Source organism: Streptomyces sp. NBC_01016, from assembly GCF_026341035.1.
In the GTDB taxonomy this organism is placed as follows: domain Bacteria; phylum Actinomycetota; class Actinomycetes; order Streptomycetales; family Streptomycetaceae; genus Streptomyces.
Genome location: NZ_JAPEOQ010000001.1, coordinates 1,302,457 through 1,759,307, shown reverse-complemented (window position 1 = coordinate 1,759,307; position 456,851 = coordinate 1,302,457). Strand labels below are relative to the sequence as shown.

The following is a 456,851-nucleotide window of genomic DNA, read 5'->3' as shown; positions in this document are numbered from 1 at the left end:
GCTGGCCGACGCCGTACGGGCGGCCGGCGGCGACGGTCTCGTGCCGGTGGTGCGGGCGGGGGCGGCGGTGGCGGCGCTCGGGTCGCTGCTGGCGCTGATCCTGGGGGTGTCCCGGACGACGCTCGCGATGGCGCGGGACCGGCACCTGCCGGGCGCCCTGGCGGCCGTGCACCCGCGCTTCCAGGTGCCGCGGCGGGCCGAGCTCACGGTCGGGGCCGTGGTGGCCGTCGTGGCGGCCTTCGGCGACGTGCGCGGGGCGATCGGGTTCTCGTCGTTCGGTGTGCTGGTGTACTACGCGATCGCCAATGCCTCAGCGTGGACGCTGAGTTCCGCGGTACGCGCGCGGGCACTGCCGGCGCTCGGGGCCGCGGGGTGCCTGGCACTGGCGTGCTCGCTGCCCGTGTCGTCCGTTGCGGCGGGGGCGGGTGTCATCGCCCTGGGGGTGCTCGCCTACGTGGTCCGGCTACGCGCGCGTGGTGCGCACGGCACCACAGGCGGCTCGGCCTAGCGCGCCGCGAACGGCTGGTCCGTGGGCACGATTTCGCGGCCGAGCGGCAGCAGCGAGAGCGGAATCATCTTGAAGTTGGCGATGCCGAACGGGATGCCGATGATCGTCACGCACAGGGCGACGCCGGTGACGATGTGCGCCAGGGCCAGCCACCAGCCCGCGAGGATCAGCCACAGCACGTTGCCGACGCAGGAGGGCGCGCCCGCGTCCCGGCGCTCGACCGTCGTGCGCCCGAAGGGCCACAGGGCGTAGACGCCGATCCTGAAGGAGGCGATCCCGAACGGGATCCCGATGATCGTGATGCACAGCAGGAGGCCGGCCAGAACGTAGCCGAGAAACAGCCAGAAGCCGCTCAGGATCAGCCATATGACGTTGAGGATTGTCTTCACTGTTGGCGACCTGCCATCTGCTCGAGCCGGGAAATACGGTCCGCCATCGGCGGGTGCGTGGAGAACATCTTCGACATTCCCTGCCCGGGGCGGAAGGGGTTGGCGATCATCATGTGGCTCGCCGTCTCGATGCGCGGCTCGGGCGGCAGGGGCAGCTGCTTCGTGCCCGCCTCGAGCTTGCGCAGGGCGCTCGCCAGGGCCAGCGGGTCACCGGTCAGCTGGGCGCCCGAGGCATCGGCCTCGTACTCGCGGGAGCGGCTGATGGCGAGCTGGATCAGGGACGCCGCGAGGGGCCCCAGGATCATGATCAGGAGCATTCCGAAGATGCCGGGTCCGTCGTCGTCGTTCGAGCGGCCGACCGGGATCAGCCACGCGAAGTTGACCAGGAACATGATCACGGAGGCGAGGGCTCCGGCGACCGAGGAGATCAGGATGTCGCGGTTGTAGACGTGGCTCAGTTCGTGCCCGATGACACCGCGCAGCTCCCGCTCGTCCAGGAGGCGCAGGATTCCCTCGGTGCAGCACACTGCGGCGTTGCGCGGATTGCGGCCCGTCGCGAACGCGTTCGGTGCCTCCGTAGGAGAGATGTACAGGCGCGGCATGGGCTGACGCGCCTGCGTGGAGAGCTCGCGCACCATCCGGTACAGCGCGGGCGCCTCGAATTCGCTCACCGGGCGGGCACGCATCGCGCGCAGGGCCAGCTTGTCGCTGTTCCAGTACGCGTATGCGTTCGTCCCCAGGGCGATGACGAGCCCGACGATGAGCCCCGTACGGCCGAAGAAGCTGCCGATGACGAGGATGAGGGCGGACAGGCCTCCGAGGAGTACGGCGGTCTTCAACCCGTTGTGCCGGCGGTGCACGGTACGTCCTCCTGATGGTGCGGCAGGGGAACCCACTGCTTGCTTGTCTGCTGCTTCCACTGGGTCTGGAGTCTGTGTGCGTTTCCACGTCCAGTGGACCCTCCCTGACTGGTCAACGCCAGACGAGGAGGACGAGTTCCCTTGTCCGCCCGGGACGGGCCCGTGCGGGCGTGTAGGCCGACCGGGTCAGCGCTGCTGCGGCAGCCCCGCCAGTTCCAGGGCCTGCGGGTCCGCCTCGATCTCGCTCGTGCAGTGCGCGCAGCGGGTGGCGACGCCGGGGATCTGGGTGTAGCAGCGCGGGCAGTCGCGCAGGGCCGCCTTGATGTCGACGGGCTTGCCGCGGTCCAGGCGCGCCTGGAGCTTCATCATCGGGACGACGATCAGGAAGTAGAGCACCGCGGCGGTGATCAGGAAGGCGATGATCGCGCTGACGAACTTGCCGTACGGGAAGTCCGTGCCCTCGACCGTGAAGTGCGCCTCACTGAAGTCGCCGGTCGACTTCGTGGCGACACCGATGAGCGGCGCGATGAACGCCGTGCTGAGTGCGGTGACCACAGCCGTGAACGCGGTTCCGACCGCGAGGCCGATGGCCATCGTGATGATGTTTCCGCGAAGGATGAAGTCCTTGAACCCGCTCAGCACGACGCCTGTCTCCTTGATGTGTGGCTGTAGTCATTGGTGTGGGGCCCGTAACCGGCCCGTACGTGTGATGCCGTACGAGGGTGCCTAGAAGAGGCCCGTCGAGGCAAAACGCAGGACCAACTGGGGTGCGCCGGAGAGAACCACTCCGATGACGGCTGTGACGGCGATCGCCGCAGTGAGCGGCCTGGATGCACGGTGGACGGCGGGTTCGCCTTCAGGGGCGCGGAAGAGGGTCGCGGTCCACTGGAGGTAGTAGAAGAGCGCGATCACGACGTTCACGGCCATGACGACGGCGAGCCAGCCCATCCCCGCGTCGACGGCCGCCGAGAAGACCGTGACCTTCGCGAAGAGGCCGATGATGCCCGGCGGCAGGCCCGCGAGACACAGCAGGAAGAAGCCCAGGACGAGCGCGGCGAGCGGGTTCGAGGCGTACAGGCCCCGGTAGTCGCTGATGCGGTTCAGCGGCTTCGTACGGGCGACCAGAGCGGCCACCGCGAAGGCGCCCAGGTTCACCGCGGCGTACATGAGGGCGTACGCGAGGGTGGAGCCGATCGACTTCTGCGGGTCGTCGGAGTACGCGGCCGCGGCGATCGGCACCAGGAGGTAGCCGGCCTGGCCGACGGAGGACCAGGCGAGCAGGCGGACGGCGCTGTACGCGCGCGTGGCCTGCTGACGGATGGCGGCCACGTTTCCGACGGTCATGGTCAGTGCGGCGAGCGCGGCGAGGGCCGGCCCCCACACGTCGGCGTACGAGGGGAACGCGACGACCGTGACGAGGATGAGGCCGGAGAAGCCGACGGCCTTGCCGATGACCGACAAGTAGGCGGCGATCGGCAGCGGCGCGCCTACGTAGGTGTCGGGTACCCAGAAGTGGAACGGCACGGCGGCCGTCTTGAAGGCGAAGCCCACCAGGGTGAGCGCGACGCCGGTCTGGGCGAGGGTGTGGAACTGGCCGTCCACGTGGGTGAGTTCGGTGGCGACCCGCGTCAGGTGCAGGGTGCCCGTGGACGCGTACACGAAGCTCACGCCGAGCAGGGTGACGGCGGTCGCGGTGACCGAGGAGAGGAAGAACTTCAGGGCCGCGTCGGAGGAGCGCTTGTCGCCCTGCTTGAGGCCCACGAGGGCGAAGGCGGGGAGCGAGGCGACTTCCAGGGCGACGACGAGCGTGGCCAGGTCACGGGACGCGGGCAGCAGGGCCGCGCCGGCGGCGGAGGACAGCAGGAGGAACCAGAACTCCCCTTCGGGGAGAGGCTTCTTCGCGTTCTTCGCGTCCTTCAGGGAGCTGATCGAGAGCAGCGCGGTGAGCAGGGCGCCGGCCAGGACCAGGAACTGGATGACGAGCGTGAAGCGGTCCGCCGTATAGCTGCAGGCGTCGTACGAGGCGCCCTTGAGGCAGAACGTGGAGCGCTCGTCCCCGATCAGCGGCAGCAGCGCGAGCGCCGCGGCCACAAGGCCCGCGACGGAGATCCAGCCCAGTACCGGCTTGCGGCGCTCCGCCACGAACAGGTCGGCGACCAGCACGACGAGGGCCACGACCGCAGCGATCGTGGGCGGCGCGATGGCGACCCAGTCGACGGACTGGACGAGGGACGCCACGGAGGGCGCGGCGACGGCGATCACTGGAGGCCTCCTGCGAGGAGCTTCTGCACGGCCGGGTTCGTGAGGCCGAGCAGGGCGGCGGGCCACAGGCCCGCGAGGACGGTGAGGGCGACGAGCGGGGTCCAGGTGGCGAACTCGTAGCCGCGCACATCGGCGAGCACGGGTGCCTCCGGAGCCGCCGGGGTTTCCTTCTGGCGGGGGCCCATGCAGACGCGGCGGACCACGATCAGCATGTACGCGGCGGTGAGCAGCGTGCCGAAGGCCGCGATCGCCATGAAGACGAGGAACGCCGGGCGGCTGAGGTCGTCGGCGGGCTTGAACGCGCCGAACAGCGCGAGCATTTCGCCCCAGAAACCGGCGAGACCCGGCAGCCCGAGCGAGGCGACGGCAGCGAACGCGAGGAGGCCGCCGAGGCGCGGCGCCTTGCCGTACAGGGCCATGCCGCCCTGCTCGGCGAGGGCGTCGAGGTCGCTGGTGCCGGTCCGGTCCTTGAGCGCGCCGACGAGGAAGAAGAGCAGGCCGGTGATGAGCCCGTGGGCGATGTTGGCGAACAGCGCACCGTTCACGCCGGTCGCGCTCATCGTCGAGATGCCGAGCAGCACGAAGCCCATGTGGCCGACGGAGGAGTACGCGATGAGGCGCTTGAGGTCGCCCTTCGCGCCCTGCTTGGCCAGGTTCAGGCAGGCCAGGGACCCGTAGATGATCCCGACGACGGCGAGCGCGGCGAGGTACGGCGCGAAGGTCCGCATCCCGTCGGGCGCGATGGGGAGCAGGATCCGGACGAACCCATACGTACCCATCTTCAGCAGGACACCGGCGAGGAGGACCGATCCGACGGTCGGGGCGGCGGTGTGGGCGTCGGGCAGCCAGCTGTGCAGCGGCCACATCGGGGTCTTCACCGCGAGCCCGATCCCGATCGCCAGAACGGCGATGACCTGCACGGATGCGGTCAGCCCCCGGCCGTTGTCAGTGGCGAGTGCCATCATGTCGAACGTGCCCGACTTAACGCCGATAAGGAGGAGTCCGAGCAGCATCACGACTGAGCCGAGCAGCGTGAAGAGGATGAACTTCCAGGCGGCTTGCGTCCGTTGCGCACCGCCCCAGCGGGCGATGAGGAAGTACATCGGGATGAGGACCATCTCGAACGCGAGAAAGAAGAGAAGGAGGTCCAGGACGGCGAAGGTCGCGAGCGTTCCCGATTCCAGGACGAGGATCAGGGCGACGAACGCCTTGGGGGACGGCCCGGCCGGCATGTGGAAGTAGGAGTACAGCGCGCACAGGAACGTCAGCAGCGCCGTGAGTACGAGGAGGGGGAGCGAGATGCCGTCGATGCCGAGGTGGATACGCACGTCGAGCGCGGGGATCCAGCTGATGTCGGTCGTGGCCTGCATCTTCGACGGCTGGTCGTGGTCGAAGCCGAGCGCGAGGACGATCGCGGCGATGAGGATCACGCCGCTCACGGTCACGCCGTGGCGGAGCACGGCCTGGTCAGGGGAGTTCCCCTTCAGTCCGGGCGGGGCCGGGAGAAGGGCGAGGACGGCACCGATGAGCGGGCCGACGACGATCAATGCGAGAAGGAACTGCATCACGGATTCGCTGATATCGATCACGGCTGCTCACGCTCCGGCGGTGGCGACGAGGACGACGGCGACCACCAGAACGACGGTGCCTGCGAGCAGTGCGCTGAGGTAGGTCTGCACGTTTCCGGTCTGGGCCCTGCGCACGGCCCAGCCCAGCGCCTTCGGCGCTTCGGCCGCCCCGCGTACGTAGGTGTCGACGACGGCGCGGTCGAGGAAACGGACCAGTGCGGCGCCGGCCTGCACCGGGCGGACGAAGAGCGCCGCGTAGACGGCGTCGAGGTGGAAGCCGACGGCCGCGTGGCGGTGCAGCGGGCCGAGCAGCAGACGGCCGGGGTCGGCCGGGTCTGGGGCGGCGGCGATGTCCCCGTACGCGGGGGTGTGTGTCGCGATGGCCTCGGCCTCGACCAGGCCCGCGTCGCCGGACTCGGTGTCGACCGCGACGGCGCCGATCGGGGTGCGGCGGGCCGCCATCGCGGTGGTGTGGCGCCAGGCCGCGTAGGTGACCAGTCCGCCGACGAGCGCGAAGCCGGTGCCGAGGACGGAGGTGGTCAGCGTCGGCGTGAGGGAGGTGCCGTCGAACCAGTCGGGCAGCACGCCCGCGAGCAGTCCGAAGCCGAGGGAGGGGATCGCCAGGACCCACAGGACGACGTTCATCGTGACCGGCTGCTTGCCGTGGTCGGGGGCCTCGGTTCCGCTGCCCTTGAACGCGAGGAGCCAGAACCGGGTCGCGTAGGCGGCGGTGAGCAGGGCCGTGAGCAGGCCTGCCACGAGGACGATCCAGCCGGACGCGGTCGGCGCGGTCAGGGCTCCGTTCTCATGGCCGGTGGCGGTGTGCTCGGCGGCGCCGAGGACGGCCTCCTTGGAGAAGAAGCCGCTGAACGGCGGGATCGCGGCGAGCGCGAGCAGCGCCACGGTCACCGTCCAGAAGGCGTCCGGCACGCGGTCGCGCAGACCCTTCATGCGGGACATCGCGGCCAGCGAGTTGGTGCCGGCGGCGTGGATGATCACGCCCGCCCCGAGGAACAGCAGCGCCTTGAAGGCGCCGTGCGCGAGGAGGTGGAAGACGGCGGCGTCGCGGCTGCCGACGGCGAGGGCGCCGGTCATGTAGCCGAGTTGGCCGACGGTCGAGTACGCGAGGACCCGCTTGATGTCGTCCTGGGCGAGCGCGGCCAGGGCCGAGCCGAGCATGGTCACCGCGGCCATGAGCGCGAGGACGATCAGCGCTGCCTGCGAGGCGGCGAAGACCGGGAGGAGACGGGCGACGAAGTAGACACCGGCGGCGACCATCGTCGCGGCGTGGATCAGCGCGGAGACGGGCGTGGGGCCCGCCATCGCGTCGGGCAGCCAGGTGTGCAGCGGGAACTGCGCGGACTTGCCCGCCACACCGGCCAGGAGCAGGAGGGCGATCAGGGTCGGGTGGTCGAGGCCGCCCTCGGTCGTGACCTTGCCCAGGATCGTCGTGATGCGGAACGACCCCGTGTCCACGGCGAGCGCGAACAGACCGATGAGGAAGGGGACATCGCCCAGCTTCGTGACCAGGAACGCCTTGAGGGAGGCGGCCCGCGCCTCGGGGGTCTCCCAGTAGTGGCCGACGAGGAAGTACGAGCAGATGCCCATGACTTCCCAGCCGACCAGCAGGACCATCAGGTCGCCCGAGTAGACGACCAGGAGCATCGCGGAGGTGAAGAGCGAGACGAGCGCGGCGTACGAGGGGTAGCGCGGGTCGTTGCGCAGATAGCCCGTCGAGTAGATCTGCACGCAGGTCGCGACCAGGCCGACGAGGACGGCGACGAGGGCGGCGAAGCCGTCGATGTGCAGGGCGAGTTCGATCGGCACGGAGCCGGTCGGGGCGAGCTGGGTGTGCGCGTCGAGGGCGGCGGTGCCGTTGCCCGTGCCGCCGCCCTGGTCGAGGGCGACGACAGCGGCGAGGGCCAGCGCGGCCAGCGTCGGCAGGACGGCCAGCGGGCGGGCGAAGCCCGGGGCCGTGCGGCCGAGGAGCAGACCGGCGACGGCGCCGAGGAACGGCAGGAGGGGGACGAGGACGGCGAGGTTCGTCGTGGTCACGCGGTGGCCTCGGCCTTCTCGTCCGCGGTGCCGGCGGCGGCCGGTGTCTCGGACGGGTCGTGCGGGTCGTCGTCCGGGTCGTGGGGCTCGGCGGAGTCGCGCAGCTTGTCGATGTCCGACGTGCCGCGGTTCCGGTAGACGGCCAGGACGATCGCCAGGCCGATGCCGATCTCGGCGGCGGCGATGGCGATGGTGAACAGGGTCAGGGCCTGGCCCGCGTGGAGGGTGTCGCGCAGCCAGACGTCGAAGGCGACGAGGTTCAGGTTGACGGCGTTGAGCATCAGCTCGACCGACATCAGGACCAGGATCGCGTTGCGGCGGGCCAGTACGCCGTACAGGCCCGTACAGAAGAGGAGGGAGGAGAGGACGGCGGGGTAGGCGAGGTGCATCAGCGGGTTCCCTCGCCTTCGAGCGACTCGGGCGACTTGGTCGACTTGGTCGACTTGGTCGACTTGGTCGACTTGGTCGACTCGGGCGTCCCAGGCGCCTCGGCCGCTCCCGGGGCCGAGGCGGTGTTGTTCCTGCGGGACAGGACGATCGCGCCGACCAGGGCGGCGAGGAGCAGGACCGAGAGCGCCTCGAACGGCAGGACCCAGTGCTTGAAGAGGATCGAGCCGGTCACGTCCGTGCTGCCCTGCACCGGGCCGTCGAGGTCGATCCAGGTCGTGCGGAACGCGTCGACGACGACCCAGATCAGGGCGGCGGCGGAAGCGACGGCCACGGTCAGGGCGGCCCAGCGGTTGGGGCTGTCCGCGTCCGGGGAGCGGCCGATGGGCGCGCGGGTCAGCATCAGGCCGAACAGGAGGAGGACCACGACGGAACCGACGTAGATGAGGACCTGTACCCAGGCGATGAACTCGGCTGTGAGCAGGAGGTACTCGACGGCGAGCCCGCCGAGGGCGACGACCAGCCACAGGGCGGCGTGCACCAGTTGCTTCGTGGTGACGGTGACGATCGCCGCGGTGAAGGTCACGAGGCCCACGAGCACGAAGGCGATCTCGACGCCGGACGGGGAGAGGAACCCAGGGCTGTCGACTGCCGTGGCGACGGCCGCCGATGCGGCGAGGGTCATGCGGTGGGCTCCTCTCCGGGGGCGTTGGGGTTATTGGGGTCGTTGGGGGTGGCCTGCGGTCCGGCGGCCGGTGCCGACGGGTCCCCGGCTGCGGGGCCGCCGACCGGGGGCTCCTGGGCTGCTGCCTCTTGGGCCGCTGCCAGTTTGTCCGCGGATTTGCGGGCCGCCGCCAGTTCCTTGGGGTCCTCGGCCGCGGGGTCGAGGGCGGGTGGGGACGGGACCGTCCACATCCACTCGCGGAGCTTGTCGCGCTCGTGGGTGAGCTCGCGGATGTCGGTCTCGGCGTACTCGAACTCCGGGGACCAGAACAGCGCGTCGAAGGGGCACACCTCGATGCAGATACCGCAGTACATGCAGAGGGAGAAGTCGATGGCGAAACGGTCGAGGACGTTGCGGCTGCGCTCGCGGCCGCCCTCGACGGCAGGCGGGACCGTCTCCTTGTGGGAGTCGATGTAGATGCACCAGTCCGGGCACTCCCGGGCGCACAGCATGCAGACCGTGCAGTTCTCCTCGAAGAGCCCGATGACGCCGCGGGTGCGGGGCGGGAGTTCGGGCTGGTGCTCCGGGTACTGCTCGGTGACGGTCTTCTTCGTCATCGTGCGAAGGGTGACGGCGAGGCCCTTGGCCAGGCCGGACCCCGGGACAGATCGGCGGGGCCGCCCGGAGGGCGTCGTTGAGGGGCGGGGGTCGGGCGACGGGCGGGCCATCAGTTGATCGCCACCTTCACGATTCCGGTGAGCGCGATCTGCGCGAGGGCGAGGGGGACGAGGGTGGTCCAGGCGAGCTTCTGCAGCTGGTCCTCGCGCAGTCGGGGGTACGTGACGCGGAGCCAGATGACGACGAAGGCCAGGACCGCGGTCTTGAGCAGGGTCCACACCCAGCCCAGGCCGTCCGCGCCCCACGGTCCGTGCCAGCCGCCCAGGAACAGCACCGTGGTCAGTCCGCAGAGCACCACGATGCCCGCGTACTCGGCGAGCAGGAACAGGGCGAAGCGCAGGCCCGTGTACTCGGTGTACGCGCCGAAGATGATCTCGGAGTCGGCGACCGGCATGTCGAACGGAGGACGCTGGAGTTCGGCGAGGCCCGCCACGAAGAAGACGAGGGCGCCAACGATCTGCCAGGGCAGCCACCACCACTCGAAGGCGTCGAGGATGCCGGGGAGGGAGACCGTTCCCGCGGCCATGGCAACGGAGGCCGCCGCGAGCAGCATCGGGAGTTCGTACGCCAGGAGTTGGGCGGCCGTGCGCAGGCCGCCCAGGAGGGAGAACTTGTTGGCGCTCGCCCAGCCCGCCATCAGCGAGCCGAGGACGCCGACGCCCATGACCGCGAGGACGAAGAAGATGCCCGCGTCGATGACGGCGCCGACCGCGCCGTCGCCGGGCCCGACCGGGATGGCGAGCAGCACGAGGAGGTACGGGAGGAGGGCCACCGCGGGGGCGATCTGGAAGACGCGGCGGTCGGCCTCGGTCGGGACCACGTCCTCCTTCTGCGCGAACTTGACGCCGTCGGCGACCAGTTGGGCCCAGCCGTGGAAACCGCCCGCGTACATGGGACCGAGGCGGCCCTGCATGTGCGCCATGACCTTGTGTTCGGTCTGGCCGACGACCAGGGGCAGCACCAGGAAGGCGACGAAGACGACGACGAGGCGCAGCGCGACGTCGAGGGCGTCGTTCACTCGTTGCCTCCGTTGTTGTCCGGCCGGGTCTCGGGGGTGTCTGTCGGGGTCTCGGGCTTGTCTGCCGGGTTGCCTGTCGGAGTCTCGGGCTTGTCCGCCGGGGGCTCGTCCGGGGTGGGCTCCGGCTTCTTCGACTCCTCGTCGAACGCGGGCTTGGCGTGGTGCCAGGGCGCGTCGCTCGAGCGGGGTTTCGGTGCGGGTTCCGGGCTCTGGGCCGGGGGTTCGGTGGGCGTCTCGCGTTGCGAGGCGGAGCTCTGGGAGGCGGAGCCCTGCGAGGCGCTGCGGGAGCGCCGTGCCGGACGCGGCGACGCTTCCGGGGCTTCCGGTGTCTTCGGGGCCTCCGGCACCTTCGGGGCCTCCGAGGTTTCACCCGCAGACGCGGCCGCCTGGCTCGCCGAGCCCTGGCTCGCGGACCGGGCGCGCCGCGCGGGCCGCTCCCCCGCCGCACGTCCCTCGGCACCGGCGGCGCCCGCCGCACGCCCCGCCGCACCGGCGCCCGCGGCGCGCGCACCCCGCGCGGGCCGGGCCGGTGCAGGCGGCAACTGCCCCTTCAGCGGGCCCCATTCGTTCGGGTCGGGGACGCCGGGTGGCAGTATCTGGCGCCGCTTGGGGCCGCCGTGCTCGGACTCCCCCGGCTCCTTCGCGCCCGGCCACGCCTTCGCGACGCGCGCCGCGAGCACGAAGTCCTTGCGCAGAGGGTGGCCTTCGAAGCCGTCGGGCAGGAGGAGCGGGTCGAGGCCCGGGTGGTCGGTGAAGTCGACGCCGAACATCTCGTGCGTCTCGCGCTCGTGCCAGGCGGCGCCCGCGTACACGTCGACCGCCGACGCGAGCACGGGTGCCGCGTGCGGAACGGTCGTGCGCAGCAGCAGGCGACGTACGGACCGGGGCGCCACGGCGGCGACGTGCGCGCATACGCGGAACCCGGCATCCGGCTCGTCGACCGCGCTCAACCAGTCGAAATACGTGCACTCCAGCGTCGTACGGGCCGTCGTCAGAGCCGCGATCCACTCGGCCGCCGGCACATCGACGGTCAGCAGGTCGTACGCCTCCTCGACCGTGGCCTCGGCGCCGAACAGCTCCTCCACGGGGGCCGGCAGCCAGCTCATCGGTCACCCCCGGACGGCTTCCCGGAGGGCGCGGGCGGCTGGACGAGTCCGCTGCTCAGCGCGGCCGCCGAGGGCCGCCCGGCCGCCGCGTCGGCGGAGGCGTACCGCTCGCCGAGCGACTCGCGGGCGATCTTCTCCTGGAGCTTGAGGATGCCCTGGAGCAGCGCCTCGGGACGGGGCGGGCACCCGGGCACGTACACGTCGACGGGGATGATCTGGTCGACGCCCTTGGTCACCGAGTACGAATCCCAGTACGGGCCGCCGCAGTTGGAGCAGGCGCCGAACGAGATGACGTACTTCGGCTCGGGCATCTGCTCGTACAGCCGCTTCACGGCGGGGGCCATCTTGTCGGTGACCGTGCCCGAGACCACCATCAGGTCGGCCTGGCGCGGGCCCGGTGCGAACGGGATCACGCCGAGCCGGATGAAGTCGTGGCGCGCCATGGACGCGGCGATGAACTCGATGGCACAGCAGGCGAGTCCGAAGTTGAAGACCCACAGGCTGTAGCGGCGGCCCCAGTTGAGGACCACCTTCATCGGCTCGGGGGCGAGCCGCGAGAGCACGCCCAACTTCTTCGGCCCGAGAGGTCCGACAGGTCCGACGGGGTCCGGCAGGTCCACGGGGGCAGGAGCGGGCTCGGGGGCAGGAGTCACGGCACTCACGTCCACGTAAGGACGCCCTTCTTGTATGCGTACAGCAGGCCCACGGTGAGGAAGCCCAGGAAGATGAACATCTCGACGAGGGTCGTCGCGCCGTATCCCGGCGCGGCGAAGACCGTGGCCCAAGGGAAGAGGAAGATCGAGTCGACCGCGAAGATCACGTAGAGGAAGGCGTACACGTAGTAGCGGACCTGGGTGTGCGCCCAGCCGTCCCCGACGGGGTCGACGCCGCATTCGTACGTGAGGAACTTTTCCCTGGTGGGAACCACCGGGCGCAGCAGCTTCCCCGAGCCGAAGGCGACGGCGACGAAGAGCACGCCGACGACGGCGAGCAGCCCGACGACCGAGTACGACTGGAAGTAGTCCGCCGCGATGACGGTCCCGTCCGATCCCGTCACGTACCTGCGCCCCTCGCGAGTTCGTTGTGTTCGACGATCTGTACGCACGGGAGTCTAGGCCCTGTTAAAGGGACGGTAAGCAGCCCGGGGCCGAGCGGCTTGGGCGAGGTGGGACCCGAGGAGGCACTCGAGGGGAACTCAAGAGCGAACTCGAGGTGGGGCTCGTGGTGGGGTTAACCCCCGCTCAACTTGGCGGCCGTCCTCATGGCGCCCCGCCCCGGGCCAGGGCACTCTTGCCGCTATGACCGAGCCACTCGACACTTCCGAAGACCATCCGGTGCTGCCACCGCCACGACTGGGGTACGACAGCGCCACGTGGAAGGAGATCGCCTATCTCCTGAGCAGCTTCCCGCTGTCCATCTTCGGATTCGTGTACGCCGTCACGATGGTGGCCCTCGGCGCGGGGCTCACGGTCACGGTGATCGGGCTTCCGCTGATCGCCGCCGGGCTCAGGGGCGCGCGGCTGCTCGGCAAGGCGGAGCGCGGGCGGGCAAGGGCCCTGCTCGGCGTGCGCATTGACGAGCCGAGCCCGCTGCCGATGCGGCGCACGGGCGGCTTCTTCGGCTGGCTGTGGACCGGCCTCAAGGACCCGGTGGGCTGGCGCACGGTGCTGTACGAAGTGATCCGGTTGCCGTGGGCCGTGCTGACGTTCGCCCTGACGCTGGTCGGGCTGTTCGTGCTGTGGCCGGTACTGCCGTTCATCGCGCGCGGTCTGGGCAATGCGGACCGGGCGATGGTGCGGGCGCTGCTCTCTCCCTCCGACGAGTTGGAGCGGCGGATCGAGGAGCTCGAGTCGGACCGGGGCGTCGTCGTCGACACGGCCGCCGCCGACCTGCGGCGCATCGAGCGCGATCTGCACGACGGGGCGCAGGCCCGGCTGGTCAATCTGGCCATGGGGCTCGGTCTCGCGAAGGAGAAGCTCCTGGAGGGCCAGGCCGACGAGGCGGTGGCGGCGATGGTCGACGAGGCGCACGGCGAGGTCAAGCTCGCGCTGCAGGAACTGCGGGACCTGGCGCGCGGCATTCATCCGGCGGTCCTCACCGACCGCGGGCTCGACGCGGCCCTGTCCTCCGTGGCCACGCGCTGCACGGTGCCGGTGAAGGTGACGGCGGATCTGCCGGGCCGGCCGGCGGAGGCGATCGAGGGCATCGCGTACTTCACGGTCTCCGAGCTGCTCCAGAACGTGAGCAAGCACAGCGGCGCGCGGTCCGCCTCGGTGGACGTGTGGCGCTCGCAGGACCGGCTGCTCATACAGGTGTGGGACGACGGGCGGGGCGGCGCGAGCCTGGACAAGGGGACCGGTATGTCGGGCCTCGCGGAGCGGCTCGACGCGGTCGACGGCCTGTTCGTCGTGGACTCGCCGGACGGCGGCCCGACCACGATCACGGCGGAGCTGCCGTGGCGCGACAGGACCGAGCCGATACGGCAGAGGTAGGGAAAACCCCCGGTCGAAGACGCCGACCCGCCGCATGGCCGCGGGGCGCGCCCGCGCGGAAGCTTGAAGCAGAGCCCAAGAAAGCAGAGCGACGGCTCCCCGACAGACCTGAGCGGTACTGAGCAGAACGGACGGACACGATGGCCACGCACCAGTACGGATATCGCGACCAGAGCGACGCGTACGCGTACTCGTACGACGAGAACCGCGACGCCGGCCACGGCTTCGACGGTGGCCACGACGACCGTTCGGGCCGGCGCCATGGCCTGAACCGGCTGCCGGCCGGGCTGCGGGCGCCGATCGAGGGGCGGACGTGGCGGGAGTTCGGGTATCTGCTGCTCAGCCTGCCGCTCAGCATCATCGGGTTCGTGTGGGCCGTGACGATGACCTCGCTGGGTGTGGGTCTGCTGATCACGTTCATCGGGGTTCCGGTGCTCGCGGCGGCGCTCGCCGGGTCGCGCGGGCTCGGGGCGCTGGAGCGGGTGCGGGCGCGCGGGCTGCTGGGCGTCGAGGTCGGTACGCCGGAGCCGCTGCGGCCGCGCACGGGCGGGCCGATGGGGTGGATCGGGGCGACGCTCAAGAGCGGCGTCTCGTGGCGGCATCTGCTGTACGGGGTGCTGCACATGCCGTGGGCGGTGTTCGGGTTCGCCGTGGGGCTGAGCTTCTGGGTGACCGGCTGGACGATGCTCACGTATCCGTTGTGGCGCTGGGTGTTTCCCACGTACGTGGGACAGGACGGCATCCAGCTGTACGGGGACGCCGGCCACGCCATCTACCTCGACAACCCCTTCGAGATCACGGTGACCGCGGGGCTCGGGCTGCTCGTCACGCTGGTCACGCCGTGGGTGATCCGGGCGCTGACGACGGTGGACCGGCTGATGGTGATCGGGCTGCTCGGCCCCTCGCGGCTCGCGTCGCGCGTGGTGGAGCTGGAGTCGGACCGGGGTGTCGTGGTCGACACGGCGGCGGCCGACCTGCGGCGCATCGAGCGGGATCTGCACGACGGGGCGCAGGCCCGGCTGGTGAACCTGGCCATGGACCTCGGGGTCGCCAAGGAGAAGCTGAGCGAGGACCCGGAGACGGCGGCGCGCCTGGTGGGCGAGGCGCACGGTGAGGTGAAGACGGCGCTGCAGGAGCTGCGGGACCTGGCGCGCGGGATCCATCCGGCGGTGCTGACCGACCGGGGGCTCGATGCGGCGTTGTCGTCGGTGGCGTCGCGGTGTGCGGTGCCGGTGCGGGTGGAGGTCGACCTGACGGAGCGGCCGGCGCCGGCCATCGAGGGCATCGCGTACTTCACGGTCTCCGAGCTGCTCCAGAACGTGAGCGAGCACAGCGGGGCGACGCGGGCGGAGGTCGACGTGTGGCGGACGCGGGACCGGTTGATGGTGCAGGTGTACGACAACGGGGGCGGCGGAGCGGTGGCCTCCGGCGGGTCCGGGTTGGCGGCGCTGGCCGGGCGGCTCGACGCGGTCGACGGGATTCTGGTGGTCGAGTCGCCCGGGGGTGGGCCGACGCGGGTGACGGCGGAGTTGCCGTGGCGCCGCGCGTGACACGGGGGTGAGCCCGGGGGTGGTTCCGCGGCACCGCCCACCCCTGGTTACCCGTGGCCGGGCCCAACTCTCCATCGCGCGGCATCGCGCCACCCGACACCGGACACCCGCCACCCGACACCCGCCCGAAGAACACTCCGCGGACACCCCCCGATCCTGGAATGCTGGGGGCAGGATCGAACGATCTCGGCGCGCACCGCGTCGGGACGTTCGTGCGCTGGGGGGCCGGAGAACGTGGAGGACAAGGTGCGGGTCGTCATCGCCGAGGATTCAGTGCTGCTCAGGGAGGGCCTGACCCGGTTGCTCACGGACCGCGGGCACGAGGTCGTCGCGGGCGTCGGCGACGGCGAGGCGCTGATCAAGACCATCATCGAGCTGGGGGAACAGGGACAGCTGCCCGACGTGGTCGTCGCGGACGTCCGGATGCCGCCCACGCACACGGACGAGGGCGTGCGCGCGGCGGTGCGGCTGCGGGCCCGGTTCCCCGACCTCGGGGTGCTGGTCCTGTCGCAGTACGTGGAGGAGCAGTACGCCACCGAGCTGCTCGCCGGTTCGAGCCGTGGCGTCGGGTACCTGCTCAAGGACCGGGTCGCCGAGGTGCGGGAGTTCGTGGACGCGGTGGTGCGGGTCGCCGAGGGCGGCACGGCGCTCGACCCCGAGGTGGTCGCGCAGCTGCTCGGCCGCAGCCGCAAGCAGGACGTGCTGGCGAACCTCACGCCCCGCGAGCGCGAGGTGCTCGGCCTGATGGCGGAGGGGCGTACGAACTCGGCGATCGCCCGGCAGCTCGTGGTGAGCGACGGCGCGGTCGAGAAGCACGTCAGCAACATCTTCCTGAAGCTGGGGCTGTCCCAGAGTGACGGGGATCACCGCCGCGTACTGGCGGTTCTGACCTATCTGAACTCATGAGTGCCGTGATTGCCTTGATTACCTGACGCCCTGTCAGATAATGGGGGCACCACAGAACCATCGACCGACCGAGCGCGTCTCCACAGGGGGAATCACCACACAAATCGGGGCGACCCGCCGTCTCATTTGGTGGTCCACCATGCAAATCGCCTCGGGAAGGCGACCCTTACAGACGTAGGGTGGAGCCGTGGGAAGGCCGGTGGGACGGCCGTGCCCGCACAGCCGCCTCGAGGGAGGTCCAGTTCAGTGACCAGCCAGGTCAGTAGCACCACCGAGCAGGCCGACGGGACCGACAGCGCAGTTGTCGGCGGGCAGCGCACGTCGGCAGGACATTCGAGCAAGGACGTACGGCGCGTGGACCGGGTGATCATCCGGTTCGCGGGTGACTCCGGTGACGGCATGCAGCTCACGGGGGACCGCTTCACTTCGGAGACCGCGTCGTTCGGCAACGATCTCTCCACGCTGCCGAACTTCCCGGCCGAGATCCGCGCCCCCGCAGGGACGCTGCCGGGCGTGTCCTCCTTCCAACTCCACTTCGCCGACCACGACATCCTCACGCCGGGCGACGCGCCGAACGTGCTGGTGGCGATGAACCCGGCCGCGCTGAAGGCGAACATCGGGGACGTGCCGCGCGGCGCCGAAGTCATCGTCAACACCGACGAGTTCACCAAGCGGGCGATGCAGAAGGTGGGCTACGCGGAGAGCCCTCTGGAGGACGGTTCGCTCGACGGGTACCACGTGCACCCCGTGCCGCTGACGACCCTCACCGTCGAGGCGCTGAAGGAGTTCGAGCTCTCGCGCAAGGACGCGGGGCGCTCCAAGAACATGTTCGCGCTCGGCCTGCTGTCGTGGATGTACCACCGGCCGACCGAGGGCACGGAGAAGTTCCTCAAGGCCAAGTTCGCCAAGAAGCCCGAGATCATGAAGGCGAACCTCGCGGCGTTCCACGCGGGCTGGAACTTCGGCGAGACGACCGAGGACTTCGCGGTCTCCTACGAGGTCGCCCCCGCCTCCACCGCCTTCCCTCCCGGCACCTACCGCAACATCTCCGGGAACCTGGCCCTCTCGTACGGGCTGATCGCGGCCTCGAAGCAGGCGGACCTGCCGCTGTACCTGGGCTCGTACCCGATCACGCCCGCGAGCGACATCCTCCACGAGCTCAGCAAGCACAAGAACTTCGGCGTGCGCACCTTCCAGGCGGAGGACGAGATCGCCGGGATCGGTGCCGCGCTCGGTGCGGCCTTCGGCGGCAGCCTCGCCGTCACCACGACCTCAGGGCCCGGCGTCGCGCTCAAGTCCGAGACCATCGGCCTCGCCGTGAGCCTCGAACTGCCGCTGCTCGTCATCGACATCCAGCGCGGCGGCCCCTCGACCGGACTGCCGACGAAGACCGAACAGGCCGACCTGCTCCAGGCCATGTACGGGCGCAACGGCGAGGCCCCGATCCCTCTCGTCGCCCCCCGCACACCCGCCGACTGCTTCGACGCCGCGCTCGAAGCGGCCCGGATCGCCGTCACCTACCGCACCCCGGTGATGCTGCTCTCGGACGGCTACCTGGCCAACGGCTCGGAGCCCTGGCGCATCCCCGAGGTCGACGAACTCCCGGACCTGCGCGTCCAGTTCGCCTCCGGGCCGAACCACACCACCGAGGACGGCACCGAGGTCTACTGGCCGTACAAGCGCGACCCTCAGACCCTCGCGCGCCCCTGGGCGATCCCCGGCACGCCGGGCCTCGAGCACCGGATCGGCGGCATCGAGAAGCAGGACGGCACGGGCAACATCTCGTACGACCCGGCCAACCACGACTTCATGGTCCGCACCCGGCAGGCGAAGATCGACGGCATCGACGTGCCCGACATCGAGGTCGACGACGCCACCGGCGAGGCCCGCACGCTCGTCCTCGGCTGGGGCTCGACGTACGGCCCGATCACGGCCGCGGTGCGTCGCCTGCGCACGGCCGGTGAGCACATCGCGCAGGCCCATCTGCGCCACCTCAACCCGTTCCCGCGGAATCTGGGTGAGGTCCTGAAGCGTTACGACAAGGTGGTGATCCCCGAGATGAACCTCGGTCAGCTCGCCACCCTCGTACGGGCGAAGTATCTGGTGGACGCACACAGCTACAACCAGGTCAACGGAATGCCGTTCAAGGCTGAGCAGCTCGCCACCGCTCTCAAGGAGGCCATCGATGGCTGATACGCAGACCAGGGAGTCCCGGGAGGCCGGCGGCCAGGCCGCGGAAGAGGCCCCGGGGGAGACCGGGGACGGCGCTCAGACGCTTCTGTCGCTGGTTCCCAAGGCCGAGGCCAAGCAGTCCATGAAGGACTTCAAGTCCGACCAGGAAGTGCGCTGGTGCCCGGGCTGCGGCGACTACGCGGTCCTCGCCGCCGTGCAGGGCTTCATGCCCGAGCTCGGTCTGGCGAAGGAGAACATCGTCTTCGTCTCCGGGATCGGCTGCTCGTCCCGCTTCCCGTACTACATGAACACCTACGGGATGCACTCCATTCACGGCCGTGCCCCGGCCATCGCCACCGGACTCGCCTCGTCCCGGCGGGACTTGAGCGTGTGGGTCGTGACCGGTGACGGCGACGCGCTGTCCATCGGCGGCAACCACCTCATCCACGCCCTGCGCCGCAATGTGAACCTGAAGATCCTGCTGTTCAACAACCGGATCTACGGGCTCACCAAGGGCCAGTACAGCCCGACGTCCGAGGTCGGCAAAATCACCAAGTCGACGCCCATGGGCTCGCTCGACGCGCCCTTCAACCCGGTGTCGCTCGCCATCGGCGCCGAGGCGTCCTTCGTGGCCCGCACCGTCGACTCCGACCGCAAGCACCTCACGTCGGTGCTCCGTGCGGCCGCCGACCACCAGGGCACGGCGCTCGTCGAGATCTACCAGAACTGCAACATCTTCAACGACGGCGCCTTCGAGGTCCTCAAGGACAAGCAGCAGGCCGAGGAAGCCGTCATCCGCCTCGAACACGGGCAGCCGATCACCTTCGGGACCGAGGCCTCGAAGGGGGTCGTGCGCGACACGGCCACCGGCGACCTCAGCGTCGTGCCGGTCACGGAGGACAACAAGGCGGACATCCTGGTCCACGACGCCCACGCGGCGTCCCCGACCACGGCCTTCGCGCTCTCCCGGCTCGCCGACCCCGACACCCTGCACCACACCCCGATCGGCGTCCTGCGCGATGTCGAACGGCCCGTCTACGACGTGCAGATGAGCGACCAGCTCGACGCCGCGATCGAGCGGGACGGCAAGGGCGAACTGGGTGCGCTGCTCGCCGGCGGCGACACCTGGACCGTCGTGGGCTGAGCGCCCGGCAAACAGGGCGAAGTCCGGGCACGCGGCCACCGCGCGCCCGGACTTCCTGCGTTACGCGCCGTCCGCGCGCCCCTCGTCGTACACCTCGCGCGCCGCCTTCACCTCGGGCAGTCGCCGCTCCGTCCAGTCCGCGAGCGCGCGGACCTGCGCGGCGGCCTCGCGGCCCAGTCCGGTGAGCGAGTAGTCGACGCGGGGCGGGATCACGGGCTTGGCGTCGCGGTGGACGACTCCGTCGCGCTCCAGGGTCTGGAGGGTCTGCGCGAGCATCTTCTCGCTGACCCCGCCGATCTCCCGGCGCAGCTCGCTGAACCGGTACGACCGCTCCTCCAGCGCCATGAGCACGAGGACGCCCCACCGGCTGGTGACGTGCTCCAGGACCAGCCGCTGCGGGCACATGCCCTCGCCGGCCGTCGTCCACTCCCGCACCCTGCTCACTGTCACGCCAGTACCTTACTTCAAAGTGGGCACTTACGAATCCTTAGTACCCGATCTACGGTGAAGGAGAACCGCCTCATCAAGGAGATTTCAGACATGAGCTTCGTCGTCACCGGTGCCACCGGCCACCTCGGCCGTCTGGTCGTCGCGCAACTGCTCGACGCGGGCGTCCCCGCCGCACGGATCGCCGCCGTCGTGCGGGACAAGGACAAGGCCGCCGACCTCGCCGACCGCGGGGTCGAGCTGCGCGTCGCCGACTACAGCGTGCCCGGGACGCTCGACGGCGCCTTCCGCGCGGGCGACCGCGTCCTGCTGGTCTCCGGCAGCGAGGTCGGGCAGCGCGTCGCCCAGCACCAGGCCGTGATCGACGCGGCGAAGACGGCCGGCGTCGAACTCCTCGCGTACACCGGGGTGCTCGGCGGCCCGGAGGCCGACTTCGAGCTCGCCGCCGAGCACAAGGTCACCGAGCAGGCGATCCTCGACTCCGGCCTGCCGTACACGTTCCTGCGCAACGGCTGGTACCACGAGAACTACACCGGGAACCTGGCCCCGGTCCTGGAGCACGGCGCCGTCGTGGCGAACGCGGGCGAGGGCCGAATCGCCTCCGCCTCGCGCGCCGACTACGCCGCGGCCGCCGTCGCCGTACTGACCGGCGAGGGCCACGAGAACAAGGCGTACGAGCTGAGCGGCGACGTCGCGTGGTCGCTCGCCGAGTACGCCGCCGAGGTCGGGCGGCAGTCCGGCAAGGAGATCGTCTACCGGGCCGTCACGCCCGAGCAGAACCGCGAGATCCTGCTCGGCGCGGGCCTGCCCGCCCCCTTCGCCGACATCCTCGTGGGCGTGGACACCGCGATCGGGCAGGGGCTGCTCGCCCGGCAGAACGGCGACCTGGCCCGCCTCATCGGCCGCCCCACCACCCCGATCGCCGACGCCATCGCCGCCGCACTGCGCTAACCCCCTTCCGGACGCCCCCGCCCCGGCACATCCGTCAGGACCGTATGGCGATACGGGCATGACGTGCGGGGCTCGGCGGCGCTACCTTCGTGGAGGCCGCCGCGGGGCTGCCGGGTGTCACGAGGGAGGGTTCATGCAGGACGGGGCGGGCACGGAGCCGAAGCCAGGGGGCCAGGGCGCGAACGAGGGGCGCATCGGGCTCCTCAACGGGTTCGCGGCGTACGGGATGTGGGGCCTCGTCCCGCTGTTCTGGCCCCTGCTCAAGCCCGCGGGCGCCGTGGAGGTCCTGGCCCACCGGATGGTGTGGGCGCTGGTCGTCGTCGGCATCGCGCTGCTCTTCGTACGGAAATGGGGCTGGGCGCGCGAGCTGATCCGGCAGCCGAAGCGGCTGGGGCTCGTCACGATCGCCGCGACCGTGATCACGGTCAACTGGGGCGTCTACATCTGGTCCGTGAACTCCGGCCATGTCGTCGAGGCCTCGCTCGGGTACTTCATCAACCCGCTCGTCTCGATCGCGCTCGGCGTCCTGCTCCTGAAGGAACGGCTGCGGCCCGCGCAGTGGGCGGCCGTCGCGACGGGCGTCGTCGCCGTCCTGGTGCTCGCCGTCGGGTACGGGCAGCCGCCGTGGATCTCGCTGGTGCTTGCGTTCTCGTTCGGCACGTACGGGCTCGTGAAGAAGAAGGTCAACCTCAGCGGGCTCGAATCACTCGCCGCCGAGACCGCCGTGCAGTTCCTGCCCGCGCTCGCGTACCTGGCGTGGCTGACGGCGCAGGGCCGGTCGACCTTCGGGACGGAGGGCGTGGGGCACGCCGCGCTGCTCGCGTCGTCCGGACTCATCACGGCCCTCCCACTGGTGTGCTTCGGGGCGGCGGCGATCCGGGTGCCGCTGTCGACGCTGGGACTCCTGCAGTACCTGACGCCCGTCTTCCAGTTCCTGCTCGGGATCTGGTACTTCCACGAGGCGATGCCGGCCGAGCGGCTGGCCGGGTTCTCCCTGGTGTGGCTGGCGCTCATCCTGCTGACCTGGGACGCGCTGCGCACGGCGCGGATCAACCGGACCCGGCTGGCCCAAGCGGCCGCGGAGGCGGCGCGTCAGACGCCAACTTCCGCCCCCACGGAGGAAGTTCGGCCTATAACTGGTGCATGACCCTGCACTGGAAGCTCGTCGTCGACGCCGCCGATCCGCACAACCAGGCCGAATTCTGGGCAGCCACCCTCGGCTACGAGGTCGAGGACAACGCCGCGCTGATCGAACGGCTCCTCGGGTTCGGGGCGGTGAGCGAGGCGGACACCGTGACGCGGTGGGGGCGGCGCGCCTTCCGTGACCTGGTCGCCGTGCGCCACCCCGACGACCCGGTGGACGCGGACACCGGCACCGGGCTCGGCCGCCGGATCCTGTTCCAGCGGGTGCCCGAGGCCAAGAGCGGCAAGAACCGGCTGCACATCGACGTACACGCCGAGGCCGGGCAGCGGGCGGCCGAGGCCGAGCGGCTCACCGGCCTCGGCGCGCGCGTCCTGAACGAGGTGAAGTCGCAGGGCGGGGAGTGGCTGGTGATGGCCGACCCCGAGGGGAACGAGTTCTGCATCCAGTGACCCGGTGCGGCAGACCCCACCCGGCCGTCCGCCGACCCGTCGGCCCGCCGGGTGGTCACCAACTCTTCGCTGAATCCACCCTGTTCACCTCGTAGCGCTCCTTCTAACCGCCGGTAACGTGTGTTCGAACCTCTGGGCGGTCGATGCCGATGTCGCGTCCCGCCCGCGCCTGAAGCCACTCGTTCTGCTCCTGGAGGAGCCTTGACCTACGCACGCCTCCTGGGCGCCTGCACCGCACCGCGTCCGGCCCACGGGGGCGGTGCGTGATGGGGGACTTCACCGGCGGACTCGTGATCGCCCTGCTCCTGTTCCTCCTCTTCATCGGCGCCTGCCTGTTCCTGTCGATGTGGGCCAGCCCCGATCTCCGCGTCGGGGACGAGTTCTTCCGCGTCGGCGAGAACAAGCGGCTCGGCACCCGCCTGACCGGGTTCGCCTACTCCGGCGACATCGCGAACGCCGCCGCCGTCATGTACCTCGTCGGGGTCGTCGCCGTGGCCGGCGGGGACGGCCTGTTCGTCGCCCTGGCCGCGGCACTGTCCCCGCTGCTGATGCGGCAGTGGCTGGCGAAGCGCCTCGCGGGCGTCGGCGGACGCTCGTTCGGCGAGACCGTCGCCCGCCATCTGCCGCCGGGGCCCGGCCGCCGCGCCGCCGGTTTCGCCATGCTGGCCGCGACGGTGCCGCTGCTGACCGCCCAGTTCCAGCCCCTCGGCGACACGGCCCAGATGGTCGGCATCACCGACCTCAGGACCCGGCAGCTGCTCATCGTGCTCATGGGCGCGCTGATCGTCTCCTGCGCGGCGATCGGCGCCACCCGCGGCGCGACCGTGCTGCAGATGGCCAAGATGGCCGGTCTGGTGATCATCGCCCCGCTCCTCGGCCTGCTCGTCCTGATCAGGTTCGGCGGCAGCTTCGGCGCGATCTTCGACGCCGCCGACCGGCAGCGGTCCGGCTCGGCCGGCTATCTGGAGCTGGGCCAGCTCTTCGGCGACGGCCCCGTCGGCTTCGTCGATCTCGCCGCGTTCTGCCTCTGCGTGCTGACCGGCGCGGCCTTCATGCCGTACCTCATCGCGCGCTTCACCGACGCCCCGAAGCCGGCCGACGCACGCCGCATCGCGGGCGTCGGCTTCGCCGTCATCGGCCCCATGTGCGCCGCGGCCGCCCTCATCGGCTTCGGCGCGGCGGCCCTCGTGCCGCAGGAGAAGCTGGTCGCGCAGGGGCAGTTCGGCGGAAACATCATCGCCCGCCTCGCCATCGCCCTGGACGGAGGGGAGGACGGGCTCGGCAAGTGGCTGCTGTTCGTGCTCTGCGCCACCTTCCTGATGGTCCTCGCCGCTGCCGCCGTCCTCCTGCTCTCCGCGGCCGCCTCCGTCGTCCGCGACCTCAGTGCGGGCGGTGCGGTGGCCAAGCCGGAAGGGCTCAAGGCCGACGGCACGACGAGCGTCAGCGCGGGCCGCGCCCGTCTCACCATGGTCACCATCGGCGGCGTGAGCATTCTGCTCGCCGCCCTCACCCCCGACGTCAGCCCACAGTTCTGGCTGATCCTGTCCTACACCGTGACGACCTCGACGGTCCTCCCGCTCGTCATCCACGGGCTGCGCAGCGACCGCCCCATGTCCGCGGCGGCCATGAAGCGCTGCGTCTACGGAAGCACGGCGGCGATCCTGGTCATCACCTTCTTCTCCCCCTCGGTGTCGGGCACGCCGTACGCGCTCTTCCCCGACCTGGACTGGAACTTCTGGCCGTTCCACTCCTCCGTGCTGGTGGGCGCACCCGTCGGCTTCCTGCTCGCCCGGCCGCGGCGCGGCGACCGTCCGGCACGGGGCGCCGCCGCGGCCCAGGAGCGGGCCGAGGCCCCCTACGCCACCAGGGCCGGCTGACCGGATCCCCCGGCGCGGTTCACGACGTGATGTCCTTCGCCGTGAACCGCGCCCACGCGGCTGAGCCGAACACCGCCGCGTACAGGGCCTGAAGTTCAAGGTTCTTGACCACGTCGTCCCAGTAGACCGGCGCTCGCATCAGGTCGGCGAAGGACAGCCACTGGTGCGAGAACAGGTAGGGCTGGATCGCGTGCAGCTGCGGGATCTGGTCGAGGATCTGGACGGTGATCAGCAGGCCCACCGTCGTCGCCATCGCCCCGATACCGCTGCCGGTGAGCGTCGAGATGAACAGCCCGACGGCCGCGATGCCGACCAGGGACGCCGCGACCACGAGCGCGATCAGGAAGGCCCGCCACAGCCCTTCGCCGAAGCCGATCCGGGTGCCGGAGATGGTGACCACGTCGCCGAGCGGGAACAGCAGCAGCCCGGTGACGAGCGCGGAGACCGCCACCACCAGCGTCGCCAGCAGACAGAAGGCCAGCACGGTCGCGTATTTGGTGAGCAGCAGGCGGGTCCGGCCCGCGGGGGCGACCAGCAGATAGCGCAACGTCCCGGCGCTCGCCTCGCCCGCCACGGCGTCACCCGCGACGACGCCGACCGACATGGGCAGGAAGAACGGCAGCGTCGCGGCGAGCGCCGTGAACACCAGGAACAGGCCGTTGTTCGTGATCTGCGCGATGAACGCGGGACCCCCTCCCCCGCCGGCCGCCCCGTCCCCGCTCGTCTCGATCTTCACGGCGACACCGATCAGGATCGGCACGCCAGCCAGGACCGCGAGAAGCGCGAGCGTGCGCCAGCGGCGCAGGGTCACGGTCAGCTCGCTGCGCAGCAGGCCGAGCGTCCACAGAGGGTTCGCCGGTGCCGCGCCCATCGTCTCAACCCGCGACATCGAAGCCCTCCCCCGTCAGCGCGACGAACGCGTCCTCAAGTGAGGCCCGCTCGACACCGAAGCCGCGCACGCGCACGCCCGCGGTGACCAGTGCCGTGTTCAGATCCGCCAAGTCCGTTTCGGGAGGCGGTGGTTCGGCCGTGACCCGCTCGTCCTCCAGGTCGAGGACCGTGAGGCCGTGCTCCTTGAGGACGCGGGCGGCGTCGGCCGGGTCCGGGGTGGTGACGGCGAGCTTTCCGCGTACTCCGGCGGCCAGTTCGGCGACAGGCCCCTGGGTGAGGAGGCGGCCCTTCGCCATCACCGCGGCGTGCGTGCAGACCTGCTCGATCTCGTCGAGCAGGTGGGACGACAGAAAGACGGTGGTGCCGTCGGAGGCCAACTCCCGTACCAGGCTTCTGATTTCGCGCATGCCCTGCGGGTCGAGGCCGTTCGTCGGCTCGTCGAGTACGAGCAGTCGGCGCGGTGTGAGCAGGGCCGAGGCGAGGCCGAGCCGCTGCTTCATGCCGAGCGAGTACGCCTTCGCCTTCTTGCCCGCCGCGGCCGTCAGGCCCACCCGGTCCAGGGCCTCGCCGACCCGCTCCTTGCGGGTTCGGGGGTCGGCGGTCGGGTCGGCGGAGTCGTAGCGCAGCAGGTTGTCCCGGCCGCTGAGGAAGCCGTACAGGGCGGGCCCCTCGATCAGCGCGCCCACCTGCGGCAGCACGGTCCGCACCGCGCGCGGCATGGGCCGGCCGAGGACGCGTGCGGCCCCCGAGGTCGGCTCGATCAGGCCCATCAGCATCCGGATGGTGGTGGTCTTGCCGGAGCCGTTCGGCCCGAGGAAGCCGAAGACGGCGCCCGGCGGGACACTCAGACTGAGCCCGTCGACGGCGAGCTGCCCGCCCCGGTACCGCTTGCTGAGCTCCCGCGTCTCGATGACCGGTTGCTCTTCCATGCCCCTCCTCCGCATACGAGTGAGGGGGCGGTGCGCACCGCCCCCTCACCGTGAATCACCGCTGATTCAGCCCGCGTTCGCCGCCTTCACCAGCGCGTCCTTGGTGACCGCACCTGCGTACGCCTTCCCGTCCTCGGTGACCAGTACGTTCACGAGGCGGGTCGAGTACACGGTGCCGGAGCCGAACTCGCCCTTCACCTGGTCGCCCAGGGAGTTCAGGAACTTCTGCGCGTCGGGCGGCACCTCGGCCGAGCCCTTGCCCGCGGCCAGGCCACTGGCCTCCTTCGGCAGCTTCAGTTCGGCGATCGAGGTCCAGCCCTTGCCGATGACGTTTACGTCGTCGAGGCCGCCGGCCTTGAGCTCATCGGCCTTGAGGTCCTTGGGCATGGCCCCGCGCTCGCTGCGCTGCGTCTTCGCCAGCTCGTCCGCCTCGGTGACCTTCGTGCCCTTCGACGGCTTGAAGTCGAAGGTGGACGCGGCCGGCTTCGCGAAGTCGACCTTGGTGAAGCCCGCGTCGACCACGGCCGCGCCGCCGCCCGCCGGGGTCAGGCTGAACTTGAGCGGCGTACCGGTCTTCGCGTCCACGGACACGGTGACCGCGCCGACCGTCGAACCGGACTGCTTCGGCTTGATCTGCAGCCGGTACGCGTCCCGGCCCGCGACCTGCGAGGTGCCGTCGACCGTGAACGACGTGGTGTCGCCGCCGGCCTTGAGGATCTCGTCCGTGAGCTCCTTCGGCGTCGCCGGAACGCCCTTCGGGGCCTTCTTCGCGTGGTCGCCCGAGCCGTCGGAGTGCGCGCCCTGCTCCTGCTTCGCGTGGTACGCCTCGTCCGACTTGCTGTCGTAGGCCCACACGTCGTCGCCGTTGTGGATCACGCTGTACTCGGACGCGTCGTCGAGGATCGACAGCTTCTGCCGGTCCGCGCCGTCCGCCGCGACGCGCAGCGTGTGCGAGCCGGTGGCCAGCTCGGTCAGCTTCGACTGCGGGTCGGCAGAGGACTTGCCGCCCCCTCGCTCCCCGCCGCCCATGAGGCCGCCGCCCGCGGCGCCGCCGAGCGAGGGCAGGCCCAGATCCGTCTGGATCTTCACGGTGCCGGAGAGCTGCTCGGTGTCCGACTTGGCGATCTTCTCGATGAGCTGTCGCGCGGTGATGTCGGGAAGGTCCGGGTCGCCTGAGCTGGCGAGCGCCGGAACGAGCCCGATCGTCGCCGCGGCCAACCCCACCACGGCCACGGGGACCGCGTAGCGCACGGCCTTGCGGCGCCGCGCGGCGCTCTCGCTGTCTTCGGATGCGTACGGTGCCATGTTCTTGCCCTACCTCCGTGATCGGCGGCGGCTTACCGTCCTGTGCACTCGTCCAGTTTGCGTCCACCCCAAGCCGCCATTCTCACCCGGATTGGTCTGGAGTGGTGTACCCAATCTGACCAAACCGGCCACAAGGAAGCGTCAGACCCCGGGATCAACTCCGCGTACGTCTACGGGATGACACATCGCGGCGGCGCCACCCCCGACCCGTAGGGGGCGACGCCGCCGACCGCTGTACGTGGATCGGGCGTGCTCAGCCGTTCACGAACACGTAGTCCGCCTTGTAGGGCACGCCCACGATCGCCCCGAGGTCACAGCTGCCCGAAGGGGCCACGCCGCCCACGGTGTTGAGGCGCAGGATCTCGGCGGTGTCCGCGAGCAGCCCGTGCGACTTGCCCGACTGGGTGGCCTTGAGGTCCAGTTCGGCGATGTTGCCGTCGCCGTTGGGAGTCCGGGAGACGACCGCCCCGGTCACGGCACTTCCGTCGGGTGCCACCCACTGCGGTACACCGGAGTTGGGCGCGGTGAACGAGTGCCGGATGTGCCCCGCGAGCACGGCGCTCACATCGCGCTGCGCGAAGGCCGCCTTGCCGGTGGCGGGGTCCGTCTTGCACTCGTAGATCTGCCGGCCGCGCACCACGGAGGCCTGGAAGTTGTCGAGGGCGTGGTCAAAGTCGGTCGGTTCGGTGACCCGGTGGAGCTGCCCGCGGACCGCGCCCTTGGGGAACGCGGCCGTGTGCAGATTGGTGTAGAAGGCGCCGGGGTCGGCGGTGAGCCGCCCGAGGAGCGCGGTGTCCTTGACGGTGACGCTGCCCGTGACGCGGTGCCCCTTGGCGTCCCCGAGCACCTTGGTGAAGTCGACCCGCACGTCGCCGTTCGCCCCCTTGGCGCCCTCGTGCAGGTGCAGGGCCGTCGGCTTCCCGACACCCCGCCACTTCACGGCCACGGACACCTGGTCACCCTTGACCCGTACGAACTCCAAGGCGGCGCCGTCCCTGTCTCCGGCGGGCACTTCGTTGGCCCCGTTGAGGCTGGTGGCGAGGACGGTCTCGGTCCCCTCCGATTCCACGGCGAGGGCCTGCGGGGCGGCGAGCCCGGTGACGGCGGCGGCGCCGACGACCGCGGAGACCGCGATCATGCGTGTACCCAGTGTGCCCATGTTCAGTTCTCCCCCTGTCGACCCGACGCCCACCGCGTCGGCCTTCGGGGGAGATACGGCCGGGGCCCGGCTCACGCTCAGCCAATTCAGGCCAGAGCCCCGCAACCGGCGGATTCAGCCCGCCCGATGCACCACCGCGTCGCACAGCTCCAGCATCGCCGCCTTCGCCTCGCACTCCCGCAAAGGCGCCAACGCCGACCTCGCCTCCTCCGCGTAGCGAACCGTGTCGCGGCGGGCCTGCTCCAGCGCCGGGTGAACCCGAAGCCGCGAAACCGCCTCCGCGAGCCGGTCGTCGTCGCCGAGGTCGGAGTCGAGGAGCTCGACCAGCTCCTTGTCCTCGGCGAGACCGAGCCGCTCGGCCCGCTCGCGCAGCCGCAGGACCGGCAGCGTGGCGATGCCCTCGCGCAGATCGGTACCGGGCGTCTTCCCGGACTCGTGCGAGTCGGAGGCGATGTCCAGCACGTCGTCCGCCAGCTGGAAGGCGACGCCGAGCCGCTCCCCGTACTGGGTCAGCACGTCGACCACGGTCTCGTCGGCCCCGGACATCATCGCGCCGAAGCGGCAGGCCACGGCGATGAGCGAGCCGGTCTTGCCGCCGAGCACGTCCAGATAGTGGTCGACCGGGTCCCGCCCGTCGGCCGGTCCCGCGGTCTCCAGGATCTGGCCGGTGACCAGCCGCTCGAACGCCTCCGCCTGGATCCGGACCGCGTCCGGGCCCAGGTCGGCGAGGATGTGCGAGGCGCGCGCGAAGAGAAAGTCGCCGGTGAGCACGGCCACCGAGTTGCCCCAGCGCTGATTGGCGCTCGGCACCCCGCGCCGCACGTCCGCCTCGTCCATCACGTCGTCGTGGTAGAGCGTCGCGAGGTGCGTGAGCTCGACGACGACGGCGGAGGGCACGATGCCCGGCGCATACGGGTCGCCGAACTGGGCCGCGAGGGTCACGAGCAGCGGCCTGAACCGCTTGCCCCCGGCGCGCACCAGGTGCTGGGCGGCCTCCGTGATGAAGGGAACCTCGCTCTTGGTGGCTTCGAGCAGTCCCTCCTCGACAGCCGCCAAACCAGCCTGAACATCAGCCTCGAGGGCCTGGTCCCGCACGCTCAGACCGAAAGTCCCGACGACGGTCACGAGAGGTTCTCCTGTCTGCTGACGATCACGACGCTCACATGGCGAACTCGGTCGATCATTCGGTCGATGACACGGTTTGTCGATGTGTCGCTGCCATCACTCAAGTCAGCGTATCCGGTCGCGTTTCGATCACAGGTGGCACCTGCCCGAACAACCCGGACCAGGCGGCTTCGCGACACCACCGGTATGTTCTTGATCAGCACAGACGACCTGGAGTACGCACTTTGTCCCGCACCGAGAACGACACGGGCACCACGCCACCCCCTGGTGACGACACGGCCTTCTTCGGCCAACCGAGGGGTCTGCTGACGCTGTCCGGCCTGGAGGTCTGGGAACGGTTCTCGTTCCTCGGCATGCAGGCCATCCTCGTCCTGTACTTCGCCGACACCGTCGCGCACGGCGGCATGGGCATGGACCCCGGCAACGCGGCCTCGGTCTCGGCGGCGTACGGCACGCTCGTCTACCTCGTCTCGGTCGCGGGCGGCTGGCTCGCCGACCGGATCCTCGGCTCGTACCGCGCCGTCCTGTGGGGCGGCATCCTCATCGCCTGCGGACATTACTCGATGGCGGTGCCGACACCCACGATGACGTGGGTCGGGCTCGGCCTGATCAGTGCCGGTACCGGCCTGCTCAAGCCGAATGTCGCCTCGATGGTCGGCAAGCTGTACCGGACCGACGACCAGCGCCGTGACGCCGGCTTCGCCCTGTACTACATGGGCATCAACATCGGCGCCTTCGCCGGGCCGCTGATCACCGGCTGGCTCGGCGACCACAAGGGCTGGCACTGGGGCTTCTCGGCCGCCGCCATCGGCATGACGTTCGGCCTGATCCAGTACGTCGCCGGACGCCGTCACCTGGCCGGGCGCACGGAGGCCGCCGAGTACGCGCTGCCGCCCGAGGGGATGCGCAGAGCGGTGCGGCTGATGATCGCGGGCGCCGTCGTGGTGGCCGCGCTCGCGGTGGTCCTGGCCCTGGCCGGGTGGCTGACCATGGGCCGCTTCGTCGACATCCTCACGTACATCTCGGTGATCGCGCCGATCGTGTACTTCGTGGTGATGTTCAGGAGCCCCCGGGTCACTGCGGAGGAGCGCGGCCGCCTCAAGCCCTATCTGGTCCTCTTCATCGCCTCGGTCGCCTTCAACTTCATCCTGTTCCAGGCGTACTCGACGATGATGCTGCTGGCCTCGACGAACGCCGAATCGACCATCCTCGGCTTCGACTTCCCCACCAGCTGGTACGCCTCCGCGCTCGGCGCCTTCGAGGTACTGCTCGCCCCGATCGTGGCAGGCCTGTGGGTGCGGATGGGCAAGCGCCAGCCGCACGCCTCCAACAAGATCGCGATCGGCGTGATCCTGGGCGGCCTGTCGTTCCTGCTGATGGCGCTGCCGACATCCGGCCACAGCAGTGACACGTACAAGATGGCGGCCTGGTGGATCGTCGGCTCGTATCTGCTGCTCGGGCTCGGCGACATCCTCGTCGAGACGTCCGGCATGTCCGCGACGACCAAGCTCGCCCCACAGGCCTTCGCCAGCCAGACCATGGCCCTGTGGTTCCTCTCGCTCGCACTTGCGAACGGGATCCAGGCCCAGGTCGTCAAGCTCTACGGCGAGGTCTCGAACCCCGCCTACTTCGGCGTCAACGGCGCCATCGCGGTCGCGGTCGGTATCGCCGTGATCGCCCTGGCGCCCTGGCTGCGCCGCACCATGCACCCCGTTCACTGAGGTTTCCCCATGACTCCCACGACCCCCCAGCCGAATTCGCCGACGATCCGGACCGAGTTCCCCTTCGGAACGGTCCGCGAGGACATCCGCGTACCCCTGTCGGACGGGACGACGCTCTTCGCCCGCGTATGGCGTCCCGTGACCGACGATCCCGTGCCGGTCCTCCTCGAATACCTCCCGTACCGGGCCTCCGACTGGACGGCGCCGCGCGACTGGCAGCGGCACCCCTGGTACGCGGGCCATGGCTACGCCTCCGTACGCGTGGACGTGCGCGGGCACGGCAACAGCGAGGGAATGCCGACCGACGAGTACTCCGAGACGGAGCTCGCCGACGGCGTCGAGGTCGTGAACTGGCTCGCCGCGCAGCCCTGGTCCTCCGGCAAGGTCGGCATGTTCGGCATCTCCTGGGGCGGCTTCAACTCCCTCCAGATCGCGGCCCTGGCCCCCGAGCCGCTGAAGGCGATCGTGACCGTCTGCTCGGCGGACGACCGCTACGACAACGACGTGCACTACATGGGCGGCTCCGTGCTCGCCGTGGACATGCACGCGTGGGCGGCGACGATGCTCGCGTTCGTGTCGCGCCCGCCGGACCCGAAGTACGTCGGGGACGCCTGGAAGGACATGTGGACGAAGCGCCTCGACGCCGTCGACCCGTTCATCCACACGTGGCTCGACCACCAGACCCGCGACGACTACTGGCGGCACGGCAGCGTCTGCGAGGACTACTCCGCGATCAAGGCGGGCGTGCTCGCGGTCGGCGGCTGGCACGACCCGTACCGGGACACGGTGCTGCGGCTCGCGGAGCACCTCCCCGACGAGCAGATGCGCGGCATCATCGGCCCCTGGTCGCACCAGTACCCGGACCGCGGGCTGCCGCCGGGCCCGGCCATCGGCTTCCTCCAGGAGACGCTGCGCTGGTGGGACCACTGGCTGAAGGGCGAGGACACGGGCGTCATGTCCGAGCCCAAGCTCCGCTCGTACATCAGCGACTCGCACCCGCCGGCGACCGTCTACGAGCAGCTGCCGGGCCGCTGGGTCGGCGAGCCGTCCTGGCCGTCCCCGAACGTCTCCCCCGTCCGGTACGCACTCCAGGGCCCGGCCCAGATCGTGCGTTCGCCGCAGCACACGGGCCTCGACGCGGGCCGCTTCTTCCCGTTCGGGAACGACGCGGACCTGCCGCCCGACCAGCGCGAGGAGGACGCGAAGTCGGCGTGCTTCGAGTTCGAGGTGCCGCAGGACGTACAGGTGCTCGGCCGGCCGCGCGTGACGCTGCGGCTGACGTGCCCGGTGGAACGCGGACAGGTCGTGGCGCGGGTGTGCGACGTGGCGCCGGACGGCTCCTCGACGCTGGTGACGCGCGGCGTCCTCAACCTGTCCTCCCGACACGGACGCGATCAGAACGTGCCGTGGGAGCCGGGGACGACGGAGGACGTGACGTTCGACCTGAACGGCATCGGCCACGCCTTCCCCGCCGGGCACCGCATCCGGCTCGCGGTCTCGTCCGCGTACTGGCCGTGGATCTGGCCGCAGGCCGGTTCGGAGGCCGGGTTCACGCTCGACCCGGTGGGCAGCGCGCTGGAACTCCCGGTGCGCGGCGCCGAACCGGGTGGCGACATCACCTTCGCCGGCCCCGAGCAGTCGGAGCCGCTCGGGGTGGTCTACCCGGAGACGCTGGAGGGCCCGCGCCCGGAACGCCTCGTCGTACGGGACGTCGCGGCGGGCGAGTGGCGCATGGAGGTCGACCCGCGCTACGGCGGCACGCGCCTGTACCCGGACGGCCTGGAGTTCACCGAGGACGCGCTGGAGACGTACGTCATCAACGAGTCCGACCCCCTGTCGGCCCGCACCCGCTCCGACTGGACGATCCGCCTGCACCGCCCGGACCAGGACTGGGACGCCCACGTCGAAACCCACTCCGAAATCACATGCACGGAGAGCGAGTTCGTCACGTCGAGCGAGGTGGTGTGCCGGGACGGGGACGAGGTGGTGTTCCACCGGACGTGGGAGAAGCGCATTCCGCGGACGGCGGGGTAGCAATTCCAGCCCCTCCGGCGATTGAGGCGCGGGGTCCGGGGCGGAGCCCCGTGGCGTGGGTCCGTCAGGCCAGCAGCCTGTCCAGGACCACCGCCACCCCGTCCTCCTCATTCGACGAAGTCACCTCGTCGGCGACCGCCTTGAGCTCGGGATGCGCGTTGGCCACGGCGACGCCCCGCCCCGCCCACGCGAACATCGGCACATCGTTCGGCATATCGCCGAAGGCAATCGTGTCGGCGGCCCCCACACCGAGCCGCTCCGCGGCAAGGCTGAGCCCGGTCGCCTTGGTCACGCCGCGCGGCTGCAGCTCGACCGTCCCGGGCCCGGACATCGTGACGGTGGCGAGCGGCCCCACCGCGGCTCTCGCCACCGCCGCCAACTCGTCGTCGGACAGCGACGGGTGGCGCAGCAGCACCTTGCTGATCGGTTCGGCCCAGAGCGCCGCGCGCCCCCGGACCCGTACCGCGGGCAGCGTCGGATGCGGCATGAGGTAGCCGGGCTCGATGAGCGTGAGGCCCTCCACCCCGTCCTGGTCGACGGCCGCGTACACCTGTCCGACCTCGGCCTCGATCTTCCCGAGGGCCTGCTCGGCGAGGTCCCGGTCGATCGTCAGCGACCACAGCAGCCGGTCCCGCACACCGTCGTACAGCTGCGCCCCCTGCGCGCACACGGCGATTCCGCTCCCGCCGAGGTCGTCGAGGATCGGCTTCACGCGGGGCGCGGGCCGCCCCGTCACCACGATGTGCCGGGCGCCCGCGGCGACGGCCGCCGCCAGGGCGTCGCGGGTCCGGTCGGAGACCGTGTCGTCGGCGCGCAGCAGCGTGCCGTCCAGGTCAGTGGCGATGAGTGCATATGCGGGTGCGGACATGATCCGAAGAATACGGACCGGCCGTCCCCCCGACCCGTCGAGTACCGGCCGCCCTGGCAAGGTACGGCCGGTCACGACGTGGTCGTGTCATCTGTTCGGGTTACGCCCCGGATCGGTCAACCGGTCCAAGAACACCGGTAGTTGCGGGTGACACCCGTCAACCGTGCGCCGACGCGAGGTGCCGGGCGAGCCGCGGCGAGGCGAACTCCGTGCCACACACGAAGCGCATGACAGGGCCGTACGAGGACCCGCCCAGCATGCCCGTGAAGTACAGGCCGGGAACGGACGACACATAGCCGGCGCCGAGCCGCGGCGTGCCCCGGCTGGTGGCGAGCCGCGTGCGCAGCCCCTCGCCCAGGAACGGCATCGCCGCCAGGTCCACCCGGTACCCCGTCGCCGCGATGACATGGTCGGCGGACAGGTCGTCGGCGCGCCCGCCGAGCGTGCGCACGCTCAGGACGGGCGCCCCCTGGGACACCGTCACCCGCTCGATCCCCGCGACGTCGCGCACCGCGACCTTGCCCTCGAACCGCTCCTTCAGCCACCACGCGCCCAGCGGCCCGAGCACCCTCCGGACCAGGAAGTGCCGCGCCTGCGGCGGGAGATGGCGGTACGGGTGCGGGTAGTACGTGAGCGCGTAGAGCGACCACGCGTTGCCGAACGGAGTCTCCGGGCGGAACTTCGGCTGCTGCCACGGCGGCGCCCCGAAGCGCACCCGGCCCTTGCCGCGCCCGACCACCGTCACCGTCGCGCCCGCCTCCGCAGCGAGCGCCGCCGTCTCCAGCGCGGACTGGCCCGCACCGACGACGATCAGCTCCTTGCCCGCGAACCGCGACAGGTCGTGGTGCTGCGCGCTGTGCGAGACCGGGCCCGTGGGGGCAGGTCCGTCCGGCACGGCCGCGGCGAACTCCCCTGGCAGGTGCTCCAGGCCGGACAGGCCGGTGGCGACGACCACCGCCCGCGCCGTGAACTGCTCGCCCGAGTCCAGCTTCAGCTCGAAGCCCTCGCGCCCGCGCCGGTCCACGGAGACGACCCGCACCCGCTCGAGTTCGGGCACCAGCCTCTTCTGGAACCAGTCGCCGTACGCCACGAACGTGTCGGCGGATATCAGGTCCTCGTCCGTGACGAGCCGCTTGATCCCTGCCGCGTCGCAATAGTCGACCAGCTTGTGTCCTCGCTGCGGCGCGTCGATGTTCGACGCGGACGGCACCGACTTGAGGATCATGCCTTCGGGCATGTGCGAGCGCCAGCTCACCATGGGTTCCCCGAAGACCCTGACGGGTATCCCGCGCGCCCTCAAGTGCGCCGCGGTGGACAGGCCGTAGGGCCCCGCCCCAATGACTGCTACCGGATGATTCACGAAGCCCCTCCCCAGGACGACGCCGTGTCACCTACTTCGTCCACTTCGTTCCGGCCCTGCCGCCGGGTGTACTAGGCGGCCGAACCGGTGCTGCTGCCGCGGCGGTTGGTCCGCCACAGCTGGTACAGATGCTTCGCTCCGGGCCTTACGAGCCGGGCGAGCATCGTGAAGAACGGCCGCGGATCGTCGGCCGCCCACCACGCCAGCTCCGTGCCGCTCGCGCGGGACGGGGCGTGCGGGGTCGTATAGCCGCTGCGCCGGTACGCCAGCAGGGCCGGCAGGTCGATGTTCTCGACGACGTAGCGGTGTCCCGCCCGCTGTTCCCCCTCCGGAACGGTGCGGCCGGTGAGTGCGAGGTGCATGGCACGGACGACATCGACGCCCGCCTCGTTCTCGAAGAGGCGGAACTGGGCGCCCATCCGCGGATTGAAATCGAGCAGCTTGTACTGTCCGTCGCGCCGGTCGAAGCGCAGGTCGAGGTCGATGATTCCGGTGAAGCCGATCTGTTTGATGAAACGTGCGGCGACGTCCGCGAGTTCCGGATTGTCGACGACGTACGCGTTCGCCGTCATGCCCGCGTGCGGCGGCCAGGAGCGGACCTTGACCCCGGTGAACATCGCGAGCGGCGTGGAGTCCTGGTCGAAGTACGCGTGCACGATCCAGTCCTCGGCGTCCTCGCGCGGCAGATACTCCTGGAGGATCACGCCGGGCTTCTCGCCCCAGTCAAGGGCGAGTTGACGCAGCCCTGCCGGGGTCGCGATCTTCGTGGTCCCGTTGACGGCGGGCTGCGAGCGCCGCGTGAACGCCTCCCGATTCTTCGCCACGACCGGGAACCGGGCCTTCACCGCGAACTCCTCGATGTCCGCGTACGACATCGGGAACGCGGCCGTCGGCGACGGAATGCCGTGCTCCACGCACAGTTCGTGCAGCCCCTGCTTGCTCGCGAGACGGCGCGGCAACTCCCGCTCCACCCGCGGGAAGAGCAGGCCCGCACCGGCGAGCGGGTCCTGGTGCTCGGCGATGAGGACCGCGGCTTCCTCGTCCGTCGGGATCAGCACCGTCGGCCGGCCGATCCGGCGGGCGGCGCGCAGCAGCCCCTCGACAAGCCGCTCCGGTTCCTCCGTGCCCGTCGTGCGCCAGGTAAAGGCCCGGCGCAGATAACGCGAGGCCGCCGCGGGTGTGTACCGGTCCTCCGTGATCGCGTACATCGGCACGCCGAGGCGCCCCAGGCTGCGGATCGCGCCCACTCCTCCGTGGTGCAACGGATAGTCGCCGAACTTCACGATCAGGCCCGGGACATCACGGTCCACGGCGAACGGCACGCCTCCGGCACTGCCGTCACTCCTGGTGCTCCCGGCCACGGGTCCCCCCACGCGTCCCCCCTTGGACCCGGACCTTGAATGCAGGGCTCAGCCCCGTCCGTGCCCACCGGACAATGACGCTAAGCCGGAACCCACCACTCCATCAACGGGTCATTCGGACATTGCGAACTCTTTAGGCACTGCCGCTATACGGCACCTCCCACGTAACGTGTGGCGCACCCGAATGGAAAGTGAGGCCCGCAGGCATGGCACCCGCAGCCACCTCCGAGTCCGCGTCCGAGCCCACCCCGCTCGGCCGTCTCGACCCACTCGACCTTCCCGAAGGCCACCCCTTCGGCCCGCACAACCTTCCGTACGGAGTCTTCTCCCTCGCCGACGACGCCTCCGACGACGCCTCCGGCGGCGGCTCGGGCGACGCTTCGAGCGGCACTTCGGGCGGCGCCGGGCGCTCGGTGGGCGTCCGGATAGGGGATCACGTCCTGGACGCGGGCGGCGCCGCCGCGGCCCTCGGCTCCCCGTACGTCACGCTCCTGGCCCGCCCGAGCCTCAACTCCCTGCTGGCGGCCGGTCGTACGACCTGGTCCGACGTGCGCCGCGCCCTGACGGCCTGGGTCACGGTCCCGGCCCACCGCGAGGTCGTCCGCCCCTTCCTGCACCCCCTCTCCTCGGTCACGCTGCACCTCCCGTTCGAGGTCGCGGACTACGTCGACTTCTACGCGTCCGAGAACCACGCCTCGAACCTCGGCCGCCTCTTCCGCCCCGACGAGGAGCCCCTGAAGCCCAACTGGAAGCACATGCCGGTGGGTTACCACGGCCGCTCCGGCACGGTCGTCGTCTCCGGCACGGACGTGGTGCGCCCCTCGGGCCAGCGCAAGGCCCCGGCCGACCCGGCCCCGGTCTTCGGCCCGTCCGTCCGCCTCGACATCGAGACGGAGGTCGGCTACGTGGTGGGTGTCCCGTCGCAGCAGGGCACACCGGTCCCGCTGGCGTCCTACCGGGACCACGTCTTCGGCCTCTGCCTCCTCAACGACTGGTCGGCGCGCGACATCCAGAACTGGGAGACGGTGCCGCTCGGCCCGCACCTCGGCAAGTCGTTCGCGACGTCGATCTCCGCGTGGATCACCCCGCTCGAAGCCCTGGACGCGGCCCGCGTGGGCCCGCCGGAGCGGACAGTGCCGCTGCTCCCCTACCTGGACGACAGCGGCCCCGAGGCGACCGCAGACCCGGCCGGCTACGACCTGCGTATCACGGTCACCCTCAACGGCCAGGTCATCTCCGAACCCCCCTTCTCCGGCATGTACTGGACGGGCGCCCAGATGCTCGCCCATATGACGGTCAACGGCGCCTCCCTGCGCACCGGCGACCTCTACGGCTCAGGCACGATCAGCGGCACGGAGGAAAACGAGCGCGGCTCCCTGATCGAAATCACCTGGAACGGCCAACAGCCACTCCCCCTCCCCGACGGCAAACGCGGCTTCCTGGAGAACGGCGACGTGGTCACCCTCTCCGCCTGGGCCCCCGGCCCGGACGGCGCGAGGGTCCAACTGGGCGAGGTCACGGGCCGCATCGTGCCCTCAACCTGAGTGACACCGGGGGCGGGGCAAGCCCCTCCGGCCGGGTGAGCAAATTAAGCCCCGCTCTTTGGACGAGAGCCCGCGGGGTCCGGGGCAGAGCCCCGAGACGCCCACCCCGTACTACCAGTCCACATCCTCCGGCACCGGCTCATCCTCCGGCGGCGGCTCCTGGCCCACATAGTCGGGCCAGGGCTCGTCGTCCCGCCCGCCCCCGGAGGGCGCCGCGTCACCCCGGAGCCCCGCCAAAACCCCCAGCACACCTTCCCCCCACGTCGCCAACTTCTTCTCGCCCACCCCACCGATCGTGCCCAACTGGGCCAGAGACGTGGGCTGTTGCAGCGCGATCTCGCTCAGCGTCGCATTCTGGAAGATGACGTACGCCGGCACCCCGTGCTCCTTCGCCTGCGCCCCGCGCCACGCCCGCAGCGCCTCGAAGACCGGCGCCACCTCCGCCGGCAGCTCGACCGCGGGCGCCTTGCCCTTGCGCTCACGGGCCACCGCCGCACGAGGCGCCGGCTTCGGCTCCTTGCGCAGCCGCACCTCCCGCTGCCGCCCCAGCACGGAGCCGCTCTCCTCGGTGAGCACCAGCGTCCCGTACTCGCCCTCGACGGCGATGAGCCCCTGCGCCAGCAACTGCCGCACCACGCCCCGCCATTCGGTCTCGGCCAGCTCCTCGCCGATGCCGAAGACGGAGAGCTGGTCGTGGTCGAACTGGATGACCTTGGCGCTGCGCTTGCCGAGCAGGATGTCGATGATCTGGCCCGCGCCGAACTTCTGTCGCCGCTCCCGCTCCAGCCGCACCACGGTCGACAGGATCTTCTGCGCGGCGACCGTGCCGTCCCACGTCTCGGGCGGCGACAGGCATGTGTCGCAGTTGCCGCAGGACTCGGCGCCCTCCTGCCCGAAGTAGGTGAGCAGCTGGGCCCGGCGGCACTGCGCCGTCTCGCACAGCGCCAGCATCGAGTCGAGGTGGGCGGAGGCCCGGCGCCGGAACGCCTCGTCCCCCTCCCCCATGTTGATCAGCTTCCGCTGCTGCACCACGTCCTGCAGCCCGTACGCCATCCATGCCGTCGACGGCATGCCGTCACGCCCGGCACGGCCCGTCTCCTGGTAGTAGCCCTCGACGGACTTCGGCAGGTCGAGGTGGGCGACGAACCGTACGTCCGGCTTGTCGATGCCCATGCCGAACGCGATGGTCGCGCAGACGACGAGGCCCTCCTCGCGCAGGAACCGCGACTGGTGCCTCGCACGCGTGCCCGCGTCCAGGCCCGCGTGGTACGGCACCGCCTCGATCCCGTTGCGACTGAGGAACTCGGCTGTCGCCTCCACGGACTTGCGGGACAGGCAGTAGACGATGCCCGCGTCGCCCTCGTGCTCCTGCTTGAGGAAGCTGAGCAGCTGCTTCTTCGGGTCGGCCTTGCCGACGATCCGGTACTGGATGTTGGGCCGGTCGAAGCTCGCCACGAAGTGCTTGGCGTCCGGCATGCCGAGGCGCTGGGTGATCTCCTGGTGCGTGGCGTGCGTCGCCGTCGCGGTCAGGGCGATGCGCGGCACGTCGGGCCAGTTCTGGCCGAGCACGGACAGCGTCAGATAGTCGGGACGGAAGTCGTGGCCCCACTGCGCGACACAGTGTGCTTCGTCGATCGCGAAGAGGGAGACCTTGCCGCGGGAGAGCAGTCCGAGCGTGGAGTCGAGACGCAGCCGCTCGGGCGCCAGATAGAGCAGGTCGAGCTCGCCCGCGAGGAACTCGGCCTCCACGAGGCGGCGCTCCTCGAAGTCCTGCGTCGAGTTCATGAACCCGGCGCGCACCCCGAGCGCCCGCAGCGCGTCCACCTGGTCCTGCATCAGCGCGATCAGCGGCGAGACGACGATCCCCGTACCGGCTCTGACCAGCGCCGGGATCTGGTAGCAGAGCGATTTGCCGCCACCGGTCGGCATGAGCACGACGGCGTCCCCACCGCCCACCACGTGATCGATGATCGCTTCCTGCTCGCCGCGGAAAGCGTCGTACCCGAAGACCCGGTGGAGCGTGGCTAGCGCCTCGCTCCCGGTCACCTCGCTCATAACCTGTGTCCCGTCCATCGCCCTGCCCCCGTGCGTCCAGCTCGTCTCGACTTCTCCAGTAACGATAGGGGTCCGGACTGACACCCCGGAAAGTTATCCACAGGCTGGGGGCATTCCTTGGACACCTGGGAGCATTCCCTGCACGCATGGAGGCCCGGCCCCCTCCCAGGGACCGGGCCTCACCATGCGCAACAGCGGCGGTATCGCTACCGCACAAACACCCCGGCCTGGCCCGCCAGGTCCAGGAAGTACTGCGGCGCGAGCCCCAGCACGATCGTGACCGCGACGCCCACCCCGATCGTCGTCATGGTCAGCGGCGAGGGCACGGCCACGGTCGGGCCGTCCGCCTTCGGCTCGCTGAAGAACATGAGGACGATGACGCGGATGTAGAAGAACGCGGCGATCGCCGAGGACACGACACCGACCACGACGAGCGCGCCCGCGCCGCCCTCGGCCGCCGCCTTGAACACGGCGAACTTGCCCGCGAACCCGGAGGTGAGCGGGATACCGGCGAAGGCCAGCAGGAACACCGCGAAGACCGCCGCCACCAGCGGCGACCTGCGCCCGAGCCCCGCCCACTTCGACAAGTGCGTCGCCTCGCCTCCCGCGTCGCGCACCAGCGTCACCACGGCGAAGGCGCCGATCGTCACGAAGGAGTACGCGGCCAGGTAGAAGAGGACGGACGAGACCCCGTCGGGCGTGGTCGCGATGACACCGGCCAGGATGAAGCCGGCGTGCGCGATGGAGGAGTACGCGAGGAGCCGCTTGATGTCGGTCTGCGTGATCGCGACGATCGCGCCGCCCAGCATCGTGACGATGGCGACGGCCCACATGACAGGACGCCAGTCCCAGCGCATCCCCGGCAGGACGACGTACAGCAGACGCAGCAGCGCGCCGAAGGCCGCGACCTTCGTGGCCGCCGCCATGAACCCGGTCACCGGCGTCGGCGCGCCCTGGTACACGTCCGGCGTCCACATGTGGAACGGGACGGCGCCGACCTTGAACAGCAGGCCCATGCCGACCAGCGCCATGCCGATGAGCAGCAGCGCATCGTTGCCCATGGTGTCGGCGAGAGCCGGATCCACGTTCTGGATCGAGCCGTCGACGACGCTCGCGATCGTGGCGTACGAGACGGAGCCCGCGTAGCCGTACAGGAGCGCGATGCCGAACAGGGTGAAGGCGGACGCGAAGGCGCCGAGCAGGAAGTACTTGACCGCGGCCTCCTGCGACATGAGCCGCTTGCGGCGGGCCACGGCGCACAGCAGGTACAGCGGGAGCGAGAAGACTTCCAGGGCGATGAACAGCGTCAGCAGGTCGTTCGCCGCAGGGAAGACCAGCATGCCGCCGATCGCGAAGAGCGCCAGCGGGAACACCTCGGTGGTGGTGAACCCGGCCTTTATGGCCGCCTTTTCACTGTCGCTGCCGGGCACGGAGGCGGCCTGCGCGGCGAAGGAGTCGACGCGGTTGCCGTGCGCCTCCGGGTCGAGCCGCCGCTCGGCGAACGTGAAGATCGCGACGATCCCGGACAGCAGGATGGTCCCTTGGAGGAACAGCGCCGGGCCGTCGACGGCGATCGCGCCCATGGCCGCGATGTGCGCCTTCGTCGTCCCGTACCCGCCGGCCGCGAGCCCCACGACCGCCGCGAAGGCGGCCGCGAGCGCGACGACCGCGAGGAACACCTGCACGTAGTAGCGGGACCGGCGCGGCACCAGGGCCTCGACCAGGATCCCCAGGACGGCGGCACCGATGACGATCAAGGTCGGCGACAATTGCGCGTACTCGATCTTCGGTGCGTCGATCTTGGAGATCGGATCGGCCGCCGTTGTCCACAGGCTGTGGACGGAAGAAGCACTCACCAGTGCACTCATTTGTGAGCCGCCTCCACTTCCGGCTTCGGGTCCTTCTTGTGGACGTCGGACAGGGTGTGCTTGACCGCCGGGTTCACCAGCTCGGTGAGCGGCTTCGGGTAGACGCCGAGGAAGATCAGTACGCCGATCAGCGGGACGACGACCGCGAGCTCACGCACCCGCAGATCCGCGATGCCCTCGGTCGACGGCTTCACCGGGCCCGTCATGGTGCGCTGATAGAGAACCAGCGTGTAGAGCGCGGCGAGCACGATGCCGAAGGTGGCGATGATGCCGATCACCGGGTAGCGCGTGAACGTGCCGACCAGGACCAGGAATTCACTCACGAAGGGCGCGAGGCCCGGCAGCGAGAGAGTGGCGAGGCCGCCGATCAGGAACGTACCGGCGAGCACCGGGGCGACCTTCTGCACGCCTCCGTAGTCCGCGATGAGCCGCGAACCGCGCCGCGAGATCAGGAAGCCGGCGACCAGCATCAGCGCCGCCGTCGAGATCCCGTGGTTGACCATGTAGAGCGTCGCGCCGGACTGGCCCTGGCTGGTCATCGCGAAGATGCCCATGATGATGAAGCCGAAGTGCGAGATCGACGCGAAGGCGATCAGGCGCTTGATGTCGCGCTGGCCGACCGCGACCAGCGCCCCGTAGACGATGCTGATGAGGGCGAGCACCAGGATCACCGGCGTCGCCCACTTGCTCGCCTCCGGGAACAGCTGGAGGCAGAAGCGGAGCATCGCGAACGTGCCGACCTTGTCGACAACTGCCGTGATGAGTACGGCGACCGGGGTGGTGGCCTCCCCCATCGCGTTCGGCAGCCAGGTGTGCAGCGGCCACAGCGGGGCCTTCACCGCGAAGGCGAAGAAGAAGCCCAGGAAGAGCAGCCGCTCGGTGTTGGTCGCCATGTCGAGCGAGCCGTTGGCCCGCGCGGCGGCGATCTCCTGGAGCGAGAAGTTCCCCGCCACTACGTAGAGGCCGATGACGGCCGCCAGCATGATGAGGCCGCCGACCAGGTTGTAGAGGAGGAACTTGACGGCCGCGTACGAGCGTTGGGTCGCGGCCTCCTTCTCGCCGTGCTGGCCCGCCCGGTCCCCGAAGCCGCCGATGAGGAAGTACATCGGGATGAGCATGGCTTCGAAGAAGATGTAGAAGAGGAAGACGTCGGTGGCCTCGAAGGAGATGATCACCATCGCCTCGACGAGGAGGATCAGGGCGAAGAAGCCCTGCGTCGGGCGCCACCTCGTGTTCCCGGTCTCCTGCGGGTCGGCGTCGTGCCAGCCCGCGAGGATCACGAACGGGATCAGCAGCGCGGTCAACGCGATGAGCGCCACCGCGATGCCGTCCACACCCAGCTCGTAGCGGACCCCGAAGTCCGCGATCCACGCGTGGGATTCGGTGAGTTGGAAGCGTCCGCCGCCCGGGTCGAAGCGGACCGCGACCACCGCCGCGAGCACCAGGGTGGCGAGCGAGAACAGCAGCGCGAGCCACTTGGCCGCGGTGCGCTGCTTCGCCGGCACGGCGGCCGTGGCGATCGCGCCCACGGCCGGCAGTACCGCCGTCGCTGTCAGCAGAGGAAAGGACATCGGTATCAGACCGCCCTCATCAGCAGGGTCACCGCGGCGATGAGCGCCGCGCCGCCGAACATCGAGACGGCGTACGAGCGCACGTAGCCGTTCTGGAGTTTGCGCAGCCGACCGGAGAGGCCGCCGACCGAGGCCGCCGTCCCGTTGACCACCCCGTCGACCAAGGTGTGGTCGACGTATACGAGGGAGCGCGTCAGGTGCTCGCCGCCGCGCACCAGGACGACGTGGTTGAAGTCGTCCTGGAGCAGGTCACGCCGTGCGGCGCGGGTGAGCAGCGAGCCGCGCGGGGCGACGGCGGGAACCTCGCGGCGCCCGTACTGGACCCAGGCAAGACCCACACCGATCACCAGGCACACCATGGTGGCTCCGGTGACCACGCCCGCGCTGATGGGCGCGTGCCCGTGGTCGTGCCCGGTGACGGGCTCCAGCCAGTGCAGGAAGCGGTCCCCGATGGAGAAGAAGCCACCGGCGAAGACCGAGCCGACCGCGAGCACGATCATCGGGATCGTCATGGACGAGGGCGACTCGTGCGGGTGCGGCTCATGGCCCTCCGCGTCGGGCTGCCAGCGCTTCTCGCCGAAGAAGGTCATGATCATCACGCGGGTCATGTAGAACGCCGTGATGGCCGCGCCCAGGAGGGCGACGGAGCCGAGGATCCAGCCCTCGGTGCCGCCCTTGGCGAACGCCGCCTCGATGATCTTGTCCTTGGAGAAGAAGCCGGACAGGCCCGGGAATCCGATGATCGCCAGATACCCGAGGCCGAACGTCACGAAGGTGACCGGCATGTACTTCCGCAGGCCGCCGAACCTCCGCATGTCGACCTCGTCGTTCATGCCGTGCATGACCGAACCGGCGCCGAGGAACAGGCCCGCCTTGAAGAAGCCGTGCGTGACCAGGTGCATGATCGCGAACACATAGCCGATGGGGCCGAGGCCCGCGGCGAGGATCATGTAGCCGATCTGCGACATCGTCGAGCCGGCGAGCGCCTTCTTGATGTCGTCCTTGGCGCAACCGACGATCGCACCGAACAGCAGCGTGACCGCGCCGACGATGGTGACGACGAGCTGTGCGTCCGGCGCCCCGTTGAAGATCGCGCCGGAGCGGACGATCAGGTAGACGCCCGCGGTCACCATGGTCGCGGCGTGGATGAGGGCCGAGACCGGGGTCGGGCCCTCCATCGCGTCCCCGAGCCAGGACTGCAGCGGCACCTGCGCCGACTTGCCGCACGCGGCGAGCAGCAGCATCAGACCGATCGCGGTGAGCTTGCCCTCGGAGGTGTCACCGACGCTGTCGAGCACCGGCTTGAAGGCGAACGTCCCGAAGGTCGTGAACATCAACATGATGGCGATGGACAGACCCATGTCGCCGACCCTGTTGACCAGGAACGCCTTCTTCGCGGCCGTGGCCGCGCTCGGCTTGTGCTGCCAGAAGCCGATGAGCAGGTACGAGGCGAGGCCCACGCCCTCCCAACCGACGTACAGCAGCAGGTAGTTGTCGGCGATGACCAGGAGGAGCATCGCCGCGACGAACAGGTTCAGGTAGCCGAAGAAGCGGCGGCGCCGCTCGTCGTGCTCCATGTAGCCGATCGAGTACAGGTGGATCAGCGTGCCCACACCGGAGATCAGCAGGACGAACGTCATCGACAGCTGGTCCAGCTGGAAGGCGACGTCCGCCTGGAAGCCCTCGACGGGGATCCAGCTGAACAGGTGCTGGCTGAGCGTGCGGTCCTCCGGGCCCATGCCGAGCATGTCGGTGAAGAGCACGACGGCGATCACGAAGGAGACGGCCGCGAGCAGTGTGCCGAGCAGATGACCCACCCGGTCCAACGCCCGCCCGCCGCACAGCAGTACGGCCGCTCCGAGCAGTGGCGCTGCGACGAGCAGCGCAATCAGGTTCTCCACGATTCAGCGACCCCTTACAGCTTCATCAGGCTGGCGTCGTCGACCGAGGCCGAGTGGCGGGAACGGAACAGCGACACGATGATCGCGAGCCCCACCACGACCTCGGCGGCGGCGACGACCATCGTGAAGAACGCGATGATCTGGCCGTCGAGATTGCCGTGCATCCGGGAGAACGCGACGAACGCGAGGTTGCACGCGTTCAGCATCAGCTCGATGCACATGAACACGACGATCGCGTTCCGCCTGATGAGCACGCCGGTGGCGCCGATCGTGAACAACAGGGCGGCGAGATACAGGTAGTTGACCGGATTCACTTCGAAGCCTCCTCGGCCCGGTCGCGATCCGAGCGCTCCAGGCGGTCGGACGACCGCTGCTCCAGAGCCTTCAGATCGCTCATCGCCTCACCGGAGACATCCCGGATCTGACCGCGCTCGCGCAGCGTCTGCATGACCGTGAGCTCCGAGGGGGTGCCGTCGGGCAGCAGACCGGCAATGTCCACCGCGTTGTGCCGGGCGTAGACACCCGGGGCGGGCAGCGGCGGGAGGTGCTTGCCCTCGCGCACCCGCTCTTCCGCCAACTCGCGCTGTGTCTTGGCCCGTTCGGTGCGCTCGCGGTGCGTCAGCACCATCGCGCCGACGGTGGCCGTGATCAGCAGGGCGCCGGTGATCTCGAAGGCGAAGACGTACTTGGAGAAGATGAGGGCCGCCAGGCCCTCCACGTTCCCCCCGGCGTTCGCCTTGCCGAGTCCGTTGAACTGCGTCAACGAGGCCTGGCCGATGCCCGCGATGAGCAGCACCCCGAAGCCGATCCCGCACAGGGCGGCGAGCCAGCGCTGCCCCTTGATGGTCTCCGTCAGGGAGTCGGCCGCGGTGACGCCGACGAGCATCACCACGAAGAGGAACAGCATCATGATCGCGCCCGTGTAGACGACGATCTGCACGATGCCCAGGAAGTACGCCCCGTTGGCGAGGTAGAAGATCGCCAGGATGATCATGGTGCCGGCCAGGCACAGGGCACTGTGCACGGCCTTCTTCATCAGGATCGTGCACAGGGCGCCGATGACGGCGACTGTGCCTAGGATCCAGAACTGGAAGGCCTCACCGGTGGAGGTGCCCGCGGCGAGCGTGGTCGCCGCGGTGAGCTGCGCGCTCATACGTCCGCCCCCTCGGCGTCCTCGGAAGGCTTCTCGCCCTTGGAGACGGCCACTTGGGGCTCCGTGCCGGGCGCCGCCTCGGTGACGAGACCCCGGTAGTAGTCCTGCTCGTCCGTGCCGGGGAAGATCGAGTGCGGGCTGTCGACCATGCCCTCGTCGAGCCCGGCGAGCAGCTGCTCCTTGGTGTAGATGAGGTTGGCGCGACTGCTGTCGGCCAGCTCGAACTCGTTCGTCATCGTCAGCGCGCGCGTGGGGCACGCCTCGATGCACAGTCCGCACAGAATGCAGCGGGCGTAGTTGATCTGGTAGACGCGGCCGTAGCGCTCACCCGGCGAGTAGCGCTCCTCCTCCGTGTTGTCCGCGCCCTCCACGTAGATCGCGTCCGCCGGGCAGGCCCAGGCGCACAACTCGCAGCCGATGCACTTCTCCAGGCCGTCCGGATGGCGGTTGAGCTGGTGCCTGCCGTGGAAGCGGGGAGCAGTGGTCTTCGGTTGTTCCGGGTACTGCTCGGTCAGCCGCTTCTTGAACATGGCCTTGAAGGTCACGCCGAAGCCGGCGACGGGGTTCTGGAACCCCGGCTCGGTGTCCTTCTGCTGGCCGGAGTCGGTCTCGTCAGCCATCGGACGCCTCCTTTCCATCGTGAGATCCGCCAAGCGATTCGTCACTCTGAGTATCGGGGCCGCCACTGACAATCAGCTCCCGCTCCCGGCGGGAGCGCCTGCGCGGCACGGGCGGCAGGGTCTGTCCGGGCAGCGGCGGCACGGGGAACCCGCCCGCCATCGGGTCGAAGGCGACGGGCTCTTCGGCGGCCTCGCGCTGCTTGGCCCCGCGGTCGCGGAAGATGTCCACGACGAACGACAGGATCAGGACCACAAGGATCGCGGCGCCGACGTACAGGGCGATGGAGGCGAAGTCGTAGTTCTCGTTGCGCAGCGTCCGTACGGTCGCCACCAGCATCAGCCACACCACGGAGACCGGGATGAGGACCTTCCAGCCGAGCTTCATCAGCTGGTCGTAGCGGACGCGAGGCAGCGTGCCGCGCAGCCAGATGAAGAAGAACAGCAGCAGCTGGACCTTGATGACGAACCAGAGCATCGGCCACCAGCCGTGGTTCGCGCCCTCCCAGAACGTGGAGATGGGCCACGGTGCGCGCCAGCCGCCCAGGAAGAGCGTCACGGACACCGCCGAGACCGTCACCATGTTCACGTACTCGGCGAGCATGAACATCGCGAACTTGATGGACGAGTACTCGGTGTTGAAGCCGCCGACGAGGTCGCCCTCGGACTCCGGCATGTCGAACGGTGCGCGGTTCGTCTCGCCGACCATCGTCACGATGTAGATCAGGAACGAGACGGGCAGCAGGACGATGTACCAGCGGTCGTGCTGCTGGGCGACGATCTCCGAGGTCGACATCGAGCCCGAGTACAGGAACACCGAGGCGAACGCGGCACCCATCGCGATCTCGTACGAGATCATCTGCGCGCAGGACCGCAGGCCGCCGAGCAGCGGGTACGTCGACCCGGACGACCAGCCCGCGAGGACGATGCCGTAGATGCCGACGGAGGCGACCGCGAGGATGTAGAGCATCGCGATCGGCAGGTCGGTGAGCTGCATCGTCGTGCGGTGGCCGAAGATCGAGACCTCGTTGCCGGCCGGGCCGAACGGGATCACGGCGATCGCCATGAAGGCGGGGATCGCCGCGATGACCGGCGCAAGGACGTAGACCACCTTGTCCGCGCGCTTGACGATCACGTCTTCCTTGAGCATCAGCTTGATGCCGTCGGCGAGCGACTGGAGCATGCCCCAGGGGCCGTGCCGGTTCGGGCCGATGCGCAGCTGCATCCAGGCGACGACCTTGCGCTCCCACACGATGGAGAACAGCACGGTCACCATCAGGAAGGCGAAGCAGAAGACCGCCTTGACGACGACGAGCCACCAGGGGTCGCGGCCGAACATGGAGAGGTCTTCGAGCGCCAGTGGGCTCAGCGCTGTCGGGCTCAGTGCCATGGGACTCATGACTGCACCTCCGGGGCTCCGGCGGCGACGGCCGGGCCGATCTTCACCAGGTCGCCGGGGACGGCCCCGGTGTCCGAAGCGACGCCGCCGCCCTCGGAGTTGAGCGGCAGCCACACGACGCGGTCGGGCATCTCGGTGACCTGGAGCGGGAACGCGACGCTGCCCAGTGCCCCGGTGACCGTCAGTACGTCGCCGTCCTTCACGCCCGCCTCCGTGGCGGTCGTGGCGGACACGCGCGCGTGGGCGGCGTGCCGGGTCCCGGCGAGCGCGTCGTCGCCCTCCTGGAGGCGGCCCAGGTCGAGCAGCAGCCGGTGTCCGGCGAGGACGGCCTCTCCGGAGGAGGGGCGCGGCAGCTGGCCCGACGTCTCCAGAGGTTCGGTCGCGTGTGGCCCGTCCCAGTTGCCCAGGCGGTCCAACTCGCCGCGCAGCGAACGCAGATCGGGGATCCCCAAGTGGACGTCCATGGCGTCCGCCACCATCTGCAGCGCGCGTGCGTCCGTGGGCGCGACGCGACGCGTCATCTGGTCGGGCTTCAGCGCGGCCTCGAACATCCGGGCGCGCCCCTCCCAGTTGAGGAACGTCCCCGCCTTCTCGGCGACCGCGGCCACCGGAAGGACGACGTCGGCGTGGTCGGTGACCTCGCTGGGCCGCTGCTCCAGGGAGATCAGGAAACCCACCGCGTGAAGGGCTTCACGCGCGCGTGCCGGGGACGGCAGGTCGGCGACCTCGACCCCGGCCACCACAAGGGCCCCCAGTTCACCGGTGGCCGCGGCCTCCACGATCTGCCCGGTGTCCCGCCCGAAACGGTGCGGCAGTTCCGCCACACCCCAGGCGGCGGCGACCTGGTCCCGCGCGCGCGGGTCGGTCGCGGGCCTGCCGCCCGGCAGCAGCGACGGCAGCGCGCCCGCCTCGACGGCCCCGCGCTCACCGGCCCGGCGCGGGATCCACACCAGCTCGGCCCCCGTCGCGGACGCGGCCCGTACGGCGGCGGTGAGACCGCCCGACACGGCCGCGACCCGCTCGCCGACGACGATCACGGCGCCTTCGCCGCGCAGCGCCTGCGCGGCGTCCGCTCCGGCGCCTTCGAGGCCGACACCGGAGGCGAGCACGCCTTCAGACAACGCAGTCAGCCACTCGGGCTCGGTGCCGGGAGCCGCGGGCAGCAGCGTGCCCCCCGCCTTCTCCAGGCCGCGCGTCGCATACGTAGAAAGCGAGTAGACCTTCTGCCCGTGTCCCCGCCACGCCTTGCGGAGCTTGAGGAAGACGCCGGGCGCCTCCTCCTCCGACTCGAACCCGACGAGGAGGACCGCGGGCGCCTTCTCGAGCGCCTTGTACGTGACCCCACTGCCGTCCAGGTCGCGACCACGACCGGCGACGCGTGCCGCCAGGAAGTCGGCTTCCTCGCTGCTGTGCACGCGCGCGCGGAAATCGATGTCGTTCGTGTCGAGGGCGACGCGCGCGAACTTGCTGTACGCGTAGGCGTCCTCGACGGTGAGACGGCCACCGGTGAGGACACCGGTGCGGCCGCGGGCGGCGGCGAGCCCGCGCGCGGCGGCCTCCAGCGCCTCCGGCCAGGAAGCGGGCCGCAGTTCACCGCTCTCCGCGTCCCGTACGAGGGGGTTGGTGAGCCGGTCGGGCTTCTGCGCGTACCGGAAGCCGAAGCGGCCCTTGTCGCAGATCCACTCCTCGTTGACCTCGGGGTCGTTGGCCGCGAGGCGGCGCATCACCTTGCCGCGCCGGTGGTCGGTGCGGGTCGCGCAGCCGCCGGAGCAGTGCTCGCACACGCTCGGCGACGACACGAGGTCGAAGGGGCGGGAGCGGAACCGGTACGCCGCCGAGGTCAGCGCGCCGACCGGGCAGATCTGGATCGTGTTCCCGGAGAAGTACGACTCGAAGGGGTCACCCTCACCCGTGCCGACCTGCTGGAGCGCGCCGCGCTCCAGCAGCTCGATCATCGGGTCGCCCGCGATCTGGTTGGAGAACCGGGTGCAGCGCGCGCACAGCACGCACCGCTCGCGGTCGAGCAGCACCTGCTTCGAGATCGGGACCGGCTTCTCGAAGGTGCGCTTCTTGCCCTCGAAGCGCGAGTCGGCCTGGCCGTGCGACATGGCCTGGTTCTGCAGCGGGCACTCGCCGCCCTTGTCGCAGACCGGGCAGTCGAGGGGGTGGTTGATGAGCAGCAGCTCCATGACCCCCTTCTGCGCCTTCTCGGCGACCGGGGAGGAGAGCTGGCTCTTGACCACCATGCCGTCGGTGCAGGTGATGGTGCAGGACGCCATCGGCTTGCGCTGGCCCTCCACCTCCACGATGCACTGCCGACAGGCGCCGGCCGGGTCGAGCAGCGGATGGTCGCAGAACCGGGGGATCTCGATGCCCAGCATCTCGGCGGCCCGGATCACCAGCGTGCCCTTGGGGACGCTGATCTCGATGCCGTCGATGGTGAGGGAGACGAGGTCCTCCGGCGGAACAGCCGCTTCGCCGCCCCCGGAGGGAGCGTTGGTCGTGACGGTCACGCGTTCACCTCCGTGCGGTGCTTGTCGCCCCGGCCGGCCCACAGCGTGGACCTGGCCGGGTCGAAGGGGCAGGCCTTGCCCGTGATGTGCTGCTCGTACTCGTCGCGGAAGTACTTGAGCGAGGAGAAGATCGGCGAGGCCGCGCCGTCGCCGAGGGCGCAGAACGACTTGCCGTTGATGTTGTCGGCGATGTCGTTCAGCTTGTCGAGGTCGGACATCGTGCCCTTGCCGGCCTCGATGTCCCGCAGCAACTGCACGAGCCAGTACGTTCCTTCACGGCACGGCGTGCACTTGCCGCAGGACTCGTGGGCGTAGAACTCGGTCCACCTTGTGACCGCGCGCACAACGCAGGTCGTCTCGTCGAAGCACTGCAGCGCCTTGGTGCCGAGCATCGATCCGGCGGCACCGACGCCCTCGTAATCGAGGGGTACGTCGAGGTGCTCCTCGGTGAACATCGGCGTCGAGCTGCCGCCGGGGGTCCAGAACTTGAGGCGGTGGCCCGCCCGCATGCCGCCGCTCATGTCGAGCAGCTGGCGCAGCGTGATGCCGAGCGGGGCCTCGTACTGGCCGGGGCTCGTGACGTGGCCGCTGAGCGAGTAGAGCGTGAAGCCCGGGGACTTCTCGCTCCCCATCGATTTGAACCAGTCCTTGCCCCGATTGATGATTGCGGGAACCGACGCGATGGACTCGACGTTGTTCACCACAGTGGGGCAGGCGTAGAGGCCCGCGACGGCAGGGAAGGGGGGACGGAGTCGCGGCTGACCACGGCGGCCTTCGAGCGAGTCCAGGAGTGCGGTCTCCTCACCACAGATGTACGCGCCCGCGCCGGCGTGCACGGTGAGTTCAAGGTTGAGACCGCTGCCCAGGACGTTCTGCCCGAGATACCCCGCGGCGTAGGCCTCGCGCACGGCCTCGTGCAAGCGCCGCAGTACGGGGACCACTTCACCGCGCAAGTAGATGAACGCGTGCTCGGAACGGATCGCGTAACAGGCGATCACGATGCCCTCGATGAGGCTGTGCGGGTTCGCGAAGAGGAGCGGGATGTCCTTGCAGGTCCCCGGCTCCGATTCGTCGGCGTTGACAACTAGATAGTGCGGTTTGCCGTCTCCCTGCGGGATGAACTGCCACTTCATCCCGGTCGGGAACCCGGCGCCACCACGCCCGCGGAGCCCCGCGTCCTTCACATACGCGATCAGGTCGTCCGGTGCCATGGCGAGGGCCTTTCGCAGCCCCTCGTATCCCTCGTGCCGGCGGTACACATCCAAAGACCAGGACTTGTCCTGGTCCCAGAAGGCCGACAGGACCGGAGAGAGCAGCTTCTCCGGGCTGGTGTCGTTGTTGTCGATCTCGGCTGCCAAGGTCATCACTCCCCCTCCTCGGCGGTCGGTCCCGCTGGGTGCTGCGGGTCGGAGGCCGACGTGTCCTGCGGCGCGTCGTGCGAGCTCAAGTGCTCGGTGGGCGACGGGTCGTGGGGCGCCTCGCCCTCGATGCCCTCGCCGCGCGGGTGGACCACGCGCGCGGGCTCCGTCTCGCCCTTGGCCAGGCGGAGCCCGATCAGCGAGGCGGGCCCGGCGCTGCCGCCGGCCTCGACGGCGCCGGCGCGCTCGTCGGGGAACCCGGCCAGGATCCGCGCGGTCTCCTTGAAGGTGCACAAGGGAGCGCCGCGCGTGGGTGACACCTCGGACCCCGCGCGCAGATCGTCGACGAGCTGCCTGGCGGTCTCGGGCGTCTGGTTGTCGAAGAACTCCCAGTTGACCATCACCACGGGAGCGAAATCACAAGCGGCGTTGCACTCGATGTGCTCCAGCGTGATCTTGCCGTCGTCCGTGGTGCCGTTGTTGCCGACGCCGAGGTGGTCCTGGAGCGACTCGAAGATGGCGTCGCCGCCCATGACGGCGCACAACGTGTTGGTGCAGACGCCCACTTGGTAGTCGCCGCTCGGCTTCCTGCGGTACATCGTGTAGAAGGTCGCGACGGCCGTGACCTCGGCGGTGGTCAGGCCGAGCATGTCCGCGCAGAACTGCATTCCGGTGCGCGTGACATGCCCCTCCTCCGACTGCACGAGGTGCAGCAGCGGAAGCAGCGCCGAGCGGGAGCCGGGGTAGCGGGAGATGATCTCCTTCGCGTCGGCCTCCAGACGGGTTCGGACGTCGTCCGGGTACGCGGGCGCGGGCAGCTGTGGCATGCCCAGACTTACGCCCTGCTCCGAAGAACTGGTGGTCACCGGTCGACGCCTCCCATCACGGGGTCGATGGACGCGACGGCGACGATGACGTCGGCGACCTGGCCGCCCTCGCACATCGCTGCCATGGCCTGAAGGTTGGTGAAGGACGGGTCGCGGTAGTGGACCCTGAACGGGCGGGTGCCGCCGTCGGACACGGCATGCACACCGAGCTCGCCCTTGGGCGACTCCACGGCCGCGTACGTCTGTCCCGGCGGGACACGGAAGCCCTCGGTCACCAGCTTGAAGTGGTGGATGAGGGCCTCCATGGAGGTGCCCATGATGTTCTTGATGTGGTCGAGCGAGTTGCCGAGACCGTCCGGGCCGAGGGCCAGTTGGGCGGGCCAGGCGATCTTCTTGTCCCCGACCATGACCGGACCCGGCTCCAGGCGGTCCAGGCACTGCTCGACGATGCGCAGCGACTGGCGCATCTCCTCCAGGCGGATCAGGAAGCGCCCGTAGGAGTCGCAGGTGTCGGCGGTCGGGATGTCGAAGTCGTAGTTCTCGTAGCCGCAGTACGGCTGCGCCTTGCGCAGGTCGTGCGGCAGGCCGGCGGAGCGCAGGATCGGTCCCGTGGCGCCGAGGGCCATGCAGCCCGCGAGGTCGAGGTAGCCGACGTCCTGCATACGGGCCTTGAAGATGGGGTTCCCGGTGGCGAGCTTGTCGTACTCGGGAAGGTTCTTCTTCATCTTCTTCACGAACTCGCGGAGCTGGTCCACCGCGCCGGGCGGCAGGTCCTGGGCTAGTCCGCCGGGCCGGATGTACGCGTGGTTCATGCGCAGGCCGGTGATCAACTCGAAGACGTCGAGAACGAGTTCACGATCGCGGAATCCGTAGATCATGATCGTGGTCGCGCCGAGCTCCATGCCACCGGTGGCGATGGCCACCAGGTGCGAGGACAACCGGTTCAGCTCCATGAGGAGCACGCGGATGATGCTGGCGCGGTCCGGGATCTCGTCCTCGATGCCGAGGAGCTTCTCGACGGCGAGGCAGTACGCCGTCTCGTTGTAGAACGGCGTCAGGTAGTCCATGCGCGTCACGAACGTGGTGCCCTGCGTCCACGTGCGGTACTCGAGGTTCTTCTCGATGCCGGTGTGGAGGTAGCCGATGCCGCAGCGGGCCTCGGTGACCGTCTCGCCGTCGATCTCCAGGATCAGGCGCAACACCCCGTGCGTGGACGGGTGTTGGGGGCCCATGTTGACGATGATGCGCTCGTCGTCGGACTTGACCGCGGCCTCGGCGATCTCGTCCCAGTCGCCACCGGTGACCGTGTAGACGGTGCCTTCCGTGGTCGCGCGCGGGGTTGCGTGGGGTGTGGTCACGAGTACGACCTCCGCTGGTCCGGAGCCGGGATCTGGGCGCCCTTGTACTCGACGGGGATGCCGCCGAGGGGATAGTCCTTGCGCTGCGGGAAGCCCTGCCAGTCGTCCGGCATCATGATCCGCGTCAGCGCGGGGTGGCCGTCGAAGACGAGCCCGAAGAAGTCGTACGCCTCGCGCTCGTGCCAGTCGTTCGTCGGATACACCGGGACCAGGGACGGGACGTGCGGGTCCGCGTCGGGCACGGAGACCTCGAGGCGGATCAGCCGGTTGTGGGTGATCGAGCGCAGGTGGTAGACGGCGTGCAGCTCGCGGCCCTTGTCCCCGGGGTAGTGCACCGCCGAGACACCCGTGCACAGTTCGAAGCGCAGGGCCGGGTCGTCGCGCAGGGTGCGGGCGACGCGGACCAGGTGCTCGCGCTCGATGTGGAAGGTGAGCTCGTCGCGGTCGACGACCGTCTTGTCGATGGCGTTCTCGGGGACGAGGTCCTGTTCCTCCAGGGCGCCCTCCAGCTCGTCCGCCACCTCGTCGAACCAGCCGCCGTAGGGGCGGGAGGATTCGCCGGGCAGCCGGACCGAGCGGACGAGGCCGCCGTAGCCGGAGGTGTCGCCGCCGTTGTTGGCGCCGAACATGCCGCGCTGGACGCGGATCTCCTCGCCCTGATCCCCGCGCTGCCCCGGAAGGTTGGCAGCGCTGAGGTCCTTTTCGGGGTTGACCCCGTTCGATCCCTTGTCGCTGTGCGCGTCGCTCACCGCAGCAGCCCCTTCATCTCGATCGTCGGGAGCGCCTTGAGCGCCGCTTCCTCCGCCTCGCGGGCCGCCTCCTCGGCATTCACGCCGAGCTTGGAGGACTGGATCTTCTGATGGAGCTTGAGAATCGCGTCCATCAGCATCTCGGGCCGGGGCGGGCAGCCGGGCAGATAGATGTCGACCGGGACGACATGGTCGACGCCCTGCACGATCGCGTAGTTGTTGAACATTCCGCCCGACGAGGCGCAGACGCCCATGGAGATGACCCACTTGGGGTTCGGCATCTGGTCATAGACCTGGCGAAGGACGGGCGCCATCTTCTGGCTCACCCGCCCGGCCACGATCATCAGGTCCGCCTGGCGGGGCGATCCGCGGAAGACCTCCATGCCGAACCGCGCCAGGTCGTAGCGGCCCGCGCCCGTCGTCATCATTTCGATGGCGCAGCAGGCGAGGCCGAACGTGGCGGGAAAGACGGACGACTTGCGCACCCAGCCCGCGGCCTGCTCGACGGTGGTCAGCAGGAATCCGCTCGGCAGCTTTTCTTCGAGTCCCATTGGTCTGTGGCTCCTGGTCTCCCCTATACGGGGCTCAGTCCCATTCCAGGCCGCCGCGCCGCCATACGTACGCGTACGCGACGAAGACGGTGAGCACGAAGAGCAGCATCTCTACGAGCCCGAACACCCCCAGGGCGTCGAAGGTGACGGCCCAGGGGTAGAGAAAGACGATCTCGATGTCGAAGACGATGAAGAGCATCGCCGTCAGGTAGTACTTGATGGGGAAGCGCCCGCCACCGGCCGGCGTGGGGGTGGGCTCGATCCCGCACTCATAGGCCTCGAGCTTGGCCCGGTTGTACCGCTTCGGGCCGGTCAGGGAGGCCATGATCACGGAGAAGATCGCAAAGCCTGCCCCGAGGGCTCCCAGTACGAGGATGGGCGCATAGGCGTTCACCGCTCCTCGCTCCTCTCAGTCGGCACTGACTGCTGGCGGTTGCATGAGCTCGCGCCCCGCCCCCCCACGTCCTGCGAACAGTCGAAGATCGCCTACATGTGAAGCGGGTCACAAGCCCAACTTGCCCCGCATCCTATGCCTGCAACTCTGTGATCTGCGACACGGGGTGCGCCAACTACTTTGTGATCTCCACCACCTGACGAAGGATCATGAAGTCGGATGAGCGGTGATCTTCACACGCGAAGCACCTGAGTGATCACCAGTGGTGACAACTTGGTGCGTTACCCCAGGTCGCAGAGGTGCGCCCACTATCAAGGCGCGGAGACCGCAAGCAAATTGGTGCTGGACGCGGTTGGCTGATATTGGACGTCGTTCACACGTTGGCGTGATGAGTGTGAACGGGAGTGGACGCGAGATGTGTTCATCGCGTGTGCATCGCATCCCCTAGGGGTCCACTTGTGACCTGCGTCACGTGGTAGTCACACCGTCAGAAACCGGGCTTGGCCAACTGCCTCAACGGGTGGTAAGCGTCGGGCAATTCGGGCGTATTGCAGAAAACCCGTGTTCAGGGGCTCGTGGAGGGCTGTCCGCTTTGCCCGTTACGGCGTCAATAAAGCCTGTCGGGCCGGGGTTTCGTGCCCGTGCTTCACAACTGTGGCGCACCACACGTTTCTTGAAGGGATCGGGGAGGCCCTGATACCGGTTGGTCTCATGTCCCACACCGCTCACATACCCAGCCACCGGAAGCCCCGTCGCAGCGCCTCGAAGATGGCCCTGCGCGCCGGAGTTACCGGTGGCGTCCTCAGCACCCTGGCAGTCGCTGGTGCGGCTGGTTCGGCCAACGCCGCCGAGCCGGTGACGCAGACCATGGAGATGCCCACGCTCACCACCGACCTGTCCTCGCAGGTCGCCCAGTCCGCGGACGCCACCCAGCAGGCCGCGGCGAACTACCAGGTCCAGGCCGAGCGCCAGGCGGCCTTCGACAAGGCCGCGGACCAGGCGAAGAAGGACCAGGTCGCCGCCGAGAAGAAGGCCGAGGCCAAGAAGAAGGCCGAAGCCAAGGCCAAGGCCGAGGCCGCCGCCAAGCGCGAGGCCGCCGAGAAGGCCGCCGCCTCCCGCTCCAGCGAGCGCACCACGCTCCAGGCGACCACCGCGTCCTCCTCCGACGAGGCCCCCGCCCCGGCCAGCGGCTCCGCCGCCGCCGTGGTCTCGTTCGTCAAGTCGCACATCGGCGACGCCTACGTGTCCGGCGGCACGGGCCCCAGCTCCTGGGACTGCTCGGGCCTGGTGCAGGCCGCGTACAAGCAGGCCGGTGTCGACCTGCCGCGCGTCTCGCAGGACCAGTCGACGCAGGGCACCCAGGTCGGCCTGGACAACCTCCAGGCGGGCGACATCCTGTACTGGGGCGGCTCCGGCAGCGCCTACCACGTCGCGATCTACGTGGGCGGTGGCAACTTCGTCGGCGCGCAGAACTCCTCGACCGGTGTCGTCGAGAAGCCGCTCTCCTACGACCAGCCGACCGGCGCGGTGCGCGTTCTCTGAGCCTCTCCGAGGTTCCGTGAACTTCCGGGCCCTCCGGGGCCCCTGCGGTACTCAAAGGCCGCACACAGCCGCCTGAGGCCCCTTGAGGGCTTCACGGCGCGCAAGGCCGAAGGCCGCCGCTCCCCCTGCGGGGTGCGGCGGCCTTCGGTGTTTGTCCGGAAAAACCGGGACAGCGCTGCGTCGGAACTGCGGCTCAGGCCTGCGGCGCGAGTTCGCCCATCTCGCCCCAACCCTCGTTCGGGATATCCGCGTTGATGATCTCCGGGGTGGCGGCGATGAGCGGCGCCATGGCGTCCAGGCCCGCCTTGAAGTGGTCGGAACCGACGTGCGCGGCGCCGGCGTCGCCGTCCCGGAAGCCCTCCAGGAGCACGAACTGGTTCGGGTCCTCGACGCTGCGGGACCAGTCGAAGAAGAGGTTGCCCTCCTCGGCGCGGGTGGCCGCGGTGAACGCGGCGGTCTTCTCCAGCCACGAGTCGGCGTGCTCGGGGCGGACGGTGAACTTCACGGCGATGAAAATCATGGGTCCACCCTGCCCCGAGCCGCCCGGCCCGGCAAAGTCGGGCCCGGCGGCAGGCCCAGGTCAGGCCTTCGGGGCGACCTTGCTCAGTCCGTTGATGACCCGGTCCATCGCGTCGCCGCCGGTCGGGTCCGTCAGGTTCGCGAGCATCTTCAGCGTGAACTTCATCAGCATCGGGTGGGTCAGACCGCGCTGCGTCGCGATCTTCATGATCTTCGGGTTGCCGATCATCTTCACGAAGGCGCGGCCCATCGTGTAGTAGCCGCCGTAGGTGTCCTTGAGGACCTTCGGGTAGCGCTGCAGGGCCAGTTCACGCTGGGCGTCGGTGGCGCGCGCGTGGGCCTGCACGATGACGTCGGCCGCGATCTGGCCGGACTCCATGGCGTACGCGATGCCCTCGCCGTTGAACGGGTTGACCAGGCCGCCCGCGTCGCCGACCAGGAGCAGGCCCTTGGTGTAGTGCGGCTGGCGGTTGAAGGCCATGGGGAGGGCGGCGCCGCGGATCGGCATCGTCATGTTGTCCGGGGTGTACCCCCAGTCCTCGGGCATCGACGCGCACCAGGCCTTGAGGACCTCGCGCCAGTCCAATTCGCGGAAGGCCTTCGAGGAGTTGAGGATGCCGAGGCCGACATTGGACGTGCCGTCGCCCATGCCGAAGATCCAGCCGTAGCCGGGAAGCAGCCGGTCCTCGGCGCCGCGCCGGTCCCACAGCTCCAGCCAGGACTCCAGGTAGTCGTCGTCGTGGCGCGGGGACGTGAAGTACGTACGGACGGCGACGCCCATGGGGCGGTCCTCGCGGCGGTGCAGGCCCATGGCGAGGGAGAGCCGGGTCGAGTTGCCGTCGGCGGCGACGACGAGCGGGGCGTGGAAGGTGACCTCGCGCTTCTCTTCGCCCAGCTTCGCGTGCACGCCGGTGATGCGGCCGGTGCGCTCGTCGGTGATCGGTGCGCCGACGTTGCACCGCTCGTACAGGCGGGCGCCCGCCTTCTGGGCCTGCCGCGCGAGCTGCTCGTCGAAGTCGTCGCGCTTGCGAACGAGACCGTAGTCCGGGAACGAGGCGAGGTCGGGCCAGTCGAGCTGGAGGCGGACGCCGCCGCCGATGATGCGCAGGCCCTTGTTGCGCAGCCAGCCGGCCTCCTCGGAGATGTCGATCCCCATGGAGACGAGCTGCTTCGTGGCGCGCGGGGTGAGGCCGTCGCCGCACACCTTTTCGCGCGGGAACGCCGTCTTCTCCAGCAACAGGACGTCGAGGCCGGCCTTGGCGAGGTAGTAGGCGGTCGTCGAACCGGCGGGTCCGGCCCCGACGACGATCACGTCCGCGCTGTGCTCGGAGAGGGGCTTGGGCTGCTCGGTCACGGCGGGTTCTCCCCAGGCTCGAAAACAGTGTGCCGTCCGGCACGGACATGGGCAGTCTATTCAGCGACCGTGACCACTCAGCCGAAGGGCCAGCCCATGAGTCGAGTTCTGCCCGCCGTGGATCTGCGCGTTCCCACCCATGAGGACGCGCTCGCCTGGCACAGGGTGTTCGACCACCCCGATGTCATGGAGTTCCACGGAGGCGCGTCGGCGGAGCTCTCCGTGTACGAGGAGCTGACCGCGCGGCAGCGCAGGCACGAGGCGGAGCACGGTTTCTGCCTGTGGACGATGACCGACGGCGCGGGGGACGTCATCGGGTTCACGGGCGCGCAGCCCTGGCCGGGCACCTGGGGGCCGGTAGGCGAGATCGAGATCGGCTGGCGGCTAGGGCGGGCGTACTGGGGGCAGGGGTACGCGACGGCGGCGGCGGGCCTGACGCTGGATCAGGTACGGGCGGCGGGCCTGCGCAGCGTCGTCGCGATGGTCGACGCCCGCAACGAGCGCTCGATCGCGGTGACCCGGCGGCTCGGCATGGAGCTGGCCGAGACGTTCGTGACGCCGACCGGGAAGAAGGGCCACTGCTTCCGCCTGGAGCTCTGAATCCGCCTGGAGCTCTGAGTCCGTCCGGAGCCGGTACCGGACCTTCCGGACACCACATCCCACGGGCTATCCTCCCGGTACCTCCTGGGGGTGACATCTGTGGTGAAGACACCCAAGACGCCCAAGATGCCGGATGCCGGGCCGCCGGACGTGCCCGTGCCGAAGCTCGTCGGCCTGATGGCGGTCGACGCGCGGCAGGCGGCGCGTGAGCACGGCGTGCTGATCGCGGCGGCGGACCGGGACGACTTCGACCGGGTGGCGGTGGAGTACGTGGTCCGCCAGTACCCGCTGCCCGGCGTCGAGGTGCCGCGGGACGCCGTCGTCACGGTCTGGTTCGACTTCGGTGAGGGCGAGGGCGGTGGCGGCGCGGGCGTGCGGGTGCCGCGGGCGCCGGGGCCGCGGGGTGGCGGGATGCGCAGGGAGATCGGCGAGCCGGATGAGCCGCCGGCGCGTACGGGGTCGTTCAGTCCGTGTCCGTGAGGCGCGAGGGGTCGGGCTGAGCCTCAGCCCTGTGATCCTCCCATGTCACGCCTTCTTGTAGCCGCGGTGCAGCGTGACGATGCCGCCGGTGAGGTCCCGCCAGGCCACCTGCTGCCAGCCGACGTTCTGCATCAGCGTGGCCAGTTCGGGCTGCGTGGGCCAGGCGCGGATGGACTCGGCGAGATAGACGTACGCGTCCGGGTTCGAGGACACCGCGCGCGCGACCGGCGGCAGGGCGCGCATCAGGTACTCGGTGTACACGGTGCGGAAGGGCGCCCACGTCGGGTGGCTGAACTCGCAGATGACGACGCGGCCGCCCGGCTTGGTGACGCGGTGCATCTCGCTCAGCGCGGCCTCGGTCTCCTGGATGTTGCGCAGCCCGAAGGAGATCGTCACGGCGTCGAACGTGTCGTCCTTGAACGGCAGTTTCGTGCCGTCGCCCGCCGTGAACGGCATCCACGGGTGGCGCTGCTTGCCCACGCGCAGCATGCCGAGGGAGAAGTCGCAGGGCACGACGTACGCGCCGGCCTGCGCGAAGGGCTGCGAGGAGGTGGCGGTGCCGGCGGCGAGGTCGAGGACCTTCTGTGCGGGGCGGGCGTCGACGGCCCTGGCGACCTCCTTGCGCCACAGCCGGGTCTGTCCCAGGGACAGCACGTCGTTGGTGAGGTCGTACTTCTCCGCCACGTCGTCGAACATCGAGGCGACTTCGTGGGGCTGCTTGTCCAGGGATGCACGGGTCACCCGGCCATTGTGGCAGGCGGCCCCCGGTCACCGACGGACGGTACCGGGGCCCGTGGACCGCGCCGGGGTCGACGCCCACCGTCCTGATTGCGCGGCACCGGGGCGCCGCCTTGCCCACCCTGCCGCCCCAGGCGGCAGATTGCCCAAGTCGGTGGCGGCCGACCGCGGCGGGTGGGGAGCCGTGCCGGGCGGCAGATTGCCCAAGTCGGTGGCGGTCGACCGCAGCGGGTGGGGAGCCGTGGTGGGCGTTACCCAAGGCGGGGGTCGCGACGACCGCGACGGGTGGGGAGCCGTGCCTGCGGCGGATCGCCCAAGGCGGTGGCGGTACCCCGTCGGGGCGACGCCCCCGGAGGGGGCGGGTGGGTGGGAGATGGGCGGGAGATGGGCGGGAGCCCAGAGCCATTGCCTGCGGTGGGCAGATCAAGCCCCGCTCTGGGACGGGAGCCCGCGGGGTCCGGGGCGGAGCCCCGATCTTTGAGCCCCGTCGCGGCTCGAGGCGCAGGGGCCAGGGCGGAGCCCGATCCTTCAAGCCCCGCGACGGGTGGGCAAATCTAGCCCCGCCGGCGATTGAGGCGCGGGGTCCGGGGCGGAGCCCCGTGGCGTAGGACCGGCGGGGTCCGGGCGGAGCCCCGAGGCGTAGGCACCCGCCGGGGGCCAGGCAGCGCCCCGTGGTCCGGTTACCTGGCGCGGTACACCAGGCGGCCCGCCACCACCGTCGCCACACACGTGGACGCCCCCTTGGCGACAAGCTCCGCGCGGTCCGCGACGTCGAACACCGCGAAGCGCGCCGCCCCGCCCACCGTCAGCGCGGGCAGCAGCACCATCGGCTTCGGGGACAGGGACACCGGCCCCGGCAGCCGCGCGGGCCGGCCGCCGAACGCGAGTCCGGAGCGCCGGGCCACCTCGAGGACCGCCTTGGAGCGCAGCTCGCCCGCGAGGGCCACCGTCCCGTGCGCGAACAGCCGCTGCACGCCCCGCCGGGCACTCGCGCCCAGCCGGGACGGGTCCGCGCGGAAGATCTCCCGCGCCCGTTCGCCACCGATCGGCACCGTCCCGTACGTATCCGCCTCACGCGGATCCGGGTGGTACGTGTGCTCCAGGATCTCGGGACCGTACGGGTTGAGGAGACCCGGCGTCAGGATGCCCGGCCAGCGCCGCACCCGCGCCTGCAATGGGGTCTCCCCTGCTCGAGCGGAGCCGAGAGCTTGGGGAAGCGCGTCGGCCAGCTCCTCGTACGGTCCGAGCGCCTTGACGGTCTCGCCCTCGACGAGGACCGAGAACCCGTCGCCGTCGACGTGAAGTGTCGCCAAGGCGGGCTCAGTTGGTGGAGACGAGCTTCAGCTCGGGGTGAGCCGTCCCGCCGTCGATCGCCGTCGACGAGATGTGCGAGGTGACGCGGTCGTCGACCGGGTCGTTCGCCGGGTCGTCGTGCACGACGAGGTGCTCGTAGGTCGTGGCGCGCTGCGCGGGGACGCGGCCCGCCTTGCGGATCAGGTCGATGATCTCCATGCGGTTGGAGCGGTGCTTGGCACCGGCGGAGGAGACGACGTTCTCCTCCAGCATGATCGAGCCGAGGTCGTCGGCGCCGTAGTGCAGCGACAGCTGGCCGACCTCCTTGCCGGTGGTCAGCCACGAACCCTGGATGTGCTGGACGTTGTCCAGGAAGATCCGGGCGATCGCGATCATCCGCAGGTACTCGAAGAGCGTCGCCTGCGTGCGGCCCTTCAGGTGGTTGTTCTCCGGCTGGTACGTGTACGGGATGAACGCGCGGAAGCCGCCCGTCTTGTCCTGTGTGTCGCGGATCATGCGCAGGTGCTCGATGCGCTCGGCATTCGTCTCGCCGGTGCCCATGAGCATGGTGGAGGTGGACTCGACACCGAGACGGTGCGCGGTCTCCATGATCTCCAGCCAGCGCTCGCCGGACTCCTTGAGAGGAGCGATCGCCTTGCGGGGACGCTCCGGGAGGAGTTCCGCGCCGGCGCCCGCGAAGGAGTCGAGCCCCGCGGTGTGGATCCGCTGGATCGCCTCCTCGACCGACACCTTGGAGATCCGCGCCATGTGCTCGACCTCGGAAGCGCCCAGGCTGTGGATGACGAGCTCCGGGTACTCCTTCTTGATGGCGCCGAAGTGCTCCTCGTAGTACTCGACGCCGTAGTCCGGGTGGTGCCCGCCCTGGAACATGATCTGCGTGCCACCGAGCTCGATGGTCTCGGCGCAGCGGCGCAGGATGTCCTCGAGGTCGCGGCTCCAGCCCTTCTTGGTGTCCTTGGGGGCCGCGTAGAAGGCGCAGAACTTGCACGCCGTGACGCACACGTTCGTGTAGTTGATGTTCCGCTCGATGATGTACGTCGCGATGTGCTCGATGCCCGCGTACTTACGGCGGCGGATCGCGTCGGCGGCGGCGCCGAGCGCGTGCAGCGGGGCGTCGCGGTAGAGGGCGACGGCCTCCTCGGGGGTGATCCGCCCACCGTCGGCGGCGCGGTCGAGGACGGACTGAAGCGCGGCCTTCTCGGTCACCGGGCGAGCCCCTTTCGGAGGATCCTGCCGAGTCCGAGCCGGAGTCTCGACGAGTCTGAGCTGAAATCTCAGCGTACGTCAGGCGCCCAGGCCACCCAGCAGAACCCCCGCGAGGGCGCCCAGAATCATGAAGGGGCCGAAAGGGATCTCGCTCTTGCGTCCCGCCCGCCGCGCGACGACGAGCACCAGGGCGTACAGGCCGTTGAACAACACCCCGGCGAACGCCCCCAGGAACAGCACGCCCCACCCGTACCAGCCGAGCGCCGCACCGAGTCCCACCGCCAGCTTCACGTCACCGAAGCCCATCCCCTTCGGGTAGGCGAGCAGAAGCAGCAGATATCCGCCGCCGAGGCCGAGCGCGCCCCACAGCGCGCCGCTGAACGATCCGCCGGCCTCCGGCAGCAGTGCCGCCCCGCCGAGCGCGAGCAGGGTGAGCCCGGCGAGCGGCAGCGTGAGCACGTCCGGCAGCCGCTTCACCGCGAAGTCGACGGTGGCCAGGAGCACACCGAGCGGCGCGAGCAGCAGCCAGGCGCCGAGCTCGGGCCGGGTGCCGGTGGCGACGGCGAGCAGCGCGCAGACGAGCGCGGTGACGACGGCGAGACCGGGCGCGCTCGGCCCCGGCCTGCCCCCCAGCCAGCCGCGGGCCGGGCGCCACGGCTCTCCCGGTTCGACGGACAGCCGGTACGCGGGCCGCGGCAGGAGCAGCCCCCAGGCCGCGCCCCACAGTGCGGCGAGCGCGACCAGCACGACCGGCGCACCGGCCTCGGTGGCGATCAAAACGTCCCCCTGCACCACGTCCCCCGCGCCGCCTCAGCCGCTCTTGACCCGGTCGAGGTCCGCCGTGGGATTGCCGGCGGCCGGGTACCGCGAGGTGTATTCGAGGGACGCGCCGTCCGGGGTGAGGCGCACGGTGTGCCGGCCGGTCGCGCAGGTCCCCGGGTTGCCGGGTGCGGCTTTGCCTGCGGCGACCAGCGCCTTTCCGTCGGCGGACTTCAGGGTCAGTACGTCGACGCACTGGATGCCCAGCGGGTCCGTCGAGGTCACCTTGCCGACCTGCTTGCCGGCCCGGGCCTGCTTCAGGTCGACGCGGAACGTGCCGAAGGAGATCCCCGCCTGCTTCGCGGGCCCGTCCCACGACCCGACGTAGAACTTCGGCACACCGGGTGCCTTGGACGCGGCGGACGCGGTGGGCCCGGCATCGCTCGCGCTGCCCTGGTCGCCGCCGCCCTCGCCCGGCAGCACGTTGAACAGGACCACCCCGCCGACGGTCACCGCCGCCAGCGCACCCGCCACGGAGAGCGCCAGCGTGCAACTGACCCGGCGGCCGCGGCCGTTCGGCTTGTCGGGAGTCGAGGTCGCCGTCACGGACATCGACAGACGCCCCGGTACGGCGTCCTGTGGCGACCCCTCGGTGGGCGGCCCCTCCGTACGGGGCGTGGGCACGGGCGCGTACGCGGGATCCGGCGGCCCGAAGACACCCGCGGGCCGCGAACTCCCGGGGGTGGCGGGGTTGCTGAACTCCCCGGGCCGCGAACTCCCAGGAACAGAGGGGCTACTGAACTCCGAAGGCCGCGAACTCCCGGACACAGCAGGGCTGCTGAACTCCGTCGGCCCCGAGTGCGGGACGTCGGCGGGCGTGCCCTCCAGGTCCAGGAGCCGCACCGCGCCGCGCGAGACCTCCTCCACCATCGGGCCCGGCAGCCACCCCGCCTGCACGAGACGCGCCGCGCCCTCCGGGGCGAGTCGCCGGGCGACCTCCTCGGGGGTGGGGCGGACGGCCGGGTCCTTCGAGAGGCAGGCCGCGGCGACCTCGCGCAGCTCCCCGGTCAGCGAGCCCAGTTCGGGCTGCTCGTGGACGACCTTGTAGAGCAGCGCGGCCGACGAGTCACCGGGAAAGGGGGACGACCCCGACGCCGCGTACACGAGGACCGCGCCGAGCGAGAAGACGTCCGCGGCGCCCGTGACGGCCTTGCCGAGGATCTGCTCGGGCGACATGTAGCCGGGCGAGCCGATGGAGACGCCGGTGGAGGTGAGCGAGGCCGTGCCGTCGGTGGCGCGGGCGATACCGAAGTCGATGAGCCGCGGCCCGTCCAGGGTCAGCAGCACGTTCGAGGGTTTTACGTCGCGGTGCACGAGCCCCAGGCCGTGCACCGCCGCGAGCGCCTCGGCGAGGCCGGCCCCCAGGACCCGTACGGAGTGCTCGGGCAGGCCCGCGCCGTCGCCCGCGGCCTGGGTGAGCGAGGGGCCCGCGACGTATCCCGTCGCCACCCACGGCACCTCGGCGTCCGGGTCGGCGTCGAGCACCGGCGCCGTCCAGGCGCCGCCCACCCGGCGGGCCGCCTGCACCTCACGCTTGAAGCGCGCCCGGAATTCGTCGTCGAGCGCGAAGTGCGGGTGCACGATCTTCACGGCGACGGTGCGCCCTCCGGCGCTGCGGCCCAGGTACACCCGGCCCATGCCGCCCGAACCGATCCTGCCGAGCAACCGGTAGGGCCCCACAGCCGTGGGTTCGCCGGTCTGAAGCGGCTGCATGATGCGGACCTCCCCCAATGTGCACGCACGCACCAGCAGCGTAGCCCCGCGCATCGTCCGCGCACATGCCTCTCGAACGCTCCGGAACGCATCTGGAACGCATCCGGAACACATCGGGAGTACAGGGCGGATCACCGTGAATTCGTACCGAATTCACCCACCGGCGCGGAATTCCCGTACAAGGTTCCAGGAATCCCGCGCCGTAGAACGCCGGAGAACACCGAAGAGACGCCGAAGAGACGCCGAAGAGACGCCGAAGAGACGCCGAAGATGCCGAAGTGCGCCGGACCACGAGCGCACTCAGGCGGAATTCACGGCGTCAGCAGCTCGACCCGTACATCCGCGGGAAATCCCGTCGTGGGGCCGACCCGCCGCGCGAACTCCGTGACGCCTTCCAGCTGCGCGGGCCCGAAGCGGAAGTCGAGCGTCGTGAAGTACTCCTCGAGGATCCTCTCGTCGAAGACCTCCCAGCGCGCCGCCTGCTCGGCGACCTTGGTGACCTCCTCAAGGGAGAGGTCGCGCGAGGCCAGGAACGCCTCGTGCACCTTCTGGGTGATCTCCGGCTCGCGCTCCACGTACTCCTTGCGCGCCGCCCACACCGCGAAGACGAACGGCAGCCCCGTCCACTCCTTCCACAGCGCGCCCAGGTCGTGCACCTGGAGGCCGAGCCGCGGGGCGTCGTGCAGATTGGCCCGCAGCGCCGCGTCCCCGATGAGCACGGCCGCGTCCGCGTCCTGCATCATCAGGCCCAGGTCGGGCGGGCACGTGTAGTAGTCGGGCTGTACGCCGAAGCGCTCGGCCAGCAGCAGCTGCGCCAGCCTGACCGACGTACGGGAGGTGGACCCGAGGGCCACGCGCCGGCCGTCGAGCTGGCCGAGGGGGACCTGCGAGACGATCACGCAGGACATCACGGGGCCGTCGCAGCCCACGGCGAGATTCGGGAACGCGACGAGGTCGTCGGCCGCCTTGAGGAACTCGACGAGGGTGATGGGACCGATGTCGAGGTCACCGTTCACCAGCTGCTCGCTCAGCTTCTCCGGCGTGTCCTTCGTCAGCTCGAAGTCCAGGAGCGAGCCCGTCCTGGCAAGCCCCCAGTACAGGGGCATGCAGTTCAGGAACTGGATGTGGCCCACTCGCGGACGAGTGCGCCGCGCGGCCTTCAGGGTCTCGGGAGAATTGTCCACATCGCGACAGTAAACCCCATGCTGTACGGTGCAGGATCCGGGTCAGCCACGTCCTCGGGTCAACCCTCACCGGGACCCCTTCAAACCTGCGAGTGACGTGATCTTGCCCTCTATTGCATTCGGCTGCCTGCGTGCTAGGCTCGCCGCAAGTTGCAGTTTGGTTTCCCTTGCAGTACAGAGCCTGCGGAGCATGTGACCGCGGGCTCTCGTCGTTTTCAGACTTTTGCAGTTGTTCGCAAGTGCATTTGCAGGTTCTGGAGCAGGGCGACCCTATGGCCCATAGGAGGGCTTATGGCTACCGGAACCGTGAAGTGGTTCAACGCTGAAAAGGGCTTTGGCTTCATCGCCCAGGAAGGCGGCGGCCCGGACGTTTTCGTCCACTACTCCGCGATCAACGCAAGCGGCTTCCGCTCCCTCGAGGAGAACCAGGCCGTGAGCTTCGACGTCACGCAGGGTCCGAAGGGCCCGCAGGCGGAGAACGTCACCCCCGTCTGATCGTTCGCGATCACACGGTGGTAGTTGCCGTGTTCTGATCCGGAACCTAGCGCAGTACCCAAGGAGCCCCGCGCCTTATGGCAGCGGGGCTCCTGCCTTTTTCCGGGTGCCTTCTACGTGAGTGCGGCGCGGGCCGCGACGGCGTCCGCCGGGTCCCAGCCGCGGCCCGGCACCGAGGCGAGCAGCAGCCGTGTGTACGGGTCGGTGGGCTCGCTCAGGACGCGGTGCGTGGGCCCCCGTTCGACCACCTTGCCGCGCCGCATCACCAGGACCTCGTCCGTGACGTGCTGGACGACGGCCAGGTCGTGGCTGACGAAGACCAGGGCCACTCCGGTGTCCCGGCGGATCTCGTCGAGGAGCCGCAGGATCTGCGCCTGGATGGAGACGTCGAGCGCGGCGACGGCCTCGTCGAGGACGAGGACGCGGGGGTCGACGGCGAGCGCGCGGGCGATGGCCAGGCGTTGGCGCTGGCCGCCGGAGAGGTGGCGGGGGCGGGCCCCGGCCTCCCGCTCCCCCAGGCCCACCTGGTCGAGGAGTTCCGTCGCGGTGGATTCGTCGCGGCCGTGCAGGTGGAGGGCCGAGCGGAGGCATTGTTCCGCGGTGAGGCGGGGGTCCAGGGAGACGTAGGGGTCCTGGAACACCATCTGGATCTGGCGGGCCCTGGCGAGGCGGGGCGCCTTGCCGCGCGGTTGTTTGCCGGTGCGTGGGGTGCCGTCGAGTTTGATCGTGCCGTGGTCCGGGCGGACGAGGCCGACGAGCATGCGGGCGACGGTGGTCTTGCCGGAACCGGACTCACCGACGATGCCCATCGCCCCGCCGGGGGTGAGGTCGAACGTGATCCCCTCCGCGGCGGTGTGGCTGCCGCCACCGGGGAGCGGGTACGTCTTACGGAGGTCCGTGACCTCCAGGAGTGGTGCTTGCGTGCTCACTTGGGCCCTGCCCCCTCGTTGTCGTTGCGCGGCACCAAATCAAGCCCCGCCGGCGTTTGAGGCGCGGTGCGGCGGCACGTGACCGTTCCGCCACCACGTACAGGGCTCGGTTCCGGGTGCCACGTGGCGCACGCGTCCTCCGCCTCCCCGCACCGGTCCACGAACGGGCAGCCCTCGAACGCATCCGAGAGGGACGGTGGGCGGCCCGGGATCGGGTCCAGGGGACCGGGCTCGCCCAGCGTCGGGGAGCAGGCGAGGAGGCCCCGGGTGTAGGGGTGGGCCGGCGCCGTGAACAGGGCCTTCGCCGCCCGGTGTTCGACCACGCGGCCCGCGTACATGACGTGGACCCGGTCGCAGTAGGCCGCCGCCAGGTGCAGGTCGTGCGTAATGAAGAGGAGACCGGCGCCCCGGGACTCCCGGGCCTTGCGGAGCTGCGTGAGGATCTCCGCCTGGGTCGTCACGTCGAGCGCACTGGTCGCCTCGTCGGCGAGGAGGAGCCGGGGCCGGGCCGCCAACGCACCCGCGATGACGACGCGTTGGAGCATTCCGCCGGACAGTTCGTGCGGGCGTTGGCGCAGGTGCCGCGCGGGGTCGGGCAGGCCGACCGCGGCGAGCAGGTCGAGCGCCTCGTCCTTCGTCGCACCGCGTTCCGTCAGGAAGTCACCGATGCGGCGCACCGGGTTCAGCGCGGCCCGCGGGTCCTGGTGGATCATCGCGACCGTGGCCGACCTGTGCCGCCGCAACTCCTCACCGCGCAGCGACAGCACGTCCGAGCCGTCGACCCGCACCGTCCCCGTGGTGGTCGAACCCTCCGGCAGCAGCCCGAGCGCCGCCTTCGCCGTCGTCGACTTTCCCGAGCCCGACTCCCCCACCAGGCCGACGACTTCGCCCTCGGCGACGCTCAGGGAGACCGAGTCGAGGAGGGGGCGGGCGGCGCCGGGGACCGTGACCGTGAGGTCCTCGATCGAGAGCAGCTTCGTCATCAGTCCTGCTTTCCGAGGCGGTCGGCGGCCCACACCCCGACGACGTTGAAGGAGACGACGACCAGGGCGATGGCCGTGCCGGGGACCATGGCGGGCAGCAGCGCGCCCTGCACGATCGCGGCCTGGCCCTCCTGGACCATCAACCCCCAGTCGGAGGACGGCGGTTGGGCGCCGAAGCCCAGATAGGAGAGGGTCGCGAGCGACATCAGGGCCTCGCCGAAGAGGACGACGAGGTAGCCGAGGATCGACCGGCCGAGGTTCGGGACCAGGTGCAGCGCGCAGATCCGGGCGCCGCCCATGCCCTGCACCCGGTACGCGTCGACGTACGGCTTGCGGGACTCGGAGAGGGCGAGGGAGCGGGTGTACTTGGCGATGGTCGGGGTGAAGGCGAGGCCGAGCGCGAGGACCGAGGTCGTCATGCCGGCGCCGAACACCGCGATGATCAGAACCGTGAAGAGCAGGCCAGGGAAGGCGTACATCACGTCGGTGAGGCGGGAGACGAGCGTGTCGACCCAACCGCCGCGCCATGCGGCGAGCACTCCGAGCGTCACCCCGAGGGCCGCGGCCACCGCGAGCAGCGCGACCGGTGCGACGAGGCTGGACCGGGCGCCGTAGAGCACCCGTGAGAGCAGGTCCTGGCCCGAGGAGTCGGTGCCGAGGAGGTGGTCTGCGCCGGTGCCGACGAGGGAGGCGGAGAGGTCGATGGCGTCGGGTGCGTAAGGCGCGAGCAGGGGCGCGGCGAGCGCCGCGAGCACGACGAGCGCGAGCACCGCTCCCGCGAGCGTGACGCCGAGGGGGCGCCGCGTGGTGCCGACCGGGGTCAGGCTGAGGGCCGCCGTCATGCGTGGGCCTCCTTCACTCTCGGGTCCAGGAGGGGGTGCACGAGGTCGACGAGCGTCGTCACGACGACGTATCCGGTGACCATCAGCAGCAGGACGGCCTGGGCGACCGGGAAGTCGTGGGTGTTGATCGCGTTGACGAGCAGCGAGCCGATGCCGCTGATGCCGAAGGCCGTCTCGACGACGACCGTGCCGGCGAGCATGCCCGCCATGACCAGGCCGCACATGGTGACGATGGGCCCGAGCGCGTTGCGCAGGACGTGCCGTCGGACGATCTCGCGCTCCGGGACGCCGGAGGCGCGGGCCGCCTCGACGTGGTCGGAGGCCGCGGCGTCCGCCATGGCCTGCCGGGTGACGCGGCTGATGATGGCGAGCGCGCCGAGGGCGAGGGAGACGGCGGGCAGGGTCAGGTGGTGCAGGGTGCCGGCGAGGCCGGAGCCCGAGCCGGTCACCGGGAACCAGCCGAGCTGCACGCCGAACAGCGAGACCAGCGCGATCGCGGCCACGAACGAGGGGACGGAGGCGGCGAGCGTCGTGCCGCCGACCACCGCCGAGTCGACCCATGTCGAGCGCCGCACCGCCGCGAGGATCCCGGCGCCGACCCCGAAGACCACGTACAACACGGTGGCGTACGCGACGAGTTCGAGGGTGGAGGGCAGGCGGGAGGCGATCAGGTCCGCCACCTGGTCGCTGTATTTGAAGGAGCGGCCGAGGTCGAGGTGGACGGTGTCCCACAGCCAGCGGCCGTACTGGACGACGAGCGGTTCGTCGAGGTGGTACTGCTCGCGGACCTGCGCGAGACGTTCGGGTGTGAGCTTGTCGCGGCCGCCCGCGAGGAAGACGGCGGGGTCGCCGGGAGCCGCGTACACGGCGGCGAAGATGACGAACGACGCGGCGAAGAGGGTCGCCACGAGGCCGGCGATGCGGCGGGCGAGGCGCGTGACGAGGGCAAGGGGCATCATGTGTCGACTAGCCCTTTCTTACGCCGAGTTGGGTGGCCCAGGGGTAGTAGAGGTAGGCCTGGGAGGCGGTGGGGCCGGTCAGCTTCTTGTTCAGGACGAGGATGGTGGGGACCTGCGCGAGCGGGATCCAGACCGCCGACTCGACGAACTTCTGCTGTACGTCGACGGCGAGCGCGGCGCGCTTGGTGTCGTCGAGGGTGGACAGGGCCTGCTTCACCTGGGCGTCGTACGTCTTGCTCTTGTAGTGGACCCAGTTGTTCGAGGAGTCGGACAGGCCGTTGTCGTAGAAGCCCATCGGGTCGGCCTTGGAGATGTACCAGTCACCTGCGAGTACGTCGATGTCGGCGCGGGCCGTCGGGTCGCTGTAGAACTCCTCGAACTCGGCCGGCGGCACCGTCTTGATCTCGGCGCGGATGCCGATGCTCTGGAGGGCGGCGCGGGTCGCGTTGGCGATGACGGTGCGGCCCTGGCTGGCGTCGGCGCCGATGACGACGGGGTCGGTGGGGGCGCCTGCCGCCTTGACCAGTTTCTTGGCCGCGGCGAGGTCGGCGTCGCTGGGCGAGGCGGGGGCGAGCCCGTCCAACTTCTTCTGTGCGGCGGCGAATTCGGCCTTCTCGTAGCCCCAGGCGCCGGAGCCGACCGGGGACGCCCACGGCTGGACGAGACCGCCGTAGCCGGACTCCGCGATGCCCCTGCGGTCGAGCGCGAGGGAGAGGGCGCGGCGGATCCTCGGGTCGGTGAGGCCGCCTCGGTCGGTCGGGATGAGGACGAGCGAGGCGGTCGACGGACCGTAGTACTGCTTGAGGTCCTTGTCGGCGCGCAGGGCCGCGGCCGTGTTCGGGGCGTCGGCGTAGGCGCCGTCGGCGGCGCCCGTCTTGAGTGCGTTGACGAAGGCGCTGTCGGTGGCCCAGTGGAAGACGACCTGGCGGGTGAGGGGCTGCTTGCCCCAGTAGTCCTTCGCGGCGCGGATGGTGATCGAGTCGCCGGACTTCCAGCCGGCGAGTTCGTACGGGCCGGAGCAGGCGTCGGGCTGGCCGGGAGTGCCGAACTCCTTGCCGGACTTGGTGACTTGGGCCTTGTTCCAGACGATGCCCGCGTCGCCCGCCATGGCCTTCAGGAACATCGCGTCGGGTGCTTCGAAGGTGACGGTGACCTGGTTGGAGGCCGTCTTCTTCATCGACGTGACGTTCTCGAACTCGTCCGACTGCTCCATGTCCTTGGACGCGTGCCGCTTCAGCGACCACAGGACGTCGTCCGCCGTCATCTTCGTACCGTCGTGGAAGGTCACGTCGTCGCGGAGGGTGAAGGTGAGCTTGCGGCCGCCGTCGGAGGTGACCGCCTTCTTCGCCAGGAACGGCTTCGTCGTCATGTCCGGCTGGAGCTGGTAGAGGCGCTCGCAGACGTTGGTGAGGACGATGCGGCCCGAGCTGGAGCCCTGGGAGTCGAGGTCGAGGGAGTCCGGTTCGTTCTCCAGGAGCCAATTCGCCTTGGTGAGCGGCCCGTTCGCGGCCGGTGTCGTCGCGTCGAGTTTCAGCTTGGACGCGTCGACCGGGGCGGCGCCCCCGGTGGGGCGGTCGGCGCCCGCGCAGCCGGTGGCGGCGAGAAGGGTCGCGGCGACGACCACGGCCACCGCCGCCCGTCGTCTTGTCGTCGTCATCCGGCATCTCCGTACGGGCCGTCGTAGAGGTTCCAGGGCAGGTGCTGGTATTCGCGGTCGCAGGGGGTGCCGGCGGTGACGTGGTAGTCGCCGGTCGTCAGGTCGACGCAGGAGGAGACGAGCGTCATCCAGTGCTTGACCTCCGGCTTGCGGACGTCGGGGTGCGTGCACAGGGACTCGGGCAGGCCGAGGTGGTCCGACATGGCCTGCTTGATCAGCTTGCGGGACTCGTCGGCGCCTGTGGAGCCGCGCAGGGCGGCGAGGCCCTGTTCGGCACGGGGGACGCGCAGGAGGGAGTCGGACGACATGGGGCGGTAGTCGGCGGCGAGGGCGGCCGGGACGCCTGCCTGGTAGTGGTTGCCGTGGACCAGGAGGCCGTCGGTCGGATGCATCCAGCCGATGCTCGCCGGGGTCGTCTCCAGGTCGACCGCGAAGCCCTCGCGGCAGGTCAGCAGGGCGTTGCTGGCGATGTGGGCGCGGGTGCGGCAGAGGATGTCGAGGGCGTCGGTGACCGTGTGGGTGTCGAGGACGCTGCGCCGGATGACGGTCTGCGGGAGGCCGATCGCCTCGCTGAACCGACCGCCGAGGCCGTTGGCGTTGAGGGCGATGCCGGCGGAGTTGGCGCCCTGGCGGCCGATCTGGCCGGCCTCCACCTGCATGATCACGGTGGGCTTGGGCGGCTGCTCGATCCGGATCATGACGACGGTGTCGGCGACGCCGGCCCGCCAGTCCCAGTTCTGACCGGCCCAGACGTGACCGTCGCCGCTGGCCTCGCCGTACGCGGCGAAGGAGGTGCAGCCCTCGGCGGGCTCCTCCGGTTCCTCCTTGGCGGCCATGTCCTTGAAGGAGCGGTCGTAGATGACCTCGCCGCGGGCGTTGAGCGCGAGGACGTCGAGGACGTCGACGCCCGCGCCGTCGGCTATGCCCCGCATTTCGTCGAGGAGTTCGGGGGCGTAGTCGCGCACCGGCTCCAGCCAGCGGGCCGCGCGTGCGGTGACCCGGTCCCAGGTCAGGCCGGCCGACTGGCCGAAGGCCTGCTCGTAATAGCCGATGGCGGCGCCCAGTTGGGGCCTGACGGCCTCGCCGTACTGGCGGCCGCGCTCGAGAGGGGTGCCGCTGATGTCGATGACCGGGAGGGTCCGGGATGCCATGGTTCTCCTCGCCACGGAGAGGACTCGCTCCCGAAACCGTGCTGTAACGTCGATTACGAGATGCTCTCCACTTGGAATGCGTTGTCCAGGAGAGTAACGGCCATCACACGAGAGTCAATAGCTGTAATGGAAATTACCGATGGGGCCGCCCGGCTGCGCGGCGCCGTGCGCGAACGCTGGGACGAACTGTCCGCGTCCGAGCGGGCGGTGGCCCAGTACCTGGTCAGCGCCCCGGCCGAGTCCCTCCTTTTCGCCTCCGCGCAGGAGCTGGGAACGGCGAGCGGCACCAGCAACGCGAGCGTGGTGCGGACCCTGCAGAAGCTCGGATACGCGGGACTGCCCGCGCTCAAGCGGGAGTTGGCCTCGGACCTCACGTCCGCCGTCGCCCCCGAGGTGCGACTCAAGCGGCGCATCGCCCATGTCGGCCGCGACCTGGACGCCATCTGGGGCGAGGTGTTCGACGAGGCCGCCGAGCGCATCGAGCACGCCCGGCGCCTGACGCCCGGCGAGGCGCTGCGGGAGGCGGTGGGGATCCTTGCGGAGGCCGGCGAGATCCACTGCTACGGGGTGGCGGCGTCCGAACTCGCCGCGCGACACCTGACGTTGGCGCTCGGCAGGGTCGGACGCAGGGCGCAGTACGTCGGGGCCACCGGGTTCGCCCTCGCGGACCATCTGCTGCGGCTGCGCCAGGGGGACGCGGTCGTGATCTTCCAACCGGGCCGCGATCTGCCCGAGTTGACGGTGCTGATCGACCGGGCGCGGGCGGTGGGCGCGCGGGTCGTCCTGGTCACGGACGAGCTGGCCGAGCGGTACGGGGACCGGGTCGACGCGGTGCTCACCGCCCCGCACACGCCCACGGGGATCACCACGGAGGCGCTGACGGCGCTGGTGGTTGCGGACGCGCTGCTGTTGGCGATGACGACGCTGGACGAGGGGCTCGCCGTGGCGACGTCGCACCAACTCACGGTGTTGCGGGAGCAGTTGCTGAACCGGCGGAAGAAGTAGCCGCCGGGGCCGCCCGCACGACCGCCTACGTGTGCTGCATCACCAGCACACAGGTGGTGCCCGGCTCCAGCGCCCGGCACGTGTGGGGTACGTCGCCGGGGTACGAGAGGTAGTCACCGGGAGCGAGCTCGACGGGGTCCTCCGTCGGCCCCGCGAGGACCCGGCCCAGTGGTCACGGGGCTGCTGCGGTCGGCAGGGCTGTCGCAGGAACGCCCCGAGCGGCCTCGGCCCGGCGCGCCACCGGCCCCATCGCCGCGCCTGCCGCGAGGAACACCGCGCCGAGCACCAGCCAACCAGGCACACCCCACGTCACCAGGAGCGCGGTCAGGACGAGCGGGCCGACCGTACGGGCGAGCGGCACTCCCGTACCGAAGAAGCCCTGGTACTGGCCTACTTGGTGCGCGGGCGCAAGCGAGAAGGACAGTTGCCACGACCCCGCCGACTGCTGCATCTCACCCACGAGCTGGAGGACCGAGGCCGCGACGAGGACCGCCACCGCGCCCCATGGGCCGAGGCCGCCCCCGGCCGACGCGGCGAACACCACGCACGACGCCAACAGCACGGCGCCGGAGCGGCGCACCGTCCGCGTGGCGGCGCGCAGACCGTCGACGCCGCGCGCCATCCGCACCTGGAACGCCATCACGCCAAGGGTGTTGAGCACGAACAGAGCCGACACCAGCCAGCCCGGCGCGGCCGTGTGCGTCACGATCCACAGCGGCACCGCGAGCGAGAGCAGCGGCATGCGCAGCAGGAGAACGGCGTTGAGCACGGTCACGGCGACGTACGGGCGGTCGCGGAGCACAGCGAGGCGCGGCTCCTTCACCGCCCGCGCCGGGACGGGCGGCACCACGGGAAGCCGGAACAGGATCAGCGCGCAGACCACGAAGCCGACGCCGTCGAGCGCGAGCACGAGGAGGTAGCCGGCGCGGGTGTCGTGCTGGAGGGCGAGCCCGCCGATGCCCGCGCCGACCGCCAGGCCCGCGTTCAGCGTCGACTGGAGGCGGGCGAGGGCGGCGGTGCGCCGGGCCGGTTCCACGACACCCGCGAGCAACGCCTGCCGGGCCGCCGCGAGGCCGCACTGCGCGACCGCGTACGCGACGAGCGCGAGCAGGAACGCGGCGTACGAACGGACGACCAGGAAGGACAGCACGGCCGCCGCCGTCCCGAGGGCCAGCAGCACGGACGCGCCGCGCGGCCCGCGCCGGTCGGCGGCCGCCCCGAGCGGCACCCCCGCCATCGCGCCCACGGCCCACGCCACCGTCAGGGCGAGGCCGACCTGCGTGGGCGAGAGCCCGACGACGCGGATGAAGTAGAGGGCGGACGTGACGTAGTAGACGCCGTCTCCGACGGAGTTGGCCAGCTGTGCTGCGGCGAGGGCGCGGACAGGCGAACGGGGCGGCATACTCCTCACGCTATGGAGGAACGCTCCTGCGCGAGTAGGCAACTTGTGGGGCCCGTGGCTGGGCCAATCGCCTCCCTGCCTGCCGGGCACCCGCAACACACTCACGGATGCATACGCGCACCCTTCAGCACCTTGTCCACCGCGTTGCGCGGGCCGTAGACCGAGAGGCCCACCAGGTCCAGTTCGGTGGCGGACACGGAGCGTACGGCCGCCCTGTTGTCGGTGTCGTTGCCGGTGGCGAAGAGGTCGGACGTGAAGACGGCGCGGGGCAGGGCGCGGCGCAGGGCGCGTTCGTGGGCGGTCTTCAGGAGGTCCTTGCCGCCTTCGAAGACCAGCACCGGCTGGCGGAACATCGGCAGGTACGGGGTGCCGTCCGCGTCCTCGTAGGGCTCGCCGATCACCTCGGGCACCTGGGGGCCGAGGCCGCTGACGAGGAAGGCCGTGACGTTCAGGCGCTGCCAGGTCTCCAGGTCGTCGCGGAGCAGCACGGCGATCTTCGTGTCGAAGCGGACGGGGGCCGGGGTGGTGGCGGGGGCGGGGGCGGTGGTCTCGGTGCTCATGGCTTGAGACTGCCGCCCACCTTCCCGTCCGGTCTTGTACGTTTTTTGCATGGCAGTCGGCGGTTCCGCGGGGGAAGAGATCACCGCGTGGCGGCCCCGCGTACCGGGCGTCACGGAGGTCTTCCACGCCCACTTCACGCGGCACGCCTACCCGATGCACGTGCACGACACCTGGACGCTGCTCATCGTCGACGAGGGCGCCGTCCGCTACGACCTGGAGCGGCACGAGCACGGGACGCCGCTCGGCACCGTCTCGCTGCTGCCGCCGCAGGTTCCGCACAACGGGCAGGCCGCGACGCCGGAGGGGTTCCGCAAGCGGGTGCTGTATCTGGAGGCGGCCGGGGAGGACGGGCCGCTCGACGCGTCGTTCGTCGGGGCCGCCGTGGACACTCCCGACCTCGTGGATCCGCTGCTACGGCGACGTATCGGGCAGCTGCACACCGCGCTCGCGCACCCCGGCGACGAGCTGGAGGCCGCGGCCCGCCTCGCCCTCGTCGGGGAACGGCTCCGTGAGCGGTTGCGGCCGGCTCTCGCCGAGGCCCCGGGCCACCGGAAGCGCGTGCCCGACCGTCGCGTCGCCGCGTCGCTGCGGGAGCTGATCGACGCGCGGGTGACCGAGGGCGTCGAGCTGAAGGAGGCGGCGGGTCTTGTGCACGCGCATCCGGCGCATCTGGTGCGGTCCTTCGGGGCGGCGTACGGGATCGCTCCGCACCAGTACCTGATGTCGCGGCGGGTGGATCGGGCGCGGCGGATGCTACTCGACGGGCAGGCCCCTGCCGGGGTGGCGGAGGCGTGTGGGTTTTACGACCAGGCGCATTTGACGCGGTGCTTTAGGCGGGTGGTGGGGGTTCCGCCGGGGCGCTATGCGCGGGGCCGGTGACGTTGCGCCCAACCGGGGTTGACGTCTCGGGGCTCTGCCCCGGACCCCGCGCCTCAATCGCCGGCGGGGCTTGATTTGCGCAGCAGCACCCCGCTCAACACCGCCGTCGTCACCAGCAGCACACCCGCCACCACCAGGCTCGCCCGCATACCGCCCAGGGAGAACGTTCCCTCGCCGTTGGCGGCGAGGAGGGTGCCGAAGAGGGCGACCGCGAGGGCGCCGCCGGTTTGGCGGAGGGCGTTGAGGAGGCCGGATGCCGTGCCCACGCGCGGGCCCGGGACGGCGTCCATCAGCATCGCCGTCACCGCCGGGATCGCGAACGCTCCGCCGAGGCCCGTCGGGACGAGGAGGGTCAGGAGCAGCCAGGTCGGGGTGTGCGCGGACAGTGGCAGCAGGGCGAACATCGCGAGGGCCAGGACGAGTTGGCCGATGACGACGACCGTGCGGCGGCCGAACCGTTCGGCGGCGCGCGGCGAGATCAGGTTCGTGCCGGTGATCAGTACGGCCAGCGGTACGAAGACCAGGCCCGCCGCCGTCGCGGACATGCCCCGGAGCTGCTGAAGGTAGAGGCCGAGCAGGAACACCACACCGTAGAAGCCGACGTTCGTGGCGAAGCCGATCGCGAGGGACACCGAGACCGTGCGGTCGCGCAGCATGGTCAGCGGGACCATCGGGGCGCGGTGGCGCTTCTCGGTCACGTAGAAGGTGATCGCGGAGACCACCGCCACGACGAACGCCGCGAGGCCCGCGCGGCCGCCCTCGATCACGGCGAAGGTCAGACCCGCGAGGGTGAGGACCGCCGTGATCTGGCCGGGGATGTCCAGTGGTGCGGGGCGGCGCGGCGAGGGGGCGACCTTCGTGAGCAGGAGCAGGATGGCCGCGCCGACGGGCAGGTTGAGGAAGAACACCGCACGCCAGCCCACGTGTTCGGTGAGTACGCCACCGAGCACCGGGCCCGCCGCCATCGACACCGAACCGCCGACCGTCCACAGGGCGATCGCCCGAGCCCGTCGCCGCGCGTCGTCGTACGCCTCCCGGATCAGCGCGAGCGACGCGGGCATCAGCACGGCGGCCGCCCCGCCCTGGACGACGCGGGCCGCGATCAGCGCGCCGAGGCCGGGGGCGACGGCGCAGGCCAGCGAGGCGAGGGTGAAGAGGGTGGTGCCGAGGACGTAGGCGCGGCGGGCTCCGGTGCGGTCGCTGAGCGCGCCCGCCGACAGCATCAGACCGGCGAACATCAGCGTGTACGCGTCCGCCACCCACTGCAGTCCGGTCATGCCGCTGTGCAGGTCGTCGCGGATGTCCGGCAGGGCGATGTTCACGGCCGACACGTCGATGGTGATCACGGCGAAGCCGAGCAGCGCGGCGAGGAGGGCGGGGGTCCGGCCGGTGCGGCCGGGTACGGCCTCGGCTTCGAGTACGGGTTGCGTACGAGTACGGGCTCTGGCGGCGACGGTGGTCACGCTGTCCTCCTGGGGCGTGGTGTGCGAAGTGCGGGTGGGCGGCAGGCACGGGCCGCGGCCCTGTGACATGCACTCCCTGGGCCCCCGGGCCCTTACGTGAAGGGCCCTTGCCTGCCGGCCACCCGCAGCGAGGACAACTCTGCGGCCGCCGCGCGAAAGGTGGCAGACCGCGCCGCACCGGGGTGCCGCGTTCCTGGCCCTGACACGGCCCCCCACCGCGCTCGACGAGCATGGACAATGCACGTATGGCTGAGACCACGGAACTGGGCCGCTATCTGCGGGCCCGCAGGGGGCAGGTGACACCGGCCGAGGCGGGCCTGCCCGCCGGTACGGGGCTGCGGCGCACGCCCGGGCTGCGGCGCGAGGAACTGGCGACGCTCGCCGGAGTGAGCGTCGACTACTACACGCGCCTGGAGCGGGGCCGCGAGACGAACCCCTCCCCCGCCGTGATCGACGCCATCGCCCACGCGCTGCGGCTGCGCGGCGACGCCCACGAGCGGCTGCACGACCTGGCCGAGATGGCCTCGGGCCGGCACACCGAGCCCCGCCCCACCACCGACGACACGGTGCGCGATTCGGTGCACCGGATGCTGGAGGCGCTGCGGCCGCTGCCCGCGTACGTGGTCAGCCGCTTCAACTACGTACTCGCGGCGAACCCGCCGGGCCGGCGCCTGCTGCCCGGCCTGTGGGACCTGCCGGCCGAGCAGCGCAACATCACCCGCTATCTCTTCCTGCACCCGGTCGGGCGGACCCTGTACGTGCCGTGGGAGGAGACGGTGACCGCGTCGGTCGCCCACCTGCGGGCCATCGGCGGCACGGACGCGGACGATCCGCGGATGGCGGCGCTGGTCGGCGAACTCCTCCTGAAGTCACCGGACTTCACCCGCATCTGGGACCGGTACGACGTCCATGAGCGCAGCGGCGGCACGAAGTCCTTCGACCATCCGAAGGTCGGCGCGATGACGCTCACCTTCGAGGTGATGCAGCTGGCGCGTACGGGTGGCCAGCGCATGGTCGTCTACCAGGCCCCTGCGGGGTCGCCGGACGAGGAGGCGGTCCTGAAGCTGGACCCCCAACAGGCAAGCCCCCGCTGAGCATCATCGAGCCCCGCCGCGCGCGCAGCGTCGGGGCAAGGTATGTGTCGTCCCCGCCGGTCCTCGGGAGCGGGTGGTCACGCCGGGCTGCGTACGCTGAGGCGTGCAGAGCGGGCGAGGAAAGGCGGCTGGGGTGGGCGGCGAAGTGCGGTCCGGGGTGGTGCGGCAGAAGAGGATGCCGCGGGCCGAGCGGGAGCGGCAGATGCTGGACGCCGCGGTGCGGGTGTTCGGGAAGCGGGGGTACCGGGCCGCGTCGATGGACGAGATCGCCGAACTGGCGGGTGTGTCCAAGCCGTTGGTGTATCTGTATCTGAACTCGAAGGAAGACCTGTTCGGCGCCTGTATCCGGCGGGAGGCGGAGGCGCTGGTCGACGCGGTCCGGGCGGGCGTACGCACGGACGTGGCCGCCGACCGGCAGCTGTGGGAGGGACTGACCGCCTTCTTCACGCACACCGCCGAACGCCCCGACGGCTGGGCGGTGCTGCACAGCCAGGCGCGTTCCGGCGGGGACTCTTCCTCAGGGTCTCAACTTCGTTCGAGCAAGGGGGACCCCGTTGTCGCGGAGGTCGGCGCGATGCGCGAGGAGATCGTGGCGTTCGTGACCCATCTGATCGCGGAGGCCGCACGCGAGGCGCACGACAACCCGGAGCTGGCCGAGCGGGAGGTCGCGGGCCTCGCCCAGGCCCTCGTCGGCGCGGCGGAGGCGCTGGCGGACTGGGCGAACGGCGACGCGACGGTGTCCGCGAAGGAGGCCGCCACGACGTTGATGAACTTCTCCTGGTCGGGCCTCGGCAACCTGATGGACGGGGAGCGCTGGTCGGCCCGTTAGGGCCCTAGGTACGACCCGTTAGGGCCCTAGGTCCGACAAGACTTAGTCCGCCAACCCGTGCACCTCGCCCGTGACGTGCACCCGGTCGCCCTCGGCGGCCCGCAGTTCGAAGGCCGGGCCCTGCGCCGCGTACACCACCTCGCCCGGCAGCAGCACCGGCGCCTTGAAGCGGGCCTGTACGTGGACGGGCCCGTTCGTCTTGTGCTCGGCCAGGCAGCGGGCCACCGTCCACATGCCGTGGGCGATGGCGCGCGGGAAGCCGAAGAGGCGGGCCGTGAGCGGGTGCAGGTGGATGGGGTTGCGGTCGCCGGACGCGGCGGCGTAGCGGCGGCCGAGGTCCTCGCCGAGCCGCCAGCGGGCCTCCTCGGGGAGCGGTTCGGCGGGGGTGTCCTGCGGGGGCGTCTCACCCTTGGGCGTGGAGGTCTTGTGGCGGGCCAGGTACGTACTGGTCGACTGCCACACCGGTTCCCCCTCGGTGTGCAGCTCGGTGACGACGACGGCCTCCGTGCCGCGGCGGTGCGGTTGCAACTCCTTGACGTGGACGCTCAGTTCGAACGTTTCAGTGGGTGACAGGTCGCGCTGTTGCGTGATCGCGATCGACGTGTGGACGAGGCCGAGCACCGGCAGCGGGAACGCGCGCTCCGACATCAGCCGCATGGCCAGCGGGAAGCCCAGGATGTGCGGATACGTGACGGGCAGCTCGGGCCGCTCGGTCGCGAACCCGCAGGCACGTTCGTACGCGGTGAGGTGGTTCTGCGTGATGCGGAGGCCGGGGACGGTGAGCCGGGTGTCGGGCAGCGGTGCGTCCTGGCGCGGCCGCTTGAGTGGGGAGAGGGCGGCGCCGCGGAGCATGAGGGGGAGGAGGGAGGGGGTGCGGTCGAGGGTGACGGTGCGGGGGGTCATGGCGGGTCCTCGTGAGGGGTGGGGGTGTCGTTGCGGGAGCTGTGGTGCGGGCTGCGACGGGGTGGGCGCCGACCGGTGAGCGCTGCCCGCGCCGGGGTGCCGCCTTGCCCACCCTGCCGCCCCTGGCGGCAGATTGCCCAAGGCGGCCGGAGCGGCGGCGGATTGCCCAAGGCGGCGAGTGGCGGCGGATTGCGCGAGGCGGGGGGCGCCCCGGAGGGGTTACGCGCCGAGCAGCGACTGCCCGCACACCCGGACCACCTGGCCGTTCACCGCCCCCGAACCCGGGGACGCGAACCACGACGTCGTCTCCGCCACGTCCACCGGAAGCCCGCCCTGCCCAAGGGAGTTCATGCGCCGTCCGGCCTCCCGGATGAACAGCGGGACGGCCGCCGTCATCTTGGTCTCGATGAAACCGGGGGCCACGGCGTTCACCGTCACCCCGTGTTCGGCGGCGGCCCGCGGCGCCAGGGACCGTACGAGACCGACGATTCCCGCCTTGCTCGCCGCGTAGTTGGTCTGCCCGGTGTTGCCCGCGATTCCGGCGATGGACGCGGTGGCGACGATCGACCCGCCGCGACGTACGGCCCCGGCCTCGAGCAGCGCGTCCGTCGTCCGCAGCACGCTCGCGAGGTTGACCTCCAGGACCGAACTCCAGCGCTCGGCAGGCATGTTGGCCAGTCGCCGGTCGCGGGTGATGCCCGCGTTGTGCACGAGTACGTCCAGGCCGTCGGGCACGAACTCCGCGATCCGCTCGCCCGCGTCGGCCGCCGTGATGTCCAGCGGCAGCGCGCGCCCGCCGAGCCGCTCCGCCACCTTCGCGAGGTCGGCCTCGGCGGACGGCACGTCGAGCAGGACGACCTCGGCCCCGTCCCGTACGAGGGTCTCGGCGACGGCCTCGCCGATGCCGCGGGCGGCGCCGGTGACGAGCGCGGTGCGCCCGGCGAGCGGCCGGTCCCAATTCCCGGGGAGCGTCAACTCGCCCTCCGTCGCACCCACTTGGATCACCTGCCCGCTCACGTACGCCGACTTCGGCGACAGCAGGAAGCGCAGGGTCGACTCGGCGCCGGCCACCGGGCCCGCGACGCGCACGAGGTTCACGGTGCGGCCGCGCCCGATCTCCTTGCCGAGCGAGCGCACGAAGCCTTCGAGGCCCTGCTGCGCGGCCGCCTGGTGGTGGTCGTCGGGCGACGGCGGTGCGCCGAGGACGATCACACGGCCGCCCGCCGCGAGGGAGCGGACGACCGGGTGCAGCGCGGCGTGCACATCGGCGAGGGAGTCGAGGCCGGTCACGGCGGTGGCGTCCACGACGGCGGCGACGGGGTGCTCGCCCGTGGAGGCGGTCGACACGACGTCGAGGCCGGTGCCGGCGAGCAGCTTCCCGAGCTCCTCGTGGTGCGCGGGCTCGCCCGCCGTGAGGTGCAGCAACTTCCCTTCCAGGCCCGGGCGTTCGGGGCTGAAGCGGTGCAGCAGCGCGGGCTGCGGCAGGCCGAGGCGGCGGGTCAGGAAGCGGCCGGGGGCCGTGCCCGTGAAGTTCAGATAGCGGTCGGCCATTGTCCAGCTCCCAGCTCGGTCGTAAATTTACTACAGAGTAAGGTTACTCATTGGTCAGTACTTGTCGAGAGCTCAGGAGCTGCCGAACATGGCGCGAACCCCGAAGGGCCCTGCTGCCCCCGCCCTAGGAAACGCCCCGCGTCGTGTCGCCGTCGTCGCCGGAAACCGCATCCCGTTCGCGCGCTCCGACGGCCCGTACGCGACCGCGTCCAACCAGGACATGCTGACCGCCGCGCTCGACGGCCTCGTGGGGCGGATGAAGCTCCACGAGCCGGGCGCAGTCGGCGAGTTCGTGGCGGGCGCCGTGCTCAAGCACAGCCGCGACTTCAACCTCGCGCGCGAGACCGTGCTCGGCTCGATGCTGGACGCGCGCACGCCCGCGTACGACATCCAGCAGGCCTGCGGCACCGGCCTGCAAGCCGTGATCGCCGCCGCCAACAAGATCGCGCTCGGCCAGACCGAGAGCGCGATCGCGGGCGGCTCCGACACCGCGAGCGACGCCCCGCTGGGCGTCAACGACGAGCTGCGCAAGATCCTCCTCGAGGCCCGCCGCGCCAAGTCGGCGGGCGCCAGGATCAAGGCGCTCGCCAAGGTCAGGCCGGGGCATCTGATCCCCGACATCCCGCGCAACGCCGAGCCGCGCACCCGCCTGTCCATGGGCGAGCACGCCGCCGTCACCGCGCGCGCGTGGGGCATCGCGCGCGAGGCCCAGGACGAGCTGGCCGCCACCAGCCATCAGCGGCTCGCGGCGGCGTACGACCGCGGTCTCCTGGAGGAACTCGTCGTGCCGTACCGGGGACTTGAGCGCGACCAGAATCTGCGGCCGGGCTCGACGGTCGAGAAACTCGGCACGCTGAAGCCGGTGTTCGGGGTCAAGGGCGAGAACCCGACCATGACGGCCGGGAATTCGACGCCGCTGACGGACGGCGCGGCGGTGGTGCTGCTCGCGAGCGAGGAGTGGGCGAAGGCCCGCGGCCTCGAACCGCTCGCGTATCTGACCGCGTACGAGACCGCGGCCGTGGACTTCGTCGACGGTGACGTCACCGGTGGCGAGGGCGACGGGCTGCTCATGGCGCCCGCGTACGCCGTGCCGCGGATGCTGGAGCGGGCCGGTCTCGGGATCGAGGACTTCGACCTGTTCGAGGTGCACGAGGCGTTCGCCTCACAGGTGCTGGCGACGCTCGCGGCGTGGGAGAAGGCGGGGCTCGCGCCGGTCGACCGGGACCGGTTGAACGTGGCGGGGTCGTCCCTCGCGACCGGGCATCCCTTCGCGGCGACGGGCGCGCGGATCGTCGCCACGCTTGCGAAGTTGCTGGCGGAGCGCGGGGGTTCGGGCCGCGGCCTGATCTCGATCTGCGCCGCGGGCGGGCAGGGAGTCACCGCGATCCTGGAGCGGGCCTGACCGGGCCGACCATCTCGGCAAAGGCAACCACCCCAGCCCCGGCCGTCCAGTAGGCCCGCACCGACAGCGCACCAACGACACGTGCCCCGCACCCGATTTCACGGGTGCGGGGCACGTGTCGCAACGAGCCTGGGGACGTCAGGCTGCGGCAACCACAGCCTGCGACTCGTCGATGGGGGAAGACGTGGCCGTCTGGTACTTGTCGCGGTCGAGGATCTTCTCCCGCGCAGACACGATCAACGGCACCGCGACTTGGCCCGCAACGTTCGTCGCCGTCCGCATCATGTCCAGGATCGGGTCGATCGCGAGGAGCAGGCCCACGCCCTCCATCGGCAGGCCGAGCGTCGACAGGGTCAGCGTCAGCATGACCGTGGCGCCCGTCAGACCGGCGGTGGCGGCGGAACCGATCACCGACACGAAGGCGATGAGCAGGTAGTCACCGACGTTGAGGTCGATGCCGAAGATCTGCGCGACGAAGATCGCGGCGATCGCCGGGTAGATCGAGGCGCAACCGTCCATCTTGGTCGTCGAACCGAACGGCACGGAGAAGGAGGCGTACTCCTTCGGAACGCCGAGGCGCTCGGTGACCCGCTGCGTCAGCGGCATCGTGCCGACCGACGAACGCGAGACGAAGGCCAGCTGGATCGCGGGCCAGGCACCCTTGAAGAACTGCAGCGGGCTGAGCTTCGCGACCGTGGCGAGCAGCAGCGGGTAGACGCCGAAGAGAACCAGGGCGCAACCGACGTAGATGTCGGCGGTGAACGTCGCGTACTTGCTGATCAGGTTCCAGCCGTACGTGGCGATGGCGTTGCCGATGAGGCCGATGGTGCCGATCGGGGCGAGCTTGATGACCCACCACAGGGCCTTCTGGAGCAGTTCGAGGACCGACTCGGAGAGGGTCAGGATCGGCTGGGCCTTCTCGCCGACCTTCAGGATGGCGATGCCGGCGACGGCGGCCATGAAGACGATCTGCAGCACGTTCAGCTCGGTGAACGGCGTGATGATGTCCGTCGGGATGATGCCGGTGAGGAAGTCGATCCAGGAGCCGGCCTGGTCCGGCTTGGCGCCGTCCTTCGGGGTCAGGCCGGTGCCGGCGCCCGGGTTGGTGAGCAGCCCGATGGCGAGGCCGATGACGACCGCGATCAGCGACGTGACCATGAACCAGATCAGCGTGCGCGAGGCGAGCCGGGCGGCGTTGTTGACCTTACGAAGGTTGGTGATGGACACCAGGATCGCGAAGAAGACCAGCGGGGCGACGGCCAGCTTCAGGAGCTGGATGAAGGTGTCGCCGACCTTCTGCAGGGTGGTGACGAGCCAGGAGACGTCCTGGCTGCGGGCCAGCCAGCCGAGCAGCACACCCAGGACGAGACCGCCGAGGATCTGCGCCCAGAACGGGATCTTGGGTATTCGGAAGCCGGACTTCTGTTCGACTGCGGGGGTGTTCGCGGACACGGAGGCACTCCTGTGATGACACGCGGGGACAAGTCAGGGGGCGTTCAGGAGCGGCGACCGTGGGACGTGGTCAACGGCGCCGCTGCGTCGCTTCGGCCAAGGAAGTCGAAACTGCGCGATCAGGCGCGACAGGCCGCGGACATGCAGCGGCAGAGATCGACATGCAGGCGCTCCACGAGCGCGATGCCCGTGGCGGTTCGAGGCGCAACTGATGTCTTCATGACAGGAACGTTAACACCGCAACTTTGGGAACATCAAAGGGCTTCTTTGGGGCAGATGAGGTGCCCGTACGGGCTCAAAGCGGCATTTACCTTGAAAATGCAGGCGACCCCGGCACCTGATCCGGTGCCGGGGTCGTGCTGACTGTGAGGAAGCTTACGCGGGCCCTACAGAAGCAGGCCCTTCAGAAGCAGGGGGCGCTCACGCCTCCTGGGTGTGGGCGCTGGTGCGGGCGGCGTCGTCCGCCTCGTCCTCCATGGAGCGGTTGGCCGCCATGTTCGACTTGGCGCGGTCCACGCGGGCGACGACCTTCTCGGAGGCGCGGTCGCGCTCGCCGCGCAGCACGACGTAGCTGATGGGTGCGGAGATCACCAGGCCGAGCAGCGCGATCCACATCCAGTAGGAGCCGCCGATACCGGCGGGCACGATGCCGGTGGCGACGAGACCCCAGACGACGAGGAAGCAGCCCACGAAGATCCCGAGCCGCATCAGCGTGTAGCGGAGCATGTCAATCCACTCTTCCGTTCCGAAATGGTGTCCTTACAGGACGAGCGCCCCTCCAGTGAAGCACGGGGAGGGGCGTCCGATTTCAGCGGGGGCTCGTGGCGTCGGATCAGCCACCGGTTCTTGCGGACGGCGGGCAGCTGGGCCCGGACGTCCGAACGTCACGGCCTCGCCTCTGGTTACGCTCGGGCCCATGCGCACCACATCTCCCCTCACCTTCGAACTCGACCCGTCGGTCGACCCCGACCTGCGCGACGGGCTCCTCACCCTGTGGTCGGACGTGACGAACGCCGGCGGCGCGGTCGGCTTCGTCCCGCCGGTCACGCCAGAGGACATACGCCCGGAGCTGGTCAAGCGTCTCGCGGACCTCGCCGGGGGCCGGACCCGGCTCCTCGTGGGCCGCGACGAGCACGGCAGGGTCGCGGCGTCGGCCTTCCTCGCGTACAACCAGCACCGCCTGATGAAGCACCACTTGTGGCTCTACACGGTGATGGTCCACCCCGAGCACCAGGGCAAGGGCTACGGCCGCGCCCTGATGTCGGCCGCCGCCGAGGTCGCCCGCACCTTCGAGGGCATCGAGGCCCTCCGCCTCACCTGCCGCGGCGGCACGGGCGCGGACGCCTTCTACGCGGCCTGCGACTACAAAGAGGTCGGCCGCGTCCCGGGCGCGATACGGGTGGCCCCGGGCGACGACAGGGACGACGTCCACATGATGCTGCCGCTCCACTAGAGCCCCTGCGGCGGGCGGGCATTTCAAGCCGCTGCGGCGACTGCGCCGCCTTCAAGCCCCCGCGCCGCTTGAGCATTTCAAGCCCCTGCGGCGATTGAGCAGCGGGGCCCGGGGCAGAGCCCCGATCTTTCCAGCCCCGCCGGCGCTTGAGGCGCGGGGTCCGGGGCGGAGCCCCGTGGCCGAGGCGGACGACGACCGCAACGAGAACGGGCCCCGGCCAGAACCGGGACCCGCCAAAATCACACCCGCATCGGCTGCGGCGCATCCCGCCGCCCGGGGTCCGCCCCCTCGTACTCCCGAATGATCTCGTACCGCGTATTCCGCTCAACCGGCCGGAACCCCGCGTCACGGATCAGATCGAGCAGATCCTCACGCGTCATCTTGTTCGGCGTCCCGTAGTTGTCCGCGTCATGCGTGATCTTGTACTCGACGACCGAGCCGTCCATGTCGTCCGCCCCGTGCTGCAGCGCGAGCTGTGTGGTGTGCAGCCCGTGCATGACCCAGAAGCACTTCACGTGCGGCACGTTGTCGAACAGCAGCCGCGACACGGCGAAGGTCTTCAGCGCCTCGGCGCCCGTGGCCATGGTCGTCCGCGCCTGCAGCTTGTTGCGGACCTTGCCGTCCTGCATGTCGACGAAGTCGTGCTGGTAGCGCAGCGGGATGAAGACCTGGAAGCCGCCGGTCTCGTCCTGCAGTTCGCGCAGCCGCAGCACGTGGTCGACGCGGTGCCGGGGCTCCTCGATGTGCCCGTACAGCATCGTGCTGGGCGTCTTGAGGCCCTTCTCGTGCGCGAGCCGGTGGATCCGCGACCAGTCCTCCCAGTGGGTGTCGTGGTCGACGATGTGCTGCCGGATCTCCCAGTCGAAGATCTCGGCGCCACCACCGGTGAGGGACTCCAGACCCGCCTCGATCAGCTCGTCGAGGATCTCGGACGCGCTCATCCCGGAGATCTTCTCGAAGTGGTGGATCTCGGTGGCGGTGAAGGCCTTGAGCCCGACGTTCGGCAGCGCCTCCTTGAGGGCCTTGAGCGAACGCGGGTAGTAGCGCCACGGCAGGTTCGGGTGCAGCCCGTTGACGATGTGGAGTTCCGTGAGGTTCTCCGACTCCATCGCCTGCGCGAGCTTGACGGCCTCCTCGATGCGCATCGTGTAGGCGTCCTTCTCGCCGGGCTTGCGCTGGAAGGAGCAGTAGGCACACGAAGCGGTGCACACGTTCGTCATGTTCAGGTGACGGTTGACGTTGAAGTGCACGACGTCGCCGTTCTTCCGCGTCCGCACCTCGTGGGCGAGGCCGCCGAGCCAGGCCAGGTCGTCCGACTCGTAGAGCGCGATGCCGTCCTCGCGGGACAGCCGCTCACCGTCCCTGACCTTCTGCTCCAGCTCGCGCTTGAGCCCTGCGTCCATGCCCGTACCTTCCCTCAACTCAACAGACCAGCCCACCGTACGCCCCGGGGCTCACACCTCTTCGGGAAGCTCCCCCACCCGGTTCTCCCACTTCGTGGAGAGAATGATCGTGGTACGGGTCCGGGACACGCCCTTCGTACCGCTGAGCCGGCGGATCGTCCGCTCCAGGCTGTCCACGTCGCCCGCGCGAACCTTCAGCATGTACGAGTCGTCGCCCGCGATGAACCAGCAGTCCTCGATCTCGTGCAGGTCGCGCAGGCGGTGCGCCACGTCCTCGTGGTCGGCCGCGTCGGAGAGCGAGATGCCGATGAGGGCGGTGACACCGAGGCCGAGCGAGGCGGAGTCGACGGTGGCGCGGTAGCCGGTGATCACGCCGGCCGCCTCGAGGCGGTTGATGCGGTCCGTGACGCTGGGTCCGGACAGGCCGACGAGCCGGCCCAACTCCGCATACGAGGCGCGGCCGTTCTCGCGCAGGGCCTGGATGAGCTGCCTGTCCACGGCGTCCATAAGGTCCAATGCCTTTCATTGTTCAGCGTTGACGCGAGCTTATGTACAGAAACGAAGGCGCGCTAGGGTGAATCCCCGCAAAATCCAAAGTTCTTCACTCGGGGCGACGGAGCCCCCTCACGTACGGGGAACGGCGTCACTCGGCTGCACGGGAGCCTCCCCCGAGCTCGCCCTCCCAGCGGCGGTACAGCGTGTGCGGCACACCCGCCGCGTCCAGCGTCCGGCCCGCGACGAAGTCCACGAGGTCCTGGATGTGCGTCGCCCCCGCGTAGAAGGCCGGTGACGCCGGCAGCACCACGGCGCCCGCCTCGTCGAGCGCCACCAGGTGCTTGAGCGTCTGCCCGTTCAGCGGCGTCTCCCGTACGGCGACGATCAGCGACCGCCGCTCCTTGAGCGTGACACTCGCCGCGCGCTGCAGCAGATCCTTCGAGAGTCCGAGCGCGACTCCGGCCACGCACGCCGTCGAAGCGGGCACGATGATCATGCCCTTGACCGGGTACGAGCCGGAGGAAGGACCGGCCGCGAGATCACCTGCGGGCCAGTACCGCACGTCGTCGAGCCCGACGACACGGAACGTGTCCGGCTTGCCGTCGGCGCCGCGCGCCAGCCACTCCGCCAGGTCCTCGCGCCAGTGCGCGTCCCGCAGCGGGATCCCCGTCTCGTCGAGCAGCGTGAGCCGCGAGGCCCGCGAGACGACGAGGTCGACGGCTTCGCCCGCCGCGAGCAGGGCGCGCAGCACGGAAGCGGCGTACGGGGTTCCTGAGGCGCCGGACACCCCGACGACCCACGGCCTGCGGCTGCTTGCTTTGACGTGCTCCACACCACGAGCCTATCCGGCGGCCCTGCGGGGGAACTTGAGCAGGGGCGGTGAGCGTTCTTTCCATGACGGGCGGGGGCTGGGATGACGTACGACGACGGATCGGGCCGGGCGGCGGTCCTGCGGCGGCCGAGGCGTGAGCGGGCACTGACGGCGGGCAAGGTGATGCTCGCCTGGGTGGCCCTGCTCTGGCTCATCGAAGTGATCGACGCGGCATCGGGCAACGCCCTGGACACCTTCGGCATCCAGCCGCGCGAGCCTTCCGAGTTGATCGACGTCGTCCCGGCGTCCTTCATCCACTTCGGCTTCGCCCACGTCGCGGCGAATTCGATACCCCTGCTGGTCCTCGGATTCGTCGCGGCGCTCGGCGGGCTGCGCCGCTTCTTCCTGGCCTGCGCCCTGATCGTCGTCGCGGACGGCCTCGGGGTGTGGCTTGTGGCCCCGTCCCACACGAACACGGCGGGCGCCTCGGGCCTGATATTCGGCCTGTTCGCCTTCGTCGTCCTGTCCGGCTTCGTGGAGCGCCGCCCGCTCGGCATCATCGTCGGCGTCCTCATAGCCGCGTACTGGGGCACGTCGTTCCTGGCGGGCCTCTCCCCCACGAACGACGGGGTGAGCTGGCAGGGCCACCTGATCGGGCTGACCGCGGGTGTGGCGGCGGCGTTCCTGTTCCGCCGCCGCCCATCGGCCCAGCAGTCCTAGACCGTCAGCCCCCGCACCAGCAGGTCGAGCAGGGCGCACACGAAGAGTGCGATGCCGATGAAGCCGTTGACCTGGAAGAACGCCCGGTTCAGGCGGGACAGGTCGTGGGGCTTCACGATCGAGTGCTCGTAGAGGAACGCGCCTGCGACGATCACGAGGCCGACCCAGAAGAAGGTGCCCGCGTCGGTGGCCAGGGCGTACCAGACGAACAGGGCCGTCGTGAGGGTGTGGCAGACGCGCGCGCCCCAGATCGCGCCGGGGATACCGAAGCGCGCCGGGACCGACTTCACGCCGACCTCGCGGTCCGTCTCCACGTCCTGACAGGCGTAGATCAGGTCGAAGCCGCCGATCCAGATGCCGACCGCGAGACCGAGGATGACGGCCGTCCAGGACCACTCGCCCGTGATCGCGATCCACGCGCCGATCGGGCCCATCGCCTGGGCGAGGCCCAGGATCGCCTGCGGGAAGTTCGTGAACCGCTTGCCGTACGGGTAGACGACCATCGGGATCACCGCGATGGGCGCGAGCGCCAGGCAGAGCGGGTTCAGGAGCGCCGCCGAGGCCAGGAAGACGACCAGGGCGATCAGCGCGCCGGTCCAGGCCGACTTCACGGACACCGCGCCCGTCACCAGTTCGCGGTGCGCGGTGCGCGGGTTACGGGCGTCGATCTCGCGGTCGATGATCCGGTTCGCCGCCATCGCGAACGTCCGCAGGCCCACCATGCAGATGGTGACCAGGAGGAGTCGGCCCCAGTGGATGTTCTCGTCCAGCTGGAACATCGCCGTGAGGGCGGCGATGTAGGCGAAGGGCAGCGCGAAGACCGAGTGCTCGATCATGACCAGGCGCAGAAACGCCTTGGTCCGTCCCGGCTGCTGCGGGATTGCTGCTGAAGCGCTGGTCACGAGAGTCCGTACTCCTTCCAACGACGGTCCACGAGGGCCGCCGTACGGGGGTCGGAGACGACCATCTCGGGCCACCCTCCGTCCCTCGTGTAGCCCTCCTCGGGCCACTTCTTCGTCGCGTCGATGCCCGCCTTGCCGCCCCAGAACTGCTGGTACGAGGCGTGGTCGAGGTGGTCGACCGGCCCCTCGGCCACGGTCAGGTCACGGGCGTAGTCCGTGTTCCCGAGCGCGCGCCACGAGACTTCATGAAGATCGTGGACGTCGCAATCGGAGTCGACGACGACGATGAGCTTCGTCAGCGACATCATGTGCGCGCCCCAGATCGCGGACATGACCTTCTGGGCGTGCTTCGGGTACTTCTTGTCGATCGAGACGATCGCGCAGTTGTGGAAGCCGCCGGACTCCGGCAGGTGGTAGTCCACGATGTCCGGGACGATCACCTTGAGGAGGGGGAGGAAGAAGCGTTCCGTGGCCCTTCCCAGCGGGCCGTCCTCCGTCGGCGGGCGGCCGACCACGATCGACTGGATCAGCGGGCGCTTGCGCATCGTCACGCAGTCGATCTTCAGCGCCGGGAACGGCTCCTGCGGCGTGTAGAAGCCGGTGTGGTCCCCGAAGGGGCCCTCCGGGAGCATCTCGCCCGGCTCCAGCCAGCCCTCGATGACGACCTCGGCGTTGGCCGGGACCTGCAGCGGCACCGTCTTGCAGTCGACCATCTCGACGCGCTTGCCCTGGATGAACCCGGCCAGCATGTACTCGTCCATGTCGCCGGGCAGCGGCGCCGTCGACGCGTACGTGACCGCCGGCGGGCAGCCGAAGGCGATGGCGACGGGCAGCTTCTCGCCCCGCTTGGCGGCCACCTGGTAGTGGTTCCGGCTGTCCTTGTGGATCTGCCAGTGCATGCCGATGGTGCGCTTGTCGTGGCGCTGCAGGCGGTAGAGCCCGAGGTTGCGGATGCCCGTCTCGGGGTCCTTGGTGTGGGTGAGCCCCAGGTTGAAGAAGGAGCCGCCGTCCTCCGGCCAGGTGAACAGCGCCGGCAGCCTGTCGAGGTCGACGTCCTCGCCCTGCAGCACGACCTCCTGCACGGGGGCCGCGTCCGACTTCACCTTCTTCGGCGGTACGTGCGTCATCGCGCCGAGCTTGCCGAACGCCTCGCGGATGCCGACGAAGCCCTGCGGCAGCTCCGGCTTCAGCAGGCCGCCGATCTTGTCGCTGATGTCGTCGTACGACTTGAGGCCGAGCGCCTTGAGCAGGCGCCGGTCGGTGCCGTACACGTTCATCGCAAGGGGCATCGACGCGCCCTTCACGTTCTCGAAGAGGAGGGCGGGGCCGCCGGCCTTGTTCACCCGGTCGACGATCTCACCGACCTCCAAGTACGGGTCGACCTCGGCCTTGATGCGCTTCAGGTCGCCCTCGCGCTCCAGAGCCCTGAGCAGGGAGCGAAGATCGTCGTAAGCCATGCGTTCCAGTATCGGGCAACCGTTAACCTGGCCGAGTCACCGGGGGCCCAGTACGCCCCGTTCCGTTCCTTGGGGGATCGCGACACCATGCTGCGCTACTTGCCCTTCCTGTTGGTCCTGGCGCTCTGGATCTACGCGTTCATCGACTGCCTGAACACCCCGGAAAAAGAGGTGCGCAAGCTGCCCAAGGTGGTGTGGGTCATCATCATCCTGCTGTTCGGCGAGGTCCTGCTCGGACCGATCGCCTGGCTGGTGGTGGGCAGGCCGCGCCGCACCCCCACGGGTGGCGGCAGCACGAAGTTCGTCGCGCCCGACGACAACCCCGAATTCCTGCGGTCCCTGAAGGACGACGACAAAAAGGACGAATGAGCACCATGGATCTCGATCTCGCCCGCACCTGGCTCGCCACCGCCGTGGAGGAGGCGAGGGCCGGCCTCGCGGAGGGCGGCATCCCGATCGGCGGCGCCCTGTACTCCGCCGACGGCAAGCTCCTCGGCCGCGGCCACAACCGGCGTGTACAGGACGCCGACCCGTCCTCGCACGGGGAGACCGACGCGTTCCGCAACGCCGGGCGGCAGCGCACGTACAAGGGCACCACGATGGTGACCACGCTCAGCCCCTGCTGGTACTGCTCGGGTCTGGTGCGGCAGTTCGGGATCTCGCGCGTGGTGGTCGGTGAGGCGCGCACCTTCCACGGCGGGCACGACTGGCTCGCCGAGCACGGCGTCGAGATCGTGCTGCTCGACGACCCCGAGTGCGTCGCCATGATGGAGGACTTCATCGCGGCGAAGCCGCAGCTGTGGAACGAGGACATCGGCGAATGAGCCGTTGCCGGTGAAAGTCGCGTGACGGCGTAAGGCGCGTGACGGTGCAGGGCGCGTACAAGTTGTACGCCGGCGCGCCCCCTGAAGCGGACAGTGCGCCCCTGTGCGGGACCGCTCCGCACCCGGACACTCAGGGGGCATGACGACCGCCCCGGGCACCACTCCCACCAGCACGTCCCCCTCGCCTCCCGCCTACGGCGACAAGATCGTCGCCGTGGAGACGGCCGGGGCGGAGCCGATCCCCGACGCCGAACGGCACGGCGGTCCACGGCAGCTGCTGTGGACCTGGGCCTCGCCGAACATCGAGTTCGCGACGGTCTACATCGGCGTGATCTCCGTACTCTTCTTCGGCCTCAGCTTCTGGCAGGCGGCCGCGGCCCTGCTGCTCGGCACCGCGCTCGGCGCGCTGACGCAGGGGATCCTGTCGCTGGACGGTCCGCGGTTCGGCGTGCCGCAGATGGCGATCGGGCGCCTCGCCTTCGGCTTCCGCGGCAACGCGCTGCCCGCGGGGGTCAACGCCCTGGTGGCGGGCGTCGGTTGGTTCGCCGTGAACAGTGTGAGCGCCGCGTTCGCCCTGAACACGCTGACCGGTCTGCGGCCGCTGCCCTCGCTGCTCGTGGTCGTCGCCGCCGAGATCGTCATCGGCTTCATCGGCCACAACTTCGTGCACACCTTCGAGCGGTACGCGTTCCCGGTGCTCGCCGTCGTCTTCCTCGTGGCGGGCGTCTGGACGTTCGGCGAGGCGGACCTGTCGGCGGCCGGTGGCGGGGGCGGCATCGGCGGCTTCCTGCTCGCGTTCAGCTCGGCGTGGGGGTACGCGGCGGGCTGGAACCCGAACGCTTCGGACTACTCGCGCTATCTGCCGCGCACCGCGAACCGCTTCCGTACGGTGCTGTACCCGGCGCTCGGCATGTTCCTGTCCGTCTCGGTCGTGGCACTGACCGGCGCGGCGTCGGCGACGATCGCCGCGCCGGCGGACGCGACGCCCACGGCCGCGTTCACCGGCCATCTCCCGTCCTGGCTCGGCCACTTGGTGCTCGTGGCGATCATCCTGGGCGCGATCTCGGCGAACGCCCTCAACATCTACTCGTCCTCCATGTCGATCACCTCCATCGGCCTGCGGCTGCCGCGGTGGCTCGGCCGCAGCACGCTGGTCGTCCTGACGGGTCTCGCGGGCACGGCAGCGGCGTGGTCCTCGCTCTCCGACGCGGGGCACGCGTACGAGGCGTTCCTGCTGGTGATCGCGTACTGGATCGGCCCATGGCTGGGCGTGGTGCTCACGGAGCGGTGGCGCTCGCGACGCGCACCCGGGGCCGACCTCGCCGGCCGCCTCGGCAACCCCGGATTCTCCAACTGGCCGGGCTTCGCAGCCCTGTTGGCGGGCATCGCGGTCTCCGTCCCGCTCTTCTCGAACCAGGAGCAGTACGCGGGGTGGGCGGCGCGGCACTGGCCCTCGCTCGGCGACGTGACGTGTCTGGTCGGCTTCGTGGTGAGCGCGGTGGTGTACGCGACCACTTGCCGAGTGTTCGCCGCGCGTCGTACAGTCTGAGCCGTTGGTGTTCGTCGAGCGGCGAACACCGGTCGGTTCTTCTCGGACGACGGAAGGCGTGTGCCATGCGAGCGGTGCGGTTCGAGGAGTACGGCGGGCCCGAGGTCCTGCGGGTGGCGGAGGACGTGGCGGTGCCGGAGCCCGGGCCCGGCCGGGTGAGCATCGATGTCGCGTACGCCGGGGTGAACTTCGCCGACCTCAAGGCCCGCGCGGAGGGCTACCGGGTGGACGCGCTGCCGTACTCCCCCGGCCTGGAGGTCTCCGGCCGCGTACGCGCCCTGGGGGCGGGGGTCGAGGGGCTCGCGGTCGGCCAGGAGGTCGCCGCGCTCACCACCTCCGGCGGCTACGCGGAGGTGGTCGTCGCCGACGCCGTCACCACCTTCCCGCTCCCCGACGGCCTGTCGCTGCGCACGGCCGCGACGCTGCCGACCGTGCTGCCGACGGCGTACGCGCTGCTGCACTCGGTGGGGCGGCTGCGCTCCGGCGAGACCGTTCTCGTGCAGGGTGCGGCGGGCGGAGTCGGCACGGTGGCCGGGCAGTTGGCGCGGGCGGCGGGCGCGGGGCGGGTGATCGGCGTCGTGTCGAGCGAAGCGAAGGCCGCGTACGCGAAGGGGTACGGGTACGACCATGTGGTCCTGGCCGATGGATTCGGCGCCGCGGTACGGGAGTTGACGGGCGGGCGCGGGGTCGATCTGGCTCTGGACCCGGTGGGCGGCGAGACGCTCCGGGAGACGCGGGAGGCGCTCGCGGTGTTCGGGCGGCTCGTGTCCTTCGGCAACGCGTCGTCCGCGCCCGCGTGGCAGGTCGGCCAGCCCGAGCTGTACCCGACGGGCCTCTCCGTGGCCGGCTTCTCCATCCTCGGCCTCGCCCGGACCGCCCCCACCGAACTGCGATCACTCGCCGAACGCGCCTTCGCGGTACCGGGCGTCGAACTCCCGGTGACAGCGGAATTCCCCCTCACGGAGGCGCCGGAGGCCCACCTCCTGATGGGTTCCCGCACCAGCACGGGCAAGCTGCTGCTGCGGGTGGGCTGATCAAGCCGCCACCACAGGCCGGGCCGTCGAGCGGTCCCCCGTGCCGCTCGACGGCCTCGACCAGGGTGATCAGTGTGGCTCAGCACCTTACTGAACTGGAGTGAATTTCTAGAAATTCACTATAGAAACACAGCCCCGGGAGGTGCCTTAGGCTGGTCGTCGTCATGAGCCCCAAGCAACTGCGCGGCGCGGAAACCGTCGACCGCCTCCTCGATGCCGCGCTGCGCGTCTACGCGGACGCCGGCGAGCAGGGCATCACCGTCAGCTCCCTGACGCGGACGGGCGGGGCGAGTCCGGGGAGCCTGTACCACCACTTCGGCAGCGTCGACGGGCTGATGCAGGCGCTGTTGCTGCGCTGGCTGGGCCGGTTCCTCGACGAACTCACCGCGGCCCTCGAACGCTCCCGCACGCCGCGCACGGGGATCCAGGCGATCGTCGAATCGTATCTGCGCTTCATCCGCGAACACCCCGACGCCTCCCGCCTGTTGCACTCCTCGTACGCCGACCGGCTGGGGATGGCGCAGGCCCGCCAGTTGCGCGACGCGCAGGAGGCCCGGCTCTCGCCGCTCACCGAGTGGATGCGGCAGCACGTCGAATCCGGCGCGATCGCCCCGCTGCCCGGGCCGCTCATCGAGGCCTTGGTGCTCGGCCCGGTCGTCGGCCTCGCGCGCGGCTGGCTCGCCGGGACGCACGAGACCGACCTCGATCAGGCCGCGCGCGTCCTGTCGGAGAGGATCTGGCGCTCACTGGCCCCCTGACCGGCCCGCCCGGCCCCTACGACACGGGCCGCGCACGCCGCTTGGAGCAGCTCCCCGCCCGTTTCGGTCGACCGCCGCCGCCTTGGGCAATCTGCCGCCTGGGGCGGCAGGGTGGGCAAGGCGGCACCCCGGCGCCGGGCGCCGACACCGACCACCCCCACCCCGTCCCACGCCACGGGGCTCCGCCCCGGACCCCGCGGGCTCTCGTCCGAAAGGCGGGGCTGGATTTGCCCACCCGCCGCAGGGGCTCAATTTGCTCTCACCCGTCGCCGGGGCCAGATTTGGCCGGACCGGCCCCCGCCGCCTCCCGGGCCAGGGCAAAGCTGGTTTTGGCCCACCCGCCGCCAGGCCCGGATACCGCTCCTCACACACGCCGGTGGGGAGCACCCGCAGCAGCAGCTTGCCCGTGCTCGTACGCGAACCCACCAGCCGGTGCCCCGCCACCGCGTCCGCGACGGAGAACTCCGGCGTCACCGGCATCCCCTCACCGCGAACGCCCGCACGACGCAGCCGACGACGTCGGGGTAGGAACGGCCGGGACAGTACGCCCCGCACGTTGCCCCGGTGTTTCCGCGCCGCGAGAGTGGACCGCATGACCGCTTCCCCCGGCGCCGCGCCGCGCATTCCGACCATCGACCTGTTGCCGTGGATGTCCGGCGACCCGCAGGCCCGCGCCGCGATCGCCGCCACCGTGGACGACGCGCTGCGCACCGCCGGGTTCCTGCTGGTCACCGGGCACGGCGTCGACCCGGCGCTGCGCACCCGGATCCGGGACGCGGCCCGTGGGTTCTTCCGTATGCCGACGCCGGTGAAGGAGCCGTACAGCGTGCAGGTCGGCGGACGCGGCTGGCTCGGCCCGGGCGCCGAGGCCAACGGCTACGCCGAGGGCACCGAGACGCCGCCCGACCTGAAGGAGTCGCTGTCCTTCGCCACGGCGACGCCCTTCGACGACCCGGCGGTGCGCGCCGAATGGTCGGGCGAGAACGTCTTCCCTGCCGAGTCGCCGCAACTGCGCGCGCTCGTGGAGACGTACCTGGAGCAGATGCGGACGCTCTCCGACCGGCTGCTCGAACTCCTCGCGGCCGCCCTCGACGAGCCCGCCGACTTCTTCACCCGCCACACCGCGCACCCCACCTGGGGCTTCAACATCAACTGGTACCCGGGCACGGAGGTCGTCGGCGCCCCGGAGCCCGGCCAGTTCCGGATCGGCCCGCACACCGACTTCGGCACGGTGACGGTCCTCGACCGGCAGGCCGGGAAGGGCGGCCTCCAGGTGTTCACCGATGACGGGGGCTGGGAGGACGCCCCGTACGACCCGGACGCCTTCACCATCAACATCGGTGATCTGATGGCCCGCTGGACCGGCGACCGCTGGCGCTCCGGCCGGCACCGCGTCCTACCGCCACCGGCGGACGCGCCCGCCGAGGAACTCATGTCGCTCGTCTACTTCTACGAGTGCGACCCCGGCACGACCGTCGAACCACTCCCCGCCCCGAAGGGCCGCGTCGCGTACGAGCCGGTGGATTCGCACGCGTACCTGCGCGGAAAGCTGGACGCCATCACGGTGGGCTGACGCGCGTACGTGAAAGGCCGGCCCCGCAGGACCGGCCTTTCACGAAGCGATGCGGCTCACACCCCGGCGTACGAGTGCTTGCCTGTGACGAAGATGTTCACGCCGTAGTAGTTGAAGATCCAGCAGCCGAACGCGATCAGCGCCAGGTAGGCGGCCTTGCGGCCCTTCCAGCCGGCGGTCGCGCGGGCGTGCAGGTACGCCGCGTAGGCGACCCAGGTGATGAACGACCAGGTCTCCTTGGGGTCCCAGCCCCAGTAGCGGCCCCACGCGTCGCCCGCCCAGATGGCGCCCGCGATGATCGTGAACGTCCACAGCGGGAAGACGGCCGCGTTCACGCGGTAGGAGAACTTGTCCAGGGACTGCGAGGCGGGCAGCCGCTCCATGACGGAGGTCGCGAAGCGGCCGGGGGTGCCGCCGCTCGCCAGCTTGTTCTCGTAGGAGTCCTTGAAGAGGTACAGGATCGTGCCGACCGCGCCGACGTAGAAGACCGCGCCGCAGAAGATCGCCGTCGAGACGTGGATGTACAGCCAGTACGAGTGCAGCGCCGGCACCAGCTGGTCGCTGGACGTGTACAGCACGGTGGTGGCGAGACCGAGGTCAAGCAGGACCGTGATGACCAGGGGCAGTCCGAGCCAGCGCACGTTCTTCTTCAGCGCCAGCAGGACCAGGTAGATGGCCACGGCGACGGTGGAGAAGGTGATGCTGAACTCGTACATGTTGCCCCACGGGGCCCGCTCCACCGAGAGCGCGCGCGTGAGCACGCCGCCGAACTCGATGACGAAGGCGAGCACCGTGAGGGAGATGGCGATGCGCCCGTACAGGTCGCCCTTCTCGTCTCCGGCGGCGGCGCCGGGGCCGTCCGGCACGTCACGCGCGCCGGCCGCCGCTCGGGTCACGACCTTCGGCCGGTCGAGGACGGCGGTGCCGCCCTTCTTGTTGACCGTGACGGCCGGCGCGGCGGCCGCCGCCTTCTCCTCGGCCGTGCCGGTCAGCGCGGCGGCGGTTCGGCCGACCTTGCTGCGGCTACCGAAGATCCACTCGGCCATGTTCGCGAAGAACGCGAGCAGATAGACGGCCATCGACGAGTAGATGAGGACGTTACTGGTGTGAGCCAGGTTCTCGTTGACTGCGGCGGCGAGAGTCACTTCTCAGCCCCTTCGGCGGCAGGAACAGCGGTGGTTGATGCGGAGGTTTCAGTGGGTTCGGGCGCGCTCGGCGCCTTGCTGTGCAGCTGCTCGACCAAGGAGCCGAGCTCCTCCGGCAGCTTCGCGGACTCGCTGCGGCCGAGGCCCGCCATCTCGACGACGGTCACCCCGTCGGGGCCCTCGACGGCGCGCACCCAGACGCGGCGGCGCTGGATGAACAGGGAGCCGGCCAGACCGAAGATCGCGGCGATGGCGCCGCCCAGTGCCCAGGTGTCACCGGGCTGGTGGGAGATCTGGAAGGTGACCCATTCCTTGATGTCCTTGTCGAACGTGATGGAGCCCGCCCCGTTGGGCAGCTTCATCGTCTCGCCGGGCAGCAGCCGCTGCTTGAGCGCCTTGCCCTTGGAGTCCTTGAAGGCCTTCATGTGCGAGGTGTCCAGCTGGTACACGTTCTGCGGAAGGCCGGCGTCGACGCCGAGGTCGCCGTGCGTCGCGTTCAGCGCGAGGACGGGATAGTCGAGCGCGGGGAACTGGGAGAGCATCGTGCCCTTGCCCGCGCCCGCGAACGTCGGCACGAACCAGGCGGCGAAGCCCAGCTGTTCCTTCTTGCCCTTCGCGTTCTTGTAGCCGTCCATCACCTTGATGGCGCCCTGCGAGGAGATGTTGGAGTCGATCGGCAGCATCGGCACGGTCTGCTTCGAGACGACCTTGCCCTTGCCGTCGCGGACCGTGATGGGGACCGCGTAGCCGTGCCCGTTGAGGAAGATCTTGGTGCCGTCGATGTCCAGCGGGTGGTTGGACTCGATCTTGGTCTGCTTCGTCTTGTCGCCCGAGCCCTCGGTGTAGCTGACGTTCGCGCGGAACGTGCGCGGGGTGCCCTTCTCGGGGCCCGTGCGCTCGTACGTGGCCGTGAACTTGTCGAGGGTGAAGCTGAACGGCGACAGGTCGTTGTCGCTGTCGAAGAGGTTGCCGGACTTGAAGTCGTCGTACTGGGTGAGCGTGTTGGCGAACCCGTCGCCCTCGGTGACGAGCTTGCCGCCCTCGAACTTGAACAGCTGGCCCCAGGCGAAGGAGACCAGCATCACGATCAGCGCGATGTGGAAGGCGAGGTTGCCGACCTCGCGCAGATAGCCCTTCTCGGCCGCGACCGCGGTCCCTGCGACGTGCGCGCGGTAGCGGCGCTTCTTCATCATCGCGAGGGCGGCGGTGCGCACCTGCTCGGGCTCCGCCTCGGTGCGCCACGTCGCGTACGCGGGCAGCCGGGTGAGCCGCTTGGGAGCGCCCGGCGGGCGGCCGCGCAGCTGCCCGACGAACTGCCAGGTGCGCGGCACGATGCAGCCGATGAGCGAGATGAACAGCAGCAGGTAGATCGCGGAGAACCACACCGAGCTGTAGACGTGGAAGAAGCCGATCTTGTCGTAGATCGACGCGAGCGTGTCGTGTGCCTTGCGGAAGGTGTCGACCTTGGTCGGGTCCGTGCCCTGCTGCGGGATCAGCGAGCCGGGGATGGCGCCGAGGGAGAGCAGGAACAGCAGGATCAGGGCGACCCGCATCGAGGTGAGCTGCCGCCAGAACCAGCGGACCCAGCCGATGACTCCGAGCCGGGGCAGGTTGGGCGAACGGTCCTCCTGGGGGGCCGTGCTCAGCTGGGACGCGGCTTCGAGCTCAGTGGGATCGCCACCGGTCTGCACGTCGTCGGTCGTGTTGCTCATGGATCAGATTCCCACCTGGAAGCCGGTGGACCAGGTCCGCATCTGCCCCACGAGCGCGTCCCACGCACCCGTGAGCAGCAGAACTCCGGTCAGGATCATCATGATGCCGCCGATGCGCATCACCCACGTGTAGTGCTGCTTGACCCAGCCGAACGCGCCGAGCGCCTTGCGGAAGGCGATCGCGGCGAGCACGAAGGGCACGCCGAGGCCGAGGCAGTACGCGATGGTCAGTATGGCCCCGCGGCCGGCGGTGCTCTGCACCGAGGAGAGGCCGATCACGGAGGCGAGGGTCGGGCCGATGCAGGGGGTCCAGCCGATGCCGAACAGCGCGCCGAGGACCGGGGCTCCGGCCAGACCGGCGGCGGGCTTCTTGTGGAAGCGGAACTCCCGCTGCGTCATCCAGGGCATGAAGCCCATGAAGAAGATCCCCATGGCGATCATGAGGCCGCCGAGCACCTTGCTCAGCACCCCTTGGTACTCCTGGAGCGTCTGGCCGAAGAAGCCGAACAGGGCGCCGCCGGAGACGAAGACGGCGGTGAACCCGAGGACGAACAGGCTCGCGCCCGCCGCCATCCGGCCCCGCCGCTGCTCCATCAGATCGGTGCCGGTGATGCCGGTCACGTACGACAGATAGCCGGGTACGAGGGGCAGCACGCACGGGGAGAAGAAGGAGACCAGGCCGCCGAGCAGAGCCACGGGGACGGCCAGGAGGAGCGCACCGTCGGTGACGGTGTCACCGACGGCGAGTGTGACGAGGGAGGAGCTCACCTTCGCTCACTTCTCCGCGATGACCGGCGCGACCATCTTGCGCAGGGCCTTCTCGCTGAGTGGCTTGAGCGAACGCGCGGCGATCTTTCCCTCGCGGTCGACGACGATCGTCGAGGGGATGGCCTGCGGGTTGAGCGTGCCCTTGTCGAACTTGAGAAGGAGCCGGCCCGTCGGGTCGTAGAAGCTCGGGTACGGGACGTCGTAGTTCTCTTCGAACTTCTTGGCCGGGCCTGTGCTGGTGTCCCGGGTGTTGATGCCGAGGAACTGGACGTCCTGCTTATCGGTGTCCTTGGCGACCTTCACGAAGTTCGGCGCCTCGGCGCGACACGGCGGGCACCAGGAGCCCCAGACGTTGAGGACGACGACCTTGCCCTTGTAGTCGGACATGTCGAGCTGCTTGCCCTCGAGGTCCTTGCCGGTCAGGGAGGGGGCGTTGTGGCGCTCGCCCTTCTTGACCGTGGCGATGCCGCCGGACCCGGTGACGAAGTTGGTGTTGTTGCCGCCGCCCGACGTACCGCCGGAGCCGCAGGCCGTCAGCGCGAGGGCCGCCACGGCGGCTCCTACGGTCAGCTGGGCGGCGCGGCGCTTCGTCGCGGTGGTGCGGGGGGTGCGGGAGGCGGCACTCATGTGAAAAGTTTCGCATGTCTGTTTAGGGGATCTTCCGCACCCCCCTCACGGTGGGAAAAGCCCACTTCAGGAGGGGTTTGCGAGGAACTTGCGCCAGCCTTCGGACGGCTGCTGTCCCACATCGAGCGTACGCAGCTTCGCCAGCGTTTCCGGGTCCTGCGCGTCGAGCCAGTCGACGAACTGCCGGAAGGAGACGAGCCGCACGTCACGGTGGGTCTCGGCGGTGGCCGCGATGTGCTTCAGCGCGTCCTCGACGGCGTCCATGTAGATGCCGCCGTTCCACTCCTCGAAGTGGTTGCCGATGAAGAACGGCGCCCGGTTCGTCTCGTATGCCCGCTTGAATCCCTGGATGTACGCCTGTGCGGACTGCTTGCGCCAGCCCGGGTAGTTGGCGGCGGGCGCCCGCGTGGAGTTGAGGGACTGGTTGGCCAGCATGTTGTAGTCCATCGACAGGACCTCGAAGCTCCGGCCGGGGAACGGGACGGCCTGCAGCGGCAGGTCCCAGATCCCGAGCCGCTTGTGCGGCCAGCGCTGGACGCCACCGGGCGAGGACGCGTCGTAGCGCCAGCCGAGTTCGCGGGCGGTGGGCAGCAGGCTGTTCTGACCGAGCAGACAGGGCGTGCGGCCGCCGACGAGTTCCTTGTCGTAGTCGAAGGGCAGCGCGGGCAGGTCCTTCCAGCCCGTGTTCGTACGCCACTTCTTTACGAAGGACGTCGCCTGGTCGATCTCGTCGCGCCACTGCGCGGGCGTCCAGTTGGCGACGGAGCCGGATCCCGCGCAGAAGTGCCCGTTGAAGTGCGTGCCGATCTCGTGCCCTTCGAGCCAGGCGCGGCGGACGTACTTCAGGGTCTCCTTGATGTGGGCGTCGGTCAGATAGCCGATGTCGGAGGCGCCGACGGGATTGTTCGGCGGACGGTAGAGCCGCTTCTTCGACTCGGGCAGCAGATACAGGCCCGAGAGGAAGAAGGTCATGTGCGCGCCGTGGTCCTCGGCGAGCTTCAGGAAGCGCGGGAAGAGCCCGTTGCCCACCTCGCCCGCGCCGTCCCAGGAGAAGACCACGAACTGCGGTGGCTTCTGGCCGGGTTCGAGCCGCTCGGGCCTGCCGGGCTGCCGCGGCTGCCTTCCGGTGTACGCCGTCGAGCCGTCGCCGATGGGCCGGTCGGGCGTCCGCCCCTGCGGCCCCGGCCTGCCGTGCCCCGGTGAAGTGACCGTCGGGGCACCGCCCGTACCGCATCCGGCGAGCAGCGCCCCGCTCGCCGCGCCCGCACCGAGTCCGAGCAGTCCCCTGCGACTCACGTCCCGCATTCCGTCGTCCCCATTCCTCACGCTGCCCCATTCACAGGGGCGCCCCGGAAGAGGGCATGAGGAACACGCGGGTTCCGGTAAACGGTCCTGTTTTGCGGTGATTTGAAGGGGTACGCGAAAGGCCGCCGGGTTGACGGCGGCCCTTCGCGTGGTCGTTGCCCGGGATCAGGCCCCGAAGGCCTTGTCCTTCCCCTTCACCGGCTTCGCGCCGGCCAGGAGATGCGCGGGAACGAGGTCGCGGGCGGGCTCGGTGTAGCCCACGGACACGATCTTGTCGCCCTGGTACGTGAACGTCGTCAGCGAGGCGAGCGTGCACTGCCGCTTGCGCGGGTCGTGCCACAGGCGCCGCTTCTCGACGTAACTCCGCACGATCCAGATGGGCAGCTGGTGGCTGACGCACACGGCTTCGTGCCCGCGCGCGGCATCCTTCGCGGCGTCCAAGGCGCCCATCATCCGCACGACCTGGTCGATGTACGGCTCGCCCCAGGACGGCTTGAACGGGTTGACCAGGTGCTTCCAGTTGTCCGGGTTCTTCAGCGCGCCGTCGCCGACGCCGAAGGTCTTGCCCTGGAAGACGTTGCCCGCCTCGATGAGCCGCTCGTCGCTGTCCAGGTCGAGGCCGTGCGACTTCGCGATCGGCGTCGCCGTCTCCTGCGCCCGGTCCAGCGGGGACGCCACGACGTGCGTGATGTCGCGCGAGGTGAGGTGCTCGGCGACCCGGTCGGCCATCCGCCGGCCGAGCTCGGAGAGGTGGTAGTCGGGGAGGCGCCCGTACAGGATCCCCTCCGGGTTGTGCACCTCGCCGTGGCGCATCACGTGGACGACGGTGATGTCGTCGCCCGACTTCGGGGCGCTCATGCGGTGGCCTCGGCGGCGGCGCGGGCGGCGGCGGGCAGCGCGGCCGCGATGCGCTCGATCGCCCGCTCGTCGTGGGCCGTCGAGACGAACCAGGACTCGAAGGCCGACGGCGGAAGGTACACGCCCTGCTCCAGCATCGAGTGGAAGAACGGGCCGAAGCGGAAGGCGTCCTGCCCCTTCGCGTCCTCGTAGTTCGTCACCTCGTTCTCCGTGAAGAACACGGTGAACATGTTCGTGGCGTTCTGCACGCGGTGCGCGACGCCCTCCTTGGTGAGCGCCTCGCTCACCAGGCCGCGCAGCTGCTCACTGGTCGCGTTCACCTTGTCGTACGCGGCGTCGTCGAGCAGCCGCAGCTGGGCGACACCGGCGGCGGTGGCGACGGGGTTACCGGACAGCGTGCCCGCCTGGTAGACGGGACCGGCCGGGGCGAGGTGCGCCATGACATCGGCGCGGCCACCGAACGCGGCGGCCGGGAAGCCACCACCCATGACCTTGCCGAACGTCAGCAGGTCGGGCACGACGCCATCGACGCCGAACCAGCCGGCCTTCGACGTACGGAAGCCGGTCATCACCTCGTCGGAGACGTACAGCGCGCCGTTCTCGGCGCACACGTCCTTGAGCCCCTGGTTGAAGCCCGCCTTCGGCGGCACGACGCCCATGTTGCCGGGCGAGGCCTCCGTGATCACGCAGGCGATCTCGCCGGGGTGCGCGGCGAACGCGGCACGCACGGCCTCGATGTCGTTGTACGGCAGCACGATCGTGTCGCCGGCCTGCGCGCCCGTGACACCCGGGGTGTCCGGCAGGCCCAGCGTGGCGACGCCGGAACCGGCGGCGGCGAGCAGCGCGTCGACGTGACCGTGGTAGCACCCGGCGAACTTGATGACCTTGGCGCGCCCGGTGAACCCGCGGGCGAGCCGGATCGCCGACATGGTCGCCTCGGTGCCGGAGGACACGAGGCGCACCTGCTCGACGGGGTCGATCCGCCGGACGATCTCCTCGGCCAGCTCGACCTCACCCGCGCCCGGCGTACCGAAGGAGGTGCCGCGCGAGACGGCCTCCTGCACGGCCGCGATGACCTCGGGGTGGGAATGGCCGAGGATCATCGGCCCCCACGAGCACACGAGGTCGACATACTCGCGGCCGTCGGCATCGGTGAGATACGGACCGTTACCGGACACCATGAACCGGGGCGTTCCGCCCACCGCACGGAACGCGCGCACGGGCGAGTTCACGCCACCGGGCGTCACCGCTTCCGCACGGTCGAAAAGCCCCTGCGACGCGGGTGCCTCATAGGGATAGGGAGTGTTGTTCGCCTCTGCCATACCTCTCAGCGTACGGCCCACCCTCGCGCGCCCCGGCGCGTGGACCCGCGGGGACTCTAGACTCTGCCTCGCGCGATACCGCGCCGACACGTTTCGGCGGGGGACCGTGGGGGAGGTCACTGACACGATGATCGGGTTGCGCGTAGGCGGTCGCGCGGCCTAGAAAAGGGCTTCACGCCCTGGAGAACAGCAGTCGGGTGGAGATATGCATCGCGGTGGCGGACTGGGCGAGGGGACCGGCGACCTGGGCCCCCGGCGTGCCCGGCGGGGGAAGCACCGGCGCGAAGAGGGCGAAGAGGCCAGGGACATCACGGCCAGGGACATTACGGCCAGAGACATCACGGACGGGGACATCGGGAATGGTGGCCGGGTGGGGGTGACGTACAAATACTTCGGCGCGCCTGACGGCGCGACGGCCGCCCGCGTCCCGATCTCCATGCGCCCCGAGGAGCTCGGCGGTGACGAGCTGGGCATGGGCGGCATGTTCACCAAGATCAAGCCGGAGACGATGGCCGCGATGGTCCTCACCGGCATAGAGGGCATACCCCTGCACAAGGTCCCGCCCCTGGAACTCGTCGTCCTCCACCCCGACTACGCGGTGGTCAAGCTCCCCATGACGGTCGTCGACCCGCTGCGCGGCGTCGGCGAGGAGTCCGTCGGCGCCGCGGCGTTCATCTGGTCCACGGTCCCCGATCGCGGCGGCCCGCGCGACGCGTTCAACGTGTACCAACTGCTGCACGAGTGGCAGGACTTCAGCCACCGTCTGCACGATGCGGGGCATCAGGCGTACTGCCTGGTGTGGCCGTAGGCAGTACGCCGGTCGGGGCTTTGGGTCTTCGGATCTTTGAGCCGTCGGATCCTTGGGCCCTTGGGCCGCCGGATCTTTGAGCCTCCGCCGCCCCTACAGCACCGGCGGACCCGCCTCGATCCTTCGCAGCACGGCCTCGTACGAGTCGATCGTCCCGCCCGTCTGCAACTGCCGCTCGTCCCACCAGGTGGCGCCCGCGTCGGCCAGCGGGCCGATGACGTCGAGCGCGGCCGCCTTGCCGGGCGGCGTGAGCCCGCCGACGACGAAGTCGAAGGGCCCCTCGGCGGACTCCCGGTGCTCGTTCACGTAACGGACGACGTCCGCGAACTGCTCGGGGCGCGGCGGCACACCGTGCAGGGCGTCGGCGAACAAGGGGGCCGCGCCGTCCCAGCGGGCCGCGCGGCGCATCGGCGGGCGGGCCGGCCAGAAGCCGCCGATCCAGACGGGCGGGCGGGGCTGCTGTGCGGTCGCGGGCAACAGCTGCGTCTCCTGTACGCGGAAGTGGGCACCGTCGTGGTCCACCGTCCCGCCCGACCAGTACCGGGCGAGCAAGTCCAGACCCTCGTCGAGGCGTTCGGCGTGCACGATCCGGTCGACGGTGTCCCCGAAGTCGCCGTACTCGTCGTCGACGGGACCACCGAGACCGGCACCGAACACGACGCGGCCGCCGCTGAGCGCGTCCAACGTGGCGACCTGGCGGGCGAGTTGCTCGGGCCGGTAACGGGGCACCGCCGCGACGAGCGTGCCGACCTTGATCCGGGACGTGGCCAGGGCCGCCGCCGTGAGCAGCATCCAGGGGTCGCCGAAGGGCTTGCCGCGCCGCACCTTCTTGTCGTGCACGACGTGGTCCCACAGCAACAGGCCGTCCCAGCCCGCCTGTTCGGCCGCGACGGCCGTGCGGGCGACGGTGTGGGCGTCGGCGAAGTCACCAAAGTTCGGAATGTTGACCGAGAAGCGCATGACGCCATGATGTCGGCCAGGACGCCCGCCCGACAGAGCGCCACGGGTCCTCCCCGGCGGGTGGCGCGCGGGCGGCACGGCGGGCGGCATGGTGGGCAGCACGGCCAGCGCCGGGGCGTCGGAGGGTCGCCTGTTCGGTGGTCCGCCGAAGGGCTTCTTCACCGGCTCCCATCCGCGGCGCACGCCTTCCGGGGAAGGCATGGGCACATGAAGATCGCGTTCCTGCTGCACAACGTGTACGCCGTCGGCGGCACGGCGCGCACCACGCTCAACCTCGCCACCGCGCTCATCGAGCACGGCGGCCACGAGGTGGAGATCGTGTCGCTCTCCCGGCACCGGGAGACCCCACGCTTCCCGGTCGACCCGCGGATCACCCTCGTACCGCTGGTGGACATCCGAGCGGAGACGTCCGACACCCGCGACCCCGCGTACGACGAGCCGTCCCGGGACTACCCCGCGACCGACAAGCGGTACAAGCAGTATTCGCTCCTGCACGACGTTCGCGTACGCGCCTACCTGGAGGAGCGGTGCGAGGCCGACGTCGTCATCGGGACGCGGCCCGGGCTCAACGTCTACCTCGCCCAGTGGGGGCCGAAGCGGGCGCTGCGGATCGCGCAGGAACACCTGCGGCACGACGCGCACAGCGGCAAGCTGCTCGAGACCGTCGCCCGGCGCTACCAGGCGCTGGACGCCCTGGTCACGGTCACGGAGGAGGACGCGGAGGTGTACCGGGCCAGGATGCGGCTGCCCGGCGTGCGGATCCTCTGCGTGCCGAACATCGTGCCGCCGGCCGCCGTGCCGCCCTCGGACGGCAGCTCGAAGATCATCGCCGCGGCGGGCCGGCTCGCCCGCGGCAAGCGATACGACCTGCTCCTGGAGGCCTTCACCGCGGTGTCGGCGAAGCATCCGGACTGGGAGCTGCGGATCTACGGCGGCGGCCGGCAGGAACCCCGTCTGCGGGCCCTCGTTGACGAGCTCGGGCTGCGCGGCCGGGCCCACCTCATGGGGACGGTGTCGCCGATCGAGCCGGAGTTCGCGCGGGCGTCGATCGTGGTGAGCGCCTCGGACGCGGAGTCCTTCGGGATGACGCTGGTCGAGGCGATGCGCTGCGGCGTACCCGTCGTGTCCACGGACGCGCCGCTCGGTCCCGCCGAGATCATCACGGACGGTGTCGACGGGCGGCTCGTGCCCGTGGGTAACGCGAGCGCGCTCGCGGAGTCGGTCATGGACCTCATCGAGGACGAGCCGGCCCGCCGCAAAATGGGCGCGGCGGCGCTCGCCTCCGCGCACCGCTACGACCCGGAGCCGATCGTGACCCGCTACGAGTCCCTCTTCACCGACCTCCACGCCTCCCGCCACCGGCGGTCCTGGCAGAAGCTGGGCGCGCGGGCGGAGAGGCGGGTGCGGCTCGCGGTGCGGTGACCGGGTGTTGCCTACGCCACGGGGCTCCGCCCCGGACCCCGCGGGCTATCGTCCACAGGCGGGGCTTGATTTGCCCAGCCGCCGCCGATGGCCCCGTCCCCGCCCATAACGGTCGACCGCACCCGCCTTGGGTCCGTGACCGCAAGGACGGCTCCCGCCCACTGCGGTCGACCGCCGCCGACTTGGGCAATCTGCCGCCTGGGGCGGCAGGGTGGGCAAGGCGGCGCTCCGGTGCCGCGCAACGAGGACGGCGGGCACCGGCCCCGATACGGAACCGGTCCCGCCCCACCAGAACCGCGGCGTCAGCCGACCCGCAGCGCCTCCAGGCGTTCCGCGAAGGGGACGACCTCGAAGCCGTCCTCCGGGTCCACGGACGTGATCGCGCCGTGCAGTGAGCGCGGGGCGATCGCCGACGCCGTGTCCACGTCGGGGGACGACGCGGAAGGTCCCATGAACCGCGCCAACTCCCCACCCGCCCGCGCGATACGAGCGGCAAGGCCCTCCTCGCCCCAGTCCTCCGACGCCGCGTACACGGCGGTCGGGAGGACGACGGCCCGGAGGTACGTGAAGAGCGGGCGCAGTGCGTGCTCGGTCACGAGCGAGTGGCGGGCCGTGCCGCCGGTCGCGCCGACGAGCACCGGCTTCCCTGTCAGCGCGTCCTTGTCGATCAGGTCGAAGAACGACTTGAACAGGCCGCTGTACGAAGCCGAGAAGACCGGGGTCACCGCGATCAACCCGTCCGCCGCCGCCACCGCATCGAGCGCGGCGGCCAGCCGGACCGGCGGGAACCCGGTCACGAAGTGCTGGGCGATCTCCGTGGCGTAGTCACGCAGTTCGAGCACCTCGACCTCCGCGTCCACGCGCTCCGTGGTCGCGGCGGCCAGCCGATCGGCCAGCAGCCGCGTGGACGACGGAGCACTCAGCCCCGCCGACACGACGACGAGCTTCACTTCGAACTCCCTTCAGAACCAGAACCAGAACCGGCCGACTTGGCGGCGACACGGGCCGCGTGCGTGGGCGCATCCGGCACATTCGCCGGCCGCTTGTTCGCGAACTCCTTGCGCAGCACCGGCACGACCTCCTCGCCCAGCAGGTCGAGCTGCTCCAGGACCGTCTTGAGCGGCAGCCCCGCGTGGTCCATCAGGAACAGCTGGCGCTGGTAGTCGCCCACGTAGTCACGGAAGGACAGCGTCCGCTCGATGACCTCCTGCGGCGAACCGACCGTCAGCGGCGTCTGCGACGTGAACTCCTCGAGGGACGGACCGTGCCCGTACACCGGCGCGTTGTCGAAGTACGGGCGGAACTCGCGCACCGCGTCCTGGGAGTTCTTCCGCATGAACACCTGGCCACCGAGGCCCACGATCGCCTGCTCCGGCGTGCCGTGCCCGTAGTGGGCGTAGCGCTGCCGGTACAGGTTCGCCATCTGCTTGGTGTGGGAGGCCGGCCAGAAGATGTGGTTGTGGAAGAAGCCGTCGCCGTAGTACGCGGCCTGCTCGGCGATCTCCGGCGAGCGGATGGAGCCGTGCCACACGAAGGGCGCGACTCCGTCCATCGGACGCGGCGTCGACGTGAACGACTGGAGCGGCGTACGGAACTTGCCCTTCCACGTCACGACGTCCTCGTCCCAGAGGCGGCGCAGCAGCGCGTAGTTCTCGATGGCGAGGTCGATGCCGTCCCGGATGTCCTTGCCGAACCACGGGTAGACCGGGCCGGTGTTGCCGCGGCCCATCATCAGGTCGACCCGGCCATCCGCGACGTGCTGCAGCATCGCGAAGTCCTCGGCGATCTTCACCGGGTCGTTCGTGGTGATCAGCGTCGTCGACGTGGACAGGATCAGGTTCTCGGTGCGGGCCGCGATGTGGCCGAGCATCGTCGTCGGCGAGGACGGGACGAACGGCGGGTTGTGGTGCTCACCGGTGGCGAAGACGTCCAGGCCGACCTCCTCCGCCTTCTGCGCGATGGCGAGCATCGCCTTGATGCGCTCGTGCTCGCTCGGCGCGCGTCCGGTCGTCGGGTCCACGGTGACGTCACCGACGGTGAAGATCCCGAACTGCATGCTGCTCACCTTGCTCACCTTCCGCAGGTTGTTGACGCTTCAACTATACCTCCGGAACGGTGCACGGTCGCGCGCTATTCCCCGACGCCGTCGCCACCTACTTCCCGTACGGATCCCGGCCCGTGGCAGCCAGCAGACGAGCGAGCGGATCCGCGTCCGCGCCCACCGGCACGGCCGCCCCGAACACCCCCATCTCCCGGCCCGTCGGCGCGAGCCGCTCCACGACCTCCGTGAGCTCCGCCACCACCGCCGGATCGGCCCCGTACTCCTGGCCGGTCGCCCGCGCCAGATCCCACGCGTGCGCGGTCAGATCCAGCAGCGCCATCCCGCCCACGGTCCGCGCCGGCATGTTCAGCGCCCCGGTCGTCCCCTCCTCCGCCCCGGGCGTGGACCAGGCCTCGACCAGCGCCTCCGCCTCACGCGCGAACCGCTCCCGCCAGCCGGCCTCCGCCACGTAGTCCGGCGGCGAGGAGAAGTCGGAGTCCTGCTTCACCGCGAGCTTCTGGAACTCGACGACCACGTGGAGAAGGTGGTTGGCCAGGGCCCTCACGTCGTAGTCCGCGCACGGCGTGGGGGCATCGAGGGCCTTGTCCTCGATACCGGTGACGACCGGGACGGCACGGGAGACGGCCGCGGCGAGCAGCGCGCCCAGGGACTTCGTATGCGTCTGCTTCTCGTTCGTGTTCTCGTTCGTGTCCATACCTCGACGCTACGAGCACGGGCCCCGCCCGGCTTGAAGAAACACGACGCCACGGAAACGCACTGTCAGTGCCCCGCTCTACGCTCTCCCCATGTCACAGGACATGTCGCAGGAGCGCCCCGACACCCGCGGGATCGTCGACCCGACCGCGCTGCTCACGCGCGTACGGCTGCGGCACCACGAACCCGCCGAGCCGCTGCGCCGGCACGTCGAGAACTACTGGTTCATCGACTGGGACCTGCCGGAGCCCTACGCATCGAACGTGCTGCCCCACCCGTCCGTGCACCTCACCTTCCAGCAGGACGACATCGACCAGCCGCCGTACGGGGAGCTGACCGGCGTCGCCGCGCCCGGCCTCTACACGCGCAAGATCCACGGGCGGGGAAGGGTGTGCGGGGTGAAGTTCCGGCCCGGGGCGTTCCGACCGTTCGCGCCGGACGCGCCGGTCTCGGAGTGGACGGGCCGCGTCCTGCCCTACGAGGAGATCTTCCCGGCCACGGACCCGGCGGCCATCCTCTCCCCCGCGGACACCGCCGACGACACCGACTCCGACGACACCGGCCGGATCGCCGCCCTGGACGCGTACCTGCTGCCCCTCGCCCCCACCGCACCCGACCCGCAGGCGGAGCTCGCGATCGGCCTGGTCGACCGCATAAGGGCCGACCGCGGGGTCCGCCGAGTCGCCGACTTCGCGCGCGCCGAAGGCATGACGGTGCGATCACTGCAGCGCCTCTTCCACGCGTACGTCGGCGTCAGCCCCAAGTGGTGCATCCTGCGCTACCGCATCCACGAGGCGGTGGAGACGGCCGCGGCCCGCCGCAACATCGACTGGGCCGCCCTGGCCGCCGACCTCGGCTACGCGGACCAGGCCCACCTCGTACGGGACTTCACGTCGACGGTGGGGGTACCCCCGACGGCATACGCAGGCTAGTTGGCGTGCTTGATCGCGTAGATCATCACGAACGCGACGATATGAATCCCGAACAGGAAGTACCCCAGGTACCACCACATGTACCGCTCGCCGCGCTTCTCCTCCGCGCGACGCCGCTCGTCGTACTCCCGCTGAAGCACGTCCAACGGATCGGGCGCCCCCGCCTGCTCAGGGCTAGGACTGCTCACGATGCACCTTGGTGTTGGACGCCTGAGCACGCGGCCGCACCACCAGCAGGTCGATGTTCACGTGCGGCGGCCGGGTCACGGCCCAGCTGATGGTGTCGGCGACATCGTCCGCGCTCAGCGGCTCGGCCACGCCCTGGTACACCTTCGCGGCCTTCTCCTCGTCCCCGCCGAACCGGGTCAGCGCGAACTCGTCGGTCTTCACCATCCCCGGCGCGACCTCGATCACCCGCACCGGAGTCCCGACGATCTCCAGCCGCAGCGTCTCGGCGAGCACATGCTCCCCATGCTTGGCGGCGACGTACCCGCCCCCACCTTCATACGTCCCATGCCCAGCGGTCGACGACAGAACAACAACAGTCCCATCCCCACTCGCGGTGAGGGCGGGCAGCAGCGCCTGCGTGACATTGAGCGTGCCGATGACGTTCGTCTCGTACATCTGCCGCCACTGATCCGGGTCCCCGGTGGCAACGGGATCAGCACCGAGGGCGCCACCGGCGTTGTTCACGAGCACGCCGATGGTCTTGAACGCGGAGGCGAACTCATCGACAGCGGCCCGGTCGGTCACGTCCAACGCGTACGCGACGGCATCGTGCCCAGCAGCCGTGATCTCCTTCGCGACCGCGTCGATCCGGTCCTGCCGGCGAGCCGTGAGCACCACGCGATACCCCTCGGCCGCCAGCTGCCGAGCAGTAGCAGCACCAATGCCACTGCTCGCGCCCGTGACGACGGCAATACGGGATGCGGGGGCGGGAGCCATGGTCTTGCCCTACCTTTCGGCGACGATCCACTGAATCGCAGCCCAGGGTACGCGCGGCCCCAGTGGGTCAGCCCTTCACACAGACGACCTGCTTGAGCTTGGCCACGACCTCCACGAGGTCCCGCTGCTGGTCGATGACCTGCTCGATCGGCTTGTACGCGCCCGGGATCTCATCCACGACGCCGGAGTCCTTGCGGCACTCCACGCCCCGCGTCTGCTCCTCCAGGTCTCGCGTCGAGAAGCGCTTCTTCGCGGCGTTCCGGCTCATCTTCCGGCCCGCGCCGTGCGACGCGGAGTTGAAGGACGCCGCGTTGCCGAGGCCCTTCACGATGTACGAGCCCGTGCCCATGGAACCGGGGATGATCCCGTACTCGCCGGAGCCCGCGCGGATCGCCCCCTTGCGGGTGACCAGCAGGTCGACACCCTCGTACCGTTCCTCGCTCACGTAATTGTGGTGAGCACTGATCTCCGGCTCGAACGTCGGCTTCGCCTTCTTGAACTCCTTGCGGATCACGTCCTTGAAGAGCGCCATCATGATCGTGCGGTTGTACTTGGCGTACTCCTGCGCCCAGAACAGGTCGTTGCGGTACGCCGCCATCTGCGGGGTCTCCGCGATGAACACGGCGAGGTCGCGGTCGACCAGGTTCTGGTTGTGCGACAGGCTCTGCGCCACGCCGATGTGATGGTCCGCCAGTTCCTTGCCGATGTTGCGGGAACCGGAGTGCAGCATGAGCCAGACCGAATCAGACATATCTACGCAAAATTCCACAAAGTGGTTGCCCGAGCCTAGCGTTCCCATCTGCTTCACGGCCCGCCCCTCCCGGAACTTCACCGCATCGGCGACCCCGCCGAACCGTCCCCAGAAGTCGTCCCACCCACCCGTGGCAAACCCGTGCAGCCGTCCCGGATCCACCGGCTCGTCATGCATGCCGCGGCCCACCGGGATCGCCTGCTCGATCTTCGAGCGGAGGCGGGACAGGTCGCCCGGGAGGTCGTTCGCTGTCAGGGACGTCTTTACCGCGCTCATTCCGCAGCCGATGTCGACGCCGACCGCCGCCGGGCAGACCGCACCCTGCATCGCGATCACCGAGCCGACCGTGGCGCCCTTTCCGTAGTGGACGTCGGGCATGACGGCCAGGCCCTTGATCCAGGGGAGCGTCGCCACGTTCTGGAGCTGCTGGAGCGCGCCCGGGTCCACCGTGGCCGGGTCGACCCACATGCGGATCGGGACCTTGGCGCCCGGAACCTCTACGTATGACATGAAATCCCCCGAGGATCGGATGAGTTGGTACGAGTTGGTCAACTTCGAGTTGAAGCAGCGGAAATGGATGTAGCGCAAATACCGGCGCCAGCGCGGCAAATCGGATGCCGGACCGGCATTCACGGCGGCGCGTGCGATAGACATGGTGCCCATTGGCCGCCCCGTCGCGGCAACCGATTAACCAGGCGCGAAGCGCCGAGAGGAGCCTCAGGGTGCAGCGGAAGTCGTACGCGTTCGTACCGGGTGTCGCCGTGCTCCTTGCGGCTGTGCTCGCCGGCTGCACCAGTGGTTCCGACGGCGACGGCGGGGCCGACGACTCGAAGCCGGGTGAGCCGACCGCGACCGCGTCGACCGCGGAGCCGGGCAAGTACCGGACGCTGCCCGAGCCGTGCAGCCAGCCCGACCGGGGCACGCTGGACGAGATGCTGCCCGGCATCAGGAAGCTCCCGGACGCGGAGCAGCGGGAGAAGGCGTACGAGGGTGTGGCCACGGTCACGTACGACACGGATCGCCGGGTCGGGTGCCGGTGGAAGGACGATTCGGCCCGGGACGGCACGCATCGTCTGAGTCTCGACTTCGAGCGTGTGGTGTCGTACGACACGGCGGTGAGCGATGACGACCGTGCGGCGTCCGTGTTCGCGTCGAAGGCGGACGCGGCCCATCTGCCGGAGCCGGTGGCGTCGGAGGCCTCGGCTTCCGCGTCGTCGGAGGCCTCGGACGAGCCGTCGGCCGACGCCTCCGACGCCAAGGGCGGCGATGCCTCCGACTCCCCCGGCTCGCCCAGCTCCTCCGCCTCGGGCAGTGGGTCGCCCTCCGGGACGTCTGCTGATCTTCAGCCGCGGCTGCTCGACGACCTCGGCGACGAGGCGTTCGTCGACGACGTGCTGGCGGGTCCGACGACCGGTCGGCACCGCACGGTGACTGTGGCGTTCCGCACGTCGAATGTGTTGGTGACCGTCCGGTACGAGGTGCAGTCGGCGACCGCCGCGAAGGTGCCGGACAGCAAGGAAATGCAGGACACAGCCCGGAATCTGGCCGGGAACCTGGTCGGCAAGTTCGGCGATTAGGGGCATTCGGGCACAGCCCGATGGCATGGTGAAGGCGAGACGTGCGTGTCGGCCACGGCGTACGGTGACCCATCGGACCCCACTCGTGAAGGTCGAATGGTCATCACGTGTCGGGGCCGTGGCCCTGTCAGCGTCCTAGTGAAGGAACCATGCACCGTCCGACCAAGCGACTCACCCGCACCCTTGTCTGCGCGGCCGCCGTGCCTGCGGTTCTCGTCGTAGCCGGCTGCTCGTCCGGTTCCGGTTCCGACAGCGCGAAGGACGACTCGCAGGCGAAGGCCTCGACCTCGACCTCGGGCGCCAAGGCGAAGAAGGTCGCGCCCGCGACGTACAAGGAGCTGCCGCAGGCGTGCTCGGCGTTCTCGAAGGACACGCTGGGCGACCTGGTTCCGAAGGCCGAGAGCAAGGCCGGCGCGTCCGACGACGAGTCGACGCGCGCGAACTGCTCCTGGTCCAGCCTGGAGAACAACGGCGTGAAGGGCTCGCAGTTCCGCTGGCTCAATGTGTCGTTGGTCCGTTTCGACTCGGATGTGAACCGGGGCAGCGGCGACAAGCTGGCCACGAGCTACTACGCGAAGCAGATCGCGGACGCCAAGGCGACCAAGGGCGCCAAGGACGTCAAGACGATGCCGGTGTCCAAGACGGGCGACGTGGCGACGCAGATCAGCTATGACCGGAAGTACAAGGACAAGAAGGACACCGTCACGTCCAAGCAGCAGACGATCGTGTCGCGCGTGGACAACGTCGTGGTGACGGTCGACTACAACGGTTCGGGTCTTGCGGGCGAGGACGCCCCCGCCGCGGGCTCGCTGTCGAAGGACGCGCAGAAGGCGGCGAAGGAAGCGGTGGCCAAGGTCATCGAGTCCGCCAAGGGTGGCGACGCCGGCGGTTCGGCGAAGCCGTCGACCCCCGCCAAGGAGTCCAAGGGCTCCAAGGACTCCAAGGACTCGGAGAAGTCCAAGGACTCGGAGAAGTCCGAGAAGTCCTAGGAGTCCGAGAAGGGCGCGTGATCGCGGCCCGCTGACCTCCTGGTCGATCTCCTGACGGAAGCCCGGTTCCCCCTTGGGGGGCCGGGCTTCCGCGCGTACCGGCCCGCGCCCTTGCGCACGCATGTGCCAGTCTGTTGGCCGCAACAGCCGGAACTTGGAGGGGAAGTGGAGTGGCCGCGCCACTGAAGCTGACACGGACGCACCGGATACTCGTGGGGGTGGTCATCGCCGGGGCGGTGGTCATCGCCGCCATCGGTTTCGCCGGTTCGTACGCCGCTGTGCGGGAGTTGGCCCTGCAAAAGGGCTTCGGGAGCTTCTCGTACGTCTTCCCGATCGGTATCGACGCCGGTATCTGTGTGCTCCTTGCACTGGATCTGCTGCTGACGTGGATCCGGATTCCGTTCCCGTTGCTGCGTCAGACGGCGTGGCTGCTGACGGCGGCCACGATCGCCTTCAACGGCGCGGCGGCCTGGCCCGATCCTCTGGGCACCGGCATGCACGCGGTGATCCCGATCCTCTTCGTGGTGGCCGTGGAGGCGGCGCGGCACGCGATCGGGCGGATCGCGGACATCACCGCGGACAAGCACATGGAGGGCGTGCGCATCACGCGCTGGCTGCTGTCTCCGCTGCCTACGTTTTTGTTGTGGCGGCGGATGAAGCTGTGGGAGCTGCGTTCGTACGACGAGGTCATCAAGTTGGAGCAGGAGCGGCTCGTCTATCAGGCGCGGCTGCGTTCGCGGTTCGGGCGGGCGTGGCGGCGGAAGGCTCCGGTGGAGTCGCTGATGCCGCTGCGGCTTGCGCGGTACGGGGTGCCGCTGGCGCAGACCGCGCCGGAGGGGCTCGCCGCGGCGGGTATCGAGGCGCCGCTGCTGCCGGCCGTTCCGGCTGCCGCGCCCGCTCCGCGCGAGGCGCCGGCTCAGCTCACGGCGGCGCAGCCGCGGCCCGAGCCGTCCTCCGGGAACGTGGGCTACGTCCCGCCGGCGTTCAACGGGGAGCCGCGGAAGGAGTACCGGGGCGGCTACGACCCGAACTTCGAGCCGCCGGTGTTCGTGCCCGAGCCGGAGCACCAGGGCCGGTACGAGGAGCGGCCGCCGCAGGCCCAGGTGCCGGCTCCCCGCGCTCCGGAGCCGGAGCCGCAGTACTCGGAGCCGGAGTACCAGGAACCGCAGTACCGGGAGCCTGAGTTCCAGGAGCCCGAGTTCCCGGTGCCCAACGGGGCCGGCGGGACGCGGCAGTTGGGTGACGGCGCGCCGGATCTCGTCGAGCAGCCGACGGACGACGAGCTGTACCAGGTGTTCCGCGGCTCGATAGAGGGCGAGGGGCTGCCGACGCCGAAGGCGTTCGCGGCGAACGTGGAGGCCCAGTACGGGGAGCGGCTGACGGCGGAGGACGTGCAGCGGTACATGAACCAGTTCGCGGTCCGCTTCGAGCAGGACATGATGAGCGACTACGCGTAGGCGCGGGCGCGGTCATGCGTGAGGGGCGGCACCGGATCGGATCCGGTGCCGCCCCTCACATGTGCTCAGGCCCCGAGCAGCTTGCGCACGCGGTCCGCGCCGACGGCGAGGAGCAGCGTGGGCAGTCGCGGCCCGGTGTCGCGGCCGACGAGCAGGTGGTAGAGCAGCGCGAAGAACGAGCGCTGGGCGACCTTGATCTCGGCGGGGAGTTCCTTGGCGGTGGCGTCGGCGGGGAAGCCGGCCTGGACCTTCGGAACGCCGTACACGTGGTGGGTCAGGCCGTCGAGCGACCAGTGCGAGTCCAGGCCCTCCAGGAGGAGGCGGATGGATTCGCGGCCCTGCTCGTCGAGCGCGGCGAGCGCCTCGGTGTCGGGCTCGGTGCGCACGATGGTGCGGGACTCGGCGGGTACGTACTTGGTGATCCAGGCCTCGGCCTTGTCGAGCCGGGGGCGGACGGTGTCCAGGTCCGTGACCGGGTTCGACGGGTCGAGCTCGGAGAGGATCCGCTGGGTCTGCTCCGCGTCTCCTGCGGTGACGTCGGCGACGGAGGCGAGCGTGCGGTACGGCAGCGGGCGCGGGGTGCGGGGCAGTTCGCGGATCTCGACCTCGGCCGTGCGGGCGACGTCGGCCGTCGGGCCTGCTTGTCCGGCCGGGGGTCCGGGGGTTGCCCCCCGGGAAGACACAGTGCGGCCCGCGACGCCGATGGCGCGGCTGTGCGCGGCGGCGTCGGCGGGCAGCGCGGTGCCGTCGGCGACCTTCGCGTTCAGCTTGTCCCACTCGTCGTAGAGGCGCTGGATCTCCTGGTCGAAGGCGATCTTGAACGACTGGTTGGGCCTGCGGCGGGCGTAGAGCCAGCGCAGCAGCTGCGGCTCCATGATCTCGAGCGCGTCGCTGGGGGTGGGGACCCCGCCCTTGCTCGACGACATCTTGGCCATGCCGGAGATGCCGACGAAGGCGTACATCGGGCCGATGGGCTGCTTGCCGCCGAAGATGCCGACGATCTGGCCGCCGACCTGGAACGACGAGCCCGGCGACGAGTGGTCGACGCCGGACGGCTCGAAGATGACGCCCTCGTAGGCCCAGCGCATCGGCCAGTCGACCTTCCAGACCAGCTTGCCGCGGTTGAACTCCGACAGCCGGACGGTCTCGGTGAAGCCGTCGAGGGTGCAGGTGTAGGACAGCTCCGTCGTCTCGTCGTCGTACGAGGTGACGGTGGTGAGGTCCTTGCCGCACTGGCCGCAGAACGGCTTGTACGGGTAGTAGCCGCCCGTGCCGCCGCTGCCGTCGTCCTCGTCGGCCGCGCCGGAGCCCTCGGCGGCCTCCAGCTCGGCCTCGTCGACCGGCTTCTGGTTCTTCTGCGGCTTCTTCGGATCCTTCTTCGTGCGGTACTGGTCGAGGATCGCGTCGATGTCGCCGCGGTGCTTCATGGCGTGCAGGATCTGCTCGCGGTACGTACCGGCCTGGTACTGCTCGGTCTGGCTGATGCCGTCGAACTCGACGCCGAGGTCGGCGAGGGCTTCGACCATGGCGGCCTTGAAGTGCTCCGCCCAGTTCGGGTACTCCGACCCGGCGGGGGCGGGCACGGACGTGAGCGGCTTGCCGATGTGCTCGGCCCAGGACTCGTCGACGCCGGGGACGCCGGCCGGGACCTTGCGGTAGCGGTCGAAGTCGTCCCAGGAGATCAGGTGCCTGACCTCGTACCCGCGGCGGCGGACCTCGTCGGCGACCAGGTGCGGGGTCATGACCTCGCGGAGGTTGCCGAGGTGGATCGGGCCTGACGGGGAGAGGCCGGAGGCGACGACGATCGGTTTGCCCGGGGCACGCCGCTCGGACTCGGCGATGACATCGTCCGCGTAACGGGAGACCCAGTCTGCGTTCTCCTGGGTCTCCGCTCCGGTGCTCTGGGCCACGGTCGGCTCGTCCTTCTCTCCGTGATCGGGGGTGTGCGCGCGTACCGCACGCGGTGCCATTGTCCCAGCTACCCGGGCCCTGGGAAAAACGCGTTGTTCAGCGGGCCGCGGGGAGCATGCCGAAAAACCGCTTTGCGGCCCCGTGGAATACTGGCTGTGACTCTTTCAACCCAGCCCCGACCAGAACGGCAGCCCTTACCCATGGCCCCGGTCCCGTCCATCACCGCCTCCGTCAACGCACGCCTTGCCGACGCCCTGACCTCCGCCCTGCCGGAGGCCGGCGGCGCGGACCCGCTGCTGCGACGTAGCGACCGGGCCGACTACCAGGCCAACGGGATCCTCGCGCTCGCCAAGAAGGCGAAGGCGAACCCGCGGGAGCTGGCCACGCAGGTCGTCGAGAAGATCACGAACGGCGAGCTGATCGCCGAGGTCGAGGTCTCGGGCCCGGGCTTCCTGAACGTGACGGTCACCGACAAGGCGATCACCGACACGCTCGCGGCGCGCGCCGCCGACACGGACCGGCTCGGCGTGCCGACGAAGGCGGAGCCGGGCGTCACGGTGATCGACTACGCGCAGCCGAACGTGGCGAAGGAGATGCACGTCGGCCACCTGCGGTCCGCCGTGATCGGTGACGCGCTGCGCGGCATGCTCGACTTCACGGGCGAGCGGACGATCGGCCGGCACCACATCGGTGACTGGGGCACGCAGTTCGGCATGCTCATCCAGTACGTGATCGAGCACCCGGAGGAGCTGCCGAAGGCCGGTGCGGACGCCGACGGCGAGCAGGCCATGTCGACGCTGAACCGGATCTACAAGGCTTCGCGCGCCGTCTTCGACGCGGACGAGGACTTCAAGGAGCGGGCCCGTAAGCGGGTCGTGGCGCTCCAGTCCGGCGACAAGGAGACGCTCGACCTGTGGCAGCGGTTCGTCGACGAGTCGAAGGTCTACTTCTACTCGGTCTTCGAGAAGCTCGACATGGAGATCCGCGACGACGAGATCGTCGGTGAGTCGGCGTACAACGACGGCATGCCGGAGACGGCCCGCCTCCTGGAGGAGTCGGGTGTCGCGGTCCGCTCGGAGGGTGCGCTCGTCGTCTTCTTCGACGACATCAAGGGCAAGGACGACCAGCCGGTCCCGCTGATCGTGCAGAAGGCGGACGGCGGCTTCGGCTACGCGGCCTCCGACCTGACGGCGATCCGCAACCGCGTCCAGGACCTGGACGCGACGTCGCTCCTGTACGTCGTGGACGTGCGCCAGTCGCTGCACTTCAAGATGGTCTTCGAGACGGCGCGGCGCGCGGGCTGGCTCTCCGACGAGGTGAGCGCGCACAACATGGCGTACGGCACGGTGCTCGGCGCGGACGGCAAGCCGTTCAAGACGCGTGCGGGTGAGACGGTGCGCCTGGAGGACCTGCTCGACGAGGCGGTACAGCGTGCCGCCGAGGTCGTACGGGAGAAGGCGCGGGACCTCAGCGAGGACGAGATCCAGGAGCGGGCCGCGCAGGTCGGCATCGGCGCGGTGAAGTACGCGGACCTGTCGACGTCGCCGAGCCGCGACTACAAGTTCGACCTGGACCAGATGGTGTCGCTGAACGGCGACACGTCCGTCTACCTCCAGTACGCGTACGCCCGTATCCAGTCGATCCTGCGCAAGGCGGGCGAGGCGAAGCCGGCCGCGCACGCGGAGCTCGAACTCGCCCCGGCGGAGCGGGCGTTGGGTCTGCACCTGGACGCGTTCGGCGACACGGTCTTCGAGGCGGCCGCCGAGTACGCGCCGCACAAGCTGGCCGCGTATCTGTACCAGTTGGCGTCGCTGTACACGACGTTCTACGACAAGTGCCCGGTCCTGAAGGCGGATTCGACGGAGCAGGTGGAGAACCGCCTGTTCCTGTGCGACCTGACGGCCCGGACGCTGCACCGGGGCATGGCGCTCCTCGGCATCCGCACGCCCGAGAAGCTCTGACCGCACCTGCACGTACACCGCGGCCCGTCCTCCCTTCCGGGAGGGCGGGCCGCGGTGCGTCGTGGGTCCGTGGTCACGCCAACTCGGGCCAGCCGCGCCGGAATCGGTCGAACGCGGCGGCGAGGGATTCGCGCGGGGCGGGGTCCGTGGCGACGAGGTCGGGGAGTTCCAGGATGTAGCGGGCGAGGATGCGCAGCGACACGTCGCCCGCGTCCAGCCCTTCCGTCTCCTCCGCGATGACGTCGGCGAGGGCGTCCTCGCACTCCACCCACAGGGTGCGGGCGTGCCGGCGCAGGGCGGGGGTGGTGACGACGAGGTCGAGCCTGCGCCGGAACTCGTTGGCGAGGTCGTCGGAGAACATGCCGCGGCCGGCCATGAACTCGTGCAGCGCGTCCAGGACGGAGACGCCGTCGGCGCGCTCGCGGACGGCTGCCGTCAGTGACGTCTTGCGTTCCTCGCTGTCGCCGAGGATCAGCGCCTCCTTCCCGCCGGGGAAGTGCGCGAACAGCGTGGTGAGGGCGGTGTCGGCGGCGGCCGCGATCTCGGCGACCTTGACGTTGTCGTAGCCGCGCTCGAGGAAGAGGCGCAGCGCCGCGTCGGAGAGCGCCTTGCGGGTGGCTGCCTTCTTGCGCTCGCGACGTCCGGGGGTCTGCTGCGTCTGCGTCATGCCACCACGATACCCGCCACCTCCTACTCACTTCAAAGTCGTAGCGATTGCGTTTTCATAGTCGCTATGGTTTTCTGAAATGGAAACGAGGCCGTCACGCGCCCAGCGCGCACTCACCGGAAGGAGCCCGTCATGACGTCCACGACCCACACCACCGAAGCGGAGACCGGGACCGGGCCCTCCGGCCCCGTCGCCGCGCTCTCCAAGGCCGCCTTCTGGACGGTCCTCGCGCTCGTCCTGCTCGCCGACGCGCTCGACATGATCGACTCGACGGTCACCAACATCGCGGCGCCGACGATCGTCGCCGACATCGGCGGCGGCGAAGCCCTCGTCAAATGGCTCGGCTCGGCGTACGCCCTCGCGATGGGCGTGCTGCTCGTCATCGGCGGGCGGCTCGGCGACAAGTACGGTCAGCGCCGCCTGTTCCTGATCGGCATGACGGGCTTCACGCTCGCCTCCGCGCTCGCGGGGCTCTCCCCCGACCCTGCGCTGCTGATCGTGGCCCGCGTCCTCCAGGGCGCGTTCGGCGCGCTGCTGATCCCGCAGGGCATGGCGATCATGACGCGGAACTTCTCGCGGGAGCAGATGAGCAAGGCGTTCGGCCTGTTCGGCCCGCTGCTCGGCCTGTCGTCGGTCGGCGGCCCGATCCTGGCCGGATTCCTGATCGACGCCGACATCGCCGGCCTGACCTGGCGGCCCATCTTCCTGATCAACCTGGTCCTCGGCACGGTCGGCGTGCTCGCCGCCGCCAGGCTGCTGCCGCGCGACGAGGGCGACCGTACGGTCACCGTCGACACCCGCGGCTCGGTGCTGCTCGCGGCGACGATGTTCGGCCTGATGCTGGGCCTGATCGAGGGTTCCAGCAGCGGCTGGGGACCCCTCGCCCTCGGCTCGCTCGCGGCCGGTCTGCTCTTCCTCGTCCTGTTCTTCCGCCGCCAGCGCACCGCGCCCGAGCCCCTGATCAAGCCGTCCCTGCTCAAGAACAAGGGCTTCACGTCGGCCCTGATCCTCGGCCTGATGTTCTTCGCGGTGACCTCGGGGCTGATCTACGTGATCTCCCTGTTCATGCAGCAGGGCCTCGGCGCGGCCCCCGGCGACGCCGCGCTCGGGCTGCTCCCGCCCACCCTCGGCATCATCGTCGCGGCGTTCGCCACGATGGGCGGCCTGACGAAGAAGCTCGGCCGGAACGTGGTGACGCTCGGCCTGCTCCTCACCCTCGCGGGCGGCGCCTGGCTGCTGATCCTGGTCCTCGCCCAGGGCACCGGCCTCTCCCTCTGGGCGATGGCCCCGGCGGTCTTCCTCACCGGACTCGGCATGGGCTGCTGCTTCGGCACGGTCTTCGACCTCGCCCTCGGCGACGTCTCCGCCGACGAGGCGGGCAGCGCGTCCGGCTCCCTCACCGCGATCCAGCAGCTCGCCAACGGCCTCGGCTCGGCGATCGTCACCACGGTCTACTTCCACTCGGGCACCCCCGCCCACGCGATGACCGTCTCCCTGGCCGTGGTCCTCGTAGTGACGGCGGCGTGCCTGCCGGTGCTGCGACTGCTGCCGCGTCGCGCGCCGGAGGAGGCGCACGGGCACTGACCGCCAGGGCCCTTCCGAGACCGCAAGCCCCGGACCGTACGGGGCGGGCTCCTGCTAGCCCTCGCGCTCGATCCACTCGCTGCCGCCCAGCGGGTAGTCGTAGCCGGGGCGTCCGGAGTTCCCGCTCGTACGGAACGGGGTGCCGTCGTTGTCGACGCGGACGGTGCCGTGGCGGGTGCCGCTCGACCAGTCGAGGGTGAGGTCCCAGCGGACGTCGTGCGCCTTGGCGTGCGCGGTGACGTAGAAGACCTCCGGGTCGGACTCGCTGACCTTGTACGGGAAGTCGCGCTGGCCGTTCTTGACGGTGACCGAGGGACTGCCGTTGTCGAGGTCGACGTCGAACGACTTGGTCTCCACGTTGCCGCCGCAGCCGACGCCCATCGAGTAGTCGTTCCACGCGAGCGGGGCGTCCTTGCCCGCGACGCGTACGTGCAGGTCCTCCAGGACGACGGTCTCCTTGCCGGTCCCCTGGACGGTGAGGGCGACGCGCTGTTCGCCCGAGGAGACCGCCCCGTACGCGGCGGCCCAGCGCGGCGCGTCCTGCTCGCCCGCGGGCGGGCCGACCTGTTCGGGTCCGCTGTCCACGAGGAAGTGCTGGCTGCACGGGCTGTCGTAGACGTAGGGGCGGGTGGCGACGTTGAGCGGTGCGGCGCCGTTGTCCTGGCCGCCGGGAGCTGCCGCGTCCGCTCCATCGGTCTTCGCGGGGGTGGACGGCTTGTCGCTGACGGCGGTGCTGCTGCTCGGGGAAGGAGTGGCGGAGGCGGACGGCTTCCGGGCGGCGGGGTGGCCGGTGCCGGTCGTGGAGGCGGTGGCGGCGGGGCCGGCGGCCTGCTGTTCGCCGTCGCCGCCCGCGCCGTCCGCGCCGCCGGACGGCAGGTTCACGGCGAGGGTCACGGCTCCCAGGACGACGGCTGCCGCGGCGGAGGCGATCAGTGCGGTGCGGCGGCGGGGGTGTGGCGATGCGGCACCGCTCGGTGGGGCGCCGGTGACGAGGGGGGCGTGGTCGTGGGGAGCGGGAGCGGGCGTGGGCGCGGGAGGCGTGGTTGAGGTCGCGGGGCTCTGCCCCGGACCCCGCGGGCTCTCGTCCAAGAGCGGGGCTTGAATTGCCGGCGGGGCTTGATTTGCCGGCGGGGCTTGATTTGCCGGCGGGGCTTGCTTTGCCGGAGCCGATCCTGAGGCCGGTGCGGCTGCTGGAGGCGTCGACCTCTTGCCGCGGGTCGCGTCCGCCAGGATCCAGTGACGGTGCAGATCCAGCAGTTCGTCCGGTGTGGCCTTGCAGAGGCGGGCCAGGCGCTCCACCGGGGCGTAGTCGTTCGGCACGGCCGTGCCGTTGCAGTAGCGGTGCAGCGTCGACGTGCTCATGTGCATCCGCTTGGCCAGCGTCCCGTAGCTCAGCCCCGAGCGGTCCTTCAGCTCCCGCAGCAGCGCGGCGAAGCCGTCACCCGAGTCCTCGGACACCCGTTCCTCCATCCCCCGCGTCCCGGTCCGCCGTTCCAGGGGGAGGTCATCTCCCCAGGTCAGCGCCCGTTTCGGCGTTCCAGCGTCCCGAACTCCCCGGCATTTGTGGCGGCTGGGACGGATCACCCCACAAGCTCCGGTCATCCAAGCACCACACCCACCGCACCACCGAAGGGGCTCGACCGATGACTGCTCAGCGCACCTCCCGCACCCGTCTCCTCACCGCCGCCGCGACCGTCGCCCTCGCCGCGCTCTCCCTGACCGCGTGCAACGACGGAACGGGAGTCAACGACGAAGGCGCGTCGAAGGGTTCGTCCACGAGATCGTCCACGGGGTCCTCCTCGGGCTCGTCCTCGGAGGCGGCCGCGACGCAGTCCCCCGCGGCGGGCACCCCCGGCTCGCAGAAGCCGGGCGCGAACGAGACGTCCACGCCCGCCGACTCGAAGCCCGCCGCGAACGCCCCCGCCACGAAGACCCCCGCGTCCTCCGGCAAGGCCGTCACCTGCCAGGGCTCCAACACCAAGACCGTCGCGGCCCCGCTGACCCGCCCCCTCAACCACATGCTGCTCACGGTCACCAACACCGGCGGCAACACCTGCTACCTGTACGGCTACCCGGCCGTTCAGTTCGGCGAGGCCCAGTCCGTGCCCCCGGTCGACGAGGACACCAAGCCGCAGGCCGTCGTCACGCTCAAGCCCGGGGAATCCGGCTACGCCTCCGTGCTCCTGTCCGCCGCCGACGGCAGCGGCGCGCACGGCCACACGGAGAAGTCCCTGACCGTCCACTTCTCCGGCCGCACCGGCAGCGAGAACCTCAACCCGGCCCACCCGTCGCTGCCCGCCGAAGGCCTCCGCATCGACGACTCGCTGAAGGTCGCGTACTGGCAGCAGTCGATGGACGACGCCATCAGCTGGTGACACCCGGTCCGGCAGGCCCCGGTCCGGCAGGCTCTGGTCTGGCAGGGTCTGGGGCATGTCGTACGTCGATGAACCGGCCGCCCGCGCACGCGCCCTGGCGGCCTCGGGCCCGCGCCGCCTCCTCGGTATCGCAGGCCCGCCCGGCGCGGGCAAGTCCACGCTCGCCGAGGCCCTGGTGGACGCGCTCGACGGGGCGGCGGTGCTGGTTCCCATGGACGGCTTCCACCTCGCCGACAGGGAGCTGGCGCGCCTCGGTCGCGCGGACCGCAAGGGCGCGCCCGACACCTTCGATACCTACGGATACGCGGCACTTCTCGCCCGGCTGCGGTCACCGCACCCCGACGAGACGGTGTACGCGCCGTGTTTTGAACGGGAGTTGGAGGAGCCGGTGGCGGGCGCGCTGCCCGTCCCGCCGGACGTCCCGCTGGTCATCACCGAGGGGAACTACCTGCTGCTCGACGAGCCGCCGTGGTCGACGGCCGTCCGCCCGCTCCTGGACGAGGTGTGGTGGGTCGACGTCGACGACGGGGTGCGCGTGGAGCGGCTGATCGCCCGCCATGTCGCGTTCGGCAAGTCCCCGGACCGCGCCCGCTCGTGGGTGCTCCGCTCGGACGAGGCGAACGCGCGCCGGGTGGCGTCCGGCCGCAAACGGGCCGACGTGATCGTGGACGTACCCGGCTGAGCCCGCCCCGCACGGGAACCCTCGCGTGTACGCACCCGTTCTCTGGAGGACCACGCAGTACGACGACGAAACGGGGATCTCCATGGCACTGTTCGGCAACGCTCATACGATCGACCCGGCCAAGGCCGCGCAGGACTACGGGCGGCTGCTCGGCCAGGGTGAACAGATATTCGGCGCCTACCAGTTGATACGCGACGCGATCCTGCTCACCGACCGGCGCATGATCCTCATCGACAAGCAGGGGATGACGGGCAAGAAGGTCGAGTACCACTCGGTGCCCTACCGCAGCATCTCCCACTTCGCCGTGGAGACGGCCGGTCACTTCGACCTGGACGCCGAACTCAAGATCTGGATATCGGGGAACTCGGTGCCGATCGAGAAGACCTTCACCAAGGGCGTCGACATCTACGAAGTGCAGGCGATTCTGACGCAGTTCGTCGCACGCTGACGCCGGGGCAGGGACGTCAGGCGCGCGTGGCCGACGCGATCGTGGACGTACCCTGCTGAGCCCGCCCCGCACGGGATTCACGCTGACCGGGCCCGGCGGTGTCGGCAAGAGCCGTACGGCGCTGCGCGCGGTCGAGGGGCTGCGCGCGTCCTACCCGGACGGGATCTGGCCGGCCGCGGACGACGGCCGGCTCATGCGGGGTGCCTGGCTGATGGGGTACGCGGATCACGCGCGGGTGGGCGCGGGCCTCACCCGCGGCCGCGCAGCTGCGCCTTCACGACCTTGCCGCTCGCGTTGCGCGGCAGCTCCGGCACGAAGGCGACCTCGCGCGGCACCTTGTAGTTCGCCATCTCGCGGCGCGACCAGGCGATGAGGTCGTCCTCGGTCAGCACCCCGCCCGCCCTGCGCACCACGTACGCCTTGCCGACCTCGCCGAGCCGGCCGTCGGGGACGCCCACCACCGCGACGTCGGCGACGGCCGGGTGGAGGCCGATGAGCTGCTCTATCTCGGCCGGGTAGGCGTTGAACCCGCCCACGATGAACATGTCCTTGATGCGGTCGGTGATCCGGAGGTTGCCGGCGGCGTCCATGACCCCGACGTCGCCGGTCCGCAGCCAGCCGTCCGGGCTGATCGCCTGGGCCGTGGCGGCGGGATCCTCGAAGTACTCGCGCATGACGTTGAAGCCGCGCACCAGCACCTCGCCCGGCTCGCCGGGAGCGGACGAGTCGACTCGGACCTCCGTGCCCGGTATCGCCCGCCCCGACGTCTCGGCGATCACCTCGGCCGGGTCGCCGCGGCGGCACATCGTGGCGATGCCGCTGGACTCGGAGAGCCCGTACGCGGTGAGGACCGTGGCCACGTTCAGCTCGCCGCGCAGCCGTTCCACGAGCCGCAGGGGGACCACCGCGGCTCCTGTCACGACGAGCCGCAGCGCCGACAGGTCGTGGGTGTCGCGCGCCGGGTGGTCGAGGAGGGACTGGTGGAGCGTGGGCGGGCCCGGCAGGACCGAGATGCGCTCGGACGCGATGTTGGCGAGCGCCGTGTCCACGTTGAAGACCGGCTGCGGCACCATCGTCGCGCCCCGCATCAGGCAGGCGAGGACCCCGGCCTTGTAGCCGAACGTGTGGAAGAACGGGTTCACGATCAGATAGCGGTCGCCCTCGCGCAGGCCCGCGAGGTCCGCCCAGATCTCGTAGCCGCGCAGCGTCTGGGCGTGGGTGATGACGGCGCCCTTGGGGCGTCCCGTCGTGCCGGACGTGAAGATGATGTCCGAGGGCGCGGCGGCATCCACAGCGGCGGAACGTTCGCGGACCTCGGCGGCCGTGACCTTGTCGCCGCCGGCCAGGAACTCCTTCCAGGTCCGGTAGCCGGGGGCCTGCGGCGCGCTGTCGCCGAACACCACCACCTGTTCCAGGGCGGGCAGTTCGGCCCCCGCCTCCTGCGCGCGCCGCAGCGACGCCACGTAGGACGTGCCGAGGAAGGTGCCCGTGACGAACAGCAGCCGGGCCCGGGAGCGGCCCAGGATGTCGGCGGCCTCGCCGCCCTTGAAGCGGGTGTTGAGCGGTACGAGGACGGCTCCCGCGCTCACCGCGCCGAGCGCGGAGACGATCCAGTCCAGGGTGTTCGGCGCCCAGACCGCGACCCGGTCCCCCGCCTCCACACCGGCCGCCATGCATGCCGCCGCGGCCCGCTCGACGCGCTCGCCGAGTTCCGCGTACGAGATCCGGGTACGCCCCTCGACCACGGCCTCGCGCTCGCCGTACCGTTCGGCTGCGTCCCGTACCAGCTCCGGGACCGTTCCCCACTCGCCATCCGTACGCATCGAACGACCTCCCACAACGCCGTAGCTGACTATCCGTCAGATTAGCTGTAGCCTGACGCGCTGTCAGCACAGCGGACCAGGCGGCAGACGGAACAAGTGGGGGTGCCCATGGCGGGACTCAAGGACGCGACGGCCATCGTCGGTATCGGACAGACGGCCTTCGCGAAGCAACTCCCGGAATCCGAGAAGACGTTGGCGTGCCGGGCGATCATCGACGCGCTCGACGACGCGGGGATATCCCCGTCCGAGGTCGACGCCTTCGCCTCTTACACGATGGAGGAGACGGACGAGGTCGAGGTGGCCAAGGCCATCGGGGCCGGGGACGTCACCTTCTTCTCCAAGGTCGGCTTCGGGGGCGGCGGTTCGTGCGCGACCGTCGCCCACCTGGTCGCGGCGATCGCCACGGGCCAGGCGAGCGTCGGTATCGCGTGGCGCTCCCGGAAGCGGGGTTCGGGGCCGCGCCCGTGGAAGAACACGGCCGTCCAACTCCCCACGCCCGCCCAGTGGACGCGGCCGTACGGGCTGCTCCGCCCGGCCGACGAGATCGGCATGCTGGCCCGCCGCTACATGCACGAGTTCGGCGCGACGCGGGACCACCTCTTCAACGTCGCGCTCGCCTGCCGGAACCGGGCCAACCAGAACCCGGCCGCGATGATGTACGAGCGCCCCATGACCCGCGACATGTATATGACCTCGCGGTGGATCAGCGAACCCCTCTGCCTCTTCGACAACTGCCTGGAGACGGACGGCGCGTTGGCATGCGTGATCGTGTCGGCCGAGCGCGCCCGCGACTGCCGGCAGAAGCCGGTCTACGTGCACTCGGCGGCGCAGGGCCTGCCCGCGCAGCACCACGGCATGGTCAACTACTGGAACGACGACCCGCTGACCGGGCCCGCGTGGACGGCGGCCCGCCACCTGTGGAAGAACGCGGACGTCACCCCCGAGGACGTCGACGTCGCCCAGATCTACGACGCGTTCACCCCGCTCATCCCGCTCTCGCTTGAGGGGTACGGGTTCTGCGGGCGCGGCGAGGGCGCGGCGTTCACGGAGGGCGGGGCCCTTGAGATCGGCGGGCGGCTCCCCATCAACACGGGCGGCGGCGGCCTCTCGGAGGCGTACGTCCACGGCTTCAACCTCATCAACGAGGGCGTGAAGCAGTTGCGGGGGGTCAGTACGGCGCAGGTGCCGCAGGCGGAAACCTGTCTGGTGACGGCCGGTGAGGGTGTGCCGACCTCGGCGCTTCTGCTGCGCTCGGCTTGACCCGATTTCGCTGCCCTGCGACGGCGTTGCGGTCTCGGGGCTCCGCCCCGGACCCCGCTGCTCAAACGCCGCAGGGGCTGGAATTGCCTACCCGGAGGACAGCTCATGGCAGACGCGACGACAACGTCCCAACTCCTCACCCCCACCCTCGACGACGACGGCGCCCCCTTCTGGGAGTACGCCGCCCGGGGCGAACTCCGCATACAGGCCTGCGCCGAAGCAGACTGCGGGGAACTCCGGTTTCCGCCCCGGCCCTGCTGCCCGCACTGCCAGTCCTTCGACAGCGAATGGCGCAGGATGAGCGGCCGCGGACGCATCTGGTCCTACGTCATCCCCCACCCGCCGCTGCTCCCGGCCTACGCCGCCCAGGCCCCGTACAACGCGATCGTCGTCGAACTGGCCGAGGCGCCCCGGATCCGCCTCGTCGGCAATCTGGTCTCCGCCCCGGACGCCCCGCTCAACTCCGTCGACCCGGACCGCCTCAAGATCGGCGCGCGGGTGCAGGTGGCGTTCACGGAGGTCGACGGGGTGACGGTGCCGCGCTGGGTGCTGGAGCGCTCATGACCGTACGTACGGAGATCGACAAGGGCACGGGCGTCGCCACCGTCACCCTCGACCGCCCGCGCCGCCACAACGCCCTGGACCAGGCCACCGTCACCCAACTGGCGGAGACCTGGCGGGAGTTCCGCTTCGACGACACCGTGCGGGCGATCGTCCTGACCGGGGCCGGCGACCGGGCGTTCTGCACGGGCATCGACCGCGGGTGGGACGTGCCGCAGCCGGACTCCCCGTACTCGGCGGACGATCCGCTCCCCACGGTCGGGCCGAAGGCCAACGACCTGTGGAAGCCCGTGATCGCCGCGGTCAACGGGATGGCCTGCGGCGGGGCGTTCTACCTGATCGGCGAGTCGGAGTTCGTGGTCGCGGACGAGACGGCGACGTTCTTCGACCCGCACACCACGTACGGCATGGTCAACGCCTTCGAGTCGATCTACTTGGCGCAGCGGATACCGCCGGGCGAGGTGGCCAGGCTCGCACTGATGGGCTCGGCGGAACGCATGTCGGCGCGGCGGGCGCACGAGATGGGCCTGGTGTCCGAAGTCACCGAGGCCGGTGGGGCGTTGGCGGCGGCGACGCGGTGCGCCGCCACCATCGCCTCGCATCCGACGGAGGCCGTCCAGGGCACCGTGAAGGCGATCTGGGCGGCCACCGCGGCCAACCGGGAGCGCGCCTTCGCCCTTGCCCCCGACCTGATCAAGCTGGGCAACCTGCCGCCGGAGCGACAGGCCGAGCTCTTCAACTCCCGTACGCAGAGCCGGGAGTTCAGGGTGCGTTGAGTCCGGTCAGCCCAGCGCGCGGGCGTACGGGTCGATGCGGCAGCGGTCGACGTCGGCGGCGAGGGTCTTGCTGCCGACCGGCACCTGAACGGTCGCCTTGCCCCGCGAGGCCACCTCGACCTCGTGGTGGCGATCGGCCACCGTGTTGCCGCCCGCGCCGAGGAAGGCGCCGTGCACGTCGAACCGCACGCGCGTGCTGTTCGGGTTGGTGACCGTGACCAGGGCGTACGCCTGCTGCGCGTCGGCGCACTTGAGCAGCTTCACGGTGGCGTCCTGAAGGTTCCTCGTGGCGGAGGACGACGGCGTCGTGGAGCGGTGCCGGGTGTGCCGGGTGTAGCTGCTGCCGCTGCCGCCCTTGGAGACGTGCGAGGAGGTCGAGTCGTGGCTCTGGGACGAGCTGCTGCAGCCGCCCCCGCTGCTGCTGCTCCGGCTCTTGGAGTGTCCGTGGCTCCGGCCGGTGGTGAACCCCGTGAGGGCCACCACCACCATCGTCGCCACCGCTGTCAGTTTCAGTCCCCGTTTCATCACGCGGGGCACCCTATCGGGGCCGGGCCCCGATAGGCAGAGGGCCCTGAGAAGACCCCCGGGACCTTCACCGACTGGTCCCGGTCCCCTTCTCCGCGTCCAGCGCGTACACGCAGCGGTCCTTGCTGCATGCGTAGACGACGCCGTTCCTGACGACCGGTGTTCCCGTGATCTCGCCGCCCGTGGCGAGCTTCCAGCGCAGGCGGCCGTCGTCGGCCTTCAGCGTGTAGAGCAGGTGGTCCGTGGAGCCGAAGTGGATGCGCCCGTCCGCCACCACGGGTGCCCCGGCGATCTCGCCGCCTGCCTGGAAGCGCCACTTCGGGGTGCCGGTCACGGCGTCCAGGGTGTACAGCCCCTGGCCGCTGCCGACGTGCACATGTCCCTGCGCGACCAGGACCGGGTCGACCGACGAGGGCCGGGCCTCGGTCGCGATGCGCCAGCGGTCGCGGCCGTCGGTGGCGTCGAGCGCGTACACGGTGCCGAGGTGGTCGACGAGGTAGACGCCGCCGCCGGTGACCGCGGCGCCGGGGGCGAACGCGGGCGGGCTGAGGAACACGGCGGGCGCCTCGAAGTGCCAGCGGACGTGGCCCGATGCGGCATCGACGGCGAGGACGCGGGTGCCCGCGGCGACATACACATGGCCGTCGGACGCGGGCGTGAGACGCATCGGGACGCCGCCGCAGGAGGCCGCGTCGCCGATCGGGTACGACCAGCGCTCGTCACCCGTACGGGCGTCGAGGGCGCGAAGCCGCGCGTCCTGCCACACGTAGACCGTGCCGTCGTACATGACGGGTCCGGCCTCCGTCGCCTCGAAGTCCGTCTGGCAGCCGGTGATCTCCCACTGGAGCTCGCCACTGACGGCCTCGCGGGCCTGGACGCCGCCGCCGCGGGTGGCGGTGACGACGGTGCCGCCGGCGGCCTGGAGCGCGTACACCCAGGCGTCGGTCTGGATCCGCCACAGGTCGCTGCCGTCGCGGGCGTCGAGCGCCCACAGCGTGGGGCCGTCGGAGGCGTGGATACAGCCGTCCGCGACGGCCATGGACCAGGCGACGTCACGGGTCTTGAAGCGGCGCCGCCCGGTGGCCACGTCCAGGACGTGCACCTCGAACGACGTGACGTAGACGAGGTCGCCGGCCACCGCGGGCGTGCCCCACACATCGTTCGACATGCGGAAGCGCCAGGGCCGCCAGGGCGCGCCCTCGGCGACGGAGGGCGCGGGCACGACCGGTTCGTGCGAGCCGTTCACCGCGGGCTTGGAGCGGGACCAGGATCCGGCGAGGCCCGATTCGGCGGGCGGCGCCTTCACGGCGGCGGCCCGCGCGTCGGCGACCCGCGGTCCGGGTCCGATCGGCACCTGCGCCCCGGCCAGGTGCACGGGCCCGTCGGCCACGAGGCTCTGGCCCGCGGGCACGGGCGAGTGCCGCCAGCCGTCCGTGCCCACGGGCGGGGACGCGGGGACCATGGGCGGCGCGGGCGGCTGCGAGGGCATGGCGGGGATCGGCGCACCGTGCCCGTTCGGAGCGGCGTGTGCGCCGGGGCCCGGCGGCCGGGTCGCGGGGGCCTTGGGGGCGGGGCGGCCGCCGCGGCGCGTCTCGATCAGCGCGACGGAGCGCTCGGGCAGCCAGGCGGAGGCGGTGCCGCTGTCGTCGCTGCCCGCGCCGAACAGGTGGGGGGCGAGCTGGGACTGCAGGTCGGCCGGGGAGGGCCGCTTGACCGACTCCATCTGCATGCACGCTTCAAGGAGCGGCCGCAGCTCCTCCGGTAGCCCCTCCAGGTCCGGGCCCTCGCGCAGCAGCATGAACACGGTCTCGACGGGGTTCGCGCCGTGGAACGGGGCGTGCCCGGTCGCCGCGAAGACGAGGGTCGAGCCGAGCGAGAAGACGTCCGAGGCGCCCGTCACGCTGCGCGAGTCCTTCGCCTGCTCGGGCGACATGTACGCGGGCGTGCCCACCGCCACGTTCGTCATCGTCAGGCGCGTGTTCGAGACGCCGGACGCGATGCCGAAGTCGATGACGCGCGGGCCGTCCTCGACGACCAGCACGTTCGACGGCTTGAGGTCGCGGTGCACCAGGCCCGCGCCGTGGATCGACTGCAGGGCCTCGGCGATGCCCGCGGCGAGCCAGCGCACGGCCTGGGCGGGCAGCGGCCCGGTCTCGTTCACTATTTCTTCGAGGGAGGGCGCCGGTACGTACGCGGTGGCGAGCCAGGGCACGGCCGCGCGCGGGTCGGCGTCGACGACGGCGGCCGTGTAGAAACCGGACACCGCCCGTGCCGCCTCGACCTCGCGCGTGAAACGGACCCGGAACAGCTGGTCCTCGGCGAGTTCCGTACGCACCGTCTTGATCGCCACGCGTCGGCCCGAAGCCGAGCGCGCCAGATAGACCAGGCCCATGCCGCCCGCGCCGAGCCGTCCCAGAACCTCGAACGGACCGATCCGCCTCGGATCGTGCTGCGTCAGCTGATCCATCACTTGCCTGCCACCTCCCCGTGCGGGCCACCGCACTCACGGCCCCCGTCAGCGTCTCACCACCGAAGCGCCACGGCGGCACGCACCCCGATTCTTCCTGTCTCGGCCCTCAGTTGCGAACCTCGGGTCAAAACGGGGTGTCTCGGAGCATTCGGGGCCCAGGACCCGTCGTCGAACGACAGGCCCTACTCCTGCTCGCACACCGCGAACACCGCCCCTTGATCATCCTCGATCACGGCGGCACGTCCGTACGCCGTGGGGTGCGGGCCCACCCGCACCCGCCCGCCGAGGCGGACCGCGGCCGCCGCCGTGGCACCGGCGTCGGCGCAGCCGAAGTGCAGCAGGAACCGGCCGAGCCCCTCGGGGACGACCTTACGGCGCACCGCCGCCCCGAAGGCCTCCTCTCCGAATACGGCTCCGAAGAAGGAATCACTCAGCGCGGCATCCGGCGTGAGCAGCTCGACGCCGCAGAACGCCCCGGCCCCGCCCATCCGCTCGAAACCCCGGTGGCTCCCCGCCTGCCGCAGCACGAACGCCGCCCCCTCCGGGCCCCGCGCGAGCGCCACGGTCGCCTCCGTCCCGCCGGACAGCGGCCCCGCCTCGATGTGCCCGCCCGCCGCGAAGACCCGTTCGGCGGCGGCGTACGCGTCGCGCACGGCCAGGTGCATGCGCCACTGGACACCCAGATTCGCCGGGGCGAGGGCGGCGACGGCACGGTCCTCGCTGTAGGCCGCCGTGTAGTAGTCGCGCTCGGCGCCCGCGCCCTCGTCGAAGGTCCAGCCGAAGAGATCGCCGTAGAACCGCTTGCCCGCCTCGACGTCCGCGAGCCGGGCGTCGGCCCAGCACGGGGCCCCTTCGGGAAATTCGGGGAGGGCGGGCCGATCGCGGCGGGCGGGACGCATGGGCGTCACGCTAACCAGGCCGAACGGGCCGCCGTGATTGAAATTCGAACGTTTGGCCAATTCCAGTCGCTCACGGCGCGTCATTTGACCGGAGGTCATGACGGCCAACCCCATTTGCAGTCGGCCAGATCGCGCTCCGATCACCCCTCGGTAAGCTGACGGCATGACAGGACAAGTACGGACCGTCGACGGCCGCGTGGCCGGCCGACGCGGTCAGGCAACACGTCAGAAGCTGCTCGACTGCCTCGGCGAGATGCTCAGCTCCTCGCCCTACCGGGACGTCAAAGTCATTGATGTCGCGCGAAAGGCGGGCACTTCGCCCGCGACCTTCTACCAGTATTTCCCGGACGTCGAGGGCGCCGTCCTGGAGATCGCCGAGCAAATGGCCACCGTGGGTGCGGGGTTGACCGAACTGGTCGCGGACCGCTCCTGGGTCGGCAAGGCCGGCTGGGCCACGGCGCAGGAACTCGTCGACGGGTTCCTGGAGTTCTGGCGCAAGAACGACGCGATCCTGCGGGTCGTCGACCTCGGTGCGGCCGAGGGTGACAAGCGTTTCTACAAGCTCCGCATGAAGATCCTGAACTCGGTGAACAACTCCCTCGCGGACGCCGTCAAGGACCTTCAGGACAAGGGCAAGGTCGACAAGGACGTGAGCCCGGCCGCGGTCGCCGGTTCACTGGTCGCGATGCTCGCGGCGGTCGCCTCGCACCAGAAGGGCTTCCAGTCCTGGGGCGTCAAGCAGGCCGAACTCAAGCCGAACCTCGCGATGTTGGTGCACCTGGGCGTGACCGGAAAGAAGCCCGCCAAGTAACTCTTCCTGGTCCTGTCGTGCAGCGGCGGTTCGCGTGGTGCAACGTGAGCCGCCGCTGTTGCAGTTCGCGGCCGGTCGCTCAGCGGCGTTCCAGGCGGAACAGCCGGATCTCCCGCTCCACCCGCCGCTGGTACGCGGCGTAGGGCGGCCAGAACTTCAGCGCCGCCGCCCATGCCTCCTCCCGCTCGCGGCCGTCCAGGAGCCGGGCCGTCACCGGGACGTCCGCCCCGCGCCAGTTGATCTCGGCGTCCGGATGCGCGAGCAGATTCGCGGTCCAGGCGGGATGACCGGGCCGCCCGAAGTTCGACCCGATCAGCAGCCAGGTCCCCCGCTCCTCCTCGGGCATGCACGCGAGTGGAGTACGCCGCTCGATCCCGCTCTTCGCGCCCCGCACGCTGAGGATCACGCCCGGCAGCATCTGCGCGCTGAGCAGCACCTTTCCGCGTGTGAGCCGGTGCACGGTGCGGTCGAGAGCGGGGATGACGTGCGGCGCGAGGCGGCCGAACGTCCGCGTCGACGACACCTTCTGCACCAGCTTGATGCCCGGCGGCGCCATCAGACCGCCACCTCCAGACCGGGACCCGGTGCGAACAGCTCGGCGGCCTGCGCGGCACGGTCGCGCAGCAGGTGCACGGGCCCGAACAGCAGCTCGTCGCCGGCGGCCCGCTTCAGATACAGATGCGCGTCGTGCTCCCAGGTGAACCCGATGCCGCCGTGCAGCTGCACGGCCTCCCCCGCCCCGGTCCGCAGCGCCTCGAGCGCCTGGGCGAGCGCGAGGCCGCCGACCCGTGCCTCGTCGGCGGTACTCGCAGCCCACGCCGCGTAGTACGCGGCGGAGCGCGCCGCCTGGACCTGTACATACACATCGGCGAGCCGGTGCTTCACGGCCTGGAAGGAGCCGACGGGCCTGCCGAACTGTTCCCGCTCCTTGACGTACTCGACGGTCCGCTCCAGCGCCCGGTCCGCGGCGCCCACGGCCTCGGCGGCGAGCAGGGTGGCGGCGGTGTCCCCGACGGCGGCGAGCGCCCCGGTCACATCACCGTCCTCCTCGCCGAGCAACTCGGCCTCGACGTTGCGAAGTTCGATGCGCGCCTGCGGCCGCGTCTCGTCCATGGCCGTCTGGCGTACGCGTACGAGCCCGGGGGCGTCCTCGCGTACGAGGAACAGGAGCGTGCGGGAGCGGGCGAAGCCTCCGGTGTGCGCGGCGACGAGCAGCAGCCCGGCGCTGTGGCCGTCGAGCACCTGCTCGGCCTGCCCGTAGAGGCGCCATCCGTTCTCCTGCCGGGCGGCCTGCACGCCGCCGGCCCGGCCGCCGCCCGCCCAGTCCCCAGCGTTGTCGGCGACGAGCCCGAGGGCGGTGGCGAGGCCCGTGCCGGGCACGGCGAGCGTGGCGGTCAGGGTGCCTTCGGCGATCTTCGGCAGCAGCGCGGAGCGCTGGGCCTCCGTACCGAGGGCGGAGACGAGCGGGGCGGCGAGCCCGCCGCCTGCGAGCAGCGGCGTGGGAGCGAGAACGCGCCCCAACTCCTCCGCCGCGAGCGCGAGTTCCACGATGGATCCGCCCACACCCCCGCACTCCTCCGGCAGCGCGAGCCCCGGTAGTCCGAGCTCCGCGCTGAGGGTGCCCCACAGAGCGAGGTCATGGCCGGCGGGGGTGCGGGTGGCGGCCTTGACGTCGTCCGGGGTGCAGCGCTTGGTGGCGAGTTCGCGCAGGGTACGGCGGATCTCTTGCTGTTCCTCGGTGAACCTGGCGTCCATGTGGGCCCCTTTCTGACGGGGCGTCATGTTAGGACGCCGACCGCCGGATGCCCAGAGCTACGCGCACTCCTCCACACCCCACTGCTCCGCACCCCGTATCTGATGTACCGTCAGATTCATGACTGAGACCGGAAGCAAGGTCGCCATCACGGGCATAGCCCTCTCCGACTGCGGCCGCGTCGACGAAGCCACTCCCTACGCCCTGCACGCCCAGGCCGCCCGCCGGGCGCTCGCCGACGCGGGGCTCACCCCCGACGTCGTCGACGGCTTCGCGAGCGCGGGCCTCGGCACCCTCGCACCGGTCGAGGTCGCCGAGTACCTGGGGCTCAAACCCCGCTGGGTCGACTCCACTTCGGTCGGCGGCTCCACCTGGGAGGTCATGGCGGCGCACGCGGCCGACGCGATCCGGGCGGGCCACGCACGCGCCGTCCTCCTCGTCTACGGCTCCACGGCCCGCGCCGACATCAAGGCGAAGCGCCGCACCTCGAACCTGTCGTTCGGTGCGCGCGGCCCATTGCAATTCGAGGTCCCGTACGGCCACTCACTCATCGCCAAGTACGCGATGGCGGCCCGCCGCCACATGCACGAATACGGCACGACCCTCGATCAGCTCGCCCAGGTCGCGGTCCAGGCCCGCGCGAACGCGTCCCGCAATCCGGACGCCATGTTCCGCGACCCGATCACGGTCGACGAGGTGCTCGACGGGCCGATGATCGCCGACCCGTTCACCAAACTGCACTGCTGCATCCGCTCGGACGGCGGCGCGGCGGTGCTGCTGGTGGCCGAGGACCTGGTGCGCGACTGCGCGAAACCGCCGGTGTGGGTGCTGGGTTCGGGCGAGCACGTCTCGCACACCACCATGTCCGAGTGGGACGACTTCACGGTCTCCCCCGCGGCGGTCAGCGGCCGCCTGGCCTTCGAGCGGGCCGGGGTGACCCCGGCCGAGATCGACATCGCGGAGATCTACGACGCCTTCACGTACATGACGCTCGTGACCCTGGAGGACCTCGGCTTCTGCGCCAAGGGAGAGGGAGGCGCGTTCGTCGAGAAGGGCCGCCTCCTGCACGACGGCGAGCTCCCGACGAACACGGACGGCGGCGGCCTCTCCGCCCAGCACCCCGGCATGCGCGGCCTCTTCCTCCTGGTGGAGGCGGCGCGCCAACTGCGCGGCGAGGCGGGCGGCCATCAGGTGCGGCGGGCGGACGGTTCGCTGCCGCAGCTGGCCGTGGCGTCGGGGACGGGCGGCTGGTTCTGCTCGGCGGGGACGGTGGTGTTGGGGCGGGGCTGAGAGGGGATGACCCGCGGGAAGGGCGCCGACCCGAGCCACCGGCACGCGAGAACCGGTCCATGGAACGATCGGGGACCATGGAACCGGAACCCGCACCCGATCTCGACGCCCTGCTGCGTTCCCTGCGCGTATGGGACACCGAGCTGCCCGCCTTCGACCCGCGGGACGCGCCCGCCGCACCCCTCCCCCTGTTCACGGAGTGGTTCGCCGCGGCCGTGGCGGCGGGCCAGCCCGAGCCGCACACCCCCTCGCTCGCGACAACGGACACCGAGGGCCGCGCCGATGTCCGTACGGTGATGCTGCACGGCGCGGACGAGGCGCACGGCTGGCACTTCGCCTCGCACGCGGGCAGCGCGAAGGGCCGCCAGCTCGCCGCGCACCCGTACGCGGCGCTCGGCTTCTACTGGCCGGCACAGGGCCGCCAGATCCGGGTCCGCGGCCCCGTCCGCACGGCGCCGCCCGAGACCGCCCACGCCGATCTGCACGCCCGCTCGACCGGTGCGCTCGCCTCGGCCCTCGTCGGCCACCAGAGCGAACCGCTCGGCTCCTACGAGGAGTTGGAGCGCGCCTCGGACGCGGCGTGGGAACGCGCGCAGCGCGAACCGGACGCTGCCGCCCCCTCCTGGACGGTCTACGAGCTGGCCCCGGACGAGGTCGAGTTCTTCCAGGGCGACGCCCGCCGCCGCCACGTACGCCTCAGGTACCTGCGCACGGCGGAGGGCTGGACCAAGGAGCTGCTGTGGCCGTGAGGGGTCGGGCCGACCGGGTCCGTCAGGGCGTCGGCCGTACCCCGCGGCTCCTCTCGGCCGTGCACCTCGGCCCGCCGGCCGTGCCCCTTAGCTCGTCGGCCGGGCACGTCGGCTCGCCCGGCCGTGCCCGTCAGCGCGTCGGCCGTACCCCGCGCCTCCCCGGCCGCGCCCCTCAGCGCCTGAACTCCCACACCGCGAACTCCCGGACCGGCCGGTAGCCGAGGCGTTGGTAGAGGGCGTTGCTCGTCGGGTTGGAGAGGTCCGTGAAGAGCAGTACCTCTTCGGCGCCCTCGGCCCGCGCGGCCCGGCTGACCTCGGCGGTGACGGCGGCCGCGTACCCCCGGCCGCGCAGCGCGGGCGGCGTGTAGACGGGGGCGACCCGGACGGTGCCCAGCGATCCGAGGGTGAGGCCCGCCATCGAGACAGGGTCGCCGCCGTCCTCCCAGAGGGTGACGCCGCCGTAGGCGATGCGCTCGTCGGCCCAGGCCTCGGCCTGCTCCCGCGACGCGGCGTCGCGCGGGTGCGCCTCCGTCTCGAAGGCCATGTGCCAGTCCACGAGGAGGTCCCGGTCGGTCCCGCCCGCGATCCGCGCCCCGCCCTCGGGCAGGCTCTTCGGTGGCGTGAGCTCGCCGAGCCGGAACAGCCGCTGCCGCATCACGCGCTCGGCCCGCGCGCCGGGATGCCGTTCGCGCCAGGCCCCGGCGAGGGCGGCGGTCGACTCCAGCGCACCGTTCGCACCGTCGAGCGGGAGTTCGGCAAGGGCGTCGACCAGGGCGCCCGCCGCCGCCTCGCGGCCCGCCTCCTCGCGGCCCGCGTCCTCGCCGGGCAGCGCCACGTACAGGAAGTGCGGCGGCGTCCAGAAGAAGTAGCCGTCCGCCTTGCCGCCGGGGCCCGTCCACACCCCGAAGCGCGCGCCGTCACGCGCCCAGCCGGACGCCCGCATGCGCGCGGTGACGCTGAGCGCCACCGTGTGCAGGGCCGGGTCGGAGGCCAGCAACTCCCCGGCCTGTTGGTCGAATTCATCGAGGGCCGACGTCAGCAGCCACTCGCCGGTGCGTGCCCGTGAGGTCGTCATCCGGCCATGATGACCACGCCCGCAGCCACACAGCCACCGGATTACGGCACAGGCCACCGCACGACCGCGCAGTCACGGCACGCGCCACCACAGGCCCACCCGGTCACGGCACGCGCCACCACAGACCCACCCGGCTACACCGCAGGCCTGAACACCGGTACCGCGAAGCCCTCCCCGCCCTCCCGGAAGTCGACCGTCAGGTCCATCCCCATCCGCAGGTCGGCCTCCGCGCAGTCCACGATCTCCGTCATCATCCGCGGCCCCTCGGCGAGGTCGACGACGGCGGCGGTGTACGGGGTGCGGCCCCCGAAGGGCGGCAGATCGTTGCGATGCACGACGGACCACGTATAGAGCGTGGCCCGGCCGCTCGCGTCCGCCCACCGCCCGTCCTCGCTCCAGCAGAACGGACAGAACTCGCGCGGATAGTGATGATCACGCCCGCAGCTCCCGCAGTGCCTGAGCAGCAGCCGCCCCCCGGCGGCCGCGTCCCAGTAGGGCTGCGTGAAGGCATCGGGCTCGGGAACATCGAAACGTACGTCGGCGCCGGCGGCACCGGCGGTGTCAGCACTCACGAGAACAGTCCGATCGCGTGGTCGAGGGACCAGGCCTGCCAGGACATGGCGAACAGCGCGACGAGCGAGATCAGGCCCATCATCGCGTTCTGCCCCTGCTCGGCCCAGTCATGGATCATGAGCGTGAAATACAACAGATTCAGCAGCAGCCCGCCGACCAGCGCGATCGGCGTCAGGAACCCGAGGATCAGGCCGACCCCCAGGGCGAGTTCGGCATACACCACGACGTACGCCATCGTCTTCGGCCGCGGTTTCACGACGACCTCGAAGCCGCTGCGCACGGCGTTCCACTTGTGCTTGCCGGCCACATCGGCGGCCCAGGCGATCCCCGTCCCGCGCTCGAACCAGCCCTTCTTGTCCTTGTGCCGCCAGCTCTCCAGCCACCACAGGCCGAGCCCGATGCGCAGCACGGCGAGCCACTCGGCGCCGCTGAGCCCTATCGCGTCCATGAAGTCCGGCCCCTCCTCCATTTTCTGACGGTACGTCAGTTCCTCGGGTAGGCCAGTTCAACCCATCCGGCACCGCCTCCGCAAGGGCCCCGCACGCAGCAACGGCCGGGCGGCCCCGATCGCGGCCCGTGATCAATTCGCAACCGGTTTCCGTCTTGACCGGTCCCGCTCAAACCGGCGCCGCAATACGCTCCGTACATGGCCGACTCCCCACACGCACCGGCACGCAGCCATGAACGCCCGCCCGTGTACGTCATCGGGGGCGGCCCCGGCGGACTCGCCGCGGCCGTCGGTCTCGAGGCGCACGGCGTCCGGGCCGTCGTCCTCGAGAAGTCCGACCGCGTCGGCACCTCCTGGCGCGGCCATTACGACCGCCTCCACCTGCACACCACGCGCCGCCTCTCCGGCCTCCCGGGCCTCCCGATGCCGCGCCGCTTCGGCCGCTGGGTCGCCCGCGACGACGTCGTGCGCTATCTGGAGAAGTACGCCGAGCACCACGACCTGGAAGTCGTCACCGGCGTCGAGGTCACCCGCATCGAGCGGGCCGCCGACGATTCGGGCTGGCTGCTGCGGGCCACCGGTGGCCGCGAGCTGACCTCGGCCGCCGTGGTCGTCGCCACCGGCTACAACCACACCCCGCACCTGCCCGACTGGCCCGGCGCCTCCACGTACACCGGGAAGCTGCTGCACGCGGGCGAGTACCGCAACCCGGACCCCTTCACCGGCCAGGACGTCCTCGTCGTCGGCGCGGGCAACACCGGCGCCGAGATCGCCGTCGACCTGATCGAGGGCGGCGCCGCGCGCGTCCGCATCGCCGTGCGCACCGCTCCGCACATCGTGCGCCGCTCCACGCTCGGCTGGGCCGCCCAGCGCACCGGCATCCTCTGCCGGCGCCTGCCGGTCGGCCTGGTCGACCGGCTCGCCGTGCCACTCGGCAAGCTGAGCGTCCCCGACCTGTCGGCGCGGGGCCTGCAACGCCCCGACACCGGCCTCTACTCGCGGGCACGCCAGGGCGCCATCCCGGTGCAGGACGTCGGCTTCATCGACGCCGTGCGGTCCGGGAAGGTCGAACCCGTCGCCGCCGTCACCTCCTTCGACGCGGACGCGGTGGTCCTCTCCGACGGCACCCGCGTCACCCCGGACACGGTGATCGCGGCCACCGGCTACCAGCAGGGCCTCCAGGACCTGGTGGGCCACCTGGACGTCCTGGACCCCGCCACCGGAAGACCCCGCACCCCCTCCCGGCGCACCCCCTCACCTCCCGGCCTCCACTTCACCGGCTATACGAACCCGATATCCGGCATGCTCCGCGAACTGGCCCTGGACGCCGGACGCATCGGCAAGGCAGTGGCCGCCCAACTCCCCTCCTGAGCCTCCCTTCCTGAGCCCCACGCCCCGCCGGGACACCGGCACGAGTACGCCCCTCAGAACATCCGCCCCAGCTTTTTGCGTGCAGCCCTGTTCCTGACGAAGCGTCAGTTAAGTAATCTGACAGAGCGTCAGTTATTGATTTCCAGTTGACCCTCGGAGGACTTCGAGGCACTGCACAGGCTGCACAAGCTGCGACTGCACAGGCTGCACAAGCCGCACAGGCAAGAGATGTCGCTGACACACAGGAGCGGGCGGACCGATGCTTGGATCGACGTATGGCACCCTGACCACCGACTCCCGCCGGGCCCGCGTGATCGCCTGCGGTGAGCAGCCCGGACCCGCCGTGCACGGGCGGGCCGGTACCGAAGAGCTGGACGTCAGCGGCCTCCCGCTGCACTCCGACGTACCGGACCTGGACCGGTTCTTCCGGCCCGAGTCCGTCGCCGTCGTCGGCGCGTCCGACGCCGAGGGACGGCCCAACACCGGCATCACCCGGCAGTTGATGGGCTGGGCGGAGCGGGTCGGCGCGCGCCTGTATCCGGTGCACCCCACCCGCGAGACGGTCTTCGGCCTCCCCTGCTCCTCCTCCGTCGCCGAGCTGCCCGAGCAGGTCGACCTCGCCGTGCTGCTCGTCGCAGATCCGCTGCCCGTCATCGAGCAACTCGCCGACACGAAGGTGAAGTTCGCCGTCGCCTTCGCGTCCGGGTTCGCCGAGACCGGTGGCGAGGGCGCCGCCGCGCAGGCCCGGCTCTCCGCCGCCGTGGAGCGGTCCGGGCTGCGGCTGCTCGGCCCGAACACCAACCTCAACGCCTTCGAGCGCTTCCGCGAGGACCTCGACGGGCCGGCCATCGCGCTGATCACCCAGTCCGGCCACCAGGGCCGCCCCGTCTTCTCCCTCCAAGAGCTCGGCATCCGGCTCTCCCACTGGGCGCCGACCGGCAACGAGGCCGACCTGGAGACCGCCGACTTCATCTCGTACTTCTCTCAACGCCCCGAGGTCGGCGCCATCGCCTGCTACGTGGAGGGCCTCAAGGACGGCCGCTCCTTCCTCCTCGCCGCCGACCGGGCCGCGCGCGAAGGGGTGCCGGTCGTCGCCGTGAAGGTCGGCCGGACGGAGACCGGCGCCCGCACCGCCGCATCGCACACCGGGAAGCTCACCGGCGCCGACACCGTCGTGGACGCCGCCATGCGGCAGTTCGGCGTCATCCGCGTCGACGGACTCGACGAACTCCAGGACACCTCCGCCCTGTTGGCCCGCGCGAAGCCGCCGCAGGCCGACGGCGTCGTCGTCTACTCGATCTCCGGCGGCACCGGCGCCCACTTCTCCGACCTGGCCACGGAAGCCGGCCTCCACCTCCCGACTCTCCCCCAGGAGAAGCAGAACGAACTGCACCAGTGGATACCCGACTACCTGAGCGTGGCGAACCCGGTCGACAACGGCGGCCACCCGGTCGGCGACTGGCGCGGCCGCAAGATCATCGACGCGATCCTGGCCGACCCGTCCGTGGGCGTCCTCATCTGCCCGATCACCGGCCCCTTCCCGCCCATGAGCGACAAACTGGCGCAGGACCTGGTGGACGCGGCCGAGCAGACGGACAAGCTGGTGTGCGTGGTGTGGGGCTCGCCCGTCGGTACGGAGGACGCCTACCGCACGACCCTCCTCGGCTCCTCCCGCGTGGCCACCTTCCGCACCTTCGCCAACTGCATCACCGCGGTCCGCGCCTACCTCGACCACCACCGCTTCACGGCCTCGTACGTCTCTCCCTTCGACGAGGCGCCGCGCACACCTTCGCCCTCCTTCCGCAAGGCACAGGCCCTGATGCGCCCCGGCCACCAGCTGAGCGAGCACGCGGCCAAGCAACTGCTGCGGGCGTACGGGATCCGGGTGCCGCGCGAGCAGCTGGTGACGAGCGCCGCGGCGGCGGTGCGGGCCGCCTCCCTCGTCGGTTACCCGGTTGTCATGAAGGCATCGGCGCCCCAGCTCGCCCACAAGTCCGAACTCGGCCTGGTCAAGGTCGGATTGACGTCCGCGAGCCAGGTACGGGACGCGTACCGCGAACTCACCGACATCGCCCGCTACGAGGGCATCGAGCTCGACGGCGTTCTCGTCTGCCAGATGGTCGAGCGGGGCGTGGAGATGGTCGTCGGCGTCACCCGCGACGACCTGTTCGGCCCCACCGTCACCGTCGGCCTCGGCGGCGTACTCGTAGAAGTGCTGCGGGACACCGCCGTCGCCGTGCCGCCCTTCGGCGAGAGCCAGGCGCGGGCCGTGCTCGACCAACTCCGCGGGCGGGCCCTGCTCGACGGGGTCAGGGGGGCGCCGCCCGTCGACATCGACGCGCTGGTCGAGGTGATCCTGCGCGTGCAGCGGATGGCGCTCGAACTCGGCGACGACCTCGCCGAGCTGGACATCAACCCGCTGATGGTGCTGCCACGCGGCCAGGGCGCGGTCGCCCTCGACGCCCTCGCCGTGTGCCGCTGAACCGGCCGCCGCCCCTCCACCGCCGACAAGACGGAGCTCCCCCATGACCCAGCCCTCCCCCGCAGAACCCGCCCAACCAACGCAACCCGCACAACCAACACAAGCCACGCAACCCGAAAAGTCCTTGGACTCATTGATACTGCACGCCACTGACAACGGCGTCTCGTGGATCACCCTCAACCGCCCCGAGGCCATGAACGCCGTCACCTGGGACCAGCGGGAACGCGTCATCTCGCTGCTCGCCGAGGCCTCCGCGGACCCGGACGTACGGGCCGTCGTGATCACCGCGACGGGCAAGGGCTTCTGCGCCGGGGCCGACCTGCGGGGCGGGGGCGCGGACGCCGGGGAGCGGGTGACGGGCGACGTGGCCCGCATGATCCGCCTCGGCGCGCAGCGCCTGATCACCGCCGTCCAGGACTGCGAGAAGCCGGTGATCGCGGCGGTGAACGGCACGGCGGCGGGCATCGGGGCGCACCTCGCACTGGCCTGCGATCTGGTCCTGGCGGCCGAGTCGGCGCGGTTCATCGAGGTGTTCGTCCGCCGCGGCCTCGTCCCGGACGGGGGCGGCGCCTACCTCCTCCCCCGCCTGATCGGCCCGCAGCGCGCCAAGGAGCTGATGTTCTTCGGCGACGCGCTGCCCGCCGCCGACGCGGAGCGGCTCGGCCTGGTCAACCGGGTCGTACCGGACGGCGAGTTGCCGAAGGTGGCGAGGGAGTGGGCGGAACGCCTCGCGGCGGGCCCCACGCGTGCGCTCGCCATGACCAAGGCACTGGTCAACGCCTCCCTCGACTCGGACCGCTCCACGGCCCTCGCGGCGGAGGCCACGGCCCAGGAACTCAACATGGGCACGCACGACGCGAACGAGGGCGTCGCGAGCTTCGTGGAGCGCCGGCGGCCGGAGTTCAGGGGCCGCTGAGCGGCCCGTACCCCGCACTCCGCACTCCGCACTCCGCACTGTGACGTGAATCTTCGACAGATCCGAAGATTCACGTCACAGTCCACGTTCTGCGGGCCTCACGCGCCCCTCACGCCACACTCTCGCTCCCCACACTCCCCGCCCGGAACGTCCTCCGATACGCCGTCGGCGTCACCCCCAGCTGCGTATGCAGGTGTTGGCGCATGGACTGGGCCGTGCCGAAGCCCGAGCGGCGGGCCACCTCGTCGATGGAGAGGCCGGAGGTCTCCAGGAGGTGGCGGGCGCGTTCCACGCGCTGGCCGGTGAGCCACTGGCCGGGGCTGACGCCCACCTCCTCCCGGAAGCGGCGGGTGAAGGTGCGTACGGACAAAGATTCGCGGTCGGCCAGATCGCGCAGCTGGATGGGGTCGCCCAAGTGCTCCAGCGCCCACACGCGGGCGCGCGCGGTGGACGCCAACTGGGGCTCAGGGAGCGGGCGTTCGATGTACTGGGCCTGGCCGCCGTCCCGGTGCGGTGGTACGACGGTGCGGCGGGCCACGTCGTTGGCGACTGCGGCGCCGTGGTCGCGCCGTACGAGGTGCAGGCACAGGTCGATGCCCGCGGCGACGCCCGCCGACGAGAGCACGTCTCCGTCGTCGATGAACAGCACGTTGGGGTCGACCTTGATGTGCGGGAAGAGGCGCTGGAAGTGGTCGGCGTCCGCCCAGTGCGTGGTGGCGGGCCGGCCGTCGAGCAGGCCCGCCGCGGCGAGGACGTAGCTGCCGGTGCAGATCGAGACCATGCGGGTCCCGGGACGGATCCACGCCAGCGCCGCCTCCAACTCCGGTGTGAGACGGCCCTCTTCGTAGACGGGCCCCATCTCGTACGAGGCCGGGACGATGACCGTGTCCGCGGTGGCGAGGGCATCCGGGCCGTGCTCCACGTGGATCGCGTAGTCGGCGTCGGTCCGCACCCGCCCCGGCTCGCGGACCGCGCAGGTCACCACCTCGTACAGGCGCGCTCCCGTGGCGTCACGGGCGCGGCCGAAGATGCGCTGGGGGATGCCGAACTCGAAGGGGATGAGGCCGTCGAGCGCGAGCACCGCGATGCGGTGCGGGGTGTGCCGTCGGGTCCGTCGGGTACGTCCGGTGCCTCGCGTGGGTCCCATGGCCCGATCCTAGCGAATGATGGCATTCGGGCCACTCGTTCCGGGTGCGGGGATCGCCGAAGCTTTTCGGGTGACCGAGACGCAGACACCACCGAAGGCTCAGGACGGCGCCCGGCAGAGACGCCGCCGGCCCCACCGTGCCTGGGCCGTGGCCGCCGTGACCTTCGTGACCATCGTCGGCGCCGCCGCCTTCGCCTCCCTGCCCGGGCTGCTCATCGAGCCGCTGCACGATCCCGACACGGGGTTCGGCTGGTCGCGCGGCACCATCGGCTTCGCCGTGTCCGTGAACCTCGCGCTGTACGGGGTCACGGCCCCGTTCGCCGCCGCGCTCATGGACCGGTACGGGATACGGAAGGTGGTGGCGGTCGCGCTGACCGTCATCTCCGTCGGGTCGCTGCTCACCGTATGGATGACCGCTGCGTGGCAACTAGTCATGTACTGGGGCGTGTTGGTGGGGCTCGGGAGCGGGTCGATGGCGCTCGCCTTCGCCGCGACCGTCACCAACCGCTGGTTCGTCGCGCGGCGCGGGCTTGTCACCGGCGTGCTGACCGCGGCCGGGGCCTCCGGGCAGCTGGTCTTCCTGCCGCTGCTGTCCTGGATCGTCGACCGGCACGGCTGGCGGCCCGCCGCCGTGACCGTGGCGCTGTCGGCGCTCGCCGTGGTCCCACTGGTGTGGCTGCTGCTGCGCGACCACCCCGCCGACGCCGGTGTGGAGCCGTACGGAGCAAAGGAGTTCGTGCCGAAGCCCGCGCCCGTCCGGGGAGCGGGGAAGCGGGCCGTGTCCGTCCTCGTGAAGGCCGCCCGCACCGGGCCCTTCTGGCTGCTCGCCGGGACCTTCGCGATCTGCGGCGCCTCGACGAACGGCCTGGTCAAGACGCACTTCGTGCCCGCGGCCCACGACCACCACATGCCCATCACCACGGCCGCCTCGCTGCTCGCGGTCATCGGTGTCTTCGACGTCGTCGGGACGGTCGCCTCGGGCTGGTTCACCGACCGGATCGAGGCGCGCCGGCTGCTCGCCGTGTACTACGCGCTGCGCGGGATCTCGCTGCTGTTCCTGCCGATGCTGCTCGCGCCCGAGGTCAGGCCGCCGATGCTGTTCTTCATCGTCTTCTACGGTCTGGACTGGGTCGCCACGGTGCCGCCGACGATCGCGTTGTGCCGCGAGCACTACGGCGAGGACAGCGCGATCGTGTTCGGCTGGGTGCTCGCCTCGCACCAGGTGGGGGCCGCGGTCGTGGCCTTCCTGGGTGGAGTGGCGCGGGATGTCTTCGGCTCGTACGACGTGGTCTGGTACGCCTCGGGCGCGCTGTGCGCGGCGGCGGCGCTGATGTCGCTGATCATCCGGCGGGGCCGCGCGGACACCGCCCCAGCCACCGCCGACCCGTCAGCCGCGTAGCGCCGCGAAGGCCCCCCGGTGGAAGACCAGGGGTTCCGCGCCGCCGCCCTCTGAGCCCAGCGCCGCCACCCGCCCCACCACGATCAAGTGGTCCCCACCCGTGTGCACCGCATGAATCGCGCAGTCGATCCACGCGGCCGCGCCGTCGAGCCGCGGCGCGCCGGACACCGGCGCCTCGTCGTACGCGACACCGGCGAACTTGTCCGCCCCGCTGACCGCGAAGCCCCGGCACAACTCGCCCTGGTCCGCGCCCAGTACGTTCACGCAGAACGACCCCGCCCGGGCGATCCGCGGCCACGTCGTCGAGGTCCGCGCCACCATGAACGCGACCAGCGGCGGGTCGAGGGACAGGGACGCGAAGGACTGGCAGGCGAAGCCGGCGGGGCCCGCGTCCGGCTCGACCGCCGTCACCACGGTCACGCCGCTGGCGAACTCGCCCATGACACGCCGGAATTCGGCCGGATCGACGGGTGCGCGCTCGTCGTCACCGACGGCCCGGAGATCCGGGCGCGGCAGCGCCTCCACCGGTGACTCCGCAGTGGGAGCGCCGACCGACCTGAGGTAGCGGACGACGGTGGCCGCCATCCCTGCATGTCCCATCATCCTGCGTGTCCCATCATGAAATCCATTGAAGCTGACGGGGTGTCAGATTGGAAGGGGTGCGGCGCCCCGGGCCCGCCAAGGGGCGCGGCGCCCCCGGACCACCACACCCCGCCGCGGCGTCAGAAGGTCAGCACCCCGCGCGCCACCCTCCCCGCCTCCGCGTCCTCGACCGCCTTCCCGAAGTCCTCCACCGGGTACGTCCGTGTCACCAGCTCGTCGAGCAGCAGCCGGCCCTCCGCGTACAGATCCGCGTACAGCTTGATGTCGCGCTGCGGGCGCGAGGAGCCGTAGCGGCAGCCGAGGATCGACTTGTCGAGGAACAGTTCGGCGGGCACGAAACTCGCCTCCGCCTTCGCCGCCGGCATGCCGAGGATCACGGCCTGGCCGTGCCGGTCGAGGAGGTCGATCGCGGCGCGGATCAGCTCGACCCGGCCCACGCACTCGAAGACATGGTCGGCGCCGTCCGGCAGCAGCTCCCGCACCGCCCCCACGTCGGCGACGAAGTCGGTCGCGCCGAACTGCCGCGCCACCTCCTCCTTGTCGGGATTCGTGTCGACCGCGACGATCCGCAGCGCACCCGCGACACGGGCCCCCTGGAGGACGTTGAGGCCCACCCCACCCGTACCGATCACGACGACCGTGTCGCCGCGATCGACCCGCGCCCGGTTCAACACGGCTCCGACACCGGTCAACACCCCACAGCCGATCAGCGCGGCCGACGTCAGCGGGATCTCCTTCGGGATCTTCACCGCCTGGACGGCCTTCACCACGGTCCGCTCGGCGAACGCCGAGTTCGAGGCGAACTGGAAGAGCTTCTTGCCGCCCCGCTCGAACGGTTTCTGCGGCATGCCGATCGCCTTGCGGCACATCGTCGGCCGGCCCCGGTCGCACTCCGCGCAGGCCCCGCAGTTGGCGAGCGTGGACAGCGACACATGGTCACCGGGCACCACATGGCTCACGCCCGCGCCCACCGCCTCCACCACGCCCGCGCCCTCGTGCCCGAGGACCACCGGGCGCGGGAACGGGATCGTCCCGTCGATCACCGACAGGTCGCTGTGGCACAGCCCCGCGGCGGCGACGCCGACGAGCACCTCCCCCGGTCCCGGATCCCGTATCTCCAAGTCGTCTACTACGACGGCCTGTTGGCCGTCGAACACAACACCCCTCACGTGGCCTCCCTGGGCAGGCCGAGCACGCGCTCGGCGATGATGGTGCGCTGGATCTCGTCCGAGCCGCCGTAGATGGTGTCGGCGCGGGTGAAGAGGAACAGCCGTTGCTGTTCGTCGAGTTCGTAGGGTGCGTCGGGTGTCCAGTCCGTGGGGCCGACGGACGCCGCCGCGCCCCGCACCCGCAGGGCCAGTTCCCCGAGCCGCTGGTGCCAGCCGCCCCACAGCAGCTTGGCGACGCTCGGCGCACCGGCGTCGGGCGCGCCGCCGAGGGTGCGCAGCGCGTTCCACCGCATGGTCCGCAGCTCGGCCCACAGGCGTACGAGCTGGGCGCGGACGAGCGGGTCACGGTCCGCCCCGGACTCGACGGCGGCCGCCACGACCGCCCGCAGCTCCTCGGCGAATCCGACCTGCTGGGCCAGCGTCGACACGCCGCGCTCGAAGGCGAGCAGCCCCATGGCGACCTTCCACCCGTCGCCCTCACCGCCGACGACCTCCTCGGCGACGGCGCCGTCGAAGAACACCTCGTTGAACTCGCTCGTCCCGGTGAGCTGCCGGATCGGCCGTACGTCGATGTGCTCCGGCTGGTCCATGGGGACGAGGAGGAAGGAGATGCCCTTGTGGCGGCGCGCGTCCGGGTCGGTGCGGGCGAGGACGAAGCACCAGTCGGCCTCGTGCGCGAGCGACGTCCACACCTTCTGGCCGGTCACCCGCCAGCGGCCGTCGCTCCCCCGGCTCGCCGACGTACGCAGCGACGCCAGGTCGGAGCCCGCCCCCGGCTCGCTGTAGCCCTGGCACCAGAGGCCCTCGCCGCGGGCGATGCCGGGCAGGAAGCGGCGCTGCTGCTCCTCGGTGCCGTACGCGAGCAGGGTGGGGGCCAGGAGGTTCTCGCCGATGTGGCCGTAGCGGCCCGGCGCCCGTACGCGCGCGTACTCCTCCGCCCAGACGACCTGCTGGGTCAGCGTGGCGACACGGTTGCCGAAGCCCTCCCGGCCCCAACCGATGCCGATCCAGCCGCCCGTGCCCAACTCCTGTTCCCAGGCCCGCCGTTCGGCGCCACCCTCGTGCTCACTGCCCGGGCCGCCGCGCCCCACGGCGGCCGTGAACCGCTCGTCCAGATGTTTCTCGAGCCACTCCCGGACCTCGCCCCTGAAGGCCTCGTCCGTCTTGTCGAACCCGAACTCCACGCCCCGCCACCCCCGTTACTGGTTGGGTCGTTCCTTGGCGGCCGCCGCCCGGGCCATCTCCTGCAGCTGTTCAAGGAGCGGCATGGGGTCGGTGCCGACCGTCCCCGGCAGAAAGTCCGCGATCTTCTCCGGCGTCCAGGACCCGCCCTCCGCGTACCCGGCGCGCAGCTCGCGCGGCTGCGCCCACACGGCGATCTTCGGCCCGGCCACCGTGTACACCTGCCCGGTGATCTTCTCCTCGCGGGCCCGCTCGCTGAGCAGATAGACGACGAACGCCGCGACGTCCTCCGGCTCCCCGATCTCCTTCAGCGTCATCGGCACGTTCGCCGACATCCGCGTACGGGCCACGGGCGCGACGGCATTCGCGGTCACGCCGTACTTGTTGAGCCCGAGCGCCGCGCTCCGTACGAGGGAGATGATGCCGCCCTTGGCCGAGGCGTAGTTGGCCTGCGCCACGGAGCCCTGATGGTTGCCGCTGGTGAAGCCGATGAGCGTGCCGGTCTTCTGCTTGCGCATGACGGCGGACGCGGCACGGAAGACGGTGAAGGTGCCCTTGAGGTGGGTCTGGACGACCGGGTCCCACTCCTCCTCGGCCATGTTGAACAGCATCCGCTCGCGCAGGATCCCGGCGACGCACACCACTCCGTCGATCCGCCCGTACTCGTTCACGGCCGTGTCCACGATGCGCTGACCACCGGCCATCGTCGACACGTCGTCGGCCACGGCCACGGCGCTGCCGCCCGCCGCCTCGATCTCCTTGACGACGCCCAGCGCCACGTCCGACGTGGGCTCGCCGCCCTCTATGGACACCCCGTAGTCGTTGACGACGACCTTGGCGCCCTCGGCGGCGCACGCGAGCGCCACCGCCCTGCCGATGCCTCGCCCCGCTCCCGTGACGGCGACGACCTTGCCTGCCAAGAAGTTCCCCATGCCCGGCCCCTTCCCGCGGTTTCTGACGACCCGTTAGATTTCAACTCCGGTCGGATTCTACGACCCGTCAGATACCGGAACACAAGACCCGGGAGGACCCGATGCCCCTGCCCGCCGAGTTCCACGACATCGCCAAACGCGTGAACAACTGGGGGCGTTGGGGGGAGGCCGACGAGATCGGCACCCTGAATCTCGTCACCGACGACGTCGTGCGCGAGGCCGCCACCGAGGTCCGCACGGGCCGCCGCGTCCCCCTCGCACTGCCCCTCAAGGAGGACGGCGTGCAGTCGGGACTGATCCCCGGCCGCATCAACCCGTTCCACACGATGGTGCAGATCAACCAGGAGATCTTCGGCCCGGAGACCGTCGCCACCAGCGACGACGCGGTGACGATGGGCCTTCAGGCGGCGACCCACTGGGACGCCCTCACGCACGTCTCGCACTCGGGCAAGCTCTACAACGGCCGCCCCGCCGACACCATCACGGCGCACCACGGCGCCGAGTTCAGCGGTATCGACAAGGCGCCGTACATCGTCTCGCGCGGCGTCCTGCTCGACGTGGCGGCGGCGAAGGGCCTCGACCGGCTGCCCGGGGACCACGCGGTCACGCCCGAGGACCTGGACGAGGCAGCCGAGTTCGGGCGGGTGACGGTCCGGGCCGGCGACATCGTGCTCGTACGGACCGGGCAGATCCAGGTGTATCTCGCGGGCGACAAGCACGGCTACGGCTATCCGTCACCGGGCCTTTCGGTGCGTACGCCCGAGTGGTTCCACGCGCGGGACGTGGCGGCCGTCGCCAACGACACCCTGACCTTCGAGATCTTCCCGCCGGAGATCGAGAACCTGTGGCTGCCCGTGCATGCGCTCGACCTGGTCGAGATGGGGATGTTGCAGGGCCAGAACTGGAATCTCGAATCTTTGTCCACAGCCTGTGGAGAAGTTCGGCGTTATTCGTTCCTGCTGTCGGCGATGCCGGAACCCTTCAAGGGCGGGACGGGGACGCCGGTGGCTCCCGTGGCGGTGTTCTGACGGTCCCACCGGACACGGAAAGCGGCGCGGGCTCCCCCACGGGGCCCGCGCCGCTTCGTGCGCGCTCACACCGCTTCGAACGCCACACCCTGGAAGGCGCCGGCCGTCGCGACCGCGCACTGGTCGATCTCACACCAGATGGCCTTGCCCGTCCCCTCGGGGCGCCAGCCCCAGCGGTCCGCGAGCCCGTCGACGAGTTCGAGCCCCCGCCCGTTCGTCTCCTCGCCGTCCGCGTGCCGAGGCGTCGGCGGCTGCTCGCAGGTGTCGGCGACCTCCACGCGAACGGTGCCGAGGCACGCCTCCGGGACACCACTGGGCAACGCCATGCGCAGCACGGCTGGATGCCCCGTGTGCACCACGGCGTTGGTGACCAGCTCGGAGACGATCAGAATCAGCGTCTCCGCCAAGGACTCATCGGCCTCTATGCCCGAACCGGCGAGACGCGAACGCGCCCACCTGCGGGCCCGCCCCACCTCTGCGGGGTCGGCCCCGACCTCCAGTTGAACCTGAAGCACCTGCACCGCTCACACCATCCGAATCCGGCGGGACCGCTGGAGTACTGCCTCGCGCCACTTACCGTGCTGTCCAGTGAGAGGGATCACGGAACGTGAACCCCTTGGAGCACAGCATGGTTGACGTTCAGTCACCCCAACAAGCGCTTCGGGCATATTCCAGCGCGAAGGAGTACGCGTGCGGCATACTGTGCGACGCGTCTTGCCGGGGGTCGAACAGGCGGGCGCAAAACCCCGCCACGCGCTGCGAGCGGCGCACATCGTGGGGCCCGGAGTTGCCTCGGAGACAACACCGGCGCCGTCGCTCGGGTTCAGCACCACTCGCATCTGCCACAAGGTACCGGAGCGGAACGCCGACTCCGTGCCGTGACGAGCCTCCCGCAGGACACAACCCGATAACCACGCACGGTCACTGTGCGTGCACCCTTGCCCAGGCCCTCCGCTCAGGCAGCCGCGCGTTCGCTTTCCGGACGCGCGGCCGCCTCCTTACGTAGGTCAGAGCGCGGCCGCGAGCGTCTCCTCCGCGTCCCGCGCGCTGCCGCCCAACTCGGCCCGCACCCACGCCCGCTTCAGATGCAGGTGCACGTCGGCCTCCCAGGTGAAGCCCATGCCGCCGTGCACCTGGAGGCAGTCCCGGGCGCCCTGCACGGCGGCCTCGTCGGCGAGCAGTTCGGCCGCCGCGACCTCGACCGGATCGGCGGTGACGGCCGCCGCGTACACGGCGGCGCGGGCCACCTCGACCCGTACGAGCATCTCGGCGCACAGGTGTTTCACCGCCTGGAACGAGCCGATCGGTGATCCGAACTGCTCACGCTCCCGGGCGTGTTGGACCGCCATGTCGAGCGTCCGGCCGGCCGAGCCGAGCTGTTCGGCGGCGTACAGGAGGGTCGCTTCGAGGGGGACGGGGGCGGGCCCGGGGAGCGCGTGCAGGGGGGTGAGCGGGTCCGCCGAGGCGATCGGGCGGGCCCTGGAGGCGTCGCCGCGCACCACGTTCGCGTCGTCCCGCCACGGCAGCAGGGACCCGTACGGCGTGGTCACCACCGCCTCGCCGGCCGCGGCGCCCGGCACCTCGCCCGCCGCGAGGAAGGTGGCCACCAGCGGGCCCGGCACAAGGGCTCGCCCCACCTCCTCGAACACCACGACGGCGTCGGGCAGGCCGAGCCCCACCCCGCCCTCCGACTCCGGCAGGCACAGCGAAAACAGCCCGGCCTCGCCGAGCTCGCGCCACAGCCCCCGGTCGACGGCCGGGGTGTCGGCGTCCACCGCGGCCCGCAGCGCGTCGCGCCCGAACCGCCCGGCGAGGAGTTCCCGTGTGCCCTCGCGCAACGCGCGCTGTTCCTCGGTCAGTTGGAAGTGCACGCCTACCGTCCCCCCTTTGAAGACCTGGGCAGTCCGAGGATCCGCTCGGCGACGATGTTCCGCTGGATCTGCGAGGTGCCGGCGGCGATCGTGTACGACAGCGAGGAGAGCCGGTCGAGCGTCCACTCCTGGTCGGTGTCGAGGGCGCCCGCACCACCGAGGACCCGGGCAGCGGCCTCGTACAGCCGCTGCCGGGCGTGCGAGTAGCGCAGCTTGAAGACCGAGCCGCCCACGCCCGGCACGCCGCCGGTCGCCTGTGCCTCGCTCACGTTCCACTGCGTGAGCCGCCACAGGGCGCCGAACTCGGCCGACAGCAGCCCGAGTTCGCGGCGGAGCACGGCGTCGTCCCAGCGGCCGGTCTTCTTCGCATGGGCGGCGAGCTCGCCGAGCACCCGGCGGCAGGCGACGACCTCGCCGACGAACGCGGTGCCGCGCTCGAAGGACAGGGTCACCATGGTCACGCGCCAGCCGTCGTTCTCCTCGCCGACCCGATTGCCGACCGGCACCCGCACGTCGTCGAGGAACATCTCGGCGAACTCGGTCGACCCGGCGAGCGTGCGCAGCGGCCGCACCGTGATGCCGGGCGCGTCCATCGGCATGGCGAGCCAGGAGATGCCGCGATGCTTGGGCGCCGACGGATCGGTGCGGACCAGGAGTTCGCACCAGTCGGCGACCTCCGCGTGCGAGGTCCAGATCTTCGAGCCGCTGATCACGTACTCGTCGCCCTCGCGCCGGGCCTTCGTACGCAGCGCCGCGAGGTCGGATCCGGCGTCCGGTTCGCTGAACCCCTGGCACCACGCCTCGTCCCCGCGCAGGATCGGCGCGAGCCACCGGTCCCGCTGACCGGGGCTGCCCTCGGCGGCGATGGTCGGCCCCGCGTGCAGCAGCCCGACGAAATTCGCGCCTACGTAGGGTGCGCCCGCCTTTTCCGTCTCCTCCAGGAAGATGAGCCTCTTCGTGGGCGAGGCGTCCCAGTGCACCTCCCCGTACCCGGCGTCGTACAGGCGCCGCTGCCAGCCCATGTCGTACGCGCGTCTGCCCGGCCAGTCGTCGGGCGACGGCTTCGGAGGCAGCATGGGCAGCACGCCGCCCAGCCACTCCCCGAGCCGCGCCCGGAACCCCTCTTCTTCGTCCGTGTACGTGAGGTCCATGGCGGACGCCCTACTTGCGGTCCTTGTCGAGGTCCAGATCCAGCATGCGGATGGCGTTGCCGCGCATCAGCTTGTAGATCGTCTCGTCGTCGAGGCCCTTCACGTGGTCGAGCGCGACCTCCTTGGTGTTCGGGAAGGTCGAGTCGACGTGCGGATAGTCCGTCTCGAACGTCGCGTTGTCCCGGCCGACGGTGTCGATGGACGCCACCCCGTGCTTGTCACGGAAGAAGCAGCAGAAGATCTGCCGGTAGTAGTACGTGGACGGGGGCTCGGGGATCAGGTCCCGGACGCCGCCCCACGCGCGGTGCTCCTCCCACACGTCGTCGGCGCGCTCCAGGGCGTACGGGATCCAGCCCATCTGCCCCTCGCTGTACGCGAGTTTGAGCCGCGGGAACTTCACGAGGACGCCGCTGAACAGGAAGTCCATCATCGAGGCCATCGCGTTGTTGAAGCTGAGCGAGGCCTGGACGGCGGGCGGCGCGTCCGGGGACGCGGCCGGCATCTGGGACGAGGACCCGATGTGCATGTTCACGACGGTGCCGGTCTCCTCGCACACCGCGAAGAACGGGTCCCAGTAGCCGGAGTGGATGGACGGAAGGCCCAGGTGGGTCGGGATCTCGGAGAACGTCACGGCCTTGACGCCGCGCGCGGCATTGCGCCGGATCTCCGCGACGGCGAGCTCGATGTCCCACAGCGGGATGATGCACAGCGGGATCAGCCGGCCGCCGCTGTCCCCGCACCACTCCTCGACCATCCAGTCGTTGTAGGCGCGCACGCAGGCGAGCGCGACCTCCTTGTCGTGCGCCTCCGCGAACGTCTGCCCGCAGAAGCGGGGGAAGGTCGGGAAGCAGAGACTGGCCTCGACGTGGTTGAGGTCCATGTCGGCGAGGCGGGCCTTGGGGTCCCAGCACCCGCGGCGCATCTCGGCCCGCGTGATCCCTTCCAGGGTCATGTCGTCGCGGTCGAAGCCGACGGCCGCGATGTTGCGCTTGTACGGGAACTTGAGGTCCTCGTAGATCCACCAGTCCGTGGGCGGTCCCGCCGGATCCATCGTGATCCGGTACTTGCCCGCCACGTAGGCGAGTTCGCCGATTCCCTCGGTCAGCGGCTTCGGCCCCTTGTCCCGGTACTTGGCCGGCAGCCAGGTCTCGAAGAGATGAGGCGGTTCGATCACATGGTCGTCGACGCTGACGATGCGCGGCAGTTCCGTCATGAGTGTTCAGCCCCTCGCCGTATCTGATGACCCGTCAGAAAGCAGGCTAGCCGCGCACCTCTGGACCGACAAGGAGCGCGGACTTACGCTCTCAGCCAGATCTGACAACCCGTCAGGTGACGGCACCGGCCGTGAAGGGGTTCTGGAGATGACCGACACCGCACACGCCCTGGGCGCCTCCCGCACGCTCTGGGAGCTGGTCGAGCGCCGCGCCGAACTCACCCCCGACCGCCCGGTGCTGCTCCAGGGCGAACGCGCCCTGACCTTCGGCGAATTGCGCGACCGCTGTGAGCGCGTGGCGGCGGGCCTCTACGACCTGGGCATCCGCCCCGGCACGGTGGTCGCCTGGCAGCTCCCCACCCGCATCGAGACCGCGCTGCTCTCCTTCGCGCTCGCCCGCATCGGGGCGGTGCAGTCGCCGGTCATCCCCTTCTACCGGGACCGCGAAGTCGGCTTCGCGCTACGGGAGTCGAAGGCCGACTTCTTCGCGACACCCGGCGTGTGGCGCGGCTTCGACCACACCGACATGGCGCGGCGGCTCGGCGCGCGCGGCATCTTCGAGGCGTACGAGAACCTGCCGGAGGGCGACCCGTCCGTACTGCCCCCGCCGCCCGCCTCCGGCACGGACGTCCGCTGGATCTACTGGACGTCGGGCACGACGTCCGACCCCAAGGGCGTGCTGCACACGGACCGTTCCCTCATCGCGGGCGGCTCCTGCCTCGCCCACGCCCTGCACCTGTCGTCGTCCGACGTCGGCTCGATGGCGTTCCCGTTCGCGCACATAGCGGGCCCCGACTACACCGTGATGCTGCTCCTGTACGGCTTCCCTGCGGTGATGTTCGAGCACTTCGCGATGCCGGACTCGCTGGCGGAGTACCGGCGGCACGGGGTCACGGTGGCGGGCGGCTCGACGGCCTTCTACTCGATGTTCCTGACCGAACAGCGCAAGCAGCCGGACGAGAAGCTGATCCCCACGCTGCGCCTGCTGGCGGGCGGCGGGGCGCCGAAACCGCCGGAGGTCTACCACTCGGTCGTCCGCGAGATGGACGTCCAACTCACCCACGGATACGGCATGACCGAGGTGCCGATGATCACGATGGGCGCGCCCGACGACACCGCCGAGATGCTGGCGACGACGGAGGGCCGACCGCCGGAGGGCATGGAGATCCGCGTCGTCGACGCCGACGGCAAGCAGGTGCCGCCCGGCGTCGACGGCGACGTACGCCTGCACGGCGAAGCCGTCTGCCAGGGCTACCTGGACCCGCACCAGACCACGGACGCCTTCGACGAGGACGGCTTCCTGATCACCGGCGACCTGGGACACCTGCTGCCCGCGGGCCACCTGGTCCTCACCGGCCGCGCCAAGGACGTCATCATCCGCAAGGGCGAGAACATCTCCGCGAAGGAGATCGAGGACCTGCTGCACGAACACCCCGCGGTCCAGGACGCGGCGGTGATCGGCCTCCCCGACGCGGAACGCGGGGAACGGGTCTGCGCGGTACTCGAACTGCGCGCTGGTCAGGCCGAGTTGACCCTGCCCGAACTCACCACGTACCTCCGCGAACAGGGCCTGTCCACGTTCAAACTGCCGGAACAGCTGGAGGTCCTGGAGGCACTCCCACGCAACGAAACGCTCCGCAAGGTCCTGAAGTACAAACTGCGGGACCGCTTCGGGACCACCATTTGAAGCCCCGCCGGCGATTGAGGCGCGGGGTCCGGGGCAGAGCCCCGAGACCGCAACGCCGGTCCGGCTATTCCGGGACGGTGAAGTACCGAGCGAACGCCCGGACCGCCGCATCCTCCGAGATCCGGCCGGAGGCATCCGCGTCCAACGCGGCCGCCGCCGCCCGCGCCACATCCGCCTCCACCCCGAGCACACCAAGCACCCGCACCGCGGTATCCACATCGACCCCGCCCCCGGAGGCCTCCGCACCGGCCACCGCGAGGGCCCAGCGCAAGAACGGCCTGGCGATCTCGGCGAACCGGTCCGGATTGTCCCGCAACCGCTTCACGGCCCCGGTCACGAACTCCTCGCGGGTCACCCGCTGGTCCCCGTCGACGTCCGCGATCCCGGCCATGCCCTGCCAGAACGCCTCGGCCCCGGCGAACAGCGCCTGCCCCCGCTCGGAGCGGGCCGCCACACCGAACTCGGCGAGCAGCGCCTTCGCGGCGACGTAGAAGTCCTCGCGGTCGATGTATCCGTTGCCGTCCTGGTCGAAGCCGGCGAACCGGGCCGCGATCCTCCGCTCGTCCATGCTCATGGGCCGCCTCTCGCGTCGTTGGGTGCTACGCATCGGAGCGTACGACGGCGCCGGGCGCGCACGCCCCGAACTGCGGTGTTTGTGTCAAGGCCGGTGAAAATCCGGTACAAGCCGTTACCCGGTACAAGCCGTTACGCCGACATCGGTGCCGCGTCCTCGTCCACCGCAGAGGCGACGTCCGGGTAGACGTCGAAGAGGCGGCGGACGCCGAGGGCGCCGAGCACGCGGTTCACGTGGGAGCCGTCGACCGCGCCCTGGGCCGGCAGGATCAGGCGCAGGCGGCCCTGGCAGGAGCGCATCAGGCGGCGTGCCGCGATCAGCACACCGACGCCGCTCGAATCACAGAACAGCACGTCGGAGAGGTCGAGCACGACGCTGCGGCGGCCTTCCGCCACCGCTTCGTGCACCTGCTGGCGCAGCGCCGGGGACGTCACCAGGTCCATTTCGCCGGACACGCACACGACGGCCCAGTCGCCCTGCCCTGACTCGGTCACCTTGAGCGTCACGCGCCATGCCTCTCGTTCGGGAATATCGACGATCCGGAATCTGTCCCTACGTTTCTTCTGCGCGGCTGCCCTGCCGCACCGGGATGAAACACTCCCGCAGACCTATCACATATGGCCTGGTTAAGCCCTGGCCGGTCACATGTGAAGCAAATCGCTCATCGTGTTTCCGGGGGCGAATGCCTTTACCACCTACTGCTCCCCAGGCGCGCACAATGCGGCAAAGGAGAGTGCACTGTCGGCGCCGACAGTTACATTCGAGTAGCAAGGCAGAGTAGATGGTTCGGGCAGTCGGTGAGGGGGCCCCATGCCCAAGGACACCCCGTCCCGCTGGGACCGCAGGATGCAGCAGCGCCTGGCCCACGGGGAGGCGGCCGCGCTCGGCGAGCTCTACGACCGGTTCGCCTCACTGGTGCACGGCCTGGCGCACCGCGTGCTCGACGACGAGACGGCGGCCGACCAGATCACCCGTGACGTGTTCACACAGATCTGGGAGAATCCGGAGTCCTACGACCCCAAGCAGGGCCCGCTGCGCTCTTTCATCGCCACCCTCACCCACCGGCACGCGGTGCAGCGCCTGCGCCAGACCGAGTCCGCCGCCCTCGTGCGCACCGGGCTCGGCACCACCGAGGACCTGGAGCGCAAGGTGCGTCACGCCTCCGCAGCGGCCCGCGCCGACTACATCGTGACGTCCATGCCCGCCCCGCTGCGCGAGGCGCTCAACCTCGCGTACTTCCAGCGCCGTGACTACCGCCAGACCGCCGCCGACCTCGGCGTCACCGAGGACGAGGCCCGCCGCAGGCTCCGCCTCGGCCTGCAGCTCCTGTCGACGGCTCACAACGCGGGCACACCTCCCGGCCGCAGCTACGGGAGGCCGGCGTGAGCGCGGCGAACGGGCCGGGCCGGTTCGACCCCTTCGAGGAGGAGCCCGAGGGCGCCGGAGAAGGTGAACAGCAAGGCGGGAACGAGACGTTCGGCAGGGACCAGCCGTCGCCCGGCGCCGCGGGCCCCGGCCCCGCGGACCGACCCTGGATACCGACGCCCCGCTCCTCCGTCGAGGACGCCGGCCGCCCGCTGCCCGAGGTCACGGCGGCCGAACCGGCCGTCCTGGAGCACCGCGTCCTCAAGTCGCTGCTCGGCGCCTGGGCGCTGGCCGCCTGCTCCCCCGAGGAAGCGGCCGCCGTCGAGATCCACCTCGGCGACTGCGGCGCCTGCGCCGAGGAGGCGCTGCGGCTGCGCGACGCCGTCGGCCTGCTGCACGCCGAAGAGAGCCTCGACCTCGACCCGATGCTGCGCTCCCGCGTCCTGGAGGGCTGCCTCACCCGGCGCCCCGCCCGCATCCCCGTCCCCGGCTGGGCCACCCCGTACGACGCGGAGACCGCCCGGCTCGACGCGCTGCTCCAGGACATCGGCGACGGCGAATGGCACGCGCCGGTGCGGCTCCGCTGGTACGAGGGGGCGGAACAGATCGGCAAGAAGACCACGGTCGCCGGCGTGATCGCCCACCTCACCAGCGTCGACGGCCTGGTCGCCCGCGCCCTCGGCCTGGAGGACCCCTCCCCCGTGCCGCCGGAGCTCGGCCCCACCGCGAGGACCAAGGCGTACTGGAAGTCGTCCTACTTCCCTCCCACGCGCGCGGTACGGGCGCCCTGGCGCGAGCAGTCGCACGCCGTCATCCGCACGGTGTCCTTCGCGGGCTCGGACGAGGCCGGCGCCGGAGGCTCGGGTCAACTCCCCGTCTCGTACGGCAATTTCGAGCTGGCGCTGCGCGACGCGATGATCGACCGGGCCTTCGAGTGCTGGATCCACGCCGGTGACATCGCGGACGCGGTCGACTACCCCTACGAGGCCCCGTCCCCGCGCCACCTCAACCGGATGATCGACCTCGCCGCCCGGCTGCTCCCCGGCTCCCTGGCCGCGCGCCGCCGGCACGGCCTCGCGGCCCCCGCCCGGGAACTCGTCGGTGCGGGGCGCCCCGGCCGCAGCCTGCGCCTGGAGGTCGAGGGAGCGGGCGGCGGCGAGTGGCTGATCGCCCTCGACTCCCCCGCGGCGGTCGGCTCCGACGAGCGGGAAGTGGCCCATGTCGCCCTGGACGGCGTCGAATTCTGCCGCCTCGCCGCCGGCCACGTCCTCCCGGAGGAAGCGGCAGCGGGCCAGATCGGCGACCGCGAGGCCATCCGCGACGTCTTGTCTGCGACGGCTGGCCTGAGCCGGTTGTAACGCCGAGCCAAGCTCCGTTCGGCCATCCAAGCCCGGTTCGGTGCCATCAAGCCCGGTTCGGCAAAATCAAGCCCCGCTCTGGGACGAGAGCCCGCGGGGTCCGGGGCAGAGCCCCGTGTCTTTCGCCCCGTCGGGGTTGACGCCGCGGGGCTCTGCCCCGGACCCCGCGCCTCAATCGCCGGCGGGGCTGATCAGGCGAAGACGACCGTACGCCGACCGTTCAAAAGAATCCTGCGCTCCGCATGCCACTTCACGGCCCGCGCCAGCGCCTGGCACTCGACGTCCCGCCCGATGGCGACCAGCTGATCCGGCGTGACGTCATGCCCGACCCGCTCGACCTCCTGCTCGATGATCGGCCCCTCGTCGAGGTCGGCCGTCACGTAGTGCGCGGTCGCACCGATCAGCTTCACACCACGCGCATGCGCCTGGTGGTACGGCTTCGCGCCCTTGAAGCTCGGCAGGAACGAGTGGTGGATGTTGATGATCCGCCCACTGAGCTGCTTGCACAGGTCGTCCGACAGCACCTGCATGTACCGCGCGAGCACGACCAGCTCGACGCCCTCGTCCCGCACCAGATCGAGCACCTGCTGCTCGGCCTGCGCCTTCGTCTCCTTCGTCACCGGGATGTGGTGGAAGGGGATGTCGTACGAGGCGACCAGCTCGGCGAACTCCGTGTGGTTGGAGACGACCGCGGCGATGTCGACCGGCAGCGCACCGATCCGGGCCCGGAAGAGCAGGTCGTTGAGGCAGTGGCCGAACTTGCTGACCATCAGGACGACCTTCATCCGGTCCGAGGCCCGGTGGATCTGCCAGTCCATCTGGAACGACTCGCCGATCGCGGCGAAGCTGGCGCGCAGCTTCTCCACGGTCACGTGGGTGTCCGCGCTGAAGTGGACGCGCATGAAGAACAGTCCCGTGTCGTGGTCACCGAACTGCTGGCTGTCCTCGATGTTGCAGCCGGTCATGAAGAGGTAGCTCGACACGGCGTGCACGATGCCCTGCTTGTCGGGGCAGGAGAGGGTGAGGACGTACTGCTCGGGGGCGGACTGCGCGTTCATGGGCCAAGGGTCCCATACCCTCGGGCCCTCCCACCGAGCTGTCCGGCGGTTACGCCGCCCTCGTCACGATCCGCAGCACCTCGAGGGTCTGCGGGGCCGTGTCCGGGTCCTCGCCGTCGCTCGTGGCGAGCCTCACATGGGCGTCGCGGGCCGCGCGGACCGCCTCCGGCCAGCCCTCGTGGTTCAGATACGCGGCGACCGGGGCGTCGGGGCCCACCTGGTGCATGATCCGCAGGACCCGGAGCACGGCGGAGTCGACGAGGGCCGCCTCCTGCGAGTCCCGGAAGATCGTCCCGACGTATTTCTCGGCGGACCAGTTGTCCAGCCAGGTGTCCTCGACGAGGCGGTACACGGCGTCGGTCACGTCCCCGTATCCGTCCACGCCTGCCTGCCAGACGTCCCGCTGGAACGACGGGTCGGAGAGCATGTGCAGCGCGGAACGCACGTTGCTGCGCCAGCGCCACCACGGCATGTCGTTGAGTGGCATGCCGCCCATCTTCGTTGAGCGACGGCCGCGACGGGAAGAGTTGTCCGAGGTTTGCACGGTCATCGATCGTACGTCCCGGCCTCTTGAGCCCCGCACGACCCCCGTAATTCACCTCATTGTCACCACGCGTCGACCGCGGGTCACTCGACCGTTGGCGGTGCGGCGGAATCGTGCGGGCACATGACCGGCAGGCGCCCCAGCAGCACCCGTAACCGCATCGCCCCCCGAAGCCACATACGCACCGCGGCCGTGCTCCTGAGCGCCGCCCTGGTCGCCGGGTGCGGGCTCGTCCCCGGCGACGCCAAGGGCGCGGGAGACCGGCCGGTGACCGTCATGACCTGGGCCCCCGAGAAGACCAGGGCGACGAACATGCCCGGGGTGCCCGCCATGGCGCGGGCCTACGCACGCTGGATCAACGCCCACGGCGGCATCGGCGGCCGGACGCTGAAGGTCCTCACCTGCAACGACCACAACGACAGCGTGGACGCCGCCAGGTGCGCCCGCTCCGCCGTCGAGCACGACGCCGTGGCGGTCGTCGGCTCGTACAGCCAGCACTCGAACGCCTTCCTGCCGCCGCTGGAGTCCGCGGGCATCCCCTACATAGGCGGCTACGGCGCCACCGAGGCGGAGTTCACCAGCCCGCTGTCGTATCCGGTCAACGGCGGCCAGGCCGCCCTCCTCGCCGGCAACGGGCGCCAGCTGTCCGGGCCTTGCGCCCGCACCGTCCTGATCCGCCCCGACTCCATCGCGGGCGACCAGCTCGCGCCGCTGCTCAACTCCGGCCTCGCGCTGCGCCACCGCCCCGCCGCCGTCGACATGCTCGCCGCCGACGACGCCACCGACTACGCCGACCAGGCCCGCCGCGCCCTCGACACCGCGAGCCGGGCGCCGCAGGGCGAGGGCTGCGTCGCGGCGGTGCTCGGGGAGCGTACGAACACGTTCTTCGACTCGTTCCGGCGGCTGCGCGAGGACTACCCCTCGGTGCGCACCGCCACCGTCCTCGGCAGCGTCGACCAGACCGTCGTCGACCGCACCGGCGGCCCGGAGAGCCCCTACGAAGGGGCGTACGTGACCAGCTGGTACCCGGCGTCGGACGACGCGCGCTGGGACCCCATGAAGCGGGCGATCAACGAGCAGGCCTTCGGCGACAACCGGATCGACCCGGCGGACGCGGGCGTGCAGACCACCTGGATCGCGTACGAGGTGCTGCGGCAGATCATCGAGTCGGCCGGCGACGGCGCGGTCACCGCGCGCACCGTGCGCACCGCCCTCGACGACGACGTCAAGGTCACGACCGGCGGGCTCACGCCGCCGCTGCGCTGGGGCTACGACCACATGTCCCCGGTCGGCGACTTCCCGCGCCTGGTCAACGCGCGGGTGACCTTCCAGAAGGTCGTCTCCGGGCGGCTCAAGGCGACCAGGAAGTCCTCGGTGGACGTGACGGGCACGCTCGCCGGGCTTTCCTGATCGCGACCGCTTCCGAATCCGCGACTGCCTCCGAGGCCGCGACTGCCTCCGAGATCGCGGCTGCCGCCGAACCCGTCAGAGCTGGACGGCCGAGCGCTGGGTCAGCCCGTACTTGCTCGCGATCTCGTTCCACAGCTTCGAGGCCTGCTGCTTCTGCGTGGACGCCGTGCCGCTCGCCCCGTCACCGGCCCTGCGCTCCGACGTCGGCTTGGCATGCCCCTTCTTGCACAGCGCGCGCTTCTTCCCAGCGACCTGGTCGCCCCACTTCGCGTAGTGGGCGTCCGCGGACGCGGAGGCCTTCCAGGCGCTGGTGAGCGCGGCGGTGAGACGGGCGTGCTCGGGCAGCTGGTCCACCTGAAGCGCGCCGAGGCGCGTCACCAGGTCGTTGCGCTGGTTCGCCGCGCTGCGCAGGTCCTTCGACGCCTGGGGCAGCGCCTTGCAGCCGCCGATGTTCGCGACCGAACGCACCACGGCGGAACGGCTGTTGTTGGAATCGCCGAGCAGCTTGTCGAGCTCGACGGCCTGCGCCTTGGCCGGGTCGACGGACGGCGAGGCCGACTCGGACGCGGGCGCCGAGTTCGACACGTTCTTCGTCGCGTCCGTCTTCTTGTCGTCGTCGTCCCCGCCGCTGAGCATGGCGCCCGCGCCGACACCCACGACGAGGATGGCCACGCCGACCGCGGCGATCAGCGGCACCTTGGAACCGGTGCGGGTCTTGCCGCCGCGCGGGGGCTCGGGCTCGTACCCGTACTGCTGCGGGGGCGGCGTCATGCCCGGCGCCCCCGGTCCACCGGGTCCGGGCGGCGCCGCGTTCGGGTCGAAGCGCGGCATCTGCTGCGTCGCTCCGGCCGCGCTCTCCGGCTCCGTACGGAACAGGGCGTCGAACTCGGCCGGCGGCTGCCGCTCACCGGGCGCTCCGGGACGTACCCCGTAGCCCTGATCCTGAGCGGGCATCCCCTGAGCGGGCATCCCTTGAGGGGGCATGCCCTGAGGGGGCATCGCCTGGCCCGGCATCGGCTGCCCGGGCACCGGCGGTATGTACTGCGTGGCCTGGCTGTCGGGGGAGCCCCCGTAGCCGGGCGGCGCCGCATCGGGCATCGGCTGCGCGCGCCCCAGGAACTGCGTGGCGTCCGGGGCGGGAGCCTCCGGCGGCAGCCCGGGACCGGCCGCGTACTGGGCCGCCTGCTGCTGGGCCGGGGGTATGTACTGCGTGGCGTCCCCGTCGTAGGCACCGGGGGCGGGTCCCGCGGGAGCCGCGGGCGGCAGCGGCCCCGCCTCCGCGTACTGCTGCGGCAGCGCCTGCGCGGGCTGCTGCTGCGGCAGGGCGGCACCGTAGGACTGGTGCGGCAGCGCATGGGGGTCCTGCTGCTGCGCGGGCGGCATCGCCGCGGCGCCCTGCGGCTGGCCCCACTCGTACGTAGGCATGGACCCGTCGTAGGTCGGCATCGGCCCGGCGTTGTGCGCCTGCTGGGACTCGGGCCCCCAGGGCTGCCCCCACGGGCTCGCGCCCGCCGGACCCGCCTGGTCGCCGTACGTGCCCGGCAACAGGGGCTCACCGCCGTCGGCAGGCAGCACGACACCTTCGTGCGTCTGCCGCGCCTGCGGAAGGTGCGGGCGTTCGCCCTGCCCACTCTGCCCGCTCTGCTCCGTCACCGTAAGACTCCTACGTAGGGGGTCGGAATCGTCGGCTCACGCTACCGGGTCTTCGTACGCCCGTGCTACGCACCTCAAACCCCGGAAGCCTCCCCAGTGACGCGACTAACAAAACCGCCTGCCGGCTTGCCCGTTATGACACAGCTCACGTCACACCAGTACGCCGCTCATGTCCACACAAGTGCGCCGCTCACGCCGCCTGAAGCTCCATTCGCGCCCCGAACTCCCGCACCACGGGCTCCTCCCGGAACGGATCGAGACGCTCCCTGAAGTCGTCCAGATACTCCGCGCCCCGATTCGAACGCACCGTGCCGAGCAGCTCGACGGCCCGAAGTCCCGTGTGACAGGCCTGTTCCACCTCCCGCTGCTGCACCTGCGCCGTCGCCAGCAGCACGAGGCCGATCGCGCGACGCCGGGCCCGCGACTCCGGATGCCCGTCCAACGACTCCTGCGCACACCGCGCCGCGTCCCTCGACTGACCCAAGTCACGGTGACAGTGCGCCAGTTCGTCCGCCAGATAGGCCTGGTCGAAGTGCGCGATCCACACCGGGTCGTCCCCGGAGTCGGTCCGCCCTTCGGCCTGCTCCAGGGCGGCGACCGCGCGCGAGGAGGAGGACTGCGCCGACCTCACGTCCCCGAGGAGTGCGTGGCCGCGCGCTTCGGCGGCATGGAACATCGCCTCAGCGCGCGGCGTCACACGCCCGCGCGCCCCCTCCTGAGCCGCGCGGGCGAGCTGGGAGATCTCACGCGGATTGCCGAGCTGCGCCGCCAGGTGACTCATGGACGCGGCCAGCACATACCCGCCGTAGCCACGGTCACCGGCCGCCTGCGCAAGCCGCAGAGCCTGGATGTAGTACCGCTGCGCGAGCCCCGGCTGACCGGTGTCGATCGCCATGTACCCGGCGAGCTCCGTCAACCGCGCGACGGCGGAGAACAGTTCACGCCCCACCGCCTCGCGGTACGAGCCCGCGAGCAGCCCGCTCACCACACTGTTCAGGTAGTGCACGAGCACCGGGCGCACATGCCCGCTCCCGTACTGATGGTCAAGGTTGGTCAGCGCCTGCGTCATCGCCCGCACCGCCGCCACGTCCGAAGGACCCACCCGCGGCCCGGCCGCCCGCGCCACCTGCGAGTCCGGCACGGAGATCAGCCAGTCCCTGCTCGGCTCGACGAGCGCCGAGGACGCCACGGACGAACCGGAGAGAAAGTCCCTGCGCCCCACGTCACTTCGCCACAGCTCGCACACCTGCTCAATGGCGCCGAGCACGGTGGGCGAGAACTGGAGCCCGACACCGGAGGCGAGGTTCTTCCCGTTGGCCATCCCGATCTCGTCGATGGTCACCGTGCGCCCGAGCTTGCGGCCGAGCGCCTCCGCGATGATCCCCGGCGCCCGGCCGCGCGGCTGCTGCCCGCGCAGCCAACGCGCCACGGACGTCTTGTCGTAGCGCAGATCGAGCCCGTGCTCCGCACCGCACATATTGACCCGGCGTGCGAACCCCGCGTTCGAACAGCCCGCTTCCTGGATGAGCGCCTGCAGCCGTTCATTGGGCTGTCGCGCTACGAGAGGCCGTGCGGCCATGGCGTACCCCCTGCTGTGCCCGTCCGGGTGTCCGACTGCCGGTCAACAGCCGGTCGTTGGATCATCACTGCCCTGAGTGGAAACGGAAGATGCACCACAAACGGGTGTCAAACACACGCCCGTGTGACGCCGGTCCGTCGCGTTGCCGCGCTTGTTACCTCCCCGCACTACCCACCACCCGGGGCCTCCTCGCCCGCGCGCCCCCACCCATGCACCCATGCGCCCCACATGCGGGAACGATGCTCCCGCTCCGCCCGTACGTGCGCCCGTAACCCTCCGTGGCGGCGAGAGTTGAGAACGACGTGGAAGAGACCATCGCAGGCACCTCGGACGTCAACCCACCCGCCACCGCCGCCGGACAGATCCCGCAGCAGCGCGGCGACTCGCTCCTGGACACCGCCGTCCGCTACGCGGAAGAGCGGCACTGGGACGTGTTCCCGGGCACCTGGCTGGAGATCGGCGACGGCGTCCAGCGCTGCTCGTGCGGCTCCCCCCAGTGCCCCGCCCCCGGCGCGCACCCCGCACGCCCCGACTGGGCGACGCAGGCGACCGGCAGCGCGACCGTGGCCCGCCGGCTGTGGTCGAAGCAGCCGAACGCGTCGATCCTCCTCCCCACGGGCCGCACCTTCGACGCGATCGACGTGCCGGAGACCGCCGGGTTCCTCGCCCTCGCCCGCATGGAGCGCATGGAACTCACCCTCGGCCCCGTGACCTGCACCCCGGACCGCCGTATGCAGTTCTTCGTGCTCCCCGGCGCCACCGCCAAGATCCCCGACCTCGTACGGAAGCTGGGCTGGCCCCCGGCCTCCCTCGACCTGCTCACGCTCGGCGAGGGCCAGTACGTCGCCGCTCCCCCGACCCGCTTCGGCAGCCGGGGCGCCGCCCAGTGGGCCTGCCGCCCGACCGCCGCGAACCGCTGGCTCCCGGACGCGGAGGAACTCATCTCCCCACTGGCGTACGCGTGCGGGCGCGAAGGCAAACGCGGGTAGGGCCCTTCTGACGGATCAGGCTGGATTCGGGCGGCCGTGAATGTCCGGTGCCGACAAGCGGGGCCTGGTGCGTGCAGCTGCAAGGCGGAGGAGGGCGACAACGCGAAGGGGGTACCTCCCGCCCGAGCCTGGCGAAGCCTGGTTCGAGGGTGGGGGAGTTGGCAACCGACGACAACGCCGCAGATGCGCGTGCCAGGCCCCGCGACTCCAGCAGGATCCGTCAGAAGGGCCCTGCGCCTCCATGTGGCCCGCCCTCGGTCGACGTATCGTGCCCGGACGGACGAAGACGAGGAAGGGCGGGCACAGTTGACCTCGGCCGAGGAAACCGCAGCCGTACGCGTACACGACCTATGGAAGTCGTTCGGGCAGCAGGCCGCCGTGGCCGGCATCGAACTCGCCCTGCCCGCAGGCCGGTTCATCGGCCTCGTCGGGCCGAACGGGGCGGGCAAGACCACCACCCTCTCCATGGTCACCGGCCTGCTCCGCCCCGACCGGGGCACCGTGTACGTCGCAGGACACGACGTCTGGGCCGACCCCGCCGAGGTCAAGGCACGCATCGGCGTCCTCCCGGAGGGCCTGCGCCTCTTCGAACGCCTCTCCGGCCACGAACTCCTCGCGTACACCGGCCGGTTGCGCGGACTGCCCGGCGCGGAGGTCGACAAACGCGCCGACCAGCTCCTCGACGTACTGGACCTGGCCGGAGCCCGCAACAAACTCGTCGTCGACTACTCGACCGGCATGCGCAAGAAGATCGGCCTCGCCGCGGCCCTCCTCCACAACCCCGAAGTCCTCTTCCTGGACGAACCGTTCGAGGGCGTCGACCCCGTCTCGGCCCAGACGATCCGCGGCGTCCTGGAACGCTACACACGCTCCGGCGCGACGGTCGTCTTCTCCTCCCACGTCATGGAACTGGTCGAGTCACTCTGCGACTGGGTAGCGGTGATGGCGGCGGGCCGCATCCGAGCGCAGGGTCCGCTGGCGGAGGTCCGCGGCGAGGCGAACTCCTTGCAGGAGGCGTTCCTGGAACTGGTGGGGGCGCATGGGCGAGGCGCCGGTGGAACGCTGGACTGGCTTGGCAGCAGGTCAGCACCACAAACTGAAGCCTCTGCGGCGATTGAGCAGCGGGGTCCGGGGCAGAGCCCCGCGACGTCAACCCCGTCACGGCGCAACAAACGGACCCGCCCATGACATCCGTACTGGTCCGACTCAAACTCGCCCTGCTCCGCAACGGCCTCCGCCAATCCGCCGGCCGCCGAGCCGCCTACATCGCGTCCCTCCTCGCGGCAGCGCTCGTCGGCGCACTCCAACTCCTCGGCCTGATCCTCCTCCACGGCAACGCGCACGCCGCAACCGTCGGCATCCCCCTCACCACCCTCCTCGCCCTCGGCTGGGCCGTCCTCCCGCTCTTCTTCCCCAGCGGCGACGAGACCCTCGACCCCACCCGCCTCGCGATGCTCCCGCTGCGCCCCGACCCCCTGGTCCGCGGCCTCCTCGTGGCATCACTGGTCGGCATCGGCCCCCTCTTCACCCTCTCCCTCGCGTTCGGCGCCGCGTACGCAGTGGCCCACGGAGCGGCGGGCGCGGTGGTCGCGGTACTGGCAGTCCCCCTCACCGTCCTCACCTGCGTCGCCCTCGCACGGACCGTCGCCGCGGCCAACATCCGGCTGCTCACCAGCCGCAAGGGCCGCGACCTCGCCGTCCTGAGCGGGCTCGTCATCGCGGTCGGCGCGCAGCTCGTGAACTTCGGGGTGCAGCGGCTCGGCGCGGCGGGCGGGGTGGACGCGCTCGACCCGGTGGCGAAGGTCCTGGGCTGGATCCCCCCGGCATCGGCGATCGCGGCGGTCGACGCGGCGAGCAAGGCGTCCTACGGAACGGCACTGGCCCAACTCGCCCTCTGCGCCGCGGCGTTGCTGACGCTCCTGACCCTCTGGCGCCGCGCCCTGACCCGCCTGATGACCGCGCCGGACGGCTCCACGATCGAAGCGGCGACCCCCGGCCGCCGCCGCACCGGCACACGTAGGCGCCACCTGCTCCCGGAGGGCCGCACCGGCACGGTCATGGAGCGCAGCCTCCGCTACGTATGGCGCGACCCGAAAACCAAAGCGGCCTGGGTGACATCCCTGGCGATCGGCCTGATCGTCCCCGTCTTCAACGCCCTCCAGGGCACCGGCACCGTCTACTTCGCGTGCTTCGCCTCCGGGATGCTCGGCATCCAGATGTACAACCAGTTCGGCCAGGACACATCGGCGTTCTGGATGGTGGCGATGACGATCGCGTCACCGAAGGACGCCTACACCGAACTACGCGCGCGTGCGTACGCCCTGCTCCTGATCACGCTCCCGTACGCCACGCTCGTCACGGTCATCACCACGGCGATGCTGAACGCCTGGCCCGACCTCCCCGAGGTCCTCGGCCTCTCCTACGCCCTGCTCGGCGCGATGCTCGCCACCGGCGCGTGGACCTCGGCGCGCTTCCCGTACTCGATCCCGCAGGAGGGCTACAAGAACGTCGCGCCCGGCCAGGCGGGTCTGGCGTGGATCTCCATCTTCGGCGGCATGGTCGCGGCGGCCCTCATCTGCACCCCGGTCCTGGCCCTCACGATCACCCTGCACGCGACGGGCTCGGCGTCCTGGACCTGGATCCTGCTCCCGATCGGAGCGGCGTACGGAGCGGCGTCGACGTTCCTCGGCCTCCGCCTGGCGGCCCCGCGCACATCGAACCGCCTCCCGGAAATCCTGCTGGCGGTAAGCAAAGGCTGAAAGCTGAGGCCTTACGGAAGGGGCAAAACACAGACGACCCGCGAGCCTGGTTCCTCCCGCCCCTGAGGACGGTCGGAAGCCGGCCGGACGTACCGGCGGCTCGCGGGTCGGGTGACTGCTTGGGATTGGGCCGGCTGCGCGCACATATCGCGCACTGGTCCGGCGCCGAAATCGAAATGCGACGTCGGGCCGCTAGCCCGCAGTCACCTCAACTGTCCGGCGTTCATGCATGCTCCGAACCACCTCCCTCCTCATCGTGCTAAGCAGCCTACGAACCCGCACGGCAGCTCTCAACCGATTTTTCGAGACGTTGACACACCGGCTTCCTGACGGCTGCTGTACGCATAGCCGTCCGCCCTTTGCAGCAGGTGCAGGTGGAGGTACGAGACGTTGATGCGGCCGCCGGGCGTGGTGAGACTGTGCTGGCCACGGGCCCGGACCGAGATGCGGCCTGTCCAGGTGCCGGCCCACTTCCCCTTCGGGATCACCGCTCGCACCAGGTCGCCGGTGACGTATCCGAAGTGCTGCTTCCCTTCGCTTGGTTGCAAGGTGCGCAGGCCAGGACGAGGTTGGCGATGCGGGCAGAGCCGCCGTGGCTTCGAGGCCTTACGTGTTCGATGTTGAGGGGCACGTTCACCGCGCCGCAGTACGCGCAGGTGCGGGACCACCTTGTACGTAGATAGCCGCGTGTGCCCATACCGGCGAGCGCGCCCTGTTGGTATTCGCTGCCGTACAGCTGTCTGCCCACGCTCATGGAGTGGGTGTCGAATGTCGTCGTCTCGATGTGTATTTCGGTGACGGGGGCGTAGCGGCAGAACCGGGATGCGATGGAGGTGATGGTGTCCACGCGGTGCCGCAACGAGGGTGGGTGCCAGTCTGCTCGGTGTGCGCGGTTGTCTGATCTACGGGTGCGGTAGCGGAGGTTGGCCGAGCGGCGTCTGCGGCGATATCCGGCGCGTTGTCGCATGGCATGGCTGATTCGGTCGCCGCGGTGCCGCAGCTCGGCGCTCAGCAACCCTCGCCGTACGGTGGCAGTTTTCGGGCCGCACGCTTCCCGCTTCTCGTCGGTGAGTGCGATTCCTGAGCCCTTGGAGCCCGGGTCGATACGTAGCTGCACTCCCTCGACCACGGAATCGGAGCGTGTCCGGTCCTTCAGCCGAATGACAAAGGGAACCTGCCGCACCACCACGGCCCTCCCCTTCCGGAGGAGTTCGCGTGCGCGGGCAGGGTGGCAGGGCATGAGCGGCTGCCCGTCCTTGGCGAGCACGAAGACCCTGCCCGCTCCGTAGCCGCCTTCGTAGTTCTGGGGTGTGGGAGCGTCACCGCTCCCGGTCTCTGCCTGATCGGCGTGACGCCGACGGGCCTGGGTGCCGTGCCCGTCGGTCTCCCCTCGCCCATGTTCCCGACCGGTGTCCCGCCGCGGTGCTACGGGATGTCCGTGAACCGTTTCGTCCCTGCTCCCAGAGATTCCAGAGCCCGGCGCTCAGGAAGCACGCCGTCCTTCGTGACGATGATTGGGGCTGGCTACCCATCGGCCGTTCGGCCGGGGAACCGGCCTCCCTTCGTATGCGTGCGAGAGACGTTATGCGCGAACGCCAGGTGTCATGCGAAAGCGGCGAACACTCCAACAGCATTGGTTGCAAAGGGCGTTGGTTAGCGGAAGGTACAGCTGGCCGTAGTGCCCGTGGAGGCCGCGTGGAAGACACTGGGCCGCATGCAGAAGCCACAGAGACAAGTGGGACATGGCAGCCGGTACCTGTTGGTCGGCCTGTTCACGGCGATGGTGTCCATGCTCGTACTGCCGCTGTTGGTCGTGGGCGCGGTCGTCTCCGGTCTGACCGCGTTACCCGTGCTGATGAGGGCCCTGCGGCACTGGTCGGAGTGGCATCGGCGCAGAGCCGCCGCACTGCTCGGCGTCGACATACGTCCGCGCGTTGCCGAACTGCCCAAAGGGCTGGGCGCGCAGTGGCGGCAACTGCTCGACGACACGGGGAGCCGCCGTGACCTGCGCTGGGTCCTGAGGCACGTCGTCACCGGCATACCCGCAGGGCTTGCCGCCCTCGCCTGTGTCGGGGTCGCTGTGTTCAGTGTGGTCGCGGCCCTGCTGTGGCAGGTGTTTCCGGCGGATGAGCCGCTGCGCCTGCTCGGCACGGTGCCGGTGGAGGGCTGGGGCGCCGCACTCGCTCTTGGTGTCGTACAGGGCGTCGGCGCCGGCGCCCTGACCTGGTGGGCCGTGCCTCGCCTGGCCCGGATGCATGCGCGCAGCACAGTGGCCGCGCTGGAGCCGTCGGCAGAGGCCCGGCTCGCCAGGCGGGTCGGTGAGTTGGCCGACAGCCGCGCCGGGGTCCTCGACGCCCATGGCGCCGAGCTGCGCCGTATCGAACGCGATCTGCACGACGGTACCCAGGCACGCCTCGTTGCCATCGCGATGCGTCTCGGCCTGGCCCGGGAGGAGCTGCCCGACGACTCGGGGGCCCTTGCCAAGCTTCTCCAGGACGCCCATGAGGGCGCCGAGGAAGCGATGACGGAGCTGCGCGAGGTGATCCGCACCATGTACCCGCCGGTCCTCGCCGACCGGGGCCTGGAAGGCGCGGTGTCCGCGGTCGCGGCCGGCACGGGCATCCCCACCGAGGTGGAGCTCGGCGAACTGGGCAGGCTGCCCGCGGCTGTTGAGGCCGCCGCCTACTTCATCGTGGCCGAGACGCTCACCAACGCGGCGAAGCACAGCGGCGCGACCCGGGTCACCGTACGACTGACCCGGCAGGACGCGGCCCTCCTGGTCGAGGTCACCGACAACGGCCTCGGCGGTGTGGACGAGACACTCGGCTCCGGCGTCATCGGGATCCGGCGCCGTGCGGCCGCACTCGACGGAACCGTGCTCGTCAGCAGCCCGGCCGGCGGGCCCACCGCAGTCACGGTGGAGTTGCCGTGCGCGTCGTGATCGCCGAGGACAACGTGCTTCTGTCGGCGGGCCTTGAACTCATCCTCGGCACCAAAGGGATCGAGGTCGCGGCGGTGGTGACAGACGCACCGGGCCTGCTGGCCGCGGTCGCGGACCACGCCCCGGACGCGGTGATCGCGGACATCAGGCTGCCGCCCTCGTTCCGCGACGAAGGCATCAGGGCAGCGCTCCAACTCCGCAAGGAGCGCCCCGGGCTGCCCGTACTGGTTCTGTCCCAGTACGTCGAGAAGGTGTATGCCCGTGAGCTCCTGACCGACGGATCCGGAAGCGTCGGGTATCTGCTCAAGGACCGGGTGAGCCGGGTCGGTGAGTTCGTGGACGCCCTGCGGCGCGTGGCGGCCGGCGGTACGGCGATGGACCCCGAGGTCGTCACGCAGCTGTTGGCGGGGCCGGGCGGGGACGCCGTCGACGCGCTGACCGCCCGCGAGCGCGAGGTGCTCACCTTGATGGCGCAGGGGCTCGGCAACGCGGAGCTGAGCAAGCGTCTGTTCATCACGGAGAACGCGGTGCAGAAGCACATCGGCAACATCTTCGTGAAGCTGGGACTGCCGTTCGCCGACGGCGGGAACCGCCGGGTCCTGGCGGTCCTGCGCTACCTGGACAGCGTTGCCGGCTGACCAGAGCCGGCGGCGCGCGACAACGCCGTCAGGCCCCCGCCGTCCCGTCTATCGCCTCCCGCAGGAGGTCCGCGTGGCCGTTGTGGCGGGCGTATTCCTCGATCATGTGGGTGAGGATCCAGCGGAGGGAGACCTTGGGGTCGCCGGTGAAGGCGGCTTCCTGGGGGGAGAGGGTGCCGGTTGCGTCGAGGGAGGCGGTCGCGGTGAGTTCGCGGGCGCGGGTGACCTCGGTGCGCCAGGCGGCCAGGGCGTCGGACAGGGTGCGGTCCTCGGTGAGGGTGAAGGCGTCCGGGCCGCCTGTGTCGTGGACCGGAGGGGTGTCGGGGGCGGCGGCGAAGACTCGTTGGAACCAGTTGCGTTCGACCTCGGCCAGGTGTTGGACCAGGCCGAGGAGGGTGAGGGATGAGGAGGGGACGGCACGCGCGCGTGACTGTTCGTCCGTCAGGTTTGCGCATTTGACGGCCAGTGTTTCGCGGTGGAAGTCCAACCAGGCCACGAGGGTGGTGCGTTCGTCTGAGGTCGTGGGCGGGACGGGGCGGCCGTCGGGCAATGTCGTCATGCGTTGCATGCTGGTTGTATGTGCTCTTGGGTTTCTCCGAACTTGCCTGAAGTCCGTGTGGGATGCGTCACGTTCGAGTTGAATGATCTGGAGCGGTACGAGGAATTCGTCGCGCCGACACAGCCTGCAGGGGGTTCCAGGTGAGTGCTTCCCGGCGTAGTGGGACCACTGATGCGCTCGGGCCCGAGGAGCCGGAGCCGGACGGGGCCGATCTGCTGGCCGCGTTGTTGGACGGCATGGACGCCGCGTTGTGCGCCTTCGACGCCGATGGGGTCGTGACCCATTGGAACCGGGAGGCCGAGCGCGTGCTCGGCTGGTCGGCCGAGGAGGCCGTGGGGCGGCACGGGTTCGCGGGGTGGGCCGTGCGGCCGGCGGACGCGGAGGAGGTGCAGGGGCGGCTGCTCGCCTCGATGCACGCTCCCGGGCGGCAGGTGAACGAGTTCGCGCTGCTCACCAAGGACGGCGGGCGGGTGCTCGTACGGACGCAGTCGGCCGCCGTGCGGGGTCCCGACGGCAAGCCCGCCGGTGTGTACTGCGCCTTCAGTGAGGTGCACACGCAGATCGATCTGGAGCGGTCCATCGCGCTGAGCGAGGCGCTGTTCGAGGACGCCGCGTGGGGTGTCGTGCTCGTCGACGCGGATCTGCGGCCCGCCGTGGTGAACGGGCATGCGGCGCGGGCCATGGGCACCGGGCGCACCGCCGCGCTGGGTCGGCCGCTCGGGGATCTGATCGGGCAGGGCGTGGAGGAGCTGGAGAGCGTGCTCGCCCATGTGCTCGCCGAGGGCCCGCCGCCGTCTCCGACGGAGATGTGGGTGACGCTGCGACGGCCCGGCGAGGCCGGTGGGCGCACGGAGCGCCGGTGCTGGCGCAGCGGCTTCGTACGGCTGGCGTCGCCGCTCGCGGAGGAGCCGGTGCCATTGGGCGTGGGGTGGCTGTTCCAGGATGTGACCGAGGCGAAGCAGAACGAGCAGGAGGCCGCGCAGCTCCGGTTCCGGTCGCAGCAGTTGCACCGCGCGGCGCGGGCCGCCGCCGAGTGCGAGAACCCGGCCGAGGCGGCGACCGTGCATCTGGATTTCGCGCTCGCCGGGTTCGCGGATCACGCGGTGATCGACCTGGTGGCGAGCGAGGAGCCGCTGCGTCTGGTGCGGGCCGCGGCCACGCCTTCGGGGGCGCCGGGGCCGAGTCTGCTGGTGTCGCGGGGCGCCCTGCCGGTGCGGTACGCGGCGGGGCATCCGGCGTTGCAGTGCGTGGAGCGGGCGGGTTCGGTGCGGGCCGCCGCGGAGGGTGGCGCGGTGCGCGGGGACTGGGCCCAGGACCGGCAGTGGCCGGAGGGCACGGTGTTCGCGTTGTGCGCGGTGCTGCGCAGCCGGGGCCGGACGGTGGGTGTGGTGACGTTTCTGCGGGGCGCCAGCAGGGTCGGGTTCGAGCGCGGGGACGCCGTGTACGCGGAGAGTGTGGCGGTGCGGATCGCGGGTGCGGTGGATCTGGCGTGGGCGCTGGCGGCGGACCGGTAGACCGATAGACCGGTACGGGGTCGGGAGCGCTTGGGCGGCCCGGTTCAGCGCCGGGAGCCCTCGGGCGGTCCCGTTCAGCGCCGGGAGCCCTCGGGCGGTCCCGTTCAGCGCCGGTAGTAGATCCGGTCCCCGTACTCCTCGAAGACCTTCGCGTTCCATTCCAGGCCGCCGTCGACGTTCCCCGAGCGCAGCAGTGGAGGCTGGATGCCCCGGTCGGCCAGGTTCGCGGCGCAGGTCGCGAGGGTCGCCTGCATGAGGGCGCTGGCGGTGACCGTGGAGGCGGGCGCGAAGGGGGTGTCGACGCCTTCGTGGGTGAGCTCCGCGTCACCGATCGCGATCTTGGAGTCGAGGACGACGTCGCAGTGGTCGCGCAGATAGCTGCCGGAGACGTGGCGGGAGGTGGGGGCGTCGGGCCCGGTCGCGTACGACAGGGAGGTGACGCCGATGACCTTGATGCCGGCCGCGCGGGCGCTGAGGGCCATCTCCACGGGGAGCGCGTTGCGCCCGGACAGGGAAATGATCACCAGCGCGTCGCCCGCCTGTGCGGGGCTGGCCTCCAGGACGGCCGCCGCGAGCCCGTCGACGCGCTCGAGGGCGGAGCCGAGCGTCGCGGGCATGACGTCGATGCCGACGGTGCCGGGCACCGACAGCAGGTTCATCAGGGCGAGGCCGCCGGCCCGGTAGACGACGTCCTGGGCGGCGAGCCCGGAGTGGCCCGCGCCGAAGGCGAAGAGGCGGCCCCCGTCGGCGACGGTGTCGGCGAGGAGGGTGCCGGCGGCGGCGATGTTGTCGGCCTCCTCGTCACGGATCCGCGTGAGGAGTCCGATGGAGGCGTCGAGGTACTGCGCGGCCAGCTTGCTCTCGCTCATCGGCGTGCCCCTTGAGTCCTGGTGAGTCGGGTCGCGTCCCGGTGGTGCTCGGCGCGTTCGCGGATCACGGTGCGGTCTGGACCAGTGCCCTGTCAATACGGTCCCCGGCCCCCGCGGGCCCGGTGTTTCCCCGGCGCGTCACGGTTGTCAGCGGTATGCGTCAGAATTGAGTTCTGGGTTCCAGGGCCAGCGCACGCGCTGCGCGGACAGCCAGCGGAGCTGCCGCGGAGCTAGAGAGCTACACGAGGGGCACGTATGTCCGGACTGATCGACACCACGGAGATGTACCTCCGCACCATCCTCGAGCTGGAGGAGGAAGGTGTGGTCCCCATGCGCGCCCGGATCGCCGAGCGGCTCGACCAGAGCGGGCCGACGGTGAGCCAGACCGTGGCCCGCATGGAGCGGGACGGCCTGGTCGCCGTGGCGGCCGACCGGCACCTGGAGCTGACCGACGAGGGCCGGCGGCTCGCGACGCGCGTGATGCGCAAGCACCGGCTCGCCGAGTGTCTGCTCGTGGACGTGATCGGCCTGGAGTGGGAGCAGGTGCACGCGGAGGCCTGTCGCTGGGAGCACGTGATGAGCGAGGCGGTGGAGCGCCGCGTCCTCGAGCTGCTCCGGCACCCGACGGAGTCGCCGTACGGGAACCCGATCCCGGGCTTGGAGGAGCTGGGCGAGAAGGACGGGGCGAACCCGTTCCTGGACGAGGGGATGGTCTCGCTGTCCGACCTCGACCCGGGCGCCGAGGGCAAGACGGTCGTGGTGCGCCGCATCGGCGAGCCGATCCAGACGGACGCGCAGCTGATGTACACGCTGCGCCGGGCGGGCGTGCAGCCCGGTTCGGTGGTCAGCGTGACGCAGTCGCCGGGCGGGGTGCTCGTCGGCAGCAGCGGCGAGGCGGCGGAGCTGGAGGCGGAGATCGCCTCGCACGTCTTCGTGGCGAAGCGCTGACCGTCTTCGTGGCGAAGCGCTGAGCCGAGCGACCGCCTGTGGGCCGGGCGTCAACTTCCGTGTCGTGCGGGTAAGTTGACTTGTATCCGCACATGCTGCACTTCCGCGCAGAAAACAAGATTCACTGTGCGGAACCGCAGCGATCGGACGCTCGGCGTGCGAGGCTGTCGCGTGAGGCATATGACCAGAGGGGGCCGCATGGACCGGCCGATCGGGGCGCGACGGGCCTGGGGGGCACGGGGTGCACCGGAGGCGGCGTCGAACGCCGCACCGCATACAGAGGGCCCCGGCGCCTTGCGGCGCCGGGGCCTGTCCTCCCCTGTTCCGACCCGGAGCCCCGAGCTCCCAGGGTCGATCCCCTCGGACCGTTTTCCCCGAGCGGTCCGCCTCCCGCTGAAGAGATCCCCTCGACAGCGCCGGTCATTCCTTGAGTTCTGTCACTCAAATGAGGGGTGTTGTCGGAGAGCACCGCGCTTTCGAAAACAGGTTCGATAGCGTGAGCGGGTACGCGACTGCAGGCGCGACCACGAGGGGGTGCCAGGGCCTATGGCACGGCGCATCGACGTGACCGGGGCAGGCGGGATCCACCTGGCTGCCTGGGAGTTCGCCGACCCGCCCAAGACGGGCGAGGTCGGGCACAATCCCGGAGTTCTGCTGCTGCACGGGCTCATGGGGCGGGCGTCCCACTGGGCGGGGACGACGCGCTGGCTGGCCGAGCGACATCGCGCGGTCGCCCTTGACCAGCGCGGGCACGGGCAGAGCGACAAGCCGCCGGAAGGCCCGTTCGACCGGGAGGCGTACGTCCTGGACGCGGAGGAGGCACTGGTCCAGCTGGGCCTGGAGCCGGCCGTCCTCATCGGGCACTCCATGGGAGCGCTCACGGCGTGGCAGCTCGCCGCCCGCCGGCCCGATCTCGTCCGCGGCCTGGTCATCTGCGACATGCGGGCCTCCGCGCTCGGGACGGCCTCCCAGCGGGAGTGGGAGGACTGGTTCAAGGCGTGGCCGCTGCCGTTCGCGACGCTCGCGGACGTACGGAAGTGGTTCGGGGAGGACGACCCCTGGGTCGAGCGGCCCAACCCGGCGCGCGGAGAGTTCTACGCCGAGGTGATGACGGAGACGCCGGACGGCTGGCGGCCGGTGTTCTCGCGGCGCCAGATGCTGGAGGCGCGGTCGACGTGGGTGTTCGACGCGCACTGGGAGGAGCTGGCGGCGGTGCAGTGCCCGGCGCTTGTGCTGCGCGGGCTTGACGGGGAGCTGGGGCGGGCGGAGGCGCAGGAGATGGTTCGGGTGTTGCCTCGGGGTGTGTACGCGGAGGTGGCCGACGCCGGGCATCTCGTGCACTACGACCAGCCGGAGGCGTGGCGCTCCGCGGTGGAGCCGTTCCTTGACGGGGTCTTGGCGGAGTTGTGACGTGGCCGGGAGCCGGGGTTGAGGTCGCGGGGCGCTGCCCCGGGCCCCGCGCCTCAATCTCCCCCAGCCAACGCTGGGAGGTGCCCCCTGGCGGGGCTCTAATAGCTCACCCGCCGTGTGGCTGCCCGTTGGAACCGGGTGTGAGTAGTTGGGCGCCGCGCCTGCCCCCGTCGGCGCGGGCCGGTCCTTCGGCGCTTGACTTCGTGTGCGCTCCAAGTTCTAGCTTCGGGGGCGTTCGCCAACTCAAGGTGCCGCCCGGTCCGCCGGGCAGGAGGAGTGTCCGCGCATGATCACCCGAACTACGCTCGGCTCACCCGGTCTCCCCGTCAGCGCGATGGGCCTGGGGTGCATGGGGATGAGCGAGAGCTACGGCGCCGCCGACTGGGACGGCGGCCTGGCCACCATCGACCGGGCCCTGGAGCTTGGCGTCACGTTCCTGGACACCGCCGACGCCTACGGCACCGGGCACAACGAGGTGCTGGTGGGCCGGGCCGTCCACGGTCGCCGGGACCAGGTGCAGGTGCAGGTGGCCACCAAGTTCGGCATCGACCGCAGCGCCGGCGACCGGGCACGCCGGATCCGCGGCGCCCGGGACTACGTGCTGCGCTCCTGCGACGCCTCGCTGCTGCGGCTGGGCGTCGAGGTGATCGACCTGTACTACGCCCACCGCCCGCCCCAGGACGTGGAGATCGAGGAGACCGTCGGGGCGATGGCCGAGCTGGTCGAGGCGGGCAAGGTCCGCCATCTGGGCCTGTCCGAGGTCGACGGCGAGCTGCTGCGCCGGGCGCACGCGGTGCACCCGATCACCGCGGTGCAGAGCGAGTACTCGCTGTGGACCCGCGACGTCGAGGCGGTCACCCCGGTGATGGCCGAGCTGGGGGGTCGGACTGGTGCCGTACTCGCCGCTGGGGCGGGGGTTCCTGACCGGCGCCCTGGACCGCTCCGCACTGGGCGAGAAGGACTTCCGGCGCACCAACCCCCGCTTCTCCGGAGAGGCGGGCGAGGCCAACGAGAAGATCGCGCAGACCGTGCGCGAGGTGGCCGACCGGCTGGGTGTCACCCCGGCCCAGGTGGCGCTGGCCTGGGTGTACGCCCAGGCCGAGCGGCTCGGGGTGGCGGTGGCGACCATTCCGGGCACCCGCAGCCCTGCCCGGCTCGAGCAGAACGCGGCCGCGCTGGAACTCACCCTGGACGCCGAGGCGCTGGCCGCGCTGGACCCGCTGAGCGACCAGGTGAGGGGCGAGCGCTACACCCCCGCGCACACCGCTGAGGTCGCTCGGGGTTAGGGCCTGTCGTTTGGATCAGGCCCTGAACGGTGGGCCCGACGCGGATTTCCTGTACGTCGACTGCTCACACCCGGGAATGTCAGGGGCTCAGGCGTTCCGTCCGCCAGGCCGTCGGGGACCCGGTCTCCCGGACGTAGCGGAGGCGGTCGTGGAGGCGGTTTTCGCGGCCCTGCCAGAATTCGATGGTCACCGGCGTGATCCGGTAGCCGCCCCAGTGGGGTGGTACCGGGACCGCGGTGCCCTCCGGGTGGCGCGCCGCCAGCTCCGCGTAGCGCGCGTCGAGTTCCTCCCGCGAGGCGACCACGGACGACTGCGCGCTGGCCCACGCGCCCAGCTGGGAGCCGTGCGGGCGCGTGCGGAAGTACGCCTCCGTCTCGGCCCGCGACGTACGCTCCGCCGTCCCGGTCACCAGGACCTGGCGCCCCATCGGGTGCCAGGGGAAGAGCAGCGCGACGTGCGGGTTGACGGAGAGGTCCCGTGCCTTGCGGGAGCCGTAGTTGGTGTAGAAGACGAAGCCCGCCTCGTCGTACGACTTGAGCAGCACCGTGCGGGAGCTGGGCCGGCCCTCGGCGTCGGCGGTGGAGACGACCATGGCGTTGGGCTCGGGCAGCGGGGAGCCCGGGGCCGCCGCCTGTTTGAACCAGCGCGTGAACTGCTCCATCGGGTGCAGGGCGAGGTCCCCCTCCAGCAGGCCGCCGTTCTTGGCGCGGTACTGCTCGCGCATGTCGGCGAGGTCGAGTTCGGGATCGTCGTGGGCGCTCACGGCGTCATCCTGCCGGACGGAAGGGCACAGACGCACCCAGAGTGAAACATGGCACTGAGTGCCGCGAGCCCTCGCCAACTGTGGCACGGAGGGTTATGTTCCAGGGGCCGAAACGGTTCAGCCGCCTGCCGTACGGGGCATCACGGGTGTACCCCCGTCCGGACCACGGGTGTTCCAGCACCCGAGCCGCCCACGCATCCAGAGGAGCCGCCCGATGTCCGACCTCACCCCCGGCTTTGTTCCAGGCCTCGAAGGTGTCGTCGCGTTCGAGACCGAGATCGCCGAACCGGACAAGGAAGGCGGCGCCCTGCGCTATCGCGGCGTCGACATCGAGGATCTGGTCGGCCACGTGTCGTTCGGGAATGTCTGGGGGCTGCTGGTCGACGGCGCCTTCGACCCGGGCCTGCCGCCGGCCGAGCCGTTCCCGATCCCCGTCCACTCCGGTGACATCCGCGTCGACGTGCAGTCGGCGCTCGCCATGCTCGCCCCTGTGTGGGGCCTGAAGCCGCTGCTCGACATCGATGAGCAGCGGGCCCGCGACGACCTCGCGCGGGCCGCCGTCATGGCCCTGTCGTACGTCGCGCAGTCCGCGCGCGGGCAGGGTCTGCCGATGGTGCCGCAGCGGGAGATCGACAAGGCGGACACCGTCGTCGAGCGGTTCATGAAGCGCTGGCGCGGGGAGCCGGACCCGAAGCATGTCGCGGCCGTCGACGCGTACTGGACGTCGGCCGCCGAACACGGCATGAACGCCTCTACGTTCACGGCCCGCGTCATCGCCTCGACCGGGGCCGATGTGGCGGGGGCGCTGTCCGGGGCCGTCGGTGCCATGTCGGGGCCGCTGCACGGCGGTGCGCCGTCCAGGGTGCTCGGCATGATCGAGGAGATCGAGCGGACCGGGGACGCCGAGGCGTACGTCCGCAGGGCGCTCGACAACGGTGAGCGGCTCATGGGGTTCGGGCACCGGGTGTACCGGGCGGAGGATCCGCGTGCGCGTGTACTTCGGCGTACGGCGCGGGAGTTGGGGGCGCCGCGGTTCGAGGTCGCCGAGGCGCTGGAGAAGGCGGCGTTGGCGGAGTTGCACGCGCGCCGGCCCGACCGGGTGCTTGCCACGAACGTGGAGTTCTGGGCGGCGATCGTGCTGGACTTCGCGGAGGTGCCGGCGCACATGTTCACGTCGATGTTCACGTGCGCCCGTACGGCGGGGTGGTCGGCCCACATCCTGGAGCAGAAGCGCACGGGCCGCCTCGTCCGCCCCTCGGCCCGCTACGTGGGCCCGGAGTCGCGTCCTCCGCAGGAGATCGGCGGTTACGGCGACATCGCCCGTTAGACCGGGTGCCGGGGTCGGCGCCCTTGGTTCCTGTTGCACGGCACCGTGTTTTCTAGCGGTGCCGTGGTCGGCGCCCTCGTCAGGTGCAGCCTGCACCGGGGCGCCGCCTTGCCCACCCTGCCGCCCAAGGCGGCAGATTGCCCAAGGCGGTGGCGGCACCCCGTCGGGCCGACGCCCCCGGAGGGGGCGGGTGGGTGGGAGATGGGCGGGGGAGATTGGCCCTTTTGAGCCCCTGCGGCGATTGAGCAGCGGGGGCCGGGGCGGAGACCCGGGGCGTAGGGGCGGTCGAGCGGGTCAGCCCAGTGAGCGTTCCACGATTCCGGCCCACTCGGACACCACCCGCTCCCGCCGCCCCCGGTCGTCCGTGAGGAGGTTCGCGAGGCCGAGGCCGCGGGCCATGTCGAGGAGGCCCTGGACGACCTCCCGCACCCCCGGCAGGGACTCGTCCGCGCCCAGCAGCTCCACCGCGATCCGGTGGGTCTCGCGCCCGACCCGTGCCTCCAACTCGGTCACCCGCCCACCCAGTTGCGGCTCGTTCGACGCGGCCACCCACAAGTGCAGCGCCGCCCGGAACAACGGCCCCGTGTAGAGGTCGACGAGCGCCGCCACCGCCTCCGCCCGCCCCTGCGGACGCAGCCCCCGCAGAGCGGTGGACCGCTCCTCGGCGACGTACTCGACGGCCGCGGTGAACAGGTCCTCCCGGGTAGGGAAGTGGTGCTGGGCGGCGCCGCGCGAGACGCCGGCGTGCTCGGCGACGACGGAGACCGTGGAGCCGCCCCAGCCGTGCGCGGCGAGGCAGGCGACCGCGGACTCCAGGAGCCGTTGCCGCGTCACCCGCGAACGGTCCTGCTTCGGCAGCGTCACAACACCCATGCGGCATCCCGTCGTTCGAGAAAGGCAGTCATGCCCTCGCGGGCCTGCGCGGAGCCGAACAGCCGCGCGGACAGCGCCGTCAGAGACTCCGCGTCCCGGTCGAAGGCCTCCAGGACCTTAACCGTGAGCAGCTTCTTCGTCTCGGCCAGGCCCTCGGGGGAGGATTTGCGTAGCCCTTCCACGACCGGCGCCAACACCTCGTCCACCCCCTCCCCCGCCACCGTCACGAGCCCGATCCGCGCCGCCTCCGCCGCGTCGAAGCGCTCACCCGTCAGGTAATACCGGGCCACCGCCCGCGGATCGACGCGCGGCAGCAGCGGCATCGAGATCACGGCGGGCGCGACCCCGATGCGTACCTCGGTGAAGGCGAACGACGATGCCGCTGAAGCCGCCGCGATGTCGCACGCCCCCACCAGCCCCAGGCCGCCCGCCCGCACGTGCCCGTCGACCCGCGCGACGACCGGCTTACCCAACTCCACGATCTGCCGCAGCAGTCCCACCAGCGCGTCCGGATCCGGAGGATCCCGCAGGTCGGCGCCCGCGCAGAAGGTGCCGCCGGTGTGGGTGAGGACGACGGCGCGTACGTCGCGGTCCTTGTCCGCGTCGCGCAGCCGGTCCCCCAGCTCGCCGACGAGGGCCGACGACAGGGCGTTGCGGTTGGCGGGCGAGTCGAGGGTGAGGGTGGTGACGCCACGTTCGTGGGCGTGCGTCACCAGGTCGCCGAGCGCACTCTCAACAGCCATCAGATATCAGATCTCCCTGAGTTCGCGGCGCAAGATCTTCCCGGAGGCCGCGCGCGGCACCCCGTCGATGAACGCCACGCGGCGGATCTTCTTGTACGGGGCGACGCGTTCGGCGACGTATGCCATCACCGCGTCCGCGCCGAGCGCCGGGTCCGCGCGCACGACGAACGCCTTCGGCACCTCGTTGCCGTCGTCGTCGAGGACGCCGATGACCGCCGCGTCGGCGATGCCCTCGTGGGCGAGCAGCACCGCCTCCAGGTCGGCGGGGGCGACCTGGAAACCCTTGTACTTGATGAGTTCCTTCACTCGGTCGACGACGAACAGCCAGCCGTCCGCGTCGACGCGCCCGACGTCCCCGGTGCGCAGCCAGCCCTCGGTGTCGATCATGTCGGCAGTGGCGTCGGGGCGGCCGAGGTAGCCCTTCATGACCTGCGGCCCCCGGATCAGGACCTCGCCGGGCTCGCCGGGCGCCACGTCCTTCGCCGGGTCGTCGAGGGACACGATCCGCATCTCGGTCGAGGCGATGAGCCTGCCCACGGCGCCAGGTGGCGGGTTCTTCGCGTCGTACGGGACGACGTGGGTGCCGGGCGAGAGCTCCGTCATGCCGTAGGCCTGGCCGACGGGCGGCAGGCCGAGGCGGCGCGCGCAGGCGCGGGCGAGTTCGCCGTCGAGGGGCGCGGCGGCGCTGATGACATGACGTAGGGACGACAGGTCGTAGCCCTCCACGGCCGGGTGTTTCGCGAGGGCGAGGACGATCGGCGGGGCGACGTACAGGTGGGTGATGCGGTGCTTCTCGATCGCCCCGAGGAACGTTTCGAGGTCGAAGCGGGGCAGCACGACGACGGTGGAGCCCTGCCGCAGCGGGCCGTTCATGAGCGCCGTGAGGCCGTAGATGTGGAAGAAGGGCAGGACGGCGAGGATGCGGTCGCCGGGGCCCGTCGGGAGGACGGGCTGGAGCTGGGCGAGGTTCGTGGCGATGTTGCGGTGGGTGAGCATGACGCCCTTGGGCGTGCCGGTGGTGCCGGACGAGTACGGAAGCGCGGCCACGTCCTCGGCGGGATCGATCTCCACGACAGGTTCCGGCGCCGCGGTGCCGAGCATGTCGATCAGCGAGCGGTGGCCCGAGGTTCCCGTCGGGTCGCAGACGAATATCTCCCGTACGCCGCCCGCGAGTTCGGCCGCCGCGCGGGCCGACTCGACGAGCGGGGTGATGGTGACGATCCAGTTCGCGGACGAGTCGCGCAGTTGCTTCGCGAACTCCTCCGGCGTGGACAGCGGGTGCACGGTGGTCACGGAGGCGCCCGCGCGCGTGGCGCCGTAGAACGCCACCGGGTAGGCGATCGTGTTGGGGCTGTGCAGCGCCACCACGTCGCCCTTGCGCACGCCCGCGTCGGCGAGCCCGGCCGCCACCTTGCGGTGGAACCCGTCGAGCCCGGCGTACGAGAGGGTGGTGCCGGCCACCCCGTCGACGAGGGCGGGGGCGTCGCCGCGGGCGGCCGCACCCCCGAGCACGGCGTCGTGGATGGGCTCGTCGACGACCGCGACGTCCGCGTACTCACTCACGTACACCATGTCGAACTCCTCGCTAAGCAGCGGTAGTTGGGTTCGTGCGGCTTCAGTACGACTTGGGGAGACCCAGGCTCTGGTGGGACACGTAGTTGAGGATCATTTCGCGGCTGACCGGGGCGATCCGCGCCACCCGTGAGCCGACGATGAGCGAGGCGAGGCCGAACTCGCGGGTCAGGCCGTTGCCGCCGAGCGTGTGCACGGCCTGGTCGACGGCGCGCACACAGGCCTCGGCGGCGGCGTACTTGGCCATGTTGGCGGCCTCGCCCGCACCGATGTCGTCGCCCGCGTCGTAGAGCCGGGCCGCCTTCTGCATCATCAGGCGGGCCAGCTCCAGCTCGATGTGGCTCTGCGCGAGCGGGTGGGCGATCGCCTGGTGGGAGCCGATGGGGGCCTGCCACACGGTGCGCTCCTTCGCGTACTCGACGGCCCGCTTCAGCGCGTACCGGCCCATGCCGATGGCGAAGGCGGCGGTCATGACGCGCTCCGGGTTGAGCCCGGCGAAGAGTTGGAGCAGCCCTGCGTCCTCGTCACCCACGAGAGCGTCCGCGGGCAGCCGCACCTCGTCAAGGGTCAGTTCGAACTGCTTCTCCGGAGCCTGGAGTTCCATGTCGATCTGCCGCCGCCCGAAGCCGGGGGTATCGCGGGGCACGATGAAGAGACAGGGCTTGAGTTTTCCCGTGCGCGCGTCCGAGGTCCGCCCCACGATGAGCGTCGCGTCCGCGATGTCGACGCCGGAGATGAACACCTTGCGCCCGTTCAGGACCCACGAGCCGTCGTCGTCCTTGCGGGCGGTGGTGGTGATGCGGTGCGAGTTGGATCCGGCGTCGGGTTCGGTGATGCCGAAGGCCATGGTGCGGCTGCCGTCGGCGAGGCCGGGGAGCCAGGCCCGCTTCTGCTCCTCGGTGCCGAAGCGGGAGATGACCGTGCCGCAGATCGCGGGCGATACGACCATCATCAGCAGCGGCGACCCGGCGGCCCCCAACTCCTCAAGAACGAGGGAGAGTTCGGCTATCCCGCCGCCCCCTCCCCCGTATTCCTCGGGCAGGTTGACGCCGAGGTAGCCGAGCTTGGCGGCCTCCGACCACAGCTCATCGGGGTGGCCTCCGGCGGCGGTCACGCGGGTCATGTAGTCGCGGCCGAACCGCTTGCCGAGCGCGGCGACGGCGGCACGCAGGGCCTGGTGCTCTTCGGTTTCGAGGACGGGGGTGGCGGGAGCGGCGGGAGCGTTCACGACTGTTCCTCCTGGACTACGGCGAGCAGCGCGCCCACCTCGACCTGGCGGCCGACGGCGGCGTGCAGGGCGGTGAGCGTTCCGGAGGCGGGAGCGAGGATGCGGTGCTCCATCTTCATCGCCTCCAGCCAGATCAGGGGCTGCCCGGCGGTGACGGCGGCGCCCTCGGTCAGCCCTTCGGCGACGCGGACGACGGTGCCGGGCATGGGCGCGAGCAGGGAGCCGGGGGCGCGCTGCTCGCTGGGGTCAGTGAAGCGGGGCAGGGCGGTGAGCGCGAGACCGTTCACGTACACGCGGTGACCCTCGTACGCGGCGCTCCCGTACGCGGCGCCCCCGTACGCGGCGCCCCCGTACGTGGAGACCGTGAACTTCCTTCGTACGCCGCCGACTTCGAGTACGACGAGGTGCGGGGCCACGCCGACGACGTGTACACCGTCGGCCGCGAGACCATCGCGGGTGTGCCGGTAGCGGACCTCGTGCTCGGTGCCGGCGGGCTCGGCGCGGTAGCGCTTGACCTGGGGCTGCGAGAGGACGTTGCGGAAGCCGCCGAACCTGGACCGGCCCACCGCCTGGGCGAGCGCGGCGGCGAGCGGCGCGTACGGGTCCTCGTGCGGGGCGGTCAGTTCGTCGAGGTGCCGCTCGTAGAACCCCGTGTCCATGCGGGCCTCGGCGAACTCCGGGTGCCGCAGGGAGCGTACGAGCAGCTCGCGGTTGGTGACGGGCCCGTGCACCTCGGCCCGTTCCAGGGCCCCCGCGAGGGCGCGGACGGCGGCGGTGCGGGTGGGGGCGTGGGCGACGACCTTGGCGAGCATGGCGTCGTAGTGCACGCCGATGGTGTCGCCGTCGGTGTACCCGGTGTCGAGGCGGACGCTGTCCGGCACGTGGAGCCGATGCAGTGTTCCGGTCTGCGGGGCGAAGGAGGCCGCGGGGTCCTCGGCGTAGAGGCGGGCCTCGACGGCGTGGCCGCGCGGGGCCGGGGGTTCGGGGTCGAGGGCCTCGCCCTCGGCGACGCGGAGCTGGAGCGCGACGAGGTCGATCCCGAACACGGCCTCGGTGACGGGGTGTTCCACCTGGAGGCGGGTGTTCATCTCAAGGAAGTGGGCCCGCCCGTCGGCGACGAGGAACTCGACGGTGCCGGCGCCGACGTATCCGGTGGCCCGGCAGGCCCGCTCCGCCATCTCGTACATGACATCCGATACGCCACGTATCAGATCCGGTGCGGGCGCCTCCTCGATCACCTTCTGGTGCCGCCGCTGAAGCGAACAGTCCCGCGTCCCGAGGATCCACACGGTCCCGTGGGCGTCGGCGAGCACCTGCGCCTCCACATGCCGCCCGCCCTCCACGTACGGCTCGACGAAGACCTCGCCGTCACCGAAGGCGGACAGCGCCTCGGACCGCGCGGCCTCCAAATCCCCATCCAGCGCGGCGAGTTCGCGTACGACCCGCATCCCGCGCCCGCCGCCACCGGCGGACGCCTTGACCAGGACGGGCAGGTCGTCGGCCGTGATGTCGGAACCGAGCGGAGCGATCCCCATCAGCTCCTTGGCGCGCGTCTTGGACGCCATCGCCTCGATCGCCGCGGGCGGCGGCCCGATCCAGGTGAGCCCCGCGTCGGCGACGGCGCGGGCGAAGTCGGCGTTCTCGGAGAGGAAGCCGTACCCGGGGTGCACGGCGTCGGCGCCCGCGTCGAGGGCGGCCTTCACGACGAGGTCGGCGCGCAGATAGGTGTCGGCGGGGGTGGCCCCCGGGAGCCGTACGGCGAGATCGGCCTCGCGCACGTGCAAGGCGTCGGCGTCCGGGTCCGAGTGCAGGGCGACGGTACGTATGCCCAGCTCACGGCAGGTACGGAAGACGCGGCAGGTGATCTCGCCGCGGTTGGCGACGAGCACACTGGTGATCATCGGTGCGGGCCCCTTACATCCGGAAGACACCGAAGCCGCCGCGGGCGCCCTCGTACGGTGCGGTGTGGATCGCGGACAGGCAGATGCCGAGAACAGTTCGGGTGTCACGGGGGTCGATGACCCCGTCGTCGTAGAGCCGCCCGGACAGGAACATCGGCAGCGACTCGGCCTCGATCTGCTGCTCGACCATGGCGCGGAGCCCGGCGTCGGCCTCCTCGTCGTACGGCTGCCCCTTCGCGGCGGCGGACTGCCGCGCCACGATCGACAGCACTCCCGCCAGCTGCTGCGGCCCCATGACGGCGGACTTGGCGCTGGGCCAGGCGAAGAGGAAACGGGGATCGTAGGCGCGCCCGCACATGCCGTAGTGCCCGGCGCCGTACGAGGCGCCCATCAGCACGGAGAGGTGCGGGACACGGGAGTTGGAGACGGCGTTGATCATCATCGCGCCGTGTTTGATGATGCCGCCCTGCTCGTACTCCTTGCCGACCATGTAGCCGGTGGTGTTGTGGAGGAAGAGCAGCGGGATGTCGCGCTGGTTGGCGAGCTGGATGAACTGCGCGGCCTTCTGCGACTCCTCGCTGAAGAGGACGCCCTGCGCGTTGGCGAGGATGCCGACGGGATGGCCGTGGAGAGCGGCCCAGCCGGTGACGAGGCTCGTGCCGTAGAGGGGCTTGAACTCGTCGAAGTCGGAGGCGTCGACGAGCCGGGCGATCACCTCGCGCGGGTCGAAGGGCTCCTTCAGATCGTCGGGGACGATGCCGAGGAGTTCCTCGGGGTCGTACTTGGGCGGCTCCACAGGCTGTGGATCGGCGTACGCCTTGCGGTGGTTGAGGCGGGCGACGACGCGGCGGGCCTGCCGGATGGCGTCCTGCTCGTCGTGGGCGAAGTAGTCGGCGAGTCCGGAGGTGCGGGCGTGCATCTCGGCGCCGCCGAGCGACTCGTCGTCGCTCTCCTCGCCGGTCGCCATCTTGACCAGCGGCGGCCCGCCGAGGAAGACCTTCGCCTTCTCCTTCACCATGATCACGTGATCGGACATACCGGGGATGTACGCGCCTCCGGCGGTGGAGTTGCCGAAGACGACGGCGACGGTGGGGATCCCGGCGGCCGAGAGCCGCGTGATGTCGCGGAAGATCCCGCCCCCGGGGATGAAGATCTCCTTCTGGGAGGGGAGATCGGCGCCGCCGGACTCGACGAGCGAGATGGCAGGGAGCCGGTTGGCGTGGGCGATCTCGTTCGCCCGCAGCGCCTTCTTCAGGGACCAGGGGTTGCTGGCGCCGCCGCGCACGGTCGGGTCGTTGGCCGTGATCAGGCACTCGACGCCCTCGACGACGCCGACGCCGGTGACGAGGGAGCCGCCGACGGCGTAGTCGCTGCCCCAGGCGGCGAGCGGGGACAGTTCGAGGAAGGGGGTGTCGGGGTCGAGCAGCAGCTCGATGCGTTCGCGGGCGAGCAACTTGCCGCGCTTGCGGTGCCGTTCGACGTACTTCTCGCCGCCGCCCGCGACGGCCTTCGCATGCTCGGTGTCGAGGGCGGTGAGCTTGTCGAGGAGGGCGGTGCGCCGTCCGGCGTAGTCGTCGGACCGGGTGTCCAGGGCGCTGGCCAGGACGGTCACAGGAGGGCCTCCGGTATGTCGAGGTGGCGTGAGCGGAGCCATTCGGCGAGGCCCTTGGCTTGTGGGTCGAATCGGTGTTGCGCGGCGACGCCTTCGCCCAGGAGGCCCTCAACCGTGAAGTTGAGTGCGCGGAGGTTGGGGAGGGGGTGGCGGGTTACGGTCGGCCTATCAGAGCCCCGGGAGCGCAACGCCGTCTCCGGCAGGAGTTCGCGGAAGCGGTCCACCGTCAGGGTGTGGACCAACCAGCGCCACGCCGCATCGCTCTCCACCCACACCCCCACATTCGCATCGCCGCCCTTGTCCCCGCTGCGAGCCCCCGCGATCAGGCCGAGGGGAACGCGGCGCGTGGGCCCGGCGGGCAGAGGCTCCGGGAGAGCGGGGTCCTCGACGGGGACGAGCGGGCGCGTCTCTCCTACGTGTACGGGGATCGGCCGCCGCTCCCCGTCCGGCAGCACCGCGACATGCGGGACCTCGCCCCGCTCCACGTACTCCGCCTCGAACACCCCGTACGGGGAGCCCTTGCCGGGCGGGGCGGTGACGTGGAAGCCGGGGTAGGAGGCGAGGGCCAGCTCCACCGCGGCGCCGCTCAGGGCCCGGCCGACGGCGTCCTGGTTCTGGTCGCGTACGACCAGGCGGAGCAGCGCGCTCGCGGTCTCCTCGGTGTCGGCGTCGGCCCGGTCGGTTCGGGACAGCTCCCAACGGACGTGTGCGGGCGCCGACTTGGCGGTGCGCAGCGCTTCGTCCATCTGCCGCCGCACCAGCTCCGCCTTGACCTCGATGTCCAGGCCGGTGAGCACGAAGACGACCTCGCCCCGGAACCCGCCGAGCCGGTTGAGCCCGACCTTGAGGGTGGGCGGCGGGGCCTCGCCGCGTACGCCGTGGATGCGCACGCGGTCGGGGCCCTCCTGCTCCAGGCGGACGGTGTCGAGGCGGGCGGTGACGTCGGGCCCGGCGTACCGGGCGCCCCCGGTCTCGTACAGGAGCTGCTCGGTGACGGTGCCGAGTTCGACGAAGCCGCCGGTGCCGGGGTGCTTGGTGACGACGGCGGAACCGTCCTCGTGGATCTCGGCGAGGGGGAAGCCGGGGTGGGCCAACTGGTGGGCGCGGTCGGCGAACCGGGAGTAGTTGCCGCCGGTCGCCTGCGTCCCGCATTCGAGGACGTGCCCGGCGACGACGGCCCCCGCGAGCCGGTCGTATTCGCTCCCCGCCCACCCGAAGTGCCAGGCCGCGGGCCCGGTCACCAGCGCGGCGTCGGTGACGCGCCCCGTGACCACGACATCCGCACCCGCGTCGAGACAGGCGGTGATGCCGGCGCCGCCGAGGTAGGCGTTGACGGTGAGGGCGCCGGGGAACCGGCCGGTGCCGAGCAGGTCGTCACCCTCGACGTGCGCGACCCGTACGTCGATGCCGAGCCGGTCAGCCAACTCCCGTACAGCGTCCGCGAGTCCGGCCGGATTGAGCCCGCCCGAATTGGCGACGATTTTGGTACCGCGCTCGACGGCGAGGCCGAGGCACTCCTCCAACTGCCGCAGGAACGTACGGGCGTAGCCGCGGTCCGCGTTCTTCAGGCGGTCGCGGCCGAGGATCAGCATGGTCAGCTCGGCGAGGTAGTCGCCGGTGAGGACGTCGAGTTCGCCGCCGGTCAGCATCTCCTTCATGGCGTCGAACCGGTCGCCGTAGAACCCGGAGGCGTTGCCGATCCGCAGCGGAGGCCTGCTCATCGGGCCTCCTTCGGCGCGCGCCCCTTCCCCGGTGGCCCGGCGAAGGCCTGCGCGATGTCGAGCCAGCGGTCGGCGTCGGGGCCCTCGGCGCGTACGTCGACGTCGGCCCGGTGCGCGCGCTGGGTGACGAGGAGGCAGAAGTCGACGGCGGTCCCGGTGACCCGCTGCCCTGCTTCCTCGGGCCCGTACGTCCACAACTCGCCGCTCGGCGCCATGAGTTCGACGCGGAACTCGTCGTCGGGCGCAGCGACCCCGTGCACGTCGAAGGCGAACTTCCGCGCGCGTACGCCGATCCGGGCGACGTGCCGGAGCCGGTCGCTGGGCGTCCGTACGATCCCGAGGGCGTCGGCGATGTCCTGACCGTGCGCCCACGTCTCCATCAGCCGGCCGGTCGCCATGGAGGCGGCGGACATCGGCGGGCCGTACCAGGGGAACCGGGTCTTGTCGGCCGCGGCGGCGCGCAGCACCTTCTGCAGCCGCTCGCGCCCCTCCCGCCAGTCGGCGAGCAGCACGGCCGGGTCCCGGCGGGCGCCTTCCTCGGCCCCTTCGTCGACGAAGGACTCCGGCGCGGCGATCGCCTTCTCCACCTCGCCCGCGAAGGCGTCGGCGTCGCTCATGGCGAGCAGGGCGGCGCGGTCGGTCCAGGCGAGATGGGCGATCTGGTGGGCGACGGTCCAGCGGGGCGCGGGGGTCGGTGCGGCCCACTGCTGTGGGCTCAACTCCCGCACGATCCCGTCGAGTTCCTCGCTCTCGTCCCGCAAGTCCTCGAACACGGCGGACGGTTCGGACACGGTGCGCTCCCCTCCGGGCACGGCGGTGTGCGGCGTGCCTGGAGCATGGCAGTGGACCAAGAAACAAGCAAGCATGCTTGCATGGAAAATGCGTCGCGCGTGACGGGCGAAATAGCCCCGCCAACCGGAGAGTTCAAGATCCCCCAGGTCACGGAACTGTCCCAGCGATGACGGTCTCCCAGTCATATGTAACAGCCATGTATAAGGCGGCGGTAAGGCGGAACGATTCGTGGCCCCGGCGGGTCCTGCTGATCAGTAACCCGAACCGACCCACGAGTTACCGACCCACGAATTACCGACCTACGAATTACCGGCCGCCAAGTTAAGGACGAAAACCATGCGTGCTCGCAAGCTCACCCTCGCCGCCGTCGCCCTCGCCGCGGGCCTCTCGCTCACCGCCTGCCAGGGCAACGATGACTCCGCCGCGGGCACGAACGACGACTCGTCCGCCGCCTCCTCCTCGTCCTCCTCGTCCTCCGGCGGCAACAGCCAGGCCTCCGGCAAGAACGCCTCGGACACCGGCGACTCCACGAAGGCCGCCGAGGGCACCGGCCACGGTCAGATCAACACCGGCCCGTGCAAGACCGCGAACCTCGCGTTCGACTCCGCGCACGGCATGGGCGAGGGCACGCTCATAGTCAGCATGCGGAACACCAGCGACGCCTGCTCCCTCAAGGGCTTTCCGGGCGTCGACCTCCGCTCCGAGGAGGCCTCCGGCCCGCTGAGCGCCCAGCGCAGCAACCTGTCGTCCCCGTCCGTCGTCCTCGGCAACGGCGAAACGACCCGCTTCACCCTCCACTACCCGCCGAACAACTCCGGCGGTTCCGGCGTGAACGTCTCCAGCATCGACGTCACCCCGCCCAACGAGACCCACTCCACGTCCCTGAAGGTCGACCTCAACCTCCCGGTCTCCGCCGACACGGAGACCAAGGTCTCCGTCGACCCGGTCGGCACCGGCAAGCAGTGACCGTCACTCGTGCAGGACGACCGCGGGGTCCTTCCTCCGGCCCACCTGCGTCCGCACCGCACCCATGCTCGCCGCGATGACGAGGGTGATGGCCAGGACTTCCGCCCAGGCCAGGTCCTGGCTCAGGACGAGGAAGCCGGAGAGCGCGGCGACCGCCGGTTCGAGGCTCATCATCACCGCGAACGTGGACGCGGGCAGGCGGCGCAGCGCGACGAGTTCGAGGGTGTACGGGAGGACCGAGGACATGACCGCGACGGCCGCGCCGAGGCCGAGGGTCACCGGGTCGATCAGCTTCGGGCCCGCCGTCGCGATGCCGAGCGGCAGGCAGAGCACCGCCGCGACCACCATCGCGAGCGCGAGCCCGTCGGCCTGCGGGAAGCGGCGGCCCGTGCGGGCACTGAAGATGATGTACGTCGCCCAGCAGGCGCCGGCCGCGACCGCGAAGCCCACACCGGCCAGGTCCAGGCTGCCGATCCCGTCCCCCGCCCCGCCGAGCAGGAACACGCCGCACAGCGCGAGCCCCGCCCACAGGACGTTGACGAGACGGCGGGAGGCGAAGACCGAGAGGGCGAGCGGGCCGAGCACCTCGAAGGTGACCGCGATGCCGAGCGGGATACGGGCCGCCGCCTGGTAGAAGAGCAGGTTCATACCGCCCATGGCGATGCCGAAGGCGACGACCGTGCCCCAGTCGGACCGCGAGTGGCCGCGCAGCTTGGGGCGGCAGACGACGAGCATGACCACGGCCGCCACGACGAGGCGGAGGGTGACGACGCCGATCGCTCCGGCGCGCGGCATCAGGCTCACCGCGAGCGCCGCGCCGAACTGCACCGAGATGCACCCCGCGAGGACCAGGCCGACCGGGCCCAGCGAGCCGCGGCGGGACGGCTCCGCGCCGGCGCTCGCGGTCACGGCCGGGGCGGCATCATGCGCCACGGCCACGGGTTCGGTCTGCGGGCCGCTCACGGTCCACCCCCTCTTGAGTGCAATACGTTTGAGTGCAATACGTTGGACAGCGCCGGACAGTCTACTGAACTCCGGAACCGCCTTGAACCTTCACGCTAGATCCGTCCGGCATGCCCCGTGAAATACTTTCTGCGCTCCCGTTATGCTCCGCGCACATGACCAAGGGACGCACATGAGCAGGGAACGCGCATGAGCAGGGAACCGGAGCTGCGCCACCTGCGCTGCTTCCTCGCCGTCGCCGAGGAGCGCAGCGTCACCCGCGCCGCCGCGCGCCTCGGCCTGAGCCAGCCGGTCGTCTCACGCACCCTCGCCGCCCTGGAGGACACGCTCGGCGTACGGCTCGTGGACCGCTCCACCCATCACCTCGACCTCACCCCCGAGGGGCGCTCGTTCCACGAGAAGGCGGCCGTCGCCGTCGCCGCGTTCGAGGACGCGCTCGCCGCCGCCCGCGCCCCGCACCGCCCACTGCGCCTGGGCCACGCCTGGTCGGCGGCGGGCGAGTTCACGACGCCGCTGCTGCGCCGCTGGCGGCGCGCCCACCCGGAGGTCCCGCTCGAACTGCTGCGCGTCGACGACCGCACGGCAGGGCTCACGCGCGGCGCCGTCGACCTCGCCCTCCTGCGCGGCCCCGTCGACACCCCGGGCCTCGTCACCGAACTGCTGCACTTGGAGGCGCGGGTGGCGGCGGTGCCGTCCGACAGTCCGCTCGCCCGCCACCGGCGCCTCGCGCTCGCCGACCTCAGCGACCAGGTCATCGCCCTGAACACGGTCTCCGGCACGACCTCCCTCGAACTGTGGCCGCCCGCCGAACGCCCCACCTCGACGCTCACCGTCGCCAACACCGACGACTGGCTCGCCGCGATCGCCGCGGACCGGGCGGTGGGCGTCACGTCGACGGCGACCGTGGGCATGCACCCGTACCCCGGTGTCACCTACGTCCCCCTCACCGACGCCCCCGACCTCCCCGTCCTCCTGGTCCGCCGCCAGGGCCCCGGCCATCCGTCCGTCCCGGACCTGATCGCGCTGGCCCACGAGGTCGCGGGGCCTTGAGTACCCGCCCGTCGCATCGCACAGGTCCACCCCTTGTCCGTTCTCGTCTCATCCGACGGACACGTTTCGGCCGCGTTTCCCCTTCGGGCTACCCTCCATTTCGTGGCTGAGATCCAGATTCCCGCTGACATCAAGCCCGCCGACGGACGTTTCGGCGCTGGCCCCTCCAAGGTGCGTACGGAGGCGTTGGACGCCTTGGCCGCCACCGGTACGTCCCTGATGGGTACTTCCCACCGTCAGGCCCCCGTGAAGAACCTCGTCGGTCGCGTGCGCGACGGCGTCAAGGACCTCTTCTCGCTGCCCGAGGGCTACGAGGTCGTCCTCGGCAACGGCGGCTCCACCGCGTTCTGGGACGTGGCGACGCACGGCCTGATCGAGAACAAGTCGCAGCACCTGAACTTCGGCGAGTTCTCCTCCAAGTTCGCGAAGGCCTCGAAGCTCGCCCCCTGGCTGGCCGAGCCGACCGTGATCTCCTCCGACCCGGGTACGCACCCGGAGCCGGTCGCCGAGGCCGGTGTCGACGTCTACGGCCTGACCCACAACGAGACCTCGACCGGCGTCGCGGCGCCGATCAAGCGCGTGGCCGACGCGGACTCCGGTTCGCTCGTCCTCGTGGACGCCACCTCCGGCGCCGGCGGCCTCCCGGTCGACGTCTCCGAGACGGACGTCTACTACTTCGCCCCGCAGAAGTCCTTCGCCTCCGACGGCGGCCTGTGGATCGGCATCTTCTCCCCCGCCGCGATCGAGCGCGCCCAGCGCATCCACGCGTCCGGCCGCCACGTCCCGGAGTTCTTCTCCCTGCCGACGGCGATCGACAACTCCCGCAAGAACCAGACGTACAACACCCCGGCGCTCTCCACGCTCTTCCTGCTCGCCGAGCAGCTGGACTGGATCAACGGCCAGGGTGGTCTCGACTGGTCCACGGCCCGGACGAAGGACTCGTCCTCGCGGCTGTACTCGTGGGCCGAGGAGTCGAAGTACGCGACGCCGTTCGTCACCGACCCGGCAAAGCGGTCGCAGGTCATCGGCACGATCGACTTCGACGAGGGCATCGACGCTGCCGCGGTGGCCAAAGTGCTGCGGGCCAACGGGGTCGTCGACACGGAGCCGTACCGGAAGCTGGGCCGCAACCAGCTGCGCGTCGCGATGTTCCCGGCGATCGACCCGGCCGACGTCCAGGCCCTGACGGCCTGCATCGACTACGTCATCGGCCAGCTCTGACCCAAACCCCCGCTCCTCAAGCCCCTCCGGCGATTGAGGAGCGGGGTCCGGGGCAGAGCCCCGTGGCCGCAACGCCGGTGCCGGTCAACAACCCCGGTGCCGGTCAACGGCTCAACCGCTGGAACCGCCGGACGGCAAGCGGCAGGAACACCGCCGTGAGCACCACCGGCCACACCAGGGCCATCAGCACCGCGTTCTGCTCCACCCAGGAATCCCCCGCCCCGACCGGCGTGCCGAAGAGCTCACGGGACGCCGCGACCGTCGACGAGATCGGGTTCCACGCCGCCACCGCCCCCAGCCAATCCGGCATCAGCTGCGGCGCGACGAAGATGCTGGAGATCATCGTCAGCGGGAAGGCGACCGCGAAAAGACCGCCCGCCGCCTCCGGGTTCGGAACCATCAGGCCCAGCCACACCCCCAGCCAGATCAGCGCGAACCTCAGCCACAGCAGCAGCGCGAACGCCGCGAGCCCGCCCATGACCCCGCCGTCCGGGCGCCAGCCGATCGCGAGCGCCGTCAGCATCAGGATCGCCAACTCCGCGCAGGCGACCAGCAGATCGGTGACCCCGCGCCCCGACACCACCGCCGACGGCGCCATCGGCATCGAGCGGAACCGGTCGATGACCCCCTTCGTCGCGTCGTGCACCACGAGCGTCGCCGTGTTGATGAAGCCGAAGGCCATCGTCATCGCGAACATCCCCGGCATCAGGAAGTCCCGGTAGTCCCCGCCGCCCGGCACCACCATCGCGCTGCCGAAGACGTACCCGTACAGCAGCACCGACAGGATCGGGAAGCCCAACTGCCAGGCGATGTTGACCGGTTGGCGCTGGTAGTGGGTGAGCCCCCGGCGGACCACGTTCCAGCAGTCGGCCACCGCCCAGTAGGCACTCGTGCCACTCATGCCGCTCGTACCGCCGCTCATCACGCGGCCCTCCCCGTCAGTTGCAGGAACACATCGTCGAGGCTCGGCCTGCGCAGTCCGATGTCCTCGACGGCGACGCCCTCGTCCTGGAGCGCCCGCGCGGCGTCCGTGAGCGCGGCGACCCGGTCGGCGACCGGCGCGTGCACCCGCAGGGCCTCCTCGTCGACGACCGGTTCCACACCGCTCCGGGCGAGGATCTTCGCGGCGCGCGGCAGGTCGACCGACTCCGCCAGCACGACCTCGACCCGGTCCCCGCCGACGGACCGCTTGAGCCCCTCGGGGGTGTCGTCGGCTATGGCCCGCCCCTGGTCGATGACGGTGATCCGCGAGGCCAGCCTGTCGGCCTCCTCCAGATACTGGGTGGTGAGCAGGACCGTCGTGCCCGCCGCCACCAACTCCCTGACGCTCTCCCAGACCTCGCCCCGGCCGCGCGGGTCGAGCCCGGTCGTCGGCTCGTCCAGGAACAGCACGTCCGGGGTGAGGATCATGGACGCCGCGAGGTCGAGCCGGCGCCGCATGCCGCCGCTGTACTCGTCGACGCCCTTGTCGCCCGCGTCCGCGAGCCCGAACTGGTCGAGCAGTTCGGCCGCCCGCACCCTCGCCCGGCGCCCGCCGAGGTGGAAGAGCCGGCCGAACATCTCCAGGTTCTGCCGCCCCGTGAGCACCTCGTCCACCGCCGCGTACTGACCGGTGAGCCCGATGCGGCGGCGCACCTGACGCGACCGGGAGGCCACGTCCACGCCGCCGACCTCGGCCCGCCCCTCGTCGAACTTCAGCAGCGTGGCGAGCACGCGCACCGCTGTCGTCTTCCCCGCCCCGTTCGGCCCGAGCAGGCCGTGCACCGTGCCGCGCCGCACGGTCAGGTCGAACCCGTCGAGCGCGCGCTTGTCCCCGTACCGCTTCACGAGCCCCTCGGCCCGCACCGCGTGATCGTGATCCCCGTCGGTCACGGCTTCTCCTCCGCACGTCGCCATCGGAACACCCACCCCTCCGCAAAATGAGTACGCCGTACCCAAATGAGAGTACACCGTACTCAGTTTTTCGCCAGAGGTTTACGCTGAGCCCCATGACGAGCGGCACCCCGAGCGGCACCCAGGGCACGAACAGCAGCGCCGAGACCTCCGGCAGCGGCGACATCCGGCGCAGCATGGAGCTGCTGTGGGGCACGGGGGCCAGGCCGAGCCGGGGGCCGAAGCCCGCGCTCTCGCTCGACCGGATCGTCGAGGCCGCGGTCGAGGTCGCGGACGCCGAGGGGATCGGCGCCGTCTCGATGCGCCGGCTCGCCACCGACCTGGGCACCGGCACCATGTCGCTGTACCGGTACGTGCCGGGCAAGGCCGAGCTGCTCGACCTGATGCTGGACCGGGTGCAGACCCCGCACGAGGACCCGGCCGCGCTCGGCGACGGGAGCTGGCGGGCCGCCGTCGCCACGATGGCCCGCGAGACCCTCGCCCTCTACCAGCGCCACCCCTGGCTGCTCCAGGTCAACCAGGCCCGGCCCGTGCTCGGCCCCGGCGCGCTGTCCGGCATGGAGAAGATGATGGCCCGCATCAAGCCGATGGGCCTCACCGATCCGGAGCTGCTCTCCGTCCTGGTCATGGTCGACGGATACGTGTCAGGGGTCGCGCGCACCCGCGTCTACGAGCAGGAGGCGGAGACGACGTCGGGCATGACGGACGCCGCGTTCTGGGAGGCGCAGAGCCCCGCCCTGGAGGCCGCGATGACCAGTGGCCGCTACCCGGTGATGGCGTCCCTGTCCGAGGACACGTTCGCCCCCGGCTTCGACCACTTCGAGTTCGGGCTCCAGCGGATCCTGGACGGGCTCGACGTCCTCGTCGCGGCACGCGGCAAGTCGTGACAGAACACCGAAGCGGTGCATTCATGGACGTATGACGACTGACAAGCCCGATCCGAGCCCCGCGCTCGCCCCGTTCGTCAAGCAGTACGCCGTCCTGCTCACCAGCCACAAGAGGGACGGCACCGGTGTCGGCACTCCCGTGAACCTCGCGGTCGAGGGCGACCACGCGTACTTCCGGACCTTCGGCAAGGCCTGGAAGGTCAAGCGGATGCGCAACAACCCGGAGGTGGAGCTCGCGCCGTCCACGATGCGCGGCGCGCCCACGGGGCCGCCCGTCAAGGGGCGGGTCCGCCTCCTCGACCGCGGCAGCGAGGAGGACCGGCACGCGGCCTCGCTCATCCGCCACAAGCACCCGATCCTGCAAGGCGTCACGGTGCCGCTCTCCCACAAGGTGCGGCGGGACCGGACGCTGCACTACGAAGTGCGCCTACTGGGCGAGTAGTTCAGCGGCTCTTCCAGTGACTCAGCGGTTCTTCGAGTGGTTCAGCGGTTCCTGGGGCGGCGGAACAGCCTTCCGAGCCCGAACAGCAGGATGAGGACGACGACGGCACCGACCGCACCGGCCTTGCCGGTGAAGGCGCTGCCGCCGTCACCGCTGCCCGAACCACCCTGATCGGAGGACGAGTTCGAGCCGTCGCCCGAGTCACCCGCGCCCTCGACCTCCACGGGCTCCACCTCGCTGCCCTGCCCCTCGCTCCCGTACAGCAGGGTCTTCCCGTCCGGCGTGTAGGTCACCGACTCGCCCTGCGGCTGCATCGGCACGCTCAACTGGCCCTGGCGCTCGGGCTTCCCGTCGTTCCACTTGTACGCGACGCCGCCGAAGTAGCCGCGTACGGCGAGCTGTTTGCCGTCGGGCGAGAACGCGGCGTCCGTCGCCCACAGGTCGATGTCGGCGACGCGGCTGAAGGTGTTGGTGGCGGAGGGGTTCAGCGTGGCCGGACCCTCGTACAGGCCGCCGCCGTCGTCGCCCTTCTCCACGATGTAGACCCGCCCGGTCTTCGGATGGACCATCATCGCCTCGGCGTTGCGCGGGCCGTCCGCGTACTTCACGTCGTACTGGGTGGCCCGCACCGTCTGGTCGGTGAGCTTCTTCGGCTCGGGCAGCTTGTAGATCCACACGTGGTCCCACTTGCCGCCGAGGTTGTCGCCGATGTCGCCCACGTAGATGTTCCCGTCGGAGCCGATCGAGATCGCCTCGACGTCCCGCGGGGCACCGACACCGCTCATCGTGATCGTGGCGACGGTCTTCCCGGTCCGGCCGTCGATCGCGAACAGGAACGCGCCGTCGTCGCTGTCGTTGTGCGTCCAGTAGATGCCCGGGTGGGCGCGCGAGGCGGCAAGGCCGCTGGACTCGGTGATCCGCGGGTCCTGGATCGTGAACCCGTCGGAGCCGACGGAACGGGAGTCGGCGACCGCGGGACCGGAAGCCGCGCCGAGAAGGAGGACTGCGGCGACCCCGGCCGCCCCCAGATACGCACGCATGCCCCCAGCTTGCCAGGCGTGTTGGGGCTCACACGCACGCACCCGGCGTGATCGACGATGATGAGCGGATGCTCAGGTTCATGCCGGTCGGCGACTCGATGACCATTGGGAGCGCCGGGGAGCACACCTGGCGCCTGCGCTTCTGGCAGCATCTGCGCGCCCGTTCGGTCCCGCACGCGCTGGTCGGCCCCCGCACCGCCCTGTACAGCGACAGCCACGCGTACGCGGACCCTGACTTCCCGCAGCACCACCTCGCCGGCTGGGGCGAGGGCTGGCAGCACATGGCGCCCGCGATCGCGGAGGCGGTGACCGACGCCCGCGCGGACGTCCTCCTCGTCTCCCTCGGTCTGATAGACCTCGGCTTCTACACCGACGCCGAACAGACGGCGGAGAACCTGCGCCTCTTCATCGCCGAGGCCCGCCGCGCGAACCCGGCCGTCCGCATGGTCCTGCTCCCCGTGATCCCCAACGTCCGGGCCGAGACGGACGCGCCCTTCGCCGCGGAGGTCGCCCACTTCAACACCCTCCTGGCGAAGGCGGTCGCGGACCTCGACGAGCCCCGCTCCCCCCTGCTGCTGGCCTCCGTCCCCGAGTCGTACGACATCCACCACGACACGTACGACGGCACCCACCCGAACGCCTCCGGCGAACACAAACTGGCAGCGGCCTTCGCGGACGCGCTGCATCAGGCGTGGGGGATCGGCGGCCCTTACGAAGCTGTACCGCCGCTCAAGCAGCTCACCGGCTGACCCCAAAGGCACTTCCTCCGAGGAACTGCGCCGGGCTGTGCGACAGGTCGCCGACGAAGCGGACCTCTGACGGGCAGTTGCCGGGTCGACGTACGCGCCCTCACGCGCATTTCCGACGGGAATCCGGGGTGGCTTCGGAGAGATACCGGACGGCCGTTCGACCTTCCGCGGGGTTTCGTGCGGGTGTGTGACCGGGGGCCTCCGCGCTTCGTTGAACCGTGAGACGTCCCGCGCCCACAGGAGGCCGGGAGAAGCACCGGGACGGCCGCCGTGGAGACCGGGCGGCACGTCAAAGGCGGTAAACGGGGGAGAACGAGCATGGCGAGAGTTCTGGGTGTCGTTCGTCTGTCGAGGGTGTCGGACGAGACCACATCGCCGGAGCGGCAGCGCCGGTCCGTCCAGCGCTGGGCCGATCAGGAGGGGCACCTCGTCGTGGGCTGGGTCGAGGACATCGACGTGTCCGGCGCACTGGAGCCGTGGAAGCGCCCGGAGTTCGGCAAGTGGCTGCCTTCGACCATCGGGAAGGAGGTCAGCGCGATCGAGCACCGGATCGCGCTGGAGGAGTCACGCGCCGATGAGTACGACATCATCTGCGCGCTCAAGATCGACCGTCTCTCGCGGCGCGTTCTGCACGTGCACACCCTCCTGGAGTGGTGCGACAGGAACGGCAAGGAAGTCACCACTGTGGAGGAGGGGATCAACCTCAACACGCAGATCGGGAAGCTGCTCCTCAGCCTGATCACATCGTTCGCCGAAGGGGAGCTCGAAGCCATCAGGGCGAGGGCCAAATCGTCCTACAACCACCTGGTGAAAGAGGGACGCTGGCGCGGAGGTCGCACTCCGTACGGCTATCGCGAGGAGAAACAGGAAACCGGCGATGGCTGGAAGCTCGTCCCGGACGACTACGGGACCGACACGGCCGGGACGCTCCGCGAGATCGTCCGTCGCCTCATCGCGGGCGAGTCGGCGAACAGCATCGCGCAGTGGCTCAACGAAGACCCGTCCAAGACCCCGACCTCGCTGGACGCCCAGCTGATCCGCAACGGCAAGCCCCCGAAAGGGAGCCGCTGGACTGCTGCGAACACCGCCAAAGTCGTTCGCTCCCGCTGCGTCCTGGGACAGATGGAATTCACTGAGGAGGTGGTGGTCGACGGGAAGAAGACGACGCTACGCCGCGTCGTCCGGGGCAACGACGGCCGTCCTCTCCAGCGCGCGGAGCCGCTCATAGCGGAGAAGACATGGGCGCTGGCCAATGAGCGGCTGGACGAGAACACCAGTAAACGCAGCGGCAACAGCAAGGGCGGTTCGCCCTTGCTCCAGGTCGCGTTCTGCACGTGCGGGGAGCCCGCATATCGCAGTCCCGGCCGCAATTGGCCCTACTATCGCTGCGCCTCTCGGACCACGCACAAGCTGTGTCCGGCCGGAAGCAAGGGCATCGCGGCGCACACGCTGGAGGACGCCGTTGAGCAGGCATTCCTACTCGCGGCGGGCGACGTCGAGAGGGTCCGGAAGGTCTTCCGCCCGGGAGTGGACTACACGCGCGACATCAAGGAGGTGAATCGCGCACTGTCGGACTTGCGGGAAGACCGGGAGGCCGGCCTTTACGCCAGCGACCTGGGCAAGCAGGAGTACCGGGAGGCGTACAAGCGGCTCGATGCACGACGCGAGCTGCTCATCGCCCAGCCGACGCGGCCTGACACCTGGGAAGGGATCCCTACGGGGGAGACCTACCGGGCGCGGTGGCGCACGCTCTCAAGCTGGTACGAGAAGGGCAAAGAGCTGCGCGCCGCAGGGGTCCGGGCCGTCATCCACGCCGAACCGATTCCGGGGACACCCGCCGCTCAGCGCAGGTCCGCCCATGACTCCGACAGGTTCTGGCAGCATCCCGTCGGACGGGTTCAGGTTCTGATTCCCATGGACTTCAAGCAGCGCCTGCTCAACACGGCGGCGGCCCACAGCCAGTCCTGAGGAGAGGCGAGACTCTCTCGTCCTCTTGCGTGGAGCGGACTCGAAGGGGTTCGCTTGGCGCCCATGGAATACACGCAGTTGGGACGTACTGGGCTCAAGGTCAGTCGGCTCGTTCTCGGGACGATGAACTTCGGGCCGCAAACGGACGAAGCCGCCAGTCACGGCATCATGGATGCGGCGCTCGACGCAGGTCTGAATTTCTTTGATACCGCGAACGTATACGGCTGGGGCGAGAACAAGGGCCGTACCGAGGAGATCATCGGCACCTGGTTCGCCAAGGGCGGCGGGCGGCGCGACAAGACCGTGCTCGCCACCAAGGTGTTCGGGAACATGGGCGGCGACGGTCCGGTCTGGCCCAATCACGACCACCTCAGCGCGGTGAACATCCGGCGGGCCGTGGACGCCTCCCTGAAGCGGCTGCAGACCGACTACATCGACATCTACCAGTTCCACCACATCGACCGCCGCACTCCCTTCGAGGAGATCTGGCAGGCGATCGACGTGCTGATCCAGCAGGGCAAGATCCTTTACGCCGGGTCCTCCAACTTCCCCGGCTACAAGATCGCCCAGGCCAATGAGCTGGCTGCCCGCCACGGCCGCGTGGGCCTCGTCAGCGAGCAGTGCCTCTACAACCTCGCCGAGCGCCGCGCCGAGATGGAGGTCATCCCGGCCGCGCAGGACTACGGCCTGGGCGTCATCCCGTGGTCCCCGCTGCACGGCGGGCTGCTCGGCGGCGTGCTCAAGAAGGAGAGCGAGGGCAAGCGCAGGTCCCAGGGCCGCTCCGCCTCCGCGCTGGAGAACACGAAGGTGCGCGACCAGGTCCAGCGGTACGAGGATCTGCTGGACAAGCACGGGATCGAGCCCGGCGAGGCGGCGCTGGCCTGGCTGCTCACCCGGCCCGGCATCACGGGCCCGATCGTCGGCCCGCGCACGCAGGAGCAGCTGGACTCGGCGCTGCGCGCGGTCGAGCTGGAGCTGAGCGAGGAGGTCGTGTCCGGCCTGGACGAGATCTTCCCGGGCCCGGGTCCGTCGCCCGAGGCCTTCGCCTGGTAATCGGCCCCCGCCGGTACGCGGCGGCCGTCGGTCGACTACTGGCCGACGGCCGCCGCGACAGCCACGACGACGAACATCAGCACGAGCACACCGGCCATGATCCGGTTACGGGTCTTCGGGTCCACGTCAACGAGACTAACGCGTGTCCGTGAACTGCCGTCCGGCGACCTTCTCGTAGCGCGGCCGTCGGCTCCGGCACGGCCCCTGCTCTTAAGCCCCTGCGGCGTTGCGGTCCCGGGGCGCTGCCCCGGACCCCGCTGCTCAATCGCCGCAGGGGCCTAAATACTTACGCCGCCGCCGCCAGCTCACGCGGCACGAACTGCACGTGGCGTTCGCCGCGGCGCAGGTCCACCTTGAGCCGGAGGTTCGCCGCGCGGGCCAGCATCAGGCCGACGCCGACCGCCGCCGCCGCGCAGATCGCCCCGGCCAGGGCAAAGCTCACCCGTACCCCGTACTGGTCGGCGAGCCAGCCGAAGAGCGGGCCGCCCAGTGGCGTACCGCCGGTGAAGACCATCATGAACAGGGACATGACGCGGCCCCGCATCTCCGGGTCCGTGCCCATCTGGACATAGGAGTTGGCGGTCACGTTCACCGTCAGGCCGAGGATGCCGAGCAGCACGATCAGCGGGGCGAACGCCCAGACGCCCGGCGCCCACGCCGCCGCGACCTCCAGGACACCGAAGCCGATCGCCGCGCCGACCAGGACCCGCAGACGGGTCGAGCGGCGCCGGGCCGCGAGCAGCGCGCCGGCCAGCGAGCCGACCGCCATGAGCGTGTTGAACAGGCCGTACTGGCCGACCCCGCCGTGGAACACGTCGTCCGCGTACGCGCTCAGCCAGATCGGGAAGTTGAAGCCGAAGGTGCCGACGAATCCGACGAGGACGATCGGCCAGATCAGTTCGGGGTGCTGGGACACATAGCGCAACCCCTCCTTCAGCTGGCCCTTGCCGCGAGGCGCCCGCTTGGTCTCGTGCAGCTCGTGCGTGCGCATGAGCATGAGGCCGGTGAGCGGGGCGAGGAAGGACAGGCCGTTGGCGAGGAACGCCCAGCCGGGGCCGACGGCGGCGGTCAGCGCGGAGGCGACGGCCGGGCCGATGAGGCGGGCGGACTGGAAGTTGGCCGAGTTCAGGGAGACCGCGTTGCGGACCTGGTCGGGGCCGACCATCTCGGACACGAACGACTGCCGGGTCGGGTTGTCGACGACCGTGACGAGACCCGTGAAGAAGGCCGCGAGGTAGACGTGCCACACCTGGACGTTGCCCGTGAGGGTCAGCGCCGCGAGGAAGAGGCCGGACAGGCTCATCGCGCCCTGCGTGCAGAACAGCAGGTTGCGCTTGGCGAACCGGTCGGCGATCACACCGCCGTACAGGCCGAAGAGCAGCATCGGGAGGAACTGCATGGCCGTCGTCACGCCGACGGCGGCGGAGGATCCCGTGAGGGAGAGCACCAGCCAGTCCTGGGTGATGCGGGCCATCCAGGTGCCGGTGTTGGAGACGACTGCCCCGCTCGCGAACAGCCGGTAGTTGCGTACCTTCAGGCTGGCGAACATCGAGGGCTTACGTGGGCGGGCGTTCGGGTCGTGGGCGGCTGGTGCGGGGGCGGAGTCTGCTCCGGATCCCGTACTCAAAGTGGGTTCGCCTCCTCGGCGGTCGTCCTGCGTGGTCGTCGGCTCGGTCGTGCTGTCGTGCTTGGTCGTCGTGTTCGGTCGTGTCTGTCGTACTAGGTCGTGCCTGTCGTGCTCGTCGTGCTCAGAGGCGTGCTCAGAGGTGCGCGAGCTTCTCCAGGACGGGTGCGGCCTCGCGCAGCTTGGCCCAGTCGTCCTCGTCGAGCCCCTCGGCGAGGTTCGCCAGCCAGGCGTTCCGCTTGCGGCGGCTCTCCGCGAGCATGGTCTCGGCCCGCTCGGTCGAGGTGACGACCTTCTGCCGGCGGTCCTCGGGGTGAGGCTCCAGCCGGACCAGTTCTTTGGCCTCGAGGAGCGCGACGATTCTGGTCATCGACGGCGGCTGCACATGCTCCTTGCGGGCCAGCTCACCCGGCGTCGCGGAGCCGCATCCGGCGAGCGTGCCGAGCACCGACATCTCGGTAGGACTCAGCGATTCGTCGACCCGCTGGTGCTTGAGTCGACGCGACAGGCGCATCACTGCGGAACGCAGGGAGTTCACGGCGGCTACATCGTCGCCATGGGAGAGGTCTGGCATGTTCGTTAGCGTAACTCATTACTGTGTCTAACGACTACCAGGGGGGCGCGTCTGGTCAGTGATCCCGACCACGCGTGCGCCCGCGCAGGGGGCTGCAGAAAAGTTTCATCACCCATATGAGTGAGCCGGATGCGGAAAGTGACGCAACAGGTCAGGGGTGCCCGCAACCCTGTCCGTATGGGATCGACAGTGCTCAGTCTGCGGATCGACGGTGAGCTGCTCGACCGGCTCAAGGTGCATGCCGCGAAAAGAGGAATGAGCGTCCAGGACTATGTGGTCCGGACGCTCATTCGGGACGACTTCGACGAACGCTTCAAGACTGCCGTCGAGGAGACGGAGCGGTTCTACGGAGACGTGACTACGTAGGCCGCACTACGTAAGGCGGCACTACGTAAAGCCGCACTACGTAAGGCCGCACTACGTAAGGCCGAGTGCCGGCATCAGGTAGTAGAAGACGAACACGGCGGAGACGGCGTACATCGCGGCCGGCACCTCCTTGGCGCGGCCCGCGACCACGCGCAGCACCGTGAAGCTGATGAAGCCCATGCCGATGCCGTTCGTGATCGAGTACGTGAACGGCATCATCAGCATCGTGATGAACGCGGGGATGGCGATCGTCCAGTCGTCCCAGTCGATCTCGCGGATGCCCCCGGACAGGATCAGGAAGCCGACCGCGACGAGCGCGGGCGTCGCCGCCTGGGACGGGACCATCGTGACGACCGGCGTGAGGAACAGCGCGAGCGTGAACAGCAGGCCGGTGACCACGTTGGCGAGGCCCGTACGGGCGCCTTCGCCGACGCCGGCCGTGGACTCCACGAAGCAGGTGGTGGCCGAGGACGACGAGGCGCCACCGGCGGCGACGGCGACACCGTCGATGAACAGGACCTTGTTCATGCCGGGCATCTGACCCTTGTCATCGGTCAGGTGCGCCTCGTCGCTGATGCCCATGATCGTGCCCATCGCGTCGAAGAAGCACGACAGCAGCACGGTGAAGACGAACAGAATGCCGGTGAGGATGCCGACCTTGTGGAATCCGCCGAACAGGCTGACTTGTCCGATGAGCGAGAAGTCCGGGCTCGCGACCGGGTTGCCGGGCCAGGACGGCACGGTCAGGCCCCACGAGGCCGGGTCGATGTCCGCGATGGCGTTGATGATCAGCGCGACGACCGTCATGACGACGATCGCGAGCAGGATCGCGCCCGGCACCTTGCGCACGAGCAGGGCCAGGGTCAGCAGCACACCGAGCACGAAGACCAGGACCGGCCAGCCCATCAGGTGACCGCCGGTGCCGAGCTGAAGCGGCACCGTGGTCTGCGCGGCGTCCGGCATGCGCGTCACGAAGCCGGAGTCGACGAGGCCGATCAGCAGGATGAACAGGCCGATGCCGATCGCGATGCCCTTGCGCAGGCCGTACGGCACCGCGTTCATGACCCGCTCACGCAGACCGGTGGCGACGAGCAGCATCACGACGAAGCCCGCGAGGACGACCATGCCCATCGCGTCCGGCCAGGACATGCGGGGCGCGAGCTGCAGGGCGACGACCGTGTTCACGCCGAGGCCCGCCGCGAGCGCGATCGGCACGTTGCCGATGACGCCCATGAGCAGCGTGGTGAACGCGGCGGTCAGCGCGGTCGCCGTGACCAGCTGGCCGTTGTCCAGCTGGTGCCCGTACATGTCCTTCGCGCCGCCGAGGATGATCGGGTTCAGCACGATGATGTAGGCCATCGCGAAGAACGTGGCGAGGCCGCCACGGATCTCACGCGGGATGGTCGAGCCGCGCTCAGTGATCTTGAAGTAGCGGTCGAAGCCGTTCTTCGGGGCCGGCGGCGGCGAGTCGTTGACATCGACCGGGGTGGTGGCCGAAGTGGACATGGATGACCTCAGCGGTATTCAGCAGTGAAATGCGGGCGGGGTGCGTGATCGAGTCTGGTGGTCGTGTGGTCACCTGCGGGTTACCCCGACGTTTCCGCTGGTGTTTCATACGAACATAAGTGGCCAGTCTCAGGCTGTTTCAGTATGAACATATGAGGCCGGATTTGCTATCTCCGCGCGTAGACCCTTGCGGTGCGGGGCTTGTGCCGGGTTGTCGTCGGGTCCTCGTAAGCTGTGCACATGGCGAAGTGGATCCCGAAGCACGAGGCACCCGAACCCCTTGAGGGGCCCGTGGTCGCCACCATCACGGGTGGCACGATCCTCTGGTTCGTCCTCTTCCTCGCGCAGCTGCCGTTCTACGGGTGGTTCGAGGACCGTGGGATCACGTGGTGGGTGTGGTGCTGCCTGGCCGGCGCCGGTCTCGGCCTGATCGGGATCTGGTACGTCCGGGGGCGCGACGCCGCGCTCAAGCGGGCCGCCGCCGCGGCGGTCACGGACCGTGAGGCTTCCACACCCGAGGGGTAGACCCCCTAAATCGCCCGTACCGTCGTTTTCATGACGGATATCGACGCGGGGGCCGAACTCGATCCGGGCCACCCGGCGCCGACGCCGTCACGGCCCTCCGGCCTCACCCATGCCGAGGTCGCCGAGCGCGTCGCACGCGGTGAGGTGAACGACGTACCCGTGCGCAGCTCGCGGTCCGTGACGGAGATCGTGCGCGCCAACGTCTTCACCCGGTTCAACGCGATCATCGGCGTGCTCTGGGTGATCATGCTCTGCGTCGCACCGATCCAGGACAGCCTCTTCGGCTTCGTGATCCTGGCCAACACCGGCATCGGGATCATCCAGGAGTGGCGGGCGAAGCAGACCCTGGACTCGCTCGCCGTGATCGGCGAGGCGCGGCCCACGGTGCGGCGTGACGGGGTCGCCGTCGGCGTCCCCACCTCCGAGATCGTGCTCGGGGACCTCATCGAGATCGGGCCCGGCGACAAGATCGTCGTGGACGGGAGCTGTGCCGAGGCCGACGGCCTGGAGATCGACGAGTCGCTCCTGACCGGCGAGGCCGACCCGGTCCTCAAACAGCCCGGCGACGAGGTCATGTCGGGCTCCTTCGTGGTCGCGGGCGGCGGCGCGTTCACCGCGACGAAGGTCGGGCGCGAGGCGTACGCGGCGCAGCTGGCCGAGGAGGCGAGCCGGTTCACGCTCGTCCAGTCCGAGCTGCGCTCCGGCATCTCCACGATCCTCAAGTACGTCCAGTGGATGATGATCCCGACCGCGCTCGGCCTGATCATCAGCCAGCTCGTGGTCAAGGACAACGACATCAAGGACTCGATCGCGCGCACCGTCGGCGGCATCGTGCCGATGGTCCCCGAGGGCCTCGTCCTGCTCACCTCCGTCGCCTTCGCGATCGGCGTCATCCGGCTCGGCCGCCAGCAGTGCCTGGTGCAGGAGCTGCCCGCGATCGAGGGCCTGGCCCGCGTAGACACGGTCTGCCTCGACAAGACGGGCACGCTCACCGAGGGCGGCATGGACGTCACCGAGCTGCGCCTGCTCGGCGACAGGGCCGGGGACGAGACGCACGAGGCGAACGAGACATACGTACGAAAGGTGCTCGGCGCCCTCGGCGAGTCCGATCCACGGCCCAACGCCTCCCTCCAGGCGATCATCGACGCCTACCCGGACAGCGAGGACTGGCGCTGCACCGAGGCACTGCCGTTCTCCTCCGCGCGCAAGTACAGCGGCGCCGCCTTCAGCGAGGGCGACGGGACGGGCAGCGCGTGGCTGCTCGGGGCGCCGGACGTGCTGCTACCTGCGGGCGACCCGGCGCTCGCGGCGACCGAGGAGCTCAACCTCCAGGGGCTGCGGGTGCTGCTGCTCGCCCGCGCGCCCGAGGGGCTCGAGGGTGAGGGCGTCGTGGAGGGCGCCGAACCGACCGCCCTCGTCGTCCTCGAACAGCGGCTGCGCCCCGACGCCGGGGACACGTTGCGCTACTTCGCCGAGCAGGACGTGCGGGCCAAGGTCATCTCCGGTGACAACGCGGTGTCGGTGGGGGCCGTCGCCGCGAAGCTGGGTCTTGAGGGGCGGGCCGTCGACGCGCGGACGCTGCCCGAGGACCCGGAGGAGCTGGCCGACGCGCTCGACGACGGCACGGTGTTCGGCCGGGTGACGCCGCAGCAGAAGCGGGACATGGTGGGCGCGCTCCAGGCGCACGAGCACACCGTCGCGATGACGGGCGACGGCGTGAACGACGTACTGGCGCTGAAGGACGCCGACATCGGCGTGTCCATGGGCTCGGGCTCCGAGGCCACCCGCGCGGTCGCCCAGATCGTTCTCCTGAACAACTCGTTCGCGACGCTGCCCTCGGTGGTCGCGGAGGGCCGCCGGGTCATCGGCAACATCACGCGTGTGGCCACGCTCTTCCTCGTGAAGACCGTCTACTCGGTGATCCTCGCGCTGCTCGTGGTCTGCTTCCAGGTGGAATACCCGTTCCTGCCAAGGCACTTGACGCTCCTGTCGACCCTGACGATCGGCGTCCCCGCGTTCTTCCTGGCCCTCGCGCCGAACAAGGAGCGGGCCAGGCCGCACTTCGTACGGCGGGTGATGCGGTACGCGATTCCCGGCGGGGGCGTCGCCGGGATCGCCACGTTCGTGATGTACCTGATCGCCCGGCACTACTACGCGGGTTCGGGCGCGCTCGCCGCGGAGACCAGCTCGGCGACGCTGACGCTCTTCCTGATCTCGATGTGGGTGCTCGCGATCGTCGCCCGGCCGTACACGTGGTGGCGGGTGGGCCTTGTCGCGGCGATGGCGTTCGGCTTCCTGCTGGTGCTGGTGGTGCCGTGGCTGCAGGAGTTCTTTGCGTTGAGGTTGGTGGGATCGGTGATGCCGTGGACTGCCGTCGGGGTGGCGGGGGTGGCGGCGGGCGTGTTGGAGTTCTTGTGGCGGTGGGTGGGGCGCAGGTTTCCGGCATAAGTGTGTTGCGGCCGCGGGGCTCTGCCCCGGACCCCGCGGGCTCTCGTCCAAGAGCGGGGCTTGCTGGGCCGCGCAACTAGTCGAACCAGCGGTCGCGTGCCAGCTCAGGCGTGCGGGACGGGTCCTCCAGGAGGGCTGCTACCTCGAAACGCCGGGGCCACTGGCCCGACGCCCAGGCGAGGCCCGCCGCGACGCCCTCGAGCGTCGCCGCGTGCACCACCCCGTCGGGTGCCCGGCACCAGTCGACCTCGACGTCGGAGACGTACAGCTCCTCGTGCTCGACGTACGAGGTGGGGGTCCCGGGCCCGAGCAGGACGCGCACGGGTTCGGGCACCTCGTGCACATCGCCGCCCTCGACCTCCCCGGTGCCCACGGCCTCACTCAGGCGCCGCACTTGGAACAGCTCCGCGAGGTGCGCGGCCTTCGACGGGGTGACCGGGAGGAGCGCGCGGCCCTCGGTGAGCGGGATGAGGTCGGGTGCGTCGGCGACGAGGGCGTCACGGGCGTCGACGATCACGACCTCCCCGTCCCGTACTGCACGCAACTCGTCGGGCAGGGTGACCTGTTCGGGGTCGAGGTCGGCCAACTTGCCGTAGAGAGCGTGGAGTTGTGCCGAGTCGACCGGCCGGTCGGGATCGGCGAGGCGGTCGAGGAGCTCCGCGGCGCCACCGGGCTCGTCGAGCAGCGCGGCGACGGAGGTGCGGACGCCGAGGGCGCGCAGGACCTGCTCGTCGTCGAATCCGGCGGCGTCGGCGGGCTCGTACAGGCCGACGAGCAGCGGGTCCCCGCCCTCGGCACGCAGGCCGGCCGGCTGGCGCCCGTCGAGGACCGGGTTCCCGCGCAGCCACCAGGCCGTGTACGGGCGGACCAGCTCATGGGTGCCGTCGGGCAGCAGCACGCGGACCGGCTGGGTGAGGGCGTCCCGCAGCGGCGGCTGCGAGAGCAGCGCGAGCGCCTGCGGCCAGCGGTCCTCGTCGACCAGGTCCAGATCGCGTACGGCGGTCACCTCGTTGGCGACCGGCGGGACCGGGGTGTCGGGCAGCCGGTCGAGGACGTCCTCGCACCACACGTCGACGGCGTCGAGGAGCCCGGCGTCGTCCGGCTCGGGGAAGTCGCTCTCGCGCGGGTCGAGTTCGTCGGGGTCGAGGACGACGTCGGTGGCGCGGACGAGCGCGAAGGTCGCGAGGACGCCGCAGGCCGCGAGCGGCCCCTGCCCCCAGCGCTCGGCCAGCTCCCCGTCCACGAAGGGCAGTTCGTCCTCGCGCAGCACCTCGGCGATCGGGCTGCCGGGGAGCAGGAGTTCGGCGGCCGGGGCGAGTTCGCCCTCGTCGTCGGTGAGGGCCAGCGCGCCGAGCCACGGTTCGTCGCCCACGTCGAGGTGCGCGTCGCGTACGAGGGTGAGGACGACGTCGGCCAACTCGTCGGCGTCCAGGGTGGTTTCGTCGTCCCAGGCGGACGCCTCGTCGTCGAGGGACGCGGCGACCGCGGCGCGCACCTGCGGGGTCCGCAGGACGGCTCGCGGGGTGGCGGGCAGGGCGCCCAGCTTCTCCAGGAGCGGGTGGGCGGCGTCGGCGTGCGCGACCTTGAGGCCGAGCCGGGCGAGCGCCTCACCGGGGACCGTGGAGGCCTCGGCGGTGGGGAGCAGCACCTGGCGCGGGCCGATGGTGGTGCGGCCGCCGGCGAGCGGAACAGGCAGTCCGCTGAGCCGGTCCGGGTCGACGCCGGCCAGGGACTCGTACAGCCGACGCCACCAGCCGGGCTCCTTCTCGAGCCCCGCCAGGCGGTCGACCGCCTCGGTCAGCGGGACGCGGGCGACGCCCAACGTCCGCAGTTCCACGCGCCGTTCGAGGCCCGCGGGCAGCAGGCTGGGCAGCACGTCGGCGAGGACCTGTACGGTTTCGGCGCCCGCGCCCTCGACGACCTCGGCGTCGCGGGGCTTGAGGGAGGTCGGCCGGTCGTCCTCGGGGTCTCCCGGTTCGATCGCCGGGGGCAGGAAGGCGGTGCGCGGCAGCCGCTCCAGTACGGCGGCGCGCAGGGCCCCGTCCAGCTCGCTCCGGCCGAGCGGTCCGGGCACGAGGTCGAGGATGCCGGTGCCCACGGGGCTCCAGCCGCCGAGCAGTTCCGCGTACGCGTCGGCGGCGCGCTCGGTGAGGAAGTCGGTGAGCGGGCCGGGGGCGACGTGCCGGCGTGCCGTGTCCAGCGGGAACGAGGCGATGAGCAGGGCGGGCACGCCGAGGGCCTCGTCGCTGGGGGTGGGCGCGTACAGCACGGGTTCGCTGCGCGGCCTCTGCGGCGCCCCGTCGGCGTCGACCGGCACGGCCCAGGTCACGGCCCAGTGCGGCCGCAACCGCTCCTCGACGGGCCGATCGGCGAGGAGGGCGGCGTCGAGAGGGCCGGTGCGGGTGACGGTGCGGTATCGGTTTTCAAGCCCCGCCGGCGGGTGGGCCAATTCAAGCCCCGCCGGCGATTGAGGCGCGGGGTCCGGGGCGGAGCCCCGTGGCGTCGACCCCGTGTCCGTGATCACGACATAGGGCGCCTCATCCGAGCGACGCAAGGTCCGCACACCCGACTCCGTCGTGATCACGACCTCCGTCAACCCCGGCAGCGCAAGGAGGAGCGTGTCGTCCACACCCTCCAGCAACCGCGCGGCCAGCGCCTCCGCCGCGCCGTCCCGCAACGGAAGGATGACCACCGTGTCGTACGAATCAGGGGCGGAGCCCTCCGCCGCGAACGGCAGCCTCAGGAGCGGCACATGCCCGTCCCGGCGCCGCAGCTCGTCGCCGAGGTCCGGGCTGCGCAGCGCCGTGTCCGACGCGGCGAGCCGCGCGTCCGTCAGGGACCAGCGCACACCCCCGCTCCGGCCGACCACCGCGGGCTCGTCGGAGACGGCGAGCACGGCCGCGAAGCCGACGCCGAACCGGCCCACCGCGCCGCTCGTGTCCTCCCGCTTCGCGGAGGCCCGCAGCGTGGACAGCGACTCGACGCCCGCCTCGTCCAGGGGCGCGCCGGTGTTGGCGGCGGCGAGCACGCCGTCCTTCAAGGTGAGCGCGAGGCGGCCCTCGACGCCGGCCCGTGCGGCGGCATCCGCGGCGTTCTGCGCGAGTTCGACGACGAGGCGGTCGCGGTAGCCGCCGAGTGCGAGGTCCTCCTCGGCGTTGGCGTCCTCGCGGAAGCGGGCGGCGCTGCCGGACCACGCCTGGAGCACGGTGTGGCGCAGGCGCGCGGTGTCGAAGGGGTCGACGCCCTCCGGTGCGGGGCGCGCGATTCTGCTGACGCTCACGGGTGACTCCTCTGGGCGGCGTGGTCGTGATCGGCCGAACCGTATCGCGCAGGGTTCCCCGTGCTGCCGTGAGCATGCAGCCATGCCGGGGTTGACGTCACGGGGCTCCGCCCCGGACTCCGCGCCTCAAACTCCCCCAGCTAACGCTGGGAGGTGCCCCCTGCGGGGCTGGATTTGGTCACCCGCCCCCGGAAGCCGAAATGCAGCCTACGAGTGCCCCAAGTCGTCGTCCCCGTTGCCGGAGGCGACCGCTCCGACCGAGCCCGCGTCCGGCTCCACGCGGAGCGGGAACGTGTCGACCACCGTCTCGTCGATCACCGGAGGTGCCGGCCGCGGGGCCTTCGGCATGACGGCCGCCTCGGAGTGGCCACCGCAGCCGTACGACAGGGAGACGACCCGGCCGTCCGCCGGGGAGAACTCGTTGGCGCAGACGCCGAAGGCCTGGCCGAGCGAGCCGCCGATCTTCGCAAGGAAGCCGCAGGAGACGCAGGTGGCGGGGGCCGCCTGTGCCATGGGGGTCTTCGCCCCGAAGGAGTCCTCCCAGCGGTCGGCCGCGACATGCAGCCCGTACCGGGAGAGCACCCTCTCGCGGCGCAGGCCCAGCTCCTCGGCGACCGCGGCGATCGAGCCACGGGTGGGCGCGACCGGCAGCGTGCCCACCGGGCCCGCTGTGATCTCGACGTCCTCCGCCTCGACGAGCTCCGCCATGTCGTCCGAGACCGGAGAGTTCGGCGGCGGCGTGTCCTCCCCGGTGTAACCGGGCTCCAGGCGCAGATCGTCGGACTCGGTCGGCAGCAGATCGCCGGGGCCGAGGTCGCCGGGGCGGAGCCGCTCGCTCCACGGCACCCACTCGGGGGCCAGGAGGGCGTCGGGCCCTGGCAGCAGCACGACCTCGTCGAGCGTGACGTACTTGGCACGGGAGGCGCGGGCCACGGTGGCCGCCCAGCGCCAGCCCCGGTAGCCGAAGTCTTTGCACTCGAAGAGGTGCGTGACGACGCGGTCGCCCTCGACCACCGTCTCGACGTGCTCGCCGACCACACCGGGTGCCGCGGCCTCCTCGGCCGCTGCCCGGGCGATGTCCACCGCCTCCGCGCACAGACGGTCAGGGGTGCGGCTTCGCGTTGTCGCTGCGCTCACAGGTATCGCTTCTCTCCTACGCCGTCTCACGAGTGCGCCGTCCTGTGTGCGGGAGCGCGGACGGAGCGGACCGGAGGGCCGCGTCGACGTCCGCACCCGACGAACCGGGCGCGCCTACGCCATCCATTCTGCGGGATGGCCGAGAGGCGCGCGGCCGAGAACAACCGCCGCGGGCGCGCTACGCACGCTACCTCCTCTGGCGCCCTGGGCCCACACCGACGTACGAGGCGCACCTGGCCGGAAAGCCGACCAGCGTGTCCATAACGGCACTAGTACGCCCTCATAAGGGGCACCATTGCTGGGTGGCTGCCGGTAGGTCGTCGTTCAAGTCGTCGTCGGGTTCGTCGTCGCGCGCGTCGGACGCGCCGAACCCCCTTCGCAAAATCGGCCGTGCCCTGCACCTCCCTTTCACCGGCACCGCACGCGGTATCCGCAAGGCGACGCACGCGCACGGTGCGGGCGAGTCGGGGCTCGGAAAGCTCATCGAGCTGCACGCGCTGAACGGCGCGGGCGACGTCATGATCACGGTCGCCCTCGCCTCGACGGTGTTCTTCTCCGTGCCGACGGACGAGGCGCGCGGCCGGGTCGCCCTGTATCTCGCGATCACGATGGCGCCGTTCACGCTCCTCGCGCCCGTCATCGGGCCGCTGCTCGACCGGCTGCCGCACGGGCGGCGCGCCGCGATGGCCGCGTCGATGCTGGCGCGGGCGCTGCTCGCCCTCGTCCTCGCGGGCGCCGTGACGGGCGGCGGGCTCCAGCTGTACCCGGCGGCGCTCGGCGTCCTCGTCGCGTCGAAGGCGTACGGGGTGGTGCGCTCGGCGGTCGTCCCACGCCTCCTGCCACCCCGCTTCTCCCTGGTGAAGGCGAATTCGCGGGTCACGCTCGGCGGGCTGCTCGCCACGGGCGCGGCGGCGCCGGTCGGGGCGGGGCTGCAGGCGCTCGGGCCGCGCTGGCCGCTGTACGGGGCCTTCGTGCTGTACGTGTGCGGGATCTTCCTGTCGTACTCGATGCCGCACAAGGTGGACTCGGCGCGGGGCGAGAGCAAGGCGCTGCTCGCGGCGGACGAGGAGCATCTGCACGGGCCGGCGCGGACCAGGGCGCGCAAGCCGGGCCTGCGGACGGTCGGCCCGGCCGTCACGCACTCCCTCGCCGCGAACGCCACGCTGCGCTGTCTGTCCGGCTTCCTGATCTTCTATCTGGCGTTCCTGCTGCGCGAGCACCCGCTGTCCGGGCAGAGCGCGGCCGTCTCGCTCGGGATCGTGGGCGTGTCGGCGGGGGCGGGGAACGCGCTGGGCACGGCGGTCGGGGCGTGGCTGAAGGCGCGGGCCCCTGAGGTCATCATCGTGACGGTGCTCGCGGTGGTGCTCGGCGTGGCCGTCCTGTCCGCCGTCTTCTTCAGCCCGCTCATGACGGCGTGTCTGGGAGCGGTCGCCGGGTTCGCGCAGGCGCTGGCCAAGCTGTCCCTCGACGCGACGATCCAGCGGGACGTCCCGGAGGCGGTGCGCACCTCGGCGTTCGCCCGCGCGGAGACCTTGTTGCAGATGGCGTGGGTGGTGGGCGGCGCGATCGGGATCGCGCTGCCGCTGAACGGGGTGCTCGGGCTGAGTGTCGCGGCGGCCATCGTGGCGGCGGGCTGGCTGGCCACGGTGCGCGGGCTGCTGTCGTCGGCACGCCACGCCGGGCCCACGAGCCGGGCACGCGTGGCGTAGGCACTGCCTTCAAGGCGCAAACGCGACACCCGCTCCCCCACTCGGAGCGGGAGCGGCGCCGCCAGATAGCCTTCCGCCTATGACCTCCCAGCGTTTTGTTGCGCGCCACCGCCGCGCCGTTGCCGCCGTCGGTGCCGTCGGCGCCGGGCTCCTCGTCCTCTCCGCCTGCGACAAGCCGACGCCGCTCGCCACCGTCACGGTGGACCGCAACTCGGTGAACTCCGAGGCCAGCTGCTACAACGACGGCGACCCGCTGAAGCCGACCGAACTGCAGGGCTGCCTGAAGGACAAGGACGCCAAGTCCATCAAGGTGGACCCGGACGCCACGGTCCGCTTCGGTGTCGACCCGGAGATCGCCGACAAGGGCTGGACGCTCCTGATGAACGGCCAGCCGCTCACGGACTCCAGCAAGAAGACCTACCGCACGGTTCCGGGCAGCGTCTTCTTCAACCAGCAGTACGGCGCCTCCGGTTCCGCGACCACCGTCACGATCCTGTCGGGCGGCAACTCCAAGGCGTACGGCCTGTGGTCGTTCAAGCTCGAGAAGGACAGCTGACGAATACCGCAGCCCCCGCACACGTACTGATCGCCACCGCCGTCCCGGCCGAACGGGACGCGGTGGCGGGCGCGCTGCACGATCACCCCACGCTTGACGTCGTAGCCGTCGGGGTCGGACCCGCCGCCGCGGCCGCCGGCACCGCGACCGCGCTCACGAAGGCCGAACTCGCGGGCAGCCCGTACACGCTGGTCGTCTCGGCCGGCATCGGCGGCGGCTTCACGGCCGCCCCCGGCGCGGTCCTGGTCGCGGACGCGATCACCGTCGCCGATCTGGGCGCCGAGACCGCCGAGGGCTTCGTCCCCGTCACCGAACTCGGTTTCGGCACCGTCACCCACACGCCCCCGGAGTCCCTCGTAAGGGACCTCGCGTCGGCCGCCTCCGCCACGGTCGGCACCGTGCTCACCGTCTCCACGGTGACCGGCACCGCCGACCGCGCCGCGCTGCTCGCGCAGCGCCACCCCGGCGCCGTGGCCGAGGCGATGGAGGGCTTCGGGGTCGCAGAGGCCGCCGCCGCGCACGGCGTGCCGGTGGCAGAGATACGCGCCGTCTCCAACGCCGTCGGCCCCCGCGACCGCGACGCCTGGCGTATCGGTGACGCGCTCGCCGCGCTGGCCTCCGCCTTCGGGAAGACCGCGCCCGTACTGGAGAGTTGGAAGAACACATGACCGACACCGCAGCGGGGGCCGAGCCCACCCGCATCGCCTTCTCGCCCTGCCCGAACGACACCTTCGTCTTCGACGCCTGGGCCCACGGCCGCGTCCCCGGCGCGCCCGCGCTCGACGTGACCTTCGCCGACATCGACATCACCAACGGCGTCGCCGAACGCCGCGAGGACGCCTACGAGCTCCTCAAGGTGTCGTACGCGGTCCTGCCGTACGTCCTCGACGACTATGCGCTGCTGCCGTGCGGCGGCGCGCTCGGGCGCGGTTGCGGACCCCTCGTCCTCACCCGTGAGCCGGGCGTGGACCTGTCCGACAAGCGCGTCGCGGTGCCGAGCGAGACCTCCACCGCCTACCTGCTGTTCCGGCTCTGGGCCGCGGACGTGGTGCCCGGTGGCGGCGTCGGCGAGATCGTCGTCATGCCGTTCCACGAGATCATGCCCGCCGTGCGCGACGGCAAGATCGACGCCGGACTCGTCATCCACGAGGCCCGCTTCACGTACCAGAACTACGGCCTGCACAAGCTCGCCGACATGGGCGAGCACTGGGAGGCCACGACGGGCCTGCCGATCCCGCTCGGCGCGATCATCGCGCGGCGCTCGCTGGGCGCCGAGAAGCTGCGCTCCTACGCGGACGCCGTACGCACGTCGGTACGGATGGCCTGGGACGACCCCGAGGCCAGCCGCCCGTACGTCATGGCGCACGCGCAGGAGATGGACCCGTCCGTCGCCGACCAGCACATCGGCCTGTACGTCAACGAGTTCACGGCCGACCTCGGCGAGGACGGCTACGCGGCGATCCGCGGTCTGCTGACCCGGGCCGCCGCGGAGGGCCTGGTCCCGGCGCTCGCGCCGGACGCGCTGTCCTTCCCGTAGCGGGGTAGCGGTAGCGGCTCAGACGTCCAGCTGGTCCGCCACCGCCCGCAGCAGACCGGCGATCTTCGCGCCCGCGGCCTTGTCCGGGTAGCGGCCGCGCTCCAGCATCGGGGTGATGTTCTCCAGCAGCGTCGTCAAGTCCTGGACGATCGAGGCCAGTTCGTCCGGCTTGCGGCGCTGTGCCGCCGCGATCGAGGGTGTCGGGTCCAGGATGGTGACCGAGAGCGCCTGGTCGCCGCGCTGTCCTGCGACGACCCCGAACTCGACCCGCTGGCCGGGCTTGAGGGCGTCCACGCCTGCGGGAAGTACGGAGGAATGCACGAAGACGTCGCCGCCGTCGTCGCGGGAGAGGAAGCCGAAGCCCTTCTCGCTGTTGAACCACTTGACCTTGCCGGTAGGCACGTGAAGTCCTCGTCCTCGTACTAGAAGAAAACGCTGGGATAAAGCGGCTGGATAGCAGGACAGCGGGCCGTGGTCCGACCCGCCGTCACCAAGACTATTGCTCCCGGGGCCGGTGACAAGATGTCGCCCGAGGGTTCGCTCGCTGGTCCGTGCTGGTCTGTGCCTGGCCCCTGTTTGTCTCTCTGCGCTGGGAACTACCCTTGCTGGGTGCGCGACAAAACCCAAGCCAATTCCGCGGTGGCCGAGACCGGCCCCGGCGACGGCCTCGTGAAAGCAGGCGGCATCGTCTTCATCGTGGGGGCGATCGCCACCCTCGTCACGATGGCGCCGCTGTTCCTCCACACCGACCCGTTCCCGACGATTTCCTATGCCGTGTGCATGCTGATGGGCGTCGGGTTCGTCATCGCCGCGGCCGGAGTGCTCCGCGGCGTCGCCGCGCAACGCCGTCAGGCGCGCTCGGCGACGTAACCCTCCAGCCAGGCCGGGAACTCGGTCAGGTCCTTCAGCACCACGTCGGCGCCCGCCGACCGCAGTTCGGCGGCGTCGCACGGGCCTGTCGTCACGCCCACGGACAGGGCGTTCGCGGTGCGTGCCCCGCGTACGTCGCCGACATGGTCGCCGACGTAGACGCTCGCGCCGTGCTCGCGCAGCGCGTGGCCCTTGCCCTCGGCCCACAGGTTGCCGATGACGGCGTCCGCGTCGATGCCGAGGTGCGCCAGGTGCAGCTTGGCGTTCGGCTCGTACTTCGCGGTGACGACGATCGCCCGGCCGCCCGCCGCGTGCACGGCGGCTATGGTCTCGCGCACGCCCGCCATCGCCGGCGTCGGCTCGATCGCGTATGTGGGATACATCTCACGGAAGCGGTCGACCATCGCCGGGATCTGCTCCGGCGGGCACCAGTTCGCCAACTCGTCGGTCAGCGGCGGGCCCAGGCGCGACACGACCAGGTCCGCGTCGACCTGCACCCCGGTCTCCTCGGACAGCGCGACCCAGGTGGCACGGATGCCGGGCCGGGAGTCGATCAGCGTCATGTCGAGATCGAAGCCGACGGTGGGGCCGGTGGGCGTGGGGTCTGTGTGGGGAGCCATGGGGATCATTCTGCCTGCCCGCCGACGGCTTCCCCGCAGGCGATCCCAGGGGCACCATGGGCCCCCATGAACCGCACCCGCCTCGCCCTCGGCGCCGCCCTCGTCCTCGCGCTCACCCTGTCCGCCTGCAGCTCGGACGACGGCGGGGGCGCCGCCAAGCCCGCCGCCAAGGCCTCCGGCAGCCACACGGTCGGCACCGCGATGGGCGACGTGAAGGTGAAGAACCTCCCCGAGCGCGTGGTCGTCCTCAACACCGCCGGGCTCGACTCGGCGATCACGCTCGGCGTGCGGCCCGTGGGAGCCACCCGGGCCGGCGGTGAGCAGACCCTCCCCGCGTACCTGCCCGCGTCGAAGACCAAGGGCATCACCGAGGTCGGCGAGCGGAACAGTCCCGACCTGAAGAAGATCGCCGCGCTGAAGCCCGACCTGATCATCGGCGACAAGGCCCACGACGGCCGGCGCTACGAGCAGCTCGGCGCCATCGCCCCCACCGTCCTCACCGGCTCCGCCGACTACGCGTGGAAGCGGAACTTCCTCGTGCACGCCGACGCGCTCGGCGAGAAGGCGCGGGCCCGGCAGGTGGCGGCCAAGTACAAGACCCACGTCGCCGCCGTCACCAAGGCCGTGGGCGGGGCGGGCGCGGCGGCGCGGACCGAGGTCAACGTCGTCCGGTTCGTCGCGGGCTCCGACATCCGCATCTACGGCAGGCGGACCCCCACCGGCACGATCCTGTCCGACGTGGGCCTCGGCCGCCCCGCGATCACGAACCAGGCTCGGGGCGGCCTCTCGTACGACGTGGGGCCCGAGCAGATCGGCAAGGCGGACGCGGACGCCATCTTCACGTCCACGTACGGCAATCCGGGCCTGGCCAAGGTCGCGGAGGCGACCACGAGCGGCCAGTGGCGCGGCATCAGGGCGGTGCGGGACAGCCGGGTCTACAACGTCGGCGACGGACTGTGGGCGGACGGCGTCGGCTACACGGCGGCCGACCAGATCCTCTCGGAGCTGCAGTCGGACCTGGCGCGGTAGGCGAAGGAGCCGGTTTTTATTGGGGGCTAGGCTAGAGACGGGGCGAGCGTGCCCGCCACACCAGGTAGAGCGCCGAGGCGAACGCCGCGCACCGCAGCACCCACGGCCACGTCTCGTCGAGCGCGCCGCTCAGCCTGCCGCCGGGGATCGGATCGCCCCACCGCCCGTCGCCACGCCCCCACAACCAGACGATGCCGGTGAGCGCGGCAAGCCCCGGCAGGCCGAACACCGCCAACTTCTTCTGCCCGATGGTCAGCTGCCGGGACAGGTAGATGACGGCCCAGCCGAGCAGCAGCACGAGGATGTTGCCGAGTACGGCGCCGACGACCAGGGCGAGGGCGGCGAGCAGCAGGAAGGGCTGATTGAAGGAGCGGCCGAAGGAGGCGCGGGGGACGCGGGACGCCTTGCGGCGGGGCCGGAACCGGAGGCGGGGCCTGGCGGTTCCTGGCTCCGCGCCCTCGACGCCGTCGTCCTCTTCGTCGTCCTCGTCCTCTTCGTACGCGTACTCGTCCTCGGCCCTGGCCCTGGCCGGTTCAGGGAGTGGGCGTTTGCGGAGGTCGGGGCCGCGGCCCGCACCGGGCGGCTTGAGTATGTCCGGGATCTCTATGCCGCCGACGAACCCCGGCACGTCGTCGACCTCGGTGCCCGGTATGCCGCCCCCGGCGCGCCACCAGTCGGCGGCCTCGAGCGTGCCCAGTTCGTCGGTGCCGGCGAGGTGTACGGGGGTCGGGCCATCGTCCGCGTCCACGGGTGGCTCGTCCGGCGCGGCCTTGCGGCGTACGCGGGCCTTCGGCACGATCCGGCCGAGCGTGCCTCTGCTCTGCTCGGGTTCGTCGCCCGCGGGACCGAAGTCGTAGGTGCCGTCGCCGTCCTTCGCGCCGGCGACGATCTGGTCCGGCGTGCCGATCCGGCCGATCAGTCTGCGTACGGCGGCCGGGGTTTCGGCGCCGCCCGCTGCGCGGCGTCGGTCGATCTCGGTGCGCAGGTCTGCGACGAGGCGCATGCGGGTCGACGACGGCAGTTGCCGTGACTGGGCCAGGTCTCCGACCTTGCTCAGGTAGTCGAAGACGATCTGATCACTCTCGATCCCCACGAAGTCCCCTCCGGGGTGGCGCTGTTGACGTGTCGACGGTATCGCGAATGGGTTCGGTCGTCCGTATCGCGAATGGTCACGGTCGTCCGTCCCCCGGTCACGGGGCTCTGCCCCGGACCCCGCGCCTCAATCGCCGGCGGGGCTATAAATACCGACCCCCCGCCGGGCTCGAAATGTCCAGTCCCGCCGGGCTCGAGCCATCAAGTCCCGCCGGGCTCGAAATATCTGGGCCCGCCGGGATCGATCCATCAAGTGCCGCGGGGCTTGATCTATCAAGCCCCGCCGGCGATTGAGGCGCGGGGTTCGGGGCGGAGCCCCGAGGGCGTAACGACGGTGCTGCGGGTTCGGGCCGCTAACGTGGGTGGGATGAGCGACGAGCAGACGACCGCGGCAGCACCCCGCTCCCTCGCGGAAGCGCTCCGCGCGCGCGACGACGGGTCCCTCGCAGCACTCCTGCGCGCCCGCCCCGATCTGCTCGGCCCCGTGCCGAACGACATGACGCAGCTCGCCACCCGCGCCGGCACCCGCGCCTCGGTGATCCGCGCGCTCGAGCGCCTGGACCGGTACACGCAGCAGGTGGCGCAGGCCCTCGCGGTGGCCCCGGACCCGACGACGTACGGAACGCTGGAGACCCTCCTCCCCGGCGAGGACTCCGCCGCCGCGCTCCCCCGCGCCGTCGCCACCCTCCGCGGTCAGGCCCTCGTCTGGGGCGGCGACGACGACCAGCTGCGCCTCGTCCGCACCGCCCGCGAACTGCTCGCGCCCACCCCGCAGCACCCGTCCCCGACCGGCCTCGGCCCGACCGTCGCGGAGGTCACGTCCGGGATGTCGCCGGGGCGTGTGCAGGAGATCGTCGGGGCGGCGGGCCTGCCGTCGACGCACGACCCGGTGTCGGCCGTGGCCGCGCTCACCGCCCTGTTCACCGACCCGACCCGGATGTCGGCGCTGCTCGACGACGCGCCGGCCGAGTCCATCGACGTACTGAACCGGCTGGTGTGGGGCCCGCCGTACGGGCAGGTCACGGCCCAACCGGCGGCGCACCTGCGGTGGTTGCTCGACCGCGGTCTGCTCGTGCCGACGAACCCCGGCACCGTGGTGCTGCCCCGGGAGGTGGCGCTGCATCTGCGCGGCGGCCGCGCCCACCGGGGCCTCGAACCGCTCGCGCCTCCCGTACGGGAGAAGGCGACGCACCGTCCACAGGTTGTGGACGCCGCGGCGGCGGCCGAGGCGTACACGGCGGTGTCGACCGTCGAGGAGCTGCTGAAGGACTGGGACGAGGGCGGCCCCGCCGTGCTCCGCGCGGGCGGCCTCAGCGTCCGCGACCTCAAGCGCACCGCCGTCGCCCTCGACAGCACCGAGCCGACCGCCGCCTTCTGGGTCGAACTCGCCTATGCGGCAGGCCTGTTGGCCTCCGACAGTGAGGCCGACGAGCGCTACGCCGCGACGCCCGCGTACGACGAGTGGGTGCTGCTGCCGCCCGCCGAGCGCTGGGAGCGGCTCGCGGCGGCGTGGCTGCCCGCGACCCGCACGGCGGGCCTGGTGGGCAGCCGGGACGGCAAGGACAGAACGCTGTCCGCCCTCGGCCCGCACCTGGACCGTTCGGCGGCTCCCGAGGTACGGGGCCGGGTCCTCGCCCTGCTGCTCACCGAGCTGCCGGAAGGGGCCTCCCCCGACCCCGACTCCGTGATCGAACGCCTCACCTGGGAGCGTCCGTCCCCCGCCGCCCTCGACCTGCGCACCCGCCTCGCCCAGTGGACGCTGGCCGAGGCCGAGCTGCTCGGCATCACCGGCCGCGGCGCGCTCTCGGCGCACGGCAGGACGCTGCTCCGGTCCCCGGACGACGACCACGCCGCCCCGCACCCCCTCACCCCCGCCGAAGCGGCCCTCACCGCCGCCCGCGCCGCGAAGATCCTGGCGCCGCTGCTGCCCGAGCCGCTCGACCACGTCCTCCTCCAGGCCGACCTCACGGCGGTCGCGCCAGGACCCCTGGAGCGCCCGCTCGCGGACGCCCTCTCCGTACTCGCGGACATCGAGTCGAAGGGCGGCGCCACCGTCTACCGCTTCACTCCGGGCTCGGTGCGCCGCGCGCTCGACTCCGGCCGCACGGCGTCCGACCTGCAGACCTTCCTCGCCCAGCACTCCCGTACGCCCGTCCCGCAGCCCCTCGCCTACCTCATCGACGACGTCGCCCGCCGCCACGGCCATCTGCGGATCGGCGCGGCCTCCGCGTACGTGCGCTGCGACGACGACGCCGTGCTCGGCGAGATCATGGCTGACAGGCGGTCCGCGCCGCTGCGCCTGCGCCGCCTCGCGCCGACCGTCCTCGCGGCGCAGGCCGACCCGGGCACGCTCCTCGAAGGCCTGCGCTCCATGGGCTTCGCCCCGGCCGCCGAGACTCCCGAGGGCGACGTCCTGATCGCCCGCGCGCACGCCCACCGCACCCCGCCCCGCACCGCGCCCGACCCGGTCCCCGACGGCCCGCCGCTGCCCGACGACACCCTCATCGACGCGGCGCTGCGGGCGATCCGCGCCGGCGACGCCGCCTCCACCGCCCCGCGCAAGCAGGCCCCGGCCCACCCCGGCAACGGCGAGCTGCCGCGCACCGGATCCGCCGAGACCCTCGCCACGATGCAGGCGGCCGTCCTCACCGGTGAGGCCCTCTGGATCGGCTACGTCAACGCGGAGGGCGCCGCGAGCCAGCGCGTCATCGCCCCCGTCCGCGTCGAGGGCGGCTTCGTCACCGCCTACGACCACACGGCCGACGAGGTCCGCACCTATCCGCTGCACCGGGTGACGGGGGTGGCGGAGCTCTCCGAGCAGTGATGCCCCGCGCTTGCCGGGATGCGGCACACTGGACGTTTGGCCCGTGCGGAAGGGATGTACGTACGTGAACGGTCCACTCATCGTCCAGAGCGACAAGACACTGCTCCTCGAGGTCGACCACGAGAGGGCCGACGCCTGCCGCCGATCCATCGCCTCGTTCGCCGAGCTGGAGCGGGCTCCCGAGCACATCCACACCTACCGGGTGACGCCGCTCGGGCTGTGGAACGCGCGGGCCGCCGGGCACGACGCGGAGCAGGTCGTGGACGCGCTGGTGGAGTTCAGCCGGTACCCCGTGCCGCACGCGCTGCTCGTCGACATCGCCGAGACGATGGACCGCTACGGGCGGCTCACGCTCAGCAAGCACCCGGCGCACGGGCTCGTGCTCACCAGCACCGACCGTCCCGTCCTGGAGGAGATCCTCCGCTCGAAGCGGATCCAGCCGCTGGTCGGCAACAGGATCGACGCCGACACCGTCGCCGTGCACCCCTCCGAGCGCGGCCAGATCAAGCAGACGCTGCTGAAGCTGGGCTGGCCGGCCGAGGACCTCGCCGGGTACGTGGACGGCGAGGCGCACGAGATCGAGCTCGACGAGGCCGAGTGGTCCCTGCGCCCGTACCAGAAGCAGGCCGTGGAGAACTTCTGGCACGGCGGGTCCGGTGTCGTCGTCCTCCCCTGTGGCGCGGGCAAGACGCTCGTCGGTGCCGGGGCCATGGCCGAGGCGAAGGCGACCACGCTGATCCTCGTCACGAACACCGTCTCGGCCCGCCAGTGGAAGCACGAGCTGGTGCGGCGGACGTCGCTGACCGAGGAGGAGATCGGCGAGTACAGCGGTACGAGGAAGGAGATCCGCCCGGTCACCATCGCCACGTACCAGGTCCTGACGACGAAGCGGAAGGGTGTGTACCCGCACCTGGAGCTCTTCGACTCCCGCGACTGGGGCCTCGTCGTCTACGACGAGGTGCACCTGCTGCCCGCGCCGGTCTTCAAGTTCACGGCCGACCTCCAGGCGCGCCGCCGCCTCGGGCTCACCGCCACCCTCGTACGTGAGGACGGGCGCGAGTCCGACGTGTTCTCGCTCATCGGCCCCAAGCGGTTCGACGCTCCGTGGAAGGAGATCGAGGCGCAGGGCTACATCGCCCCGGCGGACTGCGTCGAGGTACGGGTCAACCTCACCGACTCCGAGCGACTCGCGTACGCCACCGCCGAGGCCGAGGAGAAGTACCGGTTCTGTGCGACGACGGCCACGAAGCAGAAGGTGACGGAGGCGCTGGTCCGCAAGCACGCGGGTGAGCAGACGCTCGTCATCGGCCAGTACATCGACCAGCTCGACGAGCTGGGCGAGCACCTGGACGCGCCGGTCATCAAGGGCGAAACGACGAACGCGGTGCGCGAGAAGCTCTTCGAGTCGTTCCGCCAGGGCGAGATCAGCGTGCTGGTCGTGTCGAAGGTCGCGAACTTCTCGATCGACCTCCCCGAGGCGACGGTCGCGATCCAGGTGTCCGGCACGTTCGGCTCGCGCCAGGAGGAGGCGCAGCGGCTCGGCCGTGTGCTGCGGCCGAAGGCGGACGGGCACGAGGCGCGCTTCTACTCGGTCGTCGCCCGCGACACCATCGACCAGGACTTCGCAGCGCACCGGCAGCGCTTCTTGGCTGAGCAGGGGTACGCCTACCGGATCGTCGACGCGGACGAACTCCTGGCGGAGAGCTGACCCGTCGTCCTACCGGGAACCGGCGCCCCACGCCACGGGGCTCCGCCCCGGACCCCGCGCCTCAATCGCCGGCGGGGCTTGAAATGCCCGGTTCCCCGACCGTGGCGGTCGGGCGTCACCGGCTTGGGCAATCTGCCGCCTTGGGCGGCAGGGTGGGCAAGGCGGCACCCCGGTGCAGGCTGCGAGTTGCGGTGGGGCCCGCCACGGCGCAGCCGAGCAGGGCCACTCCGGCCAGCGGATACGGCGACGCCAATGGCTGCTGCCACCAGGCGAGGTGGAGGTCCAGGTCGCCCTCGTGCGGCAGTAGCCACATGGTGCGGGCCGTGAAGAGGGCCGCGAGTGCCCACGCCGTACGGCGCCACCCCTCGGCCCACACCACCGCGATCAGCGGCACACACCACACCCAGTGGTGCGACCAGCTGATCGGCGAGACGAGGAGTGCCGTGAGCGCGGCAAGGACGACACCCCGCGCCGGAGTCCTGGCGGCCCGGGCCGCGTACAGCCCGGCCACACCGACGGCGGCCGCCGGCACCGCCCACAGCAACCCCGGTTCGGCCTCGTGCAACACCCGCGCGACCAGCCCCTGCAAGGACTGGTTGTCGACGATCCACGCCTTGCCGACCCGCCCCGTCTCGTAGAGCCGCCGCGTCCAGAACTCCCCACTGGCGTACGGCAGGACGAGCGCACCCACCGCGACGGTGCCGACGAACCCGGCCACCGCGTGCGCCGCCTCCCGCCGCCTCCCCGCAAGGAACAGGTACACGATGAAGACGGCGGGCGTGAGCTTGATGCCGGTCGCGATGCCGAGTGCGAGGCCCTTGCCGGGCGCGCCGGGCGGCCTGGTCAGGTCCCACAGGATCAGGCACGCGAGGGCGAGGTTGATCTGCCCGAACAGCACCGTCTGGAAGACCGGTTCGAGCCACAGCGCGAGCGCGGCGACCGCGCACACCCCCGCCCACGTCACCCGCAGCCCCGCGAACCGGCAGGACAGCCGGACCAGCACCACGACCAGCCCGATGTTGCCGATGAGGAAGACCGCCTTGAGGACGCCCAGCGGAACCCACGCCGTCGGCACGAAGAGCAGCGCCGCGAACGGCGGGTACGTGGCGGGCAGTTGCCACTCGGTGACCGTGAACCCGTACAGATCACCGCCACCGGCGAGCACGGCGGCCCCCTCGGCCCGATAGACGAGAACATCCGCCATCGGGGCGGACCGGAGAACGCAGAGAGCGAGAAGCGCACCCACGGAGGCCGCAAGAAGAACAAACGGCCCAGCGGCACGCATACGGTCAATCACGACAACTGACCCTATTTCAGCCCTTGCAGCAGGTGCGCCATTCAGGCCCCGGCGGCGAGTGAGCCACATCGGGCCCCGCTCCGGGACGGGACTCGCGGGGCCCGGGGCAGAACCCCGCGACCCCGCCCCCGCGCAGCTCAGAAACTCCCCCGGAACCTCCGCAGCCGCAGACTGTTGCCCACCACGAACACCGACGAGAACGCCATCGCCGCCCCCGCGATCATCGGATTCAACAACCCCGCCGCGGCCAGCGGAACCGCCGCCACGTTGTACGCGAACGCCCAGAACAGGTTGCTCTTGATCGTGTTCAGCGTCCGCCGCGAAAGCCGAATCGCGTCCACGGCCGACCGCAGGTCACCCCGTACGAGCGTGAGGTCACCCGCCTCGATCGCCGCATCCGTCCCCGTCCCCATCGCAAGACCGAGATCCGCCTGCGCGAGCGCCGCCGCGTCGTTGACCCCGTCGCCGACCATGGCCACCGAACGCCCCTCGCCCTGAAGGCGCTTGACGACGTCGACCTTGTCCTGCGGCAGCACCTCCGCGATGACGTCCGCCGGATCCGTGATCCCGACCTCCGCCGCCACGGAACGGGCGACCGCCTCGTTGTCCCCGGTCAGCAGCACCGGCCGCAGCCCGAGCCCCCGCAGCCGCCGGACGGCCTCCGCGCTGGTCTCCTTCACCGCGTCGGCCACCTCGAGCACCGCACGCGCCTCGCCGTCCCAGGCCACGGCGATCGCCGTACGCCCGGCCTCCTCGGCCTCGGCCTTCGCCCGCGCGAGCCCCTCCGGAAGCCGGATCTCCCACTCCCGGAGCAACTGCTCGCGCCCGACCAGCACCGCGTGCCCGTCCACGACACCCTGGACACCGAGACCCGCGACGTTCACGAAGTCCTCGGGCGTCGGCAGCGCCCCGACCTCGGCCGCCGCCCCCGCCGCCACGGCCTGCGCGATCGGGTGCTCGGACGCGTGCTCCAACGCCCCGGCGAGGCGCAGCACTTCGGCCCGCTCGACGCCCTCGGCGGTGTGCGTGCCGAGCAGCGTCATACGTCCGGTGGTCACGGTTCCGGTCTTGTCGAGGACGATCGTGTCGACCTTACGAGTGGTCTCCAGGACCTCCGGGCCCTTGATGAGGACGCCGAGCTGGGCGCCGCGACCGGTGCCGACCATGAGGGCGGTGGGCGTCGCGAGCCCGAGGGCGCACGGGCAGGCGATGATCAGGACGGCGACGGCTGCGGTGAACGCGGCCGTCCACCCCGCCCCGTTCCCCAGCCAGAAGCCGAGCGTGGCGATGGCGAGCGCGATGACGACCGGGACGAAGACCGCGGAGATCTTGTCGGCGAGGCGCTGGGCTGCGGCCTTGCCGTTCTGCGCGTCCTCGACGAGCTTCGCCATGCGGGCGAGTTGCGTGTCGGCGCCGACGCGGGTGGCCTCGACGACGAGGCGTCCGCCGACGTTCAGCGTCGCGCCCGTGACCGCGTCCCCGGTCGCGACCTCTACGGGCACGGACTCGCCGGTGAGCATGGAGGCGTCCACGGCGGAGGTGCCCTCGACGACGGCGCCGTCCGTGGCGATCTTCTCGCCGGGGCGGACCAGGAAGCGGTCGCCGACCTTCAAGTCACTGACGGGGACGGTCTCTTCGCGCCCGCCGTCCCGGATGACGGTGACATCCTTCGCGCCGAGTTCGAGCAGCGCCCTGAGCGCGGCGCCCGCCTTCCGCTTCGAGCGCGCCTCGAAGTAGCGGCCCGCGAGGATGAAGGCGGTGACTCCGGCGGCGGCCTCCAGGTAGATGTTCCCGGCGCCGTCGCTGCGCCCGATGGTCAGCTCGAAGGGGTGCGTCATGCCGGGCTCGCCGGCCGTGCCGAAGAACAGCGCCCACAGCGACCACAGGAACGCGGCGGAGACCCCGACCGAGACCAGGGTGTCCATCGTCGCGGCCCCGTGCCGCGCGTTCGTGAACGCCGCCTTGTGGAAGGGCCAGGCCGCGTACGTGACGACGGGCGCGGCGAGCGTCAGGGACAGCCACTGCCAGTACTCGAACTGGAGGGCGGGGATCATCGCCATGGCGACGACCGGGGCGGCGAGCGCGACGGCGGTGATCAGCCGCTGGCGCAGCGGCCGGAGTTCGTCGCCCTCCTCGGGGGCTTCCGCCGCCTGGGCGGGCGGTGCGGGCTCCTGTGCCGTGTAGCCGGTGGCCTCGACGGTGGCGATCAGGTCCGCGACCTCGATGCCGCCGTCGAAGCTGACCTTGGCCTTCTCGGTCGCGTAGTTGACGGTCGCCTCGACGCCGTCCATCCGGTTCAGCTTCTTCTCGATGCGGGCGGCGCACGACGCGCAGGTCATGCCGCCGATGGCGAGTTCCACCTGCGCGGATGGGGCGACGGTGTGCGCCGACATGCTGCCTCCTCGGTGAACGGTACCCGGGGCGGGTACCCCCTAATGAGATCCATTTATACCCCTAGGGGGTATCAATCGCAAGGCCGGGTCCGGCTTGACTTCATACCCCCTAGGGGTATCTTCGTAGGCATCCTACCTAGGAGTCGTCATGCGTACCGGACTGAAGATCACCGCCTTCGCCGCCGCCGTAGCCGCCACGTTCGGGACCGCGTACGGAGTGGGCAGCGGCGTCTCGCCCGTGACCGCCGAGAAGCAGCCGGCCGCGGAGCACGGCGGAAGCGGACACGCGGAGTCGGCCGAGGTCCCGACGACGAACGCCGTGCCCGGCGGGCTGCAGGTGTCCGATCGGGGCTACTCGCTCGACCTGGAGAAGGACCGGCTGCCCGGTACGAGCGGCGAGCTCCGCTTCACCATTCGCAAGGACGCCACCGGCAAGCCCGTGACCTCGTACAAGGAGGAGAACGACAAGGAGCTGCACCTGATCGTGGCCTCGCGGGACCTGACCGCGTACCGGCATCTGCATCCCGTGCGCGCCGCCGACGGGACGTGGTCCACGCCCGTCTCGCTGCCGAAGGCGGGTGACTACCGGGTCTTCGCGGACTTCACGCCGCAGGGCGAGAAGGAGGGGCTCACGCTCGGCGCGGGGCTCGGCGTCGCGGGGACGTACGCGCCCGAGCCGCTGCCGGAACACGCCGCGCGGGCGACCGTCGGCGACGGGTACGAGGTGCGGATCGAGGGGGCGCTGCGGCCGGGGACCCCGCGCGAACTGACGCTCGGCGTCTACAAGGACGGGCGGCCCGTCACCGATCTGGAGCCCTACCTCGGCGCGTACGGGCACCTGGTCGCGCTGCGCGCCGGTGACCTCGCGTACCTTCACGTTCACCCGCACGACGGCAGGCCGGGGCCGGAGGTTTCCTTCACCGCGACCGCGCCGAGCGCGGGGACCTACCGGCTGTTCCTTGACTTCAAGCACGACGGGGAGGTCAGGACGGCTGCGTTCACGGTGCACGCGGCGTAAAGTGAGCGGGACATTGGACTAGACCTGTCTGGGCCCATCGCCGGGGCCCGGGGCAGGTCGACGCGACAGGAGCCTCATGAGCAAGCGTGCAGTCCTGGAGGTGATCGCCCTCGACGCCGAGGACGCGATCGCCGCTCAGGCCGGGGGTGCGGACCGCCTGGAGCTGGTCACCGACATGGCGGCGGACGGGCTGACGCCGTCGGTGGACACGTTCACGGCGATCCGCCGCGCGGTCGACATCCGGCTGCGCGTGATGCTGCGGCTCGCGGACGGCTTCGACGCGGGGGACGTGTCGGCGCTCGTCCGGGCCGCGCGGGAGCTGCGGGCTGCGGGGGCGGACGAGTTCGTGCTCGGGTTCCTGGACGAGCAGGGCGGCCCCGACCTCGCGGCCGTCGAACGGATCGTGGCGGAGCTCGACGGCTGCCGGTGGACGTTCCACCGGGCGATCGACCGGGCCGCGGACCGCGACGCGCTCCGCAAGCAGCTCGCCGACCTGCCGGGGCTCGACACGTACCTCACCGCCGGTTCGGCGGACGGGGTCGACGCGGGGCTCGACGTACTCCTCGCGGAGGCGGGGCGCTCCGCTGCCGGCGAGCCGGGGTACGAGCAGCAGATCCTGGTGGGCGGGGGGCTCCGCCTGGACCATGTGCCGGGGTTGCGGGCGGCGGGGGTCTCGGCCTTCCACATCGGCGGAGCGAGTCGCCCCGCGGGGTGGGCGGGTCCTGTTGCGGCGGATGCGGTGAGGGTGTGGCGGGAGGCGTTGGACGGTTAGCCCGTCGGCCCCGGCCTCCCGGCCTTACGCCACGGGGCTCCGCCCCGGACCCCGCGCCTCAATCGCCGGCGGGGCTGAAAAGAACGGGGCTCCGCCCCCGAGCCCGCGCCTCAAACGCCGACGGGACTGAAAGAACGGGGCTCCGCCCCCGAGCCCGCACCTCAAACGCCGACGAGGCTGAAAGAACGGGGCTCCGCCCCGGACCCGGCGCCTCAAACGCCGACGAGGCTGAAAGAACGGGGCTCCGCCCCGAGCCCGCACCTCAAACGCCGACGAGGCTGAAAGAACGGGGCTCCGCCCCGGACCCGGCGCCTCAAACGCCGACGAGGCTTGAATGGCTTCGGTCGCCAGCGGGGACCAGATCGGGGCTTCGCCCCGAGCCCCGCTGCTGAATCGCCGCAAGGGCTTGATCTGCCCACCTTCCCGCAGGCAATGGCCCTGCCGCCGCCCATCTCCCACCTACCCGCCCCCTCCGGGGGCGTCGGCCCGAAGGGGTGCCGCGCCCGGAGGGGGCACCATGTGGCGCAGGTTCACGGAGTGTCGCCCCCCCGCCTTGGGCCACCGTGTCGCGCAGGCCTGCGGGCGCCCGAGCGCGCCTCCCGCTCGGCTATCTCCCACCCGCCCGCCCCCTCCAGGGGCGTCGGCCTCACGGGGTGCCGCCCCCGCCTGGGGCACCGGACCGCGCAGGCCCACGGTCGGCCGCACCCGCCTTGGGCAATCTGCCGCCTAGGGCGGCAGGGTGGGCAAGGCGGCACCCCGGTGCAGCGCAACGCGAACAACCTCCGCCGACCCCGGCACAGCCCCAAAACCCCGGTGCAGGCCGCACCTACGGAAGGCGCCGACCACGGCACAGCACCGGAACCCCGGCTCCGCGCATGAACCACCGCAGGCGCCCGCACCGCCAACGCCCCGGCTCGCCGCAAGCGATCGCGCCCGGGGGCCGGAGCCCCCGGAGGGGGCGGGCGGGTGGGAGCTGAGCAGGACGACCGGCCCGGCACGGGTCTGCGGGCACAACGTTCAGCCACCCCCGGGTGGGCACGGCGGCACCCCGGTGCCGCGCAACGAGTACGACGGGCGGCCCCCGGCCCGGCTCAGAAACCCGGCGCCGCGCAACGAGAACGACCGGCGCCGACCCCGGCACAGCCCCAAAACCCCGGTGCAGGCCGCACCTACGGCAGGCGCCGACCACGGCACAGCCCCGAAACCCCGGCGCCGCGCCATCGGGACCAGAGGCCCCACCCCGGCTACACCAACTGCCGCGGCAGCGGCGCCGCGTGGGTCACCACCAGGCCCGACACCGCCCGCGTAAGCGACACGTACAACCGCCGCAGCCCCGTCCGCTCGTCCGGTTCCGCGGCGACCACGGCCGCCGGCTCGTCCAGGACCACGTAGTCGTACTCCAACCCCTTGGCGAGGGACGCCGGCACCAGCGTCAACCGCGCCGACGCCGTCGTCTCCTCGCCCGGGGCGAGATACGCCAACCCGGCCTCCGCCAATGCCGCGCCGAGCGACCCGCACCGCGCGTCCGCCGCGATGAGCCCGACCGAGCCCTCGTTCCGCAGCGCCTCGACGCACGCCGCCACCACGTCCCCGGCCCCATCCACCGTCCGCACCTCGAACGCCCCCGCGTTCTCCCGGACCGACGCCACCGGCGCGAGCCCCGGCGCGATGTCCGGCAGCAGCAGCGACGCGTACGTGATGACGTCCGTCGGCACACGGAAGCCCGCCGTCAGCTCCTCCACCACCGCGTCCGCCTTGCCGAGGTGGGACAGCGCCTCGTCCCAACTCCGCGTCGCCCACGGCGTCGTACCCTGCGCGAGGTCCCCGAGGACCGTCACCGAGCCCGTCGTCGCGCGTCGCCCGACCGCCCGGTACTGCATGGGCGACAGGTCCTGCGCCTCGTCGAGGACCACATGCCCCAGCGAGTGCGTCCGCTCGATCAGATCGATCGCCTCGTCCATCAACACGGCATCCGCGGCAGCCCACTTGGCGCTCTTCACGCTGCGCGCCGGCTTCTCCCAGAGGATCGTCTTCTGCTCGTCGGCGTCGAGCAGCCCCTCCGCGTGCTCGGCCAGGAAGTCGCCGTCCGACAGCAGCCGCAGCACCAACTTCGCCGGATCGACGGCCGGCCAGGCCTCCTTGACCACGGCCTTCACGGCGGCATTGCGCGCCACCGCGTTCTGCACCCGGTCGTCGGGCGCCTCGCCCGCGCGCTCCATCTGGACGAGCACGGCGTGCGCGATCCGCTGCGGCAGCGCCTCGCGCGCCGCCCCGTACCGCATGTCGCGCGCCATCAACTCCCTGACGATCTCCTCCAGTTCGTACGACGCGACCCGCCAGCGGCGCGAGCCCCGCACCACCACGGCACCCTCGGTGGGCAGCGTGATGTGTGAACGCAGGGCTCGCCGCAGCACCTCGGCCATGCGCGCGTCGCCCTTCACCATGGCGGCGGCGGGATCGTCGACGGCCCGCACCTCCACATGCGCGACGAGGTCGTCCACCGTCGCCTGCTTGACCTCCAGCTCGCCCAGCGCGGGCAGCACCTGCTCGATGTAGTGGAGGAAGGACGCGTTCGGCCCGATGACCAGCGTCCCCGTGCGGGCCAGGCGCTCCCGGTGCGCGTACAGCAGATACGCGACTCGGTGCAGGCCGACGGCCGTCTTCCCGGTCCCGGGCCCTCCCTGCACACACACGGATCCGGCGAGCCCGCTCCTGACGATCTCGTCCTGCTCCGGCTGAATGGTGGCAACGATGTCGCGCATCGGGCCGACACGCGGCCGCTCGATCTCCTGCTGGAGCAGCTTGCTGGTCTGCTCCGCCTCCGTCGGGTCGGTGAGGTGCTCGTCCTCGTACGCGGTGAGGTCGCCGGCCGTGTAACCGAAGCGGCGGCGCAGCGCGACGTCCATCGGGTTCTTCTTGGAGGCCCGGTAGAAGGGCTGGGACACGGGCGCACGCCAGTCGATCACCATCGGGTCGCCCTCGGCGTCGTGCACGTGCCGCCGCCCGATGTAGAACTTCTCGCCCTCGGCGCCCTCGGCCACATCCGCGCCCGGCGCGTGCAGATAGTCGAGGCGCCCGAAGAACAGCGGGGTGTGGCTGAGGTCGGCGAGCGCCTTGATCCGCTCGTCGATCTGGTGCTGCAGCACCTCGGCGTTCACCCAGTTCGCGGTGACGTCGCGGATGTCGAGCGCCTCCGCGTCCTCGCGCATGGCGCGCAGGGCGGAGCGGGACGAGACCAGGTGCGTGCGTTCGCGCTCGAGCGGCGAGGATGAGGATGAGGGCGCGGACGACGACGGTGACGTGCTCACGGGGTTCTGCCTCCGGATCCAGGTACGCGTGTACAACGTTCCCGGCCGGTTTCCGTCCGGTCGGCGGCGCTTCTGCCGGGCCGGCGGGAGGGCTCGGCGCGGGGAGGCGGGGAAGAGCGGCGAGTGTACGGGACGCCTACCGGCGGGGGCCAACGGGTTTTTGGCCCGGTCGACCGGGCCTACGCCACGGGGCTCCGCCCCGGACCCCGCGCCTCAATCGCCGGCGGGGCTGATTTTGCCGAACCGGCGTTGACGCCTCGGGGCTCCGCCCCGGGCCCCGCTGCTCAATCGCCGCAGGGGCTTATGCGGACGGAGCTAGGGTCGGACCCATGACGCAGCACGACGCCCCCACGGCCGACCCGGACCTGCGCGAGCGTTGGGCCCGCACCCTGCGCGCGGCTACATCAGACGCAGGCGCCGACCCGTATCCGTATGCCGACAATCTTCTGGTCCGGTGGTCCGAGCCGCAGCGGAAGTACCACACGGTCGAGCATCTCGCGGCGGTGCTCGACCACATCGACGTGCTGGAGGAGCACGCGGAGCGGCCCGAGCTCGTACGGCTGGCGGCCTGGTTCCACGACGCGGTGTACCGGCCCGAGCGCTCGGAGAACGAGGAGCGGTCCGCGGCCCTGGCCGAGCGCGCCCTGGCGGAGGCCGGGTTGGTGCCCGAGGACGTCGCCGAGGTGGCCCGCCTCGTCCGCCTCACCGTCACCCACGACCCGGCCGACGGCGACACCGACGGCGAGGCGCTGTGCGATGCCGACCTGGCGATCCTGGCCGCGCCCGCACCCGCCTACGCCGCGTACACCAAGGCCGTCCGCGCGGAGTACGCCTTCGTGCCGGACGAGGCGTTCCGCGAGGGTCGGGCCGGGGTGCTGCGCCAACTCCTCGACCTGCCACGGCTGTTCAGGACCCCGCACGGCAGGTCCCACTGGGAGTCCGCGGCCCGCGAGAACCTGACGGCGGAACTGGATCTGCTGACTCCCTGACCCGTCGCGGAGCAGTGCGCTCGGCGGTGCGCGTGGCGGTGCGTATGAACGGCGTACGAACGATGTGCCACGAGCCGTCGGTCCGGGAATGCCACTCGTCACCCCCCGGTTGGCTCCTTACATGTCCCCACAGCCCAGTCCAGACTCCCCGGACCTCCGCTCGAACGCCCGTACCCGCACTCCCACCCGCATGCCCCTGGCCGTCTACATCCTCGGCCTCAGCGTCTTCGCCCTCGGGACCAGCGAGTTCATGCTCTCCGGGATCCTCCCCGCGGTCGCCGACGACATGGACGTCACGATCCCGCAGGCCGGGCTGCTGATCTCGGCCTTCGCGATCGGCATGGTGGTCGGCGCCCCGCTGCTCGCCGTGGCGACGCTGCGCCTGCCGCGCCGGACCACCCTGATCTCGCTCATCACGGTGTTCGGCCTGGGCCAGATCGCGGGCGCGCTCGCCCCGACCTACGAGATCCTGTTCGCGTCCCGCGTCGTCTCGGCCCTCGCCTGCGCCGGCTTCTGGGCGGTCGGCGCCGCGGTCGCCATCGCGATGGTGCCGGTGAACCAGCGGGCCCGCGCCATGGCCGTGATGATCGGCGGCCTGTCGATCGCGAACGTGCTCGGTGTCCCGGCGGGCGCCTTCCTCGGTGAGGGGCTCGGCTGGCGCGCGGCGTTCTGGGCGGTGGGCGCGGCCTCCGCGATCGCCCTCGTCGGCATCGTGACCCTCGTGCCGAAGATCCCGCTTCCTGCCGAACGGCCGCGCCTGAAGCGGGAGTTGAGCATCTACGCCGACCGCCAGGTGTGGCTGTCCATCGCCGTCACCGCGCTCGCCGCGGGCGGCGTCTTCTGCGCGTTCAGCTATCTCTCGCCGCTCCTGACGGACGTCGCGGGCCTGCCCGAGGGCTGGGTCCCGGCCGTGCTCGCCCTCTTCGGGTTCGGCGCGCTCGCCGGTACGACGCTGGGCGGGCGGATCGCCGACGCGCACCTCTTCGGGGTGCTGCTGACCGGCATCACCGCGTCCACCGTCTTCCTCGCGGCGCTCGCCCTGCTCGGCCACTTCGCGGTCGCGGCGGTGACCCTGTCGTTCCTGCTCGGCTTCTCCGCCTTCTACACGGCGCCGGCCCTCAACGCCCGGATGTTCAACGTCGCGGGCGCCGCCCCCACCCTGGCGGGCGCCACCACGACGGCCGCCTTCAACCTGGGCAACACGGGCGGCCCCTGGCTCGGCGGCACGGTCATCGACGCGGACCTCGGCTACCCGGCGACCGCCTGGGCCGGCGCGGCGATGACGGTGGTGGCCCTCGCCGCGACGGTGGCATCCCTGCGGCTGCAACGGCGCACGGCGTCGAAGGTCGTCACAGGTTCCGGGACCGTGCCCGACGCCGCGGGGCTCCGCCCCGGACCCCGCGCCTCAAACGCCGGCGGGGCTTGATTTCACGCCGGCCGTCCCTTCGGCCTCCGCAGGCCCGCGTCCGTAAGCCTGCGCACCAGCTCCTTCGAGCCGATCTCGACCGCTCCCGCGCGCACCGCGTCCACGTACCGGTGCGACGGGAGGTCGTAATGATCGCGCTCGAAGGCGCGCGGCGGAACGCCCAACTTCTCGGCGAACGCGTGGAGTTCGTCGTACGAGACGTCACTGACCAGGTGCGACCACATACGGTCGTGCCCCGGCCAGGTCGGCGGATCTATGTAGACCGTCAAGAGACCGTCACCCCGTCACCGACCCGAGGGCACCGACCGGCGCCACGGTGACGCCCGCCTCGGAGCACACCCAGTGCGGGTCCGCGCCCAGCTCCGGCTCGACGTCCAGCGCGTGCGGGGCCTCGGCACTCGAGCCGGGTCCGCACACCGGGCACAGCGGCCAGCGCCCGTGCCGCTCCAGGATCCCGTCCTTGACGTCCTGAGCGACGAGCCCGATCACGAACTCGACGCCCTCCGGCCACTGCTCCACCCACCAGCGCCGCGAGACGATCGACTCCTCCACCAGCGAGACGATGTCCGAATCCGCGACGTCCCCCGCCTTCAGATCCGCGAGCACGAGCGCGCGGGCCGCGTGCAGGGCCTGCTCCAGTGGGCTGATGGTGTCCATGCCCTCAATTGTGCATGTGGAGCCCGTCCGGCGATTGCCCATATGGAGCCCCGCGCCCGCAACCCCGGCCTCACGTCCCCCGCCCCGGGCCGAAGGACCCTTGACCCGACCCGCCTCCGAAAATATCTTTCATCATGTGAGCAATGACGTGAAGGAAAGTTTCGCCAGGGACGCGCCGCCGGCCCCCGCGGCCCTCGCCGCCAAGGTCCGCACCCTCGCCCCGTCCATGACCCGCTCCATGCAGCGCGTCGCCGAGGCGGTCGCCGGGGACCCGGCCGGCTGCGCCGCCCTGACCGTCACCGGACTCGCCGAGCTCACCGGCACCAGCGAGGCCACGGTCGTCCGCACCGCCCGCATCCTCGGCTACCCCGGCTACCGGGACCTGCGCCTGGCGCTCGCCGGCCTCGCCGCGCAGCAGCAGTCGGGCCGGGCGCCCGCCGTCACCGCGGACATCGCCGTCGACGACCCGCTGACCGACGTCGTCGCCAAGCTCGCCTACGACGAGCAGCAGACCCTCGCCGACACCGCGGCCGCACTCGACACCACGCAGCTCGGCGCCGCCGTGACCGCCATGGCGGGCGCGGGCCGCGTCGAGATCTACGGCATGGCGGCCTCCGGCCTCGTGGCCCAGGACCTCGCGCAGAAGCTGCTGCGCATCGGGCGGCACGCGTACGCGCACTCCGACCCGCACCTGGCCGTCCACAACGCGGTGACGCTCCGCTCCGGGGACGTGGCGGTGGCGATCACGCACTCCGGCACCACCGGCGACGTGATCGAGCCGCTGCGGGTCGCCTTCGAGCACGGCGCCACCACGATCGCGATCACCGGCCGCCCCGGCAGCCCGGTCTCGCAGTACGCCGACCACATACTGACGACGTCCATCGCCCGCGAGAGCGAGCTGCGCCCCGCGGCGATGTCCTCCCGCACGAGCCAGCTCCTGGTCGTGGACTGCCTGTTCGTGGGCATAGCCCAACGCACGTACGAGACGGCGGCGCCGGCCCTCTCGGCCTCGTACGAGGCCCTGGCCCACCGCCACCAGACCACTCCGCGGGGCGGCCGCCAGTGACCGCCACCCGGTCCCCCGCCACGGGGCTCCGCCCCGGACCCCGCTGCTCAATCGCCGCAGGGGCTTGAAATATCAAGTCCCGCCGGACTCGATCTATCAAGCCCCGCCGGCGATTGAGGCGCGGGGTCCGGGGCAGAGCCCCGCGACCGCAACCCCGCCGCCGCGCAACCAGAACCCGCCCCGCCCCTCGCACAGAGAGCCGCACTGTCACGATGACCGCCACCCCCGACGCCACCTACGCCGACCTCCGCGCCCAACTGGCCACGCTCACGACGGAGGCATTCCGCCCGGAGCTCGCCGAGATCGACCAGCTCTCCACGCTGGAGATCGCGAAGCTGATGAACGGCGAGGACGCCACCGTCCCCACCGCGGTAGCGGCCCAGCTCCCCCAGATCTCCGCCGCGATCGACGGCATCGCCGACCGCATGGCCCGCGGCGGCCGCCTCGTCTACGCGGGCGCCGGCACCGCCGGCCGGATGGGCGTCCTCGACGCCTCCGAGTGCCCGCCCACCTTCAACACGTGGGACGGCCAGGTCGTCGGCCTGATCGCGGGCGGCCCGTCCGCCATGGTCAAGGCCGTCGAGGGCGCCGAGGACTCCAAGGAGCTCGCGGCCGCCGACCTGGACGGCATCGACCTCACCGAGAACGACATCGTCGTCGGCATCTCGGCCTCGGGCCGCACCCCGTACGCGATCGGCGCCGTCGAGCACGCCCGCGCCCGCTACGGCGCGCTCACCGTCGGCCTGTCCTGCAACGCGGACAGCGCCCTCGCCGCCGCCGCGGACCACGGCATCGAGGTCGTCGTCGGCCCCGAGCTGCTCACCGGCTCCACCCGCCTGAAGGCGGGCACGGCCCAGAAGCTCGTGCTCAACATGCTGTCGACGATCTCCATGATCCGGCTCGGCAAGACGTACGGAAACCTCATGGTCGACGTACGCGCGTCGAACGAGAAGCTGCGGGCCCGCTCCCGCCGCATCGTCTCCCTCGCCACCGGCGCCGACGACGCCGCCATCGAGGCCGCGCTCGCCGCGACCGACGGCGAGGTCAAGAGCGCCATCCTCGTCGTCCTCGGCGACGTCGACGGCCCCACCGCCGACCGGCTCCTCACGGAGTCCGACGGCCACCTGCGCGCCGCGCTCGCGGCCGCCGCCACCAAGTAACTCCCCCGCGCCCACCCGTCCCCGAGCACCACCTGCACAGCAAGGCAAGACGCACCATGGCCGATAACGCCGAGAACAAGAACCGCGCCGTCGCCGCCGCGATCCTCCCGCTCGTCGGCGGCGCAGCGAACGTCACCTCCGTGGTCCACTGCATGACCCGCCTCCGGCTGGGTCTCGCGGACCGTTCGCTCGTCCAGGACGAGGCGCTCAAGGCGCTTCCCGACGTCATGGGCGTCGTGGAGGACGACACGTACCAGATCGTCCTCGGGCCGGGGAAGGTCGCCCGGGTCACCCCCGAGTTCGAGTCCCTGGTGGAGGAGGGCAAGGCCGCCGCCCCGGCACCCGCACCCGCCCCCGCCGATGCCGGCGGCCGCGGCGCCGACGACCTCGCCGCCCAGGGCGCGGCGCTCAAGGCGCAGCAGAAGGCGAAGAACGCCACCCCGTTCAAGCTGTTCCTGCGCAAGATCGCCAACATCTTCGTGCCGCTGATCCCGGCCCTGATCGGCTGCGGCATCATCGCCGGCCTCAACGGCCTGATGATCAACCTGGGCTGGCTGCCGTCGGTCACCCCGGCGCTCGCCGCGATCGCCTCCGGCTTCATGGCCCTGATCGCCGTCTTCGTCGGCTACAACACGGCGAAGGAGTTCGGCGGTACGCCGATCATCGGCGGCGCGGTCGCAGCGATCATCGTCTACCCGGGCGTCGCCGAGATCTCGGCGTTCGGGCACAAGCTCTCCCCGGGCCAGGGTGGCGTCCTCGGCGCGCTCGGCGCGGCGGTGCTCGCGGTCTACATCGAGAAGTGGTGCCGCAAGTGGGTCCCGGAGTCGCTCGACGTCCTGGTCACCCCCACCCTCACCATCCTCATCTCCGGCCTGGTCACGATCTTCGGCCTGATGTTCGTGGCGGGTGAGGTCTCCACCGCGATCGGTACGGGCGCCAACTGGCTCCTGGAGAACACCGGCATCTTCGCCGGCGCCGTCCTCGGCGGCCTCTTCCTCCCCCTCGTGATGCTGGGCCTCCACCAGGCCCTGATCCCGATCCACACCACCCTGATCGAGCAGCAGGGCTACACGGTCCTGCTGCCCATCCTGGCGATGGCGGGCGCGGGCCAGGTCGGCGCGGCGATCGCCGTCTTCAAGAAGCTCAAGCACAACAAGTCGATCCGCAAGACCATCAAGTCGGCGCTCCCCGCGGGCTTCCTGGGCGTCGGCGAACCCCTCATCTACGGTGTCTCGCTCCCCCTCGGCCGCCCGTTCATCACGGCGTGCGTCGGCGGCGCGGCGGGCGGCGCGTTCATCGGCCTCTTCTCGATGCTCGGCACCCAGGTCGGCTCGACGGCCATCGGCCCGTCCGGCTGGGCCCTGTTCCCGCTCCTCGACGGCAACAAGGGCCTGGGCCTGACCTGCGCGGTCTACCTGGGCGGCCTGCTGGTCGGCTACATCGTCGGCTTCCTGGCGACGTACTACTTCGGCTTCACGCAGGACATGCTGGTCGAGTTCAACCAGGACGTGGACGCGGGCGAATCCCCGGAGGCCCACGCCGAGGCAAACCCGGCGGCTCCGGCCCCGGAGCCGAAGGAACCGGCAAAGGTCTGACCCCGGTCACCACGAAGGGCGGCACCCCACAGGCACGGGGCGCCGCCCTCTCGCGTACGTACGAACTAGCGGAGCGGCTCGTAGGAACCGAGGTAGTACACACCCGACTCCTGAGGCACTCCCAGCAGATCGCTCAGCCGCTGCCACGCCTCCCACTCCTCATTCGACATGATCACGGTGCCGGAGCCCGGAACCGGATCACGATCGGCAGCGGACGCCACAGGGGCACCCACTCCCGCGAAGCCCGCTACCACCAGAACCGTCGTCAGTACGCGCATACACAGGCTGCTCTTCATGCCCGCCCAACGAGCCGCGTCACCCACTGGTCACCGCTCCGCATGCGCCGGGCCCGGCCCTCCCGCATCCTGAGCGCATGGCTGACAGCACCCTTTCGAAGATCTCCTGGACCGAGTTCCGCCCGGACCGGCGCCGCCTCGGAGCCGGTGCCGTACTCACCGGCATCGGTACGCTGACCGCGATGGCGGGCGTCGGCGTCCTCGTCTACGAACTGGCCCGCGCGGGCCGCAGCTGGACCGGCAGCTGGGACGTCCCCCCGTCCGAACTGGCCGCCCGCACCCTCCACCAGGCACAGGCAGCGGCCACGAGCGCCACGCGCGCAGGCCGCGACACTTGGCAGAGCTTCTCCGAACAGTCCTCAGCCTGATCCGTCCCCTCCGGTCGACCGAATCCGCGCCCGAAGCTCCCCCGCGGGCGCGGATTCGGCTGCCCGGACACTCACGCCCCGCGCCTCCTCTCATGCAGTACGGCGACGATCCGCATCGCCGTATCGAAGTTCACGCACCCGAGGTCGACGAGCGGATACCCGACCTCACCGGCGGCCGACACCGGGTCGACCCTCAGTGACGGCAGCACGATGCCCAACACTCCGGTCTCCGCCCGCAGTTGAGCGACCACGTCCTCGACCACCCGCAACCGCTCCGCGTCCCGCACCACCATCACGCACTCCTCCACTCCGAGTTCCGCTTTCGCAACACAGAGTGACCGGTCCGGCTCTACGCTGACCAGGGGCAGCGGCCCAACAGACGCCGCTGCTGGACCGGGAGTTGATGCACGTGACCGGACCGAAGGACCTCGACCCGTCATCCCGCCGCGTCATGATCGGCGAAGAACTGCGCCACGCCCGCGAGAGAGCGAACCTCACTCAGCAGTCCCTGGGTGAGCTGCTGTTCGTCAGCGGCTCGTACGTCGGCCAGATGGAAGCGGGGACGCGGCGCATCCTGCCGGACATGGCGAAACGCCTCGACGAGCAGCTGAACACGGGCGGCTTCTTCACCCGCAACTGCGAGAAGGCGAACAGGTCGAAGCACCCGGAGCACTTTGCCGAAGCGGCCGAGGCGGAGGCGCTGGCCACCACGATCATGGAGTACGGGGCGATGCTCATCCCCGGACTCCTCCAGACACCGGACTACGCCCGCGCGGTATTCCTCGACTACCAGCCCACGGCACCGGACGAAGTGATCGACAAGCTTTTGTCGGCCCGCGTCGAGCGCGCCCGCCTCTTCGACAATCCAACAACCCCGTTGTTGTGGGCGGTCCTGGACGAGGCTGCGCTGCGCCGACCGGTCGGTGGCCCCGCGGTGATCGCCGCGAACCTGCGCCACATCGCCGACCTGGTCCGCAGACGCCGGGCAGTTGTCCAGGTCCTCCCGTTCGCGGCGGGCGGCCACGCGTCGCTGCACGGATCACTCAAGCTCATGTACTTCGAGGACGCACCGCCACTCACCCTGATCGAAGCCCCCGCAACAGGACGCCTGTTGGACGATCCGGCCACCGTCACCCGCCACCAACTGTCCTACGACCTGCTCAGGGCCAACGCGCTCACCCCGAAACAGTCCCTGGCTCTGCTCGACTCCGTGGCGCAGGATTACGCCCATGAGGAACCACACCCCTGAGTACGACCCGGACGACGACGCCGCCCGGAGCTGGCGCAAGTCCAGCTACAGCGGCGGCGAGGGCAACAACTGCCTCGAAGTCGCCGACGCCCGCACGCCAATGACGGGCATCGTGCCCGTCCGGGACTCCAAGAACCCCACCGGCCCGAAGCTCGCGCTCCGGGCAGAGACCTGGTCCGCGTTCATCGCCGACCTGCACCGCACCCCGTAACCAACGCCCCGAGGCTCAAGCCCCGAGACCCGAGCCCTGCTTTCAAGGATTGGGAGGTGGGTCTCAACCCACCCTCCCTCCCTGCGAGTTGGCGAAGCCGACAAGTGCGCTCGGCAATACCGGACACTTTCTGACACCGGTTTGCCACGGAGGGTAATCGCGCTCTAGCGTGCCCGATATACGAACGGCCCCCGCCGGTGCGCCAACACCTGCGAGGGCCTGTCCATCAAGATCCCAACCAGGGAGATCTCGTGGCTGACGCCAACTCTAGTGCTGCCCCCGCCCCGACGCACGCAGCATCGCCCACCCCGCTCCACCCCGAGGCGAACCCGGGCTACGGCAAGCGCTCCGCACCGGATCAACTCCCCCGAACCAGCGCCGACTTCGCGGACCTTCCCGCCCGCGAGGCGTACATCGCCGGATACATCGACCGGCTGCCCGACGGCTCGGACATCTCGGTGAAGACGCTCGCCAACCACCTCCCGTACGGGCAGGCGGCGATGCGTACCGCCCTCAACAACCTGCACCGGGCCGGTCACTTGAGACGCGGCCGCGAACACGTGCAGGGCTCCGGGAGCGCACGCTGGGTGACGCGCACCTGGTTCTCCCGCACGGCGCGGGGCGACACGTGGTGGACGGCGTACGTCAGGGGCGATGTACCGGAGACGGGCCGGGACGCGCCGCCCGAAGAACCACCTCCACGCCCCACCCGCAGCCGCGCGCTGCTCCTCCTCACCGCCCTCGGCCGCACGGCGCCGTCGCTGGCCCTGTCAGCCGCCGAGTGCGACCGGCTCGCGCCAGATGTGGAGCGCTGGTTCGAGCGGGGCGCCACCGAGGACACCCTGCTGCACGCGCTGACGGCCGGGCTCCCCACACCCGTGCACAGCCCGGCCGCACTGCTGCGCCGCCGCCTGACCGACAAACTTCCCCCGCCACCCCCACCACCTGCGAACCGCCCGGTCCTACGCCTCATCGAGTGCGCGAAATGCGGCACACCCGGCCGCCCCGAGGCCCTGCCGGGCGGCTTCTGCACCCCTTGCAGCGGCGCCCGCCCCGCCTACCCGCCCGCGGGCCCACTCACCCCGGAAGCCGTCCGCGCCCGCGCCGCCCAGGCCCGCGCGGCAATGCTCCCCCGCTCCGAAAGGGCACGCGTGTGACCGCGCCGACGATCCGGACCCGTACATCCGGGGCACGATGGAGGCGAGGAGGCACATCCATGACCCCTGGCACCGCCGACCGCCCTCAGATGAGCATCGAGGACTTCGAGGAGCTGAACCGAAAGGCTCCGGAGACTCTGCGCAACAAGCTCGAATTCCTGAACGGACGGCTGCTCGTGAAACACGGCCCCATCGACGTCGAGGACTTCGAGGAACTGGCCCGCGTCGCCCCCGAGACGGTGACCTTGGAACTCCTCCACGGAAAGCTAGAGGTCAAGCCCGTGCCGGACGGCGACCACGGTTCGATCATCATGTGGCTGATCCGCCAGTGCATGATGCAGCGCCCCGAACTGGCACTGCATCCCGAGCAGGGCCTGCGGATCGACACGTACAGAAAGGGCTGCATCAAGCCGGACGGCGCCCTGACCGCCATCGACTACTTCGCCGGACAGGACGAGTGGGCCTCCCCCGACGGCGTCCTCATGGCTGTCGAAGTCACCTCCAAGTACCGCGACGCCGACCGCCGCGACCGCCAGGAGAAGCCCCGCGCCTACGCCTACGCGGACATCCCCGTCTACCTCCTCGTCGACCGCGACAACGACACGGTCGTCGTCCACAGCTCCCCCGAGAACGGCGTCTACCAGAACCGCCGCCCGTACCACTACGGAGCGACGGTCCGCCTCCCCGCCCCGGTCACCATCACCCTCGAAACCGAGAGGCTCAAGGACTACGCCTGACGCCCACCCGCGTCAGCCGGACGCCGGTGTGCCCACGCCGTGCAGCAACGTATCCACGACCCGCGTGGCAAGGGCGTCCACGGCCGCGTCGGTCTCCGGGGACTGAATCGCGGCCTCGTGGATGAGGGCGTAATACACGGTGCGCGCCCAGTCCAGGTCGGCGTCGGGCCGCAACAGTCCGGCGTCCCGGGTGCGGGCGAACAGTCGCGCGCAGCGGGTCATCACGTCGGCGTGGACGCGCGAGACCTCGGGATCGTCGGTGGGCAGGGCGCCCATCGCGAAGCCCCAACTGACCTTCACCCGCAGCACGTTCGCGGTGACCTGATAGAGCGCGACGGAGGGCGGCGCCGTCTCAGGGCGCGCCGCTTCGACGGCCTCGTGGAATCGCTGTGTCGCCCAGGCCGCCAGCGCCCTGATCAGCGCCTCCCGGGAGGCGAACCGCCGATGGACGGTGGTCCGCGCGACTCCGGCGGCCTCGGCGATCTGCTCCATCGTCGCCGCCGGATTCACGGCCAGTACCCGCTCGGCCGCTTCGAGGATCGCGCGCACGGTCCGCTCGGTGTCGGCACGAAGAGGTTTCGCGGAGGCGGGCTGCGGCATGGCGAGCGATTCCTTCCTGAGGGAGACCCCACGAGAGTACGTCAATGTGGCAGCTTGGCGACTACTTGCGACATTGGTGATGCATGTTCTATGTTCGACGCATCAGCCGAGTTGCACATGCCGAGCAAGGGGAAGCGTCATGAACCTGCACCTGAACGGCAAGACCGCCCTCGTCACAGGCGCGGGCCGAGGGATCGGGCTCGCTGTCGTCCAAGCCCTGGCCGCCGAAGGCGTACGCGTGGTCGCCGCCGCGCGCACCGCGGCCCCGGAGTGGAAGGCGGCCGGGGCGATACCGGTGACGGTGGACCTGTCCGATCCGGCCGGCGCCGAGCGACTGGTGACCGAGGCCGTGGCCGAGCTGGGCGGAATCGACATCCTGGTCAACAACATCGGCGGCGGCGACGGAGACCTGAGCGGCGGCTTCCTCGATCTGACCGACGCCCAGTGGGCACAGGTGACCGACCTGAACTTCTTTGCCACCGTCCGCGTCACCCGCGCCGCACTGCCCGCACTGCTGGCCGCCCGCGGCGCGATCGTCAACGTCTCCTCGATCGGCGCGCGCGTCCCGCACGGCGGCCCCGTCCCGTACACCACCGCCAAGGCCGCGCTCACCGCGTTCGGCAAGGCACTGGCGGAGGAGTTCGGCTCACAAGGGGTCCGGGTGAACACCGTCTCTCCGGGCCCGGTCCGCACCGCCATGTGGGAGAGCCCCACGGGTTACGGCGCCGGACTCGCGGCCGCCATGGGCGTCCCCCACGCCGACCTCCTGGCCGGGTTGCCCGCGGCCATGGGCATGCTCATCGGTCGGCTCGTCGAACCGGAAGAGGTCGCGACCCTGGTCACGTATCTGGCGTCTCCGCTCGCCGCCGCGACGACGGGCACCGACCACCTCATCGACGGCGGATCGGTCAAGACCGCTTAGACCTGTCGCCACCAGGCCTAAAACGCCCCGAGGGCGGCACCGACTCGTGAAGAGTCGGTGCCGCCCTCGGGGTTACGGACGCGCTGAACCGCGAGCGGCTCAGAAGTCCATGTCACCGCCCGGCATGCCGCCGCCGGCCGGCGCAGCGCCCGCCTTCTCCGGCTTGTCGGCGATGACGGCCTCGGTGGTGAGGAACAGCGCGGCGATGGACGCGGCGTTCTGCAGGGCAGAGCGCGTGACCTTCGCCGGGTCGATGATGCCCTCGGCGATCATGTCGACGTAGTCACCCGTGGCGGCGTTCAGACCGTGACCGACGGTCAGGTTGCGCACCTTCTCCACGACGACGCCACCCTCGAGACCACCGTTGACGGCGATCTGCTTGAGCGGGGCCTCGAGCGCGAGCTTCACGGCGTTGGCGCCGGTCGCCTCGTCACCCTCGAGCTCCAGCTTCTCGAACACCGCGGAGGCCTGGAGGAGGGCCACGCCACCACCGGCGACGATGCCCTCTTCGACGGCCGCCTTCGCGTTGCGAACGGCGTCCTCGATGCGGTGCTTGCGCTCCTTGAGCTCGACCTCGGTGGCCGCGCCCGCCTTGATGACGGCCACGCCGCCGGCGAGCTTGGCGAGGCGCTCCTGGAGCTTCTCGCGGTCGTAGTCCGAGTCGCTGTTCTCGATCTCGGCACGGATCTGGTTGACACGACCCTGGACCTGGTCGCTCTCACCGGAGCCGTCGACGATCGTCGTCTCGTCCTTGGTGATGACGACCTTGCGGGCACGGCCGAGCAGGTCGAGACCGGCGTTCTCCAGCTTGAGGCCGACCTCCTCGGAGATGACGGTGCCGCCCGTGAGGATGGCGATGTCGCCGAGCATGGCCTTGCGGCGGTCACCGAAGCCCGGGGCCTTGACGGCGACGGACTTGAAGGTGCCACGGATCTTGTTGACGACCAGGGTCGACAGGGCCTCGCCCTCGACGTCCTCGGCGATGATCAGCAGCGGCTTGCCGGACTGCATGACCTTCTCGAGCAGCGGAAGGAGGTCCTTCACGTTGCCGATCTTCGAGTTGACGATCAGGATGTACGGGTCCTCGAGCGAGGCCTCCATACGCTCCATGTCGGTGGCGAAGTACGCCGAGATGTAGCCCTTGTCGAAGCGCATACCCTCGGTGAGCTCGAGCTCCAGACCGAAGGTCTGGGACTCCTCGACGGTGATGACGCCTTCCTTGCCGACCTTGTCCATGGCCTCGGCGATGAGCTCGCCGATCTGGGTGTCGGCGGCCGAGATGGAGGCGGTGGAGGCGATCTGCTCCTTGGTCTCCACCTCCTTGGCCTGCTCGAGCAGGGCGGCGGAGACGGCCTCGGTGGCGCGCTCGATGCCGCGCTTGAGGGCCATCGGGTTGGCGCCGGCGGCTACGTTGCGAAGGCCTTCGCGAACGAGCGCCTGGGCCAGGACGGTCGCGGTCGTCGTGCCGTCACCGGCGACGTCGTCCGTCTTCTTCGCGACCTCCTTGACCAGCTCGGCGCCGATCTTCTCGTACGGGTCCTCGAGCTCGATCTCCTTGGCGATGGACACACCATCGTTGGTGATCGTGGGGGCGCCCCACTTCTTCTCGAGGACGACGTTGCGACCCTTGGGGCCCAGGGTCACCTTGACGGCGTCGGCGAGCTGGTTCATGCCGCGCTCGAGGCCGCGCCGTGCCTCCTCGTCGAACGCGATGATCTTGGCCATGTGAAGTGGTCCTCCCGGACGGGGTGGAAATGCAAGCAAACGGACCGTGCTGGTGCCCGCGACGGACGGCCTGCAGACCGTGTGGTTCCTTGCACCACCCGGTCCCCGGACCTCACCGACCCGATCCAAGTTCTGTCACTCTCACTCGGAGAGTGCTAAGCCCAATGATTAGCACTCGACCCCTACGAGTGCAAGGTGCTCCCGCGCAGCGGGATCGTTGAGGGGTGGCGGTCGGGCGACGGGCGGGCGCAAGGCCGTACCACGAAAGCGCAGGCGGGACCCGTTCAGCACGAAGGGCCCGCCCCCCGGTTACCCGGGAGACGAGCCCTCCGCAACGTGCGACGTACAAGCTTGCAGTCTGACGCGCGCGTTCAGCCGGCGGCCACGCGGACCATGTCGGCCTGCGGCCCCTTCTGGCCCTGCGAGATCTCGAACTCGACCCGCTGACCCTCTTCGAGGGTGCGGTAGCCGTCCATCTGAATCGCGCTGTAGTGGACGAAAACATCCGCACCACCGTCGACCGCGATGAAGCCGTACCCCTTCTCCGCGTTGAACCACTTGACGGTGCCCTGAGCCATGCCTAACTCCCCTATTACTGGCCCTTGCGCAGGACCGCACTTCGCGGACCCGGGTCAGACCTCACGCCCCATGGGATATGGGGGTGTGCGCCGGAACGCGTCGACCGCGGCTGAATGTATCTGCCCAACTGCCGTCTGCAACAGGTCAGTCGGACGAGAATTCTGGGCACGCCAGATCGGGGAAACCGGGCCAACTCGCCGGATCCTTGGGCAAGTCGGGCCGTGTAAATGCCATAAAGGGCCCGAAAGGGCCGGACACTTTGGCTACTTCTTGTCGGGCTTCGGGCGAGAACTCATATGCGCCCGTCATGCACCGCTCAGCGAAACGCAGCAGCTTCCCCAACTGTACCGCGCTCAACCATGCAGAATTGCCCCCTCCGCTTCTCTTGCGGAGGGGGCAATTCAAGTAACTCTGCGTAAAACGGCGAAAGATCAGCCTCCGGCGACGGCCGGAATGATCGAGACGCCGGCGCCGTCCGGCGTCGCCGTCTGAAGGCCCTGCTCGAAGCGGACGTCGTCGTCGTTCACGTAGACGTTCACGAAGCGGCGCAGCTTGCCCTGGTCGTCGAGGACGCGGGCGGCGATGCCGGTGTGGTTCTTCTCGAGGTCGGAGATGACGTCGGCGAGGGTGGCGCCCTCGGCGGCGACCTCGGCCTTGCCGCCGGTGTAGGTGCGCAGGATGGTGGGGATGCGAACGTTGACGCTCATGCTGGTAACTCCTGTTGCTACAAGTTCGGTCGGGCTCAGAGGTCGGTGGCGAGGCCGGCCTCGCGGAACGCGTCCAGGTTGGGCCGGATCGTCGCGGTGGCCTGCGAGGACTCGGCGACCGCGTCCAGCGTCTTGAGACCGTCACCGGTGTTGAGGACCACCGTGGTCAGCGACGGGTCGATGAGGCCCGCCTCGATGAGCTTCTTGGTGACACCCAGCGTGACACCGCCCGCCGTCTCGGCGAAGATGCCCTCCGTCTGCGCGAGCAGCTTGATCGCGTCGACGACCTGCTCGTCGTTGACGTCCTCCACGGCGCCGCCGGTGCGGCGCGCGATGTCGAGGACGTACGGGCCGTCGGCCGGGTTGCCGATGGCGAGGGACTTGGCGATGGTGGTCGGCTTCTGCGGGCGGACCACGTCGTGGCCGCCCTTGTAGGCGACGGAGACCGGGGAGCAGCCCTCGGCCTGGGCGCCGAAGAGCTTGTAGGGCTTGTCCTCGACGAGCCCGAGCTTGATCAGCTCCTTCAGACCCTTGTCGATCTTCGTGAACTGCGAGCCGGACGCGATCGGGATGACCAGCTGGTCCGGGAGCTGCCAGCCGAGCTGCTCGCAGATCTCGTACGCGAGCGTCTTGGAGCCCTCGCCGTAGTACGGGCGGAGGTTCACGTTCACAAAGCCCCAGCCCTCGCCCAGCGGGTCGCCGATGAGCTCGGAGCAGAAGCGGTTCACGTCGTCGTAGTTGCCCTCGATGGCGACGAGGTCACCGCCGTAGACACCGGCCATGACGACCTTGCCCTGCTCCAGGTCGTGCGGGATGAACACGCAGGACCGGAAGCCGGCACGGGCGGCGGCGGCGCCGACGGCGCCGGCCAGGTTGCCGGTGGAGGAGCAGGAGAGGGTGGTGAAGCCGAAGGCGCGGGCGGCCTCGATGGCCTGCGCGACGACGCGGTCCTTGAAGGAGTGCGTCGGGTTGCCGGAGTCGTCCTTGACGAACAACTTGCCCTCGGCGACGCCCAGTTCACGGCCGAGGTTGTCGGCCTTGACGAGCTTGGTCCAGCCGGGGTTCAGGTTCGGCTTCTCGGCGACGTCGGCCGGGACGGGCAGCAGCGGGGCGTAGCGCCAGATGTTGGCGGGGCCGGACTCGATCTGCTTGCGGAGCGCCTCGGGGTCACCGACGGGAAGGTCGTATGCGACTTCGAGGGGACCGAAACACTCGGCGCAGGCGAAGACGGGGCCGAGCGGAACGACGGCGCCGCACTCGCGGCAGGAAAGTCCGGAGGCCGGGCCCAGATCGACGGAGTCCGTCGTGGCGGCGGTTTCGGTGGCGACAGTCTGTACAGCCATGAGAGGCGAGGCCCTTTCTCCTCATCTTCCTCGCGACGCATCTCGCCACGAGACGGATTTGGCACCTTCACTAGCCGGGAGCCTCGCGGGCGCACTGCGGTGTGCGGACGAGACCGGCTGGAGGGTTGCCGGGGCTTCAACGGGCCGTATCCCTCTGCCCCTCTGGATGAGCGGTATTCGATTGTGTGGATTCAGTTGTGTGTACGGCGGGCGACCCCCGACATGCGATGGTCACCGGCCTTGTTCAAGACTGTAACCGAAGGCCCGGACCCTTGAGATAGTCGTCCGATGCGCGAGATGGATCACATGTTGGTCCTGAGGGAAGGAACGCAGACCGTGCTGGAAGAGGTCGAGCGCTGGCTGAACAGGCGCTCCTGGTCCGTGGTCGACCATCCGCTGCACCGGTTGGTCGCCGCCAAGCAGGCCTCGGGTCAGACGGTGAGTGTCGTACTGCCCGCGCTGAACGAGGAGGAGACGGTCGGCGAGATCGTCTCCGAGATCCGGCGGACGCTGATGACGGACGCGGTGCCGCTCGTCGACGAACTCGTCGTGATCGACTCCGGCTCCACGGACCGCACCTCCGAGGTCGCGGCGGCGGCCGGCGCGCGCGTCGAGCACCGGGACACGATCCTGCCGCGGATCCCGGTCAGGTCCGGCAAGGGTGAGGTGCTGTGGCGCTCCCTGTTCGTCACTTCCGGTGACATCGTGTGCTTCGTCGACGCCGATCTGAAGGAGTTCTCCGCGGACTTCGTCTCCGGCATCGTCGGGCCGCTGCTCACCGAGCCGGGCGTGGACTTCGTGAAGGCGATGTACGACCGTCCGCTGGCCGGGGCCGCGGGGCAGGGCGGCCGGGTGACCGAGCTGATGGCGCGGCCGATCCTCAATCTGCACTGGCCCCAACTGGCCGGATTCGTCCAGCCGTTGGGCGGCGAGTACGCGGCCCGGCGCTCGCTGCTCGAACGGCTCCCGTTCCCCGTCGGATACGGCGTGGAGCTCGGCCTGCTCGTGGACGCGCTGCACACCGTGGGCCTGGACGCGCTCGCCCAGGTCGACGTCGGTGTGCGCAAGCACCGGCACCAGGACGGGCAGGCGCTCGGCCGGATGGCGGCGGCGATCTACCGCACGGCCCAGCTCCGCCTCGCGCGCGGGCACCTCGTCAGGCCGGTGCTCACGCAGTTCGAGCGCGGGGAGGACGGCTTCGAGCCGCGTACCCACGAGGTCGACACGGAGGAGCGGCCGCCGATGATCGAAATCGGTGAGTATGCGGAGCGTCGCGTCGCATAAGCGCCGCATAATCATATGTTTTGTCTAACTTGCCCTTTATGTGGCTCAGACAATTCAAGGGCAGGTTCAAGGGCAGGGCGGCGTGCGCCGTCACCGCCACCCTCGCCGCCTGCCTGACGGGCATGGCGGGCCTGGCGCCGATCCCCGCCTCCGCGGACGTGGTCTCCCCCTTCGCCAAGCGCTACGACGAATCGATCTACGGCGACTTCAAGACCATCGGCAACACGGTCATGGGCTGCCCGACGGACGACGCCACCATGGCCGGACGCTGCGCCGTCGCCGCGAACGGCGAGGGCAAGGACAACAACAACACGTTCGTCATGCAGCGGATCAACACCGCAGGGACGACCGACGGCTACGGCTCCAGCACCGGCCGGGTCACCGTCCCGCCCGGCGCCCAGGTCGCCTACGCCCGCCTCTTCTTCGGCGGCAACGACGGCACGTACAAGGGCCCGAGCGGCGCCCAGCTGAAGCGCTGCGACATCTCCGGCGCCAATGTGGTCCCCTCGCCCGGCGACCCGCTGGACGCGGTCCCCTCGGTCGGTGTGAACGGCACGGCCCCGACCAAGGTCTCCCCCGACGACCTGGTCCAGGACCCCGCCTCCACCAGCGGCCCGCACTACTACACGGGCGAGGCCGACGTCACGAGCCTGTTCAGCGGGGTCACCGGCACCGGCGCGCCGATCCCGGTCTCCGTCGGCGACATCTGGGCGCCCACCGGCAAGGGCTGCGTGGCCGGCTGGTCGATGACCGTCGTCTACAAGTACGACGGCCCCAACGACGCCTACGCGCCGGACCGCCGCAACGTCTACATCTACGGCGGCCACGTCCTGCAGCGCTCCACCTCCCCGGCCACCCGGGTCACCGTGGACGGCTTCTACCGGACCTCGGGCACCCCGCACGCGAGCGTCACCGCGTACGAGGGCGACTGGAACACGCCGGGCGACAGGTTCGCCGTCGGCGGCCGGAACATCCCCGAGGCGCACACCGGCAACACCAACAACTTCTTCATCTCCGAGGACGACGGCGCCCTCGACCCGAAGATGGTCAACAACCTGAGCATCGACGCGAAGGAGTTCGACGTCTCGGGCAGCGGCTCCACACGGGCCGTCGGGGACGAGCCGATCCCGGTCGGCTCGACCTCCACCACGCTCGACTTCTCCACCAAGGGCGACACCTACGTCCCCTCGGCGCTCGCCCTGTCCGTCCCGGTGCCCGACCTGGAGATCACCAAGACGGCGAGCCCGGCGAAGGTGGAGCCCGGCGACACGGTCACGTACACGGTGAAGGCGAAGAACGTCAGCCGACTGCCGTACCCCAACGCCAAGTTCACCGACGACCTCACCGAGAACCTCGACGACGCGACGTACAACAACGACGCCGAGGCGAGCATCGGGAACGTCGACTACACCGACCCGAAGATCAACTTCACCGGTGACATCCCGGCGGGCGAGACCGCGACCGTCACGTACTCCGTGAAGGTCAACGACCCGGTGAGCGGCGACGGGAAGCTCACGAACAGCGTCACCGCCGACTCCCCGCGCACCAACTGCGAGGAGGGCTCCACGGACGCGCAGTGCGGCATCGCGCCCGTCATCGAGCGGGAGGCGCCGTCACCGACGCCGACCAGCCCCTCGCCGACGCCGACCGAGCCGCCGGGCGAGCAGACGCCCGAGCCCTCGCCGACCCCGTCGACGGGCAGCCAGAGCCCGCAGGCCCGGCCCACCCCGCCGAATCCGCCGAATCCGCCGAGCGCCGGCGAGATGGCCGAGACCGGCACCGACTCGCTTCTGCCGCTGTACGGCGGGCTCGCCGTCACGCTGTGCGGGCTCGGCGCGCTGATCGTCGCCGCGGTGCGCAGCCGCAAGGAGTGACCTGACCGCAGGCGTCGTATACGGCCGGGCCCCCGACGGGGCCCGGCCTTACGTTTGAACGTTTCCGGGCCGGGCTAGCGTGCCCCTATGAGTTCCACGACGCATGGTGCTGCTGAGGTTCTCGTCGCGTCCAACCGCGGCCCGGTCTCGTACGTCCTCGACGACGCGGGAGGAATCGAGGCGAAGCGCGGCGGGGGCGGTCTGGTGTCGGCGCTGAGCGCCGTCGAGAACAAACTGTGGGTGTGCTCGGCGCTGAGCGAGGGCGACCGGGAGGCGGTGCGGCGCGGGGTCGCCGAGCCGGGAGTGCGGATGCTCGACATCGACGCCGAGGTGCACACGGACGCGTACAACGGGGTCGCGAACTCGGTGCTGTGGTTCGTGCACCACATGCTGTACCAGACGCCCCTGGAGCCCGCCTTCGGACCCGAGTTCCGCAGGCAGTGGGCGTCCTACGAGGCGTACAACCGGGCCTTCGCCGAGGCGCTCGCCGAGGACGCGGCGCCGGGCGCGACCGTGGTCGTGCAGGACTATCACCTGACGCTGGTTCCGGGGATGCTCCGCGAGCTCCGCGGCGACCTGCGGATCGGGCACTTCTCGCACACGCCCTGGGCGCCCGTCGACTACTTCCGGATGCTGCCCGACGACATCGCCGAGCGGGTGCTCAGGGGCATGCTCGGTGCCGACCGCTGTGCGTTCCTGACCCGGCGCTGGGCGGACGCCTTCACCAACTGCTGTACGCATCTCGTCGGCGGTACGTCCGGGACCCGGATCGGGGTGCACGGGCTCGGCGCGGACGCGGACTTCCTGCGCGAGCGGGCGCACAGGGACGACGTGGAGGAGCGGCTCGCGACGCTGCGCGCGCAGGTGGGCGAGGGCCGCAAGGTCGTCGTGCGGGTGGACCGCACGGAGCTGTCGAAGAACATCGTGCGCGGGCTCCAGGCGTACGAGCTGCTGCTTGAGGACCGGCCCGAATGGCGGGAGCGGGTCGTGCACGTTGCGTTCGCCTACCCGTCGCGGCAGGACCTGGCCGTGTACCGGGACTACACGGCCGAGGTGGCGCGGGTCGCCGAGGCCATCAACTCCCGCTTCGGTACGGAGGGTTGGACGCCGGTCGTGCTCCACGTGAAGGACGACTTCGCGCGCTCGCTGGCCGCGTACCGGCTCGCCGACGTGGCCCTCGTGAACCCGATCAGGGACGGGATGAACCTGGTCGCCAAGGAGGTGCCGGTCGTCTCCGACGACGGGTGCGTGCTGGTGCTCTCGCGGGAGGCGGGGGCGTACGAGGAGCTGGCCGAGGACGCCCTGACCGTCAACCCCTATGACGTGACCGGGACTTCACGGGCCCTCGCGGAGGCGCTCGCCATGCCACAGGACGAGCGCGAGGAACGCACGAAGCGACTCGCGGAGGCGGCGACGGCGCTGCCGCCGGGACAGTGGTTCCTGGACCAGCTAGAGGCGCTGCGCGAGGCCTGAGAAGAAGGCGGCCAACTCCCCGGGGCCCTCCACCAACAGGTCGGCCCTGTCGGCGAGTTCGGTCACCACCGTGTCCGCCGCCACCAAGAGCCCCGGCACCCCGTCGGAGCGCAGTTTCTCCACTGCCGCGAAGGCCGGGAGGTCGCCGAGGTCGTCGCCCGCGTAGAGGACGGACTCGGCGCCCACCTCCCGTACGTACTCGGTGAGCGCCACGCCCTTGTCGACGCCCGGCGGGCGCAGCTCCAGGACCATGCGGCCCGGCTCCACGATCAGGCCGTGCCGGGCGGCGAGTTCCGCCAGGGGTTCGCGGAGGGTGTCGAAGGCGGCCTGCGGGTCCTTTGCGCGGCGCGTGTGGATCGCGACGGCGCGGCCCTTCTCCTCGATGTACGTGTCGTGCCAGAGGTTCGACTCGGCCAGTACGCCGGGGAGTTCGGCCCGGACGGTGGCCACGCCGGGGTGCGGGGCGGGGGCGCTGACCGTGCCGGTGACGGCGTCCCAGCGTTCGGCGCCGTAGTGCCCGAGGACGACGAGGTGTTCGAGACCGGGGACGCCGGAGAAGCCTCCGTGGCGGACCGCGACGCTCGCCGGGCGGCCCGTGACGACCGCGATCGCGGCGACCTTCGGGGCGAGGGCGGCGAGGGCGGGGACCACGTCGGGGTGGGCGCGGGCCTGGTCGGGGTCCGGGACGATGGGGGCGAGGGTGCCGTCGAAGTCGATGGCGATCACCGCGCGGTGCGGGTGGGCAAGGATGGCGTCCAGGCCGTCGCGGCCGGCGGTTGTCCGGGGGGCGTGCTCATGGCTGGCCATGCCGTTGACGATAGCCGTATCACTCAAGCCCCTGCGGCGATTGAGCAGCGGGGTCCGGGGCAGAGCCCCGGGGCTAGCGCTCGCCGCGCCGCGCCTCTCGCACCCGCCGCAACCTGTTCACCGCCACCGGAGCGAACTCCAGGGCCCTGGGGTCGTCCAGGAGCGCGTTCAGGAGTTGGAAGTAGCGGACCGGCGCCAGGTCCAGTTCCTCACGGATCGCCCGCTCCTTGGCGCCCGGCGAGGACCAGCCACGGCCCTCGAACGTGAGCACCGCGCGTTCGCGCTCGCCGAGAGGACCCATGCCCGTCACGCTACTCCGCGGATTCCGCGGCCGCCGCGTCGTTCTGGATCGCGCCGAGGGTGCCCGCCGCGCTGCCCTGCGGCGTAACCGTGGAGCCGATCTGCTTCTTGATCTCGGCGCTGACCTCGGGCCAGGACGTCTTGTTGGCCGGGTAGTACGTGGCGCCCGCCAGCTCGTCGATGAACGGGCGCAGGGCCTTGTCCTTGGCCGAGGACGTCATCGCGTTCGACGCGGAGACCGTGACCGGCGCGACGGTGTACTTGCGGGAGAAGTCGAGGACGTTCTTCTTGTTGTACGCGTAGTCGAGGAACGCCCCGGTCTCCTTGGGGTGGCCGCCCTGCTTGAACGCCATCATCCAGTCGGTGACGCCCATCGTGGACCTGGGCGTGCCGTCGGGTCCCGGGATCGCCACGTCGCCGTAGTCGACGCCCTTCGCCTTGGCCATGTTCATCAGCGTGGGGTGGCCGGACAACATGCCGACCTGGCCCTTGGCGAAGGCCTGGAAGGCGGGCGTGCGGTTGAGCTCGCCGGGGGCGGTCGGGCCGGTGAGGCCCTTGGTGACCAGGTTGTTCTTGAGCCAGGACAGGGCCTCGACGTTCTTCTTGTCGTCGAGGGCGTAGCTGCCGACGTTGTCGGTGTAGCCGCCGCCGTTGCTGAGCATCCAGATCAGCGTCTCGGCCTGCGCCTCTTCCGTGCCGAGCGGCAGCGCGAAGGGGTAGCGCACGCCCCGCGCCTTGAGCGCCTTGGCGTCGGACACGAGGTCGGCCCAGGTCTTCGGCGGCGTGATGCCGGCCTGCGTGAAGAGCTTCTTGTTGTAGAAGAGGCGGCGCGTGGAGGCGGCGAACGGCATGCCGTACTGCGCGCCCTTGATCTCGCCCGCCTGGCTCATCTGGCCGACGAAATCGGCCTGGACCGGCACGGAGAGCAGCTTGTCGACGGAGTACAGCTTGTCCGCCGCGGCGTAGTCGGCGTACGCGCCGATCTGCGCCATGTCGGGCGCGTGGCCCGCGGCGACCATGTCCTTGACCTTCTTGTCGACGACGTCCCAGGAGTAGACGTCGACGTCGACCTTGATGCCCGGGTGCTGCTTCTCGAAGCCGGCGGCGACGTCGTCCCAGTACTTCTGGGAGCCGTTGGCCTCGGAGTCGCCGTAGTCGGCCGCGACCAGCTTCAGCGTGACGGCGTCGGAGTCACCGCTCCCACAGGCGGTGAGCAGCGACGACGCGGCCACCACCCCGAGCGCGGCCGCCACGGTCAGAGCCGTCCTCCCCTTGCGCACTGCCGCACTCCAACTTTGTCCCTCGTGCCACAGGCCTGTCCCATGGTCCCACGGAAGGTCTACACCACATGGGTGTCGGAGCGGAAACGAGGGGGGACTGGACTAGACCTCTCAAGGGTGGACGCGCGAGACTGTCCCCCGTGAAACATGTCATCGCCCTGGACGTGGGCGGCACCGGGATGAAGGCCGCCCTGGTCGGGGCCGACGGCAATCTGCTGCACCAGGCGCGCCGGGCGACCCAGCGCGAGCGCGGCGCCGACGCGGTCGTGGAGTCGATCCTCGACTTCGCCGCCGAACTGCGCGCGTACGGCGAGCGGCACCTCGGCGAGCCCGCGAGCGCCGCCGGGGTCGCGGTGCCCGGCGTCGTGGACGAGAAGGACGGCATCGCCCTCTTCGCGGCCAACCTCGGCTGGCGCGACGTCCCCATGCGGGCCCTGCTCAGCGAGCGGCTCGGCGGCATCCCCGTGGCGCTCGGCCACGACGTGCGCACCGGCGGGCTCGGCGAGGGGCGGCTCGGGGCCGGCAAGGACGCCGACCGGTTCCTCTTCATGCCGCTGGGGACCGGGATAGCCGGCGCCATCGGCATCGACGGGCGCATCGAGCCCGGCGCGCACGGCTCCGCCGGCGAGATCGGCCATGTGGTCGTCCGCCCCGGCGGTGTGGCCTGCGGCTGCGGTCAGCGCGGCTGCCTGGAGCGGTACGCCTCCGCGTCCGCGGTCACCCTGGCCTGGCAGGAGGCGAGCGGCGACGAGAAGGCGACCGCGGCGGACTGCGCGAAGGCCGTCGACGCGGGCGACCCGAAGGCGGTCCAGGTCTGGCAGGACGCGGTGGCCGCGCTCGCCGACGGACTGGTGCTCGCGCTCACTCTGCTGGACCCCCGCACGCTCATCATCGGTGGCGGGCTCGCCGAGGCCGGGGAAACCTTGTTCACACCCCTGCGTGCGGCCGTCGGGGAGCGCGTCACCTTCCAGGCGCTCCCCACGATCGTCCCGGCCGTCCTCGGGGACAGCGCCGGATGCCTGGGCGCGGGCCTGCTCGCCTGGGACCTGCTCGACCGCCAAAAGCCCCAACACACCGCAGCCACTGGATCCTCGGAGGTAACCGCCTGATGGCCACAGCAAAGGTGCTCGCCGGCGCCAAGGTGGTTCTGCCCACCGGGACCGTCACCGACGGACGCGTCATCGTCGACGGCACGAAGATCGCCGGGGCTGCCCCCGACGGCGCCGAGACCGTCGACCTGACAGGCCACTGGGTGGTGCCCGGCTTCGTCGACATGCACAACCACGGCGGCGGCGGCGCGTCCTTCACCTCCGGCGCGATCGACGAGATCCTCACGGGGGTGCGCACGCACCAGCAGCACGGCACGACCACGATCGTCGCGTCCTTCGTCACCGGCGACATGGACTTCCTCGTGCAGCGCGCGGGGCTGCTCTCCGAGCTGGCCGAGCACGGCGAGATCGCGGGCATCCACTTCGAGGGCCCGTTCATCTCGCCGTGCCGCAAGGGCGCCCACGACGAGACGCTGCTGCGCGACCCCGACCCGGCCGAGGTCCGCAAGCTGATCGACGCCGCCCGCGGCCAGGCCAAGATGGTCACTCTCGCCACCGAACTGCCCGGCGGCATCGACTCCGTGCGCCTCCTCGCCGAGCACGGCGTGATCGCCGCGATCGGGCACACCGACGCGTCGTACGAGCAGACGGCCGCGGCCATCGACGCGGGCGCCACGGTCGCCACGCACCTGTTCAACGCGATGCCGCCCCTCGGCCACCGCGACCCGGGGCCGATCGCGGCGCTCCTGGAGGACGACCGGATCACCGTCGAGCTGATCAACGACGGCACGCATCTGCACCCGGCCGCCCTGGAGCTGGCGTTCCATCACAAGGGCGCGGAGAAGGTCGCGTTCATCACCGACGCGATGGACGCCGCCGGGTTCGGCGACGGGCGCTACATGCTCGGCCCGCTGGAGGTCGAGGTGAAGGACAGCGTGGCGCGGCTCGTGGAGGGCGGCTCCATCGCGGGCTCGACGCTGACCCTCGACCGGGCGTTCAAGCGTGCCGTGACGATCGACAAACTGCCCGTCGAGGACGTCGTCCGGGCCATCTCCGCGAACCCGGCCCAACTCCTTGGCATGTACGACAAGGTGGGCTCGCTGGAGCCCGGCAAGGACGCCGATCTCGTGGTCCTGGACGCGGAGTTCGAGGTCAAGGGCGTGCTGCGCAAGGGCGAGTGGCTGATCCGTCCGTAACTTACGGCTCGTACAAGGCGGTTGACCCGAGGTCTGGGCCAACCGCCTTGACTTTGGCATGATCAGGCCCCGTTACTGAAAGTACGTAAGGGGGGTGGGGTCCTGTGATCCTCACGGTCACGCTGAACACCGCGCTCGACATCACGTACGGGGTGCGGTCCCTGCGGCCGCACGCCACGCACCGCGTCACCGAGGTCACCGAGCGGCCCGGCGGCAAGGGTCTGAACGTGGCGCGGGTGCTCGCCGCGCTCGGTCACGAGGTGGCCGTGACGGGATTCGTGGGCGGCGCGACGGGCCGCACGCTCCAGGAGCAGCTGCTCGGCACGCCGGGCGTCGCGGACGCGCTGGTGCCCGTCTCCGGCGCGACCCGCCGCACGATCGCCGTCGCCGACGCGTCGACCGGCGACACGACACAGCTCAACGAGCCGGGTCCGACCATCACGCCCGCCGAGTGGACGGCCTTCCAGGAGGCGTACGCGGATCTGCTGCGCTCCGCCTCCGCGGTGGCCCTGTGCGGCAGCCTGCCGCCGGGCGTCCCGGTCGGCGCCTACGCGACGCTCGTACGGGCCGCGCGGGCCGCCTCGGTGCCCGTACTCCTCGACACCAGCGGCGAACCGCTGCGCCGCGGCGTCGCGGCGCGCCCCGACCTGGTGAAGCCGAACGCGGACGAGCTGGCCGAACTCACCGGCTCCCACGAGCCGTTGCAGGCCATGAAGGGCGCGCGGCGGCGCGGGGCGCACGCGGTGGTCGCCTCGCTCGGGGCGGACGGCCTGTGCGCCCTCACGGCGGACGGCGAGTGGCGCGCCCCGGCCCCCGGCCGCCTCCGCGGCAACCCCACGGGCGCCGGCGACTCGGCGGTCGCGGGCCTGCTCTCCGGCCACGTCGACCACTTGCCGTGGCCCCAGCGCCTGGCCCGCGCGGTGGCACTGTCCGCTGCGACGGTGGTGTCACCCGTGGCGGGCGAATTCGACACGGCGACGTACGAGGACCTGGTGGGCCGGGTCACGGTCGCCGAACACGTCGGGGCGGCCTGACTCCGTCAAGCTCGCTCAAGCCCCTGCGGCGATCGACTCAGCTCTGGGTGAGCCACATCCGGTCGAAGTTGGCGTCGCACTTGTTGCCCTGGTCACAGGAGACCGTGATCGCGTTGGTCCCCTTGGTGAGCTGGACGATGGCCCACGTGTTCGTCCAGCCCTTCTCCCAGTCGCCTTCCTTGGCGCCTGCGAAGTTCTTCATGTTCAGCGGGCGGGACTGCTTCGTGCCGTTCACGTCGATCGTGGCGTCGGAGTCCTTGCCGGGCACCCCGTAGTCGACGTACAGCTTGTACGCGCCGTCCTTCGGGATGTCGTTGACGGTCCAGGTCAGGCTCGCGCCCACCTTGTTGAACCCGGCGACGTACACCCCGCCGTCGGCCTTCGCGCCCTGCACGTCGGACGCTGTGGCGGTGCCGCCGGCCAGCTTCAGGGTCTTCGCGTCGGTCTTCGGCAGGTCGACCGGCTTGGCGGACGCCGACTTCGACGGCTTCTCGCTCGGCTGTACCGACTGCGAGCCGCCGGACCCCTTGTTGCCGGCCTCGCTGCCCTCGTCGCCCGAGTCGTTGCTGAGCATGGCGACGCCGATGCCGATGACGACGGCCGCGACCACGGCGACCGCGCCGATCAGGAGCGCCTTGGTGTTGGGGCCGCCACCCCGGCCGCCACCGCGCATCGGCGCCGTCGGCGGGCCCGGCTGGCTGGGAACGCCGCCGCCGGGCATCGTCTCGGGAGCCTGGTAGTGCGCGTTCGGCTGCTGGTACGACTGGGTCGGCTGGGTCTGCCCGTACTGGCGCTCACCGACCGTACGGATCTGATTGGCCCGGTAGGAGGACCGCGGGTTCGGGTAGCCGTAGCCACCGCCCGCGCCCTCGGGCGGGGTCGCCCCGGCCGCCTGCCCGTCGGCGTACAGATAGCCGAACGGATCGTCGTCCTCGGGCGTGGTGCTCCCGCTGTTGTTGCCGGGCGCCATCCCAGATCACTCCCTACACGTTGCTTACCTCGGCGAGGGTACCCGCTACGAGCGACCCCACGGCGTGGCCCAGGCCTCACCGGGATTGCGGAACCGCGCCCAATGTAGGGGCTATCCGGCCCGCCTGTGCTGCTTACTACGTGATCTTTTCTCTACGTACATGCGCTGGTCAGCGGATTGCAGCACTTCCTCTGCCGTCATACCGCAGTGGGCCCAGCCGATACCGAAACTGGCCCCTACCCGCACCGCCCTGCCGTCTACCCGAATCGGCGGAATGATGGCGTTCCGCAACCTGACGGCGAGGTCCTGGGCGTCCTCGCGACCGAGCCCGTCGGCGAGCACCACGAACTCGTCACCGCCGAGCCGGGCGACCGTGTCCCCGTCCCGTACGACGCTGGTCAGCCGGCGGGCGACCTCGATGAGGACGGCGTCGCCCGCGTTGTGCCCGAACCTGTCGTTGATCGACTTGAAGCCGTCGAGGTCGCAGAAGAGGACGGCGAGGCCCTTCGTGCCGTTGTCGGCGCCGGAGGCCGCGTCGGGCTCGGGCGCGGCGACGTGCACATGGTGGTCGAAGCCGTCGAACCCCTCGTACAGGTTCGACTGGTGCGGGACGGGCGCCCCGAAGTCGAAGCCGATCCCGCTCGCGTCGGCGCCGCGGTGGTCGCCGTAGGCCGCGTCGAGGGAGTCGATGGCGCTGGGCCCGGGCTCGTACGGGCGACGGCAGAGGCGGGCGGAGAGGCGGGCGCGCAGCTCCGCCGAGTTCGGCAGGCCGGTGAGCGAGTCGTGCGAGGCGCGGTGGGCGAGGTGCAGCTCTCGGCGCTTGCGCTCCTCGATGTCCTCGACGTGGGTGAGCAGGAAGCGCGGCCCGTCGGCGGCGTCGGCGACCACCGAGTTGCGCAGGGACACCCAGACGTATGTGCCGTCGCGGCGGGCGAGGCGCAGCTCGGCGCGGCCGCCCTCGGCGGAGGTGCGCAGCAGGGTGCCGATGTCCTCGGGGTGCACGAGGTCGGAGAACGAGTAGCGGCGCATGGCCGATGCCGGGCGGCCGAGGAGACGGCACAGCGCGTCGTTCGTCCGCAGGATCCGGCCGTGCTGGTCGCCGCCCATCTCGGCGATCGCCATCCCGGAGGGCGCGTACTCGAAGGCCTGGCGGAAGCTTTCCTCACTGGCCCGCAGCGCCTGCTGCTCGCGCTCCAGGCGGACCAGGGCGCGCTGCATGTTGGACCGAAGGCGTGCGTTGCTGATCGCGATGGCGGCCTGGAAGGCGTACATCTGCAGGGCCTCGCGGCCCCAGGCGCCGGGGATGCGGCCGCCGCGCGGGCGGTCGACGGAGATCACGCCGACGAGTTCGCCGCCGGAGGAGCCCGTCGCGTACATGGGGGCGAAGAGCCGGTCGGCGGGGTGCCACTCGTCCTCGAAGCGGGGCGGCGGTCCGGCGGTGAACCACTGCGGCACGTCGTCCTCGTCGAGGACCCAGCCCTCGGTGTGCGGTATGAAGCGCAGCTCGCCCCACTGCTCACCCATGGCGAGGCGGCGGTCCCAGCCGGCGCGGGAGCCCACGCGTCCGGTGATCAGGGCCTCGGCCGCGGAGTTTCCCGCGAAGGCGGCGACGACCAGATCACCGTCGGGACGGACGAGATTGACGCACGCCAGTTCGTAGCCGAGCCCGTTCACGACCCCGTCCGCGACGGTCTGCAGGGTGTCGGCGAGACTGCGGGCCGTGTTCATGTCCGCCATCACCTGGTGCAGCTGACGCAGGGTCGCAAGACGGACGTACGGCTCCGACTCGGTCTCCATGCTCAGTTTCTCCCCGAGACCTCGACAGCACTCCAGAATTCGGATCGGTTCGCTTCGCACGTGCAGCGGCACGTTCATCAGCAGTGTCACCGCCACTGAATCACAGCGAGCTGTGCACCCGGTACACAGGGTCAACAAATTATGGCTCCTGTGACTCAAGTCACAGCAGGAGATGAAGGGTTGGGGCACCTCACCGGGTGGGTTCTGTATGTTTCCTGAACACGAACCGCGCCCATGGTCCTAGGACCGGCCTCGGCCATCGGCCCGATGCGGGGCGCGTGACGCCGGGGCTAGCGTTAAAGGCGTGTTGAAGACGTCCCCTGCCACTTCGGTCCCCTCCCCCACGGCCGCCACGGCCCCCTCCGGGCATGCTGAGGGGGTGAGCAACGACGAGTTCCGTGCCGCCCTGTCCCGCCTGGCCGCAGGCGTCGTCCTCCTGACCGCCTACGAGCCGCCGCTCACGCCCGACGGGCCGCCCGGCGAGGACTCGGGCATGACGGCGACGGCCTTCATGTCCGTCTCCCTCGACCCGCCCCTGGTGATGGTGTCGCTGCGCAACAGCTCCCGGATGGACGACCTCCTGGACGACCAGCCCCTGTGGGCGGTCTCGGTCCTGTCCGAATCCCAGAGCCACATCGCGGGCCGCTTCGCCATGAAGGGCCGCCTCAGCGACCGCCTCCTGTTCCAGGACATCCCTTACGTACGCGGCGAGCACACGGGGGCTCCGCTGGTGGGTGGGGCGTTGGCGACGCTGGAGTGCCGCACGGAGAACACGGTCGTGGCGGGCGACCACACGCTGGTCATCGGCCGGGTGCTGAGCGCGTCGCTGCCGAGCGCGGAGGGCGGGCCGCTGATGTACTTCCGGGGGCGCTACCGGAACCTGGGCAAATAAAGCCCCTGCGGCGATTGAGCAGCGGGGTATGGGGCAGAGCCCCAAGCCCAGCCCCGGCTACCCGGCGAGTGCCTCGGGGCTCAAGTGGCCTACCAGTCCCGACCCGAGCGGCCGCGTTTCGTGTCGGAGCGGGCCTTCTTCTGGCGGAGGCGGCGTTCGTTGACGCCGCGCGACACCCGCGTGGGCCGCCTCGGCTTCGGCGGCGGCGCGGTGGCCTCCGCCAAGAGCGCCGCGAGCCGCACCACGGCCACCTCCCGGTTGCGCCACTGCGACCGATGCTCCGAAGCACGTACGGAGATCACGCCACCCACGAGCCGCGGAGCGAGCCGCTCCAGGGCCCGCTCCTTCCACACGCGCGGCAGCGCCTCCGTGGCCGCGAGGTCGAAGCGCACCTCCGCCGCCGAGTCGGACGTGTTCACGTGCTGCCCGCCCGGCCCGGACGACCGCGAGAAACGCCAAAGGAGCTCGGCCTCCGGGAGGACGACCGAACCGCGGATGGGATAAGGACCGGACATGCGTCCATGGTCGCGCGTCCGTACGGTCCGCGTCACCCGTATTTCCCGGCCCCGCGGACCTCCCGCGACGCCCGGGTAAAGAAAGTAAAGAGACCTGGAACCTTCCCCACCCCTCACGGCGTTGCTAGGGGTACGAGTAGCTTCGGCTGCACACGTACAACCATGTACGTCCGTATTTAACGAGGGAAGGACTCCCGAACCATGGCTGTAAGCCTGTCCAAGGGTGGCAACGTCTCGCTCACCAAGGAGGCTCCGGGCCTGACCGCTGTCACCGTGGGCCTCGGCTGGGACGTCCGCACCACCACGGGTACCGACTTCGACCTCGACGCGTCGGCCATCGCGGTCAACCCCGAGGGCAAGGTCTACTCGGACGGTCACTTCGTCTTCTTCAACAACAAGCAGACGCCGGACCAGTCGATCGTCCACACCGGCGACAACCGCTCCGGCGAGGGCGCGGGCGACGACGAGGCGATCAACGTCAACCTCCAGGCGCTGCCCGCCGACGTCGACAAGATCGTTTTCCCGGTCTCGATCTACGACGCCGAGACCCGCACCCAGAACTTCGGCCAGGTCCGCAACGCGTACATCCGCATTGTGAACCAGGCCGGCGGCACGGAGATCGCCCGCTACGACCTCTCCGAGGACGCCGCGACCGAGACCGCGATGGTCTTCGGCGAGCTGTACCGCAATGGCGCCGAGTGGAAGTTCCGCGCCGTGGGCCAGGGCTACGCCTCGGGCCTCGTCGGCATCGCGCAGGACTTCGGCGTGAACGTCTGAGCCACCGCTGAGCGGTAGCCGCCACTGAGCCCCGACCCATGCATGGGTCGGGGCTCAGTGCTGTTCCCTGCGGGTCCGAATCGGCCACCACCCATCGATTAACGGACAATCACCCGCGCCATTCGGACACGAACCGGCAAAGTTTTGACAGGTATCTGCCATCGAGCTGATCGCAGGTGCCACTCTCCCTCCGAACCCCCCACATACCCCACCCCACATGGGTACTGAAGGAGTCCGAGTGAGAATCCGCTCTACAGCTCCCCGCTTCGCCGCCCTCGTCGCGTCCGCCGCCATGGTGGTCGTCGGCGTACAGGCAGGCACCTCGGCCAACGCCGCCACCGATCGTGCGGCAGGCGCAACGGCGCTCCCCCTCAGCGCCTCGCAACGGGCGACCGCCCTGAAGGACGCGCAGGCCGAAACCCCCACAACCGAACGCCAGTTGAAGCTCGCAGACGGCGAGAAGCTGGTGGCCCGCGACGTCGTCAAGGACGCCGACGGCACCACCCACACCCGCTACGAGCGCACCTTCGACGGGCTGCCCGTCCTCGGCGGCGACCTCGTCGTGCACACCGCGAAGGGTGGCGACCTCAAGGGCACCACCAAGGCGCGCAAGGGCTCCATAACCGTGGCGTCCACGGACGCCGCCACCGGAACCGCCGCCGCGAAGAAGTCCGCGAAGTCCGCCGCCGGGAACTCGGTCAAGGGCGCCACCGCCGGCTCCGCGCACAAGGTCGTCTGGGCCGCCGACGCGAGCAAGGCGCCCACCCTCGCGTACGAGACCGTCGTCAAAGGCACCCAACACGACGGCACACCAAGCGAGTTGCACGTCATCACCGACGCCGACAGCGGCAAGGTGCTCTACAAGTACCAGGCCATCGAGAACGGCACGGGCGCCAGCGAGTACAGCGGCTCCGTCACCGTCGGCTCCACCGCCGCGTCCGGCGGCTACGACCTCGTCGACGGCGAGCGCGGCGGCCACAAGACGTACGACCTGAAGGGCGGCACGTCGGGCACCGGCACCCTCTTCCACGACGCCGACGACAAGTGGGGCGACGGCACCGCCGCGGACCGGCAGACCGCCGCCGTCGACGCCGCCTACGGGGCCGCCGAGACCTGGGACTTCTACAAGGAGTCCCTGAACCGCAGTGGCATCGCGGGCGACGGCAAGGCCGCGTACTCCCGCGTCCACTACGGCAACGCGTACGTCAACGCGTTCTGGGACGACAGCTGCTTCTGCATGACGTACGGCGACGGCATCGACAACAAGAACCCGCTCACCGCGCTCGACGTCGCCGCGCACGAGATGAGCCACGGCCTGACCGCCGCCACGGCGAACCTCAACTACAGCAAGGAGTCCGGCGGCCTCAACGAGGCGACGTCCGACATCTTCGGCACGGCGGTGGAGTTCTACGCGAACAACTCCACGGACGTCGGCGACTACCTCATCGGCGAGAAGATCGACATCAACGGTGACGGCAGCCCGCTGCGCTACATGGACAAGCCGAGCAAGGACGGCAAGTCCGCCGACTCCTGGTCGAGCTCCACGGGCGGCCTCGACGTGCACTACTCGTCGGGCGTCGCCAACCACTTCTTCTACCTGCTCAGCGAGGGCAGCGGAAAGAAGACGATCAACGGGGTCGACTACGACTCGCCCACGTCCGACGGCTCTACCGTCACCGGCATCGGCCGGGACAAGGCCGTGCAGATCTGGTACAAGGCGCTCTCCACGTACATGACGTCCACGACCGACTACGCGGCGGCGCGCGCGGCCACCATCAAGGCGGCCGGTGACCTGTACGGCGCGAGCGGCGCGGAGGCCACCGCGGTCGCCGCCGCCTGGAAGGCCGTGAACGTCAACTAGCCGACTCCGGCTTGCCGTTCCCGTACAGCCAGGTCTCCCAGACCCCGGCAAGGGCCTCGCCCTTGCCGGGGTTCTTGCGCTCCACGTAGGCCGTGAAGTCGTCCGTGTCGGCGTTCTTGTACTTGTGGTCCGTCGGCCAACTCTTCAGCAGGGCAAAGAAGTTGGCGTCACCGATCGTCCTGCGGATCTGTTGCAGCACCATCGCGCCGCGCTCGTAGACCGGGGATTCCGAGAGGTGCGCGGCATTCGGCGGCTCCGCGGGCGGGAAGGCCCAGACACCGTCGCTCGCGGGCCGCTTCGCGATCGCCTCGAAGGCCTGCCGCGCCGTGTCCCCGCCGTGCTCCTCGTCCCACAGCCACTCCGCGTACGTCGCGAAGCCCTCGTTCAGCCACATGTCGCGCCACGACTTCGGGGTGACCGAGTCGCCGTACCACTGGTGCGCCAACTCGTGGACGAGCAGGCCGACATCGGGGGCGCCGGGGAAGACGGGCCGGGTCTGGGTCTCCAGGGCGTAGCCCACGTCCCCGGCCCGGTCGACGATCGCGCCGGTGGACGAGAACGGGTACGCGCCGAACCGCTCCGCCTCCCAGTCGACGACCTCCGGCAGCCGGGCGAGGACCTTCGCGCTCGCCTTCGCCTCGTCCGGGTCGACGGCGGTGTACACGGGAATCCCGCCGGGCGTGCGCCCCCGCTCCGTCTCGAACCTTCCGATGGCCACGGTCGCCAGATAGCTCGCCATCGGCTGCCGCATCCGCCAGTCGTAGGCGGTGCGCCGACCGTCGGACGACCGCTTCGCGCTCCTCAACTCCCCGTTGGACACCGCCTGTACGCCGACGGGGACCGTGATCCGGATGTCGTACGTCGCCTTGTCCGATGGATGGTGGTTGCCGGGGAACCAGGCCATGGAGCCGGTCGGTTCGCCGAGGCCGAGCGCGCCGTCGGCGGTGCGCAGCCAGCCCTCGCCCGTGCCGTCCGGGTCGGTGATCGTGACGGGTTCGCCGTCGTAGCGGACGGTGGTGCGGAAGGTGTGCCCCTTCGGGAGCTCGTCGTGCGGCCGCACGGTCACCTCGCGCCCGGCGCGGCTGGCCACGGCCTTCTCGCCGTCGACGGTGACCTCCCGCACCGTCAGGCCCCTGAGGTCCAGGTTGAACGCGCTGAGCGCCTTGCCCGCCGTCGCGGTGATCTCGGCGGTGCCGGACAGGTGGTGGGTGTCCGGGTCGTAGTCGAGATCGAGGGCGTAGTGGCCGACGTCGTAGCCGCCGTTCCCGAGCTTGGGGAAGTAGGGGTCGCGCAGGCCCGAGGCGCCGGGGGTGCCGTGGACGCCGCCGTCGCACGCGGCGACGGTGGCGACGGCGGCGAGGACGCTGAGGAGGGCGGCGGGGAGTCGGAGTCGGGGTCGGGGTCGGAATCTGAGTCGGCGGCGCACGCGGTGATCTTATGACCCCATTGCCCCGGTACGGGCGCCGCGCCGATTTACCGCCGCGGCGCCTACAGGACGGCGATCCCCAACGGCCTTTCCCCCGCGGCCAGTCGGCGGGTGTCGCCGCTGTCGATGTCGACGACAGTGACGCCGTTCCAGTAGCCGTCGCGGGTGAAGCCGCCGGTGACGTACGCGGTCCTGCCGTCGTCGGAGACGGCGACGTCCTCGTGCGGCCCGTCGAGCGGCACGACCTTCTCCTTGCCGCCGGGCGTCCGAATGGTGAGCGAGGGCCCCTCGTCCTCGGACGGGTCGATGGGCCCCGTGCCGACGGCGAGGAGCGTCCCGTCGGGAGTGATCGTGACGCCGTGCTGGTGCGTGTTGGCGGTCATCCGCTCGACGGTCGAGCGGCCGGTGTCCGGGTCGACCACGACGAGCTTCTCGCCCTCGAAGGGGAGGAGCAGCTTGCCGTCGGAGGGCCGGACGGCGGCGTAGTGCGGCTTCAGCCACGAGCCGAGGCCGCCTTCGGTGCCGTACGGGGCGACCTCGATGCGGCGGGTGTCGCCGCCGCGGGTGTCGAGGACGGTGACGTCGAAGGAGTCGTGATCGGTGGCGTACACCTGGCGCCCGTCGCGCGACACATCGACGTCGAAGGGCCGCCGTCCGACGGAGGCGGTGTCGGTGACCTTCTCGGTCCTGGTGTCGATGGTCTCCAACGCCCCGTTCCCGTCAGGGATGTTGACCCCCACGTACGCGTGCTCGCCGTCGGGCGCGAGCGCGATGCCCATGCCGCCGCCGCGGTACTCGCCGTCGGTGACCGGGCCGAGGCCTTCGGTCTCGTACGGGATGAGGGCCTCGCGCTCACGGCTGTCCGTGTCGACGACGGCGACGCCCTCGGCGGTGGCGACCCAGGCCCGACCGTCGTCACCGACGACGAGCCCGTACGGGGCGTGGCCGACCTTCACCGAGTCGAAGACGCCCTTGCCGGGGGCCGGGTCGACGAAGGAGACGGTGTCGGAGCCGAAGTCGGCGACGAGGAGGGTGCCGTCGGGGGTCTTGGCTGTCTCGGCGCCATCGGGGTTCTCGGGAGCCTTCTTGGCGGGGGAACTCGCCTTATCCGCTGAGGAGTCGGTGTCGTCCTGCGTCGCGCCGCACCCGGTCGCGAGGACCGCGACGGCGATCGCCGCGAGGACCGCGCGCCTCACCGTACGGCCCGCAACAGGCCGGCGATCTCGGTGAAGCCGCGGCGCTCGGCGTGCTCGAGGGGAGTCGTGCCGTCGCCGTCGGGCAGGTCGGGGCTCGCGCCCGCCGTGATGAGCAGCTCGACGATCTCCTGGTGCGCACGGCCGCCGTCGCCGAGGATCACGGCCTCCAACAGGGCGGTCCACCCAAGCCGGTTGACGTGGTCGACGTCGATGTCGGTCTCGCGGAGCACGGCGCGCACGTAGTCGACGTGGCCGCGTTCGGAGGCCGGGATGACGGAGATGCCGCCGAACCGGTTGGTGACCTTCAGGTCGGGGCGGGCGGGCAGCAGGGCGCGCATCATCTCCACGGAGCCGGTGACACCGGTGGCGAGCCACGCGCTGTCGTCCCGGTCGTCCTGGGCGTTCGCGTCGGCCCCGGCCGCGACGAGTGCCTCCGCGGCGGCGACGTGATCGTTGAGGGAGGCCAGGAGGAGGGGCGTACGACGGTGCGCGTCGCGGGCCTCGACATCGGCGCCCGCCGCGAGCGCGGCCCGGACGGCGTCGGCGTCGCCCTGAGCGGCGGCGACGAGGAGCGTTCGGTTGTTCTCGGTGTGCTGCATGGTGCGACTCCACATCCGGGTGAGCATTTCAAGCCCCGCTTTGGGACGAGACTCGCGGGGTCCGGGGCAGAGCCCCGAGGCCGCAACACCGTTGCCGGTGTCACGGCCCCGAGACGGCATCCACGTCCTACTTAAGCGTCGCGACCCCCGCCTGGGCGAACTTCTCATCCTGGTCCCCCGAGGGCGCACCCGCGACACCGATCCCCGCGATGGGCCCACCGTCGGAGACAACCGGCGCCCCGCCCGCGAGGAACAACGTGCCGGGGATGTCCTTCAGGTTCGGCGTCTGCTCGAGCCGCTTCGTCAGCTCGGACGTGGGCGCGTTCCAGGACACCGCGGTGTACGCCTTCTTCACGGCGGACTCCGGCGACTGCGGCCCCGCACCGTCACCACGCAGCTCGACGATCGTGTTGCCGTTGCGGTCGACGACGGCGACGGAGACCTTCTGGTTCTCCTTCTTCGCGGCCTTCAGGACGGCCTCCGCGGCGTCGGTCGCGGCGCCCACGGTGAGGTGCTTGGACTCGAAGGTGTTGCCGGCCTTCGCGGCAGCGGGCTTGGCGGCGGCGGCCTTCGCGGCCGGCTCCGCGTCCGCGGCGCTCGCCGAGTACGCGCCGAACCCGCCGAGAGCGATGGCCGCGGCGAGGGTGGTGCCGGTGACGACGCGGGTGCGCTTCGAGATCTTCTTGGCGTGCTGCATGGGAACGACTCCTGGGTGAAGGGGGAGGGTGCGAGTAGAGGGAGGAGAGTTCGATCGGGAGGCCGTTTGCCGTTCCTGCCGTCCCGCTCTGCCTTCAATCCTGGGTCCGGAACCGCCCCTCACCCGTCGACGGACCGGCTGGAGGCGGCGCGCCGGGCGGTCGACATCGGGGTCATCCGATCGGTTGACCCCAGGGGCGTACAACCCGGTGACAATGGGATTGTTTGCCCAGGTCGACGCCGTGAAGGAGGCGCAGGAACCGTGCCATGGAACCGGGCCGCACGCGCCGACGAGGCCTACGACGCGGACATCCGCCGCCTCACCACGGTCATGCACGCCGCGTTCTTCCTGCTGCTCGCCGTGGCCCTGGCCCGCTTCCTGCTGCGCCACCCGCACGGCACGCGCACCCCGTGGATCATCGCGCTCTCCGTGGTCGTGGCCCTGCTGTACGGGGCCGGGCTCGTGCGGGGTCTCGCGGAGCGGGCCACGGCGGGGCAACGGGTGTGGCTGACGCTGGTGGTCGTGGTGTGGGTGGTGCTCGTGGTGCTCGCGCCGAGCTTCGCGTGGTGCGCGGTGCCGCTCTTCTACACGGGCCTGCGTACGTTGCCGACCCGCCCCGCGCTCGTCCTGGTGGGGCTCCTGGCGGTGCTCGTCATCCTCGCCCAACTGCGGCTCGCCGGCCGCTGGGACCCGGACCTGGTGCTCGGACCGCCGGCCGTCGTGGTGATCGCCACCGCCGTGTTCCTGCAGATGAAACGGCAGGCCGCGCGCCAGCGGGACCTCATCGACGACCTGATCCGCACCCGCCGCGAACTGGCCGCGTCCGAACGCCGCGAGGGCACGCTCGCCGAGCGCCAGCGGCTCTCCATGGAGATCCACGACACCCTCGCGCAGGGCCTGTCCAGCCAGCAGATGCTGTTGCAGGCGGCGCAGCGGGTGTGGGAGGCCGACCCCGGCAAGGCCCGCGCCCATGTCGGCACGGCCGCGTCGATCGCCGAGCACAACCTCACCGAGGCGCGCCGCTTCGTGCACGATCTGGCCCCCGCCGACCTGGCCCGTGGTCTGACGGAGGCGTTGCGGGCCGTGGCCGCGCGGGAGTCCGGCGACCGGCTCACCGTCCAGGTCCGCGTCGACGACGACGGGCGCGCGGACCGGCTGCCCGACCGGGTGCAGTCGGCGCTGCTGCGGATCGCGCAGGGCGCGCTGGCCAACGTACGGGAGCACTCCGGGGCCCGGAGCGCGGCGCTCACGCTGACGTTGCTCGACGACCAGGTCGTGCTGGACGTCGCCGACGACGGGCGGGGGTTCGATCCGGCCGCGCTTCCCGCGGGGGCCTCCGGCGTGCGGGGACACGGGCTTCCGGCGATCCGGGCGCGGGTGCGGCAGCTGGGTGGGACGTTGTCGCTCGAGTCCGCGCCAGGGGAGGGAGCGGTGGTCTCCGCCGCGATTCCGTTGTCGCCACGGGGGCCGTAGGAGTTCTGTCGCGGGCAACGGGGCCGACGTCACGGGGCTCTGCCCCGGACCCCGCCGGCTCTCGTCCCAGAGCGGGGCTTTAATTGCCCACCCGCCGCAGAGGCCCGACCGACTCGAACCGGAGCTCACCCCATGACCCAGCCCATCCGCATCCTCCTCTGTGACGACCACGTCGTCGTTCGTGCCGGGTTGTTGGCGTTGCTCGACAGTGCGGCGGGGATCGAGGTCGTCGGGGAGGCCGGTACCGGGGAGGAGGCGATCGCGCTCGCCGCGAAGCTCCGGCCCGACGTCGTCCTCATGGACCTGCAACTGGGCGAGGGCATGGACGGCGTGGAGACGACCCGCCGCCTCACCACCGCCCCGGACGACCCGGCCACCGGGCACCGCCCCCACGTCCTCGTTCTGACCACGTACGACACCGACGCCGACATCACCCGCGCCATCGAGGCGGGCGCGACGGGCTATCTGCTCAAGGCGGAGCGGCCCGAGGAGCTGTTCGCGGCGATCCACGCGGCCGCGGAGGGCCGCACCGCGCTGTCCGCCCCGGTGGCCAGCCGCGTCATGGCCAATATGCGCAAGCCGCGGCCCACCCTCACCGACCGCGAGCGCGACATCCTCGCCCAGCTGGCGCACGGCCTCGGCAACCGGGAGATCGCCAAGGCCCTCTTCATCAGCGAGGCCACGGTCAAGACCCACCTGGGCCGGATCTACGACAAGCTCGGCGTGGACACCCGGGCCGGCGCCGTCTCGGTCGCGAAGGAGCAGCGCCTGCTGCCGTGACCTGCCGCCGCTCCGGTGCGGCCCCGCTCCCCCGCCCGTGACACCATCACGTACGTGCTCGACATCGGTTACGCCCTCTCCCGCCGCTTCCCGGACCCGCCGCAGACGGACTACCGGCGCGCGGACGTCCGCGCGCTGCGCCACGACCTGTTCAGCGGTGACGTGTACCTGGCCGACACCAAGGCCGACCGGGAGCTGTCCACAGCCTGGGGATGGGTGCCGGTGCTCGACTTCGCGTGGGCGCTGTGCGACATCGTCGAGCAGCTGGACCGGGACCCGCGCGGCAGCCGCTCCGCCACTCCCCAGCACGCCGAGCTGGACTTCACGGAGTCCAGCGACTGCATGCTCTTCGAGCGCCGCTTCGGCTGGGTCGACGTCGAGGCCGACTGGATGCCGACCGAGGAGCCCCCGCTGACCTTCTCCCACTCCGAACTGCGCCGCGAGGCCCGGGACTTCCTGCACGACCTGCTCGCCGACCTCACGGACATGCACGAGGACCTGGCCGACAACCCGGCCCTGTGGGACCTCCAGGCCCGCTTCCCCCGGCTCCCGTAGCCACGGCAACGCCGGAAGACGGCCCTACTCCACCCGCACCCCCAGCTCCGCCGCGAACACCCCGGCCAGATCCATGAGTTGGGCCGGTGAGATCACCGCGCCGCCCAGTCTGTCCACGCCCCGCGCGATCCCCAGCTCCGCCGCGTCCCGCAGGTCGACGTCCGTCAGGGTCGCCGCCGAGAAGTCGGCGCCCTTCAGCACGCAGCCCGCGAACTCCACCCGCTCGAGGCGCGCACCCCCGAAGTCCGGCTCCACGAGCACGCATCCGTCGAACACGACGTCCTTGAGGCGCGCCTTCCGCAGGTTCAGGTAGTCGATCTTCCCGCCCCTGATCACCACCCGCTCCAGGGCCGCCCCGTGCAGCTGCACCCCGCCGAGCCGGGCGTCGACCACCTCCACGTCCCGCAGCGTCGCCTCCGCCAGGTCCGTGCCCACGCCCCGTACGTCAGTCAGCACGGAGTCGATGAATCTGGCCCGCGCGAGACCCGCCTCGTCGAGCGCGCACGCCGCCAGCGCGCAGTCCATGAACCGCGCCCCGATCCCCTCGTGCCCGGCGAAGTCGACGTCCCGGAACTCCACCCCGTCGTAGTCCCCGTCGGGTTCGAGGCCGCGCCCCTCCCACGGCGCCAACGGAGGCAGCCGCACCTGGGGCCGCCGCGCCTTCTTCACCTTTGCCGAAGCCCTCGCCGAAGCCTTCGCCGGAGTCTTCGCCGAGGCCTGTCCCGCAGCCCGGCCCGCACCACCATGCCTGTCGCTCATGACCCCATGCTGCCCGCCGCCACTGACAATCCCGGCCCACCCCCAAGTGACCTGCACAAACAGCGCGATGTCACATCCGCGCCCACCCCACACGTCGTATCCGCGAAGGCCCTTCGCACGACGGGTCACGCACGCAGCCACCCATACGAAACCGATCACCCAGCCGCACGGCAGCCGTGCAGCACCGATCACGCCTCCGTCCGGAACCGATCCCACAGCCAGGAGCCGCACATGCGCCCCACGCACCCCACTCGCCCCACCCCCACCCTCACCGTCATCGGCGGCGGCCTCGCCGGGCTGACCGCCGCGATCACCGCGGCGGAGGCGGGCGCGCGCGTCACCCTGCACGAAGCGCACCACACCCTCGGCGGCCGGGCCCGCACCGCCGAGGGCACCTACCTCACCCACGAAGGCCCGCACGCCCTCTACAACGGCGGCCCGCACTGGACCTGGCTGCGGCAGCGCGAGCTGCTCGGACCGCTCGCCCCGATCCCGCCGCTGGAGGGCGCCCGGCTGCGCTTCCACCGCGACGGCGCGCTGCGCCGCACCCCGCCCGCCGCCCTGCTCCGCCTCCTGCGCCACCGGCCCGAACGCGCCCCCGTGGACGAGGACTTCACCGCCTGGGCCACCCGCGTCGCGGGCCCGGACGCCGCCCGCGCCGCCGCCAACTACACCGCCGTCGCCCTGTTCCACCACGCCCCCGGATCGCTCTCGGCCCGTTTCGTCCAGGAGCGCCTGCGCCGCACCGCCAAGGTGCCGCCCGAGGCCCAGTACCCGGTCGGCGGCTGGTCCTCGGTCATCGACCGGATGGCGTCCCGCGCGTGGAACCTCGGCGTGCGCATGGAGACCCTGAGCCGGATCGACACCGTGCCCACCGACACCCCCGTCGTCGTCGCGACCTCGCTCGACGCCGCCCGCAGGCTCCTCCAGGACCCATCCCTGACCTGGGACAGCGGCCGTACGACGCTGATCGACCTGGCCGTCCGTACCCGCCGCGGCGACGCCTTCGCGGTGTCGGGCCTCGACTTCCCGGCCTGGCTCGAACGGTTCACCGCACAGGACAAGTCCCTCGCCCCGCACGGCGAGAGCCTGATCCAGGGCCAGGTCCCGATCGCGCCCGACGAGTCCAAGGCGGACGGTTCCGTACGCGCCGACGGCCTGCTCGACCTCGCGTTCCCCGGCTGGCGCGAGCGCACGACCTGGCGCCGCGACGCCCTCGCCCAGGGGCGCACAGGAGCCCTCGACCGCCCCGGCACGACGTGGCGCGACCGCCCCGCGATCGACCGCGGCGAGGGCGTCTATCTGGCGGGCGACATGGTGGCGGCGCCCGGCGTGCTCTCCGAGGTCTCCTTCACCAGCGCCATCGAGGCGACGACGCTGGCGCTGCGGCGGCCCGCCCTCACCCGCGGCCTTGACCTCAACCGAGCTTGAGGTCGAAGACTGGCGCGCAGGCCGCTCGTACAGGTCGGGGCGGCATCGCACACTGCCCACCAGGAGCTGCCATGCACGCCATCCGCCTGCACGCCTTCGGCCCCGCAGAGAACCTCACGTACGAAAAGGTCGAGGACCCCGAGCCGGGCCCCGGACAGGTGCGGATCGCGGTCGAGGCCGCGGGCGTGCACCTGATCGACACCGCGTTCCGCTCCGGCGTACAGGGACCGCTGCCCGCCCTCCCCGAGCTGCCCACGATCCCCGGCCGCGAGGTCGCCGGCACCGTCGAGTCGCTCGGCCCGGACACCGACCCCGCCTGGCTCGGCAAGAAGGTCGTCGCCCACCTCGGCATGGTCCCCGGCGGCTACGCCGAGCTCGCCGTCACGGACGCGGACCGCCTCCACGAACTCCCGGCGGCCCTGGACCCGGCGGGCGCCGTCGCCATGATCGGCACGGGCCGCACGGCGCTCGGCATCCTGAACTTCACCACCGTCACCCCCGACACGGTCGCCCTCGTCCCCGCGGCCGCGGGCGGCATCGGCACACTCCTCGTGCAGTACGTGAAGCACGCGGGCGGCACCGTGATCGGCCTGGCGGGCGGCCCGGCGAAGACGGCGGCGGTCGAGGCGAACAGCGCCGACCTCGCCCTCGACTACAACGACCCCAACTGGCCGGACAAAGCACGCGAGTTCCTCGCCGGTCAAGGCCTCCCCGCCGCCACCGTCCTCTTCGACGGAGTCGGCGGCCCGACGACCGCCCGCGCCCTCGACCTCCTCGGCCCCGGCGGCCACCACCTCATCTTCGGCTGGTCCGCCCAGGGCATCGGCTCCGACGAGGGCCCCCACCTCCTCGACGACGCCGAACTCGCGCGTCGCGGCCTCACCCAGGAACAGGTCCTCGGCCCCCCGATGATGCGCAAGGCCGGCGGCGACAACCCCATGCGCACCCTCGAACTCGCCGCCCTCGACCACGCGGCCCGCGGCATCCTCACCCCCGCCGTCCACCGCTTCCCCCTCAAGGAAGCAGCGGCCGCACACCACGCCCTGGAGACACGCGGCACGGCGGGCAAGGTGGTCCTGGAGCCGTGACCGGCGCGCGCCCCCTCAGACCGCGGCCGCCTCCAACTCCTTGACGTACTCAGGCAGGATCCCGAAGAACGCGGCGAACATGCCGTGGTGGTGATAGTCGTGCGTCTCGACGAGCCTGCCGTCGGAGCGGCGGCCACGGGCGACGATCACGTTGGGGTGCGCGAAGGTGCGGCCGGTGGCGTGGACGTGCCCCTCGATGGTGTATTCGGCGATCGCCACCTCGGGGTCGTCGGTGCTCCACACCTTCAGGTCGCGCACGGTGCGCGAGAACCGGTCGAGGGGCGCGCGGTCGAAGTGCTCGGCGAGTTCGTCGAGCCCCTCCCAGCGCGTGTGCTCGCCGACACCGAAGGCATGGGTGACCACGACGTCGTCGGCGTAGATCTCGCGGATCGGGGCGAAGTCGCCGCTCCCGACCATGCCGATGAGCGCACGGAGCGAATCGGCGACGGAACGAGGTGCGTCGGAACGGGATGCGGTGGAACGGGGTGCGGCTGCGGAAGAACCGGACATGGGTGTACCCCTTCGGTAAGGCGGAACCTAGAATCGGAGTCCTCACTCCCCTTACGTTCCCGACGTTACGGACTGGGCACTCCGGTTGTCAACGGACGCCCACGGAAAGGAAGTTGGCCATGCGCGCGGACGCCCGGAGGAATCGCGAACGGCTCCTGGAAGCCGCGGAGAAGGTGTTCGCGGAGCGCGGCACGTCCGCGGCGACCGAGGAGGTCGCGAAGGCGGCCGGGGTCGGCGTCGGCACGCTCTTCCGCCACTTCACCACGAAGGAAGCGCTGTTGGAGGCGGTCTTCCGGGCCCGCATGGACGCGGCTGCGGACCGGATGGAGCGCCTGCTGGCGGCGGACGATCCGGGCGCCGCGTTCCGCGAGATGTTCCTGGGGAACGTGGCGGAGTCGAGTCGAAAGAGCGCCTACATAGAGGCACTTGCCGCGGCGGGCATCCGCGTGGACGTCACGTCCGATGCCACCAGACCCCGGATTCACGCGACCCTGGAGGCTCTGCTGCGGCGGGCCCAGGAGGCCGGCGCGGTACGGAAGGACGTCGACCCGGACGACGTCATCGCGCTGCTGGTCGGCGCGGCACGCGCGGCCGAGCACGCGGAGGGCGCTGGCGGCGGCCCGGCGGCCCGCACCCGCGCGGCGGAGATGGTCCTCGACGGGCTGATGCGCTGACTCCGGGTGCACTGACCCAGGAGTCGCCAACAGACCCCGCCCTCCCCGCCGTTCAGCCCACCCGCTTCTCGAACCAATGGTGCGCGTACGGCTCGTCGTTGAAGGCCGCGACCGCCTCGAAGCCGTACGCGCGATACAGCCCGATGGCCTCGCCGAGCGCCTTGTTGGTGTCCAGGCGCAGCAGTCCGGCGCCGTGCCGGGCGGCCCGCGCCTCCATCTCCGCCAGGAAGCGGCGAGCGAGGCCGAGGCCCCTGACCCGCGGCGCCACCCACATGCGCTTCACCTCGGCCGCGCCGCCCGGCGGAAGCTTCAGACCGGCGCAGCCGACCGGCTCCCCGTGCAGCCTCGCCACGACGAACTGCCCGTGCGGGGGCCGGAGTTCACCGGCGTCGGGCAGGAGGCTGTGCGCCGGGTCGAAGCCCGTGTCGAACCGCTCCTGGAGCTCGGCGAAGTAGCCGCGCAGGCACAGCTCGGCGTCGGGGTGGTCCGGCTCGACGTCGTCCAGCGTGACCGTGCCCGCCGTGAGCAGCCGGTCCACCTCGGCCATGGCGGCGACCAGGCGGCCGCGCTGCGCGGGGCTCAGCGGGGCGAGCAGCGAGCCCGCGGCCTCGTCGCTGCGCCGGTCGAGCACGGTCCACTCGTCGCGCCCCCGCTCCGTGAGCCGCGCGGTACGCACCCGCCGGTCCCGCTCCAGCGGCTCCACCGCCACGAGGCCGTCCGCCTCCAGGGCGCGCAGCAGCCGGCTGACGTACCCGGAGTCGAGCCCGAGCCGCTCCCGCAGCCTCCGCACATCGAGCGGCGCTCCGGCCTCGCCGATCTCCCAGAGCAGCCGGGCCTGCCCGTAGGGCCGCTCGGTGCCGTGGAACCGCTCCTGGAGCACGCCGACGCGCTCGCTGACGACGCGGTTGAACCGCCGCACCCGCGCGACGTCACCGATGTCACCGACGCCGCTGTCCTCACTCTCACGCATTCTCTGACCGTAGTCAGAGAATGCGTCCTCGCGCCACCCTACGCGGCACCCACCGCCTTCAGCGCCTCGTCCGTCAGCCGGTACACCGTCCACTCGTCCTGCGGCCGCGCGCCCATCGCCTCGTAGAACTCGATGGACGGGGTGTTCCAGTTCAGCACCGACCACTCCAGGCGCTCGTACCCCCGCTCCACGCAGAGCCGCGCCAGCTCCGTGAGCAGCGCCTTGCCGTGGCCGCCGCCGCGCGCCGAGGGGCGTACGTACAGGTCCTCCAGGTAGATGCCGTGCACGCCGCGCCACGTCGAGAAGTTCAGGAACCACAGCGAGAAGCCGACCGGCTCACCGGTCTCCGTGTCCTCGGCGATGTGCGCGTACGCCGCCGGGCGCTCGCCGAACAGCGCCTCACGCAGCTGCTCCTCGCTCGCCCGCGCCTCGTGCAGCGCCTTCTCGTAGTCGGCGAGCTCGCGGATCATGGCGTGGATGACGGGGACGTCGGCGGGGGTGGCGGTACGAATCATGCCCGCAGACTAATGCGCGTGATCCCGCAGCCTGCGGGCGATATCCAGGTCCACCACGCCAAGCTCCCGCCCGTCCTCGATGTCCCACAACGCGTTCTGCAACACCCGGCCCAGCGTCCACGCCCGCGCCCGCGCCCGGTCGAGCCCGAGGACCCCGCTCATCGCGTCGAACCGCCACACCGTCTCCTGCGGCTCGTAGCGGTTGTTCAGCGCGGGCCACAGATCGAAGCCGGGGTCGCCGACCAGCGGCTTCGGGTCGATCGCCAGCCACGGTTCGCGCTCCGCGGCCAGCACGTTGTCGAAGTGCAGGTCCCAGTGCAGCAGCCGGTGCCCGGGCTCGTCCACGACCTCCCGCACGGCGGCCGCGCAGTCGGCGAGCAGCGCGCGCTCGGCCGGGTCGGCCACCCGGCGCAGCGCGTCCGGGGCGTCCGCGAGCATCCGCGCGGCGATGTCGGAGAGCCGCCGCATGCCCTCCGGTGCGGGCCCCGCCGTCAGCCGCGCGAGCAGCTCGGCGATCACCGTGACGGCCTTGCGCGAGTCCTCGATGTCGCTCAACATCCGTGCGGAGTCGAGCCGTTCGAGCAGCATCGTGCCCGTTCCGTCGTCGTACGCGAGGAGCCGCACGGCGCCGTCGCCGTCCCACGTCCGCAGCGCGACGGGCTCGCCCTCGGTCTCCTCGTCGAGCACCTGGAACTTGAGGGCGGCCGGCCGCCCGCCGCCCACCACGGGCACGACGAGCGCGGCCACCCCGTGCATCAGCGGTCCGTCGACCGTCAGCTCCCAGCGCTCCAAAAACTCGTCCACGCGCGCGGGCAGCGCCGCGACGAACGCGCGGCCCGCCTCCCCCGCGTACGCGTGCTGCGACTCAACAAGGCCCACCGGTACGTCGATCACGCCCGCGACCCTAAGTCCTGCACCGCCCTCAAGGCCCGTCAATTACCGGGAACACCAGCGTCCTTGAGGATCTCCTCGAAGGCGTCCTCGTCGTACATCGCCTTCTCCGGGGTCACCTTGTCGCCGTCCACGTAGACCGTCGGCGTGCCCTCGATGCCGTCGGCGCGGAACTTCTTCATCGCCGCGTCCACGAAGTCCCGGTACTTCATGTCCCGCACGGCTCCGTCGAACGCGGAGGAGCGCAGCCCGTCGACCGTGTCGGCAATCTTCAGCAGGAAGTCGTCCGTGTACGCGTCCGTGGTCTCGTCGGCGGGCTGGTTCGCGAAGACGGCCGAGTGGTAGACGGGGAACTTCCCGGCCTCCACCGAGGCGCGCAGCGCGTTGGCGGCCTTCACCGATCCGTGGCCGTTCAGGTTCTCGTCGAGGAACGAGGCGATGACGTACTCGACCTTCACGTCCCCGTCGGCCACCGGGCCGGTCAGCGCCTCGGCGCCGCCCTGCTCGAACTTCTTGCAGTACGGGCAGCGCGGATCCTCGTACACCTTGACCGTGTGCGGGGCCTTCGCGTCGCCCACGACGATCACGTCGTCGCCGTCCATGCGCGCGTCCAGCTCCGCGAGGTCATCGGCGTTCTCGGCCGGCTTCACGGAGGGGGTCGCCGAGGCCGACACGGAAGCCGAGGCCCCGCCGCCGTCGCCCTCGTCACCACCACAGGCCGTGACCACCACCCCGAGCACGACGACCGCCACCGCCGCGACCCAGGGCCGCGCCGAAACCCTCGCTCCTACGTCCACGATCCGGCTCCCACTCACCGTGCGCTCGTCCAGCGATCACCCCAGAGGCGACATATACCACGAAACCATCACCTCACCCCTCCCGCATTCCGCCGCCGCCCAGTAACGTCCCGCGCCATGAGCAACGGCATCAGCGGCCCCGGTGGCCCTCGCGACACCACCGGCACCATCAACGGCGGCATATCGTTCTGGTACGCGGACGACGGCATTCCGCTCACCCGCGATCCCCTGCCCGGCGACGCGAGCGCCGACGTCGTCATCGTCGGCGGCGGCTACACGGGCCTGTGGACGGCGTACTACCTGAAGAAGGCCGCCCCGTTCCTGCGGATCACGGTCCTTGAACAGAAGTTCTGCGGCTACGGAGCCTCGGGCCGCAACGGCGGCTGGCTCTACAACGGCATCGCGGGCCGCGACCGCTACGCCAAACTGCACGGCCACGACGGAGCGGTCCGCCTCCAGCAGGCCATGAACGAGACCGTCACCGAGGTCATCGACGTGGCCCGCGCCGAGTCCATCGACGCGGACATCCACCACGGCGGCGTACTCGAAGTCGCCTACACCCCCGCCCAGTTGACGCGCCTCAAGTCCTTCCACGAAACGGAACTCACCTACGGCGAGAAGGACCGCACCCTGCACGGCGCCCGCGAGACCGCCGACCGCATCCGCGTCGCCGGCGCCGTCGGCTCGACCTGGACCCCGCACGGCGCCCGCCTGCACCCGGTGAAACTCCTCAAGGGCCTGGCGAAAGCCGTCGAAGCCCTCGGCGTCACGATCCACGAGTCGACCCCCGTCACGGAGATCAAGCCCAAGCACGCCATCACGCCCTACGGCACCGTCCGCGCGCCCTACATCCTGCGCTGCACGGAGGGCTTCACCGCCTCCCTCAAGGGCCAGCGCCGCACCTGGCTCCCCATGAACTCCTCCATGATCGCCACGGAGCCGTTGTCGGCGTCGCAGTGGGAATCCATCGGCTGGGAGGGCCGCGAAACCCTCGGCGACATGGCCCACGCCTACATGTACGCCCAGCGCACGGCGGACGACCGCATCGCCCTCGGCGGCCGCGGCGTCCCCTACCGCTACGCCTCCCGCACGGACAACGACGGCCGCACGCAGCCCAAGACCATCGAGGCGCTGTACGAGATCCTGACCCGCTTCTTCCCCCAGCTCGCCGGCGTCCGGGTCGACCACGCCTGGTCCGGCGTCCTCGGCGTCCCCCGCGACTGGTGCGCCACCGTCACCCTCGACCGCTCGACGGGCCTCGGCTGGGCGGGCGGCTACGTAGGTTCCGGCGTCGCCACGACCAACCTCGCGGCCCGCACCCTCCGGGACCTGGTCCAACAGGACTCCGGCCAGTCAGGACCCACCGACCTCACCACGCTCCCCTGGGCCAACCACAAGGTCCGCAAGTGGGAACCGGAACCCTTCCGCTGGCTCGGCGTCCACGGCATGTACGCCACGTACTACGCGGCGGACCGCCGCGAACTGACCACCCACACCGCGGACTCCTCCCGCCTGGCGAAGTGGGCGGACAAGGTGGCGGGACGAGACTGACGCGAGCCGACGACCCCCGTGTCCAGCCGCCCAACCGGACGGCTGGACGCGGGAGTTACTCCCTCAGGGCGCGCCTGCGATCCGCCGGGCAGGACGGCGTTCCGGCTCGTCGTCACCCATGATCAGCATCGGGTCGAACATGACGATGACCGCAGCGAGGACGAGCACGACGAGCGGCCCGATGAGCAGGGCCAGCACGCCGATGGCCGTGGAACCGACGGCATCCACACCATGGGTGAGGTGCACGTCGACCGCGGCCATCCCGGTGTAGTGCATCCCGGTCACCGCGATACCCATGACCACACTCGCCCCGAGACTGGCGAGGAACCCCTGGATCGTGATGGCGGCCCACAGCGCGGCGGTCGCCGCGACGACGGCGATCACCACGGAGAGCGCCACCACGCCGGGGTCGTAGGAGAGCGAGCCGTTCATGCGCATGGCGGCCATGCCCAAGTAGTGCATGCCGGCGACCCCGAACCCGGTGAACACACCGGCGGTGAGCAGCGGCCCCGGACGCGTCCCGAGATAGCCGACGGTGAAGACACCCACGCCGACCACGAGGACGGCCGCCAGCAGGCTGAGGAACGTCAGCGTGGTGTCGTACGAGATGGCGGCCCCGCTGACCTGGAAACCGAGCATGGCGATGAAGTGCATGGACCAGATCCCGCACCCGATGGACACCGCCCCGAGAGCGAGCCAGCCGGGCTTGCGCGACCGGTCGAGCGCGAGCGAACGCACCGTGCAACGCAGCCCGAGCGCGCTGCCGAGACAAGCCGTCAAGTACGCCGCGATCGGCGTGACCATTCCATAACTTAAGCCATCAATCGTGCCTTGCATTGAGCCAAGCCCCCCTGGCGTGATGAAGGTGAGATCGCGCGATGGATGTTCTGTGAACGAGCGAATCTAACCAGCATCGCTCCGGAACGAAAGAAACCGGGCACAACAGGCGCCCCACACCCAAGCCGGGCGCCCCCGCCCGCGCCGTACCCACTGAAAGACAAAACCCCAGGCCGGAAGGGTCCGTACCTGGGGTTCGATGGAGCCCCCTGTCGGATTCGAACCGACGACCTACGCATTACAAGTGCGTTGCTCTGGCCATCTGAGCTAAGGAGGCAGCCCGAGCAGTGTAACCAACACCGGCCGTGCACCCGTCGAAAATTTCCTCGAAGGTCACGTGTCCCGGGGTACTGACAAACCCACTGCCCGCCGCTTACAGTCCGAGCAGTTCACCCGCGTGGACTACACCAGTGCTACACCGCCGTGGCACCGCCATGGCGGCTCACCTTCTTTACAACGGATCGTCCGGCACGTTCCTGCCGGTGAAGGGGGCTTCACAGCCATGGCTTCTGTCACGTTCGACAAGGCGACCCGCGTCTACCCGGGTTCCACCAAGCCCGCGGTCGACGGCCTGGACATCGAGATCGAGGACGGCGAGTTCCTCGTCCTCGTCGGCCCGTCCGGCTGCGGAAAGTCGACCTCCCTGCGCATGCTCGCGGGTCTCGAGGACGTCAACGGCGGTGCGATCCGCATCGGTGACCGCGAGGTCACGCACCTGCCGCCGAAGGACCGGGACATCGCCATGGTGTTCCAGAACTACGCGCTGTACCCGCACATGTCCGTCGCCGACAACATGGGCTTCGCGCTCAAGATCGCCGGCGTGAACAAGGCGGAGATCCGCACGAAGGTCGAAGAGGCCGCGAAGATCCTCGACCTCACCGAGTACCTGGACCGCAAGCCGAAGGCCCTCTCCGGTGGTCAGCGTCAGCGTGTCGCCATGGGTCGCGCCATCGTGCGTGAGCCGCAGGTGTTCCTCATGGACGAGCCGCTGTCGAACCTCGACGCCAAGCTCCGTGTGTCCACGCGTACGCAGATCGCGTCGCTCCAGCGCCGTCTCGGCATCACCACCGTCTACGTCACCCACGACCAGGTCGAGGCCATGACGATGGGCGACCGTGTGGCGGTCCTCAAGGACGGTCTGCTGCAGCAGGTCGACACCCCGCGCAACATGTACGACCGCCCGGCCAACCTCTTCGTCGCCGGCTTCATCGGCTCCCCGGCCATGAACCTGGTCGAGGTCCCGATCACCGACGGCGGCGTGAAGTTCGGCAACTCGGTCGTCCCGATCGACCGCGAGGCCCTGAAGGCCGCCTCCGACAAGGGCGACCGCACGGTCCACGTCGGCGTCCGCCCCGAGCACTTCGACATCATCGAGACGAACAGCGAGGCCGCCAAGTCCCTCGCCAAGGACGTCTCGGACGCCCCGGCCGGCCTCGCGGTCTCCGTGAACGTGGTCGAGGAGCTCGGCGCCGACGGCTACGTCTACGGCGCTGCCGAGGTCGGCGGCGAGCACAAGGACCTCGTCGTCCGCGTGAACGGCCGCCAGGTGCCGGAGAAGGGCGCCCAGCTGCACGTCGTGCCGCGCGCCGGTGAGACCCACGTGTTCTCGTCCTCCACGGGCGAGCGCCTCTCCGACTGACGGACGGCCGACTGACGGACGGCCGCACAATCGGCCGCGAGGGCCCCGCACTTCGGTGCGGGGCCCTCGCGCATTCACTCGCCATTGTCGACAAATACCCCGGCAACTCGGGCATTTGGCCCAGCAACGTCAACACGTATGCAACAAAACCTCTTTGCTCGTCCCTCATCAGAGTGACCAAATGTCGCCAAATCATCACCGAGCGCTACGCTCATTCGCGTGACGCACTCTGCCAACTACACCCAGAAGTCGCGCCGTGCCCGGGGCCAGGGCCCCGCCCGCCGCGCCGCCCGTACGCTCGCCTTCGTCCTGCCGGTGATGCTGGTTCTCTCCGGGACGCTCGCGGTCACCCGAGTCAACTGGTCCGGGAATTCCTCGGAATCGGTTCTCACGGCCTCCTCACAGGACGTCTCCAAGCGCGCCAAGTCGCGCGCCCCCCAGGACGTGCTGCGCGACCGCCTCCTCCTCGAACTCCAGGAGGAGAACCCCGGCGTTGCACTCACTCACCTCCAGCAGGAGATCGACCGCCGCCCGTCGCTCGCCCGGCACTGCATGGCGATCGCCAAGGCCCTCGGCCGTGCCGCCGTGGAGACCTATGGTCCTGCGCGCGCGCAGGCGTTCGCCCGCCCTGTCTGTGATACCTCGTTCGCCTCGGGTGTGGCCGGCTTCCGGGCCTGAGCGCCGGACCGGCCCCGAGCCGCGAACCGGTCCCCGAGCCGCGCTCGACCGTCGAGCCGCTGGCGTCCCCGCGGGTCGTGCGCACGTACAGTTCCGGTCATGACGACCGCTGAACCGTCCGCGCACGGCCCGCTTCTGCACCCCCACCGCCCCACCCAGGCCGTGGTCCTGGCGGGCGGCCAGGGCTCGCGGCTGCGCCCGTACACCGACGACCGGCCCAAGCCGATGGTGGAGATCCCCGGCACGGGCACGCCGATCATCGGCCATCAGCTGACCTGGCTCGCCGAGGAGGGCGTCACCGACGCCGTCGTCTCCTGCGGCCATCTCGCCGAGGTGCTCCAGGAGTGGCTCGACCAGGCGGAGTTGCCGCTGCGGGTCACCACGGTCGTCGAGAAGGAGCCGCTCGGCCGCGGCGGCGGCCTGAAGTTCGCGGCCGCGCATCTGCCGCACGCCGACCGCCCCTGGTACGCCACGAACGGCGACATCTGGACGCGGTTCTCGTTGCAGGAGATGGCCGACTTCCACCATGAGCGGGAGGCGACCGCGACCCTCGCGCTGGCCCGCCCGCGCATCCCGTGGGGCGCCGTGGAGACGGACGCGTTCGGCCACATCACCGACTTCATCGAGGCGCCGCCGTCCCCGTATCTGATCAACGCGGGCGTGTACGTCTTCTCCGCCGAGTTCGCCTCGCTGCTGCCGGACCTCGGGGACCACGAGCGTGCCACGTTCCCGCGGCTGGCCCGCGCCAAGCGGCTGGCCGGCTTCCAGCTCCCGCAGGGCGCGTACTGGCGGGCGATCGACACGGCGAAGGACCTCACGGAGGCCGCGAAGGAGCTTGCCGCACAGGGGCGTTGAGCGTTCCGCTCTCTCCCCTTCTTCTCGCTACGACTTCCCTCCCCGTACGTCGATGGGGCCCCGCACGTGGATCGTGCGGGGCCCCATCGTCGTAAGGGGAGGAAGGGCGCGTTACTCGCCGAGCAGTCCGCCCACCAGGCCCGACTTCTTGCCGTCCTGGCCGCCGGACGACGTGCCGCCGTCCGATGACGCGCCGCCCGAGGTCGGGGCGCCGCCGGTGCTCGACGGCGGCTGCTGCTGCGGCGCCGACTGCTGGGGCGGGGCCTGGCCCGCGGTGGTGCCCTGGGTCGGCGTCGTCGTGGTGCCGCTGGTGCCGCTCGTGGCGCCCGTGCCCGCGGTCGCGCCGGCGGAGCTGGGGGACCCGGACGGGCTCGACGTGGTGCCCTGCGTCGGCGCGTTGGACGACGAGGCCGAAGGGCTCCTCGTGTGCTGGCGCTGCGAGGCGCTGGTGCCGGGCTCGGAGGGGAGCGGGGAGCCGGGCACCTCGTTGCGGGGCGCGTCGCCGGGGCCCGGGGCGGTGACCCGGTCGGCGTCGCGGACGGCGCCGCCGAGCACCGAGCCGATGAGCAGCGTGGCGCCGATGACGAGGGTCGCGACGACGGTGCCGCGGCGCAGGACGTAGCCGCGCAGGTCCCACAGCGCGGCGCGCGGTCCGAGCCGCCGCCAGGCGCCGCCCGCGAGCTTGCCGTCGATGGAGTAGACGGGGGCCCCGGCGATGATCAGCGGGGACCAGGCGGCGAGGTAGATGATGTCGGGCGCGTCGTAGGCGGGGAGGGTCTTCCAGCTGACGGTGACGAGCAGCGCCGCGGAGAGCAGCGCACCGACGCCGGCGGCGAGCCGCTGCCACAGGCCGAGGACCGTGAGCACGCCGACGATGACCTGGAGGAAGGCGATCACGAGGCCCGCGCCGACGGGGTGCTGGAGCGCCCAGTCGCGGAGCGGTTCGGCGAGGGCCCAGGGGTGCAGCGAGTTCAGCCACTTGACCATCGAGCCGCGCTCGCCGCCGTCGAAGTAGACGGGGTCGCAGAGCTTGCCCATGCCGGCGTAGATGGAGATGAAGCCGAGGAAGACGCGCAGCGGGAGCAGCACGACGCCGAGGTTCATCCGGCGGCCGGGATAGTAGGCGTGCCGGACGGGTCCGTAGCGGCGGGCGGCCGTGCTCTCGCTGTCGGAGCCGCCGTCCCTGCCGCCGTCCGGCGAACCGGTCCGCTCGTCGAACTCGTCGTCCCCGTACGGGATTTGCTCGAGCTCGCCGGTCTCCTCGAAGGCGCTGCCGGACTGGCGCATGCGCGGCAGGATCCGCGTGGGCGTGTCCGCGCCGCCCTGCCAGGGGCCGACGGTGGGCGTCTCCTGGGTGGCTTCGTCGGTGGGCGAGTCGCGGTAGAGGCCGAGGTCGTCGGCGAAGTCGCGCTCGTCGACGCGCGGGATGACCTGCGTGGCGGTGCCTTCGTCCGGTTCGCCGGAGCGGCGCGCGCCCTGCAGGAGTCCGCTGGTGTCGAGGCCTCCGCCGGCTCTGACGACGGGGCGGCGGCGCCGGGCGCCGGGCGTACCTGCGGCGGTGATGACGGGGATGCGGGTGGTCGCCGCGTCGGCTCCGGCCACGCCCGTGGCGCTCAAGTGCCGTGAGATGCGCGGGAGTTGCGACTGCTGCGCCGTGGGGAGCTGCACGCGGAAACTCGCGTGGTTGACGATGACCTGCGCCGGATCGCACGGAACCTTCACCATGCTCAGCGCGGGACCGTCGTCGAATCCCGACGTGCGGTCACCCGAGGGTGTGCGGGGCGTTCTGGTGTCCACACTCATCTAACCGAGTGATGTGTGTTTAGGACACTGCCTCAGCCCCACCGAAATGTCCGGGCCCCGTCAAGGATCTCGGGTCTGTCGTTTGGGTCAGACTCTAGATCCTTGACGGGGCCGGACAGCCGGGTGCGGGTCAGGCGCGGCGGCGGGCCGCCTCGTACAGGACGACGCCCGCGGCGACGCCGGCGTTCAGCGACTCGGCGCCGCCCGGCATCGGGATGCGGACGCGGTAGTCGCAGGTCTCGCCGACGAGGCGGGACAGGCCCTTGCCCTCGCTGCCGACGACGATGACGACGGGGCCGCCGAGGGCCTCCAGGTCACCCACGGTGTGCTCGCCGTCGGCGGCGAGGCCGACCACGGCGATGCCCGCCTTCTTGTACTGCTCCAGGGTGCGGGTCAGGTTGGTGGCGCGGGCGACCGGCGTGCGCGCCGCGGTACCGGCGGACGTCTTCCACGCACCCGCCGTCATCCCGGCCGCGCGCCGCTCGGGCACGACGACGCCGTGGCCGCCGAAGGCGGAGACGGAGCGGACGACGGCGCCGAGGTTGCGCGGGTCGGTGACCCCGTCGAGCGCGACGATCAGCGGGTCCACGCCCGCGTCGTACGCGGCGCCGGAGAGGTCCTCCGGGAACGCGTACTCGTACGGCGGGACCTGGAGGACGAGGCCCTGGTGGTTGAGCCCGTTGGTCATGCGGTCGAGCTCGGGGCGCGGGGCCTCCATGAGGTGGATCCCGCCGCGCTCACCGGCGACCTGCAGGGCCTCGCGCACCCGCTCGTCGTTGTCGATGAACTGCTGCACGTACAGCGTCGTGGCGGGCACGCCGCCGCGCAGCGCCTCGACGACCGGGTTGCGGCCGACGACCATCTCGGAGGTGGACTTGCCGCGCGGACCGCCTGTGCGGTTGGCCGGACGGCCCTGGGCGCGCTTGGTCTTGGCGTTGGCGGCACGCTGCTTGGCGTGCCCCTTGCGCATCTCGGCGGGCGGCGTGGGGCCCTTGCCCTCGAGGCCGCGGCGCCGATTGCCACCGCTGCCTACCTGCGCGCCCTTCTTGCCGGACATGCGGCGGTTGCTGTTGGCGGCCATGACCTACCTGTCTCTTACGTCTACGTCTACGGATGTGTGCGTACGTCTATGAAGTGTGCCGCCCGAAGCGCCGGGCAGCACATTCGGCTGCTCAGCCTCTGTCAGCCGAGCGTCCAGCGCGGCCCCGAGGGGCTGTCCTCGATGGTCAGTCCGGACTGCTTGAGCCGGTCGCGGATGGCGTCGGCGGTGGCCCAGTCCTTGCGGGCACGGGCCGCCTCGCGCTGCTCCAGCAGGAGCCGTACGAGGTGGTCGACGACGCCGTGCAGGTCTTCGCCGGAACCGCTGTCCGTCCCGACCCACGGCTCGTCGATCGGGTCGAGGCCGAGGACGCCGAGCATGGCGCGCACCTCGGCGAGGCGGGCGACGGCGGCTTCCTTGTCGTCGGCGGCGAGGGCGGAGTTCCCCTGCCGCACCGCGGTGTGCACGATGGCGAGCGCCTGCGGGACGCCGAGGTCGTCGTCCATGGCCTCGGCGAACGCGGGCGGCACCTCGTCCGAGGGCGCGACCGTGCCACCGGCCAGCTCGCTCACCCGCTGCACGAAGCCCTCGATCCGGGCGAACGCCGACTCGGCCTCGCGCAGCGCGTCCTCGCTGTACTCGATGGTGGAGCGGTAGTGCGGGGTGCCCAGGTAGTAGCGGAGGACGATGGGCCGCCAGTGCTTGACCATCTCGCTGACCAGCACGCTGTTGCCCAGCGACTTCGACATCTTCTCGCCGGACATCGTGACCCACGAGTTGTGCACCCAGTACGTCGCGAAGTCGTCGCCGAAGGCCTTGGCCTGCGCGATCTCGTTCTCGTGGTGCGGGAAGATCAGGTCGATCCCGCCACCGTGGATGTCGAAGGCCGGCCCCAGGTACTTGTGGGCCATGGCCGAGCACTCCAGGTGCCAGCCGGGACGGCCCCGGCCCCACGGCGTCTCCCAGCTGGGCTCGCCGGGCTTGGCGGCCTTCCACATGGCGAAGTCGCGGGGGTCACGCTTGCCGGTCTCGCCCTCGCCGGACGGCTGGAGCAGATTGTCGAGCTCCTGGTTGGACAGCTCCAGGTAGCCGGGGAACGACCGCACGTCGAAGTACACGTTCCCGTCGGCCTCGTACGCGTGCCCGCGCTCGATGAGGCCGCGCATCATCTCGACCATCTCGGTCACGTGCCCGGTGGCACGCGGCTCGTAGGTCGGGGGCAGGCAACCGAGCGCGGTGTACGCGTCGTTGAACGCCCGCTCGTTCTCGTACCCGATCGACCACCAGGGCCGGTCCTGCTCCCCGGCCTTCTTGATGATCTTGTCGTCGATGTCCGTCACATTGCGCACGAACGTGACGTCGTAGCCGCGGTACGAGAACCAGCGGCGCATGATGTCGAAATTGAGCCCCGACCGGATGTGCCCGATGTGCGGGGCCGCCTGCACCGTGGCGCCACAGAGGTAGATCGAGACACAGCCCGGAATGAGCGGGGTGAAGTCACGGATCTGCCGGGCGCTGGTGTCGTACAGGCGAATAGTCACCCCTCCAGGGTAGTAGGCCCGGAGGTGTGCCATGGGCCTCCGGCCGTTTGCGGGGTTGTCGGCTGGGGGCTGCGTCCCGGCAAGCCCCCACGGGGGTGCGGTCGCGGGGCGCTGCCCCGGACCCCGCGCCTCAAACGCCGGCGGGGCTTGATTTGCCTTGATCGGCTCAGACTCGGCCGACGACCTTGCGGGGGCGCACCCGGACGACCACTCGTTCGGCGTCCTGGCCGGACGTCGGGTTGAATTCCGCGTACTTCTTGCCGGTGTACTTCAGCGACAGTTCGTCGATGAGTTCCTGGCCGCCCTCCGTGGTGATCTCCACGGTGCCGCGGATCTCGGCGTAGGCGTACGGGTTGTCGGCGGGCTGGACCATCACCGTCACGCGCGGGTCCGCCTGCAGGTTCTTCGTCTTGCGGCGGTCGACGGTCGTGGAGAACAGGACGTCGTCGCCGTCGCGCTTCGCCCATACCGGGGAGACCTGGGGGCTCCCGTCGGGCTGGATCGTGGCGACAGCGATGAACACCTTGCTGTCGAGCAGTGCCTTGAGCTCGTCGGACAGCTGGGCTGACATGGCCTCACTCCTTCTCGGGGGACGGTTGGCGCGTACCCGATCCTCCGGGAACGCACCCGAGCGGGCCGGTATTTCGGCGCTCTTTTCGCACAGGTGTCACGAAGCGGGCGAGCCCCGCCGCCGCCAGCGGCACCACGGCGAGCGCCGACCACAGGGCGGGCGCGGGCAGGGTGAGCAGCGCGCCCGTTCCGGCGCTCCCGGCCAGCACGGCGAGCCCCGACACGGAGGACAGCGCCCCCGTCGCGAGGCCCAGGTGCCGCTCGTCCACCAGGTCGGGGACGAGGCCGCGCGCCGCCGGGACGAGCAGCATCTGGCCGAGCGTGAGCAGCACGACCAGCGCGCAGGCGGGCAGCAGTGCGTACGGGGTGTGGCTCGGGAGGTACGGGGCCGTGGCCGCGACCGTCGCGAATCCCGCGGTCACCAGGAGCAGTCCCCCGGTCAGCGCGGTCCGCGGCGCGATCCGGGTCGCGGACCAGCGGGTGACGGGCAGCTGGGCGCCGACGACGAGCAGCGAGGACAGCGCGAAGAGGAGGCCCACCGCGTCCTGCGAGCCGGTGGCGCGGGTGATCTCGACCGGCAGCGCGAGATAGAGCTGGTTGTAGGCGATGAGGTAGCCGCTGTACGCGAGGCAGAGCGCGAGGAAGCGGGGGTTCGCGAAGACGGCGCGGCCGCCCTTGACGCGGCGCGTACCGGGGGCGCGCTCACGGCGCGGCATCAGGCGCGCGTGCCCGGCGAACACCCCCACGAAGACGAGCGCGCCCGCCAGGCACGCGGCCCGGAACCCGGCGTACAGCAGCGCGGTACCGAGCAGCGGCCCGAGGAACGCGCCGGCCTGCCCGGCCGCAGAGAAGACGCCGAGCACCTGGGCGCGCGGGACGCCGGTGGCGCGCTCGTGGCGGACGGCCTCGCGGGCCGCCTCCGACTCGACGGCGGGCGAGAACAGCGCGGCGGCGAACCCGACGAGCACGACCGCGGCGACTACGGTGACCGTGCTGCCCGCGAAGGCGAGCCACACGAACCCGGCGATCCGCAGCAGACACCCGGCCAGCACGACCGGCCGCGGCCCGAACCGGTCGGTGAGCGCGCCCCCGACCACGAAGAGCCCCTGCTGACTGAACGTACGCAGCCCGAGCACGAGCCCCACGGCCCAGCCCGCGAGCCCGATGGTGTCGGCGAGGTGGGTGGCGAGGTAGGGCAGCACGGCATAGAAGCCGATGTTGAACGCGAGCTGGGTCCCGGCGAGCATCCGGAGGTAGGGCGGAAGCCCCCGGATCAATCGCCGCTTCGGCGTTGCGCTCGCGGGGCTCTGCCCCGGACCCCGCTGCTCAATCGCCGCAGGGGCTTGATAGATCAAGCCCCGCCGGCGTTTGAGGCGCGGGGTCCGGGGCGGAGCCCCGCGACCGATCACCGTCGCCGCCCGAGGCCACCCGCCGACGCCAACACCACGATCGCCCCCACCCCGGCCAGGCCCACCGCAGGCGCCAACACCGACCACGGCGCCCGCTCCGCATACGGCAGGTTCTCCATCAACAACCGCCCCCACTCCGGCGTCGGCGGCTGCGTACCGAGGCCGAGGAAACCCAGGGACGCAAGCGCCAGGGTCGTAGGCGCGAGCCGCAGCACCGCGTGCCGCCCCACCGTCGGCACCACCGCACTCAGCACGTGCCGCCGCAACACCTGCCACCGCCCCGCGCCGGAGGCGACCGCCGCCTCCACATACCCGGCCCCCCGCTCCGCCTCGGCGACGGCCGCCGTGTGCGCGGCGAGCGGCGCCCAGCCGACCGCGGCGACGGCGACCGCCGCCCCCGCGACGCCCGCCCCGAACAGCCCGGTGACAAGGAGACCCGCCAGGATCGCGGGCAGCGCGTTGGCGACCTCGGTGAGCCCCGCGGTCCACCGCATCAGCCCCAGGCCGACGCCCACCACGAAGCACACGGCGCAGACGGCCGCCGCCACGGCGAGCGTGCGCAGCGCCCCGTGGCCGAGCCGGGCGAGGACGTCGCGGCCGAGCGCGTCGGTGCCGAAGGGGTGGGCGCCGGAAGGACCCGACAGCCTGGCGGCCAGGTCGACCTGGAGCGGATCGCGGGTCAGCCCCCACACGATGACGGCGAGCAGCCCGGCGGCCAGCGCCCCCGCGGCGTACAGCCGCCCGCGCCCGCCCCCGGCCACCCGCGCGAGCCCCGGCAGCGCGCCCGCTTCGAGCGCGGGGCCGAGCAGCCGCCGGCGCACGAGCCCGACGAGCACCGCCGCCACCACACCCAACGCGAGCAGCACCAGCAGGCAGCCCTGGAGCAGCGGCAGATCGAGGTCGAGCGCGGCCGCGACGGCCGTGCCGCCGAGCCCCGGGATCGCGAAGACCGCCTCCACCGCGGCCGCGGCCCCGGTCAGCCCGACCACCGTGAGCCCCGCCTGCGGCAGCACCGCGGGCAGCGCCCGCCGCATCGCATGCCGGGCGATCCGCGGGCGCGGCATGCCGTTCGCCCGCGCCGTACGCACCCACGGTTCGGCGAACGCGGCGGGCAGCGCGTCCTGGCCGAGCCGCCCGAGCACGGCCCCTGCCGGGATGCCGAGGGCGAGCGCGGGCAGCACGGCGGAGGCGGGCGAGGCCCAGCCCTGCGCCGGGAACCAGTGGAGGTGCACGGCGAACAGCGTCGCGAGGACGGAGGCGAGGAGGAACTCGGGGAGCGCGGCGAGGATCCCCGCGCCCACCCCGCGCGCGGGTTCGGGCCGCGCGCGCCGGAGCGTCGGCAGGCACAGCGCCACGGCCAGCACGACCGCGACCACCATCGCGTACGCCATGAGGGACACGGACACCCAGAACGCGCCGCCCACGTCGGAGGCGACATCGGCGCCGGTCACCCACGACGCGCCGAGATCCCCGTGCGCGAGCCCCCGCACCCACTGGCCGAGGAACGTGAACGGCCCCTCATCCAGGCCGAGTTGGGCGCGCACCTCGGCGAGCTGCTTCGGTGTCGTGGGCGCGTCGCCGTAGCGCGCATGCAGCACGGTGAGCGCGGGGTCGGTGCGGGTCAGCCAGGGCAGCAGCGCGGTGAGCACGAGCAGCCCGGCGGCGGCGCCCACGCGGCCCACCGTCACGGACAGGCCCTTGCGGATACGGGACATCAGGCGCGCGTCTCCAAGCCGACGAACTGTCGTTCATAGGGGTCGAGGACGACCCCGCGCACCCCGGCCCCGACGCCCTGCAAATGCTGTTCGTGGACGATCGGCACGGCCGCGTCGGTGCCGAGGATCGCGGCCTCGGCGCGCAGCATGGCCCGGTGCCGCGCCGCCCCTTCGAGCCCGGCGGCCTCGCGCACGAGGCCGTCCACCCCGCGGTCGCTCAGCTGCGAGATATTGAAGCTTCCGCCGCTGGTGAAGTCGGAGGCGAAGTACGAGACCGGGTCGCCGGTGTCGAGCGCGGTGGACCGGGACATCAGGAACGCGTCGTACTCCCCGTCCAGCGCGCCCGACTCCAGGCGCGCGTAGTCCTTCACGACGAGCCGCACCGCGAACCCGGCGCGCCGCAGCTGCTGCTGGAGCGCGGCGGCGACCTCGGGCAGCTCGGCCCGGTTGGTGTACGTGGCGAGGGTGAGCGTCCGCCCGTGCGGCTTCGCGGCCTTCGCGCGGCCCGTGACGGGGAGCTGCTTGCCGTCGGCCCAGGCGAAACCGGGACCGAGCAGGCCCGTGCCCCGCGTGGCGTACCCCTCGTACACGCTGCGCGCGAGGGCGCTCGTATCGATGGACTCCCGCACGGCGGCCCGCAGCCCGGCGTCCGCGAGCGGCCCGGTCCGGGTGTTCAGGTACAGGGTCGTGGTGCGCACGGTGGCGACCTCGCGCGCCCGTTCGCCGAGGACGAGTGCCTGTGCGGCGGGCACGAACTCCGCGATCTCGATCTGGCCCGAACGCAGCGCGTTGGCACGGGCGTTGTTGTCGGCGACGAACGTCACGTCGAGCCCGCGCGCGGCCGCCTGCCCCCGCCAGTGCCCGTCGAACCGGTCGAGCGTCGCGGACACGGCCCCGTTCACCTTGGTCAGCGCGAACGGCCCGGTGGCGGACCCGACGGGATCGACGCCGCCGCCCTTCTTGTACGCGGCCGGGGAGAAGATCGCGAGCGACGGGTTCGCGAGCCGTGCGGGCAGCAGCGGGTCGGCGGTGCCCGTGGTGATCCGCACGGTCCGCTCCCCCACGGCGCGCGCGGTGAGCCGCATGTCGCTGAGCACCCGCGGCTGCGTCTTCGCCCGCCCGGCCCGCGTCAGCGCCCCCTCGACGGCATCGGCGGTGACCCGCCCGCCGTCCTGGAACCGGGCGTCGCGCAGCGTGAACTCCCAGGTGGTGGCGGACGTGCGGGCCCACTTCTCGGCGAGCGCGGGGTGCACGACACCGGCGGTGTCCATGCGGGTGAGCCCGTCGACGACGGCGAGCCGGCTGAGCAGCAACCCGTCGTCGCTGTACGGAGAGAGGCCCTGGGTGGGCGCGAAGGCGAGGTCGACGGCGATCCGGCCGCGACGCGCGGTCCCGGTGAACGAGCCGCAGGCGGACGTCAGCCCGATCCCGGCCGCCGCCAGCAGAAAGCCGCGGCGCCGCATCAGCCGACGGGCGCGTACGCGGGAACCGGCGCGGGCAGCGGCAGCTCGAAGTGCACGATGCCCTGGCCACCCCCCGGCAACTCCCGCTCGTCGCACACCTCTTGGGCGAGGGAACGCCAGAAGGGCTCGGCGCCCGGCACGGCGGGATCGGTGTGCAGGTACAGCGCCTCGTACCCACCGACCCCGGCCACGAAGTCGACGAGCTCCCTCACGAGAGTCCGCGCGAGTCCGTGCCTGCGATGCTCGGGGCGTACGTAGATCCGGCACAGCTGGGCGGTGGACCCGGAGGGGAAGCGGTCGGCGACCCACTGCGGGTTGGGCGGGGCGGCGGGCCCGCGGTCACGGACGGCGCCGGTCGCGACGATCCCGCCGCTCTCCCGGTGCTCGGCGACGAGCAGGGTGCAGCGCTCGGGGTGCAGGTAGTGGGCGGCCGGGTCGATGATGTCGGCGTGCCAGCGCGGCACGTACCCGGAGCGCAGGTCGCGGTACACGGTGTCCAGCATGACGGCACGGGCCTCGTCCACGTCGCCGTCCCCGGCCACGCGGATCACGTATTCACCCATCGCCTGCCTTCACCACGAACGGACCCCACTGCCCACCCATGCTAACTGCAACCGATTCGCAATAAGCTGCGGGGCAGTGCAATCACTCAAGCGGCGACCAGGCCAATCAAGCGGGGACCGGGCACATCAAGCCCCGCCGGCGCTTGAGGCGCGGGGTCCGGGGCAGCGCCCCGGCGGTGACCGGCGGATTACACCCGCGCCACCAACGCCGTCGCCACCGCCATCAACCCCTCGCCACGCCCGGGAAACCCGAGCCCGTCCGTCGTCGCACCCGACACCGTCACCGGCGCCCCCGCGGCCTCCGAGAGGACCTTCTGCGCCTCGTCGCGCCGCTTGCCGATCTTGGGCCGGGGGCCGACGACCTGCACGGCCACGTTCCCGATCACGAACCCGGCCTCGCGCACGATCCGCGCGGCCTCCGCGAGCAGCGTGGTCCCACTCGCCCCGGACCACTCGGGCCGCCCGGTACCGAAGTGCTGACCGAGGTCACCCAGCCCGGCAGCCGAGAACAACGCGTTGCAGGCCGCATGCGCCACGACATCCGCATCGGAGTGCCCCGCGAGCCCGGCCCCGGAGTCCTCCCACTTCAGCCCGGCACACCACAGCTCGCGGCCCTCTTCGAAGGCATGGATGTCGGTCCCGATGCCGACCTGCGGGAGAACCATGTGGTCAGAACCCATCGTTGGCCCTCCTCCGGGCAAGCACGGCCTCGGCCAGGACGAGATCGAGCGGCCGCGTCACCTTGAACGCCTCCTCGTGCCCGGGCACGAGCACCACCTGGTGGCCGAGGTGCTCGACCATCCCGGCGTCGTCCGTCACGTCCTCGGTCACGGCCTCGTGCGCCCGCACGAGCGTCTCCCGGTCGAACCCCTGCGGCGTCTGCACGGCCCGCAGCTTGGCCCGCGAGGGCGTCGCGACGACCGGCTCCGGCGAACCGTCGGTGCTCGGCACGACCTCCTTGACCGTGTCCGCGAGCGGCAGCGCCGGAACGACGGCCGGAGCCCCGTCCCGTACGGCCTCGATGACCGCGTCGACCGTGTCGACCGGCACGAGGGGGCGGGCCGCGTCGTGCACGAGCACGATGTCGATGCCGGCCGGCAGGGCCTCGAGCCCGAGCCGCACCGACTCCTGCCGGCTCTCCCCACCGGGCACGACGACGAAGTCGGTGCGCTCGGGCAGGGCGTGATCGGCGAGCAGGGTCTTCACTTCGGCGGCACCGTCGGGCGGCGCGACCACCACGACGAGGGAGACGGCGCGGGACGCCGCCATCGCCCGGACGGCATGGATCAGCATCGGAGTACCGCTCAGCGCGCGCAGCGCCTTGGGGGCGCCCGGACCGAGGCGCACGCCCCGTCCAGCGGCCGGAATCACGGCCGCGGTGCGTACTGCGCTGCCTGCTGTGTTGTCCAATGGACGCGTTTCGTCAGACATCGGTTCCGTTCAGGTTTGTGCGCTCGGGAGAGGTGGGTATGGCCACAGCGTGCCGGGCGCGACGCCTTGACCGGACCCTTCCGTGACACTGGTCGAGCCAGCTGTCCGGGCCCGGCACACCACAGGGGATCACGCGAAGCGTGGATGGGTACGAACTGGGTATGAACATGCCGCAGCGCCCGGCGACACCATCAGGGTCATCGGGCACCACGGCATTGTTCTTTACGCGACAGCAGTCGTGACGTGCATGACCGTTACGTATGGTGTCGCAGCAGCGCGTATCAGGACGCGAGAACCTCGTCGAGCAGGGCCTCGGCCTTGTCCTCGTTCGTGTTCTCCGCGAGTGCGAGCTCGCTCACCAGAATCTGGCGAGCCTTGGCGAGCATGCGCTTCTCACCCGCGGACAGTCCGCGCTCACGCTCCCGACGCCACAGGTCACGAACTACTTCCGCAACCTTGATGACATCGCCGGAGGCGAGCTTCTCCAGGTTTGCCTTGTAACGGCGCGACCAGTTCGTGGGCTCCTCGGCGTACGACGCGCGCAGCACCTCGAAGACCCGGTCGAGCCCGTCCTGACCGACCACATCACGCACGCCGACGAACTCCGCATTGTCCGCTGGCACACGTACCGTCAAGTCGCCCTGGGCGACCTTCAGCACCAAGTAGGTCTTGTCCACGCCTTTGATCTGGCGAGTTTCGATAGCCTCGATCAGCGCGGCCCCGTGATGGGGATAGACCACGGTGTCGCCAACCTTGAACGTCATGTGACAGGTACCCCTTCCGTGGCTATCCAGTCTAACACGGAAACTGCGGGTTCTGAATGGCGTTTTCGCAGGTCAGGGCATATCTCGGGGCTTGACAACTCCATCGGGAACGTGCTGCGGAGGGGTGGCGGAGGGCGGTATTCGCAGGTCGGAGCCGTTCTTCGAGGAAGCCGAAACGGGTACGCTACCGCCGCCACGGCGGGCCCTCCAGGGGTCGAAAGTCCCGGTTTGCGTGCTTCGAAGCGATGAACTTTCGCTACTCCGTTCAGGGACACGGAGGTACGTTCGAGGTGAATCCAGAATTGATCTTCGCGAATCGTCGCCCCACGTGATCGTTTTTCCGGACCCCCGCGCATTCCTTACCGGATATCCGTCCCGGTACCTGGACAGGCCTTATGTGAATGATGAACAAGGGGTCTCCGCGACCCAATGGTGACCGTGGGGAACGCGGGGTGATCGGGGCTCGGGCGGAGGAGCCGGTGACAGCGTCCGGTCCTGAGGGGCGGGTCGGGTGCGGCGGCTCGGGAACGGCTCGGTAACCTAAGGCCGCTGACACACCCTTAGGGCGGCTTTACACCTCGCCGCCTTGCCCGCCCACGTTCAAGGAGTTGCCGCCGCCGTGAGCAGCAGTCTTCGACGCGGCTCCCTCGCCGCCGCCGCCATCGCGTTCTCGATCGCCTCGCTCGCCGCGTGCGGCGCCGGCAACAACGCGCAGACACTTGAGGTCAAGCCGGACAACGCCGCGACCTCGGTCGGTGACATCCGGATCCAGAACGCCACCGTCATCACCCAGCCGGACCTCAAGTCGAAGGGCCCGGCCGTCGTCACGGGCACGCTCTTCAACAACGGGAGCACCGCCCAGACGCTCGACGCGATCACCGTCGACGGCGTCGGCAAGGCCGCGAAGCTCTCGGACGCCAAGGGCGCCTCGAAGATCTCCGTCCCGGCCGGCGGCTCCGTCGTCCTCGGCGGCAAGGGCAACGCCTCCGCCGAGCTGCCCAACAGCCGCACCGCCGTCCTCGACGGCAACGCGCAGCGGATCACGTTCTCCTTCAGCAAGGCCGGAGACGTGAAGCTGAAGGCGTTCGTCGTGCCGGCCGACAGCTACTTCAAGAAGTGGGGCCCGAGCGAGGTTCCGGCCGCGCCGGGCGCCTCCGCGACGCCGTCCACGTCGGCGTCGACCTCGACGTCCGCGACGCCGGACGACAAGGGCTCGGCCTCGACGGGGGCGTCCACCTCCGCCACGGCCTCCGAGTCGCAGAACACCGCGGGCCACTGAGCACGTAGCCGTACATACGGCGGAGGGGCGGAACCCACATCGGGTTCCGCCCCTCCGCCGTATGTCATGTGCCGGGTACGGCCTACGGCTCGAACTTGTAGCCGAGACCGCGCACCGTGACGAGGAACCTCGGCGCCCCGGGGTCCGGCTCGATCTTGGCGCGGAGGCGCTTCACGTGGACGTCGAGGGTCTTGGTGTCACCCACGTAGTCGGCGCCCCAGACCCGGTCGATCAGCTGCATGCGGGTCAGGACACGCCCCGCGTTGCGCAGCAGCATCTCCAGGAGGTCGAACTCCTTGAGCGGCAGGTCGACCTTGCCACCGCCCACCGTCACGACGTGACGGTCGACGTCCATGCGGACGGGCCCGGCCTCCAGGGCCTGCGGCGCGACCTCCTCCGGCTCGCCGTGACGGCGCAGGACGGCCCTGATGCGGGCGACCAGCTCGCGCGAGGAGAACGGCTTGGTGACGTAGTCATCGGCTCCTATTTCGAGCCCGACGACCTTGTCGATCTCGCTGTCCTTGGCGGTCACCATGATCACCGGGACGTTGGAACGGCCGCGCAGCTGGCGGCAGACCTCGGTGCCGGGCAGGCCCGGCAGCATCAGGTCGAGCAGGACGAGGTCGGCACCGTTGCGCTCGAACTCGTCGAGGCCGTCGGGTCCCGTGGCCGCGATGGCGACCTCGAAACCCTCCTTGCGGAGCATGTAGGACAGGGCGTCGGAGAAGGACTCCTCGTCCTCTACGACAAGCACTCGGGTCACGGAAGGACCTCCGGGGCGGCAGGAGTGGCAGGAATGGATTCGTATGCGGTTGTGTCGTCGGGCCCGTGTGCGTCGTCTTCGTCGCGTACGTCTCCGGGGCCACTGGTGCGGGATGTCTTGGGGGAACGTGCGGTGCGGGTCGCGGCCGCTTCGGGCAGCCGCAGCGTGAAGGTGGAGCCCTGTCCCTCGGAGCTCCACACGGTCACCTCCCCGCCGTGCGAGGCCGCCACGTGCTTGACGATGGCGAGGCCGAGGCCCGTGCCGCCGGTCGCGCGGGAGCGGGCCGGGTCGACGCGGTAGAAGCGCTCGAAGACGCGCTCCTTGTCCTTCTCGGAGATGCCGATGCCCTGGTCGGTGACGGCTATCTCGATACGGTCGCCGCCGCCCGCCGAGACGCGGCGGGCGGCTATGCCCACGCGCGTACGGGCCGGCGAGTAGTTCACGGCGTTCTCGACGAGGTTGCCGAGGGCGGCCGCGAGCTGCCCCCGGTTGCCCCAGACCCGCAGGTCGGCGGTGCCTCCGGAGGCCATCGTGATCTGCTTCGACGCGGCGGGCTGGCGGCAGCGGTCGATGGCCTCGGCGACGAGTTCGTCGACGCGCACCGGCTCGGAGTCCTCCAGCGGGTCGTCGTTCTGCACCCGCGACAGGTCGATGAGCTCCTGTACGAGGCTGGTGAGCCGGGTCGCCTCGTTCTGCATGCGGCCGGCGAACCGCTCGACGGCCTCCGGGTCGTCGGAGGCGTCCATGACGGCCTCGGAGAGCAGCGAGAGCGCGCCGACCGGCGTCTTCAGCTCGTGGCTCACGTTCGCGACGAAGTCGCGGCGTACGGCCTCGATGCGCCGGGCCTCGGTGAGGTCCTCGACCAGGAGCAGCACCAGGCGGGAGCCGAGCGGGGCGACGCGGGCGGACACGGCGAGCGCGTCGCCGCGCCCCGTTCCGCGGCGCGGCAGATCCAGCTCGACCTGGCGTATCTCCCCGTCGCGCCGGGTGTCGCGGGCCATCTGCAGCATCGGCTCGACCGCGAGCTTCCCGCCGCGTACGAGACCGAGGGCGTACGCCGCCGAGCTGGCCTTGACCACGCTGTCCGCCTCGTCGAGGACGACGGCGGAGGAGCGGAGCACGGAGAGCACGGTGTCGACGCCGGGCGGAAGGACCGGGTCCGTGTGCAGGGAGGTGCGGGTGGGGCGTTTCTGGTCGCGTTCGCTCCAGCGAAACGCCAGCATGGCGATGACACCGGTGCACACTCCGGCGATCGCTGCCGCTGCGGCGACCGCCGCGTTCACGTCCATGTCTTCAGGTTATGCGGCACCGACCGCTCCTCCACAGCCATCCGAGTGGTCGCTCGAACACTCGTCGCCCAGAGTTCACCTTGGGTACGGGGTCGATTCACCTGTGGTGCCGGATTCGGACGCGTACAGGACGGAACGTGGGAGCGTGGGGCCAACCGGGTCCCACTACGTAGCCAGGTACAGAGAGGGAACGCCGCATGCGTGACGCGTACCACGAGGAACTTGACTCGATCGGCGAGGGCCTGGTCGAGATGGCCCGCCTTGTCGGGTCGGCGATCGGGCGCGCCACCACGGCCATGCTCGACGCCGATCTGAAGCTCGCCGAGTCCGTGATCGCCGCCGACCAGAAGGTGGACGATCTGCAGCACGACCTGGAGGCGCGGGCGATAGCCCTCCTGGCGCGCCAGCAGCCGGTCGCCACCGACCTGCGGATAGTCGTCACCTCGCTCCGTATGAGCGCGGACCTGGAGCGCAGCGGCGACCTGGCGCAGCACGTCGCGAAGCTGGCCCGCCTCCGCTTCCCCGATCGGGCGGTCCCGCACGACCTGCACGCCACGATCCTGGAGATGGGCCAGCTCGCGCAGCGCCTGATGGCGAAGGCGGCGGAGGTCATCATCACCAAGGACGTCGACCTGGCGATGCAGCTGGAGCAGGACGACGACGAGATGGACCTGCTGCACCGCACGCTCTTCCAGCACCTGATGGACGAGAAGTGGAAGCACGGCATCGAGACGGCGGTCGACGTGACGCTGCTCGGCCGCTACTACGAGCGCTTCGCGGACCACGCGGTGTCGGTGGCCAAGCGGGTCGTCTACCTGGTGACGGGCGAGCACGCGGACGAGGTGCAAGCGTCGACGGCGGCGCCGGCCGAGAGCGCCTGACCGTACGAGGAGGAGGGCCCCGCGCGATGGACTGCGCGGGGCCCTCCCGTCGTACCTGTCGTATCTGTCATCCGGTCGTTCCTACGGTCAGCAGGAACCGCCGCACTTGCACGGAGCGCCCGACTGGCAGCCGCAGCCGCAGCCCGAGCCGCATCCGCAGGCTCCGAGCAGCACCAACTTCGGTACGGACCGGCCCACTTCGACCGGCACTTCGGGGGACGGGGTCGGCTTCGGGGAGTCGGCAGCCATGGTGTTCCCTCCTCGACGGGGCTCCGCGGTGGAGTCCTTCCCCCATTGCATGCCCATCCGGGCGGGCGCATCAACGGCGCACGCGCGCGCGGAAGTTGCTGCGTAGGCTGCCGCCATGCCCCAAGTGATCGTCCTCAACGGCGGCTCCAGCTCAGGCAAGTCGAGCATCGCCCGTGAACTGCAGACGCTGCTGCTGCCCGAGCCGTGGCTGAGCCTCAGCGTGGACACGCTCATCCAGGCGCTGCCCTCGTCCGGCGCGGGAATCGAGTTCGCTTCCGACGGCTCGATCACCGTGGGCCCCGCCTTCGACCGGGTCGAGGACGCGTGGATGGTGGGCGTCGCGGCGATGGCGACGGCCGGCGCGCCCGTGATCGTGGACGAGGTCTTCCTGGGCGGCCCGCACTCCCAGAACCGCTGGCGCAAGGCACTGGCAGGGCTCGACGTCCTCTGGGTGGGCGTCCGCTGTGACGCGCAGGTCGCGGCGGAACGGGAGGCCGTACGGGGCGACCGGATCGCCGGAATGGCGGCCTCCCAGGCGGCCCTGGTGCACGAGGGCGTGACGTACGACCTGGTGGTGGACACGACGCGGACCGGGGTGGCGGAGTGCGCGCGGGAGATCGCGGGGTGGGTCAGCCCCCGGTGACGGCGCCGACGGGGCCGACGCTCAGCCGCATGCGGCACTCGTCGTCGGCCGTCACCCGCACCGGCATCCCCCAGTGCGCGCTCAGCCGCTGCCCCACCGCGACGAGACGTCTGCGCTCCTCGGGGGTGTGCGCAGGGTACGTAGTCGTCCCGTGGTCGGCGATCCGGTTGCCCAACTCGCTGAAGAGCAGCGCCTGGTAGCGGCTCTCCTCCTCCGGGGTGAGCGGGGTGGGCGCCCACTCCCGCGCGGTCTCCTCGCCCTCGGCGGGGACGGGGCGCACGTTGTACAGGTCGCGGATCACAGGGCCTCCGGCTGGTCGCGGCACGTCCGGTTCATCGTACGGAGCCGTGGTCCCGCAGATGGGCGATGCCGGTGTCGAGCGCCGCCTTGAGGTGGGTCGAGTCACCGGTGGACATCATGATCGTCACGCCGCCCTGGATCCCCGCGAGCAGCGCCGCGGCCGTCCGTTCCACGTCGAGGGAGGTCGCCACCAGGCCGCCCGCCTGGAGGGCGCGGACACCGCGGGCGAGTTGCTCCTGCCACTGCCGCATCAGCTCGGTGACGATCGCTCTCGCGCCCGTGCTCGACCGTCCGACCTGGAGGAACAGTGCACCCAACGGGCAGTGGTCGCCCTGGAGTTCGTAGCGCTCGACCACCAGGTCGCGCCACTGCTGCCAGGACTCCCACGAGTCGAGGCGGCCGAGGTGCGGCTGCTGGTCCTCGAGCACCCGGTCGGCCTCGAACCGGGCCACGGCGAGGAGCAGTTCGTCCTTGCCGCCGGGGAAGTAGTGGAAGAGCTGACTCTTGCTGGTGCCGGTGCGGGCGCGGATGTCGTCCAGCGTCGTGAACGAGACGCCCTGCTCACGCAGCGCCTCGGCCGCGCCGCCGACGATGCGGTCCCGCGTGGCACGCCCTTTCGCGGTCAGTGCGTCGGCCATCGGCCCTCCCCCTTTTCGTAGCACCCGACTTTTCGGCGCACCCGACGGTACCCGTTTCTGGACTTGCCGGTCCATTTTCTGCGGAGCACCGTGGACAGCTCCATCACCGCGAGCACGCGTACGCGTACGAGCACGCGTACAAGCGCGGACACGCACAGCGGACACGTACGCAGATACGTACAAGGGAGATCACGTCATGAGTGGACGACTGCACGGCAGGACGGCGCTGGTCACGGGCTCGACCAGCAACATCGGGCAGGCGATCGTCGAGGTGTTCGCCGCCGAGGGCGCCCACGTCGTCGTGTCCGGGCGCAGCGCGGAACGCGGGGCCGCCGTCGTCGCGGGCATCCGCGCGTCCGGCGGCCGGGCCGACTTCGTCGTGGCGGACCTCGACGGCAGCCCGGAGGCCTCCCGTCAGCTGGCCGACCGGGCCCGCGAGGCCCTGGGCGGCCGGATCGACATCCTGGTCAACAACGCCGGCGTCTACCCGGCGCCCGGCACGGCCGACACCGACGAGAAGACCTTCGACCAGGTCTACGGCGTGAACGTGAAGGCGCCGTTCTTCCTCACCGCCGCCGTCGCCCCGGCCATGGCGGCGGCCGGCGGCGGCGCGATCGTCAACCTCGGCTCGTGGATCACGCGCCTCGGCGTTCCGCTCGGCGCGCTCTACAGCTCCACCAAGGGCGCCATGGAGACCCTGACCCGCGCCTGGGCCGCCGAGTTCGGCCCGCAGGGCGTCCGCGTCAACGCCGTCTCGCCCGGCGTGGTCCTCCCGCCGACCCCGGCGGGCGCGGAACCCCACCCCGGCGAGGTGATGATGCGGGGCACCCCGGCGGGCACCGTCGGCACCCCCGACGCGATCGCCCACGCGGCCCTCTGGCTGGCGAGCGACGAGGCGTCCTTCGTCCACGGCACGGTGGTGGACGTGGACGGTGGCCGAACGGGAGTCGCCGTGATCGCCGCGTAGTCCCGGCGCCGGGGCTACGCGGTGGCGTAGAGGAAATGCGCGGGCCTCTCTCGTTCGGCATGCCGTCGGAGGAGGAGTGTGGGTCTTGGCCACTTGTGACTGAGCGCGCCATCCGGGAGACCGGCCGCAGCCCCCGGGCCTGTCCGGTCCCCGGCAACGCACAGGGGAGGCACGGTCATGGAGATGCAGGGCGACTGGACAAGTACCGCGCGTCGAATATGGCTCTGGCCGGTGGCGGTTCTGGTCGGCTTCCCGATCGGCGGGTTCGTCGCGGACCTTGTCGTCGACGGAGTCGATTCCGTGGGGAGTGCGCTTGTTGCCGGCCTCATCGCGGGCGCGATCATCGGGGCCGCGGAGTGGTTCGCCTTGCGGCAGTGGGTGTCGTGGCTCTGGATCGCGGCGACGAGCGTGGGCATGGCCACAGGCCTGGCCGCTGGAGCGGCCCTGGTCGATTACGGGACCGGTCGAGGAGACGTCGTCGTCATCGGCGCTGTGACCGGCCTCTGCGTGGGGGTGCTTCAGGCGCTGGTGCTTGCGCAACGCGGGAACGTCGGTGCGATCTGGTGGGCCGTTGCGAACCCGCCCGCCTGGGCGCTCGGTTGGCTCGTGACCTCGTACGTGATCACAACGAACATCGACGAGCAGTTCCCGAACTTCGGCGCCAGCGGCGCACTCGTCTTCGGACTGCTGACCTGGCTGCTCCTGGCGGTCTTCTTCCGCACGGAGACGTCCGAAGTCAGGGAGCCCGCGGCCCGGTAAAGAGCGTCCGCAGGTCCCAGAGCAGGTCTCAGAGCATGAAAATGCCTCCCACCGGCGCCGCTTGCGCAGGTGGGAGGCATGATCGCGAAAGCTACTTCTTCTTGCCCTGGTTCTTGACCGCCTCGATGGCCGCCTTGGCCGCGTCGGGGTCCAGGTACGTGCCGCCCGTCTTGACCGGCTTGAAGTCCGCGTCCAGCTCGTAGGCGAGCGGGATGCCGGTCGGGATGTTCAGGCCCGCGATGTCGGCGTCGGAGATGCCGTCGAGGTGCTTGACCAGGGCGCGCAGCGAGTTGCCGTGGGCCGCGACCAGGACCGTCTTGCCGGTGAGCAGGTCCGGGACGATGCCGTCGAACCAGTACGGCAGCATGCGCGTGACGACGTCCTTGAGGCACTCCGTCTGCGGGCGCAGCTCCGGCGGGAGCGTCGCGTAGCGGGGGTCCTCGAACTGGGAGTACTCCGCGTCACGGTCCAGGGCCGGCGGCGGGGTGTCGTACGAGCGGCGCCACAGCATGAACTGCTCCTCGCCGAACTCGGCGAGGGTCTGCGCCTTGTCCTTGCCCTGGAGGGCGCCGTAGTGGCGCTCGTTCAGGCGCCAGCTGCGGTGGACCGGGATCCAGTGGCGGTCGGCCGCCTCGAGGGACAGCTGCGCGGTGCGGATCGCGCGCTTCTGGAGCGACGTGTGGACCACGTCGGGGAGCAGGCCGGCGTCCTTGAGCAGCTCACCGCCGCGGACCGCCTCCTTCTCGCCCTTCTCGTTGAGGTTGACGTCCACCCATCCGGTGAACAGGTTCTTCGCGTTCCACTCGCTCTCGCCGTGGCGGAGGAGGATCAGCTTGTACGGTGCGTCGGCCATGGGGCCGAGCCTAATCGACCCGTCCTGCGCCTGCCGATTGACGGTCCCCGTCAATTGAGTGGCCGCTACCGATACCCGGCTTGTAAGTTACGTAAACCTTCCGCACTACTTACACCGGCCTCGGGGGATGCACCCATGTCAGTCGCCTCGCTCAGACGTGCCGCCACGGAGTCCGTCTCCGGGCTGCCGCGCGAATTCTGGTGGCTGTGGACCAGCACCCTCGTCAACCGGCTCGGAAACTTCGTCCTCACCTTTCTCGCCCTGTACCTGACCGCTTCGCGCGGTTTCTCGGCCGCGTACGCCGGTCTCGTCGCCTCGTTGATCGGGCTCGGCGGGGTCATCGCGTCCGTGCTCGGCGGGGTGCTCGCCGACCGGCTCGGGCGGCGGCCCACCCTGCTCGGCGCGCAGCTCGCCACCTCGGCGACGGTCGCCACGCTCGCCTTCGTGCGCGACCCGGCGTGGATCGCGGTCACCGGCTTCGCGCTCGGACTCGCGTCGAACGCCTCGCGGCCCGCGATCCAGGCGATGATGGCCGACATCGTGCGCCCCGAGGACCGGGTGCGGGCGTTCTCGCTCAACTACTGGGCGATCAACCTGGGGTTCGCGGTCTCGTCCGTGTACGCCGGCTTCCTTGTCGCGCAGAGCTACACGCTGGGCTTTCTCGTCGAGGCCGCGATGACGCTGGCCTGCGCGTGCGTCGTGTTCGTGAAGGTGAAGGAGTCGCGGCCGACGAAGACGGTGGTGCCCGGCGCCCCGTCGAGCCCGGTGGTCACCATGGGGACGGTGCTGCGCGACGGCCGCTTCATGCTGATGGTGGGGCTTTCGTTCCTGGTCGCCGTGGTCTTCACGCAGAGTTCGGTCGGGCTGCCGATCGTCATGGGCGAGAACGGGCTGACCAGTTCGGACGTCGGGCTCGTCGCCGGCGTGAACGGTGTCGTGATCGTCGCGTTGCAGATCCCGCTGACCCGGTACATCGAACGGCGTGATCCCGGGCGGTTGTTGACCGTCTCCTCGCTGCTCATTGGGTACGGCTTCGCCCTCACCGCCCTCGCCGGATCGCTCGCCGCGTACGCGCTCACGGTCGTGGTGTGGACGCTCGGCGAGATGATCAACGCGCCTACGCAGTCGGGGCTCGTGGCCCGGCTCTCCCCCGCCGAAGGGCGCGGCCGCTACCAGGGCGTCTACACGATGTCGTGGTCCGCGGCGGCCCTCGTCGCCCCGCTCGCGGGCGGCTGGGTGATCGACACGGCGGGCGCCGGATGGCTGTGGGCGGGGTGCGCCGCGCTCGGCACGGTGACGGCGCTCGGCTACTGGGCGCTGATGCGCGGACTGTCGGACACGGAGCCCTCCAGGCCCGTCGCCCCGGCTCCCGTGGAGGCGGAGAACAGCCCGGCTTGACCGGGCAGTTCGGCGGGTACGTGACCGTACATGGCCGAACCCCCAAGGACCTCCTCCAGAACTGACGAACCGCCCAGAACGCTGGTGGGCGGCGTCGTGGTCGACGTCCCCAACAACATCCCGTCGATCCGCGCGGCGCTCGACCCGAAGCGCCGCGTCGAGTTCGACAAGGCGATCAACGCCGCGGGGGTCGGCGAGATCCACGCCGTCATGCGGCACTGGATGCTGGAGGCGGTCCCCGACCCGGAGGCCGACGCGATCCTGGCCCGGCTCGCCCGCGACGAGGCGGAGAGGCGGGGCCCGGCTTGAGCCGCAGACGCAGGCGCGGCGCCTGTCGCGTCGCCTTCGCACCGCCCGCCGACGACACCCTCGCCAAGATGGCCAACCCGGACGCCTTCCGCGCCGAAATGGCCCGCACGCTCTCCCACGACCCCTACGGCCACGGCTCCACCACGGTCTCCGGAGAGCGCGACCGCCGCGAGGCGACGGTCGGCGGGGCGATAGTCCTCTACTACGTCTCCGGGTCGGTGCTGACCGTGACCGTTGTCCGGATGGTGTCGCTCGGCTGACACTCGACCAGTGCCCAACTAGCCATCATTTGAACTACTTTGACCCCCGCAGATCCTTTTGCGCTTCGTAGAGGTTGCCAGGGCGGACCGCGTTCGTCGTCGCGTACAACTCCAGCCGGGAGTGCAGGTCGCCGTTGAAATCCGGCACGTCGATCTGGCCGAACTCGCGGACCGTGTTGATGCCGACCGTGGCGCTGTACGGCGCGAGCCCGTCGATCCGCATCAGGCCCGCGCGCTCATTGGTGACCCTGATGTTCCAGTGAGTGAAGCGCGCCCCGAAGAGCGGGCCCGCTGACGCGTCCCCGCCGTGTTGGCCGTTGTTGTCGACCGTGATGTCCGTGCGGACGTTGGCGAACGGCATCCCGCGGTGCGAGTCGAACGTGCCCATCTCCATGCGGCCGCGCGACCACACGTTGTGGGACGACAGGCCTTCCACGTTGATGCCGTGCAGCTGGGTTCCGGAGGGGGCCGGGGCCGTGCGCCGCTCCAGGGCGAAGTCCTCGACCAGGTTGTCGTGCGAGCCCTCGCGGCAGAAGTACGGGTGGTGCTCCCCGCGCCCGCCGACACGGGTACGGCGCAGCGTGGACGCGGAGGCGGCGACGAGGCCGAAGCCGTTGTCGACGTTCCACACCGTGACGTCGTCCACCCAGCAGTCGTACGTGCACTGGAGCGCGACCCCGTTGTAGCCCTTGTCGAGGAGGTGCGGGGACTGCGGGGTCTCGACCGCTTCGAGCGTGAGTCCCTCGACTCCCGCTCCCGACAAGGCGGTTGCGTGGGTGGTGAGCCGCGGGTCCCACTCCGGGCGTACGTCGAGGGGCAGGGGGCGCTCCAAGGTGACCCGGCCGCCGTCCTGAACCGCCGTGATCCGCACCGGCCACTCATAGGGGACGTACGAGGTGAGTTTGGTCTTGTCGTCCCAGGCGTACGCCTGCGGGCCGGGGCCGCCGCCCGCCATGTGCTCAAGGAGCGTGTGGTCCGCGTCGTCGGCGAGGCGGAGGAGCACCAGGTCTCCGGACGTGATCCGGGAGGTGTCCGCGACGGTGATCGACCAGGAGCCGCGGCGCGCAGGGCCGACCGTCGTCAGGGTCTCCCACTCGTCGCGCTTGTTGCCGGTCCAGCCCTCGAACGGCCAGGCACGCGCGCGGATCGCGTCGGTGAGGCTGCTGAAACGGTCGGCCGGGCAGAGCCAGATCAGGCCGCCCGCCCAGGACCAGGACGACTTGTCGCCGCCGTAGCGGGAGCCGTAGACGCCGATGAGTTCGGTGAGGTTCTTGGTGGCGTAGAGCTTGGTACGGCCGCTGCCCGCGCCCTTGAGGACCACGTTGTCGTGCCCGATGTGGATCAGGTCGTCGATCCGGTACGTGCCGTCGCCGAGGAGCACCGTGCCGCCGCCGGCCCGCCCCGCCTCGGCGAGGGCGCGGTTGATCGCGGGGGCGCAGTCGGCCGTGCCGTCGGCGCGGGCGCCGTAGGACTCGGGGCGCAGGGTGCGGCCGGGGCGCTGCCCGGGACGGTGGCGGCTGCCCGCGCGACCGATGTACGGGATCTGCGGATGCGTGTACGGAGCGCGGGCGAACTCGCTCCATATGTCCGGCACTTGAGTCGCTACGTTCGACACTTGAGTCGCGACGCCCGGCACTTGGGTCGCGTCCGCCGCGAAGGCCCGCGTCCCCGTCGCCGCGGCCGCCGCCACCGCGATCGCCCCGCCCAACACTCCGCGCCTGCTGAGGTCCCGCACCCCTGCCACCTTCACCGAAGCCGAAGTACACGTACGTGAACGATGTTCACGTCTGCGCCGGGCGTGAGCATGCCACGGCACCCGTAGCCGCGAAAGGGGTCGGGCAGGAGTCAACTGCCCCAAGAGGAGCGCTACTTGGCAGGGCGCTGGGTCAGATGCGTGAACGCGTCCAGGTTGCGCGTCGACTCGCCGCGCGCCACCCGCCACTCGTACTCCTTGCGGATCGCGCTCGCGAAGCCGAGTTCGAGGAGCGTGTTGAAGGAGCCGTCCGCCGCCTCGAGGACCGAGCCGAGGAGGCGGTCCAGTTCGTCGGGGGTGACGGCGGCCAGCGGAAGCTTCCCGGTGAGGTAGATGTCGCCGAGCTGGTCGACCGCGTAACTCACGCCGTACAGACGCAGATTGCGCTCCAGGAGCCAGCGGTGCACCCCGGCCTCGTTCTCGTCCGGGTGGCGGATCACAAAGGCATTGAGCGAGAGGCTGTGCCGTCCCACGCGCAGGGACAGCGTCGTCGAGAGCTTGCGGGTGCCGGGGAGCTTCACGACGTACGAGCCCGACTCCGGGCTCTCCCACTCCAGCTCGGCGTCCTTCAGCGTGGACTCGATGACGTCGTGTGCCTGTCGCTGGTCAGCCATGGTGCGAGGGTACGACACGGCGCCGGGCCTGCATCGCCGCCGTGTAGACGTCCGCCGTGGCGGAGGCCGCCGTGTCCCAGCCGAAGGAGAGGGCGTGGCGGGCTGCCGCGTCGCCCATGGTGTCGACCAGGTCGGGGTGGTCGGCGAATTCGCGGAGCACGCGCGCGTAGCGGGCCGGTTCGTGGCCGTCGACCAGGAAGCCGGTCTTTTCGTGCCGTACGGCTACGGGGAGGCCTCCCACGGACGCGGCGATCACCGGTGTACCGGCGGCCTGGGCCTCTATGGCGACGAGTCCGAAGGACTCGTTGTAGGACGGCATGACCAGGACGGATGCCGCCCGGAACCAGTCCGCGAGCGCCTCCTGGCCGACCGGCGGCTGGAAGCGGACCACGTCCGCGATGCCGAGCCGCGCGGCGAGCTTCTGGAGCGCCGCCGGCTTGGCGAGGCCGCTGCCGCTGGGGCCGCCGACCACCGGGACGACGATGCGGGAGCGGAGCTGTGGCCGCTCGTCGAGCAGGACCGCGACGGCCTTCAGGAGGATGTCCGGCGCCTTGAGCGGCTGGATGCGGCCCGCGAAGAGCGGGACGAGCGCGTCCTGCGGCAGGCCGAGGCGGGCGCGGGCCGCGGCCCTGCCGTCGGCGGGGCGGAAGCGGTCCAGGTTCACGCCGGGGTGCACGACGGCGACGCTGCCGGGGTCGGCCTCGTAGTGGCGGACCAGCTCGTCGGCCTCCTCCGCCGTGTTCGCGATGAGGCGGTCGGCGGCGCGCACGATCTGGGTCTCGCCGATGACGCGGGCGGCCGGTTCGGGGGTGTCGCCCTCGGCGAGCGCCGCGTTCTTGACCTTGGCCATGGTGTGCATGGCATGCACGAGGGGCGCGCCCCAGCGCTCGGCGGCGAGCCAGCCGACCTGCCCGGACAGCCAGTAGTGCGAGTGGACGAGGTCGTAATAGCCGGGGCGGTGGCCCGCCCACGCCTGCATGACTCCGTGCGTGAAGGCACAGAGCTGGGCGGGCAGGTCCTCCTTGGCGAGGCCTTCGTAGGGGCCCGCGTCCACATGCCGTACGAGGACGCCCGGCGCCAGCTCGACCTCCGGCGGCAGGCCACCGGCGGTGGCGCGGGTGAAGATCTCGACCTCTATGTTGATCGCCGCGAGGCGCTTGGCGAGCTCGACTATGTAGACGTTCATGCCGCCCGCGTCGCCCGTGCCGGGCTGGTGGAGGGGCGAGGTGTGCACGCTGAGCATCGCGATACGGCGGGGGCGGCGATGCGCACCGGGGAACCGCAGCAGGGCCGGAGCAGCCCCGGAGCGGCGGAACCTGGTCACGTACTGGCTCACGTGGCGGGCCCTCCTTGGTGGGCGTACTGCGGGCACGACGACCGGAGGGCACAGGCCCTCTTCCAAGGGGGCAACGCCGGAGTCGGCTGCTCCATTTCCACTTTGCCGAATCATTACCGTACGGGTCTCAACCAAAGTCACGCCCGGCGCAGCGCATACCCTCTTGACCATGAGCCCGCGCCCCCCTTCTCGCCCCGTGGGAACCGTGACGCGAGGCACCACCAACCCGAACCGGCTGCGCCGCATGGACCGCTGGATCGCTGCCGTGCACGGCGCCGCGCTGCGCCGCGCCGACGACCCGGTGGCGGTCGACCTCGGCTACGGCGCGGCGCCCTGGACCGCGGTGGAACTGCTGACCCGGCTGCGCGGGGCGGCGCCGCACGCGCGCGTGGTGGGCATCGAGATCGAACCGGCACGGGTCGCCGCCGCGAAGCCGTACGAGCGCGACGGGCTCACCTTCCGGCACGGCGGCTTCGAGGTGCCGATCGGCACTCCCCCGCTCCTGATCCGCGCCGCGAACGTGCTGCGCCAGTACGACGAGGAGCAGGTCGCCGCGGTGTGGGAGCGGCTGTGCGCGCGGCTCGCGCCGGACGGCCTCCTCGTGGAGGGCACCTGCGACGAGATCGGGCGCCGGCACGTCTGGGTGGCGCTCGGCCCCGAAGGCCCGCGCACCGTGACCCTCGCGACCCGGCTCGGCTCCCTGGACACCCCGTCCGACCTGGCCGAGCGTCTCCCCAAGGCGCTGATCCACCGCAATGTCCCCGGCGAGCCGGTGCACGCCTTCCTGCGCGACTTCGACCGGGCGTGGGCCTCGGCCGCGCCCTACGCCTCGTACGGCGCGCGGCAGCGCTGGATCCGGGCGGTGCGGGAACTCTCGGCGGACTGGCCGGTGGTGGACAGGCCGGGGCGCTGGCGGCAGGGTGAAGTGACCGTGGCCTGGGAGGCGTTGGCGCCGCGGCGGGTTTCAACGGACGGCTGAGACGCGGCGAAAGTCGAGGGAACGATCTCGGGACCTCGTTCGTCGAACGTGCGGGGCAGCTGCCACACCGCACCGGGGTCTGTCGGATTCGGGGCGCGCATGGCACCATCCCCGGAGCGCTCGACTTACTGACGGTCCATCAGATTTGTCCAGGCTGTGGGGGCGGAGCAGATGAGCAAGCGGAGCACGACGACGGTGGCGGCCCTGGCGCTCGTGTGCGCCGTGACCGTACTGACGCCGACGGGGCTGGCGTACGCGGAGCCGTCCCCCTCTCCATCGCCGTCAAGTTCCCCCGGGGTCAAGGACCTTGAGTCGGTCCGCAAGAAGATCGACAAGCTGTACCACCAGGCGGCCGTCGCCACCGACGAGTACAACGCGGCGGAGGAGAAGGCCGCCGACCAGTCCGACCAGATCGTGAAGCTGGCCCGGAAGATCGCCGCGGGCCAGCAGGAGCTCGACGGCCTCAAGGGCCGGGCGGGCGCGGCGGCCCGCGAGCAGTACCGCAACGGCGGGATCTCCCAGGAGACCCAGTTCATGCTCGCCGGCGACCCGAGCCGCTTCCTCGACAACGCGGGCCGCGCCTACCAGGGGCAGCAGGCCACGCGGAATCTGATGTCCCGCCTCGTCAGGACCCAGGACGAGTTGGAGGCGTACGCGGACGCCGCCGCCGACAAGTGGAAGTCGCTGGACGAGGGGCGCAAGAAGAAGGCCGCCGCGAAGGAGCGGATCGAGAAGCAGATCAAGGCCGCGCAGAAGATCGAGGACAAGCTCGCCAAGAAGGAGCGCGAGCAGCTGCGGCAGCTGGAGGAGGCGGCCGAGCAGAAGGCGCAGACGGAATGGCTCTCCTCGGGCGTCCTGAAGGAGATCGACGGCAAGGCGTCGGAGGCCGGCAAGAAGGCCGTGCGCTACGCCTCCGAGCAGCTGGGCAAGCCGTATGTGTGGGGCGCCGAGGGTCCGAAGTCGTTCGACTGCTCGGGCCTGACCTCGCAGGCGTGGGCGTCGGCGAAGCGGCCGATACCGCGCACGTCGCAGGAGCAGTGGAAGCAGCTCAAGCACATCGACATCAAGGACATGCGCCCCGGCGACCTGATCATTTACCACGACGACGCCAGCCATGTCGGGATGTACATAGGCAAGGGAGCGATCATCCACGCGCCCCGTCCGGGGCGGAATGTGACGGTCGCGGGCGCGGGTTCCATGGCGATGCTCGGGGTGGTCAGGCCCGACGCCTGAGACCCGGGTGACCGGATGTCGGACATGGGCACAGATGGGGTGACGTGCCCCACGTGATCTACGGCACGCGGGGCGCTGCGGTTCCGGCGCCGCGGCGTGACCTTCGTCATCTTCGGCCCGCCCGACCAGGGACGGAACCCACTCAATTCCGGTGCGGGGGACGGCATATGACGTGGGCCGCTTGCCGCTCACCATTCCGTTCGGACGTCGGCTACCGCTAAGGTCCCCGTCGGTGGTGCGAGGACCTTCGTCCCACCGTGCCCTCGGGGGGAGGGAAGGAAACCGAAGCGATGCCCGTACCCGTACCGCGGCAGAGAGTCATCCCGGCCGTGGAAAGTGGTCAGGCTCCGGACGCGCACACCACGACCGACACGTACGACCTGCAGGGCGAGCGGCAGACCACCGACCGCCCCGACGCCAACGACATACAGAGCGCCGAGCGCCGCCAGGAGACGCCGACCGACGACACCGCGCACGAGCCGGCACCCGCCGACCGTGACGCGACCGGTCTGACGATCCTAGTCATAGAGGACGACCCGGCGGGCTCCCTCAGCATCCCCGAGGTGCCCGACGCCGCGGGCAAGCCGATCCGCGTGCGCACCGCGCGCAACCTCACCGAGGCCGAGCGGCTGCTCACCGACGACGTCAGCTGCATCCTGCTGGACCTCGCGCTGCCCGGCACGAAGCCGGACAGGGCGGAGCCGGAACACCACGACGAGCTGGGGACGCTGCGGCACCTGCTGCGCCTGGCCCCGCGCCGGGCCGTGCTCGCCCTGACCACCTCGGGCGACGCCGAGCGCGGCGCGGAGGCGGTCCGTGTGGGCGCCCAGGACTACCTGTTCCGCGACGAGCTGGACTCCCGGCTGCTCGGCCGGGCCATCCGTTACGCGGTCGAGCGCAAGCGCGCCGACATCGCGCAGCAGGGGCTCACCGAGTCCCGGATCCGCGCGCAGGAGAACGCCCGCCTGGAGCGCGGCCTGCTGCCGACCCCGCTGCTCGACGGTTCGACGCTGCGCTTCGCCTCCCGCTACCGTCCGGGCCGCTCGCGCGCGCTGCTCGGCGGCGACTTCTACGACGTGGTGCGCACGGCCGACGGCACGGTCCACGCGATGATCGGCGACGTCTGCGGGCACGGCCCCGACGAGGCGGCGCTCGGCGTCGAACTGCGCATCGCCTGGCGGGCGTTGACGTTCGCGGGCCTGTGCGGGGACGAGCTGCTCTCCACGCTCCAGCAGGTCCTGGAGCACGAGCGCTCGGACGACGAGATCTTCGCGACGCTGTGCACGGTCGACATCTCGCCGGACGGCCGGCGCGCGGGCCTGTGCCTTGCGGGCCACCCGTCACCGCTGATAGCGAGCCCCGGCCGCCCCGCGGTCCTGCTCCCCTACGAGAACAACGGCCCGGCCCTCGGACTGCTGCCGAAGGCCCGGTGGCCGCGCATGCAGGTCGAGTTGGGGTCTTCGTGGAGCCTGATGCTCTACACGGACGGCCTGATCGAGGGCCGGATCGGCCAGGGCAGGCAGCGGCTCGGCCAGGAGGGGATGGTGGAGATGATCCGCCGCCGGCGGGCCGAGGGCCTGTCCGGCGAGGAGCTGCTCGAGGCCGCGATGAACGAGGTGCGCGATCTCAACGGGGGCGATCTGACGGACGACGTGGCGGTACTGCTGCTCGACCGGTGAACCCGGCCGGGCCGCTGGTCGGCGGCCGGGTCCGTCCGAACAGGTCGCGGTCGGTAACTGGATCCGAACGGGGCGCGGCCAACAGCCACGCCCTCGTCCCTAACGGGTCGGTCAGCGGCCGCCGTTGTACGGACCGTACGGCCCGTCACTGCTGGAGCCGCGGCCCTTGCGGCCCCCGCCGCCACCGCTGATCTGCTTGACGGCGGGCCGCACGTCCACCATGTACACGATGGTCGCGATGAGCCCGATGATCGGCAGGAACGACAGGATCGGGAACAGCAGGTTCACGACGAACGCGATCCCGAGGATGATCAGCCAGAACGGCTTGGTCTTCTTGTCGGCCGCGCGGTAGGCGTCCTCACGCCGGATGGCGGCGTCGACGAGCGCGAAGCCACTGAAAATGATCAACGCCATGCTCAGCAGCCACATCACATTGGCGAACCCCTGCATCAGCACAACGCCACCACCAGAATCGAATCAAGGGACCTTCCGACCACGGCCACGGTACCCGGACAACGGGCCGGACACTTCACAAGTGCCCGGCCCGTCGGCGTAGGGCCTACTTGGCGGGCGGCGTGGAGCCGGAGCCGGTCTTCTTGGCCGCGGGGGCCGTCTTCTTCGCCGGCGTGGTCTTCTTCGCCGCGGTCTTCTTGGCGGCGCCGGACTTGTCCGCGTCGGTGGCCGTCGTCTCCTTGGCCTCCGGCTTCGGCTCGGCGTCCGGCTCGACGGCCTCGGCGAGCTCGCTGATCTCCTCGGCGGCCTCGCCGCGCCACGCCTTCACGGCCTCCTCGCCGTGCTCGGCGACCTTCTCGTACGTCTCGCGCGCCTTGACGGCGGCCTCGGCGGCGTAGCCGACGCCGCGCAGCGCGAACTCCTGGGCGCTCTCGCCGAACTTCTTCAGGTCGGCGTCGAGGGTGCCGACGATCTCGTTCACCCTCGCCGTGAGGGTGGCCTGCGCCTCCTTGGCGCGGGTGGTCGCCTTGTCCTGCACGTCCTTGGGGTCGGTCTGCCGCACGGACTCGAAGCGCGCGGGCGCCTCGCTCCGCAGCTGCTCGACGATCCCCGGCACCTTCTTGGCCTGCTGGTACGCCAGCTCGGCGGTGCCGGCGGCGAAGTAGAGCGGGGTCGGGTCGGTGAGGGTCTTGCGCAGGTCGTCCTTGATGGCCATGGCGTGGTCCTCCCGGATCACATCAACTGCTGCTTGAGGGCTCGGCATCGCCACTGTCGGGCTCACCGCTGTCCGGCTCGCCGTCGCTGCCGCCGTTCTCGTGCCTGAAGGCGTCGTAGATCTGCAACAGCACCTGCTTCTGACGCTCGTTGAGCAGCGGGTCGGCGAGGATGACGGCGCGCGTCTCCACCTCGGTCCGCTCGCGCTCGGCGTCGAGAATGCCGGCGTGCACGTACAACGTCTCCGCGGAGATCCGCAGCGCCTTGGCTACCTGCTGCAGAACTTCCGCGCTCGGCTTGCGCAGCCCGCGCTCGATCTGACTCAGGTACGGGTTGGACACTCCGGCGGCGTCGGCAAGCTGACGGAGCGACAACTGCGCGTTGCGACGCTGCTCGCGCAGATATTCGCCGAGACTTCCGACGTTGAGCGATGCCATACGTCGATGGTGCCGCATCCTCGCTAACTATTGCAAGCGCCTGCTTGCAAAAGTGTTCCGCACAACAACGGGGCGGCGGGGGCTGTCGTGTCTCGCTGAAGGTGAGCCGGTCTCGGTCGGACATCGGCATGATCGGGGACGCGGCCCCGACGGGGCCTGCACGACCGCTGCCTCTGAGTGCCTCTGAGCTCACCGCCCTTTCCGAACAAGACTGGTTCGGTCCTACGCAGGACGACTCGCGCTGCTCAACGGGATCCTCCCGAAGCACGTGCTTCGCCGCTTCTACTCGACGGAGAGGCCTCTGGAGACGCTGGATCTCCTCGCCGCGAAAGCGCCCGAGATCGTGGACACTCACCACCGCCTCCACCGGCTCTGCCGTCGCAGCAGATACCGCAGGATCCTGCCCGCCTACGAAGAGTGCTCCACGTTCTGGGGCGACCTTCCGCAGAGAGTTCGACAGGCGACTACTCGCCATGGATCCTGGCGGCGACCGGCACGCGCCGCCAGATCATGGGCCCTCATCAACTCGGCTGACTGGACGCGGCCTTGGCCGCACTGGCCGGAACGGGATTGTCGGCCACCCAGCGGCATGACACGTCCCTGCTGGGCGTAGGCCATATTCGCAATATCGCCCAGCAGTACGTCGGCCACGACGAGGCAGCGAACGAAGAGTGGGCGCACCTGACGGCCGAGGTCCTGGAGCGGCACCAAGAGCGCTTTCCTGCCCTGACCGCCGACACGTGGTCCGGATCAGCGGGCGGTGTCGAACTCGCGCGCCACCTTCGGCACGGCCTTGAGGACCGTCGTGTAATGGTCGACCGGCCCCATGTCGGTGAACTGCTCGTCGGCCCCGTTGGCCCTCAACTGACTAGCCAGTGCTGAGAGTTCGTCCAGAAGACGTCCTTGTCGCCCTTGGCGTGGAAGAGGTGCACCGGGACTTCGGGACGCCAGTCGCAGGTGTTGTCCATCGTCTTCAGTTTCCGTCGCAGATCTCCCGTGGGATTGCGCATCTTCTGGAGGAACTTCTCGGCGAACAGTTCCTTCGATGTCCTCGGCAGCGCGGCCGCGATCCGCTCCCCCGTGTGGTTGCCGTCGAGGAGCGACTCCACCGTCTTGTCGAAGGGGGCGCGGAACGCGTCGGCCGGCGAGTCGTACAGGCCGTACATCCGCTGCCATGCGGTCGAGAAGTACGCGAGGTAGAGCGAGGACCGTTCGACCTTGTCGTCGGCCGCGTCGGCCTCGAAACCGGTCAGGTCGAACGGACCCGCGATCGGGGCGAGGGCACCCAGGCCGAAGTACGGGTCGATGCGCTGTTGCAGAGCCCGGCCGACCATCATCGTGGCAGGGCCGCCCTGGGAGAACCCGCTGATCAGCACGCGCCGGTCGAAGTCGCGGCCGTCCCTGCGGGCGAACGCACGAGCCGCCCGCAATGCGTCCACCGACGCGCTGACGGTCGCCTGCCTCGGTGCCGTGCAGCCAGGACACCACCCGAAGGTCGTGTTCGTCGTTCTTCGGCAGGGCGACCAACTCGCTTGCCGTGGTGGGCTTTCCCCTGATGTCGACGGTGCGGTACACGATCCGGTGGGCCCGTACGCCGTGGCGGACCTGCGTCGCGTCGATACCTGTCTTCGTCAGGCGGGCCTTGACGTCCTTGGCACTCAGGTCCGCCACCTGAGTCACGGAGACCAACGAACCGCGGGCTGTGGTGGACGGCGCGGCGGGCGAGGAGCCGTCCTGTGCGGAGCTCTGCTCACCGCACCCGGGATGGGCACCCCGTTCGGCAGGGGGGATGCCCCCACCCATGATCGCGTTGTGCTGTCCGTATCGGCCTGCATGTGGCACAGGGGTTCTTGGTGCTCATGGTGCCTGCAGGAGAGTCGTGGACAGCGCCGACCGTCCTCGCAGGCCTATGAGCGGAGGTTGGCCAGCGCCTGCGGGGTCAGGTGCCGGGAGAGCACGGCAAGAGCATCGGCGACTTCCTGCATCCGTTGCGGATCGCCGGCACCGAGCGCCTTGGCGAGCGCGTCGTCGATCGTGGTCGCCCGGACCTGGGTCACACGGTCCGACAGATCGGGGGACTGCCGGACCAGGAGGCGGCGACGGTCGGCCGGATCGGGCGCGGTCGTGATCGCGCCCGTCTCCTTGAGGCGAGCGACGGCGGTGGACACCTGACTCTGCGGCAGGCCGGTGCGTGCGGCGATCTCGCCGACGGCGCTGTCCGGATGGGCAGCGATGTCGCTCACCACGATCAGGACGGACCGGACGGTACCGGAGTGGCGTCCACTGCCGCCCTCCGGCTCCGGCATGGCCTCTTCGCCGATCTTCATCAGGGTTCGCCCCAGCAGGAACAGCTCGACTCCATTCATGCCCTCACGGTACATCGAACTAGATACATCCATCTTGATGTATCGACCTCGATGAAATATCGTCACGCCTGTGCCCCGGAGGTTCCGGGGCCGGGCGAAGGGGTGGATCCCGTGCGGAAATGGCACGCAAACCCGTGGGCAGTGCTGGTGACGCTCTCCCTCGGCTTCTTCATGACCCTGCTGGATCTCACGATCGTGAACATCGCGCTCCCGGAGATGATCGACGGCCTGGGGGCGTCGCTCGACCAGACTCTGTGGGTGGTCAGCGGCTACGCCCTGGTGCTGGCGGTGCTGCTGATCACCGCCGGCCGCCTCGGTGACCTGTTCGGGCCGCGCAACCTCTTCGCCGCGGGGCTGGTGATCTTCACCCTGGCCAGCGTCGCGTGCGGGACGGCCCCGGGCCCCGCCCTGCTGATCGCCGCCCGCGCGCTCCAAGGTCTGGGCGCCGCCCTGCTCGTACCCCAGACGATGACACTGATCGTGTCGGTCTTCCCGGCCCAGCGGCGCGGCACCGCCATGGGGATCTGGGGCATGGTCGCCGGTCTTGCCACCCTGTCCGGCCCCACCCTGGGCGGCATCCTGGTCTCCACGGTCGGCTGGCGCTGGATCTTCCTGGTGAACGTGCCCATCGGCCTTGCCGCGCTCGCCCTCACCTTCCTGGTCGTCCCCGACATCCGGCACGGCCGCAAGCACCGCTTCGACGTGGTGGGCGTACTGATCGCCACAGCGGCGCTGTTCTGTCTGGCCTTCGGCCTCCAGGAGGGCGAGCACTACCACTGGGGCCCCGGCATCTGGGCACTGCTGGCCGCCGGCGCCGCGCTCGTCATGGGCTTCCTGCTGCACCAGCGCGGCAAGCAGGACCAGGAGCCGCTGGTGCCGTTCGCACTCTTCCGCGACCGCAACTTCACCGTCATGACCGTGCTGGTCGCACTGGTGTCGATGGCCATGATCGGACTGGTGCTGCCGTTCAACCTCTATCTGCAGTCGGTACTGCACATGAGCGCGATCAAGGCCGGAATGGTGCTCGCCCCGTCCTCGCTGGTGTCGATGACCGTCGGGCCGTTCGCGGGACGGCTCTGCGACCGCATCGGCGGCAAGTACCTGCTGATGGCCGGACTGACGCTGTACGCAGCCGGGATGCTCGCGATCGTGCTGATCGCAGGGGTCGCCACCCCCTGGTACGCGTTCATCCCCGCGACCGTGGTCACGGGCCTGGGAATCGGCTGCGTCGTCGCTCCGATGTCCACCGAGGCCATGAGGAACGTCGACCCCCGGCTGGCCGGCGCCGCCTCAGGCGTCAACAACACGATCCGTCAGATCGGCTCGGTCATCGGCGCGGCGACGGTCGGCGCTCTGCTGCAGGGCCGACTGGCCGCCGAGCTGGCCACCGGCAAGACGTACGCCGACGCGTTTCTCGCCACGATGCACGTCACTGCCATCCTGCCGATCGCCGTGGTCATGGCCGGAGCACTCGCCTGCCTGCTGGTACGCAACCACACCAAAGCCAAGTCCGCAGACGCCGTACCGGCTGCGGCCGTCAGCGAGATGACGCCCGGTCGCTGAGCGAATGGCCCGCTGCTGGGCCGCCTTCCCTACCGGGCGCTGCGCCGGCCGGTTCACCGGGCACCTGCGAGCGGTGAACACGACTGCGGGAGGACAAAAGAACCCGCGGTCGGTGACTGTCATCGACTCGCAGACCGCCCAGGCAAGTGGGGGTGGCCCAAGATGCCCGGATGCGCTTGGACGGGCTCTTCGTCTGGGACCACGTCCACTAACGGGACTACTCGGGGCGGCCCTTCGGGGACGCGTGGATGCTGCTGACCGCGGCCGCACTCACAACGTCACGGATCCGGTTGGGGACGCTGCTCACCCCGGTACTCGACTAAGTGCGCCACACCAAGGCGCAGGTGACAAGCTCGCCCGCACTGTGATCCGTTGCTTCGACGAGGTCGCGCAGACTTACGGCGAGAGGGGCTATCGAGGCAAGGGGGCGCTCACCCGTAGAGCGAGGCGATCCCCTCCCCCAATTGCCGGAACCCCTCCTCGGCAGTGCTCACGGCCGCCGCCTCCAACTCGTCGGCGGACTCGCCGGCCACGATCCGCCGCACGTTCTCCTCGGCGAGGATCCGCTGCGTGGCCACGATCTGCCCGGCAGCGATCCGCGCCCGCACCGGGGGCCCGCCCAGCGCCTCCGCGAGTGCCCGCTCCGACCGCTCCTGATACCCGTACAACCGCGCCACCAACTGCGGCGTCCCGTACAACAGCCGCTGATACGCGAGCACCGCCGGGTGATCGCACAGCCCGGTCACCGGATCCCGCCGCCGCAGCCCCTCCAGGAAATGCCGCCGCAACGCCCCGAGCGGCGCCTCCCCTTCACTCCGCCCCGCGACGACCCGCGCCGCCTCGTCCTCGTGATCCGCGAACTGGTGGAGAACGAGGTCCTCCTTGGCCGCGAAGTACCGGAACAACGTCGGCTTCGACACCTCTGCCGCGGCCGCGACCTCGGCCACGGACACGTTGTCGTACCCCCTCTCCATGAACAGCCGGACGGCTGTCTCGGAGAGCGTCTGCCGGGTGCGCTGCTTCTTGAGTTCGCGGAGGCCGGGGGCGGGGTCGGGGCTGCTCATGCCCCGAGCGTACGGGCCGGGGCCCGGGCCGACCGCGGCCCCTGAGGGGGCGACTCCAGCCAGCTCAGGGCCTTGCGGAGCGTCAGCGGGTACGCGCCCACGGCCCGCCGTACGTTCGGGGCGTCCAGGCCGGAGCGGGTGACCACGCGCTCCAGGTCCACATAGGCGGAACGGACCACTTCGAGGCCCTGATAGACGGGGATGTCGCTCGCCCAGCCATGGGTGAACTGCTCCGGCATCCGCTGCGACCAGCGGGCGTACATCCGACCCCGGACCTCCCGGGTCGTCGGCGTCAGGTGGATGTGCCGTACGAGGTCGTACAGCGGGTCCCCGACCATGGCCATCTCCCAGTCGATCAGGGTGAGGCCCGTCCTGCCCTCGCGCCTGACCAGGTTCCAGGGGTTCAAATCCCCATGAAGCAGCCCATAACGACGCCCGTGCACCACATGGCGCAGCAAGCGGTCCTCCACCCCGTGCTCGTCCGGAAGGCCGAGGCGGGCCGCCTCTTCCTTCGCCTCTGGCGACAGCTCTCGTACCAGGACGGACAGTTGGCTGCACAGCCATGGGTAGAAGCGGAGCCCACCCATGTCCTGTTCGGCCACATCGATCCGGGTGGCGGCGAGTTGGCACAGCTGGTCGACCAGGTCGGTCACTTCACCGGGCAGCAGCCCGTGCTCCGGATGCTGCGGGCCGCCGCGGTCGCGGTGATGACCCGCGTACGACTGGATCGTGAACTGGTCGCCCCAGTCGCTCGTGCCCAGCGCGAGCACCCTCGGCACGCTGGCCCCGGCGCCCGATTCCTCGATCGCCCGGAGCACCGCGTGCTCGTCCAGGACCCTGGGTTCGATGGGGTTGGCCGTGCTCACCTTGCGGCGGACCATGACGCGCCCGAAGCCCCGCACGTCCACGAACGTTCCCAGATGGGACGTCCCTTTGAAGACGTATCGCGCGGGGGCCACCCTCTCGGACCACAGAGCCTGCTCGACCCGGTCGGGGCCGAAGTCCGCGGGCAGGGGCAGGCGTTCGTCCCGCTCCCAGTGGATCGAGGCCGCGAAGGCCTCGCCGCGACCGCGCCCCTTCTTGGCCGTGCGCCACCGGTAGAGCAGCGGCTCGATCGCGGACGGCATCAGCACGTTGCGCAGCCGCAGCGGGCCCGAGGCCACCTCCAGGGCCCGGTGGACCTCGGTGGCCGCCGCTGCCAGTTCGCTCTGACCGCAGTGCTCGTCGAGAGAGTCGGCCGCCCGGATCACGTCCGGGAACACGGACTGCGCGCGCTCGAAGTCGATGTAGTGCCCGAGGTCGGAGTCGAGGCCGTCGACCGCCTCGGGCCGCACGCCCCACATCGCTTTGTGCCAGAGCTCGATCGCCTGGCCCCGCTGTTCGGGGGTGTAGCCCATACGCACCAGATGCACGGCCAGGTCGTGCAGGGGGTCCCCGTACGTCGCCAACTCCCAGTCCACCAACGTCAACCGGAACTCACCACCGGGCGGGACGAGCACGTTCCCCCGGTGCAGGTCGCCGTGGAGGAGCTGGAAGGGGCGGGACGTCATTCTGGGCGCCCGGCTCGCATACAGGCGCAGGGAGTTCCCCGGAACTCCCAACGACGTGAAGAGCCCGCCGAACGCCGGCCAGTTGACCTGCCGGATCTGCGCCTCGGCCCGGTTCAGCAGCGTCCTCAGGAAACCCCGGCCGTCCCCGTCCTTCGGCCAGCATGCGGGGCGGGCCGGCAGGCATCGCTCGGGTACTCGCGCCAAGTCCGTGAGCGCCTCGGCGAAGGCGCCGATCAGCCGCTCGGTCGACGGCTCGTCGTCCCCGTGCATCTCCGAGAGGGGTGTGCCCTCCATGTAGCTGTGGACGGCCACGCCGTCGAACCGGGCCAGACACTCCGGTACGGGCCGGCCCCGGTCGCGTAACGCCGCGAGGATCTCCGGCTCGTCGTCCCAGGTCCTGATCACCACGGGGGGCACGTCCGCCCTGCGCCGACGGACCACCACGCGCGCGTCCTGCGGGCAGTCGAGAGCCCGTGCCTCCTCGGCGGTCAGTCGCACCACATGGTTGATGTTGTGCTGACCGCCGACTGCCACGCCGTCGTGCTCCGCACGCTCCACGACGTGGTGCCAGGCATCCGCAGCGCCCACAGGCCGCTCCTGACTCGAGCACGGGCTGTAACAGGCCCACACAGTAGTGCGCACGCACAGCCCTGACGACCGGAGTGACCGGAGTGGCCGAATTCGAGGTGTAAAGAAACACTCACGGGGGTAAGGGGCTCGAACGCGAACGATTCAGGTCCGCTGCTGCGCGACGTGCTCCCAGAGGCCGTCGAACATCGCCTGCTCCCCGTCCACGAAGGCGGCATGGTCCTCGCCGTTGGAGCGCTCGAAGGGGAACATCTCGGTCTCGAAGCCCTCCACGTCCACGAGCTCCACCGTGTCCGCGCCCTCGTAGTCGTCGATCTCCCGCTCGAACCGATCCGGAACGTAGTGCCCGACCAGCACCTCCTGCCGGTTCAGGAGATACACCTTCCGGGTCGGCACTCCAGAGACGAAGCGGAACTCGAAGCTCACGTCGACGCCGTTGTCACGCAGGCGCTTGAAGGTGTTGTCCAGCACCATCTGCTGCGAGGTCCACTGGATCCGGCTGCGCTGCTTGACCGCCGTGTCGAGTTTGTCGTCAACGCCCCAACCAGCGGCGGGAGCCGGGTAGTCGACGTCTCCGCCCGGCCTCGGCACCACCATCCGCACCCGCACCGACTCCGGCCGCAGCTTCTTTTCGTACACCTTCCGCAACGGTTCCCCAAGGGCTGTCACCAGCGTCTCCCCGGTCAGGCTCGCCACGTCCACGTACACTTGCGGCGCCTCGAAGGCCGCCACCAGGCGTGGGCCCAGGATGCTTCTGGCCGCCTGTGCGCCGGGCGGCGACTGGCGCTCGGGGCGGGACACCGTGGGCGGGCTACCCTTGCCCGTGTTCGCCAACAGGCCTTCCGAGCGCAGCAGTTGCAGCGCGTTGCGGACCGTGCCGCGCTCCACTCCGAACTCCCGGGCGAGCGCGGCCTGCGTCGGGAGGCGCTCGCCGGCCCTGAGTTCTCCGCCGATGATCCGCTTGCGCAGGGCGTCGGCGATCTCCTCGGCGGTGGGTCTGGGGGCGTTCTCCGTATTCGCGTTCACCACGACGATCTCCCCTCACCCCCCGACCAAGTCCGTACAACTCTACGGCAGTTGGCTGCCAACTCCCCCCGGCTTGCGCCAAAGGGCGAGGGAATCGCAGGTCAGGCGCGGCCCCGCAGAATGTCGATGATCGGTTCCAGGGTTGCGGTCACCTGTCGGGCCCCCGCCTCCCTCAGGGCGGCCTCCTTGCGGGCATTACGCGCGTAGCCCAGAAACGCGACGCCCGCCCGCCGCGCCGCCACCAGGTCCGACACGGCGTCACCGATCATCAGCGTGGCCGCGGGCGCCGCGCCCATCGCCGACATGGCGCGATGAAGGCAGTACGGGTCGGGCTTGAGGCGGGAAAGGTCCTTCGTGCGGCCGTAGATGTGCGGCTCGAAGCAACCGGACAGGTCGCGGCTCGCGAGGTAGCGGCGGGCCGCTTCGGCCGAGTTGTTGGTGGTGATGGCGAGGCGGGTGCCCACCGCCGTCCAGGTGCGGATCAGAGGGTCCGCATGCTCCGTGGGCCAGGCGGAGGCGACGGCGCGCAGCTCCTGCTCGGTGAGCCCACTCTCCATCTCCTCGACCAGGTCGGTGCCCGGCCGCTCCCGGCCGAGGCGGCGCAGCGCGGTGTGCGGGTCCGCGTCAACGCGCTCTTCGGCCATCAGGATGTCCCCGAGCCCCTGCGCATCCAGCCACTCCACCTGCTCCCGCGCGATCCCCGCCGCCGGGCGGCCCGCGAACAGTCGGCAGATCGGGCCGTCGAAGTCGAAGAGGACATGGCGGGCGCTCGCGATCAGGTCCGCGAGGGTGCCCGACTCTCGCGCGTCGCCCTGTTCGGCCGATTTCCGACTTGGTTCGGTCTCTTCTGCCACCGGAACAGTCTGCTTCGTCATCTCTGAAGTCACTAGGAGAGTGTCAGGTCGGAGGTGATGGTTTCCCAGAGGGCGTCGAACCACTTCTGCGACTCCTCCACGAACGTCCGGTCGCGGTGGCCCGCCCGCTCCTCGAAGGAGAAGAGCAGGGCCTGCGTGCCGGTGGCCGAGAACATCTCCAGCTTGGTGTCGTTGTCGATCTCCTCCTCGCGCCGCGTGACCATGTAGTACGAGAGCAGGGCCTCGGACTGGTTCAGCAGATAGAGCTTGACCGGCGGGGTGAAGGGGAGCGCGCGGAAGGTCACCCGCACATCGATGTTGTGCGAGGAGCGCAGGGAGCGCAGGTTGTGGCGCAGCACCTGGCCCTGCGCGTTGCGCTGCGCCAGCCAGCGGTTGTGCACCGCGACGCCCTCGTCGTGGTCGATCCCGTCGCTGCCGTCCGGGACCGGCACCGGGAACGCCAGGTCGATGTCGCGGCTGGGCAGCAGGATGCGTACGTCGAGGGATTCGGGGCGGATGCGGCCCTCGTGGATGTGCCGCAGTGGCTCGCCGAGGGCCAGCATCAGGGTTTCGGAGGTCATACAGACCGCGTCGATACGGACGTGGGTGGCGTGGAAGGCCTCCACCAGGCGGGGGGCGAGCGCGACCATGGAGGGCTGCGGCTCGTCGCGCGCGGCGGAGCCCGGGGCGATCCGCGGCGGGCTGCCCTTGCTGCGCTTGCTCAGCAGGCCGTCCGTCTCCAGGAGCTGGAGCGCCTGACGGACCGTGCCGCGCTCGACGCCGAACTCATCGGCGAGCGTGGCCTGCGTGGGCAGTTGGTCGCCCGGCCGCAGCGCGCCCTCCCTGATGCGCTCGCGGAGTTGGTCGGCGATCTCCTGGGCCGTGAGCCTTCTCCTGCCGTTCAGTGTCGCGTCTGCCATGTCCGCCACGCCCTGCTCCCCTGGGTCCCCGACCAAACGGCACAACTCACCGTGATTTGGCGCGAGTTGTCGTCCTCCTGTTTATATACCACGACCAAGTGGGGACAACTCCAGTGCAGTTGGTCGCCAACTTGGAAGAAGGTGGCCGATGGTGGCAACGAAGGAGACCAAGTAAGGCCCATCAGCGAAGCAACGCCGAAGCAGGAGGAACCACCATGTCCGTTCTCAGCCTCCTCTCCGCGGTGGTCGTGATCGCCTTCGAGCAGCTCGCGCAGTGGCACTACGGTCCGGCCGGCCTCGCCGGCCTGCTCCTGCTCGCCATCGGCGCCAAGGCCAGGAACGCCACCTGTAGTTCGGTGGGCGGCGTGCTGCTCGCACTCACAGTGGCCGGACCCGCGCTGCACTGATCGGGCACGCTCTTACTGGCCGGGACCACCGTCATCGACCGGGCCCGCCATCACTGGCCGGGCCCACCGTCATGAGCTGAGCCACAGGTCCTGGCTGATCGTGTTCCACAAGCCGTTGAACCAAAGGTGGGACTGCTCCACGAAGGTCGTGTCGCGCAGCCCCGCCCCGTGCTCGAACGCGAAGAGCATCTGCCGCACGCCCTGCGCGTCGTACACATCCACCCGCTCATGGTCGATCTGCTCGCCGTGTCTGGCCAGCGTGTAGTACGCGAACAGCGCCTCGTTGCTGTTGAGCAGGTAGAGCTTGACCGGGGGCGTGAACGGCAGCGCGCGGAACTCCACCGAGACGTCCATGCCGTGCGTGGCCCGCAGAGCCAGCAGATTGTGGCGCAGCACCTGCCCCTGCGCGTTGCGCTGCGCCAGCCAGTCGCGCCGCAGCCTGCCGCCCACCGCCGCCTCCGCCCGCGAGGCCTCCGCCGCCCGCGACACGGGCTCGACGACCGGTGGCGCGGGCGCGGGAAACGCGAGGTCGATGTCCCGGCTCGGCAGCAGCACCCGCACCCGGACCCTGGCCGGTTTCGTACGCCCCTCGTGGATGAGGCGCAGCGGTTCACCCATCGCGAGCGTCAACGAGACCGCCGTCATGCACAGGGCGTCGATCTCCACGTCCGCCTGCTGGAAGGCTTCGGCGATGCGCGGAGCGAGCGTCACCATGGTCGACTGCGGCTGCGCCTCGGGGCCGAGCAGCGCGGGCCGCGGATGCCGAGCGACCGTGGCCGGGCTGCCCTTCGTGGCGTTCACCAACAGGTTCTCGGACTGCAGAATGCGCAGCGCCTGACGTACGGCGGAGCGCTCCACACCGAATTCGCCCGCCAACTGTGCCTGTGTAGGCATCCGTTGGCCGGGACTCAGGCGGCCGGACGTGATCCGGTCGCGCAGCGCGTCGGCCACTTCGCGGTGCGTGTAGCGCGCCCGCTGTGACCTGGGCCGTCCGTTGACGGCGGCATGCTCCCCACTCACAACCAAACCCTACAACTTCCCGCCATCTTTGGGGAGTTGAGGTGAAGGTGGTTATGAGCCGCCCTTCAACGGAGATAACTACCTTTGAGTTGGTGACCAACTTCCCGGACATGGTCGGGGGACCTGAAGTTGGTCACCACTAAGGACCGCAGGTCCTGAAGGAGGTAGGACAATGCCGCTCTTCGCCATCGTCATCGCCGCACTCGCCATCGGGTTCGAGCAGCTCATCCAGTGGAAGTACGGGCCGATGGGCATCATCGCCTTCATCGTTCTCTCCGTCGGCCTCAAGGCCAAGAACACCGTGATCAGCGGCATCGGGGCCGTCGTCCTCGTGATGCTGCTCGCCCAGAGCGGCTGACCGGGCTCCCTTCCGGAGGGGAGCCGGGAGCCCGGTCGGTCAGTACGTCGTCAGCACATCGTCAGTACGTCGTACGTGAATGGGGTCGCGGCCCAGATCACCAAGGGCCGCGGCTCAGAACACATCGGGGCACCACGGCCGCCGCGAGGTCCGCAGCAGGGCGCCGAGCCCGGCGGCCGCACCCTCCTCGTGCTCCACGATCCGCCCCAGGGCGGCGAGCCGCACCGCGGACTCGCCACCCAGCCACAGAGCACCCAACTCGCGTACGTCGACCGTGAGTTGGGGCGAGGCGGCGCCCGGCGAACAGACCGCCCCGCCGGGCGCCGCCGTCAACGTGAACCGTCCGCCCGCGAGCCCCGCGGGGTCGAGCACCTCGAACGCGATCTCCCCGCTGGTGTCGTACGAGCGCGCCTCCAGGGCCCGTACGACGTCCAGGATCCGCACCCACATCAAGTCGGCCTGCTGCGTCACGCGGGCCGCGCGCGGGTCCGGGAGGAGGTCCGGCAACAGGTCGTCCGAGGCGCGGTGCCCGCTCTCCACGACGGTGACCCAGTCGACCGAGCAGACGAAGTGCCACAGGGCCCGCTCGGCGGTCGGGGTGAGAGCGAGCAGGTCCTGCACCTTCGCCGTGCACGTCGGCTGCATGTGGTCGTTGAACCGGGCCTCCGTGCGGTACGCGACCAGGCCCTCCACCTCGCCGCGCGCGTTGCGGTACACCGCGTAGAACGGCTCCGTCCACGGGTCCTCCGGGGTCGGCCACAGGCCGGTGTTGTACTGCCACCACTGCTCGCCGCGCGAGACAAGACCGGCGACCCGCCCGCGCAGCTTCGTGTGCAGCTCCGGGCCCACCTTGCGGATCTCCTCGGCGTCGGCCATGTCCACCCGGCCGCCGCCGTCGGGCCCCGACCAGCGGGCGTCGAGACCGGACCGCACCACGTCGATCTCCCAGGTCGTGGTGGTGGTCGCGGGGCCGAAGCCGAACCGGCCGTAGATCGGGTACTCGGCGGCGATCAGCGTGGCCGCGACGTCGCCGCGTTCCTTCGCCTCGGCGAGGTCGGCGGCCATCATGCGGCTGAGCAGGCCGCGGCGGCGGTGCGTGGGGCTGACGGTGACGTTGGTGATCGCGTCCGTGGGGACGGTGGCGCCGCCCGGCACGGTGAGCTCCTGCGCGAAGGAGCGGAACGTGGCGACCTGGCGGGTGCCGCCGCCTCCGGCGGGGGCGAAGGCGGCGCGGGTGCGGGTGAGGTCGAAGTGGGAGCGGACCTTGGCGACCCTCTGCGGTGAGGCGGTCGGGGGGCGCAGGAAACCGGTGTCGAGGGTGCGGCACCAGTCGGGCAGCTCGTCCTCGGTGACGTCCCGGACGTCTATTGCTTCGCGGTCATCAGGGGTGGCGGCACGGTTACTCATGAGCTCACGCTAGGCGGGGCCCGGCGTGCGTGTCGCCCCGATTCTTCCCAGGCCGCGGGGCTCCGGCCCGGTCCCCGCGCCTCAAACGCCGGCGGGGCTGGTTTTGCCCCCGTCGCCCGCCCCGGCCCCGCAGGCTCTCGTCTCAGAGCGGGCTTGATGTGCCCCTCAGTCGCCGGTGAAGCCCGTCGTGCCGGTCAGGAGGTCGTCGACCTGGGCCTCGCCCGCCCGGTAGCGGCGGGCGATCTCCGCGCTGCAGTCGTCCGCCGTGCGCTGCAGCTGGTGGCGGCGGCGCGAGACCAACTGCTCGTAGCGGACGAGGCGGCCCATCGCCGCGAGCAGCTCGTCGTCCGTGCGGGCGGCCAGGTCGGAGAGTTCGACCTCGGCGAGCATCTCCTGGGCGAGGCGCCGGGACTCCTCGCTGTGCGGGGTGCCGAGCGTGACGTGCCGGGCCGACGAGCGCTGCCGCGTCGGCTGGTCCCGCAGGATCTCCGAGAGCCGGTCCACGACGGGCGACTCGGGGTCCTTCCGCCGGCCCAACTCGGCCCGCAGGATGTCGATCCGGCCCTGGAGCAGGCGTCGTACGTAGCTCAGGTCCGCCTCGTTCTGCTGGGAGTCGCGGCGCAGCGTGCGCAGCTCCGGCAGGCGCAGGGCCGCCAGGTCCACGGCGGGCGCGGCGGGCAGTTCCGGGCTGTCGGTCCGCTGGGCCGGCGGGCGGGTCAGCGGGGCCACCCGTTCCCTGTGCGTCAGCGATACGGGCTGCCCGGGCAGCCCCGTACTCGTTGTGTGGCTCATGGCATGGGTATCCATGGTCTGCTTACCGTCCCCTCGACCGGACCGCGCCGCACGCCACCGACGCACCGCGTGTCAGCATGGTGCCACTCCCAGCGCCCACTTCGGGCCCGAGTGCCCCATATCCGCCCCGGATGGGGGGTTGGGGAGCATGCCAAACCCCTTGCGGAGCACGAACATCGGCGCACGGCATGATGGCCGTATGCGAGCAGTGGTGCAGAGGGTGGACGGCGCGAGCGTCGTCGTGGACGACGAGACGGTCGGCGAGATCAAGGGCGAGGGCCTGTGCGTCCTCGTCGGGGTCACGCACGAGGACACCAAGGAGAAGGCGGCCCAACTGGCCCGCAAACTCTGGTCGGTACGGATGCTGGCCGATGAGAAGTCGTGCAGCGACATCGACGCGCCGCTCCTCGTGATCAGCCAGTTCACGCTCTACGGAGACGCCCGCAAGGGCCGCCGCCCCACCTGGAACGCCGCCGCGCCGGGCCCGGTCGCCGAGCCGCTGGTCGACGAGGTCGTGGCGCAGCTGCGGGCGCTCGGCGCGACCGTGGCGACGGGCCGTTTCGGGGCGCAGATGCGGGTGTCCCTGACGAACGACGGCCCGTTCACGGTGCTCCTGGAGATGTGATTCCCCAGCGAATCAGGGCTCTACGACGATCTCCTGCGCCGCCGCCGTGGCCTCCGCGAGGAGCTCCGCGTCGGCCGGCACGTTCCGCTTGATGACCGCGAGCGCGATCGGGCCGAGCTCGTGGTGGCGTACGGAGGTCGTCACGACACCGATCTTGCGGCCCTCGGGGCCATCCGCGGCGAGCCGCACCTCGGCGCCGTGCGGCGGCAGGTGCACCTCGCTGCCGTCCAGGTGCAGGAAGACGAGCCGCCGCGGCGGCTTGCCGAGGTTGTGCACGCGGGCGACGGTCTCCTGCCCCCGGTAGCAGCCCTTCTGCAGATGCACGGCCGAGCCGATCCAGCCCAGCTCGTGCGGGATGGTGCGGTGGTCCGTCTCGAAGCCGAAGCGCGGGCGGTGCTGCTCGACGCGCAGCGCCTCGTAGGCGAGCAGCCCGACCGTCGGGCCGTTCTCACCCGCGTACGACTCCAGGTCGGCGCGCGGCAGGAACAGGTCGCGGCCGTGCGGCGTCTCGCGCACGACCACCCCGTCGGGCACCGGCGCGATCGACCCGGCGGGCAGGTGCACGACGGCGAACTCGTCGGTCCGGTCGGCGGTCTCGACCCGGTAGAAGAACTTCATGGACTCCAGGTACGCGAGGAGGGACTCCTGCGTGCCCGGTTCCACGTGCGCCCACGTCGTCGTGCCGTCGTCGACGAGGTACAGGGCGTGCTCGATGTGTCCGTTGGCGGAGAGGATCAGCGCCTCGGTGGCCCGGTCCGGCTCCAGCTGCTCCACGTGCTGGGTGAGCAGCAGGTGCAGCCAGCTCAACCGGTCCGCGCCGGTGACCGTGATCACGCCGCGGTGCGACAGGTCGACGACGCCCGCCCCGTCGGCGAGGGCCCGCTGTTCGCGGAACAGGTCGCCGTAGTGCGCGGCGACGCCTTCGTCCACGCCCTCGGCGGGAACGGCGCCGGGCAGGGCCAGCAGGGGGCTGCTCGTTGAATGTCGCTGCATGTTCACACACACTACGACGAGTGGGCGGACGCGCTTATTCCTGCGTCCGCCCCTTGTTCTTGGCGTTCTTGGCGCAGTTCTCGCAGCGACCGAAGATCGCGAAGTGCTTGAGGTCGGTGTCGAAACCGAACTCCTCGCGCAGCTTGGCGGTGAACTCCGCCGCCACGTCCACATCCGCCTCGATCACGTTCGTACAGTCCCGGCACACCATATGGATGTGGTGGTGCCGGTCGGCGAGGTGGTACGTGGGCGCGCCGTGCCCGAGATGGGCGTGCGAGACGAGCCCGAGCTCCTCCAGGAGCTCGAGGGTCCGGTAGACCGTCGAAATGTTGACCCCCGACGCCGTCTTGCGCACTTCGCACAAAATGTCGTCGGGGGTCGCATGCTCCAGGGTGTCCACGGCTTCCAGGACAAGCTGGCGCTGCGGCGTCAGCCGGTAGCCGCGCTGCCGCAGATCGCTCTTCCAGTCGATGCCTTCGGTGCTCACCACACCGACGAGTCTAGAACTACTTGGAGAGAGCGATTCGGCCTACTTGAAGAACGCGATGCCGTCGTCCGGCATGTCCGGGAGGTTGCGCGCCATCTCGGCGACCTCGTCGGGGGAGACGACCTTCTTGAGCTGGGCCGACATGTAGGGGCGCAGCGGAACCTCGGGGGTCTGCTTCTCGCCGACCCACATGAGGTCGCTCTTCACGTAGCCGTAGAGGCGCTTGCCGCCGCTGTACGGGCCGGAGGCCGCCGTGCGGGCCACCGCGTCCGTGGCGATGTCGATCTGCGGCTTCTTGTCGGCGAGCTCGCCGTACCAGACCTCGACGACGCCGTCGTCACGGACCATGACGACCTCGACCTGGCTGGGGCGGCCCTTGTCACCCTCGGCCGCAGTGATGCGCCAGAAGCCGGACTCGGACTCCAAGGGCTTCACCTTGTTGCCCTCGGCGTCCAGGATCCAGGAGTGCGAGTGGTACTCCAGGAAGTCCCGCCCGTCGTGGGTGAAGGAGACCTCCTGACCGAAGTTGGCCTTCTCGGCGCCCGGGAAGTCGGTGACGCCGGCGCCCGCCCAGTCGCCCAGGAGGAAGGCGAGGGGGACGAGGTCGGGGTGCAGGTCGGACGGGATCTGGATCATGAGCGGTTCAGACGTCTCTCAGTGGGGGGTCAGCGCTGGCCCTGGTACAGCTTCTTCACGGTCAGACCCGCGAAGGCGACGACGCCGACGCAGACCAGGACGAGAAGGGTGGAGAAGAAGGCCTCAAGCACGGGATTGCTCCTCGGTGAGCGGAACGTATGCGGATAACAGAGCCGGACCCCACTGTAGTCGTCTGGGCACCGGCGCTCTCGGCGAGGTCGGTCACAGCGGGTGCCACTGGGGTGTCACTGGTGACGCTTCTTGCCGTCCAGTTCGTCCCACCACTCGTCGGACTTCGGATCGCCGGAGGGGTCGTCCCACCAGCGGTCGTCGGGCCCTCGCCGGTTGGCGACGATGGCCGCGAAGGGCGGGATGACCATGGCGACGACGCACATGGCGACGGCCGCGGGCACCGACCAGAGCCGTACGACGCCCCAGGCCAGGACGAACAGGGCGATGCATACGCCCATCATGGCGAAGTAGGCATGCTTCCGCCGTGCGTACATACCTTCAGCGTAAGCCCGTGCGGGCGGCCCGGCTCCGGCTCCGTACATGCCGAAGGACCGCACCCGTACCAGTGGCGTCCAACCCAGGCGGGGTGCGGCCCTTCAGCCGTTGTGTGTGACCGCTCAGACGGCGATCGCGACCTCGGCGAGGCCGCCGGTCTGGGCGACGACCGTACGGTCGGCCTGGCCGCCGGGGACCAGTGCGCGCAGGGTCCACGTGCCCTCGGCCGCGTAGAAGCGGAACTGGCCCGTGGCCGAGGTGGGGACCTCGGCGGTGAACTCGCCGGTCGAGTCCAGCAGGCGCACGTAACCGGTGACGGGCTCGCCGTCCTTGGTCACCTGGCCCTGGATGGTGGTCTCACCGGGCTTGATCGTCGAGGCGTCGGGGCCGCCGGCCTTCGCTCCGCACATGTTGCTCTCCTAGGAAGTAAAGGTCGCTGGGGTTACTTGTTGGCGCCGAGCTCGATCGGCACGCCGACGAGGGAGCCGTACTCGGTCCACGAGCCGTCGTAGTTCTTGACGTTCTCCTGGCCGAGCAGCTCGTGCAGCACGAACCAGGTGAGCGCGGAGCGCTCACCGATGCGGCAGTACGCGACGGTGTCCTTGGCGAGGTCGACCTGCTCGTCCTCGTACAGGGCCTTGAGCTCGTCGTCCGACTTGAACGTGCCGTCGTCGTTGGCGTTCTTCGACCACGGGATGTTGCGCGCGGACGGGACGTGGCCCGGACGCTGCGACTGCTCCTGCGGGAGGTGGGCCGGGGCGAGCAGCTTGCCGGAGAACTCGTCGGGCGAACGCACGTCGACGAGGTTCTGGTTGCCGATCGCGTTGACGACGTCGTCGCGGAAGGCGCGGATCGACGTGTCCTGCGGCTTGGCCTTGTACTGCGTGGCCGGACGGTTCGGAACCTGCGCGCCGTCGACCAGGTCGCGGGAGTCGAGCTCCCACTTCTTGCGGCCGCCGTCGAGGAGCTTCACGTCCTGGTGGCCGTAGAGCTTGAAGTACCAGAAGGCGTAGGAGGCGAACCAGTTGTTGTTGCCGCCGTAGAGGACGACGGTCGTGTCGTTGCCGATGCCCTTCTTCGACAGCAGCTCCTCGAAGCCGGCCTGGTCGATGAAGTCACGGCGGACCGGGTCCTGGAGGTCCTTGGTCCAGTCGATCCGGATCGCGTTCTTGATGTGGTTCTTGTCGTACGCGGACGTGTCTTCGTCCACCTCGACCAGCGCCACGTTGTCGTTGTCGAGGTTGGCCTCGACCCAGTCGGCGTCTACCAGGACGTCGCTGCGGCTCATGCTGATTCCTCCGGGGCAGTTGCGGGGGTATGCGAAAGGGGTGTGCGTAGCTGCACGGGGACCCCGAGACGTAGGCCTCAAGGGGTCCGGGGAAAGCGGGAGTTGATCCGCCCCCAAGCTCTCGGCTTCGCTCGAGCAGGGGGTGCCCCCGCGCTCAGGCGGCGCGACAGAGCATGGCGGCGACGCGGCACAGGTCTACTGCCCGCCGCTTCGTGAGATCCGCCTGTCGCTTCATGGGTCCGATCGTAAGGACGTACCGGCGGCCGTGTCACCGGCGTGTCGGATGGTGAGACGAGATCGTCCGGAATATGAGAACGATCGCGATCCGGGACGGCATTCGCCCCGCCGCCGCACCGCCGGACGCCCGGTGACATCTACTCTGCGGACGCCGTCGTCTCGCAGTTCGGACCGATGGCGCCCCGGGCCCGTTTCGGCATCTCCCCGGGCCTACCCGACCAGGTCGAGGTCCGAACCCTTCACCGTGATCTCGATGCCCTGACCGACGGCCTGCACCCGGTCGAGCTTGATACCGGCCGGCAGGTCGTCGAGCGCCTGCTGGAAGTCGGTGACGCCCCGGAGTGGTCCGTCCGCCAGCTTGAACGCGCTCACGTCCGGCAGGCTGTCGGCGCGCGCGGAGAGCTTGCCGCCGTCGACGTCGACCGTGCTGCGCACCGTGGGCCGCACCGTGCCGAGCGGGGTCTTGATCGCGACCGTGACCTTGACCTTGTGGTCGCCGCCGTACGCGAGCCCGTCGATCCACGCGGAGATGCCGGGCGCGACCTGCGCCGGGCCCTCCTTCTTCACGGCCTTGAGGAGCTCGGTGTAGTCGATACGGGCGGTACCGGTGGCCGAGTCGGCGGTGGCGGAGCTGTAGCTGCTGTCGAACTTCACGCCGTGCATCTCGGCCTTGAGGTCCGCGATACGGATGGCGGCGCCGTCGCTCTTGCCGCTCTTCGCCTCGAAGTCCTGGATGCCGAGCTGGACGTCGTCCAGGGTGCCGCCCGCGACCTGGGTCAGGAACGGGAAGCCGTTGATCGACACGTCGGGGGTCTGCCCCAGCCCCTCGCTCGTGCGGATCTTGTCGGCGGCCTTGCTCTCGGCGAAGTGGACCGCGATCCGGTCGGCCGCCACAAAAAGGCCGCCGATGACGACGACAAATATCAACAGTATTCGCAGTGCGCGCATGGCCCGGAGGGTACGCGAACCGCGCCGCACGGCCGCTAGCCGAGTGCGCGGCCCAGCAACCACACCGCCGGTGCGGCAGCGGCCAGCGGAAGCGCCACGCCCGCCGTCATGTGCACGAACCGCGACGGGTAGTCGTACGACGCGACCCGGTGGCCGATGACGGCGCAGGCACCCGCACCGAGGCCGAGGAAGGCGCCGCCCGAACCCAGGTCGGTCATGCCGCCGGCGGCGATCCCCGCACCGGTGGCCGCGAGCAGCGCGACGACGACGGACACGACGGTCGGCAGCGGCAGCGCGCGGGCCACGATCGCGACCGCCACGGCCACCCCGCCGACCGTCACCGCCTCGGGATCGGCCGCGAGATGCCCGGTCGCCACGATCGCGAGCGCCGCGGAGGCGACCGTCGCCATCAGGCCGTACATCCGCTCGTCGGGCTCGGCGTGCGAACGCAGTTGGAGGACCAGGGTGAGCAGCACCCAGACGCCGAGCGTGCCGAGGATCGCGGCGGGGCCGTTGTCGCGGCCGGCCACGAGCAGCGCGATGTCCGCGACGACGCCGCCCATGAAGGCGAGCGCGATGCCCTGGCGGGCGGGCCACATCCCGTTGAGCCGGAACCAGCCCGCGGCCGTGACCGCCTGCAACACCACCAGCGGCACGAGCAGCGCGTACGAGCCGATGGCGGCACCACCGGCGAGCAACAGCGCAAGCACGGCGGTGAGCGCGGCAGGCTGCAGCCCGGGCTCGATGATGGGCGACCGACCTTCGGCGCGGGCGCGCTGGGCAGCGGTGGCCACATCAGGCCCCGCACTGGGCCGTGAGCCCGCGGGGTCCGGGGCGGAGCCCCGTGCGGCGGGCGTCTCCGACATCTGCGGGGCGGGGCCCGTCGCAGGCCCCTGCGGCGCAGCCTCGTACGACCACTGCTGAGCCGGAGGCCCCCCGTACTCGTACCCCTGCTGCGGCACCGCCGACGGCTGCACCTGGGTGTCCCACGTACTGCCCTGCCACTGCTGCGTGGCCTCATCCTGGTACTGCTGCTGCGGCTGCTGCTGCGGCTGCCCATACGGGTCGTACTGAGGGTCGTACTGGTACGGGTACTGCTGGTTGTTGCTCATCGGGGTGTCATCCTCCTGCGAACGGCGGGAGCACCTCGACCGTGCCGCCCTCGGCAAGCCGTACCGTCTCATGACCGCGGGTCCCGACCGGGTCCCCGTCGACGAGGAACGAGGAGCGCTGGAGGACCCGGACGAGATCGCCGGGGTGCCGCGTGCGCACCGTGTCCAGCGCCGCGGCCAGGGTCTCGGCCTCGTACGGCTCCTCCGCGACGCCGGCGGCGGCCTTGGCCGCCGCCCAGAAGCGGATCGTGCCCTGCGCCATCCCGACTCCTCTCTCGGTCCCGCTCTGCTCTCTCGGTACTGCTCTGTGTGCGGCGTCCTATTGTGCGGCAAGCGTCGCCGCGACCCACGCCCCGATCCGCTCGATCAGCTCGTCGCTCGCCGCGTTCTCCGCGTGGCCCATCCCCGCTTCGAGCCACAGCTCCGCGCCTCCGTCGGCCGCCGCCCCGAGCAGCATCCGGGGGTGGTCGACGGGAAAGTACGGGTCGCGGTCGCCGTGCACCACGAGCAGCGGAGTCGGCGCGATCAGCGGGACCGACTCGACCGGGGAGAGCGGGACCGGGTCCCAGTCGTACGGGTGGATCCGCGTGCCCAGCCCGAAGCGGCTGACAAGGCGTCCCGCGGGCCGGGTCACCGCCCAGTGCACCCGCCGCATCGGGGCCGTGCCGCGGTAGAACCACCGGGCGGGGGCGCTCACCGCGACGACCCCGTCAACGTGCGCTTCCGTGCGCCCCCTGTGCAGCGCGGCCTGCCGCAGCACCACGGAACCGCCCATGGAGAAGCCGACCGTCACCACGCGCGCGTGGCCGAGCGAGCGCGCCCATTCGACCGCCGCCGCGAGATCGAGCACTTCCTTGTCGCCGACCGTGGACCGTCCGCCGGAGCGTCCGTGCCCCCTGAACGAGAACGTGACCACGGCCGCACGCTGCGCGAACACCGCTGCCGCGCGGCGCACATGGGGCCGCTCCAGATCGCCGGTGAAGCCGTGCGCGAGCACGATCGCCGGGGCTTCGGGGCCGCCGGGACCGGGCTCGTAGGAGGCGTCGATGGCGACTCCGTCGCGTGTCCGGAGCATCACGCGTTGTCTCCGTTCCGTGATCGGCCACACAGAAGATCCACGCTTGTCACCTGCCGGACCCCAACTCATGTGGGCTATTCTGCTGGGAAGAGGACTCGGGCAATGCAGCCCCCGGGTCCTTTTGTGCTTTCAAGGGCGTTGTATACGACGCCCCGAAAACACAGGCAAAACAGCAGGTCAGAACCCCAGGGCGCGGGGTCTCCTGCCAGTACGAAGCAGTGCCGCAAACGTCCTCGTAGGGACCCGAGGAGGAACCAGACGTTATGGGCGAGCGAACCGTGCACGAACGTATGACGACCCAGGCAGGTGGGCGGCGATGAGTTCTCTGCTGCTCCTTACGAATGCCCTTCAGCCGTCGACGGAGGTGCTCCCCGCTCTCGGCCTGCTCCTGCACAACGTGCGAGTGGCTCCGGCGGAGGGCCCCGCACTCGTCGACACACCAGGTGCCGATGTCATCCTCATCGACGGGCGCCGAGACCTCCCGCAGGTCCGCAGTCTCTGTCAGCTGCTCCGCTCGACGGGGCCCGGCTGTCCGCTGGTGCTCGTCGTGACGGAGGGCGGCCTCGCGGCCGTCACCGCGGACTGGGGCATCGACGACGTACTCCTGGACACCGCGGGACCCGCGGAGGTCGAGGCACGCCTCCGGCTCGCGATGGGCCGGCAGCAGATCGTCACCGACGACTCCCCCATGGAGATCCGCAACGGTGATCTGTCGGTGGACGAGGCGACCTACAGCGCGAAGCTCAAGGGCCGGGTCCTCGACCTGACCTTCAAGGAGTTCGAGCTCCTGAAGTACCTGGCGCAGCACCCCGGTCGCGTGTTCACGCGCGCCCAGCTGCTCCAGGAGGTCTGGGGCTACGACTACTTCGGCGGCACCCGGACCGTGGACGTCCACGTGCGACGGCTGCGGGCCAAGCTCGGGCCGGAGCACGAGTCGCTGATCGGCACCGTGCGCAACGTGGGCTACCGCTTCGTCACCCCGGAGAAGCCGGAGAAGAAGGCGGAGAAGAACGCCGAGGCGCGGGCCGAGAAGCAGGCGGAACGGGAGGCCGAGCAGCGGGCCGCGGCCGCGAACAAGGCGGATACCGCAGAAAACACGGACAAGGTTTCGTCCCCCGTGGACGGAGTGGGCCGCCCGGCCCCCGTGCGCCGCTAGCTGTGCGGCTCACGCCCTGCCCAGAGGGTGGTCCATCCGCGTAGACTCCGCGCGTGGCCAAGGTGACTCGGGACGATGTGGCGCGACTGGCGGGTACTTCGACCGCCGTCGTGTCCTACGTGATCAACAACGGACCCCGGCCGGTCGCCCCGGCCACGCGCGAGCGCGTGCAGGCCGCGATCAAGGAGCTGGGGTACCGGCCCGACCGGGTCGCCCAGGCCATGGCCTCGCGGCGTACCGACCTCATAGGCATGATCGTGCCGGACGCGCGCCAGCCGTTCTTCGCGGAGATGACGCACGCCGTCGAACAGGCGGCGTCCGAGCGCGGAAAAATGGTGCTGGTCGGCAACTCGGACTACACGCCCGACCGTGAGGTGCACTATGTGCGCGCCTTCCTCGGCATGCGGGTCTCGGGCCTGATCCTCGTCTCGCACGGTTTCAACGACCTCGCGGCGAACGAGATCGAGGCCTGGGACGCCCGCGTCGTCCTGCTGCACGAGCGGCCCGAGGCGATCGACGACGTCGCGGTCGTGACCGATGACGTCGGCGGCGCCCAGCTCGCCACCCGGCACCTCCTGGAGCACGGCCACGAGTACGTCGCCTGCCTGGGCGGCACCGCGGACACCCCGTCCGTCGGCGACCCGGTCTCCGACCACGTCGAGGGCTGGCGTCGCGCCATGAAGGAGGCGGGGCGGTCCATCGACGGCCGGCTCTTCGAGGCGCCGTACAACCGCTACGACGCCTACAAGGTGGCGCTCGGCCTGCTGGCCGGGCCCGACCGGCCGCCCGCGATCTTCTGCTCCACGGACGACCAGGCCATCGGTGTGCTGCGGGCCGCGCGCGAGCTGCGCCTCGACGTGCCGGGCGAGCTCGCGGTGGCCGGGTTCGACGACGTGAAGGAGGCGGGGCTCACCGATCCGCCGCTGACCACCGTCGCCTCGGACCGGCCCGCGATGGCGCGGGCCGCCGTGGACCTCGTCCTGGACGACTCGCTGCGGGTGGCCGGGTCGCGGCGCGAGCGGCTGAAGCTGTTCCCCTCGCGGCTGGTCGTCCGGCAGTCCTGCGGCTGCCCGTAGGCTCCGCCGACCCGTCTTTACTTCGGGCAAACAGGGTTCTGCTGGGACTCTCAGGGCGCACTCAGCCGGCTCTCATGTACGCGCCACAGGCTTGGTGCCATGACCGAGACCTACCGCCGAAGCGGCGATGACTCCCAGGCCTACCCTCCGCAGCCCCCGTACCTGCCGGGCGTGGTGCTCTCCGAGCAGACGCACGAGCAGCCGCGTTACGAGCACCCGCAGCAGGAGTACTCGCAGCAGTCGCAGCAGGAGCACCCGCAGCACGAGCAGCCGCAGCACGGCAGCCCGAAGAAGAAGCGGCTGCGCGGACCGGCCGGGCTCATCACGGCGGTGGCGATCGCGGCGGCGGCCGTCGGCGGCGGCACCGCGTACGCCTTCCAGGAGCTGACCGGCTCCGCCACGGCCTCGTCCTCCACCAGCACCACGGTGGTGCCCAGCAGCAAGAAGGGCACCGTGTCCGGCGTCGCGGAGGCGGTCAGCCCGTCGATCGTCGAGATCAACGCGACGCTCGGCTCCGGTTCCTCGACCGGCTCCGGCGTGATCATCACGAGCGGCGGCGAGATCGTCACCAACAACCACGTCGTGTCCGGCGCCTCCTCCGTCAAGGTCTCGACGAGCGACGGCAAGACGTACACGGCGGAGGTCGTCGGCACCGACGCGAAGAAGGACCTCGCGCTCATCAAGCTGAAGAACGCCTCCGGCCTCAAGGCCGCGACGCTCGGCGACTCCGAGGGCGTCAAGGTCGGCGACGACGTCGTCGCGATCGGCTCCCCCGAGGGCCTGACCGGCACCGTGACCAGCGGCATCGTCTCCGCGCTCCAGCGCGATGTCACCGTCTCCACCGACGAGGACCAGCAGCAGCAACAGCAGCAGGGCGGCGGCAGCGGCCAGTGGCCGTTCGAGTACGGCGGCCAGGAGTTCAACGGCGACACCGGCTCGTCCAAGACGACGTACAAGGCCATTCAGACGGACGCGTCGCTCAACCCCGGTAACTCCGGTGGCGCGCTCATCGACATGAACGGCAACATCGTCGGCATCAACTCGGCGATGTACTCGTCCGCTTCGGACTCCTCCACGTCGGCCTCCAGCAACGGCAGCGTGGGCCTCGGCTTCGCCATCCCGATCAACACGGTCAAGGCGGACCTGGACACGCTGCGAGCCGGCGGCAGCGACAGCTGACGCCACACCCGGGGTGGCCGTGCGAGGCTGAGAGACGCCGACCGCCCACCCGTACCCACCGACAGGAAACACTGACCATGAGCCCCGCCGAAGGCGAACCGCACCGCATCCTCATCGTCGACGACGAGCCCGCGGTACTGGAGGCGCTCCAGCGCTCCCTCGCCTTCGAGGGCTACGCCACCGAGGTCGCGGTCGACGGCGCGGACGCCCTGGAGAAGGTCGCCGCGTACCGCCCCGACCTGGTCGTCCTCGACATCCAGATGCCCCGCATGGACGGCCTGACCGCGGCCCGCCGGATGCGCGCCACGGGATCCACGACCCCGATCCTCATGCTCACCGCCCGTGACACGGTCGGCGACCGCGTCACGGGCCTCGACGCGGGCGCCGACGACTACCTGGTCAAGCCGTTCGAGCTCGACGAACTGTTCGCCCGGGTACGGGCCCTGCTGCGCCGCAGCTCGTACGCGTCCGGGGCCGACGGCGGCGGCGACGATTCGGACGCCCTCTCCTTCGCCGACCTGCGCATGGACCTGACGACCCGCGAGGTCACGCGCGGCGGGCGCGCGGTCGAGCTGACCCGCACCGAGTACACGCTCCTGGAGATGTTCCTGGCCCACCCCCGCCAGGTCCTCACCCGCGAGCAGATCCTCAAGGCGGTCTGGGGCTTCGACTTCGAGCCGTCCTCCAACTCGCTCGACGTGTACGTGATGTACCTGCGGCGCAAGACCGAGGCGGGCGGCGAACCGCGCCTCGTGCACACGGTGCGGGGTGTGGGGTACGTGCTGCGATCGGACGGGACCGGCGAGTGAGCAAGCTCGTACGGCGGCTGCGGACGTTGCCGCTGCGGTCGCGGATCGCGTTGCTCGTCGCGGTGGCGGTTGCTGCGGCGGTGGCCGCGGTGGCGGTGACGTGTTGGTTCATCACGGCGGACCAACTGCGCAACCAGATGGACAAGGACCTGCACAGCCAGGTCGGCTCGCTGAACCAGAACCGTGGCGCGGCGGCGCTGCTCGCCTGCTCGTCCACGCAGAACCAGCGGGAGTTCCCGGGGCCGACGATCCAGTTGGTCTCCGCGGACGGCAATGTCTGCACCTGGCGCGGCAAGTCGGCGATCCCGGCCACGTCGGCGGACAAGGCCGTCGCGGAGGGCACCGAAGGGGAGGCCCTGCACACCACGGACGCGCAGGACGGCACGTCGATGCGTGTCCTGACCGTCCCGGTCGCCAACGGCCCCAACAAGGTGAAGGTGCCGGACATCGCGGTCTCCATCGCCACGCCCATGGACGAGATCACCCAACCCCTCACCACCCTCGCCTGGGTCCTCCTCCTCGTCGGCGGCATCGGCGTACTCGGCTCCACGGCCGCCGGCCTGTGGATCGCCCGCACCGGACTGCGCCCCGTCGACCAGCTCACCGAGACCGTCGAGCACGTGGCCAGGACCGAGGACCTCACGGTCAGGATCCCGGTCGAGGGCGACGACGAGATCGCGCGGCTCGCGGCCTCGTTCAACGCGATGAACGCCTCGCTGGCAAGCTCCCGCGAGCTCCAGCAGCAGCTCATCGCCGACGCGGGTCACGAGCTGCGGACGCCGCTGACCTCGATGCGTACCAACATCGAGCTGCTCACCCGGATCGAGGAGACCGGCCGCTCCATCCCCCCTGAGGACCGCAAGGCGCTGATGGCGTCGGTGAAGGCCCAGATGACGGAGCTGGCCGCGCTGATCGGCGACCTTCAGGAGCTGTCGCGTACGGGACTGACCGGGGCCGAAGGGCCGTTGAAGGTGGTCTCGCTGCACGACACGGTCCGCAGCGCCGTCGAGCGTGCCCGGTTGCGCGGCCCCGAGCTGACCTTCGACACCGAGCTGGCCCCCTGGTACGTACGGTCCGAGCCGGCGGCGCTCGAGCGGGCGGTCGTGAACCTGCTGGACAACGCCGTGAAGTTCAGCCCGGAGAAGGGCCGCGTCGAGGTCCGGCTGATGCGCGGCACACTCACCGTGCGGGACCACGGCCCCGGCATCCCGGACGATGAACTCCCGTACGTCTTCGACCGGTTCTGGCGCTCGCCGACCGCGCGCGCCCTGCCGGGTTCGGGGCTCGGCCTGTCGATCGTGGCGCGCACGGTCGAGGCCAGTGGCGGCCAGGTCGCGCTCTCGGCGGCGGACGGCGGCGGCACCATCGCCACGCTGGTCCTGCCGGGAGCGCCGACGCCGCCGCCGGAGATCCCGTAGCGCACCCGAGTCCTGTGGGTCACTTGCCGACGGAGAGCCCGCCGCCCGACAGGTCCACCCGGATCCCTTCCTTCTCCACGGTCACGTCCTGCAACCGCACATATCCGTCGTCGCCCGGCAGCTTCGGCAGCCGGAAGGCGAGGGAGAGGCGGTCGGCGAGTTCGGGCCGGGTGAGGCGGGTGAGGCCGTCGAGCAGCGCCGGGTCGAGGCCGAACTTCTTCAGGAGCGCGGGGTGGGCGAGCGCGATGTCGATCAGGTTCGTGCCCATGAGCTGCTTCACGAAGCGCGGCGTCCCTGTCAGCTCACGCAGCTTCGCGTCGCTGTTCAGCGCCTGCTGCACCGCGCTGTCCGGCACTCCGAGACGCTTGACCACCGCGGGGACGGCGAGCAGCTGCCGCGCCTTGTCCACCTGCTTGGTGAGCTTGTCCACGGAGGAGCGCGTGAGGTGCAGGCCCTCGGAGGAGCGGGTGCCGGGGCGGTAGGTGGCGAGGTCGCCGATGGCCAGGCTCATGTTGTCGATGTCCGTGGAGATCCCGGACGCGCCGAGCCGCTGGATGTTCGCGTCCGCCCGCACCTTCACGTCGTGCCCGGCGACGGGCAGGGTGCCGCGCGCGAGCACCTTGTTCTTCCCGTGCCCGCTGAACGTGACCTGGGACGAGCCCAGTTCCCTGTTCAGGTCGGCGAAGCTGAGCAGCACCTCGCCGTGGATCGTGTCGGCGTAGGCGCCGCTGATGTCGGTGGGGCCCGAGCCCTTGATGCGTACGTTGTGCGCGGTCGCGGAGACCTTGGCGAGGGTGACGCGGTCGGCGGCGACGTCGGGGACGGTCACCTTCAGCTCGTGGATGCGGCGGTCGGCGAGCTGGGTGAGGAACGGGAAGCCGCTGATCTCCACCTCGGGGGCGGCCGTCAACTTCATTTGTTTCTTGATCTGTTGCGCCGCCTTGTTCTCGGCGTAGAGCACCGCCCAGCGGTCGGCCAGGGCGAGGAATCCGCACAGGACGAGGATCGCGATCAGGCCCTTGAGCGCGAAGGAGAGCCCGGCGAGGCGGCTGCGGCGCCTGCGTCGTCCTGCTCGCCTGTGGTCGGGTGGAACCGAATCCTCCGCCCCGCCATCAAACCAGTCGTCGAACGCCGCGTGCTCGTCCGCTGCGCGCTCGTCATATATGTAGTCGTCGGCTATGGGGTCGTCGGCCATGCGGTGGGGGGTGCGCATCGGCCGATTCCATCACACACCCCCACCAATCGCACAAACATCCTTCACACGTGTGGGGTGACCCACTGTTCAACCGTAGGCCACCCCAATGCAAGCTTTGTTTCAGCTACTTGACGATCGTGATCCGGTCCGCCTTCGGCGGCGCGATCGGGTTCGAGGCCGAGGAGTTGGCGGTCAGATAGTCGTTGAACGCCTTCAGGTCATCGCTTCCGACCAGCGGATTCTTTCCCGCCCCGAGCGCCGCGAAGCCGTCGCCGCCGCCCGCGAGGAAGGAGTTCATCGCGACGCGGTAGGTGGCGGCCGGGTCGATGGCGGCCCCGTTCAGCCTGATCGAGTCGGTGACGACCCGGTCGGCCCCCGACTTGGTCATGTCGAGCGTGTACGCGAGTCCCGCCGAGGGCTGAAGGATCTTCGGTGAGGCCGCGTTCGCCCCGCTGACCTGCTGCTTGAGCGCGGTGACGAGCTGCTCCCCGGACAGGTCGACCAGATTGACCGTGTTGCTGAACGGCTGCACGGCGAAGCCCTCGCCGTACGTCACCACGCCGTCGCCCTCGCTGCCGCTCGCCTTGAACACCAGGCCGGAGCGGATACCGCCCGGATTCATCAGGGCCAGAGACGCCTTGGGGTCGAGGGACTTGGCGTGCGCCAGCTGGGCGTCCGCGATGAGATCGCCGAGCGGCGCTTCGGGGGTCGTGGCGCCCCGGCCGGGAACATCGGCGGAGATGAAGCCGACGGGCTGGTTCGCGACCGGCGCGGCCAGCTTGTTCCACTGCCCGATCAGCGCCGTCATGTCGGCGGCCTTCGCCTGCGTCCGCGTGACGACGTGGTTCTCGGAGGTCGGCGACTTCACCGACGTACGGACGACGTCCTTGGTGGCGCGGTCGTACGTCAGGGTCGTGTCCGTGTAGAGCTTCCCGAAGGAGGACGCGGACGTGACCATGCGCGGCTTGCCGGCCGGGTCCGGGATCGTGCACGCGTACGCGTTGTGGGTGTGCCCGGTGACCAGGGCGTCGACCTTCGACGTGATGCCCTTCGCGATGTCGACGATCGGGCCCGAGATGCCGCTGCCCGCGCCGCCCGCGTCACAGTCGTAGTTGTACGAGGCCGAGGCCGGGGCGCCGCCCTCGTGGACCAGCGCGACGATCGACTTCACGCCCTGCTTGTCGAGGATCTTCGCGTACTTGTCGACGGTCTCGATCTCGTCGTGGAACTTCAGACCCTTGACGCCCTCGGCCGACACGATGTCCGGCGTGCCTTCGAGGGTGACGCCGATGAAGCCGACCTTCACACCCTTGTGCTTCCACACCCAGTAGGGGGCGAGGGCCGGCTTGCCGGTCCTCTCGTCGGTGACGTTCGCGGCCAGGTAGGGGTAGTCGGCGCCTTCGAAGGTGCGGCCGTCCTCGTAACAGCCGTCCTTCGGATGGCAGCCGCCCTTCTGCAGCCGCGCCAACTCCCCCGAACCCTCGTCGAATTCATGGTTGCCGACCGAGGTCACGTCCAGGTCGAGCTTGTTCATGGCCTCGACGGTCGGCTCGTCGTGGAACAGGCCGGACAGCAGCGGGCTGGCGCCGATCAGGTCGCCCGCGGCGGCCGTGACGCTGTACGGGTGGCCCTGGCGGGCCTTGCGCAGGGAACTCGCCAGATACTCGACGCCGCCCGCGTCGATCTTCTTGGTGGTGCCGTCGGCCTGGTCCTCGGTGACCTGCCCTGAGGACCCGGCGGGCGGCTCCAGATTCCCGTGAAAATCATTGAAGGACAGCAGCTGTACGTCCTGGTACCGCCCACCCGCCGCGCCCTTCTGCGGCGCCGCCCCGGCGGGCAGCGCGGCCATCAGCGCGCCGGCGGTGACGAGAGTGGCAGCACCCGCGAGCACCGCACGCAGGCGGCGCCGGGGTCTCTTGGTCTGTGCGTACATGTGGTCCCCCTGGGGGTGCGGTGCGACGACCGTTGATGTGGAGGCAGCCTAGAGTCAACGCGCGTAGCGCGACAGGGGATTGGGGCGGTGGGCCAATCCATCCCCGCCGGCGTTTGAGGCGCGGGGTCCGGGGCGGGGCCCCGCGACGCAAGCCCGGTACCGCGCACCAGGCCCCCGTCCCGGGCGGAGCCCAGCCGTACCCTCGTATCCATGACCACGGACCCCGCCCCCACCAGTGATCCGACCGCCTCGGGCCGCCGGATCGACACCCTGACCACCCTGTCCGCCGAGCAGTCCGCCAAGGTGCTCGACCTGCTCACCGAGGCCGCCCGCACGGACGGCCAGCAGGCCGTGTCCGAGCAGGGCCGGCTGCAACTGCGGGGAGGGGAGCGGGAGGGCGTACGGCATCTGCTGCTCAGCATCGGCGACGAGCTGGCCGGCTACGCGCAGCTGGAGGCCACCGACCCCATCGAGGCCCCGGCCGCCGAGCTGGTCGTGCACCCGGCGCACCGGGGGCACGGACACGGGCGGGCGCTCGGCGCCGCGCTGCTCGCCGCTTCCGGGAAGCGGCTGCGGGTGTGGGCGCACGGCGGGCACAGCGCGGCGCGGCATCTCGCGCAGGTGCTCGGCCTCACGCTGTTCCGCGAACTGCGGCAGATGCGGCGGCCGTTGACGAACCTCGAACTCCCGGAGCCGGTCCTGCCGGCCGGGGTGCGGATCCGTACGTTCGTGCCCGGTCAGGACGACGAGGCGTGGCTCGCGGTGAACGCGGCGGCGTTCGCCCACCACCCCGAGCAGGGCTCCCTCACCCAGCGCGACCTGGACGACCGCAAGGCGGAGTCCTGGTTCGACCCGGCGGGCTTCTTCCTGGCCTTCCGCGGCGACGAGCTGGTCGGTTTCCACTGGACGAAGGTGCACGCGCAGGAGCGGCTCGGCGAGGTGTACGTCGTCGGGGTGGCGCCCGCGGGCCAGGGCGGCGGCCTCGGCAAGGCGCTGACGGCGACGGGCCTGCGCCACCTGGCGGCGGCCGGTCTCCCGACCGCGATGCTCTACGTCGACGCCGACAACAAGGCGGCGGTGAGCGTGTACGAGCGGCTCGGTTTCACTACCTACGAGACGGACCTGATGTACCGGACCGAGTCCTGACCTTCTGACACTTTCTGACACTTCCAAGCCTCTGACCTGGGGTTTTCCCGGCTGGACGGAGATGAGGGGGCGGCGTCGCTTGACGCCGCCCCCTCTCTTGCATCACCCTTTCACTACTTGATTAGTGAAAGGGGGTACGCCGTGGCTCAGGAACCGGTCATCGAATTCCGCATCGACCGCCACACCGGCGTCGCCACCTACCTCCAGATCGTCCACCAGACCGAGCACGCACTGCGGCTCGGACTGCTCGAGCCCGGGGACAAGCTGCCCACGGCCCGCGAGGTCGTCGAGGCGACAGCGATCAATCCGAACACCGTGCTGAAGGCATACCGCGAGCTGGAGCGCTCCGGACTCGTCGAGGCCCGGCGCGGGCTCGGCACGTTCGTCCGCGCAACGCTCGGCTCCGGCTCCGGCGACTCACCACTGAGGGCGGAGCTCGAGGACTGGACGGGCAGGGCGAAGGAAGCGGGCCTCGACCGCGAGGACGTCGAGGCCCTGTTCGGCAGCGCCCTGGAGGCGCATTTCGGCACCATGACCAAGGGGACTTCATGAGCACGGCCATCGAGGCGAACGGCCTCGTCAAGCGCTACGGAAGGCGCGCTGCGGCGGCCCTGGACGACTGCTCGTTCCGGCTGCCCGAGGGCCGGATCAGCGCGCTCGTCGGGCCCAACGGAGCGGGCAAGTCGACGCTGCTGACCATCGCGGCCGGCCTGTCGCGTCCCACCTCGGGAAGCATCTCGGTGCTCGGCGCCGCCCCCGGCACGCACCGCGCGAAGGTCTCCCACCTCTCCCAGGGCAAGCCCCTGTACCCCCAGCTGTCCGTCGCGGACACCCTGCAGATGGGCGCCGCGCTCAACCCGGAGCGCTGGGACGCCGCGTACGCGGCGAAGATCGTCGAGCAGGGCGAGCTCGACCCGAAGGCGAAGATCCGCTCGCTCTCCGGCGGCCAGCGCACCCGCGTCGCGATCGCCCTCGCCCTCGGCAAGCGCCCCGACCTGATGCTGCTCGACGAGCCGATGGCCGACCTCGACCCGCTGGCGCGGCACGAGATGATGGGCACGCTGATGGCGGACGCGGCCGAGCACGGCACGACCGTCCTGATGTCCTCGCACATCGTGACCGAGCTGGCCGACGCCTGCGACCACCTGCTGCTGCTCGGCGGCGGCCGGATCCGGCTCGGCGGCGGCATCGACGATCTGATCGGCGCGCACAGCCTGGTCACGGGCCGCGGCGACCTCGCCCCGCACACGGTGGTCGAGTCCCGCGCCTCCGGCCGCGGCGTCACCGCCCTGATCCGCAGGGATGGGTCGATCGGCGAGGGCTGGCAGGTCCAGGAGCCCTCCCTGGAGGAGCTGCTCCTGGCCCACCTCCGCTCGCCCGACGCCCCGCCCCTGATCACGCCGGGCACCACGGCGGCCCAGCGCCGGACGGAGGTGTCCGCATGAGCGCCCCGGCCCTCGACAAGCCCTCCGCCGTGCGCCGCACGAAGCCCGGACCCGACGGCCTGGCGTGGACGGTCCTGCGGCTGCACCGCGGTGCGATGTGGGTGTGGATCGGCTACGTGGCGGTCAGCCTCGGCCTGCTCCTGTGGCTGTGGGGCCCCGGCTCCGCGGACGCCCAGGCGGCGTTCGACAAGCTCGGCTACGGCGGAGCGCAGGACAACGCGTTCCAGAGCGCGATCTCCGCCTTCCTGCCGTTCATCGGCAACAGCCTCGACACCCTCTTCTACGATCCACTGACGCTGGCCCGGATCGCCGCGTGCGCCATCGCCGTCTTCGCGGCGGGCCCGCTGATCGCCCGCGAACTGGAGCAGGGCACCGCCCAGTTGGCATGGACCCAGTCCATCTCCCCCGCCCGCTGGCTGGCCACCAAGCTTTACGTACCGGCACTGCTCATCACCGTCGGCACAACGCTCGTCGTGATCCTCTACCGCCTCGTCTGGGGCGGCCGCAACCATCTGCTCGTCGCCGGCATCGGACCGCGCGACTTCGACTTCTCCGTGGGTCCCGCGACGGTGGCGAACGCCCTGTTCGGCCTGGCCATCGGGGTGCTGGCGGCGCTGGTGCTGCGCCGGACGCTGCCGGCCGCGGCCCTCGCCGGGATCGTGACGTACCTGGTGGGCGCGTTCCGCTCCAACTCCTGGCCGCTCCAGGGCAGTTACCAACAGCCGGAAATCCCCGTGCACAGCAAGGCGATCACCTCCACCGGGGCGGAGATCCGCGACCCCGGCTGCATGACGCAGCGCTGCCTCGACCAGCACGACATCACCGGCTTCACCCGCCACTACCTCCCCTCCCCCGACTACTGGCCGCGTCAGCTCGCCGAGACCGGGGTCCTGCTCGGGCTCACCGCGCTGGCCGTCGTCGCCGCGTTCCTCGTGCTGCGCCGATTCCAGCCCGAGCCGCCGGTCACGCCGCTCACCAAGGAGGACGCCGCATGAGCGCCGCCACGATCCCCCTGGGCCTGCCCCGGACGGTCCTTCGGCTGCACCGCATAGCCGCCTGGCTGTGGATCGCCTTCGTCGTCGTGACGGGCGCGCTGCTGCTGTGGCTGTGGGGCCCCGCCACGGCCGGGCTCGACATCACGGGACACTGCGACCCGGCGGTGGCGAACGGCTGCACGGCGAAGGGCGCCACCGCGGACTCGTACCACTACGTCCTCACCTTCACCGACATGCTGATCACGCTGGTGCCGGTGGCGGCCTCGGTGTTCGCGGGCGGCCTGCTCATCGGGCGCGAACTGAGCAGGGGCACGGCCCAGTTGGCGTGGACGCAGTCCGTGTCCCCGGCCCGCTGGCTGGCGACGAAGCTGTACGTGCCCGCGACCTCCCTGATCCTCGGCACGACCGTCCTGGTCCTCCTCCGCCGGCTCGTCGCCTCGGCGGCCCCCGGCCTCGCGGACAACCGCTGGCACGATGCGACGGCGGTCTACGACGCCCTCGGCCCGACGGCCGTGGCGATGCCGCTGCTCGGCCTGGCCATCGGCGCGGCCGTGGCGTTCCTGGCGCGGCGGACGCTGCCCGCGGCGACCTACTCCCTGATCGCCACGGCTGCGGTGGTGGGCGTGCTCGACGCGATCCGCGACCGGCTGTGGCCCTCGGTCACGGTGACCGGAGACCTGCGCGAGGGCTACCCCTACTTCGCGGGCTCCATGACCACCGAGGGCGCGCTGACCGGCTCCGGCGCGCGCGTCGCCGACCCCATGTGCGTCGACGACCGCGGCTGCCTCGCCTCGCACAACATCACGGGCTTCTACCGCGAGGGCCACCCGCCGTCCCACTTCTGGCCCCTCCAACTCGTCGAAACGGGCCTGATCCTCACCCTCACCGCCGCCGCCACGGCCACGGCCTTCTACCTCTTGCGCCGCCGGGCGAGGTAGGGGGGCGTCCCCCGACCGGGCGGGGTGGTTTCGCCTCGCCGCGGGGGCGGGGGGTGGTTTCACCCCGCCCCCGGGGCGGAGCAGGCGTGGTGGCTCGGCGCCGCCACCGGGGCGAGGCAGGCGTGGTGGCTCGGCGCCGCCGCCGGGGCGGGGCAGGCGTGGTGGCTCGGCGCCGCCAACGGGGCGGGGCAGCGGGAGCGATTCCTCGCCGGACTGCATCGGGCGCGGTCGCTACCCCCGCTCACCTCCCACCCACCCGCCCCCTCCGGGGGCTCCGGCCCGAAGCCCCCGGCCTGGCCGTTGCGGCCCGCACCGCGGCTGAGCCCTGGGGCTACGCCCCGGCCCCCCGCCGCCCTCCGGGCTCGTCCTCAAACGCCGGACGGGCTTGATTCGGGTCGCCGTCCTGGCCCGGATGTCCACGGAGCGGCTCTCCACCCGTGGCGGTCGACCGCAACTCGCCTTGGGCAATCCGCCGCCAACCCCGGCTCCCCACCCATGGCGGTCAAGGCCCGCCGACTTGGGCAATCTGCCGCCTTGGGCGGCAGGGTGGGCAAGGCGGCCCCCGGTGCCGCGCGCCCAACACCACAGGCGCCGACCCCGCCACAGCCCCGAAACCCCGGTGCCGCACACCCACCACCCTGCGCGCCAACCCCGGCCGAGGCGCCGGGGCCGGCGCCCCCGGAGGGGCGACCAGGCACCGGTGCAGCCACAGGCCCCGGACTCGGCCCCGCTCCGGGCAGGCCGAAGCCCTCGCAGGGGGCAGGCCGTGGGAGACGAGCGGGTACCGGCGCAGCCGGAACCGCCCCGGTGCCGTGCAACGACGACCTGAGGCACCCGCCACGACACAGCCCCAAAACCCCGGCCCTGCGCACCCATCACCCCAGACGCCGCCCCCGCCCAACGGCCGGGCCCCGGACGGGCCGAAGCCCCCGGAGGGGGCGGGTGGGTGGGAGGTGACCGGGCACCGGTGCAGCCGCAGCAGGAACGGCGCCGCACACCGAAGACCTGGGCCGCCACCCCGGCACAGCCCCAAGACCCCGGCCCCGCGCGCCCAACACCACCCACGCCACCCCCGACACAGCCCACCCCGACGCCGCGCAACAATGACGAAGCGCCCTACCCCGGCGCACCTCGGCCACGGACCCGCGCCACCACAACAACGAACGCCACCCCCGGCCCAGGCCCCCCCCCGGCGCCGCCCCACGGCACCAACCCCGCCCACCCGCCAAACCCCCGGCGGGCCGCACGGCCATAGCCCGTACGTCATGTCGCCGTAACCGTCGATTCAGACGGACTTGCGACGCTCGGTGGATGCAGCCCCCCGCCCCCGAACCCGCCGAACCCGCCCGCCGAGGCGGTCTTACGCTCGCGCCCGCGTACTCCGACGCCGTCGGCGCGCCCCGGACGGCGTCCACGCGGAAGAATGGGGCCATGAGCCAGCCGAACGCCGCACAGGACCAGACGACCGACGCTGCTCCGGCCCCCTCGGCCACGCAGCCCCAGCCGTCCGTGGGGTCGCTCGCCGCGCACCGGCCACATCCCGTGGCCGGCGGCGAGTACGACCTGGCCGCCGCCAAGCTCGCCGGCATCGTCGCCGACATCGACGCGGACCCGGACGACTACGAAGAGGACTACGCGAACCAGGAGGGCGCAGAGCTCCCGCAGGGCCGCTTCCTGGACCGCGAGCGCAGCTGGCTCGCGTTCAACGAGCGGGTCCTGGAACTCGCCGAGGACCCGAGCACCCCCCTCCTGGAACGCGCGAACTTCCTGGCGATCTTCGCCTCGAACCTGGACGAGTTCTTCATGGTCCGGGTGGCGGGCCTGAAGCGCCGCATCGCGACCGGCGTCGCCACCCGTTCGGCCTCGGGCCTGCAGCCCCGCGAGGTCCTCGAACTGATCTGGAACCGCTCCCGCGAGCTCATGGCCCGGCACGCCGCCTGCTACCAGGACGAGGTCGCCCCGGCCCTCGCCGACGAGGGCATCCACGTCGTGCGCTGGAACGAGCTCACGGACAAGGAGCAGGCCCGGCTCTACACGCTGTTCATGCAGCAGATCTTCCCGGTGCTCACCCCGCTGGCCGTCGACCCCGCGCACCCCTTCCCGTACATATCGGGGCTCTCCCTCAACCTCGCCGTCGTCGTCTCGAACCCCGTATCCGGCCACCGCCACTTCGCCCGGGTAAAGGTTCCGCCGCTGCTCTCCCGCTTTCTCGAGGCCTCGCCCCAGCGCTACGTCCCCATCGAGGACGTCATCGCCGCGCCCCGGCACCTGGGCGAGCTGTTCCCCGGCATGAAGGTCGAGGAGCACCACATGTTCCGCCTGACCCGGAACGAGGACCTCGAAGTGGAGGAGGACGACACCGAGAACCTTCTCCAGGCCCTGGAGAAGGAGCTGATGCGGCGCCGCTTCGGGCCCCCGGTGCGCCTCGAGGTCGAGGAGACCATCGACTCGGACATACTCAGCCTCCTCGTGAAGGAGCTGAAGATGAGCGAGGCCGAGGTCTACCCGCTGCCGGGACCCCTGGACCTCACCGGCCTCTTCTCCATCTCGCGCATCGACCGCCCCGAGCTGAAGTACCCCAAGTTCGTGGCGGGCACCCACCGCGACCTCGCCGAGGTGGAATCGTCCTCGGCCCCCGACATCTTCGCCGCGCTGCGCAGCCACGACGTGCTGCTCCACCACCCGTACGACTCGTTCTCCACCTCCGTACAGGCCTTCCTCGAGCAGGCAGCCGCGGACCCGGACGTGCTCGCCATCAAGCAGACGCTGTACCGGACCTCGGGCGACTCACCGATCGTGGACGCGCTGATAGAGGCCGCCGAGACCGGCAAGCAGGTGCTCGTCCTGGTCGAGATCAAGGCCCGCTTCGACGAGCAGGCCAACATCAAGTGGGCCCGCAAGCTGGAGGAGTCCGGCTGCCATGTCGTCTACGGCCTCGTCGGCCTGAAGACGCACTGCAAGCTGTCGCTCGTCGTACGCCAGGAGGGCGACCAGCTCGTCAGGTACAGCCACGTCGGCACGGGCAACTACCACCCCAAGACCGCCCGACTGTACGAGGACCTGGGCCTGTTGACGGCCAATCAGGAAGTCGGGGCCGACCTCTCCGACCTCTTCAACCGGCTGTCCGGCTACTCGCGCCGCGAGACCTACCGCCGCCTCCTCGTCGCCCCCAAGTCCCTTCGTACGGGCCTGATCACGCGGATCGAGAAGGAGGTCCAGCACCACCGTGCGGGCCGCCCCGCCCACGTCCGCATCAAGGTCAACTCGATGGTCGACGAGGCCGTCATCGACGCGCTCTACCGGGCCTCGCAGGCCGGCGTTCCCGTCGACATCTGGGTGCGCGGCATCTGCGCCGTCCGCCCCGGCGTCGCGGGCCTGTCCGAGAACATCCGGGTCCGCTCGGTCCTCGGCCGCTTCCTGGAGCACTCCCGCGTCTTCGCCTTCGGCAACGCCGGCGAACCGGAGGTCTGGATCGGCAGCGCCGACATGATGCACCGCAACCTCGACCGCCGCATCGAGGCCCTGGTCCGCGTGGAGGACCCGGCCCATCGCGCGGCGCTCAGCCGACTGCTCGAAACGGGGATGTCCGACGGCACCGCCTCCTGGCACCTGGGCCCGGACGGCAACTGGACCCGGCACGCGACCGATTCACAGGATCCGGCCGGCCAACCCCTGCGCAACGTACAGGAGATGCTCATAGACGCCCGGAGGCGCCGGCGTGGCACAGCGACACCTTGAGTCCAGCGAGCGGCTGAACGGGAACGATGTCGATGTCCTGGGGTGCTATCTCCGCTCCCAGGCCACCGAGTTCCTGCGCTCGCTGCGGCAGCACCGGGAGAGTGGTGCGGCGGGCGACACGGCGGATGCGGCCCGCGCGCTGCGGCGTGCCGCGCGGCGCATCAGCGGGACGCTGCACACCTTCCGGCCGCTCCTCGACACGGACTGGTCGGACGCGCTCCGTCCCGAACTGGCATGGTTGTCCGGCACGTTGGCCCGCGAACACGCGTACGCCTCCCGCCTGGACCGCCTGACCTCGGCCCTCCACACCTTGACGTCACCTCCGAACCCCGCGCCTCAATCGCCGGCGGGGCTTGGGGCTGCCGCACCCGCCTTGGGCAATCTGCCGCCTGGGGCGGCAGGGTGGGCAAGGCGGCCCCCGGCGCCGCGCGCCGATTCAACGGCCCCCACCCCGGCGCCGCACACCGAAACCCCGCCCCCCGCAAGGGACACCCTCACCCTCGGCGCCGCCAAGGCATCCGCCCTGCTGGACCGCCAGCTCACCCTGGCCAGAACCCGCGCCCACAGCACCGCCCTCCAGGCCCTCGGCTCCGCCCGCTTCCACGCGGTCGCGGACAACGTCGCCGTACTCGCCAGCGACGTCCCCCTCACCACCGCCGACACCGGCCTTGAGAAACTCGCCGCGGAAGCCGGCTCCCGCCTCGCCGAAGCGGCCGCCACCCTGCACCACACCAGCCACCCCTACAGCCCGGACGCCGACGCCGCCTGGCACCACGTACGCCTCCTGCTGCGCCTGCACCGCTACGCGCGCGAGGTCGTCTCCAGCGCCCCCGTCGACGTCCGCCTCCTCGACGCGGCCGACGCCCTGAACGCCCACCGGGACGCCGCGGAGGCCGCCGCCGCCGCGGCCCACGCCGCCCGCACCCCCCGCATCGCCCCCACGACCGCGTACGCCCTCGGCGTGCTCCACGCCGACCAGCGCCACGAGGTCGCGGCCGCCAGACTCGCGTTCGGACAGGCATGGCAACGACAGACGGTGGGCACCCCATGACCGTGCATCAGGACGACTCCCAAACGACCCTCGCGGCAGGCTGCGTCCTGTGGCGGCGCACACCAACGCACCACAGCGGCCAGGGAGTTGAGATCTGCCTGGTCCATCGGCCCAAATACGACGACTGGTCGCACCCGAAAGGGAAGCTGAAACGCGGCGAGGACGCGCTCGCCGGCGCCCTGCGCGAGGTGCGCGAGGAAACCGGCCACGACTGCACACCCGGCACCGCGCTCCCCACGGTCCGCTACCTCGCGAACGGCCGCCCCAAGCAGGTCGGCTACTGGGCCGCGGAAGCGACCACCGGCGCATTCACGCCGAACCGCGAAGTCGACCGCATCACCTGGCTCACACCCCCCGAGGCCCGCGCCCGCCTCACCCAGCCCAGGGACCGCATCCTCGTCGACGCCCTGCTCGACGCCCTCGGCACCCTCCACGCCACCGGATGATCACCCTCCGTAGCCGCACCGTGACCTAACCGCACCGCCCGCTTAGGTTCACCCCGCGTTCACTCACGCCCATCGGCCGCTTCACCTGATCTGCCTAATTTCAGCCTTACGACGCGGTGAGCCCCCGGCTTCCGGGAACCGCCCACCGCTCGACTGAGAACTGAGAACTGAGAACCAAGAACGAACCCTCCGCAGATCGCACGCCGCCACAGAGACAGAGAAGGCCGGCGGCTCCTGGAAGGAACATCCGAAGGTGAAGCTTCAGCGCAAGAACCGGCTCCGTGCCCTCTCCCTCGGTGCACTCGCCGTCTCCGGCGCCCTGGCGCTGACGGCGTGCGGCTCCGACGACACCAGCGGCGGCTCGGGCGGCACCAGCCCCGCCGCCAAGGCGGGCAACATCAAGTGCGACGACGCCAAGGGCCAGCTCCTCGGCATCGGCTCGTCCGCCCAGGCCAACGCCATAGACGCCTGGCGCCAGGCCTACGCGCAGGCCTGCTCCGACGTGCAGCTCAACTACAAGCCCGACGGCTCCGGCGCCGGCGTCACCGCCTTCAACCAGGGCCAGGTCGCCTTCGCCGGTTCCGACTCGGCGCTCAAGCCCGAAGAGGTCGCCGCCTCGAAGAAGGTCTGCAAGGGCGGCCAGGGCATCGACCTGCCGATGGTCGGCGGCCCGATCGCCGTCGCGTTCAACGTCCAGGGCGTCGACAACCTGACCCTGGACGCCAAGACGCTGGCCCAGATCTTCGACTCGAAGATCAGCAAGTGGAACGACCCGGCGATCAAGAAGCTGAACCCGGACGCCAAGCTGCCGTCCACCAAGATCCAGGCGTTCCACCGCTCCGACGAGTCCGGCACCACGGACAACTTCACCAAGTACCTGAAGGCCGCCGCCCCGAGCGACTGGAAGTACGAGGGCGGCAAGGCCTGGCAGGCCAAGGGCGGCCAGTCCGCGCAGGGCTCCTCCGGCCTCGCCCAGCAGGTGAAGCAGACCGACGGCGCCATCACGTACGTCGAGCTGTCCTACGCCAAGGACGGCGTGAACACCGTCGACATCGACACCGGCGCCGGCGACCCGGTCAAGGCCACCACGGAGAACGCCACGAAGGCGATCGCCGACGCCAAGGTCGTGGGCACCGGCAAGGACCTCGCCCTGGAGCTGAACTACGCGACCAAGGCCGCGGGCGCCTACCCGATCACCCTGGTCACGTACGAGATCGTCTGCGACAAGGGCAACAAGGCGGAGAGCCTGGCCGCCACCAAGTCCTTCCTGGGCTACACGGCCTCCGACGAGGGCCAGGCCGCCCTCGCCGACCTGGGCTACGCCCCGATCCCCACCGAGATCAACAAGAAGGTCCGCGAGACCGTCGCGGGCATCAGCTGACCCAGCGTGCGGGCCACTCACCGGTTGACCCCGGGTGGCCCGCACCGTCCGGTGCACCGCCGCCAGAAGCCCCGTAGCTCTCAACGCCCTTACAAGGGACGGGACTTCGCAGACCGGAGAACCCCCATGGACATAACCACGCAATCACCGGCGCCACCACCGGCGCCCACCGATCGCCCCTCACCAGCCGAGCAGAAGCGCGCCGCCCGCGGCGCCACCCGCCCCGGAGACCGGATCTTCCTCGGCCTCTCGCGCGGCTCGGGCATCCTGCTCCTGGTGATCATGGCCGCGATCGCGGTCTTCCTGACCTACCGCGCCTCGCTGGTCCTCTCGAAGAACGAGGGCAACTTCCTCACCACCTTCGAGTGGAACGCGACCGCGAGCCCGCCCGTCTTCGGCATCGCCGTCCTCGCCTTCGGCACGATCGTCACCTCGATCATCGCCATGGTGATCGCGGTCCCGATCGCCGTCGGCATCGCGCTCTTCCTGACGCACTACGCGCCGAAGAAGCTGAGCGGGACCATCGCCTACGTCATCGACCTGCTGGCCGCCGTGCCGTCCATCGTCTACGGCCTGTGGGGCGCGCTCTTCCTCGTGCCGCACATGACCGGCCTGTTCCACTGGCTCGACGACTACTTCGGCTGGACCGGCGTCCTCGACTACCAGGGCGGCGCCCCGCGCACCCTGCTCACCGTGGGCATCCTGCTGGCGATCATGATCCTGCCGATCATCACCAACGTCTCCCGCGAGGTCTTCCGGCAGGCCCCCCAGATGCACCAGGAAGCGGCGCTCGCGCTCGGCGCGACCCGCTGGGAGGTCATCCGGATGTCGGTGATCCCCTTCGGCCGCTCCGGCATCATCTCCGCCTCGATGCTGGGCCTCGGCCGCGCGCTCGGCGAGACGATGGCCGTCGCCACGGTCCTCTCCCCCGACTTCCTGATCCACACCAGCCTGCTCGACCCGGGCGGCGGCACCTTCGCGCAGAACATCGCCGCGAAGTTCTCCGAGGCCAACGACCAGGGCCGCGACGCCCTCATCGCCTCCGGCCTCGTCCTCTTCGTCATCACCCTCCTGGTGAACGGCGCGGCCCGCATGATCATCGCCCGCCGCAAGGAGTACTCGGGGGCCAACGCATGAGCAACGCAACCGTTCCCGCGAAGACGCCCGGGAAGCCGAAGCCGCCGAGCACGCTGAGCGCCGCGCGCCTGCCCCGCTGGGCCCCCTGGGCCGTCGCCGTCGGCTCGATCGCCGCCGGCTGCGCCATCGGCCTCGGCGCCGGACTCACCAGCCGCATCCAGTGGGGCCTGCTCGCGGCCCTCCTCTTCGTCCTCGTCTCGTACGCGCTCGCCGCCAAGGTCGAGGGCGGCCGCCAGGCCAAGGACCGCCTCGCGACCAGCGTCGTCTGGGTCGCCTTCATCCTCGCCGTGGTCCCCCTCGCGTCCCTCGTCTACGAGACGATCGCGCGCGGCATCAAGGTCCTCGACCCGTACTTCCTGACCCACTCGATGGGCTTCGTGACCTCGTACCAGGAGGGTGGCGGCATCTACCACGCCATCCTCGGCACGCTGGAACAGGTCGGCATCGCCACCGCGATCTCGGTCCCGATCGGCATCCTCACGGCGATCTACCTGGTCGAGTACGGGCGCGGCAAGCTCGCGAAGGCCGTCACGTTCTTCGTCGACGTGATGACCGGCATCCCCTCCATCGTGGCGGGCCTGTTCATCCTGTCCTTCTGGATCCTGATCCTCGGCTTCGGCTTCTCCGGCTTCGCCGGCGCGATGGCCCTGACCATCCTGATGATCCCGGTCGTGGTCCGCTCCACCGAGGAGATGCTCAAGCTCGTCCCGAACGAGCTGCGCGAGGCCTCGCTCGCCCTCGGTGTCCCGAAGTGGCGCACGATCCTCAAGGTCGTCCTGCCGACGTCGATCGGCGGCATCACGACCGGCGTCATGCTGGCCGTCGCCCGCATCGCCGGCGAGACCGCCCCGGTGCTGCTGCTGGTCTTCGGCAACCCGCTGATCAACGGCAACCCGTTCGAAGGCCCGCAGGCCTCGCTGCCGCTGTACATCTACCAGCAGTACGCGAGCAGCGGCGGCAGCCAGGCGGCGTACGACCGCGCCTGGGCGGCGGCCCTGGTGCTCATCGCCTTCATCATGATCCTCAACCTCGCGGCCCGCGGCGTAGCCCGCTGGAAGGCCCCGAGCGCCGGTCGCTGACGCGGCCATCTCCTCAGCGACGTATCGGAAGTGAACTGAACCCATGGCCAAGCGAATCGACGTAAGCGGACTTACCGCCTACTACAGCGCCCACAAGGCGATCGAAGACATCTCGATGACCGTCGAGCCCCGTTCGGTGACGGCCTTCATCGGCCCGTCCGGCTGCGGCAAGTCGACCTTCCTGCGCACCCTCAACCGGATGCACGAGGTCACCCCCGGCGGCCGCGTCGAGGGCAAGGTGCTCCTGGACGACGAGGACCTGTACGGCTCCCACGTCGACCCGGTGGCCGTGCGCCGCACGGTCGGCATGGTGTTCCAGCGCCCCAACCCCTTCCCCACCATGTCGATCTTCGACAACGTGGCGGCGGGCCTGAAGCTCAACGGCAAGTACAAGAAGTCCGAGCTCAGCGACGTCGTCGAGAAGTCCCTCAAGGGCGCCAACCTCTGGAACGAGGTCAAGGACCGCCTGAACAAGCCCGGCTCGGGTCTGTCGGGTGGTCAGCAGCAGCGCCTGTGCATCGCCCGCGCGATCGCAGTCCAGCCGGACGTCCTCCTCATGGACGAGCCCTGCTCGGCCCTCGACCCGATCTCCACCCTCGCGATCGAGGACCTGATCGGCGAGCTCAAGGAGCAGTTCACGATCGTCATCGTGACGCACAACATGCAGCAGGCGGCCCGCGTCTCGGACCGCACCGCGTTCTTCAACCTCTCGGCGGTCGGCCAGCCCGGCAAGCTGATCGAGATCGACGAGACGGAACGCATCTTCTCCAACCCGTCCGTCCAGGCGACGGAGGACTACATCTCAGGCCGCTTCGGCTGAGCCACCCCCGACTCCCCGCGGTGCTGCATGGCGGTGCCACCACGGGGACCAGAAGAGGCCCGCCCCTGTACAGGGGCGGGCCTCTTCACGTTTTTAGGGGCGCGGGGCTGTGTCCATCAGCGGCTCCGCCGCGGGGCGCAATCTTTTAGGGGGGGGTCTGGGGGCGCAGCCCCCAGGGACGGGACGGGAAGGGGCGGCGGGGGCGACATCCACCCCCGTCGCCGCCTAACCGAACGCCAGATACACACACCCATACGCCGCCGCAGCGACAATCGCCGCCGCCGGCATCGTGATGAACCACCCGATGACGATGTTCTTGGCGACGCCCCACCGAACGGCGTTGACCCGCTTGGTGGCGCCCACGCCCATGATCGCCGAGGTGATGACATGCGTCGTCGAGATCGGCGCATGGAACAGGAACGCCGACCCGAACATGATCGACGCCCCCGTGGTCTCGGCCGCGAACCCCTGCGGCGGATCCAGCTCAATGATCTTGCGCCCGAGCGTCCGCATGATCCGCCACCCACCGGCATACGTACCGAGCGACAGCATCAGCGCACAGGCGATCTTGACCCAGACCGGAATCGGGTCCTCGTAGGTCTCGTGGCCGCCGATGACCAGCGCCATCACGACGATGCCCATCGTCTTCTGCGCATCCTGGAGACCGTGCCCGAGCGCCATACCGGCGGCGGAGACGGTCTGCGCGATACGGAAGCCACGCTTGGCCTTGTGCGGGTTGGACCGCCGGAACAGCCACATGATGAGCGTCATCACGAGGTAACCGACGACGAGGCCGATCACCGGCGACGTGAACATGGGAATGACGATCTTCTCCCACACCCCGGACCAGTAGACGGTGGTCCCGCCCGCGAGGGCGGCACCCACCATTCCACCGAACAGGGCGTGCGAGGAGGACGAGGGAAGCCCGAAGTACCAGGTGATGAGGTTCCACACGATCGCGCCGGCGAGGGCGGCAAACAGAATGCCCATGCCCTTGTCGCCGACGGGGGTCGCGATGATCCCCTCACTCACCGTCTTGGCGACGCCGCTACCGAGGAAGGCACCGGCCAGGTTCATCACCGCGGCCATCGCGAGCGCCGCACGGGGCGTCAGCGCACGCGTGGAGACGGAAGTGGCGATGGCGTTGGCGGAGTCGTGGAAACCGTTCGTATACGTGAATCCAAGCGCGACGCCGATCGTCACGATCAGGGAGAAGGTGTCCATGAGCCGGCCTCAGGACTCCTTCACGGCGATGGTCTCCACCGTGTTGGCCACGTGCTCGAAGGCGTCGGCCGCCTCTTCCAGCACATCGACGATCTGCTTCAGCTTCAGGACTTCCATGGCGTCGTACTTGCCGTTGAAGAGCTGGGCGAGCAGCTTGCGGTGGATCTGGTCGGCCTGGTTCTCGAGGCGGTTGACCTCGATCCAGTACTCGGTGAGGTTGTCCATCGTGCGCAGGTTGGGCATGGCCTCGGCGGTCAGCTCCGCCGCACGCGACAGCACCTCGATCTGCTGCTCCACACCCTTGGGGAGCTCCTCGACCTGGTAAAGGACGACCAGGTCGACGGCCTCCTCCATGAAGTCCATGATGTCGTCGAGGGACGACGCGAGGTTGTAGATGTCCTCGCGGTCGAACGGCGTGATGAACGAGGAGTTCAGCTGGTGGAAGATCGCGTGGGTGGCGTCGTCACCGGCGTGTTCGGCTGCCCGCATCCGCTCCGCGATCTCGGCCCGGGCGGAGGAATCCGCCCCGAGCAGTTCCATCAGGAGCTTCGAGCCCGTGACGATGTTGTCCGCGGACGCGGCGAACATGTCGTAGAAGCTCGTCTCCCTGGGGGTCAGACGAAAGCGCACGTGGGGTCCTCGGGGTGCTTTGGATTCGGTCAGGCTGATGCTAGGCGCATCATCCGGCCACGGCTAACCGGCGTCTCCCCAGTGTCGCCCATCAGGCACAGTGATCAGCACTGGGCCCGGCCGAGGCGGGACGAACCGGAACGATCCTTGGGAAATCCGGTATCATATACCCGCAGGGGGTATAGCAAATCACGGGAGGACGGACACGATGACGACTGACGCGACGCAGACGGAACAGCCGGCTGTGCCGGACAAGGCCGAGATCGTGACCGACCACGACCGCGGCATTCACGGGTACCACCATCAGAAGGAAGAGCACCTCAAGCGGCTGCGCCGGATCGAGGGTCAGATCCGCGGCCTGCAGCGGATGGTGGACGAGGACGTCTACTGCATCGACATACTCACGCAGGTGTCGGCCTCCACGAAGGGGCTTCAGTCCTTCGCGCTCCAGCTCCTGGAGGAGCACCTGCGGCACTGCGTCGCCGACGCCGCGCTCAAGGGCGGGGAAGAGATCGACGAGAAGGTCGAAGAGGCCACGAAGGCGATCGCACGCCTGCTGCGCACCTGAGTCCTGCCTGTACTTGTAGTTCTACGAAGAGGTGGGGGCGCCGGATCCGGCGCCCCCACCTCTTCGTTCTTCTCGCTCTTCTCGCTCTTCTCGTTTCAGTCCCGGTCGCCCTCCGGTCCGCCGGGCAACGCCTCGGCGACCCGCAGCACCTCGTCGATCCGGTCCACGCTGAGCCGCCCCTCGGAGACGGCGGACGCCGCGATGATCAACTCACCGCACAGCTCGATCTCGGCGAGGGCGACGTGGTCCTGAACCGCCGTACCGCTCACGGGAGCCACGTTCATCACCTCTTCCTGCCGCGTGACCAACAGCCGATGGCCGCAATGGCCGACTTCCTAGAGTAGGGACCGGCTCACGCCCCGCGCATGGCACGGAAGAACCATTTCCGGCCCCCGACAGGCCTATGGCCGGGCGACAAAACGGGCTGCGAGACAGGCGGCAGATCGGGCAGCGGATCGGGCGACAGGTCGGGCGGCAGGCCCTACGGTCCGGGCTCGGCGACCTTGCCCGCGAAGATGTCCCCCTTGGCCGGAAGCCGTACCTTCACCGGCTTCCCGAACCCCCGGTACAGAGTCGTCGACCTCACGGCGAAGTCCTTCTCCGGCCCGTTGGCGAAGCTGAACCGGTGGACGACCTTGCGGATCAGGCCCTCGTCGTCGACATAGACGTCGAACGGCACCCGCCCCTTGCGGAACCCTTTCGCCGCCGCTTCGAGCGCCCCTCTCCGCTCCGCGGAAGCGGCCTTCGCGGCGACGCTCAGCTCCACGTCCCCCTTGTAGTGCCGGGTACGTACGCCCGCGATGTCGGTCTCGCCCCGCTCCGTCACATTCCGCGCGCCGCGCAGCAGTTCGGCCGCCGCGAGCGGATCGGTGGCGCCGCCGGTGACCAGATTTCCGTCCGTCAACGTCGTGACGTCGACGCGCACCCACTTGTCGGCGGGGACGCCGGCGCCCCGGTTCTTCATGTACAGGGCGCCCGGCGCGAGCAGTTCGGTGATCGGCCGGTGCTCCTCGTCGCCCGCCGCGTCCTGCGGAAGCCGCACCCGCAGCTCGCCGAGGCCCTTGCGGTAGTCGTAGACGCCGTCGCCGTGGATGGTGACGCGGGTCCCGCCGCTGGCCATCTCCATCGACGTACGCGCCTGTGAACTGCCCTCGCGGACCAGCCGGTCGGCCGCCCCGCGCACGGTCCCTGTCGGATCCGCGTTCCGCTCGCCGCCCGCGGCGCCGCCACCGCATCCGCCGACGCCCACCACCACCGACGCCACCGCGGCCGCCGCCACCACCCGTGCCGAAGCGGCCGCGCTCCCGTGCTGCTGCACCACCATCGCTGGTCCGACCCCCATGCCTGTCCGTGCTCCGTGCGTGTGCGGCCACCCCTGTCGTCGGGGTTAACGACGAGTAGGGTCGACCGTCACGCGAACGGGGGCTTTACATGGAGTCGCTACCGTGGCCGCGTGGCACAACAGCAGCACTCGCATACGACCACCGTCGTGGAACAGGGACGTTTCTGCCTGGCCCGCTGCAGCTGCGGCTGGCGGGGACCGGCCAGAAGGGCACGGAGCAAGGCCCGTTCGGACGCGGACGGCCATCTCGACTCGGCGGGCCCGGCCGCCTGACGGAACCCACGGCTCACCGATGACGTCTCGTACCTCGGGAAGCGAACAGGTGGCCGAGGGAGACAACCACATGGAACGCCGCACGTTCATCACGGCATCGGCCGCGGCACTCACGGCCGGCGGCGCGGTGAGCGCCTGCTCCGGGTCGGGGTCCGGTTCCGGGTCCACGGGTGGGAACTCCGCGTCCGCGTCCTCCGGCTCCTCCGCCCCGATCCGCTCCACCAGCGCGAGCGCGTCGAGCACGGTGCGGGCCGCGGCGAACCTCGCCGGCCTCGCCAAGGATCTGGACGGCTCCCTCGTCCGCCCCGGCGAATCCTCCTGGGCGGCGGCGCACCAGCTCTACAACACCCGCTTCGACACGTTGAAGCCGCGCGCCGTCGCGTACGTCTCGGGGACCGACGACATCCGTACGACCCTCGCGTACGCCCGCGCGCACAAGGTTCCGCTCTCCATACGCAACGGCGGCCACTCGTACGCGGGTTGGTCCTCGGGCAACGGCCACCTGATACTCGACGTCTCCCGGATGAAGTCCGTCCGCGCTTCGGGGGGCGAGGCGGTGGTCGGCGCGGGCGCCAAGCTCATCGACGTCTACCGGGCGCTGGCCGCCAAGGGCGTGACGATACCGGCGGGTTCCTGCCCCACGGTCGGCGTCTCGGGCCTCACGCTCGGCGGCGGCCACGGCGTCGTGTCGCGGGCCTACGGCCTCACGTGCGACAGCCTCACGCAGGCCACGATCGTCACGGCCGACGGCAAGGAACTCACCGCGAACGCGACGTCGCACAAGGACCTCTTCTGGGCGCTACGGGGCGCGGGCAACGGCCAGTTCGGTGTGGTGACGGAGCTCCGCTTCAAGACCCACCCCGCGCCGCAGGCCGTCTCCGCGTACATGAGCTGGCCCTGGTCGAAGGCGGCGACGGTGCTCAAGGCCTGGCAGAAGTGGGGCCCGGAGCAGGCCGACGAGATCTGGTCCTCGCTGCACATCGCGGGCGCGCCCGGCGGCAACCCGACGGTCTCGGTCGCGGCGTTCTCCCTCGGCACGTACACCGAGCTCCAGAACGCGGTCGACCGCCTCGCCGACGGGCCCGGCGGCCCCGGCCCCGCCACGTCGGTCTCCCTCAAGCGGCGCTCGTACGAGGAGTCGATGGAGGTGTACGCGGGCTGCTCGGCGTTCTCCGAGGACGCCCAGTGCCACCTCCCCGGCGCGACGCCCGGCCGTGACTCGGCGGGCGCGTTGCAGCGCGAGACGTACGCGGCCGCCTCCGACTTCTTCGACCGGAATCTCTCGGACGCGGGGGTACGCACGCTCCTGAAGCAGTTGGAGAACGTGAAGTCCGGGGCCGGGTCGGTGGCGCTCACGGCGCTCGGTGGCGCGATCAACCGGGTGGACCCGACGGCGACGGCGTTCGTGCACCGCCGCGCGCGGATGCTCGCGCAGTACATCGTGTCGTGGCAGCCGACCACATCCGGCTCGGCGGCCCGCGACTGGCTTTCCTCGGCCCATGCGTCGATGCGGCCGTACGCCTCCGGGGCGGCGTACCAGAACTACGCGGACGCGTCCCTGAAGAACTGGAAGCAGGCGTATTACGGGGACGCGGCACCCCGCCTGACCAAGGTAAAACACACGTACGACCCGTCAGACTTCTTCACCTTCCCGCAATCCCTGTAACGGGTTCCCCAGTCCCTGTAACGGGAGCCCTGCCCCGTCCCTACGCCACGGGGCTCCGCCCTGGACCCCGCGAGTCTCGTCCCAGAGCGGGGCTTGAATTGACCACCCGCCGCAGGAGCTTGAATTGCCCCGCCCACCCGCAGGCAATCGCCCGGCTCCCGCCCATCTCCCACCCACCCGCCCCCTCCGGGGCCGTCGGCCCGACGGGGTACCGCCACCCGCCTTGGGTAATCCGCCGCCAGCCACGGCTCCCCACCCTTGACGGTCGACGCCGCCCCGCCTTGGGCAATCTGCCGCCTGGGGCGGCAGGGTGGGCAAGGCGGCACCCCGGTGCCGCGCACCCATCACGACAGACGCCAACCCCGGCACGGGCCCAGGTGCCGCGCACCGATCCCAACGCGCCCCACCCCGGCCCCGCCCCGGGCCCCGGTCGGGGCTGGAGCCCCCGGAGGGGGCGGGCGGGTGGGAGACAAGCCAGGACCGGCGCAGCCGAACACGGCACGACACCGCGCACCAGCACCACAGACGCCGCCCCCGGCAAACCCCCGACCCAGGCGCCGCGCGCCCATCACGACGGCCCCAACCCGACGCGGCACGCCGAAACGCACGATCCCGCCCCAGCACGGAGCGCTACCGGGATTCATTCGCAGTGGATCGGGTTTCAGCCCGGTGGTGAAGCGGATCTGATGACTGCGGAGCGTCGCGGTGTCGTTCCGGTGGAGCCGGATGGAGCGGTCACTGGCGAGGGTGACGGGAGGAACGGGTGTTCCCGGTTACGGAGGGTGTAGTTCGTTCGTACGATCCTCGCATGCAACTTCGGTACGCCTTCAGGTTGTACCCGGAGCCTGGTCAACGCGCCGCGTTGGCGCGGGCGTTCGGGTGTGCCCGTGTCGTGTTCAACGACGCGGTGCGTGCCCGCGAAGACGCCCGCAAGGCCGGGCGGCCCTCCCCCACGGCCGGGGAGCTGTCCCTCTCTCTGATCACCGAGGCCAAACGGACGAGCGAGCGGTCCTGGCTGGGGGAGGTGTCCGCGGTCGTGCTTCAGCAGTCCCTGCGGGACGCCGAGTCCGCGTACAGGAACTTCTTCGCTTCTCTCACCGGTGCCCGCAAAGGTCCGAAACTGGGACCGCCGCGCTTCAAGTCCCGCAAGGACGCCCGGCAGTCGGTCCGGTTCACCGCCAACGCCCGCTGGAGCATCACCGACAGTGGCCGCCTGAACCTGCCGAAGATCGGCGCGGTGAAGGTGAAGTGGTCCCGCAGCCTGCCCACCACCCCCACCTCGGTCACCGTCATCAAGGACGCGGCAGGCCGGTACTTCGCCTCCTTCGTGATCGACACCGACCCCGCCGCCGACGCCGCCCGGATGCCCGACACCGACCAGGTCATCGGCATCGACCTGGGCCTGACACATTTCGCCGTGCTGTCCACCGGCGAGAAGATCGACTCCCCCAGGTTCCTGCGGCGTGCGGAGAAGAAGCTGAAGAAGGCCCAGCGGGAGCTGTCCCGCAAACAGAAGGGATCCAAAAACCGGGCCAAGGCCCGCCTCAAAGTCGCCCGCGCCCACACCCAGGTGACCGACGCACGCCGCGAGTTCCACCACCAGCTCTCCACGAAGCTGATCTCCGAGAACCAAGGGATCGCCGTGGAGGACCTGTCGGTGGCGGGACTGGCGCGCACCAGGCTGGCCAAGTCCGTGCACGACGCCGGATGGTCCACCTTCGTCGGCATGCTGGCGTACAAGGCTCAGCGCTACGGCCGCACCCTGGTGAAGATCGGCCGGTTCGAGCCGACCTCCCAGACCTGCTCCACCTGCGGCGTCAAGGACGGACCCAAACCCCTGGGCGTGCGGGAATGGACGTGTACCGCCTGCGGCGTGGTCCATGACCGGGACGTCAACGCCGCGATCAACATCAAGACGGCCGCCGGACTGGCGGTATCGGCCTGCGGAGCGCCGGTAAGACCGGGAGCAGTCCCGGCACAGCGCACAGAAACAGGAAGCCACGGAATCCCCACCGAATCCCGTGCCGCGTAGCGACACAGCAACGTCGGGAAGACCAGAATCCTCGGGCTTCAGCCCGAGGAGCAAGTCAAGCCGCCAGGTCCCGCTCCTCCGCCGGCTCCGCCGCATCCCGGGACTCGGGGAGTTCCACCGCGGAGGCCACCGCGTCGGGGGCCCACACGAGCCGGGAGACCCACCCGGACGCCCGCCCGATGCCCCGCGTCAGCGGAGTGAGCAGCGCCGAGGCGAGCGGCGAGAGCAGCAGCGCGACAGCCGTGCCGAGCGCGAACCCGCCCACGACGTCCGTCGGATAGTGCACGCCCATGAAGACCCGGCAGAACCCTTCGAGCACGGCAAGCCCTATGGCGGCGAGCCCGAGCTTGCGGTGGGCGATGAAGAGCCCCGCCCCGATGGCCATCGCCAGCGTGGCGTGATCGCTGACGAACGAGAAGTCGGTCTTGCCCTTGACCAGAACCTCGAGCCCCTGGTGGTCCACGAAGGGCCGCGGCCGCTCGACGAAGGACCGGATCGGCACGTTCACGAGAACGGCGACCCCGGCGGCGAGCGGCGCCCACACCACGGCGGCCACGGAGGACGCCGCGTCGTCGAGCGACGCGCGCTTCCTCGCACCCCACCAGCACCACAGCACGAGGAGCACGAGCGCGATCAGGATCCCGTACTCCCCGACGAACTCCATGGTCCGGTCGAACCAGCGCGGAGCGTCATCGGCCAGGCCGTTGATGTCGTAGAGCAGCGTGACGTCGGGGTTGGATCCGGATGTCGCGGGCGCTTCGAGTGCCACGAGTCCAGCCATAGTTCAGCGGCCCCTTCGTCTTCAGCCACCCCCGTGGTTGTTTTCGATTCAGGTAGAGGAACGCACGGTCCCACCCTCTACGTTCCACAATCCACCGAACGATCACCCAGACGTTATCGAAGAGAGACACAAACCCGCAGCTCAGGGCCATGGCATAACAGAGAGTTCCAGCCAACTCACAGACCGCTTCGCGGAACTCAGACCTCCGGCGAAGCGCTCGGCAGCGCCTTCGCACCGTCCTCCGTGACCCGGGTCGCGCCGAAGTAGTCAGCGGTGTCGATGGGGTCGAAGCGAATGACGGCACCGGTCCGCGGCGCGTCGATCATGTAGCCGCCGCCCACATAAACGCCCACGTGATGGATGGCCCGGCTGTTCTGGAGGTCGTGGGAGAAGAACACGAGGTCCCCGGGAAGCAGCTCGTCCCGCTTCGGATGCGGCCCGGCGTTGTACTGGTCGTTGGCCACACGCGGCAGCTCGATGTCCGCCGTCGCGTACGCGGCCTTGGTCAGCCCCGAGCAATCAAATCGGCCATCTTGGTCCGCCGTGCCGTTGCCACCCCACAAGTAAGGGGTGCCGAGCTTCTTCTGCGCGAAGTAGATGGCGGCCGCGGCCTGCTGCGAAGGCTGCACGCGCCCGACCGGCTTCGCGAAGGACTTCTCCAGGGTCGTGATGACCTTCACGTAGTTCTGCGTCTCGCGGTACGGCGGCACTCCCCCGTACTTGATGACGGCGTACGAGCCCGCGTTGTAGGCGGCGAGCATGTTCTTCGTCTTGTCGCCGGGCGCGTCCTTCACGTACGAGGCGAGCTTGCAGTCGTACGAAGCGGCCGAGGGGATCGCGTCGTTGGGGTCCCAGATGTCGCGGTCCCCGTCCCCGTCCCCGTCGACCCCGTGCGCGGCCCAGGTGCCGCTGATGAACTGCGCGATGCCGTATGCCTTGGCCGGCGACGTGGCCTTCGGGTTGAACCCGCTCTCCTGGTAGAGCTGCGCGGCCAGCAGCGCCGGGTTGATGGCGGGGCACAGATTGCCCCACTTCTGTACGAGTGGCTGATACGCGGCCGGCACGGCGCCCTTCGCGAGCCCCACGGCCCCCTGCCCGACCCCGCTGCTCAGGCTCCCCGCCGCCATGTACGTCCCGAAAACGAGCAGCGCCACGAACGCGGTCCCCCCGGCGACGGCCGAACCCGCGAGCATCCACGCCTTACGCACCGTCAACCGCCCTTCGCCACGGGGGAGTCCGGGCACGACCCACGGCCGGACACACGAGCGCTCAGTTTACGGTCGGGCACGCCACCCCGTCAGCGACTGCCCGAACTATCCACGACCAGCCTTCATTGCCCGGCGTGACCAGGCATGATACACAGAGTAACCGTACGTTCCTTCGCATCCGGAACCGTCCCTCCCGGGCGGTCCCTCAGGCATGGGACCGTAGGAACTCGGCCAAGGAATGGCGCCAAGTGTGCAGGCATCGGAGCCAATCTGGGCAAGAATGGGTCTGACCTCTGCGCTGCGGCAGAGGCGACAGAACTACCCACATGGGGCGGTGAGTTACACATGCTGCTGGCAGCCGAAAAAGGCGACATCTCCACCATCATCGGCGGGATCGCCCCGGATTGGGGCCCGTTCGGGAGCCTGGGCAACGAGGCACGCGTGATGGTCGAGGTCGTGATGGCGGTCGCCATCCTGCTGTGCCTCGGCATCGCGATCTGGGGCGCGGCCAAGCAACGGATCGGGGCCACGGCCCTGCGCGACACCTTCAGCGCCGAGCAGGGCAAGGGCCTGATCATCGCGGGCCTGACCGGGGTGTTCATCATCGGCTCACTAGGCACGCTGTTCACCATCGTGTACGGCATGGCCGTCTAGCTCCCGCCTGAGGTTGCGTCTCCCTGATGTCGAGTCACCACACCGCGCCCGCGCGGAAACCAGCACGGCTACCGTCGTATGCGGTGGTTCGGCGAAAGGTTGAGGGGGCGTGCGCGCAATGAGTCCTGACGGTCCACAGGACGACGAGCTCTACGGAGGATCCGGCCAGACCCGGACGCGGCTCCCGGAGAGCTCCGGCGCCCGCAGACCGGGGCGTTCACCGTCCCGGTCCCTGGTGACCGTGGTCGGCGTGGTGGTGCTGCTCATCGCGGCGATCGCCTTCGCGAACCGCGGTACGGACGACACCTCCGGCGGTTCCGAGCCCTCCGGCACGAAACCGGCGGCGGCCCCCACGGCCCCGACCGGTGCCAAGCCGGTGTCCTCCGGCTTTGAGCACGACGAGCAAGGGGCGCAGTCGGCGGCCGCCAACTATGCGGTGCGGCTCGGCGGTGACGGCATGTTCAACGCCGACCGGCGGCACGGCATCGTGGACGAGCTCTACACGTCCGCGGCGGCCACCAAGCTCAAGGGCCCGATGGACGAGGCGTACTCCACGGAGTTCCTGACCAAGCTGGGTCTCGACGCGGACGGGAAGGCGCCCAAGGGCAGCACGTTCGTCTCCCGCACCATTCCGGTCGGCACCAAGACGCTCCGGTACGAGGACGACGCCGCCAAGGTGTCGGTCTGGTACATGGGGCTCCTCGGCATCTCCGGCACGCACTCGACCAACCCGGTCGCCACGTCGTGGCAGACCTGGACCTTCCAGCTGCAGTGGATCGACGGCGACTGGAAGATCACCTCCGACTCGCAGAAGAACGGTCCCACGCCTGTCCCCGGCGACGACCGCGCCTCCAACTCCGACGACATCAGCAAGGCCATCGAGGAGTACGGAGGGTTCTCGTATGCCCGGTAACCCACGCCGTGCGCTCAAGCTCACCGGTCTCGTCGCCGTCGTACAGGCCGCGGCCGTCCTGACGGCCACCCGTGCGCTCGCGGCGCCCGAACCGACCGACGATCCCTGCCGCCTGATCCCCGGGCGCGCCAAGGACTACTGCGAGCGCGGCAACGAAGCCACCGGTGGCAGCACCGGAGGTGGCGGTGGCGGGACGCCCGACGTCTCCAACCCCCTCGACCCCCTCTCCAGCCTCGCCAAGGGCTGCGCAGAGGCCGCCTCCTGGACCGTCGACCAGCTCAGCGACGCCGTGCAGAAGACGGCCAACGTCGACTTCACCAACCCGAAGTTCCTCCAGCAGTACGCCGTCGTGTTCGCCGCGTCGACGATCCTCACGCTCGTGCTGTGGCTGCTCGCCGTGGCCAAGCGCGCCGTGCGCGGCGTACCGCTGATGACCGCGATCTCGGAGGCCGTGGGTTTCCTCTGGCTCACCGTGCTCGCGTCCGCCTTCACCCCGCTGATCCTCTACACCGTGGTGTCGGCGGCCGACGGTGTGAGCGACGTACTGGCGAAAGCGACGGGTAATCAGACGGACGCGTTCTTCGGGACGTTCTCCGAGGCGCTGAAGAAGGGCGACGACATCGGCGGCGGGCCGATCATGCTGATCGTCGTGTCACTGGTGTCGATCGTCGCGGCGGGCGTGCTCTACCTGGAGCTCTACTTGCGCGCCGTCCTGCTCTACGTGGGCGCGCTGCTCGGCGTCGTCGTCTACGCGGGGCTCGTCGACAAGAACCTGTGGGGCCACGTGCGCCGCTGGGTCGGCGTCATGATCGCCGTCATCCTCGTGAAGCCGGTCATCGTGATCGTGCTCGGCCTCGCGGGCGCGCTGTCCAGCAGCGACAAGGGGCCCGACTCCCTCGCCGCGATCGTCTCCGGCCTCGCCATCGTGCTGCTCGCCATCTTCGCGAGCGGCATGATCTACCGCTTCGTGCCCGGCTTCGGCGACGAGATGGCCAACGTGAGGAAGAACCGGCTCATGCAGGGCGCCGAGGGCAAGGCGGCCGCCGTGATCTCCTCCCCCGCCGCGCTCGTCTCGCAAGGCATCAAGACCCACAGCAGCCGTCAGGACAGCGGGGGTTCGGGAGGCGGTGGCGGAGCCTCCCAGGCCCGTCCCGCCAACCCCGCGTCCGGCGGTGTGGCCGCGCACAGCTCACGCCCGGCCGCGTCAGGGGGAGGCGGCGGAACTGTCCCCTCCGCCGCACCCCCGCCCCGTACGAGCCCGACGAAGACCCCGCACGCGAGCAACGACCGCGGGAGCAACGGCGGTAACACCGGTAAGAACGGCAACTGGCAAGGAGGTGCAGGGCGTTGACGACCCAGTCCCACGTGTCCCCTCCGGTCACGCCCCGCCGTACATATCTGATCGGTCGCGCCCGGCCGAACGCGATCGTCGGCAAGAATCGTGAGTCCGGCGAGATCGCGATGATCGTCGTGGGCGCCTTCCTCGGCATGATGTGCGGACTGCTCGTCCCCGTGCTGTCGCTGCGCATCGTGCTGCTCACCGGCTTCCCGATGCTCGGGCTGGCCGCGGTCTACGTCCCGTACAAGGGCCGCACCTTCTACAAATGGTTTGAAATCAACCGCAGCTACAAGCGCTCCCTCAAGCGCGGCACCGCCTACCGATCGCCCACCATGGAGGCCGGCACCCGGCTCGACGGGCGTGAGGTCGAGATCGGCCCGCCCCCCGGCATCGGCAGGCTCACGTGGCTGGCCGCGCCGTTCGGGCCCGACGAGATCTGCGTGCTGCTGCACGCGGACCGGCGCACCGTCACCGCCGCCATCGAGATCGAGGGCCCCGGCGTCGGGCTGCGCGACTCGGAGGACCAGGAGGCGCTGGTCGACCGGTTCGGCACGCTGCTCAAGCACGTCGCCAACGGCGACGGGTTCGTGACCCGGCTCCAGATGCTGGCGCGCACCCTCCCCGCCGACCCCGACGCGCACAACAAGGACGTCGCGGTGCGCGGCGACGACCGCTCGCTCGGCTGGCTCCAGAAGTCGTACGACCAGCTGCAGTCCATGGTCTCGACGAGCAGCGAGCAGCACCGCGCGTACCTCGTGGCCTGCATGCACTTCACGCGCGACCTCGCCGCCGAGGCCAACGCGATGGCCCGCGCCACCCGCCCCAAGGGCGGCAAGAAGGTCGACAGGGACGCCGGGCTCGCCGTCGTCATGGCGCGCGAACTGACCGACATCTGCTCGCGGTTGCAGGAGGCGGACATCCGCGTGCGGCAGCCGCTCGGGCAGGGCCGGCTCGCGTCCCTGATCCACTCCATGTACGACCCCGACCACCCCATCGACCACATCCAGGCGATGTCGAAGCGCAACGCCTGGCCGGCCGAGCTCGACGCCATGGAGCCGACGTTCCTTCAGGCCAAGACGCGTGAGTCGACGACCCGCGCGCCCTGGTGCCACGCCACGGCGTGGGTCAAGGAGTGGCCGATGACGCCGGTGGGCGTGAACTTCCTGGCTCCGCTCCTGGTCCACACCCCGGATGTCATCCGGACCGTCGCCGTCACCATGGACCTCGAACCCACCGAGGTCGCCATCGAGCGGATGCTGACCGAGAAGACCAACGACGAGGCGGAGGCGTCCCGCGCCGCCAAGATGAACCGGACCGTCGACCCCCGCGACATCGCCGCCCACGGCCGCCTCGACCAGCGCGGCGAGGACCTGGCGAGCGGCGCGGCCGGCGTCAATCTCGTCGGCTATATCACGGTCTCCTCCCGCAATCCCGACGCGCTCGCCCGCGACAAGCGCACCATCCGCGCCTCGGCGGGCAAGTCGTACCTGAAGCTGGAGTGGTGCGATCGCGAGCACCACCGGGCGTTCGTGAACACCCTGCCGTTCGCCACCGGCATCCGCCGATGACCCCGACGATCCCGATGTTCCTGATGTCCGCCGACACGGCCGGAAGGTAGGCGCTGCACTATGCGGGATCCGCTGACCGCTCTCACCGATGCCTTCACCGCGTTCCTGTTCGGGAAGGTGGAGACGACCCGGCTTCCGGTGCGTACGTCGACGGGGCAGGCACAGGCCGTCTATCTGCCGACGGCCGCGCCGGGCCTCGGCGACTCCGGGGTGATCATCGGCCGCGAGGTGTACTCCGGCAAGGGCTACATCTACGACCCCTTCCAGCTCTACGGTCAGCAGCTCCCGGCCCCCCACTGGCTGGTGCTCGGCGAGTCCGGCAACGGCAAGTCGGCGCTGGAGAAGACTTACGTACTAAGGCAGTTGAGGTTCAAGGACCGTCAGGTCGTCGTCCTCGACGCACAGGGCGAGGACGGCGTCGGCGAGTGGAACCTCATCGCCGAAGAGCTGGGCATAACTCCCATCCGGCTCGACCCGACGGCCGCCCTGGACATGGGCATCCGGCTCAACCCGCTGGACCCGGCGATCACTTCGACGGGCCAGCTGGCGCTGCTGCGCACCATCATCGAGGTCGCGCTCGGGCACGGCCTCGACGAGCGCTCCGGCTTCGCGCTGAAGGTCGCGCACGCGTACGTGAACGAGACGATCGTCGACCGGCAGCCGGTCCTGCCCGACATCGTCGAGCAGCTCCGCCACCCGGAACCGGAGTCGGCGGAGGCCATGAACGTGGCCCTCGAGGACGTCCGGGCCTGGGGCCTCGACGTGGCGCTCGTCATCGACCGGCTCGTCGACGGCGACCTGCGCGGCATGTTCGACGGCCCGACGACGGTCGGCATCGACCTCGACGCCCCGCTGATCGTCTTCGACCTGTCCCACATCGACCGGAACTCGATCGCGATGCCGATCCTGATGGCGATCGTGGGCGTGTGGCTGGAGCACACCTGGATCCGCCCCGACCGGAAGAAGCGCATCTTCCTGGTCGAGGAGGCCTGGCACATCATCAACAGCCCCTTCGTGGCCCAGCTCTTCCAGCGGCTCCTGAAGTTCGGCCGCCGCCTCGGCCTGTCCTTCGTGGCGGTCGTCCACCACCTGAGCGACGTGGTCGACGGCGCGGCCGCCAAGGAAGCGGCGGCGATCCTGAAGATGGCTTCCACGAGGACGATCTACGCCCAGAAGGCGGACGAGGCGAGAGCCACGGGCCGGGTGCTCGGACTGCCCCGGTGGGCCGTCGAGATCATCCCGACGCTCTCCCCCGGCATCGCCGTCTGGGACGTCAACGGCAACGTACAGGTGGTCAAACACCTGGTCACCGAGACCGAACGCCCACTGGTGTTCACCGACCGCGCCATGACGGAATCGTCCGCCGAGCAGTTCGTGGACGAGGCCCTGGAGGCGGCGGAGCTCGAGGCCGAGGAACGGGCGGCCGCGTTCGTGGAGCAGCGCCTGGGCGGCTCCGAGTCCACGGTGGCATGAACGGTGGCATGACAGGAATGCGGGACGAGCGGGGGCACCGGATGGAGCGGGGTTACCACCGGGACGACCGGGAGGGGCGTGGCCGGGGCGGTGTGCCCGACGGGCTGCTGGTCGGGGTCCTGGCGTTCCTCCTTGGCATGACGATCCTGGCGTGGACGGCGACGGGCCTCGCGGGCCTCTTCACGAAGGGCGCGTGGCCGACGTCCGTGACGTTCGCGAACACGCCGCTGGCCATGCGCTCGTTGATCACCCGCCCGCACGACATCCCCGGCGCATGGCCCGGCACCCCCGCCGCCGAACTGTCCGGCTACGGCCTCTTCTGGGGCCTGTTCATCGGCCAGCTGATGATCCTGGTCGTCCTGGCGGTCTTCGTGGCGGGAACGGTGGCGCGGTGGCGCGCGGTCCGGAAGAAGCGTCGCACTCAGCCCATTCAAGCCCCGCACTTGGACGAGAGCCAGCGGGGTCCGGGGCAGAGCCCCGAGACGCCAACCACGCCTCCGGTAATTCAAGCCCCGCACTCGGACGAGAGCCAGCGGGGCCCCGGGCAGAGCCCCGAGACCGCAACCCCGCCCCCCGCAACCACACCCGTACCGGCCCAACGCGGACCCGTCCACCTCGGCCCGCCGGCCGCCCGCCACCCCCTCGCCATGGAAGCCATCCAGGACGCCGAAGGCCCCGTCCTCGTGATCACGTCGTCCGCGGACGTCTGGTCGGAGACCAAGGACGCCCGCGCCAAACTCGGCCCCGTCCTCCTCTACGACCCCACCCACCGCTGCGACACCCCCGCCCGCATGCACTGGAACCCGGCCGCCGGCTGCACCGACAAGGAGACCGCGGCGGCCCGCGCCACCGCCCTGCTCGCCCCGATAAGGCCCACGGCCAAACTGGACTCGGCGCTCGCCGAGGCCGCGACCACCCTGCTGCGCAGCTACCTGCACGCGGCGGCCGTCGACGGCAAACCGTTTCGCCATGTCCACCGCTGGGCCCAGGGCACCCAGGTCCAGGACGCCGTACGCATCCTCCGTACGAACCCGAAGGCGGCAGCGGGCACCGCGGGCGAACTCGAGGCGGCCCTCACCTCGCACCCCGAACGCCGCGACATGGCACAGGAGTTGACGGCCCGCGCACTGTCCTCCCTCTTCTCGGTGCACATCCGTGAGGCGTGCACGCCCAACCGAACGGATGCGCTCACTCTGGATTCCTTCGTCAACGAAGGGGGCACGCTTTATGTGGTCGGTGAACCCATCGAGGACCCGAAGGGGCAGCCCGGTGCGATGCCCCTGCTCACGGCCCTCGCCTCGAGCGTGGTCGAGCACGGCCGCCGCGTGGCCGCACGGTCACCTGCCGGCCGGCTCGACCCACCAATGACGCTCGTCCTCGACGACGTCGCGGCGGTGGCTCCGCTTCCCCAACTGCCGGAGCTGCTGGCCACGGGAGCGGACCAGGGGCTGGTCACCCTGGCCCTGCTCCGGTCCAGGGAACAGGGCCGCACCCGCTGGCCGGACGCGGAACTCCCGCTCGGTTAGGCCCTACCGGCCGTACAGCTTCAGAAACACCCCGAGCCCACTGGACACGCGGGCGTCGACCTCGGCGTCGGACATCGGCACCACCCCGAAGAACGTATCCACCGTGACGGACCCGGGGATCAGCAGCAGGAAGTGCCGCCCGGCCTCCGCGGAGTTGGCCTCGTCGACCGCCAGGTGCCCCTGCTCGCCGAGCCGGAGCAGCGCCGCGCGCACCGCTTCCGCCGTCCCCCGCGGGCCGATCCGCTGCCACTCCTCGATGACGTCGGCGGGCAGATGCGAGCCCTCCGAGATGATGTGTCGTACGAGAAGCATGTGCGGCTCGTGGTCGCCGCGCCGCCCCATCCACTCCCGGGCGAGCGCGAGCAGATCCTTCTCGACGTCCGCCACCTTGCCCAAGTGCCGCTCGATCAAGGCGACATGAGCAGCCGTCACATTCCTGGCACTGTCGATGAGAACCTCGCGAAAAAGATTCTCTTTGCCACCGAAGTGGTTGTAGAGCGTGCGCGTGGAGACCCCTGCTTCCGCAGCGATCTCGTCGATACCCGCGCGCGCGTACCCCTCGCGGCCGAAGACCGTCCGCGCCCCGCGCATCAGCGCCTGCCGCTTCTCGACCGTGCCCTTGCGCGGGATACGCCCCGACTCCTGTGTCATGCCACTCCGCCCTCCGCCGTGCTCGTCCAGCCTAGACACAGAGACCTAGGTACAACGACTGTTGCACTTCTTACAACCACGGTTGTACTTTACCGGCATGGCAACCGAATCCCAGGCTTCGGCGGCCCGCGAAGTCGGCGGCAGCCGCTCCACGTTCACTCTCCTCGTCGTGCTCCTCGGCATGCTCACCCTGCCGATGGCCATGTCCGGCACCACGGTCGCGCTCCCGCGCATCGGCGCCGACCTCGACGCCACGGGCGCCGCGTTGCAGTGGGTGGTCGTCGGCTACTTCCTCGCCGCGTCCTCGTTCATGCTGGTCGCGGGCTCGCTCGGCGATCTCCACGGCCGCCGCCGGATCCTCACGGCGGGCGCCACGCTCTACACGGCGGGCACCCTCGCCTCGGCCCTCGCCCCGAACATCCTGCTCCTCGACGCGGCCCGGATCCTGTCCGGCATCGGCGCCGCGGGCGTCATGGCCAGCGGCAGCTCGCTGCTCGCCGCGACGTTCACGGGCCCCGCCCGCACCCGCGTCTTCGCCTCGCTCGGCACCACGGCGGGCCTCGGCCTCGCCTTCGGCCCGACGTTCTCCGGCTGGCTCGTGGACGCGGTCGGCTGGCGCGCCACCTTCCTGTCGTACGTCGCCGTGGGCGCGGTCATCGTCGTCGGCACCCGCCTGATGCCGGAGTCCCGGGCGGACACGAGCCCGCGCGTCGACAAGGCGGGCGCGGCCACCTTCATCGCCGGCCTCGCCCTGGCCCTCTACGCGATCACGCAGGGCTCCAAGTCCGGCTGGGCGGCGGTGCCGACCCTCGTCCCCGCGGCCCTGTCCCTCGCGCTGCTCCTCACCTTCGTACGCGTCGAACGCCGCCTCGTCCGCACCGGCAACGGCCGCCCGATCCTCGACCTGCGGCTCGCCCGCAACCCGGCGTTCCTCGGCTGGGCGGTCGGCTCCTTCGGGCTCGGCGCGGGCACCACCGGCGTCCTCGCCTACCTGCCGACCTACCTCCAGGGCGCGAACGGCACGACGGCCCGCGCGGCCGGCCTCACGCTGCTGCTGATGACGGTGCCGATCCTGGCCCTGCCCCCGCTCGGCGCCCGCCTGGTCAACCGGGGCGTGCGGGCCCGCCACATCCTGACCCTGTCCCTGCTCCTGCTGGCGGCGGGCAACGCGTGGCTCACCACGCTCCACCCGGGCATCCCGGTGACATCGCTGGCGGGCCCACTGCTCACCATCGGCGCGGGCCAGGGCCTCTCCATCGGCATCATCGACGCCCAGGCCATGTCGATGGTCGCCCCGTCCGAGGTCGGCATGGCCTCCGGCTTCCTCAACACGGTCCGCGGCGGCACGGGCGCCATCATGCTCACGATCTTCGGCGCCCTCCTCCTCGCATCCCTCGAACCCCGGGTGGGCTCGGCGCCCCTGGCAGCAAGGATCACGGCAGGCACGGGCGGCCACGCCCAGGAATTCACGGAGTCGTGGCGGGTGACGCTCTGGTCGACAACGGCCTTGCTAACGGCCCTGGCCGCACTGGCCTACAGGCTACTGACGGCTGTGAGCACGCACCCCGCCCCCGCTACGGACAGCCATCCCGCCCCCGCTGTGAGCACGCGCCCCGCCCCCACTGCGGGCAGCCATTCCACCCCCGCTGTGAGCACGCGCCCCGCCCCCACTGCGGACAGCCATCCCGCCCCCGCTGTGGGCAGGCGTCCCGCACGGCGGGACGGGTGGGCACAGCCCCCGTCGCCGCGCAACGAAACAACCACGCACACCGAGTCAACCCGATAACCACGGAGGACCGCACCATGACCACGACCACAACCACGCCCACCCGCCCCCTCCGCGTAGGCGTCGTCGTCGGATCCACCCGCGACGGCCGCCTCGCCCCCACCGTCAGCACCTGGTTCACGTCCCAGGCCGAACGCCACACCCCCGAAACCCACTTCGACGTCATCGACCTGACCGACCTGGACCTCCCCGGAACCCACCCCGGCTGGGGCCACGAACCAACCGCGGCCCAGGCCGAGTTGGCGGCCCGCGTGGACGCCGCAGACGCCTACGTGGTGATCACCCCCGAGTACAACCACAGCTTCCCGGCCCACCTGAAGCACTTCATCGACCTGCACCGCGACGAGTGGAAGGCCAAGCCGGTCGGCTTCGTCTCGTACGGCGGCGTGGGCGGCGGCCTCCGCGCCGTGGAACAACTCCGCCTGGTCTTCGCCGAGTTGCACTGCACGACGATCCGCGACGGCGTCAGCTTCCACCAGGCCCACAGCGGCCTCTTCGCCGAGGAGGGACCGGCCCACGACGAGCAGGGCGCGGCCGGCGCCGCCAAGGTCATGCTCGACCAGCTGGCCTGGTGGGCCCACGCCCTGCGCACGGCCCGGACGGAACACCCGTACGGCTAAAGCCGCTTGAGCTCCATCTCGCGCTCCACCTTGGAGGGGTCGCCCGGATGCGGGACGGCCCCTCCCGTGCGGACGAAGCCGAACTTCCGGTAGAACCCCTCGGCCCGCTGATTGTCCTCATGGACGTACAACCGCACCCGCGTCACACCGTCGAGTCCGAACGCCCACTCCACGGCCGCGGAGAACAGGGCGTCCGCCACCCCGCTCCCGCGCGCCTCGGGCCGTACGAACACCGCGACGAGCTGCGCCTGCCGCCGCTCGACGGCCTCCCCGAAGAAGTCCACGGCGCCCGCCTCCTCCACGAGCACCACCACGCTGCCGTCCCAGCGCCCGCCCTCGCCGGCCTCCGCGACGAAGCCGGCCTCCGCGACGAACTGCAGCGCCGTCGTCCCGTGCGCGGCCCGCTCGGCCCGCCCCCGCCAGAACTCGTCCGGCTGGGCCAACGCGTCCTCGTACGTCTCCAGATACGCGAGCGGCGCCGCCGGATCCCGCAGCGCCGCGAGCCGCAGCTCCCTCGTGGCACGCCATTCGTCGGCCCGAACGGGTCTGATCACGTAGTCCATACATCCGCACCCTAAGGGCCCCTAGTCCCCCGGTACTACGGCATTTCCGCAGCCCGATGCCCCGGTCCGACGCCCGCGCGGCCCCGCCCACGGCACCGTACTCACATGACGATCCGAGCCCACGGCCTCACGAAACGCTACGGCGGCAAGTCCGGCAAGACAGTCGTCGAGGACCTCACCTTCACGGTCGAGCCCGGCACGGTCACCGGCTTCCTCGGCCCCAACGGCGCAGGCAAGTCCACGACCATGCGCATGCTGCTCGGCCTGGACACCCCGACCGCAGGCCGCGCCACGATCGGCGGCCGCGCCTACGCCACCCACCCGGCCCCGCTCACCGAGGTCGGCGCGCTCCTGGAGGCGAAGGCCGTCCACCCCGGCCGCACCGCCTTCCACCACCTCACGGCGCTCGCCCTCACGCACGGCATCCCGCGCTCCCGCGTCGAGACGGTCCTCGACCTCGCGGGCCTCACCGAGGTGGCGGACAAGCGCGTCAAGGGCTTCTCCCTCGGCATGGGCCAGCGCCTCGGCATCGCGGCGGCGCTCCTCGGCGACCCGGCCACGATCGTCCTCGACGAACCGGTCAACGGCCTCGACCCCGAGGGCGTCCTCTGGATCCGCACCCTCCTCAAGTCCCTTGCCCAGCAAGGTCGTACGGTCCTGGTCTCGTCGCACCTGATGAGCGAGATGGCGCTGACGGCCGACCACTTGGTCATCATCGGCCGCGGCAGGCTGCTCACGGACACGACGGTGGACTCCTTCGTACGGGAGGCAGGCGCCGGAGCCATCAAGGTGGTCACGCCCTCGGCGACCGAACTCGCCGCGCGTCTGGCCGGCCCGTCGGTGACGGTGACCAGCGACAGCCCCGGAACGCTGGAGGTGCGCGGCACGGACGCCGAGCACATCGGCCGCACCGCCGCCGCCCACGGCATCCCGCTGTTCGAACTCACCCCGCGCGCCGCGTCGTTGGAGCAGGCCTTCATGGACCTGACCCGGGATTTCGTCGAGTACAACGCCTCCGTGAAGGGACACGCAGCATGAGCACCGCCACGATCGCCCGCCCCACCAGCACCACGTCCTCTTACGCCGTGACGCCGGCGCGCGTGCTGCGCTCCGAGTGGCACAAGTTCTGGACGGTCCGCTCCACTTGGATCACCCTGCTCTCCTCGACGGTCCTGGTCGTCGGCCTCGGACTGCTGGTCTCCGCCAACTACGACACGGGAAACCGGAAGTTCGTCGATCCGGTCGGGATCGGCCTGGCCGGCGCCCAGATCGCCCAGATCGCCCTGCCGGTCCTGGGTGTCCTGATGATCGCGGGCGAATACACAAGCGGGATGATCCGGGCCTCGCTCACCGCGGTGCCCAAGCGGGCCCCGGTCCTGTGGTCGAAGGCCGCCGTCCTCGCGGCCATCGTCTTCCCGCTGACACTGGCGACCTGCCTGATCGCCTACCCGCTGAGCCAGGCCTTCCTGGCCGGGACCGACCAGGAGGCTGCCCTCACCGATCCGGGCGTCCTCACCGCCGTCGCGGGAGTGGCCGCCGGGATCACGGCCCTGTCGGTCTTCGCCCTCGGGCTCGGAGCCGTGCTCCGCTCGGTCGCGGGCGGCATCTCGGCCTTCGTCGGCGGCGTCATGATCCTCCCGGAGGTCATCTCCATGATCCCGGTGGACGCTGTGGACACCGCGATCGAGTACTTCCCGGTCCAGGCCGCGGGCAACGTGGGCGCCCTCGACCCCATCGCGGGAGCACCCTCGCCGACCGCGTCCCTGATCGCCCTGGTGCTGTGGGCGGTCGGCTCGGTCACCGTCGCCGCGCTCTTCCTCAAGCGGCGGGACGTATGACCCGGCGTGCCGGAGGATGATCCCGTGACCGATCAGCAGACAGAGGGTGCCCGCGCCGCGGGCACCCTCTCGTCCACCCGCCCGCTGCAGCAACTCCTCCAGCACATCCGCGCCTTCGACAGGCGCAGGCCGTGGGTGTGGGACCTCATCGTCACGCTGTTCTGGGTGGGCGCCGCCCTCACGGACTACGCGAGCAGCGGCTGGCGCATGATCGCCCAGAACCTGAACGTGCCGGACTGGCAGCTCCTCGTCCTCAGCCTGGGCTTCTCCGTGCCGCTCTACTGGCGCCGCCGCCACCCCATGGCCGTCCTCCTCGCGACCGCGCCCTTCGCGCTCGCCAACGGCTGGACGGGCGCCATCCTCCAGGCCCACTTCGCCCAGCTCATCGCGGTGTTCAACCTGGCCGTGCTCCGCCCGCTCAAGCAGCTCGCCCCCGCCGCCCTGATCGTCCTCGTCCCCCTGGTCCCCGGCGCCCTGCGCTATCCGCTCGCGGCCTGGGACGGCTCCTTCGGCCCGGCGACCTGGGGCTTCGCCCTCACCGCGCTGCTCGGCATCGCAGTCCGCTCCCGCAAGGAGCATCTCGCCTCGCTCGTCGAGCACGCCCACCGTCTCGAGATCGAGCGCGACCAGCAGGCCCAGCTCGCCGCCGCGGCCGAACGCACCCGTATCGCCCGCGAGATGCACGACATCATCGGCCACAACCTCTCCGTCATCACGGGCCTCGCCGACGGCGGCTCGTACGCTGCCGCCCGCAACCCGGAACGCGCGGGCCAGGCCCTCACCGCCATCGCCACCACCAGCCGCAATGCCCTCACGGAACTCCGCCGCCTCCTCGACGTACTGGGCGAGGAAGCCCCCTCGCCCACGGCGGAGCTGACCCCGGCACCCGCACTCGACGACCTCGACTCCCTGATCGAAGGCGTACGTTCGGCAGGACTCCCGGTCCTCAGGAAGGTCGAGGGCGAACCGATACCGCTGCCGGCGGGCCTGGAACTCACGGTGTACCGAGTGGTCCAGGAGGCCCTCACCAACACCCTGAAGCACGGCGGCCCATCGGCGACCTCCGAACTGCTCGTCTCGTACGCGACCGACGCGGTGACCGTGACCATCACGGACACCGGCCGCGGCGCACGCACAGACGACCCCCGCACCGACGACCACGGAACCGGCCGCGGCATTGCGGGCATGAGAGAGCGAACGGCCCTCTACCGGGGCACACTTGAGGCCGGACCACGACCGGCCGGCGGCTGGCGGGTACACCTCCGCATCCCGATCCCGGAAGGGCCCACTGCGTGACGACCGTCCTCATCGTCGACGACCAGCCCATGCAGCGCTTCGGCTTCCGCATGCTCCTGGAGAGCCAGGACGACCTACGGGTCGCGGGCGAGGCGGGCACGGGCACGGAGGCGGTCCGCCTCGCGGCCGAGCTCGCCCCCGACGTGGTCCTGATGGACATCCGCATGCCCGGCATGGACGGCATCGAGGCCACGCGCCGCATCACCGCCTCGGGCCCCGAGGGCCCGCGCATCCTGATCCTCACCACGTTCGACATGGACGAGTACGCGTACGCGGGCCTGCGGGCTGGCGCCTCCGGCTTCCTCATCAAGGACGCGCTCCCCGAGGAACTCCTGGCAGGCATCCGCGCGGTGGCCGCCGGCGACGCGATCGTCGCCCCCAGCCTGACCCGCCGCCTCCTGGACGCGTACGTCCACCACCTCCCGGCCACCGCGGGCACTCCCCCGGCCGCCGATCCACGCATCGCCTCCCTCACGGACCGCGAACGCGAGATCCTCACGGTCATCGCCCAGGGCTGGAGCAACGCCGAGGTCGCCGAACGTCTGCACCTCGCGGAATCGACGGTGAAAACCCATGTCTCCCGCATTCTGGCGAAGACGGGGGCGCGGGACAGAGTGCAGGCGGTGATCGTGGCGTACGACGCGAAACTGGTGGAGCCCGCATAACGCGCATTGACCCTAAACGCAGAAAAGCCCCGGACCGTATCCCGGTCCGGGGCTTTTCTTCAAAAATAGTTCGGCGGCGTCCTACTCTCCCACAGGGTCCCCCCTGCAGTACCATCGGCGCTGTGAGGCTTAGCTTCCGGGTTCGGAATGTAACCGGGCGTTTCCCTCACGCTATGACCACCGAAACACTATGAAACTGTCAACCGCACCGTAGTCGTGGCCCGACATACGGGGTTGTTCGTGGTTTCAGAACCAACACAGTGGACGCGAGCAACTGAGGACAAGCCCTCGGCCTATTAGTACCGGTCACCTCCACACCTTGCGGTGCTTCCAGATCCGGCCTATCAACCCAGTCGTCTACTGGGAGCCTTAACCCCTCAAAGGGGGTGGGAATACTCATCTCGAAGCAGGCTTCCCGCTTAGATGCTTTCAGCGGTTATCCTTTCCGAACGTAGCCAACCAGCCATGCCCTTGGCAGGACAACTGGCACACCAGAGGTTCGTCCGTCCCGGTCCTCTCGTACTAGGGACAGCCCTTCTCAATATTCCTACGCGCACAGAGGATAGGGACCGAACTGTCTCACGACGTTCTAAACCCAGCTCGCGTACCGCTTTAATGGGCGAACAGCCCAACCCTTGGGACCGACTCCAGCCCCAGGATGCGACGAGCCGACATCGAGGTGCCAAACCATCCCGTCGATATGGACTCTTGGGGAAGATCAGCCTGTTATCCCCGGGGTACCTTTTATCCGTTGAGCGACGGCGCTTCCACAAGCCACCGCCGGATCACTAGTCCCGACTTTCGTCCCTGCTCGACCCGTCGGTCTCACAGTCAAGCTCCCTTGTGCACTTACACTCAACACCTGATTACCAACCAGGCTGAGGGAACCTTTGGGCGCCTCCGTTACTCTTTGGGAGGCAACCGCCCCAGTTAAACTACCCATCAGACACTGTCCCTGATCCGGATCACGGACCCAGGTTAGACATCCAGCACGACCAGAGTGGTATTTCAACGACGACTCCACAACCACTGGCGTGGCCGCTTCAAAGTCTCCCACCTATCCTACACAAGCCGAACCGAACACCAATATCAAACTATAGTAAAGGTCCCGGGGTCTTTCCGTCCTTCTGCGCGAAACGAGCATCTTTACTCGTAGTGCAATTTCACCGGGCCTATGGTTGAGACAGTCGAGAAGTCGTTACGCCATTCGTGCAGGTCGGAACTTACCCGACAAGGAATTTCGCTACCTTAGGATGGTTATAGTTACCACCGCCGTTTACTGGCGCTTAAGTTCTCAGCTTCGCCACACCGAAATGTGACTAACCGGTCCCCTTAACGTTCCAGCACCGGGCAGGCGTCAGTCCGTATACATCGCCTTACGGCTTCGCACGGACCTGTGTTTTTAGTAAACAGTCGCTTCTCGCTGGTCTCTGCGGCCACCCCCAGCTCATGGAGCAAGTCCAATCACCAGGAATGGCCCCCCTTCTCCCGAAGTTACGGGGGCATTTTGCCGAGTTCCTTAACCATAGTTCACCCGAACGCCTCGGTATTCTCTACCTGACCACCTGAGTCGGTTTAGGGTACGGGCCGCCATGAAACTCGCTAGAGGCTTTTCTCGACAGCATAGGATCATCCACTTCACCACAATCGGCTCGGCATCAGGTCTCACCCTCATGTCTCCCGGATTTACCTAGAAGACGGGCTACACCCTTACCCCGGGACTACCATCGCCCGGGCTGGACTACCTTCCTGCGTCACCCCATCGCTCACCTACTACCAGCTTGGGCCGGCGGCTCCACCACTTTCCATTCCCCGAAGGGTCCGGAACGGCTTCACGGCCTTAGCATCACTGGATTCGATGTCTTTCGCGTCACAGCGGGTACCGGAATATCAACCGGTTATCCATCGACTACGCCTGTCGGCCTCGCCTTAGGTCCCGACTTACCCTGGGCAGATCAGCTTGACCCAGGAACCCTTAGTCAATCGGCGCACACGTTTCTCACGTGTGTATCGCTACTCATGCCTGCATTCTCACTCGTGAACCGTCCACAACTACCTTCCGGTGCTGCTTCACCCGGCACACGACGCTCCCCTACCCATCACAGCGGGCGTTGGCCCTATAGCTGCAATGACACGACTTCGGCGGTACGCTTGAGCCCCGCTACATTGTCGGCGCGGAATCACTTGACCAGTGAGCTATTACGCACTCTTTCAAGGGTGGCTGCTTCTAAGCCAACCTCCTGGTTGTCTCTGCGACTCCACATCCTTTCCCACTTAGCGTACGCTTAGGGGCCTTAGTCGATGCTCTGGGCTGTTTCCCTCTCGACCATGGAGCTTATCCCCCACAGTCTCACTGCCGTGCTCTCACTTACCGGCATTCGGAGTTTGGCTAAGGTCAGTAACCCGGTAGGGCCCATCGCCTATCCAGTGCTCTACCTCCGGCAAGAAACACACGACGCTGCACCTAAATGCATTTCGGGGAGAACCAGCTATCACGGAGTTTGATTGGCCTTTCACCCCTAACCACAGGTCATCCCCCAGGTTTTCAACCCTGGTGGGTTCGGTCCTCCACGAAGTCTTACCTCCGCTTCAACCTGCCCATGGCTAGATCACTCCGCTTCGGGTCTTGAGCGCGCTACTAAATCGCCCTATTCGGACTCGCTTTCGCTACGGCTTCCCCACACGGGTTAACCTCGCAACACACCGCAAACTCGCAGGCTCATTCTTCAAAAGGCACGCAGTCACGACGCATTGAGTAAACTCAATGCGCGACGCTCCCACGGCTTGTAGGCACACGGTTTCAGGTACTATTTCACTCCGCTCCCGCGGTACTTTTCACCATTCCCTCACGGTACTATCCGCTATCGGTCACCAGGGAATATTTAGGCTTAACGGGTGGTCCCGCCAGATTCACACAGGATTTCTCGGGCCCCGTGCTACTTGGGTGTCTCTCAAACGAGCCGTTAATGTTTCGACTACGGGGGTCTTACCCTCTACGCCGGACCTTTCGCATGTCCTTCGCCTACATCAACGGTTTCTTACTCGTCTCACGGCCGGCAGACCGTAAAAGAGAGATCCCACAACCCCGCACACGCAACCCCTGCCGGGTCTCACACGTATACGGTTTGGCCTCATCCAGTTTCGCTCGCCACTACTCCCGGAATCACGGTTGTTTTCTCTTCCTGCGGGTACTGAGATGTTTCACTTCCCCGCGTTCCCTCCACACTGCCTATATATTCAGCAGCGGGTGACAGCCCATGACGACTGCCGGGTTTCCCCATTCGGAAACCCCCGGATCAAAGCCTGGTTGACGACTCCCCGGGGACTATCGTGGCCTCCCACGTCCTTCATCGGTTCCTGGTGCCAAGGCATCCACCGTGCGCCCTTAAAAACTTGGCCACAGATGCTCGCGTCCACTGTGCAGTTCTCAAACAACGACCAACCACCCATCACCCCGAACCCTTAAAGTTCGAGTGCACTGGGGCCGGCACTGAAGGCGACCGTTACGGCCGTACCTTCAGATACCCAACAGCGTGCCCGGCCCGACCTGTTCACTCTCACGTTCCACGCCGAAGCAGTACTAGTGAAGCCAACCGATCGTGCCGAATAATCAACGTTCCACCCATGAGCAACCACCGTCGAACGTTTGCCGACGTAGTGGCCTCTGACCTCGTCCCGAAGGACTCGGTAAGAAGTGCTCCTTAGAAAGGAGGTGATCCAGCCGCACCTTCCGGTACGGCTACCTTGTTACGACTTCGTCCCAATCGCCAGTCCCACCTTCGACAGCTCCCTCCCACAAGGGGTTGGGCCACCGGCTTCGGGTGTTACCGACTTTCGTGACGTGACGGGCGGTGTGTACAAGGCCCGGGAACGTATTCACCGCAGCAATGCTGATCTGCGATTACTAGCAACTCCAACTTCATGGGGTCGAGTTGCAGACCCCAATCCGAACTGAGACCGACTTTTTGAGATTCGCTCCACCTTGCGGTATCGCAGCTCATTGTATCGGCCATTGTAGCACGTGTGCAGCCCAAGACATAAGGGGCATGATGACTTGACGTCGTCCCCACCTTCCTCCGAGTTGACCCCGGCGGTCTCCTGTGAGTCCCCATCACCCCGAAGGGCATGCTGGCAACACAGAACAAGGGTTGCGCTCGTTGCGGGACTTAACCCAACATCTCACGACACGAGCTGACGACAGCCATGCACCACCTGTACACCGACCACAAGGGGGCGCCTGTCTCCAGACGTTTCCGGTGTATGTCAAGCCTTGGTAAGGTTCTTCGCGTTGCGTCGAATTAAGCCACATGCTCCGCTGCTTGTGCGGGCCCCCGTCAATTCCTTTGAGTTTTAGCCTTGCGGCCGTACTCCCCAGGCGGGGCACTTAATGCGTTAGCTGCGGCGCGGACAACGTGGAATGTTGCCCACACCTAGTGCCCACCGTTTACGGCGTGGACTACCAGGGTATCTAATCCTGTTCGCTCCCCACGCTTTCGCTCCTCAGCGTCAGTAATGGCCCAGAGATCCGCCTTCGCCACCGGTGTTCCTCCTGATATCTGCGCATTTCACCGCTACACCAGGAATTCCGATCTCCCCTACCACACTCTAGCTAGCCCGTATCGACTGCAGACTCGGGGTTAAGCCCCGAGCTTTCACAATCGACGTGACAAGCCGCCTACGAGCTCTTTACGCCCAATAATTCCGGACAACGCTTGCGCCCTACGTATTACCGCGGCTGCTGGCACGTAGTTAGCCGGCGCTTCTTCTGCAGGTACCGTCACTTTCGCTTCTTCCCTGCTGAAAGAGGTTTACAACCCGAAGGCCGTCATCCCTCACGCGGCGTCGCTGCATCAGGCTTTCGCCCATTGTGCAATATTCCCCACTGCTGCCTCCCGTAGGAGTCTGGGCCGTGTCTCAGTCCCAGTGTGGCCGGTCGCCCTCTCAGGCCGGCTACCCGTCGTCGCCTTGGTGAGCCATTACCTCACCAACAAGCTGATAGGCCGCGGGCTCATCCTTCACCGCCGGAGCTTTTAACCCCCATCCAGGAGAATGGGAGTGTTATCCGGTATTAGACCTCGTTTCCAAGGCTTGTCCCAGAGTGAAGGGCAGATTGCCCACGTGTTACTCACCCGTTCGCCACTAATCCACCCCGAAGGGCTTCATCGTTCGACTTGCATGTGTTAAGCACGCCGCCAGCGTTCGTCCTGAGCCAGGATCAAACTCTCCGTGAATGTTTCCCCGTAATCGGGGTGACACCACGAGAGCGGAACAGTCGGAGGAATAATCCGACCGTTCACAGCGTCCTCGCTGTGCGCCTGCCGACCAATTAAGGTCTGCAGGACTTTTCAAAGGAACCTCGCCCCAGCAGATGCTGGAGACGGGGTATCAACATATCTGGCGTTGATTTTTGGCACGCTGTTGAGTTCTCAAGGAACGGACGCTTCCTTTGTACTCACCCTCTCGGGCTTTCCTCCGGGCGCTTCCCTTCGGTATTTCGTGTTTCCGACTCTATCAGACCGTTTCACCGGCCGATTTCCTCGGGGTCTTGCTGGTCTTGCTCTTCGCTTTCCGGCCTTTCGGCTTTCCGGCGAGTCCGACTCTATCAGATCCTTTCGGGCCTGATTCCCAGTCAGCTGGGTTTGTCTTCCCGGCTGTTGGGCCGTTCCGACGTTCCAAACTTTAGCGGATTCCCGGCCCCCGAGCGAATCGGGGGTTCGGAATTGAATTCGGGCACGCCGAATAGAATCCCGGTTGGGAGATCGTGCTGAGATTGGGTGCCGCTTGAGCGGCGGATGTGCTGCCGAAGAACCGTTACGGCCCCGTGGCAACCCGAGGTACCTTACGGACCGGGGAAGGCCGTGTCAACCCTCCCCCTGCCCGGCTTCAGCCGAGGTCGTTGAGGCGCCCGCCGGCGTCCGGCTGGGCGTCTTCCACGCGACGTAGAAGACGGGTGAGGACCTCGCCCAGCGCGCTGCGCTCCTTCGGGTTGAGGTCCTGGAGCAGGTCCTCCTCGAAGACGGACGCGAGGCGCATCGCCTCCAGCCACTTCTCGCGGCCCTCCGCGGTCAGCTCCACGATGACGCGGACGCGGTTGTTCTCGTCGCGGTCGCGGGTGACCAGGCCCTCCTGGACCATGCGGTCGATGCGGTGGGTCATCGCGGCGGGGGTCAGGCCGAGGCGCTTGGCGAGGTCGCCGGGGCCCATCCGGTAGGGGGCGCCGGAGAGGACGAGGGCCTTGAGGACCTCCCAGTCCGTGTTGCTGATCCCTATCTCGGCGGTCTGGCGTCCGTACGCCACGTTCATGCGGCGGTTGAGTCTGCCGAGCGCCGAGACGATCTGCTCGACCTGGGGGTCGAGGGCCTGGAACTCGCGCTGGTACGCGGCGATCTGCTCTTCGAGCGTCGGCTCGGCCGCCGGTGCGCCTGGGGTGTCCGCCATGCCGCGCAGTATGGCACGGGAGTGGTTGGCGTTGAAGTCCTTGAGTATGTACTCTTTAGCTTCGAACTTTAGCTTCGAAGTCTTCAGGGTTAAGGCCCCGACCAGCGAAAGGGCAGGTGAAAGTGACCAGGGCGATGGGCGCCGCGATGCGCCGAATTCAGGTGGGCAGCGCGCTGAGCGCGTTCGGCATCGGCTTCACGGTTCCGTTCCTCTACGTGTACGTGGCGGAGGTCCGGGGGCTCGGGGCCAGTGCGGCGGGGATCGTGCTGGCCGCCTTCGCCATGGCCGCCCTGGTCGTCCTGCCCTTCACCGGTCGTGCCATCGACCGGCGCGGTCCGCTGCCTGTGCTCGTCGCGGCCTCGGTCGTGGCGTCCGTCGGAGCGGTCGGGCTCGGGTTCGCCACGTATGAACCGGCCGCCATCGTGGCCGCCGCGGTGCTGGGAGCCGGGACGGCGGTGCTGCAGCCGGCGCTCGCGACCATGATCGTGTGGTGCTCCGCGCCGGAGACGCGCACCCGTTCGTTCGCGACGCAGTTCTTCCTGCAGAACCTGGGGCTCGGCATCGGCGGGCTCATCGGCGGCCAGATCGTCGACGAGTCCAAGCCCGACAGCTTCCTGCTGCTCTTCTCCATCGAGGCCGTGATGTTCCTGGTGCTCGCCGGGATCGTGCTGACCGTGCGGATGCCGCAGGCGCCCGCGCTCGGTGAGGCCGTGCCGAAGGACGAGGGCAAGGGCGGCATGCGGGCGCTGCTCGGGCACCGGGCGATGGTGCAGCTGTGCGTACTCGGGTTCGTGCTGTTCTTCGCCTGCTACGGGCAGTTCGAGTCGGGGCTGAGTGCCTACGGCGTCGAGGCGGCCGGGATCTCGGCGTCCACGCTCGGCATCGCGCTCGCCGCCAACACGGCGATGATCGTGATCGCCCAGTTCGCCGTGCTCAAGCTCGTCGAGCGCAGGAAGCGGTCGCGGGTGATCGCCGCGGTGGGGCTCATCTGGACCGTCGCGTGGCTGGCGGCCGGGTACGCGGGGATCGGGCACGGGAGCCAGGCGATGGCGACCGCCGCGTTCATCTCCACGTACGCGCTGTTCGGCCTCGGTGAGGCGATGCTGTCGCCGACCGTGGCGCCGCTTGTCGCCGATCTCGCTCCGGCCGGGATGGTCGGGTCGTACAACTCGGCCTTCGCGCTGGTGAAGCAGCTCGCGCTGGCCGTCGGGCCTGCCGTGGGCGGGCCGATGGGGGCCGCGCTGCACGGTCCCTACATCGTGACGTTCGTACTGTTCTCGCTGGCCGTCACCGTGCTGGCGCTGCGGCTCGGCAAGCGGCTCACGCCGGTGCAGGACCAGCCGTCGCTGGCCGGCAGCCGTGTGGTGATGCAGAGCTCGCCGGAGCCCGCCACCGCCACGTCCGGCTGAGGCGTCACGCCGGGGGCGCTCCCTGGGCCTTGCCCGGTGGCAGCACGAACTCGCACCACACCGCCTTGCCGCCACCCGGCGTGCGCCGCGAGCCCCAGTTCGAGGCGATCGTGGCGACGATCGCGATGCCACGCCCCGCCTCGTCCGCCGGTTCCGCGCGGCGGCGGCGCGGCAGGTGGTCGTCGCCGTCGGTCACCTCGATGATCAGGCGGCGGTCCGTGCGGCGCAGGCGCAGCCGCATGGGCGGGGTGCCGTGCTGGAGGGAGTTGGCGACGAGTTCGCTGGCCGCGAGGACGCCCAGGTCGTGGAGTTCGTCGGCGAAGCGCCAGCTGGTGAGGACGCCGGACGCGAAGGCACGCGCGCGTGGGGCCGCCTCCACGCCGCCGAGCAGTTCGAGCGCCGCGTTGCGGAAGCGCTCGCCGTCGGTGCCCTTGCGGGCCGGGTGCTGGAGGACCAGGACCGCGACGTCGTCGTCGTGATCGGCCGTGACTCCGGCCGCGCGGATCAGGCGGTCGCAGACCACCTGGGGCGTGCCGGTCGCGCCCGCCAGGGCGTTCTCGAGCGCGGCCACCCCCTCGTCGATGTCCTCGTCGCGCCGCTCCACCAGGCCGTCGGTGTACATGACCGCCGTGGATCCGGCGCCGAGCGGCACCGAGCCGGATGCGTGCAGCCAGCCGCCGGTGCCGAGCGGCGGGCCCGTGGGCTCGTCGCCGCGGTGGATCGTGCCGTTCTCGTCGCGTACGAGGATCGGCAGATGGCCCGCGGATGCGTAGACGAGGCGGCCCTCGTTCGGGTCGTGGACGGCGTAGACGCAGGTGGCGATCTGCTGCGGGTCGATCTCCGTAGCGAGGCCGTCCAGTAGTTGGAGTACCTCGTGCGGGGGCAGGTCCAGGCGCGCGTAGGCGCGGACCGCCGTGCGGAGCTGGCCCATGACGGCCGCCGCCCGGACGCCGCGGCCCATGACGTCGCCGATCACCAGGGCCGTGCGGCCGCCGCCGAGGGTGATGACGTCGTACCAGTCGCCGCCGACCGCGGCCTCGGTGCCGCCGGGCTGGTAGGTGGCCGCGATCCGCAGGTCGTCCGGCTCCTCCAACTCCTGCGGCAGGAGCGAGCGTTGGAGCGTGACCGCCGTCTCGCGCTGTTCGCGCTCGCTGGTGCGCAGGCGCTCCGCCGCCTCCGCGTGGTCCGTGACGTCGGCCGCGAAGATCAGCACGCCGGGGCCCTCCGCGGTCTCCAGCGGGGTGCAGGTGACGGTGTACGAGCGGCCGCCGGACGTCTTGCGGGACTTGACCGTGCGGGGCTTGCCGCTGCGCAGTACCTGGTCGAGGAACGGGAGCAGGCTGAGCTCGTCGAGCTCGGGCAGTGCCTCGTGGGCGGGCTCGCCTGCGGTGCGCTCGCCAAAGGCCGCCACGTAGGCGTCGTTGACGTACGCGATGCGGTGCTCGGGGCCGTGCACCAGGGCGACGAGGGCGGGGATGCGGTCGAGGACCTCGCGTACGGGCAGCTCGTCGACGCCGCCCTCCTCGCCGGGCGCCTCTTCGGACAGGTGCTCGGCGCGGGCAGCGGGGACCGCGCCGTCGGGCCGCTGGGGTGGTCCGCCGTGGTCGGGCCGCTGGGGTCCGCCGTGGTCGGCCCGCGCCGCGGCGCGGCGCTGCGTTCCGGGGAGCCGGGCGCTCCAGCGCGTGAAGTTCACAGGGGAAAAGCCTCGTGGGGTCGAGGGCGGGCGAGGGGCCCGCCCAGGGTCGTGGACCAGTCTGGCCGACCGTACTGACAATCGTCAGACGCCGGTCCGCGGGCGGGAGTTCCGCGCTCCGGTCATCAGTGGTCCGTCGGGGGCGTCAACAACGCGCTCAGGGCGACCCCTTCGGATTTTCCGGAGGCCCTTGCGGGGTGTCGCGGGAGGGTCCCCCAGATGGGTCCGTAGGAGGGACCGCTCCGGCCGCGAGTTCGAACTCGGCGCGGGGCTGTTCCAGCGAGCCCAGCGAGACGATCTCTCGCTTGAACAGACCGGAGAGCGTCCATTCGGTCAGGACGCGGGCCTTGCGGTTCACGGTGGGCACCCTGCTGAGGTGGTAGACGCGGTGCATGAACCAGGCAGGGTAGCCCTTCAGTTTGCGACCGTAGACGTGTGCGACGCCTTTGTGGAGGCCGAGCGAGGCCACCGAACCCGCGTACGCGTGCTCGTAGTCGGTGAGCGGTTCGCCGCGTACGGAGGCCGCGATGTTGTCGCCGAGGGTCCTGGCCTGGCGTACCGCGTGCTGGGCGTTGGGCGCGCACTCCTTGCCGGGCGCCGTGATGTCCGGGACGGCAGCGGCGTCGCCGGCTCCCCACGCGTGCGGGGCGCCGTCGACGGCGAGCGTGGCGGTGCACTTGAGGCGCCCGCGTTCGTTCAGCGGCAGGTCCGTGGCGGCGAGCAGCGGGCTCGGCTTGACGCCTGCCGTCCACACGACCGTGCGCGTGGGGAAGCGTGAGCCGTCGCTGAGCACCGCTACGCGGTGCTCGCAGGATTCCAGCCGGGTCTCCAGGCGTACGTCGATGTTGCGGCCGCGCAGTTCGCGGATCGTGTACTGGCCCATTTCCGGGCCCACTTCGGGCAGGATCCGGTCCGAGGCCTCGACGAGGATCCACTTCAGGTCCTCGGCCTTGACGTTGTGGTAGTACTTCGCCGCGTATCGGGCCATGTCCTCCAGCTCGCCGAGTGCCTCCACTCCCGCGTACCCGCCTCCTACGAAGACGAAGGTGAGCGCCGCGTCGCGGATCGCCGGGTCGCGCGTGGAGGAGGCGATGTCGAGTTGCTCGATGACGTGGTTGCGCAGGCCGATGGCCTCCTCGACGGTCTTGAACCCGATGCCGAAGTCGGCGAGCCCGGGGACCGGGAGCGTGCGGGAGACGGAGCCCGGCGCCAGGACCAGTTCGTCGTAGGTGAGGGTGGCGGCGCCCGTGCCCTCTTCCTCGCTGGCCAGCGTGGTGTACGTGGCCGTGCGCTTGCCGTGGTCGATGGACTGCGCCTCGCCGACGATCACTTGGCAGAGGTCGAGCGCACGGCGCAGCGCGACGACGACATGGCGCGGCGAGATCGATCCGGCGGCGGCCTCCGGCAGGAAAGGCTGATAGGTCATGTACGGGTCGGGGGTGATCAGAACGATCTCCACGGCACCGCTCTTGAGCTCCGGTTTGAGCTTCTTCTGGAGCCGCAGAGCCGTGTACATCCCGACGTAACCGCCGCCGACTACAACAATGCGCGTACACGTCGGGGGCACGGGGGTCGACCCCCGGAAGATTGCAGTCCTCACCCTCCCATGACGCATCGGGCCCCTGCGTTTGTCCACAGTCCCGACCATTTGTATGACGACCAGAAGTACCCCTCGCGGCCCGGCGATCAACCCGCGTACGGGGGAGGTTCCCAGGTCAGCGTCCAAAGAGGGGTCCCGGGCCGGGGTGGAGGGCGGCGGGGCCGTCATGGCCAAATCCCGTACATGCTCCTTTCGAGGGGCGCCCGGTGCGGAACCTGCCCCTTCTGAATTGCTCCCGGCTCAACTATGTTCGTCTCTTGTCGGGGTGTCTGGGGGGATACGCGGACGGGATCGGGAAGAGGTCCCGGAAACCGCTGTCTGTTCCTCTGGCTCCGACAGACAATGGCGGGGAGTGTCTCCGGGGGGAGACGTCATTACCGGGGGAACACATATGCACATTCAGGACTCTCATTGGACCTCAGCCTCTGCCGTGGCGCCCTCGGGCGCGACCATGGGGGCCAACGGACGGGGGGCGGGCGACAGTTCGCGCTCCACGCCGCTGCGGGTGGACGCACAGCGCAATCTTGAGCATGTGCTGCGTGCGGCCAGGGAGGTCTTCGGCGAGCTGGGGTACGGGGCGCCCATGGAAGACGTGGCGCGCCGCGCTCGCGTCGGGGTGGGCACGGTGTACCGGCGCTTTCCCAGCAAGGACGTACTGGTGCGGCGGATAGCCGAGGAGGAGACCTCGCGGCTGACCGACCAGGCGCGCACGGCGCTCGGTCAGGAGAACGAACCGTGGTCGGCGCTCTCGCGCTTCCTGCGGACCTCGGTCGCCTCGGGGGCGGGCCGGTTGCTGCCCCCGCAGGTACTGCGGGTCGGGGTCGCCGACTCCGAGGAGGGCGTGCGCGACGAGCTGCGCGTGCCCGAACAGCGTGCCGCGACGCCGGAGTTGCGGCTCGTGGAGCAGCAGCCGATGGTCGGTGGCGACGGCCTGTCCGCGGACGACACGGGGGCCGCGGCGCTCCTCGAGGTCGTGGGCCGGCTCGTGGACCGCGCCCGGGAGGCCGGCGAGTTGCGCACCGACGTGACCGTGTCGGACGTGCTGCTGGTCATCGCGACGGCGGCCCCTTCGCTTCCGGACGCGGTGCAGCAGGAAGCGGCCTCCGCCCGGCTGCTCGACATCCTGCTCGAAGGGCTGCGGTCACGGCCGGCGTGACCGGTCGGATCCTCACCGAACCAAGGGGGTGACCGCGGGTCGACCAGATGGTCACTCGCGGTCAACTCTCGTTTACGGGAAGGTGGTTGAGGCTTCCCCGGACGAGTGATCCTTAGGGGTTGCGCACGCCAAATCTCCACGGATGAGTGGTTGCCGTGCAGCAACCACTTCGGGGGCCCTTGCGTGTGGCACTCTTTCCCGGTGATCGGGTCAGAGTGGGCGGTCGGGGGCATTCCGCAATGAGCGTTGACGGGCGGGACGAGCAGCGGCCCGAGGGCGGTGGGACGAGCGCCGAGAGCCCGCCCCCGCAGCAGGTGCCGAGCCAGGGCGGTCCGGGGCGCACGCACGCCGAGCAGCCGGACCTGCAGACACCGGACCTGCAGACATCAGTACCGTCTCAGCGCGAGAGCGGATCTTCCGGCGGCGACGACGGCGAGGTGCCGTCCTCCGATGCCGACCTGATCGGCCGCATGCGTGCGGGCGACGACAGCGCCTACGAAGGGCTGTACCGCCGCCACTCCGCCGCCGTGCGCCGCTACGCCCGCACCTGCTGTCGCGACGGGCACACCGCGGACGACCTCACGGCCGAGGTGTTCGCCCGCACCCTGCAGGCGGTGCGCAGCGGCAGCGGTCCCGAGCACGCGGTGCGCGCCTATCTGCTGACCACGGTGCGCCGCGTGGCCGCGAGTTGGACGAAGTCGGCGAAGCGCGAGCATCTCGTCGACGACTTCGCCGTGTTCGCCACGCAGGACGCCCGCTCGCGGGAGGCCAGCGACGACGACACGCTCGACCTGGGCGCCGACGTCCTCGCGATGCACGAGGCCGAGCAGTCGATGGCCATGCAGGCCTTCCGCTCGCTGCCCGAGCGCTGGCAGGCCGTGCTGTGGCACACGGAGGTCGAGGAGGAGTCGCCCAGCGAGGTCGCCACGCTCTTCGGGCTCGACGCCAACGGCACGCGCGTGCTCGCCAAGCGGGCCCGCGAGGGCCTGAAGGAGGCCTACCTCCAGGCCCATGTCTCGACCACGCTCACGCAGTCCGAGGAGTGCGCCCGCTACGCGGACCGGCTCGGCGCCTACGCGCGCGGCAGCCTGCGCACGCGGGCGGAGCGGGGCCTGCGCAAGCACATGGAGGAGTGCGCCAAGTGCCGGCTCGCGGCCGGCCAGATCAAGGAAGTCGCCAGCGGCATCCCCGGTGTCGTACCGATCGCGGTCATCGGCTGGTTCGGCGCCGCCGGGTATGCGAAGGCCGCGGCGTTCATCGGCGGTGGCGCCGCGAGTGCGGCGGGCGCGGCCGGGGCCGGTGCGGCCGCGGCGACGGGCGGCGGCTCCACGAGTGGCGGCACCGCAGGTGGCGCGGCGTCCGAGGGGCTCGGTGCCCCCGCGAAGGCCGGGATCGCGGCCGGCGTGGTGGCCGCAGGTACCGCGGTCGCGCTGGCGATGGCGCTCACCGGCGGCGACCCGAAGCCGAAGCCGGAGGCCCGCGAGCAGGCGCCGCCGCCCGCCTCGCAGCCGATCGAGCCGAAGAAGCCGAAGCCCGAACCCAAGCCGCCGGCACCCAAGCCGAAGCCACCGGCTCCCAAGCCGACGCCGACGCCGCCCAAGGCCTCCCCCAAGCCGACCCCGAAGCCCACGCCCAAGCCGACACCACCGAAGCCGAAGCCCAAGCCTCCGGCTCCCACGCCCAAGCCGACGCCGCCCAAGCCGACCCCGAAGCCGACGCCGCCGCCCGCCCCGGCCGTCTACCAGGTGAACAAGCTGCCGTACGACACCCTCGGGGACGACTCGCAGCCGGAGATCCGGCTCGGCGAGAGCAGCTGGGTGTGGCAGCGCTACGGCATGTCGATCGCCGGCAAGCAGTACGCGAACGGGGTGTCGGTGCACTCCCGGTCCTCCGTCACCATCGACCTCAACCGGAGCTGCACGACGTACGACGCCTATGCCGGTGTCGACGACATGACGCTCGGTCTCGGCGCCGTCCGGTTCTCCGTCTACGTCGACGGGGCGCGGGCCTGGAGCTCGTCCGTGGTCAAGGGCCGCGATCCCGCCGTGCCGGTGCATGTGAACGTGGCCGGGGCGAAGTCGATCCGGCTCGTGACCGAACCGAACAGCCCGGCCGACTCGGTGGCGGTCGCCGACTGGGCGGAGTCCCGCTTCACCTGTAGCTGATCAGCCGGCGTCAGCCACCCGTATCGGTGTCGGCGCCGGCCTCCAGCTCCGCCAGGAGTCGCTCGTGCGTGAGCGCGGCGCCCGCCGCGCGCTCGGCTTCGTACCGTGCGTCGCCGAGCTCGGCCCGCACGCGGGACTCCGCGGCCTCGTACTCCTCGCGCTCCGGCATCGTCCTCGGCAGACCGGCGCGCATCACGTCGGCCGCCGCGAAGATGCGCACGGCGCGCGCCGTGTCGCCCGCGCTCGCGTGCAGTGCGGCTCCGACGTCGACGAGGCCCGCGGTCACCGACTCTGCCGTCTGGCCCAGGACCTCGTCGCGCAGCAGGCCGACCACCTTCCCGAGGCCGGCCCGGGGACCCGACTCCGCCGCCGTGACGCGGGCGTCGACCATGCCGAGGGCCGCGACGAACTGCGGTGGCGGGGTGCCGCCCTCCGCCACCGAACGCGAGACGTCCAAGTGCTCGCGCGCGGTGGCCACGTCATCGTCCGACAGGGCGAGGTAGGCCCGCAGCAGCCGGGCGAAGGCCGCGGTGTCCACCACCCCGTAGCGCTCCGCCTCGGCGGTCGCCATGTCGAGCGTCTTCTGCGCGGCGTCCCGGTCGCCCGCGCGGAAGGAGATCTCCGCGAGGCGCGCCATGAGGAACGGCGACTCGGCGTACGCACCCACTTCGTAGGCGAGCAGCAGCGCCTCCTCGTACTCGCCCTTGGCCTCCTCGTACAGGCCGCGCCCCATGGCGGCCTCGCCGGCCGCGCTGCACACCTGGGCCCGCATCCAGCGGTCGCCCACCCGGCGGCTCAGGCCCCGCAGTTCGGCGAGGTCGTCGTCGACGCCGCTCATGTTGCCCGGCATGTCGACCGCCATGTGCGCGCGGAACATCAGGGTGACGCCGAGCTCCCAATCGCCGCCGAAGCGGCGGCAGTTGGCGACGGCGGCGTCCAGGTCGGCGCGCACGTCGCGGCCGTCGAGCAGGAACAGCGTGAACGGCCAGATGATGCCGGGGAAGCGGGCTCCCTGCGGGTTGGGCGGCGCGAAGACGGACTGCACACCCAGCGCGTACGCGCGCTGCTGTTCGCCGGCGACGGCCCTTTGCGGGTAGATCTCCGAGAGGAGGAACAGGGAGAGCAGCCGCAGGTTCATCTGCGGCCAGTACATCGGGTCCTCGGTGTCCTCGGGGAGCACGCCGTCCGGCAGCAGCCTCATGATGCGCTCGACCCAGTTCGAGCCCTCGTGGCGGTAGTTGCGCAGCCACCAGAACCAGCCCATGTGCAGCGCCAGGGCGATCGCCGACTCCAGGTCGACGGGTCCCGGCCCGGCGGTGACGCGGGTCAGCGCCGCGCGGATGTTGTCCAGATCCGCCTCCAGGCGCTGGATCCAAGGGAGTTGCTCGGCGGAGCGCAGCTTGGGGTCGGCCGCCTCGACCAGCGCGCGCAGGTGGGCGATGTGCCGCCGCTCGGCCTCTGCCAGGAGCTCGGGGGCCTGCGCGGCACGCTCCGTCGCGTACTCGTGGATGGTCTCCAGCATCCGGTAGCGCATGCCCGCGGCGCCCTGCTCCTGGTGGGGCGCGGCGACGAGCAGCGACTTGTCCAGGAGGGAGCCGATGACGTCGGCGACCTCGCCTGTGGAGCACACGGCCTCCGCCGCCTCCAGGTCCCAGCCGCCGGCGAAGACCGAGAGCTCGGACAGGGTGCTGCGCTCCTGCTCGTCGAGCAGGTCCCAGGACCAGTCGACGACCGCGCGGAGGGTCTGCTGGCGGGGCAGCACGGTGCGGCTGCCGCCGGTCAGCAGGCGGAAGCGGTCGTCGAGCCGGTCCGCGATCTGGCGGGGCGTGAGCAGTCTGAGGCGGGCCGCGGCCAGCTCGATGGCCAGCGGCAGCCCGTCGAGGCGGCGGCAGATCTCGGCGATGGCCGCATGGTCCTGGCTGGGGTCGAAGCCGGGGCGGACCGCGGCGGCCCGTTCGGCGAACAGGCGGTGGGCGGGGTCCGGAGGCAGCGGCTCGACGGGGCGCACGGACTCCCCCGGGACGCCGAGGGGTTCGCGGCTGGTGGCGAGGATCGTGAGGCCGGGGCAGCGCGTGAGGAGGGTCTCGGCGAGCTGGGCCGCTGCGCCGATGACATGTTCGCAGTTGTCAAGGATCAGGAGCAGGCTGCGGTGGGCGCAGTGCTCTACGAGGAGGCTGGTCGGATCGGTCTGCGGTCCCGACAACTCGTTCGTGATCAGGACCGTCTCGCGCAGGTCCAGTGCGCTGACCACCGCGCCCGGCACCGCCAGCGGATCGTCGAGCGGCGCCAGCTCCACCAGCCAGGCGTGCGGAAGCGGCGCTGCGGCTTCCTCCGCGAGGCGGGTCTTGCCGGAGCCGCCCGGGCCCGTGAGGGTGACCAGACGTGCTCCTCGCAAGTGGGAACGGATGGCGGCGAGTTCTGGTTCCCGCCCGACGAACGAATTGAGCCGGGGCCGGAGGTTGCCGGTGCGGGGACGCGGGGCGGTCGAATATAGCCCCTGCGGCGATTGAGCAGCGGGGTCCGGGGCAGAGCCCCGTGGCGCCGACTCCGGGTGGGCGCTCGGGGCGGGAGCGTTCAGCAACTCCGCGTGCAGGGCGGCAAGTTCGGCCCCCGGGTCCGCCCCAAGACCCTCGGCCAACGTACGCCGGGCCTCCTCGTAAGCGGCCAGCGCATCCGCCCCGCGCCCCGCATCACGCAACGCGCGGATCAGCAGGGCGTGCAGCGGCTCGTCGTAGGGATACGCGGTGGTGAGCTCCCGCAGCTCCGGTACGAGGTCGAGGGCGCGGCCGAGGCGCAGGTCCGCCTCCACGCGCGCGCGGGTGGCGTCCTGGCGGCGGGCCTCGTGGCGGGTGGCGGCCGTGTGGTCGGGGAGGTCGGCGAGGGCCGGGCCGCGCCACAGGGCGAGCGCGTCCCGCAGCGTGCGGGCGGCGGTCTCCGGGGTGTCCGCGGCGAGGGCGTCGGCGCCCTCACGGGCCAGGCGCTCGAAGACGTACAGGTCGATGTCCCCGCGGCTCGCGGCGAGGCGGTAGCCGCCTGCCTCGGAGGTGACCGCCTCCTTGCCGAGTGCGCGGCGGAGCCGGCCGACCAGCGCCTGCAGGGCGGCCGGGGCGTCGGCGGGCGGGTCGTCGGCCCAGACGTCGTCGATGAGCGCGTCGGTGGGGGCGGTGTGCGGGGTGTGCAGGGCCAGGGACGTGAGCAGGGCGCGCAGCCGCGGGCCGCCCACGGGCACGGGTGTGCCCTCGTCGTCGTATGCCTGTGTGGTGCCCAGGATCTTGTACTGCACTGAGGCATTGTCGCCGCTCCGTGGCACCAGGTCCCAGTCTTTTCCCCGGCGCGGCTGCCGGCGCTGCTCGCGGCCGCTGCTCGCGGCCGTCGACCGGTTACCGCGGTCCCGCTCCCAGGGCGCGCTCCGGGACGACGCTTCCCGTCGGCACCGCACGCGCGCGTGCCGGGGTGCCGGTCCAGCAGGTGCCGCGGCGGGAGAGGAGGCGGCGCAGCCACAGTTCGAGGGCGACGAGGTCCGCCAGGCCGTCGAGCGGCAGCGGTTCGCCGTCGGCCGCGGCGCGCAGCGCCTTGCGGACCACGCGGGCCTCGATCAGACCCGTCTGTGCGAGCAGGGGCGTGTCGAAGAGCCCGATCAGGTGGTCCGCGGAGAGGCGGAGCCCGGCGCGGGTCGCCGCGGACGACGAGGCGTGGGAGGGGGCGCCCCAGCCGGGCGGCAGTTCGCTGACGCCCGCGCCTTCGAGGACCCTGCGCAGGATGTCGGCACGGGCCCCCGGCTGGACACGCAGCGCCTCGGGCAGGGCGCGGCAGGCGCGGACGACCTGGTTGTCGAGGAAGGGGGCGTGCAGGCGCTGGAAGCGGACCTCGGCGGCCTGTTCGAGGATGCGCAGGTCCGCCGCGTGCCGGGCGAGGCTCGCGCGGGCGCGGAACTCTCCGGGGCGCTGGCCGGGTCCCGGACCCGGGCGGGTCTTGCCGTCGTGGAGGCGAACCGATACTTCTGCGAGCGCCTCTCCGGTCAGCCAGCGCGCGGCGGGACCCGGTCTGGCCCACGCCAGGGCGGCGAGCGAGGCACCGACGGCGCCGCCCGGCTCCTCGAAGCTGCGCTGAAGGAGTCGACTGGAGAGAACTTCGAGGCCCGCCTTGTAGGGCGTACGGGCGAGTTTTCTGGCCGCTCCGTAGACGCGCGCCGGCACCGCGAGGGAGCCGTCCGCCTTCGTGAGCGCCGCGACGGGGCGCACCATGTGGCGTCGGCGCCGGTCCATCAGCAGGTCGGCAAGGCGCGCCGGGTGGGCGTCCAGGACCTGGCGGGCCCCGTAGCCGGTGAAGTGGTCGGCGCTGCCGGAGACGAGGCGTGCACGGTGGCGTGCGGCCGTGACGATGGACGGGCTCGGCTCGTCGGTGAGCGGTCCGTCCAACTCGGCGTACGGAAGCGCCTCTTCGCCTGCCGCCACCACTACGTGGTGGAGGCGTGGGTTCGCGGCGAGCGCCCCGGCTCTCTCGAGCTCCGCCTCGTGCTGGTCCGCCCGCGACGAGCGGTCGTTGAAGGTGACCGCCAGGAGGCGCTCGCCCGCGCCCGTGCCGTGCCCGAGGACCGTGCCGGGCATGCCGGGCAGGCCCGCCGCGAGGAGGGCGAGGGTGCCGGATGCCGGTCCGCCGGAGACGTCGGCGCCGATGCCGGGGACGGGCATGCCGCGGGCGGCCCGGCGCTCGGCGGGGCCCATGCCGGGCACGGGTCCGGGGTCCAGGTCGGTGCCCGGCACGTGCCGGGGCGCCGCCAGGCGGGTCCTTACCGCCTCCACGAGGGCGTCCCTGACGTCGTCCACGGCGCGCTCGGGGTCGACGGCGCCCGCGCCCACGGCGAGCGACGCCACGGGCTCGTAGCCGGCGATCTCGCGGGACCCGGTGCGCAGGATCAGCGCGTGGCCCGGCGGGATGCGGTGCACGCCCTGGTAGGGCGTCGAGTCGTGCAGCGCTTCCGGGACGTCGGGTGCCGCGAGGAGCGCGGCCAAGTGCCCCACGTCCAGGTTGGCTTCGATGAGGTCGGCGAGCGGGAGCGCCGCCGTCGCGTACGCGGTGCCGCCCGCCCATGGGGTGTGGAAGACGGGGCGCGCGCCCGCGAGGTCGCCCACCACCGTGACGCGGCGGCCCACTTGGACGACGGCCGTGTAGCTGCCGGGCCAGGCCGTGAGGTGGCGCAGGGCGCCGCCGCGCGCCGCGAACAGGCCCACCCTCAGCTGCTCGTCGGAGGCGCCGCACACGCCGAGGACCGCGATCCGCGTCTGGTCGTCGGCCTTCACGATGCGGACTTCGTCGGGGCGCCAGTCGCCGACCGCCCACAGCGGATCCGGGTCGCCCCACAGGAGTTGGGAACCCACCGGGTGTACCGTTTCGCCCTCTGTTCCCATGGCACCCGCGGAACCGAGGGCAACGGGCCCGGAGGGGGCACTGCTCCACCCCACCAACCAGCGCATCGCCGCCTCCACAGGCTGTGGACAACCAAGGGATCCCCATGCTGCCACGAAGGCGGCCCCAAGGAGGGGACACGGCGAAGGGAAGGAGCGAGCGAAAAATGACGTACGCTCCCCCTAATGCGCCCCTTTTGAGCCGTAGTTGAACCGTGGTACGACCCGGTTCAGTTCGGATGTCAGGGGCGAGATTCGGCCAAATCGGCCGTTGATGGCCGGAGCTGAACATCCCGCTTCGGCCACAGCGCGCAACGCACAGTCCGGGAGGCGCACATCGCCTCCCGGACCGGTCCGCCGCCCGCGGGGATGTAGGCGGCGGTGTCCCCCAGCCCACTGGATCCAGTACAGCGGGCCGACCCACGCAGGTCCCATGCAACCGCCGCCCTGTCGACCCGGTAAGAGCGCACGCACGGGCGCACGGCACCACGCCCGGAGCACACGGTCACACGGCGTGGCCTGCGCCGTACTTCAGTACGGACAACAATCCCGCCATCCGGAATGACGACCCTTAACGCTTGGGATGCGGCGAACTACGCTGGGTGTACGAATGCCGCGCGGTTATGCCAGGCCGAAACAGACGGTGTGGTGCCCGGCGCGGCAGCCGTCTGTGTCGAGGGGTGGCTCATGTCCAGGGAGCAACGCGGGCCGAACGAAAAGCTCGGCGCCGTTCTCGCCCTCGCGGGAATCAGCAACGCAGGGCTCGCCCGCCGCGTCAACGACCTTGGTTCACAACGTGGGTTGACGCTCCGCTACGACAAGACATCGGTGGCGCGCTGGGTGTCGAAGGGCATGGTGCCGCAGGGCGCCGCCCCGCACCTCATCGCCGCCGCGATAGGCCAGAAGCTCGGCCGGCCCGTGCCCCTGCACGAGATCGGCCTGGCCGACGCGGATCCCGCGCCCGAGGTGGGCCTGGCCTTCCCGCGCGACGTACGGGCGGCGGTGAAGTCGGCGACGGAGCTGTACCGGCTCGACCTCGCCGGGCGGCGGGCGGGCAGCGGCGGGATCTGGCAGTCGCTGGCCGGGTCGTTCGCGGTGAGCGCGTACGCGACGCCCGCGTCCCGGTGGCTGATAACCCCGGCCGACTCCTCGGTGGCGCGGGAGGCCCACCACGTGGAGGAGGAGGCGCCCCAGAAGGTCGGCCACAGCGACGTACAGAAGTTGCGTGAGGCCGCCGAGGACGCGCGGCGCTGGGACTCCAAGTACGGGGGCGGCGACTGGCGTTCGTCGATGGTGCCCGAGTGCCTGCGGGTGGAGGCGGCACCGCTGCTGCTCGGCTCGTACTCGGACGAGGTGGGGCGCTCGCTGTTCGGCGCTGCGGCCGAACTGACGCGCCTGGCCGGGTGGATGGCGTTCGACACCGGGCAGCAGGAGGCGGCACAGCGGTACTACATCCAGGCGCTCAGGCTCGCGCGCGCGGCGGCGGACGTGCCGCTCGGCGGTTACGTTCTCGCCTCCATGTCGCTGCAGGCCACCTACCGCGGCTTCGGTGACGAGGGCGTCGACCTCGCGCAGGCCGCCATCGAGCGCAACCGGGGCCTTGCGACGGCCCGGACCATGAGCTTCTTCCGGCTCATCGAGGCACGCGCGCACGCGCGCGCCAGTGACGGGCACGCGGCCGGGGCCGCATTGCGGGCCGCCGAAGGCTGGCTGGAGCGGGCCCGTGACGGCGACACCGACCCTTCGTGGCTGGGCTTCTACTCGTACGACCGGTTCGCGGCGGACGCGGCCGAGTGCTACCGCGACCTGAAGGCGCCCCGTCAGGTGCGGCGCTTCACGGAGCAGGCGCTGTCGAAGCCCACGGAGGAGTTCGTGCGCTCGCACGGGCTGCGTCTCGTGGTGTCGGCGGTGGCCGAGCTGGAGTCGGGGAACCTGGACGCCGCGTGCGAGCAGGGGACCCGGGCGCTCGAGGTGGCCGGGCGGATCTCGTCCGCGCGGACCACGGAGTACGTGAAGGATCTGCTGCACCGGCTCGAGCCGTACGGGGACGAGCCGCGGGTGGTGGAGCTGCGGGAGCGGGCCCGGCCGTTGCTGATGGCTCCGGCGTAGGCCGGGGCCGGGGGGCTGTGGAACCGTTGCGTCGCGCAGAGGGCGGCTTCTCGCTGCCCTCCATCCGCATGAATTGTCAGTGGGGTCGGGCAAGATGCTGGGTGTGTCGGGAGTGGAGGTGAGGCCCGTGGGGGCGGCTGCGTATGACGGGGACGTGCTGGTGGTCGGCGGGGGGATCGTCGGGCTCTCCACCGCGTATGCCGTGTCGCGGGCGGCGCCGGGGACCCGGGTCGTCGTCCTCGAGAAGGAAGAAGGCCCGGCCCTGCACCAGACGGGGCGGAACAGCGGGGTCATCCACAGCGGGATCTACTACCGGCCGGGCTCGCTCAAGGCGCGGTTCGCGGTGCGCGGCGCCGCCGAGATGGTCAAGTTCTGCGCGGAGTACGGGATCGCGCACGAGGTCACCGGGAAGCTGATCGTCGCCACGGAGCGGGAGGAGCTGCCCCGCCTGCACGCCCTCGTCCAGCGCGGCCGGGAGAACGGGATTCCGGTCCGCGAGCTCGGCCCCGCGCAGATCCAGGAGTACGAGCCGGAGGTGCGCGGCCTCGCCGCGATCCACGTGGGGACGACGGGGATCGTCGACTACCGCGCGGTCGCCGAGCGGTTCGCCGAGGCGTCCGGGGCCGAGATCCGGTACGGGGCGGACGTCGTGCAGGTCGACCGGCGCGCGGACCGGGGTGTCGCCGTGCGGACGAGAGCGGGCGACGTGGTGCGCGGGCGGGTGCTCGTCAACTGCGCGGGGCTGCGCTGCGACGAGGTGGCGCGGTTGACCGGGGACGACCCGGAGATGCGGATCGTGCCGTTCCGCGGCGAGTACTTCGAGCTCGGGCGGCCCGACCTGGTGCGCGGGCTCGTCTACCCCGTGCCGGATCCGGCGTTCCCGTTCCTCGGGGTCCATCTGACGCGGGGGATCGACGGCGGCGTGCACGTGGGGCCCAACGCGGTGCCGGCGCTCGCGCGTGAGGGCTACGGGTGGGGGGTCGTGCGGCCTCGCGAGGTGGGCGGGACGTTGGCCTGGCCGGGGGCGTGGCGGATGGCGCGGAAGCACTGGCGTTACGGGGCGGGGGAGATCCACCGGTCGTTGTCGAAGGCGGCGTTCACGAAGGCTGTGCGGAGGCTTGTGCCGGGGGTGGGCGCGGAGGACATGGTGCCGGTGGCGGCGGGGGTGCGGGCGCAGGCGGTGTTGCGGGACGGGACGTTGGTCGACGACTTCCTCATACGGGAGGGTGAGCGGGCGGTTCACGTGTTGAACGCGCCCTCGCCTGCGGCGACGGCTTCTCTGCCGATTGGGCGGGAGATTGCGCGGCGAGTGCTTGCACTGGTGTGACCTCGGCCGGTGCCGGGGTTGACGCCTCGGGGCTCTGCCCCGGACCCCGCGGGCTCTCGTCCAAAGAGCGGGCTGAAAAGATCGGGGCTCCGCCCCGGATCCCGCTGCTCAATCACCGACGGGGCTTAAAGGATCGGGGCTCTGCCCCGGACCCCGCTGCTCAATCGCCGCAGGGGCTCTACTTTGCCGAGCCGTGCTTCGCGTGCCCGTAAAATTGAGCCCACTGTGTCTGAGTCGTCTGAAACCCCCGCGTCCACCGCCCGCCCCAACGAGCCGCGGTTCCCCGACGGGCCCCGGCCCGACCCCGCGCAGTCGCACTACGAGCACCGCATCCGCAGCTTTCAGCCCCGTCGCGGCCGGGTCACCGACGCGCAGGGCGACGCCCTGCACCGGCTGTGGCCCAAGTGGGGTCTGGACATCGACGGGCAGCGCAGGCTCGACCTCGCGGAGCTGTTCCCCGGCGTCGAGCGCGTCGTCCTGGAGATCGGCTTCGGCATGGGCGAGGCCACGGCGCAGATGGCGGAGGACGACCCGACGACCGGCATTCTCGCGGTCGACGTGCACACGCCCGGCCAGGGCAATCTGCTGAACCTGGCGTCCCGCGCGGGAGTCGACAACGTACGGGTGGCGAACGGCGACGCGGTCGTGCTGCTGCGCGACATGCTCCCGGACGACTGCCTCGACGGGTTGCGCGTCTACTTCCCCGACCCCTGGCCCAAGAAGCGCCACAACAAGCGACGGCTGATCCAGGCCGAATTCCTGTCGCTGGTGGCGGGACCGCTCAAGCCGGGCGCGATCGTGCACTGCGCGACCGACTGGGAGGACTACGCCGAGCAGATGCTCGAGGTCCTCACCGCTCACCCCGACTACGAGAACACCATCGAGGACGGCGGCTACGCGCCCCGCCCCGACTTCCGCCCGCTCACCCGCTTCGAGGGCAAGGGCCTGAACAAGAGCCACGTGGTCCACGACCTCCTGTTCCGACGCCGATAGGTTCAGGGCCGGACCCAGGGCCGGCCCCAGGCCGGATCCTCTCGGCCCCGTCGCGGCGGGCCGCATCCCTCGTTAGGGTCAATTGGTGGCCTCGTATCCCGTCTATCCGCACCAGCAGGACGACGTCCTCGGCGCACACCCGAGCGGCGCGGTCCCTCACGGTGCGGTTCCGCATCCGCGCTGGTGGGAGCGGAAGGGCGTGCGGGCCACCGCGCTTGCGGCGCTGCTCGCGATCTCCGGGGTCGTGATCCTCGCCATGGTCCGCGAGCAGACCGGCACGGAGGGGTTCCTGGTCGGGCTCGGGCTCGCCGTGCTGCCCGTGCCCCTCCTCATATCCGCGTTCCGCTGGCTGGACCGCGTACAGCCGGGCCCCTGGCGGAACTTGATCTTCTCCTTCGCCTGGGGAGCGTGCGCGGCGGCGCTGATCGCGATCGTCGCCAACAGCTTCGCGACCCGCTGGATAGAGACCGCGACCGCCGACCCGTCCAGCGCCGACACCCTCGGCGCCACCGTCATAGCCCCGATCGTCGAGGAGTCCGCGAAGGCGGCGGCCGTGCTGCTCGTCTTCCTGTTCCGCAGACGGGACTTCACCGGAATCGTCGACGGCGTCGTCATCGCCGGGGTCACCGCCACCGGCTTCGCGTTCACCGAGAACATCCTCTATCTCGGCAACGCCTTCGGCACCGACCAGCTCTCCGGCACCGGAGCCGGCCTGACCTCGGTCACCGCGGCCACCTTCTTCGTGCGCATCGTGATGTCCCCGTTCGCGCACCCCCTGTTCACGGTGCTCACCGGCATCGGCTTCGGCATCGCCGCCGCCATGGCACCGGGCCGCGGCCGACTGCGCCGGATGCTGCTCCCGTTCGCCGGGCTGCTCGCCGCGATGGGCATGCACGCGTTCTGGAACGGCTCGTCCTCGTTCGGCGAGTACGGCTTCTTCGCGGTGTACGCCGCGTTCATGGTGCCGGTGTTCGGCGTGCTCACCTGGCTCGCGGTGTACGTACGCCAGCGCGAACTGCGCACCATCCGCCAGGAGCTGCCCGCCTACGTCGCCGCGGGCTGGCTCGCCCCGCCGGAGCCGTTCGCGCTCGGCTCGCTCAAGGCGCGGCGCCTGGCCCGGGACTTCGCCACGCACTACGGCGGCCGGGCCGCCGCGACGGCGGTCGCCGAGTACGAGGACTTCGCGACGTCCCTCGCGCTCCTCCGCCACCGCGGCCGCAGGGGCAAAGCCGGCGCGGACTTCGTCGAACGGGAGCGGGCGCTGCTCGAAGCGCTGTGGGCGCGGCGCGACTACGCGCGCCCGGCGCTCGCGTACGGCTCCCAGATCGCGGCGCCGATGTGGCTGCCCCCGGTGTACGCGGGCCCACTCGCGCAGGGCCCCGCGTACACACAGGGCCCCGCGTACACGCAGGACCCCGCGTACATCTACGACAACCCGTACCGCTACTGAGACGCGGCCGTCAGCCGGTTACTGAGACGCCGCCGTCAGCCGGTCGAGCTCCGCCTGCGTCAGCTCCACGTCCGCCACCGCGAGCAGCGCCGGGAGCTGGTCGACGATCCGCGCGGACGCGATCGGCGCCGCCACCGTGGGCTGCGCGGCGAGCCAGGCGAGGGCGACCGTCGCGATCTCGGCGTCGTGCGCCTGCGCGGTCTCGTCGAGGGCGGTCAGGACCTTCTGTCCGCGCTCCGTCTCCAGGTACGCGCCGGCCTTCGCGGCGCGGGCGCTGTCCACCTGCTGCCCCGGCCGGTACTTGCCGGTCAGGAAGCCGGACGCGAGCGCGTAGTACGGCACGGCCCCGAGGCCCGCGCGGGCGGCGACGTCCTGCAGTTCGCCCTCGTACGTGTCGCGCGAGACGAGGTTGTAGTGCGGCTGGAGCGCGACGTAACGGGCGAGGCCCTCGCGGTCGGAGAAGTCGAGGGAGGCCTGGAGGCGCTCGGCGGAGATGTTGGAGGCGGCGATGTGCCGTACCTTGCCCGCCTTCACCAGCTCGTCTAGGGCGCCGATGATCTCCTCGACCGGTACCTCGGGCTTGTCGTAGTGCGTGTAGTACAGGTCGATGTGGTCGGTGCCGAGGCGCTTCAGGGAGGCGTCGGCCGCGGCCTTGATGTTCGCGGCGGACAGGCCCTGGAACTCGGGGTGCTGGCTGCCCTTGGTGGCGATGACGACGTCGTCGCGGCGGCCGCGCGAGGCCAGCCACTTGCCGATGACGGTCTCCGACTCACCGCCCCGGTTGCCGTCCACCCAGGCCGAGTACACATCGGCGGTGTCGATGAAGTTGCCGCCCGCGGCGACGTACGCGTCGAGCACCTCGAAGGACGTGGCCTCGTCGGCGGTCCAGCCGAACACGTTGCCCCCGAGGGACAGCGGGAAGACCTCGAGGTCGGAGGTGCCGAGCTTGCGCAGAGAGCGAGAGGAAGTCATGCCCTTACTCAACACCCGTACGGAATACGGTATTCCGCGATCACCCCGGAAACTGCCCCAAGAATGGGCAAACCGGCAGCCCTGACGTCGGGGGGTGTGCGCCAGGACCGCCGGGGTTCAGTTGCTCAGGGGGTGAGGCCCTTGTCGCGCAGCCACGGCGCCGGGTCGACCCCGGTGGACTGCCCGTCGGGATGGACCTCCAGGTGGAGGTGCGGCCCGGTGACATTGCCCGTGGCGCCCACGCGGCCGATGACATCGCCCGTCGAGACCTTCTGGCCGGCGCTGACATTGAGCGAGGACTGGTGGCAGAACCACAGCTCGGTGCCGTCGTCGAGGGTGAGGATCGTGCGGTAGCCGTACGCGCCCGCCCAGCCGGCCTCCGTGATCGTGCCGGAGTGGATGGCGCGGATCGGCGTACCGGTGGAGGCCGCGAAGTCGAGACCCGTGTGGTAGCCGGAGGACCACATGGAGCCGGGCTGGCCGAAGGTGCCGGTGAGCGTGTACGAGGCGACCGGGAGCTTGAAGCTCTTGGCGAGCTTGGCGAGACGCTCGGCCTCCGCCTTGCGGCGGGCCTCCGCCTCGGCCTTCTTCTTCGCCGCGAGCTCCTTGGCCTTGGCCACGTCCTGCTTGGCCTCGGCCTCGGCGGCCGCCTGCTTCGCGGCGGCCTCCTCAGCGGCCTGCTTCGCGGTGGCGTCGGCCGCGTCCTGCTGCGTCTCGGCCTGCTGCACGATGCGGGCCCGCAGCGCCTCGCCGGCGCCGGTCTGCCCGTCGGCGGCCTCGGCCTGAGTGATACCGGCGCCGCTCAGCGGGGAGGCCGTGGCGCCTGAGTCGGAATCGGAGTCCGAGCCGTCGGATATCAGCGAGCCCACGCCCGGCAGCGACTTGGCCTCGGGCAGCGAGTCCTTGACCGCGGACAGGTCGGGCATGGAGATGTGGACCGGCGGCTTGCCGCCCTGTGCGGTGGCGATGCCGCCCGCACCGACGGCGGCGACCACGCCGACGCCGAGAACAGTGGAGCTGCGAGCGAATCCACCACGGCGGCGGGCTGTGCGATGCCTGCCGCGGACGGGAGCGATGGACTCCTCGGTGGGGTTCCACTCCTCCCAGGTCTCCTGCTCGACGCCGGAGTCGTCTTCGGGGCCGTAGAAGAAGTTGGGGGCAGGCCGGTTCGACGCCACGGGGGCGCTCTCCTTTCCTTCCTTCTCGCCTACCGGGTTAGCTGACGGGTTCGGAGCAGGAAGGTCTCCTACGAACACCAAAGGTGTCCGATTCACCCCAAGTTGATGGTTCCCCGGTTCCCTTGCGGGATTAAGCGTGTGCGCACGGAGCCATCTCTTGTGACGGCTGGGACGACCGCGCTGCGTTATCGAACGTTAATAGACAGCAGACAGTAATTCCAAGCGCTTCCCACTGATCGTTCACGACTCTGGCCAGGACTTATCGGGACATGAGGGGCGGAATCGGGCGAGTTGATCGCATGTCGCAAACGTCCACGCAACTGATGGTGCGTCAATTGTTATGCGGAGCGACGCCGTTCGACTACCTCTGGTAACAACGATCAAGGAACTCAGCCGCGCCGCACGGCGAGCAGCGCCATGTCGTCCTTCGTCCCGTCGCCGGTGTGCGTACGCACCTCGACGGCGAGGGCCGCGAGGAGTTCCTCGGGCCCCGGAAAGACGCGCCCGGAGAGCCGGGCCGCCGGATCGTAGAAGCGGCCGCTCGGGTCGCGCGCCTCGGAGAGCCCGTCGGTGTAGAGCAGCAGCGTCGCCGCGGACGGGAACGCCGCCTCGACGGCCCGGTCGGGCCAGCTGCCGAGTTCGCTCATGCCGAGCGGCAGCGCCGCCTGGCACGGATCGAGTGCGCGTACGGTGCCGTCGCCGAGCAGCAACAGCGGGCTGGGGTGGCCGCGGTTGAGGACGCGGACGAGCTCGACGCCATGCGGGATCTCGGCCAGTACGGCGGTGGTGAAGCCCTCGAAGTCGTCGATGCCGCTGCGCCGGGCGCCCTCGCGGGCCAGGGCCCGCTCAAGGCGCTGGGCGACCGCCTCCAGGGAGCCCTCCTGCTCGGCGGCCTCCCGGAACGCGCCGATGACGACGGCGACCGCGGCGACCGCGCCCATGCCCTTGCCGCGCACGTCGCCGACGATGATCCGAATGCCGTGCGGGGTGTCCTGGACCGCGTACAGATCACCGCCGATGAACGCGCCTTCCTGCGCCGCCTCGTAGCGCGCCGCGATCACGAAGCCGCCGAGTCGCCGGGCCGGTTCGGGCAGCACCGCCAACTGCGCGGCCTGCGCGATCTCACGGGCGGAGGCCAGCTGCTCGTAACTTCGGTAGACGATCCGGTTGAGCAGACAGGCCAGCAGACAGACGGTGGCCACGGTGACGATCTCGGTGACGAACACCGAGTCGAGGTTCTCCGTGAAGCGCAGGTGCACGGCGGTGATCGCGCCGATCGACACCACGCCGACCAGGATCGTCGCGCCGAGCGAGAAGAACGGTGCGGCCACCAGCGGCGCCGCGCTGAACAAGGGGGCGCCGGGGAAGCCGCTGGGAGTGACGTACTCGTAGATCGCGCCGCCGATGACGAGCAGCAGGGGCAGCAGCCGCAGGAAGAGCCGGACGCTCACGTTCTCGGAGCCGTGCCGCCTCCGTCTCCCGCCGGTACCTCCTGTTCGCTTCCCCACCACTCGTCTCCTGCCGTTCCCTGCCAGCTTCCGGCGTCTCACCAAGAGTTCCTGCACGGGGACGCCGGGGCGAGCAGGACTGGGCCGTACGGGTAGGGAAAGTGACGTGCGCAACACCGGCGGTACAGGGGTGCCACGGGGTGGCACAGCGGCATCGCGGCAGAAAAAAACCGAGGCCGGAATCTCGATGAGATTCCGGCCTCGGCCTTCAGTAGCGGGGACAGGATTTGAACCTGCGACCTCTGGGTTATGAGCCCAGCGAGCTACCGAGCTGCTCCACCCCGCGCCGTTGTGTTCACAACTCTACGCCATCAGGGGGAGGGAACGCGAATCGCTTCCCACGGGGCGGCTCACGCGGCGGCGTGCGTAAGCGTCTCCCACGCCACGAACAGGTCGTCCGTCCCCTCGGGACGCTGCTTGTGAGTGAGCTTCTCGGTCTGCGGGAGGTCCATCTTCAGCCGTCCCTTCAAGTGCTGAAGGCCCACCTCCGTGTCGGGCCCCATGTCCCGCTGCACCTTCCCGCCGCACAGCCAGGACGGGGCCTTGGTGCCCAGCTGGTACTTGGAGTGCAGTTCGAGCGCGGCGGCGAGCCGGTCCTTCACCTCCCCGTACAGGTCGACGCCCTGGTGCCAGGCGGTCTCCGCCATGTGGGAGGTGGCGGCGAGGGAGTAGCTGGCGTGCTTGAAGTTGCGGCAGGTCTCCTGGGCGAGCCCGTCCTTGAAGGTCCTCTGCCCGAACCAGTACGTCTGCAGTTCCTTCGGGGTGTTGATGCCGCTGCCCTTCGGTTTCACCGGCAGCGGCCCGTCGGACGACAGATAGAAGTACGCGGGGACCCGGTTGCGGAAGTGTCCGACGGCCTGATCGAAGGCCTTCTGGTCGTTGAGGTGGACGGCCATGCTCATCGTCGCGTCGGCCATCACCAGGTCCCAGTTGCCGTTGAAGTCGGCGGAACCGCCCCGCACTTCGGGCAGATAGGCCTCGCGCAGCATCCGCTGGAACTTCAGCTCCTGCCCGTCCGGCCAGTCCTTGTACGTGTACTGCATCAGCTCGGCGGCCTTCGCCCAGGACGTGCCGGCCCAGGCGGCCTGCAGCCCCGCGTTGTCCGCGGTGTGGCCGGTGATCTTGTCCGCCCAGGCGTTCATGATCTCGACGGCCTTCGCGGCGTGGGCCTTGTCGCGGGTGACGTTCCACAGCAGGGCCTGCGTATAGGCGGCGATGGCGTCCTCGCGCTCCTCGACGCAGCCCTGCCCGGCCTCGGCGTCGAAGGGGCACTCCACGGTCGCGTACGGCTTGGCCTTGTAGTCGAGGTCGGCGTACTTGCTGTCGCTCATCTCCTTGTACGCGGAGATCCACGGCTCCTGCTTACGGGCCACGTGGTCGCGTACCGCGGCCAGTTGCCCCTTGCCGACCAGGACGCCCGGGTGCGCGAAGGGGCCGCCGGAGGGCCGGTGCTCGGGGTGCGCGCCCACGTCGGAGTCGGTCCGCGTGGACCCGCCGCACGCCGTCGCGGCCACCACCAGCAAGGGGACGAGGCTCCCCAGAAGAACGCGTCGCGTCCGTGCGCCCGCTGCCATGCAACACCTCCGGTCGGATCATTGGCAGCCTGACGCCTGCGGGCGGTCGGCGCAGGATCTGATGCGCCGGTCGGGAACGGGCCACGTGCGGCCTTCCTCACTTGGGCCACGTGCCGCCTCACTTGGGCCACATGTCGCCTTCCTCGCTCCTCTTGCGCGCTTCTTGCGCTCTTCTTGGGGCCTTCGAACTTCTTCTGACTCTTTCGGACTCTTCCGGACTCTTTCGGACTACGGGGGCCGACTCCGAGCCGCGCCGACTACGGTGCTTCTCCTCCCTGCCGACCTGTTCACCGGGAAGAGGCGATCGCAGTGAAAGCTGAGCGGCGCCCAGGTGATCTTCCGATCGAGGTGACGAGCTTCGTCGGCCGGAGCGAGGAGATCGGGGCGGCCACCCAACTCCTCGGCAGGGTCCGCCTGGTGACCTTTCTCGGGCCCGGCGGCGTCGGCAAGACCAGGACCGCGCTGCGCGTCGCCGGCCAGCTGGCCGGGGGGCTCGACGGCGGCGTCTGCATGGTGCAGCTGTCCTCCCTGAAGGACCCCGATCTGCTGGCGCACTCGGTGTCGGCCGCCCTCGGCCTGCCGGAACAGCCGAACCGCTCGCAGCTCGACGTCCTCGTGGACCACCTGGAGGACCGGGAACTGCTGCTGGTGCTCGACACCTGCGAGCACATCGTGGACGCCTGCGGGATGCTCGCCGACGTCCTGCTGCGCACCGCGCCCTCGGTGCGGATCCTCGCGACCAGCCGCGAACCCCTGGACGTACCCGGTGAGCACACCTTCCCCCTCATGCCGCTGGCCGTGCCCTCCGCGCAGGACGGGCAGCCGACCACCACCGACGCCATGCAGCTCTTCGCCGACCGCGCCGCGGCCGTGGTGCCCGGGTTCGTACTGAGCGAAGGCAACCGCGGGGCCGTCGCCGCCCTGTGCCGGCGGCTCGACGGGATCCCGCTGGCCATCGAGCTGGCGGCGGTGCGGCTGCGCGCCCTGTCCCTCGAACAGATCGTGGACCGCCTCAGCGGCCGGTTCCGCGTGCTCACCGGCGGCAGCAAGGTGGCCCTGCCGCGGCACAAGACACTGCGGACGGCCATCGACTGGAGCCACGATCTGTGCTCGCCGCAGGAACGGCTGCTGTGGGCCCGGCTCTCGGTGTTCGCGGGCGACTTCGACCTGCCGTCCGTGGAGGACGTCTGCGCCGACGACGCGCTGCCCGCCGAGGAGGTCGTCGAGCAGCTGATCGGGCTCGTCGACAAGTCGGTGGTCCTGCGGGCCGACGACGCGGACGAGGTCCGCTACCGGCTGCTCGACACCCTGCGCGAGTACGGGGCGGAGCAGTTGGCCGAGCGCGCCGACGGGTACGCCGTGCAGGTGCGCCACCGCGACCACTACCTGGAACTGGCCCGGTGGTTCGAGGCCGAGTGGGCCGGCGACGAACAGATGCCGCGCTTCCACCGGCTGCTGCGCGAGCGCGCGAACCTGCGGGTGGCGCTGGAGTTCTCCTACTCCTCGGCGCAGGAGGCCCACACCGGCCTGACGCTCGCCACGACCCTGTGGGCGTTCTGGTTCTGCGCCTCACGCCTGTCGGAGGGCCGGTACTGGCTGCACAAGGGGCTCGAACTCGTACCCGAACCGGTCGCCGAGCGCTCCATGGCCCTGCGCTACGCGGGCTGGTACGCCGCCATCCAGGGCGACCACTCCCCCGAGCTGCCGCTGATGCTGGGCGAGGCCTGCGACATCGCCGTACAGCTCGGGGACGAGCGGCTGCACGCGCACGCGCGGGCCATCCTGGGCTGCGTCCACATGGCGATGGGCCGGCCCGAGGCGGCGGTGGAGCTGTACGAGGCCGCGCACGTCACGCTGCGCGAACTCGACGACCAGGTCGGCATCCTCATGTACGGGTACCACCTGGGCTTCCTGCACATGCTGCTGGGCGATCTGGCAGCCGCCTGCGACAACTGCGACGTCACGCTGTCCATGGCCGGCCCGGAGGAGCGCTGGAACCGGGGCTGGGCCGCCTGCCACAAGGCGGTCGCCCTGTGGCTGATGGGCGACCACGAGGAGAGCGCGCGGCTCGCCCGCGTCGGCGCCCGCTGCAAGTACGACCTGGAGGACTACCTCTGCATCGCGCACTGCCTGGAACCCCTGGCCTGGATCGCCGCCGAGGAACCCGAGCACTGCATGCGGGCGGCCTGGCTGCTGGGCGCAGTCGCGGGCCTCTACCGCAGGTGCGGTGCCGTTCCGATGTTCGGCGTGAGCATGCTCCAGGAATTCCAGTACGCGGCCGAACGCAAGGCCAAGCAGGTGCTCGGCGAGACCGCGTACGAGGCGGCGTTCCGCGGCGGCGCCACCGCGCCGCTGGACCAGGTGATCGCCCGCGCCACCGGCGACGAGCCGCCCGTCGCCGCCCCCGAGCCCGACGAGCAAGTCACACCGCTGGGCGTGCTGACCCGCCGGGAGCGCGAGGTCGCCACACTGGTCGCCGAGGGCCTGTCGAACCGTCAGATCGCGCAGCGCCTCGTCATCTCCAAGCGCACCGCCGACGCGCACGTCGAACACATCCTGACCAAGCTCGGCTTCTCCTCCCGGGCCCAGATCGCCAGCCTGGTGGGCGAGACCGCACGCGTGTTGGGAGAGGGCGCCAACTCCTGACGGTGCCCGAGGAGTTGGGCGTCCGGCGGCTCACCGTAGAGGCCCGCGCGTCCACACCTCTCGGCCCGATTCCTCCGCGCCCGGTCCCGAGGCCGGCAGCGCCTTCCAGCCCCACGCCCGGAGCAGCTGCCCGACCCCGGCCGCGCGCCTGTACCCGTCCACACCGGCCACCACGAGGTCCTGGGTGTGGCGGGCGAACAGCAGATCCCCGAGGCGGGTCGCGACGCCGCGGTGGCGGTGCGCGGGCAGCACCATCAGTTGGGTGAGCACGAACACCCGCCCGGACGCGGTGAGTTCCTCCGTCTGCCGTGTCACCTCGACGGGGTAGTCGGACCACCACGCCCCGTCGCGCTCCAGGCGGTACCCGTAGGCGCAGCCGACGACGCCGGGCGAGTCGGCGACGACCATGTCGAACCCGTCGTGCCGCACATGCTGCTCGAAGCGGCGCTGGAAGCTCGTCCGGTCCCGGTACTCGGACCCGGCCGCTGCGCGGTACGCCGCGACGTACACATCGGCAACCTCCTCCCGCTGCTGTTCGGCCTGCCATCGGCTGAGCCTGCGCAGATACACCTCGTCCATCCGGACTCCCCTCCCGGTTTCTTCGACGCGGGCCCGCTCAGTGGGCCTGCTTCTGCGTGGTGCGTTCGTGGCGGCGGCGCGCCCGTACGGCGATCCTTCCCGCCTGCTGTGCGTTGAGCCGGTGGATCAGGTAGGCGCCGATGGTGATCAGCACCAGAATCGCGGCTGCCGTGAGTGCGGAGTCCATGACCGTCACCGCCCCGCGGCCGTGGGGACGGCGTGGGTGGACGTCGCGCCGCCCTCGTACTCCCATGACTCCTGCGCGCTCTGCGCCCGGTCGAGCACCTCGGCGCCTTGCAGGCGCGCGGTCTCGGCGGCCATGAGATCGGTGGCGGTCAGCGGCGGCCCGTCCGGGGCGCAGGCGGCGGCCATGAGCCGCTCGGCGCTCGCGTCGTCCGTCTCGGGCGGGATCACCAGGAGGTCGAAGCGGCCGGTCCCGTAGGTCAGCAACAGCAGCTTGTGCGGGTCGAGTTCGGGGGTGAACCAGCCGATCTTCATGACGCGGTTGTGGACGGTCACCTTGCGCGGGACGACGGGCCAGAGCATCGGATTGACGGCGACGCGCGTGATCCGACCCCACAGCGGATCGAGTACGTCCGCCAGGCCGGGGAGTTCGGCGGCAAGGTCGCGTGAACGGGGCCACCAGGCGCCGTCGAGCAAGCCACGGCCTGTAGAGGACTTGAGCGCCACACGTGCGGCGGAGGACGGAGGCGGAACGGCGGTGTGCGTGGACGTGGTGGTCGCGATCATGATGCGAACCCGTCTTCGGAGCGGCACGGCGGCCGTCCCCGATGCCAATGGCTCACCGAGGACGAGACCTGCGTGGATGCCGGAGTGCGAAATGCCCTGGGTACCTCAACGGTACTCCTCCGACCGGGGGCGGAGACGATTCCGGCCGCCCGTCATTGGCGTCATCGACGGTTCGTCAAGCGGAGGAGCAGCCCTCGATCGCCATCAACGCGGTCCCGGTGAGGCGGAGGGCGGGGTCGGCCGCCGCGATCATCAGCCGGGCGGCCTCGTCGGGCGTACTGCGCGGTGGGACGACGAGCAGGTCCCAGCGGCCGACACCGTGCGAGAAGAGCCGGATCGTGTGCGGGTCGAGCCCTGACACGCACCACGTGGCCGTGACCGTGTGCCCCGTCACCGGCAGGATCCGCGGCTCCTTCGGCCAGCTTCCCCGACTGGACGCGATCCTGGTCACGAGCCCACGCGACGCGTCGAACACATCGGTGAGCGCTGCCAGTTCGGCGGACAGATCGTCGCTGCGGGGCCACCAGGCTCCGCACACCGGCCCCGGCGGAAAGGTCGGCGGGCGCAGGGCAAGACGGACGGGCGGGTAGGCGTCGGTCCCACCGTCGGTGGCCGAACTGCGGTGAGCGGTGGGTGCGTTCATGACGCACACCCTTCTGCGGGCCGGCATGAGGGCAGAGCCCGGTGTCGTGGTGCACCGGAAGCGACGCCGAACGGAGTCGGCATACGAGGAGCACCCGGTGGCCCCAGCGTACGTCCGGCCCGTTTCCCGTAGGCCAGGAGTACGGTGAAGGAGACGAGGACATCCGTACGCCGGTGCCCGATCACCCCGGAACACCCGCTCCCTTCCTCGCCGTCCACTCAGGGGCAGCCCCCGACGCCGCGTGTCCGGCGGGGAAACGACATGCACCGGCAGACCCCGGCCCACCCATGACCTTCGCACCGCACAGGTCGCCCGCAACTCCTCGATCCAGAAGGAAAGCAGCCGCATGCCGAGCCTGATGACGGGTAGGTTCCCCTTCTACGTACCCCGCGACCCCGGGTGCGGTCATGGAAACGGCCGGACCCGCGATGTCGACACCCGCGGCTCCGGCGCCGCGTCCCTCCGGACAGCCATCACCGGGGCACTCCCGCGTTCAGGAGTCGCAGGGGACGAGGCAGGCGAAGAGACGCCGAAGAAGGGGGAGGGCGTCTTCTCGCCGGATCGGCCCCTGGCGATGTTCTTCGGATTCCCGCCGGGGGCCGTTCCGCGGCCCGCGCGGTACGGAGGGTGCGGGTCCGCCTCATGAGCGAGCGTGCGGTGCGGCCCGCCGAGGACCGGGCGCCCCCGCGGCACAAGGAACAGGGACCGTCCCCCTGGGAAGCGGAGCGGATTCTCCCGCTGGCCCGGGGCCAGGTCGCCGACCGACTCCAGGAACTGGGCGCGTTGTACGCGGCCAACTGCGGTGCGGAAGCCGGGCAATGGGACCGGCGGACGGGCGCCTTCCTGCGCCGCCTGGTGAGCGACATCCGACGTCCCGGCTTCGGCCTGCTGATCGCGGAGAACTCCACGATGACGGCATACGCCTACGGATTCCCGTTGCACAGCGGCCTCTTCGAGATCCGCGAGATCGTGGTCCCACGTCGGGCGCGGGTGCAGTCGCCGCACCAGGACTGGAACCTGGCCCGGCGTCTGCAGCGCCGGCTCCTCGCCGACCACGGTCACTCCACGGGCATCACCCTGGTCGCACGGGCCGACGTATGGACCCATGCGGCGCTGCGGTCCTGGGGGTGGCGGGACGCCCCGGAGAGCTCGTACGGGATCCCGGCGTGGCCCCACCGCACGGTCCTGCTCCTCGATCCGTGAGCGACGGCCCTGCCCTCACGGGGTGACGTCGGTGGTGTCCGGGGCCGGGATCACCGCGGTGTCGAACGTGCCGTCGACGACACGCCTGGCGAGCTCCGTAAGCCGCAGATGGTTGGAGCGGGCATAGGACCGGAACGCGGCGAACGCCTCGTCGACCGAGGTGTCCCAGCGCTCGGCGAGCACACCCTTGACCTGCTCCACCAGGATGCGGCTGGTCAGCGCGGTGTTCAGCTGCGTGTTCTCGACGTGGGACTGCTCCAGCGTGCGCTGCTGCAGGATCGTGATCGTGGCGACGTCCGCCAGCGCCTGGGCGAGGGCGATCTCGTCCACTCCCAAGCGGCGTTCGGTCCGCTGAAAGAGGTTCAGGGCACCGACCACCCGGTCGCGCAGCCGCAGCGGGATCGCGTGCGTCGCCCGGAACCCGATCTCGTGGGCCCGCGGCGTGAAGTACGGCCAGTCCGCGGCCGATTCCGGACGCCTCAGGTCGATGTTCGTCCGGGCCGCGCCACTGCGGAAGCACTCCACGCACGGCCCCTGGTCGTGCTGCCGGGCGAACAGCTCAAGGAGCCGCGTGTGCTCGTCCGACGCGGCGATGACCTGGAGTTCCCCCTGTGGGTCGGCGAGCAGAATGCCGGCGGCCGAGACGTCGAGGAGTTCCACGCAGCGCGCGGAGAGCCGTTGCAAGAGGTCGAGTACGTCGAAGTCGTCGATGAGCGAGTCCGCGATCTCGACGAACACTTCGGCGAGTCGCTGTTCCCGGGCCATGCTGATCATCCCTCTCCACTCTCGGGCAAATGAGGCCCGTTGCCATCGTCTTGGGTTCCGTCGTCGAAGCGCAGCCGTCGGGCCACGATGTCCTCCGCGACGTCGCCGAGGGAACGCTCGCTGCCGTACGCCGAGGCGCGCAGCCGCACCAGTGCGTCGGCCATCGAGGTGCCCAGCTGGACGCTGAGCATGCCCGTGGCCTGGTGCACCACGGCCCGTTGCAGCCCTTCGGGCGGCCACAGCCGGTCGTCGTCCACGGTGTTCCCGTTGCTCCCGATCCGCTGCCCGGCCGGTCCCCGGTCCCCGAGCAGCGCCGCGATCAGGGCGGCGGTCAGCGTGTTCGTGTCCCTGAGCTGTCTGTCGCTGAGAGGGCCGTCCCCGCCGCACAGCAGGGTCAGCAGCCCGAGCCGTGCGCCACCCAGAGCCAAGGGGAAGCAGCACACGCCGTGCACCCCGAGTTGCCGCGCGGCGGGCAGCAGCACGGGCCAGCGATCGGGCCGCACCCGCTGAAGATCCGGTTCAAGGACCGGGATCCCGGCGCGCGTGGCATCGGGCCCGGGCCCCTCGCCGAGGGTGAACTGCAACTCCTCGAACCGCAGGCTCAGTTCGGGGGAACACCAGAGCGGCTCGGGCGCCCGCGTGCTGTCCGCCTCAGCCGGGGATTGACCGAACACGGACACGGCAACGCCCTCGACTCCCAGGGCCCGCGCGCCGGCCGCCGCGGGATCCCTGTCGCTCCCCGGGCGCAGACACCGCAGAACCTCGGCCATGCCCTCGCGGGTCACCGCTCTCCGTTGTACCGAGCCCTGTGCCCTCCCGCCCCGTGCCGGGCTTCCTGAACGCTCGCGTATCCCGGGAACCGGTCGGCGAGGCCACCGGCCCGGAAGACCAAGGAGGTCGCCGACCTGGTGTAGACGACCCGGGTCCAGCCGTGCCGCGCCCGGCTCTCGGCCCATGCTTCGCACAGCGGTTCAAGGATGCTGCCGTCCGCGAAGGTCACCGCGCTCAGGTCCACGATGAGACGGAGCCGGCCGGGCCCGGTACGGACCTGGCGCAGGGCCCGCTCCAAGCGGGGCACGGTGGTCACGTCCAGCTCACCGTGTGCGCGCACCACACGGCAGTCGTCGAACTGGACGGGGAACGCCGACCGGACGGTCGATTCGTGCAGATCGGAATGAGAGCTCATCCGCCCCATCTCCTCTGGCAAGGATTCATCACATGCGCAGAGCCTCTGTTGCGCGGAACAAACTGCACGGAGAGGGCCGGGTCCGGGGCGGCCGTCTTTCGAGCCTACTAGTGCGTGCGGGGGTCGGTCCGGCCCGCACACTCGATGTTCAGATACCTGAACCCCGGGCTGCAACGACCGTCAACGGCAGCGGCGGCGTAAGCAGGTGGGGCCCTCGCCGGTGGACGTCGGCAATCGGCCATGCGCCCTCGACGCTCTGGCCACGGCGCGACACCCCTGAAAGGCTTGCGCACGTGGAAGCATCCGACGCCGGTGCCGCACAGTGTGCACCTGGCAGGGAGGACTCGTATGGGGCAGTTGCTCGCCGCTGGGACTGTCGAGGTTCTCGTCGAGAACGGCACGCTCGGCCTGGTCGAACAATCGCGAGAGAGCGACATCCACTACCCGGATGCGCCGGCAGGGAGCTGGTTGCGCCCTGCCGAAGGGATGGTTCACGCGCACTGTCCCTCGAACGTGATCGATGCCCGGGTGCGCGTGGAACTGTGGAAGGGAGACCCGCCCGGCGAGGGGGTGTGGTCGCACGACGAGGAAACCGAAGTGTTCTTTCCCGCAGGGGAATTGTCCGTCTACACGCTGGGCGAGACGCTCCCCACGGAGATCGGACTCGCCGTCACCGGGCGATACCGGGTGCGGATGTCGTGGGCGTTGAACCCGGAGACCGGCCCGTTCCACTCCCCGTTCAAGGGGCAGGTCGGCACTCTGGAGTACGCCGCGGAAGGTCACGAGGCAGACCTGGAAGGCGTGGATCAGTACTGTCTGGCGCAGGTCTGGAATCTTGACTGACGTACCGGGCTGCCGCCGTACCGTCGACACGACGGCAGCCCGCGCCGACACTCGTCAGTCGCCGATGGCGATCCCGAAGGCGTCGTTGTCGATGATGCGGTCGTTCTCGTACCAGGCGTTGAGCCGGCGTCCGGCTTCTTCGTTCTCCTGGCTGTCGATGTACTTCACCGAGTAGTCGTACTCGTACTGGGTGCCGTCGTACATGTAGCGGGCCGCGCCTTCGTAGCTGGACGCGAAGGGGTACTCGTCGCACTGAACCCCGTCGGCCGGGCCGCCGGGCACGTCTCCGCCGTTGCAGTAGCCCCGTACGACATTGCGGTTGTCCCGGACGCGGGTGCGCTGAGTCGTACCGGCGGCGGGGACCAGACGGTGCAGTGGGTCGGTGGCCTCCGCTCCGGGCAGGTTCTTGTCGCTCTTGGGCGGCAAGGTGGAGTCCGGGTCGTTCCGGGCGTCTCCGATGTGGTTGGCGACGGCGGCGACACCGAGGTACGGCTCGCCGGGCGCGCTCGGGTCGCTGGTGTCGCTGCGGTCGTATCGCAGCGCCGGTGTGGTGTCGCTGAAGACCGCGCCCATGTTGCCGCGACGGAGGTAGGCCGCGCTGTCGAAGCGGAGCTTGCCCTCTTCGCCGTCGGTGGGCTGGAACTGGTCGTAGCCGGGGATCGTGAACTCGTACTTCGGGCGGAAGTCGGCATTCGCGATCTGCTCGCCCGCGGCGGCACTGGGCGGGCTTGAGGCGAACGACACGAGGTCGAACTTGGTCTTGCCGTCCCTCTTCCAGGCGCCGGGGGAAGCGGTACGGCCCTCGTACATGCCGCTGTCGCAGGCGTCCTCGGCGCTGCCGTTACCGCTCTTCCACGTGCCGTCGCAGTCGAGTTCCGCCTTCATCGTGGCGCCCGGCTTGTTGAAGTGCCCGGTGGAACTCCACACGTCGACATCGAGGTCGAAGTCGGCGTAGCGGTAGTAGCTGCTGTCGAACCATCCGCCGATCTTGGCCTTGCCGATGATGGTGTTGCGGGAGACGAACCAACCCTTGATGTAGCAGCCCGGAGGCCACAAGCCGCACTGGATCGCCGGGATGGCGATGACGTGCCGCTGACAGTACGAGAAGCGGTTCTTGATCCAGCCACCGTCGTTGCTGGAGCTGTCGTTGGCGGCGCACTCGTCGACGTTGTCGATGTACTGGTACGGGTCGGCGGGTTTGCGGCCGCGGTTGAAGCGCTCGCTGGGCACGGTGTAGGAGCGGCCGGCAGCGTCCTTGGTCCGGTTCTCGGGCTGGGCGGACGGGCCGCTGGTGGGCTTGAGGTCGAGCCGGCCCAGATCCCCGTCGGCGGACAGGGCGTCGACGACCTTCTGCGGGTCTGCGACCAGCTTCGGGTCGGTGATGACATACGCGTCACCGGGCTTGAGAGAGGTGGCCTGTCCCGGGTCCTCTGGAGTGTCGGCGGCCTGGGCAGGCAGCACGGACAGAGCGAGCAGCACGGCCGACAGGGCTGTGACGACCGTCGTTCTTCTGCGGAACAACATGATCCTCCGTGACGTCGGTGTCACCGACGCGCAGAGGGCAGCCGCAGGAGGTCGACCTGGGCATGCCAAGCCGCGAAGCGTGTTCTATGCAGGCGTCCACTGGTCAGTTCGGACGCGACCCCCGTCACGTCGGCCGTTCACGCCCCTGGGGGCACGCCGGTCTCAACGGGAGTCAGCTTGCTCTCAACTCCCCACCAAAACAACTAAGTTGAATCAACCTGACTCAAAGAGCGGGGCACCGCGACCCGACCTGACCGAGCGTTCGGCATATGCCATGAGCTCAACCTTCTTGCTCGCCGACGCAGCTGACAGTCGGAGGAACGACCCGTCTCTGTTCGAACGGATTGGCGTGTTATCGCCCCCTGGGCGTGCTCGTCACGGCACATCCAGGCGCATGGCCCGCTGCCGGAACTCGACCGCGAGATCGCGGAGAAGGAGACGGGCCCGATCCCCCGCACCCGCATGCCGAAGCCTGCCGCTCCGGAGCCGCCCGTCCGGCCCTCGGCCGACCCCTCCGCTCACGCAATGGCCCGCAAATGAAGAAGCGCCCGAGCCGACCGAAGCCGACCCGGGCGCCGCCCACACTCGTAGACCCTGTGGGACTCGAACCCACAACCAATGGATTAAAAGTGTCCGCGATCTTGTGCTGAGTGGTGGTGGGGGCTGGCCCGTTGTCCGGAAACGCCAGGTCAGGGAGCTAGTGCTGGATGGCTGGATCCACCGCGTGACGGGCTGTGGGGGCACGTCCGCTCACGCATCGCTCACGCATGACGGCCCGGTTCTCTCACAGAGAGAACAGCTCTTCCTGGTAATTCTCGACGATGTCCCGCCGTGGATAGAACAGCCCGAGCAGCATGAACGTCTTGGGCCGCTTGGCGAGGTTCCCGACGAAGCAGTGGACGGCTCGGTCCGGAGTGAACATCCGGGTGAACCAGCGTTCCCTCAGCTTCTCCTCCACGCCCTGTTCCCCATACTGACGCCGGAACTTGCGGTACGACTCGCCTGCCTCCCAGTCCCTGAGCGCCAGGTCATGTCCGGTACAGCGAGAGTCGTTGCAGCTGAAGCGGTAGCGGAACTCCAGTGGTACCCATTCGAGTTGACGCAGGTCCTGGTCGAGGAGATCCATCTGATCGGCCAAGGCGGCCTTGGACGCGGGCCAGGGCTCGGCGGGGTCCAGGCGGAAGTCGACGGTGTCCGCCGGGCGGAAGAGGCCGAGGGAGGTGCCGTGCTCCTCTTGGTCCCGTTTGATGGCGCAGAGAGATGGGGCGATCAGCGGGCGGACGAGCGAGTAGCGCTCGCGCCAGCCGTCGCTCGTGCCGATTCTGTCGACGACCTTGAGAGTGTCCAGGTTCGGGCGCAGGCTCTCCGGCCGCTGGTCCTGGTGGCGGCGCACGTCGACCTCGACGATCGCGTATTTGGCGAACTGGCTCTGCTCTTCCAGGAGTCGGAAGGGGACTGGGAAGAGGCGGACGTGCTCGGGGGTGTCACGGTCGAGTCGTATTCCGGCGACGCAGCTCGTCTCGCGGTACTTCGCGGACAGCTCCGGATACGTCTTCACTGTGATCATGATGCGTGCCCGTTGCCACGCTCCGGCCATGCCCCACCCCCGGTCCGTATCGCCTGGACCAGATTGGAAATGAGCCGGTTCGCACGCGCAAGAGCGCGTGCGCGCAAGGTAGTTGAAGTCAGGCCAAGGGGCTGACGGGTAGTGACGTGCGCTTGCGTAGGGTCTCCAGGACGACGTGGCGGTGGCAGCGCTCCTCGTCCTTCTCGAAGCACAGCACCGCGACGCGGGCCTGAGCTGCGTATTCGGCGAGTTCGTCGAGGTCGGCCTGGGCTGCGTCTGTGCGCAGCAGGCTGCGGAAGCGGGCTCGGCCCTCGCCGATACGCCCTTCCCAGAACGGGGCCCGGTTGTCCTTCGGGTTCCCCAGGGCCCGCAGGTGGGTGTAGGCGATGCCGGCCTCGTCGAGAGCGTGCCCGAGCCGGGTCTTGCTGAAGCCCGGCTTGCGACTGATGGGGGTCAGGCGGACGTCGGCGACCATGCTGATCTGGGCTTCCAGCAGGGAGGCGACGAACGAATCGATGTCCCGCCCCTCATATCCGGCAGACCACAGGCCGGCCGTCGGCCCCTGTGCCGACCGGAACAGCTCGTCGAGCGAGACCCCGAGCACCTCGGCCAATGCACCAACGGTGAAGAAACCTGGCTGAATTACTCCCCCGCCCTCAAGCCGCGACAACGTCGCAGGCTGGATGCCCGCCTCCTTCGCCAGGCGTTCGGGCGTCCATCCACGTTCCTCGCGAAGGGCGCGTACACGGGCGGCCAGCGTCCGTACCGGGGAAGAAGAGCAGGGGGTTAAGCGGCGATCGGCCATGGACCGGGATCCTAACTTCCGCCGGAATCACACAGGTAGTTACCCGCATGCGCTTCCGCATACCGGTCGAACGAACGGGTGGCCCTGGGCGAGCTCGTCGCAGATGCGTCAGGACGCGGGAGCGATCTCGGCGATCAGGCCCTCGACCAGGGCCTTGATCTCGTCGCGGATCGGGCGGACGGCAGCGACGCCCTGACCGGCCGGATCCTCCAGCTCCCAGTCGAGGTAGCGCTTACCGGGGAAGACCGGGCAGGTGTCACCGCAGCCCATGGTGATGCAGACGTCCGATTCCTTGACCGCGTCGACGGTCAGGATCTTCGGGGTCTCGGCGGAGATGTCGATGCCGACCTCGGCCATGGCCTCGACGGCGGCGGGGTTCACTTCCTTGCCGGGGTTGGAACCGGCCGAGCGGACCTCGACACGGTCGCCGGCCGGGTGGGTCAGCCAGGCGGCGGCCATCTGGGAGCGACCGGCGTGGCCCGCACAAGGTCATGACGTTCGGCTCGGTACTTGCTGTGGCAGCCGTGCTGGCGGTCGCAGCCGTCACCGACCGCTGGGGCTCCACGCACTACGGCGCTCTCTCCGGACTTCTGGCCGCCCCCGCGACCGTCGCCGCAGCGATCGCGCCATGGGCGGGAGCCAGCCTCGCCGAGTCATTGGGCGGCTACCCGCACCTGTTCATCACACTGTCGATTGCCTCCCTGGCCGCGGCCTTCCTCGCGTTGGGATCCGCCATCACCAGGTCGGACAACGCGGAGACCAGCCTGAGCCCGGCCTGTCACTCCCACCCGTCGAGGGACACCTCCGGCCCACCGCCTTCCAGGTAGCGGTGCAGCGCGTGGGCGGTGGAGTCGACGAACTCCTCAGGGATGGCATCGGCGTCGACCCACCGAACCTGCGCGTGCTTGAGAGGCTCGCGGTTCTCGAGCTCGCCGGACCACTCATGGGCGGCGAAGATGACGGAGAGGAATCCGTTCGGGGCCTCAACTCCCCATGCCCCATGGATGATGTGGGCGGCCTTCAGCGCCTCCGGCTTCACGACCAGACCGGTCTCCTCGGACAGCTCCCGCACCGCCGTCTGCGTGATCGGTTCACCGGGCTCACCTTTGCCGACCGGTAGATCCCACATCCCCTGGGCGAACTTGGCGTTCTCGCTGCGCTGCAGCAGCACGACGCGGTTGGTGGCCCGGTCGTGGACGATCACGGCGGCGGCCAGCAAGGTCACCGATCCGAGGGCAGGCTTGAGGGTTTGGGGACGGGAGTCGGTCGTCGGCTCAGGCACAGGTTTCCCCTCATTACATGGATAGTTGGGCAAGCATCTCGTCGGCGCGGCGAGTTGGTGGGCGGGTCAGCGGATGCGGGCGCGCCCGAACAGCAGCCGGTCGGCCGCCAGCGTGGTGTCCAGGTAGGCGTCGAGCTGGACAGCGTCAGAGGCTTGCGGCAGCGGGTCGAGTCCGAGCAGGAGAACGGCCTCGACGGTACCGGTGACCAGTGACATCCACTCAGGGCGCGCGGGCAGACGCAACCGACGAGAGGATCCCGGAAAGTGCAGCGACACCTGGCCGCCGACGATCCGCAGGCATCGACCGGCATCCTGGACCACGTCTCCGACCCCACCCAACCCGCCGAGACTGTCGGCGAAGCGCCGCACGCGGACCTCGGCCGTGTCGGCCTCTGCATCAGGGCCGATGGACGCCAGGCTCTCTGTGATCAGGATGTGGGCCAGTTCGTGGCCGTCCGGGCCGCTGCCGATCCACGTCCAAGAGGCGAGCGACGCCAGTAGTCGCAGGTCGGGTCCGGGTGGAGTGAGCAGGACGCTCATACAGTCGTCCCTCCCGTGGCCTCGAAGCAGGACCAGACGATCTTCCCGCAGGGAGTGCGGTCCTCGAGCCCCCAGCCGTCCGAGAGAGCGGCCACCAGCATCAGGCCCCGTCCGGAGACGTCCATGTCGGCAGGCTCACGGACCGCGGGCTGCCTGCGACGGCTGTCGTGCACTTCGACGCGTACGACATCGTCGTCAATGTCGAGTCTGAGCAGGAATCCATTGCCCGGAGCACTGCCGTGAACCACTGCGTTCGTGGCCAACTCCGAGACACAGAGGCGGACATCATCGGCCCGGTCGGCGCGTCCCCATCCCTTCAACGCAGTATCGGCGAACTCCCTTGCCAGACCGACGGATTCAGGGCGGGCGGTGAAGAACCGCTGCATCGTCTCAACCATCATGGACCTCATGACTCGGCGCCCAGAACGCGGACGGAACCGGAGCTGCGACGCCGGGAGGATCCGCAAGAGGAGCGGCCGGACGGGCGCGTGCGGCGGGTGTGACGGGCCAGGAGCAGTCGGGCGCCGACCGCCTCGATCTGCCGCCTGCGGTCCGTCGCTATGGGCTTGGGGCCGAGGTGGGAGGCAGCGGGGGCGATGACGCCGTAGACACCGGGCAGGGCCAGCACGTCCAGCAGACCGGTGAACGCGGCCGAGGCAGGACCACCACCCGTGTTGTCGTCGTGGTCGGTGAAGACTCCGCACAGCTGCAGTTCGTGGGTGCGGCAGTACTCGGCGAGCGACTCGGTCAGCGCCGCCTTCCGGGCTGCGGGTACCCGCACCAGCCGCAGAAAGCCGTACACGACCGGGCCGCTGATGGGTCGATGTTCCGTGAGGGGTTCCATGCTGGGGACCGTCCAAGTCGTTCGACAGTTGGTGACCCCTTGAGCGTGGCCGCATCCCAACTGCTGCCCAATCACCGCCTGTTCTACTTCCGTTCCACTTCCGTCCCGCCGGGTGCACGCGTCTGCTTCGATGACGGGAGGAAGGGAGCGACGCGTGGCGACCGTGCACCACTGGACCGGCCTGGAAGCCAGGGCCTTGCGACTCGCCCTGCGAATGAGCGTGCGGGGCTTCGCCGAACGCCTCGGCCTTGCCGTAGCCACCGTCTCCAAGTGGGAGAGCAAGCTCGTCGGCACCGAGCCCAGGCCGGACACCCAGGCCATCCTCGACACGGCCCTCGGCCGCGCGGACGCGGCGGTCCACCTGCGTTTCGAGACGCTCCTGTCGGAGACCGCCGGTGCTGTCACCGCTGCCGGACGACGCGTCACCGCCTCCGGGCCGCGGGCCTGGGAGTACGAGTCCTGGGCAGACGACCTGGACCGGGTGGTCGTTGCGCTGTCCCGGCAGAACTTCGCCTTCGCCGACAGCCTCCTGGACCGGTGGCTCACCCGGTTCAAGTCCCCCGAGCTGGATGACAGGGGCCTGTATCTGTTCGCCCGCTCGACCGCTCTGCTCGGTGACCTCAAGCGCGACCAGGGTGCCGTGCTCGGCCCGCTCTCCGCCCAGCACTCCTATGCCGGAGCCCGCACGGTCTTCACCCAGCTCGACATCCCCCGCCGCGTCGCCCAGCTCGACCTGTCGCTCGCCGTGGTCACAGAGATGTCCGGGAACCTGGAGGCCGCCGCCCGAACCTACGAAACCCTCGCCGTCGACGACCGCCTCTCCCGCCGCGACCGCGCCAGGGCCCGGCTCTGGGTCGGCACAGCCCTGAGCAAGGGCGGCGAACACGACTACGCGACGCGCGTCATGCAGGCCGCGACCCGAGACTTCGAGGACCTCACCGAACCCGACGACTGGTCGGTGGCCCATCAGAAGATCGCCCTCGCCCGCCGCGGCGCCGGCGACCTCACCCAGGCCCTGCACTTCATCGGCATCGCCCGCAGCAGCGGGGCCACCGAATCACCGATGCAACGCGTACGACTGGACACCGCTCATGGCCACATCCTGCTCTCCGATCCGGCAACCCGAGATGATGGACTCGTCGTCCTCGGCCAGGCCGCCACGGTGGCCGCGCAGTACGGACTCGTGCACCAACTGCGCAGTATCGAGGGCATCAAGGCCATGAGCGAGGGGCCGGCCGGCCCCCGGCAACGGTGACCAGGGAGAACACGCGTGAGCGACAACCGGCAGACCATCACCGAGGACCAGTGGCGCCAGGCCAAGCTGATCTGGGACTACCACCAGATGCACCACGAGCTGCGTCCCGTCGACACGGCGATCGGCCTTGGCAGCCACGATCTCGGCGTTGCCGCCCACTCCGCCGAGCTTTACCGCTCCGGCCTCTTCCCGACCCTCGTCTTCACCGGTGGCAACAGCCCCACCACCGCCGAAGTCTTCCCCCGCGGCGAGGCCGTCCACTTCCGCGAGCACGCCATCGATCTCGGTGTCCCCGCCGACGCAATCCTCCTGGAGCCCAACGCCGGCAACACCGGCCAGAACATCACTCTCTCCCGTGAGGTCCTCGCGGCCGCAGGCATCCGCCCCACCACGGTGCTGCTGGTCTCCAAGCCCTATATGGAAAGGCGGTCGTTCGCGACCGCCCGCAAGCTGTGGCCCGACGTCGAGATCCTCTGCGCGTCGGAGCCGCTGGAGTTCGACGACTACGTGAAGTCCATCGGGGACGAGAGGCTCGTCCTGGACATGCTCGTCGGCGACCTTCAGCGGGTCATCGAGTATCCGAAGCTCGGATTCGCCATCGAGCAGGAGGTCCCGGAGGACGTGCATGGAGCGTACGAGTCCCTCTGCCGCGACGGCTTCACCAGCCGCCTCATCGGCTCCTGAACTCCCCGTGCCGGGTGGGCTGTGCGCCATCCACCAGCCGAACTTCCTGCCCCGGCTGACCACTCTGGCCAAGCTGTTCGCGGCGGACCACTGGATCGTCCTGGACGACGTGCAGTTCGCCCGCCGCGACTACCAGCACCGAGCCCGCCTTGCGGCCCTCGACAACCCGGGCCGCGAGCAGTGGCTCACTGTCCCCACTCACCTCCCGCAGGGGCGCCCCACTCTCATCCGGAACGCGTTGATCAACGACCCGGACTGGGCGCGGCGCAGGATCGCGGGGATTCTGCGGCAGCGCTACGGGACCAGCCCTCACTGGCCCGTCCTAGCAGCCGTCATGGCCCCTGTGCTGGACGCCTTCGACACCGGCAGGACCGCTACCGTCGCCGAAGTCTCCACCCGTGTCCTCCTGGACCTGATGGGCTGGAAAGGCCGCATTCTCACCAGCAGCCGTCTGTCGGCCCGGTCAGGTCGATCCGAGAGGCTCGCCGACCTGGCCGTCACGACGGGCGCTCGCTCGTATCTGTGCGGGACCGGCGGTATGGCCTACCTCGACGAGGCCCCGTTCGCGGCCCAGGACATCACCGTGACCCTGTTCCGGCCGCCGGCGACCGGCATCTGGCCCTCCGGTCGCCGACTCAGTGTTCTGTGGGCGCTGGCGACATTCGGCCCGCAGGCCGTGGTCGCCCATCTCCAAGCTCTCGCCTCCGCCCACACCCTGCTTGTGCCTGCCGCCTGACCTCATCGCTCTCAGCGGGAGCGGCGCGGGCGCGGTACGGGCGTAGCGGCCGCGGACGGCACCTGCGGGCTGGGCGCCACGTGGGTCCGGTGATCGCTGCGGGCCTGTGCCGCAAGGGCGCGTGCGCTGGGTGCTTGTCGTGCGGCGAGGCGTTGGATGCGCCAGGTGAGGACCCGGGCCGGTCGGTCGGCGTCGGCAAGCGGGCGTCGGCCGACGGCGCTGCGCAAGACCTCCTCGGGGTTGTGCCCGGCCTTCTCGGCTTGGGTGAAGGTCGCGGTGAGCGCGTCGAAGGCCGCGTCCCCCACGATCTTCTCGGCGTACTCGGGTACGACATCGTGGACCAGGCGGATGTGCCGTTCGACGGTGGGGCGAGGCGGCCGTTGCTGAGCGAGAGCGGCCAGGGGTGCAGTAGCCGCTTCGTCGTAGGCGGCCTGGAGCTCAAGCTGGGTGCGCTGAGCGGCGGCGACCTGCTGGTCGTGGTGGCGGAGCTGGTGCCATCGGGCAGCGGCGATCACGGCCAGAAGTGCGGCGTCGAGGAACATCGCCAGGACGGCGCCGTCCTTCGGCGACGGCTCGCGCAGAATCGCGCGGACCGCACTGCGCAGGGCGCGAGCATGCTGGTAATCGGCCCGGATGCGGGAGCGAGCCGCTCGCTCAAACTCCCTTGATGCTCCATGGAGTTGGGCCCGCAGTGGTGCGGGCGCGATGAGGGGAAGGGTGTCGAGGGCTTCGCCGAGGGCGTTGATGTGGGCTTGGGCGGCCTCGTCATCGGCGTTGCCGTCGAGGTGGTGGGGGATGCGTTCGGTGGCGGCAGTTGCCTGGTGCCAGGGGCCCGTGCGACGCGCGGCCATCTGACCGTCGGCGCGCGAGGCGAGGTCGTCGAGTCGCTTCTTGATCTTCGGAAAGGACAGGTCCGGTGCGAGTTCGGAGCCGGAGAACCGGATCGGCTCGCCGGCCTGGTTGGTGTCGCCGGTGAGAGCGACCGTGAAACCCCGGACGTCTCCGGAGGGGAAGTGCTTCACGTCGACCTGGACGCCCTCAGTGTGAGCGAGCAGGTCGAGAAATTCCTCGGTTCCGCGGGCGGCGGCCACTGCGGTACGGACCGTGGTGCGCAGGCGCTCGCGAGTAGTGCTGGGCTGCCCTGCGCGCTTGGCCTTCTCCTGTTCGGCGCGAGTGGGCCGCTTGGCGGCCGTACGGTCACCGCGCACCACCTGGAACAGGCCGTACTCCCTCTCGACCTTGGCGAGTTCACGGTCGGCGGTGAGGTAGTCGTTCCAGTGGCGAGCGAGGCGCAGGTCGGCGCGGACCGTGGTGGCGGCGATGTGGACGTGGTCGTCGGCGTGGCGCACGGCGACCCAGCGGCAGCCGTCCGGATCACCTGCGGGAGCGATGCCGGTAGCTGCGACGACGCGGCGAGCGATGTCGGCCCAGTCGTCGTCGCTGAGGTGTCGGTCGGTTGTGGCGGCGCGGATCGAGCAGTGCCACATGTGGCGTTCCGGCGCGCGGCCGAGGCGTTCGGCCTGTTTGACGTGCAGGTCGAGGTCCGCGACGAGCTGCCTGCGGGCGGCGTCGGGGTCATCGGGGGTGCGGCCGGGGTCAGGGGCGAAGCCGTCCCAGGAGGCGACCAGGTGCGGGTCGTGGTGGTCGGTGGCCTTCTTGGTGTCGTACAGGTAGCGGATGAGGCCGGCGGTGCTCTTGCCGCCCGTGATCTTCGCGATCACCCGGCCGCCTTCGTGGTGACGGCCTGGTTCGCGGCGTTCGCGATGTGGCGGACCGCCGTGCCGACGGCATCCAGGGTGCGATCGGTCTGGGCCAGCAGGGCACTGTCCCCAGGGTGTGGATGGCCGCCGGCGTTGAGCCTCCAGGCGATCTGGTTGATGTTGCGGCCGATCTTGGCGACCTGCTCACGCAGGGCGTTGAGCTCGTCGATGTAGTCGTCGAGCTGGGTGCGCTGGCCGGGCAGGGTGAAGCCGAGGTCACCGCTGATGTGGGCGATGACGAGGGCGCCGACGTAGTGAGCGGCAGCGATGTTCAGTGACCTGGCCTTGGCGAGGATGACCGCCTTCTCGTCGGCGCTGTAGCGCACGTCGACGCGGTCTGTGCGCTGCACGGGCATGCGGCTGCGACGACGGGCGACGCGGTGCACGGCGGCTTCGTCGGCGGCACGCGGCAGCGGCAGCTCGGTATCGACGAGAGGCTTCTCCGAAGCGGGCACCCCCTGGTGCCCGTGTGCCTCCGCCACCCCCGGGGCGGAGGCTCCCCCGTTGGACCGGCCCTTGGACGGTCCAACGGGATACCTTGCTCCGCCGTTGGGTCCGGTGGTCGTCTCCTGCTGGGCGGTGCGCAGTTCGTCGTGCGGGTCGTGCATGGGCTGGTTCTCCGGGAGTGCGAGGCCGGGATCGGGGAGTTCTGGAAGTCAGGCGGCTTCCGCGCCGAGTTCTGGTCGATCGGCGGCGGCGTCTAGCTCCTCCTGGACCAGGCCCTTCAGCTGGTCCGCCTCAACCCGTCCGATCGTCAGGTCCTTCTCGCGGAAGATGGCTTCAATGTGGCGGCGTGAGGCGCGGCCATGGCGGCCAAGGGGCGCAGAGCGGGCGAGGGAGAGCCTCTCGGCGGAGACGTCGGCAGGCAGTTGGTCATGCGGTGTCATGGCTGGCACGTGCACCTTCGCCACGTCGGTGGCGTCCGAAGCCACATCACCAGGAGTCGTATCTGCGGCTTGGCGAGCTGCGGGTTGGCGTCGGATGACGATGTACAGGTGGACGGCGCCGGCCAGCGCAAGCGGCGCGATGGCGGACAGCACGCCGACCGTGACGTCGTCGAGCCGCAGACCCTCGCCGTGGCGACTCTGCTCATTGAGGCGGACCGCGTGCAGGGCATTGGCCCAGATACTCGTCGTGGTGGCGGCGCCGACCAACGCCCACACGTACACGCGCGAGCGCAGCGGGGCGGTACGCAGCATGAGGAGAGCGCCCACGCCGATGGCGATGAACCCGTCGATCACGAGCGGGAAGGCGTACGTGAGCAGCCCACGGATGTGGATGGCGACAGCCATCTGCCGCAGAGCGTCGTAGGAGAGGGCGAAGGCGAACGCGGCGAGCAACGCGATGCCGACGCGGATCGCGGAAGTCCCGGGTATCGCAGAGGGGGCAGGGGCAGTGGAGGCAGGCAAGCGGAAGGGCTCCCGGTGAATAAGCGGCGGCCACGGGCTGGGTGGGCAGGAGTGGCCGCCGTGCGGTGCGGTGACTCGTACCACTCGTCGCGCACCTGGTCAGAGCAGGTACGAGTGGTGTGGCGATGTCGGGTCGACTCGTTGCGGGTCCCGGACCCGTCCCCGCGCTGACCTGCGCGGGGACGGGTGCGACGGGTCGAGTCGGGTCAGGCTGCGGTGCCAGGCGCAGGCTCCGGCTCCGGCTCAGGGCAGTAGCGCGCCCAGGCGTCGAGGAACTGGTTGCGGGCGAAGCCCTTGGCCTGGGTGCCGTCGGGGAAACGGCGGTTGGCCGAACCGATTCCGTAGTCCTTCAGCAGCAGTTGCAGCCCACGTGGGGTCAGCCCACCAGCGCCATACTCGGTCCAAGGCGCTTCCTTATCCGCGTTGAGCTCGTCGAGCAGACGGCTCGTACGCAGCACGGTGGGATCGCCCTCGGCCGCGAACACCCGGCGGATGTCGACCAGGATGCGGGTCCGCAATCCGCCTTCCTCGTCCTGCCCGGCCTCGTAGTCGGACATGGAGCGGCAGGCGGCGCGGGCGAACGCGGGCCACTCGCCACCGGCAAGGTCGGCGATCACGATCAGCGGTTCCCAGGTGTCCGCCGCACGGTCCTCGACCGGCATCACCGGCTCCGCCTCCAGCGCCTGCGGGTACAGCGGCTGCAGCCACGCGGACAGGCGGTCACGGATCACGTGCAACGCAGGAGTGTCCCGGCCCGTACGGAAGGCCGCCACCTCCTCACCAGCGGCCCGCCTCCGCATTCGGATCACCACGGACCGGTCCATGATCGTGTCGGGTAGGTCCCCGATCCCGGCCAGCGCCGCCATCGCGAACGTAGGGAATGCCTGCGGCTTGTGCTCGGGTCCGGACACCCTCAGCGTGGGCCGGTTCCGCTGGTGGCCTGCGTTGAGCAGGCCGCGCAGGTCCTCGTTCTTCTCCGCCGCCTTGGCGGTGCCGAAGAGGGTGTCGGCCTCGTCGACCAGAAGCGTGGGCGGATCCTCGCCGGTGATGGAACGGAAGATCGCCGCCGGGCTGGCGTTGACCGTGATCAGGCGGTTCCGCACCGTCTCGGTCACCACGTCGAGGAGTCGCGACTTGCCGCACCGCTTCGCCGGGCCGACCACCGCCAGGCGCGGCGCGTGCTGCCACGCGGGCTGCAGATGCGTAGCCGCCACCCACAACGTGACCGCATGCAGAGCCTCTTGAGAGGGCGGGATCACGAACCGGGCTAGCTGCGCTCGCAGTTGGTCCAGCAGCTCGGCCCCCTCCGCCGACTCGGTGGTCGGCTCAGAGGAATAGGGATCGGGGTCCAGGGGTTGCACTCGGCAGCTCCTTGTCTGGCGGTGGCGGGCTCGCACGCCTTTGCCGCCGTGTCGGTTCACTTCGGGCCACAGGGGAGCCATCGGGCCTCCGGCGTCGCACCGCCGGGGGCCCTCCCCTTTCTCGCGGTCATACGGCCGCCGCGAGGGACCAGGAACGGTATGGCCACGCCTCGGCACAGTCCAGCGCTGCTGTGTCAGCTCAGCGCAGAAGTGCCGCCGCCTCACCGCACCCCTCATGCAGCCAGTCCCAACAGCTGGTGCAGTTCGGCCGTCACCACCCGGTAGGCGTTGCCGAGCCTCAGCACCTTGCAGGGGTACTCGCCGCGCTTGGCCAGCTCGTAGCCCTTGCTCCTCCCGAGCCCCAACGCCCGGTTACCCGTCTCCAGGTCAACGGAGACCGGAAGGGCCAGCAACTCGTCCCGGCTCATGCCGTCCGCCCGCCCGGCGTCATCGTTCTCGCGCATACGCACTCCATCCATGACTGAGCCCTCGGCGAACGCGACGTCCACGTCCGTCTCCAGGCGTCCAGTAACCAGGATGATCGAGCTAATGTGTCGCCATGACACAACACTCTTCCGACCATGGAAGCGAGAAGGAAGAGGACGGCGACGACGTCCTCGAATGGGAGGACCACGTCATGGCCACCGTGGCCGGCGCGGTCCGCAGACGGCGGAAGGAACTGCGTTGGAGCGCCCAGGACCTGGCCGACAAGTGCGAGGAGATCGGCTACCCGATCCCCCGGAACGTGATCGCCAACATGGAGTCAGGGCGCCGCGCCACCCTGCCCCTGGTCGAGGTCATGGTGCTCGCCAGAGCCCTGCGCGTGACCCCCATCGGCCTGATCTACCCCGTCGGTTACGTCCCCCGGGTCCGCGCACTCCCGTACGAGGACGCGCGCCCGACCTGGGACGCCCTCCAGTGGTTCACCGGCGAATCACCGGATTTCGGCTCCGAGGACTCCATGCTGGATCACTTCCTCGCCCACGACCTTGAACTCCGCTCGGCCCTGGCCGCCGTGGAGAGCGAGGACTACGAACGCTGGAAGGTCAGGACCGCCGCCAATCACATCCAACGGGAAGCCGCTGAACGCGCCTTGGCCCGCTACTCCGACCAGGCCGCGCAGGCCAAGGCCGCTCTGAGCGAGTACCGCCGCCTGATCCGCGCCGAGGGCGGCACACCGCCCGACCTCCCGCCTCAGCTCACCGAAGACGACATCGACCCCAACGCCATGGAGGAGAACGGCCTTTGAAGGGCTCCACCCACCGCCGCTGCTACTGCCGCCACCCCGAAACCGGCAAGCCGCTCGGCAGCAAGTGCCCCAAGCTCGCCAGCCGCAAGCACGGCTCGTACTCGATCCGCCAGGAACTCCCGCCCCGCGAGGACGGCACACGCCGCGCCTTCAACCGCGCGGGCTACGAGACGCTCAAGGCCGCCCAGAACGACCTCGACCACGTCCGCTCCCTCATCGCCCTCGCCGACAGCGACGACCCGGACAGCGTCGAGCGGATCGCGGCTCTCCTGGATGAACTCACCGCCGACAGGGCGCCCCTGCCGGACATCGAGGAGACCAGGCGGCGTCTGAAGGCCGGCATCGGCCTGCGCGGGAGCATGACCGTCGGCGAGTGGCTGGACCTGTGGTTCGCCTCGAAGAAGAGCCGCCGCACGACCCTCAACAGCTACGCCTCCCACATACGCGTCCACCTGAAGCCCCGCATCGGGCACATACGTCTCGACCGCCTCAACGTCGGCCACCTGGTGGAGATGTTCGACGGCATCGCCGACGAAAACGAGGTAATCACCGCCGAGAACGCGGCCCGCCAAGAACAGATCGCCCTCACCAAGCCGTCCAAGCCCGGCCGCCCTACAGCCACCGAACGCGCACGACTCTCTGCCGAGCGAGCCAAGCTCGCCGACATGAAGCCGTTCCGGAAGCAGAGCGGCCCCAGTACCTGGCAGTCCATCCGCCGCACCCTGCGCGCCGCGCTCAACTCCGCGATCTCGCAGCAGCTCATCATCTTCAACCCGGCGTCCCACGTGGAACTGGCTTCAGGCAAGCGCCCCAAGCCCCTCCTCTGGACGGATGAGCGCGTACGCCGCTGGCGCGAGACCGGCGAGATCCCCGGCCCGGTAATGGTGTGGACGCCTGCCCAGTTCGGCCAGTTCCTCGACGCAGCCGAGGACGACCGGCTCTACGCGGCTTTCCACCTCATGGGCACCCGTGGCCTCCGTCGCGGCGAGACGGTCGGCCAGGACTGGCACGAGGTCGACCTCGACGGCGCACAGATCACGCCCGCCAAGGAGATCGTGGTCGACGGCTGGGACACGTACGAGTCCGAACCCAAGACGGACGGCAGCGCCGACACCATCGCGCTCGCCAGCATGAACGTCCTCGTACTGCGCGAGCACAAGGCCCGCCAGGACAAGGAACGCAAGAAGTGGGGCCCGGCCTGGCAGAACACCGGCAAGGTCTTCACCCAGGAAGACGGCTCCTGGCTGCACCCGGAGACGCTCTCCGCGTCCTTCCGCCGCATCCTCGCCACCACCGACCTGCCGCCCATCACCCTCCGGGACCTCCGGCACGTGGCCGCGACGCTCACGCACGGCGGAGGCGGCGACATCCACACGGTGAAAGCGACCCTGCGGCACTCCACCATCGCGCTGACCTCGGACACATACACGAGCCTGCTGCCCGAGCTCGACCGTGAGATCGCGGAGAAGGCGACGAGCCTGATCCCCCGTTCCGGCGTGCCGAAGCCTGCCACTCCAGAGTCGCCCGCCCAGCAATCGTCCGCCTCATCGGCTCACGCATCGCTCGCGCAATGGCTCGCGAACGAAGAAGCACCCGAGCCGACCGAAGCCGACCCGGGCACCGGCTAACAGGTCGGCATAGCCCCCCTGGTCGTGGTCGACCAGGGGGCCTCCATCGGCACCCTGACGATCGCCGTAGCCCGCGCGAACGGCTGCGAAGTGGCCTACCTGCCGGGCCTGTCCATGCGGCGGCTGGCCGACCTGCAGCCCGGCTCCGGCAAGACCGACGCTCGCGACGCACGAGTCATCGCCGACGCCGCCCGCACCCTGCCCCACCTGCTGCACTCCCTCGACGTCACCGAGGACCTCCGCGCCGAACTGACCATGGTCCTGGGCCACGACGACGATCTCGCCGGTGATGCCACCCGGCCCTCGAACCGGTCCTGGGGCCCCGCCTGCGCCACCCAGCCGTGCTGGCCCTGCTGCAGGCCTACCCCTCTCCGGCCGCCCTCGGAGGGGCGGGCGACGACCGGCTGACCGAGGTCATGCTCGCGGCCGCACCACGCATGCGCAGTGCCCTGGACCTGGCCGAGCAGATCACCGCCGCGCTGGCCGAGCAGACGGTGACCGTTCCCGGCACCGGCTCGGCCGCCGAGATCGTCTCCGGCCTGGCGGAATCC

At 70.6% G+C, this 456,851-nt stretch carries 417 protein-coding genes, 2 tRNA genes, 3 rRNA genes, 4 pseudogenes and 2 riboswitches (2 of these 428 only partly in view); of the genes and pseudogenes, 182 read left to right on the top strand and 244 right to left on the bottom strand.

The window, feature by feature from the left end:
* Window positions 1-508, top strand: partial view of an APC family permease gene (locus OG746_RS08280; protein WP_266712968.1) — the end only. 761 nt of this gene lie to the left of the window's left edge; only the last 508 of its 1,269 coding nucleotides appear in the window; the start codon falls outside the window, past its left edge; it ends in the stop codon at window positions 506-508.
* On the opposite strand, the gene OG746_RS08275 is transcribed toward OG746_RS08280, so the two are convergent.
* The 13 genes from OG746_RS08275 to OG746_RS08215 all read right to left on the bottom strand — a co-directional run bounded on the left by OG746_RS08275 (window position 505) and on the right by OG746_RS08215 (window position 12,552).
* A complete protein-coding gene (locus tag OG746_RS08275; RefSeq protein ID WP_266712966.1) occupies window positions 505-897 on the bottom strand; it encodes a YccF domain-containing protein in 393 nt (130 codons plus the stop codon). The two genes, OG746_RS08280 and OG746_RS08275, sit on opposite strands and share 4 nt — an antisense overlap.
* On the bottom strand, window positions 894-1,757 hold the full coding sequence (htpX, locus tag OG746_RS08270) for a zinc metalloprotease HtpX (protein ID WP_266712964.1): 864 nt from the start codon (window positions 1,755-1,757) through the stop codon (window positions 894-896). The genes OG746_RS08275 and htpX overlap by 4 nt, the downstream gene beginning before the upstream one ends.
* Window positions 1,758-1,943: 186 nt before the next feature.
* A complete protein-coding gene (gene mscL, locus OG746_RS08265; RefSeq protein WP_266712962.1) occupies window positions 1,944-2,399 on the bottom strand; it encodes a large conductance mechanosensitive channel protein MscL in 456 nt (151 codons plus the stop codon).
* Between the two features lie 84 nt (window positions 2,400-2,483).
* Window positions 2,484-4,019 (bottom strand): NADH-quinone oxidoreductase subunit N, encoded by a 1,536-nt coding sequence (locus tag OG746_RS08260; RefSeq protein WP_266712960.1) that lies wholly within the window; start codon window positions 4,017-4,019, stop codon window positions 2,484-2,486.
* Complete coding sequence (locus tag OG746_RS08255; protein WP_266712958.1) at window positions 4,016-5,608, bottom strand: complex I subunit 4 family protein; 1,593 nt, start codon at window positions 5,606-5,608, stop codon at window positions 4,016-4,018. Before OG746_RS08255 ends, OG746_RS08260 begins: the two co-directional genes overlap by 4 nt.
* 6 nt (window positions 5,609-5,614) lie before the next feature.
* On the bottom strand, window positions 5,615-7,642 hold the full coding sequence (locus OG746_RS08250) for an NADH-quinone oxidoreductase subunit 5 family protein (RefSeq protein WP_266712956.1): 2,028 nt from the start codon (window positions 7,640-7,642) through the stop codon (window positions 5,615-5,617).
* Window positions 7,639-8,031, bottom strand: a complete 393-nt coding sequence (gene nuoK, locus OG746_RS08245; protein WP_266712954.1) for an NADH-quinone oxidoreductase subunit NuoK — start codon at window positions 8,029-8,031, stop codon at window positions 7,639-7,641. Before nuoK (OG746_RS08245) ends, OG746_RS08250 begins: the two co-directional genes overlap by 4 nt.
* The gene (locus OG746_RS08240) at window positions 8,031-8,714 is read right to left on the bottom strand and encodes an NADH-quinone oxidoreductase subunit J family protein (RefSeq protein ID WP_266712953.1); all 684 of its coding nucleotides are present in this window, start codon (window positions 8,712-8,714) and stop codon (window positions 8,031-8,033) included. Before OG746_RS08240 ends, nuoK (OG746_RS08245) begins: the two co-directional genes overlap by 1 nt.
* Window positions 8,711-9,310 (bottom strand): NuoI/complex I 23 kDa subunit family protein, encoded by a 600-nt coding sequence (locus OG746_RS08235; protein ID WP_266712952.1) that lies wholly within the window; start codon window positions 9,308-9,310, stop codon window positions 8,711-8,713. Before OG746_RS08235 ends, OG746_RS08240 begins: the two co-directional genes overlap by 4 nt.
* 110 nt (window positions 9,311-9,420) lie before the next feature.
* Complete coding sequence (locus OG746_RS08230; protein ID WP_266712951.1) at window positions 9,421-10,389, bottom strand: complex I subunit 1/NuoH family protein; 969 nt, start codon at window positions 10,387-10,389, stop codon at window positions 9,421-9,423.
* Entirely contained in the window at window positions 10,386-11,495 is a 1,110-nt protein-coding gene (locus OG746_RS08225; protein ID WP_266712950.1) for an NADH-quinone oxidoreductase subunit C, read from the bottom strand. Before OG746_RS08225 ends, OG746_RS08230 begins: the two co-directional genes overlap by 4 nt.
* Window positions 11,492-12,184 carry an NADH-quinone oxidoreductase subunit B gene (locus OG746_RS08220; protein ID WP_524540459.1) on the bottom strand — a complete coding sequence of 231 codons (693 nt, stop codon included), beginning with the start codon at window positions 12,182-12,184 and terminating at the stop codon, window positions 11,492-11,494. The genes OG746_RS08225 and OG746_RS08220 overlap by 4 nt, the downstream gene beginning before the upstream one ends.
* Window positions 12,154-12,552 carry an NADH-quinone oxidoreductase subunit A gene (locus OG746_RS08215; protein WP_266712948.1) on the bottom strand — a complete coding sequence of 133 codons (399 nt, stop codon included), beginning with the start codon at window positions 12,550-12,552 and terminating at the stop codon, window positions 12,154-12,156. Before OG746_RS08215 ends, OG746_RS08220 begins: the two co-directional genes overlap by 31 nt.
* Window positions 12,553-12,793: 241 nt before the next feature.
* On the opposite strand from OG746_RS08215, the gene abrC1 reads away from it, so the two are divergent.
* The 5 genes from abrC1 to OG746_RS08190 all read left to right on the top strand — a co-directional run bounded on the left by abrC1 (window position 12,794) and on the right by OG746_RS08190 (window position 19,759).
* On the top strand, window positions 12,794-13,987 hold the full coding sequence (abrC1, locus tag OG746_RS08210; RefSeq protein WP_266712947.1) for a sensor histidine kinase AbrC1: 1,194 nt from the start codon (window positions 12,794-12,796) through the stop codon (window positions 13,985-13,987).
* Window positions 13,988-14,127: 140 nt separating this feature from the next.
* Window positions 14,128-15,537 (top strand): sensor histidine kinase AbrC2, encoded by a 1,410-nt coding sequence (gene abrC2 / locus OG746_RS08205; protein WP_266712946.1) that lies wholly within the window; start codon window positions 14,128-14,130, stop codon window positions 15,535-15,537.
* A gap of 246 nt (window positions 15,538-15,783) precedes the next feature.
* Entirely contained in the window at window positions 15,784-16,443 is a 660-nt protein-coding gene (abrC3, locus tag OG746_RS08200) for a response regulator AbrC3 (RefSeq protein ID WP_323179676.1), read from the top strand.
* A gap of 246 nt (window positions 16,444-16,689) precedes the next feature.
* The gene (locus OG746_RS08195; RefSeq protein ID WP_266712944.1) at window positions 16,690-18,636 is read left to right on the top strand and encodes a 2-oxoacid:acceptor oxidoreductase subunit alpha; all 1,947 of its coding nucleotides are present in this window, start codon (window positions 16,690-16,692) and stop codon (window positions 18,634-18,636) included.
* Between the two features lie 121 nt (window positions 18,637-18,757).
* The gene (locus OG746_RS08190) at window positions 18,758-19,759 is read left to right on the top strand and encodes a 2-oxoacid:ferredoxin oxidoreductase subunit beta (protein ID WP_266718786.1); all 1,002 of its coding nucleotides are present in this window, start codon (window positions 18,758-18,760) and stop codon (window positions 19,757-19,759) included.
* A gap of 60 nt (window positions 19,760-19,819) precedes the next feature.
* Here the strand turns inward: OG746_RS08190 and OG746_RS08185 are convergent, their stop codons facing one another.
* A complete protein-coding gene (locus OG746_RS08185; protein ID WP_266718784.1) occupies window positions 19,820-20,164 on the bottom strand; it encodes a winged helix-turn-helix transcriptional regulator in 345 nt (114 codons plus the stop codon).
* Between the two features lie 135 nt (window positions 20,165-20,299).
* On the opposite strand from OG746_RS08185, the gene OG746_RS08180 reads away from it, so the two are divergent.
* From OG746_RS08180 to OG746_RS08165, 4 genes are all read left to right on the top strand, one after another.
* Entirely contained in the window at window positions 20,300-21,157 is an 858-nt protein-coding gene (locus OG746_RS08180; RefSeq protein ID WP_266712943.1) for an SDR family oxidoreductase, read from the top strand.
* A gap of 133 nt (window positions 21,158-21,290) precedes the next feature.
* Complete coding sequence (gene rarD, locus OG746_RS08175) at window positions 21,291-22,304, top strand: EamA family transporter RarD (RefSeq protein WP_266712942.1); 1,014 nt, start codon at window positions 21,291-21,293, stop codon at window positions 22,302-22,304.
* Window positions 22,301-22,750, top strand: a complete 450-nt coding sequence (locus OG746_RS08170) for a VOC family protein (protein ID WP_266712941.1) — start codon at window positions 22,301-22,303, stop codon at window positions 22,748-22,750. The genes rarD and OG746_RS08170 overlap by 4 nt, the downstream gene beginning before the upstream one ends.
* Window positions 22,751-23,016: 266 nt before the next feature.
* Window positions 23,017-24,627 carry an SLC5/6 family protein gene (locus OG746_RS08165; protein WP_266712940.1) on the top strand — a complete coding sequence of 537 codons (1,611 nt, stop codon included), beginning with the start codon at window positions 23,017-23,019 and terminating at the stop codon, window positions 24,625-24,627.
* Between the two features lie 19 nt (window positions 24,628-24,646).
* On the opposite strand, the gene OG746_RS08160 is transcribed toward OG746_RS08165, so the two are convergent.
* The 5 genes from OG746_RS08160 to OG746_RS08140 form a co-directional block, all read right to left on the bottom strand.
* Entirely contained in the window at window positions 24,647-25,516 is an 870-nt protein-coding gene (locus OG746_RS08160) for an ABC transporter permease (protein ID WP_266712939.1), read from the bottom strand.
* On the bottom strand, window positions 25,503-26,447 hold the full coding sequence (locus tag OG746_RS08155; RefSeq protein ID WP_266712938.1) for an ABC transporter ATP-binding protein: 945 nt from the start codon (window positions 26,445-26,447) through the stop codon (window positions 25,503-25,505). The genes OG746_RS08160 and OG746_RS08155 overlap by 14 nt, the downstream gene beginning before the upstream one ends.
* 66 nt (window positions 26,448-26,513) lie before the next feature.
* Entirely contained in the window at window positions 26,514-27,752 is a 1,239-nt protein-coding gene (locus tag OG746_RS08150) for a LolA family protein (protein ID WP_266712937.1), read from the bottom strand.
* 253 nt (window positions 27,753-28,005) lie between these two features.
* Window positions 28,006-28,911 (bottom strand): CHRD domain-containing protein, encoded by a 906-nt coding sequence (locus OG746_RS08145; protein ID WP_266712936.1) that lies wholly within the window; start codon window positions 28,909-28,911, stop codon window positions 28,006-28,008.
* Between the two features lie 114 nt (window positions 28,912-29,025).
* Window positions 29,026-30,036 (bottom strand): polyprenyl synthetase family protein, encoded by a 1,011-nt coding sequence (locus OG746_RS08140; RefSeq protein WP_266712935.1) that lies wholly within the window; start codon window positions 30,034-30,036, stop codon window positions 29,026-29,028.
* 224 nt (window positions 30,037-30,260) lie between these two features.
* Between OG746_RS08140 and OG746_RS08135 the strand changes: the two genes are divergently transcribed.
* The gene (locus OG746_RS08135) at window positions 30,261-31,757 is read left to right on the top strand and encodes a peptide MFS transporter (RefSeq protein ID WP_266712934.1); all 1,497 of its coding nucleotides are present in this window, start codon (window positions 30,261-30,263) and stop codon (window positions 31,755-31,757) included.
* 9 nt (window positions 31,758-31,766) lie between these two features.
* Window positions 31,767-33,791: a CocE/NonD family hydrolase gene (locus OG746_RS08130; protein ID WP_266712933.1), complete on the top strand. Its 2,025-nt coding sequence runs from the start codon at window positions 31,767-31,769 to the stop codon at window positions 33,789-33,791.
* Window positions 33,792-33,855: 64 nt separating this feature from the next.
* Here the strand turns inward: OG746_RS08130 and OG746_RS08125 are convergent, their stop codons facing one another.
* From OG746_RS08125 to OG746_RS08115, 3 genes are all read right to left on the bottom strand, one after another.
* Window positions 33,856-34,659: an HAD family hydrolase gene (locus tag OG746_RS08125; RefSeq protein WP_266712932.1), complete on the bottom strand. Its 804-nt coding sequence runs from the start codon at window positions 34,657-34,659 to the stop codon at window positions 33,856-33,858.
* Window positions 34,660-34,816: 157 nt separating this feature from the next.
* Window positions 34,817-36,019: an FAD-dependent oxidoreductase gene (locus tag OG746_RS08120; RefSeq protein ID WP_266712931.1), complete on the bottom strand. Its 1,203-nt coding sequence runs from the start codon at window positions 36,017-36,019 to the stop codon at window positions 34,817-34,819.
* A 71-nt stretch (window positions 36,020-36,090) separates the two neighbouring features.
* Window positions 36,091-37,341 carry a carboxylate--amine ligase gene (locus tag OG746_RS08115; protein WP_266718782.1) on the bottom strand — a complete coding sequence of 417 codons (1,251 nt, stop codon included), beginning with the start codon at window positions 37,339-37,341 and terminating at the stop codon, window positions 36,091-36,093.
* 245 nt (window positions 37,342-37,586) lie between these two features.
* Between OG746_RS08115 and fahA the strand changes: the two genes are divergently transcribed.
* Window positions 37,587-38,924 (top strand): fumarylacetoacetase, encoded by a 1,338-nt coding sequence (gene fahA, locus OG746_RS08110; RefSeq protein ID WP_266712930.1) that lies wholly within the window; start codon window positions 37,587-37,589, stop codon window positions 38,922-38,924.
* A gap of 111 nt (window positions 38,925-39,035) precedes the next feature.
* On the opposite strand, the gene recQ is transcribed toward fahA, so the two are convergent.
* The 15 genes from recQ to OG746_RS08035 all read right to left on the bottom strand — a co-directional run bounded on the left by recQ (window position 39,036) and on the right by OG746_RS08035 (window position 57,238).
* Window positions 39,036-40,979, bottom strand: a complete 1,944-nt coding sequence (recQ, locus tag OG746_RS08105) for a DNA helicase RecQ (RefSeq protein ID WP_524540385.1) — start codon at window positions 40,977-40,979, stop codon at window positions 39,036-39,038.
* A 206-nt stretch (window positions 40,980-41,185) separates the two neighbouring features.
* Window positions 41,186-42,835, bottom strand: coding sequence for an NADH-quinone oxidoreductase subunit NuoN (gene nuoN / locus OG746_RS08100; protein WP_266712928.1), 1,650 nt, complete (start codon window positions 42,833-42,835; stop codon window positions 41,186-41,188).
* An 8-nt stretch (window positions 42,836-42,843) separates the two neighbouring features.
* Window positions 42,844-44,418: an NADH-quinone oxidoreductase subunit M gene (locus OG746_RS08095; RefSeq protein ID WP_266712927.1), complete on the bottom strand. Its 1,575-nt coding sequence runs from the start codon at window positions 44,416-44,418 to the stop codon at window positions 42,844-42,846.
* Window positions 44,419-44,423: 5 nt separating this feature from the next.
* Complete coding sequence (gene nuoL / locus OG746_RS08090) at window positions 44,424-46,319, bottom strand: NADH-quinone oxidoreductase subunit L (protein ID WP_266712925.1); 1,896 nt, start codon at window positions 46,317-46,319, stop codon at window positions 44,424-44,426.
* 14 nt (window positions 46,320-46,333) lie between these two features.
* A complete protein-coding gene (gene nuoK / locus OG746_RS08085; RefSeq protein ID WP_003974374.1) occupies window positions 46,334-46,633 on the bottom strand; it encodes an NADH-quinone oxidoreductase subunit NuoK in 300 nt (99 codons plus the stop codon).
* Window positions 46,630-47,472, bottom strand: coding sequence for an NADH-quinone oxidoreductase subunit J (locus tag OG746_RS08080; RefSeq protein WP_266712923.1), 843 nt, complete (start codon window positions 47,470-47,472; stop codon window positions 46,630-46,632). Before OG746_RS08080 ends, nuoK (OG746_RS08085) begins: the two co-directional genes overlap by 4 nt.
* Window positions 47,469-48,092: an NADH-quinone oxidoreductase subunit NuoI gene (gene nuoI / locus OG746_RS08075; protein WP_266712921.1), complete on the bottom strand. Its 624-nt coding sequence runs from the start codon at window positions 48,090-48,092 to the stop codon at window positions 47,469-47,471. Before nuoI ends, OG746_RS08080 begins: the two co-directional genes overlap by 4 nt.
* On the bottom strand, window positions 48,085-49,458 hold the full coding sequence (nuoH, locus tag OG746_RS08070) for an NADH-quinone oxidoreductase subunit NuoH (RefSeq protein WP_266718780.1): 1,374 nt from the start codon (window positions 49,456-49,458) through the stop codon (window positions 48,085-48,087). Before nuoH ends, nuoI begins: the two co-directional genes overlap by 8 nt.
* A gap of 26 nt (window positions 49,459-49,484) precedes the next feature.
* On the bottom strand, window positions 49,485-52,001 hold the full coding sequence (locus OG746_RS08065) for an NADH-quinone oxidoreductase subunit G (RefSeq protein ID WP_266712919.1): 2,517 nt from the start codon (window positions 51,999-52,001) through the stop codon (window positions 49,485-49,487).
* Window positions 51,998-53,365 (bottom strand): NADH-quinone oxidoreductase subunit NuoF, encoded by a 1,368-nt coding sequence (gene nuoF, locus OG746_RS08060; protein WP_266712917.1) that lies wholly within the window; start codon window positions 53,363-53,365, stop codon window positions 51,998-52,000. Before nuoF ends, OG746_RS08065 begins: the two co-directional genes overlap by 4 nt.
* Window positions 53,365-54,225, bottom strand: coding sequence for an NADH-quinone oxidoreductase subunit NuoE (nuoE, locus tag OG746_RS08055; protein ID WP_266712915.1), 861 nt, complete (start codon window positions 54,223-54,225; stop codon window positions 53,365-53,367). Before nuoE ends, nuoF begins: the two co-directional genes overlap by 1 nt.
* Window positions 54,222-55,544, bottom strand: a complete 1,323-nt coding sequence (locus OG746_RS08050) for an NADH-quinone oxidoreductase subunit D (protein ID WP_266712913.1) — start codon at window positions 55,542-55,544, stop codon at window positions 54,222-54,224. The genes nuoE and OG746_RS08050 overlap by 4 nt, the downstream gene beginning before the upstream one ends.
* Window positions 55,541-56,293 (bottom strand): NADH-quinone oxidoreductase subunit C, encoded by a 753-nt coding sequence (locus OG746_RS08045; RefSeq protein ID WP_266712911.1) that lies wholly within the window; start codon window positions 56,291-56,293, stop codon window positions 55,541-55,543. Before OG746_RS08045 ends, OG746_RS08050 begins: the two co-directional genes overlap by 4 nt.
* Entirely contained in the window at window positions 56,290-56,844 is a 555-nt protein-coding gene (locus OG746_RS08040) for a NuoB/complex I 20 kDa subunit family protein (RefSeq protein WP_006133126.1), read from the bottom strand. The genes OG746_RS08045 and OG746_RS08040 overlap by 4 nt, the downstream gene beginning before the upstream one ends.
* Window positions 56,845-56,878: 34 nt before the next feature.
* A complete protein-coding gene (locus tag OG746_RS08035) occupies window positions 56,879-57,238 on the bottom strand; it encodes an NADH-quinone oxidoreductase subunit A (RefSeq protein WP_266712909.1) in 360 nt (119 codons plus the stop codon).
* 711 nt (window positions 57,239-57,949) lie between these two features.
* Here OG746_RS08035 and OG746_RS08030 point away from each other — a divergent pair.
* Window positions 57,950-58,780 (top strand): C40 family peptidase, encoded by an 831-nt coding sequence (locus OG746_RS08030; RefSeq protein ID WP_266712907.1) that lies wholly within the window; start codon window positions 57,950-57,952, stop codon window positions 58,778-58,780.
* A gap of 193 nt (window positions 58,781-58,973) precedes the next feature.
* Here OG746_RS08030 and OG746_RS08025 read toward each other — a convergent pair whose 3' ends face one another.
* Window positions 58,974-59,300 (bottom strand): putative quinol monooxygenase, encoded by a 327-nt coding sequence (locus OG746_RS08025; protein WP_266712905.1) that lies wholly within the window; start codon window positions 59,298-59,300, stop codon window positions 58,974-58,976.
* 60 nt (window positions 59,301-59,360) lie between these two features.
* A complete protein-coding gene (locus OG746_RS08020; RefSeq protein ID WP_266712903.1) occupies window positions 59,361-60,653 on the bottom strand; it encodes a geranylgeranyl reductase family protein in 1,293 nt (430 codons plus the stop codon).
* A 96-nt stretch (window positions 60,654-60,749) separates the two neighbouring features.
* On the opposite strand from OG746_RS08020, the gene OG746_RS08015 reads away from it, so the two are divergent.
* Together OG746_RS08015 and OG746_RS08010 are read left to right on the top strand one after the other, a co-directional pair.
* The gene (locus OG746_RS08015; RefSeq protein WP_266712901.1) at window positions 60,750-61,253 is read left to right on the top strand and encodes a GNAT family N-acetyltransferase; all 504 of its coding nucleotides are present in this window, start codon (window positions 60,750-60,752) and stop codon (window positions 61,251-61,253) included.
* 126 nt (window positions 61,254-61,379) lie between these two features.
* Entirely contained in the window at window positions 61,380-61,733 is a 354-nt protein-coding gene (locus OG746_RS08010) for a PASTA domain-containing protein (RefSeq protein WP_266718779.1), read from the top strand.
* Window positions 61,734-61,778: 45 nt separating this feature from the next.
* Here OG746_RS08010 and OG746_RS08005 read toward each other — a convergent pair whose 3' ends face one another.
* From OG746_RS08005 to OG746_RS07980, 6 genes are all read right to left on the bottom strand, one after another.
* Window positions 61,779-62,474 (bottom strand): demethylmenaquinone methyltransferase, encoded by a 696-nt coding sequence (locus tag OG746_RS08005; RefSeq protein ID WP_266712899.1) that lies wholly within the window; start codon window positions 62,472-62,474, stop codon window positions 61,779-61,781.
* A 677-nt stretch (window positions 62,475-63,151) separates the two neighbouring features.
* Window positions 63,152-63,784 (bottom strand): hypothetical protein, encoded by a 633-nt coding sequence (locus tag OG746_RS08000; RefSeq protein WP_266712897.1) that lies wholly within the window; start codon window positions 63,782-63,784, stop codon window positions 63,152-63,154.
* Window positions 63,785-63,791: 7 nt separating this feature from the next.
* Window positions 63,792-64,991 (bottom strand): cyclic dehypoxanthinyl futalosine synthase, encoded by a 1,200-nt coding sequence (mqnC, locus tag OG746_RS07995; protein WP_266712895.1) that lies wholly within the window; start codon window positions 64,989-64,991, stop codon window positions 63,792-63,794.
* 78 nt (window positions 64,992-65,069) lie between these two features.
* Window positions 65,070-65,768, bottom strand: a complete 699-nt coding sequence (locus OG746_RS07990; protein ID WP_266712893.1) for a prepilin peptidase — start codon at window positions 65,766-65,768, stop codon at window positions 65,070-65,072.
* 33 nt (window positions 65,769-65,801) lie between these two features.
* Window positions 65,802-67,523, bottom strand: a complete 1,722-nt coding sequence (locus OG746_RS07985; protein ID WP_266712891.1) for a serine/threonine-protein kinase — start codon at window positions 67,521-67,523, stop codon at window positions 65,802-65,804.
* Between the two features lie 311 nt (window positions 67,524-67,834).
* Window positions 67,835-68,707, bottom strand: coding sequence for a menaquinone biosynthetic enzyme MqnA/MqnD family protein (locus OG746_RS07980; RefSeq protein WP_266712889.1), 873 nt, complete (start codon window positions 68,705-68,707; stop codon window positions 67,835-67,837).
* Window positions 68,708-68,998: 291 nt separating this feature from the next.
* Here OG746_RS07980 and OG746_RS07975 point away from each other — a divergent pair, with 291 nt between their 5' ends.
* Window positions 68,999-69,202, top strand: a complete 204-nt coding sequence (locus tag OG746_RS07975; protein ID WP_003998944.1) for a cold-shock protein — start codon at window positions 68,999-69,001, stop codon at window positions 69,200-69,202.
* A 113-nt stretch (window positions 69,203-69,315) separates the two neighbouring features.
* Here OG746_RS07975 and OG746_RS07970 read toward each other — a convergent pair whose 3' ends face one another.
* Genes OG746_RS07970 through OG746_RS07945 form a run of 6 tightly spaced genes read right to left on the bottom strand, consistent with a single transcriptional unit; the run spans window position 69,316 to window position 75,723 of the window.
* Complete coding sequence (locus OG746_RS07970) at window positions 69,316-70,131, bottom strand: ABC transporter ATP-binding protein (RefSeq protein ID WP_266712882.1); 816 nt, start codon at window positions 70,129-70,131, stop codon at window positions 69,316-69,318.
* Window positions 70,128-71,114: an ABC transporter ATP-binding protein gene (locus OG746_RS07965; protein ID WP_266712880.1), complete on the bottom strand. Its 987-nt coding sequence runs from the start codon at window positions 71,112-71,114 to the stop codon at window positions 70,128-70,130. Before OG746_RS07965 ends, OG746_RS07970 begins: the two co-directional genes overlap by 4 nt.
* Window positions 71,114-71,956 (bottom strand): ABC transporter permease, encoded by an 843-nt coding sequence (locus OG746_RS07960; RefSeq protein ID WP_266712878.1) that lies wholly within the window; start codon window positions 71,954-71,956, stop codon window positions 71,114-71,116. The genes OG746_RS07965 and OG746_RS07960 overlap by 1 nt, the downstream gene beginning before the upstream one ends.
* Window positions 71,953-72,912, bottom strand: coding sequence for an ABC transporter permease (locus tag OG746_RS07955; RefSeq protein ID WP_266718778.1), 960 nt, complete (start codon window positions 72,910-72,912; stop codon window positions 71,953-71,955). The genes OG746_RS07960 and OG746_RS07955 overlap by 4 nt, the downstream gene beginning before the upstream one ends.
* A gap of 10 nt (window positions 72,913-72,922) precedes the next feature.
* Complete coding sequence (locus tag OG746_RS07950) at window positions 72,923-74,572, bottom strand: ABC transporter substrate-binding protein (RefSeq protein WP_266712876.1); 1,650 nt, start codon at window positions 74,570-74,572, stop codon at window positions 72,923-72,925.
* Window positions 74,569-75,723, bottom strand: coding sequence for a C45 family autoproteolytic acyltransferase/hydrolase (locus OG746_RS07945; protein ID WP_266712874.1), 1,155 nt, complete (start codon window positions 75,721-75,723; stop codon window positions 74,569-74,571). Before OG746_RS07945 ends, OG746_RS07950 begins: the two co-directional genes overlap by 4 nt.
* 126 nt (window positions 75,724-75,849) lie before the next feature.
* Between OG746_RS07945 and OG746_RS07940 the strand changes: the two genes are divergently transcribed.
* Complete coding sequence (locus tag OG746_RS07940; protein WP_266712872.1) at window positions 75,850-76,728, top strand: MurR/RpiR family transcriptional regulator; 879 nt, start codon at window positions 75,850-75,852, stop codon at window positions 76,726-76,728.
* Between the two features lie 172 nt (window positions 76,729-76,900).
* On the opposite strand, the gene OG746_RS07930 is transcribed toward OG746_RS07940, so the two are convergent.
* Window positions 76,901-78,130: an MFS transporter gene (locus OG746_RS07930; RefSeq protein ID WP_266712870.1), complete on the bottom strand. Its 1,230-nt coding sequence runs from the start codon at window positions 78,128-78,130 to the stop codon at window positions 76,901-76,903.
* A gap of 101 nt (window positions 78,131-78,231) precedes the next feature.
* Complete coding sequence (locus OG746_RS07925; protein WP_266712868.1) at window positions 78,232-78,690, bottom strand: PTH2-like family protein; 459 nt, start codon at window positions 78,688-78,690, stop codon at window positions 78,232-78,234.
* A gap of 49 nt (window positions 78,691-78,739) precedes the next feature.
* Here OG746_RS07925 and OG746_RS07920 point away from each other — a divergent pair, with 49 nt between their 5' ends.
* Entirely contained in the window at window positions 78,740-79,570 is an 831-nt protein-coding gene (locus tag OG746_RS07920) for a helix-turn-helix domain-containing protein (RefSeq protein WP_266712866.1), read from the top strand.
* A gap of 53 nt (window positions 79,571-79,623) precedes the next feature.
* On the opposite strand, the gene OG746_RS07915 is transcribed toward OG746_RS07920, so the two are convergent.
* The gene (locus OG746_RS07915; protein WP_266712864.1) at window positions 79,624-81,033 is read right to left on the bottom strand and encodes an MFS transporter; all 1,410 of its coding nucleotides are present in this window, start codon (window positions 81,031-81,033) and stop codon (window positions 79,624-79,626) included.
* Between the two features lie 245 nt (window positions 81,034-81,278).
* Between OG746_RS07915 and OG746_RS07910 the strand changes: the two genes are divergently transcribed.
* Window positions 81,279-82,127 (top strand): helix-turn-helix domain-containing protein, encoded by an 849-nt coding sequence (locus OG746_RS07910; RefSeq protein WP_266712862.1) that lies wholly within the window; start codon window positions 81,279-81,281, stop codon window positions 82,125-82,127.
* 175 nt (window positions 82,128-82,302) lie between these two features.
* Complete coding sequence (locus OG746_RS07905) at window positions 82,303-82,956, top strand: TetR/AcrR family transcriptional regulator (RefSeq protein WP_266718777.1); 654 nt, start codon at window positions 82,303-82,305, stop codon at window positions 82,954-82,956.
* A gap of 42 nt (window positions 82,957-82,998) precedes the next feature.
* On the opposite strand, the gene OG746_RS07900 is transcribed toward OG746_RS07905, so the two are convergent.
* Window positions 82,999-83,859 (bottom strand): MaoC family dehydratase, encoded by an 861-nt coding sequence (locus OG746_RS07900; RefSeq protein ID WP_266712860.1) that lies wholly within the window; start codon window positions 83,857-83,859, stop codon window positions 82,999-83,001.
* A 219-nt stretch (window positions 83,860-84,078) separates the two neighbouring features.
* Window positions 84,079-85,410, bottom strand: a complete 1,332-nt coding sequence (locus OG746_RS07895) for a 3-oxoacyl-ACP reductase (RefSeq protein ID WP_266712858.1) — start codon at window positions 85,408-85,410, stop codon at window positions 84,079-84,081.
* Between the two features lie 88 nt (window positions 85,411-85,498).
* Here OG746_RS07895 and OG746_RS07890 point away from each other — a divergent pair, with 88 nt between their 5' ends.
* Entirely contained in the window at window positions 85,499-86,812 is a 1,314-nt protein-coding gene (locus OG746_RS07890) for an acetyl-CoA C-acetyltransferase (protein WP_266712856.1), read from the top strand.
* Between the two features lie 138 nt (window positions 86,813-86,950).
* Here OG746_RS07890 and OG746_RS07885 read toward each other — a convergent pair whose 3' ends face one another.
* A complete protein-coding gene (locus OG746_RS07885) occupies window positions 86,951-88,264 on the bottom strand; it encodes a dicarboxylate/amino acid:cation symporter (protein ID WP_266712854.1) in 1,314 nt (437 codons plus the stop codon).
* 420 nt (window positions 88,265-88,684) lie between these two features.
* A complete protein-coding gene (locus tag OG746_RS07880; protein WP_266712852.1) occupies window positions 88,685-88,990 on the bottom strand; it encodes a DUF4229 domain-containing protein in 306 nt (101 codons plus the stop codon).
* A gap of 190 nt (window positions 88,991-89,180) precedes the next feature.
* Between OG746_RS07880 and OG746_RS07875 the strand changes: the two genes are divergently transcribed.
* Entirely contained in the window at window positions 89,181-89,717 is a 537-nt protein-coding gene (locus OG746_RS07875; protein ID WP_266712850.1) for a GNAT family N-acetyltransferase, read from the top strand.
* A 239-nt stretch (window positions 89,718-89,956) separates the two neighbouring features.
* On the opposite strand, the gene mqnE is transcribed toward OG746_RS07875, so the two are convergent.
* From mqnE to OG746_RS07860, 3 genes are all read right to left on the bottom strand, one after another.
* Window positions 89,957-91,120 carry an aminofutalosine synthase MqnE gene (mqnE, locus tag OG746_RS07870; RefSeq protein ID WP_266712848.1) on the bottom strand — a complete coding sequence of 388 codons (1,164 nt, stop codon included), beginning with the start codon at window positions 91,118-91,120 and terminating at the stop codon, window positions 89,957-89,959.
* 51 nt (window positions 91,121-91,171) lie between these two features.
* Entirely contained in the window at window positions 91,172-91,627 is a 456-nt protein-coding gene (locus OG746_RS07865; RefSeq protein WP_266712846.1) for an Lrp/AsnC family transcriptional regulator, read from the bottom strand.
* Between the two features lie 136 nt (window positions 91,628-91,763).
* Window positions 91,764-92,447 carry a UbiX family flavin prenyltransferase gene (locus OG746_RS07860; RefSeq protein ID WP_266712844.1) on the bottom strand — a complete coding sequence of 228 codons (684 nt, stop codon included), beginning with the start codon at window positions 92,445-92,447 and terminating at the stop codon, window positions 91,764-91,766.
* A gap of 81 nt (window positions 92,448-92,528) precedes the next feature.
* On the opposite strand from OG746_RS07860, the gene OG746_RS07855 reads away from it, so the two are divergent.
* Window positions 92,529-93,146: a rhomboid family intramembrane serine protease gene (locus OG746_RS07855; RefSeq protein WP_266712842.1), complete on the top strand. Its 618-nt coding sequence runs from the start codon at window positions 92,529-92,531 to the stop codon at window positions 93,144-93,146.
* Here OG746_RS07855 and mqnP read toward each other — a convergent pair.
* Together mqnP and OG746_RS07845 are read right to left on the bottom strand one after the other, a co-directional pair.
* On the bottom strand, window positions 93,143-94,048 hold the full coding sequence (gene mqnP, locus OG746_RS07850; RefSeq protein ID WP_266712840.1) for a menaquinone biosynthesis prenyltransferase MqnP: 906 nt from the start codon (window positions 94,046-94,048) through the stop codon (window positions 93,143-93,145). The two genes, OG746_RS07855 and mqnP, sit on opposite strands and share 4 nt — an antisense overlap.
* The gene (locus tag OG746_RS07845) at window positions 94,045-95,505 is read right to left on the bottom strand and encodes a menaquinone biosynthesis decarboxylase (RefSeq protein ID WP_266712838.1); all 1,461 of its coding nucleotides are present in this window, start codon (window positions 95,503-95,505) and stop codon (window positions 94,045-94,047) included. The genes mqnP and OG746_RS07845 overlap by 4 nt, the downstream gene beginning before the upstream one ends.
* An 87-nt stretch (window positions 95,506-95,592) precedes the next feature.
* Between OG746_RS07845 and OG746_RS07840 the strand changes: the two are divergent.
* From OG746_RS07840 to OG746_RS07815, 6 genes and pseudogenes are all read left to right on the top strand, one after another.
* Window positions 95,593-95,871 (top strand): annotated as a pseudogene (locus tag OG746_RS07840) (PLDc N-terminal domain-containing protein); the annotation flags it as partial.
* 8 nt (window positions 95,872-95,879) lie between these two features.
* Entirely contained in the window at window positions 95,880-96,329 is a 450-nt protein-coding gene (locus OG746_RS07835; RefSeq protein ID WP_266718776.1) for a nucleoside deaminase, read from the top strand.
* A gap of 139 nt (window positions 96,330-96,468) precedes the next feature.
* A complete protein-coding gene (locus OG746_RS07830) occupies window positions 96,469-97,878 on the top strand; it encodes a purine-cytosine permease family protein (protein WP_266712834.1) in 1,410 nt (469 codons plus the stop codon).
* A 65-nt stretch (window positions 97,879-97,943) separates the two neighbouring features.
* Window positions 97,944-98,912 carry a quinone oxidoreductase family protein gene (locus tag OG746_RS07825; RefSeq protein ID WP_266712832.1) on the top strand — a complete coding sequence of 323 codons (969 nt, stop codon included), beginning with the start codon at window positions 97,944-97,946 and terminating at the stop codon, window positions 98,910-98,912.
* Between the two features lie 164 nt (window positions 98,913-99,076).
* Complete coding sequence (locus OG746_RS07820) at window positions 99,077-99,670, top strand: TetR/AcrR family transcriptional regulator (RefSeq protein ID WP_266712830.1); 594 nt, start codon at window positions 99,077-99,079, stop codon at window positions 99,668-99,670.
* 592 nt (window positions 99,671-100,262) lie between these two features.
* Window positions 100,263-101,243 (top strand): isopenicillin N synthase family dioxygenase, encoded by a 981-nt coding sequence (locus OG746_RS07815; RefSeq protein ID WP_266712828.1) that lies wholly within the window; start codon window positions 100,263-100,265, stop codon window positions 101,241-101,243.
* Window positions 101,244-101,299: 56 nt separating this feature from the next.
* Here the strand turns inward: OG746_RS07815 and ccsB are convergent, their stop codons facing one another.
* From ccsB to hemL, 7 genes are all read right to left on the bottom strand, one after another.
* Window positions 101,300-102,388 (bottom strand): c-type cytochrome biogenesis protein CcsB, encoded by a 1,089-nt coding sequence (ccsB, locus tag OG746_RS07810; protein ID WP_266712826.1) that lies wholly within the window; start codon window positions 102,386-102,388, stop codon window positions 101,300-101,302.
* Window positions 102,385-104,100: a cytochrome c biogenesis protein ResB gene (resB, locus tag OG746_RS07805; RefSeq protein ID WP_266712824.1), complete on the bottom strand. Its 1,716-nt coding sequence runs from the start codon at window positions 104,098-104,100 to the stop codon at window positions 102,385-102,387. Before resB ends, ccsB begins: the two co-directional genes overlap by 4 nt.
* 3 nt (window positions 104,101-104,103) lie before the next feature.
* Window positions 104,104-104,868, bottom strand: coding sequence for a cytochrome c biogenesis CcdA family protein (locus OG746_RS07800; RefSeq protein WP_266712822.1), 765 nt, complete (start codon window positions 104,866-104,868; stop codon window positions 104,104-104,106).
* A 6-nt stretch (window positions 104,869-104,874) separates the two neighbouring features.
* A complete protein-coding gene (locus tag OG746_RS07795) occupies window positions 104,875-105,495 on the bottom strand; it encodes a TlpA family protein disulfide reductase (protein ID WP_266712820.1) in 621 nt (206 codons plus the stop codon).
* Window positions 105,496-105,561: 66 nt separating this feature from the next.
* Window positions 105,562-106,800, bottom strand: coding sequence for a polysaccharide deacetylase family protein (locus OG746_RS07790; protein ID WP_266712818.1), 1,239 nt, complete (start codon window positions 106,798-106,800; stop codon window positions 105,562-105,564).
* A 165-nt stretch (window positions 106,801-106,965) separates the two neighbouring features.
* Window positions 106,966-107,658, bottom strand: a complete 693-nt coding sequence (locus OG746_RS07785) for a histidine phosphatase family protein (RefSeq protein WP_266712816.1) — start codon at window positions 107,656-107,658, stop codon at window positions 106,966-106,968.
* Window positions 107,655-108,980 carry a glutamate-1-semialdehyde 2,1-aminomutase gene (hemL, locus tag OG746_RS07780; protein ID WP_266712814.1) on the bottom strand — a complete coding sequence of 442 codons (1,326 nt, stop codon included), beginning with the start codon at window positions 108,978-108,980 and terminating at the stop codon, window positions 107,655-107,657. The genes OG746_RS07785 and hemL overlap by 4 nt, the downstream gene beginning before the upstream one ends.
* Window positions 108,981-109,185: 205 nt before the next feature.
* Here hemL and OG746_RS07775 point away from each other — a divergent pair, with 205 nt between their 5' ends.
* On the top strand, window positions 109,186-109,788 hold the full coding sequence (locus OG746_RS07775) for a hypothetical protein (protein ID WP_266712812.1): 603 nt from the start codon (window positions 109,186-109,188) through the stop codon (window positions 109,786-109,788).
* A 93-nt stretch (window positions 109,789-109,881) separates the two neighbouring features.
* Here OG746_RS07775 and OG746_RS07770 read toward each other — a convergent pair whose 3' ends face one another.
* On the bottom strand, window positions 109,882-110,748 hold the full coding sequence (locus OG746_RS07770; RefSeq protein ID WP_266712810.1) for an LLM class flavin-dependent oxidoreductase: 867 nt from the start codon (window positions 110,746-110,748) through the stop codon (window positions 109,882-109,884).
* A 207-nt stretch (window positions 110,749-110,955) separates the two neighbouring features.
* Between OG746_RS07770 and OG746_RS07765 the strand changes: the two genes are divergently transcribed.
* Complete coding sequence (locus tag OG746_RS07765) at window positions 110,956-112,170, top strand: glycosyltransferase family 4 protein (RefSeq protein WP_266712808.1); 1,215 nt, start codon at window positions 110,956-110,958, stop codon at window positions 112,168-112,170.
* A 302-nt stretch (window positions 112,171-112,472) separates the two neighbouring features.
* On the opposite strand, the gene OG746_RS07760 is transcribed toward OG746_RS07765, so the two are convergent.
* From OG746_RS07760 to OG746_RS07750, 3 genes are all read right to left on the bottom strand, one after another.
* The gene (locus OG746_RS07760) at window positions 112,473-113,120 is read right to left on the bottom strand and encodes a CE1759 family FMN reductase (protein ID WP_266712806.1); all 648 of its coding nucleotides are present in this window, start codon (window positions 113,118-113,120) and stop codon (window positions 112,473-112,475) included.
* A complete protein-coding gene (locus tag OG746_RS07755) occupies window positions 113,117-114,226 on the bottom strand; it encodes an LLM class flavin-dependent oxidoreductase (RefSeq protein WP_266718775.1) in 1,110 nt (369 codons plus the stop codon). The genes OG746_RS07760 and OG746_RS07755 overlap by 4 nt, the downstream gene beginning before the upstream one ends.
* Before the next feature lie 97 nt (window positions 114,227-114,323).
* Window positions 114,324-114,926, bottom strand: a complete 603-nt coding sequence (locus tag OG746_RS07750; RefSeq protein ID WP_266712804.1) for a TIGR03086 family metal-binding protein — start codon at window positions 114,924-114,926, stop codon at window positions 114,324-114,326.
* A gap of 103 nt (window positions 114,927-115,029) precedes the next feature.
* Here OG746_RS07750 and OG746_RS07745 point away from each other — a divergent pair, with 103 nt between their 5' ends.
* Window positions 115,030-115,857 carry a helix-turn-helix domain-containing protein gene (locus tag OG746_RS07745; RefSeq protein ID WP_266718774.1) on the top strand — a complete coding sequence of 276 codons (828 nt, stop codon included), beginning with the start codon at window positions 115,030-115,032 and terminating at the stop codon, window positions 115,855-115,857.
* Here OG746_RS07745 and OG746_RS07740 read toward each other — a convergent pair.
* From OG746_RS07740 to OG746_RS07730, 3 genes are all read right to left on the bottom strand, one after another.
* Complete coding sequence (locus OG746_RS07740; protein ID WP_266719220.1) at window positions 115,854-116,045, bottom strand: hypothetical protein; 192 nt, start codon at window positions 116,043-116,045, stop codon at window positions 115,854-115,856. The two genes, OG746_RS07745 and OG746_RS07740, sit on opposite strands and share 4 nt — an antisense overlap.
* Window positions 116,032-116,802, bottom strand: a complete 771-nt coding sequence (locus tag OG746_RS07735; protein WP_266712802.1) for an SDR family NAD(P)-dependent oxidoreductase — start codon at window positions 116,800-116,802, stop codon at window positions 116,032-116,034. The genes OG746_RS07740 and OG746_RS07735 overlap by 14 nt, the downstream gene beginning before the upstream one ends.
* 67 nt (window positions 116,803-116,869) lie before the next feature.
* The gene (locus OG746_RS07730; RefSeq protein WP_266712800.1) at window positions 116,870-118,063 is read right to left on the bottom strand and encodes an RtcB family protein; all 1,194 of its coding nucleotides are present in this window, start codon (window positions 118,061-118,063) and stop codon (window positions 116,870-116,872) included.
* Between the two features lie 212 nt (window positions 118,064-118,275).
* Between OG746_RS07730 and OG746_RS07725 the strand changes: the two genes are divergently transcribed.
* The 3 genes from OG746_RS07725 to OG746_RS07715 all read left to right on the top strand — a co-directional run bounded on the left by OG746_RS07725 (window position 118,276) and on the right by OG746_RS07715 (window position 121,576).
* Window positions 118,276-119,130, top strand: a complete 855-nt coding sequence (locus OG746_RS07725) for a DUF3558 domain-containing protein (protein ID WP_266712798.1) — start codon at window positions 118,276-118,278, stop codon at window positions 119,128-119,130.
* Between the two features lie 149 nt (window positions 119,131-119,279).
* Window positions 119,280-120,119 (top strand): DUF3558 family protein, encoded by an 840-nt coding sequence (locus OG746_RS07720; RefSeq protein WP_266712796.1) that lies wholly within the window; start codon window positions 119,280-119,282, stop codon window positions 120,117-120,119.
* 170 nt (window positions 120,120-120,289) lie between these two features.
* The gene (locus tag OG746_RS07715; protein WP_266712794.1) at window positions 120,290-121,576 is read left to right on the top strand and encodes a DUF2637 domain-containing protein; all 1,287 of its coding nucleotides are present in this window, start codon (window positions 120,290-120,292) and stop codon (window positions 121,574-121,576) included.
* 65 nt (window positions 121,577-121,641) lie between these two features.
* Here OG746_RS07715 and OG746_RS07710 read toward each other — a convergent pair whose 3' ends face one another.
* Complete coding sequence (locus tag OG746_RS07710) at window positions 121,642-123,546, bottom strand: lysine--tRNA ligase (protein ID WP_266712792.1); 1,905 nt, start codon at window positions 123,544-123,546, stop codon at window positions 121,642-121,644.
* Between the two features lie 141 nt (window positions 123,547-123,687).
* Here OG746_RS07710 and argS point away from each other — a divergent pair, with 141 nt between their 5' ends.
* Window positions 123,688-125,448 carry an arginine--tRNA ligase gene (gene argS, locus OG746_RS07705; protein WP_266712790.1) on the top strand — a complete coding sequence of 587 codons (1,761 nt, stop codon included), beginning with the start codon at window positions 123,688-123,690 and terminating at the stop codon, window positions 125,446-125,448.
* A gap of 73 nt (window positions 125,449-125,521) precedes the next feature.
* Here the strand turns inward: argS and OG746_RS07700 are convergent, their stop codons facing one another.
* Window positions 125,522-126,115, bottom strand: a complete 594-nt coding sequence (locus OG746_RS07700) for a TetR/AcrR family transcriptional regulator (protein ID WP_266712788.1) — start codon at window positions 126,113-126,115, stop codon at window positions 125,522-125,524.
* Window positions 126,116-126,247: 132 nt separating this feature from the next.
* Between OG746_RS07700 and OG746_RS07695 the strand changes: the two genes are divergently transcribed.
* Window positions 126,248-127,699 (top strand): MFS transporter, encoded by a 1,452-nt coding sequence (locus OG746_RS07695; RefSeq protein WP_266712786.1) that lies wholly within the window; start codon window positions 126,248-126,250, stop codon window positions 127,697-127,699.
* A 54-nt stretch (window positions 127,700-127,753) separates the two neighbouring features.
* On the opposite strand, the gene OG746_RS07690 is transcribed toward OG746_RS07695, so the two are convergent.
* Window positions 127,754-129,169, bottom strand: coding sequence for a helix-turn-helix domain-containing protein (locus OG746_RS07690; protein ID WP_266712784.1), 1,416 nt, complete (start codon window positions 129,167-129,169; stop codon window positions 127,754-127,756).
* 173 nt (window positions 129,170-129,342) lie between these two features.
* On the opposite strand from OG746_RS07690, the gene OG746_RS07685 reads away from it, so the two are divergent.
* From OG746_RS07685 to OG746_RS07675, 3 genes are all read left to right on the top strand, one after another.
* Window positions 129,343-130,074: a DUF4232 domain-containing protein gene (locus OG746_RS07685; protein ID WP_266712782.1), complete on the top strand. Its 732-nt coding sequence runs from the start codon at window positions 129,343-129,345 to the stop codon at window positions 130,072-130,074.
* A 55-nt stretch (window positions 130,075-130,129) separates the two neighbouring features.
* A complete protein-coding gene (locus tag OG746_RS07680) occupies window positions 130,130-130,756 on the top strand; it encodes a nucleoside/nucleotide kinase family protein (RefSeq protein WP_266712780.1) in 627 nt (208 codons plus the stop codon).
* Window positions 130,757-130,838: 82 nt separating this feature from the next.
* Window positions 130,839-131,204, top strand: coding sequence for a PH domain-containing protein (locus OG746_RS07675; protein ID WP_266718773.1), 366 nt, complete (start codon window positions 130,839-130,841; stop codon window positions 131,202-131,204).
* 248 nt (window positions 131,205-131,452) lie between these two features.
* Here OG746_RS07675 and OG746_RS07670 read toward each other — a convergent pair whose 3' ends face one another.
* A complete protein-coding gene (locus tag OG746_RS07670) occupies window positions 131,453-133,027 on the bottom strand; it encodes a FadD3 family acyl-CoA ligase (RefSeq protein WP_266712778.1) in 1,575 nt (524 codons plus the stop codon).
* Between the two features lie 108 nt (window positions 133,028-133,135).
* On the opposite strand from OG746_RS07670, the gene OG746_RS07665 reads away from it, so the two are divergent.
* From OG746_RS07665 to OG746_RS07655, 3 genes are all read left to right on the top strand, one after another.
* Window positions 133,136-134,287, top strand: coding sequence for a lipid-transfer protein (locus tag OG746_RS07665; protein WP_266712776.1), 1,152 nt, complete (start codon window positions 133,136-133,138; stop codon window positions 134,285-134,287).
* Between the two features lie 105 nt (window positions 134,288-134,392).
* A complete protein-coding gene (locus OG746_RS07660) occupies window positions 134,393-134,851 on the top strand; it encodes a Zn-ribbon domain-containing OB-fold protein (protein WP_266712774.1) in 459 nt (152 codons plus the stop codon).
* Window positions 134,848-135,624, top strand: a complete 777-nt coding sequence (locus OG746_RS07655; protein WP_266712772.1) for an enoyl-CoA hydratase/isomerase family protein — start codon at window positions 134,848-134,850, stop codon at window positions 135,622-135,624. The genes OG746_RS07660 and OG746_RS07655 overlap by 4 nt, the downstream gene beginning before the upstream one ends.
* 6 nt (window positions 135,625-135,630) lie before the next feature.
* Here the strand turns inward: OG746_RS07655 and OG746_RS07650 are convergent, their stop codons facing one another.
* The 3 genes from OG746_RS07650 to OG746_RS07640 all read right to left on the bottom strand — a co-directional run bounded on the left by OG746_RS07650 (window position 135,631) and on the right by OG746_RS07640 (window position 139,518).
* Window positions 135,631-136,113 carry a hypothetical protein gene (locus tag OG746_RS07650; protein WP_443063225.1) on the bottom strand — a complete coding sequence of 161 codons (483 nt, stop codon included), beginning with the start codon at window positions 136,111-136,113 and terminating at the stop codon, window positions 135,631-135,633.
* A gap of 103 nt (window positions 136,114-136,216) precedes the next feature.
* A complete protein-coding gene (afsK, locus tag OG746_RS07645; RefSeq protein WP_266712768.1) occupies window positions 136,217-138,619 on the bottom strand; it encodes a protein serine/threonine kinase AfsK in 2,403 nt (800 codons plus the stop codon).
* Between the two features lie 182 nt (window positions 138,620-138,801).
* Window positions 138,802-139,518 carry a VOC family protein gene (locus OG746_RS07640; protein WP_266712766.1) on the bottom strand — a complete coding sequence of 239 codons (717 nt, stop codon included), beginning with the start codon at window positions 139,516-139,518 and terminating at the stop codon, window positions 138,802-138,804.
* 163 nt (window positions 139,519-139,681) lie between these two features.
* Between OG746_RS07640 and OG746_RS07635 the strand changes: the two genes are divergently transcribed.
* Complete coding sequence (locus tag OG746_RS07635) at window positions 139,682-140,329, top strand: TetR family transcriptional regulator (protein ID WP_266712764.1); 648 nt, start codon at window positions 139,682-139,684, stop codon at window positions 140,327-140,329.
* A 79-nt stretch (window positions 140,330-140,408) separates the two neighbouring features.
* Here OG746_RS07635 and OG746_RS07630 read toward each other — a convergent pair whose 3' ends face one another.
* Together OG746_RS07630 and OG746_RS07625 are read right to left on the bottom strand one after the other, a co-directional pair.
* Window positions 140,409-140,885, bottom strand: a complete 477-nt coding sequence (locus OG746_RS07630; RefSeq protein ID WP_266712762.1) for a nitroreductase family deazaflavin-dependent oxidoreductase — start codon at window positions 140,883-140,885, stop codon at window positions 140,409-140,411.
* On the bottom strand, window positions 140,885-142,084 hold the full coding sequence (locus OG746_RS07625; RefSeq protein WP_266712760.1) for an acyl-CoA dehydrogenase family protein: 1,200 nt from the start codon (window positions 142,082-142,084) through the stop codon (window positions 140,885-140,887). The genes OG746_RS07630 and OG746_RS07625 overlap by 1 nt, the downstream gene beginning before the upstream one ends.
* Window positions 142,085-142,202: 118 nt before the next feature.
* Between OG746_RS07625 and OG746_RS07620 the strand changes: the two genes are divergently transcribed.
* The gene (locus OG746_RS07620; protein WP_266712758.1) at window positions 142,203-143,372 is read left to right on the top strand and encodes a thiolase C-terminal domain-containing protein; all 1,170 of its coding nucleotides are present in this window, start codon (window positions 142,203-142,205) and stop codon (window positions 143,370-143,372) included.
* A 77-nt stretch (window positions 143,373-143,449) separates the two neighbouring features.
* Window positions 143,450-144,121: a pyridoxine/pyridoxamine 5'-phosphate oxidase gene (locus OG746_RS07615; protein WP_266712756.1), complete on the top strand. Its 672-nt coding sequence runs from the start codon at window positions 143,450-143,452 to the stop codon at window positions 144,119-144,121.
* A 172-nt stretch (window positions 144,122-144,293) separates the two neighbouring features.
* Here the strand turns inward: OG746_RS07615 and OG746_RS07610 are convergent, their stop codons facing one another.
* The 3 genes from OG746_RS07610 to OG746_RS07600 form a co-directional block, all read right to left on the bottom strand.
* Window positions 144,294-145,196: a GNAT family N-acetyltransferase gene (locus OG746_RS07610; RefSeq protein WP_266712754.1), complete on the bottom strand. Its 903-nt coding sequence runs from the start codon at window positions 145,194-145,196 to the stop codon at window positions 144,294-144,296.
* A 134-nt stretch (window positions 145,197-145,330) separates the two neighbouring features.
* The gene (locus OG746_RS07605; protein WP_266712752.1) at window positions 145,331-145,768 is read right to left on the bottom strand and encodes a Zn-ribbon domain-containing OB-fold protein; all 438 of its coding nucleotides are present in this window, start codon (window positions 145,766-145,768) and stop codon (window positions 145,331-145,333) included.
* The gene (locus tag OG746_RS07600) at window positions 145,765-146,217 is read right to left on the bottom strand and encodes a DoxX family membrane protein (RefSeq protein ID WP_266718772.1); all 453 of its coding nucleotides are present in this window, start codon (window positions 146,215-146,217) and stop codon (window positions 145,765-145,767) included. Before OG746_RS07600 ends, OG746_RS07605 begins: the two co-directional genes overlap by 4 nt.
* A 198-nt stretch (window positions 146,218-146,415) precedes the next feature.
* On the opposite strand from OG746_RS07600, the gene OG746_RS07595 reads away from it, so the two are divergent.
* The 3 genes from OG746_RS07595 to OG746_RS07585 all read left to right on the top strand — a co-directional run bounded on the left by OG746_RS07595 (window position 146,416) and on the right by OG746_RS07585 (window position 150,986).
* A complete protein-coding gene (locus OG746_RS07595; RefSeq protein WP_266712750.1) occupies window positions 146,416-147,588 on the top strand; it encodes a flavin-containing monooxygenase in 1,173 nt (390 codons plus the stop codon).
* A gap of 259 nt (window positions 147,589-147,847) precedes the next feature.
* Complete coding sequence (locus OG746_RS07590) at window positions 147,848-150,070, top strand: acetate--CoA ligase family protein (RefSeq protein WP_266712748.1); 2,223 nt, start codon at window positions 147,848-147,850, stop codon at window positions 150,068-150,070.
* A gap of 133 nt (window positions 150,071-150,203) precedes the next feature.
* Complete coding sequence (locus OG746_RS07585) at window positions 150,204-150,986, top strand: enoyl-CoA hydratase/isomerase family protein (protein ID WP_524540458.1); 783 nt, start codon at window positions 150,204-150,206, stop codon at window positions 150,984-150,986.
* 109 nt (window positions 150,987-151,095) lie between these two features.
* On the opposite strand, the gene OG746_RS07580 is transcribed toward OG746_RS07585, so the two are convergent.
* Window positions 151,096-152,133 carry a GlxA family transcriptional regulator gene (locus OG746_RS07580; RefSeq protein WP_266712744.1) on the bottom strand — a complete coding sequence of 346 codons (1,038 nt, stop codon included), beginning with the start codon at window positions 152,131-152,133 and terminating at the stop codon, window positions 151,096-151,098.
* Window positions 152,134-152,152: 19 nt separating this feature from the next.
* Here OG746_RS07580 and OG746_RS07575 point away from each other — a divergent pair, with 19 nt between their 5' ends.
* Window positions 152,153-153,532 carry an MFS transporter gene (locus OG746_RS07575; RefSeq protein WP_266712742.1) on the top strand — a complete coding sequence of 460 codons (1,380 nt, stop codon included), beginning with the start codon at window positions 152,153-152,155 and terminating at the stop codon, window positions 153,530-153,532.
* Here the strand turns inward: OG746_RS07575 and OG746_RS07570 are convergent.
* The 4 genes from OG746_RS07570 to OG746_RS07555 form a co-directional block, all read right to left on the bottom strand.
* On the bottom strand, window positions 153,521-154,117 hold the full coding sequence (locus OG746_RS07570) for a flavin reductase family protein (protein WP_266712740.1): 597 nt from the start codon (window positions 154,115-154,117) through the stop codon (window positions 153,521-153,523). The two genes, OG746_RS07575 and OG746_RS07570, sit on opposite strands and share 12 nt — an antisense overlap.
* A gap of 137 nt (window positions 154,118-154,254) precedes the next feature.
* Complete coding sequence (locus OG746_RS07565) at window positions 154,255-155,304, bottom strand: Zn-dependent alcohol dehydrogenase (RefSeq protein ID WP_266712738.1); 1,050 nt, start codon at window positions 155,302-155,304, stop codon at window positions 154,255-154,257.
* Window positions 155,301-156,488: an acyl-CoA dehydrogenase family protein gene (locus OG746_RS07560; RefSeq protein WP_266712736.1), complete on the bottom strand. Its 1,188-nt coding sequence runs from the start codon at window positions 156,486-156,488 to the stop codon at window positions 155,301-155,303. Before OG746_RS07560 ends, OG746_RS07565 begins: the two co-directional genes overlap by 4 nt.
* A gap of 15 nt (window positions 156,489-156,503) precedes the next feature.
* The gene (locus OG746_RS07555; protein WP_266712734.1) at window positions 156,504-157,418 is read right to left on the bottom strand and encodes an SDR family oxidoreductase; all 915 of its coding nucleotides are present in this window, start codon (window positions 157,416-157,418) and stop codon (window positions 156,504-156,506) included.
* A 101-nt stretch (window positions 157,419-157,519) separates the two neighbouring features.
* Between OG746_RS07555 and OG746_RS07550 the strand changes: the two genes are divergently transcribed.
* Entirely contained in the window at window positions 157,520-158,446 is a 927-nt protein-coding gene (locus tag OG746_RS07550) for a cyclase family protein (protein WP_266712732.1), read from the top strand.
* Window positions 158,447-158,511: 65 nt separating this feature from the next.
* On the opposite strand, the gene OG746_RS07545 is transcribed toward OG746_RS07550, so the two are convergent.
* The 4 genes from OG746_RS07545 to OG746_RS07530 all read right to left on the bottom strand — a co-directional run bounded on the left by OG746_RS07545 (window position 158,512) and on the right by OG746_RS07530 (window position 162,681).
* Window positions 158,512-158,967 (bottom strand): ATP-binding protein, encoded by a 456-nt coding sequence (locus tag OG746_RS07545; RefSeq protein ID WP_266712730.1) that lies wholly within the window; start codon window positions 158,965-158,967, stop codon window positions 158,512-158,514.
* 486 nt (window positions 158,968-159,453) lie between these two features.
* Window positions 159,454-160,317, bottom strand: a complete 864-nt coding sequence (locus tag OG746_RS07540; RefSeq protein WP_266712728.1) for an acyl-CoA dehydrogenase family protein — start codon at window positions 160,315-160,317, stop codon at window positions 159,454-159,456.
* A gap of 2 nt (window positions 160,318-160,319) precedes the next feature.
* The gene (locus tag OG746_RS07535; RefSeq protein ID WP_266712726.1) at window positions 160,320-161,468 is read right to left on the bottom strand and encodes an acyl-CoA dehydrogenase family protein; all 1,149 of its coding nucleotides are present in this window, start codon (window positions 161,466-161,468) and stop codon (window positions 160,320-160,322) included.
* Between the two features lie 10 nt (window positions 161,469-161,478).
* Complete coding sequence (locus OG746_RS07530) at window positions 161,479-162,681, bottom strand: amidohydrolase family protein (protein WP_266712724.1); 1,203 nt, start codon at window positions 162,679-162,681, stop codon at window positions 161,479-161,481.
* 148 nt (window positions 162,682-162,829) lie between these two features.
* Between OG746_RS07530 and OG746_RS07525 the strand changes: the two genes are divergently transcribed.
* Window positions 162,830-164,368 (top strand): class I adenylate-forming enzyme family protein, encoded by a 1,539-nt coding sequence (locus OG746_RS07525; protein WP_266712722.1) that lies wholly within the window; start codon window positions 162,830-162,832, stop codon window positions 164,366-164,368.
* A 64-nt stretch (window positions 164,369-164,432) separates the two neighbouring features.
* Here the strand turns inward: OG746_RS07525 and OG746_RS07520 are convergent, their stop codons facing one another.
* Together OG746_RS07520 and OG746_RS07515 are read right to left on the bottom strand one after the other, a co-directional pair.
* Window positions 164,433-164,936: an EF-hand domain-containing protein gene (locus OG746_RS07520; RefSeq protein WP_323179674.1), complete on the bottom strand. Its 504-nt coding sequence runs from the start codon at window positions 164,934-164,936 to the stop codon at window positions 164,433-164,435.
* Between the two features lie 137 nt (window positions 164,937-165,073).
* Window positions 165,074-165,448: an STAS domain-containing protein gene (locus OG746_RS07515; protein WP_266712718.1), complete on the bottom strand. Its 375-nt coding sequence runs from the start codon at window positions 165,446-165,448 to the stop codon at window positions 165,074-165,076.
* A gap of 304 nt (window positions 165,449-165,752) precedes the next feature.
* Between OG746_RS07515 and OG746_RS07510 the strand changes: the two genes are divergently transcribed.
* The gene (locus OG746_RS07510; protein WP_266712716.1) at window positions 165,753-166,328 is read left to right on the top strand and encodes a sigma-70 family RNA polymerase sigma factor; all 576 of its coding nucleotides are present in this window, start codon (window positions 165,753-165,755) and stop codon (window positions 166,326-166,328) included.
* Window positions 166,325-167,665, top strand: coding sequence for a zf-HC2 domain-containing protein (locus OG746_RS07505; protein ID WP_524540384.1), 1,341 nt, complete (start codon window positions 166,325-166,327; stop codon window positions 167,663-167,665). The genes OG746_RS07510 and OG746_RS07505 overlap by 4 nt, the downstream gene beginning before the upstream one ends.
* A gap of 191 nt (window positions 167,666-167,856) precedes the next feature.
* On the opposite strand, the gene purU is transcribed toward OG746_RS07505, so the two are convergent.
* Entirely contained in the window at window positions 167,857-168,723 is an 867-nt protein-coding gene (gene purU / locus OG746_RS07500; RefSeq protein WP_266712714.1) for a formyltetrahydrofolate deformylase, read from the bottom strand.
* Window positions 168,724-168,772: 49 nt separating this feature from the next.
* Entirely contained in the window at window positions 168,773-169,273 is a 501-nt protein-coding gene (locus OG746_RS07495) for an SCO4402 family protein (protein WP_266712712.1), read from the bottom strand.
* 117 nt (window positions 169,274-169,390) lie between these two features.
* On the opposite strand from OG746_RS07495, the gene OG746_RS07490 reads away from it, so the two are divergent.
* Window positions 169,391-170,677: an ABC transporter substrate-binding protein gene (locus OG746_RS07490; protein ID WP_266712710.1), complete on the top strand. Its 1,287-nt coding sequence runs from the start codon at window positions 169,391-169,393 to the stop codon at window positions 170,675-170,677.
* A 75-nt stretch (window positions 170,678-170,752) separates the two neighbouring features.
* On the opposite strand, the gene OG746_RS07485 is transcribed toward OG746_RS07490, so the two are convergent.
* Both OG746_RS07485 and OG746_RS07480 read right to left on the bottom strand, forming a co-directional pair.
* Entirely contained in the window at window positions 170,753-172,330 is a 1,578-nt protein-coding gene (locus OG746_RS07485) for a hypothetical protein (RefSeq protein ID WP_524540383.1), read from the bottom strand.
* Window positions 172,331-172,520: 190 nt separating this feature from the next.
* Window positions 172,521-173,909 (bottom strand): NsdA family TPR-like regulatory protein, encoded by a 1,389-nt coding sequence (locus OG746_RS07480; protein WP_266712708.1) that lies wholly within the window; start codon window positions 173,907-173,909, stop codon window positions 172,521-172,523.
* Between the two features lie 302 nt (window positions 173,910-174,211).
* Between OG746_RS07480 and OG746_RS07475 the strand changes: the two genes are divergently transcribed.
* The 3 genes from OG746_RS07475 (at window position 174,212) to OG746_RS07465 (ending at window position 177,657) form a co-directional block, all read left to right on the top strand.
* Complete coding sequence (locus OG746_RS07475; RefSeq protein WP_266712706.1) at window positions 174,212-174,898, top strand: bifunctional DNA primase/polymerase; 687 nt, start codon at window positions 174,212-174,214, stop codon at window positions 174,896-174,898.
* 306 nt (window positions 174,899-175,204) lie between these two features.
* Window positions 175,205-176,086, top strand: a complete 882-nt coding sequence (locus OG746_RS07470) for an ABC transporter ATP-binding protein (RefSeq protein ID WP_266712704.1) — start codon at window positions 175,205-175,207, stop codon at window positions 176,084-176,086.
* On the top strand, window positions 176,083-177,657 hold the full coding sequence (locus tag OG746_RS07465; RefSeq protein WP_266712702.1) for a transporter: 1,575 nt from the start codon (window positions 176,083-176,085) through the stop codon (window positions 177,655-177,657). Before OG746_RS07470 ends, OG746_RS07465 begins: the two co-directional genes overlap by 4 nt.
* Before the next feature lie 484 nt (window positions 177,658-178,141).
* Here the strand turns inward: OG746_RS07465 and iscB are convergent, their stop codons facing one another.
* Window positions 178,142-178,924, bottom strand: a complete 783-nt coding sequence (gene iscB, locus OG746_RS07460; RefSeq protein ID WP_266712700.1) for an RNA-guided endonuclease IscB — start codon at window positions 178,922-178,924, stop codon at window positions 178,142-178,144.
* Window positions 178,925-179,371: 447 nt separating this feature from the next.
* Here iscB and OG746_RS07455 point away from each other — a divergent pair, with 447 nt between their 5' ends.
* Complete coding sequence (locus OG746_RS07455) at window positions 179,372-180,598, top strand: sensor histidine kinase (RefSeq protein WP_266712698.1); 1,227 nt, start codon at window positions 179,372-179,374, stop codon at window positions 180,596-180,598.
* Window positions 180,586-181,236, top strand: a complete 651-nt coding sequence (locus tag OG746_RS07450) for a response regulator transcription factor (protein ID WP_266712696.1) — start codon at window positions 180,586-180,588, stop codon at window positions 181,234-181,236. The genes OG746_RS07455 and OG746_RS07450 overlap by 13 nt, the downstream gene beginning before the upstream one ends.
* A 28-nt stretch (window positions 181,237-181,264) precedes the next feature.
* Here the strand turns inward: OG746_RS07450 and OG746_RS07445 are convergent, their stop codons facing one another.
* Window positions 181,265-181,795, bottom strand: a complete 531-nt coding sequence (locus OG746_RS07445; RefSeq protein ID WP_266712694.1) for a DinB family protein — start codon at window positions 181,793-181,795, stop codon at window positions 181,265-181,267.
* Between the two features lie 140 nt (window positions 181,796-181,935).
* On the opposite strand from OG746_RS07445, the gene OG746_RS07440 reads away from it, so the two are divergent.
* Window positions 181,936-183,309 (top strand): PAS domain-containing protein, encoded by a 1,374-nt coding sequence (locus OG746_RS07440; RefSeq protein WP_266712692.1) that lies wholly within the window; start codon window positions 181,936-181,938, stop codon window positions 183,307-183,309.
* 104 nt (window positions 183,310-183,413) lie between these two features.
* On the opposite strand, the gene OG746_RS07435 is transcribed toward OG746_RS07440, so the two are convergent.
* Entirely contained in the window at window positions 183,414-184,178 is a 765-nt protein-coding gene (locus OG746_RS07435) for an SIS domain-containing protein (RefSeq protein WP_266712690.1), read from the bottom strand.
* Window positions 184,179-184,433: 255 nt separating this feature from the next.
* Here OG746_RS07435 and OG746_RS07430 point away from each other — a divergent pair, with 255 nt between their 5' ends.
* The 3 genes and pseudogenes from OG746_RS07430 to OG746_RS07420 all read left to right on the top strand — a co-directional run bounded on the left by OG746_RS07430 (window position 184,434) and on the right by OG746_RS07420 (window position 187,822).
* Window positions 184,434-185,126: an iron-dependent transcriptional repressor DtxR gene (locus OG746_RS07430; RefSeq protein ID WP_266712688.1), complete on the top strand. Its 693-nt coding sequence runs from the start codon at window positions 184,434-184,436 to the stop codon at window positions 185,124-185,126.
* A gap of 546 nt (window positions 185,127-185,672) precedes the next feature.
* Window positions 185,673-186,536, top strand: coding sequence for an alpha/beta fold hydrolase (locus OG746_RS07425; protein ID WP_266712686.1), 864 nt, complete (start codon window positions 185,673-185,675; stop codon window positions 186,534-186,536).
* 286 nt (window positions 186,537-186,822) lie between these two features.
* A pseudogene (locus OG746_RS07420) lies at window positions 186,823-187,822 on the top strand (aldo/keto reductase).
* Between the two features lie 79 nt (window positions 187,823-187,901).
* Here OG746_RS07420 and pdxH read toward each other — a convergent pair.
* Window positions 187,902-188,546 (bottom strand): pyridoxamine 5'-phosphate oxidase, encoded by a 645-nt coding sequence (pdxH, locus tag OG746_RS07415; RefSeq protein ID WP_266718769.1) that lies wholly within the window; start codon window positions 188,544-188,546, stop codon window positions 187,902-187,904.
* Between the two features lie 253 nt (window positions 188,547-188,799).
* Here pdxH and OG746_RS07410 point away from each other — a divergent pair, with 253 nt between their 5' ends.
* A complete protein-coding gene (locus OG746_RS07410; RefSeq protein ID WP_266712684.1) occupies window positions 188,800-189,912 on the top strand; it encodes a citrate synthase 2 in 1,113 nt (370 codons plus the stop codon).
* Window positions 189,913-190,206: 294 nt separating this feature from the next.
* On the opposite strand, the gene OG746_RS07405 is transcribed toward OG746_RS07410, so the two are convergent.
* From OG746_RS07405 to OG746_RS07370, 8 genes are read right to left on the bottom strand one after another with little or no spacing between them, the layout of a single operon-like run.
* Window positions 190,207-190,785 carry a TetR/AcrR family transcriptional regulator gene (locus tag OG746_RS07405; protein WP_266712682.1) on the bottom strand — a complete coding sequence of 193 codons (579 nt, stop codon included), beginning with the start codon at window positions 190,783-190,785 and terminating at the stop codon, window positions 190,207-190,209.
* A complete protein-coding gene (locus tag OG746_RS07400) occupies window positions 190,773-191,528 on the bottom strand; it encodes an enoyl-CoA hydratase family protein (protein WP_266712680.1) in 756 nt (251 codons plus the stop codon). Before OG746_RS07400 ends, OG746_RS07405 begins: the two co-directional genes overlap by 13 nt.
* A 6-nt stretch (window positions 191,529-191,534) precedes the next feature.
* Window positions 191,535-193,097: a 4-coumarate--CoA ligase family protein gene (locus OG746_RS07395; protein WP_266718768.1), complete on the bottom strand. Its 1,563-nt coding sequence runs from the start codon at window positions 193,095-193,097 to the stop codon at window positions 191,535-191,537.
* Window positions 193,098-193,143: 46 nt separating this feature from the next.
* Complete coding sequence (locus OG746_RS07390; RefSeq protein ID WP_266712678.1) at window positions 193,144-194,328, bottom strand: acyl-CoA dehydrogenase family protein; 1,185 nt, start codon at window positions 194,326-194,328, stop codon at window positions 193,144-193,146.
* On the bottom strand, window positions 194,325-196,229 hold the full coding sequence (locus OG746_RS07385; RefSeq protein WP_266712676.1) for an acetyl/propionyl/methylcrotonyl-CoA carboxylase subunit alpha: 1,905 nt from the start codon (window positions 196,227-196,229) through the stop codon (window positions 194,325-194,327). The genes OG746_RS07390 and OG746_RS07385 overlap by 4 nt, the downstream gene beginning before the upstream one ends.
* A gap of 13 nt (window positions 196,230-196,242) precedes the next feature.
* Window positions 196,243-197,841, bottom strand: coding sequence for an acyl-CoA carboxylase subunit beta (locus OG746_RS07380; RefSeq protein WP_266712674.1), 1,599 nt, complete (start codon window positions 197,839-197,841; stop codon window positions 196,243-196,245).
* Window positions 197,838-199,562 (bottom strand): acyclic terpene utilization AtuA family protein, encoded by a 1,725-nt coding sequence (locus OG746_RS07375; protein ID WP_266712672.1) that lies wholly within the window; start codon window positions 199,560-199,562, stop codon window positions 197,838-197,840. The genes OG746_RS07380 and OG746_RS07375 overlap by 4 nt, the downstream gene beginning before the upstream one ends.
* Window positions 199,559-200,353, bottom strand: a complete 795-nt coding sequence (locus tag OG746_RS07370; RefSeq protein ID WP_266712670.1) for a TIGR03084 family metal-binding protein — start codon at window positions 200,351-200,353, stop codon at window positions 199,559-199,561. The genes OG746_RS07375 and OG746_RS07370 overlap by 4 nt, the downstream gene beginning before the upstream one ends.
* A 337-nt stretch (window positions 200,354-200,690) precedes the next feature.
* Between OG746_RS07370 and OG746_RS07365 the strand changes: the two genes are divergently transcribed.
* On the top strand, window positions 200,691-201,320 hold the full coding sequence (locus OG746_RS07365) for a DUF4232 domain-containing protein (protein ID WP_266712668.1): 630 nt from the start codon (window positions 200,691-200,693) through the stop codon (window positions 201,318-201,320).
* A gap of 3 nt (window positions 201,321-201,323) precedes the next feature.
* Here the strand turns inward: OG746_RS07365 and OG746_RS07360 are convergent, their stop codons facing one another.
* A complete protein-coding gene (locus tag OG746_RS07360) occupies window positions 201,324-202,283 on the bottom strand; it encodes an EamA family transporter (protein WP_443063124.1) in 960 nt (319 codons plus the stop codon).
* Between the two features lie 189 nt (window positions 202,284-202,472).
* On the opposite strand from OG746_RS07360, the gene OG746_RS07355 reads away from it, so the two are divergent.
* The gene (locus OG746_RS07355) at window positions 202,473-203,333 is read left to right on the top strand and encodes a LysR family transcriptional regulator (protein WP_266712666.1); all 861 of its coding nucleotides are present in this window, start codon (window positions 202,473-202,475) and stop codon (window positions 203,331-203,333) included.
* Between the two features lie 102 nt (window positions 203,334-203,435).
* Window positions 203,436-204,554, top strand: coding sequence for a phosphoserine transaminase (serC, locus tag OG746_RS07350; protein WP_266712664.1), 1,119 nt, complete (start codon window positions 203,436-203,438; stop codon window positions 204,552-204,554).
* Window positions 204,555-204,657: 103 nt separating this feature from the next.
* On the opposite strand, the gene OG746_RS07345 is transcribed toward serC, so the two are convergent.
* Window positions 204,658-205,455 carry an ABC transporter permease gene (locus OG746_RS07345; RefSeq protein ID WP_266712662.1) on the bottom strand — a complete coding sequence of 266 codons (798 nt, stop codon included), beginning with the start codon at window positions 205,453-205,455 and terminating at the stop codon, window positions 204,658-204,660.
* 20 nt (window positions 205,456-205,475) lie between these two features.
* Window positions 205,476-206,426, bottom strand: coding sequence for an efflux ABC transporter ATPase subunit, DrrA-related (locus OG746_RS07340; RefSeq protein WP_266712660.1), 951 nt, complete (start codon window positions 206,424-206,426; stop codon window positions 205,476-205,478).
* A gap of 116 nt (window positions 206,427-206,542) precedes the next feature.
* Between OG746_RS07340 and OG746_RS07335 the strand changes: the two genes are divergently transcribed.
* Together OG746_RS07335 and OG746_RS07330 are read left to right on the top strand one after the other, a co-directional pair.
* Window positions 206,543-207,334: a TetR/AcrR family transcriptional regulator gene (locus OG746_RS07335; RefSeq protein ID WP_266712658.1), complete on the top strand. Its 792-nt coding sequence runs from the start codon at window positions 206,543-206,545 to the stop codon at window positions 207,332-207,334.
* A 31-nt stretch (window positions 207,335-207,365) separates the two neighbouring features.
* Window positions 207,366-207,776 (top strand): PPOX class F420-dependent oxidoreductase, encoded by a 411-nt coding sequence (locus OG746_RS07330; protein WP_266712656.1) that lies wholly within the window; start codon window positions 207,366-207,368, stop codon window positions 207,774-207,776.
* Window positions 207,777-207,817: 41 nt separating this feature from the next.
* Here the strand turns inward: OG746_RS07330 and OG746_RS07325 are convergent, their stop codons facing one another.
* On the bottom strand, window positions 207,818-208,816 hold the full coding sequence (locus OG746_RS07325; RefSeq protein WP_266712654.1) for a WD40 repeat domain-containing protein: 999 nt from the start codon (window positions 208,814-208,816) through the stop codon (window positions 207,818-207,820).
* A 68-nt stretch (window positions 208,817-208,884) separates the two neighbouring features.
* On the opposite strand from OG746_RS07325, the gene OG746_RS07320 reads away from it, so the two are divergent.
* The 3 genes from OG746_RS07320 to OG746_RS07310 all read left to right on the top strand — a co-directional run bounded on the left by OG746_RS07320 (window position 208,885) and on the right by OG746_RS07310 (window position 212,586).
* The gene (locus OG746_RS07320; protein WP_266718765.1) at window positions 208,885-209,565 is read left to right on the top strand and encodes a GDSL-type esterase/lipase family protein; all 681 of its coding nucleotides are present in this window, start codon (window positions 208,885-208,887) and stop codon (window positions 209,563-209,565) included.
* A 318-nt stretch (window positions 209,566-209,883) separates the two neighbouring features.
* Window positions 209,884-211,533 (top strand): recombinase family protein, encoded by a 1,650-nt coding sequence (locus OG746_RS07315; protein ID WP_266712652.1) that lies wholly within the window; start codon window positions 209,884-209,886, stop codon window positions 211,531-211,533.
* Between the two features lie 63 nt (window positions 211,534-211,596).
* Window positions 211,597-212,586 (top strand): aldo/keto reductase, encoded by a 990-nt coding sequence (locus OG746_RS07310; protein WP_266718763.1) that lies wholly within the window; start codon window positions 211,597-211,599, stop codon window positions 212,584-212,586.
* Window positions 212,587-212,872: 286 nt separating this feature from the next.
* Here the strand turns inward: OG746_RS07310 and OG746_RS07305 are convergent, their stop codons facing one another.
* Both OG746_RS07305 and OG746_RS07300 read right to left on the bottom strand, forming a co-directional pair.
* Window positions 212,873-214,213 (bottom strand): MFS transporter, encoded by a 1,341-nt coding sequence (locus tag OG746_RS07305; RefSeq protein ID WP_266712650.1) that lies wholly within the window; start codon window positions 214,211-214,213, stop codon window positions 212,873-212,875.
* A 133-nt stretch (window positions 214,214-214,346) separates the two neighbouring features.
* Window positions 214,347-214,784 carry a MarR family winged helix-turn-helix transcriptional regulator gene (locus OG746_RS07300; RefSeq protein WP_266712648.1) on the bottom strand — a complete coding sequence of 146 codons (438 nt, stop codon included), beginning with the start codon at window positions 214,782-214,784 and terminating at the stop codon, window positions 214,347-214,349.
* Between the two features lie 177 nt (window positions 214,785-214,961).
* Between OG746_RS07300 and OG746_RS07295 the strand changes: the two genes are divergently transcribed.
* Window positions 214,962-215,150: a ribbon-helix-helix protein, CopG family gene (locus OG746_RS07295; protein ID WP_266712647.1), complete on the top strand. Its 189-nt coding sequence runs from the start codon at window positions 214,962-214,964 to the stop codon at window positions 215,148-215,150.
* 51 nt (window positions 215,151-215,201) lie between these two features.
* On the opposite strand, the gene OG746_RS07290 is transcribed toward OG746_RS07295, so the two are convergent.
* Window positions 215,202-216,656: an NCS2 family permease gene (locus tag OG746_RS07290; protein ID WP_266712645.1), complete on the bottom strand. Its 1,455-nt coding sequence runs from the start codon at window positions 216,654-216,656 to the stop codon at window positions 215,202-215,204.
* A gap of 240 nt (window positions 216,657-216,896) precedes the next feature.
* Between OG746_RS07290 and OG746_RS07285 the strand changes: the two genes are divergently transcribed.
* On the top strand, window positions 216,897-217,181 hold the full coding sequence (locus OG746_RS07285) for a DUF2530 domain-containing protein (protein ID WP_266712643.1): 285 nt from the start codon (window positions 216,897-216,899) through the stop codon (window positions 217,179-217,181).
* A 30-nt stretch (window positions 217,182-217,211) separates the two neighbouring features.
* Window positions 217,212-219,629 (top strand): HAD-IC family P-type ATPase, encoded by a 2,418-nt coding sequence (locus OG746_RS07280; protein ID WP_266712642.1) that lies wholly within the window; start codon window positions 217,212-217,214, stop codon window positions 219,627-219,629.
* Between the two features lie 76 nt (window positions 219,630-219,705).
* Here the strand turns inward: OG746_RS07280 and OG746_RS07275 are convergent, their stop codons facing one another.
* Together OG746_RS07275 and OG746_RS07270 are read right to left on the bottom strand one after the other, a co-directional pair.
* Window positions 219,706-222,909: a sacsin N-terminal ATP-binding-like domain-containing protein gene (locus tag OG746_RS07275; RefSeq protein ID WP_266712640.1), complete on the bottom strand. Its 3,204-nt coding sequence runs from the start codon at window positions 222,907-222,909 to the stop codon at window positions 219,706-219,708.
* A 207-nt stretch (window positions 222,910-223,116) separates the two neighbouring features.
* On the bottom strand, window positions 223,117-224,046 hold the full coding sequence (locus tag OG746_RS07270) for a DUF3027 domain-containing protein (protein WP_266712638.1): 930 nt from the start codon (window positions 224,044-224,046) through the stop codon (window positions 223,117-223,119).
* Between the two features lie 302 nt (window positions 224,047-224,348).
* Here OG746_RS07270 and OG746_RS07265 point away from each other — a divergent pair, with 302 nt between their 5' ends.
* The 4 genes from OG746_RS07265 to OG746_RS07250 all read left to right on the top strand — a co-directional run bounded on the left by OG746_RS07265 (window position 224,349) and on the right by OG746_RS07250 (window position 227,848).
* Window positions 224,349-225,755, top strand: a complete 1,407-nt coding sequence (locus OG746_RS07265; RefSeq protein ID WP_443063122.1) for an MFS transporter — start codon at window positions 224,349-224,351, stop codon at window positions 225,753-225,755.
* Between the two features lie 79 nt (window positions 225,756-225,834).
* Entirely contained in the window at window positions 225,835-226,311 is a 477-nt protein-coding gene (locus OG746_RS07260; protein ID WP_266712636.1) for a DUF2771 domain-containing protein, read from the top strand.
* A complete protein-coding gene (locus OG746_RS07255) occupies window positions 226,281-226,979 on the top strand; it encodes a futalosine hydrolase (protein WP_266712634.1) in 699 nt (232 codons plus the stop codon). The genes OG746_RS07260 and OG746_RS07255 overlap by 31 nt, the downstream gene beginning before the upstream one ends.
* Entirely contained in the window at window positions 226,976-227,848 is an 873-nt protein-coding gene (locus OG746_RS07250) for a 1,4-dihydroxy-6-naphtoate synthase (RefSeq protein WP_266712632.1), read from the top strand. The genes OG746_RS07255 and OG746_RS07250 overlap by 4 nt, the downstream gene beginning before the upstream one ends.
* A gap of 18 nt (window positions 227,849-227,866) precedes the next feature.
* Here the strand turns inward: OG746_RS07250 and OG746_RS45420 are convergent, their stop codons facing one another.
* Window positions 227,867-228,250 (bottom strand): cold-shock protein, encoded by a 384-nt coding sequence (locus OG746_RS45420; RefSeq protein WP_323179557.1) that lies wholly within the window; start codon window positions 228,248-228,250, stop codon window positions 227,867-227,869.
* Between the two features lie 207 nt (window positions 228,251-228,457).
* Between OG746_RS45420 and OG746_RS07240 the strand changes: the two genes are divergently transcribed.
* Entirely contained in the window at window positions 228,458-228,718 is a 261-nt protein-coding gene (locus tag OG746_RS07240) for a hypothetical protein (protein ID WP_266712630.1), read from the top strand.
* On the opposite strand, the gene OG746_RS07235 is transcribed toward OG746_RS07240, so the two are convergent.
* On the bottom strand, window positions 228,697-229,338 hold the full coding sequence (locus OG746_RS07235; protein ID WP_371590983.1) for an HAD family hydrolase: 642 nt from the start codon (window positions 229,336-229,338) through the stop codon (window positions 228,697-228,699). The two genes, OG746_RS07240 and OG746_RS07235, sit on opposite strands and share 22 nt — an antisense overlap.
* A gap of 66 nt (window positions 229,339-229,404) precedes the next feature.
* Here OG746_RS07235 and OG746_RS07230 point away from each other — a divergent pair, with 66 nt between their 5' ends.
* Entirely contained in the window at window positions 229,405-230,367 is a 963-nt protein-coding gene (locus OG746_RS07230) for an ABC transporter substrate-binding protein (protein WP_266712626.1), read from the top strand.
* 31 nt (window positions 230,368-230,398) lie between these two features.
* On the opposite strand, the gene OG746_RS07225 is transcribed toward OG746_RS07230, so the two are convergent.
* Window positions 230,399-231,460, bottom strand: a complete 1,062-nt coding sequence (locus tag OG746_RS07225; protein ID WP_266712624.1) for a hypothetical protein — start codon at window positions 231,458-231,460, stop codon at window positions 230,399-230,401.
* A gap of 366 nt (window positions 231,461-231,826) precedes the next feature.
* Here OG746_RS07225 and OG746_RS07220 point away from each other — a divergent pair, with 366 nt between their 5' ends.
* A complete protein-coding gene (locus tag OG746_RS07220) occupies window positions 231,827-234,283 on the top strand; it encodes a helicase C-terminal domain-containing protein (RefSeq protein ID WP_266712622.1) in 2,457 nt (818 codons plus the stop codon).
* A 64-nt stretch (window positions 234,284-234,347) separates the two neighbouring features.
* Window positions 234,348-235,991, top strand: a complete 1,644-nt coding sequence (locus OG746_RS07215; protein ID WP_266712620.1) for a DNA repair helicase XPB — start codon at window positions 234,348-234,350, stop codon at window positions 235,989-235,991.
* Between the two features lie 115 nt (window positions 235,992-236,106).
* Here the strand turns inward: OG746_RS07215 and OG746_RS07210 are convergent, their stop codons facing one another.
* Together OG746_RS07210 and OG746_RS07205 are read right to left on the bottom strand one after the other, a co-directional pair.
* Window positions 236,107-237,276 carry a glycosyltransferase 87 family protein gene (locus tag OG746_RS07210; RefSeq protein ID WP_266718759.1) on the bottom strand — a complete coding sequence of 390 codons (1,170 nt, stop codon included), beginning with the start codon at window positions 237,274-237,276 and terminating at the stop codon, window positions 236,107-236,109.
* A 149-nt stretch (window positions 237,277-237,425) separates the two neighbouring features.
* Window positions 237,426-239,681, bottom strand: a complete 2,256-nt coding sequence (locus tag OG746_RS07205) for a heavy metal translocating P-type ATPase (protein WP_266712618.1) — start codon at window positions 239,679-239,681, stop codon at window positions 237,426-237,428.
* 148 nt (window positions 239,682-239,829) lie between these two features.
* Here OG746_RS07205 and OG746_RS07200 point away from each other — a divergent pair, with 148 nt between their 5' ends.
* Together OG746_RS07200 and OG746_RS07195 are read left to right on the top strand one after the other, a co-directional pair.
* Window positions 239,830-240,699, top strand: a complete 870-nt coding sequence (locus OG746_RS07200; RefSeq protein WP_266712616.1) for a DUF8832 domain-containing protein — start codon at window positions 239,830-239,832, stop codon at window positions 240,697-240,699.
* Between the two features lie 76 nt (window positions 240,700-240,775).
* Window positions 240,776-241,471, top strand: a complete 696-nt coding sequence (locus OG746_RS07195; protein ID WP_266712614.1) for a copper homeostasis protein CutC — start codon at window positions 240,776-240,778, stop codon at window positions 241,469-241,471.
* Between the two features lie 1,244 nt (window positions 241,472-242,715).
* Here the strand turns inward: OG746_RS07195 and OG746_RS07190 are convergent.
* The gene (locus tag OG746_RS07190) at window positions 242,716-244,779 is read right to left on the bottom strand and encodes a HelD family protein (RefSeq protein WP_524540382.1); all 2,064 of its coding nucleotides are present in this window, start codon (window positions 244,777-244,779) and stop codon (window positions 242,716-242,718) included.
* Between the two features lie 329 nt (window positions 244,780-245,108).
* Here OG746_RS07190 and OG746_RS07185 point away from each other — a divergent pair, with 329 nt between their 5' ends.
* Both OG746_RS07185 and OG746_RS07180 read left to right on the top strand, forming a co-directional pair.
* Window positions 245,109-245,768 (top strand): HD domain-containing protein, encoded by a 660-nt coding sequence (locus OG746_RS07185; RefSeq protein ID WP_266712612.1) that lies wholly within the window; start codon window positions 245,109-245,111, stop codon window positions 245,766-245,768.
* Window positions 245,769-245,958: 190 nt separating this feature from the next.
* On the top strand, window positions 245,959-247,194 hold the full coding sequence (locus OG746_RS07180; protein ID WP_266712610.1) for a Cmx/CmrA family chloramphenicol efflux MFS transporter: 1,236 nt from the start codon (window positions 245,959-245,961) through the stop codon (window positions 247,192-247,194).
* A gap of 2 nt (window positions 247,195-247,196) precedes the next feature.
* Here OG746_RS07180 and OG746_RS07175 read toward each other — a convergent pair whose 3' ends face one another.
* Window positions 247,197-247,463 (bottom strand): DUF4031 domain-containing protein, encoded by a 267-nt coding sequence (locus tag OG746_RS07175; protein ID WP_266712608.1) that lies wholly within the window; start codon window positions 247,461-247,463, stop codon window positions 247,197-247,199.
* Between the two features lie 7 nt (window positions 247,464-247,470).
* The gene (locus tag OG746_RS07170) at window positions 247,471-247,851 is read right to left on the bottom strand and encodes a DUF8819 family protein (RefSeq protein WP_266712606.1); all 381 of its coding nucleotides are present in this window, start codon (window positions 247,849-247,851) and stop codon (window positions 247,471-247,473) included.
* Between the two features lie 136 nt (window positions 247,852-247,987).
* Here OG746_RS07170 and OG746_RS07165 point away from each other — a divergent pair, with 136 nt between their 5' ends.
* The 4 genes from OG746_RS07165 (at window position 247,988) to OG746_RS07150 (ending at window position 252,336) form a co-directional block, all read left to right on the top strand.
* A complete protein-coding gene (locus tag OG746_RS07165) occupies window positions 247,988-248,917 on the top strand; it encodes a MurR/RpiR family transcriptional regulator (RefSeq protein ID WP_266712604.1) in 930 nt (309 codons plus the stop codon).
* Window positions 248,918-249,129: 212 nt separating this feature from the next.
* The gene (murQ, locus tag OG746_RS07160; protein WP_266712602.1) at window positions 249,130-250,077 is read left to right on the top strand and encodes an N-acetylmuramic acid 6-phosphate etherase; all 948 of its coding nucleotides are present in this window, start codon (window positions 249,130-249,132) and stop codon (window positions 250,075-250,077) included.
* 56 nt (window positions 250,078-250,133) lie between these two features.
* Window positions 250,134-251,672, top strand: coding sequence for a PTS transporter subunit EIIC (locus tag OG746_RS07155; RefSeq protein ID WP_266712600.1), 1,539 nt, complete (start codon window positions 250,134-250,136; stop codon window positions 251,670-251,672).
* Window positions 251,673-252,045: 373 nt separating this feature from the next.
* Window positions 252,046-252,336, top strand: a complete 291-nt coding sequence (locus OG746_RS07150) for a hypothetical protein (RefSeq protein ID WP_266712598.1) — start codon at window positions 252,046-252,048, stop codon at window positions 252,334-252,336.
* A gap of 71 nt (window positions 252,337-252,407) precedes the next feature.
* Here OG746_RS07150 and OG746_RS07145 read toward each other — a convergent pair whose 3' ends face one another.
* Window positions 252,408-252,629 carry a hypothetical protein gene (locus OG746_RS07145; protein WP_266712596.1) on the bottom strand — a complete coding sequence of 74 codons (222 nt, stop codon included), beginning with the start codon at window positions 252,627-252,629 and terminating at the stop codon, window positions 252,408-252,410.
* 116 nt (window positions 252,630-252,745) lie between these two features.
* Between OG746_RS07145 and OG746_RS07140 the strand changes: the two genes are divergently transcribed.
* The 4 genes from OG746_RS07140 to OG746_RS07125 all read left to right on the top strand — a co-directional run bounded on the left by OG746_RS07140 (window position 252,746) and on the right by OG746_RS07125 (window position 255,690).
* Entirely contained in the window at window positions 252,746-253,585 is an 840-nt protein-coding gene (locus OG746_RS07140; RefSeq protein WP_266712594.1) for a helix-turn-helix domain-containing protein, read from the top strand.
* The gene (locus tag OG746_RS07135; protein ID WP_266712592.1) at window positions 253,566-253,796 is read left to right on the top strand and encodes a DUF397 domain-containing protein; all 231 of its coding nucleotides are present in this window, start codon (window positions 253,566-253,568) and stop codon (window positions 253,794-253,796) included. The genes OG746_RS07140 and OG746_RS07135 overlap by 20 nt, the downstream gene beginning before the upstream one ends.
* A 251-nt stretch (window positions 253,797-254,047) precedes the next feature.
* On the top strand, window positions 254,048-254,953 hold the full coding sequence (locus tag OG746_RS07130; protein ID WP_266712591.1) for a hypothetical protein: 906 nt from the start codon (window positions 254,048-254,050) through the stop codon (window positions 254,951-254,953).
* 59 nt (window positions 254,954-255,012) lie between these two features.
* Window positions 255,013-255,690 (top strand): Uma2 family endonuclease, encoded by a 678-nt coding sequence (locus tag OG746_RS07125; RefSeq protein WP_266712590.1) that lies wholly within the window; start codon window positions 255,013-255,015, stop codon window positions 255,688-255,690.
* A 12-nt stretch (window positions 255,691-255,702) separates the two neighbouring features.
* Here OG746_RS07125 and OG746_RS07120 read toward each other — a convergent pair whose 3' ends face one another.
* Window positions 255,703-256,290, bottom strand: a complete 588-nt coding sequence (locus tag OG746_RS07120) for a TetR/AcrR family transcriptional regulator (protein ID WP_266712589.1) — start codon at window positions 256,288-256,290, stop codon at window positions 255,703-255,705.
* Between the two features lie 139 nt (window positions 256,291-256,429).
* Here OG746_RS07120 and OG746_RS07115 point away from each other — a divergent pair, with 139 nt between their 5' ends.
* On the top strand, window positions 256,430-257,212 hold the full coding sequence (locus OG746_RS07115) for an SDR family NAD(P)-dependent oxidoreductase (protein WP_266712588.1): 783 nt from the start codon (window positions 256,430-256,432) through the stop codon (window positions 257,210-257,212).
* A gap of 99 nt (window positions 257,213-257,311) precedes the next feature.
* On the opposite strand, the gene groL is transcribed toward OG746_RS07115, so the two are convergent.
* From groL to thrC, 4 genes are all read right to left on the bottom strand, one after another.
* Window positions 257,312-258,937 carry a chaperonin GroEL gene (gene groL, locus OG746_RS07110; protein ID WP_266712587.1) on the bottom strand — a complete coding sequence of 542 codons (1,626 nt, stop codon included), beginning with the start codon at window positions 258,935-258,937 and terminating at the stop codon, window positions 257,312-257,314.
* A 371-nt stretch (window positions 258,938-259,308) separates the two neighbouring features.
* Window positions 259,309-259,515, bottom strand: coding sequence for a cold-shock protein (locus OG746_RS07105; RefSeq protein ID WP_030576453.1), 207 nt, complete (start codon window positions 259,513-259,515; stop codon window positions 259,309-259,311).
* A gap of 432 nt (window positions 259,516-259,947) precedes the next feature.
* On the bottom strand, window positions 259,948-260,223 hold the full coding sequence (locus OG746_RS07100; RefSeq protein WP_266712586.1) for a ubiquitin-like small modifier protein 1: 276 nt from the start codon (window positions 260,221-260,223) through the stop codon (window positions 259,948-259,950).
* 35 nt (window positions 260,224-260,258) lie between these two features.
* Window positions 260,259-261,566 carry a threonine synthase gene (gene thrC, locus OG746_RS07095; RefSeq protein ID WP_266712585.1) on the bottom strand — a complete coding sequence of 436 codons (1,308 nt, stop codon included), beginning with the start codon at window positions 261,564-261,566 and terminating at the stop codon, window positions 260,259-260,261.
* An 18-nt stretch (window positions 261,567-261,584) separates the two neighbouring features.
* A riboswitch (SAM riboswitch) is annotated at window positions 261,585-261,739 on the bottom strand.
* Window positions 261,740-261,902: 163 nt separating this feature from the next.
* Here thrC and OG746_RS07090 point away from each other — a divergent pair.
* From OG746_RS07090 to OG746_RS07080, 3 genes are all read left to right on the top strand, one after another.
* Window positions 261,903-262,850, top strand: a complete 948-nt coding sequence (locus OG746_RS07090; RefSeq protein WP_266718755.1) for a glucosyl-3-phosphoglycerate synthase — start codon at window positions 261,903-261,905, stop codon at window positions 262,848-262,850.
* Window positions 262,851-262,888: 38 nt separating this feature from the next.
* Window positions 262,889-264,724 (top strand): DUF7927 domain-containing protein, encoded by a 1,836-nt coding sequence (locus OG746_RS07085; RefSeq protein ID WP_266712584.1) that lies wholly within the window; start codon window positions 262,889-262,891, stop codon window positions 264,722-264,724.
* 87 nt (window positions 264,725-264,811) lie between these two features.
* Window positions 264,812-266,197, top strand: coding sequence for an alpha,alpha-trehalose-phosphate synthase (UDP-forming) (locus OG746_RS07080; RefSeq protein WP_266712583.1), 1,386 nt, complete (start codon window positions 264,812-264,814; stop codon window positions 266,195-266,197).
* On the opposite strand, the gene otsB is transcribed toward OG746_RS07080, so the two are convergent.
* From otsB to OG746_RS07065, 3 genes are all read right to left on the bottom strand, one after another.
* The gene (gene otsB / locus OG746_RS07075) at window positions 266,174-267,004 is read right to left on the bottom strand and encodes a trehalose-phosphatase (RefSeq protein ID WP_266712582.1); all 831 of its coding nucleotides are present in this window, start codon (window positions 267,002-267,004) and stop codon (window positions 266,174-266,176) included. The two genes, OG746_RS07080 and otsB, sit on opposite strands and share 24 nt — an antisense overlap.
* A 73-nt stretch (window positions 267,005-267,077) precedes the next feature.
* Complete coding sequence (locus OG746_RS07070) at window positions 267,078-267,305, bottom strand: DUF3263 domain-containing protein (protein WP_266712581.1); 228 nt, start codon at window positions 267,303-267,305, stop codon at window positions 267,078-267,080.
* Between the two features lie 10 nt (window positions 267,306-267,315).
* Window positions 267,316-268,584, bottom strand: a complete 1,269-nt coding sequence (locus tag OG746_RS07065) for an ABC transporter substrate-binding protein (protein ID WP_266712580.1) — start codon at window positions 268,582-268,584, stop codon at window positions 267,316-267,318.
* A gap of 140 nt (window positions 268,585-268,724) precedes the next feature.
* Here OG746_RS07065 and OG746_RS07060 point away from each other — a divergent pair, with 140 nt between their 5' ends.
* From OG746_RS07060 to OG746_RS07050, 3 genes are all read left to right on the top strand, one after another.
* A complete protein-coding gene (locus tag OG746_RS07060; protein WP_266712579.1) occupies window positions 268,725-269,693 on the top strand; it encodes an ROK family protein in 969 nt (322 codons plus the stop codon).
* Window positions 269,693-270,829: an N-acetylglucosamine-6-phosphate deacetylase gene (gene nagA / locus OG746_RS07055; RefSeq protein ID WP_266712578.1), complete on the top strand. Its 1,137-nt coding sequence runs from the start codon at window positions 269,693-269,695 to the stop codon at window positions 270,827-270,829. Before OG746_RS07060 ends, nagA begins: the two co-directional genes overlap by 1 nt.
* Window positions 270,830-270,933: 104 nt before the next feature.
* Window positions 270,934-271,863 carry a 1-phosphofructokinase family hexose kinase gene (locus OG746_RS07050; RefSeq protein ID WP_266712577.1) on the top strand — a complete coding sequence of 310 codons (930 nt, stop codon included), beginning with the start codon at window positions 270,934-270,936 and terminating at the stop codon, window positions 271,861-271,863.
* 37 nt (window positions 271,864-271,900) lie between these two features.
* On the opposite strand, the gene OG746_RS07045 is transcribed toward OG746_RS07050, so the two are convergent.
* Window positions 271,901-272,833, bottom strand: coding sequence for a carbohydrate-binding protein (locus OG746_RS07045; RefSeq protein ID WP_266712576.1), 933 nt, complete (start codon window positions 272,831-272,833; stop codon window positions 271,901-271,903).
* A 111-nt stretch (window positions 272,834-272,944) separates the two neighbouring features.
* Window positions 272,945-274,630: a diguanylate cyclase CdgB gene (gene cdgB / locus OG746_RS07040; RefSeq protein ID WP_266712575.1), complete on the bottom strand. Its 1,686-nt coding sequence runs from the start codon at window positions 274,628-274,630 to the stop codon at window positions 272,945-272,947.
* A gap of 304 nt (window positions 274,631-274,934) precedes the next feature.
* On the opposite strand from cdgB, the gene OG746_RS07035 reads away from it, so the two are divergent.
* Window positions 274,935-275,522 carry a flavin reductase family protein gene (locus OG746_RS07035; RefSeq protein WP_266712574.1) on the top strand — a complete coding sequence of 196 codons (588 nt, stop codon included), beginning with the start codon at window positions 274,935-274,937 and terminating at the stop codon, window positions 275,520-275,522.
* An 89-nt stretch (window positions 275,523-275,611) separates the two neighbouring features.
* On the opposite strand, the gene arfB is transcribed toward OG746_RS07035, so the two are convergent.
* Window positions 275,612-276,037 (bottom strand): alternative ribosome rescue aminoacyl-tRNA hydrolase ArfB, encoded by a 426-nt coding sequence (arfB, locus tag OG746_RS07030; RefSeq protein WP_266712573.1) that lies wholly within the window; start codon window positions 276,035-276,037, stop codon window positions 275,612-275,614.
* 201 nt (window positions 276,038-276,238) lie between these two features.
* Between arfB and OG746_RS07025 the strand changes: the two genes are divergently transcribed.
* Both OG746_RS07025 and OG746_RS07020 read left to right on the top strand, forming a co-directional pair.
* Window positions 276,239-276,814, top strand: coding sequence for a TerD family protein (locus tag OG746_RS07025; RefSeq protein WP_266712572.1), 576 nt, complete (start codon window positions 276,239-276,241; stop codon window positions 276,812-276,814).
* A gap of 217 nt (window positions 276,815-277,031) precedes the next feature.
* A complete protein-coding gene (locus OG746_RS07020; RefSeq protein ID WP_524540381.1) occupies window positions 277,032-278,675 on the top strand; it encodes a M4 family metallopeptidase in 1,644 nt (547 codons plus the stop codon).
* On the opposite strand, the gene OG746_RS07015 is transcribed toward OG746_RS07020, so the two are convergent.
* From OG746_RS07015 to OG746_RS07000, 4 genes are all read right to left on the bottom strand, one after another.
* Entirely contained in the window at window positions 278,668-280,101 is a 1,434-nt protein-coding gene (locus OG746_RS07015) for a M1 family metallopeptidase (RefSeq protein WP_266712571.1), read from the bottom strand. The genes OG746_RS07020 and OG746_RS07015 overlap by 8 nt on opposite strands.
* A 62-nt stretch (window positions 280,102-280,163) precedes the next feature.
* A complete protein-coding gene (locus OG746_RS07010; protein ID WP_266712570.1) occupies window positions 280,164-281,297 on the bottom strand; it encodes a YncE family protein in 1,134 nt (377 codons plus the stop codon).
* Window positions 281,294-281,896, bottom strand: a complete 603-nt coding sequence (locus OG746_RS07005; protein ID WP_266712569.1) for an ankyrin repeat domain-containing protein — start codon at window positions 281,894-281,896, stop codon at window positions 281,294-281,296. The genes OG746_RS07010 and OG746_RS07005 overlap by 4 nt, the downstream gene beginning before the upstream one ends.
* 127 nt (window positions 281,897-282,023) lie before the next feature.
* A complete protein-coding gene (locus tag OG746_RS07000) occupies window positions 282,024-282,593 on the bottom strand; it encodes a GlcG/HbpS family heme-binding protein (protein WP_266712568.1) in 570 nt (189 codons plus the stop codon).
* A gap of 330 nt (window positions 282,594-282,923) precedes the next feature.
* Here OG746_RS07000 and OG746_RS06995 point away from each other — a divergent pair, with 330 nt between their 5' ends.
* From OG746_RS06995 to OG746_RS06985, 3 genes are all read left to right on the top strand, one after another.
* Window positions 282,924-284,066, top strand: coding sequence for a sensor histidine kinase (locus OG746_RS06995; protein WP_266718753.1), 1,143 nt, complete (start codon window positions 282,924-282,926; stop codon window positions 284,064-284,066).
* Window positions 284,067-284,198: 132 nt separating this feature from the next.
* Entirely contained in the window at window positions 284,199-284,846 is a 648-nt protein-coding gene (locus tag OG746_RS06990; protein ID WP_266712567.1) for a response regulator, read from the top strand.
* Between the two features lie 54 nt (window positions 284,847-284,900).
* Window positions 284,901-285,401 (top strand): hypothetical protein, encoded by a 501-nt coding sequence (locus tag OG746_RS06985; RefSeq protein WP_266712566.1) that lies wholly within the window; start codon window positions 284,901-284,903, stop codon window positions 285,399-285,401.
* Between the two features lie 24 nt (window positions 285,402-285,425).
* On the opposite strand, the gene OG746_RS06980 is transcribed toward OG746_RS06985, so the two are convergent.
* Window positions 285,426-286,160, bottom strand: a complete 735-nt coding sequence (locus OG746_RS06980) for a pentapeptide repeat-containing protein (RefSeq protein ID WP_266712565.1) — start codon at window positions 286,158-286,160, stop codon at window positions 285,426-285,428.
* Between the two features lie 231 nt (window positions 286,161-286,391).
* Here OG746_RS06980 and OG746_RS06975 point away from each other — a divergent pair, with 231 nt between their 5' ends.
* Window positions 286,392-287,591 (top strand): NAD(P)-binding protein, encoded by a 1,200-nt coding sequence (locus OG746_RS06975; RefSeq protein ID WP_266712564.1) that lies wholly within the window; start codon window positions 286,392-286,394, stop codon window positions 287,589-287,591.
* 71 nt (window positions 287,592-287,662) lie between these two features.
* Window positions 287,663-288,679 carry a zinc-binding dehydrogenase gene (locus OG746_RS06970; protein WP_266712563.1) on the top strand — a complete coding sequence of 339 codons (1,017 nt, stop codon included), beginning with the start codon at window positions 287,663-287,665 and terminating at the stop codon, window positions 288,677-288,679.
* Window positions 288,680-288,694: 15 nt separating this feature from the next.
* Here OG746_RS06970 and OG746_RS06965 read toward each other — a convergent pair whose 3' ends face one another.
* On the bottom strand, window positions 288,695-289,189 hold the full coding sequence (locus OG746_RS06965) for a nuclear transport factor 2 family protein (RefSeq protein WP_266712562.1): 495 nt from the start codon (window positions 289,187-289,189) through the stop codon (window positions 288,695-288,697).
* Window positions 289,190-289,308: 119 nt separating this feature from the next.
* Here OG746_RS06965 and OG746_RS06960 point away from each other — a divergent pair, with 119 nt between their 5' ends.
* Window positions 289,309-289,863, top strand: a complete 555-nt coding sequence (locus tag OG746_RS06960) for an SbtR family transcriptional regulator (RefSeq protein ID WP_266712561.1) — start codon at window positions 289,309-289,311, stop codon at window positions 289,861-289,863.
* Between the two features lie 52 nt (window positions 289,864-289,915).
* Here OG746_RS06960 and OG746_RS06955 read toward each other — a convergent pair whose 3' ends face one another.
* The 4 genes from OG746_RS06955 to OG746_RS06940 are packed head-to-tail and all read right to left on the bottom strand — an operon-like array spanning window position 289,916 to window position 293,036.
* Window positions 289,916-290,833 (bottom strand): bifunctional helix-turn-helix transcriptional regulator/GNAT family N-acetyltransferase, encoded by a 918-nt coding sequence (locus tag OG746_RS06955; protein WP_266712560.1) that lies wholly within the window; start codon window positions 290,831-290,833, stop codon window positions 289,916-289,918.
* Window positions 290,834-290,871: 38 nt separating this feature from the next.
* Entirely contained in the window at window positions 290,872-291,348 is a 477-nt protein-coding gene (locus OG746_RS06950; RefSeq protein ID WP_266712559.1) for a GNAT family N-acetyltransferase, read from the bottom strand.
* Between the two features lie 9 nt (window positions 291,349-291,357).
* Window positions 291,358-292,242: an aminoglycoside phosphotransferase family protein gene (locus OG746_RS06945; RefSeq protein WP_266712558.1), complete on the bottom strand. Its 885-nt coding sequence runs from the start codon at window positions 292,240-292,242 to the stop codon at window positions 291,358-291,360.
* Window positions 292,243-292,280: 38 nt separating this feature from the next.
* Window positions 292,281-293,036, bottom strand: coding sequence for a DsbA family protein (locus OG746_RS06940; RefSeq protein ID WP_266712557.1), 756 nt, complete (start codon window positions 293,034-293,036; stop codon window positions 292,281-292,283).
* Window positions 293,037-293,153: 117 nt separating this feature from the next.
* Here OG746_RS06940 and OG746_RS06935 point away from each other — a divergent pair, with 117 nt between their 5' ends.
* Window positions 293,154-294,587 carry an NAD(P)/FAD-dependent oxidoreductase gene (locus OG746_RS06935; protein ID WP_266712556.1) on the top strand — a complete coding sequence of 478 codons (1,434 nt, stop codon included), beginning with the start codon at window positions 293,154-293,156 and terminating at the stop codon, window positions 294,585-294,587.
* Between the two features lie 63 nt (window positions 294,588-294,650).
* On the opposite strand, the gene OG746_RS06930 is transcribed toward OG746_RS06935, so the two are convergent.
* Complete coding sequence (locus tag OG746_RS06930; RefSeq protein ID WP_266712555.1) at window positions 294,651-295,424, bottom strand: MHYT domain-containing protein; 774 nt, start codon at window positions 295,422-295,424, stop codon at window positions 294,651-294,653.
* Between the two features lie 200 nt (window positions 295,425-295,624).
* Window positions 295,625-295,701: transfer RNA gene (locus OG746_RS06925), tRNA-Thr, on the bottom strand.
* Window positions 295,702-295,926: 225 nt separating this feature from the next.
* On the opposite strand from OG746_RS06925, the gene OG746_RS06920 reads away from it, so the two are divergent.
* The 3 genes from OG746_RS06920 (at window position 295,927) to OG746_RS06910 (ending at window position 298,596) form a co-directional block, all read left to right on the top strand.
* The gene (locus OG746_RS06920) at window positions 295,927-297,063 is read left to right on the top strand and encodes an ABC transporter ATP-binding protein (RefSeq protein WP_266712554.1); all 1,137 of its coding nucleotides are present in this window, start codon (window positions 295,927-295,929) and stop codon (window positions 297,061-297,063) included.
* Window positions 297,064-297,282: 219 nt separating this feature from the next.
* The gene (locus OG746_RS06915) at window positions 297,283-297,741 is read left to right on the top strand and encodes a hypothetical protein (RefSeq protein ID WP_266712553.1); all 459 of its coding nucleotides are present in this window, start codon (window positions 297,283-297,285) and stop codon (window positions 297,739-297,741) included.
* Window positions 297,742-297,840: 99 nt separating this feature from the next.
* On the top strand, window positions 297,841-298,596 hold the full coding sequence (locus OG746_RS06910) for a nucleotidyltransferase family protein (protein ID WP_266712552.1): 756 nt from the start codon (window positions 297,841-297,843) through the stop codon (window positions 298,594-298,596).
* 111 nt (window positions 298,597-298,707) lie between these two features.
* On the opposite strand, the gene OG746_RS06905 is transcribed toward OG746_RS06910, so the two are convergent.
* From OG746_RS06905 to OG746_RS06855, 11 genes are all read right to left on the bottom strand, one after another.
* Complete coding sequence (locus OG746_RS06905; protein WP_266718752.1) at window positions 298,708-300,393, bottom strand: DoxX family protein; 1,686 nt, start codon at window positions 300,391-300,393, stop codon at window positions 298,708-298,710.
* 136 nt (window positions 300,394-300,529) lie between these two features.
* Window positions 300,530-301,480, bottom strand: coding sequence for a 23S rRNA (guanosine(2251)-2'-O)-methyltransferase RlmB (rlmB, locus tag OG746_RS06900; protein WP_266712551.1), 951 nt, complete (start codon window positions 301,478-301,480; stop codon window positions 300,530-300,532).
* A gap of 101 nt (window positions 301,481-301,581) precedes the next feature.
* Window positions 301,582-302,979: a cysteine--tRNA ligase gene (cysS, locus tag OG746_RS06895; protein WP_266712550.1), complete on the bottom strand. Its 1,398-nt coding sequence runs from the start codon at window positions 302,977-302,979 to the stop codon at window positions 301,582-301,584.
* A gap of 166 nt (window positions 302,980-303,145) precedes the next feature.
* A complete protein-coding gene (locus tag OG746_RS06890; protein ID WP_266712549.1) occupies window positions 303,146-303,550 on the bottom strand; it encodes a PPOX class F420-dependent oxidoreductase in 405 nt (134 codons plus the stop codon).
* Between the two features lie 4 nt (window positions 303,551-303,554).
* Window positions 303,555-304,796, bottom strand: coding sequence for an MDR family MFS transporter (locus OG746_RS06885; protein ID WP_323179553.1), 1,242 nt, complete (start codon window positions 304,794-304,796; stop codon window positions 303,555-303,557).
* A gap of 158 nt (window positions 304,797-304,954) precedes the next feature.
* Complete coding sequence (locus tag OG746_RS06880; RefSeq protein ID WP_266712547.1) at window positions 304,955-306,673, bottom strand: ABC transporter permease subunit; 1,719 nt, start codon at window positions 306,671-306,673, stop codon at window positions 304,955-304,957.
* The gene (locus tag OG746_RS06875; RefSeq protein ID WP_266712546.1) at window positions 306,673-308,136 is read right to left on the bottom strand and encodes an ABC transporter substrate-binding protein; all 1,464 of its coding nucleotides are present in this window, start codon (window positions 308,134-308,136) and stop codon (window positions 306,673-306,675) included. Before OG746_RS06875 ends, OG746_RS06880 begins: the two co-directional genes overlap by 1 nt.
* Window positions 308,136-308,699 (bottom strand): GNAT family N-acetyltransferase, encoded by a 564-nt coding sequence (locus tag OG746_RS06870; protein WP_266712545.1) that lies wholly within the window; start codon window positions 308,697-308,699, stop codon window positions 308,136-308,138. Before OG746_RS06870 ends, OG746_RS06875 begins: the two co-directional genes overlap by 1 nt.
* 188 nt (window positions 308,700-308,887) lie before the next feature.
* Window positions 308,888-309,379, bottom strand: a complete 492-nt coding sequence (gene ispF / locus OG746_RS06865) for a 2-C-methyl-D-erythritol 2,4-cyclodiphosphate synthase (RefSeq protein WP_266712544.1) — start codon at window positions 309,377-309,379, stop codon at window positions 308,888-308,890.
* Window positions 309,369-310,130 (bottom strand): 2-C-methyl-D-erythritol 4-phosphate cytidylyltransferase, encoded by a 762-nt coding sequence (ispD, locus tag OG746_RS06860; RefSeq protein WP_266712543.1) that lies wholly within the window; start codon window positions 310,128-310,130, stop codon window positions 309,369-309,371. Before ispD ends, ispF begins: the two co-directional genes overlap by 11 nt.
* 281 nt (window positions 310,131-310,411) lie before the next feature.
* Window positions 310,412-310,894: a CarD family transcriptional regulator gene (locus tag OG746_RS06855; RefSeq protein WP_266712542.1), complete on the bottom strand. Its 483-nt coding sequence runs from the start codon at window positions 310,892-310,894 to the stop codon at window positions 310,412-310,414.
* Between the two features lie 619 nt (window positions 310,895-311,513).
* Here OG746_RS06855 and OG746_RS06850 point away from each other — a divergent pair.
* Window positions 311,514-312,173, top strand: coding sequence for a copper chaperone PCu(A)C domain-containing protein (locus tag OG746_RS06850; protein ID WP_266712541.1), 660 nt, complete (start codon window positions 311,514-311,516; stop codon window positions 312,171-312,173).
* 82 nt (window positions 312,174-312,255) lie between these two features.
* Here the strand turns inward: OG746_RS06850 and phoP are convergent, their stop codons facing one another.
* Window positions 312,256-312,927: a two-component system response regulator PhoP gene (gene phoP / locus OG746_RS06845; RefSeq protein ID WP_524540457.1), complete on the bottom strand. Its 672-nt coding sequence runs from the start codon at window positions 312,925-312,927 to the stop codon at window positions 312,256-312,258.
* A 5-nt stretch (window positions 312,928-312,932) separates the two neighbouring features.
* Window positions 312,933-314,225 carry a two-component system sensor histidine kinase PhoR gene (phoR, locus tag OG746_RS06840; protein ID WP_266712539.1) on the bottom strand — a complete coding sequence of 431 codons (1,293 nt, stop codon included), beginning with the start codon at window positions 314,223-314,225 and terminating at the stop codon, window positions 312,933-312,935.
* Between the two features lie 197 nt (window positions 314,226-314,422).
* Between phoR and phoU the strand changes: the two genes are divergently transcribed.
* The gene (phoU, locus tag OG746_RS06835) at window positions 314,423-315,106 is read left to right on the top strand and encodes a phosphate signaling complex protein PhoU (RefSeq protein ID WP_266712538.1); all 684 of its coding nucleotides are present in this window, start codon (window positions 314,423-314,425) and stop codon (window positions 315,104-315,106) included.
* 87 nt (window positions 315,107-315,193) lie between these two features.
* Here phoU and OG746_RS06830 read toward each other — a convergent pair whose 3' ends face one another.
* Entirely contained in the window at window positions 315,194-315,355 is a 162-nt protein-coding gene (locus OG746_RS06830) for a hypothetical protein (protein WP_266712537.1), read from the bottom strand.
* Between the two features lie 115 nt (window positions 315,356-315,470).
* On the opposite strand from OG746_RS06830, the gene cpt reads away from it, so the two are divergent.
* A complete protein-coding gene (gene cpt / locus OG746_RS06825; protein ID WP_266712536.1) occupies window positions 315,471-315,998 on the top strand; it encodes a chloramphenicol phosphotransferase CPT in 528 nt (175 codons plus the stop codon).
* On the opposite strand, the gene OG746_RS06820 is transcribed toward cpt, so the two are convergent.
* On the bottom strand, window positions 315,985-316,299 hold the full coding sequence (locus OG746_RS06820; protein ID WP_266712535.1) for a hypothetical protein: 315 nt from the start codon (window positions 316,297-316,299) through the stop codon (window positions 315,985-315,987). The two genes, cpt and OG746_RS06820, sit on opposite strands and share 14 nt — an antisense overlap.
* Before the next feature lie 31 nt (window positions 316,300-316,330).
* The gene (locus OG746_RS06815; RefSeq protein ID WP_266712534.1) at window positions 316,331-316,936 is read right to left on the bottom strand and encodes a TetR/AcrR family transcriptional regulator; all 606 of its coding nucleotides are present in this window, start codon (window positions 316,934-316,936) and stop codon (window positions 316,331-316,333) included.
* Between the two features lie 196 nt (window positions 316,937-317,132).
* Between OG746_RS06815 and OG746_RS06810 the strand changes: the two genes are divergently transcribed.
* On the top strand, window positions 317,133-317,903 hold the full coding sequence (locus OG746_RS06810; RefSeq protein ID WP_266712533.1) for an SDR family NAD(P)-dependent oxidoreductase: 771 nt from the start codon (window positions 317,133-317,135) through the stop codon (window positions 317,901-317,903).
* A 177-nt stretch (window positions 317,904-318,080) separates the two neighbouring features.
* The gene (locus OG746_RS06805; protein WP_266712532.1) at window positions 318,081-318,662 is read left to right on the top strand and encodes a hypothetical protein; all 582 of its coding nucleotides are present in this window, start codon (window positions 318,081-318,083) and stop codon (window positions 318,660-318,662) included.
* 91 nt (window positions 318,663-318,753) lie between these two features.
* Here OG746_RS06805 and OG746_RS06800 read toward each other — a convergent pair whose 3' ends face one another.
* Window positions 318,754-319,515: a phosphoglyceromutase gene (locus OG746_RS06800; RefSeq protein ID WP_266712531.1), complete on the bottom strand. Its 762-nt coding sequence runs from the start codon at window positions 319,513-319,515 to the stop codon at window positions 318,754-318,756.
* Window positions 319,516-319,650: 135 nt separating this feature from the next.
* On the opposite strand from OG746_RS06800, the gene OG746_RS06795 reads away from it, so the two are divergent.
* The 3 genes from OG746_RS06795 (at window position 319,651) to OG746_RS06785 (ending at window position 321,482) form a co-directional block, all read left to right on the top strand.
* Window positions 319,651-320,913, top strand: coding sequence for an MDR family MFS transporter (locus tag OG746_RS06795; protein ID WP_266712530.1), 1,263 nt, complete (start codon window positions 319,651-319,653; stop codon window positions 320,911-320,913).
* Window positions 320,914-320,943: 30 nt separating this feature from the next.
* Window positions 320,944-321,222: a hypothetical protein gene (locus tag OG746_RS06790; protein ID WP_266712529.1), complete on the top strand. Its 279-nt coding sequence runs from the start codon at window positions 320,944-320,946 to the stop codon at window positions 321,220-321,222.
* 68 nt (window positions 321,223-321,290) lie between these two features.
* A complete protein-coding gene (locus OG746_RS06785; protein ID WP_266718751.1) occupies window positions 321,291-321,482 on the top strand; it encodes a hypothetical protein in 192 nt (63 codons plus the stop codon).
* A gap of 34 nt (window positions 321,483-321,516) precedes the next feature.
* On the opposite strand, the gene OG746_RS06780 is transcribed toward OG746_RS06785, so the two are convergent.
* The 3 genes from OG746_RS06780 to mshA form a co-directional block, all read right to left on the bottom strand.
* Entirely contained in the window at window positions 321,517-323,217 is a 1,701-nt protein-coding gene (locus tag OG746_RS06780) for a glycosyl hydrolase family 28-related protein (RefSeq protein WP_266712528.1), read from the bottom strand.
* Window positions 323,218-323,348: 131 nt separating this feature from the next.
* Window positions 323,349-323,849, bottom strand: coding sequence for a type III secretion system chaperone family protein (locus OG746_RS06775; protein ID WP_266712527.1), 501 nt, complete (start codon window positions 323,847-323,849; stop codon window positions 323,349-323,351).
* A complete protein-coding gene (gene mshA, locus OG746_RS06770; protein WP_266712526.1) occupies window positions 323,842-325,185 on the bottom strand; it encodes a D-inositol-3-phosphate glycosyltransferase in 1,344 nt (447 codons plus the stop codon). Before mshA ends, OG746_RS06775 begins: the two co-directional genes overlap by 8 nt.
* Window positions 325,186-325,354: 169 nt before the next feature.
* Between mshA and OG746_RS06765 the strand changes: the two genes are divergently transcribed.
* From OG746_RS06765 to OG746_RS06755, 3 genes are all read left to right on the top strand, one after another.
* Window positions 325,355-326,164: a class I SAM-dependent methyltransferase gene (locus OG746_RS06765; RefSeq protein ID WP_266712525.1), complete on the top strand. Its 810-nt coding sequence runs from the start codon at window positions 325,355-325,357 to the stop codon at window positions 326,162-326,164.
* 171 nt (window positions 326,165-326,335) lie between these two features.
* The gene (locus OG746_RS06760) at window positions 326,336-327,397 is read left to right on the top strand and encodes a C40 family peptidase (RefSeq protein WP_266712524.1); all 1,062 of its coding nucleotides are present in this window, start codon (window positions 326,336-326,338) and stop codon (window positions 327,395-327,397) included.
* A gap of 290 nt (window positions 327,398-327,687) precedes the next feature.
* Entirely contained in the window at window positions 327,688-329,076 is a 1,389-nt protein-coding gene (locus OG746_RS06755) for a PP2C family protein-serine/threonine phosphatase (RefSeq protein ID WP_266712523.1), read from the top strand.
* 111 nt (window positions 329,077-329,187) lie between these two features.
* On the opposite strand, the gene OG746_RS06750 is transcribed toward OG746_RS06755, so the two are convergent.
* The 5 genes from OG746_RS06750 to OG746_RS06730 form a co-directional block, all read right to left on the bottom strand.
* Window positions 329,188-329,526, bottom strand: a complete 339-nt coding sequence (locus OG746_RS06750; protein ID WP_266712522.1) for a DUF2516 family protein — start codon at window positions 329,524-329,526, stop codon at window positions 329,188-329,190.
* Window positions 329,527-329,635: 109 nt separating this feature from the next.
* Window positions 329,636-330,244 (bottom strand): hypothetical protein, encoded by a 609-nt coding sequence (locus OG746_RS06745; RefSeq protein WP_266712521.1) that lies wholly within the window; start codon window positions 330,242-330,244, stop codon window positions 329,636-329,638.
* 22 nt (window positions 330,245-330,266) lie between these two features.
* On the bottom strand, window positions 330,267-330,680 hold the full coding sequence (locus OG746_RS06740; protein ID WP_266712520.1) for a helix-turn-helix domain-containing protein: 414 nt from the start codon (window positions 330,678-330,680) through the stop codon (window positions 330,267-330,269).
* Window positions 330,681-331,540: 860 nt separating this feature from the next.
* Window positions 331,541-332,119 carry a hypothetical protein gene (locus OG746_RS06735; protein WP_266712519.1) on the bottom strand — a complete coding sequence of 193 codons (579 nt, stop codon included), beginning with the start codon at window positions 332,117-332,119 and terminating at the stop codon, window positions 331,541-331,543.
* 468 nt (window positions 332,120-332,587) lie between these two features.
* Window positions 332,588-333,046, bottom strand: coding sequence for a MarR family transcriptional regulator (locus tag OG746_RS06730; protein WP_266712518.1), 459 nt, complete (start codon window positions 333,044-333,046; stop codon window positions 332,588-332,590).
* 111 nt (window positions 333,047-333,157) lie between these two features.
* Here OG746_RS06730 and OG746_RS06725 point away from each other — a divergent pair, with 111 nt between their 5' ends.
* Both OG746_RS06725 and OG746_RS06720 read left to right on the top strand, forming a co-directional pair.
* Window positions 333,158-334,609, top strand: a complete 1,452-nt coding sequence (locus tag OG746_RS06725) for a DHA2 family efflux MFS transporter permease subunit (protein WP_266712517.1) — start codon at window positions 333,158-333,160, stop codon at window positions 334,607-334,609.
* A gap of 170 nt (window positions 334,610-334,779) precedes the next feature.
* Window positions 334,780-334,923: pseudogene (locus OG746_RS06720) on the top strand (LLM class flavin-dependent oxidoreductase); the annotation flags it as partial.
* 117 nt (window positions 334,924-335,040) lie between these two features.
* Here OG746_RS06720 and OG746_RS06715 read toward each other — a convergent pair.
* The 5 genes from OG746_RS06715 to OG746_RS06695 form a co-directional block, all read right to left on the bottom strand.
* Entirely contained in the window at window positions 335,041-335,673 is a 633-nt protein-coding gene (locus OG746_RS06715; protein ID WP_266712516.1) for a TetR/AcrR family transcriptional regulator, read from the bottom strand.
* Complete coding sequence (locus OG746_RS06710) at window positions 335,670-337,811, bottom strand: aminoglycoside phosphotransferase family protein (protein ID WP_266712515.1); 2,142 nt, start codon at window positions 337,809-337,811, stop codon at window positions 335,670-335,672. The genes OG746_RS06715 and OG746_RS06710 overlap by 4 nt, the downstream gene beginning before the upstream one ends.
* Before the next feature lie 144 nt (window positions 337,812-337,955).
* Window positions 337,956-338,840, bottom strand: a complete 885-nt coding sequence (locus OG746_RS06705; protein ID WP_266712514.1) for a winged helix-turn-helix domain-containing protein — start codon at window positions 338,838-338,840, stop codon at window positions 337,956-337,958.
* A gap of 98 nt (window positions 338,841-338,938) precedes the next feature.
* The gene (locus OG746_RS06700; protein ID WP_266712513.1) at window positions 338,939-339,775 is read right to left on the bottom strand and encodes an HAD family hydrolase; all 837 of its coding nucleotides are present in this window, start codon (window positions 339,773-339,775) and stop codon (window positions 338,939-338,941) included.
* Complete coding sequence (locus OG746_RS06695; protein WP_266718750.1) at window positions 339,724-340,611, bottom strand: GntR family transcriptional regulator; 888 nt, start codon at window positions 340,609-340,611, stop codon at window positions 339,724-339,726. The genes OG746_RS06700 and OG746_RS06695 overlap by 52 nt, the downstream gene beginning before the upstream one ends.
* Window positions 340,612-340,826: 215 nt before the next feature.
* Here OG746_RS06695 and OG746_RS06690 point away from each other — a divergent pair, with 215 nt between their 5' ends.
* Entirely contained in the window at window positions 340,827-341,018 is a 192-nt protein-coding gene (locus OG746_RS06690) for a hypothetical protein (protein WP_266712512.1), read from the top strand.
* Window positions 341,019-341,087: 69 nt separating this feature from the next.
* On the opposite strand, the gene OG746_RS06685 is transcribed toward OG746_RS06690, so the two are convergent.
* Window positions 341,088-342,044 carry a winged helix-turn-helix domain-containing protein gene (locus OG746_RS06685; protein ID WP_266712511.1) on the bottom strand — a complete coding sequence of 319 codons (957 nt, stop codon included), beginning with the start codon at window positions 342,042-342,044 and terminating at the stop codon, window positions 341,088-341,090.
* A gap of 166 nt (window positions 342,045-342,210) precedes the next feature.
* Between OG746_RS06685 and OG746_RS06680 the strand changes: the two genes are divergently transcribed.
* Complete coding sequence (locus tag OG746_RS06680; protein WP_266712510.1) at window positions 342,211-342,396, top strand: hypothetical protein; 186 nt, start codon at window positions 342,211-342,213, stop codon at window positions 342,394-342,396.
* Between the two features lie 114 nt (window positions 342,397-342,510).
* Here OG746_RS06680 and OG746_RS06675 read toward each other — a convergent pair whose 3' ends face one another.
* Window positions 342,511-343,803 carry a GNAT family N-acetyltransferase gene (locus tag OG746_RS06675; RefSeq protein ID WP_266712509.1) on the bottom strand — a complete coding sequence of 431 codons (1,293 nt, stop codon included), beginning with the start codon at window positions 343,801-343,803 and terminating at the stop codon, window positions 342,511-342,513.
* Between the two features lie 165 nt (window positions 343,804-343,968).
* The gene (locus OG746_RS06670) at window positions 343,969-344,595 is read right to left on the bottom strand and encodes an RsiG family protein (protein WP_371590832.1); all 627 of its coding nucleotides are present in this window, start codon (window positions 344,593-344,595) and stop codon (window positions 343,969-343,971) included.
* Window positions 344,596-344,794: 199 nt separating this feature from the next.
* On the opposite strand from OG746_RS06670, the gene dtd reads away from it, so the two are divergent.
* Window positions 344,795-345,220: a D-aminoacyl-tRNA deacylase gene (gene dtd / locus OG746_RS06665; RefSeq protein WP_266712508.1), complete on the top strand. Its 426-nt coding sequence runs from the start codon at window positions 344,795-344,797 to the stop codon at window positions 345,218-345,220.
* A gap of 12 nt (window positions 345,221-345,232) precedes the next feature.
* On the opposite strand, the gene ygfZ is transcribed toward dtd, so the two are convergent.
* The 11 genes from ygfZ to OG746_RS06615 all read right to left on the bottom strand — a co-directional run bounded on the left by ygfZ (window position 345,233) and on the right by OG746_RS06615 (window position 352,575).
* Window positions 345,233-346,213, bottom strand: a complete 981-nt coding sequence (gene ygfZ / locus OG746_RS06660; RefSeq protein WP_266712507.1) for a CAF17-like 4Fe-4S cluster assembly/insertion protein YgfZ — start codon at window positions 346,211-346,213, stop codon at window positions 345,233-345,235.
* Window positions 346,214-346,247: 34 nt separating this feature from the next.
* Entirely contained in the window at window positions 346,248-346,703 is a 456-nt protein-coding gene (locus OG746_RS06655) for a Fur family transcriptional regulator (protein ID WP_266712506.1), read from the bottom strand.
* A 39-nt stretch (window positions 346,704-346,742) separates the two neighbouring features.
* Window positions 346,743-347,336: a heme-binding beta-barrel domain-containing protein gene (locus OG746_RS06650; RefSeq protein ID WP_266712505.1), complete on the bottom strand. Its 594-nt coding sequence runs from the start codon at window positions 347,334-347,336 to the stop codon at window positions 346,743-346,745.
* Between the two features lie 245 nt (window positions 347,337-347,581).
* Window positions 347,582-347,842 (bottom strand): DUF3099 domain-containing protein, encoded by a 261-nt coding sequence (locus OG746_RS06645; protein ID WP_266712504.1) that lies wholly within the window; start codon window positions 347,840-347,842, stop codon window positions 347,582-347,584.
* 123 nt (window positions 347,843-347,965) lie between these two features.
* Entirely contained in the window at window positions 347,966-348,253 is a 288-nt protein-coding gene (locus tag OG746_RS06640) for a DUF1416 domain-containing protein (RefSeq protein WP_266712503.1), read from the bottom strand.
* A 32-nt stretch (window positions 348,254-348,285) separates the two neighbouring features.
* Complete coding sequence (locus tag OG746_RS06635; RefSeq protein WP_266712502.1) at window positions 348,286-349,131, bottom strand: sulfurtransferase; 846 nt, start codon at window positions 349,129-349,131, stop codon at window positions 348,286-348,288.
* A 154-nt stretch (window positions 349,132-349,285) separates the two neighbouring features.
* The gene (locus OG746_RS45535) at window positions 349,286-349,366 is read right to left on the bottom strand and encodes a putative leader peptide (RefSeq protein WP_352133573.1); all 81 of its coding nucleotides are present in this window, start codon (window positions 349,364-349,366) and stop codon (window positions 349,286-349,288) included.
* 212 nt (window positions 349,367-349,578) lie between these two features.
* Entirely contained in the window at window positions 349,579-350,316 is a 738-nt protein-coding gene (locus tag OG746_RS06630; RefSeq protein WP_266712501.1) for an LmeA family phospholipid-binding protein, read from the bottom strand.
* A 35-nt stretch (window positions 350,317-350,351) separates the two neighbouring features.
* Window positions 350,352-351,428, bottom strand: a complete 1,077-nt coding sequence (locus OG746_RS06625; protein WP_266712499.1) for a hypothetical protein — start codon at window positions 351,426-351,428, stop codon at window positions 350,352-350,354.
* Window positions 351,429-351,435: 7 nt separating this feature from the next.
* Window positions 351,436-351,690, bottom strand: coding sequence for a MoaD/ThiS family protein (locus OG746_RS06620; RefSeq protein ID WP_266712497.1), 255 nt, complete (start codon window positions 351,688-351,690; stop codon window positions 351,436-351,438).
* A 57-nt stretch (window positions 351,691-351,747) separates the two neighbouring features.
* Window positions 351,748-352,575: an alpha/beta hydrolase gene (locus OG746_RS06615; protein ID WP_371590830.1), complete on the bottom strand. Its 828-nt coding sequence runs from the start codon at window positions 352,573-352,575 to the stop codon at window positions 351,748-351,750.
* Window positions 352,576-352,822: 247 nt separating this feature from the next.
* On the opposite strand from OG746_RS06615, the gene OG746_RS06610 reads away from it, so the two are divergent.
* The 5 genes from OG746_RS06610 to OG746_RS06590 all read left to right on the top strand — a co-directional run bounded on the left by OG746_RS06610 (window position 352,823) and on the right by OG746_RS06590 (window position 358,144).
* A complete protein-coding gene (locus tag OG746_RS06610) occupies window positions 352,823-353,662 on the top strand; it encodes a response regulator transcription factor (protein ID WP_266712495.1) in 840 nt (279 codons plus the stop codon).
* Window positions 353,663-353,715: 53 nt separating this feature from the next.
* On the top strand, window positions 353,716-354,738 hold the full coding sequence (locus tag OG746_RS06605; RefSeq protein WP_266712493.1) for a LacI family DNA-binding transcriptional regulator: 1,023 nt from the start codon (window positions 353,716-353,718) through the stop codon (window positions 354,736-354,738).
* A gap of 99 nt (window positions 354,739-354,837) precedes the next feature.
* A complete protein-coding gene (locus OG746_RS06600) occupies window positions 354,838-355,917 on the top strand; it encodes a S1C family serine protease (RefSeq protein ID WP_266712491.1) in 1,080 nt (359 codons plus the stop codon).
* Between the two features lie 77 nt (window positions 355,918-355,994).
* Window positions 355,995-356,726, top strand: coding sequence for a response regulator transcription factor (locus tag OG746_RS06595; RefSeq protein WP_266712489.1), 732 nt, complete (start codon window positions 355,995-355,997; stop codon window positions 356,724-356,726).
* Window positions 356,723-358,144 carry a HAMP domain-containing sensor histidine kinase gene (locus tag OG746_RS06590; protein ID WP_266712487.1) on the top strand — a complete coding sequence of 474 codons (1,422 nt, stop codon included), beginning with the start codon at window positions 356,723-356,725 and terminating at the stop codon, window positions 358,142-358,144. The genes OG746_RS06595 and OG746_RS06590 overlap by 4 nt, the downstream gene beginning before the upstream one ends.
* A gap of 19 nt (window positions 358,145-358,163) precedes the next feature.
* Here the strand turns inward: OG746_RS06590 and OG746_RS06585 are convergent, their stop codons facing one another.
* Together OG746_RS06585 and OG746_RS06580 are read right to left on the bottom strand one after the other, a co-directional pair.
* A complete protein-coding gene (locus tag OG746_RS06585) occupies window positions 358,164-359,357 on the bottom strand; it encodes an LmeA family phospholipid-binding protein (protein WP_266712485.1) in 1,194 nt (397 codons plus the stop codon).
* A gap of 106 nt (window positions 359,358-359,463) precedes the next feature.
* Window positions 359,464-361,272: a bifunctional metallophosphatase/5'-nucleotidase gene (locus OG746_RS06580; protein ID WP_266712483.1), complete on the bottom strand. Its 1,809-nt coding sequence runs from the start codon at window positions 361,270-361,272 to the stop codon at window positions 359,464-359,466.
* 210 nt (window positions 361,273-361,482) lie between these two features.
* Between OG746_RS06580 and mshD the strand changes: the two genes are divergently transcribed.
* The 12 genes from mshD to pstB all read left to right on the top strand — a co-directional run bounded on the left by mshD (window position 361,483) and on the right by pstB (window position 375,448).
* On the top strand, window positions 361,483-362,418 hold the full coding sequence (mshD, locus tag OG746_RS06575; RefSeq protein WP_266712481.1) for a mycothiol synthase: 936 nt from the start codon (window positions 361,483-361,485) through the stop codon (window positions 362,416-362,418).
* 141 nt (window positions 362,419-362,559) lie between these two features.
* Window positions 362,560-362,970 carry a GntR family transcriptional regulator gene (locus OG746_RS06570; RefSeq protein WP_266712479.1) on the top strand — a complete coding sequence of 137 codons (411 nt, stop codon included), beginning with the start codon at window positions 362,560-362,562 and terminating at the stop codon, window positions 362,968-362,970.
* Window positions 362,967-363,863 (top strand): ABC transporter ATP-binding protein, encoded by an 897-nt coding sequence (locus tag OG746_RS06565; protein ID WP_266712477.1) that lies wholly within the window; start codon window positions 362,967-362,969, stop codon window positions 363,861-363,863. The genes OG746_RS06570 and OG746_RS06565 overlap by 4 nt, the downstream gene beginning before the upstream one ends.
* Window positions 363,860-364,858: an ABC-2 membrane transporter-related protein gene (locus OG746_RS06560; RefSeq protein ID WP_266712475.1), complete on the top strand. Its 999-nt coding sequence runs from the start codon at window positions 363,860-363,862 to the stop codon at window positions 364,856-364,858. The genes OG746_RS06565 and OG746_RS06560 overlap by 4 nt, the downstream gene beginning before the upstream one ends.
* Entirely contained in the window at window positions 364,855-365,796 is a 942-nt protein-coding gene (locus OG746_RS06555; RefSeq protein WP_266712473.1) for an ABC-2 membrane transporter-related protein, read from the top strand. Before OG746_RS06560 ends, OG746_RS06555 begins: the two co-directional genes overlap by 4 nt.
* A gap of 1,311 nt (window positions 365,797-367,107) precedes the next feature.
* On the top strand, window positions 367,108-369,534 hold the full coding sequence (locus OG746_RS06550; protein WP_266712472.1) for an RNA degradosome polyphosphate kinase: 2,427 nt from the start codon (window positions 367,108-367,110) through the stop codon (window positions 369,532-369,534).
* Window positions 369,515-370,585: a CHAD domain-containing protein gene (locus tag OG746_RS06545; RefSeq protein WP_266712470.1), complete on the top strand. Its 1,071-nt coding sequence runs from the start codon at window positions 369,515-369,517 to the stop codon at window positions 370,583-370,585. The genes OG746_RS06550 and OG746_RS06545 overlap by 20 nt, the downstream gene beginning before the upstream one ends.
* The gene (locus tag OG746_RS06540; RefSeq protein ID WP_266712468.1) at window positions 370,582-371,031 is read left to right on the top strand and encodes an NUDIX hydrolase; all 450 of its coding nucleotides are present in this window, start codon (window positions 370,582-370,584) and stop codon (window positions 371,029-371,031) included. The genes OG746_RS06545 and OG746_RS06540 overlap by 4 nt, the downstream gene beginning before the upstream one ends.
* Before the next feature lie 253 nt (window positions 371,032-371,284).
* Entirely contained in the window at window positions 371,285-372,412 is a 1,128-nt protein-coding gene (gene pstS / locus OG746_RS06535; protein WP_266712466.1) for a phosphate ABC transporter substrate-binding protein PstS, read from the top strand.
* Window positions 372,413-372,538: 126 nt separating this feature from the next.
* On the top strand, window positions 372,539-373,549 hold the full coding sequence (gene pstC / locus OG746_RS06530) for a phosphate ABC transporter permease subunit PstC (RefSeq protein WP_266712464.1): 1,011 nt from the start codon (window positions 372,539-372,541) through the stop codon (window positions 373,547-373,549).
* Window positions 373,546-374,628 carry a phosphate ABC transporter permease PstA gene (gene pstA / locus OG746_RS06525; RefSeq protein WP_266712462.1) on the top strand — a complete coding sequence of 361 codons (1,083 nt, stop codon included), beginning with the start codon at window positions 373,546-373,548 and terminating at the stop codon, window positions 374,626-374,628. The genes pstC and pstA overlap by 4 nt, the downstream gene beginning before the upstream one ends.
* 43 nt (window positions 374,629-374,671) lie before the next feature.
* On the top strand, window positions 374,672-375,448 hold the full coding sequence (gene pstB, locus OG746_RS06520; RefSeq protein ID WP_266712460.1) for a phosphate ABC transporter ATP-binding protein PstB: 777 nt from the start codon (window positions 374,672-374,674) through the stop codon (window positions 375,446-375,448).
* A gap of 225 nt (window positions 375,449-375,673) precedes the next feature.
* On the opposite strand, the gene OG746_RS06515 is transcribed toward pstB, so the two are convergent.
* A complete protein-coding gene (locus OG746_RS06515; protein ID WP_266712458.1) occupies window positions 375,674-376,672 on the bottom strand; it encodes an inorganic phosphate transporter in 999 nt (332 codons plus the stop codon).
* Between the two features lie 9 nt (window positions 376,673-376,681).
* The gene (locus tag OG746_RS06510) at window positions 376,682-377,302 is read right to left on the bottom strand and encodes a DUF47 domain-containing protein (protein WP_266712456.1); all 621 of its coding nucleotides are present in this window, start codon (window positions 377,300-377,302) and stop codon (window positions 376,682-376,684) included.
* A gap of 208 nt (window positions 377,303-377,510) precedes the next feature.
* Here OG746_RS06510 and OG746_RS06505 point away from each other — a divergent pair, with 208 nt between their 5' ends.
* Window positions 377,511-377,870, top strand: coding sequence for a metal-sensitive transcriptional regulator (locus tag OG746_RS06505; protein ID WP_266712454.1), 360 nt, complete (start codon window positions 377,511-377,513; stop codon window positions 377,868-377,870).
* 95 nt (window positions 377,871-377,965) lie between these two features.
* Here OG746_RS06505 and OG746_RS06500 read toward each other — a convergent pair whose 3' ends face one another.
* Both OG746_RS06500 and OG746_RS06495 read right to left on the bottom strand, forming a co-directional pair.
* A complete protein-coding gene (locus tag OG746_RS06500) occupies window positions 377,966-378,154 on the bottom strand; it encodes a hypothetical protein (protein ID WP_266712452.1) in 189 nt (62 codons plus the stop codon).
* Between the two features lie 197 nt (window positions 378,155-378,351).
* Window positions 378,352-379,212, bottom strand: coding sequence for an SCO4651 family lipoprotein (locus tag OG746_RS06495; RefSeq protein WP_266712450.1), 861 nt, complete (start codon window positions 379,210-379,212; stop codon window positions 378,352-378,354).
* A 111-nt stretch (window positions 379,213-379,323) separates the two neighbouring features.
* On the opposite strand from OG746_RS06495, the gene OG746_RS06490 reads away from it, so the two are divergent.
* The 3 genes from OG746_RS06490 to OG746_RS06480 all read left to right on the top strand — a co-directional run bounded on the left by OG746_RS06490 (window position 379,324) and on the right by OG746_RS06480 (window position 383,183).
* Window positions 379,324-379,485, top strand: a complete 162-nt coding sequence (locus OG746_RS06490) for a hypothetical protein (RefSeq protein ID WP_266712448.1) — start codon at window positions 379,324-379,326, stop codon at window positions 379,483-379,485.
* Between the two features lie 70 nt (window positions 379,486-379,555).
* Window positions 379,556-381,151, top strand: coding sequence for an FAD-binding oxidoreductase (locus tag OG746_RS06485; protein ID WP_266712446.1), 1,596 nt, complete (start codon window positions 379,556-379,558; stop codon window positions 381,149-381,151).
* An 808-nt stretch (window positions 381,152-381,959) separates the two neighbouring features.
* Window positions 381,960-383,183, top strand: coding sequence for an RNA-guided endonuclease InsQ/TnpB family protein (locus OG746_RS06480; RefSeq protein WP_266712444.1), 1,224 nt, complete (start codon window positions 381,960-381,962; stop codon window positions 383,181-383,183).
* Between the two features lie 55 nt (window positions 383,184-383,238).
* Here OG746_RS06480 and OG746_RS06475 read toward each other — a convergent pair whose 3' ends face one another.
* Both OG746_RS06475 and OG746_RS06470 read right to left on the bottom strand, forming a co-directional pair.
* Window positions 383,239-383,964, bottom strand: a complete 726-nt coding sequence (locus OG746_RS06475) for a phosphatase PAP2 family protein (RefSeq protein ID WP_266712442.1) — start codon at window positions 383,962-383,964, stop codon at window positions 383,239-383,241.
* Between the two features lie 197 nt (window positions 383,965-384,161).
* A complete protein-coding gene (locus OG746_RS06470) occupies window positions 384,162-385,178 on the bottom strand; it encodes a C40 family peptidase (protein ID WP_323179552.1) in 1,017 nt (338 codons plus the stop codon).
* Window positions 385,179-385,517: 339 nt separating this feature from the next.
* Between OG746_RS06470 and OG746_RS06465 the strand changes: the two genes are divergently transcribed.
* The 6 genes from OG746_RS06465 to OG746_RS06440 all read left to right on the top strand — a co-directional run bounded on the left by OG746_RS06465 (window position 385,518) and on the right by OG746_RS06440 (window position 392,645).
* Entirely contained in the window at window positions 385,518-385,826 is a 309-nt protein-coding gene (locus OG746_RS06465) for a DUF8827 family protein (RefSeq protein WP_266712440.1), read from the top strand.
* A 118-nt stretch (window positions 385,827-385,944) separates the two neighbouring features.
* Entirely contained in the window at window positions 385,945-386,739 is a 795-nt protein-coding gene (locus tag OG746_RS06460; protein WP_266712438.1) for a DUF8175 domain-containg protein, read from the top strand.
* Window positions 386,729-388,090 (top strand): hypothetical protein, encoded by a 1,362-nt coding sequence (locus OG746_RS06455; protein ID WP_266712436.1) that lies wholly within the window; start codon window positions 386,729-386,731, stop codon window positions 388,088-388,090. The genes OG746_RS06460 and OG746_RS06455 overlap by 11 nt, the downstream gene beginning before the upstream one ends.
* Window positions 388,087-389,646 (top strand): SCO6880 family protein, encoded by a 1,560-nt coding sequence (locus OG746_RS06450; RefSeq protein ID WP_266712434.1) that lies wholly within the window; start codon window positions 388,087-388,089, stop codon window positions 389,644-389,646. Before OG746_RS06455 ends, OG746_RS06450 begins: the two co-directional genes overlap by 4 nt.
* Before the next feature lie 60 nt (window positions 389,647-389,706).
* On the top strand, window positions 389,707-391,119 hold the full coding sequence (locus OG746_RS06445) for an ATP-binding protein (protein ID WP_266712432.1): 1,413 nt from the start codon (window positions 389,707-389,709) through the stop codon (window positions 391,117-391,119).
* A gap of 17 nt (window positions 391,120-391,136) precedes the next feature.
* A complete protein-coding gene (locus tag OG746_RS06440; RefSeq protein WP_524540456.1) occupies window positions 391,137-392,645 on the top strand; it encodes a type IV secretory system conjugative DNA transfer family protein in 1,509 nt (502 codons plus the stop codon).
* A gap of 3 nt (window positions 392,646-392,648) precedes the next feature.
* Here OG746_RS06440 and OG746_RS06435 read toward each other — a convergent pair whose 3' ends face one another.
* Window positions 392,649-393,296, bottom strand: coding sequence for a TetR/AcrR family transcriptional regulator (locus OG746_RS06435; protein WP_266712430.1), 648 nt, complete (start codon window positions 393,294-393,296; stop codon window positions 392,649-392,651).
* Window positions 393,297-393,393: 97 nt separating this feature from the next.
* On the opposite strand from OG746_RS06435, the gene OG746_RS06430 reads away from it, so the two are divergent.
* Both OG746_RS06430 and OG746_RS06425 read left to right on the top strand, forming a co-directional pair.
* Complete coding sequence (locus OG746_RS06430; RefSeq protein WP_266712428.1) at window positions 393,394-395,082, top strand: MFS transporter; 1,689 nt, start codon at window positions 393,394-393,396, stop codon at window positions 395,080-395,082.
* A 17-nt stretch (window positions 395,083-395,099) separates the two neighbouring features.
* Window positions 395,100-395,702 carry an NADPH-dependent FMN reductase gene (locus tag OG746_RS06425; RefSeq protein ID WP_266712426.1) on the top strand — a complete coding sequence of 201 codons (603 nt, stop codon included), beginning with the start codon at window positions 395,100-395,102 and terminating at the stop codon, window positions 395,700-395,702.
* Here OG746_RS06425 and OG746_RS06420 read toward each other — a convergent pair.
* On the bottom strand, window positions 395,699-396,265 hold the full coding sequence (locus tag OG746_RS06420) for a GNAT family N-acetyltransferase (protein WP_266712424.1): 567 nt from the start codon (window positions 396,263-396,265) through the stop codon (window positions 395,699-395,701). The genes OG746_RS06425 and OG746_RS06420 overlap by 4 nt on opposite strands.
* Window positions 396,266-396,370: 105 nt before the next feature.
* Here OG746_RS06420 and OG746_RS06415 point away from each other — a divergent pair, with 105 nt between their 5' ends.
* From OG746_RS06415 to OG746_RS06400, 4 genes are read left to right on the top strand one after another with little or no spacing between them, the layout of a single operon-like run.
* Window positions 396,371-397,303: an ATP-binding cassette domain-containing protein gene (locus tag OG746_RS06415; RefSeq protein ID WP_266712422.1), complete on the top strand. Its 933-nt coding sequence runs from the start codon at window positions 396,371-396,373 to the stop codon at window positions 397,301-397,303.
* Window positions 397,300-398,103 carry an ABC-2 transporter permease gene (locus tag OG746_RS06410; RefSeq protein WP_266712420.1) on the top strand — a complete coding sequence of 268 codons (804 nt, stop codon included), beginning with the start codon at window positions 397,300-397,302 and terminating at the stop codon, window positions 398,101-398,103. Before OG746_RS06415 ends, OG746_RS06410 begins: the two co-directional genes overlap by 4 nt.
* Window positions 398,104-398,127: 24 nt before the next feature.
* Window positions 398,128-399,399: a sensor histidine kinase gene (locus tag OG746_RS06405; protein ID WP_266712418.1), complete on the top strand. Its 1,272-nt coding sequence runs from the start codon at window positions 398,128-398,130 to the stop codon at window positions 399,397-399,399.
* The gene (locus OG746_RS06400) at window positions 399,396-400,064 is read left to right on the top strand and encodes a response regulator (protein WP_266712416.1); all 669 of its coding nucleotides are present in this window, start codon (window positions 399,396-399,398) and stop codon (window positions 400,062-400,064) included. Before OG746_RS06405 ends, OG746_RS06400 begins: the two co-directional genes overlap by 4 nt.
* Window positions 400,065-400,132: 68 nt before the next feature.
* Here the strand turns inward: OG746_RS06400 and rrf are convergent.
* The 4 genes from rrf to OG746_RS06380 form a co-directional block, all read right to left on the bottom strand.
* Window positions 400,133-400,249: ribosomal RNA gene (rrf, locus tag OG746_RS06395) — 5S ribosomal RNA — on the bottom strand.
* A gap of 91 nt (window positions 400,250-400,340) precedes the next feature.
* Window positions 400,341-403,463: ribosomal RNA gene (locus tag OG746_RS06390) — 23S ribosomal RNA — on the bottom strand.
* Window positions 403,464-403,769: 306 nt separating this feature from the next.
* Window positions 403,770-405,295: ribosomal RNA gene (locus tag OG746_RS06385) — 16S ribosomal RNA — on the bottom strand.
* Together the 16S, 23S and 5S rRNA genes form the textbook arrangement of a ribosomal RNA operon.
* 652 nt (window positions 405,296-405,947) lie before the next feature.
* On the bottom strand, window positions 405,948-406,502 hold the full coding sequence (locus OG746_RS06380) for a MarR family winged helix-turn-helix transcriptional regulator (RefSeq protein ID WP_266712414.1): 555 nt from the start codon (window positions 406,500-406,502) through the stop codon (window positions 405,948-405,950).
* Window positions 406,503-406,636: 134 nt separating this feature from the next.
* Between OG746_RS06380 and OG746_RS06375 the strand changes: the two genes are divergently transcribed.
* Window positions 406,637-407,911 (top strand): MFS transporter, encoded by a 1,275-nt coding sequence (locus OG746_RS06375; protein ID WP_266718745.1) that lies wholly within the window; start codon window positions 406,637-406,639, stop codon window positions 407,909-407,911.
* Between the two features lie 4 nt (window positions 407,912-407,915).
* Here the strand turns inward: OG746_RS06375 and OG746_RS06370 are convergent, their stop codons facing one another.
* Together OG746_RS06370 and OG746_RS06365 are read right to left on the bottom strand one after the other, a co-directional pair.
* Window positions 407,916-409,604 (bottom strand): ATP-binding SpoIIE family protein phosphatase, encoded by a 1,689-nt coding sequence (locus tag OG746_RS06370; protein WP_266712412.1) that lies wholly within the window; start codon window positions 409,602-409,604, stop codon window positions 407,916-407,918.
* Window positions 409,605-409,761: 157 nt separating this feature from the next.
* Window positions 409,762-411,219, bottom strand: coding sequence for an NAD(P)/FAD-dependent oxidoreductase (locus OG746_RS06365; RefSeq protein WP_443063116.1), 1,458 nt, complete (start codon window positions 411,217-411,219; stop codon window positions 409,762-409,764).
* 376 nt (window positions 411,220-411,595) lie between these two features.
* Between OG746_RS06365 and OG746_RS06360 the strand changes: the two genes are divergently transcribed.
* Complete coding sequence (locus OG746_RS06360; RefSeq protein ID WP_266712408.1) at window positions 411,596-412,360, top strand: TetR/AcrR family transcriptional regulator; 765 nt, start codon at window positions 411,596-411,598, stop codon at window positions 412,358-412,360.
* Between the two features lie 239 nt (window positions 412,361-412,599).
* Complete coding sequence (locus OG746_RS06355) at window positions 412,600-414,525, top strand: sigma-70 family RNA polymerase sigma factor (RefSeq protein ID WP_266712406.1); 1,926 nt, start codon at window positions 412,600-412,602, stop codon at window positions 414,523-414,525.
* A gap of 10 nt (window positions 414,526-414,535) precedes the next feature.
* Here the strand turns inward: OG746_RS06355 and OG746_RS06350 are convergent, their stop codons facing one another.
* Both OG746_RS06350 and OG746_RS06345 read right to left on the bottom strand, forming a co-directional pair.
* Complete coding sequence (locus OG746_RS06350) at window positions 414,536-417,808, bottom strand: ATP-binding protein (RefSeq protein ID WP_266712404.1); 3,273 nt, start codon at window positions 417,806-417,808, stop codon at window positions 414,536-414,538.
* A 97-nt stretch (window positions 417,809-417,905) separates the two neighbouring features.
* Complete coding sequence (locus OG746_RS06345; protein WP_266712402.1) at window positions 417,906-419,999, bottom strand: asparagine synthase-related protein; 2,094 nt, start codon at window positions 419,997-419,999, stop codon at window positions 417,906-417,908.
* Window positions 420,000-420,617: 618 nt separating this feature from the next.
* Between OG746_RS06345 and OG746_RS06340 the strand changes: the two genes are divergently transcribed.
* From OG746_RS06340 to OG746_RS06325, 4 genes are all read left to right on the top strand, one after another.
* On the top strand, window positions 420,618-422,039 hold the full coding sequence (locus OG746_RS06340; protein WP_266712400.1) for an NsdA family TPR-like regulatory protein: 1,422 nt from the start codon (window positions 420,618-420,620) through the stop codon (window positions 422,037-422,039).
* A 94-nt stretch (window positions 422,040-422,133) separates the two neighbouring features.
* The gene (gene lhgD, locus OG746_RS06335) at window positions 422,134-423,366 is read left to right on the top strand and encodes an L-2-hydroxyglutarate dehydrogenase (protein WP_266718744.1); all 1,233 of its coding nucleotides are present in this window, start codon (window positions 422,134-422,136) and stop codon (window positions 423,364-423,366) included.
* Window positions 423,367-423,591: 225 nt separating this feature from the next.
* Window positions 423,592-424,359, top strand: a complete 768-nt coding sequence (gene trmB, locus OG746_RS06330) for a tRNA (guanosine(46)-N7)-methyltransferase TrmB (protein WP_266712398.1) — start codon at window positions 423,592-423,594, stop codon at window positions 424,357-424,359.
* A gap of 85 nt (window positions 424,360-424,444) precedes the next feature.
* A complete protein-coding gene (locus OG746_RS06325) occupies window positions 424,445-425,809 on the top strand; it encodes a PrsW family intramembrane metalloprotease (protein WP_524540380.1) in 1,365 nt (454 codons plus the stop codon).
* A gap of 18 nt (window positions 425,810-425,827) precedes the next feature.
* On the opposite strand, the gene OG746_RS06320 is transcribed toward OG746_RS06325, so the two are convergent.
* The 5 genes from OG746_RS06320 to OG746_RS06300 form a co-directional block, all read right to left on the bottom strand.
* Window positions 425,828-426,781: an aldo/keto reductase gene (locus tag OG746_RS06320; RefSeq protein ID WP_266712396.1), complete on the bottom strand. Its 954-nt coding sequence runs from the start codon at window positions 426,779-426,781 to the stop codon at window positions 425,828-425,830.
* A 125-nt stretch (window positions 426,782-426,906) separates the two neighbouring features.
* Entirely contained in the window at window positions 426,907-427,959 is a 1,053-nt protein-coding gene (locus OG746_RS06315) for a M23 family metallopeptidase (protein ID WP_266712394.1), read from the bottom strand.
* Between the two features lie 11 nt (window positions 427,960-427,970).
* Window positions 427,971-428,106: riboswitch (cyclic di-AMP (ydaO/yuaA leader) on the bottom strand.
* Window positions 428,107-428,348: 242 nt separating this feature from the next.
* Entirely contained in the window at window positions 428,349-429,410 is a 1,062-nt protein-coding gene (locus OG746_RS06310) for a PP2C family protein-serine/threonine phosphatase (RefSeq protein WP_266712392.1), read from the bottom strand.
* 269 nt (window positions 429,411-429,679) lie between these two features.
* Window positions 429,680-429,753 (bottom strand) — tRNA-Met (locus OG746_RS06305).
* A 64-nt stretch (window positions 429,754-429,817) separates the two neighbouring features.
* Entirely contained in the window at window positions 429,818-431,041 is a 1,224-nt protein-coding gene (locus tag OG746_RS06300; RefSeq protein ID WP_266712390.1) for an alginate lyase family protein, read from the bottom strand.
* Between the two features lie 348 nt (window positions 431,042-431,389).
* Here OG746_RS06300 and OG746_RS06295 point away from each other — a divergent pair, with 348 nt between their 5' ends.
* Window positions 431,390-433,687 carry an ATP-binding protein gene (locus tag OG746_RS06295; RefSeq protein WP_266712388.1) on the top strand — a complete coding sequence of 766 codons (2,298 nt, stop codon included), beginning with the start codon at window positions 431,390-431,392 and terminating at the stop codon, window positions 433,685-433,687.
* A gap of 30 nt (window positions 433,688-433,717) precedes the next feature.
* Here the strand turns inward: OG746_RS06295 and OG746_RS06290 are convergent, their stop codons facing one another.
* The 4 genes from OG746_RS06290 to OG746_RS06275 form a co-directional block, all read right to left on the bottom strand.
* On the bottom strand, window positions 433,718-434,266 hold the full coding sequence (locus OG746_RS06290) for a GNAT family N-acetyltransferase (protein WP_266712386.1): 549 nt from the start codon (window positions 434,264-434,266) through the stop codon (window positions 433,718-433,720).
* A gap of 37 nt (window positions 434,267-434,303) precedes the next feature.
* Window positions 434,304-434,453, bottom strand: coding sequence for a hypothetical protein (locus OG746_RS06285; protein WP_266712384.1), 150 nt, complete (start codon window positions 434,451-434,453; stop codon window positions 434,304-434,306).
* A 5-nt stretch (window positions 434,454-434,458) separates the two neighbouring features.
* On the bottom strand, window positions 434,459-435,016 hold the full coding sequence (locus OG746_RS06280; protein WP_266712382.1) for a DUF5994 family protein: 558 nt from the start codon (window positions 435,014-435,016) through the stop codon (window positions 434,459-434,461).
* A 175-nt stretch (window positions 435,017-435,191) separates the two neighbouring features.
* Entirely contained in the window at window positions 435,192-435,659 is a 468-nt protein-coding gene (locus OG746_RS06275) for a DUF5994 family protein (protein WP_266712380.1), read from the bottom strand.
* Window positions 435,660-436,301: 642 nt separating this feature from the next.
* On the opposite strand from OG746_RS06275, the gene OG746_RS06270 reads away from it, so the two are divergent.
* Window positions 436,302-436,862 carry a hypothetical protein gene (locus OG746_RS06270; RefSeq protein WP_266712378.1) on the top strand — a complete coding sequence of 187 codons (561 nt, stop codon included), beginning with the start codon at window positions 436,302-436,304 and terminating at the stop codon, window positions 436,860-436,862.
* Window positions 436,863-436,877: 15 nt separating this feature from the next.
* On the opposite strand, the gene OG746_RS06265 is transcribed toward OG746_RS06270, so the two are convergent.
* The 3 genes from OG746_RS06265 to OG746_RS06255 are packed head-to-tail and all read right to left on the bottom strand — an operon-like array spanning window position 436,878 to window position 438,813.
* On the bottom strand, window positions 436,878-437,636 hold the full coding sequence (locus OG746_RS06265) for a GAF and ANTAR domain-containing protein (RefSeq protein ID WP_266712376.1): 759 nt from the start codon (window positions 437,634-437,636) through the stop codon (window positions 436,878-436,880).
* On the bottom strand, window positions 437,633-438,412 hold the full coding sequence (locus OG746_RS06260; RefSeq protein ID WP_266712374.1) for an ANTAR domain-containing protein: 780 nt from the start codon (window positions 438,410-438,412) through the stop codon (window positions 437,633-437,635). The genes OG746_RS06265 and OG746_RS06260 overlap by 4 nt, the downstream gene beginning before the upstream one ends.
* The gene (locus tag OG746_RS06255; RefSeq protein WP_266712372.1) at window positions 438,409-438,813 is read right to left on the bottom strand and encodes an STAS domain-containing protein; all 405 of its coding nucleotides are present in this window, start codon (window positions 438,811-438,813) and stop codon (window positions 438,409-438,411) included. Before OG746_RS06255 ends, OG746_RS06260 begins: the two co-directional genes overlap by 4 nt.
* Before the next feature lie 348 nt (window positions 438,814-439,161).
* On the opposite strand from OG746_RS06255, the gene OG746_RS06250 reads away from it, so the two are divergent.
* Window positions 439,162-439,656, top strand: a complete 495-nt coding sequence (locus tag OG746_RS06250) for a hypothetical protein (RefSeq protein WP_266712370.1) — start codon at window positions 439,162-439,164, stop codon at window positions 439,654-439,656.
* Between the two features lie 54 nt (window positions 439,657-439,710).
* Here the strand turns inward: OG746_RS06250 and OG746_RS06245 are convergent, their stop codons facing one another.
* The 8 genes from OG746_RS06245 to OG746_RS06210 form a co-directional block, all read right to left on the bottom strand.
* Window positions 439,711-441,180 carry a NucA/NucB deoxyribonuclease domain-containing protein gene (locus tag OG746_RS06245; RefSeq protein ID WP_266712368.1) on the bottom strand — a complete coding sequence of 490 codons (1,470 nt, stop codon included), beginning with the start codon at window positions 441,178-441,180 and terminating at the stop codon, window positions 439,711-439,713.
* Between the two features lie 784 nt (window positions 441,181-441,964).
* Window positions 441,965-442,777: a DUF8758 domain-containing protein gene (locus OG746_RS06240; RefSeq protein WP_524540379.1), complete on the bottom strand. Its 813-nt coding sequence runs from the start codon at window positions 442,775-442,777 to the stop codon at window positions 441,965-441,967.
* A gap of 88 nt (window positions 442,778-442,865) precedes the next feature.
* Window positions 442,866-443,552 (bottom strand): DUF488 family protein, N3 subclade, encoded by a 687-nt coding sequence (locus tag OG746_RS06235; RefSeq protein ID WP_266712364.1) that lies wholly within the window; start codon window positions 443,550-443,552, stop codon window positions 442,866-442,868.
* 108 nt (window positions 443,553-443,660) lie between these two features.
* Window positions 443,661-444,011, bottom strand: a complete 351-nt coding sequence (locus OG746_RS06230; protein WP_524540378.1) for an arsenate reductase ArsC — start codon at window positions 444,009-444,011, stop codon at window positions 443,661-443,663.
* Between the two features lie 319 nt (window positions 444,012-444,330).
* Window positions 444,331-444,867 (bottom strand): NUDIX domain-containing protein, encoded by a 537-nt coding sequence (locus OG746_RS06225; protein WP_266712362.1) that lies wholly within the window; start codon window positions 444,865-444,867, stop codon window positions 444,331-444,333.
* A gap of 33 nt (window positions 444,868-444,900) precedes the next feature.
* Window positions 444,901-445,374 (bottom strand): hypothetical protein, encoded by a 474-nt coding sequence (locus tag OG746_RS06220; RefSeq protein WP_266712360.1) that lies wholly within the window; start codon window positions 445,372-445,374, stop codon window positions 444,901-444,903.
* A complete protein-coding gene (locus tag OG746_RS06215; protein WP_266712358.1) occupies window positions 445,371-445,772 on the bottom strand; it encodes an ATP-binding protein in 402 nt (133 codons plus the stop codon). Before OG746_RS06215 ends, OG746_RS06220 begins: the two co-directional genes overlap by 4 nt.
* Before the next feature lie 8 nt (window positions 445,773-445,780).
* Window positions 445,781-446,218, bottom strand: a complete 438-nt coding sequence (locus OG746_RS06210) for a hypothetical protein (RefSeq protein WP_266712356.1) — start codon at window positions 446,216-446,218, stop codon at window positions 445,781-445,783.
* 154 nt (window positions 446,219-446,372) lie between these two features.
* On the opposite strand from OG746_RS06210, the gene OG746_RS06205 reads away from it, so the two are divergent.
* From OG746_RS06205 to OG746_RS06195, 3 genes are read left to right on the top strand one after another with little or no spacing between them, the layout of a single operon-like run.
* Window positions 446,373-447,473 carry a helix-turn-helix domain-containing protein gene (locus OG746_RS06205; protein ID WP_266712354.1) on the top strand — a complete coding sequence of 367 codons (1,101 nt, stop codon included), beginning with the start codon at window positions 446,373-446,375 and terminating at the stop codon, window positions 447,471-447,473.
* A 15-nt stretch (window positions 447,474-447,488) separates the two neighbouring features.
* Window positions 447,489-448,157 (top strand): YdcF family protein, encoded by a 669-nt coding sequence (locus OG746_RS06200; RefSeq protein WP_266712352.1) that lies wholly within the window; start codon window positions 447,489-447,491, stop codon window positions 448,155-448,157.
* 46 nt (window positions 448,158-448,203) lie between these two features.
* The gene (locus OG746_RS06195; protein WP_323179672.1) at window positions 448,204-448,893 is read left to right on the top strand and encodes a WbqC family protein; all 690 of its coding nucleotides are present in this window, start codon (window positions 448,204-448,206) and stop codon (window positions 448,891-448,893) included.
* A gap of 11 nt (window positions 448,894-448,904) precedes the next feature.
* On the opposite strand, the gene OG746_RS06190 is transcribed toward OG746_RS06195, so the two are convergent.
* The 5 genes from OG746_RS06190 to OG746_RS06170 form a co-directional block, all read right to left on the bottom strand.
* Window positions 448,905-450,614: a relaxase/mobilization nuclease domain-containing protein gene (locus OG746_RS06190; protein ID WP_266712348.1), complete on the bottom strand. Its 1,710-nt coding sequence runs from the start codon at window positions 450,612-450,614 to the stop codon at window positions 448,905-448,907.
* The gene (mobC, locus tag OG746_RS06185; RefSeq protein WP_266712346.1) at window positions 450,611-451,261 is read right to left on the bottom strand and encodes a plasmid mobilization relaxosome protein MobC; all 651 of its coding nucleotides are present in this window, start codon (window positions 451,259-451,261) and stop codon (window positions 450,611-450,613) included. Before mobC ends, OG746_RS06190 begins: the two co-directional genes overlap by 4 nt.
* Window positions 451,262-451,309: 48 nt before the next feature.
* Window positions 451,310-452,062, bottom strand: a complete 753-nt coding sequence (locus OG746_RS06180; protein ID WP_266712344.1) for a DUF2637 domain-containing protein — start codon at window positions 452,060-452,062, stop codon at window positions 451,310-451,312.
* 206 nt (window positions 452,063-452,268) lie between these two features.
* A complete protein-coding gene (locus tag OG746_RS06175) occupies window positions 452,269-453,423 on the bottom strand; it encodes a DUF3631 domain-containing protein (protein WP_323179551.1) in 1,155 nt (384 codons plus the stop codon).
* A 233-nt stretch (window positions 453,424-453,656) separates the two neighbouring features.
* Entirely contained in the window at window positions 453,657-453,887 is a 231-nt protein-coding gene (locus OG746_RS06170) for a hypothetical protein (RefSeq protein WP_266712340.1), read from the bottom strand.
* Window positions 453,888-453,982: 95 nt separating this feature from the next.
* Here OG746_RS06170 and OG746_RS06165 point away from each other — a divergent pair, with 95 nt between their 5' ends.
* From OG746_RS06165 to OG746_RS45600, 3 genes and pseudogenes are all read left to right on the top strand, one after another.
* The gene (locus OG746_RS06165) at window positions 453,983-454,672 is read left to right on the top strand and encodes a helix-turn-helix domain-containing protein (RefSeq protein ID WP_266712338.1); all 690 of its coding nucleotides are present in this window, start codon (window positions 453,983-453,985) and stop codon (window positions 454,670-454,672) included.
* Complete coding sequence (locus OG746_RS06160) at window positions 454,669-456,300, top strand: site-specific integrase (RefSeq protein WP_266712336.1); 1,632 nt, start codon at window positions 454,669-454,671, stop codon at window positions 456,298-456,300. The genes OG746_RS06165 and OG746_RS06160 overlap by 4 nt, the downstream gene beginning before the upstream one ends.
* An 18-nt stretch (window positions 456,301-456,318) precedes the next feature.
* A pseudogene (locus tag OG746_RS45600) lies at window positions 456,319-456,851 on the top strand (IS110 family transposase) (its annotated part continues 146 nt past the right edge of the window); the annotation flags it as partial.

Bases quoted from the DNA above. Each gene is read 5' to 3' on its own strand.
- OG746_RS07510 (WP_266712716.1), top strand. From the start codon at position 165,753: ATGCCCAAGGACACCCCGTCCCGCTGGGACCGCAGGATGCAGCAGCGC.
- OG746_RS06955 (WP_266712560.1), bottom strand. From the start codon at position 290,833: ATGCGTGAGAGTGAGGACAGCGGCGTCGGTGACATCGGTGACGTCGCG.
- OG746_RS07495 (WP_266712712.1), bottom strand. From the start codon at position 169,273: ATGACCGTGCAAACCTCGGACAACTCTTCCCGTCGCGGCCGTCGCTCA.
- OG746_RS07260 (WP_266712636.1), top strand. From the start codon at position 225,835: ATGACCTCCCAGCGTTTTGTTGCGCGCCACCGCCGCGCCGTTGCCGCC.
- OG746_RS08235 (WP_266712952.1), bottom strand. From the start codon at position 9,310: ATGACGAAGAAGACCGTCACCGAGCAGTACCCGGAGCACCAGCCCGAA.
- OG746_RS06240 (WP_524540379.1), bottom strand. From the start codon at position 442,777: ATGGCCGGAGCGTGGCAACGGGCACGCATCATGATCACAGTGAAGACG.
- OG746_RS06695 (WP_266718750.1), bottom strand. From the start codon at position 340,611: ATGGCAGACGCGACACTGAACGGCAGGAGAAGGCTCACGGCCCAGGAG.
- OG746_RS06650 (WP_266712505.1), bottom strand. From the start codon at position 347,336: ATGATCCAGATCCCGTCCGACCTGCACCCCGACCTCGTCCCCCTCGCC.
- OG746_RS06495 (WP_266712450.1), bottom strand. From the start codon at position 379,212: ATGGGGGTCGGACCAGCGATGGTGGTGCAGCAGCACGGGAGCGCGGCC.
- OG746_RS07025 (WP_266712572.1), top strand. From the start codon at position 276,239: ATGGCTGTAAGCCTGTCCAAGGGTGGCAACGTCTCGCTCACCAAGGAG.
- OG746_RS07945 (WP_266712874.1), bottom strand. From the start codon at position 75,723: ATGGCATCCCGGACCCTCCCGGTCATCGACATCAGCGGCACCCCTCTC.
- OG746_RS07620 (WP_266712758.1), top strand. From the start codon at position 142,203: ATGACTGAGACCGGAAGCAAGGTCGCCATCACGGGCATAGCCCTCTCC.
- OG746_RS06290 (WP_266712386.1), bottom strand. From the start codon at position 434,266: ATGGACGAGGTGTATCTGCGCAGGCTCAGCCGATGGCAGGCCGAACAG.
- OG746_RS06630 (WP_266712501.1), bottom strand. From the start codon at position 350,316: ATGCGCGCACTGCGAATACTGTTGATATTTGTCGTCGTCATCGGCGGC.
- recQ (WP_524540385.1), bottom strand. From the start codon at position 40,979: ATGAGCGAGGTGACCGGGAGCGAGGCGCTAGCCACGCTCCACCGGGTC.
- OG746_RS06415 (WP_266712422.1), top strand. From the start codon at position 396,371: ATGACGATCCGAGCCCACGGCCTCACGAAACGCTACGGCGGCAAGTCC.
- OG746_RS08155 (WP_266712938.1), bottom strand. From the start codon at position 26,447: ATGGAAGAGCAACCGGTCATCGAGACGCGGGAGCTCAGCAAGCGGTAC.
- OG746_RS07135 (WP_266712592.1), top strand. From the start codon at position 253,566: ATGAGGAACCACACCCCTGAGTACGACCCGGACGACGACGCCGCCCGG.
- OG746_RS06930 (WP_266712555.1), bottom strand. From the start codon at position 295,424: ATGCAAGGCACGATTGATGGCTTAAGTTATGGAATGGTCACGCCGATC.
- OG746_RS07910 (WP_266712862.1), top strand. From the start codon at position 81,279: ATGGCTGAGACCACGGAACTGGGCCGCTATCTGCGGGCCCGCAGGGGG.
- OG746_RS07595 (WP_266712750.1), top strand. From the start codon at position 146,416: ATGGCCGACTCCCCACACGCACCGGCACGCAGCCATGAACGCCCGCCC.
- OG746_RS07895 (WP_266712858.1), bottom strand. From the start codon at position 85,410: ATGGCCGACCGCTATCTGAACTTCACGGGCACGGCCCCCGGCCGCTTC.
- OG746_RS06980 (WP_266712565.1), bottom strand. From the start codon at position 286,160: ATGAGCGACAGGCATGGTGGTGCGGGCCGGGCTGCGGGACAGGCCTCG.
- cdgB (WP_266712575.1), bottom strand. From the start codon at position 274,630: ATGGAGACCGAGTCGGAGCCGTACGTCCGTCTTGCGACCCTGCGTCAG.
- OG746_RS07425 (WP_266712686.1), top strand. From the start codon at position 185,673: ATGGCACGGCGCATCGACGTGACCGGGGCAGGCGGGATCCACCTGGCT.
- OG746_RS06755 (WP_266712523.1), top strand. From the start codon at position 327,688: ATGCCCGTACCCGTACCGCGGCAGAGAGTCATCCCGGCCGTGGAAAGT.
- OG746_RS07295 (WP_266712647.1), top strand. From the start codon at position 214,962: ATGGGATCGACAGTGCTCAGTCTGCGGATCGACGGTGAGCTGCTCGAC.
- OG746_RS07790 (WP_266712818.1), bottom strand. From the start codon at position 106,800: ATGCGGGACGTGAGTCGCAGGGGACTGCTCGGACTCGGTGCGGGCGCG.
- OG746_RS07755 (WP_266718775.1), bottom strand. From the start codon at position 114,226: ATGCAGTTCGGGATCTTCACCGTCGGTGACGTCACCGTGGACCCGACG.
- OG746_RS07975 (WP_003998944.1), top strand. From the start codon at position 68,999: ATGGCTACCGGAACCGTGAAGTGGTTCAACGCTGAAAAGGGCTTTGGC.
- OG746_RS07080 (WP_266712583.1), top strand. From the start codon at position 264,812: ATGAGTTCCACGACGCATGGTGCTGCTGAGGTTCTCGTCGCGTCCAAC.
- ispF (WP_266712544.1), bottom strand. From the start codon at position 309,379: ATGGGTTCTGACCACATGGTTCTCCCGCAGGTCGGCATCGGGACCGAC.
- OG746_RS06540 (WP_266712468.1), top strand. From the start codon at position 370,582: ATGACCGTGCATCAGGACGACTCCCAAACGACCCTCGCGGCAGGCTGC.
- nuoF (WP_266712917.1), bottom strand. From the start codon at position 53,365: ATGACCTTGGCAGCCGAGATCGACAACAACGACACCAGCCCGGAGAAG.
- phoU (WP_266712538.1), top strand. From the start codon at position 314,423: ATGCGTGACGCGTACCACGAGGAACTTGACTCGATCGGCGAGGGCCTG.
- OG746_RS07180 (WP_266712610.1), top strand. From the start codon at position 245,959: ATGCCCCTGGCCGTCTACATCCTCGGCCTCAGCGTCTTCGCCCTCGGG.
- OG746_RS07205 (WP_266712618.1), bottom strand. From the start codon at position 239,681: ATGTCGGCGCACACCGTCGCCCCATCCGCGCAGGTGGAACTCGCCATC.
- OG746_RS07635 (WP_266712764.1), top strand. From the start codon at position 139,682: ATGACAGGACAAGTACGGACCGTCGACGGCCGCGTGGCCGGCCGACGC.
- OG746_RS07820 (WP_266712830.1), top strand. From the start codon at position 99,077: ATGAGCCCCAAGCAACTGCGCGGCGCGGAAACCGTCGACCGCCTCCTC.
- OG746_RS07880 (WP_266712852.1), bottom strand. From the start codon at position 88,990: ATGCTCCGCTACACGCTGATGCGGCTCGGGATCTTCGTGGGCTGCTTC.
- OG746_RS06255 (WP_266712372.1), bottom strand. From the start codon at position 438,813: ATGAGCTCTCATTCCGATCTGCACGAATCGACCGTCCGGTCGGCGTTC.
- OG746_RS07400 (WP_266712680.1), bottom strand. From the start codon at position 191,528: ATGGCTGTTGAGAGTGCGCTCGGCGACCTGGTGACGCACGCCCACGAA.
- OG746_RS07940 (WP_266712872.1), top strand. From the start codon at position 75,850: ATGGAAATTACCGATGGGGCCGCCCGGCTGCGCGGCGCCGTGCGCGAA.
- OG746_RS07445 (WP_266712694.1), bottom strand. From the start codon at position 181,795: ATGACGACATTGCCCGACGGCCGCCCCGTCCCGCCCACGACCTCAGAC.
- OG746_RS06635 (WP_266712502.1), bottom strand. From the start codon at position 349,131: ATGAGCCGCAGCGACGTCCTGGTAGACGCCGACTGGGTCGAGGCCAAC.
- OG746_RS07655 (WP_266712772.1), top strand. From the start codon at position 134,848: ATGACCGTACGTACGGAGATCGACAAGGGCACGGGCGTCGCCACCGTC.
- groL (WP_266712587.1), bottom strand. From the start codon at position 258,937: ATGGCCAAGATCATCGCGTTCGACGAGGAGGCACGGCGCGGCCTCGAG.
- OG746_RS07155 (WP_266712600.1), top strand. From the start codon at position 250,134: ATGGCCGATAACGCCGAGAACAAGAACCGCGCCGTCGCCGCCGCGATC.
- OG746_RS07855 (WP_266712842.1), top strand. From the start codon at position 92,529: ATGACGTACGACGACGGATCGGGCCGGGCGGCGGTCCTGCGGCGGCCG.
- OG746_RS07905 (WP_266718777.1), top strand. From the start codon at position 82,303: ATGCCGCGGGCCGAGCGGGAGCGGCAGATGCTGGACGCCGCGGTGCGG.
- OG746_RS06235 (WP_266712364.1), bottom strand. From the start codon at position 443,552: ATGGCCGATCGCCGCTTAACCCCCTGCTCTTCTTCCCCGGTACGGACG.
- pstB (WP_266712460.1), top strand. From the start codon at position 374,672: ATGGCCAAGCGAATCGACGTAAGCGGACTTACCGCCTACTACAGCGCC.
- OG746_RS06230 (WP_524540378.1), bottom strand. From the start codon at position 444,011: ATGGCCGCCGCCTGGCTGACCCACCCGGCCGGCGACCGTGTCGAGGTC.
- OG746_RS07875 (WP_266712850.1), top strand. From the start codon at position 89,181: ATGCGCACCACATCTCCCCTCACCTTCGAACTCGACCCGTCGGTCGAC.
- OG746_RS07615 (WP_266712756.1), top strand. From the start codon at position 143,450: ATGGAACCGGAACCCGCACCCGATCTCGACGCCCTGCTGCGTTCCCTG.
- OG746_RS08170 (WP_266712941.1), top strand. From the start codon at position 22,301: ATGACCCTGCACTGGAAGCTCGTCGTCGACGCCGCCGATCCGCACAAC.
- OG746_RS07730 (WP_266712800.1), bottom strand. From the start codon at position 118,063: ATGTCATACGTAGAGGTTCCGGGCGCCAAGGTCCCGATCCGCATGTGG.
- OG746_RS08015 (WP_266712901.1), top strand. From the start codon at position 60,750: ATGAGTCGAGTTCTGCCCGCCGTGGATCTGCGCGTTCCCACCCATGAG.
- OG746_RS07145 (WP_266712596.1), bottom strand. From the start codon at position 252,629: ATGGTGGTGCGGGACGCGGAGCGGTTGCGGGTGGTCGAGGACGTGGTC.
- OG746_RS07120 (WP_266712589.1), bottom strand. From the start codon at position 256,290: ATGCCGCAGCCCGCCTCCGCGAAACCTCTTCGTGCCGACACCGAGCGG.
- fahA (WP_266712930.1), top strand. From the start codon at position 37,587: ATGGCACCCGCAGCCACCTCCGAGTCCGCGTCCGAGCCCACCCCGCTC.
- OG746_RS07465 (WP_266712702.1), top strand. From the start codon at position 176,083: ATGACATCCGTACTGGTCCGACTCAAACTCGCCCTGCTCCGCAACGGC.
- OG746_RS07020 (WP_524540381.1), top strand. From the start codon at position 277,032: ATGGGTACTGAAGGAGTCCGAGTGAGAATCCGCTCTACAGCTCCCCGC.
- OG746_RS07345 (WP_266712662.1), bottom strand. From the start codon at position 205,455: ATGAGTGGCACGAGTGCCTACTGGGCGGTGGCCGACTGCTGGAACGTG.
- OG746_RS06785 (WP_266718751.1), top strand. From the start codon at position 321,291: ATGGCCAACCCGGACGCCTTCCGCGCCGAAATGGCCCGCACGCTCTCC.
- OG746_RS07745 (WP_266718774.1), top strand. From the start codon at position 115,030: ATGTCGCAGGAGCGCCCCGACACCCGCGGGATCGTCGACCCGACCGCG.
- OG746_RS07700 (WP_266712788.1), bottom strand. From the start codon at position 126,115: ATGACGCAGACGCAGCAGACCCCCGGACGTCGCGAGCGCAAGAAGGCA.
- OG746_RS07085 (WP_266712584.1), top strand. From the start codon at position 262,889: ATGTGGCTCAGACAATTCAAGGGCAGGTTCAAGGGCAGGGCGGCGTGC.
- OG746_RS06300 (WP_266712390.1), bottom strand. From the start codon at position 431,041: ATGGCAGCGGGCGCACGGACGCGACGCGTTCTTCTGGGGAGCCTCGTC.
- OG746_RS08130 (WP_266712933.1), top strand. From the start codon at position 31,767: ATGACTCCCACGACCCCCCAGCCGAATTCGCCGACGATCCGGACCGAG.
- OG746_RS07530 (WP_266712724.1), bottom strand. From the start codon at position 162,681: ATGACGGAACTGCCGCGCATCGTCAGCGTCGACGACCATGTGATCGAA.
- OG746_RS07610 (WP_266712754.1), bottom strand. From the start codon at position 145,196: ATGACGACCTCACGGGCACGCACCGGCGAGTGGCTGCTGACGTCGGCC.
- OG746_RS07385 (WP_266712676.1), bottom strand. From the start codon at position 196,229: ATGATCACCAGTGTGCTCGTCGCCAACCGCGGCGAGATCACCTGCCGC.
- OG746_RS06600 (WP_266712491.1), top strand. From the start codon at position 354,838: ATGACCGAGACCTACCGCCGAAGCGGCGATGACTCCCAGGCCTACCCT.
- OG746_RS07630 (WP_266712762.1), bottom strand. From the start codon at position 140,885: ATGGCGCCGCCGGGCATCAAGCTGGTGCAGAAGGTGTCGTCGACGCGG.
- OG746_RS06880 (WP_266712547.1), bottom strand. From the start codon at position 306,673: ATGTCCCGTATCCGCAAGGGCCTGTCCGTGACGGTGGGCCGCGTGGGC.
- OG746_RS07650 (WP_443063225.1), bottom strand. From the start codon at position 136,113: ATGGTGGTGGTGGCCCTCACGGGGTTCACCACCGGCCGGAGCCACGGA.
- OG746_RS06995 (WP_266718753.1), top strand. From the start codon at position 282,924: ATGCACGCCGCGTTCTTCCTGCTGCTCGCCGTGGCCCTGGCCCGCTTC.
- OG746_RS06245 (WP_266712368.1), bottom strand. From the start codon at position 441,180: ATGTTGTTCCGCAGAAGAACGACGGTCGTCACAGCCCTGTCGGCCGTG.
- OG746_RS06485 (WP_266712446.1), top strand. From the start codon at position 379,556: ATGGAACGCCGCACGTTCATCACGGCATCGGCCGCGGCACTCACGGCC.
- OG746_RS07720 (WP_266712796.1), top strand. From the start codon at position 119,280: ATGCACCGTCCGACCAAGCGACTCACCCGCACCCTTGTCTGCGCGGCC.
- OG746_RS06675 (WP_266712509.1), bottom strand. From the start codon at position 343,803: ATGAGTAACCGTGCCGCCACCCCTGATGACCGCGAAGCAATAGACGTC.
- OG746_RS07950 (WP_266712876.1), bottom strand. From the start codon at position 74,572: ATGACGACGACAAGACGACGGGCGGCGGTGGCCGTGGTCGTCGCCGCG.
- OG746_RS06465 (WP_266712440.1), top strand. From the start codon at position 385,518: ATGCTGCTGGCAGCCGAAAAAGGCGACATCTCCACCATCATCGGCGGG.
- abrC1 (WP_266712947.1), top strand. From the start codon at position 12,794: ATGACCGAGCCACTCGACACTTCCGAAGACCATCCGGTGCTGCCACCG.
- OG746_RS06610 (WP_266712495.1), top strand. From the start codon at position 352,823: ATGAGTTCTCTGCTGCTCCTTACGAATGCCCTTCAGCCGTCGACGGAG.
- OG746_RS07775 (WP_266712812.1), top strand. From the start codon at position 109,186: ATGCATCGCGGTGGCGGACTGGGCGAGGGGACCGGCGACCTGGGCCCC.
- OG746_RS06795 (WP_266712530.1), top strand. From the start codon at position 319,651: ATGTCAGTCGCCTCGCTCAGACGTGCCGCCACGGAGTCCGTCTCCGGG.
- OG746_RS07785 (WP_266712816.1), bottom strand. From the start codon at position 107,658: ATGAGCGCCCCGAAGTCGGGCGACGACATCACCGTCGTCCACGTGATG.
- OG746_RS07410 (WP_266712684.1), top strand. From the start codon at position 188,800: ATGTCCGACCTCACCCCCGGCTTTGTTCCAGGCCTCGAAGGTGTCGTC.
- OG746_RS07675 (WP_266718773.1), top strand. From the start codon at position 130,839: ATGGCACTGTTCGGCAACGCTCATACGATCGACCCGGCCAAGGCCGCG.
- OG746_RS07105 (WP_030576453.1), bottom strand. From the start codon at position 259,515: ATGGCTCAGGGCACCGTCAAGTGGTTCAACGCGGAGAAGGGGTACGGC.
- OG746_RS07920 (WP_266712866.1), top strand. From the start codon at position 78,740: ATGGCAGTCGGCGGTTCCGCGGGGGAAGAGATCACCGCGTGGCGGCCC.
- OG746_RS07480 (WP_266712708.1), bottom strand. From the start codon at position 173,909: ATGGCCGCACGGCCTCTCGTAGCGCGACAGCCCAATGAACGGCTGCAG.
- OG746_RS06210 (WP_266712356.1), bottom strand. From the start codon at position 446,218: ATGGAACCCCTCACGGAACATCGACCCATCAGCGGCCCGGTCGTGTAC.
- OG746_RS07250 (WP_266712632.1), top strand. From the start codon at position 226,976: ATGACCGACACCGCAGCGGGGGCCGAGCCCACCCGCATCGCCTTCTCG.
- OG746_RS07830 (WP_266712834.1), top strand. From the start codon at position 96,469: ATGACGACCGCCCCGGGCACCACTCCCACCAGCACGTCCCCCTCGCCT.
- OG746_RS06585 (WP_266712485.1), bottom strand. From the start codon at position 359,357: ATGCGCACCCCCCACCGCATGGCCGACGACCCCATAGCCGACGACTAC.
- rarD (WP_266712942.1), top strand. From the start codon at position 21,291: ATGCAGGACGGGGCGGGCACGGAGCCGAAGCCAGGGGGCCAGGGCGCG.
- mobC (WP_266712346.1), bottom strand. From the start codon at position 451,261: ATGCACGACCCGCACGACGAACTGCGCACCGCCCAGCAGGAGACGACC.
- OG746_RS06950 (WP_266712559.1), bottom strand. From the start codon at position 291,348: ATGATTCGTACCGCCACCCCCGCCGACGTCCCCGTCATCCACGCCATG.
- OG746_RS07315 (WP_266712652.1), top strand. From the start codon at position 209,884: ATGGCGAGAGTTCTGGGTGTCGTTCGTCTGTCGAGGGTGTCGGACGAG.
- OG746_RS08025 (WP_266712905.1), bottom strand. From the start codon at position 59,300: ATGATTTTCATCGCCGTGAAGTTCACCGTCCGCCCCGAGCACGCCGAC.
- OG746_RS06620 (WP_266712497.1), bottom strand. From the start codon at position 351,690: ATGGCGCAGGGCACGATCCGCTTCTGGGCGGCGGCCAAGGCCGCCGCC.
- OG746_RS06775 (WP_266712527.1), bottom strand. From the start codon at position 323,849: ATGGCTGACCAGCGACAGGCACACGACGTCATCGAGTCCACGCTGAAG.
- OG746_RS06425 (WP_266712426.1), top strand. From the start codon at position 395,100: ATGACCACGACCACAACCACGCCCACCCGCCCCCTCCGCGTAGGCGTC.
- OG746_RS07320 (WP_266718765.1), top strand. From the start codon at position 208,885: ATGCTCAGGTTCATGCCGGTCGGCGACTCGATGACCATTGGGAGCGCC.
- cpt (WP_266712536.1), top strand. From the start codon at position 315,471: ATGCCCCAAGTGATCGTCCTCAACGGCGGCTCCAGCTCAGGCAAGTCG.
- OG746_RS07235 (WP_371590983.1), bottom strand. From the start codon at position 229,338: ATGGCTCCCCACACAGACCCCACGCCCACCGGCCCCACCGTCGGCTTC.
- OG746_RS07525 (WP_266712722.1), top strand. From the start codon at position 162,830: ATGACCGACACCGCACACGCCCTGGGCGCCTCCCGCACGCTCTGGGAG.
- OG746_RS06970 (WP_266712563.1), top strand. From the start codon at position 287,663: ATGCACGCCATCCGCCTGCACGCCTTCGGCCCCGCAGAGAACCTCACG.
- OG746_RS07365 (WP_266712668.1), top strand. From the start codon at position 200,691: ATGCGTGCTCGCAAGCTCACCCTCGCCGCCGTCGCCCTCGCCGCGGGC.
- OG746_RS06830 (WP_266712537.1), bottom strand. From the start codon at position 315,355: ATGGCTGCCGACTCCCCGAAGCCGACCCCGTCCCCCGAAGTGCCGGTC.
- dtd (WP_266712508.1), top strand. From the start codon at position 344,795: ATGCGAGCAGTGGTGCAGAGGGTGGACGGCGCGAGCGTCGTCGTGGAC.
- OG746_RS08180 (WP_266712943.1), top strand. From the start codon at position 20,300: ATGAGCTTCGTCGTCACCGGTGCCACCGGCCACCTCGGCCGTCTGGTC.
- OG746_RS07330 (WP_266712656.1), top strand. From the start codon at position 207,366: ATGACGACTGACAAGCCCGATCCGAGCCCCGCGCTCGCCCCGTTCGTC.
- nagA (WP_266712578.1), top strand. From the start codon at position 269,693: ATGGCCACAGCAAAGGTGCTCGCCGGCGCCAAGGTGGTTCTGCCCACC.
- OG746_RS06800 (WP_266712531.1), bottom strand. From the start codon at position 319,515: ATGGCCGACGCACCGTACAAGCTGATCCTCCTCCGCCACGGCGAGAGC.
- OG746_RS07405 (WP_266712682.1), bottom strand. From the start codon at position 190,785: ATGGGTGTTGTGACGCTGCCGAAGCAGGACCGTTCGCGGGTGACGCGG.
- OG746_RS06560 (WP_266712475.1), top strand. From the start codon at position 363,860: ATGAGCGCCCCGGCCCTCGACAAGCCCTCCGCCGTGCGCCGCACGAAG.
- OG746_RS06360 (WP_266712408.1), top strand. From the start codon at position 411,596: ATGCACATTCAGGACTCTCATTGGACCTCAGCCTCTGCCGTGGCGCCC.
- OG746_RS06810 (WP_266712533.1), top strand. From the start codon at position 317,133: ATGAGTGGACGACTGCACGGCAGGACGGCGCTGGTCACGGGCTCGACC.
- mqnE (WP_266712848.1), bottom strand. From the start codon at position 91,120: ATGGACGCAGGGCTCAAGCGCGAGCTGGAGCAGAAGGTCAGGGACGGT.
- OG746_RS06265 (WP_266712376.1), bottom strand. From the start codon at position 437,636: ATGATCAGCATGGCCCGGGAACAGCGACTCGCCGAAGTGTTCGTCGAG.
- OG746_RS07045 (WP_266712576.1), bottom strand. From the start codon at position 272,833: ATGGCGCCCGGCAACAACAGCGGGAGCACCACGCCCGAGGACGACGAT.
- OG746_RS06580 (WP_266712483.1), bottom strand. From the start codon at position 361,272: ATGTACGCACAGACCAAGAGACCCCGGCGCCGCCTGCGTGCGGTGCTC.
- OG746_RS06515 (WP_266712458.1), bottom strand. From the start codon at position 376,672: ATGGACACCTTCTCCCTGATCGTGACGATCGGCGTCGCGCTTGGATTC.
- OG746_RS06455 (WP_266712436.1), top strand. From the start codon at position 386,729: ATGCCCGGTAACCCACGCCGTGCGCTCAAGCTCACCGGTCTCGTCGCC.
- OG746_RS06730 (WP_266712518.1), bottom strand. From the start codon at position 333,046: ATGAATGGAGTCGAGCTGTTCCTGCTGGGGCGAACCCTGATGAAGATC.
- OG746_RS08095 (WP_266712927.1), bottom strand. From the start codon at position 44,418: ATGTCCTTTCCTCTGCTGACAGCGACGGCGGTACTGCCGGCCGTGGGC.
- OG746_RS07625 (WP_266712760.1), bottom strand. From the start codon at position 142,084: ATGGACGCCAGGTTCACCGAGGAACAGCAAGAGATCCGCCGTACCCTG.
- OG746_RS08010 (WP_266718779.1), top strand. From the start codon at position 61,380: ATGCCGGATGCCGGGCCGCCGGACGTGCCCGTGCCGAAGCTCGTCGGC.
- OG746_RS07890 (WP_266712856.1), top strand. From the start codon at position 85,499: ATGGCGCGAACCCCGAAGGGCCCTGCTGCCCCCGCCCTAGGAAACGCC.
- OG746_RS06280 (WP_266712382.1), bottom strand. From the start codon at position 435,016: ATGATCGCGACCACCACGTCCACGCACACCGCCGTTCCGCCTCCGTCC.
- OG746_RS06435 (WP_266712430.1), bottom strand. From the start codon at position 393,296: ATGACACAGGAGTCGGGGCGTATCCCGCGCAAGGGCACGGTCGAGAAG.
- phoR (WP_266712539.1), bottom strand. From the start codon at position 314,225: ATGGACGTGAACGCGGCGGTCGCCGCAGCGGCAGCGATCGCCGGAGTG.
- OG746_RS06340 (WP_266712400.1), top strand. From the start codon at position 420,618: ATGTCCAGGGAGCAACGCGGGCCGAACGAAAAGCTCGGCGCCGTTCTC.
- OG746_RS06615 (WP_371590830.1), bottom strand. From the start codon at position 352,575: ATGAGTTGGGGTCCGGCAGGTGACAAGCGTGGATCTTCTGTGTGGCCG.
- OG746_RS07660 (WP_266712774.1), top strand. From the start codon at position 134,393: ATGGCAGACGCGACGACAACGTCCCAACTCCTCACCCCCACCCTCGAC.
- OG746_RS06790 (WP_266712529.1), top strand. From the start codon at position 320,944: ATGGCCGAACCCCCAAGGACCTCCTCCAGAACTGACGAACCGCCCAGA.
- OG746_RS07490 (WP_266712710.1), top strand. From the start codon at position 169,391: ATGACCGGCAGGCGCCCCAGCAGCACCCGTAACCGCATCGCCCCCCGA.
- OG746_RS07670 (WP_266712778.1), bottom strand. From the start codon at position 133,027: ATGCGTACGGATGGCGAGTGGGGAACGGTCCCGGAGCTGGTACGGGAC.
- lhgD (WP_266718744.1), top strand. From the start codon at position 422,134: ATGCTGGGTGTGTCGGGAGTGGAGGTGAGGCCCGTGGGGGCGGCTGCG.
- OG746_RS07550 (WP_266712732.1), top strand. From the start codon at position 157,520: ATGCCCCTGCCCGCCGAGTTCCACGACATCGCCAAACGCGTGAACAAC.
- OG746_RS07845 (WP_266712838.1), bottom strand. From the start codon at position 95,505: ATGGCTTACGACGATCTTCGCTCCCTGCTCAGGGCTCTGGAGCGCGAG.
- OG746_RS45535 (WP_352133573.1), bottom strand. From the start codon at position 349,366: ATGAAGCGACAGGCGGATCTCACGAAGCGGCGGGCAGTAGACCTGTGC.
- OG746_RS06165 (WP_266712338.1), top strand. From the start codon at position 453,983: ATGACACAACACTCTTCCGACCATGGAAGCGAGAAGGAAGAGGACGGC.
- OG746_RS06565 (WP_266712477.1), top strand. From the start codon at position 362,967: ATGAGCACGGCCATCGAGGCGAACGGCCTCGTCAAGCGCTACGGAAGG.
- OG746_RS07355 (WP_266712666.1), top strand. From the start codon at position 202,473: ATGAGCAGGGAACCGGAGCTGCGCCACCTGCGCTGCTTCCTCGCCGTC.
- OG746_RS06645 (WP_266712504.1), bottom strand. From the start codon at position 347,842: ATGTACGCACGGCGGAAGCATGCCTACTTCGCCATGATGGGCGTATGC.
- OG746_RS06345 (WP_266712402.1), bottom strand. From the start codon at position 419,999: ATGCGCTGGTTGGTGGGGTGGAGCAGTGCCCCCTCCGGGCCCGTTGCC.
- OG746_RS06220 (WP_266712360.1), bottom strand. From the start codon at position 445,374: ATGAGCGTCCTGCTCACTCCACCCGGACCCGACCTGCGACTACTGGCG.
- OG746_RS06715 (WP_266712516.1), bottom strand. From the start codon at position 335,673: ATGAGCAGCCCCGACCCCGCCCCCGGCCTCCGCGAACTCAAGAAGCAG.
- OG746_RS06935 (WP_266712556.1), top strand. From the start codon at position 293,154: ATGAGCAACGGCATCAGCGGCCCCGGTGGCCCTCGCGACACCACCGGC.
- OG746_RS06885 (WP_323179553.1), bottom strand. From the start codon at position 304,796: ATGCTCGCCGGGACCCAGCTCGCGTTCAACATCGGCTTCTATGCCGTG.
- OG746_RS08125 (WP_266712932.1), bottom strand. From the start codon at position 34,659: ATGTCCGCACCCGCATATGCACTCATCGCCACTGACCTGGACGGCACG.
- nuoI (WP_266712921.1), bottom strand. From the start codon at position 48,092: ATGGCTGACGAGACCGACTCCGGCCAGCAGAAGGACACCGAGCCGGGG.
- OG746_RS07195 (WP_266712614.1), top strand. From the start codon at position 240,776: ATGAGCAAGCGTGCAGTCCTGGAGGTGATCGCCCTCGACGCCGAGGAC.
- OG746_RS06460 (WP_266712438.1), top strand. From the start codon at position 385,945: ATGAGTCCTGACGGTCCACAGGACGACGAGCTCTACGGAGGATCCGGC.
- OG746_RS07280 (WP_266712642.1), top strand. From the start codon at position 217,212: ATGACGGATATCGACGCGGGGGCCGAACTCGATCCGGGCCACCCGGCG.
- OG746_RS07865 (WP_266712846.1), bottom strand. From the start codon at position 91,627: ATGGACGCCGTGGACAGGCAGCTCATCCAGGCCCTGCGCGAGAACGGC.
- OG746_RS07185 (WP_266712612.1), top strand. From the start codon at position 245,109: ATGACGCAGCACGACGCCCCCACGGCCGACCCGGACCTGCGCGAGCGT.
- OG746_RS07665 (WP_266712776.1), top strand. From the start codon at position 133,136: ATGGCGGGACTCAAGGACGCGACGGCCATCGTCGGTATCGGACAGACG.
- OG746_RS06910 (WP_266712552.1), top strand. From the start codon at position 297,841: ATGACGACCGCTGAACCGTCCGCGCACGGCCCGCTTCTGCACCCCCAC.
- resB (WP_266712824.1), bottom strand. From the start codon at position 104,100: ATGAGCAACACGACCGACGACGTGCAGACCGGTGGCGATCCCACTGAG.
- OG746_RS06815 (WP_266712534.1), bottom strand. From the start codon at position 316,936: ATGGCCGACGCACTGACCGCGAAAGGGCGTGCCACGCGGGACCGCATC.
- OG746_RS06365 (WP_443063116.1), bottom strand. From the start codon at position 411,219: ATGCGTCATGGGAGGGTGAGGACTGCAATCTTCCGGGGGTCGACCCCC.
- abrC2 (WP_266712946.1), top strand. From the start codon at position 14,128: ATGGCCACGCACCAGTACGGATATCGCGACCAGAGCGACGCGTACGCG.
- rlmB (WP_266712551.1), bottom strand. From the start codon at position 301,480: ATGGCCGCCAACAGCAACCGCCGCATGTCCGGCAAGAAGGGCGCGCAG.
- purU (WP_266712714.1), bottom strand. From the start codon at position 168,723: ATGAACGCGCAGTCCGCCCCCGAGCAGTACGTCCTCACCCTCTCCTGC.
- OG746_RS06740 (WP_266712520.1), bottom strand. From the start codon at position 330,680: ATGGCATCGCTCAACGTCGGAAGTCTCGGCGAATATCTGCGCGAGCAG.
- OG746_RS07690 (WP_266712784.1), bottom strand. From the start codon at position 129,169: ATGGAGGAACGGGTGTCCGAGGACTCGGGTGACGGCTTCGCCGCGCTG.
- OG746_RS07170 (WP_266712606.1), bottom strand. From the start codon at position 247,851: ATGGACACCATCAGCCCACTGGAGCAGGCCCTGCACGCGGCCCGCGCG.
- OG746_RS06595 (WP_266712489.1), top strand. From the start codon at position 355,995: ATGAGCCCCGCCGAAGGCGAACCGCACCGCATCCTCATCGTCGACGAC.
- OG746_RS06215 (WP_266712358.1), bottom strand. From the start codon at position 445,772: ATGGTTGAGACGATGCAGCGGTTCTTCACCGCCCGCCCTGAATCCGTC.
- OG746_RS06640 (WP_266712503.1), bottom strand. From the start codon at position 348,253: ATGTGCGGAGCGAAGGCCGGCGGCCCCGACGCCTCGACGATCAAGCCC.
- argS (WP_266712790.1), top strand. From the start codon at position 123,688: ATGGCCCCGGTCCCGTCCATCACCGCCTCCGTCAACGCACGCCTTGCC.
- OG746_RS07695 (WP_266712786.1), top strand. From the start codon at position 126,248: ATGACGTCCACGACCCACACCACCGAAGCGGAGACCGGGACCGGGCCC.
- OG746_RS06475 (WP_266712442.1), bottom strand. From the start codon at position 383,964: ATGGCTGGACTCGTGGCACTCGAAGCGCCCGCGACATCCGGATCCAAC.
- OG746_RS07200 (WP_266712616.1), top strand. From the start codon at position 239,830: ATGCGTACCGGACTGAAGATCACCGCCTTCGCCGCCGCCGTAGCCGCC.
- otsB (WP_266712582.1), bottom strand. From the start codon at position 267,004: ATGGCCAGCCATGAGCACGCCCCCCGGACAACCGCCGGCCGCGACGGC.
- OG746_RS07555 (WP_266712734.1), bottom strand. From the start codon at position 157,418: ATGGGGAACTTCTTGGCAGGCAAGGTCGTCGCCGTCACGGGAGCGGGG.
- pdxH (WP_266718769.1), bottom strand. From the start codon at position 188,546: ATGCGCGAGCAGTACCGCGCCAAGAACGGCGGCCTGCTGGAGGGGGAC.
- OG746_RS07770 (WP_266712810.1), bottom strand. From the start codon at position 110,748: ATGCGCTTCTCGGTCAACATTCCGAACTTTGGTGACTTCGCCGACGCC.
- OG746_RS07435 (WP_266712690.1), bottom strand. From the start codon at position 184,178: ATGAGCGAGAGCAAGCTGGCCGCGCAGTACCTCGACGCCTCCATCGGA.
- OG746_RS07310 (WP_266718763.1), top strand. From the start codon at position 211,597: ATGGAATACACGCAGTTGGGACGTACTGGGCTCAAGGTCAGTCGGCTC.
- OG746_RS07900 (WP_266712860.1), bottom strand. From the start codon at position 83,859: ATGACCCCCCGCACCGTCACCCTCGACCGCACCCCCTCCCTCCTCCCC.
- OG746_RS06875 (WP_266712546.1), bottom strand. From the start codon at position 308,136: ATGCGGCGCCGCGGCTTTCTGCTGGCGGCGGCCGGGATCGGGCTGACG.
- OG746_RS07580 (WP_266712744.1), bottom strand. From the start codon at position 152,133: ATGGGACCCACGCGAGGCACCGGACGTACCCGACGGACCCGACGGCAC.
- arfB (WP_266712573.1), bottom strand. From the start codon at position 276,037: ATGTCCGGTCCTTATCCCATCCGCGGTTCGGTCGTCCTCCCGGAGGCC.
- OG746_RS06430 (WP_266712428.1), top strand. From the start codon at position 393,394: ATGGCAACCGAATCCCAGGCTTCGGCGGCCCGCGAAGTCGGCGGCAGC.
- OG746_RS07570 (WP_266712740.1), bottom strand. From the start codon at position 154,117: ATGGCGGCCACCGTCGTCCGCTACCTCAGGTCGGTCGGCGCTCCCACT.
- OG746_RS07965 (WP_266712880.1), bottom strand. From the start codon at position 71,114: ATGACGAAGCTGCTCTCGATCGAGGACCTCACGGTCACGGTCCCCGGC.
- OG746_RS06270 (WP_266712378.1), top strand. From the start codon at position 436,302: ATGAGCGAGCGTGCGGTGCGGCCCGCCGAGGACCGGGCGCCCCCGCGG.
- OG746_RS08190 (WP_266718786.1), top strand. From the start codon at position 18,758: ATGAAGGACTTCAAGTCCGACCAGGAAGTGCGCTGGTGCCCGGGCTGC.
- OG746_RS08185 (WP_266718784.1), bottom strand. From the start codon at position 20,164: ATGTGCCCGCAGCGGCTGGTCCTGGAGCACGTCACCAGCCGGTGGGGC.
- OG746_RS07285 (WP_266712643.1), top strand. From the start codon at position 216,897: ATGGCGAAGTGGATCCCGAAGCACGAGGCACCCGAACCCCTTGAGGGG.
- murQ (WP_266712602.1), top strand. From the start codon at position 249,130: ATGACCGCCACCCCCGACGCCACCTACGCCGACCTCCGCGCCCAACTG.
- OG746_RS06550 (WP_266712472.1), top strand. From the start codon at position 367,108: ATGCAGCCCCCCGCCCCCGAACCCGCCGAACCCGCCCGCCGAGGCGGT.
- OG746_RS06960 (WP_266712561.1), top strand. From the start codon at position 289,309: ATGCGCGCGGACGCCCGGAGGAATCGCGAACGGCTCCTGGAAGCCGCG.
- pstC (WP_266712464.1), top strand. From the start codon at position 372,539: ATGGACATAACCACGCAATCACCGGCGCCACCACCGGCGCCCACCGAT.
- OG746_RS07815 (WP_266712828.1), top strand. From the start codon at position 100,263: ATGACCGCTTCCCCCGGCGCCGCGCCGCGCATTCCGACCATCGACCTG.
- OG746_RS07685 (WP_266712782.1), top strand. From the start codon at position 129,343: ATGACTGCTCAGCGCACCTCCCGCACCCGTCTCCTCACCGCCGCCGCG.
- OG746_RS06275 (WP_266712380.1), bottom strand. From the start codon at position 435,659: ATGAACGCACCCACCGCTCACCGCAGTTCGGCCACCGACGGTGGGACC.
- thrC (WP_266712585.1), bottom strand. From the start codon at position 261,566: ATGGCTGTACAGACTGTCGCCACCGAAACCGCCGCCACGACGGACTCC.
- ispD (WP_266712543.1), bottom strand. From the start codon at position 310,130: ATGTCTGACGAAACGCGTCCATTGGACAACACAGCAGGCAGCGCAGTA.
- OG746_RS06765 (WP_266712525.1), top strand. From the start codon at position 325,355: ATGAGCCCGCGCCCCCCTTCTCGCCCCGTGGGAACCGTGACGCGAGGC.
- OG746_RS07210 (WP_266718759.1), bottom strand. From the start codon at position 237,276: ATGCGTGCCGCTGGGCCGTTTGTTCTTCTTGCGGCCTCCGTGGGTGCG.
- OG746_RS07930 (WP_266712870.1), bottom strand. From the start codon at position 78,130: ATGCCGCCCCGTTCGCCTGTCCGCGCCCTCGCCGCAGCACAGCTGGCC.
- OG746_RS07115 (WP_266712588.1), top strand. From the start codon at position 256,430: ATGAACCTGCACCTGAACGGCAAGACCGCCCTCGTCACAGGCGCGGGC.
- OG746_RS07325 (WP_266712654.1), bottom strand. From the start codon at position 208,816: ATGCGTGCGTATCTGGGGGCGGCCGGGGTCGCCGCAGTCCTCCTTCTC.
- OG746_RS06555 (WP_266712473.1), top strand. From the start codon at position 364,855: ATGAGCGCCGCCACGATCCCCCTGGGCCTGCCCCGGACGGTCCTTCGG.
- OG746_RS07825 (WP_266712832.1), top strand. From the start codon at position 97,944: ATGCGAGCGGTGCGGTTCGAGGAGTACGGCGGGCCCGAGGTCCTGCGG.
- ygfZ (WP_266712507.1), bottom strand. From the start codon at position 346,213: ATGCAGCGACATTCAACGAGCAGCCCCCTGCTGGCCCTGCCCGGCGCC.
- OG746_RS06625 (WP_266712499.1), bottom strand. From the start codon at position 351,428: ATGAGCAACAACCAGCAGTACCCGTACCAGTACGACCCTCAGTACGAC.
- OG746_RS07335 (WP_266712658.1), top strand. From the start codon at position 206,543: ATGACGAGCGGCACCCCGAGCGGCACCCAGGGCACGAACAGCAGCGCC.
- OG746_RS08080 (WP_266712923.1), bottom strand. From the start codon at position 47,472: ATGAGCGCGCAGCTCACCGCGGCGACCACGCTCGCCGCGGGCACCTCC.
- OG746_RS07070 (WP_266712581.1), bottom strand. From the start codon at position 267,305: ATGGGTCCTCTCGGCGAGCGCGAACGCGCGGTGCTCACGTTCGAGGGC.
- OG746_RS06750 (WP_266712522.1), bottom strand. From the start codon at position 329,526: ATGCAGGGGTTCGCCAATGTGATGTGGCTGCTGAGCATGGCGTTGATC.
- OG746_RS07680 (WP_266712780.1), top strand. From the start codon at position 130,130: ATGTCGTACGTCGATGAACCGGCCGCCCGCGCACGCGCCCTGGCGGCC.
- OG746_RS06285 (WP_266712384.1), bottom strand. From the start codon at position 434,453: ATGGACTCCGCACTCACGGCAGCCGCGATTCTGGTGCTGATCACCATC.
- OG746_RS08160 (WP_266712939.1), bottom strand. From the start codon at position 25,516: ATGTCGCGGGTTGAGACGATGGGCGCGGCACCGGCGAACCCTCTGTGG.
- OG746_RS07795 (WP_266712820.1), bottom strand. From the start codon at position 105,495: ATGAGTGCCGCCTCCCGCACCCCCCGCACCACCGCGACGAAGCGCCGC.
- OG746_RS06965 (WP_266712562.1), bottom strand. From the start codon at position 289,189: ATGTCCGGTTCTTCCGCAGCCGCACCCCGTTCCACCGCATCCCGTTCC.
- OG746_RS07520 (WP_323179674.1), bottom strand. From the start codon at position 164,936: ATGGACGAGCGGAGGATCGCGGCCCGGTTCGCCGGCTTCGACCAGGAC.
- OG746_RS06440 (WP_524540456.1), top strand. From the start codon at position 391,137: ATGCGGGACGAGCGGGGGCACCGGATGGAGCGGGGTTACCACCGGGAC.
- OG746_RS07455 (WP_266712698.1), top strand. From the start codon at position 179,372: ATGCAGAAGCCACAGAGACAAGTGGGACATGGCAGCCGGTACCTGTTG.
- OG746_RS07985 (WP_266712891.1), bottom strand. From the start codon at position 67,523: ATGCAGCCGCTTCAGACCGGCGAACCCACGGCTGTGGGGCCCTACCGG.
- OG746_RS06760 (WP_266712524.1), top strand. From the start codon at position 326,336: ATGAGCAAGCGGAGCACGACGACGGTGGCGGCCCTGGCGCTCGTGTGC.
- OG746_RS06505 (WP_266712454.1), top strand. From the start codon at position 377,511: ATGACGACTGACGCGACGCAGACGGAACAGCCGGCTGTGCCGGACAAG.
- OG746_RS06670 (WP_371590832.1), bottom strand. From the start codon at position 344,595: ATGAGCCACACAACGAGTACGGGGCTGCCCGGGCAGCCCGTATCGCTG.
- OG746_RS06445 (WP_266712432.1), top strand. From the start codon at position 389,707: ATGCGGGATCCGCTGACCGCTCTCACCGATGCCTTCACCGCGTTCCTG.
- OG746_RS06975 (WP_266712564.1), top strand. From the start codon at position 286,392: ATGCGCCCCACGCACCCCACTCGCCCCACCCCCACCCTCACCGTCATC.
- OG746_RS07100 (WP_266712586.1), bottom strand. From the start codon at position 260,223: ATGAGCGTCAACGTTCGCATCCCCACCATCCTGCGCACCTACACCGGC.
- OG746_RS06870 (WP_266712545.1), bottom strand. From the start codon at position 308,699: ATGGGTGAATACGTGATCCGCGTGGCCGGGGACGGCGACGTGGACGAG.
- OG746_RS07220 (WP_266712622.1), top strand. From the start codon at position 231,827: ATGAGCGACGAGCAGACGACCGCGGCAGCACCCCGCTCCCTCGCGGAA.
- OG746_RS06410 (WP_266712420.1), top strand. From the start codon at position 397,300: ATGAGCACCGCCACGATCGCCCGCCCCACCAGCACCACGTCCTCTTAC.
- OG746_RS08150 (WP_266712937.1), bottom strand. From the start codon at position 27,752: ATGGCACCGTACGCATCCGAAGACAGCGAGAGCGCCGCGCGGCGCCGC.
- OG746_RS06355 (WP_266712406.1), top strand. From the start codon at position 412,600: ATGAGCGTTGACGGGCGGGACGAGCAGCGGCCCGAGGGCGGTGGGACG.
- OG746_RS07150 (WP_266712598.1), top strand. From the start codon at position 252,046: ATGGCTGACAGCACCCTTTCGAAGATCTCCTGGACCGAGTTCCGCCCG.
- OG746_RS06420 (WP_266712424.1), bottom strand. From the start codon at position 396,265: ATGGACTACGTGATCAGACCCGTTCGGGCCGACGAATGGCGTGCCACG.
- OG746_RS06890 (WP_266712549.1), bottom strand. From the start codon at position 303,550: ATGTCAGCCCAGCTGTCCGACGAGCTCAAGGCACTGCTCGACAGCAAG.
- OG746_RS07640 (WP_266712766.1), bottom strand. From the start codon at position 139,518: ATGCGTCCCGCCCGCCGCGATCGGCCCGCCCTCCCCGAATTTCCCGAA.
- OG746_RS07750 (WP_266712804.1), bottom strand. From the start codon at position 114,926: ATGGACACGAACGAGAACACGAACGAGAAGCAGACGCATACGAAGTCC.
- OG746_RS06320 (WP_266712396.1), bottom strand. From the start codon at position 426,781: ATGACTTCCTCTCGCTCTCTGCGCAAGCTCGGCACCTCCGACCTCGAG.
- OG746_RS07765 (WP_266712808.1), top strand. From the start codon at position 110,956: ATGAAGATCGCGTTCCTGCTGCACAACGTGTACGCCGTCGGCGGCACG.
- OG746_RS06250 (WP_266712370.1), top strand. From the start codon at position 439,162: ATGGGGCAGTTGCTCGCCGCTGGGACTGTCGAGGTTCTCGTCGAGAAC.
- OG746_RS07290 (WP_266712645.1), bottom strand. From the start codon at position 216,656: ATGTCCACTTCGGCCACCACCCCGGTCGATGTCAACGACTCGCCGCCG.
- OG746_RS07590 (WP_266712748.1), top strand. From the start codon at position 147,848: ATGCTTGGATCGACGTATGGCACCCTGACCACCGACTCCCGCCGGGCC.
- OG746_RS06990 (WP_266712567.1), top strand. From the start codon at position 284,199: ATGACCCAGCCCATCCGCATCCTCCTCTGTGACGACCACGTCGTCGTT.
- OG746_RS06920 (WP_266712554.1), top strand. From the start codon at position 295,927: ATGGCTTCTGTCACGTTCGACAAGGCGACCCGCGTCTACCCGGGTTCC.
- OG746_RS06500 (WP_266712452.1), bottom strand. From the start codon at position 378,154: ATGAACGTGGCTCCCGTGAGCGGTACGGCGGTTCAGGACCACGTCGCC.
- OG746_RS06855 (WP_266712542.1), bottom strand. From the start codon at position 310,894: ATGACGTTCAAGGTTGGCGACACCGTGGTCTATCCCCATCACGGGGCC.
- OG746_RS07535 (WP_266712726.1), bottom strand. From the start codon at position 161,468: ATGGACCTCACGTACACGGACGAAGAAGAGGGGTTCCGGGCGCGGCTC.
- pstA (WP_266712462.1), top strand. From the start codon at position 373,546: ATGAGCAACGCAACCGTTCCCGCGAAGACGCCCGGGAAGCCGAAGCCG.
- OG746_RS07835 (WP_266718776.1), top strand. From the start codon at position 95,880: ATGGATCTCGATCTCGCCCGCACCTGGCTCGCCACCGCCGTGGAGGAG.
- hemL (WP_266712814.1), bottom strand. From the start codon at position 108,980: ATGGCAGAGGCGAACAACACTCCCTATCCCTATGAGGCACCCGCGTCG.
- OG746_RS06805 (WP_266712532.1), top strand. From the start codon at position 318,081: ATGGAGATGCAGGGCGACTGGACAAGTACCGCGCGTCGAATATGGCTC.
- OG746_RS07125 (WP_266712590.1), top strand. From the start codon at position 255,013: ATGACCCCTGGCACCGCCGACCGCCCTCAGATGAGCATCGAGGACTTC.
- OG746_RS07000 (WP_266712568.1), bottom strand. From the start codon at position 282,593: ATGCAGCACGCCAAGAAGATCTCGAAGCGCACCCGCGTCGTCACCGGC.
- OG746_RS07375 (WP_266712672.1), bottom strand. From the start codon at position 199,562: ATGAGCAGGCCTCCGCTGCGGATCGGCAACGCCTCCGGGTTCTACGGC.
- OG746_RS06680 (WP_266712510.1), top strand. From the start codon at position 342,211: ATGCCGCTCTTCGCCATCGTCATCGCCGCACTCGCCATCGGGTTCGAG.
- OG746_RS07575 (WP_266712742.1), top strand. From the start codon at position 152,153: ATGGCATTCGGGCCACTCGTTCCGGGTGCGGGGATCGCCGAAGCTTTT.
- OG746_RS07960 (WP_266712878.1), bottom strand. From the start codon at position 71,956: ATGACGGCGGCCCTCAGCCTGACCCCGGTCGGCACCACGCGGCGCCCC.
- OG746_RS07925 (WP_266712868.1), bottom strand. From the start codon at position 78,690: ATGAGCACCGAGACCACCGCCCCCGCCCCCGCCACCACCCCGGCCCCC.
- OG746_RS07230 (WP_266712626.1), top strand. From the start codon at position 229,405: ATGAACCGCACCCGCCTCGCCCTCGGCGCCGCCCTCGTCCTCGCGCTC.
- OG746_RS07600 (WP_266718772.1), bottom strand. From the start codon at position 146,217: ATGGACGCGATAGGGCTCAGCGGCGCCGAGTGGCTCGCCGTGCTGCGC.
- OG746_RS07955 (WP_266718778.1), bottom strand. From the start codon at position 72,912: ATGCCCCTTGCCCTCGTCACGCGCCTCGCCCGCCGCATCGCCGGCCTC.
- OG746_RS08165 (WP_266712940.1), top strand. From the start codon at position 23,017: ATGGGGGACTTCACCGGCGGACTCGTGATCGCCCTGCTCCTGTTCCTC.
- mshD (WP_266712481.1), top strand. From the start codon at position 361,483: ATGACCACGGACCCCGCCCCCACCAGTGATCCGACCGCCTCGGGCCGC.
- OG746_RS08240 (WP_266712953.1), bottom strand. From the start codon at position 8,714: ATGACCCTCGCCGCATCGGCGGCCGTCGCCACGGCAGTCGACAGCCCT.
- OG746_RS07430 (WP_266712688.1), top strand. From the start codon at position 184,434: ATGTCCGGACTGATCGACACCACGGAGATGTACCTCCGCACCATCCTC.
- OG746_RS07300 (WP_266712648.1), bottom strand. From the start codon at position 214,784: ATGCCAGACCTCTCCCATGGCGACGATGTAGCCGCCGTGAACTCCCTG.
- OG746_RS07005 (WP_266712569.1), bottom strand. From the start codon at position 281,896: ATGCAGCACACCGAGAACAACCGAACGCTCCTCGTCGCCGCCGCTCAG.
- OG746_RS07735 (WP_266712802.1), bottom strand. From the start codon at position 116,802: ATGGCTCCCGCCCCCGCATCCCGTATTGCCGTCGTCACGGGCGCGAGC.
- OG746_RS06480 (WP_266712444.1), top strand. From the start codon at position 381,960: ATGCAACTTCGGTACGCCTTCAGGTTGTACCCGGAGCCTGGTCAACGC.
- OG746_RS08030 (WP_266712907.1), top strand. From the start codon at position 57,950: ATGTCCCACACCGCTCACATACCCAGCCACCGGAAGCCCCGTCGCAGC.
- OG746_RS06690 (WP_266712512.1), top strand. From the start codon at position 340,827: ATGTCCGTTCTCAGCCTCCTCTCCGCGGTGGTCGTGATCGCCTTCGAG.
- OG746_RS06170 (WP_266712340.1), bottom strand. From the start codon at position 453,887: ATGCGCGAGAACGATGACGCCGGGCGGGCGGACGGCATGAGCCGGGAC.
- OG746_RS08040 (WP_006133126.1), bottom strand. From the start codon at position 56,844: ATGGGACTCGAAGAAAAGCTGCCGAGCGGATTCCTGCTGACCACCGTC.
- nuoK (WP_266712954.1), bottom strand. From the start codon at position 8,031: ATGCACCTCGCCTACCCCGCCGTCCTCTCCTCCCTCCTCTTCTGTACG.
- OG746_RS06745 (WP_266712521.1), bottom strand. From the start codon at position 330,244: ATGGCCATCAAGGACGACCTGCGCAAGACCCTCACCGACCCGACCCCG.
- OG746_RS07710 (WP_266712792.1), bottom strand. From the start codon at position 123,546: ATGGCACCGCGTGCGGTACGCGCGCACACCCCCGATCACGGAGAGAAG.
- OG746_RS06380 (WP_266712414.1), bottom strand. From the start codon at position 406,502: ATGGCGGACACCCCAGGCGCACCGGCGGCCGAGCCGACGCTCGAAGAG.
- OG746_RS08225 (WP_266712950.1), bottom strand. From the start codon at position 11,495: ATGAGCTGGCTGCCGGCCCCCGTGGAGGAGCTGTTCGGCGCCGAGGCC.
- OG746_RS06375 (WP_266718745.1), top strand. From the start codon at position 406,637: ATGGGCGCCGCGATGCGCCGAATTCAGGTGGGCAGCGCGCTGAGCGCG.
- OG746_RS08145 (WP_266712936.1), bottom strand. From the start codon at position 28,911: ATGGGCACACTGGGTACACGCATGATCGCGGTCTCCGCGGTCGTCGGC.